At 66.1% G+C, this 461,373-nt stretch carries 374 protein-coding genes, 2 tRNA genes, 3 rRNA genes, 9 pseudogenes and 2 riboswitches (2 of these 390 cut by a window edge); of the genes and pseudogenes, 215 read left to right on the top strand and 173 right to left on the bottom strand.

The features are described 5' to 3' along the window. From doeB to ggt, 5 genes are all read left to right on the top strand, one after another. Positions 1-570, top strand: the 3' portion of a protein-coding gene (gene doeB / locus U0042_RS29125) for a N(2)-acetyl-L-2,4-diaminobutanoate deacetylase DoeB (RefSeq protein ID WP_114811321.1). It extends 483 nt beyond the left edge of the window; only the last 570 of its 1,053 coding nucleotides appear in the window; its start codon lies off the left edge, out of view; it ends in the stop codon at positions 568-570. Positions 571-601: 31 nt separating this feature from the next. After that, positions 602-1,090, top strand: a complete 489-nt coding sequence (locus U0042_RS29120) for an Lrp/AsnC family transcriptional regulator (protein WP_114811322.1) — start codon at positions 602-604, stop codon at positions 1,088-1,090. A gap of 215 nt (positions 1,091-1,305) precedes the next feature. Continuing rightward, a complete protein-coding gene (locus U0042_RS29115) occupies positions 1,306-2,820 on the top strand; it encodes an NAD-dependent succinate-semialdehyde dehydrogenase (RefSeq protein WP_114811418.1) in 1,515 nt (504 codons plus the stop codon). A 59-nt stretch (positions 2,821-2,879) separates the two neighbouring features. Next, entirely contained in the window at positions 2,880-4,283 is a 1,404-nt protein-coding gene (locus U0042_RS29110) for an aspartate aminotransferase family protein (protein WP_114811419.1), read from the top strand. Positions 4,284-4,453: 170 nt separating this feature from the next. After that, a complete protein-coding gene (gene ggt / locus U0042_RS29105) occupies positions 4,454-6,181 on the top strand; it encodes a gamma-glutamyltransferase (protein ID WP_114811323.1) in 1,728 nt (575 codons plus the stop codon). A gap of 108 nt (positions 6,182-6,289) precedes the next feature. Here ggt and U0042_RS29100 read toward each other — a convergent pair whose 3' ends face one another. After that, positions 6,290-7,336, bottom strand: a complete 1,047-nt coding sequence (locus tag U0042_RS29100; protein WP_114811324.1) for a S1C family serine protease — start codon at positions 7,334-7,336, stop codon at positions 6,290-6,292. 234 nt (positions 7,337-7,570) lie between these two features. On the opposite strand from U0042_RS29100, the gene ppk2 reads away from it, so the two are divergent. Beyond that, positions 7,571-8,491 (top strand): polyphosphate kinase 2, encoded by a 921-nt coding sequence (gene ppk2, locus U0042_RS29095; RefSeq protein ID WP_114811325.1) that lies wholly within the window; start codon positions 7,571-7,573, stop codon positions 8,489-8,491. Positions 8,492-8,733: 242 nt separating this feature from the next. On the opposite strand, the gene U0042_RS29090 is transcribed toward ppk2, so the two are convergent. The 3 genes from U0042_RS29090 to U0042_RS29080 all read right to left on the bottom strand — a co-directional run bounded on the left by U0042_RS29090 (position 8,734) and on the right by U0042_RS29080 (position 12,543). Beyond that, entirely contained in the window at positions 8,734-10,089 is a 1,356-nt protein-coding gene (locus U0042_RS29090; RefSeq protein WP_114811326.1) for a DUF3443 family protein, read from the bottom strand. Positions 10,090-10,105: 16 nt separating this feature from the next. Continuing rightward, positions 10,106-10,591 carry a DUF2844 domain-containing protein gene (locus U0042_RS29085; RefSeq protein ID WP_114811327.1) on the bottom strand — a complete coding sequence of 162 codons (486 nt, stop codon included), beginning with the start codon at positions 10,589-10,591 and terminating at the stop codon, positions 10,106-10,108. A gap of 362 nt (positions 10,592-10,953) precedes the next feature. Next, the gene (locus tag U0042_RS29080) at positions 10,954-12,543 is read right to left on the bottom strand and encodes an inorganic phosphate transporter (protein WP_114811328.1); all 1,590 of its coding nucleotides are present in this window, start codon (positions 12,541-12,543) and stop codon (positions 10,954-10,956) included. A 494-nt stretch (positions 12,544-13,037) separates the two neighbouring features. On the opposite strand from U0042_RS29080, the gene U0042_RS29075 reads away from it, so the two are divergent. Then, entirely contained in the window at positions 13,038-14,195 is a 1,158-nt protein-coding gene (locus U0042_RS29075; RefSeq protein ID WP_114811329.1) for a pyridoxal phosphate-dependent aminotransferase, read from the top strand. Between the two features lie 23 nt (positions 14,196-14,218). On the opposite strand, the gene U0042_RS29070 is transcribed toward U0042_RS29075, so the two are convergent. Both U0042_RS29070 and U0042_RS29065 read right to left on the bottom strand, forming a co-directional pair. Next, positions 14,219-15,136, bottom strand: coding sequence for a LysR family transcriptional regulator (locus tag U0042_RS29070; protein ID WP_114811330.1), 918 nt, complete (start codon positions 15,134-15,136; stop codon positions 14,219-14,221). 96 nt (positions 15,137-15,232) lie between these two features. Beyond that, positions 15,233-15,835, bottom strand: a complete 603-nt coding sequence (locus U0042_RS29065) for an IMPACT family protein (RefSeq protein WP_114811331.1) — start codon at positions 15,833-15,835, stop codon at positions 15,233-15,235. Between the two features lie 187 nt (positions 15,836-16,022). On the opposite strand from U0042_RS29065, the gene sapR reads away from it, so the two are divergent. The 7 genes from sapR to U0042_RS29030 all read left to right on the top strand — a co-directional run bounded on the left by sapR (position 16,023) and on the right by U0042_RS29030 (position 23,170). Next, entirely contained in the window at positions 16,023-17,015 is a 993-nt protein-coding gene (gene sapR / locus U0042_RS29060) for a sap1 transcriptional regulator SapR (RefSeq protein WP_114811332.1), read from the top strand. 20 nt (positions 17,016-17,035) lie between these two features. Continuing rightward, the gene (gene ddpX, locus U0042_RS29055) at positions 17,036-17,602 is read left to right on the top strand and encodes a D-alanyl-D-alanine dipeptidase (protein WP_114811333.1); all 567 of its coding nucleotides are present in this window, start codon (positions 17,036-17,038) and stop codon (positions 17,600-17,602) included. Between the two features lie 99 nt (positions 17,603-17,701). Further along, positions 17,702-19,303: an ABC transporter substrate-binding protein gene (locus tag U0042_RS29050; RefSeq protein WP_114811334.1), complete on the top strand. Its 1,602-nt coding sequence runs from the start codon at positions 17,702-17,704 to the stop codon at positions 19,301-19,303. A gap of 47 nt (positions 19,304-19,350) precedes the next feature. Next, the gene (locus U0042_RS29045) at positions 19,351-20,436 is read left to right on the top strand and encodes an ABC transporter permease (protein WP_419150481.1); all 1,086 of its coding nucleotides are present in this window, start codon (positions 19,351-19,353) and stop codon (positions 20,434-20,436) included. Positions 20,437-20,582: 146 nt separating this feature from the next. Next, positions 20,583-21,482 (top strand): nickel transporter permease, encoded by a 900-nt coding sequence (gene nikC / locus U0042_RS29040; RefSeq protein WP_114811421.1) that lies wholly within the window; start codon positions 20,583-20,585, stop codon positions 21,480-21,482. Beyond that, positions 21,483-22,391, top strand: coding sequence for an ABC transporter ATP-binding protein (locus U0042_RS29035; RefSeq protein ID WP_419150480.1), 909 nt, complete (start codon positions 21,483-21,485; stop codon positions 22,389-22,391). Next, positions 22,388-23,170 (top strand): ABC transporter ATP-binding protein, encoded by a 783-nt coding sequence (locus U0042_RS29030; RefSeq protein ID WP_114811335.1) that lies wholly within the window; start codon positions 22,388-22,390, stop codon positions 23,168-23,170. Before U0042_RS29035 ends, U0042_RS29030 begins: the two co-directional genes overlap by 4 nt. A 114-nt stretch (positions 23,171-23,284) precedes the next feature. On the opposite strand, the gene U0042_RS29025 is transcribed toward U0042_RS29030, so the two are convergent. Next, positions 23,285-23,908, bottom strand: a complete 624-nt coding sequence (locus U0042_RS29025) for a LysE family transporter (RefSeq protein WP_114811336.1) — start codon at positions 23,906-23,908, stop codon at positions 23,285-23,287. Positions 23,909-24,103: 195 nt separating this feature from the next. Between U0042_RS29025 and U0042_RS29020 the strand changes: the two genes are divergently transcribed. Together U0042_RS29020 and U0042_RS29015 are read left to right on the top strand one after the other, a co-directional pair. Continuing rightward, a complete protein-coding gene (locus tag U0042_RS29020; RefSeq protein WP_232833397.1) occupies positions 24,104-24,730 on the top strand; it encodes a cupin domain-containing protein in 627 nt (208 codons plus the stop codon). 314 nt (positions 24,731-25,044) lie between these two features. After that, positions 25,045-25,431, top strand: a complete 387-nt coding sequence (locus U0042_RS29015; protein WP_114811423.1) for a VOC family protein — start codon at positions 25,045-25,047, stop codon at positions 25,429-25,431. A 143-nt stretch (positions 25,432-25,574) separates the two neighbouring features. On the opposite strand, the gene U0042_RS29010 is transcribed toward U0042_RS29015, so the two are convergent. From U0042_RS29010 to U0042_RS28995, 4 genes are all read right to left on the bottom strand, one after another. Continuing rightward, positions 25,575-26,393, bottom strand: coding sequence for an SDR family NAD(P)-dependent oxidoreductase (locus U0042_RS29010; protein WP_114811337.1), 819 nt, complete (start codon positions 26,391-26,393; stop codon positions 25,575-25,577). Positions 26,394-26,525: 132 nt separating this feature from the next. Next, positions 26,526-27,095 (bottom strand): hypothetical protein, encoded by a 570-nt coding sequence (locus tag U0042_RS29005; protein WP_114811338.1) that lies wholly within the window; start codon positions 27,093-27,095, stop codon positions 26,526-26,528. Positions 27,096-27,133: 38 nt separating this feature from the next. Next, a complete protein-coding gene (locus U0042_RS29000) occupies positions 27,134-27,745 on the bottom strand; it encodes a hypothetical protein (protein ID WP_114811339.1) in 612 nt (203 codons plus the stop codon). A gap of 77 nt (positions 27,746-27,822) precedes the next feature. Further along, positions 27,823-28,359, bottom strand: a complete 537-nt coding sequence (locus tag U0042_RS28995) for a hypothetical protein (RefSeq protein WP_114811340.1) — start codon at positions 28,357-28,359, stop codon at positions 27,823-27,825. Between the two features lie 541 nt (positions 28,360-28,900). On the opposite strand from U0042_RS28995, the gene U0042_RS28990 reads away from it, so the two are divergent. Both U0042_RS28990 and U0042_RS28985 read left to right on the top strand, forming a co-directional pair. Next, complete coding sequence (locus tag U0042_RS28990; RefSeq protein WP_198665321.1) at positions 28,901-29,857, top strand: chemotaxis protein; 957 nt, start codon at positions 28,901-28,903, stop codon at positions 29,855-29,857. A 15-nt stretch (positions 29,858-29,872) separates the two neighbouring features. After that, entirely contained in the window at positions 29,873-30,184 is a 312-nt protein-coding gene (locus U0042_RS28985; RefSeq protein WP_114811341.1) for a hypothetical protein, read from the top strand. 51 nt (positions 30,185-30,235) lie between these two features. On the opposite strand, the gene U0042_RS28980 is transcribed toward U0042_RS28985, so the two are convergent. From U0042_RS28980 to U0042_RS28955, 6 genes are all read right to left on the bottom strand, one after another. Continuing rightward, positions 30,236-31,981, bottom strand: coding sequence for a peptidoglycan D,D-transpeptidase FtsI family protein (locus U0042_RS28980; RefSeq protein ID WP_114811342.1), 1,746 nt, complete (start codon positions 31,979-31,981; stop codon positions 30,236-30,238). 317 nt (positions 31,982-32,298) lie between these two features. Next, positions 32,299-33,849 carry a methyl-accepting chemotaxis protein gene (locus U0042_RS28975; protein WP_114811343.1) on the bottom strand — a complete coding sequence of 517 codons (1,551 nt, stop codon included), beginning with the start codon at positions 33,847-33,849 and terminating at the stop codon, positions 32,299-32,301. Positions 33,850-34,077: 228 nt separating this feature from the next. Then, the gene (locus tag U0042_RS28970) at positions 34,078-34,290 is read right to left on the bottom strand and encodes a hypothetical protein (protein WP_198665328.1); all 213 of its coding nucleotides are present in this window, start codon (positions 34,288-34,290) and stop codon (positions 34,078-34,080) included. A 149-nt stretch (positions 34,291-34,439) separates the two neighbouring features. Further along, positions 34,440-35,162 carry a PIG-L deacetylase family protein gene (locus U0042_RS28965; RefSeq protein ID WP_114811345.1) on the bottom strand — a complete coding sequence of 241 codons (723 nt, stop codon included), beginning with the start codon at positions 35,160-35,162 and terminating at the stop codon, positions 34,440-34,442. 210 nt (positions 35,163-35,372) lie between these two features. Then, positions 35,373-35,963: a nucleotidyltransferase family protein gene (locus U0042_RS28960; protein WP_114811346.1), complete on the bottom strand. Its 591-nt coding sequence runs from the start codon at positions 35,961-35,963 to the stop codon at positions 35,373-35,375. A 240-nt stretch (positions 35,964-36,203) separates the two neighbouring features. After that, a complete protein-coding gene (locus tag U0042_RS28955) occupies positions 36,204-36,497 on the bottom strand; it encodes a hypothetical protein (RefSeq protein ID WP_198665322.1) in 294 nt (97 codons plus the stop codon). A 153-nt stretch (positions 36,498-36,650) separates the two neighbouring features. Here U0042_RS28955 and U0042_RS28950 point away from each other — a divergent pair, with 153 nt between their 5' ends. Further along, positions 36,651-37,100, top strand: a complete 450-nt coding sequence (locus tag U0042_RS28950; RefSeq protein WP_114811347.1) for a hypothetical protein — start codon at positions 36,651-36,653, stop codon at positions 37,098-37,100. 161 nt (positions 37,101-37,261) lie between these two features. On the opposite strand, the gene fabV is transcribed toward U0042_RS28950, so the two are convergent. Then, positions 37,262-38,491: an enoyl-ACP reductase FabV gene (gene fabV, locus U0042_RS28945; protein ID WP_114811348.1), complete on the bottom strand. Its 1,230-nt coding sequence runs from the start codon at positions 38,489-38,491 to the stop codon at positions 37,262-37,264. A 301-nt stretch (positions 38,492-38,792) separates the two neighbouring features. On the opposite strand from fabV, the gene U0042_RS28940 reads away from it, so the two are divergent. The 3 genes from U0042_RS28940 to U0042_RS28930 all read left to right on the top strand — a co-directional run bounded on the left by U0042_RS28940 (position 38,793) and on the right by U0042_RS28930 (position 42,403). Continuing rightward, positions 38,793-39,719, top strand: coding sequence for a LysR family transcriptional regulator (locus tag U0042_RS28940; protein WP_114811349.1), 927 nt, complete (start codon positions 38,793-38,795; stop codon positions 39,717-39,719). Between the two features lie 159 nt (positions 39,720-39,878). Continuing rightward, the gene (locus tag U0042_RS28935; protein WP_114811350.1) at positions 39,879-41,096 is read left to right on the top strand and encodes a YbfB/YjiJ family MFS transporter; all 1,218 of its coding nucleotides are present in this window, start codon (positions 39,879-39,881) and stop codon (positions 41,094-41,096) included. Next, on the top strand, positions 41,093-42,403 hold the full coding sequence (locus U0042_RS28930) for an MFS transporter (RefSeq protein ID WP_114811351.1): 1,311 nt from the start codon (positions 41,093-41,095) through the stop codon (positions 42,401-42,403). The genes U0042_RS28935 and U0042_RS28930 overlap by 4 nt, the downstream gene beginning before the upstream one ends. A 45-nt stretch (positions 42,404-42,448) precedes the next feature. Here the strand turns inward: U0042_RS28930 and U0042_RS28925 are convergent, their stop codons facing one another. The 4 genes from U0042_RS28925 to U0042_RS28910 all read right to left on the bottom strand — a co-directional run bounded on the left by U0042_RS28925 (position 42,449) and on the right by U0042_RS28910 (position 47,912). Continuing rightward, a complete protein-coding gene (locus tag U0042_RS28925; RefSeq protein ID WP_114811352.1) occupies positions 42,449-44,674 on the bottom strand; it encodes a xanthine dehydrogenase family protein molybdopterin-binding subunit in 2,226 nt (741 codons plus the stop codon). Continuing rightward, positions 44,671-45,672, bottom strand: coding sequence for an FAD binding domain-containing protein (locus U0042_RS28920; protein ID WP_114811353.1), 1,002 nt, complete (start codon positions 45,670-45,672; stop codon positions 44,671-44,673). Before U0042_RS28920 ends, U0042_RS28925 begins: the two co-directional genes overlap by 4 nt. A 47-nt stretch (positions 45,673-45,719) precedes the next feature. After that, positions 45,720-46,493, bottom strand: coding sequence for a (2Fe-2S)-binding protein (locus U0042_RS28915; RefSeq protein ID WP_114811354.1), 774 nt, complete (start codon positions 46,491-46,493; stop codon positions 45,720-45,722). Between the two features lie 432 nt (positions 46,494-46,925). Then, complete coding sequence (locus tag U0042_RS28910) at positions 46,926-47,912, bottom strand: cupin domain-containing protein (protein ID WP_114811356.1); 987 nt, start codon at positions 47,910-47,912, stop codon at positions 46,926-46,928. 116 nt (positions 47,913-48,028) lie between these two features. Here U0042_RS28910 and U0042_RS28905 point away from each other — a divergent pair, with 116 nt between their 5' ends. The 3 genes from U0042_RS28905 to U0042_RS28895 all read left to right on the top strand — a co-directional run bounded on the left by U0042_RS28905 (position 48,029) and on the right by U0042_RS28895 (position 49,658). Beyond that, entirely contained in the window at positions 48,029-48,565 is a 537-nt protein-coding gene (locus U0042_RS28905; protein WP_114811357.1) for a carboxymuconolactone decarboxylase family protein, read from the top strand. A gap of 156 nt (positions 48,566-48,721) precedes the next feature. Next, a complete protein-coding gene (locus U0042_RS28900; protein WP_114811358.1) occupies positions 48,722-49,036 on the top strand; it encodes a DUF4148 domain-containing protein in 315 nt (104 codons plus the stop codon). Positions 49,037-49,343: 307 nt separating this feature from the next. Next, entirely contained in the window at positions 49,344-49,658 is a 315-nt protein-coding gene (locus U0042_RS28895; RefSeq protein ID WP_114811359.1) for a DUF4148 domain-containing protein, read from the top strand. A gap of 43 nt (positions 49,659-49,701) precedes the next feature. Here the strand turns inward: U0042_RS28895 and U0042_RS28890 are convergent, their stop codons facing one another. Further along, positions 49,702-50,994, bottom strand: coding sequence for an aspartate carbamoyltransferase (locus U0042_RS28890; RefSeq protein ID WP_114811360.1), 1,293 nt, complete (start codon positions 50,992-50,994; stop codon positions 49,702-49,704). 434 nt (positions 50,995-51,428) lie between these two features. Between U0042_RS28890 and dapA the strand changes: the two genes are divergently transcribed. Then, a complete protein-coding gene (dapA, locus tag U0042_RS28885; protein ID WP_114811361.1) occupies positions 51,429-52,286 on the top strand; it encodes a 4-hydroxy-tetrahydrodipicolinate synthase in 858 nt (285 codons plus the stop codon). On the opposite strand, the gene U0042_RS28880 is transcribed toward dapA, so the two are convergent. Further along, a complete protein-coding gene (locus tag U0042_RS28880) occupies positions 52,240-52,737 on the bottom strand; it encodes a rhodanese-like domain-containing protein (protein WP_114811362.1) in 498 nt (165 codons plus the stop codon). The genes dapA and U0042_RS28880 overlap by 47 nt on opposite strands. Before the next feature lie 98 nt (positions 52,738-52,835). Here U0042_RS28880 and ftrA point away from each other — a divergent pair, with 98 nt between their 5' ends. After that, the gene (gene ftrA / locus U0042_RS28875; RefSeq protein WP_114811363.1) at positions 52,836-53,816 is read left to right on the top strand and encodes a transcriptional regulator FtrA; all 981 of its coding nucleotides are present in this window, start codon (positions 52,836-52,838) and stop codon (positions 53,814-53,816) included. Positions 53,817-53,875: 59 nt separating this feature from the next. Here the strand turns inward: ftrA and U0042_RS28870 are convergent, their stop codons facing one another. Together U0042_RS28870 and U0042_RS28865 are read right to left on the bottom strand one after the other, a co-directional pair. Continuing rightward, a complete protein-coding gene (locus U0042_RS28870) occupies positions 53,876-54,151 on the bottom strand; it encodes a DUF2866 domain-containing protein (protein ID WP_419150479.1) in 276 nt (91 codons plus the stop codon). A gap of 392 nt (positions 54,152-54,543) precedes the next feature. Then, positions 54,544-54,744 carry a DUF3562 domain-containing protein gene (locus U0042_RS28865; protein ID WP_114811364.1) on the bottom strand — a complete coding sequence of 67 codons (201 nt, stop codon included), beginning with the start codon at positions 54,742-54,744 and terminating at the stop codon, positions 54,544-54,546. Positions 54,745-55,067: 323 nt separating this feature from the next. On the opposite strand from U0042_RS28865, the gene U0042_RS28860 reads away from it, so the two are divergent. Further along, positions 55,068-55,256: a hypothetical protein gene (locus tag U0042_RS28860; protein WP_114811365.1), complete on the top strand. Its 189-nt coding sequence runs from the start codon at positions 55,068-55,070 to the stop codon at positions 55,254-55,256. 66 nt (positions 55,257-55,322) lie between these two features. Here U0042_RS28860 and U0042_RS28855 read toward each other — a convergent pair whose 3' ends face one another. Further along, a complete protein-coding gene (locus U0042_RS28855) occupies positions 55,323-55,751 on the bottom strand; it encodes a hypothetical protein (RefSeq protein WP_157977833.1) in 429 nt (142 codons plus the stop codon). A 22-nt stretch (positions 55,752-55,773) separates the two neighbouring features. On the opposite strand from U0042_RS28855, the gene U0042_RS28850 reads away from it, so the two are divergent. After that, positions 55,774-56,601, top strand: a complete 828-nt coding sequence (locus tag U0042_RS28850; RefSeq protein WP_232833398.1) for a winged helix-turn-helix transcriptional regulator — start codon at positions 55,774-55,776, stop codon at positions 56,599-56,601. 76 nt (positions 56,602-56,677) lie between these two features. Here the strand turns inward: U0042_RS28850 and U0042_RS28845 are convergent, their stop codons facing one another. Then, positions 56,678-57,469: an SDR family NAD(P)-dependent oxidoreductase gene (locus tag U0042_RS28845; protein ID WP_114811366.1), complete on the bottom strand. Its 792-nt coding sequence runs from the start codon at positions 57,467-57,469 to the stop codon at positions 56,678-56,680. 263 nt (positions 57,470-57,732) lie between these two features. Here U0042_RS28845 and U0042_RS28840 point away from each other — a divergent pair, with 263 nt between their 5' ends. Then, positions 57,733-58,842, top strand: coding sequence for an alpha/beta fold hydrolase (locus U0042_RS28840; RefSeq protein WP_232833402.1), 1,110 nt, complete (start codon positions 57,733-57,735; stop codon positions 58,840-58,842). On the opposite strand, the gene U0042_RS28835 is transcribed toward U0042_RS28840, so the two are convergent. Further along, complete coding sequence (locus U0042_RS28835) at positions 58,834-59,619, bottom strand: carboxypeptidase-like regulatory domain-containing protein (RefSeq protein WP_157977834.1); 786 nt, start codon at positions 59,617-59,619, stop codon at positions 58,834-58,836. The genes U0042_RS28840 and U0042_RS28835 overlap by 9 nt on opposite strands. Positions 59,620-60,386: 767 nt before the next feature. Here U0042_RS28835 and U0042_RS28830 point away from each other — a divergent pair. Further along, positions 60,387-62,417 (top strand): EAL domain-containing protein, encoded by a 2,031-nt coding sequence (locus U0042_RS28830; protein WP_198665323.1) that lies wholly within the window; start codon positions 60,387-60,389, stop codon positions 62,415-62,417. A gap of 25 nt (positions 62,418-62,442) precedes the next feature. Here the strand turns inward: U0042_RS28830 and U0042_RS28825 are convergent, their stop codons facing one another. Then, entirely contained in the window at positions 62,443-62,703 is a 261-nt protein-coding gene (locus U0042_RS28825; RefSeq protein WP_114811370.1) for a hypothetical protein, read from the bottom strand. A gap of 71 nt (positions 62,704-62,774) precedes the next feature. Here U0042_RS28825 and U0042_RS28820 point away from each other — a divergent pair, with 71 nt between their 5' ends. After that, a complete protein-coding gene (locus U0042_RS28820) occupies positions 62,775-63,104 on the top strand; it encodes a hypothetical protein (RefSeq protein ID WP_157977835.1) in 330 nt (109 codons plus the stop codon). 52 nt (positions 63,105-63,156) lie between these two features. Here U0042_RS28820 and U0042_RS28815 read toward each other — a convergent pair whose 3' ends face one another. Beyond that, complete coding sequence (locus U0042_RS28815) at positions 63,157-64,176, bottom strand: glycosyltransferase family 2 protein (protein WP_114811372.1); 1,020 nt, start codon at positions 64,174-64,176, stop codon at positions 63,157-63,159. Positions 64,177-64,403: 227 nt separating this feature from the next. Between U0042_RS28815 and U0042_RS28810 the strand changes: the two genes are divergently transcribed. Further along, a complete protein-coding gene (locus U0042_RS28810; protein ID WP_114811373.1) occupies positions 64,404-66,125 on the top strand; it encodes a glycosyltransferase family 39 protein in 1,722 nt (573 codons plus the stop codon). Next, on the top strand, positions 66,122-66,586 hold the full coding sequence (locus tag U0042_RS28805) for a GtrA family protein (RefSeq protein ID WP_114811374.1): 465 nt from the start codon (positions 66,122-66,124) through the stop codon (positions 66,584-66,586). Before U0042_RS28810 ends, U0042_RS28805 begins: the two co-directional genes overlap by 4 nt. Here U0042_RS28805 and U0042_RS28800 read toward each other — a convergent pair. Continuing rightward, positions 66,490-68,559 (bottom strand): AI-2E family transporter, encoded by a 2,070-nt coding sequence (locus tag U0042_RS28800; protein ID WP_198665324.1) that lies wholly within the window; start codon positions 68,557-68,559, stop codon positions 66,490-66,492. The genes U0042_RS28805 and U0042_RS28800 overlap by 97 nt on opposite strands. A gap of 234 nt (positions 68,560-68,793) precedes the next feature. On the opposite strand from U0042_RS28800, the gene U0042_RS28795 reads away from it, so the two are divergent. After that, entirely contained in the window at positions 68,794-70,251 is a 1,458-nt protein-coding gene (locus tag U0042_RS28795; protein ID WP_114811429.1) for a sensor histidine kinase, read from the top strand. Between the two features lie 125 nt (positions 70,252-70,376). Here the strand turns inward: U0042_RS28795 and U0042_RS28790 are convergent, their stop codons facing one another. Continuing rightward, positions 70,377-70,874 carry an acyl-CoA thioesterase gene (locus U0042_RS28790; RefSeq protein WP_114811375.1) on the bottom strand — a complete coding sequence of 166 codons (498 nt, stop codon included), beginning with the start codon at positions 70,872-70,874 and terminating at the stop codon, positions 70,377-70,379. A gap of 355 nt (positions 70,875-71,229) precedes the next feature. Between U0042_RS28790 and U0042_RS28785 the strand changes: the two genes are divergently transcribed. Next, positions 71,230-72,201 carry a response regulator gene (locus U0042_RS28785; RefSeq protein WP_114811376.1) on the top strand — a complete coding sequence of 324 codons (972 nt, stop codon included), beginning with the start codon at positions 71,230-71,232 and terminating at the stop codon, positions 72,199-72,201. A gap of 128 nt (positions 72,202-72,329) precedes the next feature. On the opposite strand, the gene U0042_RS28780 is transcribed toward U0042_RS28785, so the two are convergent. Next, entirely contained in the window at positions 72,330-72,686 is a 357-nt protein-coding gene (locus U0042_RS28780) for a DUF4148 domain-containing protein (RefSeq protein ID WP_114811377.1), read from the bottom strand. 535 nt (positions 72,687-73,221) lie between these two features. Beyond that, a complete protein-coding gene (locus tag U0042_RS28775) occupies positions 73,222-75,138 on the bottom strand; it encodes a glycosyl hydrolase (protein ID WP_232833399.1) in 1,917 nt (638 codons plus the stop codon). A 461-nt stretch (positions 75,139-75,599) separates the two neighbouring features. Here U0042_RS28775 and U0042_RS28770 point away from each other — a divergent pair, with 461 nt between their 5' ends. From U0042_RS28770 to U0042_RS28760, 3 genes are all read left to right on the top strand, one after another. Beyond that, positions 75,600-76,526: a LysR substrate-binding domain-containing protein gene (locus U0042_RS28770; RefSeq protein WP_114811378.1), complete on the top strand. Its 927-nt coding sequence runs from the start codon at positions 75,600-75,602 to the stop codon at positions 76,524-76,526. 139 nt (positions 76,527-76,665) lie between these two features. Next, complete coding sequence (locus tag U0042_RS28765; protein WP_114811379.1) at positions 76,666-77,913, top strand: MFS transporter; 1,248 nt, start codon at positions 76,666-76,668, stop codon at positions 77,911-77,913. Next, complete coding sequence (locus U0042_RS28760; RefSeq protein WP_157977837.1) at positions 77,913-78,068, top strand: hypothetical protein; 156 nt, start codon at positions 77,913-77,915, stop codon at positions 78,066-78,068. Before U0042_RS28765 ends, U0042_RS28760 begins: the two co-directional genes overlap by 1 nt. A gap of 27 nt (positions 78,069-78,095) precedes the next feature. Here U0042_RS28760 and U0042_RS28755 read toward each other — a convergent pair whose 3' ends face one another. From U0042_RS28755 to U0042_RS28730, 6 genes are read right to left on the bottom strand one after another with little or no spacing between them, the layout of a single operon-like run. After that, positions 78,096-79,505, bottom strand: a complete 1,410-nt coding sequence (locus U0042_RS28755) for a M20 family metallopeptidase (RefSeq protein WP_114811380.1) — start codon at positions 79,503-79,505, stop codon at positions 78,096-78,098. Positions 79,506-79,509: 4 nt separating this feature from the next. Beyond that, positions 79,510-80,436 carry an ATP-binding cassette domain-containing protein gene (locus U0042_RS28750; RefSeq protein ID WP_114811381.1) on the bottom strand — a complete coding sequence of 309 codons (927 nt, stop codon included), beginning with the start codon at positions 80,434-80,436 and terminating at the stop codon, positions 79,510-79,512. Further along, positions 80,433-81,422 (bottom strand): ABC transporter ATP-binding protein, encoded by a 990-nt coding sequence (locus U0042_RS28745; RefSeq protein WP_114811382.1) that lies wholly within the window; start codon positions 81,420-81,422, stop codon positions 80,433-80,435. The genes U0042_RS28750 and U0042_RS28745 overlap by 4 nt, the downstream gene beginning before the upstream one ends. 25 nt (positions 81,423-81,447) lie before the next feature. After that, the gene (locus tag U0042_RS28740; protein ID WP_114811383.1) at positions 81,448-82,353 is read right to left on the bottom strand and encodes an ABC transporter permease; all 906 of its coding nucleotides are present in this window, start codon (positions 82,351-82,353) and stop codon (positions 81,448-81,450) included. Between the two features lie 9 nt (positions 82,354-82,362). Beyond that, on the bottom strand, positions 82,363-83,280 hold the full coding sequence (locus U0042_RS28735) for an ABC transporter permease (protein WP_114811384.1): 918 nt from the start codon (positions 83,278-83,280) through the stop codon (positions 82,363-82,365). Between the two features lie 57 nt (positions 83,281-83,337). Next, positions 83,338-84,879, bottom strand: a complete 1,542-nt coding sequence (locus U0042_RS28730; RefSeq protein ID WP_114811385.1) for an ABC transporter substrate-binding protein — start codon at positions 84,877-84,879, stop codon at positions 83,338-83,340. A 225-nt stretch (positions 84,880-85,104) separates the two neighbouring features. Between U0042_RS28730 and U0042_RS28725 the strand changes: the two genes are divergently transcribed. Then, on the top strand, positions 85,105-86,037 hold the full coding sequence (locus tag U0042_RS28725) for a LysR family transcriptional regulator (protein ID WP_114811386.1): 933 nt from the start codon (positions 85,105-85,107) through the stop codon (positions 86,035-86,037). A gap of 73 nt (positions 86,038-86,110) precedes the next feature. Here the strand turns inward: U0042_RS28725 and U0042_RS28720 are convergent, their stop codons facing one another. Both U0042_RS28720 and rpsU read right to left on the bottom strand, forming a co-directional pair. Further along, entirely contained in the window at positions 86,111-86,722 is a 612-nt protein-coding gene (locus tag U0042_RS28720; RefSeq protein ID WP_114811387.1) for a LysE family translocator, read from the bottom strand. Between the two features lie 218 nt (positions 86,723-86,940). Then, positions 86,941-87,153, bottom strand: coding sequence for a 30S ribosomal protein S21 (gene rpsU, locus U0042_RS28715; RefSeq protein ID WP_114811388.1), 213 nt, complete (start codon positions 87,151-87,153; stop codon positions 86,941-86,943). A gap of 504 nt (positions 87,154-87,657) precedes the next feature. Here rpsU and U0042_RS28710 point away from each other — a divergent pair. Together U0042_RS28710 and U0042_RS28705 are read left to right on the top strand one after the other, a co-directional pair. Then, on the top strand, positions 87,658-87,861 hold the full coding sequence (locus U0042_RS28710; RefSeq protein ID WP_017777519.1) for a cold-shock protein: 204 nt from the start codon (positions 87,658-87,660) through the stop codon (positions 87,859-87,861). A 179-nt stretch (positions 87,862-88,040) separates the two neighbouring features. Continuing rightward, a complete protein-coding gene (locus U0042_RS28705; protein WP_114811389.1) occupies positions 88,041-88,265 on the top strand; it encodes a hypothetical protein in 225 nt (74 codons plus the stop codon). Between the two features lie 61 nt (positions 88,266-88,326). On the opposite strand, the gene U0042_RS28700 is transcribed toward U0042_RS28705, so the two are convergent. The 5 genes from U0042_RS28700 to U0042_RS28680 all read right to left on the bottom strand — a co-directional run bounded on the left by U0042_RS28700 (position 88,327) and on the right by U0042_RS28680 (position 91,625). Further along, positions 88,327-88,542, bottom strand: a complete 216-nt coding sequence (locus U0042_RS28700) for a hypothetical protein (protein WP_114811390.1) — start codon at positions 88,540-88,542, stop codon at positions 88,327-88,329. Between the two features lie 133 nt (positions 88,543-88,675). Beyond that, the gene (locus U0042_RS28695; RefSeq protein ID WP_114811431.1) at positions 88,676-88,966 is read right to left on the bottom strand and encodes a hypothetical protein; all 291 of its coding nucleotides are present in this window, start codon (positions 88,964-88,966) and stop codon (positions 88,676-88,678) included. Between the two features lie 324 nt (positions 88,967-89,290). Beyond that, positions 89,291-89,557 carry a translation initiation factor IF-1 gene (gene infA, locus U0042_RS28690; RefSeq protein ID WP_114811391.1) on the bottom strand — a complete coding sequence of 89 codons (267 nt, stop codon included), beginning with the start codon at positions 89,555-89,557 and terminating at the stop codon, positions 89,291-89,293. A gap of 544 nt (positions 89,558-90,101) precedes the next feature. Continuing rightward, positions 90,102-91,166, bottom strand: a complete 1,065-nt coding sequence (locus U0042_RS28685) for an alkene reductase (RefSeq protein WP_114811392.1) — start codon at positions 91,164-91,166, stop codon at positions 90,102-90,104. 132 nt (positions 91,167-91,298) lie between these two features. Next, positions 91,299-91,625: an ArsR/SmtB family transcription factor gene (locus U0042_RS28680; protein WP_114811393.1), complete on the bottom strand. Its 327-nt coding sequence runs from the start codon at positions 91,623-91,625 to the stop codon at positions 91,299-91,301. Positions 91,626-92,001: 376 nt separating this feature from the next. Here U0042_RS28680 and U0042_RS30010 point away from each other — a divergent pair. The 15 genes and pseudogenes from U0042_RS30010 to U0042_RS28605 all read left to right on the top strand — a co-directional run. Further along, a pseudogene (locus U0042_RS30010) lies at positions 92,002-92,129 on the top strand (YciI family protein); the annotation flags it as partial. A 210-nt stretch (positions 92,130-92,339) separates the two neighbouring features. Continuing rightward, positions 92,340-92,594: an MbtH family protein gene (locus tag U0042_RS28670; protein WP_114811394.1), complete on the top strand. Its 255-nt coding sequence runs from the start codon at positions 92,340-92,342 to the stop codon at positions 92,592-92,594. A gap of 3 nt (positions 92,595-92,597) precedes the next feature. Beyond that, positions 92,598-93,419 (top strand): thioesterase II family protein, encoded by an 822-nt coding sequence (locus tag U0042_RS28665; protein WP_114811395.1) that lies wholly within the window; start codon positions 92,598-92,600, stop codon positions 93,417-93,419. Continuing rightward, positions 93,416-94,402: a TauD/TfdA family dioxygenase gene (locus U0042_RS28660; RefSeq protein ID WP_114811396.1), complete on the top strand. Its 987-nt coding sequence runs from the start codon at positions 93,416-93,418 to the stop codon at positions 94,400-94,402. The genes U0042_RS28665 and U0042_RS28660 overlap by 4 nt, the downstream gene beginning before the upstream one ends. Before the next feature lie 79 nt (positions 94,403-94,481). Further along, positions 94,482-95,918, top strand: a complete 1,437-nt coding sequence (locus U0042_RS28655) for a peptide synthetase (RefSeq protein ID WP_114811397.1) — start codon at positions 94,482-94,484, stop codon at positions 95,916-95,918. Between the two features lie 159 nt (positions 95,919-96,077). Then, entirely contained in the window at positions 96,078-96,935 is an 858-nt protein-coding gene (locus U0042_RS28650) for a YqcI/YcgG family protein (protein ID WP_114811398.1), read from the top strand. Between the two features lie 99 nt (positions 96,936-97,034). Then, on the top strand, positions 97,035-98,726 hold the full coding sequence (locus U0042_RS28645; protein WP_114811399.1) for a cyclic peptide export ABC transporter: 1,692 nt from the start codon (positions 97,035-97,037) through the stop codon (positions 98,724-98,726). Continuing rightward, positions 98,723-99,541: an ATP-binding cassette domain-containing protein gene (locus U0042_RS28640; RefSeq protein WP_114811400.1), complete on the top strand. Its 819-nt coding sequence runs from the start codon at positions 98,723-98,725 to the stop codon at positions 99,539-99,541. The genes U0042_RS28645 and U0042_RS28640 overlap by 4 nt, the downstream gene beginning before the upstream one ends. A gap of 209 nt (positions 99,542-99,750) precedes the next feature. Beyond that, entirely contained in the window at positions 99,751-103,317 is a 3,567-nt protein-coding gene (locus U0042_RS28635; protein ID WP_114811401.1) for a condensation domain-containing protein, read from the top strand. A gap of 11 nt (positions 103,318-103,328) precedes the next feature. Continuing rightward, entirely contained in the window at positions 103,329-119,585 is a 16,257-nt protein-coding gene (locus tag U0042_RS28630) for a non-ribosomal peptide synthetase (RefSeq protein WP_327205018.1), read from the top strand. After that, entirely contained in the window at positions 119,572-125,277 is a 5,706-nt protein-coding gene (locus U0042_RS28625) for a non-ribosomal peptide synthetase (RefSeq protein ID WP_327205017.1), read from the top strand. The genes U0042_RS28630 and U0042_RS28625 overlap by 14 nt, the downstream gene beginning before the upstream one ends. Positions 125,278-125,545: 268 nt before the next feature. Then, complete coding sequence (locus U0042_RS28620) at positions 125,546-127,663, top strand: TonB-dependent siderophore receptor (protein WP_232833590.1); 2,118 nt, start codon at positions 125,546-125,548, stop codon at positions 127,661-127,663. Positions 127,664-127,740: 77 nt separating this feature from the next. After that, positions 127,741-128,616: an ABC transporter substrate-binding protein gene (locus tag U0042_RS28615; protein WP_232833589.1), complete on the top strand. Its 876-nt coding sequence runs from the start codon at positions 127,741-127,743 to the stop codon at positions 128,614-128,616. After that, a complete protein-coding gene (fhuB, locus tag U0042_RS28610) occupies positions 128,613-130,622 on the top strand; it encodes a Fe(3+)-hydroxamate ABC transporter permease FhuB (protein ID WP_114814832.1) in 2,010 nt (669 codons plus the stop codon). The genes U0042_RS28615 and fhuB overlap by 4 nt, the downstream gene beginning before the upstream one ends. After that, complete coding sequence (locus U0042_RS28605; protein WP_114814831.1) at positions 130,619-131,368, top strand: 4'-phosphopantetheinyl transferase family protein; 750 nt, start codon at positions 130,619-130,621, stop codon at positions 131,366-131,368. Before fhuB ends, U0042_RS28605 begins: the two co-directional genes overlap by 4 nt. Positions 131,369-131,420: 52 nt before the next feature. Here the strand turns inward: U0042_RS28605 and U0042_RS28600 are convergent, their stop codons facing one another. Continuing rightward, the gene (locus tag U0042_RS28600) at positions 131,421-132,251 is read right to left on the bottom strand and encodes an SDR family oxidoreductase (protein WP_114814830.1); all 831 of its coding nucleotides are present in this window, start codon (positions 132,249-132,251) and stop codon (positions 131,421-131,423) included. 100 nt (positions 132,252-132,351) lie between these two features. Here U0042_RS28600 and U0042_RS28595 point away from each other — a divergent pair, with 100 nt between their 5' ends. The 4 genes from U0042_RS28595 to U0042_RS28580 all read left to right on the top strand — a co-directional run bounded on the left by U0042_RS28595 (position 132,352) and on the right by U0042_RS28580 (position 136,500). Beyond that, complete coding sequence (locus U0042_RS28595) at positions 132,352-133,251, top strand: LysR family transcriptional regulator (RefSeq protein WP_114814829.1); 900 nt, start codon at positions 132,352-132,354, stop codon at positions 133,249-133,251. Positions 133,252-133,448: 197 nt separating this feature from the next. Then, positions 133,449-134,486, top strand: coding sequence for a hypothetical protein (locus tag U0042_RS28590; protein ID WP_114814841.1), 1,038 nt, complete (start codon positions 133,449-133,451; stop codon positions 134,484-134,486). Positions 134,487-134,831: 345 nt separating this feature from the next. Next, positions 134,832-136,052 carry a YeeE/YedE family protein gene (locus tag U0042_RS28585; RefSeq protein ID WP_114814828.1) on the top strand — a complete coding sequence of 407 codons (1,221 nt, stop codon included), beginning with the start codon at positions 134,832-134,834 and terminating at the stop codon, positions 136,050-136,052. 148 nt (positions 136,053-136,200) lie between these two features. Continuing rightward, positions 136,201-136,500 (top strand): antibiotic biosynthesis monooxygenase family protein, encoded by a 300-nt coding sequence (locus U0042_RS28580; protein ID WP_114814827.1) that lies wholly within the window; start codon positions 136,201-136,203, stop codon positions 136,498-136,500. Between the two features lie 33 nt (positions 136,501-136,533). On the opposite strand, the gene U0042_RS28575 is transcribed toward U0042_RS28580, so the two are convergent. Further along, positions 136,534-137,340 carry an IclR family transcriptional regulator gene (locus U0042_RS28575; protein ID WP_114814840.1) on the bottom strand — a complete coding sequence of 269 codons (807 nt, stop codon included), beginning with the start codon at positions 137,338-137,340 and terminating at the stop codon, positions 136,534-136,536. Positions 137,341-137,515: 175 nt separating this feature from the next. Between U0042_RS28575 and U0042_RS28570 the strand changes: the two genes are divergently transcribed. The 5 genes from U0042_RS28570 (at position 137,516) to U0042_RS28550 (ending at position 142,243) form a co-directional block, all read left to right on the top strand. Next, entirely contained in the window at positions 137,516-138,283 is a 768-nt protein-coding gene (locus U0042_RS28570) for an ABC transporter substrate-binding protein (RefSeq protein ID WP_114814826.1), read from the top strand. Between the two features lie 82 nt (positions 138,284-138,365). Beyond that, a complete protein-coding gene (locus U0042_RS28565; RefSeq protein ID WP_114814825.1) occupies positions 138,366-139,022 on the top strand; it encodes an amino acid ABC transporter permease in 657 nt (218 codons plus the stop codon). Further along, on the top strand, positions 139,019-139,777 hold the full coding sequence (locus tag U0042_RS28560; RefSeq protein ID WP_114814824.1) for an amino acid ABC transporter ATP-binding protein: 759 nt from the start codon (positions 139,019-139,021) through the stop codon (positions 139,775-139,777). Before U0042_RS28565 ends, U0042_RS28560 begins: the two co-directional genes overlap by 4 nt. A gap of 2 nt (positions 139,778-139,779) precedes the next feature. Continuing rightward, a complete protein-coding gene (locus U0042_RS28555; protein WP_114814823.1) occupies positions 139,780-141,075 on the top strand; it encodes an NAD(P)/FAD-dependent oxidoreductase in 1,296 nt (431 codons plus the stop codon). Between the two features lie 145 nt (positions 141,076-141,220). Then, on the top strand, positions 141,221-142,243 hold the full coding sequence (locus tag U0042_RS28550) for an SGNH/GDSL hydrolase family protein (RefSeq protein ID WP_114814822.1): 1,023 nt from the start codon (positions 141,221-141,223) through the stop codon (positions 142,241-142,243). A 13-nt stretch (positions 142,244-142,256) separates the two neighbouring features. Here U0042_RS28550 and U0042_RS28545 read toward each other — a convergent pair whose 3' ends face one another. Further along, a complete protein-coding gene (locus tag U0042_RS28545) occupies positions 142,257-143,075 on the bottom strand; it encodes a MetQ/NlpA family lipoprotein (protein ID WP_114814821.1) in 819 nt (272 codons plus the stop codon). Between the two features lie 257 nt (positions 143,076-143,332). Between U0042_RS28545 and U0042_RS28540 the strand changes: the two genes are divergently transcribed. From U0042_RS28540 to U0042_RS28525, 4 genes are all read left to right on the top strand, one after another. Next, entirely contained in the window at positions 143,333-144,517 is a 1,185-nt protein-coding gene (locus tag U0042_RS28540) for an acyl-CoA dehydrogenase family protein (protein ID WP_114814820.1), read from the top strand. A 263-nt stretch (positions 144,518-144,780) separates the two neighbouring features. Further along, entirely contained in the window at positions 144,781-145,599 is an 819-nt protein-coding gene (locus tag U0042_RS28535; RefSeq protein ID WP_277599577.1) for a flagellin domain-containing protein, read from the top strand. A 350-nt stretch (positions 145,600-145,949) separates the two neighbouring features. Then, positions 145,950-147,647, top strand: coding sequence for a pyrrolo-quinoline quinone (locus U0042_RS28530; RefSeq protein WP_232833588.1), 1,698 nt, complete (start codon positions 145,950-145,952; stop codon positions 147,645-147,647). A 92-nt stretch (positions 147,648-147,739) separates the two neighbouring features. After that, positions 147,740-148,306 carry a DUF3005 domain-containing protein gene (locus U0042_RS28525; RefSeq protein ID WP_114814818.1) on the top strand — a complete coding sequence of 189 codons (567 nt, stop codon included), beginning with the start codon at positions 147,740-147,742 and terminating at the stop codon, positions 148,304-148,306. Positions 148,307-148,416: 110 nt separating this feature from the next. Here the strand turns inward: U0042_RS28525 and U0042_RS28520 are convergent, their stop codons facing one another. The 9 genes from U0042_RS28520 to U0042_RS28480 form a co-directional block, all read right to left on the bottom strand. Next, positions 148,417-148,713: a hypothetical protein gene (locus U0042_RS28520; protein WP_114814817.1), complete on the bottom strand. Its 297-nt coding sequence runs from the start codon at positions 148,711-148,713 to the stop codon at positions 148,417-148,419. Positions 148,714-148,779: 66 nt separating this feature from the next. Continuing rightward, positions 148,780-149,784 carry an alpha/beta fold hydrolase gene (locus tag U0042_RS28515; protein WP_114814816.1) on the bottom strand — a complete coding sequence of 335 codons (1,005 nt, stop codon included), beginning with the start codon at positions 149,782-149,784 and terminating at the stop codon, positions 148,780-148,782. A gap of 150 nt (positions 149,785-149,934) precedes the next feature. Continuing rightward, entirely contained in the window at positions 149,935-150,918 is a 984-nt protein-coding gene (gene denD, locus U0042_RS28510) for a D-erythronate dehydrogenase (protein ID WP_114814815.1), read from the bottom strand. A 72-nt stretch (positions 150,919-150,990) separates the two neighbouring features. After that, complete coding sequence (gene otnI / locus U0042_RS28505) at positions 150,991-151,767, bottom strand: 2-oxo-tetronate isomerase (RefSeq protein WP_114814814.1); 777 nt, start codon at positions 151,765-151,767, stop codon at positions 150,991-150,993. 207 nt (positions 151,768-151,974) lie between these two features. Continuing rightward, positions 151,975-152,613 (bottom strand): aldolase, encoded by a 639-nt coding sequence (locus U0042_RS28500; RefSeq protein WP_114814813.1) that lies wholly within the window; start codon positions 152,611-152,613, stop codon positions 151,975-151,977. Then, positions 152,613-153,968, bottom strand: a complete 1,356-nt coding sequence (otnK, locus tag U0042_RS28495; RefSeq protein WP_419150478.1) for a 3-oxo-tetronate kinase — start codon at positions 153,966-153,968, stop codon at positions 152,613-152,615. The genes U0042_RS28500 and otnK overlap by 1 nt, the downstream gene beginning before the upstream one ends. Before the next feature lie 65 nt (positions 153,969-154,033). After that, a complete protein-coding gene (gene ltnD / locus U0042_RS28490) occupies positions 154,034-154,924 on the bottom strand; it encodes an L-threonate dehydrogenase (RefSeq protein WP_114814811.1) in 891 nt (296 codons plus the stop codon). 72 nt (positions 154,925-154,996) lie between these two features. After that, positions 154,997-155,704 (bottom strand): FadR/GntR family transcriptional regulator, encoded by a 708-nt coding sequence (locus U0042_RS28485; protein WP_114814810.1) that lies wholly within the window; start codon positions 155,702-155,704, stop codon positions 154,997-154,999. A gap of 284 nt (positions 155,705-155,988) precedes the next feature. Continuing rightward, on the bottom strand, positions 155,989-157,965 hold the full coding sequence (locus tag U0042_RS28480; RefSeq protein ID WP_114814809.1) for an acid phosphatase: 1,977 nt from the start codon (positions 157,963-157,965) through the stop codon (positions 155,989-155,991). Between the two features lie 285 nt (positions 157,966-158,250). Here U0042_RS28480 and U0042_RS28475 point away from each other — a divergent pair, with 285 nt between their 5' ends. Together U0042_RS28475 and U0042_RS28470 are read left to right on the top strand one after the other, a co-directional pair. Continuing rightward, positions 158,251-158,544, top strand: a complete 294-nt coding sequence (locus tag U0042_RS28475) for a hypothetical protein (RefSeq protein WP_157977909.1) — start codon at positions 158,251-158,253, stop codon at positions 158,542-158,544. Positions 158,545-158,622: 78 nt separating this feature from the next. Then, positions 158,623-158,919, top strand: coding sequence for a hypothetical protein (locus U0042_RS28470; protein WP_114814808.1), 297 nt, complete (start codon positions 158,623-158,625; stop codon positions 158,917-158,919). Between the two features lie 45 nt (positions 158,920-158,964). Here the strand turns inward: U0042_RS28470 and U0042_RS28465 are convergent, their stop codons facing one another. From U0042_RS28465 to U0042_RS28455, 3 genes are read right to left on the bottom strand one after another with little or no spacing between them, the layout of a single operon-like run. Continuing rightward, on the bottom strand, positions 158,965-160,272 hold the full coding sequence (locus U0042_RS28465) for a cobyrinate a,c-diamide synthase (protein ID WP_114814839.1): 1,308 nt from the start codon (positions 160,270-160,272) through the stop codon (positions 158,965-158,967). 19 nt (positions 160,273-160,291) lie between these two features. Beyond that, positions 160,292-160,894 carry a cob(I)yrinic acid a,c-diamide adenosyltransferase gene (gene cobO, locus U0042_RS28460; RefSeq protein ID WP_114814807.1) on the bottom strand — a complete coding sequence of 201 codons (603 nt, stop codon included), beginning with the start codon at positions 160,892-160,894 and terminating at the stop codon, positions 160,292-160,294. Next, a complete protein-coding gene (locus tag U0042_RS28455; RefSeq protein WP_232833587.1) occupies positions 160,891-161,421 on the bottom strand; it encodes a cobalamin biosynthesis protein in 531 nt (176 codons plus the stop codon). The genes cobO and U0042_RS28455 overlap by 4 nt, the downstream gene beginning before the upstream one ends. 152 nt (positions 161,422-161,573) lie before the next feature. Beyond that, positions 161,574-161,856, top strand: a riboswitch (cobalamin riboswitch). A 210-nt stretch (positions 161,857-162,066) separates the two neighbouring features. Between U0042_RS28455 and cobW the strand changes: the two genes are divergently transcribed. From cobW to U0042_RS28435, 4 genes are read left to right on the top strand one after another with little or no spacing between them, the layout of a single operon-like run. Beyond that, complete coding sequence (gene cobW / locus U0042_RS28450; RefSeq protein WP_114814805.1) at positions 162,067-163,170, top strand: cobalamin biosynthesis protein CobW; 1,104 nt, start codon at positions 162,067-162,069, stop codon at positions 163,168-163,170. Between the two features lie 6 nt (positions 163,171-163,176). Next, a complete protein-coding gene (gene cobN, locus U0042_RS28445) occupies positions 163,177-167,100 on the top strand; it encodes a cobaltochelatase subunit CobN (RefSeq protein ID WP_114814804.1) in 3,924 nt (1,307 codons plus the stop codon). Beyond that, complete coding sequence (locus tag U0042_RS28440) at positions 167,097-168,260, top strand: ATP-binding protein (protein WP_114814803.1); 1,164 nt, start codon at positions 167,097-167,099, stop codon at positions 168,258-168,260. Before cobN ends, U0042_RS28440 begins: the two co-directional genes overlap by 4 nt. Before the next feature lie 56 nt (positions 168,261-168,316). Further along, on the top strand, positions 168,317-168,949 hold the full coding sequence (locus U0042_RS28435; protein WP_114814802.1) for a VWA domain-containing protein: 633 nt from the start codon (positions 168,317-168,319) through the stop codon (positions 168,947-168,949). A 57-nt stretch (positions 168,950-169,006) separates the two neighbouring features. Here the strand turns inward: U0042_RS28435 and cobJ are convergent, their stop codons facing one another. From cobJ to cobG, 4 genes are read right to left on the bottom strand one after another with little or no spacing between them, the layout of a single operon-like run. Next, the gene (gene cobJ, locus U0042_RS28430; RefSeq protein ID WP_114814801.1) at positions 169,007-170,923 is read right to left on the bottom strand and encodes a precorrin-3B C(17)-methyltransferase; all 1,917 of its coding nucleotides are present in this window, start codon (positions 170,921-170,923) and stop codon (positions 169,007-169,009) included. Then, the gene (locus U0042_RS28425) at positions 170,911-171,669 is read right to left on the bottom strand and encodes a precorrin-2 C(20)-methyltransferase (RefSeq protein ID WP_114814800.1); all 759 of its coding nucleotides are present in this window, start codon (positions 171,667-171,669) and stop codon (positions 170,911-170,913) included. The genes cobJ and U0042_RS28425 overlap by 13 nt, the downstream gene beginning before the upstream one ends. Further along, positions 171,666-172,292 carry a precorrin-8X methylmutase gene (locus tag U0042_RS28420; RefSeq protein ID WP_114814799.1) on the bottom strand — a complete coding sequence of 209 codons (627 nt, stop codon included), beginning with the start codon at positions 172,290-172,292 and terminating at the stop codon, positions 171,666-171,668. Before U0042_RS28420 ends, U0042_RS28425 begins: the two co-directional genes overlap by 4 nt. After that, entirely contained in the window at positions 172,285-173,757 is a 1,473-nt protein-coding gene (gene cobG, locus U0042_RS28415) for a precorrin-3B synthase (RefSeq protein WP_114814798.1), read from the bottom strand. The genes U0042_RS28420 and cobG overlap by 8 nt, the downstream gene beginning before the upstream one ends. A 137-nt stretch (positions 173,758-173,894) precedes the next feature. Then, positions 173,895-174,159, bottom strand: a riboswitch (cobalamin riboswitch). Positions 174,160-174,257: 98 nt separating this feature from the next. On the opposite strand from cobG, the gene cbiE reads away from it, so the two are divergent. The 9 genes from cbiE (at position 174,258) to U0042_RS28370 (ending at position 184,599) form a co-directional block, all read left to right on the top strand. Beyond that, entirely contained in the window at positions 174,258-175,511 is a 1,254-nt protein-coding gene (cbiE, locus tag U0042_RS28410) for a precorrin-6y C5,15-methyltransferase (decarboxylating) subunit CbiE (protein ID WP_114814838.1), read from the top strand. Continuing rightward, positions 175,511-176,614 (top strand): cobalt-precorrin-5B (C(1))-methyltransferase, encoded by a 1,104-nt coding sequence (locus U0042_RS28405; RefSeq protein ID WP_114814797.1) that lies wholly within the window; start codon positions 175,511-175,513, stop codon positions 176,612-176,614. The genes cbiE and U0042_RS28405 overlap by 1 nt, the downstream gene beginning before the upstream one ends. Beyond that, complete coding sequence (locus U0042_RS28400) at positions 176,611-177,378, top strand: cobalt-precorrin-6A reductase (protein WP_114814796.1); 768 nt, start codon at positions 176,611-176,613, stop codon at positions 177,376-177,378. Before U0042_RS28405 ends, U0042_RS28400 begins: the two co-directional genes overlap by 4 nt. Continuing rightward, a complete protein-coding gene (gene cobM, locus U0042_RS28395) occupies positions 177,375-178,115 on the top strand; it encodes a precorrin-4 C(11)-methyltransferase (protein WP_114814837.1) in 741 nt (246 codons plus the stop codon). Before U0042_RS28400 ends, cobM begins: the two co-directional genes overlap by 4 nt. Before the next feature lie 231 nt (positions 178,116-178,346). Continuing rightward, entirely contained in the window at positions 178,347-179,912 is a 1,566-nt protein-coding gene (locus U0042_RS28390) for a methyl-accepting chemotaxis protein (protein ID WP_114814795.1), read from the top strand. A gap of 105 nt (positions 179,913-180,017) precedes the next feature. Beyond that, positions 180,018-180,665 carry a DsbA family oxidoreductase gene (locus U0042_RS28385; protein ID WP_114814794.1) on the top strand — a complete coding sequence of 216 codons (648 nt, stop codon included), beginning with the start codon at positions 180,018-180,020 and terminating at the stop codon, positions 180,663-180,665. A gap of 365 nt (positions 180,666-181,030) precedes the next feature. Then, a complete protein-coding gene (locus U0042_RS28380) occupies positions 181,031-181,399 on the top strand; it encodes a hypothetical protein (protein WP_114814793.1) in 369 nt (122 codons plus the stop codon). 220 nt (positions 181,400-181,619) lie between these two features. Beyond that, entirely contained in the window at positions 181,620-183,827 is a 2,208-nt protein-coding gene (locus U0042_RS28375; protein ID WP_114814792.1) for a TonB-dependent receptor, read from the top strand. A gap of 88 nt (positions 183,828-183,915) precedes the next feature. Continuing rightward, positions 183,916-184,599, top strand: coding sequence for a Fe2+-dependent dioxygenase (locus tag U0042_RS28370; protein ID WP_114814791.1), 684 nt, complete (start codon positions 183,916-183,918; stop codon positions 184,597-184,599). Positions 184,600-184,626: 27 nt separating this feature from the next. Here the strand turns inward: U0042_RS28370 and U0042_RS28365 are convergent, their stop codons facing one another. From U0042_RS28365 to U0042_RS28350, 4 genes are all read right to left on the bottom strand, one after another. Further along, entirely contained in the window at positions 184,627-185,757 is a 1,131-nt protein-coding gene (locus U0042_RS28365) for a methyl-accepting chemotaxis protein (protein WP_114814836.1), read from the bottom strand. 207 nt (positions 185,758-185,964) lie between these two features. Then, positions 185,965-186,864: a DUF72 domain-containing protein gene (locus U0042_RS28360; RefSeq protein WP_232833585.1), complete on the bottom strand. Its 900-nt coding sequence runs from the start codon at positions 186,862-186,864 to the stop codon at positions 185,965-185,967. Positions 186,865-187,126: 262 nt separating this feature from the next. Continuing rightward, positions 187,127-187,360, bottom strand: a complete 234-nt coding sequence (locus tag U0042_RS28355; RefSeq protein WP_114814790.1) for a hypothetical protein — start codon at positions 187,358-187,360, stop codon at positions 187,127-187,129. 174 nt (positions 187,361-187,534) lie between these two features. Next, positions 187,535-188,005: an Lrp/AsnC family transcriptional regulator gene (locus U0042_RS28350; RefSeq protein ID WP_114814835.1), complete on the bottom strand. Its 471-nt coding sequence runs from the start codon at positions 188,003-188,005 to the stop codon at positions 187,535-187,537. A 148-nt stretch (positions 188,006-188,153) separates the two neighbouring features. Here U0042_RS28350 and U0042_RS28345 point away from each other — a divergent pair. Continuing rightward, positions 188,154-188,834, top strand: a pseudogene (locus U0042_RS28345) (LysE family translocator). Positions 188,835-188,888: 54 nt separating this feature from the next. Here U0042_RS28345 and U0042_RS28340 read toward each other — a convergent pair. Next, entirely contained in the window at positions 188,889-189,404 is a 516-nt protein-coding gene (locus U0042_RS28340) for a DUF1993 domain-containing protein (RefSeq protein WP_114814789.1), read from the bottom strand. A 292-nt stretch (positions 189,405-189,696) separates the two neighbouring features. On the opposite strand from U0042_RS28340, the gene U0042_RS28335 reads away from it, so the two are divergent. Together U0042_RS28335 and U0042_RS28330 are read left to right on the top strand one after the other, a co-directional pair. Further along, a complete protein-coding gene (locus U0042_RS28335) occupies positions 189,697-191,259 on the top strand; it encodes a S53 family peptidase (protein WP_114814788.1) in 1,563 nt (520 codons plus the stop codon). Positions 191,260-191,379: 120 nt separating this feature from the next. Then, positions 191,380-193,095: a S10 family peptidase gene (locus U0042_RS28330; RefSeq protein WP_114814787.1), complete on the top strand. Its 1,716-nt coding sequence runs from the start codon at positions 191,380-191,382 to the stop codon at positions 193,093-193,095. Positions 193,096-193,193: 98 nt separating this feature from the next. On the opposite strand, the gene U0042_RS28325 is transcribed toward U0042_RS28330, so the two are convergent. Together U0042_RS28325 and U0042_RS28320 are read right to left on the bottom strand one after the other, a co-directional pair. Beyond that, a complete protein-coding gene (locus tag U0042_RS28325) occupies positions 193,194-194,693 on the bottom strand; it encodes a S41 family peptidase (protein ID WP_327205016.1) in 1,500 nt (499 codons plus the stop codon). Positions 194,694-194,791: 98 nt separating this feature from the next. Then, entirely contained in the window at positions 194,792-196,255 is a 1,464-nt protein-coding gene (locus U0042_RS28320; protein ID WP_114815286.1) for a mechanosensitive ion channel, read from the bottom strand. 539 nt (positions 196,256-196,794) lie between these two features. Between U0042_RS28320 and U0042_RS28315 the strand changes: the two genes are divergently transcribed. Continuing rightward, positions 196,795-197,241: a hypothetical protein gene (locus U0042_RS28315; RefSeq protein WP_419150477.1), complete on the top strand. Its 447-nt coding sequence runs from the start codon at positions 196,795-196,797 to the stop codon at positions 197,239-197,241. A gap of 172 nt (positions 197,242-197,413) precedes the next feature. On the opposite strand, the gene nadE is transcribed toward U0042_RS28315, so the two are convergent. Beyond that, a complete protein-coding gene (gene nadE / locus U0042_RS28310; RefSeq protein ID WP_114815288.1) occupies positions 197,414-198,274 on the bottom strand; it encodes an ammonia-dependent NAD(+) synthetase in 861 nt (286 codons plus the stop codon). A 203-nt stretch (positions 198,275-198,477) separates the two neighbouring features. Between nadE and U0042_RS28305 the strand changes: the two genes are divergently transcribed. After that, positions 198,478-199,584 carry a L,D-transpeptidase gene (locus U0042_RS28305; RefSeq protein ID WP_419150476.1) on the top strand — a complete coding sequence of 369 codons (1,107 nt, stop codon included), beginning with the start codon at positions 198,478-198,480 and terminating at the stop codon, positions 199,582-199,584. 114 nt (positions 199,585-199,698) lie between these two features. On the opposite strand, the gene U0042_RS28300 is transcribed toward U0042_RS28305, so the two are convergent. From U0042_RS28300 to U0042_RS28270, 7 genes are all read right to left on the bottom strand, one after another. Continuing rightward, positions 199,699-200,574, bottom strand: coding sequence for a DMT family transporter (locus U0042_RS28300; protein ID WP_114815289.1), 876 nt, complete (start codon positions 200,572-200,574; stop codon positions 199,699-199,701). Positions 200,575-200,698: 124 nt separating this feature from the next. Continuing rightward, positions 200,699-200,884 carry a hypothetical protein gene (locus tag U0042_RS28295; protein WP_114815290.1) on the bottom strand — a complete coding sequence of 62 codons (186 nt, stop codon included), beginning with the start codon at positions 200,882-200,884 and terminating at the stop codon, positions 200,699-200,701. 150 nt (positions 200,885-201,034) lie between these two features. Next, the gene (hutC, locus tag U0042_RS28290; RefSeq protein ID WP_114815291.1) at positions 201,035-201,826 is read right to left on the bottom strand and encodes a histidine utilization repressor; all 792 of its coding nucleotides are present in this window, start codon (positions 201,824-201,826) and stop codon (positions 201,035-201,037) included. 102 nt (positions 201,827-201,928) lie between these two features. Next, complete coding sequence (locus tag U0042_RS28285; protein ID WP_114815292.1) at positions 201,929-202,804, bottom strand: amino acid ABC transporter ATP-binding protein; 876 nt, start codon at positions 202,802-202,804, stop codon at positions 201,929-201,931. A 99-nt stretch (positions 202,805-202,903) separates the two neighbouring features. Then, positions 202,904-203,566, bottom strand: coding sequence for an amino acid ABC transporter permease (locus U0042_RS28280; protein WP_114815293.1), 663 nt, complete (start codon positions 203,564-203,566; stop codon positions 202,904-202,906). Positions 203,567-203,586: 20 nt separating this feature from the next. After that, positions 203,587-204,237: an amino acid ABC transporter permease gene (locus U0042_RS28275; protein WP_114815294.1), complete on the bottom strand. Its 651-nt coding sequence runs from the start codon at positions 204,235-204,237 to the stop codon at positions 203,587-203,589. Between the two features lies 1 nt (position 204,238). Next, positions 204,239-205,066 carry a transporter substrate-binding domain-containing protein gene (locus tag U0042_RS28270; RefSeq protein WP_114815295.1) on the bottom strand — a complete coding sequence of 276 codons (828 nt, stop codon included), beginning with the start codon at positions 205,064-205,066 and terminating at the stop codon, positions 204,239-204,241. Positions 205,067-205,338: 272 nt separating this feature from the next. On the opposite strand from U0042_RS28270, the gene U0042_RS28265 reads away from it, so the two are divergent. Then, positions 205,339-206,346, top strand: a complete 1,008-nt coding sequence (locus tag U0042_RS28265; protein ID WP_114815296.1) for an isopenicillin N synthase family dioxygenase — start codon at positions 205,339-205,341, stop codon at positions 206,344-206,346. Continuing rightward, positions 206,343-207,749 (top strand): FAD-binding oxidoreductase, encoded by a 1,407-nt coding sequence (locus U0042_RS28260; protein ID WP_114815297.1) that lies wholly within the window; start codon positions 206,343-206,345, stop codon positions 207,747-207,749. Before U0042_RS28265 ends, U0042_RS28260 begins: the two co-directional genes overlap by 4 nt. A gap of 36 nt (positions 207,750-207,785) precedes the next feature. Here U0042_RS28260 and U0042_RS28255 read toward each other — a convergent pair whose 3' ends face one another. Next, the gene (locus U0042_RS28255) at positions 207,786-209,348 is read right to left on the bottom strand and encodes an ABC1 kinase family protein (RefSeq protein ID WP_114815305.1); all 1,563 of its coding nucleotides are present in this window, start codon (positions 209,346-209,348) and stop codon (positions 207,786-207,788) included. A gap of 371 nt (positions 209,349-209,719) precedes the next feature. Here U0042_RS28255 and U0042_RS28250 point away from each other — a divergent pair, with 371 nt between their 5' ends. Then, entirely contained in the window at positions 209,720-210,475 is a 756-nt protein-coding gene (locus tag U0042_RS28250; RefSeq protein WP_114815298.1) for a DeoR/GlpR family DNA-binding transcription regulator, read from the top strand. Here U0042_RS28250 and U0042_RS28245 read toward each other — a convergent pair whose 3' ends face one another. Then, entirely contained in the window at positions 210,476-211,591 is a 1,116-nt protein-coding gene (locus U0042_RS28245) for a 2-aminoethylphosphonate--pyruvate transaminase (protein ID WP_114815299.1), read from the bottom strand. A gap of 386 nt (positions 211,592-211,977) precedes the next feature. Here U0042_RS28245 and phnS point away from each other — a divergent pair, with 386 nt between their 5' ends. The 13 genes from phnS (at position 211,978) to rrf (ending at position 226,268) form a co-directional block, all read left to right on the top strand. Next, on the top strand, positions 211,978-213,066 hold the full coding sequence (phnS, locus tag U0042_RS28240) for a 2-aminoethylphosphonate ABC transporter substrate-binding protein (protein WP_114815300.1): 1,089 nt from the start codon (positions 211,978-211,980) through the stop codon (positions 213,064-213,066). A gap of 259 nt (positions 213,067-213,325) precedes the next feature. Continuing rightward, positions 213,326-214,414 (top strand): 2-aminoethylphosphonate ABC transport system ATP-binding subunit PhnT, encoded by a 1,089-nt coding sequence (gene phnT / locus U0042_RS28235; RefSeq protein WP_419150546.1) that lies wholly within the window; start codon positions 213,326-213,328, stop codon positions 214,412-214,414. Further along, entirely contained in the window at positions 214,392-215,339 is a 948-nt protein-coding gene (phnU, locus tag U0042_RS28230) for a 2-aminoethylphosphonate ABC transporter permease subunit (RefSeq protein ID WP_114815301.1), read from the top strand. The genes phnT and phnU overlap by 23 nt, the downstream gene beginning before the upstream one ends. Before the next feature lie 13 nt (positions 215,340-215,352). After that, entirely contained in the window at positions 215,353-216,246 is an 894-nt protein-coding gene (phnV, locus tag U0042_RS28225) for a 2-aminoethylphosphonate ABC transport system, membrane component PhnV (RefSeq protein WP_114815307.1), read from the top strand. Positions 216,247-216,330: 84 nt separating this feature from the next. After that, positions 216,331-217,068 carry a phosphonate utilization associated transcriptional regulator gene (locus U0042_RS28220; RefSeq protein ID WP_114815302.1) on the top strand — a complete coding sequence of 246 codons (738 nt, stop codon included), beginning with the start codon at positions 216,331-216,333 and terminating at the stop codon, positions 217,066-217,068. A gap of 72 nt (positions 217,069-217,140) precedes the next feature. Continuing rightward, the gene (gene phnA, locus U0042_RS28215; RefSeq protein ID WP_114815308.1) at positions 217,141-218,427 is read left to right on the top strand and encodes a phosphonoacetate hydrolase; all 1,287 of its coding nucleotides are present in this window, start codon (positions 217,141-217,143) and stop codon (positions 218,425-218,427) included. Continuing rightward, a complete protein-coding gene (gene phnY / locus U0042_RS28210; RefSeq protein ID WP_114815303.1) occupies positions 218,424-219,887 on the top strand; it encodes a phosphonoacetaldehyde dehydrogenase in 1,464 nt (487 codons plus the stop codon). The genes phnA and phnY overlap by 4 nt, the downstream gene beginning before the upstream one ends. A 6-nt stretch (positions 219,888-219,893) precedes the next feature. After that, a complete protein-coding gene (locus U0042_RS28205) occupies positions 219,894-220,460 on the top strand; it encodes a phosphonate degradation HD-domain oxygenase (RefSeq protein WP_114815304.1) in 567 nt (188 codons plus the stop codon). 547 nt (positions 220,461-221,007) lie between these two features. Continuing rightward, a 16S ribosomal RNA gene (locus tag U0042_RS28200) occupies positions 221,008-222,538 on the top strand. A gap of 63 nt (positions 222,539-222,601) precedes the next feature. Continuing rightward, positions 222,602-222,678, top strand: a tRNA-Ile gene (locus tag U0042_RS28195). Positions 222,679-222,767: 89 nt separating this feature from the next. After that, a tRNA-Ala gene (locus tag U0042_RS28190) sits at positions 222,768-222,843 on the top strand. A 292-nt stretch (positions 222,844-223,135) separates the two neighbouring features. Beyond that, positions 223,136-226,016, top strand: a 23S ribosomal RNA gene (locus U0042_RS28185). A gap of 138 nt (positions 226,017-226,154) precedes the next feature. Continuing rightward, positions 226,155-226,268, top strand: a 5S ribosomal RNA gene (gene rrf, locus U0042_RS28180). The 16S, 23S and 5S rRNA genes sit together here with 2 tRNA genes alongside, the layout of an rRNA operon. Before the next feature lie 522 nt (positions 226,269-226,790). On the opposite strand, the gene U0042_RS28175 is transcribed toward rrf, so the two are convergent. After that, a protein-coding gene (locus U0042_RS28175) for an IS3 family transposase (protein WP_114815504.1) occupies positions 226,791-227,920 on the bottom strand; the annotation gives its coding sequence in 2 pieces (ribosomal slippage) (positions 226,791-227,668 and positions 227,668-227,920; 1,131 coding nt in all). Positions 227,921-228,100: 180 nt separating this feature from the next. After that, positions 228,101-229,111: a LysR family transcriptional regulator gene (locus U0042_RS28170; protein ID WP_198665361.1), complete on the bottom strand. Its 1,011-nt coding sequence runs from the start codon at positions 229,109-229,111 to the stop codon at positions 228,101-228,103. Between the two features lie 202 nt (positions 229,112-229,313). Between U0042_RS28170 and U0042_RS28165 the strand changes: the two genes are divergently transcribed. The 3 genes from U0042_RS28165 to U0042_RS28155 all read left to right on the top strand — a co-directional run bounded on the left by U0042_RS28165 (position 229,314) and on the right by U0042_RS28155 (position 233,669). Next, a complete protein-coding gene (locus U0042_RS28165; RefSeq protein WP_114812752.1) occupies positions 229,314-231,533 on the top strand; it encodes an FUSC family protein in 2,220 nt (739 codons plus the stop codon). A gap of 126 nt (positions 231,534-231,659) precedes the next feature. Continuing rightward, positions 231,660-231,899, top strand: a complete 240-nt coding sequence (locus U0042_RS28160; protein WP_114812750.1) for a hypothetical protein — start codon at positions 231,660-231,662, stop codon at positions 231,897-231,899. Between the two features lie 231 nt (positions 231,900-232,130). Then, the gene (locus U0042_RS28155) at positions 232,131-233,669 is read left to right on the top strand and encodes an acetyl-CoA hydrolase/transferase family protein (RefSeq protein ID WP_114812747.1); all 1,539 of its coding nucleotides are present in this window, start codon (positions 232,131-232,133) and stop codon (positions 233,667-233,669) included. A gap of 59 nt (positions 233,670-233,728) precedes the next feature. On the opposite strand, the gene U0042_RS28150 is transcribed toward U0042_RS28155, so the two are convergent. The 4 genes from U0042_RS28150 to U0042_RS28135 all read right to left on the bottom strand — a co-directional run bounded on the left by U0042_RS28150 (position 233,729) and on the right by U0042_RS28135 (position 238,998). Then, positions 233,729-233,980, bottom strand: a complete 252-nt coding sequence (locus U0042_RS28150; RefSeq protein ID WP_017773616.1) for a GlsB/YeaQ/YmgE family stress response membrane protein — start codon at positions 233,978-233,980, stop codon at positions 233,729-233,731. A gap of 203 nt (positions 233,981-234,183) precedes the next feature. Then, positions 234,184-234,891, bottom strand: a complete 708-nt coding sequence (locus tag U0042_RS28145) for an MgtC/SapB family protein (protein ID WP_114812745.1) — start codon at positions 234,889-234,891, stop codon at positions 234,184-234,186. 383 nt (positions 234,892-235,274) lie between these two features. Next, complete coding sequence (locus U0042_RS28140; protein ID WP_114812741.1) at positions 235,275-237,698, bottom strand: TIM-barrel domain-containing protein; 2,424 nt, start codon at positions 237,696-237,698, stop codon at positions 235,275-235,277. Between the two features lie 31 nt (positions 237,699-237,729). After that, positions 237,730-238,998 (bottom strand): MFS transporter, encoded by a 1,269-nt coding sequence (locus U0042_RS28135; RefSeq protein ID WP_114812739.1) that lies wholly within the window; start codon positions 238,996-238,998, stop codon positions 237,730-237,732. A gap of 521 nt (positions 238,999-239,519) precedes the next feature. Between U0042_RS28135 and U0042_RS28130 the strand changes: the two genes are divergently transcribed. From U0042_RS28130 to U0042_RS28105, 6 genes are all read left to right on the top strand, one after another. Next, positions 239,520-240,545, top strand: a complete 1,026-nt coding sequence (locus U0042_RS28130) for a LysR family transcriptional regulator (RefSeq protein WP_114812737.1) — start codon at positions 239,520-239,522, stop codon at positions 240,543-240,545. Positions 240,546-240,775: 230 nt separating this feature from the next. Continuing rightward, on the top strand, positions 240,776-243,973 hold the full coding sequence (locus U0042_RS28125; RefSeq protein ID WP_114812735.1) for an efflux RND transporter permease subunit: 3,198 nt from the start codon (positions 240,776-240,778) through the stop codon (positions 243,971-243,973). A 42-nt stretch (positions 243,974-244,015) separates the two neighbouring features. Then, positions 244,016-245,275: an efflux RND transporter periplasmic adaptor subunit gene (locus U0042_RS28120; RefSeq protein ID WP_114812733.1), complete on the top strand. Its 1,260-nt coding sequence runs from the start codon at positions 244,016-244,018 to the stop codon at positions 245,273-245,275. A gap of 32 nt (positions 245,276-245,307) precedes the next feature. Continuing rightward, complete coding sequence (locus U0042_RS28115; protein ID WP_198665362.1) at positions 245,308-246,879, top strand: efflux transporter outer membrane subunit; 1,572 nt, start codon at positions 245,308-245,310, stop codon at positions 246,877-246,879. Between the two features lie 94 nt (positions 246,880-246,973). Next, positions 246,974-247,660 (top strand): heavy metal response regulator transcription factor, encoded by a 687-nt coding sequence (locus tag U0042_RS28110; RefSeq protein ID WP_114812729.1) that lies wholly within the window; start codon positions 246,974-246,976, stop codon positions 247,658-247,660. Then, on the top strand, positions 247,657-249,102 hold the full coding sequence (locus U0042_RS28105) for a heavy metal sensor histidine kinase (RefSeq protein ID WP_114812727.1): 1,446 nt from the start codon (positions 247,657-247,659) through the stop codon (positions 249,100-249,102). The genes U0042_RS28110 and U0042_RS28105 overlap by 4 nt, the downstream gene beginning before the upstream one ends. Positions 249,103-249,200: 98 nt before the next feature. On the opposite strand, the gene U0042_RS28100 is transcribed toward U0042_RS28105, so the two are convergent. Next, complete coding sequence (locus U0042_RS28100) at positions 249,201-250,265, bottom strand: AI-2E family transporter (protein ID WP_114812725.1); 1,065 nt, start codon at positions 250,263-250,265, stop codon at positions 249,201-249,203. 113 nt (positions 250,266-250,378) lie between these two features. Further along, on the bottom strand, positions 250,379-251,551 hold the full coding sequence (locus U0042_RS28095) for a metallophosphoesterase (protein ID WP_114812723.1): 1,173 nt from the start codon (positions 251,549-251,551) through the stop codon (positions 250,379-250,381). 500 nt (positions 251,552-252,051) lie between these two features. Between U0042_RS28095 and U0042_RS28090 the strand changes: the two genes are divergently transcribed. Then, positions 252,052-252,381 carry a hypothetical protein gene (locus tag U0042_RS28090; protein ID WP_114812796.1) on the top strand — a complete coding sequence of 110 codons (330 nt, stop codon included), beginning with the start codon at positions 252,052-252,054 and terminating at the stop codon, positions 252,379-252,381. A gap of 21 nt (positions 252,382-252,402) precedes the next feature. Here the strand turns inward: U0042_RS28090 and U0042_RS28085 are convergent, their stop codons facing one another. Beyond that, complete coding sequence (locus U0042_RS28085; protein WP_114812794.1) at positions 252,403-252,987, bottom strand: malonic semialdehyde reductase; 585 nt, start codon at positions 252,985-252,987, stop codon at positions 252,403-252,405. Positions 252,988-253,173: 186 nt separating this feature from the next. Between U0042_RS28085 and U0042_RS28080 the strand changes: the two genes are divergently transcribed. Next, positions 253,174-253,764: an alpha-ketoglutarate-dependent dioxygenase AlkB family protein gene (locus U0042_RS28080; protein WP_114812721.1), complete on the top strand. Its 591-nt coding sequence runs from the start codon at positions 253,174-253,176 to the stop codon at positions 253,762-253,764. Positions 253,765-253,776: 12 nt separating this feature from the next. Here the strand turns inward: U0042_RS28080 and U0042_RS28075 are convergent, their stop codons facing one another. After that, on the bottom strand, positions 253,777-254,211 hold the full coding sequence (locus tag U0042_RS28075; RefSeq protein ID WP_114812719.1) for a universal stress protein: 435 nt from the start codon (positions 254,209-254,211) through the stop codon (positions 253,777-253,779). A gap of 465 nt (positions 254,212-254,676) precedes the next feature. Between U0042_RS28075 and U0042_RS28070 the strand changes: the two genes are divergently transcribed. Continuing rightward, the gene (locus tag U0042_RS28070; RefSeq protein WP_157977865.1) at positions 254,677-257,904 is read left to right on the top strand and encodes a hypothetical protein; all 3,228 of its coding nucleotides are present in this window, start codon (positions 254,677-254,679) and stop codon (positions 257,902-257,904) included. A 41-nt stretch (positions 257,905-257,945) separates the two neighbouring features. Here the strand turns inward: U0042_RS28070 and mdcH are convergent, their stop codons facing one another. The 8 genes and pseudogenes from mdcH to U0042_RS28030 form a co-directional block, all read right to left on the bottom strand. Then, entirely contained in the window at positions 257,946-258,884 is a 939-nt protein-coding gene (mdcH, locus tag U0042_RS28065) for a malonate decarboxylase subunit epsilon (RefSeq protein WP_114812792.1), read from the bottom strand. Then, positions 258,884-259,666 (bottom strand): malonate decarboxylase holo-ACP synthase, encoded by a 783-nt coding sequence (locus tag U0042_RS28060; protein ID WP_114812715.1) that lies wholly within the window; start codon positions 259,664-259,666, stop codon positions 258,884-258,886. The genes mdcH and U0042_RS28060 overlap by 1 nt, the downstream gene beginning before the upstream one ends. Then, complete coding sequence (gene mdcE / locus U0042_RS28055) at positions 259,666-260,475, bottom strand: biotin-independent malonate decarboxylase subunit gamma (RefSeq protein ID WP_327205073.1); 810 nt, start codon at positions 260,473-260,475, stop codon at positions 259,666-259,668. Before mdcE ends, U0042_RS28060 begins: the two co-directional genes overlap by 1 nt. Before the next feature lie 72 nt (positions 260,476-260,547). Continuing rightward, positions 260,548-261,399: pseudogene (locus U0042_RS28050) on the bottom strand (biotin-independent malonate decarboxylase subunit beta); the annotation flags it as partial. After that, positions 261,396-261,728, bottom strand: a complete 333-nt coding sequence (locus tag U0042_RS28045) for a malonate decarboxylase subunit delta (RefSeq protein ID WP_114812711.1) — start codon at positions 261,726-261,728, stop codon at positions 261,396-261,398. The gene U0042_RS28045 and the pseudogene U0042_RS28050, both read right to left, overlap by 4 nt. Continuing rightward, on the bottom strand, positions 261,716-262,828 hold the full coding sequence (locus tag U0042_RS28040; RefSeq protein WP_114812709.1) for a triphosphoribosyl-dephospho-CoA synthase: 1,113 nt from the start codon (positions 262,826-262,828) through the stop codon (positions 261,716-261,718). Before U0042_RS28040 ends, U0042_RS28045 begins: the two co-directional genes overlap by 13 nt. 26 nt (positions 262,829-262,854) lie before the next feature. Next, complete coding sequence (gene mdcA, locus U0042_RS28035) at positions 262,855-264,546, bottom strand: malonate decarboxylase subunit alpha (RefSeq protein ID WP_114812706.1); 1,692 nt, start codon at positions 264,544-264,546, stop codon at positions 262,855-262,857. Positions 264,547-264,572: 26 nt separating this feature from the next. Next, positions 264,573-265,355, bottom strand: coding sequence for a GntR family transcriptional regulator (locus U0042_RS28030; protein WP_114812704.1), 783 nt, complete (start codon positions 265,353-265,355; stop codon positions 264,573-264,575). A 117-nt stretch (positions 265,356-265,472) separates the two neighbouring features. On the opposite strand from U0042_RS28030, the gene U0042_RS28025 reads away from it, so the two are divergent. From U0042_RS28025 to hutC (U0042_RS27990), 8 genes are all read left to right on the top strand, one after another. Then, the gene (locus U0042_RS28025) at positions 265,473-266,780 is read left to right on the top strand and encodes an MFS transporter (RefSeq protein ID WP_114812702.1); all 1,308 of its coding nucleotides are present in this window, start codon (positions 265,473-265,475) and stop codon (positions 266,778-266,780) included. Between the two features lie 217 nt (positions 266,781-266,997). Beyond that, positions 266,998-267,858 (top strand): arylamine N-acetyltransferase family protein, encoded by an 861-nt coding sequence (locus U0042_RS28020; RefSeq protein ID WP_114812700.1) that lies wholly within the window; start codon positions 266,998-267,000, stop codon positions 267,856-267,858. Between the two features lie 423 nt (positions 267,859-268,281). After that, the gene (locus tag U0042_RS28015) at positions 268,282-269,136 is read left to right on the top strand and encodes a transporter substrate-binding domain-containing protein (protein WP_419150545.1); all 855 of its coding nucleotides are present in this window, start codon (positions 268,282-268,284) and stop codon (positions 269,134-269,136) included. A gap of 66 nt (positions 269,137-269,202) precedes the next feature. Continuing rightward, complete coding sequence (locus U0042_RS28010; protein ID WP_114812697.1) at positions 269,203-269,925, top strand: ABC transporter permease; 723 nt, start codon at positions 269,203-269,205, stop codon at positions 269,923-269,925. A gap of 14 nt (positions 269,926-269,939) precedes the next feature. Next, positions 269,940-270,686, top strand: a complete 747-nt coding sequence (locus U0042_RS28005; protein WP_114812695.1) for an ABC transporter permease — start codon at positions 269,940-269,942, stop codon at positions 270,684-270,686. A gap of 70 nt (positions 270,687-270,756) precedes the next feature. After that, on the top strand, positions 270,757-271,548 hold the full coding sequence (locus tag U0042_RS28000) for an ABC transporter ATP-binding protein (protein WP_114812694.1): 792 nt from the start codon (positions 270,757-270,759) through the stop codon (positions 271,546-271,548). Between the two features lie 16 nt (positions 271,549-271,564). After that, the gene (locus tag U0042_RS27995; RefSeq protein ID WP_114812692.1) at positions 271,565-273,226 is read left to right on the top strand and encodes an HAL/PAL/TAL family ammonia-lyase; all 1,662 of its coding nucleotides are present in this window, start codon (positions 271,565-271,567) and stop codon (positions 273,224-273,226) included. Then, a complete protein-coding gene (gene hutC, locus U0042_RS27990) occupies positions 273,207-274,088 on the top strand; it encodes a histidine utilization repressor (RefSeq protein WP_114812690.1) in 882 nt (293 codons plus the stop codon). Before U0042_RS27995 ends, hutC (U0042_RS27990) begins: the two co-directional genes overlap by 20 nt. An 87-nt stretch (positions 274,089-274,175) precedes the next feature. Here the strand turns inward: hutC (U0042_RS27990) and U0042_RS27985 are convergent, their stop codons facing one another. The 3 genes from U0042_RS27985 to U0042_RS27975 all read right to left on the bottom strand — a co-directional run bounded on the left by U0042_RS27985 (position 274,176) and on the right by U0042_RS27975 (position 279,662). Beyond that, a complete protein-coding gene (locus tag U0042_RS27985) occupies positions 274,176-274,973 on the bottom strand; it encodes a hypothetical protein (RefSeq protein WP_114812688.1) in 798 nt (265 codons plus the stop codon). Between the two features lie 99 nt (positions 274,974-275,072). Further along, complete coding sequence (locus U0042_RS27980) at positions 275,073-278,507, bottom strand: alpha/beta fold hydrolase (protein ID WP_114812790.1); 3,435 nt, start codon at positions 278,505-278,507, stop codon at positions 275,073-275,075. Positions 278,508-278,771: 264 nt separating this feature from the next. Beyond that, on the bottom strand, positions 278,772-279,662 hold the full coding sequence (locus tag U0042_RS27975) for a hypothetical protein (RefSeq protein WP_114812686.1): 891 nt from the start codon (positions 279,660-279,662) through the stop codon (positions 278,772-278,774). 343 nt (positions 279,663-280,005) lie between these two features. On the opposite strand from U0042_RS27975, the gene U0042_RS27970 reads away from it, so the two are divergent. Continuing rightward, on the top strand, positions 280,006-281,910 hold the full coding sequence (locus tag U0042_RS27970; RefSeq protein WP_114812684.1) for a hybrid sensor histidine kinase/response regulator: 1,905 nt from the start codon (positions 280,006-280,008) through the stop codon (positions 281,908-281,910). Here the strand turns inward: U0042_RS27970 and U0042_RS27965 are convergent. The 4 genes from U0042_RS27965 to U0042_RS27950 form a co-directional block, all read right to left on the bottom strand. Further along, positions 281,876-282,619, bottom strand: coding sequence for a response regulator transcription factor (locus U0042_RS27965; RefSeq protein ID WP_114812682.1), 744 nt, complete (start codon positions 282,617-282,619; stop codon positions 281,876-281,878). The two genes, U0042_RS27970 and U0042_RS27965, sit on opposite strands and share 35 nt — an antisense overlap. Before the next feature lie 599 nt (positions 282,620-283,218). Next, entirely contained in the window at positions 283,219-283,434 is a 216-nt protein-coding gene (locus tag U0042_RS27960) for a hypothetical protein (RefSeq protein ID WP_114812680.1), read from the bottom strand. Next, a complete protein-coding gene (gene cydB / locus U0042_RS27955; RefSeq protein WP_114812679.1) occupies positions 283,409-284,413 on the bottom strand; it encodes a cytochrome d ubiquinol oxidase subunit II in 1,005 nt (334 codons plus the stop codon). The genes U0042_RS27960 and cydB overlap by 26 nt, the downstream gene beginning before the upstream one ends. 40 nt (positions 284,414-284,453) lie before the next feature. After that, positions 284,454-285,863 carry a cytochrome ubiquinol oxidase subunit I gene (locus U0042_RS27950; protein WP_114812677.1) on the bottom strand — a complete coding sequence of 470 codons (1,410 nt, stop codon included), beginning with the start codon at positions 285,861-285,863 and terminating at the stop codon, positions 284,454-284,456. 476 nt (positions 285,864-286,339) lie between these two features. Here U0042_RS27950 and U0042_RS27945 point away from each other — a divergent pair, with 476 nt between their 5' ends. Beyond that, positions 286,340-286,906, top strand: coding sequence for a putative glycolipid-binding domain-containing protein (locus tag U0042_RS27945; RefSeq protein ID WP_114812675.1), 567 nt, complete (start codon positions 286,340-286,342; stop codon positions 286,904-286,906). A gap of 66 nt (positions 286,907-286,972) precedes the next feature. Here the strand turns inward: U0042_RS27945 and U0042_RS27940 are convergent, their stop codons facing one another. The 8 genes from U0042_RS27940 to U0042_RS27905 all read right to left on the bottom strand — a co-directional run bounded on the left by U0042_RS27940 (position 286,973) and on the right by U0042_RS27905 (position 296,922). After that, positions 286,973-287,854 (bottom strand): metal-dependent hydrolase, encoded by an 882-nt coding sequence (locus U0042_RS27940; protein WP_114812788.1) that lies wholly within the window; start codon positions 287,852-287,854, stop codon positions 286,973-286,975. A 62-nt stretch (positions 287,855-287,916) separates the two neighbouring features. After that, positions 287,917-288,819 (bottom strand): SDR family NAD(P)-dependent oxidoreductase, encoded by a 903-nt coding sequence (locus U0042_RS27935; protein WP_114812673.1) that lies wholly within the window; start codon positions 288,817-288,819, stop codon positions 287,917-287,919. Between the two features lie 78 nt (positions 288,820-288,897). Next, positions 288,898-290,490: a flavin-containing monooxygenase gene (locus U0042_RS27930; protein ID WP_114812671.1), complete on the bottom strand. Its 1,593-nt coding sequence runs from the start codon at positions 290,488-290,490 to the stop codon at positions 288,898-288,900. 262 nt (positions 290,491-290,752) lie between these two features. After that, entirely contained in the window at positions 290,753-291,703 is a 951-nt protein-coding gene (locus U0042_RS27925; RefSeq protein WP_114812669.1) for a MerR family transcriptional regulator, read from the bottom strand. Between the two features lie 151 nt (positions 291,704-291,854). Next, positions 291,855-292,415 (bottom strand): GNAT family N-acetyltransferase, encoded by a 561-nt coding sequence (locus tag U0042_RS27920; RefSeq protein WP_114812668.1) that lies wholly within the window; start codon positions 292,413-292,415, stop codon positions 291,855-291,857. Positions 292,416-292,595: 180 nt separating this feature from the next. Then, positions 292,596-294,083 carry a tetratricopeptide repeat protein gene (locus U0042_RS27915; protein WP_157977864.1) on the bottom strand — a complete coding sequence of 496 codons (1,488 nt, stop codon included), beginning with the start codon at positions 294,081-294,083 and terminating at the stop codon, positions 292,596-292,598. Between the two features lie 8 nt (positions 294,084-294,091). Next, positions 294,092-295,186 (bottom strand): phosphoserine transaminase, encoded by a 1,095-nt coding sequence (locus tag U0042_RS27910; protein WP_114812664.1) that lies wholly within the window; start codon positions 295,184-295,186, stop codon positions 294,092-294,094. A 188-nt stretch (positions 295,187-295,374) separates the two neighbouring features. Next, positions 295,375-296,922 carry an MDR family MFS transporter gene (locus tag U0042_RS27905; protein WP_232833467.1) on the bottom strand — a complete coding sequence of 516 codons (1,548 nt, stop codon included), beginning with the start codon at positions 296,920-296,922 and terminating at the stop codon, positions 295,375-295,377. A 290-nt stretch (positions 296,923-297,212) separates the two neighbouring features. Here U0042_RS27905 and U0042_RS27900 point away from each other — a divergent pair, with 290 nt between their 5' ends. Then, positions 297,213-297,956, top strand: coding sequence for a TetR/AcrR family transcriptional regulator (locus U0042_RS27900; RefSeq protein ID WP_419150475.1), 744 nt, complete (start codon positions 297,213-297,215; stop codon positions 297,954-297,956). 27 nt (positions 297,957-297,983) lie between these two features. Here U0042_RS27900 and U0042_RS27895 read toward each other — a convergent pair whose 3' ends face one another. After that, positions 297,984-298,733: a ribonuclease activity regulator RraA gene (locus U0042_RS27895; RefSeq protein ID WP_232833466.1), complete on the bottom strand. Its 750-nt coding sequence runs from the start codon at positions 298,731-298,733 to the stop codon at positions 297,984-297,986. Between the two features lie 403 nt (positions 298,734-299,136). Here U0042_RS27895 and U0042_RS27890 point away from each other — a divergent pair, with 403 nt between their 5' ends. Together U0042_RS27890 and U0042_RS27885 are read left to right on the top strand one after the other, a co-directional pair. Continuing rightward, positions 299,137-299,541 carry a response regulator gene (locus U0042_RS27890; protein WP_114812659.1) on the top strand — a complete coding sequence of 135 codons (405 nt, stop codon included), beginning with the start codon at positions 299,137-299,139 and terminating at the stop codon, positions 299,539-299,541. Positions 299,542-299,584: 43 nt separating this feature from the next. Continuing rightward, on the top strand, positions 299,585-300,016 hold the full coding sequence (locus tag U0042_RS27885; RefSeq protein WP_114812657.1) for a DUF1801 domain-containing protein: 432 nt from the start codon (positions 299,585-299,587) through the stop codon (positions 300,014-300,016). A 60-nt stretch (positions 300,017-300,076) separates the two neighbouring features. On the opposite strand, the gene U0042_RS27880 is transcribed toward U0042_RS27885, so the two are convergent. From U0042_RS27880 to U0042_RS27870, 3 genes are all read right to left on the bottom strand, one after another. Further along, positions 300,077-300,712, bottom strand: a complete 636-nt coding sequence (locus U0042_RS27880; protein WP_114812655.1) for a Fur family transcriptional regulator — start codon at positions 300,710-300,712, stop codon at positions 300,077-300,079. Between the two features lie 65 nt (positions 300,713-300,777). Beyond that, the gene (locus tag U0042_RS27875; protein WP_114812653.1) at positions 300,778-302,370 is read right to left on the bottom strand and encodes a tetratricopeptide repeat protein; all 1,593 of its coding nucleotides are present in this window, start codon (positions 302,368-302,370) and stop codon (positions 300,778-300,780) included. Between the two features lie 31 nt (positions 302,371-302,401). After that, the gene (locus U0042_RS27870; RefSeq protein WP_114812651.1) at positions 302,402-303,028 is read right to left on the bottom strand and encodes a glutathione S-transferase family protein; all 627 of its coding nucleotides are present in this window, start codon (positions 303,026-303,028) and stop codon (positions 302,402-302,404) included. Between the two features lie 251 nt (positions 303,029-303,279). On the opposite strand from U0042_RS27870, the gene U0042_RS27865 reads away from it, so the two are divergent. After that, entirely contained in the window at positions 303,280-304,944 is a 1,665-nt protein-coding gene (locus U0042_RS27865) for an ATP-binding domain-containing protein (protein ID WP_114812649.1), read from the top strand. A 49-nt stretch (positions 304,945-304,993) separates the two neighbouring features. Here U0042_RS27865 and U0042_RS27860 read toward each other — a convergent pair whose 3' ends face one another. After that, positions 304,994-305,938: a phosphoribosyltransferase gene (locus U0042_RS27860; RefSeq protein ID WP_114812783.1), complete on the bottom strand. Its 945-nt coding sequence runs from the start codon at positions 305,936-305,938 to the stop codon at positions 304,994-304,996. 224 nt (positions 305,939-306,162) lie between these two features. Between U0042_RS27860 and U0042_RS27855 the strand changes: the two genes are divergently transcribed. Together U0042_RS27855 and U0042_RS27850 are read left to right on the top strand one after the other, a co-directional pair. Beyond that, positions 306,163-306,642, top strand: coding sequence for a molybdopterin-dependent oxidoreductase (locus tag U0042_RS27855; RefSeq protein ID WP_198665360.1), 480 nt, complete (start codon positions 306,163-306,165; stop codon positions 306,640-306,642). After that, positions 306,642-308,507 (top strand): ATP-binding protein, encoded by a 1,866-nt coding sequence (locus tag U0042_RS27850; RefSeq protein ID WP_114812781.1) that lies wholly within the window; start codon positions 306,642-306,644, stop codon positions 308,505-308,507. Before U0042_RS27855 ends, U0042_RS27850 begins: the two co-directional genes overlap by 1 nt. Before the next feature lie 9 nt (positions 308,508-308,516). On the opposite strand, the gene U0042_RS27845 is transcribed toward U0042_RS27850, so the two are convergent. Beyond that, positions 308,517-309,371: a helix-turn-helix domain-containing protein gene (locus U0042_RS27845; RefSeq protein WP_114812645.1), complete on the bottom strand. Its 855-nt coding sequence runs from the start codon at positions 309,369-309,371 to the stop codon at positions 308,517-308,519. Positions 309,372-309,837: 466 nt separating this feature from the next. On the opposite strand from U0042_RS27845, the gene U0042_RS27840 reads away from it, so the two are divergent. From U0042_RS27840 to lhpI, 8 genes and pseudogenes are all read left to right on the top strand, one after another. After that, positions 309,838-310,500: a response regulator gene (locus tag U0042_RS27840; RefSeq protein WP_114812643.1), complete on the top strand. Its 663-nt coding sequence runs from the start codon at positions 309,838-309,840 to the stop codon at positions 310,498-310,500. Then, positions 310,497-311,858 carry an ATP-binding protein gene (locus U0042_RS27835; RefSeq protein WP_114812641.1) on the top strand — a complete coding sequence of 454 codons (1,362 nt, stop codon included), beginning with the start codon at positions 310,497-310,499 and terminating at the stop codon, positions 311,856-311,858. Before U0042_RS27840 ends, U0042_RS27835 begins: the two co-directional genes overlap by 4 nt. Positions 311,859-312,225: 367 nt before the next feature. Then, positions 312,226-312,381 (top strand): annotated as a pseudogene (locus tag U0042_RS30005) (DUF4148 domain-containing protein); the annotation flags it as partial. A 421-nt stretch (positions 312,382-312,802) separates the two neighbouring features. Continuing rightward, entirely contained in the window at positions 312,803-314,143 is a 1,341-nt protein-coding gene (locus tag U0042_RS27825) for an NAD(P)/FAD-dependent oxidoreductase (RefSeq protein ID WP_114812778.1), read from the top strand. Between the two features lie 65 nt (positions 314,144-314,208). Continuing rightward, positions 314,209-314,820, top strand: coding sequence for a uracil-DNA glycosylase family protein (locus U0042_RS27820; protein ID WP_114812637.1), 612 nt, complete (start codon positions 314,209-314,211; stop codon positions 314,818-314,820). A 12-nt stretch (positions 314,821-314,832) separates the two neighbouring features. Further along, positions 314,833-315,504, top strand: a complete 672-nt coding sequence (locus tag U0042_RS27815; RefSeq protein WP_114812636.1) for a C39 family peptidase — start codon at positions 314,833-314,835, stop codon at positions 315,502-315,504. A 399-nt stretch (positions 315,505-315,903) separates the two neighbouring features. Then, a complete protein-coding gene (locus U0042_RS27810) occupies positions 315,904-316,311 on the top strand; it encodes a hypothetical protein (protein WP_114812634.1) in 408 nt (135 codons plus the stop codon). 410 nt (positions 316,312-316,721) lie between these two features. Beyond that, complete coding sequence (gene lhpI, locus U0042_RS27805) at positions 316,722-317,663, top strand: bifunctional Delta(1)-pyrroline-2-carboxylate/Delta(1)-piperideine-2-carboxylate reductase (RefSeq protein WP_114812632.1); 942 nt, start codon at positions 316,722-316,724, stop codon at positions 317,661-317,663. Between the two features lie 204 nt (positions 317,664-317,867). Here the strand turns inward: lhpI and U0042_RS27800 are convergent, their stop codons facing one another. Further along, complete coding sequence (locus U0042_RS27800) at positions 317,868-318,947, bottom strand: GlxA family transcriptional regulator (RefSeq protein ID WP_114812630.1); 1,080 nt, start codon at positions 318,945-318,947, stop codon at positions 317,868-317,870. Positions 318,948-319,333: 386 nt separating this feature from the next. Here U0042_RS27800 and U0042_RS27795 point away from each other — a divergent pair, with 386 nt between their 5' ends. From U0042_RS27795 to U0042_RS27765, 7 genes and pseudogenes are all read left to right on the top strand, one after another. Further along, positions 319,334-320,746: an L-serine ammonia-lyase gene (locus tag U0042_RS27795; RefSeq protein WP_114812627.1), complete on the top strand. Its 1,413-nt coding sequence runs from the start codon at positions 319,334-319,336 to the stop codon at positions 320,744-320,746. Between the two features lie 14 nt (positions 320,747-320,760). Further along, positions 320,761-322,005 (top strand): sarcosine oxidase subunit beta family protein, encoded by a 1,245-nt coding sequence (locus tag U0042_RS27790; RefSeq protein ID WP_114812625.1) that lies wholly within the window; start codon positions 320,761-320,763, stop codon positions 322,003-322,005. A 34-nt stretch (positions 322,006-322,039) separates the two neighbouring features. Then, a complete protein-coding gene (locus tag U0042_RS27785; protein WP_114812623.1) occupies positions 322,040-322,396 on the top strand; it encodes a sarcosine oxidase subunit delta in 357 nt (118 codons plus the stop codon). Beyond that, positions 322,393-325,392, top strand: a complete 3,000-nt coding sequence (locus U0042_RS27780) for a sarcosine oxidase subunit alpha family protein (protein WP_114812621.1) — start codon at positions 322,393-322,395, stop codon at positions 325,390-325,392. The genes U0042_RS27785 and U0042_RS27780 overlap by 4 nt, the downstream gene beginning before the upstream one ends. Next, a complete protein-coding gene (locus U0042_RS27775; RefSeq protein WP_114812619.1) occupies positions 325,382-326,035 on the top strand; it encodes a sarcosine oxidase subunit gamma in 654 nt (217 codons plus the stop codon). The genes U0042_RS27780 and U0042_RS27775 overlap by 11 nt, the downstream gene beginning before the upstream one ends. Before the next feature lie 20 nt (positions 326,036-326,055). After that, a pseudogene (locus U0042_RS27770) lies at positions 326,056-326,481 on the top strand (dihydroneopterin aldolase); the annotation flags it as partial. A gap of 159 nt (positions 326,482-326,640) precedes the next feature. Beyond that, positions 326,641-326,886: pseudogene (locus U0042_RS27765) on the top strand (hypothetical protein); the annotation flags it as partial. Between the two features lie 53 nt (positions 326,887-326,939). On the opposite strand, the gene U0042_RS27760 reads toward U0042_RS27765, so the two are convergent. Both U0042_RS27760 and U0042_RS27755 read right to left on the bottom strand, forming a co-directional pair. Then, complete coding sequence (locus U0042_RS27760) at positions 326,940-327,908, bottom strand: LysR family transcriptional regulator (protein ID WP_114812615.1); 969 nt, start codon at positions 327,906-327,908, stop codon at positions 326,940-326,942. A 337-nt stretch (positions 327,909-328,245) separates the two neighbouring features. Then, the gene (locus U0042_RS27755; protein WP_114812613.1) at positions 328,246-329,298 is read right to left on the bottom strand and encodes an NAD(P)-dependent alcohol dehydrogenase; all 1,053 of its coding nucleotides are present in this window, start codon (positions 329,296-329,298) and stop codon (positions 328,246-328,248) included. Between the two features lie 302 nt (positions 329,299-329,600). On the opposite strand from U0042_RS27755, the gene U0042_RS27750 reads away from it, so the two are divergent. Further along, a complete protein-coding gene (locus tag U0042_RS27750; protein ID WP_157977866.1) occupies positions 329,601-330,518 on the top strand; it encodes an AraC family transcriptional regulator in 918 nt (305 codons plus the stop codon). A 112-nt stretch (positions 330,519-330,630) separates the two neighbouring features. On the opposite strand, the gene U0042_RS30000 is transcribed toward U0042_RS27750, so the two are convergent. After that, a complete protein-coding gene (locus U0042_RS30000) occupies positions 330,631-330,813 on the bottom strand; it encodes a hypothetical protein (RefSeq protein ID WP_419150474.1) in 183 nt (60 codons plus the stop codon). Here U0042_RS30000 and U0042_RS27745 point away from each other — a divergent pair. Further along, positions 330,812-331,066 carry a hypothetical protein gene (locus tag U0042_RS27745; protein WP_419150473.1) on the top strand — a complete coding sequence of 85 codons (255 nt, stop codon included), beginning with the start codon at positions 330,812-330,814 and terminating at the stop codon, positions 331,064-331,066. The two genes, U0042_RS30000 and U0042_RS27745, sit on opposite strands and share 2 nt — an antisense overlap. A 54-nt stretch (positions 331,067-331,120) precedes the next feature. Here U0042_RS27745 and U0042_RS27740 read toward each other — a convergent pair whose 3' ends face one another. After that, positions 331,121-331,519: a VOC family protein gene (locus U0042_RS27740; RefSeq protein ID WP_114812607.1), complete on the bottom strand. Its 399-nt coding sequence runs from the start codon at positions 331,517-331,519 to the stop codon at positions 331,121-331,123. 318 nt (positions 331,520-331,837) lie between these two features. On the opposite strand from U0042_RS27740, the gene U0042_RS27735 reads away from it, so the two are divergent. The 3 genes from U0042_RS27735 (at position 331,838) to U0042_RS27725 (ending at position 335,637) form a co-directional block, all read left to right on the top strand. Continuing rightward, positions 331,838-333,853 carry an alkaline phosphatase family protein gene (locus U0042_RS27735; RefSeq protein WP_232833465.1) on the top strand — a complete coding sequence of 672 codons (2,016 nt, stop codon included), beginning with the start codon at positions 331,838-331,840 and terminating at the stop codon, positions 333,851-333,853. A 262-nt stretch (positions 333,854-334,115) separates the two neighbouring features. Beyond that, on the top strand, positions 334,116-335,072 hold the full coding sequence (locus U0042_RS27730) for a 2-hydroxyacid dehydrogenase (protein WP_114812605.1): 957 nt from the start codon (positions 334,116-334,118) through the stop codon (positions 335,070-335,072). A 79-nt stretch (positions 335,073-335,151) separates the two neighbouring features. Continuing rightward, the gene (locus U0042_RS27725; protein ID WP_114812603.1) at positions 335,152-335,637 is read left to right on the top strand and encodes an OsmC family protein; all 486 of its coding nucleotides are present in this window, start codon (positions 335,152-335,154) and stop codon (positions 335,635-335,637) included. 22 nt (positions 335,638-335,659) lie between these two features. Here the strand turns inward: U0042_RS27725 and U0042_RS27720 are convergent, their stop codons facing one another. Together U0042_RS27720 and U0042_RS27715 are read right to left on the bottom strand one after the other, a co-directional pair. Further along, positions 335,660-336,952, bottom strand: a complete 1,293-nt coding sequence (locus tag U0042_RS27720; protein WP_114812601.1) for an MFS transporter — start codon at positions 336,950-336,952, stop codon at positions 335,660-335,662. 59 nt (positions 336,953-337,011) lie between these two features. After that, positions 337,012-339,093: a glycoside hydrolase family 28 protein gene (locus tag U0042_RS27715; RefSeq protein WP_114812599.1), complete on the bottom strand. Its 2,082-nt coding sequence runs from the start codon at positions 339,091-339,093 to the stop codon at positions 337,012-337,014. A 365-nt stretch (positions 339,094-339,458) separates the two neighbouring features. Between U0042_RS27715 and garD the strand changes: the two genes are divergently transcribed. Next, positions 339,459-341,060 (top strand): galactarate dehydratase, encoded by a 1,602-nt coding sequence (garD, locus tag U0042_RS27710; protein WP_114812597.1) that lies wholly within the window; start codon positions 339,459-339,461, stop codon positions 341,058-341,060. A 27-nt stretch (positions 341,061-341,087) separates the two neighbouring features. Here the strand turns inward: garD and U0042_RS27705 are convergent, their stop codons facing one another. From U0042_RS27705 to U0042_RS27685, 5 genes are all read right to left on the bottom strand, one after another. Further along, on the bottom strand, positions 341,088-341,999 hold the full coding sequence (locus U0042_RS27705) for a LysR family transcriptional regulator (protein ID WP_114812595.1): 912 nt from the start codon (positions 341,997-341,999) through the stop codon (positions 341,088-341,090). Between the two features lie 92 nt (positions 342,000-342,091). After that, entirely contained in the window at positions 342,092-342,328 is a 237-nt protein-coding gene (locus U0042_RS27700; protein WP_114812593.1) for a tautomerase family protein, read from the bottom strand. A gap of 101 nt (positions 342,329-342,429) precedes the next feature. Continuing rightward, the gene (locus tag U0042_RS27695; RefSeq protein WP_114812591.1) at positions 342,430-343,140 is read right to left on the bottom strand and encodes an SDR family NAD(P)-dependent oxidoreductase; all 711 of its coding nucleotides are present in this window, start codon (positions 343,138-343,140) and stop codon (positions 342,430-342,432) included. Between the two features lie 161 nt (positions 343,141-343,301). Then, positions 343,302-343,814, bottom strand: a complete 513-nt coding sequence (locus U0042_RS27690; protein ID WP_114812589.1) for a thioredoxin family protein — start codon at positions 343,812-343,814, stop codon at positions 343,302-343,304. Position 343,815: 1 nt separating this feature from the next. Next, positions 343,816-344,523, bottom strand: coding sequence for a cytochrome c biogenesis CcdA family protein (locus tag U0042_RS27685; RefSeq protein WP_114812587.1), 708 nt, complete (start codon positions 344,521-344,523; stop codon positions 343,816-343,818). 208 nt (positions 344,524-344,731) lie between these two features. On the opposite strand from U0042_RS27685, the gene U0042_RS27680 reads away from it, so the two are divergent. Genes U0042_RS27680 through U0042_RS27665 form a run of 4 tightly spaced genes read left to right on the top strand, consistent with a single transcriptional unit; the run spans position 344,732 to position 347,352 of the window. Further along, complete coding sequence (locus U0042_RS27680; protein WP_114812585.1) at positions 344,732-345,103, top strand: GFA family protein; 372 nt, start codon at positions 344,732-344,734, stop codon at positions 345,101-345,103. Next, positions 345,100-345,264 carry a hypothetical protein gene (locus U0042_RS27675; RefSeq protein WP_198665358.1) on the top strand — a complete coding sequence of 55 codons (165 nt, stop codon included), beginning with the start codon at positions 345,100-345,102 and terminating at the stop codon, positions 345,262-345,264. The genes U0042_RS27680 and U0042_RS27675 overlap by 4 nt, the downstream gene beginning before the upstream one ends. Before the next feature lie 10 nt (positions 345,265-345,274). Further along, positions 345,275-346,018, top strand: coding sequence for a response regulator (locus U0042_RS27670; RefSeq protein WP_114812583.1), 744 nt, complete (start codon positions 345,275-345,277; stop codon positions 346,016-346,018). Between the two features lie 11 nt (positions 346,019-346,029). Further along, positions 346,030-347,352 carry an ATP-binding protein gene (locus U0042_RS27665; RefSeq protein ID WP_114812772.1) on the top strand — a complete coding sequence of 441 codons (1,323 nt, stop codon included), beginning with the start codon at positions 346,030-346,032 and terminating at the stop codon, positions 347,350-347,352. Positions 347,353-347,473: 121 nt separating this feature from the next. On the opposite strand, the gene U0042_RS27660 is transcribed toward U0042_RS27665, so the two are convergent. After that, on the bottom strand, positions 347,474-348,319 hold the full coding sequence (locus U0042_RS27660; RefSeq protein ID WP_114812581.1) for a DeoR/GlpR family DNA-binding transcription regulator: 846 nt from the start codon (positions 348,317-348,319) through the stop codon (positions 347,474-347,476). 56 nt (positions 348,320-348,375) lie between these two features. On the opposite strand from U0042_RS27660, the gene U0042_RS27655 reads away from it, so the two are divergent. The 5 genes from U0042_RS27655 to U0042_RS27635 all read left to right on the top strand — a co-directional run bounded on the left by U0042_RS27655 (position 348,376) and on the right by U0042_RS27635 (position 356,608). Further along, positions 348,376-348,981, top strand: a complete 606-nt coding sequence (locus tag U0042_RS27655; RefSeq protein ID WP_114812579.1) for an NUDIX domain-containing protein — start codon at positions 348,376-348,378, stop codon at positions 348,979-348,981. 559 nt (positions 348,982-349,540) lie between these two features. Then, entirely contained in the window at positions 349,541-352,897 is a 3,357-nt protein-coding gene (locus tag U0042_RS27650) for an EAL domain-containing protein (RefSeq protein ID WP_232833463.1), read from the top strand. A 43-nt stretch (positions 352,898-352,940) separates the two neighbouring features. Next, complete coding sequence (locus tag U0042_RS27645) at positions 352,941-353,570, top strand: glycine-rich domain-containing protein (RefSeq protein WP_232833462.1); 630 nt, start codon at positions 352,941-352,943, stop codon at positions 353,568-353,570. Between the two features lie 391 nt (positions 353,571-353,961). After that, positions 353,962-354,489: an ATP phosphoribosyltransferase regulatory subunit gene (locus U0042_RS27640; RefSeq protein WP_232833461.1), complete on the top strand. Its 528-nt coding sequence runs from the start codon at positions 353,962-353,964 to the stop codon at positions 354,487-354,489. A gap of 133 nt (positions 354,490-354,622) precedes the next feature. Next, positions 354,623-356,608, top strand: coding sequence for an enterotoxin (locus U0042_RS27635; RefSeq protein ID WP_114812571.1), 1,986 nt, complete (start codon positions 354,623-354,625; stop codon positions 356,606-356,608). A gap of 38 nt (positions 356,609-356,646) precedes the next feature. Here the strand turns inward: U0042_RS27635 and U0042_RS27630 are convergent, their stop codons facing one another. Beyond that, positions 356,647-358,593: a beta-galactosidase gene (locus tag U0042_RS27630; protein WP_232833460.1), complete on the bottom strand. Its 1,947-nt coding sequence runs from the start codon at positions 358,591-358,593 to the stop codon at positions 356,647-356,649. On the opposite strand from U0042_RS27630, the gene U0042_RS27625 reads away from it, so the two are divergent. Together U0042_RS27625 and U0042_RS27620 are read left to right on the top strand one after the other, a co-directional pair. Beyond that, positions 358,592-359,536 (top strand): ProQ/FINO family protein, encoded by a 945-nt coding sequence (locus U0042_RS27625; RefSeq protein WP_114812768.1) that lies wholly within the window; start codon positions 358,592-358,594, stop codon positions 359,534-359,536. The two genes, U0042_RS27630 and U0042_RS27625, sit on opposite strands and share 2 nt — an antisense overlap. 150 nt (positions 359,537-359,686) lie before the next feature. Next, complete coding sequence (locus tag U0042_RS27620; RefSeq protein ID WP_114812569.1) at positions 359,687-360,382, top strand: cytochrome b/b6 domain-containing protein; 696 nt, start codon at positions 359,687-359,689, stop codon at positions 360,380-360,382. 580 nt (positions 360,383-360,962) lie between these two features. On the opposite strand, the gene U0042_RS27610 is transcribed toward U0042_RS27620, so the two are convergent. Beyond that, complete coding sequence (locus U0042_RS27610; protein WP_114812567.1) at positions 360,963-361,418, bottom strand: CHRD domain-containing protein; 456 nt, start codon at positions 361,416-361,418, stop codon at positions 360,963-360,965. Positions 361,419-361,930: 512 nt separating this feature from the next. Between U0042_RS27610 and U0042_RS27605 the strand changes: the two genes are divergently transcribed. From U0042_RS27605 to U0042_RS27595, 3 genes are all read left to right on the top strand, one after another. Further along, positions 361,931-363,385, top strand: a complete 1,455-nt coding sequence (locus U0042_RS27605) for a TIGR00366 family protein (RefSeq protein WP_232833459.1) — start codon at positions 361,931-361,933, stop codon at positions 363,383-363,385. Positions 363,386-363,473: 88 nt separating this feature from the next. Further along, complete coding sequence (locus tag U0042_RS27600; protein ID WP_114812565.1) at positions 363,474-364,175, top strand: YceH family protein; 702 nt, start codon at positions 363,474-363,476, stop codon at positions 364,173-364,175. Between the two features lie 629 nt (positions 364,176-364,804). Then, entirely contained in the window at positions 364,805-365,665 is an 861-nt protein-coding gene (locus U0042_RS27595) for a hypothetical protein (RefSeq protein ID WP_232833458.1), read from the top strand. Positions 365,666-365,693: 28 nt separating this feature from the next. Here U0042_RS27595 and U0042_RS27590 read toward each other — a convergent pair whose 3' ends face one another. The 4 genes from U0042_RS27590 to betI all read right to left on the bottom strand — a co-directional run bounded on the left by U0042_RS27590 (position 365,694) and on the right by betI (position 371,306). After that, entirely contained in the window at positions 365,694-367,160 is a 1,467-nt protein-coding gene (locus U0042_RS27590; protein WP_114812561.1) for an MFS transporter, read from the bottom strand. A 203-nt stretch (positions 367,161-367,363) separates the two neighbouring features. After that, on the bottom strand, positions 367,364-369,121 hold the full coding sequence (gene betA, locus U0042_RS27585; RefSeq protein ID WP_114812559.1) for a choline dehydrogenase: 1,758 nt from the start codon (positions 369,119-369,121) through the stop codon (positions 367,364-367,366). Between the two features lie 90 nt (positions 369,122-369,211). Continuing rightward, positions 369,212-370,681 carry a betaine-aldehyde dehydrogenase gene (gene betB, locus U0042_RS27580; RefSeq protein WP_114812557.1) on the bottom strand — a complete coding sequence of 490 codons (1,470 nt, stop codon included), beginning with the start codon at positions 370,679-370,681 and terminating at the stop codon, positions 369,212-369,214. 37 nt (positions 370,682-370,718) lie between these two features. Next, a complete protein-coding gene (gene betI / locus U0042_RS27575) occupies positions 370,719-371,306 on the bottom strand; it encodes a transcriptional regulator BetI (RefSeq protein ID WP_114812555.1) in 588 nt (195 codons plus the stop codon). A gap of 281 nt (positions 371,307-371,587) precedes the next feature. Here betI and fdhA point away from each other — a divergent pair, with 281 nt between their 5' ends. From fdhA to U0042_RS27555, 4 genes and pseudogenes are all read left to right on the top strand, one after another. Continuing rightward, positions 371,588-372,787, top strand: a complete 1,200-nt coding sequence (fdhA, locus tag U0042_RS27570) for a formaldehyde dehydrogenase, glutathione-independent (RefSeq protein ID WP_114812553.1) — start codon at positions 371,588-371,590, stop codon at positions 372,785-372,787. A gap of 355 nt (positions 372,788-373,142) precedes the next feature. After that, positions 373,143-375,844, top strand: a pseudogene (locus tag U0042_RS27565) (type VI secretion system Vgr family protein). Further along, positions 375,816-376,535, top strand: coding sequence for a hypothetical protein (locus U0042_RS27560; RefSeq protein ID WP_157977862.1), 720 nt, complete (start codon positions 375,816-375,818; stop codon positions 376,533-376,535). The pseudogene U0042_RS27565 and the gene U0042_RS27560 overlap by 29 nt, the downstream one beginning before the upstream one ends. Positions 376,536-376,794: 259 nt before the next feature. Continuing rightward, the gene (locus U0042_RS27555; RefSeq protein WP_157977861.1) at positions 376,795-377,385 is read left to right on the top strand and encodes a hypothetical protein; all 591 of its coding nucleotides are present in this window, start codon (positions 376,795-376,797) and stop codon (positions 377,383-377,385) included. A gap of 185 nt (positions 377,386-377,570) precedes the next feature. On the opposite strand, the pseudogene U0042_RS27550 reads toward U0042_RS27555, so the two are convergent. Together U0042_RS27550 and U0042_RS27545 are read right to left on the bottom strand one after the other, a co-directional pair. After that, positions 377,571-378,056: pseudogene (locus tag U0042_RS27550) on the bottom strand (class I SAM-dependent methyltransferase); the annotation flags it as partial. 29 nt (positions 378,057-378,085) lie between these two features. After that, on the bottom strand, positions 378,086-380,623 hold the full coding sequence (locus tag U0042_RS27545) for an adenosylcobalamin-dependent ribonucleoside-diphosphate reductase (protein ID WP_114812547.1): 2,538 nt from the start codon (positions 380,621-380,623) through the stop codon (positions 378,086-378,088). A 310-nt stretch (positions 380,624-380,933) separates the two neighbouring features. Between U0042_RS27545 and ubiU the strand changes: the two genes are divergently transcribed. The 3 genes from ubiU to ubiT are packed head-to-tail and all read left to right on the top strand — an operon-like array spanning position 380,934 to position 383,514. Next, the gene (ubiU, locus tag U0042_RS27540; protein ID WP_232833457.1) at positions 380,934-382,052 is read left to right on the top strand and encodes a ubiquinone anaerobic biosynthesis protein UbiU; all 1,119 of its coding nucleotides are present in this window, start codon (positions 380,934-380,936) and stop codon (positions 382,050-382,052) included. A 5-nt stretch (positions 382,053-382,057) separates the two neighbouring features. Next, positions 382,058-383,047, top strand: a complete 990-nt coding sequence (locus U0042_RS27535; RefSeq protein WP_114812546.1) for a U32 family peptidase — start codon at positions 382,058-382,060, stop codon at positions 383,045-383,047. After that, on the top strand, positions 383,044-383,514 hold the full coding sequence (gene ubiT / locus U0042_RS27530) for a ubiquinone anaerobic biosynthesis accessory factor UbiT (protein WP_114812544.1): 471 nt from the start codon (positions 383,044-383,046) through the stop codon (positions 383,512-383,514). Before U0042_RS27535 ends, ubiT begins: the two co-directional genes overlap by 4 nt. Positions 383,515-383,535: 21 nt before the next feature. On the opposite strand, the gene U0042_RS27525 is transcribed toward ubiT, so the two are convergent. Next, positions 383,536-384,579, bottom strand: coding sequence for a GlxA family transcriptional regulator (locus U0042_RS27525; protein ID WP_114812542.1), 1,044 nt, complete (start codon positions 384,577-384,579; stop codon positions 383,536-383,538). Between the two features lie 535 nt (positions 384,580-385,114). Here U0042_RS27525 and U0042_RS27520 point away from each other — a divergent pair. The 10 genes from U0042_RS27520 to U0042_RS27475 all read left to right on the top strand — a co-directional run bounded on the left by U0042_RS27520 (position 385,115) and on the right by U0042_RS27475 (position 397,825). Next, on the top strand, positions 385,115-386,389 hold the full coding sequence (locus U0042_RS27520; protein WP_114812538.1) for a serine hydroxymethyltransferase: 1,275 nt from the start codon (positions 385,115-385,117) through the stop codon (positions 386,387-386,389). 22 nt (positions 386,390-386,411) lie between these two features. Then, the gene (locus U0042_RS27515) at positions 386,412-387,383 is read left to right on the top strand and encodes a dipeptidase (protein WP_114812536.1); all 972 of its coding nucleotides are present in this window, start codon (positions 386,412-386,414) and stop codon (positions 387,381-387,383) included. A gap of 113 nt (positions 387,384-387,496) precedes the next feature. Further along, positions 387,497-388,030: a DUF5943 domain-containing protein gene (locus U0042_RS27510; RefSeq protein WP_114812534.1), complete on the top strand. Its 534-nt coding sequence runs from the start codon at positions 387,497-387,499 to the stop codon at positions 388,028-388,030. A 75-nt stretch (positions 388,031-388,105) separates the two neighbouring features. Then, on the top strand, positions 388,106-390,169 hold the full coding sequence (locus U0042_RS27505) for an FAD-dependent oxidoreductase (RefSeq protein WP_114812532.1): 2,064 nt from the start codon (positions 388,106-388,108) through the stop codon (positions 390,167-390,169). A 2-nt stretch (positions 390,170-390,171) separates the two neighbouring features. Then, positions 390,172-392,112, top strand: a complete 1,941-nt coding sequence (locus U0042_RS27500; protein WP_114812530.1) for a (Fe-S)-binding protein — start codon at positions 390,172-390,174, stop codon at positions 392,110-392,112. 13 nt (positions 392,113-392,125) lie between these two features. Then, on the top strand, positions 392,126-393,301 hold the full coding sequence (locus tag U0042_RS27495; protein WP_114812528.1) for an electron transfer flavoprotein subunit alpha/FixB family protein: 1,176 nt from the start codon (positions 392,126-392,128) through the stop codon (positions 393,299-393,301). Between the two features lie 14 nt (positions 393,302-393,315). Then, complete coding sequence (locus U0042_RS27490; protein ID WP_114812760.1) at positions 393,316-394,203, top strand: electron transfer flavoprotein subunit beta/FixA family protein; 888 nt, start codon at positions 393,316-393,318, stop codon at positions 394,201-394,203. Between the two features lie 87 nt (positions 394,204-394,290). Next, entirely contained in the window at positions 394,291-395,532 is a 1,242-nt protein-coding gene (locus tag U0042_RS27485) for an aromatic ring-hydroxylating oxygenase subunit alpha (protein ID WP_114812526.1), read from the top strand. Between the two features lie 75 nt (positions 395,533-395,607). Continuing rightward, positions 395,608-396,765 carry an FAD-binding oxidoreductase gene (locus U0042_RS27480; RefSeq protein WP_114812524.1) on the top strand — a complete coding sequence of 386 codons (1,158 nt, stop codon included), beginning with the start codon at positions 395,608-395,610 and terminating at the stop codon, positions 396,763-396,765. A 178-nt stretch (positions 396,766-396,943) separates the two neighbouring features. Continuing rightward, complete coding sequence (locus U0042_RS27475) at positions 396,944-397,825, top strand: glycine betaine ABC transporter substrate-binding protein (protein WP_114812522.1); 882 nt, start codon at positions 396,944-396,946, stop codon at positions 397,823-397,825. Positions 397,826-397,917: 92 nt separating this feature from the next. Here the strand turns inward: U0042_RS27475 and U0042_RS27470 are convergent. Together U0042_RS27470 and U0042_RS27465 are read right to left on the bottom strand one after the other, a co-directional pair. After that, positions 397,918-398,809 (bottom strand): annotated as a pseudogene (locus U0042_RS27470) (formyltetrahydrofolate deformylase). Positions 398,810-399,004: 195 nt separating this feature from the next. After that, positions 399,005-399,907 (bottom strand): choline sulfate utilization transcriptional regulator, encoded by a 903-nt coding sequence (locus U0042_RS27465; protein ID WP_114812520.1) that lies wholly within the window; start codon positions 399,905-399,907, stop codon positions 399,005-399,007. Positions 399,908-400,068: 161 nt separating this feature from the next. Here U0042_RS27465 and betC point away from each other — a divergent pair, with 161 nt between their 5' ends. The 3 genes from betC (at position 400,069) to U0042_RS27450 (ending at position 404,088) form a co-directional block, all read left to right on the top strand. After that, positions 400,069-401,631 carry a choline-sulfatase gene (gene betC / locus U0042_RS27460; protein WP_114812518.1) on the top strand — a complete coding sequence of 521 codons (1,563 nt, stop codon included), beginning with the start codon at positions 400,069-400,071 and terminating at the stop codon, positions 401,629-401,631. Between the two features lie 53 nt (positions 401,632-401,684). Next, the gene (locus U0042_RS27455) at positions 401,685-402,647 is read left to right on the top strand and encodes a choline ABC transporter substrate-binding protein (RefSeq protein WP_114812516.1); all 963 of its coding nucleotides are present in this window, start codon (positions 401,685-401,687) and stop codon (positions 402,645-402,647) included. Positions 402,648-402,948: 301 nt separating this feature from the next. Next, on the top strand, positions 402,949-404,088 hold the full coding sequence (locus U0042_RS27450) for a porin (RefSeq protein ID WP_114812514.1): 1,140 nt from the start codon (positions 402,949-402,951) through the stop codon (positions 404,086-404,088). Positions 404,089-404,272: 184 nt separating this feature from the next. On the opposite strand, the gene U0042_RS27445 is transcribed toward U0042_RS27450, so the two are convergent. Next, positions 404,273-405,280 (bottom strand): GlxA family transcriptional regulator, encoded by a 1,008-nt coding sequence (locus U0042_RS27445; RefSeq protein WP_114812512.1) that lies wholly within the window; start codon positions 405,278-405,280, stop codon positions 404,273-404,275. A gap of 380 nt (positions 405,281-405,660) precedes the next feature. Here U0042_RS27445 and U0042_RS27440 point away from each other — a divergent pair, with 380 nt between their 5' ends. The 8 genes from U0042_RS27440 (at position 405,661) to flhC (ending at position 411,874) form a co-directional block, all read left to right on the top strand. After that, the gene (locus U0042_RS27440) at positions 405,661-406,629 is read left to right on the top strand and encodes a choline ABC transporter substrate-binding protein (protein WP_198665357.1); all 969 of its coding nucleotides are present in this window, start codon (positions 405,661-405,663) and stop codon (positions 406,627-406,629) included. Between the two features lie 92 nt (positions 406,630-406,721). Next, entirely contained in the window at positions 406,722-407,651 is a 930-nt protein-coding gene (locus U0042_RS27435) for a 3-keto-5-aminohexanoate cleavage protein (RefSeq protein ID WP_114812510.1), read from the top strand. A gap of 48 nt (positions 407,652-407,699) precedes the next feature. Continuing rightward, positions 407,700-408,665, top strand: coding sequence for an L-carnitine dehydrogenase (locus tag U0042_RS27430; protein ID WP_114812508.1), 966 nt, complete (start codon positions 407,700-407,702; stop codon positions 408,663-408,665). Between the two features lie 16 nt (positions 408,666-408,681). Beyond that, complete coding sequence (locus tag U0042_RS27425; RefSeq protein WP_419150472.1) at positions 408,682-409,191, top strand: thioesterase family protein; 510 nt, start codon at positions 408,682-408,684, stop codon at positions 409,189-409,191. A gap of 38 nt (positions 409,192-409,229) precedes the next feature. Then, a complete protein-coding gene (locus U0042_RS27420) occupies positions 409,230-410,222 on the top strand; it encodes an alpha/beta hydrolase (RefSeq protein WP_114812504.1) in 993 nt (330 codons plus the stop codon). Between the two features lie 306 nt (positions 410,223-410,528). Continuing rightward, the gene (locus U0042_RS27415) at positions 410,529-410,693 is read left to right on the top strand and encodes a hypothetical protein (RefSeq protein ID WP_114812502.1); all 165 of its coding nucleotides are present in this window, start codon (positions 410,529-410,531) and stop codon (positions 410,691-410,693) included. Positions 410,694-410,850: 157 nt separating this feature from the next. Continuing rightward, entirely contained in the window at positions 410,851-411,168 is a 318-nt protein-coding gene (flhD, locus tag U0042_RS27410) for a flagellar transcriptional regulator FlhD (RefSeq protein ID WP_114812500.1), read from the top strand. A 112-nt stretch (positions 411,169-411,280) separates the two neighbouring features. Beyond that, positions 411,281-411,874 carry a flagellar transcriptional regulator FlhC gene (gene flhC, locus U0042_RS27405; RefSeq protein ID WP_114812499.1) on the top strand — a complete coding sequence of 198 codons (594 nt, stop codon included), beginning with the start codon at positions 411,281-411,283 and terminating at the stop codon, positions 411,872-411,874. A 100-nt stretch (positions 411,875-411,974) separates the two neighbouring features. Here flhC and U0042_RS27400 read toward each other — a convergent pair whose 3' ends face one another. Then, positions 411,975-412,268, bottom strand: a complete 294-nt coding sequence (locus tag U0042_RS27400; protein ID WP_114812497.1) for a DUF3331 domain-containing protein — start codon at positions 412,266-412,268, stop codon at positions 411,975-411,977. A gap of 365 nt (positions 412,269-412,633) precedes the next feature. Between U0042_RS27400 and U0042_RS27395 the strand changes: the two genes are divergently transcribed. Next, on the top strand, positions 412,634-413,740 hold the full coding sequence (locus U0042_RS27395) for an AI-2E family transporter (RefSeq protein WP_114812495.1): 1,107 nt from the start codon (positions 412,634-412,636) through the stop codon (positions 413,738-413,740). A gap of 84 nt (positions 413,741-413,824) precedes the next feature. On the opposite strand, the gene U0042_RS27390 is transcribed toward U0042_RS27395, so the two are convergent. Continuing rightward, entirely contained in the window at positions 413,825-414,682 is an 858-nt protein-coding gene (locus U0042_RS27390; protein WP_198665356.1) for an alpha/beta hydrolase, read from the bottom strand. Between the two features lie 155 nt (positions 414,683-414,837). Then, positions 414,838-415,938, bottom strand: coding sequence for an OpgC domain-containing protein (locus tag U0042_RS27385; RefSeq protein ID WP_114812493.1), 1,101 nt, complete (start codon positions 415,936-415,938; stop codon positions 414,838-414,840). Between U0042_RS27385 and U0042_RS27380 the strand changes: the two genes are divergently transcribed. The 3 genes from U0042_RS27380 (at position 415,937) to U0042_RS27370 (ending at position 418,908) form a co-directional block, all read left to right on the top strand. Continuing rightward, positions 415,937-416,122, top strand: a complete 186-nt coding sequence (locus U0042_RS27380; protein WP_114812491.1) for a hypothetical protein — start codon at positions 415,937-415,939, stop codon at positions 416,120-416,122. The genes U0042_RS27385 and U0042_RS27380 overlap by 2 nt on opposite strands. A gap of 312 nt (positions 416,123-416,434) precedes the next feature. Continuing rightward, positions 416,435-417,595, top strand: coding sequence for a porin (locus tag U0042_RS27375; protein ID WP_114812489.1), 1,161 nt, complete (start codon positions 416,435-416,437; stop codon positions 417,593-417,595). A 488-nt stretch (positions 417,596-418,083) separates the two neighbouring features. After that, the gene (locus tag U0042_RS27370) at positions 418,084-418,908 is read left to right on the top strand and encodes a peptidoglycan DD-metalloendopeptidase family protein (RefSeq protein WP_114812487.1); all 825 of its coding nucleotides are present in this window, start codon (positions 418,084-418,086) and stop codon (positions 418,906-418,908) included. Positions 418,909-419,134: 226 nt separating this feature from the next. Here the strand turns inward: U0042_RS27370 and U0042_RS27365 are convergent, their stop codons facing one another. The 6 genes from U0042_RS27365 to prpB form a co-directional block, all read right to left on the bottom strand. Continuing rightward, positions 419,135-419,734, bottom strand: coding sequence for a hypothetical protein (locus tag U0042_RS27365; RefSeq protein ID WP_157977860.1), 600 nt, complete (start codon positions 419,732-419,734; stop codon positions 419,135-419,137). Between the two features lie 475 nt (positions 419,735-420,209). Next, positions 420,210-421,007, bottom strand: a complete 798-nt coding sequence (locus U0042_RS27360; RefSeq protein WP_232833456.1) for an FkbM family methyltransferase — start codon at positions 421,005-421,007, stop codon at positions 420,210-420,212. A gap of 453 nt (positions 421,008-421,460) precedes the next feature. Then, positions 421,461-422,651, bottom strand: coding sequence for a 2-methylaconitate cis-trans isomerase PrpF (gene prpF / locus U0042_RS27355; RefSeq protein WP_114812481.1), 1,191 nt, complete (start codon positions 422,649-422,651; stop codon positions 421,461-421,463). Between the two features lie 33 nt (positions 422,652-422,684). Continuing rightward, positions 422,685-425,282 carry a Fe/S-dependent 2-methylisocitrate dehydratase AcnD gene (gene acnD, locus U0042_RS27350; RefSeq protein ID WP_114812479.1) on the bottom strand — a complete coding sequence of 866 codons (2,598 nt, stop codon included), beginning with the start codon at positions 425,280-425,282 and terminating at the stop codon, positions 422,685-422,687. 161 nt (positions 425,283-425,443) lie between these two features. After that, a complete protein-coding gene (gene prpC / locus U0042_RS27345; RefSeq protein ID WP_327205015.1) occupies positions 425,444-426,610 on the bottom strand; it encodes a bifunctional 2-methylcitrate synthase/citrate synthase in 1,167 nt (388 codons plus the stop codon). Positions 426,611-426,638: 28 nt separating this feature from the next. Further along, positions 426,639-427,529 carry a methylisocitrate lyase gene (gene prpB, locus U0042_RS27340; RefSeq protein ID WP_114815005.1) on the bottom strand — a complete coding sequence of 297 codons (891 nt, stop codon included), beginning with the start codon at positions 427,527-427,529 and terminating at the stop codon, positions 426,639-426,641. Between the two features lie 324 nt (positions 427,530-427,853). On the opposite strand from prpB, the gene prpR reads away from it, so the two are divergent. Further along, positions 427,854-429,923 carry a propionate catabolism operon regulatory protein PrpR gene (gene prpR / locus U0042_RS27335; protein ID WP_114815006.1) on the top strand — a complete coding sequence of 690 codons (2,070 nt, stop codon included), beginning with the start codon at positions 427,854-427,856 and terminating at the stop codon, positions 429,921-429,923. A 63-nt stretch (positions 429,924-429,986) separates the two neighbouring features. Here the strand turns inward: prpR and U0042_RS27330 are convergent, their stop codons facing one another. Continuing rightward, entirely contained in the window at positions 429,987-430,808 is an 822-nt protein-coding gene (locus U0042_RS27330) for an alpha/beta fold hydrolase (RefSeq protein ID WP_114815007.1), read from the bottom strand. A 58-nt stretch (positions 430,809-430,866) separates the two neighbouring features. Continuing rightward, positions 430,867-431,265: a hypothetical protein gene (locus U0042_RS27325; protein WP_114815008.1), complete on the bottom strand. Its 399-nt coding sequence runs from the start codon at positions 431,263-431,265 to the stop codon at positions 430,867-430,869. Positions 431,266-431,601: 336 nt separating this feature from the next. Here U0042_RS27325 and U0042_RS27320 point away from each other — a divergent pair, with 336 nt between their 5' ends. Genes U0042_RS27320 through U0042_RS27310 form a run of 3 tightly spaced genes read left to right on the top strand, consistent with a single transcriptional unit; the run spans position 431,602 to position 435,767 of the window. Next, complete coding sequence (locus tag U0042_RS27320; protein ID WP_114815009.1) at positions 431,602-432,057, top strand: (2Fe-2S)-binding protein; 456 nt, start codon at positions 431,602-431,604, stop codon at positions 432,055-432,057. A gap of 1 nt (position 432,058) precedes the next feature. Continuing rightward, complete coding sequence (locus tag U0042_RS27315) at positions 432,059-434,389, top strand: xanthine dehydrogenase family protein molybdopterin-binding subunit (protein ID WP_114815010.1); 2,331 nt, start codon at positions 432,059-432,061, stop codon at positions 434,387-434,389. Between the two features lie 16 nt (positions 434,390-434,405). Continuing rightward, positions 434,406-435,767 carry a cytochrome c gene (locus U0042_RS27310; RefSeq protein ID WP_232833610.1) on the top strand — a complete coding sequence of 454 codons (1,362 nt, stop codon included), beginning with the start codon at positions 434,406-434,408 and terminating at the stop codon, positions 435,765-435,767. Between the two features lie 116 nt (positions 435,768-435,883). Here U0042_RS27310 and U0042_RS27305 read toward each other — a convergent pair whose 3' ends face one another. The 6 genes from U0042_RS27305 to U0042_RS27280 form a co-directional block, all read right to left on the bottom strand. Further along, complete coding sequence (locus U0042_RS27305) at positions 435,884-436,537, bottom strand: amino acid ABC transporter permease (RefSeq protein WP_114815011.1); 654 nt, start codon at positions 436,535-436,537, stop codon at positions 435,884-435,886. After that, on the bottom strand, positions 436,534-437,331 hold the full coding sequence (locus tag U0042_RS27300; RefSeq protein ID WP_114815012.1) for an amino acid ABC transporter permease: 798 nt from the start codon (positions 437,329-437,331) through the stop codon (positions 436,534-436,536). The genes U0042_RS27305 and U0042_RS27300 overlap by 4 nt, the downstream gene beginning before the upstream one ends. 67 nt (positions 437,332-437,398) lie before the next feature. Beyond that, positions 437,399-438,274, bottom strand: coding sequence for a transporter substrate-binding domain-containing protein (locus tag U0042_RS27295; RefSeq protein ID WP_114815013.1), 876 nt, complete (start codon positions 438,272-438,274; stop codon positions 437,399-437,401). A 171-nt stretch (positions 438,275-438,445) separates the two neighbouring features. Then, the gene (locus U0042_RS27290; RefSeq protein WP_157977913.1) at positions 438,446-441,385 is read right to left on the bottom strand and encodes a tetratricopeptide repeat protein; all 2,940 of its coding nucleotides are present in this window, start codon (positions 441,383-441,385) and stop codon (positions 438,446-438,448) included. Continuing rightward, on the bottom strand, positions 441,355-442,785 hold the full coding sequence (locus U0042_RS27285; RefSeq protein WP_157977914.1) for a hypothetical protein: 1,431 nt from the start codon (positions 442,783-442,785) through the stop codon (positions 441,355-441,357). Before U0042_RS27285 ends, U0042_RS27290 begins: the two co-directional genes overlap by 31 nt. Before the next feature lie 395 nt (positions 442,786-443,180). Further along, positions 443,181-444,287, bottom strand: a complete 1,107-nt coding sequence (locus U0042_RS27280; RefSeq protein WP_114815016.1) for a nuclease-related domain-containing protein — start codon at positions 444,285-444,287, stop codon at positions 443,181-443,183. Between the two features lie 285 nt (positions 444,288-444,572). On the opposite strand from U0042_RS27280, the gene U0042_RS27275 reads away from it, so the two are divergent. After that, a complete protein-coding gene (locus tag U0042_RS27275; RefSeq protein WP_114815017.1) occupies positions 444,573-445,457 on the top strand; it encodes a LysR substrate-binding domain-containing protein in 885 nt (294 codons plus the stop codon). A gap of 34 nt (positions 445,458-445,491) precedes the next feature. Here U0042_RS27275 and U0042_RS27270 read toward each other — a convergent pair whose 3' ends face one another. Continuing rightward, positions 445,492-446,574: a calcium:proton antiporter gene (locus tag U0042_RS27270; RefSeq protein ID WP_114815018.1), complete on the bottom strand. Its 1,083-nt coding sequence runs from the start codon at positions 446,572-446,574 to the stop codon at positions 445,492-445,494. A 206-nt stretch (positions 446,575-446,780) separates the two neighbouring features. Between U0042_RS27270 and U0042_RS27265 the strand changes: the two genes are divergently transcribed. Then, entirely contained in the window at positions 446,781-447,935 is a 1,155-nt protein-coding gene (locus tag U0042_RS27265) for an acyl-CoA dehydrogenase family protein (protein ID WP_114815019.1), read from the top strand. A gap of 142 nt (positions 447,936-448,077) precedes the next feature. Here the strand turns inward: U0042_RS27265 and U0042_RS27260 are convergent, their stop codons facing one another. Next, on the bottom strand, positions 448,078-448,446 hold the full coding sequence (locus U0042_RS27260) for a BON domain-containing protein (protein WP_114815020.1): 369 nt from the start codon (positions 448,444-448,446) through the stop codon (positions 448,078-448,080). Between the two features lie 321 nt (positions 448,447-448,767). On the opposite strand from U0042_RS27260, the gene U0042_RS27255 reads away from it, so the two are divergent. Next, complete coding sequence (locus tag U0042_RS27255) at positions 448,768-449,451, top strand: DNA-3-methyladenine glycosylase (protein WP_114815042.1); 684 nt, start codon at positions 448,768-448,770, stop codon at positions 449,449-449,451. Between the two features lie 257 nt (positions 449,452-449,708). After that, positions 449,709-450,047 carry a DUF4148 domain-containing protein gene (locus tag U0042_RS27250; protein ID WP_114815021.1) on the top strand — a complete coding sequence of 113 codons (339 nt, stop codon included), beginning with the start codon at positions 449,709-449,711 and terminating at the stop codon, positions 450,045-450,047. Positions 450,048-450,307: 260 nt separating this feature from the next. Here the strand turns inward: U0042_RS27250 and U0042_RS27245 are convergent, their stop codons facing one another. Next, positions 450,308-450,748 (bottom strand): CBS domain-containing protein, encoded by a 441-nt coding sequence (locus U0042_RS27245; RefSeq protein WP_114815022.1) that lies wholly within the window; start codon positions 450,746-450,748, stop codon positions 450,308-450,310. A gap of 258 nt (positions 450,749-451,006) precedes the next feature. Between U0042_RS27245 and ribA the strand changes: the two genes are divergently transcribed. The 4 genes from ribA (at position 451,007) to U0042_RS27225 (ending at position 453,047) form a co-directional block, all read left to right on the top strand. After that, positions 451,007-451,654: a GTP cyclohydrolase II gene (gene ribA / locus U0042_RS27240; protein WP_114815043.1), complete on the top strand. Its 648-nt coding sequence runs from the start codon at positions 451,007-451,009 to the stop codon at positions 451,652-451,654. 85 nt (positions 451,655-451,739) lie between these two features. After that, complete coding sequence (locus tag U0042_RS29995; protein ID WP_419150471.1) at positions 451,740-451,919, top strand: hypothetical protein; 180 nt, start codon at positions 451,740-451,742, stop codon at positions 451,917-451,919. 499 nt (positions 451,920-452,418) lie between these two features. Beyond that, entirely contained in the window at positions 452,419-452,655 is a 237-nt protein-coding gene (locus tag U0042_RS27230; RefSeq protein ID WP_114815023.1) for a type II toxin-antitoxin system Phd/YefM family antitoxin, read from the top strand. Beyond that, positions 452,652-453,047, top strand: a complete 396-nt coding sequence (locus tag U0042_RS27225) for a type II toxin-antitoxin system VapC family toxin (RefSeq protein ID WP_114815024.1) — start codon at positions 452,652-452,654, stop codon at positions 453,045-453,047. Before U0042_RS27230 ends, U0042_RS27225 begins: the two co-directional genes overlap by 4 nt. 508 nt (positions 453,048-453,555) lie before the next feature. Here the strand turns inward: U0042_RS27225 and U0042_RS27220 are convergent. From U0042_RS27220 to U0042_RS27210, 3 genes are all read right to left on the bottom strand, one after another. After that, complete coding sequence (locus U0042_RS27220) at positions 453,556-455,799, bottom strand: copper-transporting P-type ATPase (RefSeq protein WP_232833611.1); 2,244 nt, start codon at positions 455,797-455,799, stop codon at positions 453,556-453,558. Between the two features lie 42 nt (positions 455,800-455,841). Beyond that, complete coding sequence (locus U0042_RS27215) at positions 455,842-456,156, bottom strand: YHS domain-containing protein (protein ID WP_114815044.1); 315 nt, start codon at positions 456,154-456,156, stop codon at positions 455,842-455,844. Between the two features lie 1,002 nt (positions 456,157-457,158). Then, positions 457,159-457,752, bottom strand: a complete 594-nt coding sequence (locus U0042_RS27210; protein WP_114815026.1) for a TetR/AcrR family transcriptional regulator — start codon at positions 457,750-457,752, stop codon at positions 457,159-457,161. Between the two features lie 145 nt (positions 457,753-457,897). On the opposite strand from U0042_RS27210, the gene U0042_RS27205 reads away from it, so the two are divergent. Beyond that, positions 457,898-458,854, top strand: a complete 957-nt coding sequence (locus U0042_RS27205) for an NADP-dependent oxidoreductase (RefSeq protein WP_232833612.1) — start codon at positions 457,898-457,900, stop codon at positions 458,852-458,854. 363 nt (positions 458,855-459,217) lie between these two features. On the opposite strand, the gene U0042_RS27200 is transcribed toward U0042_RS27205, so the two are convergent. Next, positions 459,218-459,586 carry a MerR family transcriptional regulator gene (locus U0042_RS27200; protein ID WP_114815028.1) on the bottom strand — a complete coding sequence of 123 codons (369 nt, stop codon included), beginning with the start codon at positions 459,584-459,586 and terminating at the stop codon, positions 459,218-459,220. Between the two features lie 101 nt (positions 459,587-459,687). On the opposite strand from U0042_RS27200, the gene U0042_RS27195 reads away from it, so the two are divergent. Continuing rightward, positions 459,688-460,608, top strand: a complete 921-nt coding sequence (locus U0042_RS27195) for an alpha/beta fold hydrolase (protein ID WP_114815029.1) — start codon at positions 459,688-459,690, stop codon at positions 460,606-460,608. A 352-nt stretch (positions 460,609-460,960) separates the two neighbouring features. On the opposite strand, the gene U0042_RS27190 is transcribed toward U0042_RS27195, so the two are convergent. Beyond that, positions 460,961-461,373, bottom strand: partial view of a GGDEF domain-containing protein gene (locus U0042_RS27190; protein WP_114815030.1) — the final stretch only. Its footprint extends 781 nt past the window's final position; 413 of the gene's 1,194 nt are visible here — the last part of the coding sequence; its start codon lies off the right edge, out of view; it ends in the stop codon at positions 460,961-460,963.

Genomic DNA, 461,373 nt, shown 5'->3' with positions numbered 1-461,373 from the left:
CACGACGCGAAGCAGCAGGCGCGCTGCGAGGCCGCGATGCGTGCGTTCGGCGCGCCGTACTCCATGCGCATGCTCGAACTCGACAGCGTGGGGCTCTTCGACACGGCGGCGGAAGAGGCGGGCAAAGTGTTCGTTTCCACGGAACTGGGCGGCGGCGGCACGGCGACGGCGGCGAGCGTGGCCGTGGCGATGCGCGGCGTGCGCGGCTTTCTTCAGCATGCCGGCGTGCTCGCGCCGCCGGCGGGCGAACTCTTCGACGCGGCAAGCCGCGCGTGGGGCGCGGCATCGCGCACCACGACACTGCTCGATATGCCCGACGGCAGCTGCTATACGACGAGCGAGCACGACGGCCTGATCGAGCCGTGCAAGGACCTGGGCGAGATGGTGGAACACGGCGAGTTGCTGGCGCGCGTGTACGACACGAAGCGTTCCGGCGCGCGGCCGTTCGAATATCGCGCGGCGCGCAGCGGGCTCCTGGCGGCACGCCATTTTCCGGGGCTCGTGCGCGTGGGTGACACCCTCGCGGTCGTGGCCGACGTCGTGGAGCGCGGCATTCCGGTGTCGGCCTGAGCACCGCACACCGCACGCACGCGAAGCGCCCATGAAACTCGACCGCTACGACCTCGCGATTCTGCGCACGCTGGCACGCGATGGACGCATCACGAAATCGCGCCTTGCCGAAGAGGTCAATCTGTCGATCTCGCCGGCATGGGAACGCGTGCGGCGCCTCGAAGAAAGCGGGCTGATTCGCGGCTACCGCGCGGACATCGACTGGGTCGCCGCGTTCAAGGGCACGCGCATCGTCGTCGAAGTCACGCTCGCGCGCCACACCGCGTACGACATGCGCCGCTTCGAAGAACGCGTGGCCCGCGCGCCCGAAGTCGTGCAGTGCCACGCTACGGGCGGCGGCGTGGACTACGTGATGCACGTGGTTTCGCGCGACATCGACCAGTACCAGCGTTTCATCGATTCGCTGCTGACCGACGAACTCGGCATCGAACGCTACTTCACCTACATCGTGACGAAGGTGGTGAAGCAGGCGGCGGACACGGTGCCGGACTGGGTGGCCGATTCGGGCGATGCGGGCTGACGACTGCAAGCACGCAAAGGCAAGCACGCAAAGGCGACCACCAGAAAAACCCCTGAAATTCAGGCCCGAAACAGAAAAAACGCACAGCGGCGACCCGCAACACAGAAAGAGCAGAGGGCGTGCCGGCCCTACAGTGGAAGGCATCGAAACAACGCGACAGAGGCAGGTTCTGGCCAATGTCGTCGCCGCTCTGCCGGCCAATCATGGAGGAAGTCATGCTGCTGGGCCATCCTGTTCTATTCAAGTCGCTGTGCTATGTCGATGGACGCTGGGTGCACAGCGACACGGCCTCCACCGTCGCGGTGCAGAACCCTGCGGATCAAAGCGTGGTCGGTCATGTGCCGATGTTGAGCGCCGCGCAGATCGAGGAAGCCGTGTCGGCGGCGCAGCGCGCGTTCGAAGCGTGGCGCTGGGTGCCGGTCGCGCAACGCAGTGCGCTGCTGCTGCGCTGGCACGAACTCGTGCTGCGCCATCGCAACGATCTCGCCAGCATGCTTTCGCTGGAGCAGGGCAAGCCGCTCGCGGAAGCGCGCGGCGAGATCACCTATGGCGCGAGCTTCATCGAATGGTTCGCACACGAAGCGAAACGCCTGGGTGGCCGCACGATTCCATCGCACATCGACGGCGCGCAGCTCGGCACGATGATGGAGCCGGTGGGTGTGGCCGCGCTCATGACGCCGTGGAACTTCCCGTCCGCGATGATCACGCGCAAGGCCGCCGCCGCCATTGCCGCGGGCTGCACGGTCGTCGTGAAGCCCGCGCACGAAACACCGTTCTCGGCGCTCGCGCTCGCGCAACTGGCCGAAGAAGCGGGCTTTCCCGCAGGCGTCTTCAACGTGGTGCTGGGCGAGCCGCAAACGGCCATGGAAACGCTCGTGCGCGATGCCCGTGTGCGCTCGGTGAGCTTCACCGGGTCTACGCGCGTGGGCGCGCTCGTCATGCAGGCGGCAGCGAGTGCGGACATCAAGAAAACGGCACTGGAACTGGGCGGCAACGCGCCCTTCATCGTCGCTGAAGATGCGGATCTCGAACAGAGCGTGCGCGTGGCCGTGGGCGCGAAGTTCCAGACGTCGGGACAGGACTGCTGCGCGGCGAATCGCATCCTCGTGGCGAAGCCGCTCTACGAAGCGTTCGTTGCCCGCTATAGCGACGCAGTGCGCGCGTTGAAAGTGGGCGCGGCCTTCGAAGACTGCGTGGACGTGGGCCCGCTCATGCACCAGGCCGCCTTCGATACCACGCGCGAACGCGTGGCCGACGCGCGCGCGAAAGGCGCACGCATCACCGCCGGCGGCGAGCCGCACGCGTTGGGCGGCTGGTTCTTCGCGCCCACCGTGATTGCCGACGCGCGCCCCGGCATGCGCGTCTACGACGAGGAAAACTTCGCGCCCATTTCCGCGGTGTCGTCGTTCGACACGCTCGACGAAGCCATTGCGCTCGCCAACGACACCGAATACGGCCTCGCCGCCTATCTGATGTCGACGAACCTCAACACCGTCTGGCAGACCATTCGCCGCCTCGAATTCGCGATGGTCTCCGTGAACGGCGTGAAGTTCACGGGCGCGCCCATTCCGTTCGGCGGCATGAAGGCCTCGGGCCTTGGCCGCGAAGGCGGCATGGAAGGCTTCGAACCGTTCGTCGAGACCCGCTACTACTGCCTGGGCCAACTCGGCTTGCCTCACGCGAACGCCGCGTCGATGCGGCATGCGGGTTCAAGTGCGGCTGCGGCATGACGCAGCGAACGAGCCCGCCCCTCCATTCAACCGATCACGACATCATCACGGAGAAGCACATGACCTCATTCGATTCCCTGCTCACGGCCGACCGTGCCCACTTCATGCACCCCTCCACGCACGCTCACGACCATGCGAGAGGCGCGCTGCCGGGCCGCATCGTCACGGGCGCGAAGGGCATTCGCATCGAGGACCACACGGGCAAGTCGTTCATCGACGGCTTCGCGGGTCTTTATTGCGTGAACATCGGCTACGGCCGCACCGAAGTGGCCGAGGCCATCTACGAGCAGGCGAAGAAGCTCGCGTACTACCACACCTACGTCGGCCATTCGACGGACACCATCATCGAACTGTCGTCGCGCATCATCGACTGGGCGCCGGCCGGCATGAAGAAGGTGTACTACGGCATGTCGGGTTCGGACGCGAACGAAACGCAGATCAAGATCGTCTGGTACTACAACAACGTGAAGGGCCGCCCGCAAAAGAAGAAGATCATCTCGCGCCAGCGCGGCTATCACGGCTCGGGCATCGTGACCGGCAGCCTCACGGGTCTGCCGGGCTTTCATCAGTGCTTCGACCTGCCCGTCGAGCGCGTGAAGCACACGGTGTGTCCGCACTGGTATCGCCAGGCGCCGGCCGGCATGAACGAAGCGCAGTTCGTCGCGTACTGCGTGGATGAACTCGAAAAACTCATTGCGCGCGAAGGCGCGGACACCATTGCCGCGTTCATCGGCGAACCGGTGATGGGCACGGGCGGCATCCTGCCGCCGCCGAAGGGCTACTGGGCCGCTATCCAGCAGGTGCTCAGGAAGCACGACATCCTCTTGATCTGCGACGAAGTGGTGTGCGGCTTCGGGCGGCTCGGGTCGAAGATGGGCGCGCAGCACTACGGCATCGAGCCCGATCTCATCACGGTGGCCAAGGGCCTGACGAGTGCGTATGCGCCGCTCTCGGGCGTGATCGTGAGCGAACGCGTGTGGGACGTGATTGATCAGGCATCCCAGGAAATTGGCGCCATGGGGCATGGCTGGACCTATTCGGGTCACCCGATCTGCGCGGCTGCGGCGCTCGCGAATCTCGATATCTTGGAACGCGAGTCGATCACGCGCCATGCGGCCGAAACGGGGGCATACCTGCAACAGCAATTGCATGCCGCGTTCGACTCGCATCCGCTCGTGGGCGAGGTGCGCGGCGAGGGCATGCTGGCCGCGCTCGAATTCATGGCCGACAAGGACGCGCGCATTCCGTTCGATGCCGCGCTGAAGGTCGGGCCGCGCGTGTCGGCTGCTGCGCTGCAACGCGGGCTGATCGCGCGCGCCATGCCGAACGGCGACATTCTCGGCTTCGCGCCGCCGCTCATCGCATCGCGTGCGGACGTTGACGAGATCGTGCAACTTGCGAAAGCCGCAGTGGACGACGTGGCGGAGCAGGTGCTCGCGCAGAAGGCGCCGACGGCGGCATAGAAGTAAATCGAAGAACAGAAGCAGCAGAGCAAGCGCGGGCGCGGCGTTTGCGCCCGCTCGTGCTCGCAAACGAATCATTGGCGTGATATAAGCCCAAGGCAGAGTTTTCGCTGCGCACTCAACTCACTGCGCACTCACGTGCCATGCAGTGCTGCCATGGGGGACGTCCAATGAAGTTAATCGAAAGAAGCAAACTCGCTGCCAGTGCATTCGCGTTCGTCTCGCTCGCGTCGGTATCCGCGAGCTTTATCGAGAGTACGCCGGCCGTTGCGAAAGTACCGCAGCAGCCCGCCATCCTCACCGGCTCGGCCGTCGCCGTTGCCGACAAATATGCGGCCGACGCCGCCGAACAGGTCTTCAAGGAAGGCGGCAATGCAGTGGATGCCGCCGTCGCCATCGCGTTCACGCTCGCGGTCACGTATCCCGAAGCCGGCAACATCGGCGGTGGCGGATTCATGACGCTCTACGTGAACGGCAAGCCTTACTTCATCGACTATCGCGAGCGCGCGCCGCTGGCCGCCACGCGCAACATGTATCTGGACGACCAGGGCAACGTGATTGCCGGCAAGAGCCTCTATGGCTACGACGCCGTGGGCGTGCCCGGCACCGTAGCCGGCATGTGGGAAGCGCAGCGGCGCTTCGGCAAGCTGAAGTGGAAGCAGGTGCTCGCGCCGGCCATCCACTACGCGCGCGACGGCTTCGAAGTGAGCGACCAGCTCGCGCAGCGTCGCGACGCGGCGTCGAAGGAATTCGCGGGCAAGACGAATTTCGATCAGTACTTCGGCGGCATGAACGAGGGCGTGAACTTCAAGCAGCCGCAGCTTGCGTCCGTGTTGACGCGCATTGCCAACGACGGCGCAAAAGACTTCTACAACGGCAAGACTGCCGATCTGATCGCCGCGTCCATGCGCGGCCACGGTCTCATCACGAAGCAGGACCTGCAGCAATACAAGGCCGTGTGGCGTCAGCCGATCGAAGCGAACTGGAACGGCTATCGCATCATCACGGCGCCGCCGCCCAGCTCGGGCGGCATCGGCCTCGTGCAACTGCTGAAGATGAAGGCCGATCTCGCACCGTATTTCAAGGACGTTTCGCTCAACTCGGCGCAGTACGTGCATCTGATCGCGGAGATCGAAAAGCGCGTGTTCGCCGACCGCGCGCAGTACCTCGGCGACCCGGACTTCTACAAGGTGCCCATCGCACAGCTGACCGACGACGCCTACATCGCGAAGCGTGCGGCCGAGGTGAACGAGAACACGCCTTCCGATACGAAGAGCGTGCAGCCGGGACTCGGCACCTTGATGCCGGAGAAGGCGGAGACCACGCACTTCTCAGTGGTGGACAAGTGGGGCAATGCGGTGTCGAACACCTACACGATCAACGGCTATTTCGGCTCGGGCGTGGTGGCGGACGGCACGGGCATCGTGCTCAACGACGAGATGGACGACTTCTCGGCCAAACCCGGCGTGCCGAACATGTTCGGCGTGGTGGGCAGCGACGCGAACGCGATCGAGCCGAAAAAGCGGCCGCTTTCTTCGATGACGCCGACCATCCTCACGAAGGACGGCAAGGTGTCGCTCGTGATCGGCACGCCTGGCGGCTCGCGCATCTTCACGTCGATCTTCCAGGTGGTCAACAACATCTACGACTTCCACATGCCGCTGAAAGACGCGGTGGCCGCCATGCGCTTCCATCACCAGCTGCTGCCGCCGAACACCATCTTCTGGGAGCCGTATCAGCCTGTCGACGGCGAGCTTGCGAAGGCGATCGAGGCGAAGGGCTACGTGTTGAAGGGGCAGAACTTCAGCGGCGACATTCAGGCCATCAAGATCGACGGCGACACGCCGCTGCCCGCGGCGGACCCGCGCGGGCGCGGGGTGACGCGGGTGGTTCAGTAACGGATCGCCCGGCAGGGCATTGGCGTCATGAAGCATCGCGCGGGGAACTGCGCGATGCTTTTTTGTTTGCCGTGTCGCGGCGAACGTGCCGCTTGCGCAGGCCTTGATTTACCCCTTCTGCTCCACAGGCGTCACGTCCAGTTCCACCCGCTGCGTGCCGCGCAGTACGGCGATCTTCACCGCGCGGTCGATACGCGATGCGTCGAGCGAGCGTTGCAACGCGTCCACGCTGTCCACGGGCAGCGTGTCGATGGCGACGATCGTGTCGTCCACGCGCAGGCCGCCCTGGGCGGCCGGACTGCCTTTCACCACTTCCAGCACGCGCACGCCCGCCGTCTGATCGAGCCCGAAGTAGCGCTGTGCGCGCCGCGACACCGGCGACACGGTGCCCGCCACGCCGATATAAGCGCGCCGCACGCGGCCGTGCGCGAAGATCTGCATGATCACCCACTTCGCCGTGTCGATGGCGGTGGCGAAGCTGATGGCCTGCGCGCCCTGAATGATGGCCGTGTTCACGCCGATCACCTGGCCCGCCGAATTGATCAGCGGCCCGCCCGAGTTGCCGGGGTTGAGGGCGGCGTCGGTCTGGATCACGTCGTAGATCATGCGGCCCGTGGTGGAGCGCAGCGAGCGGCCCAGTGCCGAAACGACGCCGGTCGTGACGGTCTGCGCGAGGCCGAGCGGATTGCCCACCGCGATGGCGATCTGCCCCACGCGCAGCGACGAGGAATGGCCCAGTTCCACGTGCGGCAGCGGCTCCGCGCAGCCGATGCGCAGCACGGCGAGGTCGCTGTCGGGGTCGTCGCCCACCAGATCGGCGTCGTACTTCGAACCGTCGGCGAGCGTCACGCTGATGCGCGTGGCGCCGTGCACGACGTGGCTGTTGGTGAGCAGATAGCCGTCGGGCGTGAACAGGAATCCCGAACCGGTGCCGCCGCGCACGCGCGGCGCGCGGCCGGCCTCGCCGGGCAGGCTGCGCTCCACGGCAATGAAGGCCACGGCCTGCTGCACGCGCGCGAGCGCGCCGATCACGGTGCGCGAGTAGGCGTCGAGCAGGGCGTCGTCGCTTAATGGACCCGGCGTGGCCGGCTGAGATGCGCCCGGCTCAGGCGCACCGCGCGAAAGATCGTCGATGAAACGGGGACGGCTTCCCATGTTGGGGCTCCGGATGAAGAGGGCCGCAGATGCGGGGTCATTGCCCTGTTTTTCAAGGGCGAGGGCAAGCGGTGCCGCGTTTCGCGCGGCCGCCCTGCTGGACAGCGAGTCATGCGCGGGGTAATACGGTTGACACCGTGGCATCAGATAATGGGGCGCGCCATTTTGTGCCGCGCCACGTGTGCAATCCGCGCAAGCAGCATGCGACCCATTTTCGTAGCGAGGAGGAAGCCGATGAACGACGAAGACCGCAAGCCCGATATGTCGCTTGAGCGGCAACGGCGGCTCGAGGAAGAACTGATCGACGCGTACGACGAAGAGCTGGAGATGGAGGTGGACGACCGCATCCTCGACGGCGACGCTGCGTTCACCGACGAGGCCCGCAGCACGCGCCGGCTCTATTTCAAGGAGCTGTTCCGGCTGCAGGGCGAACTCGTGAAGCTGCAGGACTGGATCGTGCACACGGGCCACCGTCTCGTCGTGATCTTCGAGGGGCGGGACGCGGCGGGCAAAGGCGGCGCGATCAAGCGCATCACGCAGCGGCTCAATCCGCGCGTGTGCCGCGTCGCGGCGCTGCCGGCGCCGAACAGCCGCGAGCGCACGCAGTGGTATTTCCAGCGCTACGTGCCGCATCTGCCGGCGGGCGGCGAGATGGTGCTGTTCGACCGCAGCTGGTACAACCGCGCGGGCGTGGAGCGCGTGATGAACTTCTGCACCGACGACGAGTACGAGGAGTTCTTCCGCTCCGTGCCCGAGTTCGAGAAGATGCTGGTGCGCAGCGGCATCCAGATCGTCAAGTACTGGTTCTCGATCACCGACGACGAACAGGAAATCCGCTTCCAGAGCCGCATCGACGACCCGCTCAAGCAGTGGAAGCTGAGCCCGATGGACCTGGAAAGCCGGCGCCGCTGGGAAGCCTACACGCAGGCGAAGGAAGTGATGCTGCAGCGCTCGCACATTCCCGAAGCGCCGTGGTGGGTGGTGCACGCCGTGGACAAGAAGCGCGCGCGGCTCAACTGCATCCACCATCTGTTGAGCCAGGTGCCGTACCACGAGATCGAGCATCCGGCCGTGGCGCTGCCGGCGCGCGTGCATCATCCGGACTACATCCGCCAGCCCGTGCCCGCGGAGATGATGGTGCCGGAGGTGTATTGAGGAGGGCGCTGCGGGAACGCTAACTGTAACCGCGGCGGTTTCAGAGCCGGAAAACGAAACGCGCGGCGCGGACACGGGTTTCTACCCGTGCCTGCGCCGCGCGTTTTTTGTTGCCGGTTCCGCCGGGGCGGCGTGGCTGCCGACCGTCACGGTGTCTTTCTTCAGACCGCCGCCACGATCAGCAGCGTCGCTGCGGCGGTGTTACGGCCCGGCATCGCTGCCGGCGGGCATTACTGCCGGCCTTACTGCGATACGTACGCGACGTAAGGCCCCGTGCCGCCGCCCGCCGACGACTTGCCGGCGATGCCCACATACACGTGCCGTCCGTAGAAGAACGGCAGGCCGAAGTCCATCATGCCGGCTGCGGCGCCCGCGATGTCGTTGAACGCGTAGTTGTGGGTGGCGGCGAGGGTCGCTTCGTTGGCTACGTTGAAGTTCAGCGCCGTGGTGGTCGCCGAGGCATTCGCGCTCGAATTGGTGAGCGAGGCCGTGAGCGGCAGCGTCGTGCTGGGCGCGTACCACGAACCGTTGCGCGCAATCGACGAATCCGGAAAGAACAGGCCGTTGGAGCCTGAATCGAAGAACGCGTTGTCGGTGAAGGTCTGCGTCTTGTAGGTGGCCGTGAAGTTGCCCGCGTTGTTGGTCTTGAGCAGCGTGGCGCCGGTGCCGGACAGCGTGTTGTTGCTTGCGGTGTCGATGCCGAACACGAGCGTGCCTGAGGCGGTTGTCGCGCCCAGATCCGCCACCTGTGCCATTTCCACGATCACGCCGTTGTTGTCGGTCGGGAAGAGGGCGACCGGGTTCTGCACCTGCGAGGCGAGCGGCTGCGTGGTAGCCGTGCAGGTGGACGGGGAGCCCGAGCACGTGTAGTACGCGCCGCTCTGCGCGCCGCTCACACACCCGGTGCCGCAGTCGTATTGACTGTTGCCGACGCCGAGAATGCCGTTGGCAAAGGCCGCATTAGGCGTGGTCATGGCCGTGCCGATCTGGCATTCGCTCGGAGCCGATGCCGTGATCGCGGAGTCGCCGATGATCTGCACCGGCACGCTCGCGGCCACCTTGGTGCCGAGCTGGATGTCGGCGTTGTGCACGCCACCCCACGTGTAGCCGCTGACGAAGAGGCCACATTCGGCAACGCTCGGCGCTCCCAATGCAGTCAGAGTGTTCGACGGCACGACTGATGCGAACAGTCGCAATCCGTACGAGCCTGTATCGAGCAGGACGTTCGGAATCGTCGAGCAGGTGGAGCCTGTGGCGCCGCTGCCCGCCTGGCACACCGTCACGCTCACCATCGGCGCATTCACGAGCCCGAACGGCTGGTTCGACACGCTGATCGCCACCGCGTTGGTGCCGTTGACGGCGGTCGGCGTAGCCGTGGCGTCGGCCCACGGCGTGGTGTTCGTGGAACTGGTCGAATTGCTGGTGCTGGAACTGCTCGTGGAGCTGCTCGTGCTGCCCGAAGTCGTGGTGCTGCCCGACGTCGTGCCGGAACTGTTCGTAGCGGTCGTGCTGGAGCCACCGCCTCCTCCGCCGCCGCAAGCGGCGAGGACGAGACAGAAGCCGGCGATCGCGCCGAACCATGCGAATTTGCTGGACATGGGTTTCATCTCGCTCTTACTGGATATCGTCAGTGTTGAAGCCGGCCGGTACCGCAAGCGGCAGCCATGCGCGGCCCGTGAAGGCACCCATGTGTCCGCCCGTCTGAACCACGAGGTTCGACTGCTGGACGGTAGCGGGCCCGTATCCGTTGTGCTGTGCCGTATGCGCAGTAGCGAGCCCCTGCACGTAGGCAGGGAAGTAGGTGCCGAGCAGCGTGTTCAGCGGCGCCATCTGCGGACCTTGCCACGCAATGGCGAACACGGTGCCGTTCGTTCCGACGTATTCGCGAACCACCGTGCCGCTCGGCAGCGTGGTTTCGTTGACGCGGAACAGCACGGCGGCCGCGTTGATGCGCTGCGTCATCTGCGTGTTGCTGGTGCCGGCGGCCTGCCAGGTCGGTGCGGCGCCCAGCGCGGCGTAGGCCGGCGAGGTGCAAACGATTGCCGCCGCGGCGAGCGCGACGGCAATGGGCGACCAGGCCCTCGTATCGAAGCTTCTCATTTGCGAATATCCAACGTTTTATGGTTATGGGTGCTTGCTGCCACACCAGATGACCGATGGATCATCTAGTCCGCAATGACGGCAGCCGTTGGGATTTCTTAAGGGCGGTTACTTCGCGTAAACCGTGTCGGCCTTGCTGGGCCTCGCCTGGCGGGCGCAGGCAGCGGCGCCGTTTTTTGCAGATGTGGCGAAATGGAGCGGCGTGCGCAAGCCCGAGGTGGGCGGCACCTTCAAAGAATAGGGCGGAGCGCAGAAAACTGAAGTGGGGAAAATGGGGCGACACAGCGAACGCCGCGTTGCGATGCCCCCGGAAGGCGGGGCACCGCGACGCGGCGTTCGCTGTGTCGGCCAGGCGGACTACGTCAGAACACGTGGCGGAACACCCAGTAGAGGCCGCCCGCCAGCGCGATGGAAGCGGGCAGCGTCAGCACCCAGGCCAGCACGAGGCTGCGCACCGTGCCCCATTGCAGGCCCGAGCCGTTGGCGGCCATCGTGCCTGCCACGCCCGACGAAAGCACGTGCGTCGTGGAGACGGGCAGCCCGTACACGTCGGCCGCGCCGATCGTCGCCATGGCGACCAGTTCCGCGGAGGCGCCTTGCCCGTAGGTCAGATGCTGCTTGCCGATGCGCTCGCCCACCGTCACGACGATGCGTTTCCAGCCCACCATCGTGCCGAGTCCGAGCGCAATCGCCACCGCCACCTTCACCCATGTCGGGATGAACTTGGTGGCGTGGTCCACCTGCTTGCGGAAGTTGTCGATGGCGCCGGCATCCGCAGCCGCGAAGACCGGCTGCTTGGCCTTTTCCATGAGCCGGATGGCTTCGGACACCACGTACATGTCGTTGCGCACGTTGCCCACTTCGCTTTGCGGCACGGCGGCCATGGAAGGCGACGCGCCCACCTGGTCCGCGATGCGCAGCGAGAGCGCCTGAATGGCCGGCACCGTGGCCGGCGACAGTTCGCGGCTCGCGATGTAGCGTTCGGCTTCGGCGCGCGGATTCGCGGGTGCCGCTACGCCGTTTGCGTACTTGCCGAACGCGGCGGCGGCCTCGTGGGCCACGGCGATGAAGGTCTGCGTCTCGGCCGGCGTGACCGCGCGATTGAGCGCGTAGGCCGTGGGCACCGTGCCGATCAGGATCAGCATGATGAGCCCCATGCCCTTCTGGCCGTCGTTGGAGCCGTGCGCGAATGAGACGCCCGTGCACGTCAGCACGAGCAGCGCGCGAATCCAGAACGGCGGCGCTTCGTTGCCCTTGGGTTCGGCATAGAGCGCCGGCACGCGCACGAGCGCCTTGAGCACGAGCAGCAACAGCGCGGAGAGCAGGAAGCCCACCAGCGGCGAAAACAGCAGCGACTTGCCGACGCCCAGTGCCTGGGTCCAGTCCACGCCGCTCGTGCGCGAGGCGCCGTGCATCAGCTGGTTCATGAGCCCCACGCCGATGATGGAGCCGATCAGCGTATGCGAACTCGACGACGGCAGCCCGAAGTACCACGTGCCCAGGTTCCAGATGATGGCCGCGATCAGGAGCGCGAACACCATCGCGAAGCCCGCGCTGCTGCCCACCTGCAGGATCAGCTCCACAGGCAGCAGTTGCAGGATGCCGAACGCGACCGCGCCCGTGGACGTGAGCACGCCCAGAAAATTCCATGTGCCCGACCAGATCACGGCGACATTCGGCGTGAGCGAATGGGTATAGATGACGGTGGCCACGGCGTTCGCGGTATCGTGAAAGCCGTTCACGAACTCGAAGCCGAGCGCGATGGCGAGCGCCACGCCCAGCAGCAGCCAGGGCAGGATAGAGCCTTCGCGCACGGGCGCCAGATCGCCGATCAAATGCGTTGCGACGTAGACGGCGCCGATCAGCAGCACGGCGAGAAATGCGGCAAGGCTTGCGTTGCGGCCGCGCGCGGCGCCGGCGGAAGCCTGCTGGGGATACGAAAGGTCCGGCATTGCCTTGTCTCTCCTCATTGGTGTGTCGAGATCGAGGGCGGCCCTGGCGGGATGCGGCCGGGGCAGGGCCGTTCGGGATCGGGCCTGAAAGCGGGCCAAAGAAGCCAGGCGGGCTCGAAGACGCGCCCCAGGCGGGCTCGCCACGAGCGCAAGCAAGCTCGAAAACGGGGCTCGAAAGTGGACCAAAGAAGCGGCCCAAAGGAGCGACCCAAAGGAGCGACCCAAAGGAGCGGTCCCGAAAAACGCACTGAAAGCGAACCCGAAAGCAGACTGACAAGCGGGTCCCCGTTCATCGTGGCGAAGGCAAATGTCGGCTTGATGACGGTTTTGTGTGAATGGGCCGCTATTGGGGCGCCGGGGCGCGCGCAGTTTCGAGCGGTCTTCGGCTGCGCGGACATTGGCAGACGACCGCTCTTGGTGCCGCTCGCGCCGCTTCGTGTTACTTCGTGCTGCGCCGCGAGGCGCGGCGCGGGCATCAACCGAGGGAGGAAGGCATGACCGTTTCCCGTCTGAAGACGATTCCCGGCATTGGCGTGGACCGAATGGGCGATGCCGCGGACGCCCGGCACAACCGCAACATCCTGCGGCTCGAAAATCTCGACACGGACCTGCGCCCGCCCGCGGCAGCGCTCCGCGCGACGCACGCCGCCATCGACGACGACGACGCCAACAGCTACCTGCCGTTCACGGGTCAGACGGCGCTGCGCGAGGCCGTGGTCGCGCGCATGCAGCGCACGACCGGAGCCGTCTACGACCCCGCCGGCGAATGCATCGTCTCTGCCGGTGGGCTGGCGGGCATCTTCAACGTGCTGCTCTCCATCCTCGAACCCGGCGATGAAGTGGTGCTCACCGATCCGACCTACGCGGGCCTCATCAACCGCGTGCGGCTGGCGGCCGGCGTGCCCGTATTCGCGCGGCTCGTGCCCGGCGCGGAAGGCTGGCGGCTCGATCTCGATAGCCTTGCGGCAACGGTCGGGCCGCGCACGCGGGCTTTCCTCATGATGTCGCCTTCCATGCCGGGCGGGTTCGTGGCGAATGCCGGGGAGTGGAACGCAATTGCCGACCACTGCCGTCGCGCGAACGCATGGCTGCTCTACGACGCCGCGATGGAACGCATCCTGTTCGACGGTCGCGCCGTCATTCATCCCGCGGCGCTGCCCGGCATGCGCGAACGGACCATCACGGTGGGCTCGGTATCGAAGGAGTACCGCATGATCGGCTGGCGCGTGGGCTGGATCGTGGGCCCCGAATCCGTCATGGCCGACGTACGGCTCACGAGCCTCTCCAACGTGGTGTGTCAGGTGGGCATCGGCATGCCGGGGGCGACGGCCGCGCTCACCTGCGCCGACGACGGGGTTGCAGCGGCGGTCGCGCAGTGGCAGGCGCGCCGCGACTGTCTGCTCGAGGCGTTGCGTGGCCTGCCTGTGGTGTCGCCGCACGGCGGCTGGTCGCTGCTGATCGACACGGAGCAGTTGGGGCTCGCGCCGCACGAAGCGTCGCGGCTGCTGCTCGAGAAGGGCGAGGTTGCGGCTACCGCGATGTCGGGCTGGGGTCCGGACGCGGGCCGCTATCTGCGTTTCGTGTTTTCGAACGAGCCCGTGGCGCGGCTAGCGGACATTCGCGAGCGCGTGCGGCGCGCGTGGGGCGTGTAGCGTCGCACGCTTCGTCGCTTCATTCACCGTTCGCATTGCAGCAGCGGTTCGCGTGCGAACACGGCCGCCACCCAGTCGACGAACACGCGGATGCGGTGCGGCAACTGCCGGTTGGGCGAATAGAGAATCGAGATGGGGCGCGGAATGGAGGGATAGTCCTTCAGGATCTCGCGCAGCGCGCCGCTTGCAAGGTAGGGCTCCAGAATGAAGCGCGTGCCCTTCACGATGCCGAGCCCTTGCAGCCCGCAGGCCACGTAGGCGCCCACCTCGTTCACGGCGATCATGCTCTTCATGTCGAAGAGCTCGGTCTTGCCGTTCACCTGGAAGTCCCAGCTGCGCACGCGCCCCGTGTTGCTCGACACGTAGTTGACGCCGATGTGCTCGCTCAGGTCATCGGGCGAGGTCGGCTCGCCGTATTTGTCGAGGTAGGTGGGCGCCGCACACGTCACGCGCCCCATGTTGCCGATGCGCCGCGCCACGAGCCCCGAGTCGTCCAGCTCGCCCGTGCGGATCACGCAGTCCACGCCTTCCTCGACGATATCCACCTGCCGGTCCGACAGACCCATTTCGATTTCGATGTCGGGATACGTCGCAAAGAATTCCGGCAACGCCGGGATGATCGAAGTCTTGGCGATCAGCGCGGGCATGTTGACCTTGATCTTGCCCTTCGGGCTCAGGCGCGCATGCGTCAGTTCGGACTCCATCTCGTCCACTTCCGCGAGTACGCGCAGCGAGCGCTGGTAGTAGCGCTCGCCGTCTTCGGTCACGCTCACGCTGCGCGTGGTGCGGTTCAGGAGCCGGGCGCCCAGATGCGCTTCGAGCGCCTGGATGATGCGCGACGCCTGCGGCGCCGTGAGTTGCAGCGTTTCGGCTGCCTTGGTGAAGCTGCCGGATTCGACCACGCGCGCGAAAACCTTCATCGCCAGAAAGCGGTCCATCATGTCGTGATCCTCGTTCGTTGTTGTACCTGAGTGGGCATGGCGTCGGCGCGTCGCGCGCTCAATGCGCCTGATGCGCCCATGCGCCCGCTGCGTCGGCTAGTCCGCTGAATCTTCTGATTCCACGAATACCGCGCGGCCCTGCGTCATATCCCGCAGCGCGTCGCGCGCGCGCTCCACCCTCGTGGCCGGCATGCCGATGGTGAACTGCACGCCCATCGCGTAGCGGCTGTCCGCGAGCGTGAAGCCTTCCTGTTCCATCCAGCGCCGCACGCGTGTTTCGTCGGCATAGCCGATCTCCACGGTGAGCGACGCCTGAGCGATGCGCTCCACGCGCGGCGCGTCCTGCAGGGCCGTGGCGATGGCGTCGGTGTAGGCGCGCACGAGGCCGCCCGCGCCCAGCTTCACGCCGCCGTAGTAGCGCACCACGGCCGCGAGCACGCCGTCCAGGTCGTGATGGCGCAGCACTTCGAGAATGGGCCGCCCCGCGGTGCCGGAGGGCTCGCCGTCGTCCGACATGCCGGACTGCCCGCCCGCGAGCAGCGCCCAGCACACGTGCGTGGCCGTGGGATGTTCCTGGCGCAGGCCGCGCAACACCTCCGTCGCGGCGTCGCGGTCGGCAACGGGCACGGCACAGGCGAGGAAGCGGCTTTTGCGGATCTCGAGTTCCGCGGTGACGGTATGGGCGAGCGTGTAGGTCATGTAGCGGTTTGCCGGAAACCCGGCGATTTTACCGTGGCGGACTATCGGCCCATCTATGCCGATTGAATTTTTAAGCTGGCGCTGGGTTTATTGGCTTTGTTAGATACGTGTCATTCCGTTGTCGAATGACAGATAACTAACCAAGCCGCTCATCAACCCGCTACCAACCCGCTCACCCCACCGCGCGATGCGACCCACCTTCGTCCAGACCGTCGAGGCCAGTTTTGCCGGGCTCACGCCCACCGCCAAGCGCATTGCGAGTTATATGCTGGCGAACCTCGACCGCCTCGGGCTCGAAACCGCCGACGAAATCGCGCAGCGCACCGGCACGAGCGGCATCTCCGTGGGGCGCTTCCTGCGCAGCGTGGGCTACCGCAACCTGGACGACCTCAAGCGCGAACTGCGCGGTGCGCTCGAACGGCCGTGGATGATCACCGACCGGCTCGACGAGTACCGTCGCCGTGCCGCCGCCGCGGGCCAGAACGGCGCGGGCGAGGGCGATGCGGCCACGGCAGAGACCGCAGCGAACGGCACCGAAGTACCGTCTACCCAGGCCGCTTCGCGCCTCGCCTACCCCGGCGCGCCGAACGCGCTCGAACTCGAACTGGACGCCATCCGCCACGTCTACACGCTCGCGCAGAGCGAGGCGTTCGCCAACGTCTCGAAGCGCATTGCGCATGCCGAGGCGGTCTACATACTCGGCATCCAGTCCACGCGCGGCATCAGCAACGCGTTCCACAGCTACCTCGAATACATCCGGCCGCGCGTGTTCTACTCGGACGGCATGTCGGGCTCGTACGTGGACTCGCTCAACGCCGAGTACGCCGAGCCGTACCTCATCGTCACCGACACGCGCGCGTATTCGCGCATCGCGCGCCGCTACTGCGAAGCCGCCGCGCGCCGCGGCTTGCCGTTCGCGCTCGTCACCGACCTCTACTGCCCCTGGGCACGCGACTTCGCCTGCGACCTGCTACAGGTGAAGACCGACGTCGGACAGTTCTGGGACTCGCTCGCGCCGCTCACGTGTCTGTTCAATCTGCTCATCACGTCGGTGGTCGAACGGCTCGGCCCCGCCATCGACGCGCGCGTGGCCCGCAACCGCGAGTTGCAGCGCGAGCTCGAACAGTTCGACGTGCCGGCGTCCCGTCAATCGCATCGCACCACGTCCGCCTCTTCGTGACCCCATTCATGGCCCTATTGATGACGCACCCGTACCGCCTCGTTCCCATCACGCCCGAAAGCCACGGCGTGGATCTCGACATCGTCTATGCGACCGACCGCAACCTGACGGGCAAGCCCATCTACAAGGCGGCCCACTGCCTGCTGCTCGAACCCGCGGAGGCCGCACTGCGCCGCGCCGTGGAGATCGCGCGCGCGAGCGGCTACACGCTGCGCATCTTCGACGCCTACCGCCCGCCGCAGGCGCAGCAGGTGCTGTGGGACTTCCTGCCGGACCCTACCTATGTGGCGGACGTGAAGCGCGGCTCGCACCACAGCCGCGGCGCGGCGCTCGACCTCACGCTGCTCGACGCCGAAGGCAACGTGCTCGAAATGGGCACGGGCTTCGACGCGATGACCATCGAATCGGAGCATTTTCACCCCGGCTTGCCCGAGCACGTGCAGCGCAACCGGCTGCAACTGATCGGCGTGATGCACGCCGCCGGCTTCACGCACATCAAGAGCGAATGGTGGCACTACGAACTGCCCGGGGCGATGGCGCTGCCATTGATCGATAACGAAGAAAGCGGGCCTTTGCGGTTGATGTAGCAGCCTGCTCGAGCGCCCTGACGCGGCGCATGGCGGGTTGCGGGTTTTGCCGATACACCTCTTTTCACGACGACTGCACGATTTCTTAGGGGAACGAACATGAATCGCGTTTTGCGCAATGGGCTGGCCGCGGCCAGCATGGCGGCAGCTTTGGGCTTCGGGTTCGGCGCGCCGGCGCTGGCCGCCACGCCGAAAGACATGCTCGTGATGGCCACGATGCTCGACGAGTTCTCCACGCTCGATCCGGGCGAAGTCTACGAACTCGTGCCGGAGGAATACATTGCGAACACCTACGACCGGCTCGTGCGGGTGGATCTCAAAGACCCCTCGAAATTCAACGGCGACGTGGCGCAGTCGTGGACCGTGAGTCCCGACGGACTCACCTTCACGTTCAAGATCAAGAGCGGCCTCAAGTTCCATTCGGGCAACCCGCTCACGGCCGACGACGTGGCCTGGTCCATTCAGCGCACGGTGCTGCTCGACAAGGGCGCGGCTGCGGTGCTGCAGGGCATTGGCCTCACGAAGGACAACGTGCTGCAACGCGTGAAGAAGATCGACGACACGACCGTCAGCATCACCACCGACCAGAAGTACGCGCCGACCTTCGTGCTCAACGTGCTGGGCGCGTGGCCGGCATCGGTGGTGGACAAGCAACTACTGCTCACGCACCAGAAGAACAACGACTTCGGCAACGAATGGCTGCGCACGAACGAGGCGGGCTCCGGCGCGTATCGGCTCGTGAAGTGGACCGCGAATGAAAGCATTGTTCTGCAGCGCTTCGACGGCTATCGTCTGCCGCTCGCCATGAAGCGCATCGTCTTGCGTCACGTGCCCGAAGCGGCGAGCCAGCGGCTGCTGCTCGAAAACGGCGACGCCGACGTGGCCCGCAACCTGAGCCCCGACGACCTCGCCGCACTCGAAAAATCGGGCAAGGCGCACATCACGGCGGTGCCGCAGGCCACGCTGCTGTACCTCGGCCTGAACGTGAAGAATGCGAACCTCGCGAAGCCCGAAGTGCAGGAGGCGATGAAGTGGCTGATCGACTACAACGGCATTCAGACCAACATCGCGAAGACCACCTTCAAGGTGCACCAGACGTTCCTGCCCGAAGGCTTCCTCGGCGCGCTGAACACGAACCCCTACCATCAGGACGTGGCGAAGGCCAAGGCGCTGCTCGCGAAAGCCGGCCTGCCGAACGGCTTCAACGTGACGATGGACGTGCGCAACGGCTACCCCTATAGCGAAATCGCGCAGGCCATTCAGGCCAATCTCGCGCAGGGCGGCATCAAGGTGGAGATCATTCCGGGCGACAACAAGCAGACGCTCGCGAAGTACCGCGCGCGCCAGCACGACATCTACATCGGTGAGTGGTCGGCGGACTACATCGACCCGCACAGCAATGCGCAGGGCTTCGCGTGGAATCCGGACAACTCGGAGAAGTCGGCCTACAAGATGCTCGCGTGGCGCAATTCGTGGGACATCCCGGACCTCACGAAGGAGACCAACGAGGCGCTGGCCGAGTCGTCGTCCGCGAAGCGCGCGCAGTTGTATCAGACCATGCAGAAGCAACTGCTCGCGCGCTCGCCGTTCGTGATCATGTTCCAGCAGGTCTCGCAGGTCGCCACGCGACCCGGCGTGACGGGCCTCGAAGTGGGACCCATCAACGACCTCGTGTCGTACCTGCACGTCAAGAAGCAATAAGCACGGCATGAGAGGCGCGGCGGCGCCTCTCGCTGGAGGAAACGAACATGTCCCTGTCGATGCCGGCTACGCCGCTCGAAACCCTGCGCAGAAGCGCGGCGCGCCACGCGAGCGTGCGCTGGACGCTGCGTGTGCTGCGTGTGCTGCGCTGGGTCGTCACGCTCGCCGTCACGTTCGTGGGGCTGCTGGCCGTCACGTTCGTGATCGGCCGCAAGGTACCTATCGACCCGGTGCTGATGGTGGTGGGCGACCGCGCCTCCGCCACGGCGTATGCGGCGGCGCGTGCGCAGCTCGGGCTCGACCAGCCGCTTGCCGTGCAGTTCTGGCTCTATGCGCGCGACGTGCTGCACGGCAACCTCGGCGTTTCGCTGCTCACGGCGAACCCCGTGATCGACGACATCAGGCGCGTGTTCCCCGCCACGCTCGAACTGGCCACGCTCGCGACGCTGATCGGCGTGCTGGTGGGCGTGCCGCTCGGGGTGATCGCGGCGGCGCGGCACAACCGCTGGATCGATCACGTGGCGCGGTTCGTGGGGCTGATCGGCAGCTCCGTGCCGGTGTTCTGGCTCGGGCTCATGGGGCTGCTGCTGTTCTATGCGCGGCTGCATTGGGTGTCGGGCCCGGGGCGGCTCGACCCCGTGTTCGACGGCATGGCGGATACGCACACGGGCAGCCTGCTGATCGACGCGCTGATCGCGGGCGAATGGGACGTATTCTTCAATGCGCTCTCGCACATCGTGCTGCCGGCCGCGATATTGGGCTACTACTCGGTCGCGTATCTGAGCCGGATGACGCGCTCGTTCATGCTCGATCAGTTGAGCCAGGAATACGTCACCACCGCGCGAGCGAAGGGATTGCCCGAGCGCCGCGTGATCTGGGTGCACGCGTTCGGCAACATCATGGTGCCGCTGCTCACGGTCATCGCGCTGTCGTACAGCTTCTTGCTGGAAGGATCGGTGCTCACGGAGATCGTGTTCGCGTGGCCGGGCATCGGTTCCTATCTGACCGGTGCGCTGCTCAATGCCGACATGAACGCCGTGCTGGGCAGCACGCTCGTGATCGGCGTCACGTTCATCGCACTGAATTTGCTGACCGACGCGCTCTACCGCGTGTTCGATCCGCGTGCCCGTTGATGTCCTGGAGAACCCTTTCCGTGCACCCGCGTTCCGATTCGACCCACCTCGTCAAGCTTCCGGACGGGGCCGCGCAGGCGTCGCAGGACGATGCGCCTCATGAGCCCGTGCAGGCAGAGCCGGCCGTGAGGGAACAGACGCCCGCCATGCACTGGCGCGCATGGCTCCTGACCGATGCGCCGCGCTCGCGCGGCCAGGCGGCACTGGGCCGTGCGTATCGGCGCTGGCGGCGCTTCGCGAGCAATCCGCTCTCGCTGTTCGGCCTCGCGATTCTGGCCTTGCTCGTAGCGCTCGCGGTGTTCGGGCCGCTCGTCGCGCCGCACGATCCGCTGCGCCAGGTGCTCTCCGACCGTCTGCTGCCGCCGGGCTCCGCCTCGCACCTGCTCGGCACCGATCAACTGGGCCGCGACATTCTCTCGCGGCTCATCTACGGCGCTCGCATCACGCTTTCCATCGCAGTGCTCGTCGTGCTCGTGGTGGTGCCCATCGGTCTTCTGATCGGCACGACGGCAGGCTTCTTCGGCGGCTGGATCGACAACGTGCTGATGCGCGTCACCGACATCGCGCTCGCGTTTCCGAAGATCGTGCTCGCATTGGCGTTTGCCGCGGCGCTCGGCCCCGGCGTCATGAACGCGGTGATCGCGATCTCGATTACCGCGTGGCCCGCCTATGCACGCCTTGCGCGCGCGGAAACGCTGCGCCTCGTGCAGGCGGACTTCATTCATGTGGCACGGCTGCAAGGGGCTTCGCGCGCGCGGCTGCTGCTGCGCTACATCGTGCCGCTCTGCTCGTCGTCGGTGATCGTGCGGGCCACGCTCGACATGGCCGGCATCATCCTCACCGTCGCGGGCCTCGGGTTTTTGGGGCTGGGTGCGCAACCGCCCAGCCCCGAATGGGGCTTCATGGTGGCGTCAGGCCGCAACGTGCTGCTGGAAGCGTGGTGGGTGGCGACCCTTCCGGGCTGCGCGATTCTCGCCGTGAGCCTCGCGTTCAACCTGCTCGGCGACGGCTTGCGCGACGTGTTCGACCCGCGCCACGGAGACTGAATGATGGCAACTGAACTCTCCGGCGGCGCACCGCTTGCCGAAATCGAAGACCTGCACATCGCGTTTCGCGGCCACGACGGTGCGCTGACCGAAGCGGTGCGCGGACTGTCGCTCACCGTGAAGCGCGGCGAGCGGCTTGGCATCGTGGGCGAGTCGGGCTCGGGCAAGTCGCTCACGGGCCGCGCGCTGCTCGGTCTCTTGCCGCCCGCCGCGCAACTGAGCGCGAAGACGCTGCGCTTCGACGGCGCGGATCTGCTCGCCCTGTCCGCACGCGAACGGCGCAAACTCTGCGGCCGCGAGATGGGCATGATCCTGCAAGACCCGAAGTACTCGCTGAATCCTGTGATGACCGTAGGCGCGCAGATGCGCGAGGCGTTCGCGCTGCACGACCCGACGCTGGGTCGCCGCGCCATGCGCGAAAAGATTCTCGCGGCGCTCGCAGCCGTGCATATTCGCGATCCGCAACGCGTGGCCATGGCGTATCCGCACGAACTCTCGGGCGGCATGGGGCAGCGCGTGATGATCGCGATGATGGTGTCCGCGGGGCCGAAGCTGCTCGTCGCCGACGAACCCACCAGCGCGCTCGACGTGCTCGTCTCCATGCAGGTGCTCGCGATTCTCGACGAGATGATCGAGCGGCACGACACGGGGCTCGTGTTCATCAGCCACGACCTGCCGCTCGTGATGTCGTTCTGCGACCGCGTCGTCGTGATGTACGCGGGACGGGTGGTGGAAACGTGCGCGGCGCGCGATCTGGCGCACGCGCAGCATCCTTATACGCGCGGACTGCTGGCCGCCAATCCGCCGCTCACGAACCCGCCGGACACCTTGCCGGTGCTCGAACGCGACCCCGCGTGGCTGACCGACCGCGCCAACCATGCCGCCACCGGCGAAGGAGTGCGGCCATGATCGACATCGATGCGATGACGGTGCGCTTTCGCACCCAGACCGGCCCGTTCGACGCCGTGCGCGGCGCGAGCTTTCGCGTGGAAGAGGGCGAGGTGTTCGGGCTCGTCGGCGAATCGGGTTCGGGCAAATCCACCATCCTGCGGGCGTTGACGGGCCTCGCGCCCATCGTGGAGGGCCGCGCGCAGATTGCGGGCCAAGCCGTGGGTACCAGGCCCGACCGCGCCTTTCGCCGCAACGTGCAGATGGTGTTTCAGGACCCGTATGGGTCGCTGCATCCGCGCTTCACGGTGGATCAGACGCTGCGCGAACCGCTCGCCATCAACGGGCTCGACCGCGAGGACGAACGCATTGCCGACGCGTTGCGCGAAGTGGGGCTGGGGCCGTCGTTCCGTTTTCGCTACCCGCATCAGCTTTCGGGCGGACAGCGGCAGCGCGTGGCGATTGCGCGGGCGTTGATCGTCGAGCCGCGCGTGTTGCTGCTCGACGAGCCCACCTCGGCGCTCGACGTTTCCGTGCAGGCCGAGATTCTCAATCTGTTGCGGCGGCTGCATCGCGAGCGCGGGCTCACCATGATTCTCGTGAGTCACAACCTCGCGGTGGTGGGGTTTCTGTGCGCGCGTGTGGCCGTGATGCGCAACGGCGAGATCGTGGAGCAGCTTTCCGTGGATGCGGTGCGCGCGCAACAGGTGGAACACGATTACACCCGAAGCCTGCTGCTTGCTACCGGCGGGTATCGCCGCAAGGCGGTGGGCGGCATCGGGATCGATGCGACGCTTTGATATGACTCTGTAGAGGCCTTATTGCGGCCTTGTAGCGGCCTTGTAGCGGCCCGATGAGAGGCCGCTGGTTGCCCGGCGCGAACGCGCCGGGCCGACGAAACCTGTTAACCGCGGTCAGCGGTCGATCGCAAGCTTCGCGCCGAGCCCCAGCAGCACGGTGCCCATGACGGCATCGATCGGCTTGCGGATCTTCGCGTAGCCGCGCTGCACGCTGGCCGTGGAGAGCAGCACGGCCACCGTGCTGAACCACGCGATGGAGACCGCCGCGACCGTCGCCACCGTTGCGCCGTGCACCCACAGCGGCGCGTGTGCGGGCAGCAGCGTGACGAACAGACTGCCGAAGAACGCGGCGGCCTTCGGGTTCGTGAGACCGACCAGCACGCCGCGACGGTACGAGTACCAGCCGCTGCCCGTGTGCGCCGCGGCGGCAGCAGGTTGCGGCTCGGACGCCTGGCGCAGTCCCGCAAGCGTCTTCACGCCGAGGTAGAGCAGATAGACGGCGCCCGCCATGCGGATGCCTTCGTAAAGCCACGCGAGCTTCGCGAGAATCAGGCCGAGCCCGAACACCGCGAGCGTGGCCCACAGCGCGTGCGAGGTGGCGATGCCGGCCGCGGCGCACAGGCCCGCGCGTCGGCGCGAGAGCGCATGCGAGGTCACGGCGATCAGGTCGGGACCGGGGCTGATGCAGGCCAGCAGCATCACGCCGGCGACGGCGGCAAGTTGAGCAAGATAGTGCATCGGCAGACCTCGACGGAAGGAAGCGGGAAGCGTTGCGGAGAAGCCGCCGATGTTAGCGCATCGCGCCGGTAGGCGCTCGCCCGGTCCCGGGGCGGGTGCGAAAACTGCTGCGTGCCCTCGGTATGACCTGAATGCGGCCTGGCCCTGGGTCGGACCCGATCCGGCCCAGGCGCCGTCGCGAAGAGGAGGGAACCGATGATGAACCCCGCGCCACTGTCATTCGACTGCATCGGCGCGCGACGCATGCTCGCGCGCCTCGTGCCCGCGCTTTGTACGCTGCCGGCCGTGGAGGGTGCCGCTGCGGCCGTCGTGCAGCCCGAAACGTTGCGCCTTGCCCCGAACGGCTGGATTCCGAATCATCCGCGGCTGCCCGTGCTCGTCTATCGGCATGCCATCACGCCTTCGGGCAGCGACCCCGCTGCGCTTTTCGAAGCGCGCTTTGCGCAGAACGGCTGGCCGCCGCAATGGCGCAACGGCGTGTACGACTTTCACCACTTCCATCCGTCCACGCACGAGGTGCTCGGCATTGCGGCGGGCAGCGTGCGCGTGGTGCTGGGCGGTCCGTCTCCCGTGGGGCAAGAGGTCACGTTGCGGGCGGGCGACGTGGCCGTGCTGCCCGCCGGCACGGGACATTGCCGTATCGACGCGAGCCGCGACTTTCTCGTGGTGGGCGCCTATCCGCCGGATCAGGACACCGGCATCAGCCGCACGGCGCTGGACGCCGCGCGCCTCGCGGCTCTGGCGCGCGTGGCGTATCCGGATTCCGACCCGCTCTACGGCGCGCAAGGTCCGCTCGTGAAGCTGTGGCAAGGGGCGTCGTAGACGCGTGCCGGCCCGGCGCCAATCGCTGGCGAAGGCGCCGCTGAACGCGCAAATGCGAGCAACGCGCACGCGCCCGACGGCTGCGCGCGGTCGAAACAGGCGGCGCTACAGGGGTTTCCGGGCATGCCGGCGCGCGACGGGAATGCGAGTTGTGGCAGGGGTGGTCGCGCTTCTATTCTGGCGTTGTTGGGCGAGAGGGCATGGGGCCACCGCCACGCTTAGCGAGACTCACGATGACCGATACGATTCAAACCACCATCCAGGACGTGACCCAGGACGCGACGCAATCCGCGACACACGCCACCGCGCAGACCATGAAGCTCAATCACCTGAGCTTCCCTTCGGCCGACACCGCTGCCACCGCACGTTTCTTCGAGCAGTATCTCGGCTTCACGATTGCCGGCACGTGGGAGCAGTCGTACATCCTGAAGCGTCCCGGCTTCGACGTGGTGATCGACCACGCGCGCGACGACGTTCCCGCGTGGCCGAAGGCGTTCCACGCCGGCTTCGAATTGCCGAGCCTCGAGGCCGTTCGCGCGTTGTACGAACGCTTCAAGGCCGACGGCGTGCAGATGGAAACCGGCATCTTCAACAACGGCCGCGGCTCGCGCTTCTTCTGCCGCGCGCCCGGCGGCGTGATGTTCGAATTGAACACCCGCACCGACGCCGCTCCGCAATATCAAGGCACGTTCGACAACTGAGCCTGCCCTGCGGGCGGCACGGTCTTCGCGCGGGATGGACGAAGCACCGTGCCGCTCGCGCCGGCAATACGTTCGCAGCGTTTCGACGCGGCATGTCGAGCCGCGCGTCGAGTCACGCTTCGAGCCGTATTTCAGGCCATATTTCAACCCGCAGCCGCAGCCGCAGCCGCAGCCGCATACCGCGGCGCCGGCACGTTGCGCGACAGCTCGTTGAACATGGCGAGACGCGCCGCGTGGTAGGCGTCCCACTTTTCTGCCGCGTGCAACGACGGAATGGTCACCAGCTCGCCGCGGTCGAAGCCCACCAACGCTGCGTCCACCATGTCCGGCGCGGGCATCACGATGTTGCTGTCCAGATGTTCGAGCGGCAGGCCGCCGGTTTGCCAGAATTCCGTCGCGGTGGCCCCGGGCAGCACGGCCTGCACCTGCACGCCCCTGCTCGCCAGCTCGTGGTGCAGCGACTGGCTGAATGCCAGCACGAAGGCCTTCGTGCCGCCATACACGCCGTTGAGCATCTCGGGCGCAATGGCCACGATCGACGCGATGTTGATGATGGCGCCCTTGCCGCGCGCAACGAAGCCCGGCACGGCGGCGTAGGTAAGGCGCGTCAGGGCCGTCACGTTCAGCTCGATCATCTCCGTCATGCGCTCGACGTTGCTCTCCAGCAGCGGCGTGTGCGTGCCGATGCCCGCGTTGTTCACGAGCAGATCGATGCTCGCGTCTTCCTTGAGCTTCGCTTCCACGGCCGCCAGTGCGGCGCGATCAGCAAGATCGGCTTCGATCACTTCCACGTTGCGGCGCGTTTCGGTGGTGATGCGGTCGGCCAGCGCGACGAGCCGCTCGCGATTGCGCGCCACGAGCACGAGGTCGTAGCCGCGTCGCGCGAGGCGGTCCGCGTAAATGGCGCCCATGCCCGACGATGCGCCCGTCACCAGTGCCGTGCCTTGATGTGCCTGCGTCATGATTTGCTCCTTGCATTTAAGTGGTGTGGATTCGGCAAGGCAAATCGTAGGCGTCGCGGCGAGTGGCGTAAATGACGTTTATAGGCAGGTTTCAGGACATCGAGCCTGAAGGCGTGAAGGCTTCAACTCCGTTCAGTAGTGCACCGTCAACGGCTCGGGGTAGTTCTGCGTGAGCGGATACGTGCTCGCGGGCGTCCAGCCTTCTTCGGTAATCACGGGCGGCACCGACGGGCTGCTGCCCAGCGTGCTGCACGACCCTGGCTGTCCGTACGAATGCAGCGTGAGGGTGGACGACGGCGTGTCCGCCGCAATGTACGTGGTGGCAACGCTGCCTGACCGCAGGGTCACGGCAGGCCGTACCGGCGCGTCGCCGCTGATGAAGGGCGGCCCGCTGCAGTCGCTGGTGGGATAGTAGGTGCTCGGGAAGAACGACGAAGCCCATTCGTATTGCGTCGATGAAAACTGGTCGTCCGTGTAGAGCCGGCTGAGCGGCACGACGATGACGGCGCCGTTGACCTCGATCACCGTGGCGACCGGTTCGTTGTCGAAGGCGACGAGCGGTCCGACGTACCTTCCTTGCGCGTCGAACACTTTCAGCACGGCGGCGTTGTTCGCGGGGGCGCGGCTCGTCGGGTCGTCACCGTGTGCCACGAGCGGCGTCAGACAAAGCGCGAGCAGGACAGCGGCATGTGAGGTGCGCATTTCGAATCTCCTGTTCCGTCACATCGCGGATGCGGCGCTCAGTGGCGACGCTGGCGGTTGTCGAAGCGGACGGTAAGCGGCTCGGGGTAGTTCTGCGTGAGCGAATAGGTGCTCGCAGGCAGCCAGCCCGAGGTCGACGTACTCGTCGCGATGCAGCCGAAATGCGATTCGACCTGCGACTGTCCCGCGATCGTCGTGGACCAGGTGTCGGGTGCGATATAGGCCGTCGCGACGGAACCCGTGCGGATGGTGAGCGAAGGGCGCACCGGCGCGGCGTCGCCGCTGCCCACGAAGTTCGTGCTGGAGACGATGGGCGGACCGCTGCAGTCCGTGGAGGGATAGTTGGGGAAGGCCGTGCTGCTGCTCCACTCGAACTGCGAAGCCGAGAGGTGGCCACCCGCCGATGCGCGGCTGAGCGGCGCAACGATGATCGCGCCGTCGACGCTCACCACCGTCGCCACGGTTCTGTCGGTGAACGAGACGAGCGGGCCCACGTCGTGGCCCTGGGCATCGACTACTTCGAGGGCCGCGCCCGCGTTCCCGCCGGGATCGCGGCCCGGGTTCGCACTGTTTCCCTCACCCGCGTCACCCCCATAAGCGGAAGACGCAAGACACACGGCACAGAGCGCAGCCACTATCGAGTAGTGCATTTCATGTCTCCTGTTTTGTGCAGCGGACGACGTCACGGCGAAGCGTGGTGTCCGCGTCGTGTCGACACGCCCCGCGTTCAATAGTGAATCGCGAGCGGTTCGGGGTAGTTCTGCGTAAGCGGGTAGGTGCTTTGAGCCAGCCAGCTCGGCGCGGGCGAACCTTCGCCCGTGCATTGACCGTTGGGCGGCGTGGGCATGGAGTAGCCGACGGGCGCCACATAGGCCGTGGCCTCGGTCCCCGAGCGCAGCGTGAACGACGGCCGCAGTACGCCGGGCCCCGTGAGCGCACCGATGACAGGAAAGCCCCGGCAATCGAGCGTGGGCGGCGCGGCCGTAGCAGGCAGGGTGTTCGCCCATTCGTATTGCGAGGCCGACGTCTGGCCGTTCACCGAGACGCGGTGAATGGGTGCGACGATGAGAACGCCGTTGGCGTTCACGACCGTGCCCACCGTGAGCTGATCGATAGCGACGAGCGGGCCGATATATTTGCCCTGACTGTCGAACACCTTGAGCGTCTGCGCGTGACGCGTCTGACTTTCTCGGGCCGTGTCGTCGGCATGAGCGAGCGGGATTGAACAGAGGGCAAGCAGAACAGCGACGGTTGCGTTACGCATTTCACGTCTCCTGTTTCAGGCAGGCATGCATGCCGCGCGCGAAGCAGGGGCTTCGTGCGATATCGATGAAATGAAAAGCGTCCGCTGGAGGCCCAGGGAGAGAGAGAACGGCTGTCGCCGTTGCGGCGGGATTGGTGCGGGACTTGAGCGTTACGCGTCGCCTGCACCAGATGTTTAACCATAGTGCAGCGAATGCGCGCTTTCAACCGCGGCGAGGCGCTTTGCGTTGCGTTGACGTCGGTTCGCCGAAATGCCTGCGCACAAGTGCGAGAGCGTACAGACGGGCGCCGTCAGCAGAGCGAAGGGCGCGCTTCGTTTCGAGGTCACGGCGCGCGCGTTCAGCGGCGCCTTGTTCGTTGCGCGTGCCGTGTTCAGGACGCGATACGGGCTATCCCTTGCTTTTCGTTCGCGGCGGTTTTGCTCATATCAATACGGCCTGTTTTCGATCAACCGTCCCCAAAAGACGGGTCTCAAGTAATGCGTCCGTCTGCCGTTATGCCTTTTGTTCCCCCACGAGAAAAGAGACGGAGAGGAGTTCTGCATGATCGATAAAGCCCAGCAGGACATTGAGCAGCGCGTCAGGTTAGCCGGCAACAACATGTTCGAGCTGCTGCTGTTCAGGCTCGGCAGTGCGCCCGGCTCCGAGCAGCGCGAACTGTACGGCATCAACGTGTTCAAGGTACGGGAAATCGTGGAGATGCCGCCGATTACCGCACTCGCAGGCGCACGCCCCGAAGTGATGGGCGTGGTGGACATTCGCGGCCAGGTGATGCCCGTCATCGACCTTGCGCAGACCATCGGCTGCCGCACCGCGGGCGGCCCGCGCATTCTGCTCGTAACCGAATTCGCCCGTACCACGCAGGGCTTCGCCGTGGAAGAAGTGGACGACATCGTGCGGCTGGAATGGAATAACGTCATTCCCGCCGATGCCTCGCTCGGCAACGGTGCCGTGACCGGCTTCGCGCGACTGGACGGCGACACGCCCGACAGCCGCCTTGCCCAGGTCATCGACGTCGAGCAGATTCTGCGCGACGTGATGCCGGACCACGGTGCCCAGCCCGAACAGGAGACGGGCCGCATCACGCTGCGTCCCGGCGCGAAGGTGCTGGCCGCCGACGATTCGGGGCTCGCGCGCAAGCTGATCGAACAAAGCCTCGACGAAATGGGCGTGTCCTACGTCACGACCAAGAGCGGCCGCGAGGCCTGGGACTTCCTGCAGGGCGCCGTGCAGCGTGCGCGGGACCACGGCGGCCGCGTATCCGACGAAATCGCGCTCGTGCTGACGGACCTCGAAATGCCCGAGATGGACGGCTTCACGCTCACGCGCATGATCAAGTCCGACGACGAATTACGCGCCATTCCGGTGGTCATTCACTCGTCGTTGTCGGGCAGCGCGAACGAACAGCATGTGAAGAAAGTGGGTGCAAACGGCTACGTCGCCAAGTTTGCCGCCGCGGAACTGGCCGACGCCATGCGCCACGCGCTCGCCGAGGCATAAACACGAAATCCTGAAATGCAGACGTCTTCTCTTTCCATCCGCTTTCCCATCTCGGTCGGATCGACCACGGAAATCGTGGTCTCGCCGGGCAAGGTTGTTCGAGTGTTTCTGGTGGATTCGCTCGTGCCGCTCTACAACGTCGTGTATGCCGGCTCGCGTTTCATGGCGAACCGCGAGCAGGTCAAGCGGCAGATCGAGGCGCTCGCCGCGCACGGCAGCGAAATGCCGGCGCCCACGTGGGAATGGAAGCTCAACACGGGCTTCGACCGTTCCGTGGACGGCAATGCGAAGAAGGGCTGGATGCTGATCGAGCATCAGGCAAGCTGACGGCTGTTACGGCGTGCCGAAGCCGGCACGCCGCGTTGCATGCAGCCCGCTTCAGACGTCCGGCGGCACGCCCAGCAACTTGAGCGTGCCTTCGGTCACGCCCGCGAAGACGGGCCCCGCCACGGTGCCGCCGTAGAAACCCTGGCCTGCGGCGGGGTCGTCGATCATCACGGCGACGATCACGCGCGGGCGGCTCATCGGCGCCATGCCGACGAAGAGCGACCGGTAGCGGTTCTTCGCATAGCCCTGGCCCACGTGCTTCCTCGCCGTGCCGGTCTTGCCGCCCACGCGGTAGCCCGGCACGTTCGCGGCGCGGCCGGTGCCGCCGTCGCCCGTGGCCATTTCCAGCATCGAACGGATCGCAGCCGCCGTGGCCGGCGTGGTCACGCTGCGTGACTGCGCGGGGGTCGTGGCCCCTGCCGTGCCGTCTGCCTGAGACGCGGTGCCGTCTTGCGTGAGGCGCACGGGATGCAGCGTGCCGTCGCCCGCATACGCGGTGTAGACCTGCGCGATCTGCAGCAGCGACATCGACAGGCCGTAGCCGTAGGCCATCGTGGCCTGTTCGATGGGCCGCCAACGAACGTACGGCCGCAACTGCCCTGACGCGGCGCCCGGAAACGCGAGCGCCGGTGGGCGGCCGATGCCGTAGTCCTGATACTTGCGCCAGAGGGTCTCGGCGGGCAGGTTCAGCGCGAGCTTGGCGAGCGCGACGTTGCTCGACTTCTGCAGCGCCTCGGCCACGGTCACGCGGCCATGATTGGACGTGTCGTGAATCACGGCGGGACCGATGCGCCAGGTGCCCGGCGACGTATCCACGATGGTCTGCGCACGCACCTTGCGCTCGTCCAGCGAGAGCGCGACGACGAGCGGCTTGATCGTGGAGCCGGGCTCGAACGTGTCCACCACCGCGCGGTTGCGCAACTGGCTGCCCGTGAGCCGCGCGCGGTCGTTGGGATCGAACGACGGCCAGTTGGCGAGCGCGAGAATCTCGCCGTTGTGCGCGTCGAGCACGACCACGCTGCCCGCCTGCGCGTTGTGCTTCGCCACCGCGGTCTTCAATTGCGCGTAGGCCAGTTGCTGGATGCGCCGGTCGATGGTGAGACGAACGGTCTCGCCGTTGCGCGCGGGCACGGGCGGACGCGTTTCCGACACCACGCGCCCCAGCCGGTCGCGAATCACTTCGCGGTGCCCCGGCGTGCCCGAGAGCTGCGCGTTGGCCGCCAGCTCCACGCCTTCCTGTCCCTTGTCTTCGATGTCGGTGAAGCCCACCACGTGTGCCGCGGATTCGCCCTCGGGGTAGAAGCGCTTCGTATCGGCAATCTGCGTGATGCCCGCAATCGAAAGGCGGTCGATGTGCTGCGCCGTTTGCGCATCCACCTGACGCTTGAGCAGCACGAACGAGCGGTCGCTGCGCAAACGGCGGCGCAATTCGTCGAGCCGCATGTCGAGCAGTTCCGCAAGCGGTCCATAGGCGGCCTCGTCCACGAGCTTCGGCGTGGCCCAGATCTCGTAGGTGGCGAGGCTCACGGCGAGCAGGCCGCCGTTGCGGTCCACGATGCGCCCGCGTGTGGCATCCAGTTCGACCGTGCGTTGATAACGCTTTTCGCCTTGCTCCACGTAGAAGTCGCGATGGGCGACCTGCACCCACAGCGCGCGGCCCGCGAGGGCGGCGAAGGCCGCCGAGGCGAGCAGCACGACGAACTTCGAACGCCACGCGGGCAGGCGCGCCGCGAGTGCGGGATGAACACTGTTGCGGGCATAGCCGGCCGCGCGCTGCCGGTTCTTCGTGTAGGTCATGAACGAGAGCGGACAGCGGTCGCCGTCACGAAGGGAATGAACGGCCTGTAATCATAATGTAATGAGCGTGCGCCGTGACAGGGCGGCGTGGCGTCGCGACGCGGCCGATGCCCGCGACGGCGGTGTTTTGCTGGGAAGAGAGAAGGCGCACCGCGCGACGGCGCGGCCGTTTCAAATTCCGCGCGGCCCACTCGTCTAGTGAGTGCGCCATTCCGGCATGGCGTGGTTTCGAAGACGTCCGGCGCACGCGCCGGCGTCTTCCTTTTTTTGCAGAGACCGGCGGGCCCGGCCTCTGTACCTGGTCGATCCCTGCTCGATCAAGCCGGCAGCTGGAAGCTCGCAATGGCGTCGCGCAGCGCGCTCGCCTGGTCCTTGAGCGAATGGGCCGCGGCGGCAGCCTGTTCCACGAGCGCCGCATTCTGCTGCGTCACCTGGTCCATCTCGCCCACGGCGCGATTCACCTGCTCGATGCCCGCGCTCTGCTCGCGTGACGCATGGCTGATCTCTTCGAGAATCTCGTTCACGCGCTTCACGGACTGCACGATCTCGGTCATGGTGGAGCCTGCGTTGCTGACGAGTGCGGCGCCGCCTTCCACAGTGTCCGTCGACTTCTCGATGAGCGCCTTGATCTCTTTGGCCGCCGTGGCCGAGCGCTGCGCGAGGCTGCGCACTTCCGCTGCGACCACCGCGAAGCCGCGGCCCTGTTCGCCTGCGCGCGCCGCTTCCACTGCCGCGTTCAACGCAAGGATATTGGTCTGGAACGCGATGCCGTCGATCACGCCGATGATGTCGCCGATCTGCTGCGCGCTGTGCGTGATCTCGCCCATGGTGCGCACCACGTCGTCCACCACGCGGCTGCCGCGCGTGGCGATGTCCGCCGCTTCGCTGGCGAGCGTGGCCGCCTGCGTGGCGCTGTCCGCGTTCTGCTTCACGTTGCTGGTCATCTGGTCCATGCTCGACGCGGTCTGCACGAGCGCGGCGGCCTGTTCTTCGGTGCGTTGCGAGAGGTCGGTGTTGCCCGCCGCAATTTCGTTGGCGCCCACGTTGATGTTCTCGGCGCCGCTGCGCACGCGCCCCACGGTATTCACGAGCGAGTCCTGCATGGCGCGCAGCGCGAAGAGCAGGCTGCGCTCGTCGTTGCCTTGCACGGTGATGTGCGCCGTGAGGTCGCCCTGCGAAATGCGGTGCGCCGTTTCCAGCGCCGCTTCCAGTTCGCCGCCCAGGCTGCGGCGCACGCTGCGCAGCACCAGCACCATCACGACCGTGGCGATGGCGCCCAGCGTCACGGTGATGACGAGCCAGCGCGCGAGGCTCGCGAAAAACGCCGTGCGCACGTCGTCCATGTACATGCCCGTCACGGCGATCCAGTCCCACGGCGCGAAGCGCAGCGCGTAGCTCGTCTTGGGCACCGGCTCCTGGCTGCCGGGCTTCGACCACAGGTAGTCGACGAAGCCGCCGCCTTCCTTGCTCGCAGCGTTCACGATGTCCGTGAACATGTGATGGCCGGCCGGATCGGTGAAGTTCGCCATCTGCTTGCCGACCAGTTCAGGCTTGATGGGATGCATCAGCATGACCGACTGCGAATTGTTGATGGAGATGTAGCCGTCCGCGCCGTAGCGCATGGCCGCGACGTCGGCGAGCGCCTGTTTCTTCGCCTCGTCTTCGGTCATGACGTGCTGTTCGGAGAGCGCGTAATAGTGCTTGATGACGCTATTCGCCTGCTGGATGAGCGAGACGAGCTGGGTACGCCGTTCGGCGATCATCGACGTGCGGCTTTGCCAGGCGCCGAACGCACCGATCAGGATCAGACCGATCCAGAGGACGACGATCATCGACCCCAGTTTCTGGTTGAGAGTTCGCTTGTGCATGGTGGGCTCTTTGTTTTGTCAGGCCGCTCTCGGGTAACACGCGTCCCCGGCGGGGTTCACCTTTCTAACGGCATGGGAGATACCGCAGCGCAGCAGGGGAAACCCGTAATTTTCTGACTTGAGCCCAGCCCGGTTCGTCGCACGCTTGCCCGCGGTGCGAGTGTGTGCCGCGTGGTTTGCAGCGGCTGCGATTCGTCCGTATTGGCTGCGTTCGCCGCTATGAGGGCGCTATCGGCACAGTGCCGCGACGCATTCGTCTTCTTCGTGATGCGGCCGACGTGCGCGATGCGCGCCCGGACGCGAGACCGGATCTTTCTCGGGCGGTCCTTCGGGGCGCTGAGGTTCGTCGTTGTGATGGCCCGGCGTGGGCGGCGACGTGCGCTCGCTGTCGGGGTCGCGCGTGGGGTCCGCAAGCGGATCGGGAATGGGAGCGGTATGCATGCGGATCATCAACTCACCTCGCGGGAAGGAGCGGGGCCGGCGTGCTTCGAAAGCACGAGGGAAGCAGCCGGCGCTCGTCGGTCGTCGTCTTTCATAGCGTAGGCGATAGCGCGCGGCGATGCAGGCACTTCGATGCGCCCGCACGCGGCTCATGAAGCCGCTTTTTTTGCGCGCTTGCCGTGGTCGCGTACGGCGTCGAGCTGCCAGTAGCGTTCGGGCGCGAACACGTCGTCGTAACCGTTGGGCAGCGCGCGCAGTTGACTCTCGTAGGCGTGTACCGCTTCGCGTTTGGCGAACGCCTGGCGCGACGCGTCGAGCGTGTGGTCGTGTGCCGGATGCGCGGGCGTCGCGGTAATGCCGCGTTCGAGCAGATCGGCGAGACGTTCCTGCACGAGCCCCGGCAGGCGCCGGTAAATGGCTTCTTCATAGGCGAACCACGAGAGATGCGCGAGCCGCGGCAGCACTTCGCAACAGGCCTCGAACACGAGCGCGTGATCGCTGTGAAAGAGCCCGAGCGGCATCAGCAGCGTATTGGCCGTGGACCCGTAGATCACTTCTTCGAGCGCCGCGGCGAGCGTGCTCACGGTGGGCGAGTTCAGGTATTGCGCATCGAGAAACGGCATGCGGACCGGAATCGCATCGAGCACTTCGAGCGCGCGATCGTCCTCGCCCGCGCGCATGCGAATGGCCTCGTGCGCGCCGCTGAAACCGGACTGCTTGTCCCAGGGCGTGGACATGTCGTGCTCGGGCGCACCGGCAAACACGGTGCAGACAGCCGCGTCGGGATGCGTGGCGAGCAGGGCGCCGCATCCGAACACGGCATCGTCGAAGTGAGGGGAAACGATAAAGAGGCGCGGGCTGGTTTCGCTCATGGGCGTCGGAACGGGTGAGGGCAACATCGGGCCATGGCGGCGGCCGTTGTCGCAACGACGACACTGGCCGCCATACCGGCCATACGTGTGATACGTGCCATACGCGTGATAGCGGCGGTCACATCAGCTTAGACAACGGCACGCCGCTTTCGTAGGACATTTTCGCGGGCGAGGGGGCAGCGCAAGCGATGTGCCTGCACGCGCGTCGTCTCATTCGCCCTTGAGGTCGGCCGGCGTGTCGACGTCGCGCAGGATGCCGGGGTCGTCCACTTCGATGCGCGTCACCGCGTGCGACGAGAGCAGGGCGCGCGCGCCGGTGTCGCCGTCCAGCGCCACGAGCGCTTCGCGATGCACCGCACCGAAGCCCACCGGATGACCGCGCTGCCCGCGATAGTAGGGTGCCGCGAGCGGCGCGCCCTGATCGACGGCACGCGCGACGGCTTCGACGGTGGAGACGGCGATCCACGGCATGTCGGCGAGCGAGACGACCCAGCCTTGCGCGTCGCCGGTCGCCGCGATGGCAGCGGCGAGGCTCGCGCCCATGCCGCGTTCGGCGGCCGTGGAGAAGATCACGTCGCAGCCTGCTTCGTTGAGCGCACGCGCGAGCGCATCCGCGCCGGGGCGAACCACCGCGACCACCTGAGGCACGACGAGCAGCAGACGATGCGCCGCTGCGTGCGCGACCGTCGTGCCGTCGGGCAGGGGCGCGAGCAGCTTGTTGCGCAGACCGTCGGGATCGAAGCGTGAGCCCGTGCCGGCGGCGAGCAGCACGCCGGTCGCGGACGATTCGTAGGAAGGCATGGGAACGGCCAGGTGGGGAATGAGGCCGATTGTGCGGCGCAACCGGTCGTGAGGCAAGCGTGGCGAACGGCGAGCGGCGATGTGCGGTCGCGTTGGCGCTGCGATACGCATTGGGCGCCGCGATATGGCGTTGGACGCTGCAATGCCGGCTCGAACACGCGCTTCGGCGCCGTTCATGCCATGCGGCCTCGTGCGCGTTTCATCCCGCCACGCACGTCCCCATGCAAGGACCGATGTGCTTCAACTGGACTGCGCACCGGTACCGGTCGACGCGGGCTGCGACGGCGTCGACCGTTGCGACGGCTTCGAAAACATGGCCTGGCACGCGGGCTTCAACTCGTCGTAGTGCGACTGCAGGCAATGCGCGATCTTCTGCCTGTTCGGAATGTCTTCCGCGCAGAAGTGAAACGCGTCGCCCTTGCAGGCGCTTTCTTCCTGCTTGCGCGACTGCGCATGGGACGAGCCGCTGAGCGCGAGCCCTGCGACGAAGAGCGCGCAGGCCAGCACGGCGTTTGTCGAGACGCGAATATTCATTGTTCCTCCCGGGCGTCTTTGCGGTGGCTGAAGTTCGAGTTGCGGCGTTCCTGTCGCCGGTGGCGCGGATGCCATGCAACCCTTGGCCGCTTCGCACGTAGCGTGCCCGGCACGACGCTTGCAGCGCTGCATGCACGATAGGGAGGAACAGTCATGACACGCTCTCGTCTCAGGCCCGCCATCGTCGCCACGGCGGCAACCATGGCAGCGGGCCTCGCGCTTCCCCTCGCGGCGGCGCGAGCCGACGATACGCCGAGCCCTTGCGCGGCGCTCAAACGCATCGTGGCGGCGGCGCCCCAGGGCTTCCAGTCGCTCGGCCCCGACGACGGACGCGCCGTCGCACAACCCTATGGCGACGACGCGCGCTGCACGCCGTCACGCTCGGCGTATCGATGCGAATGGACGCCGCGCGACGCGGGATCGTCGGCGGCTGCGTTGCAGGGCGTGGGTGCCGACATCGCCGCGTGCCTGCCCGATGCCACGCACGACCAGAACTCGCCCGCGCGCCAGCATTTCTATCTGGGCGCACGCAGCGATCGTACGGAAATTACGGCAGCGGCAGCGGGGGCTTCGCGGGTCACGCTGACGGTCTCAAAGCCGTAGCGGTGGCGTGAGGCAAGGGGCAGCGGACGTCGACGCAAGGGCGCCCGCTTGTAATTTCTTCCGTGCGGCTGCGCTCGCGTTCGCGTTGCGTCGCTTCTTGCGAGCGGGCCACAACGCGAAGCAAGGGCGCTTGCAAAAACACAAAGCGACGCCGAAAGACCTCAGCCCTGCGCCGCGGTCATATCGACGAGACCCGGAATGGCCACGTCCGGATTCACGTCGGCGTTGTAGTTCACGGACTCGAGGCCGAAGCCGAAGAGCCGCAGGAACTCGTGCTTGTAGCCTGCGAAGTCCGTGAGTTCGTAGAGGTTCTCTTTCGTCACGTGATTCCACAGGTCGCCGATGCGCGCCTGCACCTCGGGCGCCAGTTCCCTGTAATCGGCGCGCAGACGGCCCTCGTCGTCCAGATGCGGCGCGGCGCCGTAGAGGCTCTCGCGATACAGCCCGTCGACCTGCTCGATGCAGCCTTCGTGCGTGCCGTTTTCCTTCATCACCTTGAGCAGCAGCGCGAGGTAGAGCGGCATGACGGGAATGGCCGAACTCGCCTGCGTGACCACGGCCTTGAGCACGGCCACGCGCGCATCGCCGCCTTGCGCGGCGAGCTTCGCGCGGATGTCGAGCACCTTGCGGTCCAGGTCCTTCTTCGCGGCGCCGATGGTGCCGTTCCAGTAGATGTCGTGCGTGAGCGTGTCGCCGAGATACGTGAACGCCGTGGTCTTCGCGCCGTCGGCGAGCACGCCGGCATCGCTTAGCGCATCGATCCACATCTGCCAGTCTTCGCCGCCCATCACGGCCACGGTGTTGTCGATCTCGGCCTGCGTGGCAGGCTGGATCACCGTTTCGCCGATGGTTTCCTTGTCGGTGTCGAGGCCGCGCAGCGTGACGGTCTTGCCGATGGGCTTGAGCGTGGAGACGAAGGTTTCGCCGGTCACGGGGTGCGTGCGCCGCGGCGCCGCGAGGCTGTAGACCACGAGATCGACCTGGCCCAGATCGCGGCGAATGGTGTCGATGGTCTGCTGGCGCACGGCGTTAGAGAACGCGTCGCCGTTGATACTTTTCGCGTAGCGGCCCGCTTGCCGCGCGAACGTTTCGAACGCGGCGCTGTTGTACCAGCCCGCCGTGGCCGGCTTGCTCGCGCTGCCGGGGCGTTCGAAGAAAACACCGAGCGTGTCGGCCTCGTACCCGAATGCGGCGACGATGCGCGCGGCGAGCCCGTAGCCCGTGGAGGCGCCGATCACGAGCACTTTCTTCGGCCGCGCCGCAACCTCGCCCGCGGCGCCACCGCGGCGGTGCGCCGTCACGTAGTCGATCTGTTCCTTGACGTTGGCTTCGCAGCCGGCGGGATGGGCCGTGACGCAGATGAAGCCGCGCACGCGCGGTTTGATGATCATGTAATCCCCTTGTCGAGATGCCGGCCGTGGCCGCGGACGCAAAAAATCACGGCATTTTAAAGGAGCCGGCGAAGAGCCTGCCGCGAGGTGGCCCCGGCCCGCTCCGCGATGTGTCTGTCCGGCGCGCCGCCCGCCCACTGCACACGCCCATCCATGCCCTGCTGGCCGATGCCTTCGCGCATGGCGCGGTAGACTGCGGCAACTTCGATAAGGGGCTTCGACGCGCCAGGTCGGCAGCTAAGGTAGCAACTACGGCAGCAGCTCAATCAGGCGCCGGATCGGCGGCTGGATCAGGGACTACATGGACAGAATCGACGCCATACGGGTGTTCGTTGCGGCGGTGGACGAAGGCAGTCTCGCGGGCGCGGGGCGCCGGCTCGGCCGCTCGCCCGCGGCCGTGAGCCGGGCCGTTGCGTTTCTCGAAGAGCACACGGGCACGGCGCTGCTGCATCGCACGACGCGCACGCTGCGCTTGAGCGAAGCCGGCGAACGCTATGCGGGCGCGTGCCGACGCATTCTCACGGACCTCGAAGAGGCCGACCTGCTCGTCGCGGGCGAGGCCGCGGCACCGCGCGGCCTGCTCACGGTCACGGCGCCGGTGGCCGCGGGCGAGGAACTGTTGCAGCCCGTGCTGGAAGCGTTCATGGCGCTTCATCCGGACGTCACCGTGCGTCTGCAGTTGCTCGACCGTCCCGTGAGCCTCATCGACGAAGGCGTGGACGTGGCGCTGCGCATCGCGCATCTGCCCGACTCGTCGCTGATCGCGATTCCCGTGGGCGAAGTGCGGCGCGTGGTGGCGGCGGCGCCGGGTTATCTGGCCGGGCATGCGCCCATCGCGCAGCCTGCCGATCTTGCGGGCCATCGCATCATCGCGATGACGCATTTCGGTCTCGACTCGTGGAGCTTCCCGCCTGCGGGGCGCTCCACGGTTCCCTTCGTCGTGCCGTTCACGCCCTGCTTCACGGTCAACACGGTGCGCGCGGCGGTGGCGTTCGCCGCAGCGGGGCATGGCGTGACACGCGTGTTCTCGTATCACGTCGCTCAGGCGGTGCACGACGGCGCGCTGAAAATCGTGCTCGAAGACAACGAGCACGCGCCGCTGCCCGTGCATCTCCTCACGCCGCAAGGGCGGCTTTCGGTGCCGAAGGTGCGTGCGTTCGTCGACTTCGCGGCGCCGCGTCTGCGCGAACAGTTCGCGCAGCGGCAGCGGATGACCGACCGCCGTTGACCTTAACGCGCCGCCCGGCGCGCTCACGTGCGGGGCACGGATTCGATCGGTACGCGGAAGAATGTCTTCCGTAGCGAGGTCATTCAGTTGCAAAACGATTCAATCTAGACTGCCTTCCAGCGAAAGCCGGAACCCATTTCCGGCGGGAAGGAGTCGACGATGGATTACGCAGCAACCCGGGGCCGGGCGCAAGGCGCGGCTTCCTTCAATCTCTGGCGCGGCACCGTGGCGGGGGCGAGCGCGAGTCTGGTCGGTATCGGCCTCGCGCGTTTCGCGTACACGCCGCTCCTGCCCGCCATCATCGGCGCGCACTGGTTCGATGCTTCGAGCGCCGCGTATCTGGGTGCGGCGAACCTGGGCGGCTATCTGGCGGGCGCCCTCGCGGCGCACGCATTGGCGACGCGGTTTCCGGCCGCCACGGTGCTGCGCGCGATGATGGCGCTCGTCACGCTGGCCTTCGTGGCGTGTGCGCTGCCGGTGTCGTTTCTCTGGTTCTTTCTGTGGCGGCTCGCGTCGGGCGTGTCGGGCGGCGTGCTGATGGTGATGGCCGCGCCCACCATCCTCGCTCACGTGCCGCCTTCGCGGCGGGGCTTTACGAGCGGGGCCATCTTCACGGGCATCGGGCTCGGCATCGCGGCCTCGGGCACCCTCGTGCCGCTGCTGCTGCATCAAGGTCTGGCGCAGACCTGGCTCGGGCTTGCCGCGGTCTCGCTGCTGCTCACCATCGTTGCGTGGAACGGCTGGCCGCATGAGGAGCCGGCGGCGCCTGCATCGACAGCCACGCACGCTCACCACACGACGCACAAGACCCAGCCGGTGCGCGGACTGCGCGCGCTGTACGCGGGCTACGGTCTGAACGCAGTGGGCCTCGTGCCGCACATGATCTTCCTCGTGGACTATGTGGCGCGCGGTCTCGGCAAGGGCGTGGACGGCGGCGCGCAGTACTGGGTGCTGTACGGTCTGGGCGCGATGGTGGGGCCGCTCGTGAGCGGCCATCTCGCGGACCGCGCCGGTTTCGCACGGGCGCTGCGCATTGCGTATGGCGTGCAGATCGTCGCGGTGGCGCTGCCGCTGCTCGGGCTCGGCCCCGTGCCGCTGATGGCATCGAGCGTGGTGATGGGGGCCTTCGCGCCCGGCATCGTGCCCATCGTGCTGGGCCGCGTGAACGAAATGCTCGCGCATCACCCGGCGGCGCAGAAGGGCGCATGGAGCAGGGCCACCACGAGCTTCGCTGTGATGCAGGCGGTGGCCGCGTATGGCCTCTCGTTCCTGTTTTCGAGGACGGGCGGCGGCTACGCGATGCTGTTCGCCATCGGCGCAGCGGCACTCGTGCTGGCGCTGGTACTCGACCTGATCGTGGCGGCAAGGGCGAAATGAGCGGGCTGACCGACATGGAGGGCACGGTGGAGGAGAGCGGCACGGCTGCCGACGTCACCGCGGCCGCGCGCGCAACAGCCCTTCGCAGCTATGCCGGGCGCAACGAGCGTTACTGGCGGCGCAATCTCGCCGTCTGCGTGTTCGGCTCGTTCACCACGCTCGTGAGCCTCAGCATGTTGCTGCCGTTCCTGCCGCTCTACGTGCGGCAACTCGGCGTGAGTTCGCAGGCCGCCGTGATCCAGTGGTCGGGCGTCGCGTTCGGCGCCACGTTTCTCGGCACGGCGATCACGTCGCCGCTGTGGGGCCGGCTGGCGGACCGCTACGGACGCAAGCCGATGCTCGTGCGCGCCGCCATCGGCATGGCCGTGGTGATGTCGTTGATCGGCGTGGCTCACACGGTGCATCAGTTGGTGGCGCTGCGGCTCGCCGCGGGGCTGGTGGGCGGTTATGCGTCCGCGTCCACGGTGATGGTGGGCACCCAGGCACCGCGCGAGCGCGCAGGCTGGGCGCTCGGCGTGCTCTCGACAGGCGCGCTCGCGGGCAATCTGATCGGGCCGCTCGTGGGCGGCCTGCTGCCGGGCTGGATCGGCATTCGCGGCACCTTCTTCGCGGGCGGCGCGATGATCGCCGTGGCCGCGCTCCTCACCCTCTTCGTCGTGAAGGAAGACTTTCATCGCGGCGACGCCGGGGCACGGGCCGGGTCTCGTTCCGCCGCCGCCGGGCACGACGGCGCGCGCTTGCCCCAGCGCGCCCACTACGCGGTCATCGCCGCGCTGCTCGTCACGGCAATGATGGTGCTGCTCGCGAACATGTCGATCGAGCCCATCATCACGGTCTATATCGGCGGGCTCGGCGTTGCTGCGGATCGGCTCGCGCGCGTGGCCGGCGTGGTCATGGCGTGCTCGGCGCTGGGCAGCATGTTGACGGCGGCGCGTCTCGGCGCGCTCGCGGATCGCATCGGCAGCTGGAACGTCATCATCGGCTGCCTCGTGGCGACGGCGCTCGTCATGATTCCGCAGGCCTTCGTCACCGAGTGGTGGCAGCTTGCGGGGCTGCGCGTGCTGATGGGCATGACGCTCGCTGGGCTGCTGCCCGCCATCGCGAAGCTTGCCCGGCACGCCGTGGACGAACGCAGCACCGGGCAGATGCTGGGCTACCTGCAGTCCGCGCAGTTCAGCGGCCAGGTGGCGGGCCCGCTGATGGGCGGGCAGATTGGCGTGCTGTTCGGCTTGCACGCGGTGTTCTTCGTCACCGGTTCGCTGCTGATGCTCTGCGCGGGGCTTGCGCACTGGGCACGCAGGGCGTGAAGCGCGCGGCGGCGTTCGACGCGCTGCTGCGCTCGAGCGCGTTGCTCACGCCTGGGTCGGACGCATCACCTTGTCGAGCGTGATGGGCAGATCGCGCACGCGTACCCCCGTGGCGTGATAGACGGCATTGGCAATGGCGGCGGGCACGCCCGTAATGCCGATCTCGCCGATGCCGCGAATGCCGAGCGGATTGAAGTGCGCGTCGTTTTCGTCCACGAACGTGACGTCGATGTCGTGGATGTCCGCGTTCACCGGCACGTGGTACTCCGCGAGGTTCGCGTTCGTGAAGCGCCCATAGCGCAGATCGAGTTGCGTGCCTTCTTCGAGCGCGGTGCCCACGCCCCACACGATGCCGCCTATCAACTGGCTGCGCGCGGTCTTCGCGTTGAGCAGCCGTCCTACGCTGTAGACCCCTACGATGCGCGCCACGCGAATGGTGCCGAGGTCCGCATCCACGTGCACTTCGGCGAACACGGCGCCGAACGAATGGAACGAGTAGCGTGCCTTCTCTTCGCCGGGCTTCGTGGTGCTCTGCGCTTCGATGGGCTGGCCGCCCGCCCGCGCGATGACGGCCGCGGCCGGGTCGCGTCGCGAAGCATCGCTGCGGCTCGTCACCCAGCCGTCTTCCACGGTCACGTCTTCGGGCGCGGCGCCGAAGAGCGGCGAGCCCTTGTCGGCAACGGCGGCGGCGATCAGCTTCGCGCGCGCCTGCAACGCCGCGTCACGCACCGCGGGCGCGACGCTGGCCGCCGACTGCGAGCCGCCCGACACCGGCGCGCGCGGCAAGGTCGAATCGCCCAGCGCGAAGCGGATGTTCCGCGGGGAAAAGCCGAGGGCATCCGCGGCCACCTGGGTCATCACCGTGTAGGTGCCCGTGCCGATGTCCTGCGTGCCCGAGGCGACCATGGCCGTGCCGTCGGGCAGGATGCGCGCGATGGCCGACGCCTCGCTGCGATTCGCGGGATACGTCGCCGTCGCCATGCCGAGCCCGACCAGCGCGTCGCCGTTGCGCATGGAGCGCGGCGTGTTCGTGCGGCGCGACCAGCCGAAGCGCTGCGCGCCTACGCGGTAGCACTCGCGCAGCGCCTTGCTCGACCACGGCTTGCCGTCCTGCGGATCGACCTCGGCGTAGTTGGCGAGCCGCAGCGCGATGGGGTCCATGCGCAGGCGCCACGCGAGTTCGTCCATGGCCGATTCGAGCGCGAACGAGCCCGGCGTTTCGCCCGGCGCGCGCATGAAGGTGGGCGTGCCGACGTTGAGCGGCACGAGCCGGTGCGTGGTGGCCTGATTCGGCACGGCGTAGAGGATGCGCGTGGCGAGGCCGCACATCTCGGTCCAGTCTTCGAAGGTCGAGGTGTTGGCGAGCGAGTCGTGACGCATGCCGGTGAGCGTGCCGTCGTGACGCGCGGCGAGCACAAGGCGCTGCTCGGTGTGCGGGCGGCCGCCCACGGGGCCGAACATCTGCGGGCGCGTGAGCGCGAGGCGCACGGGCCGGCCTGTCTGCTTCGCGGCCATCGCGCACAACGAGACGTGCGACCACGACGACCCCTTGCAGCCGAAGCCGCCGCCGAGGAACGGCGAGATCACGCGCACGTTGTCGGGCGCGATGCCGAACACGGCGGCCACCGCCGTACGCGCGCCCGAGACGCCTTGCGTGGAATCGTATAGCGTGAGCTGCGGGCCGTCCCAATGCGCCATCGTGGCGTGCGGCTCCATGGGGTTGTGGTGCTGCATCGGCGTGGTGTAGGTCACGTCGAGCACGGCCGCGCCTTCATGCAGGCCGGCCTCCACGTTGCCGCGCTGCGTGGCCATCGGCCGGCCCTGCTGGTCCGGCGGCGTGTGGGCGGCGGCCCTGGCGCGCTCGAAGTCGAGCGCGGCAGGGCTCGCGCGGTACCGGATGCGCAGGGCGTTGGCAGCGTCCGTTGCGTGTTCGAGCGTGTCGGCCACCACGACCGCGACGGGCTCGTTGCTGTAGCGCACCTGGTCGTCCTGCAACAGCGTGAGCCGGCGCCCCGCGGGCGGCGACAACGGCGAGCGCCCGCCGTTGGGCAGACGCATGGCGTTTTCGTGCGTCATCACGAGCAGCACGCCGGGCATGGCCTGCGCGCGGCTCGCATCGATGGACGCGATGCTGCCGCACGCAATCGTGCTCGTGACGAGCACCGCATGCGCAAGACGCGCCTCGGGAAACTCGGCGGCGTAGCGTGCCTCGCCCGTCACCTTGAGCACGCCGTCGATACGATCGAGCGGCTGGCCGGTCAGGTTGTTCATGCGAAGTCTCCGATCTGTCCTGCGGCGCGCTTCACGCAGCGCACGATGGCGCGTTGTGCGAGCGGCACCTTGAAGGCGTTGCCCTCGAGCGGCTGGGCGTCGCGCAGGGCGAGGGCAGCGGCGTCGCGCAACGTGGCATCGGTGAGGCGCTGGCCCGCGAGCCGCTGCTCTGCTGCCGTGGCGCGCAGCGGCTTGTGCGCCACACCGCCCAGCGCGATGCGCGCTTCCTTCACGGTGGGGCCGTCCATCTGCAACGCAGCCGCGACCGAAACGAGCGCGAACGCGTAGCTCGCGCGGTCGCGTACCTTGAGGTAGTACGCGTGATCGGCAAAGCGCGGCGGCGGCAGATCGACGGCGGTGATGAGTTCGCCGGGGTCGAGCGTGGTATCGAGATCGGGACGGTCGCCCGGCAGACGATGAAACGAGGCGAACGGTATCTGCCGCTCGCCGCTCGGACCGCTCACGAGCACGACGGCATCGAGCGCCGCGAGCGCCACGCTCATGTCCGACGGATTCACGGCCACGCATTGCGGGCTCGCACCGAGTATGGCGTGCATGCGGTTGTGGCCGCCCATCGCCGCGCAGCCGCTGCCGGGGTTGCGCTTGTTGCACTGGGCGAACGCGGGATCGTAGAAGTACGGGCAGCGCGTGCGCTGCATGAGATTGCCGCCCACCGTGGCCATGTTGCGCAACTGTGCCGATGCACCGGCGAGCAGCGCCTGCGAGAGCAGCGGATAACGCGTGCGAACGAGCGCATGGTTCGCGGCGTCGCTGTTGCGCACGAGCGCGCCGATGCGCAGGCCGCCGCCCGGCCGCGTATCGACTGAATCGAGCCCGCCGATGCGCGTGATGTCGATGAGCTTGACGGGATGCGCTACGCCGCCCTTCATGAGGTCCAGCAGATTCGTGCCGCCGCCGATGAACACCGCGCCCGGCTGCTGCGCGGCACGCACGGCGCTCGCGACGTCGGTTGCGCGTTCATAGGAGATCGCTTCCATGTGGGCTCGCTCCTGTCGGTTGTCTGTTGCGTGGATCGGTGCGTGAGTTACGTCCTGGCCGTATGCACAGCGCGCACGGCGGCCACGATGTTCGGATACGCGCCGCAGCGGCACAGGTTGCCGCTCATGCGTTCGCGGATCTCGTCGTCCGAAAGTTGCGTGGGACGCGCGCGTACGTCGTCGGTCACGGCGCTCGCGGTGCCTGCCGAGAATTCGCTTAGCAACGCCGTGGCCGAGCACAGTTGGCCCGGCGTGCAGTAGCCGCACTGAAACGCGTCGTGTTCGATGAACGCCTGTTGCATGGGGCTCAGCACGCCGTTGTTCGCGAGGCCTTCGACAGTGGTGATGCGTTCGCCATCGTGCATGACGGCGAGCGTGAGACACGCGTTGATGCGGCGTCCGTTGGCGAGCACCGTGCATGCGCCGCATTGACCGCGATCGCAGCCTTTCTTGGTGCCCATGAGTCCGGCGTATTCGCGCAGCGCATCGAGCAGCGTGACGCGCGGTTCGAGTTGCAGCGTGTACTCGCGGCCGTTGATGTCGAGCCGCACAGGTTGCGGCGGGACGGCTGCGCGCGGCGGCGTGGGCGACGTCGACGGCGGCACGGTGGAGGGCGCCGCCGCCTGAGGCGCCTGCGCACGGAGCGCCGGTGCGGCGCCTATCGTTGCGGCCGCCGCTGCCGATTGCAGAAAGCGGCGTCGGGCAGTGCTGGGTGGCGGGCTGGGCAGACCGGAGGCGTCGGGCCGATGAGTCGATGCCGTCGCCTCGTGCTCAGGCGTGTCGGTCTCGCCGGGTGTCGTGATGGATCGATCGCTTGACATGACGTTCTGCTCGCTCCATGAAAGATGGACGCAGAGGGCGCGCCGCGCACGCCGCTCGCATTGCGTTTCACCGCGAACGGGGTGACGCAGGCACGTGCATCGGATGATGCCAGCCGCCTTCATGGCCGCTTTCACCGCTGTTTCTGCGGCTACTTTTACAGCGTGATAGCCGCTTCGCAGCACGTTCCGATGCAGCAATTTCAGTGCCGCGCAGACGTTGCGTGCCCGCGCGTCAACGTCGGACGTTGCACGGATCGCGCGCGAAAGTAAAGCGGATGCAGCGGCTTTTTTTCGACATGACGGCGGTGTGGCGCGAGGCTGTCACGCAGATGGCGGCATGCTGGCGTGATGGACAGAAAACGTCGCGGAGCTGAGTGAGCGGCGAATGAGCGGTGAATGAGCGACGTTGCACGGGCAACGTGCGATTTGTCTCTACGCTCTCTCGTTCACTGCTTCGCGTTTCGCCTGCGTGCGCCATTGCGCGGGCGTCACGCCAACGTAGCGCTTGAATACGCGCTGGAACGCGGCGTCGGATTGATAGCCCACCGCTTCGCCGATCTCCGCCACCGGAAGCTGCGTTTGCGCGAGCTTGCGGCCTGCGAGCGTCATGCGGATTTCGGTCAGCACCTCGGCAGGCGAGCGACCCAGCGCTTCTTCGAAGTGGCGCACGAACGTTGCACGCGACATGTGGCAGCGCGCGGCGAGGGCGGGCAGGGTCCACGGTTGCGCGGGCTCGTCGAACATCGCGGCGATGGCCGGTTGCAGACGCGGACGCTGCGCGAGCGCGAGCAGGCCGCGCGGCGCGTCGGCAGATTCGCTCGCGCAGCGCAGCGTCAACGCGAATAGCGCGCCGGAAAGCTGATTCACGATCGTTGCGTAGCCTGGGCGCTGTTCGAATGCTTCTTCCCGCATGAGTTCGATGAGTCGCGCGAGACGGCTGGCCGCGAAGGCGGCATCGCGCTCGTCGGGCTTTTCTTGCTCGATCGTCTCAGTCACGCTGCTGACCACGAGGCGCTCCGGCAGATGGTCGCGTAGCAGCTGCTGCGGCACGACAGGCAACACGAAGCGTCCGCAGAGGAGGTCGGCGCCGTCGCGCGTGCTGGCGTTGGTCGCGATGGTGAGTCCATCGACGTGCTTTTCACGCGCGGCGCGCGGCCGCTTGCCGCTGCCGTCGTGCACGACATGCGCGCTGCCGGATGGGAACAGCACGATGTCGCCGGCCTTCATGCGCCATGCGGATCGGCCGCGCCCGGCGCCCGGTATTTCGACGATGGCTTCGCCGCGCACCAGCACGTGGTAGCGAATTTCCCACTCGCCGGCGCGCGGCTCGTCGAGCCGCCACGGCGAGCCGAAGTGGCAACGCACGTCGAGCCGTCCTGCGACGGGCATCAGCGAGAGGAGTCGGTCGAGTAGTTCCATGTGAGACGTTTGGGCATGAATGTGCGCCATTGTGGCATTAAACGGCTCGCCATGTGCACCTACACTGACGTCCATGCCATACGACATGGCACACCCCCTCAACTCAGGAGCACATCATGACCCGTCTCACCAGCATCCGTCCCGAAGCCGCCACCGGCGCCGCCGCCGAAGTCTTCGCGAAGATCAAGAAGGCTGTGGGCAAGGTACCGAATGCCTACGTCACCGTCGGTTCGCACAGCCCGGAAGCGCTTTCCGCAGCGCTCGCGTTCGATGCCGCGGTGGCCGCGAGCACGCTCGGCAAGTCCGATATCGAAGTCATCAAGCTCGTGGTGAGCGAATACGCGGGCTGTGATTACTGTGTGGCTGCACACACGCTGATGGGCAAGCTCGCGGGATTGTCGGCCGAACAGACGAAGCAGGCGCGTTCGGGTGCAGCGACCGGCGACGCGAAGCGCGACGCGCTCGTGACATATGTGCGCACGCTGGTGGGCACGCGCGGCACGGTACCCGCCGAAGCGGTGGAAGCGATTCGCGCCGCCGGCTACACGGAACGCCAGGTGATCGAGATCAATCTCGCGATTGCGTCGATCACGTTCACGAACCTCGTGAACCGCGTGAACGACACGGTCATCGATTTTCCGGCCGTTGCCTGACCGTAGCGCGAAGGCGCCGATTGTATCGATCGCAAAAACAGTGATTTCAGGCGCGGCCCGTTTAACGCGGACCGCGCAACTCCTACACTGGCATCCAACAGCTTCAGACAAACACGGTCTGCGGCTTACCTGATAAACAAACTTTGGAGGTTCATCATGAAATCGCTCATCAAGTCCGTGGTTATCGCCCTTGCTGTCGCCGCTCCCGTGGCTTCGTTCGCGCAATCGAATGCGCCCGTCACGCGCGCTCAACTTCGCGCGGAACTGGTGCAACTGGAGAAGGCCGGCTACAACCCGGTTTCGGACCGCGTCGACTATCCGGCACGGCTGCAGGCAGCGCGAGCGCGCGTGGCCGCGCAGAACGCCGATGCGCAGGGTTATGGCGGCACGGTGACGGGTTCGTCGCAATCGGGCCAGGCCACCGACATGCAAGTGTCGTCGTACTCGGCGCCGATCTTCGTGCGTCATTGATGCACGAAGCGCCGGCCGGATGAATCGGCCGGCGCTTGTGTTTGTGCGGTATTGGAAGGCGCAGGCTGAAGGATCAGGCCCGTCACTCCCGGTTATCGGGAGGGACGGGCTTTTCCGTTTGAGGGCTCGTTTGGGGGCTCGTTTGCAGGCTATTTTGCGCGACGCGATTATCTCGCCACGCAAAATAGTGATTTCAGCGAAGGCCCGTTTAACTGCGATGGCTCAACTCCTACACTGCTATCTAACAGCTTCAGACAAACAACGAACGGTCTGGAGCTTGCCGGACAACAAACTTAGGAGGTTCATCATGAAATCGCTCGTCAAGTCTGTAGTAATCGCCCTTGCTATCGCCGCGCCGGTGGCTTCGTTCGCGCAATCGAATGCGCCTGTGACGCGTGCGCAGGTTCGCGCCGAACTGGTGCAACTGGAAAAGGCCGGCTACAACCCTTCCGGCGACCGTACCGACTATCCGTCGCAACTGCAGGCCGCTCAGGCACGTGTAGCCGCGCAGAACGGTGACGCGCAGGCTTATGGCGGCACGGTGGCGGGCTCGTCGCAATCGGGTCAGCCTGCTGAGCGGCAAGTGTCGCCGTACTCGGCTCCGATCTTCCTGCATCACTAAGCAGCGAGCGGGGCGCATCGAAGCGCCCCGCCTAAGCCAGGTGTCAGTCGATGCCGTGGAAGATGGCGTCGTCGGGCCCGAGCCACGCGGGCCGCTTCCACGTCGCATCGCGCATCGAATGCTGGACCAGTTTCTCCACACCAAGCAGCACCGCGAAGATCGCCATGCGCACCGGAATGCCGTTGTCGGTCTGCCGGAAGATGGCGAGGCGCGAGTCGTGGTTGAGGTCCGTTGAAAGATCGTTGGCGCCGGGTCGGCTGTCGCGCGGCAGCGGGTGCATGATCAGCGTGTCCGGGCCGCACACGGAATCGACCAGCGCCTGGTTGATCTGGAATTCGGGCGTGTAGCCTTCGAACGATTCGTCCGCGAAGCGTTCTTTCTGGATGCGCGTGGCGTACACGACGTCGGCCCCGCGCAGGCCGTCCGCAAGCGCGTGAGTTTGTTCGACCATGTGGTCGTTGCGCGAGATCTGCTCGATGATGTAGCTCGGCATTTCCAGCGTGGGCGGCGAGATCAGCGTGAACTTGATGCCGCGATACAACGCGAGCAGCTTCACGAGCGAATGCACCGTGCGGCCGTATTTGAGGTCGCCCACCAGCGCGATGTGGGCGCCGTCCACGATCTTGCCGAGGCGCGAAAACTCGCGCTGGATGGTGTAGAGGTCGAGCAGGGCCTGGCTCGGATGCTCGCCGGGACCGTCGCCGCCGTTGATGACGGGAATGTTCGTGGCGCGCGCGAATTCAGCCACGGAGCCTTGTTCAGGATGCCGAATTACCATCGCGTCGACGTAGCCGCTCATCACGCGGCTCGTGTCGTAGATGGATTCGCCTTTCGCCATCGACGAGAACGTGAAGCCCGTCGTGTCGCATACCGATCCGCCCAGCCGGCAGAACGCCGCGCCGAAGCTCACGCGCGTGCGCGTGCTGGCCTCGAAGAACAGGTTGCCCAACACGGCGCCTTCCAGCACGCGCGAGATTTTCCGGCGCTGGGCGATGGGCTGCATGATGTCGGCTACGCGAAAGAGCGCTTCCACGGCGTCGCGCGAGAACTGATCGACGGAAAGCAGTTGCGGCTTGCCTTCGAACAACATCTGGCTGGCAAGCGACTGCGAATCTACGCTTTGCGTATGGCCATCGCCCGGCTCGGCGTTGACCACGATCTCCGAAACGAAGCGCTCCACGATTTCAGGCATGCCGCGCGACTCCTGCGAGTCGTCGGGCAGAAGCCACGTGTCCAGCGCCCTGCGGGACACACCGATGCGGCTCGCGAAGGAGTCGCGGGTCATGTTCAGACGCCGCATGGCGTCGCGAAGGAAGGCTTGTTGGGGGACGCTCATGGTGGCACCGTGCGGTTGGTCGGTAGGGGAAATCTATACGCGATGCGTATATTAATTCGCCGGCGGGGGAAGTCAAGCGGATTCGGCCTGAGTTTGCGCGTACACACGGCGTCGTCTGTTCGCCCCTGGCGCCACTGCCGTCGAAATCCGGTTAAACTGCCGCCCATGCATTCCGCCGCCCTTATCCAACATCGTGTGTTCGTGCCCGCCGGTTTCGCCGCGCGGGCCGCGGTGGCGTGCATGTTCGCCGGTTCGAAAGCCAAAAAACAGCTGCTCATCTGACCGGAGCCTGCTGTTCCGTCAGATGTGCGACGGAACAGTTGGCAGCCCCGGCCCCGCAATATCCCCGCAGTTTCTGTCGTCCCCGGGTCTTCACCACCTCCCCCGCGCACCGCTCTGCGGATCTTCCATACGGTCGCGTTCGAGGTCATGTCATGTCGATTTTTTCGGGTATCTGGATTCCTGTTGTCACGCCGTTTGCCCATGGGGCGGTGGATCACGAGGCGCTTGCCGCGCTGATTCGTGGTCAGGCGCAAGCCGGGGTAGCGGGCTTTGTCGCGCTGGGCACGACAGGCGAGCCGGCCGCGCTCGATGCAGCGGAACAGGCCGGCGTGCTCGCCACGATCCTGCGCACCGCGGGCCCGCTGCCCGTGGTGGCCGGCGTGAGCGGTAACCACGTGGCGAGCGTGCTCGAGCAGATTGCGATGCTCAACGAGCAGCCCATTGCGGGCTTGCTCGTCAGCGCGCCGTACTACGTGCGGCCGTCGCAAGCGGGGCTCGTCGATTACTTCTCCACGCTCGCCGATACCAGCGCAAAGCCGATCCTGCTCTACGACATTCCGCAGCGCACGGGCGTGCGTATCGAGCTGCCGACGCTGCTCACGCTCGCCGAACATCCGCGCATCGTCGGCGTGAAGGATTGCGCCGGCTCGCTCGAAACGACGCTGGCGCTGATTCTGGATGGCCGGCTTCAGGTGCTCTGCGGCGAGGATTTGAATCTGTTCGGCACGCTGTGCATGGGCGGTAGCGGCGGCATTGCGGCGTCCGCACACGTGCAGCCGGAGCGCTTCGTGGCGATGTATCACGCGCTTGCCGAGGGCCGGCTGGAGGAGGGGCGCGCCCTTTGGCACGCGCTCGTGCCGCTCGTGCGGGCACTGTTCGCCGAACCGAACCCCGCGCCCGTGAAGGCGGCACTCGCCGCGCTCGGCGTCATGCGCAACGAACTGCGCGCGCCGATGACGCCGGTCAGCCCGGCATTGCAGCGTCAGCTGGAGACGCTGCTCGCGGCGTAGTGGCGAGCGCGAAACCCTCGTCGAGCCAGCCGGTGATGCCGCCGATCATGATCTTCACCGGCCGGCCCAGGCGCGCGAGGCGGATGGCGCCACGCGCGGCGCCGTTGCAATGCGGGCCGGCGCAGTAGGTGACGAAGAGCGTGTCCAGCGGATAAGCGGCGAGCTTCGACGTCACGATCTTTCCATGCGGCAGATTGATGGCGCCCGGCACGTGGCCGCTGGCGTAGAGCGCGGGGCTGCGCACGTCGAGCAACACGAAGCCGGGCGCGCCGGAAGCGAGCGCATCGTGGACGTCCCAGCAATCGGTCTCGAAGCTCAACGATGATTCGAAGTGCGCAAGGGCCGCGGCACTTGCTGCGGCGGGCACGGCGGTGACGGCGTTGACCGCTGCTCCGGGCGTGGCATCGATGGCATCTGCGGTGTTTGCGCTGGGGGAAAGCTCGGGCGGCATGACGGTGCTCCTCGTCGGTTGCGATGGAGCGCACATGGTGCGATGCCGATGCCGTACCGGTAAGTGGCGCAATCGACAATCTCCGGTAACATCGCGCCATGCCCAACCATCTCGTCGTCGCGCTGGTCTACGACCGGCTCTGCACCTTCGAATTCGGCTGCGTGACCGAGGTGTTCGCGCTCGAGCGGCCGGAACTCGGCGTGGACTGGTACCGCTTCGCGGTGTGCGCCGTGGAGCGCGGACCGATACGCGCGGCAGGCGGCATCACGGTGGCCGCGCCTCACACGTTGAAGTTGCTCGACCACGCGCACACCGTCGTCGTGCCGGGCTGGCGCGACGCCGCCGAAGTGCCGCCGCCCGCCTTGCTGAAGAAGCTGCACGCCGCGTGGCGGCGTGGGGCGCGTCTGTGCTCGATCTGCTCGGGCGTGTTCGTGCTCGCGGCCGCCGGCGTGCTGGACGGCAAGACCGTCACGACGCACTGGCGCTACGCGCAGCAGTTGCAACAGCGTTACCCGCAACTGCGGGTGAAGCCCGACGCGCTGTATGTCGATGAAGGACAGGTGATGACGTCGGCGGGGTCGGCGGCTGGGCTCGACATGCTGCTGCATCTCGTGCGCCGCGACTACGGTCCGGCGGTGGCCAATCGCGTGGCGCAGCGTCTCGTCGTGCCGCCGCATCGCGACGGCGGGCAGGCGCAGTTCGTGCCGCGACCGATGCCGCCCGACAACGGCAGTCGTCTTGCGAAGCTGATGGACTGGATGCGCGCGAACGCGGCGCAGACGCATACGCTCGCCTCGCTTGCCGCACGCGCTGCGATGAGCCCGCGCACGCTGCAGCGGCAGTTTCGCGAGGCCACGGGTCTCGCGCCGGTGGAGTGGCTGATTCGCGAGCGCGTGGCGATTGCGCGCGAACTGCTGGAAGCGTCGAGCGAGATGCCGATTGCGCAGGTGGCGCAACGTGCAGGTTTCGGCTCGGAGGAGTCGATGCGCCGACACTTCAGGCTCATTGCGCTGACGAGTCCTGCCGAATATCGCAGAAGATTCGGCGTTGCAGCGTCGGTGCGGCGTACGGCGGCGTGACGGCTGCCGCAGCGCACATCGAGCCGCAAATCAGGCCAGCCGCAATCATCTTCGCGACATCAAGCTTCGCCGTTCTGAAGAACCCGCCGACCCGGAATGTGGGACGCCACCACGCGCGCGATATCGAGCGCGCTGCTTTCGGCCGGTACGACTTGACGCCGCGCGTCTTCGTCGTCGGGCAGTGTCCATTCGACAAGCCGGTACGAACGTCCGAACGGATGTCGCTGCGGCGCCGATATCCGGCAGCTTTGCACAGGTTTTACCGCGGTATCGCGCTGCATGCTGTGAAGCAGTTGAAGCACCGCGCTCTCGTCCAGCACCGTTTTTCTGGTCATTGTGGTTTCTCCCCACGTGTCAGTGACCCTGGCACGCCCTGTGAGGGCTGCAACAGCCCAAAAAAATGCCGCCGATGCTTTGGCGGCCGAACAGGGGATGGTCGTATGGTTGCAGCGAAGAATTAAACGGGCCTTAAAGCAGGCGGCGAGGTTGTATCAGTTCATTTCGCGCGAGGAAAACGCGGGCAGGCGGCGACCGTGCGTGACAGGTGCGTCAGGAAGTGGTGCCGTGTATCGGACGAAGACGGCGTGCAGGTGTGAAGCGCGTGCAAAAAAATGGGTGCAAAAAGTCGCACGCCGTCAGTCAGCGCGGTTGACGCAAGATGCACGCTCGCGCGGCGCTACTGCCGCAGCGTCGACATCGAAAGCGTGGGGAGGGGATGCGGCGCGACTTACTTCGCGCTGCGCGTGTGGCTGTGCCGCAGCGTTTCGCGAACTTTTTTCGCGACGAACAGCGGCACGTAGTCGAGGATGCGGGCGTCGGCCCGGTAGTCGTCCCACGTCTCTTCGTACATCTTTGCCACCGTTTCTTCCGGCGTATTGGTTTCAGCTGCAATGGCGTGGACGACTTCCGCTTTGTTGGGCTGAGCCATGTTGCTCTCCGGGGCGACGGGACATGGGGAGAAAGACGCGCAGGTCTGATTAGAGAACAGCCGGTGCCACGATGCAAATTGAATCGCGCTATCGGTCTGACGCCGGCTAAAAGAAGTGGATACGGTTCCCCTACGCGGCCGCTGTGTACGCAAGATGCGCGCCGCGCGGGGAGTATGGCGACGCGGCATGGTGGCACGGTGTTCCACTCATCGTTTTGCCATATTCCCTGCGCACGGCCGTGGTATATATGGCGGCATTCCCACATTCTGGCGGATACCAACGGTCCGCTATATCAGTCCCCCGCTTTTGACGGAGCGTGACGATGAAAATGCTGAAAATCGCCGGGTATTGCGTACTCGGTGTCGTGGTGGTCGCATTACTCGTGAGCCTGAGCGCTATTTTGCGCGACAGCGTCATTAACCGGCAGATCCACATGCAAGGTCCGCTCGACAGCAGTGTGGTGGCGCAGAGTACCGATACGCCCGCGTCCGCCGTTATCACGTCTCGCTAATCGACGCTGTTTTGTTTTTTCGCCATGCACGTGCGGCATTGTTGCCGCGCGGCTTGCATGGACGCGTCATTTCGAATCTGACGATCTTTGACATTTGCCGACGTGACGTTCCAATAGAATCGACTCGCAGGAGAAACCGGTCGCCATCGTAAGCGTTAATGCGCTGAGTTTTTTGGACGCGAAATCGATTGCGCCGTTTCGATTATCGACTTTATTCCCCAACGTCAGCGCCTCGCGCTCATGCATCTGTTCGGCGCGACCGGCTGAAAGAACGGCCAAAAGCACGGCAAAACCAGATGCAAACGAATGAGACGTGTCAACGTCCGTTTTGGTTTGCCGCGGCGTGTGCATCACAGTTGTGCACCGCTTGCCGTCTTCAGCCACGCCGTTGCAGCAGCGCGGATATTTCGCCCACGCGACACGGCCCGCCCGATCTGCATCGTTGTCAGGTTCACAGTTGCGGGGCGCCGAAGGCACCGGGAACAAAGCCGCCATGTTGCAGCATTGCGGGGGGAGCATGAAGATAGCGATTCTGGGCTCGGACGTGGCGCGCGCCGACTTTGCCGTTCAGGCATTGTTGCGCGGCGGCCATACCTGCCGGGCTTTTTTCGACGGCGTGACGCTTGCGAACGCACTCGAGCAGCAAGCCATCGATCTCGTGGTCATCGACTGGGACGTGTCGCGCATGCGAGGGGAGGCGCCGTTGCATTGGGCGCGGCAACGCGGTCTTCTCAGGGTGCCGGTGCTGTGCATCGTGCCAGAAGGAGCCACTGCACCGCTCGGCGCAATCGGCAACGCTCCGGTGGGCCGTTGCGTGTCCGGGCCACTGTCTGCAGCGGCGTTGCTGGGCGAGGTCGATGCCCTGCTGGCCCACGCATTTGCCGAGCGGCCCGTTGCGCTGGCTACGCACGAGGGGAACGGCTACGCGGGCGTGAACGGCCATACGCATGGCCACCGGCAGCGGCACACCGACGGACACACGATCAACCACAAGATCGACCTCGAACTCGAAAAGAGCGCGGGCAGGGCCGTGTTCGGCGACTTCGAATTCGATTTCCGGGCACGTGCGGTGTTTGTGAAGGGGCGAGCCGTCACGCTCACCCAGAAAGAGTTCAGCCTCGCCTTGCTGCTCTTTCAATGCATCGACGCATCGCTGTCGCGCGAGCAGATCTTCGAAGCGGTGTGGCCGTCTTCAGCCGGGGCGCCGTCGCGTACCATGGACACGCACATTTCCGTCGTGCGGACCAAGCTGGGGCTGCGGCCGGAAAATGGCTACCGGCTCTCGCCTATCTACGGCTACGGCTACCGTCTCGAACAGCTCACCAATCGCGACAACAAGGCATGATTGCTTGCGGCCGCGCGCGGCCTAAGCGCGCCGGCTGCGCACCTGATTCCTTTCCTTCCATTTGCTGCACGATGTCTCACACCGTGCGCAGCATCCCGCCATCCACGAAGTAGGTCGCCCCCACGCTGTAACTGGCGCGCGGCGAGCAGAGGAACACGATGAAGTCCGCGAGTTCCTCTGGCGTCGCGAAGCGCCTGATCGGCGCGTGCTCGTCGGCCACGCGTTGTAGATAGCCTTCCCAGTCTCCACCGTCCTCTGCGCTTAGCTGTTTCGCCGTCTTGATCCAGTCCGGCGTCAGCACGAGCCCAGGGTTGATGGTATTCACGCGAATGTTGTCGCCGACGAGTTCGTTCGCGAGATTCTTCGAGAACATCATGAGCGCCGCCTTCGTGACGTTATAGATGGGCTCGTAGCCGAGCGGCTGCACGGCGCAGATCGACGCGTTGTGCAGGATCACGCCGCCGCCGCGCGCTTTCATGCCCGGCGCGAGGCCGCGTGCGAGCCTGACCGCGGCCATCACGTGCAAGTCCCAGTACGCCTGCCATTTCTCGTCGGGCGCGGTCATGATGGTTTCGTTGCTGCCCGTACCCGCGTTGTTGAAGAGGATGTCCGCGCCGCCGAACGCTTCGAGCGCACCGCGCACGAGCGCATCCACGCCTGCCGATGTGGCCACGTCGCAAGCAATGGGCACCGTCTTGACGCCGTGTTTAGCGGCGATCTCGTGTGCTGCCCCCGCAAGGCGCGCTTCCTGCCGCGCGGCCAGTACGAGGTTCACGCCTTCGGTCGCGAGCCCTTCGGCCACCGCGAGCCCGATGCCCACGCTTGCGCCCGTCAGCACCGCCACCTTGCCGCGCAGTTTCAGGTCCATTGCTGTCTCCTTGTCATGAAAAGGTCATCGGATAAGGCTCGGGTCAGCAGGCCATCATTCTTCTGCAACGTCTGACGGCGATCAATTATTTCGGGAGCACGTCATACAGACTTTCTCGTGCCTCGCAACTCGCACTGACTTCCCGCTCCCGACCACCTTCTGACGACGACAGGAATCCCATGAACACGCCTACTCACGCGCCTGGATCCGCTCACCGCTCGCATCGCAAGGACCGCGCGCCGGCGCTGCCGTTCTTCTGGCCCATGGCCGCGGCGGCGGCCATGGTGCAAACCGGCATCGAACTGTCCGCGAAGAACCTGGCCTTTCTCGCCGAAGAGGAGAAGATCCACTTCGGCCTGCATCCCGCGCTCGCGACGCCGAGCCAACCGCTGCTCGATCTGCGCACCATGGTGCTGCGCGACTACTCCGTGGTGCCGCGCGCGAACCACGGCGCCGCTGCGTCGCATGCCGCTACCGTTCTGCCGACCATCGTCGACGCACCCTACGCGGGCCACAGCGCGATGATCGCGGACTTCCAGCCCGGCCAGAGTCTCATGGAAACGCTGCGCAAGCACGGCCTCACGCGGCTTTATCTAACCGACTGGAAAGCAGCGACGCCCGACATGAAGGATCTCGAGATCGACCAGTATCTCGCCGAACTCAACGTGTGCGTGGACGAGCTGGGCGGCCGCGTGAACCTGATCGGCCTGTGTCAGGGCGGCTGGATGGCCGCGATGTTCGCGGCGCGCTTTCCCCACAAGGTGGCGAGCCTCGTGCTGGCCGGCTCGCCCATTGATACCGACGCGGGCGATGGTCCCATCAAGCAGATGGCCCACACCTTGCCTCTGTCGTTCTACGAAGACCTGGTGCGCCTCGGCGACGGCCTGATGCGCGGCCGGTTCATGCTGCGGGGGTGGAAGAACATGCATCCGGACCAGCACTACATCACCGACCACGTGGACCTCTACGAGCACATCGACGACCCCGTCTATCTGAAGAAGGAAGAGGCATTCGAAAGCTGGTACGAGAACCCCGTCGATTTGCCGGGGCGCTGGTACCTCCAGGCCATCGTGCAGCTCTTCAAGGAGAACCGTCTCGCGAAGGGCGAGTTCGTGGCGCTGGGCAAGCGGCTCGATCTGCGCACCGTGACGTGTCCGGTCTATCTGCTCGCGGGCGAATCCGACGACATCACCACGCGCGAGCAGGTGTTCGATGCCGACAAGTACCTCGGCACGCCGACGGCCGACATCGTGAAGAAGCTCGTGCCGGGCGGCCACATCGGCCTGTTCATGGGCTCGCGCACGCTGCGCGACGCGTGGCCCGGCATTGCGGCCTGGGTCGCGAATGCCTCCGCGAAATCCGCTTCAGCCTGATTGTTTCGGCGTGGGAGCCGGCCACGTCAGCGTGACGCTGACGGCGCCGTGGCGAGGAATGTCGATGGTGCGGGCGCGTTCGATCCGGTCCGACGTGGCGATCAACCGATAGTGGCCCGCAGGCAGCTTCGCGTACAGAAACGGACCGTCCGAGCGCGTGGTGAAGAGCGTGGAGCCGTCCGCGTTTTCCACGCGCACCGCGACGTCGGAGAGATACGTGCCATTCGCCGTCGCGAACGTCGCGCGCATGCTGTAGTTCCCGCGGATGGCGCGCATGGCGTCGGCCTCGTCCTGGCCCACGCCGCCCGACACGTAGGCAACGCCGTTCGCGTAATGCACTTCCACGCGAGGTGCCTGAGCCGCCACGGCGCCGGGCTGGCTGCTGTCCACCATGAGTCCCACCTTGCCGCAGTCCATGCCGTAGCTGCGCATGGCCGCTTCGCCGTTCGGGTCGCGGCAGGCGTTGCCACCACCCATGCCGCCTCGCATCCCACCCCGCATGCCGCGGTGCATGGGCGACGGTAACGTCACGCCTTTTTCTTTTGCGCGGGCCACCAGCGTGTCCCGCATGCGGCGCGCGATGGCGAGGCGCTCGTCGAGCGTCGAGGCGTTGTGCATTTCGTTGCAGTAATCGAGCCGCTCTTCCGGCGAAACCAGGTCGCGCGGCTCGACGACGGGCGGCTTGCCCGGCCCCTGGGCGACGCTGGCGGACGAAACGGCAAGAAGTGCGCCGATCAGCAGCGCGGCCCTGAAGAAGGGACTTCGAACAGCGGACATGGACATTTCCCCAACGACGGATGCGAACGCGAGTGCGTTCCATCGTGCCGCCGGGGGGCGCTGCGGCGTTGATTTGGGTCAAGCGCGGGCCGTCGTGCAAGAGGCGTCCTCAAGATGGCCGGACACGCGTGCTTCGGTGCCCCGCGGGCGAAAAAGTCGACGATGCCGGCCGCCACTGAGCGATTCTCATCTCGCAGAAAGTTCGCATCACGTGAAGTGATTTATCATCGCCGACTTGCGGATCCCCAAAGCGAATACTTGCCGTGAACCGGGCGCCCGCAGGAATTTTTATTGCGTCATCCGCAAAAAGAGGCATATTCAGTTCGCATAGATGCCTCTGGTTTGCCGCTATCGATGTCGTCGCTCACAACCCTTGCTACGGCACCGGCGCCGGCCACGCCCCATCAGGGCGTCCCTGGGTCCGACCTCATTGCGGCGATGGCGGGTCGGCTCGATAGGGATTCCCTCAAGTAATCTAAAGAATTGCCGATAAACGGACACTGGCTGTCAGTCCAGGCTGGATCGGCCGGCTATGCGAGTGCATCGCCAGAATGCACCGCGCGCATGCACCCCGGGCGGCGTCCACGTTCTGAATGGATTGCGCATCGCTCTTTTTCGGTTTGCGGCTTTCCAGTCGTTACTCGGCGCCTACACAAGAGATGAACAAAGCAATGTCATTCAGTGGATTCAGGCTGTACAGCGGACGTCGGAGAACGCCGGATCACACAGCCTCGCGCGCCGCGGCGCGCAGATCGGTCCGGCAAGCCATGGGCTCGGTCGAGGAATATTCGATTTACGAACTCGACGCCCGCGGCCGCATCGTCACCTGGAACAGCGGCGCCGCCAGCCAGATGGGGTATCGCGCGAGCGAAGTCGTGGGGCGCCATTTCGGGCAGCTGTTTTCGGCGCAAGACGGACGCGCGGAGCTCGCCGAACGCAGCCTGTCGAGCGCCACGGCCGAAGGCCGCTTCAGCGGCGAGCTGTGGCTGCGCCGCAAAGACGGCACGCAGTTCTGGGCGCGCGTGGTCGTGACGCGACTCTCGCACAGCACGCGCCGCGCTGCCGGCTATCTCGTCATCACGCACGACCTCACCGATCTACGGCGCCGCGAGGAAACCGTGCAGTTCACGCTGGACAGCGACGAACAGGCCGTGATCCGCACCGACGTCCATCAATGCGTGACCTTCATGAACCCCGCCGCGGAGCGCACCACGGACTGGTCTTCCGAGCGCGCCATCGGCAAGCCGCTCAAGGAAGTGCTGCGCATCGTCGACCGGCACGGACGCCCCTGCAATTTCGACCCGCGCCAGTGGAGCTCGCGCGGTGCGGCGGCGGAGCGGCGCGAATTCAACAGCATGCTGGTGAGCCGTCACGGCAAGAGCTACGACGTCGACGTGTCCGTGTTCGCGATGCCCGACACGACGGGCCGTCATGGCGAAGCGCTCGTCGTCTACTCCGACCGCACGAAGCACAGGCGCTTTCATCGCGAACTCGTGCGAGCGGAGATGCACGATCGGCTGACCGGCTTGCCGAACCGCACGGCATTCGAGGCACGGCTCGACCAGGCGTTGCATCAGCATGTCGAGCATGGCCGCGTGCATACGCTCTGCATGATCGATCTGCACGGCTTCGGCATGATCAACCAGGCCGACGGGAGCCTCGCGGGCGATACGCTGTTGCGTCAGGTCTCGCGGCTCCTCGCGCATGAACTGCGCGATACCGATCTGCTCGCGCGCCTCGGGGCCGACGAGTTCGGCGTCTTGCTCTACGACTGCCGCATGCACCAGGCGCAGAAAATCTGCGGGCGGCTCCTGCAGGAAATTCGTGCGCTGGAATTCGCCTGGGGCGATCACGTCTACGACCTGGGCGCGAGCTTCGGGCTGACCGAGTTCGCGGACCGCACGCGTTCGGTGAGCGACCTGATGAGCGAGGCAGGCATCGCGCGTTCTTCAGCGAAGGCTGCGGGACGCAATCTCATCTTCACCTACACGCCCGGCGTGGGCGACGCCGCGCGCCAGCATTCGGCCCTGCTCATCGCGTCGAGCATCAAGTCGGCGGTGAAGGCGAACCGTTTTCGGCTCTACGGGCAGGAGATTCGCGCCCTGCCGGCATCGGGCGATGCGCGGCCGCACGTCGAAGTGCTCGTGCGCATGGTGGACGAGGCGGGGCAACTCGTGATGCCCGGCGCCTTCATTCCGGCTGCCGAACGCAACAACCTGATGATCGACATCGACCGCTGGGTGATCGGCGCCGTGATTCGCGACATCGGGCCCACGGTGGCGGATCTGCCCAACGTGATGCTCTCCATCAATCTGTCGGCCAACTCGCTGAGCGATCCGTCCACGGTCTCGTTCGTGCAGGATCTGCTGGACGGCTCCGCGTTGCGGCCCGAGCGGCTCTGTTTCGAAGTGACGGAGACCGCCTTCGTCACCAATCTCAAGCAGGCGATGGAGTTGATCGAGTTCCTGCGCTCGCGCGGCTGCTCGGTCATGCTGGACGACTTCGGCGCAGGCGTGAGTTCGTTCGGATACCTGAAGCAGTTTCCCGTGGACTACATCAAGATCGACGGCCACTTCGTGCGCGACATCGTGAACAGCAACGTGGACCGCGCGATCGTGGAGTCGATTCACGAGATCAGCGGCAAGCTGGGGGCGCGGACCATCGCGGAGTTCGTCGAGTCGCCGGCGATACTGGGTGTGCTCAACGAGATCGGTATCGACTATGCGCAGGGCTACGCGATTGGACGGCCCATGCCGTTCGCCGATCTGCTGCAGACGTTGCGCGGCGGCGTGGCCTGAATGGCCGGAGTGGGGCGCGTGCCGCTCACTCGTCGTCGCCGTCTTCGATGGCCTTGCGCTCGCGCCTTTCCTCGTTGCCGCGCCTTGCACGCAGCCGCTGACGCGAGAGCTGGACGATCACCTCACCGGTGCTCGCGCCCGGGGGAATCTCGTTGCGAATCACGTCGGGCACCATAGGCAGGCCCGAACGCTGCCGCCGCAGCGCCTTCGCAATGGCTCTGCGGCACTCGTATCCGTGGCAGTCCCATTCGTCACGGATTTTTCCGCAGTAACGGCACTTGTTCATGACGAACAGTCTAACCGCATTCGCCCATGTTGCCTCCCGCGCGCGGGTACGGCCGTTGCTGCGGTGGGTGCATGGATACAGTACAGCGCACGTCCCCTTTCCCTGTGGACCACGCGAACCACGCGAACCGTGCAGACCACGCGAACGCGGAGCGAGGCTTACCTTTCCGTCCCGATTCGCCGACGCAAGGTCCGTTAGCGCGCGTCGTCGTCGTGGCGCACACTCGCGTGCCGCCGCCTTCGGGGCCGGGCCGTCAGCCGCCGCCGGGCCCGTTGCCCGAAATCGATCCGGACCGTATGCCGCCTCCCGGCGACGACGACAACGTGGAAATCCCGCCGGACCCTGAGCGTCTGCCCGAAGTCGATCCGCCTTCGCGCGAGCCGCCCGTGGGCTTGAGCTGAGCTCGCGCGCGAAACCCGAGCGGACCGCCATCCCGCCGACGTTCTGATTCGCTCAGGTCGTCGCGGGTCGCGGCTTGCCGGTCCAGCGCGCGGCGGCGTCAGCCGTGTCCGGCGCTGCGGTGTAGCTCTGCTGCGCAAGCGCTTCGATCGGGTCGTAGCGCCGCCGCACGAGATAGATGGGGCGATGCTTGGTCTCGAAGTACACACGTCCCAGGTACTCGCCGATCACGCCGATGCCGATGAGTTGAATGCCGCCGAGAAACAGGATGATGCTCGCGAGCGACGCATAACCCGGCACCGCATTGCCCTTGAGGAGCGTGCGCACGACGATGAACGCGCCGTACAGCACCGCGAACGCGGCGACTGTGGATCCCACGTAGGTCCACACGCGCAGCGGCAGGGTGCTGAAACTCGTGAAGCCTTCCAGCGCGAAATTCCACAGCTTCCATCCCGAAAACTTGGTGCGGCCCGCTATGCGCGCATCGCGCACGTACTCGACCACGGTGGACCGAAAGCCCACCCACGCGAAAAGCCCCTTCATGAAGCGCTGACGCTCCGGCAGCAGCTTGAGCGCTTCCAGCACTTCGCGCGTGAAGAGCCGGAAGTCGCCCACGTTTTCCGGTATGTGCTGCGGTGCGAGCGCGTTGTGCACGCGATAGAACATGGCCGCGGTCTTGCGCTTCGCGAAGGTGTCCGTGTTGCGGTCGACGCGTTGTGCGAGCACCACGTCGTAGCCTTGCCGCCATTTTTCGACGAGCCGCGGAATGACTTCGGGCGGGTCCTGCAGGTCGGCATCGAAGGGAACGATGACGTCGCCGTTCGACTCGTCGAGGCCGGCCGTCAGTGCGGATTCCTTACCGAAATTGCGCGAGAGTTCGACCAGCTTGACCTTGCCGAAGCGCCGCCGCTCGATCTGCAATTTGCCGAGCGTGGCGTCGCGGCTGCCGTCGTCCACGCACACGATTTCGTAGTCCAGTCCGTCGAGCGATTCGAGCACGGGGACCACGCGCGAGAACAGATGGTCGACGGTATCTTCTTCGTTGTAAAAGGGCACCACCAACGAGAGGAGCATGGTTCCACCTGGAAGTTCGGGCTGCAAGTTCGGACGATCGGCGCGCAACAGCGTGCACCGCGTTTTGCGTATTACCGTGCGCCTCATGCGCCGGGCCTTCGGTGCGAAAGCACACATACGCTCGGGTGGCGGGTCTTTACGGTGACCTCTGCACAGGCTTGCGGCAATCCTCTTGCCACTCGCCGGCAGACAATGGATCGCGCCTCGCGCGCACAGGGACCCCATCGATGAACACGACGAACCCGGGCACGGCACCCGACCATGCAGCCCGCGAGGACGCTGCGCGCGCACTGCGTGCCCAGTTCACGCAGCGCTCCGTCGCCGATACGCTCTTCGCCCCCATCGCGCTCGCCATCTTCGCGATTGCGGTGTTGCTTCGCGTGTACCACCTCGACTACCTGCCGTTGTGGAACGACGAGCTTTTTTCGCGCTACTACTACGACCTGTTCGGCGCGAAATTTCTCGTCACCACGGGGCTCACGCTCGAGCCGACACCGCCGCTCTACTACTTCATGCTCGAGCCATGGATGGCACTGTTCGGGCACAGCGAAGCGGCGCTGCGCTCGCTTTCCGTGGTCGCGTCGCTCGTGGCCTTGCCGCTCGTTTATGCGGTGGCGCGCGAGCTGTTCGCACGCACGTCGATTGCGCTCACGTCGGCCGCGCTGTTCGCGGTCTCGCCGATGGCCGTGTATTTTTCGCAGGAAGCGCGCGTGTACATGTTCACGCTGATCCCGGCGGGGATGATGCTGCTCGGCATTGCGCGATATCTGCGGCAACAGCGCACCGGCGACCTGCTGCTCTACGCGGCGGGCGCCGTGGTCTCGCTCTACAGCCACGCCACGTTCACGCTCGTCGTGGCCGCATGCAACGTGGTGGTGCTCGCGTGGCTCGTGTTCGGCGCGGTGCCGGCTTCGGTTCCCGTCGTGTCTGCCGCCGCCGCAACCGCACGTGCGACGAGGCACGCCCGCGCGAGTGCTATCGTCCGCTGGCTCGCGGCGAACGGGGTCGTGGGCGTGCTGTGGCTGCCGCTTTTCATGGCGATGTTTTCCATCGGACGACACGGCACCGGGCTTTCGTGGATTCCGCCGCTTTCGTTTCGCGATCTGCTCGTCGTGGCGAGCGGACTCGTGGCTGGCCCCATCGCCCGCATGCGTTTTCCCGGTATCGAAGTGGCGGCACTGCTGCTCGCGGTTCTCGCTGTAACGCTGTGGATGGCGCGCATGCCGCGGCGTGCCGTGGCCGTGCTGGTCGCGATTCCCGTGCTGTTCGTCGTGCTCGCGACAGCCGCGAGCATCAAGCAGCCCATCCTGTTGCCGCGCATTCTGTGCTGGATCACGCTGCCGCTTTCCGTGGCGCTCGCCTGGGCCGTCGTGGTGCCGTCGAAGCTGCGCCTCGCTGCGCGCGCGGCCACGCTGATCGCATTCGGCGTGGGCCTCTACTGGCAGATCGCCCTGGCCGATGGCGCGAAGGCCCCGTTGTGCGCGGTATTCGGCGACACGCGCGCAGAGCTGACGCAGGCCGACGAAGTGGTGCTCGCGCCTTATACATCCGCGGTGCTGCTCGCGTATTACGGGCCGCCGCTACACCAGCTGGTCAAGTGGCATGACCCGGCAGTGACCGGCATCGAGAATCAGGAGATGATCGAAAAACTCGGCATTCCTAAGCGCGACGTGCAAGCGGTGGCCAACGACATTCGTGCCGGCAAGCCGGTCGTGCTGGTTTCGGCATCGCCGGACGCGCGCTTCATGCCGTCGCTGATGGACCAGGTGCCGGCGCCCGAGCGCCGCGTGGAGTCCACCTGCAACGTGGTGCCGCTGCATGGCGTGAAGCCGCCGCCGTGCATTGCGGTCTACGCCTGGAATACGCGCGCCACGCCGACGCGGGACAACTCAGGCAACGCAGGCAATTCAGGCAACGTAGGCGATTCACTCCACGGACCCGCTCAATGAGCACACAGGACAAGACCGTGCGCGACGGGTCTGCCCGCCAGTCCATCGACGATCGCGGGAAGAGCCGCTTCAAAGCCCGCGCGCTGCGCTTTGCGCGCTACACGCTGATGGGGCTCATGGGCACGACCGTGCAATACGCGCTGCTCGTCGCGCTCACCGCGACGCACGCGGCGAGTGCCGTCATCGCGTCGACAGTCGGCGCGGCGGCGGGGGCGGTGGTCAATTACGTTCTCAATTACCGCATCACGTTTCGCAGCAACGCGAAGCACACGCATGCGGCGCCGCGCTTTTTCGTGGTCGCGGCGGCCGGCATGGCGGTCAATGCGTGGGTGATGCACGCGCTTGTCGAGCGCCTGCATGTCTATTACCTGCTCGCGCAGTGCGTGGCGACCGGCGTGGTGTTGCTGTCCGGCTTCGTCGTCAATTCGGTGTGGTCGTTCCGGGCACGATATTCGGGCTGAAGACTGCCGGACTCGACGCGCGCGGCGTCCACGCACGCTTCGGTCAGCGCCGTGAAGGAAGCGGACGCGCGCGGTAGCTCGTCCTGATTCGAAGTATTGCCGTCGCGCGTCGGCGGTGCGAGATCGGGCACGTCGGGGATGCCTTCGGTGTCGTTCGGCAACGCGATGCCGAGGACCAGCTTCGTCGCGCGCGGCTGCACGCGCCGCACGAGATTGCGCAGCCAGGGCGGCGCTTCGCGAGCGTGCAGCGTAGCGATGCAGATCACGGTGTCGCGAGGCAGCTTCGCCTCGTCCACGCGTGTACGGGAGAAGCGGTCCGCGCCCGTCACCGTGGCTTCGATGCCGCGGCGATTCAACAACTGCGCCGTGGCGACCGCGACGATGCCGTCGTACTCGCCGCGTCCGCGAACGCAGAGCACCGGCATGCGCGTGACGTCATGGGCCGACGTCGATGGCGCGGCACTGGCTGAGCGGCCCTGTTGTCCCGGTTGCTCGGGGCGCCCCTGGCCGCGTTCCGACGAAGCAGCCGACGTCGAGGCGGAGGCCGCCACGCCGGCCGCGGCCTCGGCGCCGTCCGCATGCGATGCCAGCCCTTCCATCACCGTGAACGCCGTGCGGCGCACGCGCGTGATCTGCTCGGGCGGCACGACGCCGCGCTCGACGTCGTCGTACGCAAGCCGCAGGCAATCGAGCAGCACCTCGTCGTACCAGGCCTCCAGCGGCCGGCCCGCGAGCACGGTATCGCCCTGCACGAGCGCGTCGGCGGCGTCGCCCGCCAGCAAGCGGTGATAGAGATTTTCGCCGGGCGTGAGCACGGGATGGTCGCCGAACAGCACGTCGAGGAACTCCACGCGCTCCACGTGTCGACCCAGCGTGACGAGACACAGCGTGAGCGGCGTGGAGAGCACGAGTCCAACGGGCCCCCAGATCCAGCTCCAGAACAGCGCGGAGACGATTACCGCAAACGGCGAGAGTCCCGTGCTGTTGCCGTAGAGCACCGGCTCGACGAACTGTCCGGCTGCGAGTTCCACCGTCACGAAGAGAATCGCCGTCCACACGGCCATCCACCATCCCGCGCCGACGGCCGCGGCCAGCAGCACCGCGAGCAGCCCGGCGATCCAGGCGCCCACGTAGGGCAGGAAGCGCGCGAGCGCCGTCACCACGCCGAACAGCAGCGCGCCGGGCACGCCGATGATGGCGAGTCCGATGCACACCAGCGCGCCCACGCCCGTGTTGATGGCCACCTGCGCCAGAAAGTAGCGGCTGAGGCGCCGGGCGGCTTCGTCCATGGCGGTCGTCGTGCGATGCAGGTCACGCGCGCCGAACAGGCGGATCAGCCGGTCGCGCAGATCTTCCCGCTGCAACAGAATGAAGATCGCCACCACGGCCACGATGCCGGCCGTTTCCAGCGGACTCACCACCGGCGAGGCGAAGCGCTGCATCAACTGGAGCGGCGAAGGCGTGGGCTCGTGGACTTCCACGGGCATGGGCGGCCGGTCGGACGGACTGGCCGAGCGCTCGCGGTTCGCTTCCTCCTCGCGCGACGGCGCAACGTGGTTGAGCGCGCCGGAGGCGCGGCGCAGCAACGCGTCGGCGCGGCCGATGGTCTGCTCGTGCAGCACCTGCGCCTTGTGTTCGAACGCGGCCTGATAGCGAGGCAGGTCGCCGGCAAGCTGCGCCACCTGCGCGCCGATCAGCACGCCCGTCGCGGCGATCACCGAGAGCGCCACGAGCACCGCGGCGATCACCGAAGGAACGTGGCGAAAGCCCACCCGCTTGAGCGCGGTGGCGAAGGGCGCGAGCAGGAAGCTCAACAGCACGGCGAGCGTGATGGGCATGAGCACGGCGCGCCCGAAGTAGAGCGCGCAGATCGCGATGACGCCCGCCACCATCGAGGTCAGCGTGCGCAGGCCCGGCACCTCGGGCGGCCGCACGCGGGCGTTCTCGCGCCGCGGAGGAAATGACGGATTCATGATAGGGCTGGGCGAGCAAGCGGCATGCCGCCCCTGCACAAAAGGCCGCCGAACACCACAAAAAGGCGCGACGACGGGCGGGCGGCTCACTTACAATGGCCTGCGCCAGAGCTTGCCGGTCGTGTTTCGACTGCGTTTGCGGCGATGTCCCAGGCCATGTCGTCTGCCGCCGGCATGCGGGCGTACCGGCATCAAAACTGCGTCACCCACGAGAAGCACAACGCGACGGTACACATGTACTCCATCCTGCCTGCGTTCGTATCCGCTCTGTTTCTGGGGTTCGGGCTTTATGTGCTGCTCACCGAAGGCGTGACGCGCCTCTCGGTGCCGTTCGCCTTGATGTGCCTCACCACGTTCGCCTGGCAGGGCACGTGGGCGTTCCTGTTCCAGACGTCCAACCCCGAAGTGGCCGGCGTGCTGGTCAAATGCGGGTACTTCTTCATCCTGTTCCTGCCCACCACGTACTACCACTTCGTGACGGAAGTGGCGGCGCGGCGCGGGGAGCAGCCGGTGCTCATCGCGTCGTATGGCGTCTCGTTCGTGCTCGCCATCCTGCTGCTCGCCACCGACGAAGTGATCTCGGGCTACGGCACCTTCTTCTTCGGCGACTACCCGCGCGCGGGGCGCCTGCATCCGGTGCACGTCGTGCAGACGGTGCTGCTCGCGATGCGCAGCGCATGGCTGCTGATCTCGGCGCGCAGCCAGTCGCGCGCCCGCGCACGGCGCCGGCTGCTCGATCTGAGCCTCGTGAGTCTGGTTTTCTATTCGATTGCCGCCGTGGACTACGCCGTCAACTACGGCTGGCCGTTCTATCCGCCGGGCGTGCTGTTCATCGCGGCGAGCCTCGGCATTCTGGCCGTCACCATCGTGCGACATGGGCTGATGCGGCCGTATCTGATTGCGGCCACCGTTGCCCACGAGGTGGCCACGCCGCTCGCGGCCATCGGCATGCACGCCGAGGAACTGGGCACCGCGTTGCCCGAACTGCTGCGCGGCTACCAGCTTGCCGTGCAGCACCAGTTGCTCGTGAACGGACTGTACCCGGGGCAGTCTGAGCGGCTGCCCACGCTGGCCTCGGCGATTCAACGCCAGGTGGACAGCACGAGCACGGTGGTGGAGATGTCGCTTGCATCGTTCACGCTCGACCGGCTGGACCGCCGCAGCTTCGTGCCGCATGCCATTCGCGAGTGCGTCGAGGCGGCGCTCGACCGCTTTCCGTTTTCGGCCCCGGACCGCGAGCGCGTCGTGGTGACGCCTATCGATCCGTCGCTGCGCTTTTCCGGCTCGGATTCGCTGATCATTTTCGTGATCTTCAATCTGCTCAAGAACGCCTTGCACGCCATTCAGCAGGCGGGCAGGGGGACGATCGAGATCAGCGCCATGCGCGAGGGCGGCTATTGCGTGCTGCGCTTCAGCGACACGGGGCCGGGCATCGCGCCTGAAGTGCTGCCGCATATCTTCGACCCGTTCTTCTCCACCAAGGGCCACGGCAACGGAGCCGGCATGGGGCTCGCGTTTTGCCGGCGCGTCTGCGAGGTGTTCGGCGGCGAGATCGAATGCGAATCGGTGCCCGGCGAGCGCACCACCTTCACGCTGCGCCTGCCGGAGCCGGGCTCCCCGGCGGACCGCGCGCTGCACGATCCGCCGGGGCGGTCCCGGCGCTGGGGCACGGGGCAGGGGTATGCCGGCTAGGACGGCTTCATAGCTTCATGCCGTCATTGCCTCCACAGCTTCCCGCCTTCATGCCTTTGCGCCTTCCGGCTTCGGACCTTCGGGCTTTCAGGCCGCCATGCTTGACGCCGTAGCGGGCGGCGCCCTCAGTTCGCGAGCGGCGGCAGGATCAGCTCATATTCCTTGACGCGTTCGATGATCCCGGCGGGAAACCGCCGGATCCGCTTGTTCGTGTCCGAGAACAGAATCTGCTGATAGCCGAGCGAGACGGGACGCCCGTCCACGCAGAAGCGAAACAGCAGATACGCCGAGCACTGCCGTACCTGGAACGTGTTGAGGTAGCAGTCCACCCGCTGAAACGGGAACGTCTCCTCGACGTATTCCTGGTGCGCGCGCTTGGTGACGAAGGCGCCGCCCGCGGCGAGCAGGTTGTTGTGCACGCACTCGTGGAACCAGCGCTCGCGGCACACACCTTGCCACTCGAAATAGCGTGCGAAGTAGGTGTTCTGGAAGGCATTCGAGTCCTTGAGGTAAATGTCGATGACGTGATGGAAGGTCTTGCAGGGACCGGCTTCCATCATTTCCGGCGAAAGCGTCGCGATACCGCGCGTGAGGGCCGGGGGAATCGTGTCTCGAACCAGCATGGGGAAACTCCTGAAACGAAGGCTGCAGGCGGCAGCCGCGCGCTCCTTCCATATGGAGGAACGCCCCATTCTGGCTTCCGAAAGCTCTGTCAAAATTTCTGAACGCGGCGTGAATGGCGCGGCCACGGCGTCGCGCGCGGCATGGCGCACACCCCTGTCGAATGGGGAGTTGCGCCGGGCGACGGAGCCGCCGGATAATCGGAGCGGTTTATCCGTCATTGGGCGGCAACGGCGTACTAAAACGACCATCGCCGGCTTGCGCGCCCCGTGACGTCCGTCCGGCGGGGGCAATGCGTGCGGTCCTGCATGCGCTCACAGGCACGTCGAGCGGACATTTACGTCAATCGGGGCATGCATGAACTTCTTCACCAGACAACCGCTGTTCTATCCCACCTCTGTCGTCTTCGTGGACGACAGCGCCGACTTCCTGCACGCGTTGCAGGGCATCTTCGCCGACCGGCACCTGAACCGCTTTTTCACGCATCCCGCGGCGGCACTGGACTTTCTCTCCTCGCGTGTGCACGAAGCGCCGCAGGAGCGGTTCTCGGGAGCGGCCTATTCCGAGTTCGAAAAGAAAGGAGGCAACGCGTTCGGTCAGGACGCACTGCATAACAAGACGCGCTTCGAAGAGATCGCGGCAATCGTCGTGGATTACCAGATGCCGGGCATGGACGGCATCGAGTTGCTCTCCGCGCTTTCCGGCATGGCGTGCGCGAAGGTGCTGCTCACCGGCACGGCCGACGAGCCGCGCGCCGTGGACGCCTTCAACGACGGCTTGATCGACTTCTATCTGAAGAAGTCCGATGCCGGCATGTCGCGCAAGCTCACGTCGGCCATCGAGCAGGCGAAGCGCAAGCACTGCGCGCAGCGCGGATACATCAGCGTGCACGACGTCGGTGCCGCGTATTGCGACGCGCGCACGCAGACCGTGCTGGGCGAGATCGCCGCGCGCGAGGGCATTGTCGAGTATTACTGGCGGCCTGAGCAGAACGCGGTGCTGATGTTCGACGCGGCCGGCACGCCGAGCGTCTTTCTGGCCTGGGACGTGTCCGAATGGCAGTTCCAGTGCGAGGTCGTCACGGACGAGGGCGGTCCTCAAGCGTTGCGCGACGCCATGGAGACGCGCCGCCGCATGCCGGTGTTCTGGCCGTCGCAGGCGTATCGGCCTGGACTGATCGAGCCGCGCTTTGTCACGCCCGTTCCCATTCCGGGCTGGGAAGGCGCGTTTTACGGCTGGATACGGCTGGACGCCGCGGCACTGGAGCCCGGCGTCATGACGTTCGCGCGCTGGCGCGAGACGAGCGCGGCGACGCTGGCGTCGTCGTAACCGGTGCGTGCCACGCGAGGCTCAACGCCGCGCGTGGCGCTTTGCGTCATCGGTGCTGTGCGGCGCGCCGACCCGAAACGTGGCCGGCCGCCGTTCGCGTTGAGGTGCTGCGGCCCACATCGGCTCGCTCAGCTGCCGAAGTAAAGTTGGCAGAAGCTGACCGGACCCACACACGCCGACATCGGCATCTTCGTTTTCATCGCGGTATCCGGCACGCCTGCGGCGCTCGATCCCGATACCGTGCCGCCCATGCTGCCAGCGACCTTCGCGTCGCCGTGGCTGTTCATTTGCGCGACCTGCTGCTGGTAGATCGGTGCGACGTCGGGGTAGGAGGCGTCGGTGACGAAGCGCAGGCCGTTCTGCTCGGCCTGGATCAGTTCCGCGCGTACTTCTGCGCGCGTCTTTTCTGCGGCGGACGCTGTCGTGACAACGCCGGCAGTGGTGAAGAGGGCAAGTGCAAGGGCGATGAGAGAGTGCGTTTTCATTTCGGTATCCTTAATGAGTGGATGAAGTCACGACGGTGTTCGGTGCCATGCCCGGTAGAACTCGGGCGACTCGGGCTTTATTCCCGCGACGCGTTTTCAGGTTGGGCAGCGTGACGCCTGCGCGGGCAGCATGGCGTCGGACATGAGGCGCCGGGCAACAGGCGCTCATGCAACTGTGAACACGGCTTCGCGGCGGTTATTCCCGGCGTGTGCATCGGCGAGAAAAAACCTGGCGTTCTCGATGGCAGCGCGCATGAAGCGCCGTAGCAGAGGAGGGGAAGCGGAGGGAAATGAATGCGATGGGAGCGAGTTGCGGCCTCGCCCCGAAGCGGAGCACCAGGCGCGCAAGCCGGGTCGCAAGTAGGGGCGTGCTAACGGCGTTCTATTGGGCTGGCTAGCGGACCGGCAACGGTCCGCCCACCAGGCCCGAGCAACCCCAATGAAACGAAGCCGCGGCCGTTGCCGGAGCCCCCAGGCAGCCTGGGCGGCAACCGGCAAACCGGCAACCGGCCGCGTCAACTCTCGTCGCGCCGGCTCAAACCGCGTGAGCCGCCGTGAAGTTCTTGTACGCCGCGTACGACGACTTCTTCGTCACGCCGTCCGAAAGCAGCACGCCGAAGTCGTCGCCGCCGCCCATGTCGATGAGTTCGTACATCATCACGCACTGCAGGTTGTACGTGCTGCGCAGCGAGTAGTACTCCTGCAGCGTATTGCTCACGTAAGCGGCCTGGTTGGCCGACGTGTCGCCCGTGTAGTAGCCCCATTCGGTGATCCAGATCGGCACGCCGAACGAGGTCTGCAGGATCTGCAGCACGTTGGTGAGGCCCTGCGAGCCCGCGCGCACGATGTCGCCCGAGGTTTCGTACCAGTGGAACATCGTGATGTCCCAGCGTACGGGCGTGGCGCCCGAGGTCGGCGTGGCCGAGCCGTTGGGCGTCTGGCCGTTCCAGAGCATCTGCAGCGCGGTGTAGGCGAGCGGCACGCCCACGTTCACGCCGCACTTGATGTTCGGATCCACGGACTTCACGCCGTCGATCATGCCGCGAATGATGCCGCGGAACGCCGGCCAGTACGACGGGTTGTAGTTCGACGGCGAGTTGCCCGCGCCGTTGCTGATGAGCCCCGTGGCATCGAGTTCGTTGCCGCATTCGATATAGCTGACGAGCCCTTTCAGCACCTGCGCGATGGATTGCGCGAGCTGGTACCCGTAGCTGTACGCCGTGCTTTCGGACACCGTGAGGCTGTAGTTCATCGGGTTGATGCACGGCAGGATCGAGATGCCGCTGCCCTTGAACGCGCCGTTCAGCGCGTTGGCGACCGTCTTCGCCATGCCGGCATCTGCGACGTCCGCACGATAGTTCGTCACGCCCAGGTCCTTGAGGATGGAGACCTGCTGCGCGGCCGTCATCGATGCGTACACGCCCGAGGTCCACGCCATGTGGCCGTTCATGCCGAAGAAGATGGGGCCGGGGGCCACGGCGGCGGCCGCGACGGTTGAGGCGTTGCGCGGGTCGGTGGTGGCATTCCATGCGTTGTTCTGGTTGATGTACCAGTGGCCGCTCGCGTCGGCTGCGTAGATCGTATGGTTCCAGTACAGCAGCAGCGACGCCGCAACCGGGCAACCAGTGTTCGCGCCGTTGCGCAGCACCGCGCCGCTGGCAACGGTCCAGGGCACGCTGTTGCCGTCCGTGATGGCGCGTTGAGGAGGCACGGTCGTGCCCGAGGCGGATTCGCGCGGGTCGTAGGAGGCAACCCACGCGCTGTTGCGGTTCACGTACCAGAGGCCGGAGGCGTCCCAGGCGTAGATGGTGTGGTTCCAGTACAGGATCCACGAGGCGAGCACCGGGCAACCCGTGTTCACGCCGGCACGCAGCACCGCCCCGCCGTTCCAGGTCCAGCTCACGCCGTTGCCGTCGGTGATCGAGGCCGCGTTGGTCGGCACGACCGTGCCCGATGCCGATTCGCGCGGATCGTTCGACGCCTGCCATACGTTGTTGACGTTGATGTACCACGCGCCCGACGCGTTCGCCGCGTAGATCGTGCGGTTGTAATAGAGCACGACGGTGGCCGCGACGGGGCAGCCGGTGTTGGCGCCCGCGCGCAGCACGGCGCCGTTCGAGAGCGTCCAGGCCACACCGTTGCCGTCGATGATCGAGGCCGCGGGCGGCACCGTGGTGCCCGAGGACGACTCGCTGGGCGTGGCGGCTGCGATGCGCTGCGACATCGACGCGTTGGTGGCCGACGCACCGCTGCCTGCCGACGTGCCGCCACCACCACCGCAGGCCGCCAGCGCGAGGCTGCCGGCACCGGCGAAGAGCCCGGCGAGGAAACGGCGGCGCGTGGCCGGGCGGTTTCCGTCGATGGCGAAACCCGGAATTGCCGGGACGACCGGAAGCGCTGCGCTTCCCCCTACCTGTTCTACCGATTGACCTGCCTCTAATGTCTTGCCCACTTTCCGCGCCTGTCATGAAATTACCGAAGGCGCGCAGTATAGGGTCATCCTCTTTCTATTTATTACCGAGTTAATAAATCAAATAAAATGAGTAAAAGAAGTCTCGGATCGGCACGCTTCGCGAAATGTTATTTCTCCGGTAGAACTTGCTAGATGGTGTTTGAAAACTAAAATAAGCTATTGATGTGTAAAGAGAAAAATAGAGTGATTCGTTCGTTGTTACCTGTCACTTTTTTGCGTGCGGCAGAAATAACGTCCCTCGGCTGTTTTCCTGTTCAATTCGTACGAATAAAGTAAATTGATGTAACTTTATGTAAATGATGGGTTCAAGTCGCCGGCATGCATGGCAGGCGAATTTATGCACGTCCCTACGCTCGGCGGTGTGGGGCCGCGCTAAATGGGACTTGACTCGCGCGGCGTCGTCCACCAACCTCGTCGCATCGTTTGCATGAGTTCCGCGCATGGCACTTCCCCTCGTTCGGCTGGCTTCCCTCGATCCGGTGCGCGGCTTCGTTGCCGTGGGCCGGCGCATGAGCATCACGCTCGCGGCACAGGATCTCTGCCTCACGCAGTCGGCGGTCAGCCGGCAGGTGCAGGCGCTCGAACAGATGCTGGGCGTCGCGTTGCTCAAGCGCGGCCATCGCACCGTTTCGTTTACGCCGGAAGGCGAGCGGCTTTTTCGCGCGGCGGACAGCGCCGTGCAGCAACTCCAGGATGTGTTCGAACTGCTGAGCCAGTCGAAGCAGCGGCGCCCCGTCACCATCACGGCGAGCATCGGCGTGGCGTCGCTCTGGCTGCTGCCGCGGCTGGGGCGCCTGCAGCAGCGCCATCCCGGCATCGACGTGCGCTTCGCCGCCACGGACAAGCCGCTCGATCTCCAGGCCGAAGGCGTCGATCTCGGCATCCGTTACGCACCCGTGGCACGAGCCCCGGCCGGCGCGCAACGTCTTTTCGAAGAAGCGATCGTGCCGGTGGCGCATCCGTCGCTAGCCGTGACGCAGCTGGATGCGGGCACGCTTGCGCGGCACGTGCTGCTCGAATTCGACGGCGCGCGCCGGCCGTTCCTGCAGTGGCGCGACCACCTCGGCTCCGTCGGGCTTGCCGACGCGCCCGTTCGTAGCATCGTGCGGTTCAATCAGTACGATCAGGTCATTCAGGCCGCGCTTGCGGGCCAAGGCATTGCGCTGGGCCGCGTACCGCTCGTCGGACCGTTGCTCGCCGAAGGGCGCCTTGCGGCGATCGGACCCGACACGAACGGGCGCGCCACCGATTACGGCTACTGGCTCTACCAGGCCGACGAACATCCGCGCGACGACGTGCGGGCCGTCGCAGCGTGGATCGCGAGCGAGGCGAAGTCCGCAGAAGCGCCGGGCACGGCCGGGCTTTGAACCGTCGCCGCAGGGGTGCGCTTCACATGCATGCGGCGCATGCGGCACATGCCAAAGAATCGGTTGAGACGTGTGGCTCCCAGGGCTCTAATGCGCCGATGCGTATCTGAGCCCTGAACGAACCCTCAAGGAGACCACTGTGATCGAACCCGAAGACGCCTGGCGGCGGCGCTGGCTGCTCGTGCTGGCGGGCGGCATTGTGATGGGCGCCGCGCTCGGTGTGCGCAACGTGCAGGGCCTCTTCCTCATGCCCGTGACGCTCGACCACGGCTGGTCGCGCGAAGTCTTCGGCTTCGCGCTCGCGCTGCAGAACCTGCTTTGGGGCGTGTCGCAACCCTTCACCGGCATGGTGGCCGACCGCTTTGGCTCGGCGCGCGTAATTGCCGCCGGCGCCGTGCTCTATGCCGCGGGGCTCGCTGTGATGGCGTATTCCGCGACAGCCGGCTTCTACACGCTCGGCACGGGCCTGCTGGTGGGCGTGGCGCTTTCGGGCTGCGCGTTCGGCGCCGTATACGGTGCCTTGAGCCGGCTCTTTCCCGCGGATCGCCGTAGCTGGGCACTGGGCGTGGCGGGCACGATAGGCGGGCTCGGTCAGTTTTGCATGGTGCCGCTCGCGCAGGACATGCTGACGGGCCTCGGCTGGCGCAATGCGACGGTCGTATTTGCGCTTGTCATGCTGAGCACCGCGCCGCTCGCGGCGTTCCTGCGCGACCGCCCCGTTGCCGTTCCGAAAGCGAAGACCGACGGCGTCCCCGACCGCGCGGCCCAAACCATTGCGGCCGCCGTGCGCGAGGCGCTCACGCATCGCGGCTACTGGCTGCTCAACGCCGGGTTCTTCGCGTGCGGCTTCCAGCTGGCTTTCATCGCTTCCCACATGCCGGCGTATCTGCTCGATCACGGTCTCACGGCACGTCATGCGAGCACGGCGCTCGCCATCATCGCGCTCGCCAATACCGCGGGCACGTTCCTGTGCGGCTACGCGGGCGGCTTCCTGCGGCGCAAGTATCTGCTCAGCGCCATCTACTTCGTGCGCGCGGCGGCCATGCTGATGTTCGTCGTGTTGCCGCTCACGCCGGTGAGCCTTTACGTGTTCTCGTTCGTCATGGGGCTCATCTGGCTCGGCACGGTGCCGCTTACGAACGGCATCGTCTCGCAGGTGTTCGGCGTGAAGTACATCACCACACTGTTCGGCTTCGTGTTTCTGGGCCACCAGCTGGGCAGTTTCTTTGGCGTGTGGCTGGGCGGCGTGGTCTACGATGCGACGCACTCGTACGACATGCTCTGGTATGGCGCGGCGGCGCTGGGCGTGGTGGCCGGCGTGCTGCATCTGCCCATCGACGATGCGCGTGTGGCACAACGCGCACGGCCTCTCGTTCAGGCGGCGTGATGAGAGCGGCCGCACGCATCGTGCGGGACGGCCGCGCGCCGCTGGCGGCGATCGGCTTCGCGGTTTTCGTCGCCTTCATCGTGTGGTGCTTCGAGGGCTACCTCACGCCGGCCGCGCTCGTTTCGTTGCTGACAGGCCTGTCGTTTTGCGGATGAAGCCGCGCGTTCGCGCGGCCGCCCGATTCATGCCACGTGTTTCTGCTCGCGAATGGCCGGTCCTTGTTCGGCGAGGTCCCAGAACAGTCCGGCCATGATCTGCAACGACTGGCGTGCGATGCTGGCAAGCAGATGCTCGTTCGGCGCGTGCTGTGAGCAGGCCGCGTACGAGTGCGGCACCCACAGCGTGGGCAAGCCGAGAATGTGCGCGAAGACGTCGTTGGGCAGCGACCCGCCCAGGTTCGGCAGCAGTGCGGGCGCTTCGCCCGTGGTGTGCTGTATCGACGCGAGGCACCAGCGTACCCACGCATCGTCGGGGTCGAGCCGCGTCGCGGCCATGCGCGTGCCGCGTTCCGAGACGTCGATCTCGGTGAAGCCGTAGGCGTCCAGGTGCTCGCGAATGTGATGCACGAGATTGGCGGTGTCCGTGCCCACGACGTAGCGCAGCTGGCAATACGCGACGGCGTGGCCCGGTATCGCGTTCACGGGCGCGTCGGGATTGCCGGTGCGAAACGCCAGTATTTCCAGCGAATTCCACGCGAACACGCGCTCCGCGGGCGTGAGGTCCGGCTCGCCCCATGCGGGATCGATCTCGGGGTCGTTCGGGCCGCCGCCCACTTCGATCGTGCGCAACGCTTCGCGCACGCTTTCCGGCAGCGTTTCGGGCAGAAGCCCTTTCACCAGGATGCGGCCGTGCGCATCGACCATCGTGGCAAGCGCGTTGGCGAGGCGAATGCCGGGGCTGCGCAGCAGCCCGCCCCAGTTGCCCGAATGATGCGCGCCGTCGCGCAGCTTGATTTGCAGCGTGAAATTGAAATTGCCGCGCGAGCCGAGAAAGAGCGTGGGGCGCGTGGCTGCCACGCGCGGACCGTCCGATGCGATGAACACGTCCGCGGCGAGCGCTTCGCGGTGTTGCGCGCACACTTCGGCGAGACCGGGCGAGCCGGTTTCCTCGCCCATTTCGATGATGGCCTTCACGTTGTAGCCAAGGCGCCCGCCGCGTGCTTCGATCACCTGTTCCAGCGCGGCGAGGTTGATCGTGTGTTGCCCTTTGTTGTCGGCCGTGCCGCGTCCGTACCAGCGGTCGCCGTCCACGACGACGCGCCAGGGCGCGAGCCCTTCGCGCCACTGCGCGTCGTGTCCCGGCACGACGTCGCCGTGCCCGTAGGTCAGCACGGTGAGCGCGGCCGGATCTTCGATACGCTCGGCGAGCAGGAAGGGGCTCTTGCCGGGCACGGGGTTGTCGACGATGCGCGACGTGAAACCGAGCGCCGCGAGCGCGGGCACCATCTGCTCGCGCAGATACGCGTAGAGCGCGGGCTGCGAATCGGGCAACTGGCTTTCGGTGCGCATGGCGACGCGCTCGTCCAGCACGCGCATGAATCGACCGTCGTCGAAGTAGGAAGTGGCCATGTCGATGGCGCGGCTACGGCTCATCGTGTCAGTCTCCAGAGAGGGGCGCTGCGTGAAGCGCGCCGGGGCTGGGCAGGCCGAGCCCCGGCACGGGCGTCAAAACCGAGGAAAGCAGCGCACGGGTGTACGGATGCGTGGGGTTCGAGAAGATCTGCTCGCAGCTGTTCTGCTCCACGATGCTGCCGCGATACATCACGGCGACGCGGTCCGCCAGATGCTCCACCACGCCCAGGTCGTGGCTGATGAACAGATAGCTGAGCCCGAACTCGGCTTTCAGATCGAGCAGCAGATTGAGAATTTGCGCCTGCACGGAGACGTCGAGCGCCGACGTCGGTTCGTCGCAGATCAGGATGGCGGGCCGCAGGATCAGCGCGCGGGCAATCGCCACGCGTTGCCGCTGGCCGCCCGAAAGCTGATTCGGATACTGCCCGTGCGTGCGCTCGGGCATGCCGACGAGGTCCAGCATGCGTTTGACTTCCGCAGCCTGTTGGGCGGCCGTGCCGCGCTTGTGAAGCCACAGCGGCAACCCGACGATCTGCGCCACTGTCTTGCGCGGATTAAGCGATGAGTAGGGATCCTGAAAAACGGGCTGGATGCGCTGCGCCAGCTGTCGCACGCCGCGCGGATCGATCTGTCGGCCGTCCACGAGAATGCTGCCCGCGGTGGGCGTGACGAGACCCAGCAGCATCTTCGCGAGCGTGCTCTTGCCGCAACCCGATTCGCCGACGAGGCCCAGCGTTTCGCCGCGATAGAGCCTCAGCGAAACGTCGTCGACCGCCTTCAATACGCGCGGTGCGCGAAAGAAGCCACGGCCCAGTTCGAAGGTGCGCGTAAGTGCGCACAGTTCGAGCGCGATGTCGCGGTTCGCGATGGCCGCCGTATTGGCCTCGATTGCGTGAGGCAGCCGGTCGGCTCGGGCGGGGATGGAGGGAAACGAATGTGCGACGGCGTTCATGACGTCACCTCGGCAGGTGCGCGCGCGGACAGCACGCAACGCGAAAGATGCTGCGCGTCCACCGCGGCAAGCGCAGGCGTTTGCAGGCACGCCTCGTGTGCCTGCGGACAGCGATTGCGGAATGCGCAGCCCGAAAATTCGCCCACGAGCGACGGCACGACGCCGGGTATCGCTTCGAGCCGGCTGCCGGGCCGCGTCTTGCCGCGCACCGGAATGCAATTGAGCAGCCCGCGCGTATAAGGGTGGCTGGGCTGCGCGAAGAGATCGCTTGCCGAAGCTGTTTCGACGATCTGCCCCGCGTACATCACGGCGACGCGATCCGCGATGCGCGAGACCACGCCGAGGTCGTGCGTGATGAAGAGCACGGCCGCCCCCATTTCCTGCTGCAACTCGCGCAGCATGTGCAGGATTTGCGCCTGAATCGTGACGTCGAGCGCGGTGGTGGGCTCGTCGGCCACGATCAGGTCGGGCTCGCACATCAACGCCATGGCGATCATGACGCGCTGGCGCAAGCCGCCCGAGAGCTGGTGCGGATACTGGCCGAGCCGCTCTGCGGCGTTCGTGACGCCCGTCCGTTCGAGCAGGTAGACCGCGCGGTCGCGCGCTGCGCGATGCGTCACCTTGCGGTGCTGGCGCAACGCTTCGCACAACTGGTTGCCGAGCGTGTACGACGGATTCAGCGATGTCATGGGCTCCTGAAAGACCATCGCAATGCGGTTGCCGCGCAGGCGGCCCATGGCGCGGTCGTCGAGCGCGAGCAGATCGGTGCCGTCGAAGGCAAGGCGCGTCGCCTGCCGCGTCGCGCGGCGCGGCAGCAGACCCATCAGCGCGAGCGACGTCATCGACTTGCCGCAGCCCGATTCGCCCACGATGCAAAGCGTCTCGCCGCGCGCGATGTGAAAGTCGATGCCGCGCACCGCGTGCAGTGTGCCGTTGGGCGTGGGCAGATCGACCCGCAGGTTTTCGACGTCGAGCAACAGGCTCATGGCGCGTTCCTTTATGAGTGATCGCCTAGCGGCCGTCGGGCGTGGTGAGGTCGCGCATGCCGTCGCCCACCAGGTTGATGGCGAGCACGGTGAGCGCAAGCGCCGCGCCCGGAATGAGGATCACCCAGGGCTGAAAGAACATGTAGGCCTTGCCCTCGGAAATCATGAGGCCCCACGACGGCATGGGCGGCGGCACGCCGAGACCGAGGAACGAGAGCGTGGCTTCGAGCAGGATGGCGTGTGCCATTTCGAGCGTCGCCACGACGATCAACGCACCCGCGATGTTCGGCAGCAGTTCGCGCAACAAAATGTACGGCATGGACGCACCTACAGCACGCGCGGCCGCGATGAATTCGGCGTCGCGCAACTGTTGCGCAACGGAGCGGGACACCACCGCGAAGCGGTCCCACAGCAACAGCCCCAGCAGCAGGATCACCGTTTTGAGCGACCCACCGATCAGCGACGACATGGCGAGCGCCACGAGCACCACGGGCATGGCGAGCCGCGTGGTGATGACGTAACTGATTGCCGCATCGACGCGTCCGCCGAAGTAGCCTGCCAGCACGCCGAGCGTGGTGCCGATCAACGCGGAAAGCGACGCCGCGCACGCGCCGATCACGAGCGAAACGCGCGCGCCGTAGAGCAGTCGGCTCAGATAGTCGCGGCCCAGCTTGTCCGTGCCGAGCACGTGCAGCCAGCTGCCGCGCGGATTCCAGACGGGAGGCAGGAGGCGGCTCGCCAGGTCCTGCGCATACGGGTCGTACGGCGCGAGCACGGGCGCCAGCGCGGCCCCGGTGACGATAAGCGCGAGCAGCACCGCGCCGAACGCAAGGCTGCGATGACCGAGCAGCCGATGCAGGGTGTGCCGGCGCGGCGGCAGGGCGAGGGCAGCGTCGGCGGCGAGTGCGGGCAGTCGCGAAGGCGATGACATGGGCGGCTCCTAGCGCGTGCGAAGGCGAGGATCGAGCGCCGCGTTGGCGACGTCGGCGAAAAACGTGAGGCCGATGTAGAACATCGCGATGATCAGGACAACTGCCTGAACGACGGGAAAGTCGTTGCGCGCAATGGCGTCCCAGGCAAGCTGGCCGAGCCCCTGCAGCGAGAACACCGATTCGATCACGACGGACCCGCCCAGCATGAAGCCGAGTTCGACGGCCGCGAGCGCGACAACGGGAATCAGCGCATTGCGCAACGCATGGCGGATCACGACGCGTGCCGGCGTGAGACCTTTGGCGCGTGCGGTGCGGATGTAGTCGGCGCCGAGTACGTCGAGCATGCCCGTGCGCGTCAGCCGCATCATGGCGGGCGTAGCGTAATAGCCGAGCGCGATGGACGGGAGTACGAAATGTTGCCAGCTGCCGTTGCCCGCCACGGGCAGCCACTTGAGTCCGACCGCGAAGACAAGGATCAGCGTGAGGCCGAACCAGAAGCTCGGCATGGCCTGGCCGATCACGGCGACGAACAGTGCGAGCCGGTCTACCCAGGTGTCGCGATACAGGGCGGCCGCTACACCGAGCGGAATCGCAACCAGCACGGCGATAGCCAGTGCGATGCCGCCGAGCTTGAGCGTGACGGGCAGCCGCTCCGCAATCAGATCGACCACCGACGACTGGAAGAAAAACGAGCGCCCGAAGTCGAGATGAACCGCATGCCAGAGCCAGTCGAGATACTGCGAGGTGACGGGGCGATCCAGCCCGAACTGGTGGCGCAGCGTTTCCACCTGAGCGGCCGTGGCTTCCGGTCCCGCGATGGCCGTGGCGAGGTCACCGGAGAGATGCAACAGCGCGAAGCTGATGATCGACACGGTCAGCGCGACCGCGATGGCAAGGGCGAGGCGGCGAAGCGTGTAGGCGAACATGGCTGGACTTGGCGGGATGTCGAATGGTTGACCGCTGCGGCGATTGCTGTCGCGCGGCTATTTCCAGGAAGCCTCGTAGAAGCGCGGCAACTCATCCGGGTATGCCTTGAAATTCAGCGACGAGGTGAATGCGTAGTTCGTGGAGTACGAGAAGAGCGGAGCCCAGTAGGCCTGTTCGCTGATACGCGCGAGCGCCTTCGAGTAATTGACCTTGCGGAGGCCCGCGTCGTTCGACGAGTCCGCGGTGTCGAGCCACTTTTCGACCGTCGCGTCTTTGGCGCTGTCGTCGGGGCCGCCCTTGAAATAGACACTCGTGAACGCGGAGACGTCGTTCACCGAGAACGAGCCCCAGGCCTGGAACGTCATGGGCGTCTTGCCCGCGCGTTGCGCGGTGCGCAGCGCGGCGTATTGCAGGTAGTGAAGCCGCGCGTTGATGCCGACCTTGCGCAGGTCGCCGATCATCGCTTCGGCGTATTCGCGTTCGCGATACGCGTAGAGGTCCGTGTCGAAGCCGTTCGGATAGCCCGCGGCCTTGAGCAGTTCGCGCGCCTTGGCCGGGTTGTACTCGTATTTCACGACGCCTGTCGTGTCGCAGCCGAACTGCGTGCGAAAGCAGGCCGAGTAGACGGGCTGACTGCCGCCGCGAACCAGATTCTTCGTGAGCGAGGCACGATCGATCGCGTAGTTCACGGCCTGGCGCACACGCACGTCCTTGAACGGCGAATTGGCTGCCGAGGTGCCTTGCGCGTCCATGGAGAGATAGCCGACGCGCATCGTCTCGCCGCTCAGCACGGTGATGTTTGACATCGACTTCAGCGAATCGGCCTGGTCCGCGGGCACGCGCCAGATCCAGTCCACCGCGCCTGTCATCAGCTGCGCCGAGCGCGTTTCCGGATCGGGAATCACGAGGAACTTGATCGTGCCGATTTTCGGTGTGCCGAGCGGGCTGCCTTTGAAATAGTTCGGATTCTTGACCATCGTCACGCCCACGCCGGGCGTGACCGCGGTAATGCGATAGGGTCCCGTGCCGACAGGCGCCTTGCTGAATCCTTCGAGCCCGACCTTCTTGAAGTACGCGGCCGGATAGATGGGCGTGGGGCCCGAGAGATATTCGAGCGCGGCGGGGAAGGGCGCCTTCAGGTTGATGCGCACCTGGTAGTCGCTGATCTTCTCGGCGTTCTTGATCCAGTCCGTGTTTTGCCGCGTCACGACCTTCGAATCGGGCGACACGACATAGTTGAAGGTGAACACGACGTCGTCCGCGGTGAAGGGGTCCCCGTTCTGGAAGCTGACGTCGCGGCGCAGGTCGAGCACGAGCGCGGTGGGCGATTCCCACTTCCATACCGTAGCGAGTTCGGGCTTGTAGGCGCCTGTAGTGGGGTCGCGGTAGATCAGCGTGTCCCACACCATGTGCGCGACGATCACGCCTTCACGCAGGTTGTTGTGATAGGGCGAGATGTTCTCGGGTTCGCTGTCCGACGCGTAGACGAGCGTGTCGTTCGCCTTGCCGGCGTACGCGCCGGGAGGCAGGCAGAGCACGACGGAAAGAGAAAGGCATCGGGCGGCGGCGAGTGCGAATGCCCGGGTGCGACGGGTCATGGCGAGGCTCCTGTGAACGCGGTGAATGTCCAAAGCGTTGCAATGACGCACCGGCGTGCCGGCGGGTCATACGACCGTGCACCAAGACTAATCTGCGAATTTTGTTGCGACTATTATGGAAACAATAAATCTGCGTTGCCGAAACGGCATGGTCCAGGTATCCCGCGGCAGCGACTGCGTTCGAAGCACAGGCAGGTCGCCCGCGAACGACGAGCAAGGGACACGATGAAACATCACCACCTTCAGGAAACGGCGCTCCGTTACTTTCTCGAAGTCGTGCGGGCCGGTTCGATCAGCGAGGCCTCCACACGCCTGAATGTTGCGGGCTCCGCGATCAGCCGGCAGATCGCGCACCTCGAGGACGTGCTGGGCACGCCGCTGTTCGAGCGGCGTTCGCGCGGCATGGTGGCGAGCGCAGCGGGGGAGATGCTTGCGGTCTATGCGTTGCGCACCGCACTGGAGGCCGACCGGCTCGTTCAGGACATCGACGCATTGCAGGGATTGCGGCGCGGACAGGTGCGGGTCGTGACATCGGAAGGGTTTGCCATCGAATTCCTGCCGCACACCATCGCGGAATTTCGCAAGAAGTATCCGGGCATCGTGTTCCATACGGCTGTGTGCCCGCCCGCGACCGTCTCGCGGCGCGTGCGCGAAGGCGAGGCCGACATCGGCGTCACCTTCAGCCGCACGCCGCAAAGCGACATCAAGATCGAGCACCGCGAGCCTGCTCCAGTGATGGCCGTGATGCGGCGAGACCATCCGCTTGCGCGCTTCACGCAGGTGTCGCTCTCGCAGCTTTGTGCATGGCCGCTGGCGTTGCCCGATACGAGCACGACGATCCGCCAGCTTTTCGACGTGGTGTCGAGCCAGCAACGGCTCGTTATCGAACCCGTGATGGTCAGCAACTACATCGTGTCGCTGCACAACTTCGCGCTGGCGTCCGACGCGGTGTCGATTTCAGGCGAAGTCACGGTTCGCTCGCGTCAGGTGCGCGGCGAGATGGCGCTGGTGCGCATCAGCGATCGCGGCATGGACGCGCGCAGCATCGAACTGCAGACGCTCGTGGGGCGCACGCTGCCCAAGGTGGTGCAGTTGTTTCTCGAGTTCCTGCGCGCACAGCTTGCCAACATCGGCGCGAAGGCGGATAGCGTTGCGTAAGTGCGCGGCCCGCACAAGGGCATTGGCCATGCGGGCGTGGGCGATGCGTTGAAGTTGCTTCGCCGTACGGCGGCTATCGCGTGGCGATGGCTGCGGCCGCGCCCGCCATCATCGTGGCGCTGGCACGGTTCGCGATTTTCACGGCGCGGCGGTTCGTCAGCAGCTTGCGCGCGCGAGCCGCGACCATGGCCCACCCGAAGTCCACCGTCATGAGCACCATCAGCATGGTGCCCGTCAGCTCCAGCCACGCCACCGTGCCCACGCGCGAGAGGTCCACGATGGTGGGCAGCAGCGCGAGATAGAACACCATGATCTTCGGATTGCCGAGCGTTACCATGAGCCCCGCCACGAACATGCGCCACGGCGACTGACCGCTCGGCAGCGCACCTTCATGCACGTCGGCGGGCGCGCGCCACATCTTCCACGCGAGATAGAGCAGGTAGGCGACGCCCGCGAACTTCACGACCATGAAGGCGAGAGCGAACGTATGCGCGAGCACGGCGAGCCCCGTCACCGCGCAGGTGAGCCACAGCGCTTCGCCAATCCACATGGCGGCTAAAAAGGGCAGCACGTCGCGTACGCCATTGGTGAGTACGCGTGCGACGAGCGCAGCGATGCTGGGGCCCGGCGAGCCGGCGGCCACGATCAGCGCGAGTGCGAATACGGACAGACCTGAGAGTGTCATCGAGGTGTCTCCATGCCGAACGCGGCCTGACTGGGCATGCGGTTATGGATACCGCTTCGAGGCCGTGGCGAAATGGTAATACACGTTGCGCGCAGGCGTCTTGCCGGGCTGGTGTGATGGTGCGGCCGGCGAGGTGCGGCCGGCGAGGTGTGGCCGGCGAGGTGCGCATTCTCGCAGCGACGTGCTTGCCTGTCCGCGAGCAAGCAACCTCTGTCCGCTCAGTACAGCTTCTTCGGCGGCAACGACCGTTTGATCTGCTTTCGCAGGCGGGCCACCGCGGCGCCTTTTTTCCGTTTGCGCTTTGCCGTCGGCGTTTCGTAGGCCATTCTGGCGCGCAATTCCTTGAGGAGGCCGGTGTTGTCGATGGAACGACGGAAGCGGCGCAGCGCGACCTCAACGGGTTCGTTCAACTTGGGGGTGACGGTAGTCAATTCTTTCCTGAGAGTGAGTTCGCGTTATGAGCCGCGGGACGTTGGCAGCGCGAGGCGCCGTATTGTTCCGCCGGCATCGAGCGACGTGTGAAGGGAGGCGAGGGCCTGCAGGGCACGCTTTGCGCCGGTGCGTTTCAGCCTTTTTCAGGCACGCGAGATTTTTCGTCGTCGCCCGGAATGAAATTCGTATTCCATCGAACGGTGCGTAGCATGGCCGCCTGCTGGAAGGCACTATACGCGTGATGGCGGGACGTGTAACGCTATTTCCTGCTCAAATTACTGCCTCTTCCGCGCTTTTCGTGCTGTTACGTTTGAGCGTTCGAAATGAGTTGACCGGGGCGCACTATCCGCGTATCGTTCGCCGCTGAAGTATTCAGGAAGTTCAATTGGTGTCGTCTCTTGTCCGCCATTTGCGCGGAGTTCGTTGTCCTCTTTCTCCCTCTTGATGCTTCCCCGTCGCCATGTGGAACGGGAATGATCAATTTATTTTTTTGAGGGATTCATATGAATACCGGTACCGTCAAATGGTTTAACGAAGGAAAGGGTTTTGGCTTCATCACTCCGGATGAAGGTGGCCCCGACCTGTTCGCGCATTTTTCGGAAATCTCCGGCGACGGTTTCAAGACGTTGGCCGAAAACCAGAAAGTGAGCTTCGAAACGAAGCGTGGCCCGAAGGGCCTTCAGGCGTCGAACATCAAGCCGCTGTAAGTCTTTCAGGCGTTTGCCGCACTCGCGGCGGACGCTGCCCCATCGCACTGTCCCACCGGTTTTCGGTGGGCAGTGCACCTCAGGTTGCATCCCCCAGGCTGGTTCTCCGATCTGAATAGATCAGCGTTCCTTTACGGAAAGGCGCGGTCCTGCACTCATGTTCAATTTCAACACCCATCATGCAAATTTCTTCCACCAAACAATACCGCGGTTATGCGGTCTCGCCGTCTGCTCACTCTTTGCCTGACGGCTGCTTTTCCTCGAACGTATTGCTCTCGCGCCCCGACGCTCATTCCGGGTCTGCGCTTTACGAGTTTTATTCCATCGGATATTTCAGCTGCGAAGAAGACGCCATCGTCTATTCTGACCGATGGGCGCGCGACTGGATCGATACACGCGGCTAACGCGTCACCACCGGCGTGAATGGCTGCCCACACGCCTCACGTTCAACTACCTCCAGTTTCCTCAGCCAAAGCGGGCATCCAGCCACTCCTGGGCCCAGTTTTTTGCGTACGCAACGGCGTCTTCGCGTACGTCGAAGCCCGCCAGATCGCCACTCAGATGAATGTCGCACGCGCTGCCGTCCACACCGTGGGTGCTGATACGTGCGTGTGCGATGTATTCGCCGTCGGCTCGACGTGGCGTGGGATCGATGGTGAATCGCGTTGAATTGAAGTGCATCTTCTTTCCTTGTCTGGCTGCTGCGGCGCCAAGGTCCGCCTTGCAAATCCACCCGTCTATTTCAGCGCAGCGGCCGAAGGGGATACATGAAACTAGATAGGTATCCGTATCGATTGCGCAAAGAACACGGCACTCAGGCTTGCAGATCGAGGACGTGCGTGTCCCGCGGGCAGGTATCGATGAGTCGTTCCGCGTAAGCCGTGGAGGCGCGCCTCGCATCGCCAGCGTTGCGGAAGGGCTTGGCGCTCGCCAGCCTGAATACGCGGCTGCGCGATACACCGTCCGCACTGCCCGGCTCCTGGATGCGCACGGCGGCGTCGAACCCTTCGTCGTAGTTGTGCCCAAACCCGGGTTCGGTTGCGCGATGCGGGTAGACCAGCGGATAGATTTCCAGTCCGCGATAGAGACGCAAACCTGTTGTCATGGGATACCTTTGATGCCGCATCAGCATGCGGCGAAACGGAGGGAGGTGTGATCGACTGGATTCAGTGTTCACACGATCAGCCGGGTTGTTCGGCCCGCGATGAAGGCGTGTGGCCGGGCCCCATTGAACAGGAGACGGCGAGGCGCCGGGAACGGACGTGGGGCAATCGACGGCCTCATGCTACGCCTATTGCCCGATTTGTACAGCGGAAATTCTGGAGCGATCGCGATCGCCGCGAAGCGGGAGAGAAGCATCGATTGCCGGCGCGCGCGCGGCGTGATGCGCGCGAATGAGGTAGCCCGCCGGCGTTCTCGCGCCGTCGTGTCAGCGGCGGCGAAATGCGGCGCGTTGTGTCGTGCCGCCGGCGCGTTCGTCTTTGTGGCGGAAATTGATTCGGCCCTTCGTCAGGTCGTACACCGAGAGTTCCAGCGTGACGCGGTCGCCCGCCAGAATGCGGATGTGATTCTTGCGCATGCGGCCGGATGCGTAGGCACCCACCACGACGCCGTTGTCGAGCGTGACGCGGTAGCGGCTGTCCGGCAGTACTTCATCAACGATACCGTCGAGTTCAAGCAGTTCTTCTTTAGCCATTCAAGGTCTTGTTCAATGGGCGCGACACCGTTTCTGATGCCTCGCTGGGGAAGATGCCGCGAGCGTTGTACAACAGGCGCTCGCACGGGAATGGAAAGCCTGCGGTCCGCTGGTGCTCCCAGCGTCCTGAATGGACTTCACGGGCGTCGCCTGTTCAGGTGGCGAGGTACGTGCGCGAGAGAACGGGAAACCGCGGCGGCCCTTGATACCGGGCCAGTGGAAGTTGGGGCGCACAGCTTTGAGGGGCGGGTATCGCCGGCCTCACTGCACGATCGTTCAAGAGGAAATTCGCGACGAACTACGCACGTTTTGTGGTGGGCTGTTCGAAGCAACTTGAGCACGTATTGTAACCGAAGAGCGTCATTTTCACCGCGCTGTGGCCCAAAGGCCCGCGGGGAGCGCCTGTGGGCGAGGGCACACAAACGGAAGACCGGTCACGCGACGAGCAAAAAAAGCGCGGCCCAATACATCGAGCCGCGCCTTTCTTGCATGACAAACCGCTTCGTATCGAAGCGGACTTCGCGTTCTGTTGCGGCCGTGGTGCTTATGCCGCCTGTTCGTCCAGCGACGGGTAGTCGGTATAGCCCGTCTCGCCACGCGCGTAGTAGGTCGCCGGGTTCGGCGCATTGAGCGGCGCATCTTCCGCAAAGCGTCGCGGCAGATCCGGATTGGCGATGAAGAGCTGGCCCCATGCCACCGCGTCGGCCTCGCCTGCATCGAGCACCTGTTGTGCAGTTTCCTTCGTGAATTTCTCGTTGGCGATGTATGGACCGCCGAACGCTTCCTTCAATACGGGGCCGAGCCGATTGTCGCCCAGCGATTCGCGTGCGCAGATAAAGGCGATCTTGCGCTTGCCGAGTTCGCGCGCCACATAACCGAACGTTGCCGCGGGGTTCGAGTCGCCCATCGTGTGGATGTCGCCACGCGGCGCGAGGTGCATGCCCACACGCGAGGCGCCCCAGACGTCGATGCAGGCGTCCGTGATTTCCAGCAGCAGGCGTGCGCGGTTTTCGATCGAACCGCCGTAGGCGTCGGTACGGTGATTCGTGCTGTCTTGCAGGAACTGGTCCAGCAGATAGCCGTTGGCGCCGTGTATTTCAACGCCGTCGAAGCCGGCAGCCTTCGCGTTTTCCGCGCCCTTGCGAAAGGCGGCTACGATGCCCGGAATTTCGTCGAGCGAGAGCGCGCGCGGCGTCACGTATTCGCGAATGGGCCGCACGAGGCTGACGTGGCCTTGCGGTGCGAGCGCGCTCGGTGCAACGGGCAGCTCGCCGTTGAGGAAGATCGGGTCCGAAACGCGGCCCACGTGCCACAGTTGCAGGAAGATCTTGCCGCCGGCTGCATGCACGGCTTCGGTCACGAGCTTCCAGCCTTCCACCTGTTCCTGCGACCAGATGCCCGGCGTATCCGCATAACCGAGGCCTTGCGGCGTAACGGACGTAGCCTCGCTGATGATCAGCCCAGCCGTTGCGCGTTCCGCGTAGTAACGGGCCATGAGCGCGTTCGGCACGCGTTCTTCACCGGCGCGCTGACGCGTGAGCGGCGCCATGATGATGCGGTTGGGCAGGGTGAGATCGCCGATCTGGATCGGGTCGAAAAGAGTTGCCATGTTGTGTTCACCTTTAGGGCGGGCACGTGGCCCGCGGCTGAGGAAAAGTGATGAAAGCGATGAAACCGACGGAAGGCCCCGGCGATACAGCGTTACCAGACAGGCCATGCGCGGCGATGCGTGCACGTGTGCTCAGAGTTCCGTATTCATGCGTTTGATAAAGGCCTTGATGACCGCGTCATTGCGCTTGAAGAACACCCATTGGCCCACGCGTTTCGACGTTACGAGCCCCGCGCGCTGCAAGGCAGCGAGATGGGCCGATACGGTGGATTGCGACAGGCCGCAGCGCGCGTCGATCTTGCCCGCGCACACGCCGTGATCGAGCGGCAGTTCCTGATCCGCGAAATGCGCATACGGATCGCGCAGCCACCCCAGAATCTCGCGGCGCACGGGATTGGCGAGCGCCTTCAGAATGGCGTCGATATCGGGAACGGCTGCTGCGGGCTTTCTCGAACTCATGAAAGTACGTACCGGTGGCACACGAAATTAGCATCGCTACGGGACGAATTTTATATCGGAAAACGACGATATATAAAGTAGCACTACTGCCGGAAGGGGATGGTGGTGTGCGATGAAATAGGACCGTCATAGGGACAGACCTTGTCGGCGTGCGAGTACAGCCTGCATGCGTCGCCCGGACCAAAGACGGAAGCACCCATATTGCCGGCCGAAGCCCGCCCGCTGTACGGCATGTACATGCAGGACCAGGGAGCGTGTCCGCCCCGAACCTCTTCGACCGGCAACTTCGCATACGAGTGCGCAGGACGAACGCCGCGTCCGCAGTTTTCTCGACGCCGCGTGTCCATCTGCATCGGAAGAAAACCGCTGGAGCCAGATGACCGACGGCGAGCGGCAGCAAGGCGTTGCCGCGTATCAGGCGTACACCGAATCGTTGAAGAAGGCAGAGGGGCTGGCGGCTCCCACCGACCGCAGCCCACCGGCACGGCGACCGTGGTGCGGGTCGGTACTGTTTCAGGACATCGCTGTTTTTGACGCCGCATTACAGCCGTTTGCTCGTGATGGCGCAGGGGACGCTGACGAACCTCCTGCCTTCTGCCGGATACGCCTTCTACAAAAAGAACCTTGACAGCGTGCCTTGCTCTATCCATCATCATGTAAATGATAATGACTTGCATTCGTATTTCATAGAAACATGCGGAGGTCGGAAAGATCATGAGCTGGGGCGACGAAGACACGCGGTTTGTCGTGGTGATGAACGACGAAGAGCAGTACTCGATCTGGCCGGAGTACAAGGCGATTCCTGCGGGCTGGCGTGCCGCGGGCAAGTCGGGTTTGAAGGACGAATGCCTTCGGTGGGTGGACGAGGTGTGGACCGATATGCGTCCGCTGAGTCTGCGCAAGGCGATGGCGCAAGCCGAAGCGCAGGCGGAAGAGGCGACGCGCGGCGCCGGAACGGCCGCCGTCTGAGCGATGCGCTTCACGACGCAAAGGGCCGCGGCCACGCCGCGCATCACGCTCGTTTGCCTGGCACACGCGGGCGGCAACGCAGCGCTCTATCGGACGTGGTCGCGCCAGTTGCCTTCGTTCACCGATGTCATGGCGATCGACTTGCCGGGCCACGGCGTGAAGCGCAACCAACCACCCCTTGCCGACTGGCCGTCCCTCATGAATCGGGTGGCTGACGACGTGGCGGGCGCGCTCGATACGCAGACACCGTTTGCCATATTCGGCCACAGCATGGGCGCTCTCGTGGGCCTCGAACTGGCTCATGCACTGCGGCAGCGCGGCTTTCCCGATCCCGTCTGGTTGGGCGCTTCGGGGACCGTTGCGCCCGCGCGTCGAGCAATCGAAACGCACTGGCTCGCGTCGGGCAGCGAGGTGCTTGTCGAGCGTCTGCGTGTGCGCGGCGGAACGCCCGCAGCCTTGCTCGACGACCACGAGTTCATCGATTTCATGCTGCCCGCCCTGCGTGCCGATTTCCATTTGTGCGGCGTGCATCCCGCTTATCTCGCCGCGCGTGTGGCCTCGGGCAGTGAGCCGCTCGATTGTGCGATCGATGTCTTCATCGGACGTGACGATCCGGCGACATGTCATGCAGCGGACGTCGAAGCATGGTCCGACGAGACGCGCGCCGGTTGTACGGTTCATCGCTTCCACGGCGGGCATTTCTTCTTGACCGACGACGCAGACGCCGTGCTGACGCGCATTGCGGACGGGCTCGCGACCGCGCTGCCGCGCGACGTAAGTGCGGCCACGCAAGCTGCGCCATCTTTCGTGAGAGAGCCTTCATGACGTCATTGACCCATACGCTCCCGCTCAAGGAACAGGTGTTCGAACGCAATGGCACGCGTCTCGCCGTGATCGAGGCGCAAGACGGTCGCTCGCTCGAAGAGAGTCTTGCGGTTCTGCGCGCACGTATCGAATCGGCGTTGTCGAGTGACGGCGGCGTGTTGTTGCGCGGCTTTCAGCCCGCGGGCGTGAGCGGCTTCGATCGCTTCGTCTCGCATTTCGGCCGTGCGCTCGACTATGAATTCGGCTCCACGCCCAGAAGCCGCATTGAAAATCGCGTCTACTCCTCCACCGACTATCCCGCCGATCAATGGATCGATCAGCACAACGAGCAGTCCTATACGCGTCATTGGCCCGCGCGCATCTGGTTTTATTGCGACGTAGCCTCGACACGTGGCGGCGCCACGCCCGTGGCCGACAGCCGGCGCGTGTACGAGCGACTGTCGCCGTCGCTGCGCCGTCGCTTCGCCGAACGCGGCGTCATGTACGTGCGCAACTATGGCAATGGTCTTGACCTGCCGTGGCAGCAGGTGTTTGGCACCACTGATCGATCGAACGTCGATCGCTACTGCCGCGAGCGTGGTATCGAATACGAATGGCTCGACGACGGCGAGGCGCTACGCACGCGCGAAGTCTGTCAGTCGGAGCTGTCGCACCCTGTGACCGGCGAGCGCGTCTGGTTCAACCAGGCGCATCTCTTCCATTTCACGAACCTGCCGCAGGGACTACGCGAAGCGCTGCTCGATGTGGTCGACGAAGACCGCTTGCCGCGCAATACCTGTTTCGGCGACGGCACACCCATCGAAGCCACCATGCTCGACGAGATTCGTGCCGTCTATCGCGACACGATGCTCTCGTTCGACTGGCACGACGGCGACCTCATGGTGCTCGACAACGTGCTGATGTCGCATGGCCGCGCGCCATACGAAGGCAAGCGCCGCGTGCTCGTCGCCATGACCGGCGAGTCCGGCGCGGGCAAGGCATAGGCCCCTATGCGGCCAACACGACCTCACGCGCTGTAGTCGAGATTGACGATGGCAACCTGGAGAACTGGAGAAGGACCCAATGACCACGCATTCCGATTCGCTTCCGCTCTTCGATTTCTCGCCGTTCGAGGGCAAGAGCGAGCACTACGTCTCGCTCATTCAGGCCTTTGCAGCGGCTGCGCCGTATCGCAGCGCGACCGTGGATGAACTCGTGCTCGACGACGACTTTCATCGCCGGCCGCTGCGTCCCGAAGACTTCGCGTTCCTGAAGTTCATGAAACCCGTGCGTCCACATAACGTGAGCCGTCTGGCGGCGCTGGCCTCGGGCCGCACGTTGATGTCGATTTACGAGCTGGACATTGCGCGTGCGCCTTCAGGCACCGGGGCCGATTCATGGCGGCGTTTCACCGAATTCCATGACGAGCACACGCGTCTGCTCGGCGCCCAGATCGCCCCTTTCCTGGAGGCCTACGCGTTCGAGTATCTGGGCAAAGACGTCGATGCACATGAGCCCGCGGATGCTGCCGGTGCACGGCTTGCCGCTATCGTGGACGGCGAGCTGGCGTTCTGGAACGACACGTTCGCGCGCCTTGTCGCGAACGACTATCTCGAAGAAGGGCTGCGCTTCGTCATGGTTCAGCGCTGGGCGCTCGCGGAGTCGAAGCGCCGTGCGCTGGCCCGAGCGCAGGCGAGCGGCTTCTTCGATCTGCTCGCTCCAGCGGAGCGTCCCACGCTGCATGCCGAGACACCCGACGACGCCCTGCTGGAACGCGTTGCGGCGGCCATGGGTGTGACGGGACGTCAGCATGCCTACTGGCAGTTCTATTTACCGACGAGCACCGCGAAATGCAATCTGCTCTATGCGCTCGCACGTCGCCCCGATCGCGCGTTCGGGCTCATCGGCGCCGCATTCGGCGCCGAGGCCGAGTGGCTCGCGTTCGGTCTCGCGCTGGAACGCGCCTGCGCCCATCTGCAGCCTGCGGGCAGGGCGCCCGGTGACGCGCAGGCGCTCAAGAACGCGCTCGTCCAGCGCGCTGCGAAAGCGCTGCGGCGCCTTGCGGTAGAAGTCGGTACGCCCGCGCACGAGCAGTGCGTGCAGGGCATCGTCGCGGCGCAGCGGCTGGCCGAACGCGCGCGCTGGGACCTCGGCGAACAACTGCGCTGGCTGTCCTCCATTCGCCGTTACGTTGCGTTCGCGCATCGCATCAGCGCGCGCATCGATGCGGAATGTCCCGACATCGATCGCGAAACCTTCGTCGAACCGATGGAGATGTGTTCGACCACCCACGTGCACAACGATCATCGGCTCGTCACGATCGAGGAAGGCGACATGCTGTTCTGGGGCAATGTCGGCATGCAGCTGGAAATGCACATCGGCGACAAGGTGCTGATTCCCGATGGCCGGCTGCACGGCTCCACCGTGACTTCGCGCGAATGCACGTACCACCAGCCCATCATTCCGGACGAGTGGGTCGACGCACTCGTCGCCGAACTCGATCAACCGGCAACCGTTTAAGCCCCTCGACAGGGCATGTGTCTTATCCACGGCGCCACATGAAAGACATCGATACGAAAGGCGTCGCTTCCCCACGATTGCAGCATCGACGTTCCCGGCCTCATGGCCCGGGAATGCCCGCGCGTAGGTCGCGCTCAACCGTGGAGCAGGAAGCGAATGATGGAAAGAGGCAATGCAGGCGCGTTCGGCGAGGTGCGGGACAGCCGCCCGGATCCCCTCGCGTTCGAGGCGGGCGATTGGCGCAGCCGTGTCATCGCGGGGCGCAGAACGGGCGCTGCGGTGTCGATTCCGGCGTGGCTCGCCACATCGTATTCGACGCTGCGCGCACAGGTGCTGGACCCGGCGTACCCGTGCTTTTTCGGCACGATAGCCGAGCGGCGCGGCGAAATGTTCTACTCGTTCGTCAACGGCAAGGACACGTGCGAACTGCCCGCGACAATGCAAACGTTCGCGACGCTCGCATCGCAGCCGCAGTACCGCAGAAACAATCTGGCCGTGTTCTTCGAACCCGACGCACAGCCGTTGTCGCACAGCGCCTACCGCGAGTTGTTCTGGGCCATCCTGCAGCAGTTGCACGACGTGGATCCCGACGCGCGAGCCGACGAGCAGCCGGACCCCATGGAAGAAGCATGGGAATTTTCATACGCCGGCGTGCAGATGTTCGTGGTCTGCGCGTGCCCTTCGTTTCGTGCTCGCCGCAGCCGCAACCTGGGGCCGGGCATGGTCTTGCTGTTTCAGCCGCGTTCGGTCTTCGTCGACACGATCACCAACAAGGTCATCGGCCGCGAGGCGCGCAACGAAGTGCGCAAGCGGCTCGATGCGTGGGACGAGATTCCGGCGCATCCCGATCTCGGTTTTTTCGGCGATCCCGGCAATCTCGAATGGAAGCAATATTTTCTCGAGGATGCGAACGTGCCCGCGGGCGATCGTTGTCCGTTTCTCAAACGCATGCGGCAGACGCATGAGCGCGACCATGCCGCCGCTGCCGCGAACACACGTGAGGAAGAGGGTGCGTAAGGGCACGTCGTGCGGAACTGGGACGGCAGCGGGCGCTGGCGCTTCCACGAAACCGCAGGCGCCTCGGGTCCGCGCGCCTCTCGTTATCAAAGGAAATACATGTCCTTACTTTGGCATCTGGTAAGCAAATCGCGTTGGGCACTGGCCGTTGCGCTTGCGGCGAGTATCGCGGGCGGCCTCGGCAATGCGGCGCTACTCGCACTCGTCAATCAGGCGCTCGGCGCGGCGCCCGCGCAGTTGGCGCGCCTGGGCTGGCAGTTTCTGGCGGTGGGCGTCGTGGTCGTTGCCATGCGCACGCTCGCCCAGTCGCTCTTCATGTGGCTGGGGCAAAAGGCGAAGGCCACGTTGCGCATGCGTACCATCCGGCGCATTGGCGACGCATCGTATCCGCATCTGGAAAAGCAGGGCGCCGCGCGCTCGCTCGCTGTGCTCACACAAGATCTGGATACGATCGTCGTGTTCTTCGTGAGCCTGCCTGCGCTTGCGATGCAAAGCGCCGTCATCGTGGGCTGCCTCGTCTATCTCGGCTATCTGTCGTGGCCCATTCTGGCGGTGGCCGTGGTTTCCATCGTGCTCGGCATGGCCGGCTTTCGCTATGCCCATACGCGTGCAATGTTTCATCTGCGCACATCGCGCAAGCGCGAGGACGATCTCGTCAAGCACTTTCGCGCGCTCTTCGACGGCGCGAAGGAACTGAAGCTGCACCGCGAGCGCAAGCGCGCCTTCATCGACGACACGCTCGAAACCAACGTCGAAGCCGTGCGCGTACAGCGCACGCGCGGTTACATGCTGTACGCGGCGGCCTCGAGCTGGGGCAACTGCATTCTCTTTGCCTTCATCGGCCTCACGCTGTTCGTGTTCGCGCGGCACATTCAGGTGGATGCGCACGTCATGTCGGGCTATGCCATTGTGTTCGTCTACATGATCATGCCCATCGAGGCGGTGCTGTCCGCTATCCCGAATCTCAGTTCGGCACGCGTGGCGCTCGAACGCATCGAACAGGTGAGCGCGGAATTGCCGCCTGAAAAATCGCTCGCGCCGGTCGCCGTGAAGCCGTTCACCTCGATTGCGCTGCACGCCGCGACGCACCGCTATTTCCGCGAAAAAGAGAACGAGGTCTTCACGCTCGGTCCCATCGATCTGGCGTTCAAACCCGGCGAGGTGGTCTTTCTGATCGGCGGCAACGGCAGCGGCAAGACCACGCTCGCGAAGATGCTGGTCGGGCTGTATGTGCCGGAGAGCGGCCACGTGCTGCTCGACGGCCATCCCGTCGACGACGCGCAACGCGACCTTTACCGTCAGCAGTTCTCGGTGGTTTTCAGCGACTTCTTCCTGTTCGAGAACCTGCTGGGTTTGCCGCAGCACGGCCTCGATGCGCTCGCGCAGCAATTGCTGGAAGCGCTTCAACTGGCCCACAAGGTACGTGTGGAAGACGGCGTGTTCTCCACGCTCCAGCTGTCGCAAGGGCAGCGCAAGCGGCTCGCATTGCTGGTCGCGTACCTGGAGGACCGGCCCTTCTACGTGTTCGACGAATGGGCCGCCGACCAGGACCCGCTGTTCAAGGACGTGTTCTACCGCCGCCTGCTGCCTGGATTGAAGGCGAAGGGCAAGACCGTGCTCGTCATCACGCACGACGACCGCTATTTTTCGCTCGCCGATCGCTACATCAAGCTCGATTTCGGCCGCATCGTCGAAGAGGGGCCGGGCGCTGCACTCGCACGCGTGCCGCTGGAAACGGCGCATTCCGCTGATCTCGCGGCGGCCCCTCAACCTGGAATGTCCGCATCATGAATGCCAACGCTTCGATCCTTGCTCTCAGACAACCGCAGCGCGAACCGATGTACGCGCTGCACGACGTGTCGTTCGCAGTAGCTGCGCGCGTGCTGCTGCAGCCGCTCACGCTGACGCTGCCCGCAGGGCGCGTATGCGGGCTCATCGGTCACAACGGCTCGGGCAAATCGACGCTGCTCAAGCTGCTCGCGCGACAACAGGTGCCCACGTCCGGTTCGCTCTCGTTCGAAGGCCGCGCGCTGCCCGAATGGGACAACCGCGCGTTTGCGCGACGCGTGGCGTATCTGCCGCAACAGCAGCCCGGCGCCAACGGCATGACGGTGCGTGAGCTGGTCTCGCTGGGCCGCTATCCGTGGCACGGTGCACTCGGCCGCTTCACGGGCACGGACCGGGACAGGGTGGACGAGGCCATGGAATTGACGGACATCGCTCACTTCGCGGACCGTCTCGTGGACAACCTCTCGGGCGGCGAGCGGCAGCGCGCATGGATCGCCATGCTGGTTGCGCAGGACAGCCAATGTCTGCTGCTCGACGAACCGATCTCGGCGCTCGACATCGCGCATCAGATCGAAGTGCTCGATCTCGTGCGCACGCTGAGCCAGCGTCGCGGCCTCGGCGTCGTAGTGGTGCTGCACGACGTCAACATGGCCGCGCGTTTCTGCGACGACCTCATCGCGCTCAAACGCGGCACGCTGCTCGCCAGCGGTGCCGCGCAGACACTCATCGAAGAAACGACGCTCGCCGAAATCTATGGTGTGCCCATGGGCGTCATGCCGCATCCGCGCGGCGGCGCGCCCATCAGCTTCGCGTACTAGCAGAAGCCGGCCGGCGCGCGAGAGAGGGCACGCCGCCGAATCCGTAGTCAGGCAGTTCATGTGCAGGCGTTCCGCAGAAGCGCCGCGCCGTTCCCCCGCAATGACGATGTTGTGCCGCGGCCCGTGCCTCCCAGGCAAGGGCCGCGGCTCGAATTCGCATGTTCTTTGCCGTGTCCCGACGAACTCGCGGCAAAACCCAGGAGGAAAGGATGACTGTGATCGAAGCGCGGCGGTCTGAGGCAACGGTTGCGAGCCCTGACGGGAACGCGTACGCATCGGCGGCCCTCGCCGTTCCGGCACACGACCTGGTCTCGGCGCTGCACGCTCATGTGGCGCAGCGCCCCGACCAGGTGGCGGTGCACTTTCTCGCGGACGGCGAATCGGATGCGCACGAACTCACCTACGCAGCGCTGCACGCCCGCGCGCGCCGTCTCGCCGCCGTCTTGCGCCGGCACGGCACGGCAGGGGATCGCGTGCTGCTCATGCTGCCGAGCGGGCTCGACTACGTCGTCTCGTTTTTCGCGTGCCAGTACGCGGGCATGATCGCGGTGCCGGCCTATCCGCCCGAGGCGCAGCACAGCGCGCATGTGGAGCGGTTGCGGCGCATGACGTCGGATTGCGCGGCGCGTATCGCAGTGCTCGACGAATCGTCGCGTGCTGGGCTGGCCGCGACCGTGGCAGGCAACGGGCTGGGCGATGCCGTGCTCGTCGATGCTTCCGCGCGCGACGTGGACCCCGCCGCGGCGTTTTGCGTCGAGCATGTCGACCCGCAGGCGATTGCGTTTCTGCAGTACACGTCGGGCTCCACGTCGTCGCCGAAGGGCGTCATGGTGGGCCATGCGAATCTGTGCATCAACGTCGCGGTGATGGCACACGCCATGGACTGCCGGCCCGGCGACCGCATGTTCTCGTGGTTGCCGCTCTATCACGACATGGGTTTGATCGCGGGCGTGCTGATGCCGCTGCTGTGCGGCTTTCCGGTCACGCTCGTTTCGTCGCTGCATTTTCTCGAACGCCCGGCACGCTGGCTGACGGGCGCGGCCAAAGAGCGGGCCACCCACACAGGCGGCCCCGACTTCGCGTTTCGGCTGTGCACCGAGCGCGTGCGCGACGCGCAACTGGATGGTCTCGACCTGTCGTCGCTGCGCGTCGCGTTCTGCGGCTCCGAGCCGATTCGCCAGACTACGTTCGATCACTTCGCGGCACGCTTCGCGTCGCACGGGTTCGACGCGCGCGCCTTCTATGCCTGCTATGGCCTGGCAGAAGCGACGTTGTTCGTCTCCGGCGTGAAGGCCGGTGCAGGCGCCGCCGAACGGCGCTTCTCGGCGTCCGCTCTCGCGAGTCTCACGCCGCTTGCATTGCCGCCTGCGCGCGCCGCGGATGCGAAGGCCGTGGTCGGTTGCGGCGGACCGGCACTGGCCCACACGTTTGCGATCGTCGACCCGAACACGCGCGAACGGCTGCCCGATGGACGTATCGGCGAAATATGGTGCAGCGGGCCGAGCGTCGCGCAGGGCTACTGGCGCAACGCGCAGGCCACGGCGGACACGTTCCTCGACGAGACGCCGGGCTTTCCGGGCCGATGGCTGCGCACGGGTGATCTCGGCTTCATCGACTCGGGCGAACTCTTCCTCTGCGGCCGACGCAAGGACATGATCGTGCTGCGCGGCGAGAACGTGTATCCGCAGGACCTCGAAGCCGTGCTGGCCGACCGCGTTCAATCGCTGCGACGCGGACGCATTGCGGCGTTTCCCGTCGAAGGCGCAGAAGGCGCGGATGGCGCCGAAGCGATCGGCGTGGCTGCCGAAGTGCCACGCGGCCGGGGCAGACGCATCGCGTCGGAGCGCATTTTCGCGGCGATCTCGAACGCGCTGGGCGAGGCATTCGGCTACGAAGTCGCGCTGATTCTGTTGCTGGAACCGGGCGATCTGCCGCGCACGTCGAGCGGCAAATTGCAGCGCAGCGCCTGCCTGAACGCGTGGCGTAGCGCAGCCGTTGTGCCGTTCGCTGTGCACGACGCGCGCCATCGCCGTCGCGACGGCGTATCGGCAGGCACGCGACGCGACGAGCCGCTCACTGCCACCGCGCGCGTTATCGCAGAGGTCTGGCGCGACGTACTCGACGTACCGTTGCCCGCACCCTCCGATGACTTCTTTTTGCTCGGTGGCCGCTCGCTGCTCGCGTTGAAGGTGGCCGCCAAGCTGCGTGAGCGATTCGCGCGTGACGTGCCGGGCGGTCTGCTGTTCGCGCACACGACACCGGCCACGCTGGGCACCGCGCTCGATGCGCGATGGGCCGCAGGCGCAGGCGACGTGCCGCCGCCCGCAGCGCTCGTGCGCCGTAGCGCGAGCGAAGCGCCGCTCTCGCTGCCGCAGGCGCGCCTTTGGGTGCTGTGGCGCCTCGATCCCGGGAGCGCCGCGTACAACGTGCCCATCACGCTCTCATTCGACGGGCCGCCCGACGTCGAGGCCACGCGTATCGCCATCGACGCACTCGTGCGCCGGCACGAAGCACTGCGTACGCGCTTCGTGGAAATGGACGACGTGCCGCGTCAGCAGGTGGTGCCCGCGGGGCAGGCGGCTTCGGCATGGACGTGGGAGGTGATCGATCTGGACGAATCGGTTTTGCAGCACGGCGCGCTCGATAGCGTGTTACGCGAACGCACGCGTGCACCGTTCGACCTCGCCCGCGGTCCGCTCGTGCGTGCGGCGCTCGTGCGGTGTGCTTCGCGACACGTGCTGCATTTCGTCATGCATCACATCGTGGTAGACGGCTGGTCCATCGACATTCTGCTGCGCGAATTCGCCGCCGCGTATCGCGCGGCGCGACGTGGCGAGACCTACGCGCCTCGGGCATTGCCGGTGCAGTACGCCGACTACGCCGCATGGCAGCGCGAATACTTCGCGGGCGACGGCCGTGCCGTGCTCGATGCGCAGCTCGACTACTGGCGCACGCGCCTCGCCGGCTACGATCAGTTCGTCGATCTGCCCACCGATCATGAGCGCGGCACGCCATGCGATCCGCGCGCCGCCTGCACACGTCTGCGCATTTCGCCTGCGCTCAGTGCGCGTCTCGAAACACTCGCACGCTCGGAGCATTCGACGCTCTTCATGGTGCTGCTCGCGGCCTTCTATGCGCTGCTTTATCGCTACAGCCACGCGCGCGACATCGTGGTCGCGGTGCCGGTGGCGGGCCGCGACCGCATGGAAACCGAGGGCTTGATCGGCTTCTTCGTGAACACGCTCGCCATGCGTGCCTCGGTAAAGGGCTCCGATTCGTTCGCCACGCTGCTGCGCGCGGTGCGCGACGACAGCATCGAGGCACAGGCCAACGCGGACGTGCCGTTTGATCGCGTGGTGGCCGCGCACGGCGAGCGGCGCGAACACGCGGGCGCGCTGGCCGCGCATCCGCTCGCGCAGATCAAGTTCGTGCTGCACGAGGAATTTGCCGCGTCGCTCGATCTGGACGGCGTGCGCGGCGCGCTCATCGACACCGATGCCAATGCCATCGAAGCGCGTTTCGAACTCGCGCTCGACGTACTGCGCCGCGGCGACGAAGGGCTCGATTGCGTATTCGCCTACGCCGCCGCGCTCTACGACGATGCGTTCGTCGCACAGTTCGCGGCGCACTACGTGGCGCTGCTCGACGAGGCATCCGCGCAGCCTGCGCGCGCGATCGCGCAATTCAGCCTTGGCGAATGCGAACAGCGCCACACGGAACCCAACATCGGGCGGGACAGCGCGGCGCAGCCCGCTGCCGGCGCGTACCAGCACTAAGGATGGGGCTCATGCAAGCCAATCAACTCGATTTCGATATGCACTTTCTGCCCGCACGTGTGGCCCGGTTCGCCGTGGAAAGACCTCATGCAACTGCCGTCGTGGATCGCGATGGAGCGCTCAACTGGCGCGACCTGTGGACATGGTCGGGCCGTCTTGCGTCGCAGCTTGTCGCCACGCATGTTCAGCCGGGCGACCGCGTGGCTATTGCGTCCACGCGCAGCGCCGCATTCGTCGCGAGCGTGCTTGCCGTGTGGCGGCTGCGCGGTTGCTATGTGCCGCTCGATCCTGCGCTGCCCGCGGCGCGTCTGCGTTGGCAGGCGCAGGACTGCGGCGCGCGCGTGGTCGTCGGCAACGGCGTGGCTCACGGTGAATGGGTCCCCGCAGGCGTGACGTTGCTCGACGCGCAGGCGTCGCGCGTTTCACGCGACATGGACACCGCCGTCGCGGCGTCACCCGAGCGTGCGCCCATGCCCCACGCGAGCGCTGACGGCAGCGACTTCGTCTGGCCCGCCTACGTGATCTACACCTCCGGTTCGACGGGCCAGCCCAAGGGCGTGGTGTTGAGCCACGCGGCGCTCGCGGCGTATCTGCGCAGTCTCTCCGAACGCTTGCCCGATGGCATCGCCAGCGCGGCGTGGCTATCGACACCCGCCGCGGACCTCGGGCATACGTCGCTCTTCGGCGCGCTCTGGCACGGCTGGACGCTGCACGCCATCGACGCCGAAGTGGCCGGCGACCCCGACGCTTTCGCAACGTACATGGACACGCACGCGGTGGACCTGCTGAAGATCGTGCCCAGCCATCTCGATGCGTTGATGCAAGGCCAGGCCCCAGCATCGGTGTTGCCGCGCCGCTGCCTCGTGGTCGGCGGCGAAGCGGCGCCCGCCCGGCTCGCGGCGCGCGTGGCGTTGCTGCGTTCGGGCTGTGTGCTCATCAATCACTACGGGCCCACTGAAACGGCGGTCGGCGTGCTGACCCACACCGGCGAAGCCGGGCGAACGACGACGCTGCCGCTCGGCACGCCGCTTTCGCACGTCGAGGCGCACATCATCGATGCGGACGGCAATGCGGTGCCCAAGGGCGTGACGGGCGAACTCTGCATTGGCGGTGCGAGCGTGGCCTACGGCTACCTGGGGCGGCCTTCGCTGACTGCCGAGCGCTTCGTGCCCGATCCCGCAGGCCACGGCGCGCGGCTCTATCGCACCGGCGACAAGAGCCGACGCTTGCCGGGCGGCGAGTTCGCGTTCCTCGGCCGGCTCGACGATCAGGTGAAGATTCGCGGCTTTCGTGTGGAGCCCGAAGAAATCGCGGCCCGCTTGCGTGCGGAGGAAGGCGTGCGCGACGCGATCGTCGTGGCGCGTGCGGACGAAGAGGGCGCGCCGTTGAAGCTCGCGGCGTATGTGACGTCGTCGGCAGCGCTCGACATCGAGGCCATTCGCGCGCGGCTTGCCGCACAGTTGCCGGACTACATGGTGCCGTCGTCGTTGCAGGTGCTTGCCGCGCTGCCGCTGACGGCCAACGGCAAGGTGGATCGCGCGGCGCTGCCGGCGCCCGGCGACGACGCAACTGCGCAGCGCACCGCATGCATCGAGCCGCGCAACGAAGCGGAGCGTACGCTCGCGGCGATATGGAAGCAGGTGCTCAAACGCGAGGACATCGGCGTCTCGGACAACTTCTTCGAGATTGGCGGCGATTCGATACTGAGTCTTCAGATCATCGCGAAGGCGCGCCGCGCAGGCCTCAAGCTCACGCCGAAGCAGATGTTCGACTATCCGACCATCGAGGCGGCAGCCCGCGTCGCCGTTGCGTTGCCTGCGGATGCGCAGGCAACGCATGCCGCGCAGCGTCCCGCCGCGGCTCCGGATCAACGTGAACGTGCGCCCCATGCGCACGATGCAGCGGAGGAAGACGCATGGTTCACGCGAGCCGGCGTGGCGCGCGACACCGTGGAAGCCGTCTATCCCGCCACGCCGATGCAGCAAGGGCTGCTCTTTCACGGCATGTTCGAGGGCGACCCGGGCCTCTACGTTTCGCAATTGCGGCTGACCATCGCGGACCTGGGCGTGGAGGCGATGCGCCGTGCGTGGGCGAGCGTGGTGGCACGTCACCCGGTGCTGCGCACGCGTTTCGTTTGCCCGCCGGGTGTCGAGCCGTTGCAGGTGGTCGAACGACACGCGGCGTTGCCGTTCGAGCTTCATCCACACCTTGCCGACGCCGCCGATGCCTATGAAGCAGCGTTCCAGACCGCACGCGCCACGATGGCGGCACGCGGTTTCGATCTGCAGACGGCGCCGCTCATGCGTGTCGATGCGTTCGTGCGTCCCGACGGCGCGCATGACGTGCTGTGGACACACCATCATGCGTTGACCGACGGCTGGAGCACGGCGCAGGTCGCATCCGAGGTGGCGCGCGCCTACGCTGCATTGATTGGCGGAGGCGAGCCGGATAGGACGCCTGGACCACGTTACGCGGACTACGTGCGCTGGCTGCGTCGGCAGCCCGACACGAACGCATTCTGGCGCACGCGCCTCGCGTCATTCCAGACGTCCGCGCGTCTCGCAGACGCGATCGGGAGCCGCGCGTTCTTCGATGCGCGCGACGCTTCCGAAGCGGACGCAGGGAACCACGCGAACGAGGCCGGGCGCACCGTGCGCGAGATCGGCGCAGCGCAGTACGCACGCGCTCAACGTGCGGCCCGGCGCGCACAGGTCACGCTCAACACGCTCGTGCAGGCGGCCTGGGCGCTCGTGCTCGCGCATTTTTCGGGACGCAGCCAGGTGCGGTTCGGCACCACGATGTCGGGGCGGCCCGTCGAGTTGCCCGAGGCGCAGTCCACCATCGGGCTCTTCATCAACAGTCTGCCGCTCGCGGTCGATGTCGAACCCGCCGCGCCCATCGCCGCGTGGGTCGCTGCGCTTCAACGCACGCACGCCGAATTGCGCGAGGTCGAGCACACGTCGCTCGCCTCGTTGCAGCAGGGGGCGGGGGTGCGTGACGGGGCGCTGTTCGACAGCCTCGTCGTGTTCGAGAACTATCCGCTCGATGAAGCGCTCCACGCGAAGCGCGAAGCCATAGGTCTGCGCGCCATCGACGCATACAGCCGCACGCATTTGCCGCTCACGCTGGTGGCGGCGCCGCGCTGCATGGGGCCGCAAACGGCCGAGGGGCTCCGGCTCGAATGGCATTGGCACGCGGCACGCGTCTCCGCCGATTCAGTATCGCGGCTCGCCGTGCATTTCGAACGCGTGCTCGAGCGCATGACCCAACTGCTCGAAACATCGGACGACGCACGGCTACGCGATATCGCAACCGACGACACGTCCGTGCAACATGCGCCCGCGCCGTGCGCGTTCCCTTTCGAGCCGGTGACCGCGCGTATCGAAGCGCAGGCCCAGGCGCGGCCCGACGCCGTCGCGATCTGCCTGACCGGCGGCGATGACGTGCGCGTGTCGGTGACGTATCGCGAACTCGACGCATGGTCGGCGCGCATCGCGCAGCAATGCCTGCATGTGTGTGGGCGAAGTGGCGAGCGCCGCATCGGCGTGGCGATGACGCGCACGCCCGCGCTCGTCGCCACGCTGCTCGGCGTGCTGCGCGCAGGCGCTGCCTACGTGCCGCTCGACCCGGCTTATCCCGACGACCGCTTGCGCGAGATTGCGCGCGATGCGGAGCTCGACGCGGTGCTCACGGAACAGGCGCTGATACCGCGGCTCGCTGCGTTGTTGCCGGGCATCGCGTTGCTCGATGAAAGCGCGTTGCAGGTTCAGACCGAGGCATCGCCGGCAGATGCGGGTCTTGCGCCACCTCAGCCGCTACCTCAGCCACACCCGCAGCAGCTTGCGTACGTGATCTACACGTCGGGTTCGACAGGGCGGCCCAAAGGTGTCGGCATCACGCATGCTGACGTGGCCCGGCTCTTCGACGCCACACACTCGCACTTCGGCTTCAACGAGCAAGACGTGTGGACGCTGTTCCACTCGTACGCGTTCGACTTTTCCGTGTGGGAGATGTTCGGCGCGCTCGTGCATGGCGGGCGCCTCGTGATCGTGCCGCACTGGACGGCACGCGAGCCCTCGGCCTTTCACGCGCTGCTGAAGCAGGAGGGCGTGACGGTGCTGAACCAGACGCCGTCGGCCTTCGCGCAGCTGACGCAGGCGGACCGCGACAACACGCTGACGACGCTGCGCACGGTGGTCTTCGGCGGCGAACGTCTGGAGCCTGCAACGATTGCGCGCTGGGCGCAGGGCGCGAAAGAGAAGGGTGTGCTGCCTTCGCTGTTGAACATGTACGGCATCACCGAAACCACGGTGCACGTCACTTGCCGGCTGCTCGACGAAGCGGCACTGAACGCGGGGCGCAGCGTGATCGGCGCACCGCTGGATGACCTCACGCTGCACGTGCTGGATGCTGACATGAACCGCGTGCCGGTGGGGGCCGTGGGCGAACTCTATGTGGGCGGCGCGGGACTGGCCCGCGGTTATCTCGGCAGACCGGGCCTTACGGCGGAACGCTTCGTGCCGGATCCGTATGGTGCGCCGGGCGCACGTCTGTATCGCTCGGGCGACCTCGCGCGCCGCCTGCCCGACGGCGATCTGGAGTACCTGGGACGCAACGACGACCAGGTGAAGCTGCGGGGCTTTCGCATCGAACCGGGCGAGATCCGCGCGGCGCTGCTGTCGCATGAGGCGGTGCGTGACGCGGCGGTGATCATCGCGGGCAACGAAGGCGCAGAGAAGCGGCTGGTGGCATACGTGGTGCCCGAAAGCGGCACGGACAAGGGCAATGTCGAACGCTGGCAGGCGTGGCTCGCTACGCGTTTGCCGGCGCATATGGTGCCCACGTCGTATGTGGAACTCGACCGTCTGCCGCTCACGCCGAATGGCAAGCTCGATCGCCGCGCGTTGCCCGCACCGGAATCCACCGCGACGTCGTCGCTTTCGTTCGTCGCGCCACGCGACGAAACCGAAGCGAAGCTCGCGGCAATCTGGCAGGACGTGCTAGGCGTGGAGCGGGTCAGCGCGCGCGACGATTTCTTCCGGCTTGGCGGCCATTCGCTGCTGGCCGTGCGGGCGATCTCGGCCGTGCGCGAAGCATTCGGCGATGCCCCTACGCTGCGCTCGCTATTCGAGCACCCTGTGCTCGAAGACTTCGCCGCCATGTTGCGCGCGACATGGGCTACGCAGACAGGCTCGCCCACGCTCGCCGGTCGCGACGACGACTCGCACAAGGCGCGCCTTGCCGATGCCGCGCTGGGCGAACCGATACCGCTCTTCGCATCGCAGGAAAGCCTGTGGTTTATCTGGAAGCTCGAGCCGCGCAGTAGCGCCTATCACGTGAGCGGTGCGCTGCGTTTCGACGGCCGCCTCGACGTGGACGCGTTACGTGCCGCATTCGCCGCGCTGAGCGTTCGTCACCCGGCACTGCGCATGCGCTTCGGCGAAACGGGCGGCGTGCCGTATCAACGTGTCGATGCCGCGCACGCTGCCCAGATCCGTTTGCTCGATCTACAGCAGCCCGACGCAAGCACAGACGAATCCGCGTTGAGCACACTTCTGACCGCGCGTCTGACCACGCTCCTGAGCGAACTTGCGAGCGAACCGTTCGATCTCACGGCCGACCCGCCCGTGCGCGCCACGCTCGTTCGTCTCGCCGACAACCGGCATGTGCTGCATCTCGTGCTGCATCACATCGTTGGCGACGACTGGTCGGTGGGACTGCTGTTCGACGACTTCTCGCGGCTCTATCGCGCGTTCGCATCGGGCCGCAATGACGATGACCGCGACGCCACGGCCGTGGCCGCTGCTGCATGGGTCGCATATCGCGACGTGATGCTCTCACGTGCTGCTCAACTCACGCCCGAACGCGAGCAAGCGCAACTGAACGCGTGGCGCACTGAACTGGCCACCGACGATGACACGGCGCATCGGCTCGCGCTGCCGTTCGACCGTACGCGCAACGGTGTACGCCGCGCGCCGGGCGCGCGGCTTCACATGCAGGTGTCGGCTGCGACGACGAACGCATTGCGGACCCTGGCCGACAAGCGTCAGGCCACGCTCTTCATGACGCTGCTCGCAGCGTTCGACGCGTTGCTCTACCGCTATACCGGACAGCGCGACATTCGCATCGGCGTGCCGCTCGCGGGCCGCGATCTGCCAGGCGCCGCGAAGGTGGCGGGCTTCTTCGTCAACACGGTCGTGCTGCGCACGGCACCGCGCGGCACGACACGCGTCGCGCAATTGATCGACGCGGTACGCGAGCGTTTGCTGTGTGCCTACGCGAACCAGGACGTGCCGTTCGCGCGAGTCGTGAAGGCGTTGCAGCCGGAACGCGACCTCTCGCACACGCCGCTCTTTCAGGTGCTCGTCAATCAGCAGCAATACCACGATCTGAGCGAATCGTTCGGCGAGGCGTTGCGTGTGACGGTGCAACCGACAGGCAACGGCGAGGCGCAATTCGACTTGATGCTCAACATCGCGCAAATGCCGGATGCCGGGCTCGATCTCACCTTCACGTATGCCACCGATGTGTTCGACGCCGCCACCATCGAACGCATGGCCCGCAACTTCGCAGGGCTGCTCGAGGTGTGGACCGAGGACGAGGCGCGGCCGCTTGCATCGCTCGAATTGCCGGAACTGCGCGATGAGCCGGCACCGCGCACGAAGGCATGTTGGCCCGACCCGCTCGACGTTGCTTCGCGTGTTGCGCTGCAGGCGGCGCAGCGCGGCGACGCGATCGCGCTGGTGGACGGCGAGCAGCGCACGACCTACGCGCAGCTCGACGCATGGTCGCGCGCGATTGCGGTCGAACTGAAACGGCGCGGCGTGAAGGCCGAAACACGCGTGGGCGTTGCCATGCAGCGCTCCGCCGCGCTCGTCGCTGCGCTGCTCGGCGTGCTGCGGGCAGGCGGAACCTATGTGCCGCTCGATCCTTCGTATCCGCAAGAGCGTTTCGCGCACATCGTCGAAGACGCGCGGCTGGGGCCCATCGTGGCCGATGCCGAAAGCCTCGCGCAACATGCGGACCTGTTCGCGTGGCGGCCGGTGATCGACGTCGCGACGCTGCGCAACGTGGCGGTGGACATCGAAGCGGAACGTTTCGTGCGTCCGCACCCGCAGCAACTGGCATACGTGATCTACACGTCGGGTTCGACAGGGCGGCCCAAAGGTGTCGGCATCACGCACGCTGACGTGGCCCGGCTCTTCGACGCCACACACTCGCACTTCGGCTTCAACGAGCACGACGTGTGGACGCTGTTCCACTCGTACGCGTTCGACTTTTCCGTGTGGGAGATGTTCGGCGCGCTCGTGCATGGCGGGCGCCTCGTGATCGTGCCGCACTGGACGGCACGCGAGCCCACGGCCTTTCATGCGCTGCTGAAGCAGGAGGGCGTGACGGTGCTGAACCAGACGCCGTCGGCTTTCGCGCAACTCACACAAGCCGACCGCGACAACACGCTGACGACGCTGCGCACGGTGGTCTTCGGCGGCGAACGTCTGGAGCCTGCAACGATTGCGCGCTGGGCGCAGGGCGCGAAAGCGAAGGGTGTGCTGCCTTCGCTGGTGAACATGTACGGCATCACCGAGACCACGGTGCACGTCACTTGCCGCCTGCTCGACGAAGCGGCACTGAAGGCGGGGCGCAGCGTGATCGGCGCACCGCTGGATGACCTCACGCTGCACGTGCTGGATGCGGACATGAACCGCGTGCCGGTGGGGGCCGTGGGCGAACTCTATGTGGGCGGCGCGGGACTGGCCCGCGGTTATCTCGGCAGACCTGGGCTCACGGCGGAACGCTTCGTGCCGGATCCGTATGGTGCGCCGGGCGCACGTCTGTATCGCTCGGGCGACCTCGCGCGCCGCCTGCCCGACGGCGATCTGGAGTACCTGGGACGCAACGACGACCAGGTGAAGCTGCGGGGCTTTCGCATCGAACCGGGCGAGATCCGGGCGGCGCTGCTGGCACATGATGCGGTGCGTGACGCGGCGGTGATCATCGCGGGCAACGAGGGCGCAGAGAAGCGGCTGGTGGCATACGTGGTGCCCGAAAGCGTTTCGGACAAGGGCAATGTCGAACACTGGCAGGCGTGGCTCGCTACGCGTCTGCCGGCGCATATGGTGCCTGCGTCGTATGTCGAACTCGACCGTCTGCCGCTCACGCCGAACGGCAAGCTCGATCGCCGCGCGTTGCCCGCACCCGAAGCGACGAATACGGCGCGCGCAGCGGCGCCCTCGAACGCCGACGAACAAGCGCTGCTCGCGATCTGGCGCAACGTGCTGCGTCGGGACGATATCGGCGTGACGGACAACTTCTTCGTCGTGGGTGGCGATTCGATATTGAGCTTGCAGATCGTCGCGAAGGCGCGCGATGCAGGGTGGCATTTGACGCCGCGCATGGTGTTCGAAACGCCGACGGTCGAAGGGTTGGCGCGCGCCGCGCGTGCGGCAACGCCGGTGCCGGCACACCGTGACGCTGAGCCGCGCCGTGCAGTCACATCGGATTCGACCGACCTCTGGCGCGCGCTCGGTCTCACGCCAGAGCACATCGAAGACGTCTATGCGGCTACGCCGCTGCAAAGCGGGCTGCTCTATCACGCGCTTACTGCGGAGCCGACGCAGCACGCTTACCTCAACCAGATGCGCGTTACGCTCACGGGCAGCCTTCACAGCGATACGATGCGTGCCGCGTGGCAGGCTGTACTCGAGCGGCACGCCATCTTGCGCACGCGCTTTGCGTGGTCACACGGCGGTGCGGCGATGCAGGTGGTGCATCGGCGGCTCGCACTGCCGTTCGAGACGCACGATTGGTCCGCGGCCAGCGACTACGATGCGCGTCTTGCCGCCTGGCGCGAGCGCGATCTCGCTGCCGGCATGGCGCTCGACGCGGCGCCGTTGATGCGCGTCGCGCTGTTCGTGCGCGATGCGCGCACAGTCGATCTCGTCTGGACGCACCATCACGTGCTGCTCGACGGCTGGAGCGTAGCGAGTCTCGTCGGCGAAATTCTGCGCGACTATCGGGCGCATGTGGCGGGCAGAGCGATCGCTTTCGAGCCTGCGCCGCCGTATCGACAGTACGTGGAATGGATGCGTGCGGCCGCGAGCGATGCCGCGACGCAGACCTGGTGGCGCGAGCGCATCGCGCAGGCCTTCCGCGCCGACGACCCGGCGACGCTCATGGCGAGCCTTCCCGCACCACGCACGCGCGAACACGGCACGCATGCGCGCCGGCAACGGCTCGACGCCATGCTGGCTGAACGGCTGTACGCGGCGGCGCGCCGCTACGAAGTCACGCTCAACACGTTGATGCAAGCGGCGTGGGCCGTGGTGCTCGCACGCCACGGGCATCGACGCAGCGTCGCGTACGGTACGACGTTTTCGGGGCGTTCGGCGCCGGTGCCGGGCATCGACCGCATGCTCGGCCTCTTCATCAACACGCTGCCCGTGTGGGTCGATGTGAAGGCGGACGAGGGCGTGGGCGCGTGGTTGCGCGGCGTGCAGCACGCGTTCGCGACACTGCGGCAATACGAGCACACGCCGCTCGCGCAGGTGCAACAGTGGGCGGCACGCAGCGGCGATGCGCTGTTCGACAGCCTCGTGGTGTTCGAGAACTATCCGCTGGACGGTGCGCGCGAGGGCGACGGCGATCTCGAGATTGGCGCGGTCGAATCGGTGGACCCGACGCATTATCCGCTCGCACTCGCGATCATTCCGCGGGCGCAGACGTTGGCGCTCGAATGGTCATGGGATGGGGAGCGGATCGATCGCGTGACCGTCGAGCGCCTGGCAACACACTACGAGACGGTGTTGCAGCAACTGTCGGAGGAGGGTGAGCGTCGTGTTGGAGAGCTCGAACTGCTGCCGCGCGGCTTAGATGAAGCACCGTTGGCGCGGTATCCGTTCGACTCTTTAGGTGCCGCGCTGGTGGCCCAGGCACAGCGCACGCCGTTAGCCCTGGCGGTGCGCTGCGAGGAGGAATCGCTGCGTTACGGCGAACTCGATGCGTGGTCGGCCCGCGTGGCACGTGAACTCGTGGTGCGCGGCGCAGGCGCCGAGCATCGCGTGGGACTGTGCGTGCGACGTGGCCCGGCGCTGATCGCGGCACTGGTGGGCATCGTGCGCTCGGGTGCAGCGTTCGTGCCGCTGGACCCGGAGTATCCGGCGGCCCGTCTCGCGCAGATGATCGACGACGCCGGCATCACGCGCGTGGTGGCCGATGCGGCGAGTGCGGAGCGGATGGCCGGCGTGCTGGCGGGGTGCGAGGTGATCGGCATTGAGGTGAGTGATGTTGAGGCGAGCGATGTTGAGGCCGGCGCCTTCGCCGCGCCGCTGCATCCGCACCAGCTTGCCTACGTGCTCTACACGTCGGGCTCGACAGGCCGCCCCAAGGGCGTGGCCGTGAGCCACGGCTCACTGTGGACCCACCTCCAGGACTTCCTCTCTACCTACGGCATCAGTGAGGCCGACACGGTGCTGCACTCGTCGACGGTCAACTTCGACGTTGCACTGCACGAGATACTGCCGGCGCTGCTGACGGGCGCCACCGTGGAGATGCGCGGCGAGCAGCCGTGGGACCTGCAGGGCCTCAGCGAACGCCTGGTGAGCCGCGGCGTGACGTTCGCGCGTATTCCCACGGCGCTGTGGCAGCAGTGGCAGCGGCATGCGCCCGCGCGTGAGACGTTGCGCCTGCGCCAGGTGACGGTAGGCGGCGAGGCGCTGCCAGGCGATGCACTCGCGCTGTGGCGCAAGGGACCGCTGGGAGACATCCGGCTCGACAACCTGTACGGCCCCACAGAAACGACGATTGCAGCGCTGTACCGCGAGACCTGCGAGCAGGACAGCAGGGAAGTCACGGTGCCGATCGGCCGGCCCTATCCGGGCCGCACGGCACGCGTTCTGGATGCATTCGGCGATGAGGCGCCGGTGGGTGGACTGGGCGAACTGTGCATCGGCGGCCCGACCGTGGCACGCGGATACCTGGGGCGTGCGGCGCTCACGGCCGAACGCTTCGTGCCGGACCCGTACGGCGAACCCGGCGCGCGGCAGTACCGCAGCGGCGACCTGTGCCGCATGCGCGGGGACGGCACGGTGGAATTCCTGGGCCGCCTCGACCAGCAGGTGAAGCTGCGCGGCCAGCGCATCGAGCCGGGCGAGATCGAGGCCGTGCTGCGGCAGTGCGAAGGCGTGCGCGAGGCCGCCGTGGTGGTGACGGGCGAAGGGGACAAGCGCAGGCTGGCGGCCTACGTATCGGTATCGGGCAAAACGCAGCCCGATGCGGTGCTTGGCACGCTAGAACAGAAGCTGCCGGGCTACATGGTGCCGTCGTCGGTGACGGTGCTGGAGCGTCTGCCGTGGATGCCCAACGGCAAGCTGGACCGTGCCGCGCTGCCGGCGCCACGTGAGATGCAGCGTGAACGCGTGGCTGCGTCGAACGAAACCGAGGCGTTGCTGCTGTCGATCTGGTCGTCGGTGCTGGGTCGAGACGACCTGGGCGTGACGGAGAACTTCTTCGAGGCGGGGGGCGATTCGATCCAGAGCCTGCAGATCATCGCGAAGGCGAGACAGGCCGGGCTGAGGCTGACGCCGCGGCAGGTGTTCGAGCATCCGACGGTCGCCGCACTGGCGCAGCGGGTGGAGCGGGTGGAGCAGCTCGACGCGAAGCCAGGCGACGAACAACCCGAGGACGATGAACCGCTTGCGCTCACGCCGATCCAGCAGCTGTTCTTCGAGCGCTATCCCGAGGGGGAATCCCACTGGAACCAGGCGGTGCTGCTGAAGGTGCGCGGCCGGCTTGACGTGCCGGCGCTGGAGCGTGCGGTGCGGGCACTGGCGCAGCGTCACGATGCGCTGCGGCTGCGGTTCGTGAAGCACGACGATGGCTGGAAACAGATTGCGGTGCCGGCACAGGACGCCGGTCAAGACCTGGTGCGTTGCGACCGGCTCGCGTCGCTGTCGGCGCTGGAAGCGGCGTGCGAAGGCATCCAGTCGAGCCTGGACATCGAGCGCGGGCCGGTGTGGCGCGTGGGCTATTTCGAGGCGCCGGGTGAGGCACAGGACGAAGCACGGCTGCTGGTCGCGATCCACCATCTGGCGGTGGACGGCGTGTCGTGGCGCGTGCTGCTGGACGAACTGCAGACGGCCTACGAGCAGGCTGCGCGCGGCGAGACCATCGCGTTGCCGGCCGCCTCCACGCCGTGGCGCACGTGGGTGCGTGCACTGCTGCGCTATGCGCAAACAGAACCTGTGCTGGCCGAGGCAGCGTGGTGGCGGCAGGCGCTCTCCGCAGTGGATGCCGCCGCTGATCTACCGCTGCGCCCCGCCGCGGGCACGCGCATGGCGCACAGCGCGACCCTGGACTGGACCCTCGACGCTGCACGCACACGCGATCTCCTCCACAACGCGTCGCGCGCATACCGCACGCGAGTGGACGAATTGCTGCTCGCGGCGCTCGCGCGCGCGCTCGGCACATGGAGCGGTGCAACGGAGGTCGCTGTCGAACTGGAAGGACATGGCCGCGAAGACGTGATCGACGACGTGGACCTGAGCCGCACCGTCGGCTGGTTCACCACGCGTTTTCCTGTCGCGTTGCCGGCTATGCACGCCGCGCCGGGCGAGGCGCTCGTCGCCGTAAAAACGCGCGTGCGCGCCATGCCGCACAAGGGGCTGCATTGGGGCTTGCTCCCTGCGAGCCGCGAACGTCGGCGTCCGGCGGTGAGCTTCAACTATCTGGGCCGCTTCGACCAGTCGCTCGATGCCGATTCGCGCTTCGCGTTCAGCGCCGAACCGGCAGGCGCCACGCACGGCGATGGCGCGCGTCTCGATTACGCGCTGGACCTCAACGGCATCGTGACGGGCGACACGCTGCTGCTGCGCTGGCGCTTCGATCCGGCGAGGATCGATCGCGAAACGGTGGAGCGGATCGTGGCCGACTTCGGCCGCGAAGTCGACTCGCTCCTCGCGCATTGCATGGCCGCGCCGCCCGGCGCGAGCGCATCGGACTTTCCGCTCTCGGGTCTCGACGACGCGCAGTTGCGCGCGCTCGGCCTCAAGCTGGGCGGCGTGGCGGACATCTATCCCGCCACGCCGCTGCAACAGGGCCTGCTTTATCACAGCGAACTCGCGCACGGCCAGGGCGTTTACGTGAATCAGCTTCAACTGACGCTGGCGGGGCCTTTCGATGCCGATGCGTTGCGTGCCGCCTGGCAGGCCGCCATTGCGCGACACGATGCGTTGCGCACGCGATTCGTACGGCATCCTGACGGTACGGCGTTGCAGATTGTCGAGCGTGAAGCGGTGCTGCCGTTTGCGGTGCACGACTGGCGCGATATCGCGCCTGCCGACGTGGCGGACGACAGCGTGTCCGACTACGACGCTCGCCTTGCCGCGTGGCGCACCGCAGACATCGCCGCGGGCATCGATACCTCGCAGGCGCCGCTCTTGCGCGTCAACGTATTCCTGCGTCCGGACGGCCGCTTCGATCTCGTGCGTACGCATCATCACGTGCTCACCGATGGATGGAGCGGCGCGCGCCTCTTGAGCGAAGTCTTCGACGATTACGAACGCGCGCTGGGTGCAAGGCGAGAGCCGGTTCGTGTGGCGACAGTGCCGCCGCCTTACCGCCGCTACGTGGAGTGGCTCGCGAAGCAGCCCGACCCGCGCGACTGGTGGGTCGAAAGGCTCGCGGCGCTCGACGATCCAGGCACGCTCACCGCGAGCCTCGCGGCACCGCGAGCGCACGCGGCAAGCGAGAAGCAAAGCGCTGTGACGCACAAGACCGTGATGCGACTCGACACCACGCTCGACCAGCGCGTGCGCCGCGCGGCGCAGCGGCATCGCGTGACGCTCAACACGTTGATGCAGGGCGCGTGGGCGGTGCTGCTCGCGCGGTTGAGCGGCAAGCCGTCCGTCGCGTTCGGCGTGACGGTGTCGGGCCGTCCCGCCGCGCTCGAAGGTTCGGAGCAGATGTTCGGTCTCTTCATCAACAGCCTGCCCGTGTTCGTGCAGGTGCCGGGCGACGCAGCGGTGTCGGACTGGCTCGGCGGGCTGCAGCGCTGGAACGTGGAGATGCGCGAAGTCGAACACACGCCGCTCGCTTCGTTGCAGCAATGGGCGGGCCGAAGCGGCGATGCGTTGTTCGACAGCCTCATGGTCTTCGAAAACTATCCCATTGCCGCGCGTGCCGAAAGCCTGGCGGGCAGCGAGGCGAACCGCTTGCGCGTGGAGCGGGTGGATGCGGTCGAGCGCACGCACTATCCGCTGACGCTGACCATCCTGCCTGCAAGGCAGCTCGAGGTGCATTGGAGCTGGGACAGCCGGCGGCTCGACGAAACGCAGATCGAGGCATTGCAGCGGCACTATCTCGCGCTGCTCGATGCATTGGCCGACGAAGGGGAGCACGCGGCGCGCTTTGTCGGCGAACTGGCGGTGCGGCGTGGGGCGCCTCATGCCGAAGCGTTGCCCGAAGCGACGTGGCGCGCCTGCCATGAACGCTTCGCGGCGGAAGCCGCACGTGCGCCGACGCGCATCGCGCTGCGCCAGCACGGCGCGACCTTCGACTACGCAACGCTGGCGCGCTGGGCGGCCACCATCGACGCGCGGCTGCGCGCAAGCGGCGTGGCCTGCGAAGAACGCGTGGCCGTCTGCATGCGGCGCTCGCCCGCGCTGATCGCGAGCATGCTCGGCGTGTGGCGCAGCGGCGCGGCGTACGTGCCGCTCGATCCGTCGTTCCCGGCCGAACGTTTGCGCTTCATGCTCGACGACGCCGGTATCACGCGAATCGTTTCGGATGCCGAAGGAATAGAACGGCTTCAGGGCGGACTCGATGACCGCATCGTGATCGATGCGAGTTTGCCTGCGAGCGCGGAAGCGGTGCCGTCGCCGGCGCGGCCCGTCGCGGCGGATCAGCTTGCCTACGTCATCTACACGTCGGGTTCGACGGGACGACCCAAAGGCGTCGCTGTTTCGCACGGCGCACTGGCAAGGCTCATCGCAAGCGTGAGCGTGGCGCCGGGGCTATTGCCGGACGACGTGCTGCTCTCGGTCACGACGGCTTCGTTCGACATCTCGTTGCTCGAATTCTGTCTGCCGCTCACGAAGGGCGCGTGCATCGAGTTAGCCGACACGCAGACGGCCGGCCATGGCGAAGCGCTCGCGGCGTTGATCGAAACGAGCGGCGCCACGGCGATGCAGGCCACGCCGAGCGGCTGGCGCCTGTTGCTGGAAGCGGGTTGGCGCGGTCCGTCCGATGGTCGTGCTTTCGCGGCCCTCGCAGGAGGTGAGGCGTTGCCCGACGATCTTGCCGCGCAACTGATTGCGCGTGGCGTTTCGCTCTGGAACCTGTACGGGCCGACCGAAACGACGATCTGGTCCACGTGTGCGCGCGTTTTGCGAGGCGACGCCGTCACGATCGGTCGCGCGCTGCATGCGAACGCGCTGCGCATCGTCGATGCGAGCGGCGCGCTGACGCCGCAGGGCGGCATCGGCGAGCTTTGCATCGGCGGTGACAACCTGGCGCGCGGTTATCTCGGTCGCGCCGCGCTCACGGCCGAGCGCTTCGTGCCGGACCCGTGGGGGCCGCCCGGCGCGCGGATGTATCGCACCGGCGACCTTGCGCGCGAACGTGGCGATGGCGACATCGCGTGCCTCGGCCGCATCGACCAGCAGGTGAAGCTGCGCGGATACCGCATCGAGCCTGGCGAGATCGAAGCAGCGCTGCGTGCGCTCGCCGGCATCGACGATGCGGCGGTGGCGCTCGTATCCGGCGTGGGCGGTGCGGAGCCGCGGTTGATCGGCTATGTCGTGGTGAGTGACGGTCAGGCGTTGCCCTCGGGATGGCGCGCAACGTTGCGCGCGCGCCTGCCGGCCTACATGGTGCCCGCCGCGCTGCACGCCGTCGACGCGTTGCCGCGTACCGCGAACGGCAAGCTCGATCGTCACGCGCTTGCGCGCCTCGGCGATCCGGCTGCCGACGACGTGTCGTGGATAGAACCTTCGGGCGAAGCCGAGACGCTGGTTGCGCAGGTATTCGGCGAGGTGCTGGGCGTGGCACGCGTGGGCGCGGACGACGACTTCTTCGCGATAGGCGGTCATTCGCTCGCGGCGGTGCGCGTGATCGCGCGGCTCTCCGAGCGGCTTGGCAGAAAGGTGGCGCTCGCGATGCTTTTCGACGCGCCCACGCCCGCGCGATTGGCCGCGGCACTGGCTGCCGGCTCGCCACACGAGCACGCCGCCGCATTGCAGGCACTCGACGGACTGTTCGATGAACTCGATTGAGGCGCTCCACGATATGTCGATCAGGATGACCAATGAACCCGGTGCGAGCGGAGTGGCGGGCCTTGCAGCAGGGCACGATGCTGATCTTGCGGCGAAGCGAACCGAGGCCGCCTTGCTGCGGGACGAGCCCGGCAAGAGCGGGGACACGGCGAGCCAGGCGCTCGCCATCTCGCGCAAATACGCGGCGTTGCCGGCGCCACAGCGGCGCCGCTTTCGCGAGAAGGTGAGAGCGCAGAGCATCGATACGGCGCGTTTGCCGGTCGTGCCGCTTTCGCGCGATGCGTCCGAAAGCGGTGAAGAAGGGCATGACTATCCGTTGTCCGCTTCGCAGCAGCGGCTGTGGTTTCTGTGGAACGTCGATCCATCGAGCCCTGCCTACAACCTCTCACGCGCCATGCGGCTGACGGGTGCGCTCGACGTGCGCGCGCTGCGTCGCGCCTTCGATGCGCTCGTCGCGCGGCACGGCGCGTTGCGCGCGACGTTCGTGGAGCGAGACGGCGTGGCGCGTCAGCGGATCGCCCACGCCGGGTGCTGTGCATGGCGCGAACGTGTGCTCGATGACCCGGCTGCGTTGAGCGAGACGTTGCGCGAAGCGGCACGCGAGCCGTTTGATCTGAGGGCGGGCCCCCTGCTGCGTGTCGATCTGATTGCACTCGATACGGACTGCTACGTTTTGATTATCGTCACACATCACATCGTTTCGGATGGCTGGTCGCAGTCGTTGCTCGTGCGCGAACTGGCCGCGCTGTACGCGGCCGCGATCGAATGTGAAGACGGCGATATCGCGCGGTCGTTGCCGCCGGTCGGGATCCACTTTGGCGATGTCGCGGCGTGGCAGGGCGAGTGGCGCGACGGCGCGCCCGACGACGATCTCGCCTACTGGACCGCGCGGCTCGGCGTGGAACGGCCTGCGCTGGAATTGCCGCTCGATCGTCCGCGGCCTGCGGTGCGCGGCGTGGACGGAGGGCGCTGTACCGTCGACCTGAGTGCCGGACGCGCGCGACCGTTGCGCGAGCTGGCGCGTCGGCGCGGCACGACGCTCTTCACGGTGCTGCTCGGCGCCTATGCGGCGCTGCTGTATCGATATGGCGGGCAGACGTGCATACGCATCGGCGTGCCGTCGGCGGGCAGGCAACGGCGCGAAACGGAAGCGCTGATCGGCTATTTCGTGAATACGCTGGTGATCGAGGCCGACGTTGCGGGCGCCATGCCGTTCGATGCGCTGCTTGCCGGCCTGCACACGCGTGTGCTGGAGGCGCAGGCGCATCAGGACATATCGTTCGGCCGCGTGCTCGATGCGCTTCATCTCGAGCGCGACCTGGGCCGCGCGCCGCTTTTTCAGGTGATGTTCAACCTCGAGCAGGCGACGAGCGAGGCGTCGGTGGCGATGCCCGGTCTCGTCGTGCAGGCGGAGGGAAGCGGGACGGGCACGGCGCGCTTCGATCTGGTGCTGAACGTGGTGGACGACGGGCAGGGACTGCGGCTGATGTTCAACTACGCGGCCGATGTGTTCGATGCATCGACGGTGGAGCGCCTGGCAACGCACTACGAGACGGTGTTGCAGCAACTGTCGGAGGAGGATGAGCGTCGTGTTGGAGCGCTGCAACTGCTGCCGCGCGGCTTCGATGAAGCACCGTTGGCGCGGTATCCCTTCGAGTCTTTAGGTGCCGCGCTGGTGGCCCAGGCACAGCGCACGCCGTTAGCCCTGGCGGTGCGCTGCGAGGAGGAATCGCTGCGTTACGGCGAACTGGATGTGTGGTCAGCCCGCGTGGCACGTCAACTCGTGGTGCGTGGCGCAGGCGCCGAGCATCGCGTGGGACTGTGCGTGCGACGTGGCCCGGCGCTGATCGCGGCACTGGTGGGCATCGTCCGCTCGGGCGCGGCGTTCGTGCCGCTGGACCCGGAGTATCCGGCGGCCCGTCTCGCGCAGATGATCGACGACGCCGGCATCACGCGCGTGGTGGCCGATGCGGCGAGTGCGAAGCGGATGGCCGGCGTGCTGGCGGGATGCGAGGTGATCGGCATTGAGGTGAGTGATGTTGAGGCGAGCGATGTTGAGGCCGGCGCCTTCGCCGCGCCGCTGCATCCGCACCAGCTTGCCTATGTGCTCTACACCTCGGGCTCGACAGGCCGCCCCAAGGGCGTGGCCGTGAGCCACGGCGCACTGTGGACCCACCTGCAGGACTTCCTCTCGACCTACGGCATCAGTGAGGCCGACACGGTGCTGCACTCGTCGACGGTCAACTTCGACGTGGCGCTGCACGAGATACTGCCGGCGCTGCTGACGGGCGCCACCGTGGAGATGCGCGGCGAACAGCCGTGGGACCTGCAGGGCCTCAGCGAACGCCTGGTGAGCCGCGGCGTGACGTTCGCGCGTATTCCCACGGCGCTGTGGCAGCAGTGGCAGCGGCACGCGCCCGCGCGCGAGACGTTGCGCCTGCGCCAGGTGACGGTAGGCGGCGAGGCGCTGCCAGGCGATGCACTCGCGCTGTGGCGCAAGGGACCGCTCGCGGACATCCGGCTCGACAACCTGTACGGGCCTACGGAGACCACCATCGCGGCGCTGTTCAGACAGACCTGCGAGCAGGACAGCAGGGAAGTCACGGTGCCGATCGGCCGGCCCTACCCGGGCCGCACGGCACGCATCCTGGATGCATTCGGCGACGAGGCGCCGGTGGGTGGACTGGGCGAACTGTGCATCGGCGGGCCGACTGTCGCTCGCGGGTACCTGGGGCGTGCGGCGCTCACGGCCGAACGCTTCGTGCCGGACCCGTACGGCGAACCCGGCGCGCGGCAGTACCGCAGCGGCGACCTGTGCCGCATGCGTGATGACGGCACGGTGGCGTTCCTCGGCCGCCTCGACCAGCAGGTGAAGCTGCGCGGCCAGCGCATCGAGCCGGGCGAGATCGAGGCGGTGCTGCGGCAGTGCGAAGGCGTGCGCGAGGCCGCCGTGGTGGTGACGGGCGAAGGAGAGAGGCGCAGGCTGGCGGCCTACGTATCGGTATCGGGCAAAACGCAGTCCGATGCGGTGCTTCGCACGCTTGAACAGAAGCTGCCGGGCTACATGGTGCCGTCGTCGGTGACGGTGCTGGAGCGTCTGCCGTGGATGCCCAACGGCAAGCTGGACCGTGCAGCGCTGCCGGCACCACGTGAGATGCGGCGCGAACGCGTGGAGCCATCGAACGAAACCGAGGCCCTGATGCTGTCGATCTGGTCGTCGGTGCTGGGTCGAGACGACCTGGGCGTGACGGAGAACTTCTTCGAGGCGGGGGGCGATTCGATCCAGAGCCTGCAGATCATCGCGAAGGCGAGACAGGCCGGGCTGAGGCTGACGCCGCGGCAGGTGTTCGAGCATCCGACGGTCGCCGCACTGGCGCAGCGGGTGGAGCGGGTGGAGCAGCTCGACGCGAAGCCAGGCGACGAACAACCCGAGGACGATGAACCGCTTGCGCTCACGCCGATCCAGCAGCTGTTCTTCGAGCGCTATCCCGAGGGGGAATCCCACTGGAACCAGGCGGTGCTGCTGAAGGTGCGCGGCCGGCTTGACGTGCCGGCGCTGGAGCGTGCGGTGCGGGCACTGGCGCAGCGTCACGATGCGCTGCGGCTGCGGTTCGTGAAGCACGACGATGGCTGGAAACAGATTGCGGTGCCGGCACAGGACGCCGGTCAAGACCTGGTGCGTTGCGACCGGCTCGCGTCGCTGTCGGCGCTGGAAGCGGCGTGCGAAGGCATCCAGTCGAGCCTGGACATCGAGCGCGGGCCGGTGTGGCGCGTGGGCTATTTCGAGGCATCGGGCGAGGCGCAGGACGAAGCACGGCTGCTGGTCGCGATCCACCATCTGGCGGTGGACGGCGTGTCGTGGCGCGTGCTGCTGGACGAACTGCAGACGGCCTACGAGCAGGCTGCGCGCGGCGAGACCATCGCGTTGCCGGCTGCATCCACGCCGTGGCGCATGTGGGTGCGTGCACTGCTGCGCTATGCGCGATCGACCGAACTCATGCACGAACTGGCGTGGTGGCAAATCGCGCTCGATACGCCTGCCTCATGCGCGGGTCGCGTCTTTCCCACACGCACACCGGACATTCAAGCGCAAAAGACGCTACGCACGACCCTCTCCGCCGACCTCACGGCGCAGCTGCTGCGTGAGGCGCCGCGCGCGTACCGGCTGCGTGTGGACGAGGTGTTGCTTGCCGCGCTATCTCGTTCGGTATGCGAAATAACGTCGCGAGACGAGGTGCTGGTCGAACTGGAAGGCCATGGTCGCGAGGACTTCGTTGACGGCGTGGATCTGAGTCGCACAGTCGGCTGGTTCACGACGCAATATCCGCTGGCGTTGCCGGGCGCATCGGCGTCGCCGGAAGAGGCGCTGCTGCGCGTGCACGAACGCCTCGCCGCAGTTCCCCGGCGCGGCTTCGGCTGGGGACTGCTTGCACGATGTGCGGACGAAAGCGCCAAGGCCGCATTGAGCGCACTGCCGGTTCCTGAGATCGCGTTCAACTATCTGGGGCGCTTCGAGCGGACCTTCGGTGCAGACGGTCGGTTCGGCTTTGCGAGCGAATCGTCGGGGGCGGCGATTGCGGCTCGCGCACGCACGCCGGATCGCGCGCTCGACGTCAACGCCTGGATCGCCGGCGACTCGCTTTCGCTGAGCTGGGGCTACGCACCGCAATTCATCAGCGATGCGCTGGCTGGGCAGATCGTGGCGTCGTTCGAATCTGCGCTCGTCGGACTGCTCGAGCATCTGTGCGCGGCGGTTTCGCCGGCGGGCGAAACCGCGTTGCAGCGGTTGCCGCCAGCGTCGGCCGCGCTTCTGGACCAGGCACGAAACGACGACGTGGCCGCGAACTGGGTGGCGCGCGCGGTCTACGAATCGGCTTTGCCGATACCGTCCGCGTACGCGTTAGCGGACTGGCTCGCCCGTCGCCGTAAAAGTGGGCAGACCATCGGGCGGACCCGCACGCTCGCCGCATCGTCGGTTGAACCATGGCCGAACGATGCGCTGCTTCCCGCCGTGCCGCTCAATGCGCTCGGCGCGCCCGTGGCGCTGTTCGTGTTGCATCCGGGCTACGGCATGGTGGGCGAATACCGCACGCTGGCGCAGGCGCTGAACGGCCGCGTGTCCGTCATCGCACTGCAGGCGCCCAGGTTGCGCGGGGCGCCGTGGCGCGGCGACACGTTCGAGGCGTTGGCTGCCCACTACGCGGCCTGTATCGAAGCCCTTCAGCCAGACAGCCCGTGTGCCCTGCTCGGATGGTCGTTCGGAGGGCGGCTGGCCGTGGCAATCGCCGACGTGCTGGAGAGGCAGGGCAGGCACGTGCCGTTCGTCGGCATCGTCGATACGGCGACCCATCGCGAAGACGGACCCGAGCCGTCGAACCCGGACGGCAAGCCTGTGGCGTCGTTCGACGAAACCGCCGCGACGCGCGGCGAGCGCACGCTGCTAGGCGAGGCGTTCGCCGCCGATGCCCTGCACGCCGCGCTCATGGCCCGTCACACGTTGCCGCACATCGAGGCCGACCTGCACGTCTGGCGTGCCTTGCGCACCCGCGACCCGCGGCGCCGCATGGACTGGGCGCAACGGACGTCGGGGCAGGTGCACTGGCGGGACCTGGACGCCACGCACACGAGCATCGTCCATCACCCGGCGTTGGCCGCGCAGCTTCTGGAGGCGCTTCGGGCTGCGATGACCTGACGGAATACGGCTGGGACGACGAGGCACGAAGCGCGACGGAGCAGCCCTACAAATCGCCGACAAGACCAGCCTTTTACGTAATGAGATTGATTTGCGTTTACATTTGTGGCGAATTTTGAGAATATTTCGCGACATCAAGATCGGCATCGAACGGGGAAAGCGAGTGATGGGAACGGGAAGAAACAAGAAAAATTCGCGGATAGCCGCGGCACGTGGTCAACATCGCGGATTGCGCCTGCGGCCTCTTTGCGCCGCGTTGACGTCGGCCATGCTGGCCATCACGGCGCACGCGGCGGGCGAAGAAAGCACGCCTGCTGCCACCGGCGCGGCTTCGGACGCGCAGGTGCTGCCCGCGGTCAACGTCCGCGCGCAGTCGGCGCAGACGCCGGACGGCCCGGGCGTCGGCTATGTCGCCAAGCGCTCGAAGACGGGCACCAAGACCGACTCGGCGCTGCTCACGAACCCGCAGAGCATCTCCGTCATCACGCGCCAGCAGATGGACGATCAGGGCGCGCAGACCGTCGATCAGGCATTGCGCTACACCGCCGGCGTCTACACGCAGGACGGCACCGACGTTCGCTTCGACCAGCTCTACGGGCGCGGCTTCACGCTGGACTCGTATCTCGACGGACTTCACCTCTATCAATCGCCGCGCTTTGCCACGCCGCGCATCGACCCGTATTTCATCGAGCGGATGGAAGTGCTGCACGGCCCGGCCTCGGTGCTTTACGGCCAGGGCAGCCCGGGCGGACTCGTGAGCTACGTGAGCAAGCTGCCCACCGAAACGCCTTATCACGAAGTGATGATGCAGATCGGCAACCACAACAACTACCAGCTCGGCTTCGACTTCAGCGGTCCGGTCGACAAGAACGGCACGGTGCTGTACCGGATCACGGGCCTCGGCCGCACCGCCGAAACGCAGGTGAGCGACATCAAGGACCAGCGCATTGCGATCCAGCCTTCGGTGACGATCCGGCCCGACCGCAGCACGACCCTCACGCTGCAGGGCAGTTTCCAGCGCGACCCGAACGGCGGCCTGTTCAATCCCGTGCCGGCCGGTGCCACACTGTTCAGTAATCCGAATGGTCGTCTCGGACCCGATCAATATTTCGGCGACCCGAACCGCGACGGCATGCACCGCACGCAGTACTGGTTCGGCTACCAGTTCGAGCACGCGTTCAACGACACGTTCAGCGTGTCGCAAAACGTCCGCTATCTGCATATCGACGACCACTACTATCAGACCTCGGTCACGAGCGCGCTGGCGGCGAACAAGCGCACGGTCTCGATGTGGGCGAACGTCGACAACGAGCACTACTCGCAGTTCGAAGCCGACACCCACGCTCAGGCGAAGTTCGCGACGGGCAGCGTCGCGCATACGGTGCTCTTCGGCGTCGACTACCAGCGCTCGATGCTCGGCGACACGGAAGGCAACGGCGTGGTGGGCACCGTGGACCTCTACAACCCGAACTTCTCGTCGCTGCCCACGCAGCAGGCCAACACGCGGCTCGATTATTCGCTGAGCCAGGTGGGCCTCTACGCGCAGGACGAGGCGCGCTGGCGCAAATGGGTTCTCACCTTCGGCGTGCGTGAAGACTGGGCGGGCGGCAATCAGCAAACCACATCGCTGACGACCGGCAGTTCCACCACGTACCACGTGAACAACCATGCCTTCACGTGGCGCGCGGGCCTCGCGTATGAGTTCGACAGCGGGATTGCGCCGTACGTCAGCTACGCGAAGTCGTTCCAGCCGGTACTGGGCGCGACGTATGCAGGCGCGCCGTTTGCGCCGACCACGGGCAAGCAGCTGGAAGCGGGCGTGCGCTATCAGCCGCGCGGGTTCGACGGCTACTTCTCCGTGGCTGCGTTCAACCTCACGCAGAACAATGTCTCCGTCGTCGATCCTTCCCACGCCGGCTTCACCATCCAGACCGGCCAGATTCGCTCCCGCGGCATCGAAGTCGAAGCACATGCGAACGTGACCGAAGAGCTCAAGCTCATTGCGTCGTATGCGTTCGTCAATCAGATCGTGACCGAAAGCACGCGGTCGACAGGCAATTACGGCAAGCGTCCGACCATCGCGCCGCGTAACACGGCCTCGCTCTGGGCCGACTACACGTTCCACCACGGGCCGCTGCGCAACTTCGGCGTGGGTTCCGGCGTGCGCTACATGAGCAGTTCGGCGGGCGATGCCGCCAACACCTTCACCGTGCCGGGCCGCGTGCTGGTCGATGTCGGCGCGCATTACGACATCCAGAACTGGCGTCTGGCGCTCAACGTGTCGAACGTCTTCAATCGCGAGTACATCTCGTACTGCACGTCGTCGTCGGTGTGCTACTGGGGCGCCACGCGTACGGTGCTGGGCACGGCGCGGTATCAGTGGTGAACAGGGTGCCGGACACGAAGCGCGCTGCCGGCACGAGGGCCCATGCCGCGCCCCGTCATTCAAGGCGACGTGCGCTCTTGCGCCTGACCGCGGCGGCCGCAACGCTGGCTTTGCCGGCGGGCGTCGTGCGGGCGCAGGCGTCTGCTCGTGCCTCCGCGCCCAAGATCGTCGTGCTCGACTGGCCGCTCACCGAGATCGTGCTGTCGATCGGCGTGGTGCCCGTCGGCGTTTCGCGGCCGCCGTGGTATCGGATGCTCGACGGCAATCCGCCGCTGCCTGATTCGGTCGCGGATACGGGGCTGCTCTATCAGCCGAACTTCGAAGTGATCGATGCGTTGAAGCCGGACCTGATCGTCGTGACGCCGTGGCACGCGCCGCTCATGAGCCTGCTGCAACGCATCGCGCCCACGCACGTGGTTCCGCTTTTCGGCCCCGGCATCGAGGTCTACCCGGCCGTGCGTGCGGCCACACGCGAGTTGGCGCAACGGCTCGATCGCGCAGCCGCGGCGGATGCGCTGTTCGCACGCGCCGATGCCGCGCTGGAACACGCATCGCAACGGCTGGCACGCTTTCGCGCGACGCGCCGGCCCGTGTATCTGCTGCATCCCATCGATGATCGCCATATCTCCGTGTTCGGAAAAAACAGCCTGTTCGGCGGCGTGCTCGCGCAACTCGGCATCGACAACGCGTGGCGCGGCCATGCCGATCCGCAAGGCGCGACGCAAGCGGATCTCGCTGCGCTCGTGCAGGAGGGGGAGGCCGAGGCCGTGGTCATCGGTGTGCCGCCCGGCGTGGCGATGCAGCTCGAGCAGAGTCCCGTCTGGCACGCGCTGCCCTTTGTTCAACGTGATCGTGTGCAGTCGATTGCACCGTTGCCGGCGCTCGGCGGCCTGACGACATCCATGCGCTTTGCGAATGCGCTTGCAGATGCGCTCGAGGGAGTGCGCTCTTGAACCACCGCTATACGACCGTCCCACATACCGACCGTGCACCGCGTGCGTGGTACCTCGCCGCGTTCCTCGTCCTCGCGACGGTTGCGTTGGTTGCGTTAAGCGCTCGCACGCTCTCGATGCAACTGCCCTTCGCGCAGTGGCCGGGCATCGTGTCGATGGGGGACGATGCGTCGCTCGCGCAGATCGTGGCGCACTACGCGTGGTTGCCGCGCGTGGTCGTTTCGCTGATGGCGGGTGCTGCGTTGTCGCTTGCGGGCGTCGTCTTCCAGCAAGTCTTGCGCAATCCGCTCGCGGAGCCGTTGACGCTCGGCGTCTCCGCAGGCGCGTATTTCGCGCTGACGGTGGCCTCCATCGTTGTCCCGTCGCTTGCGCTGGACGGGCGCTTTTCCATTGCGTTCGCGGGCTGCGCGCTGGCCATGCTCGCGACGATGGCGCTCACGTGGCGCAAGGGCTTCGCCGCGGTTTCCGTCGTGCTTGCCGGCATGATCGTGAATCTCTATTGCGGCGCGCTCTCGGTGTTGCTCACCATCGTGTTCGAGCGTTCGTTGACCTCGGTGTTCATCTGGGGCGGCGGGTCGCTCGTGCAGGGCGGTTGGGCAACGGCCGCGTGGCTCGCGCCGCGTGTGCTCGTCTGCGCGATCGGCGCTGCGTTGCTCGTGCGGCCTCTCACGCTGTTTTCGCTCGACGATCGCGGCGCGCGGCAACTGGGTCTTTCCGTTGCGTGGGCACGTTTCGCGGCGCTCGCCATCGCCGTGCTGTTGAGCGCGTTCGTCACGAGCGCAGTGGGCGTGATCGGTTTCATTGGACTGGGCGGCCCGGCATTGGCGCGCGCAATGGGCGCGCGCCGGCCTCAGGAACAGATGTTGTGGGCGCCCCTCGCCGGCGCCATGCTGCTTACGCTCGCCGATCAGGCCGTGCAATCTTTGCCGGGCATGGCGGGCGAAATGCTTCCGACAGGCGCCGTGACGGGATTGCTTGGCGGGCCGCTTCTGCTTGGGATGCTGTACCGCATGCGCGTACCAGGCCCACAGCCCGTGCTGTCCGAAAGCGAGCCTGCGCGCGGTTCGACGCCACGCGCTGCATTAATGCTTGGCGTTTTGCTCGTCGTCGCCATCGTGGTGTCCTTGCGCTTTTCGATGTCGATGCACGGCTGGCAGTGGACCCGCGCGCAGCAATGGGCGGACGTCGACTTCTGGCGCGTGCCGCGGCTCGTCGCTTCGCTGGGTGCCGGCGTGATGGTCGCGCTCGCGGGTACGCTGCTGCAACGTGTCACCGGCAATCCGATGGCAAGCCCCGACCTGCTGGGCGTAAGCGGTGGTGCGATGCTCGGCATGCTCGCTGCCGCGATCCTGGTTGGACCGTCCACGCCGGCATTACTCACGGGCGCATCGGCGGGTGCGCTGGGTTGCCTCGTTGCACTCGTCGCCATTGGCCGGCGCAGCGGCTTCGCGCCCGAGCATCTGTTGCTCGCGGGCATTGCGATCAGTGCGTTGTCCCAGTCGGTCGTCGTGCTCGCGACCGCAAGCGGCGGCGCCTACGCGAGCGTGCTGCGCGCCATGCTGTACGGCTCCACCTACGCGATTCTTCCTGCGACGGCCATCGCCGTGACGATCGCCGCAGTGGCAGGCGCCGCCGTCGCATCGCTCGGCGTGCGATGGCTCGACATCCTGCCGCTCGGCGGCGCGGTGTCGGATGCGCTCGGCGTTCGCACACGCCGCGTGCGACTGTGGCTGCTCGCTGTTGCCGCGGCGCTGACGGCGGGCGCGACGGTCGTGATCGGACCCATGTCGTTCGTCGGGCTGATGGCGCCGCATCTCGCGCGGCTGTTGGGCTTCTCGCGAGCGCGCTCGCAGATGCTCGTGGCAGGGCTGGTCAGCGCGTTGCTGATGGTGCTTTCCGACTGGCTGAGCCGCAACGTCGTGTTCCCGCAGCAGATGCCGGCCGGCATTGTCGCGACGCTCATTGGCGGTCCGTATCTGATGTGGCTCTTGCGGCGAGCCCCATGACGACGCTGCGCGCCGCGACGCAGGCGTTGTGGCAGGAAGCTCGCCACGCCTGCGACGATGCGCTCGCACGCGGCTTCACTTTCGTGCTCGTTCTCCACGCGGCCGAGGCTTTCGCCGACGACCGCCTGCTGACGGACGAGGACCGCGAGCGTTCAGCGCGCTTTCATCAGCCTTCCGATCGCCACAACTTCGTGCTGGGGCGCACGATGGTCCATCAACTGGTCCGCGCCCGCGGCGCCTCCACGCCCTATGCGTTCTGCCGTGGCCCGTACGGAAAGCCGTTCCTGCCCGACGCACCGGCCTTCAGCCTCTCGCACTCTGACCGATGGATCGCCTGCGCCGTCAGCGTGCGAGATCCAATTGGTATGGATATCGAAACATTTTCGCGCGTGGGCGATTACCGAACTCTGCAGGACGATGTCACCCATCTCGCCGAACGACGTTGCATCGAAGAGGCGATGCCTCATGAACGGCTGCCCTTGTTCAAGCGCTGCTGGACGCGCAAGGAAGCGGTGCTGAAAGCCGTCGGCAAGGGGATTGCCGACGACCTGAAAGGCATCGACGTGCGCCTGAACCACGACGAACCGCTGCTCAGCCACCCGGCGCCGTTGCGCGTGATCGATATGCGCTTGCAGGACGACCAGGTGACGGCCGCGCTGGCACAAGCACCGTGGGTCACGGGAACAGTGGTGATGGTGGTGCGCGACGGCGTGCACGCGCGAAAAACGGTCCTGCAATGGCGCTGATCGACAGGGGCTAGAAGACCACGTACGCGAGTCGGCGCCTCGCCCGCCAACGTCAGCCCGAAGGCTCCATTACCGAAAGCGCAATCTCCTTTTGCGCGTCGAGCATGTGCAACTGGTTCACCAGCGTCGCGCGAATCGACTCGTACGCAGATCGGCCGAGCGCGAGGCGAAAGGGCGGCGAGGCACTGTCTATCGCAGCGATCATCGCGTCGACGGCTTTCGCGGCATCGGCGAACTCGAAGTAGCCGGCGTCGAGCGCACGCCGGATCTCGCCTGCCGGCGTGGCGTCGTAGACGCTCATCGGCGCGGCGCGATCCAGTCCTGCGCCGAAATTCGTGCGCGTCGCGCCCGGCTCGACCAGCATGAAGTCGATACCGAACGGACCGACTTCCTTCGCGACCGCTTCGACGAACCCTTCGATTCCCCACTTGGTCGCGTGGTAAGCGCTGAAGCAGGGATAGCCTATGCGCGCGCCCTCTGACGACACTTGCACGATGCGTCCGCCCCCTTGCTCGCGCAAACGCGCAATGACCGCGCGGATCAACTGGATCGAGCCGGTCAAGTTAGTCGCGATTTGCCGGTCGATCTGCGCATCGCTCAATTCCTCGGCGGCGCCGAACAGCCCGTAGCCCGCATTGCTGACCACGATGTCCACGCGCTCGAATGCGGCAAACGCTTGCGCGACCGCTGCGCGGATCGCATCGACATGGCAGACGTCGCACTCCACCACATGCAGTCGCGCACCATGCCGGGCCTTCAGATCGTCCAGTGCGTCGGGTCTGCGCACCGCCGCCGCGACGCCGTCGCCGCGAGCAAGCAGTCTTTCAGCGAGTCCGCGCCCAAGGCCGCTCGACGCGCCCGTGATCAGCCAGTTCTTTGCCATCGTCGCTCTCCGTTCAAACGATTCACGGTTCATGCTAGAGGGCTATCATTCGTTCGGGAAGCACCGTCAATCGGCACGATATGGTGAAGAACACTCAACAATGAGCAAACCCACACTGTCCGACCTGCAAGCGTTCATGATGGTGGCCGCGCGGCGCAGCTTTGCGCAGGCCGCAGGCGAGCTGGGCGTATCGCGCTCGGCGCTCAGTCACGCCATGCGCGGTCTCGAAAGTGCGCTCGGCGTGCGCCTCTTGCACCGGACAACGCGCAGCGTGTCGCTGACGGAAGCAGGGGAGCGCTTGCTGACGCGGCTACGGCCCGTGCTGACCGACCTCGATCGCGCACTCGACGACGTCGCGGCCGACGACAAAGGCCTGCGCGGCACGCTTCGCATCAACGGCAGCGAAGGAGCCATCCGGCATCTGCTGCAAAGCGTTGTGCCGCGCTATCTCGCCATGTACCCGGACATGGAGCTGGATCTGGTCGCCGACGGTCGGCTGGTGGACGTCGTCGGGGAGGGCTTCGACGCCGGTGTGCGGCTCGGCGAAGCGGTGCACAAGGACATGATCGCCGTGCGCGTGAGCGAAGATCTGCGCTTTCTCGCAGTGGCGTCGCCGCGCTATCTGCGCCGTCACGGGGTGCCTGCCGTTCCCGACGATCTGCGTGCGCATCGCTGTATCCGGCAACGCCTGCCGAGCGGAAAGCGCTATCGCTGGGAGTTCGCGCGCTACGGGCAAACCTTCGCGATCGACCCGCCGGGCGCGCTCACACTCGATAGCAACACGCTGATGGTCGAAGCCGCGCTCGACGGACTCGGCATCGCCTATGTACCGGAGCCTTATGCGCGCGAAGCGCTGGCCCGCAAACGGCTCGTCGCCGTGTTGAGCGACTGGTGCCCCTTCATTCCGGGGCTATTTCTCTACTTTCCCGGCAACCGGCACATTCCGGCCGGCTTGCAGGCGTTCATTCAATTGCTGCGGGCGTCAGGCTCATGCGGTTGACATCCTTCAGCGGGCTACGACTGACAAGGATCAAATTGCCCGTTGCCTGTGTGGCTAAGGTTATGTCGACGTACGAAGCCAGGGCAATGCCGCCGCTCGCTTTCATTCTGGTCGATGGCGGCAGACATCATGGACGTTCGTGCGTTGCGGACGAAGCGCGAGACGCGAGACCTGCGCGCAAGCAAGGAACCACCGACATGGGTCTGTTCAACTGGATGTGGCATCGAAACGAAGAAGCGGCTGCGCCGCCCGCAAGCGACGAGGTGCGCGAAGCGGTGGCGCGTATCGTCAAGCTGCACCCGCAATTGCGGCTTGTCGAAGAGTACGAGGCGCACCTGACGCGCGCGGCGAGCGTCTCGTTCGAGTACGTCGACCGTCTGGTCGAGGCATTGCCGCCCGCGCGCGAGGCGAGCGCCGCCGCGTGGTCCTCCGATGCCTGTATCCATGCGTTCTTTACCGCGCCCGACGACGTGGCGCAGGCGCTCAGTCGTTCGACGGATGTGCGGCACTTCTTCGACGAATGCCCGGATGCCGGCGAGGTCTTCGCCGTGCTCGGCATGGCGATGACCGAACGTCGCGTGCTGGGCGCGAAACAGGAAGGTGTCGACGTTCGCTCGGACGTCATGCGTACCACCGTGAGCTTCGGCGATTATCAGGTCCGCGTATGCGGACTCACCGAAGCACTGCTGCGGCGCGAAATCGTTCGACGCGTGCTCGATCAGCTCGCGCTGGAAGGGCTCTCGCACGTCGAGGCCGATGCGGCACGGCGCGACGCACTCCAGCAGGAGCGTGCGCTGCTCAAGGCGCGTATGCAGCTGCTCGAGCGCGGCGGTGTGGGCATGAGCCACATGGTGGGCAGCGGCGCGGTGCCCGACCTTGCGGAGCGCGCGAAGATTCAGCTGGAGATGGACGAGAACGAGCGCAGCCTCGCGAGCCTGGGACTGAAAACCGACGCCTTGCAGCGCGAACTCGACGTGATCTGCGAGGTACTGTCCGACCCGGCTTCGCATCTCGACGTGATGACAAAGCGTGTGCGGCTCAACGCGATGAACATCGTGCTCGAAGACAACGACCCGGCACAGGGCCAGCAGATCGAATTTCGCCTCGCGCGTTTTCCGGCGGGTCTTCCTGCGGCGCCCGGCGATTGGCGTGCATTTGCACTGGTGCGCTTCGCTCGCGCCGATCTGTTGCCGCCCGCGAGCCTGCGCGACGAGACGCGGCATCTGGTGATCTGACCCGCTCGCAGCAGTCCCTGTTTTCTTCGCAACGCTCGGCCGGTGGTCCTTCGTCAAGCCAGATTCGAAATATCGATATACGAGCGGGTTATGTGACATGCGGCCCTGAACGGTGCCGCTTCCCGCAAAGCCCCGCCCGGCGGGCCTCTCAGGCTCGCGGTACGACGCTCGAGCGGCCTCGTCGGCAGGCCGCGCGACGCAGGGTGCGTCCCAGCCGCATCGTGATATTTCGATATACTCGCGAACTTTCTCCCAACGACTTCGCGGCCTTTCGCCCGCGCGACGCCCGCCCGTTTTGACCGGCAGGCCGCTCCTGTGCGCAGCGCACGACCGCTTTCGCTCACCATGTCCGATCTATCCACGCCGTTCGGCGGCACGTCCCGCCGGCTCGTCAACATCAATCCGAAGCCGCTCGCCGTGGCGCTCGCGCTCGTCGTACTGGGCGCGATCTATCTCGCGCAGGCCGTCAGCGCGAAGCAGGCCGCGCTGTACGTGCTGGGCGCGCTGCTCGGCATCACGCTGTATCACGCCGCGTTCGGCTTCACGTCCGCGTGGCGCGTGTTCATCGCGGACGGCCGCGGCGCCGGTCTGCGCGCACAGATGCTGATGCTCGCGGTGGGCGTGCTGCTGTTCTTCCCCGCGCTTTCGGCCGGCACGCTGTTCGGCCATCCGGTGACGGGCGAAGTGGCGCCTGTCGGCATGTCGGTGCTGATCGGCGCGTTCATGTTCGGCATCGGCATGCAGCTGGGCGGCGGCTGTGCCTCGGGCACGCTCTACACCGTGGGCGGCGGCAGCACGCGCATGGTGGTCACGCTGATCGCGTTCGTGGTCGGCTCCGTGGTGGGCACCGCGCACCTGCCGTTCTGGAGTGCGTTGCCGCATCTGCAACCCATCTCGCTCGTGAAGACGCTGGGCGCCGGCCCGGCCATCGCGCTGAACCTCGTGGTGTTCGCGTTGATCGCCGCGCTCACCGTGTTGATCGAAAAGCGCCGTCATGGTCGCCTGGTGAGCGACGCCGCGAGCAACACGTCGTCGTGGCTGCGCGGCCCGTGGCCGGTGCTCGTGGGCGGCGTGGTGCTCGCCGTTCTGAACTTCGTGACGCTTGCGATCTCGGGCCGTCCGTGGGGCGTCACGTCGGCGTTCGCGCTGTGGGGCGCGAAGGCGTTCTCGGCGATGGGCATCGACGTCGCGAGCTGGCATGTGTGGAGCACCGGCCCGAACGCGGCCGCGCTCGCCGCGCCGGTGAGCCACGACGTGAAGTCGGTGATGGATATCGGCATCGTGATCGGCGCGATGGTGGCCGCTTCGCTTGCCGGCCGCTATGCGCCCGTGTGGCGCCTGCCGCTGCGCTCGCTGATCGCGGCGGTGGTCGGCGGACTGCTGCTCGGCTACGGCGCGCGTCTCGCGTACGGCTGCAATATCGGCGCGTACTTCAGCGGCATCGTGTCGGGCAGCCTGCATGGCTGGCTGTGGCTCGTTTCGGCGTTCTTCGGCAACGTGGTGGGCACGAAGCTGCGTCCGGCGTTCGGCCTCGCCGTGGAGCGCGTGAAGCAGACGGGTTGCTGATCGCACCTTATGCACCTTGTTCGGCTGCGGATCGAAGCGGCCGATGCAGCAACGAAGGCAACGCATGGCGCGTTGCCTTTTTTATTCAGCGGGAAGGCGGCAGGCGAGACCTTCCGTCTACCTTCATCGATGATGCTAAGGAACCCGAATGTACTCTTCCACCTTCGTTTTCAAGGCAGGCCAGTTCGACGACGCATTCCATCGCCTCGATAAAGAGATCGCGGAAGCGGCCCGCGCGATTCCCGGCTATCTCGGCGAGGAGACCTGGGAGAACGCGAGCGCGGGGCTCATTCAGAACATCTACTACTGGGAATCGGAAGCGGCGCTGCTGCAATTGATCGAGCATCCCGCGCATCTCGCAGCGAAATCGCAGCAGGCGCGCTGGCTCGACGGCTATCGCGTGGTCATCGCGAAGGTGCTCAGGCAGTACGGCGATGGCGGGGTGTGAGGCGAGGCCGCGCTCGCGTGAAGCATCGCGCCGCTACTCGAGCGTTCGTATCGAATTGCTGATGCCTCTCGCGCAATCGATCACGGCCGGCGCGAGCTTTAGCCGCGCCTCGTCGAAAGTCCATCGGCTGGTGGGCGCCACCACGTGTACCGCGGCGACGGGGCGCCCCTGACTTCCCACCACGGGCGCCGCGATCGACATATCGCCGATGAACAACTCTTCGCGGTTCGTGGCATAGCCGTTCTGGCGTACTTCGGCGAGCAACTCGCCGAGCCTCGCCACGTCGGTGACGGTGTTGGCGGTGAACGCGACGCGGTTCATCTGCTCGAGGCGCACGCGTGCCTCGTCGGGCGGCAACGCGCTCAGGAATGCGCGCCCGCTGCCCGTGCAGTACATGGGAATGCGGCTGCCGATGGGCATGTGAATCGGCACGAACTTCGTCGATACGAAGCGCGAGACGTACACCATTTCGTCCTCGTCGGGCTCCGTCAGGTTCGTCGTCTCGCCCGTGATGTTCGTGAGTTCCGAGAGGAACGGATTCGCGACGTCGATCAACGTGTCGGCGGCCAGATAGTTGAAGCCGATCTGCATGACGCGCGGCGTCAACTGGTAGCGGCGCGTGAGCGGATGTTTGCGGATGTAGCCCAGCTTCTCCAGCGTGTAGACCATGCGCTGCGCCGAGCTTTTGGACATCGACGCCGCTTCGGCCACCTCGGCCAACGTCATGGTGCGGCGCTTCGCGCTGAACGCGCGCAATACGCCCAGCCCCTTTTCCAGCGACTGATTGAAGAGCAGATCGGCGCCGTTTCCGGCGCCATTGTCGGCGGGCGAATTGTCCATCGGGGTCTGTCCGTTGAGCGCGCGTTGAATGCGATATCGCATCATATCGTATCGAATATCGATACTCAAAAATCTATTTGCGATTTTTTTGATTCGACTATCATGGCTTCGCAGTCACAAAACAACATCGCCGACGGCTCACGCCAATCCGCCGGCGCTTCGCCAGGAGAAACGCATGGTCTCGTTCGTCAAACGCCTCATCTTGCTTGCAGCCGGTTTTGCCGCCTGTTTCGCGATCTCCTCGGGCGCCGCGCGTGCCGAGCCCACCTGGAAGGTGGGTGCAACCGCCACGGGCGTGCCGTTCACGTTCCTCGACGTCAAGACCAATTCCATTCAGGGAATGATGGTGGATGCTATCGAAGCGGCCGGCCGCGCGGGCGGCTTCAAGGTCGAGGTGCAGCAGAGCGTGTTCTCCGCGCTGATTCCGTCGCTGACCACCGAGAAGATCGACATCATTTCCGCGGCCATGCTGAAGACGCCCGCGCGCCAGCAGATCGTCGATTTTTCCGACACCGTTTATTCCTACGGCGAAGGGCTCGTCGTGCGTGCCGACGACAAGGGCCACTACACCTCGATGGACGATCTCAAGGGCGAAGTGGTGGGTGCACAGGTGGGCACGGCGTTCGTCGATGCGTTGAACAAGAAGGGCATCTTCAAGGAAGTCCGCACCTACGATTCCGTCGCGGACATCATGCGCGACGTGGCGCTGGGCCGGATCAAGGCAGGTTTCGCCGATCAGCCCATCGTGGCCTACCAGTTGCAGCAGGGCGCCAATCCGCAGGTGCGGCTCGTGCCCGAGTATCAGTCGGCGGTGAAGGGGCAGGTGTGCTTCGTCGTGCGTAAGGGCGACACGGCGAAGCTCGAACAACTGAACTCGGCCATCAGAAAGATGAAGACCGACGGCACGCTGCAGCAGATCCTGCAGAAGTGGCACATGAGCTGACCGGCGGTGCATTGCGCTGTATTCGAAGCTGTCCGCGCCCAATAGCGGCCAGGACCCTCTGCGAAGTGTGTCGGGAGGCGCGATGTTTGTGCAGAACGCAATCGACTTTTTGCCGATCCTGCTGAAAGGCGCGGTCATCACGATCGAGATCACGGCCTGTGCATTCGTGCTCAGTTCCATCCTCGGTCTGGTGCTCGCGCTGCTCAAGGTGTCGCGCAACCGCGCCGCATCGGCGTTCGGCAGCACCGTGATCAATCTGATCCGCGGGCTGCCGATCATCGTGCAGCTCTTCTACATCTATTTCGTGCTGCCCGACCTCGGCGTGCAACTGTCGGCGTTTCAGGCCGGCGTGATCGGGCTGGGCATCGCTTACTCGGCGTATCAGGCGGAAAACTTCCGCGCGGGCATCGAGGCCATCGACCATGGGCAGATCGAAGCCGCGCACGCCATCGGCATGCGCGGCCCGCTGATCATGCGCCGCGTGGTGCTGCCGCAGGCCTTCAGAATCGCGCTGCCGCCCTACGGCAACACGCTCGTCATGCTGCTGAAGGATTCGTCGGTGGCCTCCACCATTACCGTGGCTGAAATCACGCGCGCGGGGCAGTTGATCGCGTCGTCGACGTTCCAGAACATGACGGTCTACACGCTCGTCGCGCTGCTGTACCTCGTGCTGAGCCTGCCGCTGATGTTCGGCGTCAACCAGCTTGGCAAGCGCCTCGCCGTGAGGAAAAGCCGATGATCGAGATCAACGCGATACACAAGCGCTTTCACCACCAGGAAGTGCTCAAGGGCGTGAGTTTGAGCGTCGGGGCAGGCGAAGTGGTGTGCCTGATCGGACCGTCCGGGTCGGGCAAGTCGACCGTACTGCGCTGTATCAACGGCTTCGAGACCTACGACGCCGGTTCCATCACCATCGACGGCGTGCGGGTGGACGCGCACGCGAAGAACATTCACGAACTGCGCATGCGCGTGGGCATGGTGTTTCAGCGCTTCAACCTGTTTGCGCACCGAACGGCGCTCGAAAACGTGATGGAAGGCCCTGTCTATGTGCGCCGCACGCCGGTGGCGCAGGCGCGCGAGCAGGCGAGGCAACTGCTCGAGAAGGTCGGCCTCTCGCATCGGATGAATGCGTACCCTGCGGAGCTTTCGGGCGGCCAGCAGCAGCGCGTGGCGATTGCGCGGGCGCTTGCCATGGAACCCGCCGCGCTGCTCTTCGACGAGCCCACGTCCGCGCTCGACCCCGAACTCGTGGGCGAAGTGCTGGCCGTGATGCGCGCGTTGGCGCGCGACGGCATGACCATGGTGGTGGTCACGCACGAAATGGCCTTTGCCCGCGAGGTGGCCGACCGCGTGTGCTTTCTGCACGGCGGCACGATCTGCGAGACGGGCCCCGCGCGCGAGGTCCTGAGCCATCCCCAGCATCCGCGCACGCAGGACTTCCTGCGGCGCCTGCTGTCTCCTGACGGCACGCCCGCCGGCGTTAACCCGAACTGAACATGATCGAAGTGAAAGAAGGTGCAGTGCTGCCCGATTCGTTGTGGGCCGCAACGGCGCAGCCTGCGCCCGATACGCCGGCCTTGCGCGAGTCGGCATCGTGCGACGTGGCGATCGTCGGCGCGGGGCTCACGGGCCTTTCGACCGCGTTGCATCTGGCCGAACGCGGCGTGAAGGTGTGTGTGCTCGATGCAGCGGAGCCGGGCTGGGGCGCGTCGGGCCGCAATGGCGGCCAGGTGATTCCGGGCCTCAAGTACGACCCCGACGAACTCGTGCAGCGGTTCGGCGAGACAGCGGGCAACCGTCTGGTGGAGGTCGTGGGCACCGCCGCCGACACCGTGTTCGAGCTGATCGAGCGGTACGGCATCGAGTGCGAAGCCGTGCGCGGCGGCTGGATCCAGCCGGCGCCGTCGCGTGCCATGCTCGAAACCGTGACGCGGCGTGCGCAGCAGTGGGCCGCGCGCGGGGCCCGGGTCAGTCTGCTCGATGCGGCCGGCGTTTCGCAGCGGCTCGGCACGCGCGCCTACGTGGGCGGATGGATCGATCATCGCGCCGGCAGCATCCAGCCGCTCAGCTATGTGCGAGGTCTCGCGCGCGCGGCCCAGAATCTCGGCGTGGCCGTGCATGGACACACGTCGGTCACGCGCCTCTCGCGCGACGAACGCGGCTGGCACGTTCAGACGCACGGCGGCGCGAACATCGTCGCGCAGCGTGTCGTGATTGCGACCAACGGCTATACCGGCGCGCTTTGGCCCGGTCTGCGGCAGTCCGTGATCGCGGCGAACAGCTTCATCGTCGCCACGCGGCCGTTGGCGCCCAGCGTGGGCGACGCGATTCTGCGCGGCGGCGAAGTCGCTTCCGACTCGCGCCGTCTTCTGCTGTATTTCCGGCGCGACGCGGCGGGGCGCCTCCTGATGGGCGGCCGCGGACCGTTCTCCGAGCCGCGCGCGACGAGCGACTGGGCGCATCTGGAGCGCGCCGTCGAGCTGATGTATCCGCAACTGAAGGGCATCGAGTATGAGTATCGATGGGCGGGGCGCGTGGCCATCACCGCCGATTTTCTGCCGCATGTTCACGAACCCGCGCCGGGGCTCAGCATCGCGCTCGGCTACAACGGCCGCGGTATCGCGATGGCCACGACGCTCGGCAAGCATCTTGCCGCGCGCATGGCGGGCGACGGCCGGACGCCGTTTCCGTTTGCCGTCACGGCTGTCAAACCGATTCCGCTCCATGCGCTGCAACGCTTTTACATCGCTGCGGGCGTTGCGTGGTACCGGCTGATGGATGCCATCGGCTGAACGCCGGAAGACCTTCCTCCAGACCCAACAACACCGGCGCACCTTTCTTGCTACACGGGAGAGCCCGCGGATTGTGCTGTATGCGCCGCGGGTGCGTGGGCACGCCGCCCGTCGCCTGAAAGCCGCCGTCTACTGGAGGAAAGCCATGCAACGCATGAATGGAAGGGTAGGTGCCGCAATGCTTGTCGCGATGACCCTGTTGCTCGCCGCATGCGGCGGCGGAGGCAATGGCCCGGGCAGTAGCGGCGGCGCGGCGGCCCCGGCCGGCGGCGTGCATCTCCAGGTGGTGTCGTTCGGCGACAGCCTCTCCGACGTCGGCACCTATGCGCCGCTCGCGAGTGCGCTGGGCGGCGGGCGCTTCACGACGAACCCCGGGCAGGTGTGGACGCAGGACGTCGCGCAGTACTACGGCGACACGCTCACGCCGGCTTTTTCGATCGACGCCACCCGCAAGCTCAGCGCGCAAAGCGGCGTCGGGTACGCGGAGGGCGGCGCCACGGTGGCCACGCCCGCGAACCTGAACGACTATCTGACCGATGTGCTGGGCGACGTCGAAATGCCCATGAACCAGCAGGTGTCGAGCTATCTGGCCGCGCACGGAAGCTTCAACGCGAACCAGCTGGTGCTGGTGTGGGCCGGCGCGAACGACGTGCTGCGGGCCGGGTCGCTGCCCGCCGCCGCGCCCACGGTGCAGACGGCCGCGAACACGCTGGTTCAGCTCGTCGCGCAGATCGTGCAGAGCGGGGCGACGCACGTCGTCGTGGTCAATCTGCCGAACATCGGGCTGTCGCCCAAAGGCGTGACGTCGTCGGACGGCGGCGCGAATCTGACGCAGCTTTCGCAACTCTTCAACGACACCTTGAACGCCGGCTTGCAGAGCAGCGGCCTTCAAGGCAAGGTCATCGAGATCGACGCCTTTACCTGGCTCAACCAGGTGATCGCGAACTTCCAGGCCAATGGTTTCGCCGTCTCGAACACCGGCACGGCCTGCGACCCCGCGAAGACGCCGCACGACACCGCGTTGCTCTGCTCGCCGCCCACCTACACGACGCCCAACGCCGACCAGACCTACATGTTCGCCGACGATCTGCATCCCACCACGCGCCTGCATACGCTCTTCGCGCAGTTCGTGGAACAGCAGATCGCGAAGAGCGGACTCGGGCGCTGAACCGTCCGCGGGACTACTGCGGCGCGCCGTCCCAGGCGGGCAGGGTCGCGCCGTGATAGACCTTCAGGATCGCGGCCGATACGTTGGGTTGCTGATAGCTCTGCACGAGGTCGTGGACCCACGGCGCGTTCGCATCCTGCTCGTTCACGGCGATGAAGTTGCGATACGGATTGTTCGGCACCTTCTCCTGCGCGATGCGTTCCTGCGGAATCTTGATGCCGGCCTTGATGGCCCAGTCGGTATTCACGACGGCCGCGTCGAGGTCGCCGATCGCTCGCCCCACGATGCCCGCATCGAGTTCCTTGATGTGCAGATTCTTAGGATTCCGTTCGATATCGCGCGCCGTCGGCAGGAGACCCACCGCGGGCTTCAACGTAATGAGGCCGAGCGATTGCAGCAGAAGCAGCGAGCGTCCTTCATTGCTCGGGTCGTTCGGCACGCCCACCGTCGCGCCTTGCGGAAGGTCGGCAACCGACTTCACCTTGCGTGAATAGAGCCCGATAGGCTGCACGTAGGTGTAGCCCACCGGCACGATCTTGTAGCCGCGCGCCTTGATCTGTGCTTCCAGATAAGGCTTGTGCTGGAACGAGTTGGCGTCGAGATCGTGCTGCGCCAGCGCCTCGTTGGGCTGCGTGTAATCGGCGAACGTGGTGATCTTGATGGCGAGGCCATGCTTCGCTGCGTTGGCCGCGACCACTTTCCAGACGTCTTCGTCCTCGCCCGACATGATGCCGACGCGCAGCGTCTTTTCCGCGGCCGATGCCGCATTCGCGAAGCCCCAGCCGAGAGCGAGCGCAGCGAGTGCCGCGCCAAGCAGTTTTCGTTTTTGCATGTGTGGTTCGTTCATGTTGTTCGACAGGACTCGATGCTAGAGAACGGCACGACACGCTGACAAATATTTTTGTCTGCGTTGGTCATGCCGCGCGAAGTCATATCGATGGGGCGAATCGTGAATTGGTGCGGCAATTGTCCCCCGCCCATATGCCCACCCCTTCTAAGCATTCGACATCCTGACCACGACACGCGCGCGGCGTGCTCTTATGATGGCGGGTTGAATCCGTTCCCCATTCCGTGCTGGAGGCAAGCGCCATGTCCACATCATCCGAGTCCGGCTTTTCTTCGATTCAGCGGACCCTCGACCGTCTCGTGCAAGACTTCGCCGCGACGGCTGCCGAGCGCGACGCGCGCGGCGGCACGCCCAAAGCGGAGCGCGATGCGATTCGCAGCAGCGGTCTGCTTGCGCTTTCCATTCCGAAGCCGTACGGCGGGCTGGGCGCGAACTGGATCGAAACGCTCGATACGGTGAGGCAGTTCGCGCGCGTGGACAGTTCCATCGCGCACGTCTACGGTTTTCATCACCTGCTGCTTGCCACGGTGCGACTCTTCGCGCGGCCCGATCAGTGGGAACCCTGGTTCGAACAGACGGCGCGCCACAACCGCTTCTGGGGCAACGCGCTCAATCCGCTCGACAAGCGGACCGTCGTGCGCAAGGTCGATGGCGGCTATGAATTTTCGGGGCGAAAGAGCTTTTGCTCGGGCGCTTTCGATTCGGACATGCTGATCGCCTCCGGTGTAGACGAAACCAGCGGCAAGCTGCTGATCGCCGCGGTGCCGACTGCGCGCGAGGGCATCACCATTCCGTCGGACTGGGACAGCTTCGGTCAGCGGCAGACCGACAGCGGCAGCGCCGCGTTCGATCAGGTACGCGTCCAGGAAAGCGAAATGCTGCTCGACCCGGGCCCGCTCAGTACGCCGTTTGCGTGCCTGCGGCCGCTGCTCGCGCAACTGATCTTCGCGCACCTGTTTCTCGGCGTCAGCGAAGGCGCGTTCGCGCAGATGAAGCACTACACGCTGCACGAGTCGCGGCCGTGGTTCAAGTCGCCCGCGAAGAGCGCGAACGAGGACCCTTACACGCTCTTACGCTACGGCGAGTTCTGGGTGGGGCTGGAGAGCGTTCGGCTGCTCGTGCAGCAGGCCGCGTCGCGATTCGACGCGGCCTGGAACGAAGGCACGGCGCTGGACGAAGCGGGGCGAGGGCAGGTGGCGGTCGCGGTGGCCACGGCCAAGGTGGCGGCGACGCGCGTGGGGCTCGACCTCACGAGCCGGCTTTTCGAAGTGGCGGGTGCTCGCGCCACGCAGGGCGCGCTGCGGCTCGACCGCTTCTGGCGCAATCTGCGCACACAGACGCTGCACGATCCCGTCGATTACAAGCTGCAGGAACTGGGCGAGTGGGCGTTGAACGATACGCTGCCGGCGCCTTCGTTCTATTCGTAGACGCGTCCCTCGCGAAATCGCTGCATCGTTGCGGCCCCCTATACGGGCACGCCGGCCGTTGCCCGTCATGTTCGCGCCCCGCTTTTCGCATGCGCCCGCCGGCCCTTGCGCCAGCGGGCGATTGCCCATCGCGATGACGGCTTCCCCTCAAGTTTGTGTCGCGCCCGACGATAACCCGGACATACAGGTTGCTGGAACGGACCGCAGCAAGCGAGCACCCCCACCATCGTCCTGTCGTCCCAAACGAATCCATAGAGGAAGCCATGCTGAACATCAACACCAACATTCTGTCGCTGACGACGCAGACCAACCTGTCCGGCTCGCAAAGCGCTCTTTCGCAAGCCATTACGCGTCTGTCTTCGGGCAAGCGCGTGAACACCGCCGCCGACGACGCCGCCGGCCTCGCCATCGCCACCACGCAAACCGCCGCCATCAACGCGCTGAACCAGGGCGTGATGAACGCGAACAACGGCATCTCGATGGTGCAAACGGCTTCGGGCGCGATCTCGTCGACCGTGGCCAACCTGCAGCGTATCCGCCAGCTGGCCGTGGAATCGGGCGACGGCTCGCTCGGCTCGGCAGCGCAAGCGAACCTGCAGACCGAAGTCACGACGCGTCTGACGGAAATCAACCGCGTCGAAACGCAAACCACGTTCAACGGCCAGAGCGTGCTGGGCGGCCTCGGCAGCGTGAACTTCCAGATCGGCGCATCGGCCAACCAGACCATCACGGCGAACTTCGGTTCGACCACGTGGAACGCGTCGGGCCTGGGCGTATCGGGTATCGACATCTCGACGACGTCGGGTGCACAGAACGCGATCACCGCAATCGACGCCGCGCTGTCGCAAGTCAACAACTTCCAGGCAACGCTCGGTGCAACGCAGAACACGTTCCAGTCGGCCATCAGCAACACGCAGACGGAATCGACCAACCTGAACGCCGCACAATCGCAGATCGTCGACGCCGACTTCGCTTCGGAAACGGCGAACCTCTCGAAGGCGCAAGTGCTGCAACAAGCCGGTATCTCGGTGCTCGCGCAAGCGAACTCGCTGCCGCAGCAAGTGCTGAAGCTCCTGCAATAAACGTCCACGCAGTACCTTCCGTGACGCGCCTCTTGCGGGGTGCGTCACTTTTTTTGTGTTGGGCGAAAGTGGGCCATACATCGTCGTCACGGCGGGTATGGCCTGCTTTGTTTGGGCGCCCGGCACGACCGCTGTGCGGCCTCTCCTGCTCATGGGCAAGCAGCAAAAGAGGCCCTGAAAAAGGGGACTTTAAGAAAAAAGGGCTTTAAGCAAAAAGGCTTTAAGCAAAAAGGCTTTAAGACAGCGCCCGGTACGCCAATTGCTCATTCCCCGTGCCGAAGTGTGGCGGCGGACGCTGCATCGGCAAGACACGCAGTCTTCGCGGCTTGCCGGCCGCGCGGGAGACGCCCATGCCATGCCCGATCCATCGCCCATCTGCACCGGCCCGTGCTACCGCGCGCCGCAGCACGTTCTTCGCGACCGTGGCATGCCTCGTCGCCGCCTTCTGCGCGTCATGCGGCGGGGGTGGTGGCAACGGCGGCGGATCGGGCAGCGCAGCCACGCCCGCGCCGTCCGCGCCGGCCAACACCACGGTGTCGTCGCCCACGGACGTGCTCATGTATCACAACGACGCCGCGCGCACGGGCCAGTACCTGGCCGAAACCACGCTCACGCCGGCCAACGTCAATCCCACGCATTTCGGCAAGGTCGCGTTTCTCTCCGTGGACGGCAAGGTGGACGCGCAGCCGCTCTACGTGAGCAGCCTCTCGATTGGTGGCAAGCCGCACAACGTGGTCTATGTGGCGACGGAGCACGCAAGCGTCTACGCCTTCGACGCGGACACCAACACGCCGCTCTGGCAGCGCTCGCTGCTGGGCTCCGGCGAGACCACGAGCGACAACCGCAATTGCCAGCAGATCACGCCTGAAATAGGCATTACCGCGACGCCCGTGATCGATCGCACGCGCGGCGCGAACGGCGTGCTCTATGCCGTGGCGATGAGCAAGGACGCGAGCGGCGCCGTTCATCAGCGCCTGCATGCGCTCGATCTCACGACGGGCGCAGAAGCGCTGGGCGGCCCGACGACGATCGCCGCGACCTATCCCGGCACGGGTGCGAACAGCAACAACGGCGTGACGGTGTTCGATCCGCAGCAATACGCGGAACGCCAGGCGCTCGCGCTCGTCGGCGGCAACGTGTATCTGGGGTGGACCTCGCATTGCGATCAGGGCGTCTACGGCGGCTGGGTGATGGCATACAGCGCCGACACGCTCGCGCAGACCAGCGTGCTCAACCTCACGCCGAACGGCAGCGAAGGGTCGGTGTGGATGAGCGGCGCGGGCATGGCTTCGGACGGCACCTCGCTCTATCTGCTCGACGCGAACGGCACGTTCGATTCCACGCTGAATGCGCAGGGTTTTCCGTCGAGCGGCGACTATGGCAACACGTTCCTGAAACTCGCGACCGCGCCGGGTCTCGCGGTCGCGGACTACTTTGCGACCTTCGACACAGTGGCGCTTTCGTCGCAAGACCAGGACCTGGGCTCGGGCGGCGCGCTGGTGCTGCCCGATCTCGCGGACGCAAGCGGCGCCGTGCGCCATCTTGCAGTGGGCATAGGCAAGGACGCGAAGATCTACGTCGTGAATCGCGACGCGATGGGCAAGTTCAACAGCTCCGCCAACCTGATCTGGCAGGAGATAGACGGGCAACTCGCGGCCGGCGTGTTCGGCATGCCGGCGTTTTACGGCAACACGGTCTATATCGGCGCGCTGGGCGACCACCTGAAGGCGTTTCCGATTACCGCCGCGCGTCTTTCCGGCACGCCGGCCTCGCAAAGCGCGGGCACGTTCCAGTATCCGGGCGCGACACCCAGCATCTCCGCGAACGGATCGGGCAACGCCATCGTCTGGGCTGCCGAGAACGGCAGCGTGGCCGCGCTGCACGCGTTCGACGCCGGCAATCTGGGCGTCGAGCTGTACAACAGCAACCAGGCCGGCTCGCGCGACACGTTCGGCGCCGGCAACAAGTTCATCACGCCGATGATCGCGCACGGGCACGTGTATGTCGGCACGACCAACGGCGTGGCGGTATTCGGCCTGCTGCCGTAATGCTTTGCAGCCCGTCACGCCGGGCCGGGCACGCGGCATGCGCGCCACTCACGACAACGTACCGACGACGATTCAAGTACCGTGAGGTGAATATGCAGAACGCCGAAGCCAATCCTACCCAGAAGCAGCAAAAAGAGATGGCCGCGAAGAGTCCGGCCAAAACGCCCGCGGCCGGGAATTCCCCCGATGCCGCCACGCAGGCGAAGGAGTTCGGGCAGACGAAGCACGCCGGCTCCGCCGAGGCGACGTCGAGCAACGACAAGTCGACCTTGCCGCCCATCGACGTGGACAACGTGACGCGCGATACCGAAGACCCCGTGCAGCGTGCGAACAGCCGCATCGTTTCCGTGGACAGCGCGGGCATGGACGCCACCGACAACACCGTGGACACCGACGGCAAGTCGCTCGAAGCGAAGCGCGACGCGTCGGTCTGGCACGACAACGTCATCACGTCGAACGCGACGCTCGACAACAACGTTCCCACGCCCGCAGCGGGGCTGGGCGGCGTGGACAGCCGGCCCGGGGGCAACCTGCCGGAAGTGCGCGCGCGCGACGGTTATCGCGTGGTGTATTGCGGCACGGTGTACCGCGAAGCATTGAACGGCACGAGAGGGGAACAGATGATCCGGTTCGAGCGCATCGGCGGCGACCCGGAATAGGGGTTCGCGTGAAGCGAACGCGGCGCGCAGTGGGGACGGCGAGCGCAAGGCATGTCGCCCCCGCCGCTGCGTTTTTCTCGCGTTTTCGCCGCGTTTTTCCGCTTTTTCCTTTACTCCGACTGAGCCTGATCGCCCGTCGCAAGCCCGCGCCGCAGCAGTTCGTCGACGAGGCCGTTCATGCCTTCGGGGTGCGCAGCTGCGCGTGCCTTGAGCGCCTCCACGAGTTCGCTGTCCAGCTTGCACGCGAAGGGCACGAGCCCCTTCGCCTGGTCGAGCTTGCGCTGCTCCTTGCGGCTTACGGGCGCTTCGGCGGCACCTTTGCCGAAGCGCTCGGAGTGCGCCTGTTTCATCGAATGAGTCAGCTTGAGCGCCTTGTTCTTTTCAAGGTCGGTTTTCTTCATTGCCATACGAGGGCTCTTTTCGGGAATCGGAGAGCTCGTATTGTACGCACCGGCCGCGCGCGGCAGCCTTCTTCAGCTTTTCGGCAGACGTTGCATGAAGCGGCCGATCAGCGCGGCCACTTCGTCCGCGCGTTCGTCCAGCGCGAAATGACCGGCGTCGATCACGTGAATGTCCGCGTGGGGCAGATCGCGCCGGTACGCCTCGGCCTCGGCCGCCTGGAACGACGGATCGTAGCGTCCCCACACCACGAGCGTGGGCGGCTGCGTCTTCCTGAGCCACGCCTGCCACGCGGGATACGACGCCACGTTGGTCCGGTAATCGTAGAAAAGGTCGGTCTGGATTGCCTTCTGGCCGGGGCGCGTGAGAAACGCGTATTCGTCGGTCCACAGGTCCGGGTCGTAGCGTTCGGGGTGCGGGCTCGTGCCCACGTGGCGCTGCTTCGTCGTTTCGAACGAGAAGAACGTGTTCTGCAAGGCGGCCTCGTTGGCCGCGCGGTCTGCCCAGAAGGCGCGGCGTTTTTCCCACAGCGGCCCGAGGCCGTCTTCGTGCGCCACGGCGTTCTGCACGATGAGCGCGGTCAGGCGCTCGGGATGTGCAAGCGCAAGGCGAAAGCCTACCGGGCCACCGTAGTCCTGCACGTACATCGCGTAACGCCGCACACCCAGCGTGTCGAGGAAGTCGTTCGTGACGGCCGCCAGATGGTCGAACGTGTAGGCGAAGTCCTGCGGCGCGGGCGCGTCGCTATGGCCGAAGCCGGGGTAGTCCGGCGCGATCAGATGGTAGCGGTCGGCAAGGCGCGCAAAGAGCGGCTCGAACATGCGCGACGACGACGGAAAGCCGTGCAGCAGCAGGATAGTGGGCGCGTTGCTCGGGCCGGCCTCGCGATAGAAGATGTCGAGGCCGTCCACCTTCACGGTGTGGTACGTGGTGGGGTAGCGCGGCGCGCCGGCATTGGCGGCGCGTGCAGGGTTGGCTGAACCCGAGGCCGAGGTCGAGGTTGAGGCCGAGGCCGATGGCGACGCAAATGCGGCAGAGGCGCCCAGCGTGGCGAGAACGGCAAGCAGAATCTTCTTCATGATGGGTCCCGGTCGTTGATGCAGGTGAAGCAGGTGAAGTCGAGTCTAGGACCGGGACCCGTGCGGCGGAAGTCGGCGCAGGTTTTAAAGTCAGTTCACTGTGAGTGGACAATGCGAGTGGCCAACGCGAGTGGACAACGCGCGGCGCCCTCACTTGCGCTCATCCTCCACGTACGCGCGAATCACGTCGACGAAGGACGCATCGCCGCGCAGTCCCAGCCGTTCGGCCCGCGACGTGTCCCAGCGCCCCGGCCAGCTGCCCACGATCTTCACGATGCGGTCGTCCGGTTCATGGCGGATGTGCTTCACCGCTTCGTCGCCGGCCACTTCGCGCAGCGCCGCGATCATCTCGTCCACGCTGACGGAGATGCCGGGCAGATTGATGACGCGCCGGTTGCCCGGCAATGCGTCGAGCACGGCGGCATCGAGTTCGCAGCCGGCCACGAGCGCTTCGATGGCGCGGCGCGGCGAAAGCAGCCACAGGCGCGTGCTGCGCGGCACAGGGCACACGCTCGTCTCGCCGTTCAGCGGTTCGCGGATGATGCCGCTCGCAAACGACGACGCCGCCGCGTTCGGCCGTCCCGGCCGCACGCTGATGGTGGGCAGGCGCAGCACGCGGCCGTCCACGAAACCGCGGCGCGTGTAGTCGTTGAGCAGCAGTTCCGCAATCGCCTTCTGCGTGCCGTACGACGACTGCGGGTTCAGGGCCGTATCGTCCTCCACCACGTCCGGTAACGTGCCGCCGTAGACCGCAACCGAACTCGTGAACACCACGCGCGGACGGTGCCCGCGCGCGCGGCACACTTCGAGCAGCGTGCGCGACGCGTCCAGGTTGATGCGCATGCCGAGATCGAAGTCCGCTTCCGCCTGGCCGCTCACGATGGCGGCGAGGTGGAACACGGCGGTCGTGTCGGTGTCGATAGCCTGTTCCAGCACCGCGCGATCGGCGATGTCGCCCACCATCGCCTTCACGCGCGCGTCGCCGAAATCGGGCGCCGCGGCCACGTCGAGCAGCACGAGCGTCGAGATCTTTTCGGCGCGGCCGTTCGGACCCGCGAGTTCGCCGCGTTCGAGCAGCCTGCGTGCGAGGCGCTGGCCGAGAAAGCCCGCGCCGCCGGTGATCAGTACCTTCATGTCATGTGCCTCGTTGGAATGGCTGAAACGGCAAGCGTGATGAATTCCGTATGCGAAGACCGGACCCTCGCGTCACAGATAAGGCTTGAGCCAACCGAGTCCGTCGGACGTGCCCGCCTTCGGCCGGTACTCGCAGCCAATCCAGCCGTCGTAGCCGAGCGCGTCGATCAGATCGAACAGGTACGGGTAGTGGAGTTCGCCGATGTCGGGCTCGTGGCGCTCCGGCACGCCCGCAATCTGGATGTGGCCGATGCCCGCGAAGTCGCGCTTGAGCTTCATCGCGAGGTCGCCTTCCACGATCTGGCAGTGGTAGCAGTCGAACTGCACCTTGAGATTGGGCGCGCCCACTTCGGCGCGAATGGCGTGCGCGTCGTCCTGGCGGTTGAGGAAGTAGCCCGGCATGTCGCGCGTGTTGATGGGCTCCATCAGCACCGTGATGCCGTGCGCGGCGGCCGCCTGCGCGGCATAGGCGAGGTTCGCGACGTAGGCGGCGCGATAGCGCGCGCGGTCCTCGCCGGCGGCCACGAGCCCGGCCATGACGTGCAGCTTCGTGTTGCCGAGCACGCCTGCGTAGCGCAACGCCGTATCGATGCTGCGTTTGAACTCGTCTTCGCGGCCCGGCAACGCGGCGATGCCGCGTTCGCCCGCGGCCCAGTCGCCGGGCGGCGCGTTGAAGAGCGCCTGCGCGAGACCGTGTTCGTCGAGCTGCGCGCGCAGCGTCCCGACTTCGAAGTCGTACGGGAACAGATACTCGACGGCCTTGAAGCCGTCGCGCGCGGCAGCGGCGAAGCGGTCGAGGAACGCGTGCTCGTTGTACATCATCGAAAGGTTGGCAGCGAAGCGAGGCATGGCGGCGAGTCCTGAAGGATGAAAGTGGAAGAGTGGCGAAGTGACAAAGGGCACGCTCACGACGTGCCCGCATGGATTAACGGTTGACCCGCTGCGCCGGCGTGAGCCATACGGCGACGGCGCCGGTCGGATCGGGGTTCGCGAAGGCGGCGTTCATACCGTCCCGCGACGCCGCACGTCGCAGAGCGCACATGGGGAAAAAAACGGCTACCAGCGCGCGCCGAAGGTGGCGCGCAGTTCGTCGATGGCCGCTTCGGGAAGCGGCTCGGGCTTCGGTTGCGTCATGAGCCAGAGCCGCGCCGTTTCTTCCAGTTCTTCGAGCGCATACGAGGCCTGCGAAACGGACTCGCCCCACATCACGGGGCCAAGGCGTTCGAGCAGCACGCCGCGCACGCGGTCCGCGAGTGCCGCCACCTCGGCGGCGACGGCGGGGTCGCCGGGGCGGCGATAGCGAATGAGCGGCACGTGTCCCACTTTCATGACGTAGTACGGCGTGATGGGCGGCACCACGTCGGTCTCGCGCCACACGCCCGCCAGCGTGAGCGCGACCAGATGCGTGGAATGCGTGTGCACGACGCCGTTCGCCCCCGCGTTGCGCGCATAGATGCCGCGATGCAGGGTCAAGGTCTTCGACGGCTTGCCGCCCGACACGGCCACGCCGTTCGCGTCCACCTTCGCGATCTGCGCGGGGTCGAGGCGGCCGAGGCACGCGTCCGTCGGCGTGATGAGCCAGCCGTCCGCGAGGCGCGCGCTGATGTTGCCGGCGCTGCCCACCGCGTGGCCGCGTGCATAGAGGCTTGCGCCCGCCGTGCAGATTTCTTCGCGCAGTTTCGCTTCGGCGCTCATCAGCGGGCTCCTTGCAGTTCGCGCAGCGCCTTCTCGAAGAAGTCCACGGCGCCGAAGTTGCCCGACTTCAGCGCAAGGCCCAGCGGCCGTGCGCCGATGGTCGCGGTGGCCGGCACGCCGGGGTCGATCTGCGCGCCGATCTGCAACGACTTCACGCCGAGTGCCTGCACGACCGCGCCCGACGTCTCGCCGCCCGCCACGACGAACTTCGTCACGCCGGCTGCGCGCAGGCCCTGCGCGATGGCGGCGAGCGTGCTTTCCACGAGATGGCCCGCGGCCTCCACGCCGAGCGCCTGCTGCACGGCCTTCACTTCGTCGGGCGTGGCGGTGGCGTAGATCAGCACGGGCTCGGGCAGATGACGGCGCGCGAACTCAAGCGCCTCGTCGACGACAGGCTCGCCGCGCGAAGCCGCGAGCGGGTCGATGCGAAACGCGGGACGATGCGCGCGCCACGCGGCCACCTGGGCATTGGTCGCCTTCGACGCGCTGCCGGCCAGCACCGCGGCGTGGCCTTCGACGCGCGGCAATGCGTCTGCGTCGTCGCGTTCGGGCAAGAGCCCGGCGCGGCGGAAGTTGGCGGGCAGGCCGAGCGCCACGCCCGAACCGCCGGTCACGAGCGGCAGGTCCGCGCACGCTTCGCCGAGCACGTAGAGATCGCGGTCCGTGAGCGCATCCGCAATCGCGAGGCGCACGCCTTCGGCGCGCAGCTGGTCGATCGACGCGCGCACGGCCGCGGCACCCAGCGCAATGGCGTCGTAGCGAACGAGCCCCACCTTCGATGCCGTCTGCCGTTGCAGCACGCGCACGAGGTTGGCGTCTTTCATCGGCGTGAGCGGATGGTGCTCCATGCCCGACTCGTTGAGCAGCGCGTCGCCCACGAAGAGATGGCCGCGATACACCGTGCGTCCGTTTTCGGGGAACGCGGGGCAGGCAATCGTGAAGCCGCCGCTTGATTCGTCGCTCGAGGCATCGCTCAGTGCATCGAGCAGCGCATCCGCCACGGGGCCGATGTTGCCGGCGTCCGTGGAATCGAACGTGGAGCAGTATTTGAAGAAGAACTGGCGGCAGCCCTGGGCACGCAGCCACGCGAGCGCGGCGAGCGACTGCGCGACGGCGTCCGCGGCGGCAACGGTGCGCGACTTCAGCGCGACCACGATGGCGTCGGCGGCGACCATCTGCGCGCCGTTTGCCTTTTCGTTTGCGCCGGACTCCGGCACGCCGATGGTCTGCACCGTGCGCATGCCGCTCTTCACGAGCATGTTGGCGAGGTCGGTGGCGCCCGTGAAATCGTCGGCGATGCAGCCGAGCAGGGGACGGGAAGTAGTCTGGTTATCGGTGTTCATGAGGGTGTTCATGAAATACGCTCTTTGCCGGCCTTCACGACACTTGGGGCGCTGCGATCAGGCCCTGCGGTTGCAGATCAACGGGCACCCGGCAGCGTGATGCCGGGGAAGGTCTTGATGACCGCGGCGTCGTCTTCGCCGCCGTGGCCCGCGCTCGATGTGCTCATGAACATCTGGTGCGCGGTGGCCGAGAGCGGCAGCGGGAATTTCGTGCGGCGTGCCGTATCGAGCACGAGGCCCAGGTCCTTCACGAAGATGTCCACGGCGGAAAGCGGCGTGTAGTCGCCGTTCAGGATGTGCGGCACGCGGTTCTCGAACATCCACGAATTGCCGGCGCTGTGCGTGATGACGTCGTAGAGCGCGTCGGGGTCCACGCCTTCGCGCAGGCCGAGCGCCATGGCCTCGGCCGCGGCCGCGATGTGCACGCCCGCGAGCAGCTGGTTGATGATCTTCACCTTCGAGCCGGCGCCGTGCGCGTCGCCCAGCCGGTAGACCTTGCCCGCGATGGCGGCGAGCACGTCTTCGCAGGCCGCGTAGGCGGCGGCCGGGCCCGAGGTCATCATCGTCATCTCGCCCGATGCCGCGCGCGCGGCGCCGCCGGAGACGGGCGCGTCGAGCATCAGCAGACCGGCGGCTTCGATGCGTGCGCCCAGCGCCACGGCGAAGTCCGGCGCGACCGTGGCGCTCGCAATCACGACGCTGCCCGGTTTCATGGCGGGCACGGCGCCGTGCCCGCCGAACAGCACCGTTTCGGTCTGCGCCGCGTTCACCACGAGCGTGACCACCGCGTCGCATTGCGCGCCCAGCTCGGCCGGCGTGGCGCAGGCCACACCGCCTTCAGCGGCGAACGCTTCGAGCACGTGGGTGCGCACGTCGCAGGCGTGCACGCGAAAACCGGCGCGCAAAAGCGAGCGGGCAACGCCCAGGCCCATCGCACCCAGACCGATGACTCCAACATTTCGTGACATGGCAGATCCCGATCGATTCGCAAGAGTGAGGGCGGCGCGTCGTCGCCGCCGGATTGGGCGGGTTTCGTGCGCTCAGCTGATGCCGGCTTCCGCGAGGCGGCGCGCTGCGTTGTACAGATGGGTGCGTGCGGCGTTGCGCGCGGCCATGGGGTCGCGCGAGCGAATCGCGTCCACGATGGCCGCGTGCTCTTCGCGGACCTGCCGCGAAAAGTCCTCGCGCGTGGCTTCGTTGCCGCGCGTCACCTTCATGCCCGCTTCGAGGTATTGGTTCAGAAACGAGAGCGTCTTGAGGAAATACGGGTTGCCCGTCACGACCGCGATGGCGCGATGAAACGCCATATCTTCGGCCACGCCGTCGCGGCCTTCGGCCACGGCTTCTTCGATGCGATGCAGGGCGGCGTCGATCTCGTCCATGCCCGCGGCGGTGCAGTGGAGGGCCGCCTCGGCGGCCACCTCGGCTTCGATGGCGCGGCGCACGGCGAGCAGATGCGCGAGCGACCCCGACGACTCCACGGCTTCCGCGTAATCGATGCGCAGCGGCCGGATGGCTGCGTGCCGCGCGATATAGACGCCGCTGCCCTGGCGCGGCTCGACCACGCCTTCGCTTTTGAGCCGCGAAACGGCCTCGCGGATTACCGTGCGGCTCACGCCGAATTCGCGCGCGAGCACGGCTTCCGTGGGCAGCTTGCCGGTGCTGTTGAAGCTGCCGGCGTCGATCTGCGCGAGCAGTTGCTGGGCGACGCGCTCGCTCATGGCGGGCGACGAAATGGTTTCGAACATGGTGCTCAGGTGATCGGGTGATGTGGTCATCATACAAATTTGTACCCACGACGACATTCGGGATAACCCTTTACGGCGGGGCTTGACGGAGGAAAGGGGGAAGGGAGAGGAAGAGGAAGGCGAGGCGGCCCCGGCTATCGGGCCGCCTCGAAGAGGCTACGGCGTGAAGGGTGATTCGCGCGGCGGCGGGCGCGAGGCCGGTCGCCGCCAGCGGCTAACGGTTATCGCCTATCGGCAGCGTGACGACACATCGACGCTGCCGACGACGTCATCCGTGCCGCGCCTCAACCGTCGATGCGCACCGACACGCCGCCCGAGTTGTAGAGCGGCGTCACCTTGAAGCCGTCCACCACGACCGAATCGAAGCGCCCCTGCAACTGCGCGCTGTCGATCAGCGGAACGATGTCGCCCACCTTCGGCGCGGCACCCGCCGCGAACTTCACGTGCAACGTGCCGCCCACGAAGGTGGTGAGCCCCGCCACGGCGAGCCGGCCCGTGTCGCCCGCGCCGCGATCCAGTTCGAGCGTGGCGTTCTTCAACTGCGTGTACTGCCCGTTGATGCTCATGCGCGTGCCCGTCCGGATGACCACGGTGCCGCCGCTCGCGTAGACGTCGCCGGCGCCGAAGGCCTGCGGCGACGCGGCCGCGAGCGTGCCGCCCTGGACTTCGGTGCCGCCGCTATAGCTGTTCGTGCCCGCCAGCGTCAGCGTGCCCGTGCCCGCGAAAGTGAGCTTGCCGCTGCCGCCGATGTCGTTGCGCCAGGTGTCGGCTGCGTTGAAGCCGCCCTGGCTTGCGTCCATCGTCACGCTGACGTTGCCGGAGAACTGGCCGTATCCGTCGGCCGCGGCGAAGAGGTTGAGGCGGCCCCAGCCTTCGGCGTCGTCGAGGAGCGGGTAGCCCGAAGCGAGTTCGGTCGTTTTCAGCACCACGCGGCGCTGGTCGGCGCTGAGGTAGGGCAGGCGCGTTTCCAGCAGCACTTCGGCGCCCTTCGGCACGACGGGCGCCGAAGTGGTCGCGGCGATGGGCGTGAAGCCGTAGGTCAGGCGGCGCAGATAGTTGGCCTTGTTGGTGGCGTAGTCGGCGAAGCGGTCCGTGGCCGTCGTGCCCGACTCCGCGAACGCGGGGAAGGTGGCCGCGGTCGTGCCGGTGGCCGCGTAGAGCGTGGCATGCGCGAGCGAGACGGCCGTCTGCTTGAGCGTGGCGTTGGTCGGATCGGAGAGATTCGCCGCCACCACGGCTTCGGCGAGTATGCGTCCGCCCATCACGTCGAGCGGCGAATGCATGCCCGCGAAGATGCGGTTCTCGCCCAGCTCGAGCCCGCGGCTCAGCATTTCCTGGTAGCGCTCGGGCACCACGTAGGCCATGGCGAGCGCGTCGCGCATGGCTTCCGCAGCGTGGCCGCTCGGGAAGCCGCCATCTGTTGCGGGCGTGGTGCTTTCCGCCGGCACGAGCGCGGGCACGACGACGACACTCGAACTCCAGCGGTACGGCCGCTCGTACTTGTAGAAGCGCTTCGCGGGTTCCGTGGAACCGTTCGTGCCCATTGCGTTGACGAGGTCCACCACGGCGCCGAACTGCGCGTTCGCGCTGCCGCCCACGCCCGTGTTGTTGCCGCTGTCGTTGTAGAGCGTCGTGGTGGCGTCGGCGGGAATCGTGGTGATGCTCGTGGTCTGTTGCGCTGCCGTGCGCCACGCGGTGGTGAGCGGACCCATGCCGTCCGTGACGCTGTAGCCCTTGCCGCGGCGGTCGTCGAAGTAGGCGGCCGAGGCTTGGGCCGCGGTGCGCTGCGTGGTGGCGCCCACCACGTACTGGATGTTCGCGTTGAGCACCGTGGGATTGAGTGCGGTGCCGTTCGGCGTGCCGTCGTTCGGCAGGCCCGTCCACGTGGAGGCCGTGATGGCGGGGAAGCTGCCGACGGCGGGCGCCGTCACGCCGGCATCCACCAGATCCGTGAGCGGTTGCCAGAGCGAGCGGAAGCCGTTCAGCACGCGCACGCCGGCGTTCGTGCTCATCGTGGCGTAGCGCGCGTCGCCGCGCTGGTTGGTGGCGGCGTTGTCGACGAAGGCGAGCACGTTGGCCTGCACCGGCGCGCTGTCCACGAAGCCCGGGTCGGCCGGCGGCGACGGCACCTTCGCGACGGTGGCGGGCGGCGCGTTGTCGCTTACGCCGCTCCCGCCGCAGGCAGCGACGAGAAACGAGACGGCGACAGCGAGTGCGAAAGCGTGAGGCGAAAAGAAGCGTGGCGTGCGGTGCACGGGCATGGTGTGATTCCCGGGTCGTTGTCAAGAAAGCGAGCAAGATACGGTCGCTTTATGAAAGATTCGAGAAAGACATGGGAAACATTGAATAAGCCGCAGGGCGAAAGCTGTAAAAGTACGATGGCAGGCGGCGGGAATGGCGTCGAATTTGCTCAGAATCTGGGATGAGGTCCCTATATGACAATTCGGTTAAACGCTTTAAGGGAGAGGTTAAATGCGACAAGGCGCCGGCGAGAAAAGACGCCATTTGTCTGCCTCTATTGTCAGGGGCCGATGTGAGCGGGAGCAGTGGTGGTGGATGGCGCGGCAGTGCATCGGCAAGCCGTTCTGCGATTCCGCTTGCCGCGACCTGAAAACGTGGCGGCTGCCATTTTCATCGGCGCGGAAATGGCGCTTGGGAATTCGATATGGCATGGGCGACTGCCATTTACGCGGATCATGGCTTGCGCGCGATATACCGGACGCGATTTCCCCACCGCGCTTTTCTTTGAAATCGATGAATCCATGCCGGGTATTCGCGTGATGCCGGTAAAGCGATTCGCCGCGAATTACCGGCCGCCGATTCACCCGCGCATGCATTGAAGCTCGAGTCGCGAGCGCCGCAATTCTTTTCGCCATGCGCTTTCTGGCGACCTACACTGTGCTGCATGGGAGGAAGAAATGCAGCGCGTCTATCAATATCGGGGCTATGAAATTACCGTCGAGGCGGACAGCTTGCCGGACGCCATCGTCGGCGGCACGGTGCTGGTCCGAACGGGCTATCTCGCTATCGTGTGCGTGCGCCACGAAATGTCGTCCCGCGCGTTTCCTGCATGGAACTTGTCCGACGATAACGACCGCCCCTTCGACAGCGCCAGCACGGCGTTGATGGCCGGCTTCACCGCGGGGCAGCGCTTCGTGGACGACCTCTTCGCGGGCCGCCAGGGGCACGACGAGGTGGATGGGCTCGACGCGTGAGCGTGCAGTGAAAGCGTGCAGCGGCTGCCGCCACCGCTGCCGCCGTCAGAACGCCTCGCCTCGAAAGAGCGCAGCAATCAGCGCCGGATTCGACGGCCAGTAGCCATGCATGTAGGTCGCGAAGACGGACCCATGCCGCCATACCGGTTCGCCCTGGGCATCGCTTTGCGCATGGCGCGTGTAGCGCTGCGGCGCAAGCGGCGTCGTCATGCGCGAGTAGTGGAACGTGTGCCCTGTGAGCGTGCCGTGCTTCGTGTCGAGCGCCTGCATGCCGAGTGCCGCGAGCCGCGCCTGCATCGCGGCGTGGCCGGGCAGCAGACCGAGCATGGGCGTCGATTCGCCTTCCACGTCGGTGAGCGTTTCCAGGAGATACAACATGCCGCCGCATTCCGCGACGATCGGCTTGTGTTTTGCCGCGTGCGCGCGAATGGACGCCCCGGTGTACATATTGCCCGCCAGCGTCGCCGCGTGCAGTTCGGGGTAGCCGCCCGGCAGGTACAGCGCATCGGCGGTGTCGGGCACGGGTTCGTCCGCGAGCGGCGATACGAAGCTCACGCGCGCGCCCAGCGCGTCGAGCAGCGCGAGGTTCGCGGGATAGATGAACGAGAACGCGGCGTCGCGCGCCACGGCGATATGCCGGCCCGCGAGCAGCGGCGGCAACGCCTCGCAAGGCTCGGCCGCGAATTCCACGGCGGGCGGCAACTGAGCCAGCGCGGTATCGGCCAGCGCATCCGCCGCACGTTCGATGCGCGCTTCGAGGTCGTCTATTTCATCGGCCTGATGCAGGCCCAGGTGCCGGTCGGGTAGGGCCATCTGCGCGGCCGGCGCCACGTGGCCGAGCCAACGGATGGGGTCGGGCAGGGCGCTTTCCAGCATCTGCGCATGACGCGCCGAGCCCACGTGGTTCGCGAGCACGCCGTAGAACGGCACGTCGGCCCGAAAGCGCGCAAGGCCGAAGGCGACGGCGCCGAAGGTCTGCGCCATCGCTTTCGCTGAAATCACGGCGGCCACGGGCACGTTGAAGGTGGCGGCGAGGTCTGCGCTGGAGGGCGTGCCGTCGAACAGGCCCATCACGCCTTCGATCAGGATCAGGTCGGCTTCGCGCGCCGCCTCGGCCAGCAGTCGACGGCACGCCGCTTCGCCCACCATCCAGAGGTCCAGCGTTTGCACGGGCGCGCCGCTCGCGCACGCGAGAATCATCGGGTCGAGAAAGTCCGGGCCGGTCTTGAAGACGCGCACGCGGCGGCCGGCGCGTCGATGCAGGCGGGCCAGGCCGGCGGTGATCGTGGTCTTGCCCTGGCCCGAGGCGGGCGCGCTCACGAAGAGGGCGGGGCAGCGCGGCCGAAGCTGCATGTCCTGCACAGGCGTCACCTCAGAACTCCACGCCGCGCTGTGCCTTCACGCCCTGCTCGCGATACGGGTGCTTGACGAGCCGCATTTCGGTGACGAGGTCGGCGGCATCGACAAGCGCGTCCGGCGCGTGGCGGCCCGTCACGACCACATGCAGCGCCGCATCGCGCGCCTGCAGCACCGCGAGCACTTCGTCGAGCGGCAGGTATTCGTACTTCAGCACCGTGTTCAGCTCGTCGAGAATCACCATGCAGTACTCGCCGCTTTCGATCATGCGTACGGCCTCGTTCCACCCCTTGCGCGCGGTGGCGATGTCGGCGTCGCGGTTCTGCGTGTTCCAGGTGTAGCCGTCGCCCATCGTGACGAAATCGCACTGCGGATGCGCGCCGAGGAAGTCGCGCTCCGACGTGTGCAGCGCGCCCTTGATGAACTGCACGACGCCCAGGCGCTGGCCGTGGCCCAGCATGCGCACGCCCATGCCGAAGGCGGCGGTGCTCTTGCCCTTGCCGTTGCCGGTGTGCACGATCAGCAAACCCTTTTCGACGGTGGCCGCCGCCTGCTTCTTCTCGTGCCCTTCGCGGCGCCGTTGCGTCATGCGCTGATGCGAGTCGGGATCGGTCTTCATGGTGTCCTCATGGGTGGCTGGATGAACTGCTGTGCCGCGATGCCTGCTTGTCGGCGAGTGTCGGCAATGGCGACGGTCACGCCGTCGTAAGCGCGCTTGGCTGCAACGAGGCGCCCGCCCGGCGCGGCGAGCAGCGCGCACGGCTCGCACACGCCGGCCACGCTGGCATGGGCGAGCACGACCGGCGACTGCACGAGACCTGGATGCTTGCGCAGACACGCGGCGATCTCGTCGGCGCAAAAGACCTTCAGCGGCAACGCGTGGCGCGCGCAGAACGCGAGCAAGGCAGGCTCGTGTGCTTTCGTGTCGATGGTGGCGATGCAGGCGACGTGTTCGGCGATGTATGTCGAAGCGCGATGTGCAGCCTCGTCGTGCCGCGCTACGTCGGCCAGCACTGCCCACACCGCCACCTCGATCTGCTCCAGCGACACCCCTCGCCGGCAGCCGATGCCGAGCACGAGCGAGCGGCCGCGTGTGGCGCCGTCGCTGGCGTCGGTCGACGAATCCGGCATTGCAGGGCGGCTCATGCTGGGTTGAATCGGCTGGGTTGATGGCTGGATTTCGATGGGCCGGCGTGGACGCCCGATCGACCACGCGCCCCTTCGCAGGCGGGCGCATACGATAGCACAGGCCCTTCGCCGTCCCCTCCGGCTTCCTTGACGCGGCCCGTCGCGGCACCTACACTCCGTGGCGATCTGGTGCTCGCGCGCGCGTTCCTTGCGCGCGCAGTTAAACGGGAAACAGCGGTTCGCCGTCTATTGACGCACGGTCCGAACCAAACTGTGCTGCCCCCGCAACGGTAAGCGAAAGCATCGCGACATGCGATGCGGAGCCGGCTTCGATGCATGCGCGCAAGGCCACGCATGCAGGCAACCACTGCGCGAGAAACAACATCACTCGCGTGGGAAGGTGAAGCGGCGCTTTCGCCAGCCCGGATACCGGCCAGAGCGAAGAGTGGGCGCTGCGGGTGAGCGGCGTTCCGCTGGGTCGGCAGCGTTATGCGCATGCCGGCCGTTGCTCAATCGGCTCGACCCGCCAGGGCGCCTGACTGCTTTCCAGCGTGGCTTCGTCGGCTATCGGCAGTCTGGTTGCTTCATGCACCTTCCATGCGACGCCTGAGGCGCGCATCGTGCGGCGTGGCACGGCCACTACCCGAACCCTCGAGGCCCCGCATGTCAGAACCCATGCGCAAGATTCCCGTCACCATCGTTACGGGCTTTCTCGGCAGCGGCAAGACTACGCTGCTGCGTCACATTCTTCGCGAGGCCAACGGCCTGCGCATTGCCGTCATCGTGAACGAGTTCGGCGAACTCGGCATCGACGGCGAAATACTGAAGGGCTGCGGCATCGGCTGCGACGAAAGCGGCAACGAAAGCGCAGGCCAGCTCTACGAACTCGCGAACGGGTGCCTCTGCTGCACGGTGCAGGAAGAATTCTTCCCCGTGATGGAAGCGCTCGTGGAGCGGCGCGCGCAGATCGACCACGTGCTGATCGAAACGTCCGGGCTCGCGCTGCCCAAGCCGCTCGTGCAGGCCTTCAACTGGCCAGCCATTCGCAACAGCTTCACCGTCGACGCCGTCGTGACGATGGTGGACGGACCCGCCGCCGCGAGCGGTCAGTTCGCCGCGGACCCCAACGCCGTGGACGCGCAGCGCCGCGCCGATCCGAATCTCGATCACGAGTCGCCGCTGCACGAACTGTTCGAAGATCAACTGAGCGCCGCGGATCTCGTCGTGCTCAACAAGATCGACCTCATCGGCGAGGCGCAGCAGGCCGCCGTGGAGGCGCTGATTCGCGAAGAACTGCCGCCGCACGTGAAGATTCTGCGCGCGCAGGGCGGCCAGCTGGCGCTGCCGGCGTTGCTCGGGCTCGCGGCCGCCTCCGAAGCGACCATCGATCAACGCCCCGACCATCACGGCTCGTCGAACGACCCCGATCATCACCATCACGACGACTTCGATTCCGTCGTCGTGACGGGCGCGCCGGCCACGCGCGACGCGGCCATCGCGGCGCTGGGCGCGCTCGTGGAGCGCCACACCATCTATCGCGCGAAAGGCTTCGCGGCGCTGCCCGGCGCGCCGATGCGGCTCGTCATTCAGGGCGTGGGCCGCCGCTTCGACAGCTACTTCGACCGCCGCTGGCGTGAGGACGAAATGGATCACCAAACGCGTACGAGCCGCTTCGTCTTGATTGGCGAAGACCTCGATCAGGCCGTGCTGCAAGCAGCGTTCGATGCAGCGCTCGCGTCGGCCGCCGCCGAAGCCACGGGACGCTAGACCGCCATGCATCTGCTGCGCACCGTACCCGGCGGTTTCGTCGACGACACGGCGGGCGTGATCCGCATCGATCAGCGCCCGGCCGACATCGTCGTGCTCAGTTCGGCCGACACCACGCTCTCGCTGCTCGCAAGCGTGATCGAACGCATGGGCGCGGGCTTCCCGAGCCTGCGGCTCGCGAACGTCGCGTTCCTGCGCCAGCCGGCGTCGGTGGACTTCTATATCGACGACGTGTTGCAGCATGCACGCGTGGTCGTGGTGGACCATCTGGGCGGCGAGGCGTATTGGCCTTACGGCATCGAGCGTGTCGTGGAACTCGCGCAGCGCAAGGGCCAGACGCTCGCGATGTTTTCGGGCGATTTGCAGGAAGACCCGAACCTCATTGCACGAAGCACCGCCGACGCCGCGCTGTGCCGGCAACTGTGGCGCTACCTGCGCGAAGGCGGCCTCGCGAATGCCGAAGGGTTCTTGCGCGCGATTGCCTGGCACGCGCTCGGCTGGGGCCGCGAGCCGGCGCCGCCCGTGCCGCTGCCGGCCGCGATGCTCTACTACCCGGCGAATCTTGCAGACGCATCCCGCAGCGCAGCCACCGTGCCGACGGTCGCGGACTGGCAGGCGCGCTGGCGTGAAGGCGCGCCGGTCGTCGCGTTGCTGTTCTATCGTGCGCACGTGCAGGCCGCCAACACGGCGGTGTTCGACGCGCTGATCGAAGCACTCGAAGCACGCGGCATGAACCCGTTGCCCATCGCCGTGACGTCGCTGAAAGACGCGATGAGTCGCGACGTCGTGGCGCAGTTGTGCGCCGACCATAACGTCGCGCTTGTGCTCAATACGACGGCGTTCGCAGCTTCGTCTCTGGACGATCCCGGCGGCCCGGCATCGCCCGCGCTCACCGGCGACGCGCCCGTGTTCCAGGTGATTCTGAGTTCCGGCAATCGCGACGACTGGCTCAAGGACAACCAGGGCCTGCATTCGCGCGACATCGCCATGCACGTCGCGCTGCCCGAGGTGGACGGGCGCATCGTCACGCGCGCCGTGAGCTTCAAGGGCTTTGCTTGGCGTTGCCCGCATACCGAAGTGGACGTGGTGCGCTATCAGCCCGACGCGGAACGCGTGGCGTTCGTGGCCGAACTGAGCCGGCGCTGGTGCCGCCTGCGCAGCCTGCCGAACGGCGACAAGCGCGTGGCGCTTGTGCTCGCCAACTATCCGATGAGCGAAGGGCGCATCGGCAACGGCGTGGGGCTCGATACGCCTGCATCGGTGGTGAGCATTCTCGGCACGCTGCGTGCCGAAGGCTATCGCGTGCCCGAGGTGCCGGCGGATGGCGCCGCGTTGATGGACCGCCTGACTGAAGGCGTCACGAACGACCCCACGGTGCGCGACCTGCGCCCCGCGTTGCAGAGCCTCGCCCTCGACGACTACCTCGCGCACTTCGATGCACTGCCTGCCGACGTGCGGACCGCGCTGAACGCACGCTGGGGCCCGCCCGAGCAGGACCCGACCGTGCGCCGCGGCCGCTTCATGATCGCGGGATGGCGCTGCGGCCACGTGTTCGTGGGCATTCAGCCGTCGCGCTCGCGCGAGGCGGCGGACTACGCGAGCTATCACGACGCCGACCTCGTGCCGCCGCATGCGTATCTCGCGTTCTACTTCTGGCTGCGCCACACGTTCGGCGTGGACGCGATCGTCCACGTGGGCAAGCACGGCAGTCTCGAATGGCTGCCCGGCAAGAGCGTGGCACTGAGCGCGCAGTGCTGGCCCGACCTCACGCTCGGCCCCACGCCGCATCTCTATCCGTTCATCGTCAACGATCCCGGCGAGGGCAGCCAGGCGAAACGGCGCGCGCATGCGGTGATCGTCGACCATCTGATGCCGCCGCTCACGCGCGCCGAAAACTATGGGCCCATGCAGGATCTCGAACGCCAGGTCGACGAGTACTACGAGGCGCTGATGGTCGACGCGCGGCGCGCGAAGCTGCTGCGCGCGAGCATCCTCGACACCATCGCGAAGCATCGGTTGCACGAGGAACTGAGCGTCGCCAAGCCGAGCGGACCCGACGAGGAAGAGGCGCTGCTCGTGCGCGTGGACGCATGGCTCTGCGAACTGAAGGAAGCGCAGATTCGCGACGGCCTGCACGTGTTCGGCCATTCGCCGCAAGGACGCGAGCGACGCGACACGCTGCTCGCGCTCGGCCGCTTTCCATGCGGCGACGGGCAGGGCGCGAACGCGGGCTTGATCGATGCGCTCGCGAAAGACCTGGGCATGGCCGATTGTTTCGATCCGCTCACGGCGGAATGGTCCACGCCGTGGACGGGGCCGCGGCCCGCGTGGCTCGAAGCCGTGAGCGATGCGCCGTGGCGCCATAACGGCGACACGCGCGAACGGCTGGAGCAGCTGGCGGCGGTGTTGCTCGAAGGGGTGTGCGAAGCGACGGCGGGCGATGCGGCTGAAGGGATTGATGCGGCAGAAGCGGCAGAAGCGGCTCGCGCGGATGCGGGGCCATCCCGCGTTGCCGGTTTGCTCGATGCCACGCAGACAGCGCGCGCCTTGCCGCTCGCGAGCCAGGTGCTGCACCGTCTGCGCGACGACGTGCTGCCGCGCCTCGATGCCTGCGGCGGCGAAGAACTGCGCCAGCTCACGCGTGGCCTGGAAGGCCGCTTCGTGCCGCCGGGCCCCAGCGGCTCGCCGTCGCGCGGACGCCCCGACGTGCTGCCCACAGGCCGCAACTTCTATTCCGTCGATACGCGCGCCATCCCCACCCAGGCCGCGTGGGCGCTGGGCGTGAAGTCGGCGCGTCAACTGGTGGAGCGGCATCTGCAGGAGCACGGCGACTATCCGCGAGCCGTTGGTCTCTCGGTCTGGGGCACGGCGACCATGCGCACGGGCGGCGACGACATCGCCCAGGCGCTCGCGCTCATCGGCGTGCGGCCGAAGTGGGCGGCGGGCAGCCATCGCGTGACGGACTTCGAGATTCTGCCGGCGGGCGCGCTGGAGCGTCCGCGCATCGACGTCACGTTGCGCGTGTCCGGCTTCTTTCGCGACGCGTTTCCGAACGTGATGCATCTGTTCGACGCGGCGGTGCAGGCCGTGGCCGAACTGGACGACGAGCCCGAGGACATGAACCCCATCCGCGCCCGTGTGCTGCGCGAGCGCGATGCGTGGATGGCGCGCGGGCTCGACGCGCAGGAGGCCCGCAAGCGTGCCGGCTGGCGCGTGTTCAGCGCGCGTCCGGGTGCCTACGGCGCGGGCCTGCAGCAGATGATCGACACGCGCCAGTGGCAGACCGACGAAGACCTGGCCGAGGCGTATCGCGCGTGGGGCGGCTACGCGTACACGCAGGCGGGCGCGGGCGAAGCCGCGCAGGGCGCGTTCGCCACGCGGCTCGCCGCCATCGACGTCGTGCTCCAGAACCAGGACAACCGCGAGCACGACGTGCTCGATTCGAACGACTACCACCAGTTCCACGGCGGCATGACCGCGGCCGTGCGCCACTTCGCGGGACAGCAGCCGGCGGTCTATCACGGCGACCACAGCAACCCGGCCGCACCGCGCGTGCGTCCGCTCGCCGAAGAGATGGCGCGCGTGATCCGCTCGCGTGTGGTCAACCCGAAGTGGCTGGACGGTGTGAAGCGGCACGGCTACAAGGGCGCCGCGGAGATTGCCGCGACCGTGGACTACCTGTTCGGCTACGACGCGACCGCGCGCGTGGTCGCGGACCATCAATACGCGCTCGTTGCCGACGCCTACGTCAACGACGCCGACACGCGCGCTTTCATGCAGCAGCACAATCCGCACGCGCTGCGTTCGGTGTGCGAGCGGCTGATCGAGGCGATGGATCGCGGCCTGTGGCAGGCGCCCGGCGAACGGCGCGCGCAGATCGAAAGCCAGTTGCTCGCCATCGACGAGCGCATTGAAGAGAGGTCATCGTGAGTTCAAGCGGCGCATGCGTGCCCGGCGTATTGCCGCGGCTCTTTCCCTTCAGCGCGCTGGTCGGGCAGACCGCGTTGCGCGAAGCGCTGTTGCTTGCCGCCGTGGACCCCGGCGTGGGCGGCGTGCTCGTGAGCGGGCCGCGCGGCACGGCGAAATCGACGGCGGCGCGCTCGCTGGCCGAACTGCTGCCCGAGGGCCGCTTCGTCACGCTGCCGCTCGGCGCTACCGAGGAACGGCTTGTCGGCTCGCTCGATCTGAACGAAGCGCTGCGCGGCGGCAGCGTGACGTTTGCGCCGGGCCTGCTCGCGCAGGCCCACAACGGCGTGCTTTACGTGGACGAGGTCAACCTGCTCGACGACGCGCTCGTGGATGCCGTGCTCGACGCGGCCGCGAGCGGCGTGAACGTAGTGGAGCGCGACGGCGTTTCCCACAGCCACGCGGCGCGCTTCGTGCTGATTGGCACCATGAACCCGGAAGAGGGTGAACTGCGTCCGCAACTGCTGGACCGCTTTGGGCTGATGGTCGAACTCGACAATTGCTTCGATGTGGCCACGCGGCAGCAGATCGTGAAAGCGCGGCTCGCATTCGATACGGATCCCGAAGCATTTTGCCGTATCTATGCCGACGAGCAGCGAGCCCTCGCGCAACGTATCCGCGAGGCGCGTGAGGCACTGCCGTCGCTTGCCTTCGACGATGCCGTTCACGCTGACGTGAGCGCGCGTTGCATCGAAGCCGGCGTGGACGGTCTGCGCGCGGACCTCGTCATGCTGCGTGCAGCGCGGGCACTGGCCGCGCTGGAGCGGGCCACGGCGATCACGACGGGGCATGTGGAGCGCGTCGCGCCCGCGGTGCTGCGGCATCGGCGGCGTGAGCAGGCGCGAGCGCAGCATGGCGATGGGGCGTCGTTGCCTGGGGCGTCGTCCGCGCCGCAGGACGACATGGCCGGCGCGGCGCATGAAGGGAAGGGCCGTACCGCGGAAGGCGGCGCCGTTCGTCATGATTCGCCAGCAGCCGGCTCATCGGCTCAGTCCGATGCCGGAGCGCCGGCCGCCGGCACGCCGAACGCAAGCGGCGAGCGCGACTGGGGCTACCTCGCGCCCGAGCACACGGGCATGGCGAACGTGAAGGGTGTGATCCCGCTGTCCGCAAAAAAACGCTGAGCCATCGGGAAGGCGCCGCCGCTGACTCGCGCAGCGGATTCCGATGGCCGGGTGAAGTGGGCGTGAGCGCACGGCGCGATGGCGGACCTCGCACGAGCATCGGCACAGGCGGCAGCACGCGCATCGCGTGGCCCGCCACCTTCGCGCGCAAGCGCAATGTGCCGCTGCGCGCGGACCATCTGCGTTACGTGCACGAAACCGCGCCGCGAGGCGAGCTGCATTGCTTCGTGCTGGACTGCTCGGCGTCGATGCTGGGTGGCGAACGGCTTGCGCTCGCCAAAGGTTTGCTGGTGCGCTGCTTCGATTCTGCCGCACGCGCGCGCGTCGAAGTGGCGCTGGTCTCTTTCGGCGGTATGCGCGCCGACGTGCGCTTCGGTCCCGCCGTGCCGCGATGGTGGAACGAACGGTGGCTCGCGCCGGTGGGCGGCGGAGGCGGAACGCCGTTCGCGCTCGGCCTGCGTGCGGCGGGTCAGGTGCTTAAGCGCGCCGCGCGCAGACAGCCGGCCCAGCACCGCACGCTGTGGATTCTCACCGACGGCCGCAGCAGCGAGCGTCCCGCGAAGCCGGCCTGGGCCGACCGCATCGTGTTCGTGGACTTCGAGCGCCACGTGCCGGCGCTTCAGGTCTGCGGCCGGCTCGCGCAGGCGTGGGGCGCGGAGTGGGTGCGGGCGGAAACGTTGATCGCGTGAGGGCAAGCGGAGCGTGCTCAAGCGCGCACGGCTGAAACGCGGCGCGCGGGCTCGCCATCACGCCTCGTACCACCGCGGCGTATAGATCCACTCGCCGTGCGGGCCGCCCGCCACGCCGCGCGTGGTCGACGACCCGACGATCACCATCGTGCGCATGTCCACCTGATCGGCGCGCAGCGCGCCCAGCGTCGTCGTGACGAGCGTGGCGCCGGGCCGGCCGATGTCGCGGCCCAGCACCACGCGCGTTTGCGGCGCGCGGTAGCCGCGCACGATGTCGAGCGCGCGGTCGAGCTGCCAGGGCCGCGCGCGCGAGATCGGGTTGTAGAACGCCATCACCAGATCGGCCTCGGCGGCGTGGCGCAGCCGTTGCTCGATGATGCGCCACGGCTTGAGGTTGTCCGAGAGCGAGAGCATGCAGAAGTCGTGGCCCAGCGGCGCGCCCGCCTGCGCCGCCGTGGCCATGGCCGCCGAGATGCCCGGCACGATGGCGAGCGCCACCTTGCGCCAGCGCGGGTCGTCCGCGGTATCCAGCGCTTCGAGCACGGCGGCTGCCATGGCGAACACGCCGGGGTCGCCGGACGAGACGATCGCCACGCGCCGCCCCTCGCTCGCGAGCGCGAATGCGTGGCGCGCGCGCTGAAGCTCTTCGCGGTTGTCCGTGGGATGCACGCGCTGATCGTCGCGGAAGGGGCCGGCCATGTTCACGTAGGTCGCGTAGCCGAGGACGTCGGTGGCATCGGCGAGCGCCGCGCGCGCGGCCGGCACCATCAGGTCGGCGCTGCCGGGGCCGAGGCCCACCACGGTCACGCGTCCGCGCGCTTTGCCCGGCAGCGCCGAGGTAACAGACTGTGATGCAACGGCGAGGGCGATACCGTTGCGGTGCGTATGGATGTCGTGAGGCACGCGCAACGCTGCGCGGAGCAGTTGTCCGGCGCGCTCGTGCGGTGCGCTGCCTTGCAGTGTTGCGTCAGCAGAGGCGCTGAACCGAAGCGGCACGCCCAATGAACGCGCCGCTTCTTCGAGGGCCTCGTCGTCCATGCGCTCTTCGGGCGTGAGCAAGGCGGCGAGCGCGAGCGGAGCCAAACCTTGCGCGCGCAGCGCCTCGCGCACGCGGTGCACGATGGAGGCGGCGGCGTTCGTGATGGACGTGCCGGTCGAGTCGCGTTCGCCATCGGAGTTGGAACGGCTGTTGAGTCGTCGTGCTGCGATCGCGCCGTCGGTGGCGTCCAGGTCGTTCTCTTCGCCGCTCGCGTTGTCGTTCGTTCGCAGGTCGTGCGCTGCGCCATCGTTGCAAGCCGCATGCGCGCTGTCCGGCGCGCTCGAAGCCCACACCGCCGCCACCACGCTCTTCGGATGCACCACGAGTTCATCGCGGCGTTCGTCCGATGCCTGCGCCGTCACGCGGATCGTGAGCCGCGCCGATTCGTCAACGGGCAGCGGCACGCGGTCGAGCCAGGGTGCTTCGCCTTCGATGCGCGTATGTTCGCCCGCGAGCAGATCGGAGACGAAACGCTTGCCTTGCTCGAGGCTCGCAAGCGCGTAGCCTTCCGGCGGATTGAGCAGGCACGTGCCGAAGCGCAGCTCGCCGCTCGTCGTGATGGCGGGTGCTACGCCGAGCGCCGCGGCAATCTCGCGCGCCATCACGTTGACGCCCGCAAGGCCGCCCAGCAGCGGCACGACGGCGCTGCCGTCTTCGGCCACGGCGAGCACGGGCGGCTCGCTGCCCTTGTTCGCCAGCGCGGGCGCGAGGCTGCGAATCACGATGCCCGCCGCGCACAGCACCACGATGGGCGTGCCCTGCGCGTAGAGCGTGCGCAGATGGACGCCGAGTTCGGTGAAGGTCACGTCGGCGTCCACGCGCGCATGCAGCCCGTGCAATTGCGCGCCCGCATAGCAGGCCTGAATGCGCCGCGCCGTGCCGAGCGCCCCGGGTCCCAGCACGACGATCGCGGGCGGCGTGCTTACCCTTGCCATCTTTCCCCCGGCACGACGAGCAGCGAAAAATACGGCGACGCCATCGGGTCCACTTCGGCGAGCGGCACGATGCGCTGGTTCGCCATCGTGGCGCGCTCCACGTAGAGCGCGCGGCTCGCGAGGCCCAGTTCGTCCAGCACGCGCCGCACCTTCTCGAAGTTGCGGCCCAGCTTCATGACGACGGCCGCATCCGCATCCATGAGGCGGCGGCGCAGTTCGTCTTCGGGCAGCACGCCGGAGAGCACCGACAGGCTCTGGTTGCGATAGACGAGCGGCGCACCCAGCACCGCCGCGCCGCCCAGCATCGAGCAGACACCGGGCACCACGTCCACGTCGAAGTGGGGCGCGAGGCGATCGTGCAGGTACATGTACGAGCCGTAGAAAAACGGGTCGCCCTCGCATATCACGGCCACGTCGCGGCCCGCCTCCAGATGCGCGCTCACCACGGCGGCCGCCGTGTCGTAGAAGTCGGCGATGATCGCCTCGTACGAAAGCGGCGGGGCGAGCGCTTCGGTCGTCACGGGGTAGACGAGCGGCAACTGGATCTGCTCGCCGGCCAGGTGCGCTTCGACAATGCTGAACGCGTTGCCCTTCTTGCCCTTCGCGACGAAGTACGCCACCACGGGCGCGGCCTTGAGCAACCGCAGTGCCTTGAGCGTGAGCAGTTCGGGGTCGCCGGGGCCCACGCCGATGCCGTAGAGCCGTCCGCGCGGTGTCGTGCGCTCTGTCGTTCGCGCTGTTGTCATTCAGCCTCCGAGGCCAGCGCGTTGACGGCGGCCGCGGCCATCGCGCTGCCGCCGCGCCGGCCTTCCACGATCACGAACGGCACGCCGCGGCTGTCGGCGGCGAGCATCGCTTTCGATTCGGCGGCGCCGACGAATCCCACGGGAAAGCCCAGAATCAGCGCGGGCCGCGGTGCGCCCGCGTCGAGCATGTCGAGCAGATAGAAAAGCGCGGTGGGCGCATTGCCGATGGCGACCACGCTGCCGGCCAGATGAGGACGCCAGAGTTCGAGCGCCGCCGCCGACCGCGTGTTGCCAAGCTCGCTTGCAAGCGCGGGCACGGCCGGGTCGCCGAGCGTGCAGAGCACCGGGTTCGCCGCGGGCAACCGCGCGCGCGTGACGCCTTCGGCCACCATGCGGGCATCGCAGAGAATCGGCGCGCCGCGTTTGAGCGCATCGCGCCCTGCCGTGCCCGCGCCCGGCGAAAACTTGAGCGCATCGACGATATCGACCATGCCGCACGCGTGGATCACGCGCACCGCGAGCTTTTCGAGGTCGGGCGGGATGCGGGAGAGGTCGGCCTCGGCGCGGATCGTCGCGAAAGACGCGCGATAGATGGCCTGGCCGTCGCGGACGTAATCAAGCATGGGAAGAAACTCCGTACGCGAGGCGCGCCGCGTGAAGCACGCGCGTGGCCTGGTCGAGGGTGAGATGGGTGTCGAGGCGTTCGCCGAAGCGCGGGGTGGCGGGGCCTGCGCCGAGGGCGCCGCTTTCGTCGGACGGCGATTGTGCGGCCGCCTGTTCGACGCGCCGATAGACGTCGTAGCGGCCCGGCTCCACGGCGAGCAGCGTGTAGGGCGCGCAGTGCGCGGCGGCGCACGAGCGCACACAGCCGCTCACGTGAACTTGCACGTCGTCTGGCAGATGCGGCGCGAGTGCGAGGGCATCGGCTTTGGTGTCGGCGTGCGCCTTCATGCAACCGGGCGAGCCCGCGCACGCAACGAGTCTTGCGAGCGGATGGCGCGCGTCCTGAATCAGTCCGAGTGCATCCAGAGCGCGTTGGACCTGCGGTACCGCGGACGCTTCGACGTCGACCAGCAGCACGCCTTGCCACGGCGTGGCGCGCAGCGTGGCGGCGGTCTGTTGTGCGAGCCGCGCGAGTTCGCGCAGCGTGGGCGCATCGAGGCGGCCGAGCGGCGGCTGCGCGCCTACGTACCACCGTTCGCCATCGCGTTGCCGGTGAGCGCCGAATCGCAGCGATGCGTCGGCGGGCGCGCGGCGCCATGCGTCGACGGCGGCGTCACGGCGCAGCGGAAAATCGATACGGTATGCCAGGTGTTCGAGCAGCGCGATCTCGCCGTGCGCGGCGACGAGGTGGCGCATGCGCGTCTCTTCGGGGCGGGCGAGGTCGAGGAACAGCGTGAGCAGCGCACGAACCAGCGCGGGCACGTCGACCGCCTGCACGGCGGCGAGCGCGCAACGCTGCGTGCACGACGGTTCGCCCGCCAGGCCGAACGCGAACCAGGTTTGGCCGGCGTGCTGTTCCGGCGCGATGGCCGAGAGCCAGATGTCGTGCGGATGATCGAGCGCCGCGAGCCGTTCGCCGCCGTCGAGCAGCAACGCGAACTTCGGCGAGAGCGCGGCGAAACGCGGCTCGCCTTCCAGCAGCGCGAGCAGTTGTGCGGCGAGATGCCGCGTGTCGACGAGTGCGCCGATGTCGCGGCCCGCGGAGGGACTCGCCATCACGTTGCGCACGTCGTCGGCGGCGGCAAGGCGTGGCGTCGACAACGGCGCGTCGCACGACGCCTTGGACGCAAGAGGCGACGCATCCGGAAACTGCCGCGGCCCGAGCCCTGCCGCGAGCAGCCGCGCAATCAACGCGGGCTCGTGGCCGGCGCGCACGCCGCGCAGTTGCACGTTGGACCGGTTCGTCAGTTCGATCACACCGCCGGCATGTTCGCTTGCCGCCTCGGCAATCGCGATGGCCTGTTCGGCGTGCAGCTCGCCGCCGGGCAGCTTGATGCGGCACAACCCGCCGTCGCGTGCGCTGACGATGCGCGTCAGCGCGGGACAGGCGGAAGGCCGAAGCGAAGGAGTCGGATCGTGGCTCAATGCGCAGCGCTCGCGTTCAGTGAGATCGGTGAAAAAGCTCAGTGAGGAATCAGGCGTCGCGCTGCGGCCAGGTGTTCTCCTTGCGTGGCGAGGAGAGCGCGCGGCACCGGTGCACCCCGCCCGGTGTTGGCTTGCACGAACGGAACGTCCTGGCCGGCAGGTCTCCTGGCTCGCAGCTTGCCGGGTTGCCGCATGGAAGACGCGCGAAAAACGTACGAAAGCGCGTTGAAGACCATGTGCGACCCGGCGTCCGTGCCGGCCTTCCCGGTGGATCGGCTGGCTTGCCCGATCGTCCAGTGGCGCGTGGCGGCGCGGACTTTCTGCTCACAGTTGCGGGGGCAGCCACAGCTTGGCTGTGTTCCCTTTTCAGCCCCGTAGGGCACCGGCGAGGCGGTATTATCCTCTTTTTTGCGACGGGCACGACCGCGCAGGAAGGCCGCAGTAAAGCCTGCAAAGACCGGCGCGAAGCGGCACTGATCAAGCTCAAAGGAAACGATGCAATGCCCGCCTGGCTGACGGTGGTAGGTGTAGGGGAAGACGGATTTGCCGGGCTCGGCCGGGCGGCGCGACGCGCGTTGCTCGAAGCGGATGTGGTGGTGGGCGGCCAGCGCCACCTCGCCATGTTGCCCGCGCGCATTGCGGCGCGGCGCGAGGCCTGGCCGTCGCCGTTCGACATCGCACCGGTGCTCGCGCGGCGCGGCAAGCCGGTGTGCGTGCTGGCGAGCGGCGACCCCATGTTTTACGGCGTCGGCGCCACGCTCGCGCGGGCGCTGTCCGCCGACGAATGGCGCGTGCTGCCCGCGCCGTCGTCGCTTTCGCTCGCGGCGGCGCGGCTCGGATGGGCGTTGCAGGAAGTCGCGGTGGCGTCGCTCGTAGGGCGCCCGCTTGCCGCGCTGAACGCGCATCTTCACGACGGCGCCCGCATCTTCGTGCTGAGCCGCGACGGCGAGTCGCCCGGCGCCATCGCCGCGCTGCTGCGCGAGCGCGGTTTCGGCGCCACGCGCATGCACGTGTTCGAGCATCTGGGCGGTGACCGCGAACGCCGCATCGACGTGCGTGCCGCGGCCTGGCCGTCCGATCAAGCGCGGGACGTGGCCGCGCTCAACGTCGTGGCGCTCGCCTGCGAGGCAACGGAGGCGCGTTCGTTGCCGCTCACGTGCGGCCTTCCCGACGACGCCTTTCTCAACGACGGCCAGCTCACCAAGCGCGACGTGCGCGCCATCACGCTCGCGCGTCTCGCGCCGCGTCCCGGCGAACTGCTCTGGGATGTGGGCGCGGGCAGCGGCTCCATCGGCATCGAATGGATGCGCGCGCACGCCTCGTGTCGCGCCATTGCCATCGAAGCCGATGCGGGCCGCCAGCGTTTCATCGAACACAATCGCGACGCCCTCGGTGTGCCCGGGCTCGTGCTCGTGGCGGGCCGCGCGCCTGAGGCGCTCGCCGGCTTGCCCGCGCCCGACGCCGTCTTCATCGGCGGCGGCGTGACCGTGCCCGGCGTGCTGGAGGCCTGCTGGTCGAGCCTGCGCGAAGGCGGCCGGCTCGTGGCCAACGCGGTGACGTTGCAGGGCGACGCCGCACTCATGGCGTGGCGCGACCGCTGCGGCGGCACGCTCACGCGCATCGCGCTCAACGAGGCACAGCCGCTGGGCGGCTTCGACACGTGGCGGCCGGCGCTGCCGGTCACGCTCTACGAAGTCACGAAACCTCTACGCGACGATGCCGGCGCGGCTACTCGCGAGGGCACGCACCGATGATGCGCGACGAAACGCACGAAGCGCCGCGCCCGCTGCGCAGCGGCTACACCACGGGAAGCTGTGCGACGGCCACGTCGCTGGCGGCGGCGCGTCTGCTGCTGGCAGGCGAGGCAAGCGAGGTGTCCGAAATTGTCTTACCGAAGGGACAGCATGTTCAGATGAAGCTAACGTATTGCCGTTTCGTGAATGGTCGCGATGGCGCCGACGGCGCCGAAGCCGCCACTGTCAAAGACGCGGGCGACGACCCGGACGTGACGCACGGCGCCGTGGTCTTCGCGCGCGTGCGGTCGAGCGAGGCGCCCGGCGTGCGCTTTCACGCCGCGCCCGGCGTGGGCACCGTGACGCGCGCGGGGCTCGTCGTGCCCGTGGGCGAACCCGCCATCAATCCCGTGCCGCGCCAGATGATGCGCGACCACCTCGCGCAACTCGCGGCGCAGTATCGCTACACGGGCGGCTTCGAGGTGGCGATCGGCGTGGAGGGCGGCGAGGCCCTCGCCCTCAAGACCATGAACCCGCGGCTCGGCATCGTGGGCGGCCTCTCGATTCTCGGCACCACCGGCATCGTGCGGCCGTTCTCGTGCTCGGCTTATATCGCGTCGATCCATCAGGGTATCGACGTGGCGCGCGCCAACGGCATCGCGCACCTTGCTGCTTGCACGGGCAACGCAAGCGAAGACGCCATGCGCCGGCGCTACGGCTTGCCCGACATGGCGCTGATCGAAATGGGCGACTTCGCGGGCGCCGTGCTGAAGCACCTGCGCCGCGCGCCCGTGGCGCGGCTCAGCGTGTGCGGCGGATTCGGCAAGTTGAGCAAGCTCGCGGCCGGGCACCTCGATCTGCACAGCCGGCAATCGAGCATCGATTTGCCGCTGCTCGCGCAATGGGCCGCGGCACACGGCGCGAGCGACGAGTTGCAGGCCGCCATGCGCGCGGCCAACACGAGCCAGCAGGCGCTCGCGCTCGCGCAGGCGCAGGGCATCGCGCTGGGCGACATCGTGTGCCGCGAGGCGCTCCGGGTGGCACGCGGCATCGTGCCGCCCGACGTCGCCGTGGAGATGTTCGCCGTCGACCGCGAGGGCCGCTTCGTCGGCGAGGCACGATGACGCGCGTACTCCTGCTCGGTGGCACCGGCGAGGCGCTAAAGATCGCGCGCAGCCTCAAACACGATGACGTCTATAGCCTCGCGGGGCTCGGCAAGGTACCCGTCGATCTGGCGTGCCAGGTGCGCGTGGGCGGCTTCGGCGGCGGCGACGGGCTCGCGCGCTATCTGCGCGAACAGCGCGTGGACCTCGTCATCGACGCTACCCATCCGTATGCCGCGAACATGAGCGGCAGCGCGGTCGCGGCGTGCCGCACGGTTCGCGTACCGTGCTGGGCGTTGCGGCGTCCGGCGTGGCAGCCGGGACCGGGCGACGACTGGCGCTTCGTGCGCGGCTGGCCCCAGCTCATGGCGGCGCTCGCGCCGTTCGAGCGGCCGCTCTTCACCACGGGTCGCGAGCCGCTCGCGCATCTCGAGCGCATTCCCGCGCATCAATACTGGACCGTGCGCTGCCTCGACGCGCATCCCGGCAACGAGCGTTGCCGTGTGATCGGCGCGCGTGGCCCGTTCACGCTGGAAGGCGAGCGCGCGCTGTTCGACGCATGCAGTACCGACGTCGTGGTCAGCAAGAACAGCGGCGGCGGCGCCACCGAAGCGAAGCTCGACGTGGCGCGCGAACGCGGCTTGCCGGTGATCCTGTTGCAGCGTCCCACGCTGCCCAACGCGGACCGCACGTTCGACGAACCGGTCGCGCTGCTCGAGGCCCTTCGCGCGTGGCGCACGGCGGCGGACCGCAAACCGACGACGCATCGCGGAGCGAACGCATGACGGTGTACTTCATCGGCGCCGGGCCGGGCGACCCCGAACTCATCACGGTCAAGGGGCAGCGCCTCGTGCGCAGTTGTCCGGTGATCCTGTATGCGGGGTCGCTCGTGCCGCCTGCGGTGCTTGCGGGCAACACGGCCGAACGTGTGGTCAACACGGCGGATCTCGATCTCGATGCCATCGTGGCGTTGCTCGCCGAAGCGCATCGAAACGGGCAGGACGTGGCGCGCGTGCATTCGGGCGACCCGTCGCTCTATGGCGCGATCGGCGAGCAGATTCGCCGCATTCGCGCGCTCGGCATTCCGTACGAAATCGTGCCGGGCGTGACGGCGACGGCCGCCTGCGCGGCGGCGCTCGGCTGCGAGCTGACGTTGCCCGGCATCTCGCAGACGCTGATCCTCACGCGCTATGCGACGAAAACCGCGATGCCCGAAGGCGAGCAACTGGGCGACCTCGCGCGCCACGGTTCCACCCTGGCGATTCACCTGGGCGTGCGCCACATCGCGCGCATCGTGGACGAACTGCTGCCCCACTATGGCGCGGACTGCCCGGTCGCGGTGATCTACCGCGCGAGCTGGCCCGACGAGGAACGCGTGACGGGCACGCTTGCGGATATTGCCGCGAAGGTGCAGCAGACCGACATCGAACGCACGGCGCTGATTCTCGTGGGCCGCGTGCTGGCCGCCGAAGGTTTCGCCGATTCGTCGCTGTATGCGAGCGCGCAGGCCGCCGGTCGATGAAGCCTGCGCGGCGGCTCCAGGCCGCCTGCCTGCGAAGCTGGCGCAATTCGTCATATCCATGTCGGATGCGCGCAAAATTTCCTGACCTGTCCTGACGTCATCCCGATGGGTGGTCCCGGTTAATCGTCCGATGCGTGGCGCGATGGCCGGGCACCGCACGCAGCTCGTCCATCCGAACCGGGGTATCCCGCGCCCAGCCGGCATGCGCCGGCCGGCGCTTCAGGGCACGTCATGCGAAAACAACTGACCATCCGCGGCGGGCTGGCCGCGACCATCGGCGGCTATACCGTCCTGCTCATGCTCGTCGTGGGGGCCTGCATCGCTGGGCTCTATGCGGGCAATGCCTCGCTCGAAGCCATGTATCGCGACGATACGGCGTCGCTGCTGCATCTGAAGACCAGCTCTGAACGCATGCTCGTGCTGCGCGGCGCGCTGGGGGACGTGGGGCAGATGCTGAGCGCAGGGCAGCCGGCGAAAGAGGCCATCGCGCGGCTGCACGAACTGCTCGCGCAAAGCAACGCGGAACTCGACGCCTACACGCGCCTGCATGCCGCCGACGCCACGGAACAGGGGCTCGTTGCCACGTTGCAGCAACACCGCCAGGCGCTGCTCGATCAAGTGGTGACGAAGGCGCTTACGCAGCTCGATCAGGACGACACGTTCAACTTTCTCCAGACTCAGCGCGAGATGCCGCCCGCGCTTTTCGCGGCCTATCAGCAGGCGATCGGCGCGCTCGAAGACTTCCAGGTAGCGCGCGAAAAGGCCCGCTACGAAGCGGCGGATGCGCGCCTGCGTAAGCTCGTGGGCGGCATGGTGGCCGTGGCGCTTGTTGCGCTCGTGATCGGCGTGGTGGCCCAGCGTGCGCTCACGAAGGCGGTGGTGGGGCCCATTCATCTCGCCGTGGATCACTTCCAGAAGATCGCGCAGGGCGATCTCACGGCGCACGTGGTGGCGACGCGCAGAAACGAAATGGCGTATCTGCTCGATGCGCTCAGGCAGATGCAGGCGGGGCTCGCGACGACCGTGCTGCAGGTACGCACGAGCGCGCACACCATCGTGGGCGACGTGCGGGCGATTGCGAGCGGCAACGTCGATCTCTCCGCGCGCACGGAGCAGCAGGCCGTTTCGCTCCAGCAGGCGGCCGCGAGCGTCGAGCAACTGACGGCGGCCGTGCGCCAGAACGCCGACAACGCGCGCGACGCGCGCAGTCATGCCGCGGGCGCCGCGGATCTTGCCTCGCGCGGCGGCGACGCCATGCAGCGCGCGGTCTCGACGATGGGCTCGATTTCGGAGAGCGCGTCGAAGATCGCGGGCATCGTGAGCGTGATCGAAAGCATCGCGTTCCAGACCAATATCCTCGCGCTCAACGCCGCGGTGGAGGCGGCGCGCGCGGGCGAGCAGGGCAGGGGTTTCGCCGTGGTCGCGGCCGAAGTGCGGGGGCTCGCGCAGCGCTGCGCGTCGGCGGCGAGGGAGATCAAGGAATTGATCGGCGACTCCACGCAGCGCGTGGAAGACGGCAGCAAGCTCGTCGCACAGGCGGGCTCGACGATGAGCGCACTCGTGGATGCGGTGGCGCGCGTGAACACCATCATGAACGAGATCAGCCTCGCTTCAGACGAGCAGTCGGCCGGCATCGAGCAGGTGAACGCCACGGTGACGCAGATGGAGCAGACCATGCAGCGCAACGCGGCGCTCGTGGAAGAGGCGTCGGCGGCGGCGCTTTCGCTGGAGGCACAGAGCGCACGGCTCTACGAGGCCGTCGCGCAGTTCAACGTGCGGGACGAGGCGACGGCATGAGCGCTTAAGTGAGCGCAGGGGCTTCAGCGGCCCGCGGCGATTCCGGTTAACCTGTGCGCCTCACGCTGCGCACCGGGCGCGGCCGCAACCGTTTTCAGGAACGCAATGACCCAACCGCTCAGAATCGATTTCGTCTCCGATATCGCGTGCCCCTGGTGCGCCATCGGCCTTTCTTCGCTTGAACGCGCGCTCGAGCGCCTGGGTAACGAGGTGGACGCCCAGATCGTGGTGCATCCCTTCGAACTGAATCCGCAGATGGGCCCGGGCGGTGAGGCCATTGTGGACTACCTCGGCAAGAAATATGGCCGGACGCCCGAGCAGATCGCCGAGACGCAGGCGATGATCGGCGAGCGCGGCGAGAGCGTGGGCTTCACCTTCGGTCCGCGCACGCACGTCTACAACACGTTCGACGGGCACCGGCTGCTGCATTGGGCCGGCATCGAAGGCCGGCAATTGCCGCTCAAGCTCGCGCTGCTGCGCGCGTATCACGGCGAAGGCAAAGACCCGAGCGATCACGAGGTGCTGGTGGAGGCGGCGCGCTCGGTGGGACTCGATGCCGACGCGGCACGCCAGGTCCTGCAAAGCGGCGCCTACGCCGACGAGGTGCGCGCGGAAGAAGCCCAGTACCAGTCGATGGGCATTCAGTCGGTGCCGTCCATCATCTTCAACGGCCGCTACCTCGTGACGGGCGGCCAGCCTGTGGACGCGTTCGAGCAGGTCGTGCGGCAGGTGCTGGCCGAGGCGCAGACGTAATCGCGCGACCTCGGGTACGGCAAATGCGCCTCTCCTGCCGATGCGGCGAGCGCCGTGCGTGGTTTCCAGGGTTCCCGAAGATCCTCAAGCGTCCTCAAGCGTCCCCAAGCGTTCGCAGCCGATTTATCGGGCCCGTGCAAAGTGCGTTAGCGCACAAAGCGCCGGCGGCGACGTTGAATTGTCGACACGGTTTCTTAGAATGCATTGAGCATGACCCGCTTCGGCGGCGACCCTTCGCCGGAGCGCGGTGCCTGTAGTGGGCAGCGGCTCGGCCTCGCGGCGGGCCGCGAGGGTCTGCGCCGCCGGCCTCTGCGGCGCGTGCGCCGGCCCGTCGGGCCGGGCATCACGGACGGGAGCGGCGAATCATGCATGACTTTCCCGACGGGTCGCGCGTGCCTGCCTGGTGCGCGGCCGTTTTCCTCGTTGCCATGCCGGTGACGGACTCCTTCGCCAAATCGGCATGTCCCGCTTACGTCGAACTGCCTTCCGGCAGCGCATTCGACATTGCCCACCTCGTGACGGACGCCGGTTCGCCCGAGGCTGCGCTCGGCAAGGTGCGCGACGCGCTGGCTCGCATCGATGCGAACGGCGGCTGCCCGCGCTCGGTGCGCCCGCTCGTGTGCCAGGAAACGCTGGCCGTCGCCCGAAAAGCGATGGCGGCGCTGCAGGCCTGTGCATCGCCCGTTTCCTCGCTGCCGCCCGCGCAGCAGAGCACGCGCGACGCGGCACGGTAAGCGGGCCGCTTGAAATATTCGGAAAGGCGTGTGATGATAACGATTCTCATCTAGCTGCCGTGCATATTTGCATGGCCGCCCGATGATTCCAACGCAAAACCAACCGTAGCCAGCCTCGCCGCCTTCGCTTCGCGCGCAAGGAAGCCCCGCCAGCCAGCATCACGCCGCCCGCCGGTCTCGTTCGACCGGCCGGAGCGTGTCCATCTTCGACGGGGATTCCATGTTCGACAAGAAGCCGCTGGCCACAGCGATGGCACTGCTGTGCGTCACATCGGCCGCCACGCACGCGTCCGCTCAAACCGCATCCGCACCGGCGGCCGCGCCTGCGGGCGCCGGCAGTAATACCGGCAGCGCCCAGCTTGCCAGCGAAGGCACCTTGCCCGCTGTCGTGGTGTCCGGCACCAGCGACCAGCAGGACTTCCAGGACTTCCAGGCCGACCGCGCGACCGTGGGCGCAAAGACGCCCACGCCGCTGCGCGACATTCCACAGACCGTTACCGTCATCAACAAGGCGCTGCTCAACTCGCAGGCCGCCACGTCGTTTCAGGATGCGCTGCGCAACGCGCCGGGCGTGACGATCGGCGGCGCGGAGGGCGGCCAGATCGGCAACAACGTCAACCTGCGCGGCTTCACGGCGCAGAACGACATCTACCTCGACGGCTTTCGCGACCGCAACCAGTACTACCGCGACACCTTCGACCTGGAAGCCGTGGAAGTGCTGTACGGACCTTCGTCGATGCTGTTCGGCCGCGGCTCCACGGGCGGCGTCATCAACCAGGTCTCGAAGAAGGCGAACCTCACGCCCTCGGCGGAAATTTCCACGATGATCGGCACCGACGACCGCTACCGCACCGCGGTGGACGTGAACCGGCCGCTCACGGATACCTCGGCGATCCGGCTCAACGCGTTCGGCCAGTCGCTCGGCTCGAGCCGCGACGAGATGCACAACAAGGACTACGGCTTTGCGCCCGAAGCGCGCTTCGGCATCGGCACGCCCACCGAGATCACGTTGTCGGCGCTCATCCAGCACAACTACGATCAGCCGGATTACGGCGTGCCGCCGCTCAACGGCCATCCCGCGCCGGTTTCGCGCAACACGTATTACGGCCTCACGTCGGACCGCACGATCCAGGACGTGCAGACGTTCAACGCGAGCATCAAGCACCGCTTCAACGACAGTTTCACGATCACCAACCGCACGCAGATTTCGCACTCCATGACGGACGCGCGCGAAACCGCGCCGCAGGCGGTGCTCACGGGGCCGCTCGCCACGAGCCCCGCGCTCTCGAACGGCAACTACACGCAGATTCCGCTGAGCCAGCTCTATGTGAAGCTGCAAAGCCACGACCGCGTGATCCAGAACCACGCCATCTACAACGACACGATGGCGCAGTACAAATTCACGACCGGCCCCATCGCGCACGACCTGATCGCGGGCGTCGAACTGGGCCACGAGACTTACTCGAACCAGGCCTACACGCGCGGCAATCTGCCGGTGGTGTCGCTCGTCGACCCGGTCTATCTGTCCGATCCTGTCGGCGTGACCACGACGAAGGGCAACTACGCGTCGTCGTCGGCGAATTCGATTGCGACGTACGTCAACGACACCGTGTCGCTCGGCCAGCACTGGAAGGTGGTGGGCGGACTGCGCTGGGACCGCTACCAGGCGCACATCTCGAACACCATCAACGCGCCGGCCTATGCCGCGCAGACCAACAACTACACGAGCGTGCGCGGCGGCGTGATCTGGCAGCCGAGCGACTGGCAGTCGTATTACGCGTCGTATGGCACGTCGTTCGATCCGTCGCTGGAAGCGCTCACGGTTACGAACCTCACGCAGAATCTGCCGCCCGAAACGACGCGTTCGTTCGAAGTGGGCAGCAAGTGGGAGCTGCTGAACGGCAACCTCTCGCTGACTTCGGCGCTGTTCCAGCAGGAGAAGCGCAACGCGCGAACCCAGGTGTCCTCCACGGAATACACGCTCGACGGCGACGTGCGCGTGAACGGCTTCCAGGCCAGCGCGACGGGCCGCATCACCGAGCGCTGGCAGATCTTCGCGGGCTACACGTACATGGACGCGCGCATCGTCTCCGCACGCGACGGCACCCAGGGCCACGTGCCGGCCAATACGCCGCGCAACACGCTGACGCTGTGGAGCACGTATGCGATCACGCCGCACTGGCAGATCGGCGGCGGTCCGACCTACATGTCGGCGCGCTATGCAGCCAACACGAACCTCGTCGAGGTGGGCGGCTATACGCGCTGGGACGCGATGGCGGGCTACCACACGAAGCGCTACGACGTGCAGCTCAACGTGTTGAATCTGACGAACAAGCGCTACTACGACGCGCTGATTCAGTCGGACGGCGGGCGGTCGGTGCCGGGCATCGGGCGCACGCTGCTGGCCACGGCGAATTACCGGTTCTAGAGCCGGTCCTGAAGTCGGTTTTGACTGCGCTTTCAAGCTCGCCGCGGAATGTGGCGAGCGTCATTCCACCCGTATCGAAGGTCCGCCCATGCTGCTGCCCATTCCCGATGTTTTGACCGCCGACCAGGTGCGCTACGTGCGCGAACGTCTGGAAGGCGCCGGCGACGCGTGGGTGGATGGCCGCGCGACGGCCGGCTATCAGGGCGCGCCCGTGAAGCGCAACCAGCAGATCGCCGAGCATTCGCCGCTGGCGCGCGAACTGGGCGACGTGATCGTGGGCGCCATCGAGTGCAATCCGCTCTTCATCAGCGCGGCGCTGCCGAATCAGGTCTATCCGCCGCTGTTCAATCGCTACGGGAGCGGGATGACGTTCGGCAGTCACGTGGACGGCGCGGTGCGCGTGCTGCCGAACGGTGTGAAGCTGCGCACCGACGTGTCGGCCACGCTCTTCCTTTGCGATCCCGACGAGTACGACGGCGGCGAACTCGTGATCGAAGACACCTACGGCGTGCAGCAGGTCAAGCTGCCCGCCGGACACATGGTGGTGTATCCGGCCACGAGCCTGCATCAGGTGACGCCGGTCACGCGCGGCACGCGGCTCGCGAGTTTCTTCTGGGTGCAAAGCCTCGTGCGCAGCGACACGCAGCGTGCGTTGCTGTTCGACATGGACACCGCGATCCAGCGTCTCAACGCGACGGGCGCGGACGACGCGGCGCGCCGCAGCCTCGTCGGCTGCTATCACAACCTGCTGCGGCTCTGGAGCGAGACTTAGGCGCGGGTACTTTTCATTCGCGCTGCGTCAGCCGGCCTTCTTCACCTGGAAGATCTTCACGGCTTCGGCAAGCGTCTGCGACTGTTCCTGGAGTGAACCGGCCGCCGCCGACGCCTGTTCGACGAGCGCCGCGTTCTGCTGCGTGGCGTTGTCGATCTGCGCGATCTCGGTGTGGATCTGCTCGATGCCGGTGCGCTGGGCCGTGGTCGCGGTGCTGATCTCGCCCATGATCTGCTCGGCCTGCTTCACGCTCTTCACGATTTCTTCCATCGTGCGGCCCGCCACGTCGACGAGCCGCACGCCCGTTTCGATGCGCTCCACCGAGCGGCTGATGAGTTCGTTGATCTCCTTGGCCGCCGTGGCGCTGCGCTGCGCGAGCGCGCGCACCTCGGTTGCGACCACGGCGAAGCCGCGGCCCTGCTCGCCGGCGCGCGCGGCTTCCACCGCGGCGTTGAGCGCGAGGATGTTGGTCTGGAAGGCGATGCTGTCGATCACGCTGATGATGTCGCCGATCTTCGTCGCGCTCGTATTGATCTCGCCCATCGTCGCGACGACCTCGCTCATCGTGCGTCCGCCTTCGGTGGCCACTTCGCTTGCGGAAGCGACCAGTTCGTTGGCCTGCGCGGCGTGCTCGGCGTTGTTCTTCACGGCGTCCGTGAGCGCCGCGATGGAGTGCGCGGTGCGCTGCAGGCTGAGCGCCTGCTGCTCGGTGCGCGCGCTCAGGTCGTTGTTGCCGGCGGCGATCTCGCACGAGGCCTGCGCTACCGTTTCCGCGGACTGCCGCACTTCGGCGATCGTCGACTGGAGCTTCTTGCGCATCATGTTGAGTTCGTAGTTGAGCCATGCGATCTCGTCGCGGCCGGCCGACTCGATCTTCGTCGCCAGATCGCCGCCCGCAATGCGGCCCACGGTTGCCACCACGCCCTCGACCGGCGCCTTGATGGCGCGCCGGATACCCCAGCCCAGCAGCACGCCGACCACGACCGCCAGCCCCGACGACACGAGCACCACGGGCACGAGCGCGCCCGCGGCGCGGCCCGAGCTGGCGAGCTGCACCGCCCATAGCGCGGCGCCGCTCGCGCAGAGCACGAGCAGGATCATTGCGGCGAAGCCCGCGGAAATACGCGTCGTGAGACGGAAATTGGAAAGTCGGATCATCGTCACCTCGGTCATGCATTTACGAAGGCGGCCGGGCACGCGGTTCGAGTGGCGCGCGCGGGGCATCGGCACGCAGGCTCATCCCGCGGCCGGCCAGCATCTATGCGTTATTACGGCAAGGCGGGGGACGGCGATTCACGGGGGTTTACGCGAAGCGTGCAACAGACTTGCAGCGTTTTTTCGGGGGATGCATAAGCGATCGTTTAGTCAATTCGCGCGGCGGCTTGGCGGGCTGCTTTTCCGTTGGCTTTTCGGTTGGCTGTCAGGGTTGCTGTCGGGGTCGCTTTCCGACGGTTCCGGGCGGTTGAGGGGGCGCGGTGCTTTGCCCTTGTATTCGGGCAGGGGCGGGAGGTGTGCGTCGAGCCCGAGTCGGGCCATCAGGCGGCGCGCATCGAACGGCGCGCGGACCTTCACGTCGTTGTCGAAATAGCAGAAGACGTCGCGCTTGCCGCGCGGCTTCGGTGCCGGGCCGCCGATGTGATGGGCGTCCGCGGGCTCGTCGCCGCCGTGCCAGGCCGCGATGCGCCCGGCCCAGTGGGCGAGTACGTCGTCGGGATAGGAGCCGTGGTACATCTGCTCGCTGCCATGCAGGCGCAGGTAGACGAAGTCGGTCGTCACGTCTTCGGCGTACGGCCACTTGCCGGCGGAATGCGCGAACACGAGCGAGATTCGATGGCGGCGCAGCAGATCGATGAAGGCCTCGCAGAGAAAGCTCTCGTGCCGGACTTCGATGGCGTGGCGCAGCGGCCGCTTGCGGTCGATGGTGAGCGTGGAGCGGCCGGCGACGCGCTCGTCGTGATGTTCGCGGGCGAAGTCGAGCGCCGCTTGCGTGTCGCGCGGCAGCAGGGCGAAGAAGTGCTCGAAGCGTTCGGCATCGAAGCGAAACGAGCCGGGAAACTGCCAGAGCAGGACGCCCAGCTTTTCCTTCAGCTCGAAGACGCCGGACGCGAGGAAGTTGCCGAACGCGGTGGGCTGTTGCCGGCTCCGGCCTGGCTTGCCGGTGGGGGCAGCGTATTGGCGGAGGTATTGGTGGACGTATTGGCGGATGGTCCGCGGGTTGACGTGCGCCTCGCGGACAGGTGGACGCAGGCAGGGGCGTGCAGACACGGGCGCGCAGACAGGCGCACGCGCGCGGGGCGGAGCGCGCGTGCCGGAAGGGCGCGCGTGTGAAGCGGCGCTCGTCGATGGGCGGCCGGCGCGGCGCGCGTCTTCGCGCTAAACGTGCTTCGATGTCGTCCAGGACGCTGCGTCTGGCCGCAACTAACGGTCTGCCTCGTGCTGCGCCTCCGGATCAGTAGGACCGTCCGCCAACTACGTGACCGTCTCGTACTTCACCAACTGGCAGCCGGCCGGCGGGCCGATATGCCGGTCAGCGGTTCCCGTCAAGCAGGTCGTTCAGCAATTCGTCGAACGCGGCCTGAGCGTCTTCGAGTTCCTCCAGGGCGGCATCGAACGTCTGCAAGGCGAGTTGCGATGGGCGTCCGTCGCCCTTGGGCGGAAACTGGGATTGCAAGGCGGCAAAGGTGGTGTGGACGCGCTGGGTCGCAGCGAGTACGCGGTCCATTGCGCGGGTTTCTTCGGCTCGTGCTTCTTCGGGTGTCATGGGTGCTCCGTCGGTTTCAAATCAGGTTCGGAAAAACGGCTCGTGTTTGGGGGCGAATCGGCCGGTTCGGGCCAGGTGGGGACGATCGAGGGCGCGGCGGGGCGGCGAGAGGCGACAACGCGGCGGGCCGCATGATGGCTACGCTTACACGGCGCCCCGGCCGGCGCTTGCTGCTCACGGCACGGGCAGACCACCGTTGGCCTTCACTTCACGCAGCGACAGCGACGACTCCACGGACGTCACGCCCGGCAGGCAACGAAGCTCGTCGCGCATGAACGTGCCGTAATCGTCGAGATCGCGGGCGACCACCTGCAAGATGTAATCGGCGCTACCCGACACGTTATGACACGACAGGATGCGGGCGATGGCCAGCACCTCGCGTTCGAAGCGGTCGGCGAGCGCACGGTCGTGGACGGCAAAGCGCACATACACGAACGCCACCACCCCGAGGCCGAGCGCCTCGCGCGAAAGCATGGCCCGATACCGTTCGATATAGCCCTCCTGTTCAAGGCGCTTCAGACGCCGTGCGCAGGGCGTTTCGCTCAGCCCTACCGTTTCGGCGAGGCGCGCGTTCGGAATGCGGCCATCAGCCTGTACGGCGGAGAGGATGGCCCGGTCGATCCTGTCGAGTTCGAGGTCGTTCACGGCGAAAAGGGAGTTCTCCAAATTGAGCGAAAATGTTAGCGCAATCCGCCAAATTCTGGCATGTGTGGACAGAAAATCGCCAGAAATCGCTCGTAGGCCGATTGCAATATAGAGCCCATCACAACGGGTTCTTGCCAAGGTTTTTGCGATGGTTTCCACTCACCTTCTGGTTGTCTTCATTGCCGCACTGATCGTCGTCTATGCCTTGCCGGGCCCCGACATGGCCTTGATCCTGCAAACCAGCATCGGACGAGGCGCGCGCAGCGGCTTCGCTGCCGCGGCCGGTCTGGGCGTGGCCCGCGCGACGCATGTGACGCTGTCGGCTTGTGGCGTAGCGGCACTGCTCCACAACGCACCGTGGCTTTACGAGGGGGTGCGGTATGCGGGCGCCGTCTATCTGGCATGGGTGGCCGTGCAGATATTCCGCTCGCCGGTGTTTGCTTTGCCGGGAGCGGACGCCGGCAGCAGTCGAGCGACTTACGGTCGGCCCGCGTCCAGGCCAGGCGAGACGTCATCGGCACTGCCGCGCCCGCTGCGCGTCGATTTCGCCAAGGGGCTGCTGACGAACCTGCTCAACCCCAAGGCGCTGCTGTTCTGCTCGGTGCTCCTGCCGCAGTTCGTGCGCACCGATGCCGGGCCCGTCGCGTTGCAGGTGACGGAGCTGGGCGCGGTGCTCGTTGCCCTGGGGGCGTGCTTCGATGCCCTCTACGCGCTGGGCGCCGCACGCATCGCGAACTGGGTGCGCGCGCATCCGCTCGCGTAGACCGCGCAGCGGTGGACGTTTTCCGCTGCGCTGGTCGGGTTCGCGGTGCGGCTCTCGCTCGATTGAGACGATTGCCGCCGTCAAGACCGCCGGAGCGACGCGCCGACGCCCGGCGTTTCCTCAAGCAGCCCGCTTTGCCCCGAGGTAATCCAGCTTGCCCAGTTCCACGCCGTTGTGGCGCAGGATGTCGTAGGCCGTCGTTACGTGGAAGAAGAAATTGGGCAGCACGAAGTGCAGCAGATAGCTCATGCCCGTGAATTCGATAGGGCCGCTGCGCATCTTGAGCGTGATCGTGCGCGCTTCCGAGCCGTCGATCTGCGCGGGCTTGAATTCCTTCAGGTAATCGATCGTCTTCTGGATGCGGGCCTGCAATTCGTCGAACGTGAATTCGACGTCTTCGTAGCGCGGCGCTTCCACGTCGGCCAGCCGCGCGGCGCAGCCTTTAGCGGTGTCGGTTGCAATGTGGATCTGGCGCGCGAGCGGCAGCATGTCCGGGAACAGGCGCGCGCCGGTGAACACCGAAGGATCGATCTGCTTTTCGGCGGCGTGAGCTTCGCCTTTGCCGAGAATGGCTTGCAGGTTGGTCAAGCCGTGCAGCAGCACGGGCACCGATGCTTGATACATGGAAATGGACATGGGAATTCCTCGTTCTTCGATGGTGTGCGCCGCGCTTCGCCCGGTTGCGCACTGCGACGCACCGGAAGCTGCGGGCGGCCCATTATGCGTCATCTTCCGAAGGCGTCGCCATCGGCCGAACGGACAGGTGCCCGCGACCACGAACTGTGCTTGAATGGTTTTGTCGGACGGTTCTGCGCTATCCCACTGAAACGAAGTTGCGCCGGGTTCGAGTCGCGGCGGCGTTTGCTGCGGTCGTGCCCGTCACGCGCAACGCGTGGCTACCGTCGTGCAATCCGGAGGTGTCGAAACCATGGCGAAACATCCGCTGGCAGGAAGTGAGCGTGCCGTTGCTGAAGGGTCGAAGGTGGTCGGGCATTGCGATCCGGCCGAGGTGATCGAGGTGGTGCTTATGCTGCACCGTCAGAACGAACCGGCGTTTCGCGCCCTCATGCAGAAACTGGAGACCGGCGCGCCGGACGCGAAGCCGCTTTCCCGCGAGGAGTTCGCGAAGCGTTTCGGCACGCCCGTCGATGACCTCGCCAAAGTGCAGGCTTTCGCGGCGCAACATGGTTTGTCCATCGTCCGTTCCGACCCTGCCGCCTGCACCGTCGTATTGAAGGGCACGATTGCCGGGTTCCAGAAGGCATTCGACGTCGAACTGCAGCATTACGAACATCACACCATCGGGAGTTATCGCGGCCGCACCGGGCCGGTCAATCTGCCCGACGATCTCCACGGGGTCGTCACCGCCGTGCTCGGGCTCGACAACCGTCCGCAGGCGCGGCCGCACTTCCGTATCCGGCCGCCGTTCCGGCCCGCCCAGGCCCGCGAGACCGCGTCGTTCACGCCGACGCAACTCGCGGCGCTCTACGACTTTCCGGAAGGCGACGGCGCGGGACAATGCATTGGGGTCATCGAACTGGGCGGCGGATATCGCAGCGCCGATCTGCAGCAGTATTTCTCGAGCCTCGGCGTGCCGATGCCGAAGGTGGTTGCCGTGGGCGTGGACCAGGGGACCAATCGGCCAACGGGCGATGCGGGCGGTCCGGACGGCGAAGTGGCGCTCGACATCGAGATCGCCGGCGCGGTTGCGCCGGGCGCGACCATCGCGGTCTATTTCACGCAGAACAGCGATGCCGGCTTCGTCGACGCCGTGAGCCGGGCCGTGCACGACACCACGCACAAGCCATCCGTCATTGCGATCAGTTGGGGCGCGCCGGAAACGTCGTGGACGGCGCAATCGCTCCAGGCCTTCAACAACGTGCTGCAGGCGGCCGCGGCCGTGGGCGTGACGGTGTGCGTGGCATCGGGCGACAGCGGATCGAGCGACGGCGTAGGCGACGGCGCGGATCATGTCGACTTCCCGGCATCCAGCCCTTACGTGCTCGCCTGCGGCGGCACGAGCGTGCACGCGTCGGGCCAGTCGGTGACGAGCGAAACCGTCTGGAACGACGGTCCGTCCGGCGGCGCGGGCGGCGGGGGAGTGAGCGGGGCGTTCCCTGTCCCCGTCTGGCAGGAAGGCTTGAGCGTGACGCGCACCGGCGGTTCGAAAGTTGCGCTTTCGGGGCGCGGCGTGCCCGATGTCGCGGGAGACGCATCGCCAGCAACGGGTTACGAAGTCCTGGTGGACGGCACGCAAACGGTTGTGGGCGGCACGAGCGCCGTAGCGCCGCTGTGGGCGGGACTGATCGCGCGCATCAACGCGGCGAAAGGCCAGCCCGCCGGCTTCATCAATCCCAGGTTGTATAAGGCTCAGGGCGTGTGCAACGACATTACGCAGGGCAACAACGGCAGTTTCGAGGCTGCGCCGGGGTGGGATGCCTGCACCGGGCTTGGTAGCCCCAATGGTCAGAAAATCGCTGCGGCTCTATAGTCGTCGGCGAACGTGGTGTGGTGAAAGGGCCGCCGGTTTGCCGGCGGTTTCCGTCTGGCGCGGCTTGCCTTCGGGCGGTCGCGTGGCGTGAAAACGCATAACGAATCCGATGGAGCGATCATGACGAACCCCGATTCAGCTTCCGGCAGTGTGCAGTCGTCCCACAATTCCCACGCGTCGCCCGCATCGCGCGCGTCGGCAGCCTCCGCGGCTTCGTCCGCGCTGGCGGCGTCTTCTCCGTCACCTGCGCCGTCGGCCCCGGCGGTGCACCGCGGCGGCGACCAGCCGTTCTTCGATCCCGTCGCCTACGGCAACGGCCCCGACGATTCGGTTACGGACACGAGCGAGAGCGCGGCTATCACGAAGCATTCCATCGTGATTGGCGGCAAGAAGATCAACTACACGGCAACGGCCGGGCACCTCGTCACGGTGGACCCCAGCAGTTCGCTGCCGAATGCCAGGATCTTCTACGTGGCGTTCACCGAAGACGGGCAGAAGGAGGAAACGCGGCCCGTTACGTTCTTCTATAACGGCGGGCCGGGTTCGTCGTCGGTGTTCGTCCTGCTTGGCTCGTTTGCGCCGAAGCGCATCAAGACCTCGATGCCGGGTTTCACACCGCCCGCGCCGTATCAGATCGAAGACAACCCGGACAGTCTGCTCGACAAGAGCGACCTCGTTTTCATCAATCCGGTGGGCACGGGCTACTCGGCGGCCATCGCGCCGCACAAGAACCGCGACTTCTGGGGCGTGGACAAGGACGCCGACTCCATCAAGCAGTTCATCAAGCGATTCCTCACGAAGAACAATCGCTGGAATTCGCCGAAGTACCTGTTCGGCGAGTCGTATGGCACGGCGCGTAGCTGCGTGCTGGCGTACCGCTTGCACGAAGACGGCGTGGACCTGAACGGCGTCACGCTACAATCGTCGATTCTCGACTACACCCAGGCTGGCAATCCGGTTGGTGCGTTGCCTACGGCAGCGGCGGACGCCTGGTATCACCGCAAGCTTGGCGTGGCGCCCACGCCAACGGACCTGGGCGCGTTCGTGGAAGAGGTCGCGCAGTTCGCACGCACCGACTATCTCGCGGCGCTGCGCAAGTTTCCGTCCACCGACGACGCCACGGTGGAAAAGCTCTCCGAGTACACCGGCATCGACAAGACGACGCTGCTCGCGTGGAGCCTCGACGTCGCAGCCTACGATAGCCGCGGCAATTCGCTCTTCCTGACGACGCTGCTCAAGTCGAAGGGCGTGGCGCTCGGCGCTTATGACGGTCGTGTCACGGCTATCGACACCGGTATTGCAGGCAAGATCGATCCGAACTCGGGCGGCAACGATCCGACCATGACGGCGGTGAGCGGCGTCTACACCGCGATGTGGAACCAGTACCTGAACGAGCAGCTCAAGTACACGTCGAATTCGTCGTTCACCGACCTGAACGACCAGGCGTTCCTGAACTGGGACTTCAGCCACATCGATCCGACCGGCGAACAGAAGGGCGTGGACTCGAAGGGCAACATCGTGCTTTACACCGCGGGCGACCTCGCGGCGGTGATGGCGCTCAATGTCGATCTCAAGGTGCTCTCCGCGAACGGGTTCTACGACTTCGTGACGCCGTTCTACCAGACCGTGCTCGATCTCCAGCAGATGCCGCTCGTGAGCCAATCGGTGCGGCAAAACCTGTCGGCGCGGTTCTACCCATCGGGACACATGGTCTATCTGGACGGCGGATCGCGTACCGCGCTCAAGGCCGACCTTGCGAAGATGTACGACGCGACCGTGTCCGACACGGCGGCGTTGGGGCGCATTCGCGCACTCCAGGCACGCAAGGCGGGTTAGCGGAGTATCGGCCGGATGCGTGGCGGGGCGCTTGCCGTCGTTCTCGATGACGGCGAGCGCGATGAGTCCGCGACGTGTCGACGTGGCGTTGTGGCCGGCTACTCCTGCTTCGCTTTCGACAAAGTGAGCGGCTTGTGCTGCAGCCAGTTCAATGCCTGGCTCAGCATGAAGTCGCCTGGTTTGCCGTACTCCGCTGGCTGATTCGACCGTCGTGCAGTCGGGCCAAGGCGGGACGACTGCGCGCGTTGAGCCTCGATGGACTGCAGGCGGTTTATGACCGCCGCCGCGTGGGTCTGCTCGAGTGCGGTGTCCGGGCGGCCTGCCTGGCTCGAGAGATGGTGGTCGAGGTCAATCTCGCGCACCGCGGGCAGATCGTCGGATTGATCGGGCGGATGGTCGTCTACGGGCAGATCGGGTTGAACGCCGACGTTCTGGAGGGAACGGCCGCTCGGCGTGTAGTAGCGGGCGACGGTGAGCATGAGGCCGGCGCCGCCGGGCAGCGGACCGGTCGCCTGGATCGTCCCCTTGCCGAACGTGGCGCTGCCCATCACAACGGCGCGATGCGTATCCTGCAACGCTGCGGCGAGTACCTCGGTGACGGAGACCGACTGCGCGTTCGTGAGCACCACCATCGGCACCGTCTTGAAGATGGCCGGCAGATCGGCAAGCGGATCTGCGGTGTACGCAGGGCGGCGATAGTCGGCGTAGGCCACACGATAGACGTGCGAATTTTTCGGCTGCCGGTCTTGGACTGAAACGATCTCGGTGTTCTGCGGCAGAAAGGCGCTCGCCACGCCGACCGCGTCCTGAAGTACGCCGCCTCCATTGGCGCGCAGGTCCAGCACGAGGCCCTTCAGTTCGGGATCGGTCTGGGCCAGTGCCTTCAAACGATTCGCGAGATCGGGCACGGTCTCTTCGTTGAACCCGCCGATGCGCACGTAGCCGAAGCCCGGCACCGGGCGCTCCATCGTGACGTTGTTTTGGTGAATGAATGCGCGCGTCAGAACGAAAGTCATCGACCGGTCTTCTGCCGGTCGGTAGACGATCAACCTGACCTGTGTGCCGGGCTCGCCGCGCATGCGCTTGACGGCGTCCGCGAGCGTGAGACCTTGGGCCGGCGTTTCGTCGATTCGGGTGACGAGATCGCCCGCGCGGATGCCGGCCTTCGCCGCCGGCGAGTTGGGCACCGGCGCGAAGACGCGTAGCGCGCCGTCCTGTTGGCCCACCTGTAGACCCACACCGGCAAACCCGCCGTTCAACTGCTCGCGCAGCCGTGCGTAAGCGGCCGGTTCCAGAAACGCCGAGTGCGGATCGAGGCTCGACACCATGCCTTTGATCGCGCCGTACATCAACGCGTTGTCGTCGACGCGGCCCGCGTAGTCGTGCTTGATCAGTTGAAATGCCTGCGTGAGCGTGTCGATCTGTTCGGCAGTGAGCGGGTCGAACCCGGTGGCGGGGGAGGGCGCGGGCGGGTCCGCCGCCAGGCAGCAAAGTGAAACGGCCACGCCTGCGGCGACGGCGAGCAGGCCCACCGTGAGCGCTCGTATTTTCGAGAGGCCACCGGTCATCGAATAGTTAGCGCCAAAGTCATCGCTCATGTGGTGTCGCACGGCTTTCGGGCGACTCGATTGACGCATTGTGCTGCCGATCCCACCCAACTACAGGCGGCAACGCGTCGTGGCCCGCGCCCTCAAGGTTACTCGCCCGCCCGCCCGCGGCCTATCCATCGGTCGAGCAGCTTGCCCGCTGCCTCGCGGCCACCCAGGCCGAACGAGAGTGCCACAGCGACGGCGATTGCGCCGAGTACGAGACCGAACGCGAGTTGCACGATCTCGTTGGCAATGCCCATCGCGCGCAGCCCCATGGCGAACACCAGACCGAGAATGGCGAATTGCGCGATGCGGGCGAACAGTTCGCTATGTTCGTTGTCCGCCTGCTGGATGACGCGACGCGCGAGATTCGACAGCCAGAAGCCGATCACGAGAATCACGCCGCCCATCAGCACGTGGCCGCCGAATTCGATGAAGAGCGTCACGACGTCGCGCACCTGTGTGAAACCGAGCCGGTTGGCGGCTTCGACGGACGCAAACAGCATTGCGAAGAACACGACCAGCCGCGCGACCAACACCGAAGGTTGCAGCATGCCCGAGAACACACGTTCCAGACCCAGTGCGGCGGGCAGTCCGTCGACGCCGGCGGCGACCAGCAGCTTCTGCGCGAGCGCAGCCACGAAGCGCGCCACGTAAAACGTGATGGTCACGATCACGATGGCCGCGAAGATGTTCGGCACGGCGCTGAAGAACTGGTTGAGCATGTTGGTGGCCGGACCGGAGAGCGCCTCGATTTTCAGGGCATCGAGCGCGGAGATCAGCGTGGGCACGAACACGAACACATAGACGATGGTGCCCACGAGGCTCGACACGCGCACGGGCGCCGGGCTGTCCAGGTTCTGCGCGAGTTTGTCCGCGCCCGCCGCGGCGAGCAGGTTCGTGACGAGGCCACGCAGCACGCGCGCCACGATCCAGCCCACGAAACCGATCACCGCCGCAGCAAAGAGGTTCGGCACGATGGCGAGCAATTTGTCGATCATGCCTTGCACGGGCGCAAGCAGCCCGGACAGCGCAAACGCGAACAGCACGGCCGGCAGGAACATCAGGATGACGAGCCAGAACAGCACGTCGCCCAGATAGCCGCTCATTGGCGCGACACCCGCGGTGCCCGAGAGCTTGTCGTCGAACTTGCCCGACTTCAGCGCGCGGGTCGCCAGACTGCGCAGCAGCGAAGCGACGAGCCATGCGATCAACGCGAGCGCGGCGCCGCCGATCAGGTTCGGCAGGTAATCCACGATTCTCGCAATGAGCGCGGAAAACGGATTCGAGACAGCCGAGAGATTCAGCGTGTTGAATACGCCGACGAGGGTGACGAGCATCGCAAACCAGAACACGCCGCTTGCGATACCCCGCTCGACATGGATCACCCGGCCCGTACCGTTTGCGATCTGCTGATCCACCCTCAACGCGAACAGAAGCTTGCGCGCGATCACGCGAAGCATCACGGCGACGATCCACCCGACGATCAGAAGACCGATGGCCCCGGCAATCTTCGGTAGAGAGCCGCCTAACGCGGCCAGCAATGGCGAAACGAAACTGGATACGTCCATTCTGATTTCCTCCCTGTTGTTGAACATACAATTTGGACTGCATATGATCTGTCGCGATCAGCGTTGCCGCTTCGAGCATACAACGCGATAAGCCGTACAGGCTTGGGATTTGACTATTCCTGACGTTGCGGTCTGGAATATTTTCGGGGATGCCGCAAGCCTCGGACGATTCGGTTCGGAGAAGTTCGATTTCACCTTTAAGGACAGCGGCACATGCGCGCTTACGTCGCCGCGCTTCGGCAACCGTCTTGCGGCGGCACAAACGCGGTGGGTTTTCACGGCGCGGCCATGGTCGATATGTTTTAATTGCCCTGCCACTCATCCATTCCGCATCCATGGTGTGCCGACCAATGAACGCAGGGAACACAGTAGACCCGGACACAAAGGAGAATCCTCACGCGGCGTGCTCGTCGCCTGCACGCAGCGTGACGTCAGTACGCGAGCGGCGAATACGCTTGCAGGTCCGCGTCGTATTCGCAATCGCGAGCGGGCTGGTCGGCATGCAGACCATGCACGCCGCCTGGGCGCAAGATGCGGCGTTGCTCGACGACCGCGTGACACAACACTCGGTTGCCGACACGATCTGCCGGCCCGGTTATGCCGAGACGGTGTCCCCGCCGCTCGACAGCATCATGGCCCGCAAGGATCGCATGCTGGCGAAGCACGGTATCGATGCCGACGACGGCACTTCATATGCTCTCGACCGCCGCGTGCCCATCGTGCTGGGCGGTTCGCCCGACGCTGCTGCAAATTTCGAACTGCGCCCTTGGGCAGGTTACGCCGGTGAGCGCCGCAAGGCACTCCTCACCGCGAGGCTGAAGCGGTGCGTGTGCGCGGGCCGCATGACGCTGGCCGAGGCGCAGGCGGCCATTGTCGGCAACTGGCCTGCCCAGTACGGCCGCCTCGCACACCGCTGCGATGGCGATGGAGAGTTCGACGACGGCGCCAGCGCGAGCGCCGAAAGGTCGGGCAATGACGGCTCGTGAGATGGCTCCTGAGGGGCCGGCAATTCGTGAGCGGGAGTGTTGGCGTTGATCGCGACAACACGTGCGAACGCGTGAGCGGCACGAGCGGCGCGAAGGGTTCGAGGGGGGGGCGAGGGCCACGAACGTCACGGACGCCCGGCATGAGCCACTCGCAAGCGCAACCGTCTGTCCTTCACGCTTGCGCGTCGCTGTCCCAGTCGTCATACGGCGTGTAAGGCAACGCGCGCTTGTGCCGCGTGACGTCATGGAAGCGCAGGATGGTCTCGCGCGCCTGTTCGCTCACGGGCTTGCCTTCCAGAAAATCGTCGATGACCTCGTAGGTCACGCCGTATGCGTCTTCGTCTGCGCGTTGCGGGCGCAATGTCTCGAGATCCGCGGTGGGAATCTTCTGCGTGAGGGCCTCGGATGCGCCCAGCGCCTTCGCCACCGCTCGCACCTGCCGCTTGTCGAGACCGGCGAGCGGCAACACGTCGGCGCCGCCGTCGCCGTACTTCGTGAAGAAGCCCATCACGGACTCCGCGGCGTGGTCCGTGCCGATCACGATGCCCGTGCGTGCGCTCGCCACCGCGTATTGCGCGATCATCCGCTGTCGCGCCTTGATGTTGCCGTGTACGAAGTCCTGCTGTTCGTGGTTCGCGAACGAAAGGCCGCTTGCGATGAGCGAAGCCATCATGGCGTCGGCGGCGGGGCGGATGTCGACGGTCAGCGTTTCGTCGGCGCGCACGAAGGCAAGCGCCTGCTGCGCATCGGCTTCGTCGTGCTGGGTGCCGTAGGGCAGCCGCATCGCGATGAAGCGTGCCTCATAGCTGTCGGCACGCAGCCGCTCCACGGCGAGTTGCGCGAGTCGCCCGGCCGCGGCCGAGTCGATCCCGCCGCTGATGCCCAGCACGTAGGCTTTCAATCCGTTAGTCCGCAGATAACGCGCGAGAAACGCGACACGCCGTTCGATCTCGACGGCGGGGTCGATGCTGGGTGTCACGTGCATTTCCGCGCGAATGCGTGCCTCGCGCGCGGCGTGATTCGATGGCTGCATGGCGATCTCCTTCGTGGCGTCTATGGCGGTAGGCGTCGTGGACCGGTCCTGTCTGATTCAAGATGGGCGGCGCGCGCCCTTTCGGGCATGCATCATGCGCCGCGGTACACGCGAGCCGCGAAGCGCGGCCTGACGACGCGCGCGTTGATGCACGTGTACGGATTAGCCTTCATGATACGCAGAAGCCTGCTTTCGAATACGTGATGAAACAGAACGGACTCACCCGGGGCGGCCCAGCGCGTACCGGCACTTACGGGGCATTCGCGGACGACCGCCGCAATGGCGATCGCACGTCGGCGCACCACGCGCGGCAGACGAAAACGCAAGCGAAAGCGCAAACGTGGTCACGATTTGCCGCTCGCGCCGTCGCGGCATGCCTCGTGTACGTCGCGCCTCATGCGATGGCAGCGGAAGCACTCGCGCAACCGTCGGCGCCATCCCCGCTATCGGCGCCGTCACCGCAGCCGAAACCGCCCGCACAGGCCGCATCGACGCCCGCTGCATCCAGCCTGTTCGTCCCTGAAGGCGCAAAGGCCGGCGACCCCAACGCGGCCCTGAAGATGCGCGACGCCTTCGCGCACGAAGTCACGCGCCGTCTCGACGTGCCCGACGCGGACCAGCGCTTCTACGCCGGCCAGTTGCAGGCCGCGCTCGCCGGGCACGAACTGGGCAGCCTCGCGGGCGAGTACGTGGTGCTCGTGGATCGCAACGAGCACGTGCAGGCACTCTTCATCTACTATCGCGCGCTGCCTGTGGACGGCTGGCAGTTGATCGGCGCGTCGCCGGTCGCAACCGGTCTGCCGGGCCAGTATGATCACTTCGTCACGCCGCTCGGCGTATTCGAGCACACGCCGGCGAACATGGACTTTCGCGCCGAAGGGACCATGAACGACAACGGCATTCGCGGCTATGGCCAGCGCGACATGCGCATCTTCGATTTCGGTTGGGCCGAGGCCGAGCGCGGATGGGGCAAGGGCGGCACATCGCAGATGCGCTTCCAGATGCACGCGACGGACCCCGACCGTCTCGAACCGCTGCTCGGCATCCGGCATTCGAAGGGCTGTGTGCGCATCCCCGCATCGCTCAACGTGTTTCTCGACCACTACGGCATTCTCGATGCCGAATACGAAGCAACCGTGGAAGGCGGCAAGCCGTTGTGGGTGCTGCATGGCGATCGTGTCGTCACGCCGTGGGCCGGACGTTATCTCGTGGTGGTCGACTCGGGCCGCAAGACGCGGCCGGCGTGGTCGCCCTTGCCGGGGCCGAAGGCCGGAACCAACCTGCCGCCGGGCGGCGACACGGCGGACTGAGCGCGAACGGCCGAAGAAGCTTTACGCGGGAATCGGGACGGAGCCATCGACCCGTAGCCACGAGCCAGGCGGCCGACGCGTGCACTCGCGCGCGAGCAGCGACGACCCACGCCGTCACGACCGGGCCAGTGTCACGCCCGCCAGCGCCAGCACGAAGCCGGCAATCTGCACCGGCAGCAGTGTCTCGCCGAAGCCGAGATAACCCTCGATGGCCGCGAGCGGCGGCGCAAGAAAGAGCAGCACAGTGGCGCGCGCTGCATCGCCGCGTCGAACCATCCAGACGAGCAGCGTGATGCTCACGCCCGAGAGCATGACGATGCCCCACGCGAGCGAGGCCCACAGTGCCGGCGACGCGATCCAGCGGTGCTCGCGCAGTGCGAGCGCGAGCAGGCCGGCCACGATCGCCGCGCCGAAGTTCTGCACGGCACTGGCGCTGCGGATGTCGGCCTTCGCCAGCGACGTCTTCTGAAACAGCGTGCCGGCGGTAATGGCGCCCACCGCGAGAATCGACACGGCCACGACGAGCCATGGCGGCGCGGCGCCGTGCGCTGCATGCGCGGCCGGCGCGGTGATCTTCGGCGCGAGGACCAGCGCGACGCCGGCGAGGCCGAGCGCCATGCCGGCCCAGCCGCGCCGATGCAGCCGCTCGCCGAAGAGCGGCGCCGCGGCGGCCGCGGTGAAAAGCGGCTGCAATGCGCCGAGCAGTGCCATGACGCCCGCGCTCAATCCTTGCGCGACGGCCCAGTATCCGGCGCCCAGGTACACGCCCTGCAGCAACGCGCCCGCGAACAGGTGCTTGCCGAGATCGCGTCCCGAAGGCCACGGTGCCCGCGCTGCGAGTGCCGCGAGCGCGAACAGCAGGGCGGTGCCGCCAAAGCGCGCGAGCAGGAAGAGGTTGGGGTCGGCGAACGGGGTGATGGCACGGGCCACGACAAAGCCCGTGGACCAGAGCACGACGAACACGGCGGCGGCCAGCGTGGCAACGAGCATGGATAGGGAGCGGGGCGGTGAAAAGTCCGCAGTATCACGCGATGGCCGGCACCGTGTCTTGTTCAGTCGTGCAACGTCGGCGTGCCGAGCGCACGCCGCATCTTCGATTCGGAACCAGCAGTCGTTATTCGATGGAAAAGGTGTCCACCGGCTGATTCGCGCTGGTGCCGCCGGCAAAGCGCGTACGCAGCTGCTCGTAGAGCCGGCGCGCCTCGTCCAGCGTGAGATCGATCCAGTAGGGATCGCCGGCTGCGTCGTTGAGCCGTTCAGGTGGAAACTGGATTTCGACCGCAATTCCCTTTCGGTACACGTCGCGCGCTCCTTTGAACTGACGAGCGCGCAGTGTAGCAATGCCGCGCGCGCAGATTCGTGCCCGTTGCGAAATGCACTCCTGCCGGGCGCGGCTTGACGAAGCCGAATTTCTTTCGCGCGATTCAGACGGACGCAAGCCGGGCGCCGCTCAGCTTTGCCGCTGCGCGAACTCCGGCGTGAAGCGGCAGCCGAGGCGATACCGTGAGCCGGGATGCACAAAGCGCGCGTAGGTCACGGCCACGCCGTTCGACCACGTGCGGCGCACGAGCGTCAGACAAGGCTCGCTGGGCGAGATCTGCAGCAACGCGGCTTCTTCGGGCGTGGGCAGGCCCGCATCGACCACGTGCTCGATGTCGTGCACCGGCACGACCGCATAGAGATATTCGGACGGCCGCACCGTCGAAAAGTCCTGTTCGATGAAGGCCGGCGCCACGGCGGGATTCACGTAGCGATCTTCCAGTTGCACGGGCAAGCCGTTCTCGCGATGCACGCACGTCACGTGAAAGACCGATGCGCCCGCGGGCAGTTCGAGCGCGTTGGAGACGACGAGCGGCGCTGTCTCGCGCTGCGTGAGCAGCGTTTCGCAGGCGTATTCGTGGCCGCGCGAGCGGATCTCGTCGCCGATGTGGGCGATCATCAGCAGCGTGGATTGCGGCTTGGCTTCCGCGACGAACGTGCCCACGCCCGAAAGCCGCGTGAGCCAGCCTTCGCCGGTGAGTTCGCGCAGCGCGCGGTTCACGGTCATGCGCGAGACGCCGAGCGACGCGACCAGATCGTTCTCCGAAGGAATGCGGTCGCCGGGCTGCCAGGTGCCGGCTTCGATCGAGGCGCGGATGTAGTGCTTGACCTGCTCGTAGCGGGCCACGGGCGCGTCGCCGTCTTGCGCCGGCTTCACCGTGCCGGTTTTTTCGCGTGCCCCGTGGTGCGTGGTGACGGACATCGCGCAGCCTCCTCGTTCAGTGATGCGTGTAACGCGTCGATGCAACGCGTGCGAGCGAAGCGCGCGAACGCCGATCGTGCGTGCAACGCGCGCGGTTCGCCCTCATGCCGTGCTCGGGCTCGTGTCTTCGCCGCGCGTCCAGAACGCGTTGCGGTCGAAGTAGTTCTGCAGGAACTGCCGCAGCCGCGGATGCGAAGCGTCGTGAAACACCTCGCGCGGATTGCCCTGCACGGCGATGCGGCCCTGGTCGATGAACACGACCTTGTCGGCCACCTGCGCCGCAAAACCCATTTCATGCGTGACCACGGCCATCGTCATGCCGTCGCGTGCGAGCTGCTTCATGACCTGCAGCACTTCGCCGACGAGTTCGGGGTCGAGCGCGGACGTCGGCTCGTCGAACAGCATGATGTGCGGCTCCATGGCGAGCGCGCGGGCAATCGCCACGCGCTGCTGCTGGCCGCCCGACAGCTTCGCGGGGTAGGCGTCGCCCTTGTGCGACAGACCCACCGTTTCCAGCATCGCGCCCGCGCGGCGCCGCGCTTCGTCGTGCGGGAGGCCGCGCACGCGCACGAGCGCTTCCATGACGTTGCCGAGCGCCGTCATGTGCGGCCACAGGTTGAACTGCTGGAACACCATGCCCACGTTGCGTCGCACGCGGTTGATTTCCGCCGCGGTGGCGCGCATGCGGCGGCCGTTGCGTTCGCTATAGCCGAGCAGTTGCCCTTCGATGAGCACCTCGCCCTCGTCGTAGGTCTCGAGCGCGGCGAGGCACCGCAGCAACGTGCTCTTGCCCGAACCGGACGGCCCGATGATGCAGACCACTTCCGAGCGCGCGATCTCGAGGTTCACGCCGCGCAGCACTTCGACGTCGCCGAAGCGCTTGCCGAGCCCGCGCACTTCGATCAGCGGCGTCGCGCTGCCGGCCGCGTGCGTCGGCGCGCCGGAAGAGGAGGGAAGCAGATCGGTCATGACGTTCATCGGTTGTTCCGGGTCTTCGGTTTGGCTCGCAATCCATCTTGTTCGCTGACCGCGCAGGCAGCCGTCACGTTAGCCGGCGGGCAAATGTGCCGCGCGTGCTCACGCCATGAACCGCGCAAGCCGCGCCTCGGCCCACTGGCCCGTGCGCGACGCCAGCTCCACGAGCACGAGATAGCAGACGCATAGCGCGAGCAGCGTTTCGACGAAGGCGAAGGTGGCGGAGCCGATGCCGGTCAGCACGAACGTCAGCTCGGGCACGGTGACGATGGAAAGCACAGCCGTTTCCTTGCTGAGCACGATGATGAGGTTCACGAGCGCCGGCACGATGAGCACGGCCATCTGCGGCAGCTGGATGCGCCACACTGCCTGCCAGCGCGTGAAGCCGAGGCACGACGCGGCTTCCAGATGCCCGCGCGGCACCGAACGGAAGCCCGCGCGAAACACCTCGGCGAAATAGGCGCTGCCGTACACGCCGAGCCCGAGCACGCCTGCGGTCAGCGGCTCGAGCGTGATGCCGAACGACGGCCCGCCGTAGTAGAGCAGGAACAGTTGCACGAGAAACGGCGTGCCGCGCAGCAGTTCGATGTAGACGCGCAACGCGCCGCGCACCCATCGTCCGCAGAAGAGTTGCAGCAGCGCGATCGCGAAGCCGAGCACGATGCCGATGGCGACGCCGGCAAGCCAGGTGCCGAGCGTCATCGCAAAGCCCGCGCCGATGGCGGGCAGGTTGTGCGTGATGACGGTGGGATCGAACTGCTGCATGACGGTGTGGGCGGTGGACGTTAGCCGTGTTGCAGGCGTTCGTCGGCGGCGTGCGCGACGAGCGCGAGCGTGCCGCAGATCACGAAGTAGATAAGCCCGGCGGCGACGTAGGCTTCGAGCGGACGATACGTGCTCGCCGCAATGTTCTGCGCGGTGCGCGTGAGTTCGGCCACGCCCACTACAGAAATCAGCGACGACGCCTTGATGAGCAGCACCATCTCGTTGACGAGCGAAGGCAGCGTGAGGCGAAACGCCTGCGGCACGAGGATGCGGCGCAGCGTATCGAAGGAATTGAGTCCGAGCAGCCGCGCGGCCTCGATCTGCCCGGGCGGAATGCTGAGGAACCCGCCGCGCAGAATCTCGGAAATGTACGCGGCCGAGCACAGCGACACGGCGCTGATGGCGGCCACGAGCGGCGGCACGTTGATGCCCGCGAACGGCAGCAGGTAGTAGACGAGCAGCAGTTGCACGAGCATCGGCACGCCGCGAAAGAAGAACACGTAGGCGCCGGCAAAGAGGCGCGCCGCGCGATGCGACGAAAGCCGCGCCGCGCACACGCCCACGGCGACGAAGAAGCCGATGACGAGCCCTACGAGCGAAATCGAGACGGTGGCCACCGCCGCGTGCAACAGCAGCGGCAGCCCCTGCACGAACGCGCTCAGGCTGAACATGTCAGTAGTTCGGCGTGGGCAGGGTGGACGGTACGTCCATCGCGACGCCGAACCACTTCTTCTGCAATGCCGCGAGGCGGCCGTCCTTGTTCATCTTGACGAGCGCCGCGTTGAAGGCGTCGGCGAGCGGCTTGCTGTCGGCGTCCTTGCGCATGCAGTAGGCGAAGTAGACCTTCGCGCCGAACGGCGGCTGCACTACCGCGAAGGTTTCGGGCCGCTGCTTGGCGACGTACGCGATGTTGGTCATCGAGTTCGCCACGGCCACGATGCGCCCGGCAGCGAGGTCAGCATAGGCCTGATTGTTGTCGACGTATTCGCGAATCTCGGGTGCCTTCGGCAACGTGGCGACATAGCTCTTCAACTGATCGAGCTGCGCCGACCCCTTGCCCGCGCCCACGGTCTTGCCCGCGATGTCGGACGACTGCTTGATGCTGGTGTCGTTGGCGCGCTTGAGCAGCGCGTCGGTGGCGTCGGCGATGGGCAGCGTGTACGTGTAGCGCTCCATGCGCGCCTTCGTGACCGTGAGCGGACCGCCCACCATGTCGAACTTGCCCGCTTCGAGGCCCGGCAGCACGCTCGGCCACGGCAGGTCGATGAAACGCACCTTCACGCCGAGTTCCTTGCCCACTTCCGCGAACAGGTCCTTGTTGAAGCCCGCCTGCTGGCCGTTTTCGAGGAAGTCGAACGGCGCGAACTGCATCTCGGTGCCGACAACGAGTTCGCCGGCCTTCTTCACCTTCGTGAGCTGATCTTCGGCGTAGGCCGCGAGGCTCGCGGAACACAACGCGAGCATCAGCAAACCACGCTTCCAGCCTGCAGCGATCTTCATGGGTCTCTCTCCGGGTGGCAAAGCGAAAGTCGCGCGGGGATGCGAAACGGCGCGAGTGTGCGGGGCAGTATATACCGCGGGTTTGCCGCAAAAAAATAAAAAATCCGCGTGGATAAACGGCCACGCGCGGCTTTGCGTGCGCTGTACGACGAACGCGCTAGGCTCCGTGAAAACACGCATTGCGATGCGGCTTGCGGCCGGCGTTTTGGCGGTATATACCGCTTCGATACCCGCACCTCCGTACCCGAGACGCTCATTCGAGGAGCCCGCCGATGCCGTCCGTTGCCACCATCCCCGTAATCGACTTTGCCGGCGTGCGCGCGGGCGACGCTGCCGCTCTCGCGCGCGCCGGCCGCGAGATTTACGACGCGTGCACGACGATCGGCTTCTTCTACATCGTGAATCACGGCGTGCCGCAGCACGTGATCGACGCGGCCGAGGAAGCGGCCCACACGTTCTTCGCGTTTCCGGTGGAGACGAAGCGGCGCGCGGCGGTCAACAAGCGGCACCGCGGCTTCAATTCGCTCGGCGACGCCACGATGTACCAGGCCACGCGCCCCGACTACAAGGAGTTCTTCAGCATCGGCCTGGAGTTGCCCGAAGACGATCCCGACGTGCTCGCGGGTCAGGCCTTGCGCGGGCCGAACAACTGGCCGGACTTCATGCCGTCGCTGCAACCGGTGCTGTACGGCTACTACGAAGCCGTCGCGCAGTGCGGCGCAGATCTGTTGCGCGCGGTGGCCGTGGGGCTCGGCATCGACGAGCACTTCTTCGCCTCGCGCTATACGAAGCGGATGCAGCGCACGCAGATGGTTTATTACCCGCCGCAGCCGCCGCAGTCCGACGAAGACCAGTTCGGCGTCGCGCCGCACACGGACTACGGCTGCATCACGCTCTTGTGGCAAGACCAGGTGGGCGGGCTTCAGGTGCGCGAGATCGCGAACGAAACCTGGGTCGATGCGCCGCCCATGCCGGGCAGCTTCGTCGTGAACGTGGGCGATCTGCTCGCGCGCTGGACCAACGACCGCTTCCGCTCCACGCTGCACCGCGTGATCAATGCATCGGGCCGCGAGCGCTATTCGATCGCCACGTTCTACGACCCCACGTACAGTGCGACGGTGGACCCGCGCGATCTGGGCACCGCGGCTGCGGACGTGCGCTATCCGCCCGTCGCGGCGGGTGACTACATCCTTGGGCGCATCAACGATTCGATGGGCTATCGCAAGAAGCTCGCGGCCCAGCAGCAGGAACAACCAGGACAGCAGGAGAAAACAGCATGACGGATTCGAGCGCGGCCGCTTCGCTTCTATCGACCATCGCCGCGCTGCGCGAGGCGCTGGGCAGCGACGCGGTGCGCACCGGCGACGCGATCGGCGAGCGGTCCATGACGGACTGGACGCATCACGCGCCGGCGCGGCCCGCGGCGCTGCTGCTGCCGCGCACGACCGAAGACGTGTCCCGGGCGCTCGCCATCTGCAACGAGGCGCATCAGCCCGTGGTGCCGCAAGGCGGCATGACAGGACTCGCGGCAGGCGCCGTGGCGCGCGCAACCGACATCGCGATGGCGCTCGACCGTCTCGCGGGCGTGGAAGAGATCGACCGCGCCGCGGCCACGCTCACCGTGCGCGCGGGCACCACGCTGCAGGCGGCCCAGGAAGCGGCCGAAGCAGCGGGCTTCGAGCTTGCGCTCGATCTCGGCGCACGCGGCTCGTGCCAGATCGGCGGCAATCTCGCGACGAATGCGGGCGGCAATCGCGTGATCCAGTCGGGCACGGCCCGCGAGCAGGTGCTCGGGCTCGAGGTAGTGCTCGCGAGCGGCGCCGTGCTGAGTTCGATGAACAAGATGGTGAAGAACAACACCGGCTACGACCTGAAGCAGCTTTTCATCGGCTCCGAAGGCACGCTCGGCATCATCACGCGCGCCGTGCTGCGCCTGCAACCGCGACGTGCCGCTCGGCATACGGCCCTTGTCGCGCTCGAAAGCTACGACGCCGTGGTGAGTCTGCTGCGGCGGCTGTCGGCGCGGGTGGGCAACGACATCGGCGCGTTCGAAATCATGTGGCCGGACTTCTTCGACTTCGGCGTCGCGCTCACGGCGGGCGGACGTTCGCCGTTCGCCACGGCGCACCCGCTCTATGCGCTCGTGGAGCACACGAGCTTCGATGCCGCCGACGACGGCGAACGGTTCGCGACGCTGCTGGGCGAGGCGCTGGAAGACGGCGCCGTCCGCGATGCCGTGATCGCACAGACGGTGGCCGATGCGCGTGCGCTCTGGGCCATCCGCGAATGCACGGCGGAGTTTCCCGCGCGGCTCGATCCCATCAATTTCGACGTGAGCCTGCCCATCGGCGACATCGGGCACTTCGTCGATCATTGCCGCGCGGAGCTGGACCGTCGCTGGCCGGGCAATCGCTCGTACTTCTTCGGGCACATCGGCGACTCGAATCTGCACGTGACCGTCGACGGTCACTCGGTGCCCGGCGTCTCGCATCACGACGTCTATGCGTTTGTCTACGCGATGCTGGCGCCGTACGGCGGCTCGGTGTCCGCCGAGCACGGCATCGGGCTGCTCAAGCGCGAGTTCCTGGCGGTGTCGCGCTCGTCCGAAGAGCTGGCCGCGATGGTCGCGATCAAGCGCGCGCTCGACCCGAACGGCATTCTGAATCCGGGGAAGGTGATCTAGCGCTGCGTCTTCCTCGTGGCATCGCGCCGCTTCCGTTCAGCGAACCACCGTCAGCACGATCGCGCTGGCGCCCAGCACACCGCCGCAGAGCGCGCACGCCCACAGCAGCGCACGCGTGCGCCGATGCTCGCGGCGGATTTCCGCGGCCAGCCGCAGCCGTGCGTCATGGCGATCCGCGCGATGCTCGTGCTCCAGATAGCGCACGAGCAGTTGCGGCATGCGCGGCACCATGTGCGCGAGGTGCGGCAGTTCGCGCGAGAGCCGCGTGATCCAGCCGCGATGCCCCAGGTCGCGCCGCGCGATATCGGCCAGCACGCCGCGCGCAACGTTCCATGAGTCGATCTCGGGATGAAGGGTGCGCGCAAGCGTTTCGGCCTGGCTGAAGGCCCGCTGCGCCGTGACGAGCCGCGCGGGCACGGCGCCGTCGAACGGCTGGACCGCGTGCAGCAGATGGTGGAACGCCGCGCCCGCTGAACGGTCTTCGGGAGCCGCTGCGAAATGGGCCTCGCTGCGCGTGCGCAATTCGGCTTCGAGCTGCTCCGTGCGCGTGGCCGCGGGCACGTGGCCGGCGGCCTGGTGGATCTGCGCAAGCCGTCCGTAATCCTGTTCGAAGAGCGCGGTGGCGCCGTGAACGAAGAAGTCGCGCTCCGGCGACGAAAGGCTCGACATCACCGCGAACTCGGCCAGCACGAGTCGCCCGCGGCTCTCGGGCTCGACGCTTACGCGCACGCGTCGGGCGTCGAGCGCCGCGTGGAAGAAGCCGTGTTCGAACGCCTGCTGCGTCACGACCTCGATCAGATGCACGGCCACTTCGGCCACGTTCACGTGGTGTGCGTGCAGCGTCGCGATGTCGAGAGCCGGCACCGCTTCGACGTGCTGCACGACGAGCGTGCGCGCCGTGCACAGTTCCCAGATCACGTCGGGCACCACGAGGCGCGTGTCGCCTTCGAACTGCCGGCCGGTCTGGCTGAGGCTTGCGGCCTGCTCGCGCAGATCGAAGCGGCGCTGGATGTCCTGCGTGAACGCGTCCGCGAGTGCCTGCGCGTCGAGCCTGCGCGCGGCGGGGAAGAAGCGTTCCATCCAGTGCGCGGCGCCGCGCAGCAGCGCGGCTTCGTCGCCCACCTGCTCGACTTCGTGCGCGCGCAACAGCTTGATCGCCACAGTGCGATGACCGTTGACCGGCACCGCGAGCTGCGCGATGTGAGTCTGCTCGCAGAAGCCCGTGTGCACGGGCGTGAGATCGATCGAGGTGAAGAGGTCGGCGAGCGGGCGGCCGAAGGCGGTGTGCAGCGCGGCCTCGGCGGCGGCCGGGGGAAGGGGCTCTTCGAGATGCGCGACGGCGTCGAGCGCGTCGTGCAGCGTGCTTTGCGCCAGTTCGGGATGCGCGGCGAGGGCCTGCGCGAAGGCACCGGCGACCGGCGCGAGACGCGGCAGCGCGGCGGCGAGTCCCGGCGGCGCGCTGCCGGCCTCGTGCATGCCCGAGAGCAGCGTGACGAACCAGTGGAGCTTGTGATGCTCGGGCGCCGCGCGCCAGAGCAGGCGGGCGCCATAACGCAAGGCACAGAGGACGAGCAGGAAGCGACGGAACAGTGAACGCATGGAACGCACGGAATGCATGAAGGCAGCCGAAGGTCGACGGTGCCGCCTGCAAGGCGGCGCGGGTCCGGGTCTTCGACACGCAATCGGAGCGTTGAGGGTAACAGGGAACGCCGGGGCGCGGGGCATAGGGGTTTGCGCTCAGGGCCGCATACAAGGGCGTAACCCGGGCGTAACCCGAGCGTCACCCCGGCCGCCACCACGGGCCTGACCACGAGCGTCGCGAGGGCTGCGTTCCAGCAGGCTGGACGCCTTGGCGCAGGCCGCTCGCATGGGGTGGTTCATGCCGGCGCACGCATTCTGTCGCCCGGTTTCACGTAATACAATACGGCGGCTCAACCTTACCGCTGCTGCCCCGGGGCCCGGACAACGCGATGCTTGCAGAACAACGTCATCAATACATCCTTACGCAGGTCGCGAAGCACGGCGCACTCTCGGTGGCCGAACTGGTACGCGAACTGAACGTCTCGCGCGAGACCATCCGGCGCGATCTCAATACCTTGGCGGGCCGCGGCCTGATCGTGACGACGCATGGCGGCGCACTCTCCAACGAGCGTCGCGAGCCCGACCTCGACGTGCGCGAAGCCGCGAATGCCAGCGCGAAGCGCGCCATCGGTGAACGCGCGGCGCAACTGGTGCCCGACGGCGTGTCCGTCATCATCGATTCGGGCAGCACCACGCATGCGGTGGCGCGCGCGCTCACGGCGCACCACCGGCTCACCGTCTATACGAACGACTGGCGCATCGCGCTGCTGCTGGGCCGCCGCAACGACAATCACGTGACGCTCCTCGGCGGCGAACTTTCGGACAGCGAAGACGCCACCTTCGGGCTCGACACCGTGCAGCAGCTCGCGCAGTACCACGCCGATTTCGCGTTCGTGGGCGCGGGCGGCATCACGGCCGAAGGCTACCTGACCGACTATTCGCGGATGGTGGCCGAGGTGCGCAGCCGCATGCTGGGCGCGGCCGGCACGGCCATCGTGGTGGCCGACCATTCGAAGTTCGGACGCATCACGCCCGTGCGCATCAACGGCTTCGAAACCGTGCGTTACGTCGTGACCGAACTCGCGCCGGAGCGCGCCATCGCGAAGGCGATCACGGCGCGCGGCCCGGAAATCGTGGTGGCGTGATTACCTGACGTGCAGCCCGAGCGCCGCCACCGTACGGCCGATCGCGGCGACGGCGTTGTGCATCTCGTTGGCGTCGATGGCGCCGATGCAGCCCACGCGAAACGTCTCCACCTGGGTGAGCTTGCCGGGGTAGAGGATGTAGCCCGCTTCGCGCACGGCGGCGTAGAAATCCGCGAAACGCCATGCCGGGTCGCGCGGCGCGTGGAACGTCACGATCACGGGCGCCTGCACGTCGGGCCGTAGAAACGGCTCGAAGCCCAGGTCCCTCATGCCTTCTATCAGCACCGCGCAGTTGCGCGTGTAGCGCGCGCCGCGAGCGGGCTGGCCGCCTTCGGCCGCGAAGCGGTCGAGCGCATGGCGCAACGCCGCGACCACGTGCGTGGGCGGCGTGAAGCGCCACTGCGCGGTCTTCCGCAGGTAGACGTACTGGTCGTGCAGATCCAGCGCGAGCGACGGCGAGCGTCCCGCGCATTCCTCCAGCAGCGTGCGCCGCACGATCACGAAGCCCATGCCGGGCACGCCCTCCAGACATTTGCCGCTCGCCGAGATCACGGCGTCGATGCCGCCGTCGCGCAGATCGATGGGCAGCGCGCCGAACGAACTCATCGCGTCCACGATCAGCCGCTTGCCGTGCCGCTTGCACACGGCGGCGATGGCATCGAGCGGATTGAGCAGGCCCGCGCTCGTTTCCAGATGCACGAGCGCGACGTGCGTGATGCGCGAGTCGCGATTCAGCGCGTCTTCCACGGCGGCGGCCGTCGCGGGTTCGTCTTCGCCGAGCGGCAGCGCCACGTGAGCAATGCCCATGCGCTCCAGAATGCGCACGATGCGCGCGCAGTAGGCGCCGTTGTCGGGCACCAGCACGCAGCCGTTGCGCGGCACGAGCGTGCCGATGGCGGCTTCCACGGAGAAGGTGCCGCTGCCCTGCAGCGGCACGCAGACGTAGTCATTTTCGCCATGTACGATCTGCACGAGATCGGCGCAGACGCTTTGCGTGATGCGGTTGAAGGCCGCGTCCCAGGAGCCCCAGTCGCGCAGCATCGCCTCGCGCGTCGCGGGCGACGTGGTGAGCGGACCGGGCGTGAGCAGGACGGGATCGTTTCCGAGAATCAACATGGCCTCCGGCGAATGGATGAGGGCAGCGAGGAACGCAGGCCGCAGGGGACACGAACGGGCAGCCGCAGTGTCTCGATGATATGCACTTTATTGGCGAATTGTGTCATTTTCTGGAAATTGATCCAATCGTCATGGCGCTGTCACGAAACGCTGTGATTCTTGCCGTGCCCTGCAAGACGGGGCTTTAAAGGGCTCCAAAGGGCTTTGGCGGCACCCGCCGCGAGCCGCGCAAGCGACCGCGCCGGGGCGCGTGACGCATGGATTGTCTGCAATCTGCAATTCATGCCACAACCGGAAGGCCGGCGCCGTCGTCCCAATCACACCTGCTACCGGGTTAGTCCGCATGCCGGGCGTCCCGTCTCATCTTTATGCCTTCGGAGAGCGACATGACAATGAAGCATTCCCTTCTCGCAAGCGCCGTCCGCAAGCTGGTGCCGCTGCTCGCGGCTGCGGCCTTGATGGAAGGCGCCGTGATGCCGGCCCACGCAGCCGACGCAGTCGTGCTGTACACGGCCGACGGGCTCGAAAATCTCTACCGCGACGTACTGCCGGCCTTCGAGAAGAAGGAAGGCGTGAAGGTGAACATCGTGACGGCCGGTAGCGGCGAAGTGGTGAACCGCGCGACCATCGAAAAGGATGCGCCGAAGGCCGACGTGATCGTCACGCTGCCGCCGTTCATCCAGCAGGCGGCGCAGGGCGGCCTGCTGCAGAACTATCAGAGCGTGAACTACAAGAACGTGCCGGCCATCGCGAAGGCGTCGGACGGCGCGTGGGCCACGTTCGTCAACAACTACTTCTCGTTCGCGATCAATCCGGAAGTCGTGAAGACCCAGCCGAAGACGTTCGCCGATCTGCTGCACCCGGACTACAGCGGCAAGGTCGCGTACTCGAACCCGGCCACGGCGGGCGACGGCATGGCGGTGATCATTCTCACCACGTCGCTGATGGGCGAGGACAAGGCATTCGACTACCTGAAGAAGCTCGAACAAAGCGCGAAGTTCCACACCAAGGGCACGGGCTACCTCGACGTGCTGCTCTCGCGTAACGAGATCGCGGTGGCCAACGGCGACCTGCAGATGGATCTGGACGACGCCGCGAACGGCGGCCTCTCGCTGAAGCCGGTGTTCCTTGCCGCGGAGTCGAACGGCCAGCCCACCACGTTCCAGCTGCCGTACGCGATCGGCCTCATCAAGAATGGTCCGAACCAGGCGGGCGGCAAGAAGCTGATCGACTATCTGATGTCGAAGGACGTGCAGGAGAAGGTGCCCGACGTGTTCGGCATTCCGGCGCGCACCGACGTGCCGCTCTCGGGCAAGAACGGCGAAACCGTGAAGCAGGCGATTGCGGGCGTGAAGCTGATTCCCGTGGACTGGAACCAGGTGATGACGAAGAAGGCCGACTGGACCACGCGCTGGAAGAACGACGTGATCGGCAGCTCGGGCAAGCAGACGGAAGTCGTGAAACCGAAGCAGTAAGGGCGGTGCGGCGCACGGGCAGGTGGCGTTTCAGGCGAGTTTCATGTGCGGTTTCGCACGGGGTTTCGTGTGAGCCTTGTGCGAAGTTCGGGTGAGCTTCGCGTGAACTTCAAGCCCACTTGCGCCGCAGCGCTGCTGCCATGTTCTGAATCCCGGGCCTGTCGCGTTCGCCGCGTACAGGCTCGACGTCTGGAGGAGGTAGCCGGTGACAACTGAGAGTACGGCGCAGGGCGCAGCGACGCGCGCCGCTACGGCGGCTGTGGCCGCGTCGTCGTTGGCGGGCGCGGCGGGCCTCGATATACCCGCGGCCTGGGCTGCCGGGGGCGCGGCGGGTGTGGAGATCGAGCACCTCACGGTGCGCTTCGGCTCGCGCACGGTGCTGGACGATCTCTCGCTCACCATCGCGCGCGGCGAACTGCTCACGGTGCTGGGCCGCAGCGGCTGCGGCAAGACGACGTTGCTGCGCTTCATCGCGGGTTTCATCGAAGCGGACGGCCTGACGGGCACGCTCACGGTTGCGGGTCGCGACCTGACTCACGTGCCGCCGCATCGCCGCAATCTGGGACTGCTGTTCCAGAGCTACGCGCTGTTTCCGCATCTCTCGGTGTTCGAAAATGTCGCGTTCGGCTTGCGGGCGCGGCGCATTGCATCGAAGGAAATCGCGCGGCGCGTGGCCGATGCGCTCAAGCTCGTGCAACTCGGCGATGCGGGCCACGTGATGCCCGCGCAGCTTTCGGGCGGCATGCAGCAGCGCGTGGCGCTTGCGCGCGCGCTCGTGATCGAGCCCGACGTGCTGCTGCTCGACGAGCCGCTGTCAGCGCTCGACGCGAACCTGCGCGCCTCCGTGCGCTCCGAACTCAAGGCGCTGCACGAGCGGCTGCCGAATCTCACGATCGTCTGCGTGACGCACGACCAGGACGATGCGCTCGTGCTGTCCGACCGCACGCTGCTGATGCGCGATGGCCGCATCGCACAGCTCGGCACGCCGCAGGCGCTGTACGACACGCCCAACGACGCCTACGTGGCGCGCTACCTGGGGCCGGCTAATCTGCTGCCGCCGCACGTGGCTTTTCCGCTGGGCGACCCGCGTCACGTCGAACGCGACCGTCTTGCGTGCCTGCGTCCCGAAAGCCTGCGCATCGTGCCGCTCGGCGAAGGGCCGTTGCACGGCACGATTGCGTCCGTCGAATGGTATGGGCCGGTGCTTTCGGTTTCGGTCACGCTCGACGCGTGGCCGGCCGAACCGGTGCTCGTCACGGCCCAGCGCGGCGTAGGGATGGCGCCGGAGCGCGGCGCACGCGTGTCACTGCGTTACGAGGCAGACGATGTCGTCCTTGTTCAACCCTGAGATCCGTCCTGAAGCGCCGGCAGCCGACGCGGCCGGCGCCCGCCGGGCCGCGATGGCGGCTTCGCATGCCGCGGCGGTGCGGCGTCGCGAGCGGCTTGCGCAAGGGCATCTGCTGTTGCTCGCCGTGATCGTGCTGGGACCGCTCGTGATCTATCCGCTCGTGCGGCTCGTGCTGCTGAGCCTCACGGGGCCGCACGGTCTGAGCCTGCACGCCTATGCCGCGTTCTTCCAGAACCCGGAATCGCGCGGCGTGATCGGCACGACGCTGTGGGTGCTGTTCGCGAGCGCGAGCATCGCGTCGGTGCTGGGCGTGGCGCTCGCGGCCATCCTGTTCTTCAAGCCGTTCCCGGGCGCGCGGCTCGTCACGCGCTTCCTCGAACTGTTCGTCGCGTTCCCATCGTTTCTCGTCGCCTTCACGCTGATCTTCCTGTACGGCTCGCAGGGCTCCGTGAGCATCGCGCTGCAAAAGCTGCTGCATCTGGATTCCGCGTCGTTCGATTTCCTCTTCGGCATCGGCGGCGTGATTCTGGCCGAGGTCGTGTTCTATTCGCCGTTCGTGGTGCGTCCGACGCTGGCGTCGTTCGCGCTGCTCGACATGCGGCTCGTCGAGGCGGCGCGCAGCCTCGGCGCGAGCGGCTGGATGGTGGCCGCGCGCGTGGTGCTGCCGCTCGCGTGGCCCGGCATCGCGGCGGGCACCATTCTTTGCTTCCTGCTCACGCTCAACGAGTTCGGCATTCTGCTCGTGCTGGGCAGCGCGCATCTCGTGACGCTGCCGGTCGCCATCTACAGCTCCGCGACCGTGGACCTCGACCTGCCGATGGCCGCGGCGGGCGCGGTCGTGATGCTCGCGATGTCGCTCTCGCTCTATGCGCTGTACCGGCGCGTGAATCGACGCAGGGCGGAAGGAGCGGGCGATGGAAAGTGAACGCATGAGCCGCATGGATTCCGCTTTGCCGGCGCCGGCGCCGGCGCCGGCCGCCGCGGAGCCGGCCGTGCTGCCGCCGCTGCATCGTCGCGCATGCGCCGTGCAGCGCAGCCTGCCGGCGCGCATCGCGGGCGGCGCGCTGCTCGCGCTTGCCGCACTGCTGTGCTTCTGGCTCTTCGTGCTGCCCGTGATCGTGGTGGCGCTCTCGAGCGTCGCCTCGCACTGGTCCGGCACGATCTTCCCCGACGGCTTCAGCACGCGCTGGTTCGAGCGCCTCTCGTCGAGCGACTTCGACGCGTTGACGACGAGCCTCGAGATCGGCTTCGGCGTCTCGGTGCTGGGCACGGCGCTCGGGCTGTGGCTTGCGCTGGCGCTCGAAGGCCGCGACCGGCGCGGCCTCGGCGCCGTGCTCGACACCGTGGCGATGATGCCCAACGGCGTGCCGAGCGTCGTGCTCGGTCTCGCGGTGCTGATTGCGTATCACAAGGCGCCGGTCGATCTGTCGAGTTCCGCGGCGATCGTCGTGCTTGTGCAGCTCGCGCTGGTGCTGCCGTTCTGTTATCGCTGCGCGGCTGCCGCGCTGCGGCCGGAACTCACGGTGCTGAGGGAAGCGGCGGCCAGCCTGGGTGCGCCGCCTTCGATGGTGCTGCGCCGCGTGGTGCTGCCGCAGCTGGTGCCGGCTATCCGCGCGAGTCTCGCGCTCGGCTTCGCGCTTTCGCTCGGCGAACTCGGTGCGACGCTCACGGTTTATCCGCCGGGCTTCGCGACGGTGCCGATCGTCGTGGTGGGCCAGGTGGAGCGTGGCTACTACCTGCCGGCGTCCGCGCTGTCGCTGATTCTTCTGCTGGCCTCGCTGGCGGCGTTGCTGCTGATCGCCGCGAGCGCACCGCGTCGCCGCACGGATTGATGCTCGCGGTTCTTTTTTCTCCACCGCCGCGGAGGCGGCTGCCGCACCTCGGTCGCACGCGCGAAGGTGGCAAAATGTGTCGAAATGACTGAAAATATGCAACCCGAGTCTGTCGACGTTATCGAGGTGGTGCGCAGGCATTCGCTCACGGCGCTCGTGCGCGACGAAATCGAGCGGCACATCGTGGAGAGGGCGCTCGCGCCCGGCGAGAAGCTCAACGAAGCGGATTGGGCGGCGCGACTCGGCGTATCGCGCGGGCCGGTGCGCGAGGCTTTCCGGGCGCTGGAACAGGCGGGGCTTGTGCGCACCGAGAAGAATCGCGGCGTGTTCGTGCGCACCGTATCGCTCGCCGAGGCCGACGAGATTTACGCCGTGCGCGCGGTGCTCGAAGAGGCGGCGTGCCGGAGGCTGGCGGGCTGTATCGATGCCATGCATGTCGCGTGCTTGCGCCGTTGCGTCGAAACGATGCGCGAGGCGCTCGATGCGCACGATCACGATGCCTATGCGCGCGCCAACGTGACGTTTCACGACGCCATCGTGGCGGGCGCGGGCAACGCGAAGCTGTATGAAACGTATCGGCGGCTCGTGGGGGAACTGAGCCTTTTTCGCCGCGCGGCGCTCGCGGCGCGGGCCGACGCGATGGAACGGTCGCTCGCGGAACATCGGGATATCTTGACGGCGCTCGCCTCGCGCGACGCCGACCGTGCGGCGGCGCTGATGCGCGCGCACGTGGAGGGCGGGCGGCGCCGGGCGCATGAAGCATGCGAAGGGACGGTGCACAACGCGTGCGTCGCGGGCCGGGGTGGCATCGAGCGAATGTAATGGCCGGCGATGGCGCGTGGCGGGTAACGTGAATCGCGGGCAGGCGAAACCAGCGTGCAAGGACATACGAACGTGCAGGACACATCGAAGCGCAGCATCGGGAGCGACGTCGCCGTGAACGGCCGTGTCTACCGCGTGGGGCAACTGGCGTCGAAGCCGGTCGCGGTGATCTGCGTGGACGGCTGCGAGTACGACTATCTTGAAGCCGCGGTCGCGGCCGGCGTGGCGCCGTTCATCGGCCGCATGCTGCGGGAGGGGACGGCAGCGAAGGGCGACTGCGTGATTCCGTCGTTCACGAACCCCAACAACCTGTCGATCGTGTGCGGCGTGCCGCCGTCGGTGCACGGCATCTGCGGCAATTACTTCTGGGATCCGCACGCGAACGGCGGCAAGGGTGCCGAGGTGATGATGAACGACCCGGCCTATCTGCGCGCCGGAACGATTCTCGCGACGGCGGCCCGTGCGGGTGCGCGCGTGGCTGTCGTGACCGCGAAGGACAAATTGCGGCGTCTCCTCGGCTGGCAGCTCGAAGGCATCTGCTTCTCGGCAGAAAAGGCCGACGCGGCCACGCTGGAAGAAAACGGCATCGCGAACGTACTGGAATTCGTGGGCCGGCCTGTGCCCGACGTGTACAGCGCCGAACTCTCCGAGTTCGTGTTCGCGGCCGGCGTGCGGCTCGCGCAGAGCAGGCAGGCCGATCTCATGTATCTCTCGACCACCGACTACGTGCAGCACAAATGCGCGCCGGGCAGCGAGGGCGCGAACGCGTTCTACGCGATGATGGACGGCTATCTCGCGACGCTCGATGCGCTGGGATGGACCATCGGCCTGACCGCGGATCACGGCATGAACGCGAAGCATGATGCGAAAAGCGGTGAGCCGAATGTGATCTATCTGCAGGACGTGCTCGATGCGTGGCTCGGGGCGCGCGCAGCGCGTGTGATCTTGCCGATCACCGATCCGTATGTGGTGCATCACGGAGCGTTGGGGTCGTTTGCGACGGTGTATTTGCCGGCGCAGGCCAATGTGGCCGAGGTGATGGCGCGCATGCGTTCGCTGGAGGGCGTCGAACTTGTGCTGGACAACGCTGCGGCATGCGAGCGTTTCGAGTTGCCGGGCGATCGCGTCGGCGACATTGTTGTTATCAGCCGGCGGGACGTCGTGCTGGGCACGCGGCGCGAAGCGCACGACCTCTCGGGCCTCACCGTGCCGCTGCGCTCGCACGGCGGCCTTTCCGAGCAGAGCGTGCCGCTCGTGTTCAACCGGCGCATCGAGGGCGTCGAACGGCTCTACGGCGGACGGCGGCTGCGCAACTTCGACATCTTCGACCTTGCGCTGAACCACGTGGAGGCGTCGTGAACAAGGTAGCGAACGAGGCACGACGCGATCATCCGGCGTTCCGTGCCGAAACGCTGCGGCTCGCGGGCCAGCGCGTCGCGCACGAACGCACGCTGGACGTGTTCGATCCGTACAGCGGAATGCGGGTCGGCACGGTGCCGCTGGCAAGCGTCGACGATGTGCGTGCCGCGTTCGACTACGCGGGCGCGTATCAGGCGAAGCTCACGCGTTATGAGCGCTCGCAGATTCTCGAGCGTGCCGGCGCGCTGCTGCGCGAGCGCGCCGAGCAAGCATCGGATCTGATATCGCTCGAATCGGGCCTCTCGAAACAGGACTCGCGTTACGAGACGGGGCGCGTGGCCGACGTGTTGAAGTTCGCGTCCATCGAAGCATTGCGCGACGACGGCCAGAGCTTTTCCTGCGACCTCACTCCGCACGGCAGGCAGCGTCGCGTGTTCACGCAGCGCGAGCCGCTCGCGGGCGTCATCGTTGCGATCACGCCGTTCAACCATCCGATGAACCAGGTCGCGCACAAGGTGGCGCCCGCGGTCGCGACCAACAATCGCGTGCTGTTGAAGCCTTCGGAGAAGGTGCCGCTCTCGGCGCTGTGGTTCGCGGATCTACTCTACGAAGCGGGGTTGCCTCACCCGATGCTCCAGGTGCTGACCGGCGATCCGCGCGAGATTGCTGACGAACTGATCACGCATCCGCTCGCGGAACTCGTGACGTTCACGGGCGGTGTGGCGATCGGCAAATACATCGCGTCGAAGGCGGGCTATCGGCGCACGGTGCTGGAACTGGGCGGCAACGACCCGTTGATCGTGCTCGCCGACGCCGACCTCGAACGGGCAGCGACGCTCGCCGTGCAGGGTTCGTACAAGAATTCTGGGCAGCGCTGCACGGCGGTGAAGCGAATGCTCGTGCAGCGCGATGTGGCCGAACGATTCACCGAGCTTGTCGTCGAGAAGACACGTGCATGGACGTATGGCGATCCGTTCGATTCATCCAGCCAGATGGGCACGGTGATCGACGAGGCGGCGGCGAAGTGCTTCGAGGCGCGCGTCGATGAAGCCGTGGCGCAAGGCGCGCGGCTGCTCGTGGGCAACCGACGCGATGGCGCGCTTTATTCGCCGACGGTGCTCGATGGCGTCGAGGCGTCGATGACGCTCGTGCGCGAAGAGACGTTCGGCCCCGTGTCGCCCGTCATTGCATTCGACACCCTCGACGACGCCATCCGGCTCAGCAATGGCACGGCGTTTGGCTTGTCTGCGGGTGTGTGTACGAACCGGCAGGACGCGATCGTGCGTTTCGTCAACGAGCTGCGCGTGGGGACCGTGAACGTGTGGGAGGTGCCGGGGTATCGCATCGAACTCACGCCGTTCGGCGGCATCAAGGACTCGGGGCTCGGATACAAGGAAGGCGTGCAGGAAGCGATGAAGAGCTTTACGAATCTGAAGACGTTTTCGTTACCTTGGGAGTAGGAACACGTGGCATTGAACGTTGACGACGTCCGTACGCTGTTCGAGCAGTACGGGAGCATGGCCTATAGCGGCGAGCCGGTGAGCCAGCTCGAGCATGCGCTGCAGAGCGGTGCGCTGGCGGAACAGGAAGGCGCGAGCGAGGAACTCGTCGCCGCGGCGTTCCTGCACGACCTCGGGCATCTGTTGAACCAGCAGGGCGAAACGCCGACGGCGCGCGGCATCGACGACGTGCATCAGTACTTCGTGCTGCCGTTCCTGCGGCCGGTGCTGCCCGACAGCGTGCTGGAACCGATTCGGCTGCACGTGGATGCGAAGCGGTACCTGTGCGCGAGCGATCGTACGTACTTCGATCGGCTGTCGGCCGATTCCAAAAGGAGTCTGCAGCTACAGGGCGGCGTGTTCGACGAAGAGGGTGTGGAAGCGTTTCTGCTCAAGCCGTTCGCCCAGGACGCAGTGCGACTGCGCCGTTGGGATGATCTGGCGAAGGAGAAGGATCGGGTCACGCCGGATGTCGAGCACTTCCTTGAGATCGTGCAACGCGTGATGGACCGGCACGGGGATGCGGTGGCGTAGCGGGCGTGAGAGCGCTTTCTGCGCAACGGGCTTTGGATGATCCCGGTTGCTTCTTTGCGGTACGAGCGCTGTTTTGTCGGAGCTTTTTTGGTGCGTTGGCCAGAGTCCAAAAAAACTGCTTGCCAGGCGTGTGCGGGGTGACTAGAATCTCGCTCTTTCGCGCTCCGGGAGCCGGGGCGGGGAGAGACGGGAAGGCCCGCGTGGCGGGGCGTTCCGGGGCGGTGGTGGTGAGGCTGGCAGGGTGGAAGCGGTAAAAAACCTGTTGACGGCTGACCCGGAAGTCTTCATAATCTCGTTTCTCTGCTGCTGATGCAGCGACGCAGGCGGTACCGGGGTGAGGTGTCCTGGTGGCGCGGCGGACGATCTTTAAAAACTTACAGCCGATAAGTGTGGGCGCTTGATGGCGGCGCGCCCGGTGACGTGAAGTTGCCGGGAAGCAAAGGTATCAAGAGTCTCACACGGTAAGGAAGGTAGTGAAGAGATTCACGACCTGTCAGTACCGAGTTGAGCGACCTGTCCGGAGACGGACAGAGACAGTAACAGGTTTGAACTGAAGAGTTTGATCCTGGCTCAGATTGAACGCTGGCGGCATGCCTTACACATGCAAGTCGGACGGCAGCGCGGGCTTCGGCCTGGCGGCGAGTGGCGAACGGGTGAGTAATACATCGGAACGTATCCTGGAGTGGGGGATAGCCCGGCGAAAGCCGGATTAATACCGCATACGCTCTGAGGAGGAAAGCGGGGGACCTTCGGGCCTCGCGCTCAAGGGGCGGCCGATGGCGGATTAGGTAGTTGGTGGGGTAAAGGCCTACCAAGCCGACGATCCGTAGCTGGTCTGAGAGGACGACCAGCCACACTGGGACTGAGACACGGCCCAGACTCCTACGGGAGGCAGCAGTGGGGAATTTTGGACAATGGGGGCAACCCTGATCCAGCAATGCCGCGTGTGTGAAGAAGGCCTTCGGGTTGTAAAGCACTTTTGTCCGGAAAGAAATCATCGGGGCTAATACCTCTGGTGGATGACGGTACCGGAAGAATAAGCACCGGCTAACTACGTGCCAGCAGCCGCGGTAATACGTAGGGTGCGAGCGTTAATCGGAATTACTGGGCGTAAAGCGTGCGCAGGCGGTGCTGTAAGACCGATGTGAAATCCCCGGGCTTAACCTGGGAACTGCATTGGTGACTGCAGCGCTGGAGTATGGCAGAGGGGGGTGGAATTCCACGTGTAGCAGTGAAATGCGTAGAGATGTGGAGGAACACCGATGGCGAAGGCAGCCCCCTGGGCCAATACTGACGCTCATGCACGAAAGCGTGGGGAGCAAACAGGATTAGATACCCTGGTAGTCCACGCCCTAAACGATGTCAACTGGTTGTTGGGGATTCATTTCCTTAGTAACGTAGCTAACGCGTGAAGTTGACCGCCTGGGGAGTACGGTCGCAAGATTAAAACTCAAAGGAATTGACGGGGACCCGCACAAGCGGTGGATGATGTGGATTAATTCGATGCAACGCGAAAAACCTTACCTACCCTTGACATGTACGGAACCCTGGTGAGAGCCGGGGGTGCCCGAAAGGGAGCCGTAACACAGGTGCTGCATGGCTGTCGTCAGCTCGTGTCGTGAGATGTTGGGTTAAGTCCCGCAACGAGCGCAACCCTTGTCCCCAGTTGCTACGCAAGAGCACTCCGGGGAGACTGCCGGTGACAAACCGGAGGAAGGTGGGGATGACGTCAAGTCCTCATGGCCCTTATGGGTAGGGCTTCACACGTCATACAATGGTCGGAACAGAGGGTTGCGAAGCCGCGAGGTGGAGCCAATCCCAGAAAACCGATCGTAGTCCGGATTGCAGTCTGCAACTCGACTGCATGAAGCTGGAATCGCTAGTAATCGCGGATCAGCATGCCGCGGTGAATACGTTCCCGGGTCTTGTACACACCGCCCGTCACACCATGGGAGTGGGTTTTGCCAGAAGTGGCTAGTCTAACCGCAAGGAGGACGGTCACCACGGCAGGATTCATGACTGGGGTGAAGTCGTAACAAGGTAGCCGTATCGGAAGGTGCGGCTGGATCACCTCCTTTCCAGAGCAGCGCGTCCAAAGTCAGAGCGCTCACACTTGTCGGCTGTATGAATGACAGACTCAGGGGTCTGTAGCTCAGTCGGTTAGAGCACCGTCTTGATAAGGCGGGGGTCGTTGGTTCGAATCCAACCAGACCCACCATGTCGATGCGCGTTGGTGCTTCAGCACCTACGGGCATCCCACCCCCGAAGGGGGAGGGCGGATCACCTGGGTATGAATTGGTTATGCTTGGGGGCATAGCTCAGCTGGGAGAGCACCTGCTTTGCAAGCAGGGGGTCGTCGGTTCGATCCCGTCTGCCTCCACCAGTCCCCAGCGCGCAGCATCCGCATGAAGGCGGGTACTGCGCCCTGGCGACTGCCAGCCAGACGGCATGAAGTTGATGCCGCTGTCGTTCTTTAACAATCAGGAAGCAGCAGTAATTTGACTGATGCGAAAGCGCCTTGTGAGATGGGCGTGAGTAGGTCAGTCAGGGTTGTGATTGTATCGAAGTATCTCAGGGCCATTGCAAGATGGCATTGGAATACGGCACAACGCGAGAACTCAACCTGTAGCGGTTGTGGTCATGTCTCCATTGGGGACGAGACTCACCCGTTATAGGGTCAAGCGAACAAGTGCATGTGGTGGATGCCTTGGCGATCACAGGCGATGAAGGACGCGGTAGCCTGCGAAAAGCTCCGGGGAGCTGGCAAACAAGCTTTGATCCGGAGATGTCCGAATGGGGAAACCCACTCCTTCTGGAGTATCCGTGGCTGAATACATAGGCCATGTGAGGCGAACGCGGCGAACTGAAACATCTAAGTAGCCGCAGGAAAAGAAATCAACCGAGATTCCCAGAGTAGTGGCGAGCGAAATGGGAGCAGCCTGTACTCTTTATCTGCAGTGTTAGCTGAACGCTCTGGAAAGTGCGGCCATAGCGGGTGATAGCCCCGTAGGCGAAAGCATTGTGGAAGAACTGGGTGTACGACAAGTAGGGCGGGACACGTGAAATCCTGTCTGAAGATGGGGGGACCATCCTCCAAGGCTAAATACTCGTGATCGACCGATAGTGAACCAGTACCGTGAGGGAAAGGCGAAAAGAACCCCGGGAGGGGAGTGAAACAGATCCTGAAACCGCATGCATACAAACAGTCGGAGCCCTGAAAGGGGTGACGGCGTACCTTTTGTATAATGGGTCAGCGACTTACATTCAGTGGCGAGCTTAACCGTATAGGGCAGGCGTAGCGAAAGCGAGTCCGAACAGGGCGTCCAGTCGCTGGGTGTAGACCCGAAACCAGGTGATCTATCCATGGCCAGGCTGAAGGTGCGGTAACACGTACTGGAGGGCCGAACCCACTGACGTTGAAAAGTCAGGGGATGAGCTGTGGATAGGGGTGAAAGGCTAAACAAACCTGGAAATAGCTGGTTCTCTCCGAAAACTATTTAGGTAGTGCCTCGTGTATCACCTTCGGGGGTAGAGCACTGTCATGGTTGAGGGGTCCATTGCGGATTACCTCGCCATAGCAAACTCCGAATACCGAAGAGTGCAATCACGGGAGACAGACATCGGGTGCTAACGTCCGGTGTCAAGAGGGAAACAACCCAGACCGCCAGCTAAGGTCCCCAAACATGGCTAAGTGGGAAACGAAGTGGGAAGGCTAAAACAGTCAGGAGGTTGGCTTAGAAGCAGCCACCCTTTAAAGAAAGCGTAATAGCTCACTGATCGAGTCGTCCTGCGCGGAAGATGTAACGGGGCTAAGCCATGTACCGAAGCTGCGGATGCAGATTTATCTGCATGGTAGGAGAGCGTTCCGTAAGCCTGCGAAGGTGCACCGGAAGGTGTGCTGGAGGTATCGGAAGTGCGAATGCTGACATGAGTAGCGATAAAGGGGGTGAAAGGCCCCCTCGCCGTAAGCCCAAGGTTTCCTACGCAACGTTCATCGGCGTAGGGTGAGTCGGCCCCTAAGGCGAGGCAGAAATGCGTAGCTGATGGGAAGCAGGTCAAGATTCCTGCACCGGCGTGAAATGCGATGGGGGGACGGATCGCGGAAGGTTGTCCGGGTGTTGGAAGTCCCGGTCGCTGCATTGGAGAAGGTGCCCTGGCAAATCCGGGCACGCAATTCAAGGGTGTGGCGCGAGCGGCCTCGGCTGCGAAGCAACTGGAAGGGGTTCCAGGAAAAGCCTCTAAGCTTCAGTTTCACGTTGACCGTACCGCAAACCGACACAGGTGGGCGAGATGAGTATTCTAAGGCGCTTGAGAGAACTCGGGAGAAGGAACTCGGCAAACTGGTACCGTAACTTCGGGATAAGGTACGCCCTGGTAGCTTGACCGGCCTGCGCCGGAAGGGTGAAGGGGTTGCAATAAACTGGTGGCTGCGACTGTTTAATAAAAACACAGCACTCTGCAAACACGAAAGTGGACGTATAGGGTGTGACGCCTGCCCGGTGCCGGAAGATTAAATGATGGGGTGCAAGCTCTTGATTGAAGTCCCGGTAAACGGCGGCCGTAACTATAACGGTCCTAAGGTAGCGAAATTCCTTGTCGGGTAAGTTCCGACCTGCACGAATGGCGTAACGATGGCCACACTGTCTCCTCCCGAGACTCAGCGAAGTTGAAGTGTTTGTGATGATGCAATCTACCCGCGGCTAGACGGAAAGACCCCATGAACCTTTACTGCAGCTTTGCATTGGACTTTGAACCGGTCTGTGTAGGATAGGTGGGAGGCTGTGAAGCGTGGACGCCAGTCTGCGTGGAGCCGACCTTGAAATACCACCCTGGCTTGTTTGAGGTTCTAACCCAGGTCCGTGAATCCGGATCGGGGACAGTGCATGGCAGGCAGTTTGACTGGGGCGGTCTCCTCCCAAAGCGTAACGGAGGAGTACGAAGGTACGCTAGGTACGGTCGGAAATCGTGCTGATAGTGCAATGGCATAAGCGTGCTTGACTGCGAGACCGACAAGTCGAGCAGGTGCGAAAGCAGGTCATAGTGATCCGGTGGTTCTGTATGGAAGGGCCATCGCTCAACGGATAAAAGGTACTCTGGGGATAACAGGCTGATACCGCCCAAGAGTTCATATCGACGGCGGTGTTTGGCACCTCGATGTCGGCTCATCTCATCCTGGGGCTGTAGCCGGTCCCAAGGGTATGGCTGTTCGCCATTTAAAGAGGTACGTGAGCTGGGTTTAAAACGTCGTGAGACAGTTTGGTCCCTATCTGCCGTGGGCGCTGGAAGTTTGAGGGGGCCTGCTCCTAGTACGAGAGGACCGGAGTGGACGAACCTCTGGTGTACCGGTTGTCACGCCAGTGGCATCGCCGGGTAGCTATGTTCGGAAGAGATAACCGCTGAAAGCATCTAAGCGGGAAACTCGCCTCAAGATGAGACTTCCCCGGGGCTTCGAGCCCCTTGAAGGGTCGTTCAAGACCAGGACGTTGATAGGCCGGGTGTGGAAGCGCAGTAATGCGTTAAGCTAACCGGTACTAATTGCCCGTAAGGCTTGATCCTATAACCGGTGTGTTTCAGACACACACCGCCACAGTTGCGCGTTGTGCCCAGTCACAACCCCCATTACCACGCTGCTTCCCGATTGGCTGCGCCGCAGCCGGGCTACCTACGCCCCCAGCGACGCAGCAACCCGTCATGCCTGATGACCATAGCGAGTCGGTCCCACCCCTTCCCATCCCGAACAGGACCGTGAAACGACTCCACGCCGATGATAGTGCGGATTGCCCGTGTGAAAGTAGGTAATCGTCAGGCTCCCCTTGCCGATACAGACCCCGCCCCTCAAAAGGCGGGGTCTTGGCTTTGCGCCGACGGTTATTCGTCTTCGCGCCCACCATTTGTCCGTCTCGCCCCCCGAATCTCTCCCTCGATCCAACGCAAAGCACCGCCGCCGAGCGGTGGCCCGGCATTCCCCATCAGCCCTTGGCAAAGTGCGCTCAAACCCGCTGCTGAAATGCTCAGGAGTATTCGTCGTTATCCTGTGTTCCGGCTCGAACTCTGCTCGGGAAAGAGCAGGCGCAGCGCGCACGGATTGACCTTCCTTGAGTCGGCGGCACTGCTTGCGCTTGATTCGTGAAGCTCAGGGCTTTCCGTTGATGTACTCCTGGCTTCGCTCACCGTCCCACTAAAAGCATGCGGGTAAAGCGCATCCTCATGTTTGCCTCTCTTCCGAGGGCGAACCTCACTGACTCCAGTCGCCCGTGTTTTCGCAGACAATCAGGGCAGATATTCCACCGCCCTGCCACCCTTGAGGCTGGCCCAATTTCCGTCCCGGTCTTAGTTGGAAAATTCCGGCTCTTCAGAACGGGCCGAACCGGCCCGATCGGTACACTGGCGGGCGAATTCCGCCGGTGTCATCCACTGCAGCGCAGAGTGAGGGCGCGCCTCGTTATAGTACTCGCGCCAGACCTCGATTTTGCGTCTGGCGTCCTCCAGCGACAAGAACCAATGCGCGTTGAGGCATTCCTCCCGAAAGCGTCCGTTGAAGGATTCATTCTTTGCGTTGTCGGTCGGCTTGCCAGGACGCGAGAAGTCAATCTCCACGCCATTCTCGTACGCCCATTTGTCGAGCGCCTTCGAAATGAACTCGCTGCCATTATCTGCCTTGATATAGCGGGGAAGCGGACGATGATGCGCAAGCCGAGCCAGCGCGGCGACAACGTGTTCGCCACGCAATGAACCATCGACTTCGATCGCCAGGCATTCCCGCGTGTAGTTGTCCACGATCGTGAGCGTGCGCAAGCGTCGACCATCAAAAAGTGCATCGGCGACGAAGTCCATGCTCCAGATCTCGTTGATTGCGCTCACTGACTGCTTTGGCTGGCGGCGCCGGGCCGATTTGTTTCGCCGGGGTCGCTTGTGGCGCAACGAAAGGCCCAGTTCGCGATACACGCGTTCTACTCTCTTATGGTTGTCTCTCCAGCCTTCCCGGCGAAGCATCACGTACACGCGCGGCGCACCGTAATGCACCCGCACTTCCGTGATCTCCTTGATGCGCATTTCCAGTGCGCTTTGATCCCGCGCGACTGACTCGTATCGGTAGACCGTGCGGGATAGCTGCAACAACGCGCAGGTCTGCCGCTGACTTGCGCCGAAACGTTGCATCAAGTCCGTGACAAGCTCACGGCGCCGGGAAGGCTTCAGAGCTTTTTTGACAGCACGTCCTGCAGCATGGCCTTGTCCAGCGACAGATCGGCCACGAGCCGCTTGAGCTTCGCGTTCTCTTCCTCAAGTTGCTTCAGCCGGCGCAGCTCCGACGGCGACAGCCCACCGTACTTCGTCCGCCAGTTGTAAAACGTCGCGTCGCTGATTCCCATCTTGCGGCAGACCTCCGCGACCGGCGTGCCCAGCTCGGCCTGCTTCAACGCATAGGCGATCTGTTCTTCGGTGAACTTGCTCTTCTTCACGGCATGACCTCCTGGTCTCGATGACAGCGTCATGCCGGAATTTTCCACTTCCAACTGGGACAGTTTTGTGGGCTAGGGTCACCCTCAATGCGAAACAGGGAAATTCCGTTGGCCGCGCGATGAAATGCCGTGCATCGAACTCATGCATCGCATTGCATGATTGCTTCGGTGCACGACACTTCATTCCTTTATTGCCAAGGCCTGCTCAGGTGCTTGCGCTACCGAAGCGGATATCGGGGCGGTTGTTTCGTCCAGTTGTTGCTGTGAGAGTTCGTCGAGCAGTGCTTTGTCCCGCGCCAGAACCTTGGGCAGATGTGTTCGGAGAAATTCCACCCATGTCTTCGTTTTCGCATCGACAAACTTGCGCGACGGATACAGCGCGTAGATGTTCATCTTCTGCAACGTGTGCTCCGGCAGCACACGCATCAGAGTGCCGTCGCGCAGCCCGTTGATCGCAGCATAAACAGGGAGTATGCCGATACCCATACCTTCGCGGATGGCCACCACGAGCGACTCGGCGATGTTCACCTGAACAGGCCCGTCGACTTCCATTCGCTCACTGCCTTCCGGCCCATCAAGGACCCATTCGTGTGCAGGGAATGCAGGCGTTTTGAGAATCAAACACTCATGGCGAGCAAGATCGGCCGGCGAATGCGGCACGCCTCTTGAGCGGATATAGGCCGGCGATGCACAAAGCACGCTACACGTAGAACCCAGTTCATGCGAGACGAGGTCCGAGTTCGGCAACGATGCAGCAGTGACGATCGCGACGTCTGCGCTGCCCTCGAACAGATCGGGCATGCGTTGCGAGAGCGTGAGTTCGACCGTCACTTCGGGATGCAGCGCGCGGTAGCGTGAAATTGCAGGCAGCACGTAGTGCTGACCTATGCTGGCATAGCTGTGCATGCGCAATGCGCCAGTTGGACGTTCGTGTGCGCAGCTGGCTTCCTCTTCGGCCTTACCGACGTCTGCAAGAATGTGCTGGCAGCGTTCCAGATAGCGCTCGCCTGCTGTCGTCAGTGCGAGTCTTCTTGTCGAACGATTGAGCAATCGGGCGCGCAGGTGGGCCTCAAGTTCGGAAACTGCACGCGACATTGCGCCGGTGGTCGAGTTCAGGGATTGCGCGGCGGCGGTAAAGCTGCCGGCTTCAACGACGCGGACGAACACCCGCATATTCTGTAACGTATCCATCAACCCTTCTTGATCAATAAAGAAGCGATATTGTCCGCCCGGCGCACGACGGCATTGTTGTGCATTCCATAACGGACGTTCTCTACATGTCCCGTTAATTCGTGCGCGGGGCACTCCTACAATCGGCGCCGTCCAGCCGGTGTGTATCTGCCGTTGCCGGCTTCATTTCCTGGAACAGCCGGAGCGGGATGTCGTGCATTTCATGAACCGGCAGCAGGCGATGTCGCGCACGTCGTCTCTGCATCGGCATAGCGCAGCGACGCTGCACGCCATCAAGCGCGCGGGCCGCGAGTGGGGAGCGGGCGCAGGCCTTGTCTGGCTGCACCTCTTCAAGACTGTCGTGGCGGTACTTGCGGCAATGGGCATTGCGATGCTGCTCGATCTGCCGCAGCCTCGCATCGCGATGACTACCGTGTTCGTGCTGATGCAGCCGCTTTCCGGCATGGTGCTCGCGAAGAGCTTCTATCGGATCGTAGGCACTGCGGTTGGCACGATCGCGGCGCTCGTGCTCGGGGCTGTATTCGTACAGCAGCCGGAATGGTATGTATTGGGTTTGACTGTCTGGGTTGCGGCCTGTACGGCAGCAGCAGTCAGGAATCGGCATTTTCGTTGGTACGGCTTCGTACTTGCGGGTTACACCGCCGCGCTGATCGGCACTCCGCTGGTGATGCAGCCAAATGCGCTTTATCTCGCGGCGCTCGGACGTGCAGCGGAAGTGGCAGTCGGCATCGTGTGCTCGAGTGCAGTTAGTGCATTGATCGTACCAATGCAGACGAGCACGGTGCTGCTGCGTACGCTACATGTGCGATACGCGAATTTTACTGCGCTTGCCTCAAGCGTGCTTTCAACCCGGCTACCCCGCGGTACCTTCGAACGTCGTTTCGCCGATCTCGTCGATGCAATCGTCGGTTTCGAAGCCACCCGCGTATTCGCCGCCTTCGAAGATCCGTCGATCCGCATGCGCAGTCAGCACCTTGCGCGGCTGAATAGCGAATTCATGGATCTGTGCGCTCGATTGCATGCGTTACGTCAGTTGCTGAAGCGGCTGCACTGGCGCGGAGAAGTGATCGAAAGCGTCGAGCCGTATTTTCGCGAGCTTGCTAGCCTGCTTTCAACGCCGCCGCGCGACGGGGAGGGCGACAGCGCGCATGCCAGTCGCGTGGCGACGGCACTCGCAACGTTCCAGACGTCTTTGCCGAAACGCATGCGGTCGACACGCGTCGCCATCGAAGCACACGCGCCTTCGTTGTTGCCCGACTTCGACACGTCCGGCGAATTGCTCTATCGATTCGTCAGCGAGTTCATTCTCTATGCGAACACCTATGCATCGCTTGCCGTCGAAGACAACGTAATAAGCCGAGAGCCGGGCATCGCGCCTTACATGAACAAAACGAACGGCTATGTCGTCGCGTTCATGTTCCTGCGCACGGCCGTCGTCATCGCCACGGTGGGATGGTTCTGGATCGAAACCGATTGGCCGAGCGGCAGTCTCGCTCTCACGGGCGCGGCGCTCACGTGCGCGCTGACGTCGTCGGCGCCGAATGCGACGCGGCTCGCATTTCAGATGGCCGTGGGAGCGCTATTCGCCACGGTAGCGGGATACGTCTTCACCAGTTTCGTGTATCCGGTCATCGACGGCTTTCCGCTCCTATGCGTGGCTCTTACGCCGGTGTTCGCAGCAGGTGCTTTCCTGATGACCCGCCGGAACATTGCAGGCTACGGCGTGGGTTTTTCCGTCTTTTTCTGTCTGCTCGCTGGGCCCGACAACGTCATCGCCTACGCGCCTATGTCGCTCATCAACAACGGCATGGCCATCGTGGCGTCCATGCTTGTTGCCTCGGTCGGATTTGCCGTCGTGTTTCCGCCCGATATGGGCTGGCTCATCGAGCGCATGTGCGGCGATCTGAGGAGGCAGGGCGTATTCGCATGTCATGGCGTGCTGCCCGGCCTCAACCGGCGCTTCCAGTCGGGCACGCATGACTTGATGTTTCAGTTGCGCATGCTGCTCACGCCGCGCTCGCGAAGACATCGCGATGCACTGCGATGGATGCTCGTCACGCTCGAAGTCGGCCATGCCATCATCGATTTGCGCAAGGAGTGCGCGGCCGCGGCTTACGTGAACCAGATGGACTCGCGCTGGAACGCGAGCATCGACGACCTGCGAGGCGATATCGCACGTCTCTTTGCGCGACCCGACAAACGCCGCATCGCGCGCGCATTGCTCGCCGTTCGCGCGGCCACGTGGGTGGCGCAGGACGTGCTGGATCGTCTGCGACACGATCGGGACCGGCGTCACGATCTGCAGCGCATGTTGAGCTGCCTCCACTTCATTCGCACGGCCCTGCTCGATCGCGATGCGCCGCTCGGCACGCTTCGCACGCGCGTGTCGCGGTCGGCCCGGTCCAGAGCCGCCGCGCGATGACCACGTCCGCCAAATCTTGCCGCCATCTGGAAATATGCCTTCCAGGCCCGCTTCTTAATCTCCTGAGTACCCGGTCCTATAGTGTTCGCACTGCCACGCAGTAACCGTACGAACTGGAGAAACACAATGAAATTGCTGAATATCGCCGCTGTAACTTGCACCATCGTCTGTTCTACGCTCGCCGGCGCCGCATACGCGCAATCGTCGGGCAACAACGCTCCCGAAAAGACCCCCCAAGTTGCCGAGGCTGCCGGCTCGCATCAGCAAGGCGCCGCATCGGCCGGACGCGAGTCCACGAAGCAACGTTCGAAAGCCGACGAGTGCGTGGGTCCCGTCAGCTTCTGCAACATCTACTTCGGTAGCTAAACAAGCAACACGACGCCCATGATGCGACCGCTGCGTTGCATCGCATGGCGCAAGACGGGCCGCGGCGCGCGCACACGCATGACGCCAGATGACGCCACGCCACGGCCTGGCCGATCCTTCAAGAACAGGGTCCGGTCTGCGTTCCCGGCCGCATCGAACGAGCCAGGGCACTGCATCAAGAACCGCGGGAAGCGGTAGCCGCAAGACCGGGCGACACTGGAGACAAGATTCATGTACGACGATCGCATCCGCTGCGCCGCGCTGCGCGAAAAAATCACTTCGGCCGAAGAGGCTGCCCGCCTCGTGAACGACGGCATGCGCGTGGGCGCAAGCGGCTTCACGCGCGCCGGCGATGCGAAGGCCGTTCCCATTGCGCTCGCGAAGCGCGCACGTGAAGCGAACGAACCGCTGCGCATCACGCTGATGACCGGCGCGTCACTGGGCCACGACGTCGACCGCGTGCTGACCGAGGCCGGTGTGCTCGCGCGCCGCTTGCCGTTTCAGGTGGATGCGACGTTGCGCCAGGCCATCAATCGCGGCGAAGTCATGTTCATCGACCAGCATCTCTCCGAAACGGTGGAGATGCTGCGCGCCAATCAGCTCGGCAAGCTCGATCTCGCGATCATCGAAGCGGCCGCGATCACGGAAACCGGCGGCATCGTGCCCACCACCTCGGTGGGCAATTCGGCGAGCTTCGCCATTCTCGCCGAGCGCGTCATTGTCGAAATCAATCTCGCGCAGCCGCTCGCGTTGGAAGGGTTGCACGACATCTGGATTCCGGGGCACCGGCCTCATCGCGATCCGCTGCCTATCGTGCGTCCGCAGGATCGCGTGGGGCAGACCGCGATCGAGATTCCGCCCAGCAAGATTGCGGCCATCGTCCTGACCAATACGCCCGACAGCTCATCCACGGTATTGCCCGCCGACGAGGAAACCGCGCAAATCGCGGGCCATCTCATCGAGTTCCTGCAACACGAGGTTGCACGCGGTCGCATGCCTGCCGCGTTGCCGCCGTTGCAGGCGGGCATCGGCACGATTGCCAATGCGGTGCTGTCCGGCTTTGTGTCGTCGCCGTTCGAGGCGCTGACGATCTATTCAGAAGTCCTTCAGGACTCCACCTTCGATCTGCTCGACGAAGGCAAGGTCACGTTCGCGTCCGGCGCGTCCATCACGCTTTCGGCCGCGCGGCAAAAGCAGGTGTTCGGCGAACTCGAACGATATCGCGACCGGCTCGTGCTGCGTCCGCAGGAAGTCAGCAACCATCCCGAAGTGATTCGCCGGCTCGGACTCATCGCGCTCAACACCGCGCTCGAATGCGACATCTACGGCAACGTGAATTCCACGCACGTGGGCGGCACGCACATGATGAACGGCATTGGCGGTTCCGGCGATTTCGCGCGCAACGCGTCGTGCGCGATCTTCGCGACGAAGTCGGTGGCGAAGGGCGGCCGTATTTCGAGCATCGTGCCGATGGTGCCGCACTGCGATCACAACGAACACGACGTCGACATCATCGTGACGGAGCAGGGCCTCGCGGATCTGCGTGGACTCGCGCCGCGCGAGCGCGCGCAGCTGATCATCCGCAACTGTGCGCATCCGCTCTATCGTGATCTGTTGCTCGACTACTATCGGGAGGCGTTACGGGGAGGAGGGCAAACGCCGCACCAGTTGAATCAGGCGTTCGCGTGGCATCTGCGGCTGGCGGGAAGTGGTTCGATGCTGCCCGATGGCTTCGGTGCTGTGCCGGCTGCCGAAGCGCGGCGCGCCTGAATAGAGTGTCCAAAAAAAAAGCCGGGTGCCTTGCAGCGCCCGGCCTTGCTCATCGGCTTCTAGCCTCGTCGGAAGAGCCGGATGACGAACAGCAGGATGACGGCGCCGATAAGCGCCGTAATAATCGAGCTGATCCATCCGCCGCCGATCGAAATGCCGAGAACGCGCGCGAGCCATCCGCCAATGAACGCGCCGACAATGCCGACGATGATATCGACGATCAGTCCGAAGCCGCCGCCTTTGACCAGAAGGCCGGCCAGCCAGCCTGCGATTGCGCCGATGATGAGCCAGGCAATGATGCCGTGTTCCATGTTATTGCTCCATGTTGACGTGACGAATTCACGGTGAAAGGGAGCTTAGACGAACGCACAGAACGCGTCCACACGGTGCGACCCGATTTAACATTATCTGAAACTCTTTTCCGGCCGGCACGTCGCACTGTGAGGAAATTGAAAGGCATGGTATCGAGCGCAGTCATTCGGACACCGTAGATTAACGCTGGCGAAGCATCGCCCTATTCAGGGGTCGGCTCCGCCTCCGCCGCCGTCCAGCTGACGCTGGACACGCTCTTTTCCATGCTGAGGCGGCTCGCCATGAGTTCCAGCTTCGACTGGTCTTTCGGGTGCAGCTTCAACGTCGCTGTCACGCGAATGCGTCCGGCCTGGTCCGTCACGTCCTCGCTCGTCAGGCTCTGAAACGATAGCGGCGCCGCGTACATCGAGTTCGAAATCGCGGTGCGAATATGGATCTCGTCCTCTTCGCGGCACACGATGGTGAGCGCGTAGAGCCGCACGAGATCCGCGCCTGAGACCGGCGTCGCATTGATCATGCGGCTGACGTCTCGCAGCACGGTGTTGGTGAGCAGCACGACGCCCGTGCCGGCAAATGCGGGCAGGTAATGCCCCGATCCGCACAAGACGCCGACGGCCGCGGAGCACCACAGCGTCGCCGCCGTATTGATGCCCTGGATGGATCCTTTGTCTCGCATGATGACGCCGCCGCCCAGGAAGCCGACGCCCGAGACGACGTAAGCCGCGATCTGCGTGACGCCCGCCACACCGTTTCCGGTGAGCACGCCTAGCGTAACGAACAGGCATGCCCCGCTTGCCACGAGCGTGATGGTTCGCAGGCCCGCGGTGCGCTGGCGCATCTGGCGTTCGAGGCCGATGGCGACACCACAGGCGAAGGCGGCGGCGAGCCGCAGGACAAATTCGAGAGTCATCGTTTTCTTGTGGTCGTTATCGCATATTGAAGGGCATGCATGACACGCATGCGAAGGCCGACCGGAAGCCGGGCGCGCACGCGCGAGCGCCCGACACGCGCGACAAGCGCATGCACGAACGTCGCACGGCGCGCGTGCAACAGCGACTGGAAAGAAATAACGGCGACGCACGCCGTCCGCCCTGGGGCAAGACGGCGGCAGAAGAGAATCTGACGCGAAGCTTGCGGATTAACGGGCGGAACGGGCTGTGGGTCGACTACAGCTACTGTCCAAGATGAGGCTTCCTGTTCGGCGATGGGCCGGATTGTAGGGGCCGCCGCAAAGCGGCGTCAACCTTTGAGTCAGGCGGTGAGGGCCGGCGCAAGCGGCCCCCCGGGGCCATGTCATGCGCCTGTTTCGATCAACACGCGCATCCAGCCTCCTTCGGCGTGCTGCGAAACGAGCGTTCCGTTCTTCGCGACAATGCGCCTCGATTCCGACGCCGGCAGCCAGACTTCGACCGGCCCCAGCAGATGACCCGGCCGCTCCATGCGTCCGGTCCACGCTACCGAAAGCGCGAGCGTTTCGGCGTCGCCTTCGGCGCGCACTTGCCAGAAGCCGACCATGCCGTCTCGCCAGGCTTCGCTCTCGCCGTCGTCCTCGATGCATTCAGCTGTGGTGGCGCCCACGCCTTCGAAGGGGACCACGATGAACGCGCGTCGTTCATTCGGTTTTGCGAAATGCTGTTCCGCCACGTTGAGCGGCACCACGCTGCCTTCGCGCACGAGCACTACGGGTTGGTCCCACGGCGCGGGCAGCGTGACGTGCCGGCCGCCCTCGAACGTTTCGCCGCTCCAGTAGGACACCCAGCGTGCGCCCTCGGGCAGCCACACCGTGCGCTCTGTCTGGCCCGCTTCCACCACGGGCGCGAACAGCAGCGCGGGGCCGACCATCATGTCGTCGCCATCGGTCGCACAGCGCGCGTCGTTCGGGAATTCGGCGAATACGGGCCGCAGCACCGGTTCGTAATGCTGCGTCGAGTCCCACAGCAGTTGGTACAGGTAAGGAATGAAGCGATAGCGCAGCTTGATCAGCGCGGCGACGTGCGCGGTGGTCTCGGGGTACATCCACGGCTCGTTGACGGTGCCGTCGTCGTTCCACGAGTGAATCGAGAAGCGCGGCATGAGCGCGCCGAACTGTACCCAGCGCACGAACAGTTCCGGTTCGGGCGCGGGGCCCGAGAAGCCGCCGATGTCGTGGCCGATGTTCGACACGCCCGACATCGCGAGGCCCAGCCCCATCTTCAGGTTGTAGCGCAGCGTTTCCCACGACGTGTAGTTGTCGCCGGACCAGGTCTGCACGTAGCGATGCATGCCGACGCCGCCCGAGCGCGAGACGAGGAACGGCCGCTGTTGCGGCGCCCATGCGCGCTGCGCGTCGCGCGAGGCGCGCATCATCAGCATGGTTTGCAGCACCTTCGCTTCGCGTGCCGGGAACGGCGAACCGAAGCCGTGCGCGACGGCATCGGGCGACCAGATCTCGAACTCGTTGTTGTCGTTCCACGTAGCGGCGATGCCGTAGCGCAGCAGGGCGTTCGTGACGTGTTCGCGCCACCACGCGAGGGTGGCCGGATTCGTGAAGTCGAGATAGGCGCCCACTTCGTCCCAGAATTGGACCCATGCCGGCTTGCCGTCGGTGGAGCGGATCAGCAACCCCTCGGCATGAGCCAGCCCGAACTCGGGATGATCCTGCAGCAGGCACGGCTTGATGTTCGCGCACAGCTTCACGCCATGTTCCAGGTAGCCGTGCACGAAGCCTTCCACGTCGGGAAATTTCTCGTGGTTCCAGTTGAACACGTAGCGCTTCGCGCCAATCGATGTGTAGCCCGAAGAAAGATGAAACGAATCGCAGAGGATGTCGTGCTCGCGGCAGCGTTCGATGAACTCGCCCATGCGCCGTTGTGCGTCGGGCGCGTCGGTGTAGGTCATCGTGGAGCCCGAGTAGCCGAGACCCCATTTCGGCATCAACGCCGGGCGGCCCGTGAGCCACGTGAAGCGGCGCACGGCGGCAAGCGGCGTAGCCGGCGAGGCAATGAAGTAATAGTCGAGGTCGCCATGCTCGGCCACGAAGTAGCGGTAGTGGCCGTGATAGTTGTCGAGCTCGCGGCCCATGTCGAAGGTGCAATCCGCGAGCATGTCGTAGAAGAGGCCGAAGCCCAGCGACGCTTCGCGGCGCCACGTGAGGTAGAACGGAATGTGCTTGTAGAGCGGGTCCGTCGTGCGCGCGCTGTAGCCCATCGCGTCCACGTTCACCATGGTGTAGCGCTGCCCGGCGCGGTCCAGGTCGCCCGCGCGTTCGCCGAGGCCCAGATACATCTCGCCCTTTTCGCGGCGCAGGTAGTGATACGCGCGATCGTCCCACCAGCCGAAGTTGTAGGCTTGGGTTGCGCGATCCCGCATCACCGAATGCCAGGCGTTTTCGCGACGCAGCGACCACGCGCAATAGCCGCCATGCAGCGCGACCTCGAGACGCACCTGCGAGGTTTCCACGACGATCTGCTCTGCCTCTTCGCGCAGCGAAAAGCGCGGCAATGCGAAACCCGAGAGGTCGAGACGCTCGCGACCTTCGAGCGGCACGTCGTCCGTACCCGGCGCGATCGACCACGTGCGCGGACTGCGCACGGTGCCGTCGGGCAACACCCGTACGCGGACGATGTCCTCTTCCAGCACGAAAATCTCGATCACCGCGCCCATCTCGCTCACGAGACGCAGCGTGTTGCCTTCTCGTTGCGCAAGTTCGAAGACAGGCGGATGCAGTAACGACGTCATCAAATTTCCTCGGTTGGGATGCGAATACGGCTCACGCCGCGGACAGCGCGCGTTCCTGCCGTGTCTGGCCGCGAATCAGCAGGATCAGCAGCGTGGCGCCGATCAGGTCGAATGCGCCGAGGCAGGCGAACAGCGGACCGAACCCGACGCGGTCGGCCAGCGCACCCACCACCAGCGAAAAGCCGAGGCCGCCCGTCCACGCCGCCATGCCGCCGAAGCCGCTGGCGGTGGCCACTTCGTCGGGGTCGAACACGTCCGCGGAGAGCGTGTTCACGAGCGCCGAAATCATCTGGTGCGCGAAGCCGCCCACGCAGAACAGCGCGATGGCCGTGTACGGCGAGGCGACGAGTCCGATGCAGGCCGGCCCGATCATCATGAAGGCACCCAGCACCACGCCGGCTACGCGCGACCACACGAGCGGAATGCGGAAGTGCTTCATCAGGAACGGCGACAGATATCCGCCCAGTATGCCGCCAAGGTCGGCGGCGAGGAACGGCAGCCACGCGAAGATGGCGATCTGCTTGAGGTCCATGTGCCGTTCGGTGGCGAGATAGAGCGGGATCCAGAAGCTGAACGTCTGCCAGGCCGGTTCCGCGAAGAAGCGCGGCAGCGCGATGGCCCAGAAGCGGCGCGAAGTCAGGATGTCGCGCACGGGGCGCTTGCTGGCGGGCGGCGCCTGGGTCTGGCCGTCCTTGATGAGGGCGAGTTCGTCGCCCGAAATGCGGCTGTGTTTCGCGGGCGAGCGGTAGAGCGCGTACCACAGCGCGGCCCACACGAAGCCGAGCGCGCCCGTCACCATGAACGCCGACTGCCAGCCGAGGCGCAGCGAGAGGAAGATCACGAACGGCGGCGCGATGAGCGCGCCAAGCGAGGTGCCGGCGTTGAAGTAGCCCACCGCCACGGATTTTTCCTTGTCCGGAAACCATTCGGCCACGGCCTTCATGCCCGACGGAATCGCCGCCGCTTCGAAGAGGCCGAGCAGACCGCGCATGGCGCCGAGCGACATCCAGCCCGTCGCGAACCCGTGCATCACGCCGCTTGCCGACCACAGCGCCGCGAACAGCGCAAAGCCGAGCCGCAGCCCGATCAGGTCCACGATGATCCCGCACACGGGCTGCATGAGCGTGTAGCCGATCTGGAACGCGCCGACCACGTACGAGTACTGCTGGGTCGACATGTTGAGGACGTGCTTGAGTTCGGGCGCGAGCACGCCGAGCGAGTTGCGCGCCACGTAGTTCATGATCGTGCCGAGGCAGACGAGCACGATGATCCACCAGCGCAGACCTTTAATCGTTTTCAAAGTTGTCTCCATCCTGTTTGTCCCGTTGCTCGCCTTTGCCGCCGCGCCGGATGACGGACGCGACGGAGCAAGCGGCTCTCTCTTCGGTCTTGGCCTCTGACCAGCCGGTTTTCTGGTAGGTTGTCGCACAACTAAATCGATCCGACGAAGGAGCAACGATCGCTTCGTCAACGCCTCCGCAGAGGGTCGACCAGACGAGGCTGCTGGCCGTCCGTCGTGCATCGGGCGACTGCGTTCGGCGAACGGCTCATGTTCTGCGTCGAACGCGTTTAGTTGTCTGATGACTGATGTTGTGCCTACCTGATCGGCATCGTATGTTCGTAAACGAGCGTCGTCAAGCCTTTTGATGTTCGATCGAACATCGAACGAAAAGAGGGGCGGTTCGGGTGCCCCCTCGCTCCGCCCGCCAGTCCAGCGGGCCGCCCAAACTGACATCATTGTCATGAACGGGTCAGCATCCAGTCACCCCCGCTCGTCCATTCTCCAGACTGGCACGAAACCCGGATGGACAGGAGTAGGCAATGGATACGCTGCGCAACATGCGGATGTTTGTAAGAGTCGTGGAGTCGGGCAGTTTCACGAAGGCGGCCTCGAACGAGGCCATGACGACGGCTCAGGTCTCGCGCGCCATCACCGACCTCGAATCGCGGCTGCGCACGCGCCTTCTGAACCGCACCACGCGCCGCATGTCGCTCACCGAGGCCGGCGAGCGCTACCTGCAGCGCTGCGAACGGATTCTCGCCGAGATCGACCAGGCCGAAGCCGAAGCCGCCGACGCCCAGGCCAACCCCGCAGGGCGCCTGAAGGTATACGGAGGATCGAGTTTCGGCCACTACGTGGTCCCGCTCATCGCGCGCTATCGCCAGCACGCGCCGGAAGTCTCCGTCGACCTCACGCTGTCGCAGCGCATGCCCGCGGTCGTGGAGGAGGGCTTCGACGTCTCTATCGTGGTGGCCGCCGAACTCGAAGACTCCGCGCTGATTTCGCAGCATCTGGGCACCACCTCGGCCATTCTGTGCGCCTCGCCCGACTATCTCGTGAAGCACGGCGCGCCGCGTTCGTTCGCGGACCTCGAGCGGCACACCTGCGTGCATCTCACCGAATCAGGGCTGCCCGCGAGCCAGTGGGTTTCCATTGGCGCAGGCAGCGAACGCTTTCGCCATGCGGGCCTCACCTCGCTCCAGGTGAACAGCCCCGAGGCGCTCGCCATTGCGATTCGCGAAGGCATGGGTATCGGTCCGCTGCCGGTGCCCGTCGCGCTGCCCGGCCTTGCCGACGGTTCGCTCGTGCATGTGTTGCCCGCGCATCGCCTGCAGCAGTTCAACGTCTACGCGCTCTACGCGTCGCGCCGCTACGTGGATGCCAAGATCCGCACGTTCGTCGAATTCCTGCGCAAGAGCGTGCCCCAGATGCTCGCGGAGCAGGAAGCCGCGCTGCGCGCGCACGACGGCAGGCTCGCCGAATTCGGCATGCGTCACCGTGCATCGCGCGACGTACGCGACGTGCGGGACATGCGCGAAGCCGAGCGGCTGCGACTCGTGAACTGATTCATACACTCGCTGAACCGCCGCCCGCGGATCGAGACCTCTACGCCGGTCCTGCCGCTTTCGACAGGCGGGACCGGCGCTCGCAGAACGGCAAGCCGCCGTTGCGGTTCGAGCCTTTCCTGACAGCCGCGCCATTTTGGCGTCATCAGTACGCCCTGCGCGCTTTCCTATCATGCGGAACCGCCCGCGCCTGGGCATGACCGCCTTTTGCTCCTGCCCGACGCTGTCACATGTGGATCGTCAATCTCGCGTTGAAGCGGCCGTACACGTTCATCGTGATGGCCATCATGATTCTGCTGGCCACGCCGTTCGCGTTGATGACCATGGCCACCGACGTGCTGCCGTCCATCAACATTCCCGTCATCAGCATCATCTGGAACTACACGGGGCTTTCCGCGAAAGACATGGCCGAGCGCATCACGTCGGTCAACGAGCGCGGGTTGACCACGACGGTCAGCAACATCGAGCACATCGAATCGCAGTCGCTGCCGGGCATCGCCATCATCAAGCTGTTCCTGCAACCGGGCGCGAGTCTGCAGACCGCCATCGCGCAAACCGTCGCGTCGGAGCAGGCGCAGTTGCGCCAGATGCCGCCGGGCGCCACGCCGCCGCTCGTCATCAGTTATTCGGCGTCGAGCATTCCGGTGATCCAGCTCGGACTGTCGAGCAACACGATGAGCGAGCAGGGGCTCAACGACATCGCGATGAACTTCCTGCGCCCGCAACTCATCACGATTCCCGGCGCTCAGGTGCCGTATCCCTACGGCGGCAAGACGCGGCTCATTTCCGTGGATATCGATTCGCAGGCGCTGATGTCGAAAGGCCTCACGCCCGCGGACGTCGTGAACGCGGTCAACGCACAGAACCTGATCCTGCCTACGGGCACCGCGAAGCTCGGGCAGACCGAGTATCGCGTGGACATGAACGCGTCGCCGGACACCATCGCCGGCCTCAATCGCATTCCCGTGCAGACCGTGAACGGCGCGACCACGTATCTGGGCGAGGTGGCGCACGTGCGCGACGGCTTTTCGCCGCAAACCAACGTCGTGCGCCAGGACGGACGGCGCGGCGTGCTGATCTCCATTCTCAAGAGCGGCGACGCATCCACGCTGCAGGTCGTGAACACGCTGAAATCGCTGCTGCCGCACGTGCGCGATACGCTGCCGCAAGACCTGAAGATCACGCCGCTCTTCGATCAGTCCGTGTTCGTGAGCGCGGCCGTGCAGGGCGTGTTGCGCGAGGCGTTGATCGCGGCCGCGCTCACCGCCGCGATGATCCTGCTCTTTCTCGGCAACTGGCGCAGCACGGTCATCATCGCGGTGTCCATTCCGCTATCCATTCTCTCGTCGTTGCTCGCGCTCGACGCGCTGGGCGAGACCATCAACATCATGACGCTGGGTGGTCTCGCGCTCGCGGTGGGCATACTCGTGGACGACGCGACCGTCACCATCGAGAACATCGAACGCCATCTGCATCTCGGCGCGCCGCTGCACGACGCCATTCTCGAAGGCGCGGGCGAAATCGCCGTGCCGGCGCTCGTCTCCACGCTGTGCATCTGCATCGTATTCGTGCCGATGTTCTTTCTCACCGGCGTGGCGCGCTATCTGTTCGTGCCGCTCGCGCAAGCCGTGGTGTTCGCGATGATCGCGTCGTACGTGCTCTCGCGTACGCTGGTGCCGACGCTCGCCATGCTGCTGCTCTCGCATCGCAAGGCGCACGCGAATGCGGCGCCTTCGCGGTTCGAGCGCATCCATCACGGCTTCGATCGCGCGTTCGAGCGCATCCGCTCCGCTTACATCGTGCTGCTGAGCCTGCTGCTCGCGCGCCGGCGAGTCTACGCGAGCGCGTTTCTCGGCTTCTGCGTGCTTTCGCTCGGGCTCGTGTTCGTGCTGGGCCGCGACTTCTTTCCGAGCGTGGATGCCGGCGACATCCGCCTGCACATGCGTGCGCCCACGGGCTATCGCATCGAAGAAACGGCGCGGCTGGCCGACGAAGTGGAGCGCACCATTCGCGAAGTGATTCCGCCCGCGCAACTGGCAACCATCGTCGACAACCTTGGTCTGCCGTATAGCGGCATCAATCTTTCGTACAGCAACGCGGGCACCATCGGCACGCTCGACGGCGAAATCCAGGTTGCGCTCAAGGACGGACATCCGCCGTCGCGCACCTATATCGACCGTCTGCGCATGCTGTTGCCGCAGCGTTTTCCGGGCGTCGAATTTTTCTTCCAGCCCGCGGACATCATCACGCAGATCCTCAACTTCGGGCAGCCCGCGGCCATCGACGTGCAGGTGATCGGTGCGAACCAGGACGCGAACATGGCGCTCGCGAGCCGCCTCTTGAAGGAGGTCCGGCAATTGCCGGGCGCCGTGGATGCGCACATCGCCCAACGCAACGACGAGCCCGCCCTCGGCCTCGTGATGGACCGCACGCGCATGCAGCAGTTGAACCTCAACGCGCAGAACGTCGCGCAGAACGTGCTGATTTCGCTGTCCGGCAGTTCGCAGACCGCGCCCGCGTTCTGGGTGAATCCCGCCAACGGCGTGGAATATCCGCTCGCCGTGCAGACGCCGCAGTACAACGTCGCGTCCGTGGGCCAGTTGCTCAACACGCCGGTTTCGGCGCGCGCCGATGCGCCGCTGCAACTGCTCGGCAACCTCGTGCAGCTGGACGCGCACACGAATCCTGCGGTCGTCACGCACTACAACATCCGGCCAGTCACCGATCTGCTGGTGAGCGTGGAAGGCCGCGATCTCGGTTCGGTGGCGGGGCAGATCGAAGAGCGCATTGCGGGCGTGCAGGCCGCGGCGCCGCGCGGCACGACGATCACGATGCGCGGCCAGGTCAGCACGATGCGTTCGTCGTATCTCGGTCTGGGCTTGGGCATTGCGATGGCCGTCGTGCTGGTCTATCTGCTCATCGTCGTGAACTTCCAGTCGTGGGCCGACCCGCTCATCATCATCAGCGCGTTGCCGGCCGCGCTTGCGGGCATCGCGTGGATGCTGTTCGTGACGGGCACGCACCTGAGCGTGCCGGCGCTCACGGGCGCGATCATGACCGTGGGCGTGGCCACCGCCAACAGCATTCTCGTGGTTGCGTTCGCGCGGCAGCGGCTCGCCGCGGGCGCGCCGCCGCTCACCGCCGCGCTCGAAGCGGGCGCCACGCGCATTCGTCCGGTGATGATGACCGCGCTCGCCATGATGATCGGCATGGTGCCCATGGCGCTGGGCCTCGGCGAAGGCGCCGAGCAGAACGCGCCGCTCGGGCGTGCCGTGATCGGCGGACTGCTGTTCGCGACGGTCTCCACGCTGCTGTTCGTGCCGCTCGTCTTCGCCGGCGTGCACAGCCGGCTCGCGCGTCGCGCGGCGGCCCGTGCCGCGCGAGGCGAGGGCGATGGTAAAGACAGCGATCCGCACGGCGGACAGTGAATGCGGCCCGACCCTGACCGCCCACATCGATCGACTGACGACATGAACGACCACCAACATCACTCCTCTCTGGATATCCAGGCGAGCACGCGCGAAGGCGGCCTCGACTTGCCGTCGCGCAGTCTCGTGTGGCGGCGCAGCCGCATTGCGGTGCTGCTGGTCGCGCTGCTGCTCGCGGCGGGCGCGACGCGCACGATCCTCGCCAATCTGCGCGACGCGCATCGGCTCGAAGGCATGACGGAGCAGAACGCGCGCCAGTACGTGACCGTGGTGCATCCCGCACCGGCGGGCGACGACGGACGCCTCGTGCTGCCCGGCACGCTGCGCGGCTATGTGGAGTCCCCCATCTACTCGCGCGCGAGCGGCTACGTGGTGCACTGGTACGCGGATATCGGGGCGCACGTGCAGCAGGGCCAGTTGCTCGCGGAACTCGATACGCCCGAGATCGACCAGGAACTCGCCCAGGCTATCGCGCAACGCGAGCAGGCGGCCTCCACGCTCGCGCTCGCGAAGACCTCGTTCGATCGCGCGCGGCAGTTGCGCGAGCGCGATGCAGTGGCGCAGCAGGAACTCGACGATCGCCAGGGCGCCTACAACCAGGACGTCGCGAACGTCGCCGCAGCGGAGGCGAACGTGCGCCGTCTCACGCAGCTGAAGTCGTTCCAGCGCATCGTGGCGCCCATCACGGGCGTCATCACGCAACGCAATATCGACGTGGGCGACCTCATCAACGCCGGCAATGGCGGCGCGGGGCGCGCGCTCTTCGCCATTGCCGAGGCCGATCCGCTGAGGCTCTACGTGCAGGTGCCGCAGGCTTACGCGCAACAGGTCGCGCGCGGGCAGCACGTGAGCGTGACCCAGGCCGAACTGCCGGGCGTGACGTTCGACGGCACCGTCACGCGTACCGCGGACGCCATCGACGTCGCCACGCGTTCGTTGCAGGTGGAGATCACGCTGCCCAATCACGACGGCAAGCTGATGCCCGGCGCCTACGTGCAGGCGGCATTGCATACCGAGGCCCCGGGCACGCTCACGGTGCCGGGCAACACGCTGCTGTTTCGCGCGGAAGGGCCGCGCGTAGCCGTGGTGGACGCGAACGGACGCGTGCATTTGCAGCCCGTCACGATCACGCGGGACCTGGGGCAGTCGCTCGTGATCGGCACGGGTGTATCGGCGCAGGACCGCATCGTCGTGAACCCGAGCGATTCGCTCGCGGACGGCGATAGCGTGATCGTCGCGCAGACGCCCGCGCGCGGTGAAGCGGGCCGTAGCGCGCCTGCGCGACGAGGGGATGCGTCGTGAAGCGCAAGGTCGTGAACGCCCACGTGAACGCCATGCGTGCGACCGCCGCGATGCTTGCGGTGGCGACGCTCGCCGCGTGCACCGTGGGCCCCGACTACCAGCGGCCGGAAACCGCTACGCCGCCGGCGTGGCGCGTCGCCCAGGGCGACACGTGGTGGCAGCCCGCGCAGCCGTCTCACGCGCCGCTCGATCCGCAATGGTGGCGCGCATTCGGCGTGGACGAACTGAACACGCTGGAAATCGAGGCGCTCGCGAACAACCAGACGCTGCAAATGGCCGTCGCGCATTACGCGCAGGCGCGCGCCACGCTGGCTTCCGTGTCGTCGTCGCTGTTTCCGCAGATCGATCTTTCCGCTTCCGCGGAGCGCGCGCGCATTTCGCAGAACCGGCCGAAGCTCAACTATGCGACGCAGAACATGTCGACGGTGCAGAACGATCTCACCATCGGTCCCAGCGTGAGCTACGAGGCTGATCTGTTCGGCCGCATTCGCCGCACGGTCGAATCCGCGAAGGCCTCCGCGCAGCAGGCCGGCGACGACCTTGCCAACGCGCGGCTCGTCCTCACCGCCGAACTCGCGACCGACTACTTCTCCCTGCGCGAGCTCGACAACGAAGTGGACGTGGTGAACCGTTCGGTCGTGCTGCAGCAGAAGGCGCTCGATTTCGTGACCGCGCAGCACGACCTGGGCGCGGTATCGGGGCTCAATCTGTTGCAGCAGCAGGCGCAGCTCGATGCCACGCGCACCCAGGCGCAGTTGCTGATCAACCAGCGCGCGCAGTTCGAGCATGCCATCGCGGTGCTCGTCGGGCAGCCCGCGCCCACGTTCGTGCTGGCGCCTGTGGTGAAGGCGCTGCCGGTGCCGAAGCTGCCCACAGGCGTGCCGAGCGACCTGCTGCAACGCCGGCCCGACGTTGCTTCCGCCGAACGCGCCATGGCCGCGGCCAACGCGCAGATCGGCGTGGCGCGGGCCGCGTATTTTCCGGACCTCACGCTCACGCCCGGCATCGGTTGGGAGAGCACGCGCTTCGCGAGCCTCTTCAGCTTGCCGAGCCTCGTGTGGTCCGTGGGCGCGTCCGCGAGCCAGGTGCTGTTCGACGGCGGCCAGCGCAGGGCGGGCGTCGCATTCGCGCAGGCGGGCTACGCCTCGGCCGAAGCGAACTATCGGCAGACTGTGCTCACGGCGTTCCAGGAGGTGCAGAATGCGGTCACGGGGCTTTCGGTGCTGGACGAAGCCGCACGCGAGGCGCATGCGGCAGTGGTGGATGCGCGCCAGCTCGTGGACCTCGCCGAAGCGCGCTATCAGGGCGGCCTCGCGGCGTTCATCGACGTGATCAGCGCCGAGCAGCAACTGCTCACGAGCGAGCGCCAGGAGGTACAGATCGAAGGGCAACGCGCGGCGCTCGTGGTGTTTCTTGCGAAGGCACTGGGCGGCGGCTGGAGTGCCGACGACGCGACGGCGCACGTCGCCGGCGATGTGGGGCGGGATGGAGCCGGTGGCGAGACGGGCGGGGCGGCGAGTCAGATGACGCACCACGCGGTGACTCAGGCAGCAAATCAAGCGGTGAATCCAGCCGCAGACAATCAAGGCAAGCGCGGCGGCTGAAGCGGTCACCTCGTGCCATGGCGCTCGCCTTCGTGAACGCGCCATGCTGCGGTCCGCACGGCACACTGCGGAGCACAAGCAGAAGGAAGGGGATATGAAAGTATTGGTGATCGAAGACGAACGCAAGGTCGTCGACTATCTGCACAGCGGCCTGACCGAACAGGGCTGGATCGTCGACGTGGCGATGGACGGCGAGGAAGGCGCGTGGATGGCGATCGAATACGACTTCGACGTGATCGTTCTGGACGTGATGCTGCCGAAGCTCGACGGCTTCGGCGTGCTGCGCACGCTGCGCGCCCACAAGCAGACGCCCGTCATCATGCTCACCGCGCGCGACCGCGTGGACGATCGCGTGCACGGTCTGCGCGACGGTGCCGACGACTATCTCACCAAGCCGTTCTCGTTCCTCGAACTCGTGGAGCGGCTGCGCGCGCTCACGCGTCGTGCGCGCGCGCAGGAATCCACGGTCATTTCGGTGGGTGACCTGCAGGTGGATCTGATCAGCCGGCGTGCCATGCGCGACGGCGTGCGGCTCGATCTCACCGCGAAGGAATTCCAGCTGCTCTCCGTGCTCGCGCGGCGCCGCGGCGAGATTCTCTCGAAGACGCTCATCACCGAACTCGTGTGGGACGTCAACTTCGAAAGCAACGCGAACGTGGTGGAGACCGCCATCAAGCGGCTGCGCGCGAAGCTGGACGGCCCGCATTCCGCCAAGCTGCTGCACACCATACGCGGCATGGGCTACGTGCTCGAAGTCCGCGAAGAAGGAGGGCCAACATGAAGCGCTCCATTTCCATGCGGCTATCCGTGATGTTCGCGGTCGTCTCGCTGATCGTCTTCACGCTCGTGGGCGTCGGGCTCTTCGTGATGATGCAGCGGCAACTCTTCAACGAGTTGCGCGCCACGCTCGACACGCGGTCCCGCGTGGCGACGCTGATCGTTTCGCATTCGCCGCTCGCCGCGAAATGGCATTTCGTGCAGGAAAAACTCGCGGACCTCTCCACGCCCGACAGTCACACGAAGTACTACATCGAAAGCCCCGACCCGCGCTTCACGTTCGGCACGCCGATCAACGGCACGCCCACGGCGGCGCCCCAAGGCCGCTACGCGAAGATCCGTCTGCCGGGGCGTCCCTACGACGTCATCACGGCCACCTACGACATACCGGGCGCCGGCGAGCGTCCCGATCTCAAGCTCGTGGTGGCGAGCGACTGCGAGCGCACCGAACGCATGCTGCACCGTATCGGCGTGGCGCTCGGCGTGCTCATCGCGCTGGCCACGCTGGTCGTGCTGCTGTTGAGCCGGGCCGTGACGCGCTTCGGTCTCGCGCCGCTCACGCGGCTGTCGCGGGAGGCCACGCAACTGAGCCCCGTGAATCGCCGGCAGCGTTTGCATTCCGACGCGTTGCCCGAAGAACTGCACGAACTGACCACGTCGTTCAACGGCGCACTGGAGCGCCTGGACCGCGCTTACGAGCGCCTCGAATCGTTCAATGCCGACGTCGCGCACGAACTGCGCACGCCCGTGAGCATCCTGATCGGGCAGACTCAGGTGGCCCTCACGCGCGACCGCTCCGTCATGCAGTTGCGGCAGACGCTGCAATCGAACCTCGAAGAGTTCGAGCGGCTGAAGGTGATCGTCAACGACATGCTGTTCCTCTCGCGTTGCGACCGCGGCGAGCGCGCCAGCGGGCTGATCGAGGTCTCGCTCGCGGGCGAGGTGGCGCGCATGCTGGAGTTCCTGGAGATTCCGCTGGAAGAAGCGCAGTTGCACGTCACCATGCACGGCGACGCACGCGCGCCCGTCAACACCTCGCTCTTCGGGCGTGCCATGAGCAACCTGCTCGTCAACGCCATCCAGCATTCGCAGGCGGGCACCATGCTGCACGTCGCGATCGTGCAGCACCGCGAGCAGGTGGAGATTGCCGTGTCGAACCCGGGCGAACCTATCGACGCAGACGCGCGCGAGCACATCTTCGACCGCTTCTATCGCTTGCAGGAAGCGCGCTCGAACAGCCGCGAAAACCACGGCCTGGGCCTTTCCATCGTGAAGGCCGTGGCGGAGATGCACAACGGCAGCGTGTTCGTGCGCAGCGAAGGCGGCATCAACACGTTCGGGTTTTCGGTGGCGGCCGGTGGCGGCTCGCAGCCGGCCCCTTCGAGCGAGCCCTCGCAACCGCGGCGCGCGGGGCGCACCACGTTGCCGGCGCAGGTGTCGACGTGAGCGAGGAGGGCGTTGCAGCGCCGTGCGCACGACGCCTTTAAACCGACACCTTTAAGCGGGGCAGCTTGACCCGAGACGCGAGTAAGCAGCGAGCCCGTTCATTCGCTGCCCGCTTCGCGTTTGTCGCGCGCGAAGAGGTCCCAGCAGGCGATGAAGAGGGCGGCGATCAGCGGCCCGATCACGAACCCGTTGATGCCGATGAGCGACATGCCGCCCAACGTCGAGATCAGGATCACCCAGTCGGGCATGCGCGTGTCCTTGCCGACCAGTATGGGGCGCAACAGGTTGTCGACGGTGCCGATCACGAGGGCGCAGAACAGAAAGAGCCCAATGCCTTTCGCGAGCGCGCCCGTCAGCACGAAATAGATCGCGACCGGCGCCCAGACCAGCGCTGCGCCGATCGCGGGCAGCAGCGAGAGCAGCGCCATCAGCGCGCCCCACAGCAGCGCGCCCTGAATGCCGATCACCCAGAACGCAAGACCGCCCAGCACGCCTTGCACGAGCGCCACGACCACGTTGCCCTTCACCGTCGCGCGAATGACGGTGGTGAACTTGCGCAGCAGATATTGCTTGCGGTCGGGGTCGAGCGGAATCGCGTCGCGCACGATGCGCGAAATGGTCTGACCGTCTCGCACGAGAAAGAAGAACAGGTACAGCATCACGCCGAAGCTCACGAGAAATTGCAGCGTGTTCTGCCCGATGGAGAGCGCCTGCGTGGCGAGAAACTGGCTGATCTGCGCGGCGCCCGCGGTCAACTTCTGCTGCAGGCCGTGCAGGTCGAATACGCCCAGGCGGTCGAGCAGCCGTTGCAGCCACGCGGGCGCCATGTGGACCATCTGGTTGAAGTACTCGCCGAAGTTCAGCCCGCCCGACTTGATGGCCGTGTAGGCCGCGATCACTTCCTGCACGAGGGTGCCCGCCACCAGCATCAACGGCAGGATCACCAGCACCACGCAGATCAGCAGCGACACGAGCGCCGCGAGGTTGCGACGCCGCCCGAGCCGTGCAAGCAGCCGGCGTTGCACGGGCTGAAAGATCATGGCGAGGATCGCGGCCCACAGGATCGTGCTGAAAAAAGGCAGCAGGATCAGGCACAGCGCAATGGAAACCGCGAGCAGCAACAGGTGAAACGACGTCTGGTTCAGGTTTTTCTTGTTGTCCATGGGAGGGCTGTGTTCGCCGTCGGGGCCTTAGGACTGTAAGGGGCCGGCGCGGTGAACGGGTCGAAACGGGTTCAAACGGGTCGAAAAAGGGATGCAGGAAGTATACGGTCGGCTTACAAAGCCGCTTCCAGCCCTTTGACCAGCCGCAGCCGGGTAATTTCCGAAGGTGCGCCCAATCTTTTCGGCGGCCCCCAGTAGCCGGTGCCGCGGCTCGTGTAGACCCACAGGCCGTCGAGACGCGCGAGGCCCGCTGTGAAGGGCTGTTGCAGGCGCACGAAGAAATTCCAGGGGAAGAACTGTCCGCCGTGGGTGTGGCCGGAAAGCTGCAGCGTGTAGCCTGCCTGCGCCGCGGCGAGCGCCGTGCGCGGCTGGTGCGCGAGCAGGATCTTCACGCGGGCATCGGACGGTGCGCCGTGCAGGGCGGCGGCCGGGTCGCTGTGATGCTCGGGGTCGAACTGCCCGGCCGAGTAATCGGTCACGCCGGCCACCACCACGCGCGCGCTTTCGTGCTCCACCACCGCGTGCTCGTTGAGCAGCACGCGCAGGCCGAGCCGCTGAAACTCGTCGATCCAGGCATGGGCGCCCGAGTAGTACTCGTGGTTGCCCGTTACGAAGTAGGCACCGTGCCGCGCGGCGAGCCGGCCGAGCGGCCGCGTGTGGTCGGCGAGCTGGTCGACGCTGCCGTCCACCACGTCGCCCGTCACGGCAATCAGGTCGGGCTCGAGGCGGTTCACTTCGTCCACGATCGCGTTCACGTAGTCGTTCTTGATGGTGGGGCCCACGTGGATGTCGCTGATCTGCACGATGGTGAAGCCTTCCAGCGCCTCGGGCAGTTGCTCGATGGGCACGTCGACGGTCACCACGCGCGCGCGGCGCCGCGCATTGACGAGGCCGATGACCGAGAACGCGACCGCGAGCGCGATGGCGAACGCCGCCGTGTCGGTGCGCCAGCGAGCGAGCGCGAGGGCGTGCGGCCAGATGGCATCGATCGTCAGCAGCGAGGCGAGCAGCACGTCGCGCAGGAACGTGGCCACGAGCAACGACGAGAAGAAGCCCATCGCGGAAAGGCCGATCCAGGCGAGGCGGTCTGCGAGCGGTTGACGGTCGATCATGCGCGCCAGCATGCCGGGCGGAATCAGCAGGCACGACAGCACGAGGTACAGCCCGGCGAGCCACTTGCCGGTGGGCGGGACGGCCAGGTCCGGAATCAGCCGGAAGCCGACATACACGTGCAGCAGCACGCCGATGACGATGAAACGGATGAAAAACGAAGAGAAGCGTCGCATACGGGCAGTGGGCGGAAGGGAAGGGGTGCCTTGCAGGGCGGTGGAACGGCATGCGGGGCAGGTCGGGCCGCGCAGGTCGGGCCGCGCCGGTGCGCAGCCTGAGTGCCGGGGACGAAGCACGCGGCAGGGTCCGCGAAAGCGTTGGCTGCGATGATTCTACCTGGAGTCGCTACAGGCTGCCGGCCGCGCAAAAAGACGGCATGGGACGCGCGGTACCGTCGTCAGCGGGGTGTGCGGCGCGGCATCGCAGGCGGCCTGATGCCATGAAGACCCACCGACGCGACCGTGCTTCGGCGTCGCCGCAATCTATGTTGGGGTCCGAATTAAGCGGGCTTTGAAAGCAGGCTTTGAAGCAGTCGGTCTATCGACTATTCTCGAATGGAACCCTGCCGCGACGGGCCTTGCGCGACTCAAGCTTGGACCCGCGCACGGACCCGCGCACGTACGTCGGTCGGCAGCGTTCGATCGCCGTCGGCATGTCGGCGGCGGGGGAGACGACCATGAGAATGACAAGGCTGGTTCACCACGGTCATGACGCTCACGCGACGCACCATCTCGGGCACGAAGGCAGCCATGTGATGCTGCCGCTCGTCGTGCTTTCGCTGATGGCGCTGGGCGTCTGGTACGGCGTGCGGCACATCGCTTTTTCGGAGCTGGGGCGCACGGCGCTCTTCGACATCGTGATGGTGTTCGTGGCGCTCGGCATCGCGGGGCTCTTCGGTGTCGCGGCGGCCTGGCTGCGCACGAGCACCGACGAGCCGCCCGAGGGCTTCTGCTTTCTCGGCGCGCTGGTGGGCGCGGTGGTGTTCTACGTTGCGCTATTCGCGTGAGCCGGCGCGAGACGACGGCCGCTAAACGATCTTCGCGGCTTCGTCGAACGGGAGCCGGGGATTGCGCGGGTGCAGCGCCGATGCATCGCCGTAGCCCAGGTTGACGAGGAAGTTCGACTTCACCGCGGTGCCGGCGAAGAACGCCGCGTCCACCTTTTGCTTGTCGAAGCCGGACATCGGACCCGCGTCGAGCCCGCATGCCCGCGCCGCGATGATCAGGTACGCGCCCTGCAATGAAGCGTTGCGAAACGCGGTGTCGGCAATCGCCGCATCGTTGCCGGCGAACCAGCTGCGCGCGTCGGTTTGCGGGAACAGCTTCGGCAGGTGCTCGTAAAAGGCCATGTCCATGCCCACGATCGCCGTGACGGGCGCCGCCATCGTCTTGTCCACGTTGCCCGGCGCGAGCGCGGGCCGCAGTTTCTCTTTCGCTTCGGGCGACTTCACGAACACGAAGCGGCCGGGACTCGAATTGGCCGAAGTGGGCCCAAGCAGGGCGAGTTCGACGATGCGATGCAGCAGCGCGTCGTCCACGGGCTCGTCGCGCCAGACGCTGTGAGTGCGAGCCTGGCGGAAAAGCTGATCGAGCGAGTCGTCGGGAAGAATCATGATCGGCACCTGATGGCGTGAAGGGAGAAGGACCGCGACGGAATGCGCAGCACGCGAACGACACAGCAAGACCCGGGACGACGCGTGCTTTTCCAGCGCCATAATAACGACCGACGCGGGCGTTCTTGTCCGCGCGTCCGCGGTTTTCCCCACTTTTTTTTGTTACGTCCGGCTACGCCGTTTGCCATGTTCGATCTCTTCGACGACGCCCCGCAACCCGATGTCGCCTGGTATCCCGACTGGCTCGCGCCGGCCGAGGCATCGCGCGCGCTCGACGACGTGATCGCGCAGACGGCATGGCAGCAGGACACCATGGGCACGCCCGCGGGGCGCGTGCCGCTGCCGCGTCTGACGGCCTGGCAAGGCGAGCCCGAGGCGGTCTACGTGTATTCCGGCATTCGCAACGTGCCGCAAGCGTGGGTGCCCGCGGTCGCCGCGCTGAAGGAGGCGGCCGAAGCGGTGTGCGGCGTGCGCTTCAACAGCGTGCTGCTCAATCGCTACCGCAGCGGCTCGGACAGCATGGGGTGGCACGCCGACCGCGAGCCCGAGCTCGGGCCCGAACCGGTGATCGCGTCGGTCAGCCTGGGTGCGACGCGGCGCTTCGATCTGCGGCACAACGCGACGGGCGTGGTGCGCTCGTTTCAGTTGAAGGGCGGCAGCCTGCTCCTGATGCGCGGCACGACGCAGGCCGAATGGCGGCACCGCGTGCCGAAAGAGCCCGACGTGCGCGGCGAGCGGGTGAATCTCACGTTTCGCTGGGTGACGCCGCGGCGTTGACACTGCACGAGGTCAACGCACGGCGGTGACCGGCACGCGCGCAATGCGCACGAGCCGGTCGAGCATGCTTTGCCGCGCGATGTGCCGGATCGCATGCAACACGCTCCTGGGCGGTGCGACCACGACGATCTCGTCGCAGCGTTGCTCGTCCGCGCAATCGGCAATGGTGGGAGCGATGGGCCCGACCTGCATCGCCACCGAGTAACGCACGTGGGCGTCGTCGAGAATGCGGGCGGCGCGCTCCAGGGCCGCGTTCGCCGCCGCGGCTTCCATGGCGCGCAGTTCCGCGAGCGGGTAGAACGCTTCGAGGCGCGTCGATTCGAGCGGCGGCTGCACGTTCAGCAGCACGACTTCGGACACGCATCGCTCGCGGTAGAGAAACGCCGCGTGCCGTACGGCCTGCAACGACCGTTTCGAACGACCCACGGGAACCAGCAGTTTCAGCATGACGAGCTTCCTTGCGAAGGGGAGGCGGGGTGCACGGGGAGAGGCGCGTGGCACGGTGGCGTTTCGCCATCGACCCTCGACCGGTCCGATTGAGGAAAGCGTAGGTGGCGGCGCGTAAAAAGGGTGTCAAAAGAGTGTTGCCGCTGAAATGTGGCTGTATATCTTCTAACGTGCCGTCAACTCCTTTTATCTCTCGCAAATTCAAGAGGCAAGGACGGTTGCGGACGTTGCTTTTGCCTTACCCTCCACTCGTCCCGCGTACGCGCTGAAAAACTTTATGCGCATAAAAATCGAATACGCGCATATTGCTCGATAGCCTTTCGTCACACGCATGACATAGTCGTGCGATCGAGCTTCGCCCGTTCGTTCCCCGGTTCGCAGGGCGGCCGTAAGGATCGCGATGAGAACCTATAGTCGCCGCTGTGCCTGTTGTCGGGCGGACAGGCCCATCCTTGGAGAGGCGACGTGACGACGATTGGAAACTGGCTCAGGAACCATTTGCTGCCCTCCGCGCCGCAGCAGCCCACGCCGCCGGCGCAGAACGAGCCCGCGACGGTCCAGTCGGTCCCGCAGACCCGCACGGCCGGTACGCAGCTCGAGTCGTTGCGCGCACTCAACCACGCCGTGCGTGGCCAGCCCACGCAGCCCGACGAACAGGCCGTGATGCGAACGGACCTGAAGGGCGACGTGGGCCGCAAGTTCCGCCCCGGCACGCGTTCCTTTCCGGTGTTGCCCGGTTACGCGCAGAACGCGGTCGAAGCCATGCCGGCACAGCCCGACGTCCAGCTTCACAAGCGCCAGGTGCGCACGCCTGACCCGAAGGCGACTGCGCCCGCTCCGGTCGAACGCCTGCGCAACAAGGACGTGAAGAAAGTGACGGGCAAGACCGACCGCACGCGTTCGCAGGCAAGCTTCGAACTCAATCATGCGGGCCCTGCGGCGCAGCGCATTGCGTCGGGCTTCACGCTCGGCGCGCATCCCACGGCGCGAGACGAGCGCGCGGCGCTGGGCGAAAAGATTCGCGATGCCATTCCCGCGGACCAACGCGGCGAGCCGCCTCACACGCTGGCGTTGATGCTGGGGCGCGCGCTCGCGGAGGTGTCGGGCGGCGACGTGAACCGCGCGAACACGCTGCTCGATCAGTTGCGCAACCCCGCCATACCGCGCTCCGACGACGAACGTCGCGATCTCTTCGCGCTGACCTGCGCGCTGTCCCGCGCGCCGCTCAGCTTCGACGCGCTTTCCATCGTCGCGCCGCACGAGATCAAGCCGGTGCCGTCCGCTTCGCCCAGCAAGACCGAGCAGAAGATTCACGACGACGCGAATCGCGAAACCCGTCGCGCCGCGGACCGGCTGCTCAAGCACTGGCCGCCGAACGAGCCGCGCCCGCGCAACATCGACGAGATGCTCGTGGCGGCCAACACCGTTCTGCCGCGCGCCGAGCGCCACGCCGGTCTCGCGAGCGACGCGCCGGACGCGGTGGCGCAAGCGCTCGCAGGCGAGCCGCTCGCGGCCAAGGCGCTGATCTGCGGCGCGACGCTCATCGACGACCCGCAGGCCAACCCCGAAACGCGCTTTCGCTCGGCGTATCTCGCGTTTCGCAATCACATCGGCGAAGCGAAGCTCGGGCAGGTGCAGTCGCGTATGTATCAGATGGTCAGGCAGGCGCAGCGCACCGCGCAGAACGCGCAGACCGGCTCGTGGCTGCGCCGCGCCGCCAACTTCATGAAGAGTCCGCGGCGCATGGGCCAGGCGGCGCAGCACACCGTCGGCGCGAACAGTTCGGCGCACGACGCGTTGAATCTCGGCACGGCGGGCGGCCTGCTGCAGCATCCCGAAGACGACTTCAGCACGGTGCTTTCCATCGACGTCGTCATGAAGCAGCTCAACAGCCGTATCGTGGCTGCGCCCGTCACGCAGTACGGACAGCAGCCCGACGCTCAGCTCGTGCAGGACGCGGTGCGCGTGGTGGCACTCGGCCAGTGGCAGCAGGCCATTGGCGCCAAGGGCAAATTGCGCCGCGGCATTGGCTTTGGGCGCACGCAGCGCGGCATCATCGAACGCGAAGTCGCGAAGATGCTGCACGTGGACCGCAAGACGGTGCGCGAAAGCCAGGCCTTCAAGGACCTGCCGAAGCAGATGACGGCCCACGAACTCGCCACCTGGGCCGAGGAATCCGGCGCGGCTATGGACGACGTGGTGCCCGATACGAGAGACCGTACGTTGCGCCAGAACATCGAACGCATGAAGGTGGTGCTCTACGAACCGGACCCGCAGGCGAGCAGCAGCGTGGAAGGCATTGCCGATTCGCTCTGTTACGTGATCGGCAACATGCCGCGCACGTGGCAGATGCAGCTTTCGAGCGGCGGCGTCTATGGCGTCAACGCCAATATTTCGGAGAACCTGGCAACGGCGCTCGGCATCGTCGGGCTGCCCGCCGCGTCCATCGCGCCCGATGTCGCGCTTCTGCGTGGCCGCCATTCGGTGGTCGAGGTCGGTTCGTCGGCGCACAACGGCCAGCTTTTCATCGGTACCGACAAGCGCGTGTCGATGCACGCGGGCGTGGGCGGCTTTGTCGGCTGGTCGTTGCTGGGCGGGCGGCTCATGGCGAGCGGCTACGGCAGTGCCGTGGCGGGGCGCGACACGAGCAAGCCGCGCGGCGTGATGTTCCGCGCGCGCGTGAGAAGCACGGAAGACCCGGCGGGCAGTCCCGAAGCGTGGCGCGACAAACTGCAGTCGGTGGTGCGCAACATCTATCGATCCGGGCCCGGCGCGCAGGCGCCGCGCTCGCAGACGGAAATGTGGGACGGCCTTGCCGATGAGTTCTACAAGGACCCGGACCTCTCCATCAACTGGCTCGAGAACGAGTCGGCCACCAACTACGCGTCTGTTTCGGGCACGGCGGGCGCGCGCTACGTGAACCCGGACGGCTACAAGTTCGGTCCCTATGCGACGGTGGAAGGGCGTGTGAGCGGCAACACGATGCATCGCGAAGACGCCACCGGCATGCAGACCGTCGAGACCGCGGTGAAGGGGCGCGCGGGCGGCGTGAACGGCACGGCGTCGCTGGTCGCGGCGCCGGCGCCCAGTCCAGTCTCGATCGGCAGCCCGTTCGGGTCGTCGTCGTTGCCGAGCACGCCTGCGTTCGGCGTCGGCGTATCGGTGTTGCAGTCCGCCACGGGCGCGGCGCTGCGCATTGCCGAGGAGGACGGCAACGTGGTGCCGGAGCGCACGTTCCGCGACACCGAATTCACGAACGTCGATCACTATCTGCAATTCGTCGACAGCCGCAACGCCGACTGGAGCGCATCGGCCGAACACGGCCAGCAGGAACTCAACGAGTACCTCACGAAGGTGAAGCTCAACAGCGGCCACGGCAACCAGATTCACGGCGAGCGGCAGCGCATGACGCCGGAAGCCGGCGCGGAGATCAACGCGTACCGCAACGTGCTGCGTCTCTACGAGGAAAGCGGCAAGCCGCACAGCGACGAAGACAAGAAGGAGATTGCGCGTATCCAGGGCGAGATTGCGCGCGTGCTGGAGTCGCCGGCAAGCTGGACGAACCAGGTGCTGTACACCTACGAGATCAACGTGAAGCAGCAGGTGAAGGGACCGATGTACGTGATCGGCGCGCAGTCTGTGAAGCAGGTGTCGGCGGAGCGGGAGGTGAGTACGTTGATGGCGCGCAATTAGCGCCACTCGGTACACGCCGGGTGCCCCGGCGTGTACCGCTTCTACTCGCCCTCCACGCCCAGCCGTCGCCGCAAGGTCGCCGCGAAGCGATCGAACGGCAACGTGGACGCCGCGAGCGCCGTGACGTCGGGATAGGCCTCGCGCGCGATGTCGGTCAGCACCTGGCCGGGCGGCGTTTCGGCGAGCACCGTTGCGCCCATTTCCACCATGACCGTGAGCGCGTCGAACCAGCGCACGGTGTAGCGCATGTTGCTCGCGAGGTCGGCGCGAATCGCCTCGCCGGTGTAGAGCGGTCTGCCGCCGCGATTGCCGATGTAGGTGTGCTGCGGCGCGCGGAACCGAAGGTCGCGCGACCACGCGTCGAGTTCGTCGGTGGCGTGGGCCAGCAGCGCGCAATGCGACGGCACGCTCACGTCGAGGCGCGTCGCCTTGCGCGCGCCCGCTGCGAGTGCGCGTTCGACGAACACGTCGAGCGCGGCGTTCGCGCCGGCCATCACGATCTGGCGTGGCGCATTGACGTTGCCCACATAGACGCGCGGATGGCCCGCGCGCGCATGCTCTTCGGCCAGGCGCTCGCATTGCGCTTCGTTGAGGCCGGAAATGGCGGCGAGTCCGTAACCCGAGGGGTACGCGCTTTCCATTAACTCTGCGCGACGGCGCACCATCTTCAATGCGTCAGCGAAGGCGACGGCGCCGCAGCTTACCGCCGCGGGATACGCGCCCACGGAGAGCCCCGCGCTGATTTCCGCATGCAGCCCCTCGCGTTCCAGTGCCCGCGACACGGCCACGCCGGCCACCATGAGTGCAATCTGCACGGCGACAGTGGAGCGCAGCGCGTCGGCGCTGCCGAGGGCGAGCACGTCCTCGCCCAGCACGTCGGATGCTTCGGCGAGCGTTTCGCGCACTGCCGCATGCTCCGGCAAACGATGCAGAAACCCTGCGCTTTGCGCGCCCTGGCCGGGAAAGAGCAGCGCGAGCATCATGCGCTCTCCGCCGACGACGCCCACGGGTCCGCCACGAGCCGCGCGCCGGCGGGATCGCGCACGAGCACGCGTGGCTTGTCCATGGCGAGTTCGGCCAGCGCGACGCCGCCCATAGGCGTTTCGAGCTGCACGTCGATGCGAAGGCCCGCGTAGGCCGCCTGGTCCGCGAGCGCCGTTTGCAACTCGCGTGCTTTGGCGCACGCAAGCCGCTGCGGCGCGCGGACCAGCAGATCGAGGTCGCTCGCTTCGGTCACGCAGGGCACGCCCGTCGCGAGTTCGAAGCCGCTGCTTCCGGCAGGACCCCAAACGAATGCCGCGAGCGGCGAAGATGCGCTGCGCAGGGCCACGAGCGCCCGCATGGCAGGCAAGCTGCGGCGAGCGGGCGCGGGCGCTGTATCCAGAAGATCTTCGGGGGCAACGGACGCTTCGATGTCCGCCACTTCGGCCCACGTGCCGTAGCGCTGCGCACGCGCGTTGCCGCGCACGCCGACGGCAACGAAGCCCGTCGCCGCGAGCGCGCGACGCACCACGACGAACGGGGCACGCGCCCACGCGTCGCGCACCCACGGCGGCTCGTCTTCATAGGCGGGCAGGCGGGCGAGACGCAGCAGGTCGTGGGCGCGCCAGCGCGCGTCGGCTGCGAGCTCAGCGGCGGCCTTCGTGTGAGCAGTGTCGCCGTTTGCATGGCCGACTCCATCAGCGAATTCGTCAGCGCGCCTGACGCCGGCCTTCGCGCCAGGCTCCGCACCGGCAAACGGCGGCGGCGCACACGCGCGCATCACGCCTCGTTCCACTGTTCGGCCAGCCGCCGGCGCACTTCGATGGACGCAGCCCGCGTCTTCTTCGCCGTCTCGGACTGCAAGCGATGCGAGAGGTCGCGCGAACCGGCGCGCGCCTCGCGCACCATCTCCACGAGCACGCCGCGCACGCGCTCGATCTGCGCATCGTTGGGCGCATCGGCATCCACACCGTCGATCAGGCGGTCCAGCAGCCCGAGCTTGGCGAACGATGCCATGGAGTACGACATGGGCACGATGGTCTCGCCCAGTGCATCGAGCGCTTCCACGGTGCGGCGCGTGACGCGTGCGGCGGCCTCCTTGCCCATGGCGTGGACCATGGTGCCGGGTGCGTCGAGCGCGACGATGCGGTTGCCCTGGTAGCCGTGCGCGAGGAACGCGCCCGACATGGCGGGCCCGACGATCAGCGCGATCACCGGATGCCCGGCCTGGCGTGCCGACGCGTAGGCATCCACGGCGGCGGCGCACGCCAGATGAATACCGAGCATTTCCTCGCGATAGCCGTACGCCTGGCTCTTCACGTCCACTACGGCGACGATGGGCCGGCGCACGTTGCGTGCGGCGTCTTCGGCCATCGCTTCGCGAACGGCCTGCGCAAGCCGCCAGCCCTGGTCGAGGCCGACCACGTTGGTTCTCGCGCGCGGGAAGCGGTTGTCGGCATCGGGCACGACAGCGATGAAGCGCGCGCGTTCGTCGCCGAGCGGCGCGTCGGCGCTCCAGACCGGCGCGGACATCGCGCTCTCGCCCGCGAGCGCACGAAACCAGCGCGCGCCGCGCGTGTCGTCTTCGATTGACCGGGTTGTCCGATCTGCCTCGCTCGCTTGAGTCGGGGCGTTGCCAGCGTGTGCCGGTGCTCCACCGTGAAAGACCGCACGCATGGATTCGGGCGTCACGGTGGCCGGGTCGATCTGCGCGAGGCGAGCCAGATACGCCTCCACCTGCGCGCTGCGAGGCGTGTCTTCCAGGCCGCGCGCGAAGGCTGCGCGCACGGCGTCGCGCATGGCATGGGCGTCGTCGTCCACCAGCGCATCCGCGAGCCCCGTGGCCGCGCGTTGCGCACCGCCGATCAGTTGCCAGACGTGGCGGCGGTCGCTCGAATCGAGTTCTTCGATGCCGGCTTCCTGCTCGATCACTTCGGGGCCGTTCATGCCGAGTCGCCCCTGTTTCGTGATGACGAGCGACGAGCACAGCGCCGCCGCAAGCGACATGCCGCCGAAGCACCCCACCATGCCCGCGATCACGCCCACCACCGGCACGTGGCGACGCAGCGCGACGATGGCCGACTGGATCTCCGAAATCACGGCGAGCCCGAGGTTCGCTTCCTGCAGCCGCACGCCGCCCGTCTCGAACAGCACCACGGGACGCACGATACGGCCGCGTTCGCAGTCCGCCAGCGCGAGTTCGAGCGCCGCGGCAATCTTGCTGCCCGAGACCTCGCCGATGCTGCCGCCCTGAAACGCCGACTCGATGGCGGCCACCACGGCCGGCTCGCCGTCGATGGTGCCGCGTGCGATCACCACGCCGTCGTCCGCCTGACAGACGATGCCTTGCAGCGGCAGCCATGGCGATTCGATGCGGTCGAACGGACCCAGCAGTTCGCGGAACGAGCCCGCGTCGAGCAGGGCGCGCGCGCGTTCGCGCGCCGAGAGTTCGATGAAGCTGTCGCGCAGGAGCGGTGCCGACGCGGCTGCGGTTTGTACGTAGGCTTCGCTCATGGGCGGCCTCCCTCGTCGTGGCCTTCCGGGGACCCGCTGGCTTCGGCGGCTTCGACCGCCTCCGCGAGACGCAGCGCGACGACGCCGGGCGTGGCGCCGAAGTCGTTGATCTCGATGCTCGCCGCGCCGTCGTAGCGCGAGAAGAAGCGGTCCAGCACGCTCTTCCAGATGTGGCCGTAGCCGTCCACGCTCGTGCGCACCACGACGTGCGCGCTCATCGCGCCCGCGGGCGAGAGCAGCACTTCGAGGTCGCCCGAGCCCACCACGCCGACGTGCGCACGGGCGGTCAAGGCGCGGCGCGCGGGGTAGTCGAAAGTCAGTTGTTCCATGAGCTTGTCCTTCCGCGAGCGCGGTGTCGAACCAGTCTGTCGATGAAAAGGGTGGCGGCGAGCAGATCTGCGGCGCCGCCCGGCGAGGCGTTCAGGTCGAGCAGGCGGCGCTCCAGCACCGCGAGCGCCGCGCGGCCCGCGAGCGTGGCGCTGCCGCCCAGATCGAGCACGCGCTGCGCGCCGCCGCGGCCCGCTTCGAGGCCCGCGAGACCCGCGCGATGCAGCAGGCAGGTGTCGTCGAGCGACGCCATGATGGCGAGCAGCGTGTCGAGCCGCGCCGCGCTTTCGCCGATGCCGCGCGCCCGCGCCGCGCCGAGCGCAGGCAGGCCGATGTCGATCACGTGCGGAAAGCCGTCTTGTGCTTCGCGTCGCGCGCCGCCCACCTGGAAGCGCGCGCGCACGCGTTCGCCGTTGCTGTTTGTGGGCACGGCGTGAAGATCGGGGAAGGCGGCAATCTGCGCGGCCAGGGCGCAGATGCGGGCGGCGTGGGCGTGGTGGTGGTCGTGTGGGCCATTGCTTGGGCCGCGTGCGACGTCGCTGACATCACGGCGGGCGCCGCTCGCAGCAAACGCGCAGCTTGCCGGCGCCGCGTTCGGCCACGCGTGTGTGGCAGCAGGGGCGGCATGAGCGGCGACACCAGGCGAGTCGATCGCCGCGCCCGCCACGAGCAGCCCCACAATCCAGATCGCGCCGCGATGCGCGTTGCTGCCGCCCGTGGCGCGCAGCATCTCGGCTTCGCCGTGGCGCCCGATGCGCGCGAGCTCCGTGCGCATCGCCGCCGACGGCACGCCGCACGTGAGCGCCGCGCGCGCGAGCGCGGCGAACGTCGGCGCGAGCGTGTGCGCGGAACGCAGCATCGTCGCGAGATTCAGATCGCGATGTGCGCCACTGCCGCGCGTGTCGACGAGCGCCGGTTTGGGCGTGAGCAGCGCTTCGTCGACGAGCGCTTCGACGGCAAGCCGCGCGAGCAGGGCGTCGGTTTCGCGCGGCAGGGACGCGGTGAGGAGCGTTTGCGTGCGGGCGAGTTCGTTGCCCGCCGTGGCATCGATTGCTATCTCAGAACTTTCCGTGCAGCCGCAGCCAACGGCCGCTGAATCCATCGTCGCGCACTGAGGAGGCATCGCGCTCACCAGCTGCGAAAGCGGGCTGGCGGCGCGTAGAGTCCGCCCGACCAGGTCACGAGGTCGTCGATGCTGCGCGCCGCGAGCAGCGAGCGTTTCGCATCCCCGCGGCGAATGCCGAGGTCTTCGGGGAAGGCGACGATGCCGCGCCGGCGCAGCTCGTCGGTCTTCTCACGCTTTGCCGTGAGGCCGATGGGCGTGACGCCCGCCACCGCGGCAAGCGCGGCGCGCCGTTCCTCCACGCCTTCGGCCTTGTGCAGATGCGCGATGCCTTCCTCCGTGACCACGTGGCTCACGTCGTCGCCGTAGATCATCACGGGCGCGACGGGCATGCCGCTTTTCTCGCCCACGGCGACGGCGTCGAGTTCTTCGACGAAGGTGGGCTCGCCGCCTTTCTTCCAGGTCTCGGCCAGTTGCACGACGAGCTTGTGTCCGCGCGAAACCGGCCCCTGGTCCTTCAGCAGCTTGAGCCAGGCTTCGCTCGCGTGGCGCCGGCCGCGCGGGTCGTGGCCCATGTTGGGCGCGCCGCCGAAACCCGCCAGGCGCCCGCGCGTCACGGTGGACGAATTGGCGTCGGCATCGATCTGCAACGTGGAGCCGATGAAAAGATCCACGCCGTACTGGCCCGCCAACTGGCAGAGCACGCGGTTCGACCGCAGGCTGCCGTCGCTGCCCGTGAAGAAGACGTCGGGGCGCGCGGCGATGTAGGCCTCCATGCCCACTTCGCTGCCGAAGCAATGCACGCTCTCCACCCAGCCCGACTCGATGGCGGGAATCAGCGTGGGGTGCGGGTTGAGCGTCCAGTTGCGGCAGATCTTGCCCTTGAGGCCGAGGCTCTCGCCGTAGGTGGGCAGCAAGAGCTCGATGGCGGCCGTGTCGAAGCCGATGCCGTGATTGAGCGAACTGATGCCGTAGGGCGCGTAGATGCCCTTGATGACCATCATCGCCGTGAGCACCTGCAGGTCGCCGATGTGGCGCGGGTCGCGTGTGAAGAGCGGCTCCACGGCGAACGGGCGGTCCGCTTCCACGACCACGTCGACCCACGAACCGGGAATGTCCACGCGCGGCAGCGTATCGACGATCTCGTTGACCTGCACGATCACGATGCCGTGGCGGAACGCGGCGGCTTCGGCGATGGTGGGCGTGTCTTCGGTGTTCGGGCCGGTGTAGAGATTGCCGTGGCGGTCGGCCTTCTCCGCGCACAGCAGCGCCACCTGGGGCGTGAGGTCCACGAACATGCGGGCGTACAACTCCACGTAGGTGTGGATGGCGCCCACTTCGAGCTGGCCGTCTTCGAGCAATTGCGCCACGCGCAGGCTTTGCGGGCCCGCGAACGAGAAGTCCACGCGATGCGCAATGCCGCGTTCGAACAACGCGAGATGCTCGGGACGGCTGATGCTCGAAATGAGCAGATGCACGTCGTGCACGCGCTGCGGGTCCACCTTCGCGAGCGAGCGCGAGAGGAAGTCGGCCTGCTTCTGGTTGTCGCCTTCGAGCGCCACGCGGTCGCCGGGGCGCACAAGCTGTTCGAGCGCATCGACGATACGTTCGCGCGGCAGCACGCCGTCCTTCAACCACGGCGCGACAGCGGCAAGGCGCCGGTTTTTTTCGTCGCGCAGCGTGGTCCACGAGCGCGCGGCGCCCGCTGTCGTGTGAGAGGCGGAGCCGGCGGCGTGGCTCGGCAGCGGGGAGGACATCTCGGCTGAGGGCTTCATCGGCTGCTTCAACTCCCGTTTTGGGCGCGCGGGCGACGGCCACGCGCGCGAGGGGTTCGTGTCGCGCCCGCTGCGGCGGCTTCGGCGCGCGCGCGGTCGGTGAGAAAACGATGGATCAGTTCACCCGTGCCGAGCAGATGCGCGGCCACGAGCGACTGCGCCGCGGCCGTGTCGCTGCGCGCGACGGCATCGAGTATCGCGCGGTGTTCGGCGTCCGATTCGCCCTTGTACTCGGGCAGGCCGAACTTGAGCCGCAGATAGCGTTCGCCGCGGCGATGCAGCGCCACGATCATCTCGATGAGACGCGCGCGGCCCGACGGTTCGTAGAGGCTCATATGAAACGCCTCGTTGCGCGTGACGTAGAGCGACGGGTCCGGCTCGCCTTCGGCGGCATCGCACAGCACGCGTGAGCGGGCCAGCGTTTCGGGCGTGTGATGCGGAATGGCGAGCCCGAGCGCGAGGCTTTCGAGCGCCGAGCGGATCTCGTAGATCTCGCGCGCCTCGTCGGCCGAGAGCGGCGCGACCGTGGCGCCCTTGTTCATCTCGACGTTGACCCAGCCTTCGCTCTCCAACTGCCGCAGCGCTTCGCGCACGGGAATCGCGCTCACGGAAAAGTGGCGCGCGATGGTGTCCTGACGCAGCGGGGCGCCGGGCGCGAGGGTGCCGTCCACGATCGCCGTGCGTAGCGAGTCGGCGATCACGCGCGACGTGCTGGCACGAGGCGCGACCGCGACCCCGAGGCGAGGCGTGGACGTGCGATCCAGGGGAAAACCATTCGTTGCGTCATTCATGGGATTGCATATTATATATAAAAACAACCAAATTCCAGTCAGGATCGGCCCCAGGGTTGGACTGCCCCGAGGCCTTTTTTCTACTGCATTCCAACCGTATCCCCCGGAGACAGGAGCATGTCGAATTCAATCACGGACCGCGCGCACGGCGCGCCACGCGCGGCGCGTACGCCGCTCAACCGCTCGCAGATTGCGGGATTCTGGGGCGCCTGGGCGGGCTGGACGCTCGACGGGATGGACTCGTTCATCTACGCACTCGTGCTCACGCCCGCGCTCACCGAGCTGCTGCCGCGCTCGGGCTACGCCGCCACGCCGGGCAACGTCGGCCTTGCGGGCTCGATCCTCTTCGCGCTGTTCCTCGTGGGTTGGGGCCTCTCGTTCATCTGGGGGCCGCTCGCCGACCGCTTCGGCCGCACCAAGGTGCTGGCCGGCACCATTTTCATGTTCGCCATTTTCACCGGGCTTGCCGCGACCTCCCATAGCGTCTGGGAACTGGGCGTGTACCGGTTTCTCGCGGGCGTGGGCATCGGCGGCGAATGGGCGCTGGCCGGCACCTACGTGGCCGAGGCGTGGCCCGAGGACCGCCGCAAGATGGGCGCGGGCTATCTGCAGACCGGCTACTACGCGGGCTTCTTCCTTGCCGCCGCGCTGAACTACACGGTGGGCGTGCACTTCGGCTGGCGCGCGATGTTCCTGACGGGCGCCGTGCCCGTCGTGGTCGCCATCCTGATCCTCACGCGCGTGAAGGAGTCGGAGAAGTGGCAGAAGGCCGAGGCCAAGGTGGTGCGCACGCGTCCGCTGCACGAGATTCTCGGACCGGCTTACCGACGCCGCACGTGGGTGGCCTGCGCGCTGTTGACCATCGCCATCATCGGGCTGTGGGCGGGCGCGGTGTACGAGCCGTCCGCCGTGATCCAGCTTGCGCTGAAGTCGGGCATGGCGAAGGCCGATGCCATCAAGACGGCGTCGCTCGCCACGGGCCTGCTCTCGATCGGCACGATTCTCGGTTGCCTTGCGCTGCCGCCCATGGCCGAGCGCATCGGCCGCAAACGCACGCTCGCGGTGTACTTCGCGGGTATGGCCGTGGCGATCGTGGGCAGCTTCGGCTGGGCGTTCTATCTGCCCAACGGGCTCGCGCCGTTCATCGCGTGGCTCTTCGTGCTCGGCTTTTTCGGCGGCAATTTTGCGCTCTTCAGCCTGTGGCTGCCCGAACAGTTCGAGACGCGTGTGCGCGCCACGGCGTTTGCGTTCTGCACGTCGTTCGGGCGCTTCGTGGGGGCTGGCGTGAACTTCCTGCTGGGCGCGGCGGTGCTCAACATGCACACGCTCGGCGTGCCCGTCGCGCTGACGGCGATCGTGTTCGTGCTCGGTCTCTTCATCATTCCGCTCGCACCGGAAACGAAGGGCGAAGTGCTGCCGCAATGAGCGGCGAGGGCAGTGCGTAGTCGGGGCGCGGGTTTCGGGTTTCGGGTTTCGTGGGAAGGGCGAAGGGCGCCGCGGTGGCCGACGCAGGCGTGGCGGCCTACGCGGCGCGGCCTACGCGGCCGGGCCTACGCGGCCCGGCCTATCATGACGCGTGCGGTGTTTTCGCGGGACACCGACCCGCGGAGCGCCGCCCGTCACCACTCGCCCCGGAGCGATCATGCCCATGTCCTTCGATCCCGACCGATATTTCGCCCGCATCGGCTACCGCGGCGCCCGCGTGCCGACGCTCGACGTGCTGACGGAACTGCATCGGCTGCATCCGCATGCCATTCCGTTCGAGAACCTCGACCCGCTCGCGGGTCGCTGCGTGGCGCTGGCATTGCCCGCCATCGCGGAGAAACTCGTGGAGCGCCGCCGCGGCGGCTATTGCTTCGAGCACAACACGCTCTTTGCGCACGTGCTCATGCAACTGGGCTTTCGCGTGACGCCGCTGATCGCGCGCGTGCTGTGGGGCCGCGGACCGGACGCCGTGACGGCGCGCTCCCACATGCTGCTGCGCGTCGATCTGGACGACGGCCCGTGGATCGCGGACGTCGGCTTCGGCGGCGTCACGCTCACTGCGCCGCTGCGTCTCGTCACCGGCGGCGTGCAGCGGACGCCGCTGGAGGCGTGCCGCCTGACCGAAGCCGCGGACGGCGCCTTCGACTTCGAGGTGGAGGCGCCTTCCGCGGGCACGTCGCCGGCGCAGGGCGAGCGCGAATGGATCAAGGTCTACCGCTTCGATCTGCGCCCCGCCGAGTGGATCGACTACGAAGTGGCGAACTGGTACACGTCCACGTGGCCCGAATCCATCTTCATCAACAACCTGATGGTCTGCCGCGTGATGCCGCACGGCCGCGCCACGCTCTTCAACGACCGGCTCACCGAGCGCGCCAGCGACGGACGCGGCAGCGACCACGCCATCGGCAGCGCCGCCGAACTGGGCGAATGCCTGCGCGAGCGCTTCGGGCTCGACACCACCGGCATGGACCTCGACGCCCTCTATGCACGCGTGCAAGGGCGCGGAATGAACGTCTGAGGCGGCCGCGCGCCGCACCTCGTCCCTTCTTCGGCTGCGCTTTTGCGCCGCGTTGCCGGCATCGACGCACGCACGGGCTGCGTGCCCGCCGAGTCGTGGTGCGTCGTCTCCTGCCTCAACCTGTCTAGACAAAATGCACCGCGCTGGCGTGTTCCTGCACCTCAGGCGGGAGGCGCCGGGCCGTTTCCGATGCCGGTCCGCACCAGCGTCTATCCGCTGGAAGCCTTGCGGGAGGCCGAAACGGCGGCGGACATAAGGGCATACCCGAGTTCGACCACATTTCTGCACGGATGCACTTGCGTAACTATTTTTGGCTGTGCAAGCTTGTCTATACAAATTTTGTGAAACCTCGGCACTCAACCTGATCAACTGGGCGCCCAACCCCTGAATACTGTTTCCTCAGAGAAAAGGAGATTCGACGTGATGGTCAAGCGCATGACGTGGGTGGCAAGGATGGGGGCCGTGCTCGGCGCGGCGGCGGTGCTCGCCGCGCCCGTGCAGGCGAAGGAATGGAAGTCGGTCACGGTGGCGCTGGAAGGCGGTTACGCGCCGTGGAACCTGACGCTGCCGGGCGGCAAGCTGGGCGGCTTCGAGCCCGAGCTGCTCGCGAACCTCTGCACGCGCATCAAGATCCAGTGCAACATGGTCGCGCAGGACTGGGACGGCATGATTCCGGGCCTGCAGGCGGGCAAGTTCGACGTGTTGATGGACGCGATCTCCATCACGCCTGAGCGCGAGAAGATCATCGCGTTCTCGCGTCCGTATGCGGCCACGCCCGCCACGTTCGCCGTGACGGACACGAAGGTGCTGCCGAAGGCCGCGCCCGGCGCGCCGGTCGTCAAGCTCACCGGCGAAGCGAAGACCGACCAGCCCACCGTCGATTCGCTGCGCAAGCAGCTGAAGGGCAAGACCATCGGCATCCAGTCGGGCACGGTCTACACGAAGTTCATCAACGACAGCTTCAAGGACGTGGCCACCATCCGCGTCTACAAGACGTCGCCCGAGCGCGATCTCGACCTCGTGGCGGGCCGCATCGACGCCTCGTTCGACGACGTCACGTACTACGCGGCGCTGATGGACAAGAAGGAGAACGCGTCCATCGTGCTGGCGGGACCGAAGATCGGCGGCTCCATCTGGGGACCGGGCGAGGGCCTCGCGTTCCGCAAGCAGGACGCGGATCTGCGCGCGAAGTTCGACACGGCCATCGCGGCGGCGCTCGCGGACGGCACCGTGAAGAAGCTCGCCGACAAGTGGTTCAAGACGGACGTCACGCCTTAAGCGGTACGCGCGTGTCTCTGACGGCACGCGCATTTTCATGACTCGCATCGAGCGGGGAGCAGGCGAATGGAATGGATCGAGATGCTGGGCTTCGGCCCGCAAGGGTGGGGCGGCGTGCTGCTGCTGGCGGCGCTGATGACGGTGGCGCTGACGCTCGCGGCGCTGGCCGTGGGTGCCGTGACGGGCGCGGTCATCGCGGCCGCGAAGCTCTCGCGCTTTCGCGTGGCGCGCGTGCTGGGCGACGTGTACACCACCGTGTTTCGCGGCGTACCCGAACTGCTCGTCATCTATCTGTTCTACTTCGGCGGCTCCACGCTCGTCACGACGGTGGGGCAATGGTTCGGCGCGGAAGGCTTCATCGGCGTGCCGCCGTTCGTGATCGGCGCGCTCGCGGTGGGCATGATCTCGGGCGCCTATCAGGCCGAGGTCTATCGCGCTGCCGTGCTCGCGGTCTCGCGCGGTGAACTCGAGGCGGCGCGTGCCATGGGCATGGCGCCGCTCGTCGTGTTTCGCCGCATCCTGATTCCGCAGGTGCTGCGCTTCGCGCTGCCGGGCATCGGCAACGTGTGGCAACTGAGCCTCAAGGACTCGGCGCTGATTTCCGTGACGGGCCTCGCCGAATTGTTGCGCACGAGCCAGGTCGCGGCCGGCTCCACGCACCAGTACTTCACGTTCTTCGTGGCGGGCGGCGCGCTCTATCTCGTCATGACCGGCATTTCGAACCGCATCTTCAACAAGGCCGAAGCACAGGTGGGCAAGAGTTTTCGCCGCAACTTCGCACGCAACTGACGGGAACCGCCGCCATGCCCATCGACTTCGACTTTCTCTTCGACACCACGCGCCAGCTGCTCGCGGCCGTGCCCACCACGCTGAGCCTCTTCGCATGCTCGCTCGTGCTGGGCGGCCTGCTTTCGTTCGTGATCGTAGCGATGCGCGTGTCGCCGCACTGGCTGCCGAACCGCTTCGCGCGCGCCTATATTCTCGTGTTTCGCGGCTCGCCGCTGCTGATCCAGATGTTTCTCGTCTACTACGGGCTCGGTCAGTTCGGCGTGATTCGCGAGAGCTTCATGTGGCCCGTGCTGCGCGACCCGTACACCTGCGCGGTGCTGTCGCTCGCACTCTGCACGGCGGGCTATACGGCCGAGATCATTCGCGGCGGCCTGATGGCCGTGCCCGTGGGGCAGATCGAAGCGGGCTACGCCTGCGGCATGTCGGGCTTCACGCTGCTCTTTCGCGTGATCGGGCCGATCGCGCTGCGCCAGTGCCTGCCCGCCTACTCGACGGAAGCCGTGCTGCTCGTGAAATCGACCGCGTTGGCGAGCCTCGTCACCGTATGGGAAGTGACGGGCGTCGCGCAGCAGATCATCCAGCAGACGTATCGCACCACGGAGGTGTTCATCTGCGCGGCGCTCATTTATCTGCTGCTCAATTTCATCGTGGTGAGGCTGCTCGGGTGGCTCGAATGGCGGCTGTCGCGCCATTTGCGCGCGGCGCCCACGCAGGCCGCGACGCTGCCGCCCACGGCGAGCGCGCAAAGCAGCGCGCAGTGAGTCTGCGCGCCGGCACACCGTTGAATACCGTCATTCCTCTTTATCCAGCTTCACCGCTGCGGAGACAGTCATGAACGCACCCGCGCCCGTCGCGTTGTCGGCGAAAAACATCCACAAGTCGTTCGGCGAGCACCACGTGCTGAAGGGCATTTCGCTCGATGCCCACCAGGGCGACGTGATCTCGATTCTCGGCGCGAGCGGCTCGGGCAAGAGCACGTTCCTGCGCTGCCTCAATCTGCTCGAAACGCCCGACGACGGCTCCGTCACCGTGGCCGGCGAAGAACTCGTGCTCAAGCGCCGCGGCGACGGCAAGCTGCAACCGGGCGACCGTCGCCAGGTGGATCGCATCCGCTCGCAGCTCGGCATGGTGTTCCAGAACTTCAACCTCTGGTCGCACATGACGGTGCTCGAGAACTGCATCGAAGGGCCGATGCGCGTGCTGAAGCGTCCGCGTGCCGAAGCCGTCGAGGAAGCCGAAGCGCTGCTCGCGAAGGTGGGCCTCGCGGAAAAACGCGGCCACTATCCGGCGCATCTGTCGGGCGGACAGCAGCAGCGCGTGGCGATTGCCCGTGCGCTCGCCATGCATCCGAAGGTCATGCTGTTCGACGAACCGACGTCGGCGCTCGACCCCGAACTCGTGGGCGAAGTGCTGCGCGTGATGCGCGCGCTCGCGGAGGAAGGCCGCACGATGCTCGTCGTCACGCACGAAATGGGCTTTGCGCGGCACGTCTCGAACCGCGTGATGTTCCTCCACCAGGGCTGCGTGGAAGACGACGGCACGCCCGACCAGGTATTCGGCGAACTGCGCTCGGAGCGTTTCCGCCAGTTCGTGTCGAGCCACCAGCACCGTACCGCTCATTGAGTTCGCGAGGCTTGCCATGACCGTGATCCGTTCCGATCGTCCGCTCGACTGGCGTGAGATTGCCGCCGTCGCCGCGGGCGAAGCGCTGCAACTCTCGGCGAGCACGCGCGAGCGCATCGCGGCGGCGCGCCTGCTCGTGGAGCGCATCGTCGAGCGCAACATTCGCGCGTACGGCGTGAACACCGGCGTGGGCGCACTGTGCGACGTCGTGGTGTCGCCCGGCGAACAACGCGCGCTGTCGCACAACATCCTCATGAGCCACGCCGTGGGCGTGGGCGCGCCGCTCGGCGCCGTGCAGACGCGCGCCATCATGGCCGCGGCCGTCAACAACTTCGCGCATGGTCATTCGGGTGTGCGGCTCGACGTGGTGGAACGGCTCGTCGCGCTGCTCGATGCGAACTGCCTGCCCGAAGTGCCCGCGTTCGGGTCCGTGGGCTATTTGAGCCACATGGCGCACATCGCGTTGGCGTGCATCGGCGAAGGTTATGTGCGCATGCACGGCGAAGGCCGCCCGCCGGAAGGCGAACGTGTCAGCGCGAAAGAAGCGCTGCGGCGCCTTGGGCTCGAACCGCTCGTGCTGCAGGCGAAGGAAGGCCTGAGCCTCGTAAACGGCACGCCCTGCGTGACGGGTCTCGCGGCCATTGCCGTGGCGCGCGCCGAACGGCTGCTCGACTGGGTGGACGCCGTGGCCGCGATGAGCTTCGAGAACCTGCGCGGCCAGCTCGCGGCGTTCGATGCCGAATCGCTCGCGCTGCGCCTGTCGCCCGGACTCAACACGGTGGGCGAGCGGCTGCGCACGGCACTCGCGGACAGCGGCGTGCTGGCGTCCGCCGTGGGCAAACGCACGCAGGACCCGCTCAGCATGCGCACCATTCCGCACGTGCACGGCGCGGCGCGCGACGTGCTGGCGGAAACGGCGCACGTGGTGGACCGCGAACTGGCGTCGATCACGGATAACCCCATCGTGGCCGGCACGCCCGACGCGCCGAAGGTCTACTCGCAGGCGCATGCGGTGGGCGCCTCGATTGCGCTTGCGATGGACAGCCTCGCGCCCGCCATCGCTCAGGTGGCCGCGATGGCCGAGCGGCGCCTCGACCGGCTCGTGAATCCGCTCGTGAGCGGCTTGCCCGCGTTTCTCGCGCAGCCGGGCGGTACCTGTTCGGGCTTCATGATCGCGCAGTACACGGCGGCCTCGCTCGTGGCGCAGAACCGGAGGCTCGCGGCACCCGCGAGCCTCGACGGCGGCATCACGTCAGGCCTTCAGGAAGATCACCTGTGCCATGCGACGCCGGCTGCGCTCAAGGCGCTCGAAGTCGTGGAGAACGCCGGGCGCATCGTAGCCATCGAACTGCTGGCAACGGCGCAGGCCTGCGACCTTCAGCCCACCGACGCGCCGCGTGCCGCGCTCACCGAAGCGCTGTGGCAGCGCGTGCGGGCCAAGGTGCCGGCGTATTGCGACGACCGCCCCCTCGCCGACGACATCGCCGTGGCGTTTCGCCTGATCGCCGACGAAGCGCCGCCCACCTGGCCGCAGCCGGGCAAGGTCGAAGGCGCGCCGCCGACGATTGCGCGGGAACCCGCGGCAACCGGAACCGCTGCCGTGCACGGTGTGGCTTCGCCGGGCATGGCGGCGTCCGTCACGCCCGCCAACGACCCGCATGCCGCCCATGCCGGCTGAACGCGGCACGGTGCGCGCATCGGCGCAGGGCGGCGGGGTTCCGCGGTCCCCTGTGTCCGGTTGCGAAGACGGTTTGCGCGGCGGCGCTTCGCCCGCCATCCACGAGGCTCATGTGAACACGAACGAAGAAAGCCACGTCGGCACGCCGGATGCGCGCGCCGCGTTGCCGCGGCAGCCTGTGCCGGCTTACGAGCAGATCAAGCGCTATGTCGTGAAGAACATCGCGGAAGGCGTGTGGAAGCCGGGCGGCGTGATTCCCTCCGAAGCCGAGCTCGTCAAGGAGTTCGGCGTGGCGCGCATGACCGTGTCGCGCGCGCTGCGCGAACTCACGGCCGAGCGCGTGCTCACGCGCGTGCAGGGCTCGGGCACGTTCGTGGCGCCGCGTCACTACGAATCCACGGTGCTCGAAATCCGCAACATCGCCGACGAGATCGCCGCGCGCGGGCACCGGCACACGGCCCGCGTGCTGACGCTCGAAACGAGCGACGACGCACTCGCGCGCGACGCGCTGGGACTCGCTTCGGGACCGGTGTTCCACTCGCGCATCGTCCATAGCGAGGAGGGCGAGCCGATCCAGTACGAGGACCGCTACGTCAATCCGCGCGTCTTTCCGCAGTACCTCGAGCAGGACTTCACGGTGGAAACGCCGAATCACTACATGGTGCGGCTTGCGCCCATCCAGCGCGCCGAATTCCGCATCTACGCGCAGAAGCCCGACGCGCACGTGCGCGGGCATCTGCAGATGGAGATCGGCGAGCCGTGCCTCTTGCTGTGGCGCCGCACGTGGGTGGGCGAGGACATCGCGACGTCGGTGCAGCTGTGGCACCCCGCGTCGCGGTTTCATCTGGCGGGGCACGTTTAGGCGCGCGTTTAGGGGCCGGCTTGAGCGTCGGCTTGGGCGTCGATTTACGCGCGCGCCCAGACACGCCCCGTCTGCGTCGTTCGCGTGTTACTGGCTCTCGCCGCTGTCGTGCAGGCGAGGCGCGGGCAGTTCGTCCGCATAACGACGGTAGACCCACGACAGGGACGACGCGGTGAGCACGACGAAGAGCGCGTTGCTCACACCCTGCACGATGGCCGAGACGGGGCGCAGCCACGTCGCTTCCGGCACGGCCCCGGTGGCGGAGACCAGCACGGCGAGCACGATGCCGAGTGCGACGAGCGGCAGCGCGGCGACGCCCGTTATGCCGGTGATGCTCCAGAAATGTCCGCGGCCGTCGTGCCACGCCGCGCGCAGCGCAATGGGACCACCCAGCGCGATGGCCGGAAAAACGAGGCACAGGCGCACCACCACGAAAATCCAGGCCACGTAGAGCACGATCAGGATGAAGAGGGCTCCGCCCACCCGTTGCGGGCGCAGCACCAGCGTAAGCAGCAGCGCCGCGAGCACGATGGCGACGCCCATGCCGACGGCCACGGCGAGGTAGCGCAGGAGCGGCTTGCCGTTGAGCGGCAGCACGGGTTGCGCGCCTTCCTCGAGCAGCACGAAGCGGTGCACCTTGATGGACAGCACGCCGTAGAGCACGAGTTGCACGAGCAGCGTTCCGATCGACGCGAACGCATGGCTCGCCATGTGCATGGCACGGCCGCTGTCCTGGCCGTCCATCGGTATTTGCGGCGAAAAGAAGAACGCGCCAGCGGCGAGCACCGCCGCGCACACGGCAAAGAGCGTGGACATCTGCGAAATGGCGCCGCGTGCACTCGTCCAGCTGCGCGTCACGCAGTCCCGAAAAGTCATCTGTTCCATGGTTGTTGTTCGTCGTTGTTGCAGGTGGCCGCAGTGTAGCGCGCTGCCGCCTGCACGACGATGACAACATGGCTCGTACCGCGCTTCGTCAATGCACGCTCAGTGCGCGTCGAGATGCCCGCGGATCAGCGGGTACACGTCCGTGGCCGCGTGCTTGCCGAAGATGCAGTCGATATGCCCGTAGCCAGGAATGACATGCCGCTCGTACTGCGCGGGCCCGAAGCGGTCCACGAGCATGCCGAAGGTGGTTTCGGTGCTAGCCGGCACGTAGCAGCGATTCTCCGCGCCGTGCAGGAACGTGAGCGGCAGTTGCAGACGTTCGAGATGGGGCAGGTAGACGTCCTCGCCGTCCGCATCCACGAGATGGCCCGCGCGCACCATCGCGGCGAGCTGGTTGAAGAGCGTGACGTCGTGAATGCCGAACAGCTCGTCGAGGTGCGTGTGCAGCGGCTCGTCGAGCTGCATGTGTTCGTAGAGCAGGCCGTAGAGAAACGTCGCGCGATGACAGACGGCGTTGTTGCAGCCTTCCTCGTGGCCCACGGGGAAAAGGCGCAGCGCTTCGTCGAGCAGGTTGCCCGGCCACGACCCTTCGCGCGTGTAGGCGCTCAGGTCTTCCACGCCGAGGTGCTGGAGGATCTGCGGCGTGTGCAGGCCCGCCTTGATCTTTTGCAGCAGCCCCGGCACGGGATGCGCCGACACCTGCGAGAGCACGGCCGAGCGCACGCCTTCGAGCCCCGCGAGCATCGACATGGTGAACGCCAGCGCGCCGAGGCAATGCGCCACCACCTGGATGGACGCCGCGCCCGTCAGTTCGCGCACCTTCGCGACGGCGGCGGGAATGTCTTCGCGGGCGATGGCGTCGGCGGTGGTGGGGTCGCCCGCGCCGGGCAGCTCGATGCTCACGCGCAGATCGACGAGCCACACGTCGTAGCCGGCCGCGCACAGATACTCGACGAGGTTGGTGGCGATGAGATCCGTCGAGAAAATGCGGCTTGATACGCCCGAGCCGTGGATGAGCAGCACCGGTCCCTTCGGTTCCTTCGCGCTTCCTTGATAGCGCGTGAGGCGCAGCGTCTTGCCGTCCGCGGTGGGGAAGAACGTGACCTGCGGCGCGGGCGCGCGCAGCGCGCGACGCATGCGCGGCGTTTGCGGGGCGCCGCCGCCCGCGAGGCTGCTTGCGTACTGCAACGGCGCCGCCACGCCACCGTATTCGGTGAACAGCACGCCCGCGAAAAAGCGGCCGAAGCGCAGCGTCCAGGCGAGCCGCGTCTCGAGATCGGGCGCGTTCGTCACTTCGATGGTGCGCATCTGCTTGAGGAAGTTTTCGGGCGTGATGACGAGCGTGGCCTTTCCGATGACCTCGGCCGCCGGTTCCGCGGACGCGGCCGGCCAGTCGCGCACTTCCACGTAGAGCGTGTTGGTCTGTGGCCACAGTTCCAGCAGCGACGAATGCGTGACGATCTTTTGCCCGAAGAACGCGTAGCGCTTGCCTTCCGCGGACTCCAGCGTCATGTGGTAGTTCATGTTGCGCCGGTCCACGTTGTCTTCGTCGGTGACGAAGAGATTGAAGCGGCCGTCCGCGATGGTGAGCGGCGCCGCGGAAAGCGCAGGGCACGTGAGCGTGCCGGCCATGCGCGCTTCGTGCTGCGGGCTCGCGAGCATCGCCTCCAGATCGTCGGACATCACCGTGAGCGTGAAGCTCATGGGCGACGGGGCGCTGCCGTCGGCGGGCGTGTAGGTGCCCACCATGGTTTCCGTGAAGCGCAGGCCGATGCGCGGCGCGGGCGGCGGCGCGGCGTCGCCCGCCGCGGCGTAGTCGATGCTCCAGCCGTGCGCAGCCGCGAGCTTCGCGCAGTTGCGCTCGGCGAGCGCGGAAATGGTGAGAAGCGGATTCACGCCGAGCGACATCGGCAGGGTCGCGCCGTCCATCACGTAGAGGCCCGCATGCACCGCATCGCCGCTCGCGTCGCTGAACACGCGGCCCGCGTCGTCCACCACGCCGTGCGCGGCGTCGTCGGCCATGGCGCAGCCGCCGAGCGGATGCACGGTGACCGTGCGGTCGTTGAAGATGCCCGTCGAGATGGGGTTGCGCACGTAGTCGCCGCCCAGTGCCGCCGTGGCCGCTTCGAGCGTTTTTTCGATGGCTGCGTAGACGGGCTGCTTGCCCGCGTTGGGCCAGGCCACGCGCGCGCGGCCGTCTTCCACGCGGATTTCGCCGCTCTCGTCGTCGTGGGCCATCACGAGGTAGGTCTGCGTGTTGCGCATGGCGCCGTGGTACGGCCCGCGCAGCACGCTTTGCGCGATACGGGCGGCGGCGCGTAGTTCGGGATCGGCTGCGTTGGCCGCATCAGCGGCATCGGCCGTATCGGTCACCGGCACGCCTTCCGCGGCGGACGCGATGCCGAGCACGCCCATCATCGCCTCGCCGATGGGCGCTGCGAGCGACCCTTCCTCGATCACGTAGCCGTCGCGCACGTCAGGCGTGTTGCGCTGATCGATGATGCCCGCGATGGTCGGCCCCACGGGCGGCACCACGCCGGGCGCCTGCGCGCCCCAGCCCACGCCGTTGATTTCGTGGTCCGTATTGAAGGCGAAGGCGAGCACGTCGCCATTGCCCGTGAAGTGTTGGCCGACCCGCGGCGAGAGCGGCAGGCCGGCGGCCTGCGAACGCAGCAGGATCGCGGTCGACCCCAGCGTGCCGGCGGCGAGGATCACGACGTCGGCGGTCAGGAACAGATCGGGCGCACCGTAGCTTTCGCGGCCCAGGTCCACGAGCTGATAGCGCACTTGCCACGGTTGGCTCTCGTCGTCGCGTGTCACCGAATGCACGCAGACACCCGTGAAGATCTGCGCGCCGTGCGCGACGGCGTCGGGCAGGTAGTTCATGTGCGTCGAGTTCTTCGCGCCGTGGTTGCAGCCCGCGTTGCAGTCGCCGCAGCCGATGCAGCGCGTCTGCTCCACGCCGGCCGCGTTCTTGCCCGTGGTGAAGGTGACGGTAACGGGCGGCCTGTAGAACGACTGTTCCATGCCGAGCACGGCGGCCGACTGCTGCAGCGCGTCGAGCTTGGGCAGGCGGGCAAAGTCGGCGGGCACGGGCGAAGGTTGCAGCATGGCCGTGGCGCGCTCGTAGCCTGCGGCCACGCCGAGGCGGTCTTCGCGCAGCGCGGCGGGCCAGCGCGGGTCGTCCCAGAGCCGCGGTTCGGGATGCAGCGCGACATTCGCGTTGATGAGCGAGGTGCCGCCCAGCCCGCATCCCACCACCACGTTGACCTCGGGATTCACGTGCACCTCGATGAGCGCGAGCGGCGAGCCGATCTGCCCAGCCGCCGTGTTGTACTGCACCTGCGTGAGCCCTTCGAGCGGCGTAGCCGGGAACTCGCCCGGCATGAATTCGCGGCCTCGCTCCAGCACACAGACGCTGCGCCTCGCGCGCGCCATGCGGCTCGCGGCGATAGCGCCGCCGTAGCCCGATCCGATCACGACGACTTCATAGTGCGGCTCGAGCGCGTCGATTGCGCTCGACAGGCGATTCATGGCCATGCGGTCACCTCGTGTTGTCGAGCGGGCGGCCACGGACTCGTGCCCTGGCGCGCCCGAACGTGTTGTGCGTTGCGGGACTGGCGGAAATGCGGCAATCAAGGCGGACGGCGGGACGGGCGGGGTGCGTATTGCACGTATTGCGCGTATCCATCGTAGACGCTGTGCGCGGAAAGAAAAGCCGGGCGGTGGTGCGGGCAGGTCTTTCGCCGCACTGTCTTTCGTGCGCGCTTCGCTCGCCATCGGTACGGCGACAGCGGGTCACGCAGCCGCTTCGTGGAATTCGGGCTCGGCGCTTTCTTCGCGGCTCGCGGGTTCATCGTGTTCATCACACGAATGCCGCGATTCGTGCGAACCCCGCGGCTCCCGCGATTCCGCGGCGAGCAGGTTGAGTACGACGAGAATGGCCGCGCGGTTTTCCGGCTCGATCTCGATGTGAAGCTCGCGCGTGAGCCACTGGCCGATTTTCGTCGTGGAAAAATCGGCGGCGTTGCCCGTCTTCTTCGTGGTGACGCCGAGTTTCACGGCGCGGTAGTGATACGAGGGCACGCCGTGCGTGGCCGCGACGGCGGCCAGGCCGCCCTTGTATTCCGAGCACCACCCGAGACTGCCGGCCAGCACGACGCGCTCCGGTTCGTCGAGGCTCGCGATGAACGTGCGGGCCGCGGCGCGCACGCTGCATTCGTCGAGCCCGTAATCGAGCAGCACGCTGTGCACGGGATCGTCGACGCTGTGGGCGCGGCGTTCCACGTCGAGCAGGATGCCGTCTTCCTCCATCGAGACGTTGCGCTGGTGGCTCGCGCTGCGCAGGCAGTCGATCAGGTAGCGGCGAAAGTAGGCGCACAGCGCGTAGCCGTTGGAAGGAGCGCTGCCGGCGCAGGCTTCGGTGTCTTCGCGGCCGGGCGCCAGACGCAGCACGCGGGCGTAGATGAACTGGGAAACCAGTTCTTCCTTGTCTTCGCCCAGTGCGTAGAGTTCGTGCGGATGGTAGCTGCGCAGCGTGCGGCGCACGAGGTCGTACATCGAGACCATTTCCGCGTCGGAAAGCGCGGTGCGGCGGCGCCAGAGGTCGGGCAGGACGGTGTCGTCGGGAAGGCGCGGCGCGGGGGTGGGCGTCTGCCGGCTGCTTGCCGCGGGGGTCGAGGCGTTCATGGCGGTCTCCATCGGGAAATGGCGGGCGCGCCTGGAACGTGTGGGGAAGCCGGCGCGAAGGCCCGTGTCGAGGGCGTCCGCGGGGCAAAGCAGGGCGCGCGGAAAGTTGCACGCAGTATGGTTTTTGGACCCCCGTTCGCCTATATGGATTAAGTGATAGCTGGTGGGTAAACTGCCCGGGTAAACCAGGCGGCGCCGGTCGATGCCGACGGCGCGCTGGAACGCAGATCGAGTGCGAAGAACCTCTGGACGCAGGCGCAAGGGAGCGCACTCGAGCGCCCTGGGCCCGCAGCCCCGCAAAGCCAAAGCCGCCGGACGCTCTCTCCGGCAAGGAGACCACGCGATGCGGGCCAACCCCGTGCAGCAGGCCGTCGACGAAGATCAGGTCCGTGTGCTCTATGCGCAGGACCCCATCGCTTTTTTCACCCACTGGTTTTCGCTCGGCACGCTCGTCGCGATCTACTGGTCGGAGCGGCCGCACGGGTCGGTGCCGTCCTCGCGTCTCTTCATGGCATGGATGGTGTTCTACAGCGCCGCGAACGTGGCTGGGCTCGCGCTGTGGCTATGGCACCGGTACGCGGCCGGCGCGTTGAGCGCGCGCGGCTGGATCGTGCTGCACGCCCTGCGCGGCGTGTTGCTTTACAGCGCGCCGGGGCTTTCCATCTGGTTCGCGTTTCATAGTACTCAGGCTGATCTGCCGGTGCTGCACACCGTCATGCTGGTTACGCTGGCCGCTGGCGTGTTCATGTCGAACGGTTTCGACTTCCTCAACTTCTCCACGTCGATTCCGTTCCTGCTGCTGCCTTCCATCGCGCTCCACTTCAGCGCGCACACGTTCGACCGCACCATTCTCGCCATCGTGCTGGCGTTCTTCTTCTGCGCGATCAATGTCTACGCGACGAGCTATCGACGGCTGTTTCGCCGCGTGGTGGAAGCGCGCGTCGATCAGCAGCGGCTCGCCGAATCGCTCGCGCAGCAAAAGCTGCTGGTGGAAGAGGCGAGCCTTGCCAAGACGCGTTTCTTCGCGGCCGCAAGCCACGATTTGCGGCAGCCGCTGCATGCCATCGGCCTGCTCGCGGCATCGCTCAACGATTCAGGCGACGCCACGGGAACGGGCACCGGCACGGCCGATAGGGTCAGCGACGCTCCCCACGCGCACGCCAATCCCGACGCCGCGGCGCAGCGCGAGCGCACCGCGCGCCACATCGTCCATAACGTCGAGGCGCTGAACCAGCTGTTCAACCAGGTGCTCGACCTCGCGCGCCTCGAAAGCGGCGTGACGCAGGTGATCCGGCTGCACTTCCGGCTCGCGGAACTGTTCGAGCGCGTGGGCAATCAGTACTGGCCGCAGGCGGCGGCGAAGGGGCTCGCCCTGCGCATCGCGCCGACGCAAGCCGTGCTCTACGACGACCCCGTGCTGCTGGAACGCGTGCTCGGCAATCTGCTGTCGAACGCGATCCGCTACACGGAGGAGGGCGCCATCTGGATGGGCTTTCGCCGCGCGGGACGGCCGGACGGCGGCTATATCGAGGTGCGCGATTCGGGCATCGGCATCGCGGCCGAAGAGCAGCAGCGCATCTTCGACGAGTTCTACCAGGTGGCGAACCCGGCGCGCGACGCGCGCCAGGGGCATGGACTCGGGCTGCCCACGGTGAAGCGGTTGATCGACCTGCTGGGAAGCGAACTGCAACTGCGTTCGGCGCCGCAGCGGGGTTCGGTATTCCGCTTCGCGGTGCGCGAAGGCGACGCGAGCCGCATCGTGACGAGCCTCGACGACACGGTGACGGCGGGCGCCGCGCCCGAGGGCCGGCGCGTGCTGTGCATCGACGACGAGCCCGCCATTCTGGCCGGGCTGGAAAGTCTGCTCAAGCGTTGGGGCTGCGAGGTGCGCGGCGTGCGCAACGAACATGAGGCAGCGCGGCAGATCGAAGCCGGCTTCGCGCCCGACGCCGTGCTCTGCGACTACCAGTTGGCCGACCACCGCACCGGCGCGCAGGCGCTCGCGGCGGTGCGCGAGGCGCTGCATCGCGCGGGCGTGGTGGACCCGGTCACGCTGCTGATTACGGGCGACATGGCGTCGTCGGAACTGCATGCGCTCGCGGCGCAAGGCATTCCCGTACTGCACAAGCCGGTCACGCCGGCGCGGCTGCGCCGCACGTTGCAGACGCTATGGCAGGAGCGACAAGAGCGGCAGGCGCGCGAGACGCCGACGCTCACAGCGTCTTGCCTGCCTCCAGCCATCCATTGATCACGGCGATGGCCGTGGCGCGGTTGTGCACGCCGAGCGCGCGAAAGATCACGGAGAGGTGGACCTTCACGGTGCCTTCGGCCACGCCCAGCTCGCGCGCGATCATCTTGTTGGTCCAGCCGCGATGGACGAGCCGCATGATGTCCTGCTGCCGGGGCGACAGGTTTTCCAGCAGATGACGCTGATGAGGTTGCAGGGGCGAGGTCTGGGCGGGCGCGTCCGCGGTGGGCGCGGCGGTGCCGGCGAGACGCGTTGTGCCGGCCTCTTCCGGGAACGGTGCTGCTTCGCGTTGAGCGCCGTCGCGCGCACCGAGCAGGCTGAGCGCTTCCATCGGCACATAGGCGCCGCCCGAGAGCACGAGTTCGATCGCCTTCAGCATCACGCTGGCTGGCTGCCGCTTCGGCACGAAGCCGAGCGCGCCCGCGGCGAGCACGGCGCGCATTTCGTCGGGCGACTCTTCCGCCGAGAGCACCACCACCGGCAGCGCCGGGTTGCCCGCGAGCAGCGACGCCAGCGACGCCGCGCCGCTCATGCCCGGCATGTGCAGGTCCACGATGGCCAGATCGTGGTCGGCATCGGGCCGCGCGGCGGCCACGAGCGTCTCCCAGCTGTCGGCCTCGTCGAATTGCGCGTCGGCGTCGAGCCCGCGCAGCAGGCCCTTCACGCCCTGGCGGATGAGTTCATGGTCGTCGGCCACAAGAAACTTCATGGTGTCTCCGCGTGCCGGCCCTGCCGGTTGATTGCGCCGCCGCCGGTGCCGGTACGTTGTGCCCGCCGCGCCGCTTCGTTTGCATCGCGCTTGTCCATCGTTCTCGACATCCGCTCCCCGTACTCGCTGCGTTCGTTGCTGCGGGCCGGCCCATCGTCGGCCGGCAGGCGCGCCGCTCCCCGTGCGGCGGCGTCTGCCGGCTCCCCGTCGATGGCGGCGGCCGATGCTGCAATGCGCTCTCGCGCCGTGCGTGGCCCGCGTTGCCTTGACGGGCTTCGTCTCGCGCGCCTTCTGCGCGATGCGTGATTGTTCGCACGGCTCGCGAACGATTGCAACGGTTTCGACGAACGAAAGATCGGTCCCCCCGCGCGCCGTGGTCCCTGCACCGGCGCTGCATGGTCTCGCTGCGATGCAATGCGACGCGATGCGATGCGATGCGGTTCGTGGCGTGACCACGCGCCTTCGCGCACCGTAGCGAGGCCCCGGCGGCGCTTACGCCGGGGCCTGTTTCGAAGACGGAAAGCGGCAGGATTTTTTGAAGCGGCAGGCAGGAGACCAGGCAGGCGACTTCGAGAGAACGGCCTGCGGGCGCGGTGCGCTCACTTCACGGCGAAGAGCGTGAGGTTCATCAGCACCTTGAAGGCGAACCCGAGCCCCATGGCGGCGCCCACGCCGCCGCACCACAGCGCGACGAACCAGAGCCAGCCGGGCAGGCCGCGGGGCGAGGCGGCGCGGGCTGCCGCATCGGCGTCGCCCGCCTGACGATGCGCCGCCGCCTGCGCTGCGCGCTCAGTGATAGTGATGTGGGTCGCCATGGCGCACCTTGCCGCGAAACACCCAGTAGCCCATCGTCGTGTAGGCGATGATGATCGGCAGAATGATCACCGTGCCCGCCAGCGTGAAGGTCTGGCTCGAGCGCGGCGCCGCCGCCTGCCACACCGTGAGGCTCTGCGGAATGGCGTACGGCCAGAGGCTCACGAGCAGCCCTACGTAGCCGAGCAGGACGAGACCGAGCGCGAGCACGAACGGCGTGACGTGCTCGCGGCGCTTCACGGCGCGGCGCATGAAGAACGCGCACGCGGCCACGAGGAACGGCACGGGCAGCAGCCGCCAGAAGAGGCCCGAGTCGAACCAGCGGGCGGCGATGTTCGGATCCTGGAGCGGCGTGCAGAGGCTCACGAGCGCAATGAACGCGAGCAGCGCCACCGTGAGCGGCCACACCACGCGATGCAGGCGCCGTTGCAGGTCGCCTTCGGTCTTCGCGACGAGCCAGCAGCAGCCGAGCAGCGCGTAAGTCACGACGAGGCCGAGCCCCGTGAGCAGGCTGAACGGCGAGAGCCAGCCGAACGGGTCGCCCGCAAAGCGGCCGTCGTCCATCGGAATGCCCTGCAGGAACGCGCCCAGCGCGATGCCCTGGAAGAACGCCGCGCCCGCCGACCCGCCGATGAACGCGAGGTCCCAGAGATGCTTCGTGCGGTTGGCCTTCGCGCGAATCTCGAACGACACGCCGCGGAAGATCAGGCACGCCAGCATGAAGACGAGCGGCAGATAGAGCGCGGAGAGCACGGTCGAATAGACCACCGGGAACACTGCGAAGAGTCCCGCGCCGCCCAGCACGAGCCAGGTCTCGTTGCCGTCCCAGACGGGCGCGACCGTGTTCATCATGAGGTCGCGTTCGCCTTCGTCGGGGAAGAACGGAAAGATGATGCCGATGCCGAGATCGAAGCCGTCCAGCACCACGTACATGAAAAGGCCGAGCGCGATGATGGCGGCCCAGATAGTCGTGACGTCCATTGTGTCCTCGTGGGGTGATTCGAGCGTTGTCGTTGTGGGCTCAGGCGTCGATGAGTCCGTCTGCGGCCGAAAGCGGGCGGCGTGCCGTGTGGGACGGCTCGTGGTCCGGTACGCCGTCGGGCGTGGTGCCGGGCAACGCGGGGCCCGAGCGCATCAGCTTGAGCAGGTAATAGATGCCCGTGCCGAACACGAGGAAGTAGACGACCACGAACGCCATCAGCGAAACGCTCACCTGCTGCGCCGTGAGCGGCGACACCGCCTGCGACGTGCGCATCACGCCGTACACCACCCATGGCTGGCGGCCGGCTTCGGTCGTGACCCAGCCGGCCAGCAGCGTGACGAAGCCGCTCGGTCCCATCGCGACGCAGAGCTTGTGGAACCAGCGCGCCTCATGCAGCCGGCCGCGCCGTTGCAGCACCCACGCCGCCACGGCGAGCGCGATCATCGCGAGGCCGAGGCCCACCATCACGCGGAAGCTCCAGAACACCACGGTCGAATCGGGGCGGTCTTGCGGCGGAAAACTCTTGAGGCCGCGAATTTCGCCGTCCCAGCTGTGCGTGAGGATCAGGCTGCCCAGATGCGGAATCGACACGGCGTAGCGCGTGGTTTCGGCCTTCATGTCGGGAAGGCCGAACAGGTTGAGCGCGGTGCCGCCTTGTTCGGTGTCCCAAAGACCTTCGATGGCTGCGATCTTGGCCGGCTGGTATTCGCGCGTGTTGAGGCCGTGCTGGTCGCCCACCACGGCTTGCAGCGGGGCGAGCACGAGCAGCAGGCCGAGCGCCATCGAGAACATCTTCGTCACCGCCTTGTCGCGGCGACCCTTGAGCAGATGCCATGCGCCCGTTGCGGCCACCACGAGCGCCGCGACGATGAACGCGGCAATCGCCATGTGCGCGAGCCGGTACGGGAACGACGGATTGAAGATGATCTTGAACCAGTCGGTGGGCACGACGTGGCCGTCGACGATCTCGAAGCCCTGCGGTGTCTGCATCCAGCTGTTGGAGGCGAGAATCCAGAACGTGGAGATCAGCGTGCCGATGGCGACCATCAGCGTCGCGCCGTAGTGGGCGCGCGGGCTCACGCGGTTCCAGCCGAACAGCATGATGCCGAGGAAGCCCGCTTCCAGAAAGAACGCGGTCATGACCTCGTACATGAGGAGCGGCCCCGTGACGGGACCGGCGAACGACGAAAAGCCGGACCAGTTTGTGCCGAACTGATAGCTCATGACGACGCCGGAGACCACGCCCATGCCGAAGGCGACTGCAAAGATCTTCGACCAGAAGAGGCAAAGGTCCTTGTAGTACGCCTTGCCGGTTTTGAGCCACATGCCTTCGAGCACGGCGATGAAGCTCGCGAGCCCGATGCTGAGCGCGGGAAAGACGATGTGAAACGAGACCGTAAAGGCGAACTGGATGCGGGCCAGATCGAAAGCCGAGAGTGCGGTGTTCATATGCCGATACCGGATTGACTTGGTGCGCCGGCTCATGCCGGTGCGCTGGTTACAGCTCTGTGGGTGCGTCGTGTCTGCACATCGTGGTCGGAGACCCCTTGGCAGACGGCGTAAGCGTAGGCGAATGCGTGCGGCTTTGCTGCGACGCGGGGTGTGCCAACACGTCGCAGGCGTCAATGACACGGGTTCTGAAAATACGGCTAAATCGTTGAGGTGCATCAACTTTTTATTTCGCGCCGCAGAAGGGTGTGACCGCCTGCATGCGGCGAAAGTGCGTCAATACACCGCGCCGCACCATACGGCGGCGACTGGAGCGGGTACGTGAAGTGCGAGGGCGGCCGCGTCGAACGGCGCCTGCGGAACACGGGCGCACCGGATGCGGCAACGGCGTTACGATGGAGCGCGGCGGCTCACGGGCGACGAGGTTGTGCGCGCGGCATCAAGAACGGCAGAGACAGCAAAAACAGGAGAGGAACATGCGCGAAGTGCGATGGACATCGGAAGAAGGCGAGGGCATCGAGCATCTGACGTTCGACGCGCGAGACGACGGCTTCTACGTAGAGAGCGTGGTGGTGGGGCAGCGCTACAGCAAACCGTACGGGCTCTTCTACCAGGTGCGCTGTGACCTGCAGTGGCGCACCCTGCGCGCGTACCTCAAGATCGCGGGCGGCGGCGAACTGGAACTGCTCGGCGACGGCGCCGGCAACTGGCACGACGGACACGGCCAGTGGCTGGGCGGTATCGAAGGCTGCATCGATATCGACATCGCCGCCACGCCGTTCACGAACACGCTGCCCATTCGCCGCCTGCAACTCGCGCAGGGCGAGCGCCAGCCCATTTCGGTGGCCTACATTGCCACGCCCGATCTGCAGGTGACGCGCGCCGAGCAGGCTTACTCGTGTGTCGAACTGAACCGCGAGTATCGCTACGAAGGCATCTTTCGCGACTTCACCGCGAACCTCGGCGTGGACGAGGACGGACTCGTGATCGACTACCCCACGCTTTTCCGGCGGCTTGCGCCGTTGCCTTTGCCGCCGCGTTGACGCGGGCGGCACGGCGAGCGTTGCAGTTGCATTGAGAACGGCAGCCGCGCAAGACCGCCGTCACGCTCAGGCCGCCTGCACGCGCCGGCGCGTCGCCTTGCGCACCGCGTCGGGGTGGGTTGCATTGGCGGCGTCTACCGCCGCGACGAGCGAATCGATGCGGGCCAGATGCTCGCGATTGTCGTGGTCCCACGGGTGAAAGCCCGGCCGGAAGAAGCTGAGCCATTCGCCCGCGATGCCCGGAAACACGCCGTGGCGCGGGCCGTACAGGAACTTCACGATCTGCCACAGGCCGCGCAGATGCCCGCCGCGTTTGCGGTCCGCGATCAGCAGGCGCACGTGGTAGTCGAACACGATCAGCCAGAACAGCACCGTGGTCGCGAGCATGGTGCCCGTGCGCAGCAGGTAGCGGCCCACGCCGGGCTTCATCACCGTATTCCACACGTCGAACGAAACGGCTTTGTGTTCCGTTTCTTCGAGCGCGTGCCACGTCCACATGCGCGTGTAGCCGGGCTCGGAGCCCTCGATGCGCGTGGCGTCGGACAACAGCAGGTTCGCGAGCATCGCTGTGTAGTGCTCGAGCGCCACCGTGATGGCAAGCTGGAACGACTGCGGCAGCGTCTTGCGGAACAGGTTCAGCATCCACCACAGCCGGCGGTCGAGCTTGTGCGCAGGCAGGCCGGCGGCGTCGAGCAGATCGTTGTATTCGACGTGCTCGCGCGTGTGCATGGCTTCCTGACCGATGAAGCCGAGTACCTGCTGCTTGAGCACGGGGTCGTCGATACGGTCGCGATAGTTGCGCACCGAGTCCATGAAAAAGCGCTCGCCTGCAGGGAACAGCAGCGAGAGCGCATTGAAAAAGTGCGTCACGTACGGCCCCTTCGCGTGCCAGGTGCAGGCGCGCTCGGGCGGCAGGGCGAAACGCAGGTCGCGACGGACGGGCATCATGGCCATCTCTCCCTGGGGTTGCGTCGGTTTCGCGGAGGGGGCCGCGGTGTGTCGCGCGGTGTTCATGCTTCGTTCTCCAAAGCGTGGCCGCGCGCATGGCGCTGCGCGATGCGCCGCATGCGGCGCGTTTGCCAGACCACGAGCGCCTGGTACGCGGCGGGCAGACTGCGCGCGAGCCAGTCGGCGGCGCGCGCGTCGCGGCCGATCAGCACACGCCGCCGGTTGCGGCGCACGCCGTCGAGAATCGTGCGGGCTGCGTCGTCGGCGCTCGTGATGAAGAACTTCTCGAAGTCGTCCTTGCCTTGCTGTTCGTCTTCGATCATGAAGCCGACCATGTTCTTCGCGATGCGGCTTGCCTGCGCGATGTTGGTACGGATGCCGCCCGGGTGCACGCAGGTGGCCGACACGCCGCAACGCATCAGATCGAGTTCCTCGCGCAACGCTTCGGTGAAGCCGCGCACCGCGTACTTCGTCGCGTTGTAGCCGCTCATGCCGGGCTGCGCAAAGAGGCCGAACACGCTTGACGTATTGACGATATGGCCTTCCCCCGCCGCTTTCAGATGCGGGAGAAACGCCTTCGTGCCGTGCACTACGCCCCAGAAGTTGATGCCGACGATCCATTCGAGGTCGGCGTATTCCATGCCTTCGATGGTGCTGGAGAGCGCCACGCCCGCGTTGTTGAACACGAGATTGACGCGACCGTGAGCGGCGACGGTCGCGTCGGCCCAGGCATACATCGCTTCGCGGTCCGCGACGTCGAGCACGCAGGTCGTGACGGTGAGCGGCGCGCCGATCCGGTCCGGCGCCGCGGCGCGCGCGAGTTTCGCCGTCTCGGTGAGCGTGGCGGCATTGCGGTCGGCGAGGGCGAGGTGGCAGCCCTCGCGGGCAAGCGCCAACGCGAGCGAGCGGCCCATGCCCGAGCCCGCGCCGGTGATGGCGGCAACCCGGTCGGTGAAATGCTTCATCGTGGTTCTCCTGTTCTCCCTGTTGTTGCCTTGTGTTGCCTTGTCGTTATGAGGTGTGCTTCGCGAGATTCGAGTCGCTCATCGCGCGGTTGCCACGTCGGGCGTGCTGTTGTCTGCGTGCGTGGTGGTGGCGGCGATGACTTCTGCGGCTGTGGCGGGACGCGCCGCTGGCGGCTGGGTCCACGCGAAGTAGTCGGCCATGTTGAAGGTGGCGGTGGCCTGGCGGAACCGGTAGGCGAAGCCGGGCCACAGCGTGGTGTTCTTGCCCGTGCGCGGATCGAGGTACCAGCTCTTGCAGCCGCCCGTCGACCAGATGGTGCGGCCCAGCTTCTGCTGGATCCGCTCGTTGTAGGCGCGCTCCACGTGCGGGCGCACCTCGATGGCGTCGGCGAACTCGCGCTTCATCGTGCGCAGCGCCTGCACGATGTACTCGACCTGCGACTCGATCATGAACACCATCGAGTTATGGCCGAGCCCCGTGTTCGGCCCGACGATCATGAAGAAGTTCGGATAACCAGGCAGCGTCGTACCGAGATACGCGTGGGCACCGTCGCGCCACGTATCCACGATGTCGACGCCGTTGCGTCCGACGATCGCGCCGCGCGGAAACGGGTCCGCCACCTGGAAGCCCGTGCCGAAGATGAGGCAGTCGGCGGGATGCCGCACGCCGTCGAGCGTGACCACCGCGTCGCGCTCGATGCGCCGGATGCCGCTCGTCACCACTGCCACGTTCTCGCGCGAAAGCGCCGGGTAGTAGTCGTTGGAAATCAGCACGCGCTTGCAGCCGATCGTGTAGTTGGGCGTCAACACCGCACGCAGTTGCGGGTCCGGCACCTGGCGGCGCAGATGGCGCAGCGCGATTTTCTGCACGCTTTTCATGAGCTTCGGATGAATCGCGAAACCGAGCGCACGCGATTCGAGCATGCAGTAGAGCCCCGCGCGCATCAGCTTCTGCGTGAAGGGCAGACGACGGAACAGCCATTGCTCGAACGGACGCACCGCGCGATCGGGCTTCGGCATGATCCACGGCGGCGTGCGTTGGTAGAGGTCGAGATGCGCCACGCGCGGCGCGATCTGCGGCACGAACTGGATGGCGCTGGCACCCGTGCCGATCACGGCCACGCGCTTGCCCGCGAGGTCGTACGCGTGGTCCCACTGCTGCGAGTGAAACGTCTTGCCGGCGAAGTTCTCGAGGCCGGGCAAGTCGGGCAGCGCCGCGCGCGAGAGACCGCCCATGCCCGAGATCAGCACGCGCGCGGACCATTGCTGGCCGTTGACGAAGCGCAGGTGCCAGCGGTGGCTCGCTTCGTCGTAAGTGGCGTTCGCCAGCTCGTGGCCGAAGCGGATATGGCGTGTCACGTCGAAACGCTGTGCGCAGTCTTCGAGGTACGCGCGGATTTCAGGCTGGGGCGCGAACATGCGCGTCCAGCGCGGATTGGGCGCGAACGAGAACGAATAGACGTGCGATTGCACGTCGCAGGCGCAACCCGGATAGTGGTTGTCGCGCCAGGTGCCGCCCACGGAGGCGGCCTTTTCGGCGATGGCGAAGTCGGTGAATCCTGCTTGCCGCAGGCGGATGGCCATGCCGAGCCCGGCAAAGCCCGAGCCGATGATCGCGATGTCGATCTCCGCGGGCGCGGCGCTTTCGGCGGGCAGGGTGCGCGCGTTCATCCGATCCGTCTCCTTTTTATTCAGTGTCAACTGTTACATCAGTGGATGTAAAGATAGGGGCTGAATACGGATGGCGCAAGGAGCGGGTTAGAAAGGGGACTCTATGGAGGCGCCTGGGCTGAGGGAGGTGTGCAGCCGCGCGAGGCGCTAGATGGCGAGACGCCCTGGCCGCGTGTGGAGCGCCCGTGGATGGTGGTAAGCGAGGGGCCGGGCCGCTTGCGAACGAAACGCCCGGCCTTAGGCGACCCGACCGTTCGAATCGTTAGGTGCGGCCACGTCCGACCTTGGTCGTGTTGCTCCTGGCAGGCTTGTCGGGGGAGGCGCGGCCCGCGGTTCCGGAGGCCGCTGCATGAGATGCGGCTTTCCTTGCCGTTGCCCGCTTCGTCGCAGCGGTCTTGTCGCCTGTTGTGCCCGCCGCCTCCCCATGCCCCAGCTTCTCCATGATCGCGGCAACACGTGCGCCGAGGTAATCGCCGGACGCCTCTTCGAGCGCGCGGTTCATTTCGGTTTCCACGAGCACCATGCCGAGCGGGCGGATGCGCCAGATCGCGTCCACGAGCGCAGGGACGTCCGCGGGCGGCGGCAGGTCGCCGCTTTCGTAGCGGTCCAGCTGTCGCACGACGAGGTCGACCATTGCCTTCGCGACCGCGCCGAAATGCGGCCGGGCCGCGCGCACGGCGTCGAGCAGGTCCGCTGCCGGAATGCCTTCGCGCGCCATGGCCGCGCCGGCGTTGAGCGCCGCGGGGCTCTTTGCCACGAAGGAGAGTCCGTCGCGTTCCAGCAGTCCGAGTTCGAGCGCCTTCGCGAGCACGGTGGGCGACGCCTTGCCGCCGAACATCCTGCCGAGCTCGACGAGCGAATACTTCCGCGGCCGTTCGTGCGACCAGCGGCTGCCAATGGCGCTTTCGAGGCCCAGGATGGAGCGCAGGTCGTGGCCTTCGTCGATGGCCTTGATGAGGTCCTGAATGTTGGCGAGCGTGTAGCCGCGCGCGAGCAGATGATTGATGAGCTTGAGCCGCGAGACGTGCGTATCGTCGTAGACGCCCACACGCCCGCGTTTTTCCGGCGGCGCGAGCAAGCCCCTGTCCTGATAGGCGCGCACGTTGCGCACGGTGGTGTCGGCCACGCGCGCGAGTTCGTCGACGGTGTATTCGTTGCGTGGCGGATCGGACGGCGCGCTGGCCGGCGCGGCGGGGAAGGGCGTTTTCGGCATGCCGGAATTCTAACGCGGCGTCGGTGGGTGCGATGTCCGGGCGGCGCGGGGTATGGCTTCTCAACTGCGCCGCTTGAAGGGCGGCCGCGTGCCGGTCCGAAACCGCCTCAGTGCCATCCCGCTCATTCGCCCAACCACGCTTAACCCCGCATCACGCATCAGGCGGCACCGCGTCGCCTGGACCGAGCACGCGCTGCATCAACGTCGTATCGAGCCATCGGCCTTGTTTGAAACCCACCGCTTTCAGCGTGCCGATCCACTCGAAGCCGAGGCTGCGATGCAGCGAGAGCGATCCGCCGCGTCCGCCGTCCGCGATCACCGCGACCATCTGGCGCCACGGCCCCTGTTCGCAGCGCTCGATCAGGGCCGCGAGCAGTACGCGGCCAAGGCCGCGTCCGCGAAAGGCGTCGTCGATGTAGATGGAGTCTTCCACGGTGTGCCGGTACGCGGGGCGCGGGCGGTACGGCGTCGCGTAGCAGTAGCCGGCCACCTTGCCGTCTATCCCGGCCACGATCCACGGCAGACCGAGGCCGCGCACGGTGGCGAAGCGCGTGCGCATGTCGTCGACGGTGGGCGGCGTTTCCTCGAACGACGCCACGCTGTGCAGCACGTGATGGGCATAGATGGCCGCGATGGCGGGCACGTCGTGCTCGGTGGCGTCGCGCAACGTGACGGCGCCGTTGGGAAAAACGGAGGGTGAGAGTTCGCTCATGGCTGCTTCGCTGGGTGGCCGGCATGCGTGTGAGGCGCGCGTCGTGTTGCGCGGCACGGGGCGGTGCCGCGCGTTCTGCCGTCACCTTACCTGCAATCGGCGGCCCGTTGAAGCCGACAAAATTGGGCCGTGCGCCGGATTGCGGGCTCGCCCGGCAGCGAGCCAGGCGCGGGCTTAGCGCTAAGCCGGCGGCTGCGGAACCGGCGCGGCACCCGAGAGCCGCGCCACCTGCATCCGCTCGAACGCATCGACAATGCGCTGCACGAAGGCGTTCTTGTGCGCGAGCGGTCCGTCCATCGGCTCGCGATGCACGAGCATCGTGGCGTTCGCTTCGAACACGAAGACGCGGCCGTCGGGCAGCAGCGTGAAGTCGATGCCGCCGTAATCGAGATCGAGTCGTCGCGCGATGGCGGCGATCGCACGCATGGCGCGCTCGCCGAGCGTCGCGAGCGGGTCTTCGAGGAAGCGCCGCTCTTCGGCGATTTTCCACGCCGCGTCCATACCGGCCGTGTAGTAGTGGACCATCCAGTGCGGTGCGATGGCCAGGTGGTAGGGGAACGGCTCGCCGTCGACGAACACCATGCGGTACTTGCGGAAGTAGCCGTCCGCGCTGCGCACGTCGTGAAACGCCGTGAGATAGCAGGGCGCGGCGAGTGCTTCCAGCGCGGGCCAGAGCGTTTCCATCGACGCGTGCAAGGTCAGGCCGTCGCCGCCGTGCGTGGCGAGCGGGCGCATCAGCAGCGGGAACGCGAGCGCGCCGATCGCAAGGCAGCGTTCGAGCACGTCGGGCGAGGGCGGCACGCTGTCGAGCCGGATACACGCGGCCGTCGCGACGTCGTCGAGCGTTTCGAACAGCGCCGGCATGCGATGGCGCTGCGTATTGGCAACCGCGCCCGGACGGTTCAGGAGCGGCTTGCCGCAGCGCGCCGCGAAGCGTTCGATGCGCGGCGTGAGCGGCGTCGCGATGTCGGCCTCGCCGATCGCGTTGAAGACGAGATCGAAAGGCGGCAACTGCGCATCTTCGGCGTCGTCGGCGTAGTCGATGGCGTACTTGATGCGCGAGGCGGCCTGCGTGTCGAGCAGCGTCTCGAAGGGCACGTTCCCGCACGCGTGGCCCGAGCAGAGAATCAGCAACTGGCGTTGCGGGCGCTCCACGGGCTCCACGAACACGCGCTGCAAACTGTAGGCGCGCGAGCGATGCCGTTGCGCGTCGGCGGCGTGGCCTTCTTCGTCGTAGATGGCCGCGAGATTCTGATGCGCGATCGCGAGGTTCGGGTTCACATCGAGCGCGTGCGCGTACCAGTGCTTCGCGCGGGCGGGCTCGCCGCGCAGGTAGAACGTGGTCGCGAGGTTGTAGAGCGGAATCGCGGCGAGTTCAGGCGCGCCGGCCGCGATGGTTTCGGCCGTCACCACGGCGATGCGGTGCGCGAGAAAGCCGCTTTCGTCCCCGGCTTCGCGCATGGCGGCAAGGATCGCGCGATGCAGGTCCATGTCGAGCGGCGCGGCGTCGAGCGCGCGGGAGAGGCTCGTCAGCGCGTCGTCGGCGCTCGTTGCCGGCGTGGTCGTGGGCGTGCTGTCCGCGCATGGAGCGGCGAGAACAGCGGCGGGCGTGGCGTCGGCTTGCGGAATGGCGCTCCGGTCGTCGTTCGGCGTGGTGGGCGTGCTCATGCTCACGCTCATGCGCGTTGCAGCGCGAACTCGGTCAGCGCCTCGCAAAGCGTATCGACGGCCGGCTCGGTCACCGCGTTGTAGAGCGAGGCACGCAGGCCGCCCAGCGAGCGATGTCCTTCGAGTCCCACGATGCCCTGTTCGCGCGCTGCCTCCACGAACGCCTCGTCGAGTCGCCGGTCGCCGAACGTGAAGGCGACGTTCATCTGCGAGCGCCAGGGCGTGTGCGCGTGAATGCTCACGGCTTCGCCGAGCGCGTCGAGCGTGCTGTACAGACGCGCCGCCTTGCGTGCGTTGATGCGCTGCATGGCCGCGAGTCCGCCGATCTCGTCGCGCAGCCAGCGCGTGACGAGCGTGAGCACGTAAATGGCGAACACGGGCGGCGTGTTGTAGTTGGAGCCGTGCGCGACGTGCGTGCGAAAGTCGAGAATGGCGGGCAGGCCATCGGGAATGCGTTCGAGCAGCGACCGGTGGATCACGGCGACCGTCACGCCCGCGGGCCCCAGGTTTTTCTGCGCGTGCGCGTAGATCATTGCGTAGCGGTTGCATGCAATGGGCTGCGCAAGAAAGTCCGACGACATGTCCGCGATCAGCGGGGCCGGCGGCGCGCTGTCGAAGACGGGGAACTGGAGGCCCTCCACGGTCTCGTTGGACACGTAGTGCAGGTACGCGGCGTCGGGCGCGACGTCGAGCGCATCGAGCGAAGGCAATTGACGGTAGCCCATTGCGCGACCGTCCCAGGCCACGCGACGCGCCGTCACCTTCGCGGCTTCCTGCGTCGCGCGGCCGCTCCAGTATCCCGAGGTCACGTACTCCGGCGGCGCGCCTGCGTCGCGCGCGAAGTTCATCGGGATCATCGCGAACTGCAGGCTGCTGCCGCCTTGCTGGAACGTCACGGCGTAGTCGCGGTCGAGTCCCAGCAGCGCGCGCAGGTTCTGTTCGGCTTCGTCCACGAGTGCCTTGAACCAGGCTGAACGATGGCTCATGCCGAGCACTGAGAGGCCCGTCTCCGGCAGCGCCACGATGGCCTCGCGGGTTTGCTCGAGAACGGTTTCGGGCAGGGCGCCGGGACCGCCGGAAAAGTTGAGTGCGTTGGACGTCATGGTGGCCGAAAGCTGTCCGTCAGTTCGCGCCCGGCGCGTTGTGCGCCGGCCGCGGCGATCGAGAGTCGGGGTAGGCAACCAGACTAGCAGCGGACGCGGCGCATCAAAGAAGAGAGCAGAGGGCCGAAGTGCCGCTTATTCCGGGCGATGCGCGACGGGCCGGACGGGCGCCCGGCCCGTCGCGCATGTCAGTGATGCTCGCGCAGCGGCACGTCCTGCAACAGCCACGAGAGCGCAAACGCCAGCACCACCACCACGGCGGCCGAGACATAGACCGTATGCAGCGCGCCCGCGAACGCCTGCAGGTAGTCGTCGTGGAGCGCCGCGGGCAGATGCTGGATGGCGGTGGGCGTGAGCCCTTGCGGCAGGCCGGTGTCGGGCGGCAGGACTTTTTCGAGCCGCGCTTCGAGGCCGTGCGAAAACACGGCGCCGAATGCCGCTACACCCACGGAGCCGCCAATCGACCGGAACAGCGTCGCGCCCGACGTGGCCACGCCGAGGTGCCGGAACGCCACTGTGTTCTGCACGGCGAGAATCAGCACCTGCATGATCATGCCGAGGCCGCAGCCGAGCAGGCCCATGTAGAGGTACATCACGCGAATCGGCGTTTCGATCTTCAGCGTGGAGAGCAACACCATCGCGACGCCCACGAGCAGCGACCCCACGATCGGGAAGATCCGGTAGCGCCCGATGCGGCTGATGAGCCGGCCCACCACGATCGACATCACGAGCAGGCCGCCCATCATGGGCAGCATCTGCACGCCGGCCTGCGACGGCGTGGAGCCTTTCACGACCTGCAGGTAGAGCGGCAGGAACGTGACGCAGCCGAACATCGATACGCCGACCACGAAGCCGATCAGGCTCGCCAGCAGGAACGTGCGTTCGCGAAAGAGTTCGAGCGGCATGATGGGCTCGGCCGCGTGCATTTGTTCGTGGATGAAGCCCGCGATGCAGACGATGCCGAGCACGAGCGTGAGCCACAGTTGCGCCGACGTCCACGGCAGCACCGAACCGCCTTCGCTCGTGAAGAGGATGATGCACGTGAGCGCGCCGGCCAGGAACGCGGCACCCATGTAGTCGATCTGGTGTTTCACGTGCGCGGTGCGTGGCTTGAACACAGCGCCGATCACGACGAGCGCGATGGCGCCGAGGGGCACGTTGATGTAGAAGATCCACCGCCACGACAGATGCTCGACGAGAAAGCCGCCCAGCAGCGGACCGACCACCGTCGCGAGGCCGAACACGCCGCCGAAGAGCCCCTGGTAGCGGCCGCGCTCGGCGGGCGGCACCACGTCGCCGACCGCGGCCATGGTGATGACGAGCAGGCCGCCGCCGCCCAGTCCTTGCAGCGCGCGCAGCACGATCAACTGCGGCATGTTCTGCGCGACCCCGCAGAGCACCGAGCCCGCGAGGAAGAGCGCGATGGCCGCCTGCAGCACGATCTTGCGGCCGAACAGGTCGCCCAGCTTGCCGTAGAGCGGCACGACGATGGTGGACGTGAGCAGGTAGGCGGTGACGACCCACGAAAGCTGGTCGAGCCCGCCCAGTTCGCCCACGATGGTGGGCAGCGCCGTGGAAACGATGGTCTGGTCGAGCGCGGCGAGCAGCATGACGAGCAGCAGCGCGGGAAACAGCAGGCGGATGGGCGGATGCCCCTGGGCGGGGACTTGCGCGCCGGTGCCGCCCACCGCGCCTTCACGATGCCCTTCGCTTTGTGCGGAGGTTTGCAGTTCCATGGACAGTGTCTGGCTTTGAATTAATTAACGCAGAGATTAATATATTGCGGATGAGCGCCAGCGTCAAACGGGATCAAGCGGAATCAAGCGGAATCAAGCGGAATCAAGCGGGATCGAGCGGTATCAAGACGGGAGTCTGTTACGCTGCGTAAATTCGCCGGGTGCACCGTATCGCCGTGCTGGGCGCGACGAACCAAGCCGGTAACCGCTGCCCAATGCGCCGCCATTCCAGATTCAGCATGTCAGAACCGAAACAGGATCCAGCAGGAAGCGCGCAAACCGCGCCGCACGTGAGAAACCGCGCACCGGGCGCGGCCGTCAGGAGCGATGCCCACGACGGGGGCGATGGCGGCAAGGCCTCTGCGCCGCGCGGCCGCAAGAGCGTGGGCGGCGACCTGCCGCGTCGGCCCGGCCGGCCGTCGGGCAGCGCACGGGGGCCGCAGCAGCGCGAGAAGCTGCTCGAAGTGGCGCTCGGGCTGTTCGCGCGGCAGGGCATCCTCGAAACCACGCTGGGTGCCATTGCCCGCGAGGCCGGCGTGACGCCCGCGATGGTCCATTACTACTTCAACACGCGCGACCAGTTGATCGACGTGCTGATCGACGAACGGTTCGTGCCGCTTCGCGCGCAGTTCGGCGAGCCGTTTCGCAACCATCCGGACGATCCCGTGGCCGCGCTCACCGACCTCACGCTGCTCTTCGTCAAAGTCGCCGACGAGAACCCGTGGTTTCCGCCGCTCTGGGTGCGTGAGGTGATCAGCGAAGGCGGCGTGCTGCGCCAGCGTATGCACGAGCGCTTCGGCGACGCGAACCGCAAGGCGGCGCTCGTCGCGATCCGGCGCTGGCAGCGCGAAGGGCGGCTCAATCGCGCGCTGGAACCGTCGCTTGTATTCCTGACGCTGCTCGGGCTGACCGTGCTGCCGTTTGCCACGTCGAAGCAATGGCGGGACTTGCCGCCGCGTCGCAAGGTCGACGCACAGGACATCGCCCGGCACGCCGTTGCCGTGCTCCTGCACGGCGTGGGGCCGCAGGGCTGAAGCGCCAGGCCGAAGGTTCTTGCCCTTTCAGTGCGTCTTTTTCCACGCCTCGTAGGCGGCCTTCGTGACGTCGTTGGGCGGATACGTGCCGGGCAGCGTCGCGCCCTCGCGAATGCGTTCGGTGAGGAACGTTTCGAGCCTTTCCTGCTCCGCCGCGGCCGCGGCCACCTCGCTTGCGATCGCGCGCGGAATCACGACGACGCCGTCCGCGTCGCCCACGATCACGTCGCCCGGAAACACCGCGACGCCGCCGCAGCCGATCGGCACATTGAAGTCCACCGCGTGGTGCCGGATCAGATTCGGCGGCGCGCTGGCGCCCGCGCAGAACACGGGTAGACCCAGTTCCGCGATCGTGGCGCTGTCGCGCACGGGTCCGTCCGACACCATGCCCGCCACGCCGCGCACTTTGAGCCGCAGCGTGAGGATCGATCCGAACGACGCGCTGGCGCGCTCGCCGCGGCAATCCTGCACCAGCACGTGGCCGGCGGGAATCGTCTCCACACATTTGCGCTGGGCGTATTCCGGGTCGGCGAACAGCTCGAGCACGTCGATGTCTTCGCGCGACGGAATGTTGCGCAGCGTGAAGGCCGGCCCGACGAGATTCGGTCCTGCGTGCGCGGCGAGCGGGCTCACGCCCTGCATGAACGTGTTGCGCAGTCCGCGCTTGAACAGCTGCGTGGTGAGCGTCGCCGTGCTGACGTGGCGCAGCGCTTCGAGGGTGGCGGCGTCGGGTTCCTGCATCGTCGTGTCCGGAAAAAGGAGGGGAGGGTTCGTCATGATAGCGCTGCCCGGCGCGCGCCAGACATCGGCCGAAAGGCCGATGCGGTCAGCCGGGCGCCGAGTCCGCGTGAAGCCCGAACACAAACTTGGCCGCGACTTCCGTCAAAGCCGAAAACCACTGCTGACGGGGCCGCATCACCTTTCACAAGCCTGTCTTTTTGCGGCGCTATCGTCCGCACCGCTACGTCGCCGAAGACCTTGCGCGGGCCGGTGCGAAAACTGGAACGTATTTTGCATCCGTCCCCTGGAACATCGCTGCAAAGCGGGTATCCAAAGCCGTCGTGTGCGCATGCGTTCGCCGCAGCTGCGAAGGAAGAACGCGACGCGACGCGACGGCGCGCCGCGCAGAGGAATCGTCCTCGTGCGCGGCCCCTGAATCTGTCTTTTTGCAACAAGGTACATGAAGGAAATACAAGGACTCGATCAGGCAACGATCGTACTTGTCGAAGACGACCCGCAAAGCCGGGAGTCGCTGACAACGTTGCTGGAGTCGGAGGGCGCGCGCGTCGTCGCTGTAGCCGACGCGGAAGAAGGCGTGGAGGCGGCGCTCCGGCTGCTGCCCGACGCCGTGGTATGCGACCTCGACCTGCCCGCCATGGACGGGTTTTACCTCATTCAACGCCTGCGCGACCATGAAATACGCTGCGACCACACGCCTTCCGTCGCGATCGCGCTGACCGGCCACACTGGCGAAAGTTGGCGACTGCGCAGCATCGGCGAAGGATTCCAGCACTTCATGACCAAACCGGCCCAACCGGAGAAGCTCATCGCGCTGCTGCGCGAGTCGATCGACGCGCGGGTTTAGCCGAAGGGTCGGGCCGGGTCGGGACCCTCCAGGTACGAAGAACATGAAAAAGAGCGACCCGCAGGAAGGCGCATCGCCCTCCGACCTCATCGACGCGAGAATCGAGGCACTGGGCGACTGGCGCGGCGAAACGCTGGCGCGGCTGAGAGCGCTGATCAAGGAAGCCGACCCCGATGTGATCGAGGAGTGGAAGTGGCGCGGCGTGCCGGTGTGGTCGCACGGCGGGCTGATCTGTACGGGTGAAACCTACAAGCGCGCCGTGAAGATGACCTTCGCAAAAGGCGCATCGCTCGAGGACCCGACCGGACTGTTCAACGCGAGCCTCGATGGGAACACGCGGCGTGCCATCGATTTCCACGAGGGCGATGCGATCGACGCCGAAGCGCTGAAGGCGCTGATCCGTGCCGCGGTGGTGCTGAATACGTCGAAGGGGACCAAGGCGCGGGCGACTGCCCTCCGTCGACCCGCCGACTGATCGCGCCCCGCGCCGCATCCGGGGTCGGGCGAGCGAAGCGGAGAATCGCTGGGCGCCGGCCTACGCTTCCGCTTTCGCCGTCTTCACCGTTTTTGCCGGAGGCGAATCTTCGGCCGCGCGTTCGGCCGCCTGGCAACTGGCGCAAACACCCTTGAGTTCGATGTCGTCGCTGGCGAGCCGGTAGCCCGCCTGCTCGATCTGCGCCACGAGCGCGGCGCGCAGCGCCGGCTGATGCAACTCCGTCACGTTGCCGCATTGCTGACACACCACGAGCACGCCATGCCGGCACTGCGTGAGATCGTGGCACACCGTGAACGCGTTGATCGATTCGATCCGGTGCACGAGGCCTGCCGAGAGCAGAAAGTCCAGAGCGCGATACACGGTGGGCGGCGCGGAGCCCGGATGGATCGCGCGCATTTCGTCGAGCAGCGAATACGCCTTGGTGGCGCGGCCCGATGCGAGCAGCAGTTCGAGCACCTTGCGGCGAATCGGCGTGAGCTTTTCGCCGCGCTCGCGGCAGTAGGCGTCGGCGAGGGCGAGCGCTTCTTCCTGCGAGGCCGGCGTCGCGGCGTGCGAGGCGCCTCGCGAAGCGCCAGCCGCGTGCGAGTCGTGGTGGCCGCCGTCAGGGTCATGCGCGTGACCGGCTGCGCGGGCAGCCGGTTTCCGGTCGGCGGGCGAGGATTTGGCGATCTTCATGCGGCGATTATACGGGCGGGCGTTGCCGGGCGCCGGTCGGCAAGCCTTGTCGGCACTGCGCCTGGTCACGCTTCGCGTGGCGTGCTCACTGGCGCGAAACCGTCGAGCGCGTTCCGCAGGTTCGCCACCACCGAAGCCCAGTCGCCCCGCACGGGCTGCCGGAACAATCTGGCTTGGCCATACCAGGGGCTGTCGGTACGCCCGAGTTGCCAGCGCCAGTCGGGCGTGAACGGCAGCGCGATCCACACAGGTTTGCCGAGCGCGCCGGCGAGATGGGCGACCGACGTATCCACGCTGATGACGAGATCGAGCTGTGCCACGAGTGCCGCCGTATCGGCGTACGTGTCGAGCCGGTGCGAAACGTCGAGCAGCGCCGGCGTTTCGGCAAGGTGGGCCCGGTCTTCATCGCGCACGTCTTTTTGCAGCGAGACGAAGCACATGGGCGCATCGAAGAGCGGCGCGAGCTGGGCGACGCGCATCGAACGGTTCACGTCGTTCACGTGCGTGCGGCTGCCCGACCATGCAATGCCCACGCGCGGCCGCTTGCCTGCCGCGGCCATGACGTCGTGCCATTGCGCGAGCCGGGCGGCATCTGCGGTCAGGTACGGCACCTTCGCCGGAATGCCGGCGGCGCGCGTGCCGAACGCGAAGGGCAGGCTGAGCAACGGACAGTGCCAGTCGAATGCCGGTACCGGGTCGTGTTCGCCGATTACTCCCACGGTGCCCGGATAGTCGCGCAGGAGCGGCAGCAGGGCGTCCTGGACCCGCATGACGACGCGCGCGCCGGCTTCGGCCAGCAGGTCGACGTAGCGGACGAATTGCAGCGTGTCGCCAAGGCCCTGCTCGTGATGCACGAACAGCGTCCGGCCCGCCGGTGGCTGCGCTTTCGGGCCTTTCCACAAAGTGGCGTCGGGAAAGCCGTGCGTGGCGGTGCCGTCGCGCCAGCGCCATTCGTATTCGCGCCAGCCGTGCTCGAACTCGCCGAGCAGCAGGTTGGTCTGGGCGCGATTCGTACGCGCTCCGACGTCGTTGGGGTCGATGGCGAGCGCCTGGCGAAACTGGGCGAGCGCTTCGTCGAAGCGGTGCAGATCGCGCAGGGCGACGCCCAGGTTCACGTAGGCCGGCGTGAAGTTCGGCTTGATGGCGATGGCGCGCCGGTAGGCCGCCATTTCGTCGTCGTAGCGGCCCAGCGTGCCGAGGAGCTTGCCCCGGTTGTAATGCGCTTCGTGGAGCTGCGGATGGCGCGCGCTCAGACGGTCGAGGGTTGCCAGCGCACGTTCGTGCTCGCCGTTCTGTACGAGCGACATCGCGAGTCCATGCAGCACAGCCGGATGATCAGGGGCCCGCGCAAGACAGCGCTCGAAGAGGTCGATCGCCTCGCCGTGCCGCTGCGCGAGCTGGCAGAGCTGCGCGGCCCAAAAATACTGCTCGTGCGAAACCGCTCCTTCGGCGCGGCTTTGCAGCAAGCGCGTGGCGCAGTCCGCGGCGCGCGCGTAGTCGCCTTGCCGGGCGGCGACGTGAGCAAGACCTTCCAGTGCCTCGCCGTGGTCGGGCGCCTGAGCGACGGCTTCTTCCAGCAGACGGCGCGCCTCGTCGAGGCGGCCGGCGACGAAGTGCTGGTGAGCCGCGTCGAGCGTTGCGGCGATGTTCAACGTCATGTCGTGGGAAAAGGTGTGAGCCCGGGCGCGCTCAAGTGAGCGGCAGATCGATGTACTTCTTGAAGCCCTGCCGCGTGGCGAGCCGCGAATACCAGCGTTCGAGATTCGGCAGCGACGGCCGCTCGATGCCTTCCAGACCGAACCAGCGCTTCGCGAAGGTGCCGATCACGATGTCGGCCAGCGTGAACCTGTCGTTTTCCAGGAAGAAGCGCCCTTGCAGATGGCGATCGACGATCGTCCACAGCGCCGCGGCGGCTTGCCGGTCGGCCTCGATGGCGGCGGCATCGCGCTTGTCCTGCGGCGTGCGCACCAGCGCCATGAAAAGCGGGCGCTCGGTGGGCGCGAGCGTGGAAAGCGACCAGTCGAGCCAGCGGTCGATGCTCGCGCGCACCTTCGGGTCGGCCGGATAGAGCTGGCTGGACGCGCCGTATTGCATGACGAGGTAGCGCAGGATCGAGTTCGATTCCCACAGCACGAAGTCGCCGTCGACGAGCGTCGGCACGCGGGCGTTCGGATTCAGCGCGAGATAGTCGGCGTCGTGAGTGCGGCCGAACTGCATGCCCGCATCGATGCGCTCGTATGGCAGCACGAGTTCGTCGCAGCACCACAAAAGCTTCTGCACGTTCGCCGAGTTGGCGCGTCCCCAGATCGTGATCATCCGGCCGGTTCTCCTTCAATAGGCTTGCAGGCAGACGGCGCACGCATGGCGCGCGCGATGAACCAGTAACGATACACGATCCGCAAGACGGCCTGCGGCATGCCGGCCGCCGTGGACCACCGTGTACCGGCGCACAGCGGGAGGCTAGAGGCTAGCGGCCGACGCGAGGCGGCGTGCGTAAAATACCGGCAGCCGCAATTTCGCTAGCCACAGTCATCCCCTGTCCACAACCGACCACGACGAGGCGCCGCATGGCCCGCATTGTCCCCGACGACTGGAAGCATCTGGCCGCCACCGGCGCGGCCGCGCGCGAGCGCGAAACGCTCGCGCTTTTCGAAGAAGCGCTGCCGGCCGACTACACCGTCTATCACGGCGTGCACTGGACGCGGCTCAACCAGAACTTCTCGGTGTTCGGCGAGGCGGACTTCGTGATCGTGAGTCCGGCAGGGCGCGTGATGATCGTCGAGCAGAAGACGGGCTTTCTGCGCGAAACGCCGAAGGGGCTCGTGAAGGTCCACCTGCAGACCGAGCGCAACGTGGCCATTGCGCTTGCGCGCACCATCGAAGGGCTGCATCGGCGCTTTACCGCGGCGTTCGGCGCCGGCACGTATTTCATCGAAGAACTGCTGTATTGCCCCGATCACGTCGTGAGGAACGCCGCGATTGCGGGCGTGAATCCCGCGCGCATCGTCGATGCCACGCGCAAGGACCGGCTCGCCGCCATCGTGCGCGAAGCGCTGCCCGCCGACGAGCCGCGCCTGCCGTGCGCCGCGAAGATCCACCATTTCCTCGCCGACGAGCTTGCGCTTACGCCCGACGCGAGCGCGCTCGTGGGCGCGGCCGGCACGCTCGTCACGCGCCTCGCGGGCGGGCTCGCCACCTGGGCGCGGCGGCTCGAATTCTCGCCGTTCCGGCTGCGCGTGATCGGCACGGCCGGCTCCGGCAAGACGCAACTGGCGGTGCAGGTGATGAACGACGCCGTAGCGCGCGGTCAACGCGTGCTCTACGTGTGCTTCAACCGGCCGCTCGCGGACCACATCGCGCGCGTGGCGCCGCCCGGCGTGAAGGTGGCCAACTATCACCAGTTGTGCGACTGGATTGCGCGCGACGCGGGCCGCGCGCCCGATTTCGGCCGCCCCGACGTCTTCGATCAGCTCGAGCAGATCTTTGCGCAGACGGCCATCGACGCCCGCTGGCAGTTCGACGTGTTGATCGTCGACGAAGGCCAGGACTTCATGCAGCCCTGGGTGGCGGCGCTCGAACGGCTGTTGCGGCCGGGCGCCGCGTGGTGGTGGCTCGAAGACCCGCTGCAGAACCTCTATATGCGCGAGAGCGTGACGCTCGACGGCTGGACCGTGCTGCGCGAATCGACGAATTACCGCAGCCCGCGCGACATTCTCGACTACGTGCGCGACGTGGCGGGGCCGGTGTCGCAGGACGCGGCGCGCCTCGTGGCCGGCAGCCCGTTCGACGGGTCCGACGTTGCGGTCTCCATCTACGAACATCACGACGGTCCGCAGGCGGCCGAAGGCATCGTGGACGCCACCAAGCGCGCCATCACGCAGGCGCTCGGGCTCGGCTTTCGCCGGCAGGACATCGTGGTGCTGTCGTTTCGCGGCCGCGAGGGTTCGGCGCTCACGGCGCTCGACCATCTCGGTCCGCACCGGCTGCGCAGCTTCACGGGCAAATACGATCTGTTCGGCAACCCCGAATACCGCGAGGGCGACGTGCTGCTGGAGTCGATCTACCGCTTCAAGGGGCAGGCTGCGCCTTGCGTGATCTTCACGGAAATCGATTTCGACACGCTCGACGAGCGCGTCGCGCGCAAGCTCTTCGTGGGCGCGACGCGGGCCACCATGAAGCTGATTCTCGTGGCTTCGCAGCGTGCCGCGCGGCATCTGCGCGCGCCGGAATGAAGCAGCGTGTCCGGCGTGGGCCGCCTGACGCCAGGCCGGCGTTCAGCGCCTAGCGCCAGGCCGACGCCCCGATCAGCGTGCCGCTCTGCGTGTGCGCGTTCCACCAGACCACCTGAAGCAGCGGCGCCTGCTGGGCGATGAGGATGGCTTCAAGCGGATCGCCTTCCACGAAGTAGGTCACGCCGCAGCGCTGCGCGGCCTCGGCCTTGTGCGCGGCCTGCGCTGAAGGAGAAGCGTCGTGCGGGCCGGCCTCGCGCATGATCAGCTCCACGCCGTTGAAGCCCTCGCGTTCCAGCCACTTCTGCACGCGCGCCCGCTCGGCTTCGGCACGTTCGGTCACGACCGCCCGCACGCGGCGGATGTCCACGCCCGAAAACTTGCGGAACGGCTGCAGCGCCTCGCGCTCCTCCAGTGTGGCGTCGAAATCGTCTTCGGCGGCGAGCGGCACGTCGGGCGGCACGATGCCGTCGAGGTCGATGGCGTAGGTGGCGTATTCGCGGTCGGTCGCGATGAGCGCGTCCGCTCCCGCGCCTTCGCGCGACCAGCTGGACCGGTAGCGCTGCGTGTAGCTCTCGCGTTCCTGCGGAAAGAGCGTGAAGAAGCTGTCGGCGTCGATCGAATAGTCGGGGCGCAGACGGCTCAGGTCGTCGTAGGCGCCTGTGAGCGTGCGTACCGTGAGGCCGTGCTCGCGCAGAAACGCGATGCAGTCGGTCAGCGTGAAGCCGAGGCCGGCAATGTCCTCGCACAGCAGCACACGCGAGCCGGGTTCGGGTAGCGGCAACGTCGAGTCCCACGTGACTGCGCGCGTCGCGCGGTCGTAGCGCAGGAACGCCACCGGCGCGCCGGTGACATGCGAGGCCATCAGCGCGAGGGGAGCGCCGCCCCGCAGAATGCCCACCACCACCGCGAAGTTTTCTGCGCGCAGCGCCGGTTGCAGCGACTCGATCCATTGACCGAGCTGTTCGTACGTGAGCGGAAGAATCGGCTTGTTCATGTCGTGACGGAGCGCCGGACCCGGCGGCTGCGGGCGCGGCGTCGTGCCAGGGTGGAATTTGACGATATTATGCATGGGCCTGCGTGAAGACGCTCCCCGGCGCAGCCGGCGGCACGGCAAGCGCAGCGCAGATCAAAGCGGACGAATAACAGGGCATTAAAGCAATGCACGAAGACCAGGCTTCGGCCTCGCGTACGGCCGGGCGGCCGCGGGGGCTATGGGGAATGCGGGCCGCGCTCATGTGCGCGGCCTCGCTGATCGCGACGCATGCGCTCGCGGTCACGCTCTCGCTCGACGTGAAAGGCAAGATCGCCAACACGAACGACGCCACGCACACCGTCTATCACTTCAGCGAAGCGCAACTGCTCGCGCTGCCGGCGCATTCCATCACCACGTCCACCACCTGGACGCCGCGCTCCACGTTCACCGGCCCCTTGCTCTCGGACGTCCTGAAGACGGTGGGCGCGCAGGGCACCCAGCTCGAAATCCATACCTTCGACGACTACACCTGCATCGTTCCCGTAGCCGACGCCGGGCGCTACAGCGTCGTGCTCGCGTACAGCATGAACGGCCAGCGTCTGAAGATGAGCGACTTCGGGCCGCTCTTTCTGATCTATCCGCGCGATACGTTCCCGTCCGAGCTGGGCGGCCCGGGCGGCGACTCGAAGTTCGCGTGGCAGATCAAGTCGATCGTCGTCAAGTGATGCGCCGTCCACTGCGCCGCTTCGTCCTCGTGCTCGTGTGGCTCGTGGCGATCGTGCCGCCCATCGCGGCGGTGGGCTACCTGCTGTACGCCAATCTGCTCGATTCGCGCGCCACGCAGCGCATCACGGGCGCCTACGACGGCTATTACTGGGACGCCGCGCAATTGCAGATCGCCTACGCCCGGCTGGAGAACCAACTGCTGCAATACCGCTTCGGCGCCAATCGCGATTACGCGAAGCTGCAACTGCGCTATGCCGTGCTGCAGTCGAAGCTGCGCGTGCTGGCCGGGTCCACGCGCAACCTTGCGTCGCAGCCGGACTTGCAGCGTCGCCAGCAGGCGGAGCTGGCGACGCTCGACGCGCTCGTGGCCCAGATCGATCCACAGATCGCGGCCCTCGAGACCGAACCCGACGTGGCGGGTCAGGTGTTCGCGGCGCTGCACAGCCATTGGAACGACGTCAATGAGCTGGCGCTCAGCCGGCGTTTCGCCGACGTGGAAGACCGCGAGGCCATGAGCCGCGACTTCCTCGCGAAGCGGCGCATGCTGTTTGCCGCCGGCGTCGGCCTGCTGCTGCTTTCGGCGGCGGCCACCGTGCTGCTCGTATTCAACGGGTTCCGGCGCACGCGGCTCATCAATCAGCAAAAGGCGTTGCTCGCCGCGGAGCACGACGCGAGCCGTGCCGCGCGCGAGGCGAGCCTCGCCAAAGACGCGTTTCTCGGCATGATCAGCCACGAACTGCGCACGCCGCTGCACGCCATCGTGTCGTCGATCGAACTGCTTGGCCTCACGCCGCATTCGGAGGCGGACGGCAAGGTGATCCGCAGGCTCGAGATCGCGGCGCGTCAGCTCGAAACGCAGATGAAGGACCTGACCGACTACGCGCGGCTCGGCGCCGGCAAGCTGGAGTTGCGCGACGAGGAGTTCGACCCGCGCGAACTGCTTGCTTCGATTGCCGATCAGCATGAGGCGGCGGCCAGCGCGAAGGGGCTCGTGTTCGACTGTGCCGTGCGCGCCGAACGCGGCGGCGAAGGGCGCGTGGTGTCGGACCCGCACCGCATCCGGCAGATCGCGAACAACCTCGTCACGAACGCCATCCGCTACACGGAGCGCGGCTCGGTTCGTCTCGAGTTCGTGATGCTGCCCGACGTGCTCTCCATCGTGGTGCGCGATACGGGCCCCGGCGTGCCGCAGGCCCAGATTCCGCAGATCTTCAAGGAATTCACGCAGCTCGACGCCTCGCGCTCGCGGCGCTTCGAAGGCGCGGGCATGGGGCTCGCCATCGTGAAGGGGCTGGTGGATCTGTTCGGCGGCACGATCGAAACCGACAGCCGCCTCGGCCAGGGCACGACGTTCACGGTGACGGTGCCGGTGCGGTCCGTGCCCGGCACGCCTGCCGCACATGCCGCGACGGATGCGCGCAACGCCGCGCCGCCGCAGGTGCTGGTGGTGGACGACAACCCGCTCGTGCGCGAGTCGCTCTGCGAGATGGTGGCGCACATGGGCTACAGCGCGCACGCGGCGGCCGACGTCGACGAGGCCCTGGCGTGGCTCGACAGCCAGCGCTGCGACGTGGTGCTGCTCGATCTGCACATGCCCGGCCGCGACGGCTATTCGCTGATGGCCGACCTCGACGTGCGCGCCGGCACGGGCGCCTACCCCGGCGGCCTGCCGCGCGTGATCGCCGTGAGTGCCTACATGTCCGACCTCGAGTCACCCGACGTCGGCACTGGCGGCGAGCCGTTCTCGGCGCGGTTCTTCGACAGCCTCACCAAGCCCGTCCACTACGACGTGCTGCGCGCTGCGCTCCAGCGGGCACTGGCGGCCGGCCGCTCGCGGCCGGGTCTCGCCCGGGCCCAGCGCTAGGCGGAAGCCTCAGCCGCGATTGAGCCGCTTCGAGAGGTCTGCCGCGATGATCGCCATGCGCGCTGGCTTCTCGTGGCAGGCCACGTCGTAGGCGCGAATGATTTCGCCGATCTCCGATTCGCTCGCCTTGCCCGTCAGCAGCTCGCCTGTCAGCACGAGGATCGGCGCGTCGGGATTTTCGGAGGCACGCACGGCGCGGATCGCCTCGGCCGAGGTCTGCGTGCCGAACAGCCAGTCGATCACCACGCCGTCGAAGACCTGGGTTTGCAGCGCTTCGGAAAACGCGGTGAGGCCGTACAGCGCGAGCGCCGCAAAGCCGTTGTGTTCGAGGTAGTCGCGCAGGTTGTCGGCGGAGGTGCGGTCGTCGTCCACCACGGCGATGAGCGGCCGGTCGTTCTCGGGCCGCCGCGGGTAGATCTCGATCTTGTGGACTTCGTGCGCGTTCTGATAGAGCGCGCCGTCGTGGCGCACCACGCGCCACTGCCCCTGCCTCGAGTACGCGATGAATTCGGGCCGGCTGCCGGGCTCGATGGGCGCGCCCACCCACGCCGTGCAGGGCATTTCGATGGCGGCCACGGCGAACACGGCTTCGTGTGCGACGGCCCCCACCATGCCGGGGTCGAGCGACTGTGCGCCGAACAACTGCGCCGCGGGCTCGCCGAATGCCTCGGCCACTTTCTTGATTTGCGAAAGCGTCCAGGGGCTATTGCCGCGCAGCTTGCGGTGCCCCTGCGAAAAACTCAGATCGAGAATGCGGCACAACTCGGTGGTTTGATGGCGCTTGCCGATGCCGTGGCGACTCATCAGTTCGCGCACACGTTCCGCGACTGCGAGCGAGTCGGGTGATTGTGAAACGTTGGCCATACTGCGTGGATGTCCGTCGATTGAGGTTATATCGGGGTGATGGACGTCATGCGGCTCAAGGGCGCCTGTCTCGGCGGCGCCTGCCCGCGAGCCGACCGGCTACGCAGTACGAAGCAGCGATTACACAAGAGGCGACGCGCCTTCCAGGTGGTGCGCCGCCTCTGCGTGCCGGCGCGCGTACCCCCGTGTTAAACGGCGCCGGATCGGGCGTTATTCTAAACGCATAATTTGCGGAGAACGTGTAATCAAGTGTTTCGAGGCATCGAATTTTTCTCCGAAGGAATGGCGTGCTGCACGAAGCGTGCATTTTTACGAAGTAACCGATTAACCTAACCGTTACTTAATCCTCTGATGAAAGAGCTCGCCGAGAGTTCGGTACTTAAGGAATTCTTAAGCACGCGTTAAGCTGCCGCTCGCCACAATGGCCGGGTTCAATGCTGGGTAGCGCAAAGGAGAGGGAAGGGGAATGCGGCTTTTGCTGGTGGAAGACGACGACATGATTGCCGAACCGGTGCTGGAGGCCATGCGCCGCGCAGGCTATGCCATCGACTGGGCGCAGGACGGCCGTGCGGCCGAGCTGTCGCTTGGCAACGGCGTCTACGACCTGGTGCTGCTCGATCTGGGTCTGCCGAAGAAGGACGGCATCGAGGTGCTGCGCGGCTACCGCAATCGCGGCGGCGCGGCGCCCGTCATCATCCTCACCGCGCGCGACGCCGTGGAGGACCGCATTCGCGGTCTCGACGCCGGTGCGGACGACTATCTCATCAAGCCGTTCGATCTCGACGAACTGGCCGCCCGCGTGCGCGCGCTGCTGAGGCGCCGCACGGGGCAAAAGCAGCCCGTGTACGCGCATGGCGACCTGACGCTCGATCCCGCCGCGCACGAGGCGACGAAGAACGGCGAGCCGGTAGCGCTCGTGCCGCGCGAATTCGCGCTGCTGCAGGTGCTGATCGAAGAACCGTCGCGCGTGTTCACGCGCGCGGAACTCGAAGAGAAGCTTTACGGATGGGGCGAGGAAGTGGGCAGCAATACGATCGAAGTGCACGTGCACAGCTTGCGCCGCAAGATCGGCGCCGAGCAGATCGTGACCGTGCGCGGCGTGGGCTACCGGCTGAAGCGCTGCGAATGAGATCCATCCGTCGCTGGCTGCTGGGCTGGCTCATCTTCGGTCTTGCCGCCGCGGCGCTCGCCGCGGGCGCCGGCATCTTCCACAGCGCGAAGCATGAGGCGAGCGAACTCTTCGACTACGAGCTGCGTGTGGTGGCGATCTCGCTGCCCTCGAATCTCGCCACTGCCGGCGCAGGCCACAGCGGCGGGCAGGCCTTCGGCAATATCGGCGACGAGCGCATTGTCATCGGCATCTGGGATGACGCAGGCCAGCTCGTCTACCGTTCGTCGTCCGCGCCGGCGCTCTCGCGATATCCCGAAGGACTGCGAACCGTCGAGCACGCCGAGCACCATTGGCGCGTGTTCGGTGTGCAGCAGCCGGGGCGCTTCGTGCAGGTCGCCCAGCCCATCGACGTGCGCGAAGACCTCGCCCTGAGGCTCGCGCTGCGTACGCTGTGGCCGCTCGGCGTGCTGATCCCGCCCACCATCGCGCTCGTGCTGTTCGCCGTGGCACGCGGACTCGCGCCCATCGGCCGGCTCTCTCGCGCGCTCGCCACACGCTCCATCGATTCGCTGCAACCGCTGCAACTCGACGGCCGCGACGTGCCGGTCGAAATCCGGCCGCTCGTCGAAGCGGTCAACGACCTGCTGCATCGGCTCAACGTGGCCCTGCAGGCGCAGCGCACGTTCGTCGCGGACGCCGCGCACGAACTGCGTTCGCCGCTCACGGCGCTCAAGCTGCAGCTTCAGGGCGCCGTGCGCGACGGCACGCTGAAGGGCGATGCGGCCACCATCGAACGCGTGGAAGGGCGGCTCAATCGCATCATCCATCTCGTGCATCAACTGCTCACGCTCGCGCGCGAGGATGCGCAGCAATCCGCGCCCATGAAGCCCGTGAGCGTGCGGCGGCTCTGCGAGCAGACGGTAGGTGATTTCTCGTTGCTCGCCGAGGTGAAGTCGATCGATCTGGGCCTCGTCGTGTCGCGTGACGGCGCGGCCGCGGACGACGATGCCTGCATGGCGCTTGCCGAGCCCCATTCGCTGGGCGTGCTGCTGTCCAACCTCGTGGACAACGCGATTCGCTACACGCCGCCGGGCGGTCGAGTGGACGTGATCTTGAGTCACGACAGGGACCAGCTGACGCTGGAAGTGGCCGACACAGGCCCCGGCATTCCCGAGAGCGAACGTGGCCGCGTGCTGGACCGCTTCTATCGCGGCGAGCATGCCGGAGGGCAGGGCAGCGGACTGGGCCTTGCCATCGTGGCGCGCATTGCGGGCCGCCATCACGCTACGCTTTCGCTCGGCAACGTTTCGCCGCAAGGTGGACTGTCGGTCAAACTGAGCGGCCTGCGCGCGGTCGAACCGGTTACGACGACTTGACCCCATGACAGTGGGGCACCGCGTGTCCCCGTTCGGCAACGTATTGCCTTTGGCGCGCTCTTTCCCGCCTTCTTCTCCGCGTGCAACGGCTAAGCGTCCGCTAAGGTGTACTCGCTATTCTGGCCCTGTGCATCGTGAGACACCCATCGAGCCACGCACGGCGATTGCGCACATTCAGTGGGTATGGGTCATATCGGACATCGGTCATTTCGGACCATCGTGCCGTGCCATGACCTGCGCTGGATCGCGTCGCGTTGCGTTCGGTGCCGTGCCACCGCGCCTGTCGCGATTTCCGTGAGACGGCGCTGCACGATGCCGCCCGGATTGGCCGGGCGGAAACACGCGAAGCAGGTACAAGGAGAGCACCATGAAGACCCTTATTTCAACGCTTGCCGTTGCCGCCGCGCTCATCGCGCCGGTGGCGTCCTTCGCTCAGGCGGGCAATAGCGGCTCGCTCACGCGCGGCGAGGTGAAGTCGCAGATTGCCCAGTCGGAACAGAACGGAACGCTGCATCAGGACAAGACGAAGTACCCCGAGTACAACGCGGCGAACGGCCCCGCGGCCAACATGGCGTCGGCTCAGACGTCGAATGAAGCGACGGGCTACGGCTCGGGCATGTCGGGCGCGTCCCAGGCCGGGCAGCCGGGCGTGCTGCCGCATTACGTCGTGCCGCATTCGCTGTTCGAGCATCACTGATCGGCACGCGGTTCGAGGCGCGACCCACGAGGTGGCGAAGGTGACGCAAAAGGCAGCGTAGTGAACGCGAAGTAACGCGGCGACCGGGGCGCTAACGTGGCGCCCCGGCGGACGATGAAAGGACGCCTGCGCATTTGCCATGCGGCGGCGGCCCTGCGAAGATGCACGGTCCGTCCGCAAGGCAGCAGGCCGCCTTCGTTCCGCTTTTTTCGTGCTTTTTCGTCGCGCTCCTTCGTTTCGTTCGCCCATGACGACCACCTATCCGCTGCACGCCAACCTCTCGCCCTCCCACGAACCCTTTCCCACCCACGCCGACGTGGTCATCGCCGGCGCGGGCATCATGGGCTGCGCGGCCGCGTACTATCTCGCGCGGCGCGGGCTCAAGGTGGTGGTGCTCGACAAGTCGCGCATCGCGGGCCAGCAGTCCACGCGCGCGTGGGGCTTCGTGCGGCAGCAGGGTCGCGAGGCAGCCGAGGTGCCGCTCATGATGGCCGGCATCCGCATCTGGGAACAGCTGGAAGCGGAACTCGGCTTCGACCTCGAATGGCGCCAGGGCGGTTGCCTCTACGTGGCCGACAACGAAGAGGACTGGACCTCGTTCCAGCAGTGGACGGATGTGGCGCGCCAGTACGGGCTCGACACGCGCGTGCTTTCGCGCCAAGAGATCGACCGCTATGTGAGCGGGATGCACGGCCCCGCACACGGCGGCCTCTATACGCCCACCGACGGCCAGGCGGAGCCGCGTCGCGCGGCGCCCGCGTTCGCCGCACGCGCGGTGCAAGCGGGCGCGCGCTTCATCGAAGGCTGCGGCGTGGTGGCCGTGGAGCGCGAGGCGGGAGCCGTGGCCGGCGTCGTGACGGAGCGCGGCACGATCCGCACGCGTCACTTCGTTTGCGCGGCCGGCGCAACGAGCTGGCGCCTGCTTGCCACGCTCGGCCTGGAACTGCCGCAGCAAGCCGTGCGCGGCACCTGCATGCGCACCAACGCGCTGCCCGCAGTGACGGCGTCCACGTTCTGGGGCCATGGCCTCGGCATCCGCCAGCGCGCCAACGGCACCATCAATCTGGCCGACGACATGCAGGTGGATGTCGACATGACGCTCGGTCATCTGCGTGCGCTCAAGTGGTTTTTGCCGGAACTCTGGGCGCGCCACGAAGCGTTTCGTTTTCATCTGAACGGCGCGTTCGCGCGCGATCTCTACGAGCGGTTGCCCGGCGTGGTGAAGGCGAGCGAGCGCGTGATTCATCCGCGCGATCCGCAGCCGCAGCCGAACCCACGGCACGCGCCGCGCGCACTCGCGAAGCTGCGGGAGCTGTTCCCGGCGCTCGGCAACGCCCAGGTGGTGGAGGCCTGGGCCGGCCTGATCGACGTGCTGCCCGACGGCATTCCCGTCATCGATGCGCCGTCGCAGACGTCCGGCCTCGTCATCGCCACGGGTTTCTGCGGCCATGGTTTCGCGATGGGGCCGATCGTGGGTCGGCTCGTGGCCGAGTGGATCGGCGACGGTCGGCCTTCGCTCGATCTCTCGGCGTTCCGGCTGCAACGCTTCTTCGACGGCACGATGCAGCGGCCGCGCAGCATGCTGTAATGCCAAGGCCGTCGGCACACTCAACCGGCCTTGCTGCGTCCACCGTTGCGTTTGCGCATGACTCCATGATTGCGAAGAAAAAGTCCCAGCCGTCCCGCTCGCTCGACACGTTGCTGCGCGAGATCCGCGCGTGCACGATCTGCGCGCCCGCGCTGCCGCACGCGCCGCGTCCGGTGCTGGCGGCCGCGGCCGAAGCGCGCATCCTGTTGATCGGCCAGGCGCCCGGCGCGCGCGTGCATGCGTCCGGCGTGCCCTGGAGCGACGCGAGCGGCACGCGCCTGCGCGCGTGGCTGGGCGTCGACGACGCCACCTTCTACGACGCCACGAAGTTCGCCATCGTGCCCATGGGTTTCTGCTTTCCGGGGCGCGGCGCGAGCGGCGACCTGCCGCCGCGTCCCGAGTGCGCCGCGCGCTGGCACGACGCGCTGCTCGCCCAACTGCGCGACGTGAAGCTGACCTTGCTCGTCGGCCAGTACGCACAGCGCTTCGGGCTGGGCGAGGCTTTCGGCCCCACGCTCACGGACACGCTGCTGCGCTGGCGCGAGTTCGGCCCGCACGTGATGCCGCTGCCGCATCCGTCGCCGCGCAACGTCGCGTGGTTCAAGCGCAATCCGTGGTTCGAAGCCGAGGTGCTGCCCACGTTGCGCGAACGCGTGGCCGCCGCGCTGGAGCGCTGAGGAAATGGACACATGAATCAGACCATCTATCGCCATGTGGGCGTGCCGTATTACGCGCAATGGGGCAGCCCCGAGTGGGTGCGGCCCATCGTCGAGGAGGGCGCCGACCCGTGCGCCGATCCCGCCTGGACGCGCAGCGGCTTTACCGACCCTGAGCGCTACCGCTTCTGGGCCAAACGGCTGTGCGGGCTCACCTGCCTCGAATCGCTGCTCGACCATTGGGCCATCGCACATGGCTCGCGCGCGCATCTGCTGGACGAGGCGCTGCGCCATGGCGTCTACCGGCTGCGCGACGACGGCGGCGTGGACGGATTGATCTATCGCCCCTTCGGTACGTGGGTGGAACGCGCATTCGGCCTGCGCGTGGAGGTGTTGAGCACGGTGACGCTGGCGGATCTCGCCGCGCGCATCGACGAGAACACGCTCGCCATTGCCTCGGTGAGTCCCGAAATCCGCTACCCGGAGCGGCCCAACGCGAGGCAGGGCGGTCATCTCGTGCTGCTGCACGGACGCGACGCGCACGGCGTGTGGTTCCACAACCCGTCGGGCGTGACGCCGCATCAGGCCGACGCCTGGTTGCCGTTCGACCAGATGACGCGCTTCTTTGCCGGGCGTGGGATGGTCGTCGCGCGGCCGATGGGCGGTGTGTCGCTCCCTGGCGGCGCGACACACACGCAGGCGTAAAAGTACCTGAAGCCGATGGGCAAAGCGGTGAAGCACGGCATTTTCTATTTTGAGTAATAAAAATTCCTTAAATCGGTCAGGCTGGAATCAGTCGGCATTAATGCTGCCTCGCATCAATATTTTTCTGTCGTGGTAAAAACCGGCATCGATTCCGATTTCTATGCTATTTAACCTCCCTACCTCTTCTGGCAGGTTGTCCTATCAATCCTGCCTGCTATATTGCGCTTCGCACGGTTAATTCAATGGCCGTGCCATTCTTCCGGCTCATTGTCGAGAGACGTCTCTCGGTTTAACGGAAATTGCATGAATTAATATGTTATTTCAAAGGTGACGGGGACATCTTCCACCAGAATGGGCAGGAGGCCGCGAAACAGTACCTTTTTAAAAGCAGGAGTCGTCATGGCAACGATTTACGTCAACGTACTGGTCAATGTCGCCAAAGCCATTGCCGAAAACAATCTGCCGAAATACGTATTCATGGTGGATTCGACGGGCTACAGCGGAGATGGCTCGGAAGGCACCAACGAATTGCGGACGAAATGCGAAAACGGCGACACGATCGTCTGGTCGGCGGTTTCCATTAATCCGGGCGAAGCCATTGCCATTCTCGGTTTCACCGGGCAAGCCATTCCCAATATGGTGAATCCGCAGCGATATCCCCAATACGACGGCACGGTATGGGGCGGCCGTGTAAACAGCGCCGGGAACAACGTGCAATATTCCATCTCGATGCTGCTCGAGAACAACATCCACATGACGTTCGATCCGTTCATCACGGCCACCAATCCCACGATGAACGTTCGGTGAGCGGTGCGGCCCGCTGAGGCACCTCCGCCTGAATCAAGCCGTGTAATTTAAAACGCCGGTTTCGATCGCCCGATATCCCGGGGATCGGCGATACGAATCCGGCGCGCATTCCAGCGTTTCGCGTGCCATTTGAATCAACGGCGGCCGGCGCCGGCCCAACGTCCCCGCTAACGCTCTCAATCTCTCCTCCCACCCGCCGAGTGCGCTGCGCGCGCCACATAAAGGCAGCTGTACCGCCATTCACGTTGGCTTTCCTCGTCACCGAACGCGACGGTCGAAACCGCCGGCCATTGCCGTAACCGGTTGATACCCAACCCAAGCTGGTCTACATTCCTGGCCAGTACAAAACAAGGGCAGGCGGTGCTGCATGGCGTCGCTGCCCGGCTGACCCCATAAACCAGGACACCACCATGACCGCCCGTCACACGCCACCGGCTTTCGATGCCGCCGAGACCGCACGACGTCTGCCTTACGCAGCGCTCGTCGAGGCGATCCGGATTGCCGCCGTCGACTACGCGCACGGCCGCATCGCGAGCCCCGAGCGCCTCGTCGTGCCGCTCAACCACGGCGGCGTGATGCTCTCCATGCCGGCCACCGCGCCGGACATCGCCATCCACAAGCTCGTCAACGTGTGTCCCGGCAACCGTGCGCGCGGCTGGCCGACCATTCACGGCCAGGTGACGGCGTGCGACGCGGACAGCGGCGTGCCGCTCTTCATGCTGGACGGTCCCACGGTGACGGGGCGCCGCACGGCGGCGGTCTCGATGCTGGGCATCCGGCTCCTCGCGCCCTCCGAGCCGCGCGACGTGCTCGTGATCGGCACGGGCACGCAGGCGCTCAATCACGTCGAGGCGATCGGCGAACTGTTTCCGGCGGCGAAGGTGCGTGTGCGGGGCAGCTCGTCGGCTCGCGCGGCAGCGTTCTGCGAGGCGCATGCGGCGCGCGTGCCGGGCGGCCTCGTGCCGCTCGTGGAGGCGGCCGTGCCCGAGTCCGTGGACCTCGTGATTGCGGCGACCACGAGCAAGACGGCCGTTTACGACGAAGCGCCGCGCGCTTCGCGGCTCGTGATCGGCGTGGGCGCCTTCACGGCGGACGCCGTCGAGATCGGCGCGCGCACCGTGCTGGGCAGCGTGCGTTACGTGGACGACCTCGCCGGCGCCGCGCACGAGGCGGGCGACTATATCCAGGCGGGCGTGGACTGGACGAGCGTGTCGAGCCTCGCCGATGCGATCCAGTCGGCCGGCGCGCAGGGCACATCGGTCGTGCAAGGCGGGCAGCCGGTCATGCTCAAGAGCGTGGGCTGCGCTGCGTGGGACCTGGCGGCCTGCCGCGTGGCGCGGTCCATGATCTGAGGCGGCAAGTAGGCGGCCAGTCATGCGCGCGTCTTGAAGCCAGCCGGCCTGGTCACTGCGCGTCGGCGTCTGAATCGGCGCACGCACCTTCGCGCTCGCTGGCATGTGCATCAATCATGTGTGCCCCCGTGCACGAAGAGGTCGGCGAGACTCGCATGAACGCGCGCGTAGCCGCGAGCTCACCGCCCGCTCGGTCACCAACGATCAATAAACGTCGACCCGGCCCGGAAACGTCTCGTCCAGCGCCGCGGCGCCCGCATCGGGCGTGCCGGCGCGCTGCTCGCGAAACGCGACGGGCGGCACGCCGAACTGCTTGCGAAACTCGCGCCCCAGGTGCGACGCATCGGAAAAGCCGCAGCTCGATGCAATGTCGGCCACGGTACGGTCCGAACTCGTGAGCAGCCATGCCGCGGTGCGCAGGCGCACCTGCTTCGCGAACGCCTGCGGGCTGCGCCCCGTTTCCGCCTTGAAGAGCCGCTCCAGCTGACGCGGCGAGAGATCGAGCTTGCACGCCAGCTCTTCGAGCGGCAGCGTGCGCCCCACGTGCTGTTCCATGACGAGAATCGCGCGCTTCACCTTGGGATGCGTGGCGGGCGCGAGCCCCGGCGGATGCGGCTGCGGCGCGTTGCCCTTCTGCATTTCGCCCACCAGCAGGATGCGCAGCGCTTTTTGCACGGTGGCGTGCTCGAAGTGCCGCAGCAGAATGGCGGCGGCCACGTCGATGGAGGCGCGCCCGCCCGAACACGTAATGCGTCGCCGGTCGATCACGAAGAGGCGGTCCGCCACGAGCGCATCCGCGTTCACGGCGGGAAAGCGTTCCACGAAGTCCCAGTAGTGAAACCAGCTCACGCAGATGCGGTGGTCCTCCAGCACGCCCGCGCGCATCAGCGCGAACACGCCCGTGCAGATGCCCACCAGCGTCGCGTTCGTGCGCGCCGCGCCGCGGATGAACTGCAGCGTTTCCTCGTTGGCCTGGGGCCCCGAATGGAGCAGGCCGCCCACCACCACGAGATAGTCGAACGGCTCGGCCTCGGCGAAGGTCTGCCACGGCGTGATCTGGATGCCGCAACTCGCGCGCACAGGCGCGAGCGTGTCGCCCACCACGCTCCACGAACAGCGCACGGGTTTGCTGTAGTCGCCTTCGTCGGCGGAGAGCCGCAGCATGTCCACGAAACCGGAGAACGCCGTGAGCGTAAAGTTCGGCAGCAGCACGATGGCAAAGCGGATGCGTTCCTTCGGTGCGCTGTCGATGGAGTAGAGCGGGAGCGGTTCAGCGGTGTTCATGGTCGGCTGCGCAGGTGGGGGCAGGCGGTTCGGCACACGGTGCGTCGCACTTCGGCGGACCGCGGCATGAACGCATGCGGGCGTTGTCTCGGCAGACGGCATGGTGCGGCGCGCGAGCGATGCGTGGTTCGCGACTGAACCGTCCCTAGCGTCGCCCATCGCCGCGCACCCGGCTTGCGTTTTTCCGTCGCCAATCTTCGTAGAAACGAACGGAGGGCCCGTCTGGCGGGGCGGCTGGCGTTGGTGTCCCACTTCCATGCCGTTTTTGTTCTATCGCCGGATTTTACGCTTTGGTGTACTGGCGGCACGCTGGTGCACCAAAGCGAAGTCGCGACGAAACGCGGCGGCACCGGCAGCCCACCCACCCGAACGGAAGCCCGCCCACCATGAACGTCAGCGTCTTCGATCTGTTCAAGATCGGCATCGGCCCGTCCAGCTCGCATACGGTCGGCCCGATGATCGCCGCGTGCCGCTTCGCCTCGCATATCGAGGACGCGAACCTGCTCGCCTTCGTGCGCCGCGTGAAGGTCGAGCTGTACGGTTCGCTCGGCGCCACGGGCAAGGGGCACGGCACCGACAAGGCCGTGCTGCTCGGCCTCGAAGGGCATCTGCCCGAATCGATCGACCCCGACATGATCGAGCCGCGCCTCGCGCAGATCCGCGGTGAGAAGACGCTCGCGCTGCTCGGCCGGCAGACCGTGCGCTTCGACGAGAAGGAACACATCGCGTTCTACCGGCGCCTGATGGCCGGCACGGGCGTGGTGCACCCGAACGGCATGCGCTTTCAGGCCTTCGACGAGAACGGCCAGTTGCTCGTGGAGAAAGAGTATTACTCGGTGGGCGGCGGCTTCGTGGTGAACCGCGACGGCGACCGCGTGAACGGCGTGCGGTCGGGCGGCGAGGTGCCGTACCCGTTTCGCACCGGCGAAGACCTGATGAGCGTGTGCCGCGAAAGCGGCCTCTCGGTCGCGCAGGTTGCGTTTCGCAACGAATGCGCGCTGCGCGCCGCGCCCGGCAAGGACGAAGCCGAGGTCGCGCGCGAGGTGCGCGAAGGGCTCGTCGCCATCTGGCGCACGATGGCGGCCTGCGTGGAACGCGGCTGCAAGGTGAACGGCGAGTTGCCCGGTCCCATGAAGGTGAAGCGCCGCGCCGCCGAACTCTCGGCGCAGTTGCGCGCGCGCTCCGAAGAGTCGCTGCGCGATCCGCTTTCCATGCTCGACTGGGTCAACCTCTACGCGATGGCCGTCAACGAGGAAAACGCCGCAGGCGGGCGCGTCGTCACGGCGCCCACCAACGGCGCCGCGGGCGTGATTCCCGCGGTGCTCCATTACTACGTGAAGTTCGTGCCGGGCTCGAACGCCGACGGCATCGTCGACTTTCTGCTCACGGCCGCGGCCATCGGCATCATCTACAAGGAAACCGCCTCCATTTCCGGCGCCGAAGTGGGCTGCCAGGGCGAGGTGGGCGTGGCGTGCTCGATGGCCGCCGCGGCGCTCGCCGCCGTGATGGGCGGCACGGCGACCCAGGTGGAGAACGCCGCCGAGATCGGCATGGAGCACAACCTCGGCATGACCTGCGACCCCGTGGGCGGCCTCGTGCAGATTCCGTGCATCGAACGCAACGCGATGGGCGCGATCAAGGCGCTCAACGCCTCGCGCATGGCGCTCAAGGGCGACGGCCAGCATTACGTGTCGCTCGACAGCGTGATCAAGACCATGCGCGAAACCGGCGCCGACATGAAGACGAAATACAAGGAGACGTCGCGCGGCGGTCTGGCCGTGAACGTCATCGAGTGCTAACCCGAGAGGCAGAGATGAGCCGCTATTCGATATTCAGCCTGTTCCGCAACGGCCTGTCGTATCACGAGAACTGGGAGCGCCAGTGGCGCAGCCCGGAGCCTAAGCGTGAATACGACGTCGTGATCGTGGGCGGCGGAGGCCACGGCCTCGCCACCGCGTACTACCTCGCGAAAGAGCACGGCGTGCGCAACGTGGCCGTGCTCGAAAAGGGCTGGATAGGCGGCGGCAACACGGCGCGCAACACCACGATCGTGCGTTCGAACTATCTGTGGGACGAGTCCGCGGCGCTCTACGAGAAAGCGATGCAGCTCTGGGAAGGGCTCGCGCAGGACCTCAACTACAACGTGATGTTCAGCCAGCGCGGCGTGATGAACCTCGCGCATACGCTGCAGGACGTGCGCGACACGCAGCGCCGCGTGAACGCGAACCGGCTGAACGGCGTGGACGCCGAATTCCTCACGCCCGCGCAGATCAAGGAGATCGAGCCCACCATCAACCTCAACGCGCGCTATCCGGTGCTGGGCGCCTCCATTCAGCGGCGCGGCGGCGTGGCGCGGCACGACGCGGTGGCCTGGGGCTTCGCGCGCGGCGCGGACCAGGCCGGCGTGGACATCATCCAGAACTGCCAGGTGACGGGCATTCGCCGCGAAGGCGGCGCCGTCACCGGCGTGGATACGGTGAAGGGCTTCATCAAGGCGAAGAAGGTGGCGGTGGTGGCGGCGGGCAATACCACGACGCTCGCGGACATGGCGGGCGTGCGGCTGCCGCTGGAAAGCCATCCGTTGCAGGCGCTTGTCTCCGAGCCCATCAAGCCCGTGGTCAACACGGTGGTGATGTCGAACGCGGTGCACGCGTACATCAGCCAGTCCGACAAGGGCGACCTCGTGATCGGCGCCGGTATTGATCAGTACACGGGCTTCGGCCAGCGCGGCAGCTATCAGGTGATCGAAGGCACGCTGGAGGCCATCGTGGAGATGTTCCCGGTGTTCTCGCGCGTGCGCATGAACCGGCAGTGGGGCGGCATCGTGGACGTGTCGCCGGACGCCTGCCCCATCATCAGCAAGACCGACGTGAAGGGTCTCTACTTCAACTGCGGCTGGGGCACGGGCGGCTTCAAGGCGACGCCGGGCTCGGGCTGGGTGTTCGCCCACACCATCGCGCGCGACGAGCCGCATCCGCTCAACGCGCCGTTCGCACTGGACCGCTTCTACACGGGCCATCTGATCGACGAGCACGGCGCCGCCGCCGTCGCTCACTAAATCACCCAGCCACCGCTTCTGACGGGAGAAACCCATGCTGCTGATCGAATGCCCGTGGTGCGGACCGCGCGCCGAGACCGAATTCAACTGCGGCGGCGAAGCCGATATCGCGCGCCCCGCCGAACCCGAAAAACTGTCCGACCGCGAATGGGGCGACTACGTGTTCATGCGCAAGAACCCGCGCGGCGTGCACCGCGAGCAGTGGCTGCATACGCAGGGCTGCCGGCGCTGGTTTATCGCCACGCGCGACACCGTGACTTACCAGTTCCTCGGCTTCGAGAAGTTCGGCAAGCCGGCGGCCTCTGCGTCCAACGCGAGCGCCGCACAGGGCACGGCCAACACGACGGCCGAAACGAAGGCCAACACCGCAAACGGGGGCAACAGCCAATGAGCCAGAAAGATCGCCTCGGCACGGGCGGGCGCATCAATCGCGCCATTCCGCTCACCTTCACCTTCAACGGCCGCACGTATCAGGGCTATCAGGGCGACACGCTCGCTTCGGCGTTGCTGGCCAACGGCGTGCATTTCGTCGCGCGCAGCTTCAAGTACCACCGGCCGCGCGGCATCGTCACGGCGGGCGTCGAGGAACCGAATGCCGTCGTGCAACTGGAGCGCGGCGCCTACACCGTGCCCAATGCGCGCGCCACGGAAGTGGAGTTGTACCAGGGGCTGGTCGCCACGAGCGTGAACGCGGAGCCGAGCCTCGAGCACGACCGCCTCGCCGTGAACCAGAAGTTCTCGCGCTTTCTGCCCGCGGGCTTCTACTACAAGACCTTCATGTGGCCGCGCAAATGGTGGCCGAAGTACGAGGAGAAGATTCGCGAGGCCGCGGGTCTGGGCAGGGCGCCCGACACGCGCGACGCCGACCGCTACGACAAGTGCTTCGCGCACTGCGACGTGCTCGTGGTGGGCGGCGGCCCCACGGGTCTTGCAGCAGCCTACGCGGCCGCGAAGGCCGGCGCGCGCGTGATCCTCGTGGACGACCAGCGCGAACTGGGCGGCAGCCTGCTGGCGGGCCGCGTGGAAATCGACGGACGGCCCGCCATGCAGTGGGTCGAGAAAGTGGAAGCCGAACTCGCGCAGATGCCCGACGTGAAAATCCTCACGCGCAGCACCGCGTTCGGCTATCAGGACCACAACCTCGTGACGGTGGCGCAGCGCCTGACCGACCATCTGCCCGTGTCGATGCGCAAGGGCACGCGCGAGCTGCTCTGGAAGATCCGCGCGAAGCGCGTGATTCTCGCCACGGGCGCGCATGAGCGGCCCATCGTGTTCGGCAACAACGATCTGCCGGGCGTGATGATGGCGTCGGCGGTGTCGAGCTACATCCATCGTTATGGCGTGCTGCCGGGCCGCGAGGCCGTGGTGTTCACGAACAACGACGACGGCTACCAGTGCGCGCTCGACCTCAAGGCGTGCGGCGCGAAGGTGACGGTGGTGGATTCGCGCGCGCAAGGCAACGGCGCGTTGCCGGCGGCGGCGCGCCGTCAGGGCGTGAAGGTGCTGAACCAGGCGGTGGTCACGGCGGCGCATGGCAAGTTCAAGGTGAGTTCGGTGCAGGTGGTGTCGTACGTCAATGGTCACGTGAGCGGCCAGCCGACCGACATGCCGTGCGACCTCGTGGCGATGTCGGGCGGCTTCAGCCCCGTGCTGCACCTCTTCGCGCAGTCGGGCGGCAAGGCGCACTGGAGCGACGAGAAGGCGTGCTTCGTGCCGGGCAAGGCCGTGCAGCCGGAATGCAGCGTGGGCGCCGCAGCGGGCGAGTTTCGTCTTGCGAGCGCGCTGCGTCTTGCCGTGGATGCCGGCGTAGAAGCCGCGAAGGCCGCAGGCTTCGAGGCTCAGCGTCCGCAGGCGCCCGTTGCCACCGACGTGGCAAGCCAGCCGCTCGAACCGCTCTGGCTCGTGGGTAGCCGCGAGCAGGCCTCGCGCGGTCCCAAGCAGTTCGTCGATTTCCAGAACGACGTCACGGCGGCCGACATCCTGCTCGCCGCGCGCGAAGGCTTCGAGTCCGTGGAGCACGTGAAGCGCTACACGTCGATGGGCTTCGGCACGGACCAGGGCAAGCTCGGCAACATCAACGGCATGGCGATCCTGGCCGGCGCGCTCGGCAAGTCGATTCCCGAAACGGGCACCACCACGTTCCGGCCCAACTACACGCCGGTCACGTTCGGTCTCGTGGCGGGCCGCGAGCTGGGCGATCTGCTGGACCCCATCCGCAAGACCTGCATCCACGAGTGGCACGTGGAGCACGGCGCCGCCTTCGAGGACGTGGGCAACTGGAAGCGCCCGTGGTACTACCCGAAGCCCGGCGAAGACCTGCATGCGGCCGTGGCGCGCGAGAGCCTTGCGGTGCGCCAGAGCGTGGGCATTCTGGATGCCTCGACGCTCGGCAAGATCGACATTCAGGGGCCCGATGCCGCGAAGCTGCTCAACTGGGTCTACACGAACCCGTGGAGCAAGCTCGAAGTGGGCAAGTGCCGCTATGGCCTGATGCTCGACGAGAACGGCATGGTGTTCGACGACGGCGTGACCGTGCGGCTTGCCGACCAGCACTACGTCATGACCACCACGACAGGCGGCGCGGCGCGCGTGCTCACGTGGCTCGAACGCTGGCTGCAGACCGAGTGGCCCGACATGAAGGTGCGGCTCGCTTCCGTCACGGACCATTGGGCGACCTTCGCCGTGGTGGGGCCGAAGAGCCGCCAGGTCTTGCAGAAGGTATGCAGCGACATCGACTTCGCGAACGCGGCGTTCCCGTTCATGACGTATCGCGAAGGCACGGTGGCGGGCGTGGCGGCGCGCGTCATGCGCATCAGCTTCTCGGGCGAACTGGCGTACGAGGTCAACGTGCCCGCGAACCTGGGCCGCTCGGTGTGGGAAGCGCTGATGGCCGCGGGCGCCGAGTTCGACATCACGCCGTACGGCACGGAAACCATGCACGTGCTGCGCGCGGAGAAGGGCTACATCATCGTGGGCCAGGACACGGACGGCTCCGTCACGCCGTACGACCTGGGCATGGGCGGGCTCGTCGCCAAGTCGAAGGACTTCCTCGGCAAGCGTTCGCTCACGCGTTCGGACACGGCGAAGGAAGGCCGCAAGCAGTTCGTCGGCCTGCTTGCCGACGACGCGCAGTTCGTGATTCCCGAAGGCAGCCAGATCACGGCGGGGCCGGTGCAGGGCGATACGGCGCCCATGCTGGGCCACGTCACGTCGAGCTACTACAGCCCGATCCTGACGCGCTCCATTGCGCTGGCAGTGGTGAAGGGCGGCCTGTCGCGCATGGGCGAGAAGGTCAACATTGCGCTGGCGGACGGCCGGCAGATCGGGGCAAAGATTGCGAGCCCGGTTTTCTACGACACCGAAGGAGCTCGTCAAAATGTGGAATGAGGCACGAAGCAACACGACGGCGAAAGATACCAGCGGTGCGAGCGGCGGTACTGCACGCGGGCCGTGGCAGGAGTCGCCGCTCGTGGGCGCCGCCGATGTGCTGCGTGCGCAGCACGGCAACGCGCAGAAAAAATTCCGCTTCACGGAGCGGCCGTTTCTCGATCTCGTGAATCTGCGCGGCGACGCCGACGATGCCGCGTTTGCGAGCGCCGTGCAAAGCGTGACGGGCTGCCGTTTGCCCACGAAGCCGAACACGGTGGCACAAGGCGAGGGCGCCGAAGTGCTGTGGCTCGGTCCCGACGAATGGCTCGTGCGATCGCGCGAGCCGCAGGCCGCGGTGCTGGAAAAGCGGCTGGCCGCGGCGCTTCAGGGCCAGTTCGCGTCGGCCGTGGACGTGGGCAGCGGCTACACCGTGATCGAAGTGGCGGGCGACAAAGTGCGCGACGTGATCGCGCGCGGCTGTCCGCTCGATCTGCATCCGCGCCTCTTCGCGCCGGGGCAGTGCGCGCAGAGCCACTACTTCAAAGCGTCCATCGTGCTCGTGCCCACCGCGGCCGATACGTTCGAGGTGATCGTGCGGCGCAGCTTCGCCGATTACTTCTGCCGCATCATGCTCGACGCCGCGGCGCCGCTGCTGCTGTGAGGCGCGAATCGGTGCGCGCGGTGCAGGCTACGCGCGGGACGGCGGACGCCGCGTTCGGCGAAACCGGCCGCGGCTGGCGCGTGTTCATCGACGAACTCGTGGTTTCCGCCCACGTCGGCATTCACGCGCACGAGCATGGCAAGCCGCAGCCTGTGGTGCTCGACGCGAGCCTCGTCTACGCAGGCGAACCCGGCGAGGATGCGAACGAGGGCGACGCCGGCGCGATGATCGACTACGAGCGTTACTGCGCGCGCGTCGTGCAGTTCCTCGACACGCGGCCGCATACGCGTTTGCTCGAAACGCTCGCGCTGGACCTCGCGGAGTTGTCGTTTCGCGAGTGGCCTGCGCTCGCTGCGCTCACGCTCGCGCTGCATAAGCCGAAAATTCGCGAGGGCACGCGGCGCATCGGCGTGGAACTGGACTGGACGCGCGCCGATTATGAGGCGCGATGTGCGCGTACTGCGGTGCAAACGGGACAGGTGCCGGGACAGGTGCCGCCGCGCGAGATGGCGGACATGAGCGGCCATGTCTGCCATCCCGAGCACGCCTCGCGCGTCGAACCCGTGACGGCCCTCATCTGATCCCCACGCGAGCGGACCCCCGTCATGCCTCGCACGGAAACATCGCGTCTCGTGAGGCTCGCCTGCGAAGCCGGCGACCCTCACGCCGCGCTCGCGCTGCTCGATCAGAGCATCGCGCTCGGCCATCGGCGCATTGCGTTGATCCGCTATCTGCTGGCCGAGCGCCTTCAGGCGCCGCTCGAAGCGCGTCACCACGATTACGTGCGCCACGTCGCAGCGCGCATGAGCGCAAAGGCGCTCGCGCGCGTGGCGGGCGAGGCGCGGGCCCGCGCCGAGCGCACGCGCCGCGCTATCGTCGATGCGAATGCCCCGGCGCCCGATAATCAAGCCGGCTGCAATCCCCGCAGCAGTTGATGAACGTGCGAGAGGTCGCTGTCCATCGGGCTGTGCATCAGGCTATGACCCTCGAACAGATCGGCGAGCCAGTCCACGAAGGCGCGCACGCGCGGCGACACGCGCCGGCTCTTCACGAACACCGCTGAAACCGGCATGGGCAGCGGCTTCCATTGCGGCAGCACTTCCACTAGCTGTCCCGTATCGAGATAAGGCTGCGCCGTGAGCCGCGCGGGCTGGATCAGCCCGTAGCCTTGCAGCCCGCACGTGAGGTACGCCTGCTCGTCGCCCACGCGCACGAAGCCGTTCATCTTCACGGTGGCGGCGGCGCCGTCCACTTCGAAGTCGAGCGCATCCGGGCGCGAGGCAACAGGTGCGAGGCAGTTCACGGCCACGTGCTGCGCGAGGTCGTCGAGGCTTGCCGGCATGCCGTACCGCTCGAGGTAGGTCGGACTCGCGCACGTCACGTGTTCCAGCGCGCCGAGGCGGCGCGCGGCGAGCCCCGAGTCCGGCAACTCGCCGAACTGGATGCTGCAGTCCACGGCCTCGCCCACGAGATCCACGTTGCGCAACGTCACGCCCACGGCCACGTCGAGATTCGGATACCGCGCGTGGAAGTCCGCGAGCGCGGGCAGCACGATCGCATTGGCCACCACGCCCGGCATCTCGACGCGCAGGCGGCCGCTCAGCGCGTCGGTACTGTTGCGCAGGCTCGCCTCCATTTCGTCGATGTCGGCGAGAATCTGCGCGCAGCGCTCGTAGTAGGCCGCGCCTTCGGCGGTGAGGCTCAGGCGCCGCGTGGTGCGCACGAGCAGTTGCGTGCCGAGCAGCGCTTCGAGGTTCTGCACGATCGTGGTCGCGCTCGCGCGGGGAATCTCGAGCGATTCGGCGGCCTTGGTGAAGCTGTTGGTATCGACGATGCGAATGAAGGTGCGCATCGCCTGAATTCGGTCGAACACGGGCAATCTCCTGTGCGAAAGAGAGTCATCCGGACGAGGCCGGGAGCAAGCAAGAACAGCAAAGACAGCGCGAACCGCCGCGAATGAACGGGCTTCGGTGTGCCGCGCATGTGTTCGGGCACATGCGCGGCACGCGTGGGGCGGGCGAGGGAGACTCGCAGCCGGACGCCCGTTCGGTCCGCCCGAGGGCGGCACGCGGTGAGCGGCACCGGCTGCGCTGCGAGGCAGGGGACGCGCTTCGGAGGGCGCGGCCCGGCAGGTCAGGAAGGTAGCGTGATGCCCTTCGGCGCAGCGAAGGGCCCGATGGTCCTAAAAAGTCCCGAAGGTCCTGACCGCGTTACTGCCGCAGCGAGTCGATGTCGACCACGAAGCGGTACTTCACGTCGCTCTTCAACATCCGCTCATAGGCGTCGTTGATTTTCTGCATCGGAATCAGTTCGATATCCGACGTGATGCCGTGCTGGCCGCAGAAATCGAGCATTTCCTGCGTTTCGGCGATGCCGCCGATCAGCGAACCCGCCAGACGGCGGCGTTTCATGATGAGCCCGAAGACTTGCGGCGACGGGTGATCGTGCTCGGGCGCGCCCACCAGCGTCATCGTGCCGTCGCGCTTGAGCAGCGCGATGAACGGATTGAGGTCGTGCTGCGCGGCCACGGTGTTGACGATGAGGTCGAAGCTGTTCGCGTGAGCCTGCATTTCTTCAGGGCTCTTCGAGATCACCACTTCATGTGCGCCGAGGCGCTTCGCGTCTTCCACCTTCGAGGCCGACGTGGTGAACAGCACGACGTGCGCGCCCATCGCACGCGCGAGCTTCACGCCCATATGGCCCAGCCCCCCCAGCCCCACGATGCCCACCTTCTTGCCGGGCCCCGCACCCCACTGGCGCAGCGGCGAATAGGTGGTGATGCCTGCGCACAGCAGCGGCGCCGTGGCAGCGGGGTCGAGGTTCTCGGGCACGCGCAGCACGAAGGCTTCGTCCACCACGAGGTTCGTCGAGTAGCCGCCGTATGTGATGTCGCCGCTCACGCGGTCCACGCCGTTATAGGTGCCCACGAAGCCGTTCTCGCAATACTGTTCGAGCCCTTCCGCGCAGCTCGGACAGGTGCGGCACGAATCGACGAGACAGCCCACGCCCACGAGGTCGCCGGCCTTGAAACGCGTGACGCCGGACCCAACGTGGGTGACGCGGCCCACGATTTCGTGGCCCGGCACCACCGGGTAGATCGAGTTCTTCCATTCGTTGCGCGCCTGGTGCAGGTCCGAATGGCACACGCCGCAGTACATCACTTCGATCTGCACGTCGAGTTCGCGCAGCGCGCGGCGCTGGAATTCGAACGGTGCGAGAGGCGTGTCGGCGCTGCGTGCTGCGTATGCGTAGGTGGTTGGCATGTTCGCTCCTGCAAAAAAGGTATGACGTCAGGGTTCACATGCTAGGCATCGGGCCCCACCCAGGGAATACCTGAAGCTACGGAACACTTGCCTGATTCTCCTGGCGGCAAGCGTGACGCCTGGTTTGGTGCTAGATTTCGAGCCTGATTCTCTCGAACCGTCATACATCCGTCATGACTACCGTTCCCTCATATCCGCTTGACGCACAGCTCGACACGCCGCTTGGCACCACGCTCGACACCCTCACGCCGGGCACCGCCGTGGCGGCGGTTGCCGCGGGCGCGAGCCCGGCACAGCGACGCATGGTCGAACTGCTTGCCACGCTCGCGCCCGCCGAAGGCATGACGCAGTCCCCGCTCGAAGGCGTGAAGTTCATGCGCGCGAATCGCCCGCATCCGCGTCAGCCCGTGATGTACGAGCCGTGCATCGTGATCGTGTGCCAGGGCCGCAAGCGCGGCTTTCTCGCCGAACAGTCGTTCGTGTACGACGCGCAGCAGTACCTCGTGCTTTCCGTGCCGCTGCCCTTCGAATGCGAGACCGAGGCGAGCGCTGCCGAGCCCTTGCTCGCCATTTCGATTCGCGTGGACCTGACGCTCGTGGCCGAACTGCTGATGGCGCTCAACGACACGCGCGGCGCCGTGCACAGCGAGCCGCGCGGCGTCTACGCCACGCCGCTCGACCGGCCGCTCAGCGACGCCGTGCTGCGGCTGCTGGAGTCGCTCGTGTCGCCGTTCGACGGGCGCATTCTCGGGCCGTCCATCGTGCGCGAGATCTGCTACCGCGTACTCACGGGCGAGCAGGGCGACGCGATTCGCGCGGCGCTCACGCATCAGCATCACTTCGGGCGCATCGCGAAGGCGCTGCGGCGCATTCACACGGACTATCGCGGCGACCTCGACGTGGAGACGCTCGCGCGCGAAGCCGGCATGAGCCTTGCGGTGTTTCACGCGCAGTTCAAGCAGGTCACGTCGACTTCGCCGATGCAGTACGTGAAGACCACGCGGCTGCATCACGCGCGTTTGCTGATGGCCCAGGACGGGCTCAACGTGAGCGCTGCCGCGGCGCGCGTGGGCTATGAGAGCGCGTCGCAGTTCAGCCGCGAATTCAAGCGCCTTTTCGGCCTGAGCCCGATCGACGAAGTGCGCCGCATGCGCGACGCGTTCGGGGCGCCGCCGCAGCGTGTGGCGCCGCCGGCGCCGCAGTACGTGACGGTGGTTTGACGGCGCGGGCAAAGTCGCGATGCAGTGCTTGCCGCGTGCGTTGCCGGGCTCGCGTTCCCGGGCGCGACGATGCCATTACAATCCAGCACTTCGATCCCGGCCACCGCCATCGCTATCGCACCATGAACGCTTTTGCTGCATCTTCTTCCAGGGCCGTCGTCTGCGCGGCGGTCATCGCGATGGCCTTTGCCGCCGGCGCGCCCGCGCAAGCCCAGACCTCCGCCAGCAGCGCCGCATCGCAGCCGCCTTGCGCCATCGGCGTGGTGAGCGGTATCGGCGGGGCGGCGGCCAGCATGCGCGAGTACCTCGCCACGCCGGACCGCGACAAATACCGCTACCTCGCGGACAACCCGCTGCAATGCCGCGTTTCCGACGAAGGCCGCACGTCGGGCTGCACCGGCGTCACGAACCTGCGGCGCGAACGCGTGAGCGTCTACGACGACATCGACAGCACGACGATGTCCGTCGTGGCGCGCGTGGAACTGGAGCACGGCACGTATCCCGCGATCATCGTGGTGCGCAAGCAGGACGTGCAGTGCGAGCAGTGATCGGGTGAGCGCGCCGGGCGGCGCTCGGGGTCGCTTCGCTTCGGGGCGTTCCGCTCAAGGCCGCCCGTCTTCGTGACAGCACACGCAGAGCTTGTTGCCGTCCGGGTCGCGAAAATAGGTGCCGTAGTAATGCGCGTGATACTGCGGCCTGAGGCCGGGCGGCCCTTCGCAGGTGCCGCCGTGCGCAAGCGCCGCGGCATGTGCGCGGTCCACCGTCGCACGCGTGGCCGCGAGAAACGCCGTCATCTGCCCGTTGCCGGGGCTCGCGGCCAGTCCATTCCACGGTTTGCCGATCAGTAGCAGCGGGCGCGGCGCATCCGTTGCCATCCATCCCGCCCACGGCACGTCGTCTTCCCTGAACTTGAGCACGTGGCCCAGCTCGTCCATGAGCGCGGTGTAGAACGCGAACGCGCGTCCGAAGTCCGTGATGCCGATGAACACGTGTGAAAGCATCGCTTCGCCTCTCCATCGAACGATTCGCAGGGATTCTCAGACAAGCCCGCGGCGCGGGCGGCCCTGTGCATGCTCGTGCATCTGCCCACCTGAAGCAACAGCGCGCAACGGCCATAACGTAAGCGCACAGAAAGTATTCCGTCAGCCGCGGTACACGCAGCCGACACATCGCCGTCCCGAGATCTTCACTGCGCATCTTTATCTTTCTTACCGCCGTAAGACTTCATAACAAGGTCGCGCCTCCACGCGAAGACGCGGCCGTCCCCCTTCCACACGCCACATCACCCGTGCTTTGTGCATCACGTCATGGAGGCGTTAATGAGTCGATTTGCCCAGGTAGTCGGCAGCCCGTTGTTACGAGGTTCGCTGTTGTGCGCCGCGGTTTCGCTCGCGGTGGCATCCGCCGTATGGCCCGCCGTTGCGGAAAGCCAGCAGAACGCGGCGGCCCAGGATCCGTCGCTGAAGACGGCTTCGCCCATCAAGCACGTCATCGTGATCGTCGGTGAAAACCGCACGTTCGATCACGTGTTCGGCGCGTACCAGCCGCGCGCCGGCCAGACCATTTCGAACCTGCTCACGAAGGGCATCATCACGGCCGACGGTCAGCCGGGTCCGAATTTCAGCGCCGCCGCGCAATACACGGCGAGCGCCACGAACCCGAACCTCTTCGAGATGGCGCCCGGCGGCAAGCAACCGTATTCCGTGCTGCCCGCGCCCAACACGGGCGGCACCGCCAGCACCCCGAGCGACACCAACCCGCCGCCGTTCGCGACGCTCGCGGCCGCGCAGGCCGTGGAAGGCAGCGTGCTCGAACCGCAGGACGTGGTGAAGCTCACCACGGGCGCAAGCGGCCTGCCCCAGGACGTGCCCGACACGCGCTTCGGTGCCAACACCTTCAACCTGCCGAACGGTCCGTACCAGATCTCGCGCGTGGGCCCGGACTACGACCAGTACATCAACAGCCCGGTGCACCGCTTCTACCAGAACTGGCAGCAGGCGGACTGCAGCACGGCGTACGCCACGCCCGACAACCCCAGCGGCTGCAGGATGGACCTGTTCGCCTGGGTGGAGACGTCGGTGGGCGCGGGCGCGAACGGCAAGGCACAGCCCACGCCGTTCACGGACCAGACCACGCATGAAGGGTCCACGGCGCTCGGCTACTACAACACCAACACGGGCGACATGCCGTACTTCACGCATCTCGCACGCGAGTTCACGATCAGCGACAACTATCACCAGCCGGTGATGGGCGGCACGGGCGCGAACAGCATCATGATCGGCACGGCCGACGCGATCTACTACACGGACAGCAACGGCAACCCGGCCAAACCGCCCGTCAACCAGATCGAGAACCCGTTGCCGATGGCCGGCACCAACAACTGGTACACCCAGGACGGCTACTCGGGCGGCAGCTACAGCAACTGCTCGGACCTGCATCAACCGGGCGTGGGCACGCTGCGTCACTACCTGAACAGCCTCTCCTACAAGCCGGATGCGAAGTGCGCGCCGAACACGTATTACCTGCTGAACAACTACAACCCGGGCTACAACGGGGACGGTACGGTCAATACGAGCACCTTCACGATTCCGCCGTCGCCCGTGCGCACCATCGGCGACACGCTGCTCGAGAAGAACATCTCGTGGAAGTACTACGGCGAAGGCTGGAATACGTTCGTGAGCTCGCCCTCGAAGAGCGTGTACTGCAACATCTGCAATCCGTTCCTGTACGAGAAGGCGATCATGACGAACCCCGCGGTCGTCAAGGCGCACCTGCAGGACACGAGCGACCTCTACTCGGACATCACCAACGGCACGCTGCCGGCGGTCTCGTTCGTGAAGCCGGGCGGTCTGCTCGACGGGCACCCGGAGTCGTCGAAGTTCGGCCTGTATGAAGCGTTCGTGCACAAGCTCGTGGACGCCGTGCAGCGCAACCCGGCGCTGTGGGCCTCCACGGCGATCTTCATCACGACGGACGAAGGCGGCGGCTACTACGATTCGGGCTACATCCAGCCGGTCGACTACTTCGGCGACGGTCCGCGCATTCCGCTCATCGTCGTGTCGCCGTACTCGCGCGGCGGCCGCGTGGTGCACCAGTACTCGGATCACGTGTCCATCGTGAAGTTTATCGAGCGCAACTGGCACCTGAAGCCGATCACGGAGCGTAGCCGCGACAACCTGCCGAACCCGGTCCAGATGGCCGCCCATCCGTACGTGCCGGTCAACGCGCCGGCGCTGGGCGATCTGTTCGATTCGTTCCAGTTCCCGCGCCAGCATGGCGACGGCGACGACGGCCACGAAGGCTCGGGCGGCGGCAACGGGTGGTGGCCGTTCTGAGTGTTTGCGTGACGTGGACCGGTTGCGTCGTTCGCGGCTTCAGCCGGTCTGATTGAAGCGTGGTATCCGCAGGCTTTCGCGTCGTGAGGCGCGAAAGCCTGTTGCGTTTGGTGCGTGAATGACTTGCTACACTGGCGCCTGTTTGACGTCGCACTGGCGTTCTACTGCCGTTCTACCACCGTCGTGCCGCCGTTCAATTCCGTGCTGCCGCGTTCATCGTGCGCAGAGACACACGCCCAACCCGAGCCCACCCGAACAGGTCATGAAGCCTTTCCTGCTGGTTCTGATTCCCCTCACCGAAGCCAGTCTCGCGGACGTCACCGCCGCGTTCGAGACGCGCTCGTCCGTTCCGCTCGACGTGCTCTACGCGCCCGACAACGCCGCGCGCAGCGCGGCCATCGAATCGCACGGCGCTCACGTGCGCGCCGTGCTGACCAACGGCACCACGGGACTCACGGCGGACGAGATCGACCGCATGCCGGCACTCGAATTCGTGAGCGCGCTGGGCGCCGGTTACGAGAACATCGCACTGGACCATGCCCGCGCGCGCGGCATCACGCTCGTCAACGGCGCGGGCACCAACGACGACTGCGTGGCCGACCACGCTTTCGCGCTGCTGCTGGCCGCGGTGCGCGACGTCGTTCAACTCGACGCCGCGTGCCGTGCCGGCATCTGGCGCGATGCGCTGCCGCTCACGCCTTCGGTGTCAGGCAAACGGCTTGGCATCGTGGGGCTCGGCAACATCGGCCGCAAGGTGGCACGCCGCGCGGAGGGCTTCGGTATCGAAGTCGGCTATCACAACCGCCAGCCGCGCGAGGGCATGCCGTACCGCTACTTCGACAGCGTGCCCGCGCTCGCGCAATGGAGCGACTTTCTCGTGGTGGCCACGCCGGGCGGCGCCGCGACGCGGCACATGATCGATGCCGCCGTGATGCAGGCGCTCGGGCCGCAGGGCTATCTCGTCAACGTGTCGCGCGGCAGCGTGGTGGATACGGCGGCACTGGCCGCGGCGCTGGAGCAGGGCACGTTGGCGGGCGCGGCGCTCGATGTCTACGAAGGCGAGCCGCAGCCGCCCGCCGCGCTGCTGCACTTGAAGAACGTGGTGCTGACGCCCCACGTGGGCGGCCGCTCGCCCGAAGCCATCGCGGCATCCGTGCGCAACTTCATCGCGAACGCCGTGCGGCACTTCGCAGGCGAAGCGCTGCTCACGCCGATTTGAAGCGCATTTGAAACGCGGCCCGCTGCTCACGGCTGCGGATGTACCGACTTTTTCGTCGGCCACAAGAAAAGGAGCACGTATGGCAACCCACACGCACACGGCCACGATCGAATGGAGCGGCAACGGCAGCGTGTTCACCGACAACCGCTACAGCCGCGCACATCACTGGACGTTCGACGGCGGCGCCGTGGTGCCTGCATCCAGTTCGCCCCACGTGGTGCGTGTGCCCTTCTCGGACCCGGCGGCCGTCGATCCGGAAGAAGCCTACGTGGCCGCGCTGTCGAGCTGCCACATGCTGTGGTTCCTCTCGATTGCCGCGGGCGAGGGCTACGCGGTCACGTCGTACCGCGACGAAGCCGAAGGCACGATGGCGAAGAACGAGGCGGGCAAGGAGGTGGTGACGCGCGTGGTGCTCAGGCCGCACGTCGTTTTTCACGGTGCGAAAGCGCCCTCCGACGAAGCGCTCGCGCATCTGCATCACCGGGCTCACGAGGAATGCTTCCTCGCGAACTCGGTGAAGACGGTGATCGACGTGGAGGGAAGCTGGGCTTATCCGGCCGCTTAGGCTGCTTAAACCCTTTTGGATGTCAGGCCGAGGTCTGAAGCTGGCCGACCGGCAGCGCCGTTTCGCGGCGTTCCTTCGCCACGAAGCACAGCACCACCGCGCCCACGATGTCGAACAGCGCCAGCAGCACGAAGAGCGGGTTATAGCCGATGCGCGTCACGAGGAAGCCGAACAGCAGCGTGAAGAGCGTCGCGCCCAGATAGCCGCTCATGCCACCCAGTCCCGTCGCCGTGGCCACTTCATTGCGGTCGAACATGTCGGACGTGATCGAATACAGCGCGCCGGACAGCGTCTGGTGCGCAAACCCGCCTACGCAGAAGAGCGCAATGGCCGTGTACGGGCTCACCGCGAGCCCGATGCAGGCCGGCCCGATCATGCAGAGCGAGCCGAACGCCATCACCATCTTGCGCGACGTGAAGAGCGACACGTTGCAGTACTTGTGGAAGAACGGGCTCAGGTAGCCGCCCAGCACGCAGCCCAGGTCGGCGGCGAGGAACGGCAGCCACGCGAAGAGCGCGATCTCCTTGAGGTTCATGTGCCGCTCGGTGGCCATGTAGAGCGGAATCCAGGCGTTGAACGTCTGCCAGGCCGGCTCGGAGAGAAAGCGCGGAATCGCAATCGACCAGAAATTGCGCGAGACCACGATCTCTTTCCAGTTGGCTTTTTTCGCGATGCCGTTCGAGCCGCCCTGGTCCTCCTGGCCCGAGACGATGTAGTCGCGCTCGGCGGCGGACAGGCGCTTCTGCTGCTTCGGATGCTTGTAGAACGCAAGCCACAGCACGGTCCACACGAGGCCCAGCACGCCCACGATCACGAACGCCCATTCCCAGCTGCCGCGCAGAATGGCCCACACGACGAGCGGCGGCGCCAGCAGCGCGCCCACCGACGAGCCGATGTTGAACCAGCCGATCGCAACCGAGCGTTCCTTCGCCGGAAACCATTCCGACGACGCCTTCACACCGCCCGGAATGCCGGCCGCTTCAGCCACGCCGAGAATGCCGCGAAAGAGCGCGAGGCTCTGCCAGCCCGTGGCGAGCGCCGTGGCGGCACAGGCGAGCGACCAGGCCGCCGCGAAGATCGCGAAGCCGATCTTCGTGCCGAGCGCGTCGAGCACGTAGCCCGCTACCGGCTGCACGAGCGCGTAGCACACCTGCCAGGCCACCACGACATACGAGTACTGCTGGGTGGTGACGTGCAGCTGTTCCATGATGGTGGCTGCGGACACCGACAACGTATTGCGCGCGAGATAGTTGACGATGAGCCCCACGGTAACGAGGCTGATCATCCACCAGCGCATGCCCTTGACTGCTTTCATGAGATGACTCTTTCCTGAGTTGATGCGGCTTGATTGATGCGGCTTGAAAAAGGTTGGCGTCAGCGTGTGTCGACGATGGATGTGTTCCACGTCGTGCCCGCGATCAGCACGTTGGCGAGCGTGATGGCATTGACGTTGAACGCGTAGATGGGGCCCGGCGTGCTTGCCGTGGCGGGGCCCGCCGCGACCGGCGTGCCGAAATCGCAGTTACTGATCGTGACGCCCGAAATGGGCGGGATCGTGGGCGTGGGAGCAGGGCCGTTGTAGTCGAACGCCACCGGTCCCTGCGCCACGATGGCCTGAAAGCACGAGCCGGTCTTGCCGTTCACCGTCACGTTCGACGCGCTCACGTTCGAGATGTGCACGTTCTGCACGAGCGCGGGCCGCGTGCGGATGGCGTCCTTCGAGGGCTGGTAGTCGCAGTCGAACGTGATGAGCCCGCCTTGCGAGGCGGACGGGTTGGCGGCCGTCGCCGTGACCACACCCACCGGCACGCTGCTGTTGATGGGGCTACCCGGCAGCATGCTGCTGCCGTAGCCGCCGCCCGTGAGGCTCACGCCGTTGGGCAGCGACACGCCGTCCACGTAGAAGTCTTTCACGTAGCCGCCGCGATTCATGTTCGTCTTGATGCGGATGGCGATGTTGAGCGGGTTCGTCTCCCAGTTCTGGTTCAGCATGGAGAGATTGCGCGCGTAGATGCGCTGCACGCCGGCGCCCATTTCGCTGCCGAGCGTGATGCCGCCGTGGCCGCTGTTCATCGTGCAGTTCTGGATGACGTGGTCCTGCGCCGGGCCGTATTCGGTGTCCAGATCCTTGCCCGACTTGATGGCGATGCAGTCGTCGCCCGTGTTGAACGTCACGTTTTCACACAGCACGTTGGTGCAGGCGTCCGGGTCGAAGCCGTCGTTGTTGGGGCCGATGCTGTCGGCCGTCACGCCGCGAATCACGACGTTGCGGCACGCGGTGGGATGGTGCTGCCAGAACGGCGTGGCGTTGGTGCGGTAGTTCTCCATGAGCACGTCGGTGCAGCCGATGAACTCCACCATGCAGGGGCGCAGATAGTGACCCAGGCCGAAGATGCGTTTTTCCACCGGCACGCCCGCTTCGGAAAGCGCGGGCAAATAATTCTGATCCTGCTGCCAGGGCGTGACGGGGCTCGTCAGAAGCGCATAGAGCGAATCGCTGATGCCGGGCGCCACGGTGCGCAGGTCTACATTGTTCGGGTTACTAAACGACTGCGAGGGTGTGGATGCATTCATGCATCCATACGCGCCGTTCGATCCTTTCCAGGTCCACCAGCAGGTGCTCGTGTTACCTGTGCCGGCGAACGGCGTCATGGCCTGGCCGTTGAGCACCGAGGTGTCGCCTTCGCCCGTCAGCGCGATATTGCGGCAGTGGTGGGCGTAGACGGGCGCGCCGAAGTTGAGGCAATCGTTCGATTGCCAGCGGCTGTAGTAGAGCTTGCCGTTCGCGCCGCAGTCCACGGGGCCATCTTTCGCGTAGTCGGCCGGGTTGGGGCTGAAGTAGATCGTGCAGTTGCGGCTCAGATGAAAGTTGACGCCGCTTTGCAGGACGATGGGGCCTGCGCAGTACCAGGCGCCCGAGGGCACGACGACGCGACCGCCGCCCGCCGCGTGGCACGCGGCGATGGCGGCGAGAAAGGCGGGGCGCGAGTCGAACGAACCAGGGGCGGGCGTTTTGTCGGCGCCATCGGTGAGCGGCGACTTCGTGGGATCGGTGTAGGGACTCGTGGCGGCCACCACCGTGCAAGGCTGCGCGCCGAACGCGGTGACGTGGAACTCGCGACCGGCGAATGCCGAGCGGCGGATGCCGCGCAGCGACGCGACGATGCGCGTGGCCGCGCCGTCGCGGCCCCAGATCGGATCGCTGCCGTGCGCGGCTGCGTCGGCGACGGCTTGCAGGATGCCGCCGCCCGCGACTGCGCCCGTGGTCGCCGCCTGGGCATTGGCGATGACTTTCGCGCTCGGATCGCTCGAACCGCCGCACGCACCCAGAAGCGCGCTGCCGAGCGCCGCGCCGGTCAAGCCGATGAAGGTGCGACGGGCCGGGTCGGGCGTGTCGGCCTGTCGGCACGCGCTGTCGTGCCGGCCGCCTGCTGTATGACGGGCTGGGTGGGTCACGTCTGTCTCCGGAAAGGCGGTGGGGCCGCGTCGTGGTTCGTCGCTGTCGTCCGCCCTGCGTCAGGGGTTGAAGCGGGTAGTGAAATGGTTATCGGACGACTTTGAAGGCAATGCAATGTTGTAAAACAACGTTGGCAAGTCTAGCCGTGCGGCATGAGGGCGGGACACCTGGTGCTTACCCTGATCTGTTGCCTAGGGTCGTTGCGCGCCTTTTCAGGGTGTGGCGCGACCCGTGTCCCCGTTTTTCGACGATATGCCGAGGCGGCGCGCTGCGCCGGAACGCAGCCACAAAACCGTCACGAACATCCCAAATCCTGTCAGTGATGTTGTAAGATGCCAAACAACTTGAGCCGGGAGCTTGCAGCATGAATCAGCGGTTGAACCTCGCGGGGCGCTACATCCGTGTGCACCCGAACGACAACGTCGGCGTCGTGGTGGACGACGGCGGCCTGCCGCAAGGCGCGGTCTTCCCCGACGGCCTCATGCTGCGCGAAGCCGTGCCGCAAGGGCACAAGGTGGCGCTCGCGGATCTGGCGGCGGGCGACCCGGTACTGCGCTACAACACGGTGATCGGCTACGCGCTCACCGATCTCGCGGCCGGCAGCTGGGTCAACGAACGTACCCTGCGCATGCCCGAGCCGCCCGGCCTCACGGACCTTCCCATCGCCACCCGCGTCGAGACGCTGCCGCCGCTCGAGGGCTACACCTTCGAGGGCTATCGCAACGCCGACGGCTCCGTGGGCACGCGCAACGTGCTGGCCATCACGACCACGGTGCAATGCGTCTCGGGCGTGGTCGAACACGCGGTGCAGCGGATCAAGACCGAACTGTTGCCGCGCTACCCGAACGTGGACGACGTCGTGGGGCTCGAGCACACGTATGGCTGCGGCGTGGCTATCGATGCGCCGGACGCAGTCGTGCCCATCCGTACGCTGCGCAACATCAGCCTGAATCCGAACTTCGGCGGCGAGGTGATGATGGTGAGCCTCGGCTGCGAGAAGCTTCAGCCGGAGCGGCTGATGCCGCCGGGCACGATTCCGATTGCCGCTTCATCGGCCGCTTCATCGGCAAAGGGCGACCACGACGGTGCAGCGCAGAACGCGAACGGCTCGGTGGTGTGTCTGCAGGAGCCCGCGCACGTGGGCTTCCAGTCGATGATCGACTCCATCATGGAAACGGCCGTTGCGCATCTGGAACGGCTCAATGCGCGGCGGCGCGAAACGGTGCCGGCATCGGAACTCGTGGTGGGCATGCAGTGCGGCGGCAGCGACGCGTTCTCGGGGCTCACGGCGAACCCGGCGCTGGGCTTCGCCGCCGACCTGCTCGTGCGCGCCGGCGCCACGGTGATGTTCTCCGAAGTGACCGAAGTGCGCGACGGCATCGCGCAACTCACGGCGCGCGCCGCGAACGCCGACGTGGCGCAGGCCATCGTGCGCGAAATGGCCTGGTACGACAGCTACCTGCAACGCGGGCAGGTGGACCGCAGCGCCAACACCACGCCGGGCAACAAGAAGGGCGGCCTGTCGAACATCGTCGAAAAGGCGATGGGGTCCATTGCGAAGTCGGGCAGCGCGCCTATTACCGGCGTCTTGTCGCCCGGCGAAAAGGCCCGCCAGAAGGGTTTGATCTATGCGGCCACGCCCGCGAGCGACTTCGTGTGCGGCACGCTGCAACTGGCCGCGGGCATGAACCTGCACGTGTTCACGACGGGCCGCGGCACGCCGTACGGGCTCGCCGCTGTGCCGGTGGTCAAGGTGGCCACGCGCAGCGACCTGGCGCGACGCTGGCACGATCTGATGGACATCGACGCAGGCCGCATCGCCACGGGCGCGGCGACCATCGAAGACCTCGGCTGGGAACTGTTCCACTTCATGCTCGACGTGGCGAGCGGCCGGAAGAAAACCTGGGCGGAGCAGTGGAAGCTCGCCAACGCGCTGGTGCTGTTCAACCCGGCGCCGGTGACCTGATCCATCGGCTGCGGCTGCCATGCTTTGCTACGCGCGCAGCTTTTCCATCAGAAAGTCCACGAAGCACCGCACGCGCGAGGACAGATGCCGCGCGTGCGGGTAGAGCAGCACGAACGGCCGCGAGCAGCCGCCGTAATCCTTGAGCACCTCGCGCAGCGTGCCGTCCGCCAGGCCTTCCGCCGCCACGAATCGATAGGTCTGGAAAAGCCCGGCGCCGTGGCGGGCGAGCGTGACGCCCGTGAGCACGTCGCCGGCCGTGCTGTAGCCGCCGCGCGTCGCCATTTCCTGCATGTCGTTCTTATGCCTGAAGAGCCACGGAAGGTTACGGCCCGTGCTGGGCAGCGCGTACTGGATGCACTCGTGATGCACGAGGTCGTCCGGCGTCGCGGGTTTGCCCGCGCGTTTCAGGTAGGCCGGCGAGGCCACCACGACGAGTTCGGCGTCTTCGAGCTTGCGCGCGATCAGGCCCGAGTCGTCGGGCGCACGGCCGCGAATGGCGAGATCGAATCCTTCGTCGGCGAAATCGATGTTGCGGTTGCTCAGATGCGTTTCCACCGTCACGCCCGGAAAGCGCGCGCGGAATTCGGCGAGCAGCGGCAACACGCGGTAGTGGCCGTAAGGCGTCGGCATGCTGATGCGCAGCACGCCGGCAGGCGAACTTTGCTCGCCGGTGACTTCGCGCTCGGCCTCCGCCAGGCGCGCCAGCGCTTCGCGGCATTGTTCGAAGTAGCGGCGGCCCGCGTCCGTGAGGCGAATCTGGCGTGTGGTGCGCACGAAGAGCCGCACGCCGAGCCGCGACTCCAGCCGCGCCACAGACCGGCTCACGGCGGCAGGCGTGACGCTCGCCGCCGTCGCCGCCAACGTAAAGCTTTCCAGTTCCGCCGCGAGACAAAACAGTTCGATGCTGCCGAGCAGCAGGTCTTCGAATTGACGTTGCATCGACTCTCCCACACGGTGCGTGCGGGCAAGAATATCAGGCCGAACGTGAGAGAGCGACGATGCGCACGCGCACACGATCGAGGCGGCCCGCGTTACGGCGCTTTCGCCGCGCGCTGCCTGCGATACGCCTCCACGGGCAAGCCGCCCCAGCCCCAGTTTTCGGTGTTCACTTCCTCGATCACGACGAAGGTCGATTCGAGCGGCTTGTTGAGCACGTCGAGCAGCAGATGACTCACGCCGTGGATCAGCCGGGCCTTTTCCTCTGCCGTGACGGATTCGTTGCCGGGCCTGGTGCCTTCACGAGTCACCTGGATGGTCACGATGGGCATGTCGGACTCCTGAAATGTGGGAACGCCTGTGCGAACAAACGGGGTAACGACGGACGCCGCGGAGGCGCCCGGTGATGCAGGTAAAGCCTGTCGAAAGGGGCTCAGTGGCCGGCGCTCTGGCCGCCGTCCACGTGCAGGATCTCGCCCGTTACGAACGGCGCGGCGTCGAGAAACAGCACCGCGTCGACGATGTCGCGCATCTCGCCCATGTGGCCCATCGGATGAAGCGCGTCCAGCGCCTCGTGCGTTTCGGGCGCGTGCATCGGCGACTTGATGATGCCAGGCGACACCGCGTTCGCACGAATGCCTTTCTTCGCGTACTCGATGGCAAGCGACTTCGTAGCGGCGTTGATGCCGCCCTTCGTGAGCGAGGCCAGCACCGAAGGCACGCCTTGAATCGCGTGGTCGACGAGGCTCGTCGTAATGCTCACCACGTGGCCGCTGCCCTGCTTTTCCATTTCCGCCACGGCGAGTTGCGTGATGTGAAAGAAGCCGGCCACGTTCACGCCCATCACTGACGCGTAGTCCTCGGCCGTGTATTGCGTGAAGGGCTTTGCGACGAACACGCCGGCGTTGTTCACGAGCGTATCGATGCGGCCGAAGCGGTTGAGCGCTTCGGCCACGACGCGGTGGGCCGTTTGCGGGTCGGCAATGTCGCCTTGCACGGCGGCGATGTTGGGGTCGTCCGTGGGCTGGATGGAACGGGCGGTCGCGACCACGCGGTAGTCGAGCTTGCGGAACGCCTTGACGATTTCCGAGCCGATGCCTTGCGATGCGCCGGTAACGACGACGACTTTTTGCTGCGTTGCCATGATGAGTTCTCCAAAGATGAGAGTCTGGGAAAGCTGATCGGAGCACGGCTCCGATGGGTGCTCAATCTAGGCGCATTGCCGCGAAGTTCGAACACCCGTCATGGACAAACAGTCTTGCGTCGCCGTCATAAGTGAGTCGGGCATCGTGCGCGCCGGCCACCTCAGTCCTTTTCCGCCAGCGCGTGCTGAATGGCGGCTTCGGTCTGCGCGTAGTCGCCTTCACCGAAATGCGAATAGACGATGCGCCCCTTGCGATCCACCAGATAGAACGCCGGCCAGTACTGGTTGCCCCAGGCGTTCCACGTGGCGTACTCGTTGTCCTGCGCGACCGGATACGAAATGCCGAAGCGACTGATCGCGGTCTTCACGTTGCCCGTATCACGCTCGAACGGGTACTCGGGCGTATGCACGCCGATCACGGCGAGCCCCTGATTCCGGTACTTTTCGTTCCATTGCTTCACGTAGGGCAGCGTGTGAATGCAGTTGATGCAGGTGTAGGTCCAGAAGTCCACCAGCACCACCTTGCCGCGTAGCTGCTGCATGGTGAGCGGCGGGCCGTTGAGCCAGTTGTCGATGCCCCTGAATTCGGGCGCGGTGGCCGCGGCCGCATGGCCGAGGACCGGAAGCGTGGCGAGCACGGCCGCGGCCGTGAGGGTTTTGATCCGGTTGAGCATGTCAGAGTCCTTTCAATGAAGGGAAGAAGCTGGAGAGATAAGCCACGACGAGCGTGTCGTACTGGAAATAGATCGCGGCGGCGGTGAGGATCACGAGCACGCCGAACACCTGTTGCAGACGCTGCGCGTGACGCGCGATGGCTCGCGACTGGCGCAGCGCGTACTGCCCGCCATAGAGAATGCCGAGCATCGGAATGGCCGCGCCTGCGGCGTAGAGCGTGAGCAGCAGCGCCGACCACTGAAGGTCCTGCGCCTTCACGACCAGCACCAGAATGGAGGCGAGCACGGGGCCGGCACAGGGCGTCCATACCGCGCCGAGCGACATGCCCAGCACGAAGCCGCTTGCATTGCCCGCTCCGCTCGCAGCGTGACTGTTGCTGCCCACGCTTTGCAGCCACGTCATGCGGGCCATCAGCCATTCGAACGGGCGAGGCCACAAACGCAGGAATCCGAACAATGCGAGCAGGGCCGTCGCGGTATCGCGCAGGGCCTGCTGCGCGATGTGGACTGTGCTCGACACGGCCCCCAGCAGCAGCGCGAACGACGCGAAGCTGAGCACGAAGCCCGCGATCACGAAGAGCGGCCGTGCGCGCGCCGGCCGCTCGACAGCGGTGCCGAGCAGAACGGGCATCACGGGCAGCACGCACGGCGAAGCGATGGTGAAGAGGCCCGCAAGCAGGGCGAGCAGCGGTTCGAGTGGGGCATGCATGGTGGGCGTCCGGTGGATGACATGGCCCCATTGGACCGCTTGGGCGTATCGCGCTTGTGTCGTGAGGCGGCCCCGAATGCAATGTGTTGTGTCTGTGTACGACGCAGATACAGTGCGATACAAAGCACCCCGGACAGTGTGCGGCGGTTGCGTTATAAAGCTCGCGTTGCCTGATTCAATTGCCCACTCACTCGACGCGGAGCGCGACATGAACGAGAGTCTGTACAAGGGCGCCTGCCACTGCGGCGCCGTGAAATTCGAAGTGCGGGCCGCCATCACGCCCGCGATGCGCTGCAATTGCAGCCTGTGCCGCCGCCGCGGCGCGCTGATGAGCCCGGCGTTCGATGCGGATCTGCTGACGATCGTGCAGGGCGAAGACGCCGTCACGCGCTACGAATTCAACACGCACATCGCGAAGCATTACTTCTGTCGTCACTGCGGCATCTATCCGTTTCATCAGACGCGGCTCGATCCGCTGCGCTGGCGCGTCAATATCGGGTGTCTGGAAGGCGTGGACCCGTATGCGCTGGAATGCTCGGTCTCCAATGGCGCAAGCCTTTCGGTGGTGGAGGACGCATGAAACGGCTGGTGGCGATGATCCTCTTTGCGGCCGGGGGCTTTACGACGGAAGTCGCGCATCCGGTGTACTGTTCGCTGCTGGTTCAAAGCCGGCCGCGCATGGAGCGCGAACGAAAGCGCCAGCCGGACCTGGACAGCGCCAACACAGACAGCAGGACATGAGGACCACGCCATGACCGAAAAGCCGGACCACATTCTGATCGTGGACGACGATCGCGGCATTCGCGAGCTTGTGGGTACCTATCTCGAAAAGAACGCCATGCGCGTGTCGCTCGCGGCGAACGGACGCGAGATGCGGGCGGCGCTCGAATACGGCGCGCCGGACCTCATCGTGCTCGATCTCATGATGCCGGGCGAGGACGGGCTCGTGCTGTGCCGCGAACTGCGCGCGGGCAAGTTCCGCACGGTGCCGGTGCTGATGCTCACGGCGCGCAACGAGGAAACGGACCGCATCGTCGGCCTCGAAATGGGCGCCGACGACTATCTGCCCAAGCCGTTTGCGGTGCGCGAACTGCTTGCGCGCATCCGCTCCGTGCTGCGCCGCACGCGCATGCTGCCGCCCGGCATGCAGGTGACCGAGGCCGCGGACATACTCGCGTTCGGCGACTGGCGGCTTGACACCACGGCGCGCCACCTGCTCGATGCGGAAGGCACGATGGTGGCGCTGAGCGGCGGCGAGTACCGTCTGCTGCGCGTATTTCTCGACCATCCGCAACGGGTGCTCACGCGCGACCAGTTGCTGAATCTCACGCAGGGCCGCGAGGCCAACGCGTTCGACCGTTCCATCGACCTGCTCGTGAGCCGGCTGCGGCAACGCTTGCGCGACGAGGCGCGCGAGCCGCGCTACATCAAGACCTTGCGCAGCGAGGGCTACGTGTTCTCCGCCACGGTGACGGTCGTGGAAGCGCGGTCATGAGCGCGGGCGCCATGAAGTTCGACCGCCTGCTGCACTGGCCTCGCACGCTGTTCGCGCGCGTCGCGCTGATTCTTTGCGTCGGTCTCGCGCTGGCGCAAGGGCTCTCGTTCTGGCTCACCATGACCGAGCGCGACGAGTCCACCACGAACATGATGATGGGCTACATCGAGCGCGAGGTCGCCAGCTCCGTCGCGCTACTCGACCATCTTCCGGCCGACGAGCGCGAGCAATGGCTGCCGCGTCTCGCGCGACGCAGCTACCAGTTCGTGCTGGGCCAGGGCGTGAGCGGCGAGCCGGTGAACGCGCGTCTTTCGGCGCGCGTCGAGCAGTCCATTACAGCGGGCATCGGCAAGTCGTATCACGTCACGGCGAACGCGCTGCCGGGCGAACGCGAACATCTGCAGGTCCACTTGCAGCTGAGCGACGGCAGCCCGTTGACCATCGACATTCATCCCATGTACGGCACGCCGCTGTCGCAATGGCTGCCCGCGGTGCTCGTGCTGGAGTTCACGGTGCTCGGCGCGGGCTGCTGGTTTGCGGTGCGGCACGCGGCGCGACCGCTGGCGCAACTGGCCGAGGCGGCCGACGCGCTCGGCCCCGACCTCAAGGCCGTGCCCGTGCCCGAGGACGGCCCCTCCGAAGTGGCGCGCGCGGCCAAAGCGTTCAACGCGATGCAAAAGCGCATCGCCACGTACACCGCGGAGCGCATGCAGATTCTCGCTGCCATCTCGCACGATTTGCAGACGCCGATCACGCGTCTGCGTTTGCGCGTGGACGTGATGGACGAGAGCGACGAGGCCGCGAAGATGCGTCAGGATCTGCTTGAAATGGAGAGCCTCGTGAAAGAAGGCGTGGTCTACGCGCGCACGCTGCATGGCGCGACGGAGACGGCGCGGCGCATCGATCTGGATGCGCTGCTCGACAGCCTGGTCTGCGATTACGTGGATGCGGGCCAGGCGGTCGTGCTCGAACGCCGCCTGCCCGTGGCGGTGGTGGCGCGTCCGGAGGCACTGCGGCGCATTATCGGCAACCTCGTCGACAACGCATTGAAGTTCGGCGGTTCGGCGACGCTCGATGTGGCGCGAAACGCCGAGGGCAGCGTCAGCATCACCGTGTCCGATCGTGGTCCCGGCATTCCGGAGGAACTGCTGGAGCAGGTGTTCGAGCCGTTCTATCGCGTGGAAAACTCGCGCAATCGCCACACGGGCGGCACGGGACTCGGGCTGGCCATCGCGCGGCAGCTCACCCTGGCGCTGGATGCGACGCTCACGCTGCGCAATCGTGCCGATGGTGGCGGACTGGCCGCCACCCTGACGCTGAAGGCGTCGGGTTGAATGCTTGCTGGGCGCGAGTGCATACGTGCCGGTTTGCCCGGCCGGCGTTGCTTTTGACCGCTTCTTTCAATCCGCTTCCCGCAGTTTCGACATGAGGCACGAAGCGTGCTCGCCGGGAACGTCAGGCACGTAGCACGGTCACGCCGGCCCGTTCGATCGGTTCGGTCAACTTCGCGTCGGTGCGGGCCTCGACGATGACCGATTGCGCGAGTCCGATCTCGCCGATCCGGTAGGGGGATGCCGCGTTGAGTTTCGCCGCGGACGCGAGCACCACGGTTTCCGCCGCCCGCGCTGCCAGTGCGCGCTTGATCGCGGCCTCTTCGAAGTCGCCGGTCGTGAGCCCCGCGGTGGGATGAACGCCCGTCACGCCCATGAAGTAGATGTCCGCGTGTATCTGCGATATCGCTTCGGCCGCCGCGGCGCCCACGCTCACGATGGAATGCTTGTAGAGCCGCCCGCCGATCAGGATCACCTCCACCGACGGGTGCTCCACCAACGCCACGGCCACGCTCGGGCTATGCGTGACGACCGTTGCCTCGAGGTCGGCGGGAAGGCCGCGAACCAGCAGCGCCGAGGTGGTGCCGCCGTCCACGATCACGACCTGGCGCGGCACGATCATCTGCGCGGCACGCTTCGCAATACGGCGCTTGGCGGCGGACTCCATGTCCTCGCGTTGGGCGAACGGTGCCGTGGCGGGCGAGGCCGGCAGCGCGCCGCCGTGCACGCGCTGGAGCAGCCCTTCGGCGGCCAGCTCGCGCAGGTCGCGGCGCACGGTGTCTTCGGATACGCAAAAGGTTGCGCTCAGTTCGCCTGCCAGCACCTGGCCGTCGCGCTCGAGCGCGTCGAGAATGGCTTTCTTGCGTTGACTCGTCAGCATGAGATGAACCGGAAGGACGTGCAGCAAAGTGCCGGCACGATAATCAATGCACGAAATTTCTTGATATTGCACGAAACTGCACGTTACCATGGGATTCAAGCGCTGTCGAATGAAGGGCACTCATGAGGAGGCAACCCGTGAAGTCGATGAACGATAGAGCAGGCAACGATCGGGTTCGGATCGTCGATACCACCGTGCTGTCGGACGACTGGTATGTGCTGAAAAAAATCACGTTCGACTTCCTTCGCCGCGACGGCACGTGGCAGCGGCAAAGCCGCGAAACATACGATCGCGGCAACGGCGCGACGATCCTGCTGCACAACCCTGCCACCGGCAATATCGTGCTGACGCGCCAGTTCAGGATGCCGGCGTTCGTGAACGGCCACGACGGCATGCTGATCGAGGCGGCGGCCGGTCTGCTCGATAGCGCCACGCCGGAAGAGCGCATTCGCGCGGAAGCGGAGGAAGAAACCGGCTACCGCGTCCGCCACATCCGCAAAGTGTTCGAAGCGTTCATGAGTCCCGGTTCAGTGACGGAAAAACTGCACTTCTATGTAGGCGAGTACGACGCCTCGATGCGCGTGGGCGACGGCGGTGGCCTCGAACATGAAGGCGAGGACGTGGAAGTGATGGAAATGCCGTTGCGCGCTGCGCTGGACCTCGTGCAGCAGGGCGGCATCGTGGACGGCAAGACGATCATGCTGCTGCAACATCTTGCATTGGAGGAACTGAAGCAGCGCCACGAGATATGAACGATAAACGACACGTGGGCGGCGGCGAATAAGCGGGGCTGGAATAAATGCGGGAGGTAATCGGAAAATACTGCCGATCGAATTTAAAATGAACTACGTAAATCAACCATACACGGCGTAGGGAATAACGGATAACCGATAATTACCCAGCATAGACGCGGCATTTTCTGACATGTATCAAACGGTGCCCCGTGCGCCATCCGTTATAAACGCGCCAGTGATCCAGTGACGTACGGTTCACGGCCGCTTTCGAACTTTCTTTATAGGGGTTCGCGATAGGTGGTGAAGCGGAGATTTTCCGCTACGCTTCATACTCGCGGTTCTCATGAATTCCGTGAAAATAGCTGCCCTGTTTCTCCGCCGCACTGAATAGAAAAACGGATCGCAGTCCGGTCCTTTCCGGTCCTGTCCGGTCCTGTTACGCACGCCCCTCCACTCAGGCATTTCCGCCGGTATTTCAACGGTTGTTTCAGCGCTATGTGTGCATGGCCGCGCGTGCCGTGCGCACAGCGGCTTCGCGCTGCGAATGACCGTTCGTGCAGAAAGTGCGGGAGCCGATGTGCGCGAATTCTGGGGTCGTTATTTTCGTCCGCTTCACCGAGCCGGAGCCGCAGGCCTTTCTCTTGGCGTGCTGCTCGCCGGCATTGCCATTACGGCCGCCGTTTATCTGATCAGCGTCGATCTGATTCAGCGGGAGGCGCGTCTGCGTTTCAGTGCCGATACCGCGGACATCCAGCAGAAAATCGGCACGCGCGTGCGCTTGTATTCCGACGTGCTCGTCACGATGCAGGCGCTCTTTAGCGCGAGCGACGACATTTCGCGCACCGAGTTTCGCGATTTCGTCAACGGGTTAAATCTGCCTGACCGGTATCCCGGTTTTCAGACACTCAATTACGCCGCGTACGTTCGCGACGAAGATGTCGCGGAGTTCATCGCCCTGCAACGGGTCGACCCCATACTGCGCGCCGCCCGCACGGATTTCGCGATTCGGCCGCCTGGCCGGCGTCCCGCGTATTTCGTGCTGACCTATGTGGAGCCGCTGCAGGACAATCTGCCTTCGGTGGGGCTCGATCTCGGCGTGGAGCCGGGGCGGCTCGCGGCGCTGGCGCGGGGTCGCGATACCGGCGAGCCCGTCAGTAGCGGCCGTCTGATCTTCGCGCAGAGCACGCATCCGCATATCGGCATTGCGTTGCGGCTGCCTGTGTACCGCCGCGGCATGCCGCACGACACCGTGGCGGAACGGCGGCTTGCCTACATCGGGTCCGTGGGCGCCGGCATCCGGCTCAACGATCTGATGGCGGGGCTGCTCGCGGCCAACACGTCGAAGGCGATACGCCTGCGCATCTACGAAGCGGGCCGGCTCGACGAACCGGCCGTGCTGCCGTCCACTGCCACGTTGCTGTTCGACAGCGCCAGTCCAAACGCGAGCGGCGAGACGAACATGGCCGCTTCCGCCGCGGCCGTTTCTGCCACGAACGCAAACCCGGCCGCTCTCAACCACGAATGGACGACAAGCGTCGTGCAACCGTTCGGCGGCCGCCGCTGGCTGCTCGTCGTCACGGTTGATCCCGTCGCGCTTGCCGGCACGCAACGGATGCTGCCGCGGTCTGCCGCGCTGGCAGGTGTCGTCATCAGTCTGCTGCTCGCGGGCCTCGCGTATTCGCTCGCCACGTCGCGCGTGCGCGCCGTGCGGCTCGCGGAACGCATCACCGGCACGCTGCGCGAGAGCGAGAGGGCGCGTGCCGAAGCGCAGCGCACGGCGCATCTCGGCGACTGGCAGGTCGATGCCGAGGGCGGGGCCGTTCATCTGTCCACGGAAATGGCGCGCCTGCTCGGCTGGCGTGGCGACAGCGCGAGCGTCGACCACCTGCTCGCCGCAATCGATCCGCACGATCGCGCGGCGCTTGTCGTGCACGCGAGAAAGACGCTGCGTACGGGCGAGCCGTTCGAACTCGAATGCCGCTATCGGTCCATGCGCGGCCGGCGCGGCTGGCTGCAACTGATCGGCCGCCCCTATGGGGCGCAGGAGCGGCGCGCGCTGCGCGGCACCGCGCTCGAAATCACGTCGCGCAAGCTCGCCGAACGCACGCGGCAGCTCGAGCACGCCATTTCGCTGAAGCTCGCGACCGCGACGAGCGAAGCCGCGGTCATCCAGCAGATCGTCGATACGCTGGCCGAGGGCATGGAATGGGACGCCGGCGCCTTCTGGCCCGATACGTCGGGGCAGACGCCCGCGCTTTCGGTGGCTTTGCATGCGCGCGAGGATGAACTCGGGCAGTGGTTGTTGTCGCGTCCCGCGGGCTTGCGGCGGCAAAGCGCCTGGGACGCCGGGCAACCCTGCTGGCGCTCCGGCCGCAAGGCGTTGTCGCGATTGCCGCACGCGGCCTGGCTCGCCGCGGGCGGCGTGACGACGGTGTTCGCCTTCGGCATTCGCGCGGGCGCCACGACGCTTGGCGTGGCGGAATTCTATGCGCGCGAACGTCGGCCCTCGGAGTCGAATGCGCTGGCGATGGCGGGCTCCGTTGCGATCCAGACGTGTCATTTTCTGCAGCGCCGCCAGGCGGAAGACACGCTGCGTTTTCTCGCGACGCACGACGTCCTCACCGGATTGCCGAATCGGCTCATGTTTCGCGAGCGTCTGGAAGAAGTGCTCGCACGCGCACGTTGCGACGAGACCGCTTTTCACGTGCTGTTCATCGACCTCGACGAATTCAAGGACGTGAACGATCTGCTCGGTCACAACGCCGGCGATCTGCTGTTGCGCGCCGTCGCCGAGCGTCTGCGCGGACAGGTCGCCGCGCCTCGCGACATCGCGCGCCTGGGCGGCGACGAATTCGTCATGCTGGTGGAAGAGCCGCGTGGCACAGCGTTCGACATCCGTTGCACGGTCGACGCGATTCACGCCACGCTCGAACAGCCTTTCGCCGTGAGCGGACGGCAGCTCGCGGTGACGGCGAGCATCGGCATCGCCTCGTATCCGGGCGACGGCGACGACGTGCAAACGCTGCTCAAGCACGCGGACATCGCCATGTACGGTGCGAAGGAGCAGGGCCGCAACACCTGGCAGCTGTACGCGCGGCAGATGAGCACGTCTTTGCAGCAGCGCATCGAAATGGAATCGCACCTGCGCCGCGCCGTGGACAACGGCGAACTCGTGCTCTATTACCAGCCGCGCATTTCGTTGCGCACGAACCGCTGCACGGGCGTCGAGGCGCTCGTGCGCTGGCGTCATCCCACGCTCGGGCTCGTCGCGCCCATGGCCTTCATTCCGCTGGCGGAACAGACCGGGGCGATCGTGCAGATCGGCGCATGGGTGCTGCGCGAAGCGTGCCGTCAGAACGCCGCGTGGCTCGCGAGCGGCCTTGCGCCCGTGCGCGTCGCGGTCAATCTTTCGGCGCGCCAGTTCTCGAACAAGGACCTGCATCGCGAGATCATGGCCGCGCTCGCCGATGCGCAATTGCCGGGCGAACTGCTCGAACTCGAACTCACCGAGAGCATGGTGATGCGCCACGCGGAGCAGGCCGCGGCGTGGCTCTCCAACCTCAAGCGCACGGGCGTGCGCCTGTCCATCGACGACTTCGGCACCGGTTATTCGTCGCTCGCCTACCTGAACCGCTTTCCGATCGATACGGTCAAGATCGACCGCTCGTTCATTCACGACATACCCGCAAGCAGAAGCGACGCACAGATCACGAGCGCGGTGATCGCGCTGGGTCACGGTCTTGGCCTCGAAGTGGTGGCCGAAGGCGTGGAGACCGAGGCGCACGTCGAATTCCTGCGCAAGGAAGGCTGCGATGAAGTGCAGGGCTACTTCTACAGCCGCCCGATTCCCGCGAGCGAGATGACGCTGTTCCTGAAACGCTGGCAGGACCGCGGCCGCGCCGACGTGCGACCGCTGCAATCCCGGCGCGCTTGAAGCGAAAGCCAAGGCGCGTCTTACTGACGAAAGGAGTGGGACCATGCATGAGCAAGAGGCAGACGTAGCACGGATGTGGCTGGCGATCGATGCACTCGACTTTGCGCGGATGAAGGCCAAGCTGCTGCACCGGCGCGACGGGCAGTGGACGCCTGAAACAGTGGCGCGCGCCGAGGCGGGCTACCGCCAGTTCCTGAAGCTCGCGGCGCAGTATCCGGACACGGCCATCGTACCGAGCGAAGAAGTGGACCAGTTCTGGCACGCGCACATTCTGGACACGAAGCGCTATGCGAACGACTGCGAGCGCATCTTCGGTTTCGTGCTGCATCACAACCCGTATGTGGGCATCGACGGCGCGGACGACGAGGCGCGCCTGTTCGAACTGGCGTCCGCCACTGGTGCACTGATGGAACGGACGTTCGGTACAGCGGCACAGGAACAGGCGCAGGCTGCGGCGTATTGCGCGGTGACGCCGGGTGCGCAGGCCCAACCTGCGTATTGCGCGATCACGCCGGGAGTCGAGGCCCAGGCCGCGTATTGCGCCGTTACGCCGAACGCGGAAGCGAAACCGGCTTACTGCGCGATCGCGCCCGGCGTGCAGGCCGCGCCGCCGGCTTACTGCGCGATTACACCGTCGCAGGGGCAAGGCGACGGGGTGCAGACGCGGCATTGACCGCATTGAACGGGCCGGGCGCGCGGCGTCGCATACCTGCGCGCCCGTTTGCAAAACGAGACGGGTGTGCGAATATCTGCGCCATGGAACTACGTAACGTCCCCTTCGGTAGGCATCATCGCGGCAGCCCCACCGGCGCGCCGCCACTCGTTACGTCCATAGCGCGGAAAGGAAAGCGTTCCTGAATTTCCCTTCCCGCACGAGCGAAAGGCGCCTTCCCGGCGCCTTTTTTATTTTTGCCCTTGTTTTTCAGCTTATTTTCGTGAGGAACCGAACATGACCATGATCCGTGGAACCCGTTTCGTCGTAGGCGAGGAAGCCGCCCGCATGCGTGCACTGGAAAACCGCTTCCGGAGCTATCTTCATTGAGGCCGGCGCGGAGGAGGCCATCGTGCCCGCCCTGTGGTCGCAGGACACCTTCGTCCAGAAAGCCGGCGGCAGCGAGATCATCGGCCAGATGTGGGCCTTCGACGACAAGAAGGGGCGTCCGTGCTGCCTGATTCCCGAGGCGACTGCGCTTTTTCAGGAGCAGTGCGCGACGCTGCTCGCGCGGCGGCAAGAGCGGCTGCTGTTCTATGTGGCGCGATGCTACCGCTACGAGCGGCCTCAGGCGGGCCGCTATCGTGAGTTCTGGCAGCTCGGATTCGAATGCCTGAGCCGCGACACCCAACGCGCGCTGGAGCGTAGTCAGGTTATTGCGAGCGGCTTTCTCGACTCGCTGGGACTGCGCTACGAACTGGACGACGCAGCACGCCGGGGACTCAGCTACTACCTGGACGGACGCGGCTTCGAGATGCGTTGTCGCGAACTCGGCGCGCAGCAGCAGGTGGCAGGAGGCGGCGCGTATCGAGAGGGCGCGGGCTTCGGCATAGGAGCGGAGCGCGTGCTGCTCGCGCTATCGGCGCAAGGGCTCGCGTAGCTTCGGCCAGGCCCGGACCGCATGCACAACGCGCCTGCGGTCCGCCGCGCGCCTCGCTTCAGGTCACGTGACGGCGATATCATCGGCAAGCGGTCTCACGTCACACCTCAATGCTCTCCAGGACGCTTGCGCCATGCCACCGAACGCCACCTCGTCTTCGTTGTTCGCGATGTCCTCGTGGTCGGGCACGCCGGCGTTTCAGGCCGGTAGCGAGCGGCAGAGCTTCGGCAACGCCGCGATTGCGATGAGCTGGCGCGTGGTCGACACGCGCCTTTGCGACTTCGCGCTCGTGGACCGTTTGCATGCCCGCACGCTTACGCTCAGCACGCCGTTCGCGCTCACGCTCGCCGATGGTCGTGTGCTCGACATGCGCGATCTCACGTTGCTCGCGTCGCCGAGCGAAGAAACGCTCGAGGCGAATCCATCGGCCTCGTGCCTCGCCGGGCAGATCGCCGGCAAACGCATTGTCGCGACCTTGACCGACGACGAAGCGCGCTTTCTCGTTCGCTGGAGCGTCGAACAACGCGACGGTTCGTCGTATCTGCGCGAGCGTGTGTCGATCACAGCGTTGAAGCGGGACGAACCCGTCGTGAACGTCGCCATGCTCGGCATCGACGGCGTCTGTGCCAGGCATGCGACCGAGGCCGGGGAGGGGCTCGACGGCGTGCCCGTCATCGTGGGCGACGTCTATCTGGGGATCGAACTGCCGCGCGCGCAGAATCGCGCGCGCAACGGCGCGGTGACGCTCACGGTTTCGCGCGCACTGCCGCTCAGCAAGGACAAGACCGTCGAGTACAGCGCGGTCGCGGGCGTGGCGCGCAGCGGGCAGATGCGCCGCGACTTCGCTGCCTACGTCGAACGCGAGCGGGCGCATCCGTACCGTCCGTTTCTGCACTACAACAGCTGGTACGACATCGGCTATCTGACGCCGTACACCGCGAAGCAGGCGGTTGAACGCATCGAAACGGTGGGGCGCGAACTGCATGCGAGGCGCGACGTGCATATCGACTCGTTCATGTTCGACGACGGTTGGGACGACCTGAGCGGTAGCTGGCATTTCAGCCGTGATTTTCCGCAAGGCTTCGTGCCGCTACGCGAGGCCGCCGCGCGCTTCGGCGCCGCGCCCGGCGTGTGGCTCTCGCCGTGGGGCGGCTATTGCGAACCGCGCGAGGCGCGCGTTGCGCGAGGTGCCGCGAGCGGTTACGAGGTGGTCGATCGAGGCTTTGCGCTTTCGGGGCCGAACTATTACGCGCGTTTTCACGAGGTGGTGATGACGCTGCTCGGCACGCATGGGGTCAATCACTTCAAGTTCGACGGCACAGGCAATGCGGACCACGTCGTGCCAGGCAGCCGCTTCGACAGCGACTGGGACGCGGCGATTCATTTGATCGAAGACATTCGCGCGGCAAAGCCGGAGACCTTCATCAATCTGAGCACCGGCACGCATCCGTCGCCGTTCTGGCTGCGCTTTGCGGACACGATCTGGCGCGACGGCGCGGATCACGGCTTCGCGGGCACGGGCTGCGACCGCGAGCGCTGGATCACGTATCGCGATGCGCAGACGTATCGCAACGTCGTTGTTCGAAGTCGACTGTTTCCGCTCAATTCGCTGATGCTGCACGGGATCATCTGCGCGCAGCATTGCAAAGGGCTGGAGGCGCCGCAAGGCGAAGCCTTCGCGCACGAGGTGCGCTCGTTCTTCGCGGGCGGCACGCAATTGCAGGAGCTTTATGTCACGCCGTCGCTTCTCGCGGAGCGCGACTGGGACGTGCTCGCGCAAGCAGCCCGATGGGCGCGCGGCAATGCGGACGTGTTGCGCGATACGCACTGGATCGGCGGCGCGCCCGACGCGCTGGAGGTCTATGGTTGGGCCGCGTGGTCTCCGCGGCGTGCCATCGTGACGCTACGCAATCCTGATCAGCACATGCAGCGCTTCGTGCTGGATCTGCGCGAAGCGCTGGCGTTGCCCGATGGCGCCGCGACGCATTTCGAAGTACACGAGCCGCCATGGGGTGGTGCGCACATACGGTCGATGCCGGGCAAGGTGGAGGCGGACCAGCCGCTCGCGTTCAAGCTTGAGCCCTTCGAGGTGCTCACAGTCGAGTTCGCCGTGCCGTAGGTGTGCGGTAGGTGTGTCGTAGGGCGCAGCACGTCGCGCTACGAAAGCGTGCGTACAAGCTCGATGGGTTTTGCCTCTGTCTCGTGAAGATCGAAGATCAGCACGTCGTTGGCGCCGCGCACGAGCCAGGGGGCAGGGCAGTAGAGCCGCGTTTGCGGCCCGATGTGCCAGTAGCGGCCCAGGTTGCGTCCGTTGACCCATACCATGCCTTTCGTCCAGCGTCGCATGTCGAGATACGTGTCGCCGATTTCATCGAGCGTCAGCGTCGCCTTGAAGAACATGCCGGGCCGCTGCGGCTGCGTGCAGACGGGGCGCAAGGCGGCCATGAACGCATCGTCCATGGGCAGCGGAAATACCTGCCAGCCCCTCAGCGTTTCGATGCGACCGTTGGCATACCGAAGCATGACGGGCCCGAGCAGTCCCTTGCGATCCACCATCGCGTGACTGTAGTTCACGCGACCCATGCCCTCGACGAAGATGTCCAGTGACCTTGAAGCGTTGTGCGTCCGCCCGGCAACGCTTCGCGTACCCACGCCCGCCGGCAGCGTAAGCGGCGCCTCTCCTTCGTTCACCACGCCGTGCCGCTTCGCGTGTTGCGCGGGCATGCGCGCGCGAGAGATGCCGCCCACGTACTGGCCGTCCACGAACACGGTGGCGTAATCGTGGACGCCGCCTGCTTCCAGCCCGCTATCGGCCTGCATCGCTTCGGCGGGCAACGTCGTGCGATAGAGCGCGCAGCCGAACGCCTGGCCGTACCGCTCGAACGGTTGCGGATCGACGGTCTCGTCCACGGGTAATGCGTCGGGCAGGTTGTCCCAGATCGACGCATAGGCCACGGGCATCAGCGCTGCGCTGCCCCGGCGTTCGATGGTGGGAAGCGGCGCCGGCACCTCGGGCAGCGGCGAAGACAGACAGCGCGCCACGATCTCGCGATACTTCGCGTACTTCGGCGTGGCCGTGCCTTGCTCGTTGATGGGTGCCGCGTAGTCGTAGCTGGTGATGTCGGGCTGGTAGGCGCCGGTGCGGTCGTCCGTGTTGGCGCCCGCATGGAAGCCGAAGCTGGTGCCGCCGTGGATCACGTAGAGATTGAACGAGAGCCGCTCGCGCATGAATGCGTCGAGCTTTTCGCCGATGTCGACTGCGGTGCCCTGGAACGCGGCGTCGCCCCAGTGCGTGAGCCAGCCGGGGTACACCTCGCCGGCCATGACGGGCACGTCGGGGAACGCCTGGCGTGCGGCCGCGATTTGCGCCGCGTCGCCGTTGCTGAGCGCGATGGCGCCGCCCGCCACGCGGCTGCGATTCTGCTGGAGCTGCATGAGGCCGTCTTCGGTATAGAACGGGCCTGTCACTCCGTGTTGCAGCCAGAGCGCGCGGATTTCTTCGAGGTAGGGCGGGTTGTGCGCGTACGAGCCGAACTCGTTCTCGATCTGGATCATGAGGATCGGCCCGCCCGCCGCGATCATGAGCGGCTTCACGCGCACCGCCAGTTCGGCGATGTAGCGCGCGACGGCCGCCATGTAACGCGGGTCGCCGGCCCAGCCGGTTCTCAGCACGATGTCGGGATAACGCAGCAGCCACCACGGCAGGCCGCCCAGGTCCCATTCGGCGCAGACATACGGGCCGGGCCGCAACAGCACCCACATGCGCTCGCGCTGACAGAGGCGGACGAATGCTTCGATGTCGCGATTGTCCGTTTCGAAATCGAATACGCCGGGCTGTGCTTCGTGATAATTCCACATCACGTAAAGCGCGATACAGTTCATGCCCATCGCGCGAACCATGCGAATGCGGTGCTGCCAGTACTCGACGGGAATGCGCGCGGGATGCAGTTCGCCGCTGCGAATCTGGAACGGCTCGCCGTCCAGCAGAAAATGCGCGCCGTCGGCGCTGAAGGCAAAGGTGCGGTGAAGCGTGCCGTCGGGTTCGTCCGAACGCGGGACGGGCTGCACGCGGTGCTCGTCGGGGGGCGGCGGATCGTTCGTCATGCCGGTTGCCATGGTTCCGTTCGCCTTCATGTGGCGAGGCATGCGCGAGCAGGGTCGCGGCTTGCCGAAAGGCGCAATACGCGCGTCAGCGAGCAACGCACGCGATTGGTTATCATATCGGCGATTATTGGATCAGAGAGATTTCGTGAAAACCGCACCCCAACCGCGCCGCGCACTGAGCTTCCGCGAAGGCCTGCAGGAAATCAAGAAGGCGCTCGCGTCGAACCCCGAACGGCAGGACGAGGGGCAAGCCAACGCCGAGGCACCTGGCCAGACAAGGCCGGCCGATACGAACAAGCCCGGCACGCAGAACGCGCGATCGAACGGCCGGCAGGGGAAGACCGGCCAGCCCGGCAGGCCGTCGCACCCACGCCGGCCCGGCCCGAAGCCGGAGAGCGCCGCCCAGGGGCCGCGCGGCCCGAATCCGGACCAGCGACCGCGGGGACAGAAACCGAAGGACCGTAGTGCGCCCCGGCGTCCCGCCGACCCGGTACTGGCCGCACGCATCGAACGGGACCAGCAATTGCGGGCCGTGCGCAAGCGCTTCGGGGAGCAGCATGCAGCGTTTCGCGACTGGCTGCCGCTCAAGATCGGCGTGCTCGACGATCTCTGTGCGCAGCATCCCGAACTCGACAAGGCCCTCATTTCACTGGTGCTGAAGCTGCACGTGAACCATCCGCGCTATCACGAGCACGTGGCCGCGGGCGGTCCGCGCTACGAGCTGGACGGCACGGCCTCGCCGGGGCCGGGCGTGGAAGCCTCGCACGTCACGCGCGCCACGCGGGCCCTCGAGCGGCAGAAGCAGCGCCAGGCCCAGAATCAGGGGCCGGCTCAGAAGGCGGCTGCCCATGCGGAAACGGCAACGGCCGCGCAACCTGCGGCGGACCAGCCGGCCGCCGAAGCTGAACAGCCGGCTGCGGATCCGAGCACCGCGGCCCAATGACCTGCGGCGCGCGACGAGGCGCGTGGGGGCGGGCGTCGGGGCAACATGCCCCATGCCGATGCCACACGCCGTCGCGCGCGCCGAACCGCGAGGCGCCACGCGGTTTCGCCACGTACCGTGGTCCTCGCGGTGTCCGGCACGGAGCCTCGCATGGCGCCTGACCATCGCGATGCGCCGCCTCCCGCGGCGCTCCCATCTCGCACCGTATTGATCTGGGACTGGCCTGTCCGTCTCTTTCACTGGCTTACGGTGGCGCTCGTGGCGGCGGCCTACGTGACCGCGCGCTTCAACTGGATCGACTGGCACGTGCGCATCGGCGAGACGCTGCTCGTGCTCGTGGTGTTTCGCCTGCTGTGGGGATGCTTCGGAAGCCAGACCGCGCGGTTTGCCAGCTTCGTGGCAGCGCCCGCCGCGGCGCTCCGGCATCTGCGTGCGTTGGCGCGCCGCGAACCCGACGTGCAGGCGGGCCACAACCCCGCGGGCGGCTGGATGGTGTTGCTGCTGCTCGCGCTGCTCGCCGCGGAGACGCTGACGGGGCTCTACGTCTACAACGACGTCGCGGACGAAGGCCCGCTCTCCGAAGTCGTGCCCGCCGCCGTCTCGAATGCGATCACGGCCCTGCATTCGATATTGTGGGACGCGCTCGCCGTGGCGGTCGCGCTGCACGTCTGCGCCGTCGCGCTTTATGCCTTCGTGTGGGGACAGAATCTCGTGCGCCCCATGCTCGATGGACGCAAGCAGTTGCCCGCGCATGTTCGCGAGCCGCGGCGCGCGCCGCTCTGGCTCGCCATCCTTCTTTTCGCGCTCGCCGCAGGGGCGGTGACGCTACTTGCGAACGCTATTTAGCGCGTCGCCTGGCGGCTTACTGCGTCACGCGCCGGCTGCCGTCGGGGTTAGACGGCAACGACGGAGTCGACCGTGAATCCGCGCTAATTCACGACGGCGCCATTGCGCTCGTGTGACCACGACGGCGTGAAGAAAATAGTTTGCATCACTATCTAATCGTCGAGGTCGGATAGAGTGTGGCCAGCCTTCCACGCAAGTGTGATGCGCAGATTGTACCTGGGCGCGACTTCGCGGAACGCGCCAACTTCGTCCACACCGATGCCTCCGGTGATGGACGTCACACCGTTACGATGGACGGGCGTGGATGCGGTTTGCGCCGTTTCAGCGAGAACGGGGGCTCGCACGGGCTACGGCACGGTTGTGACGTGTATCGAGCGTGAGAAGGCAGGGCGAAGTGGGACTGTGCAGCGGAAGGAATGCCTGGATGCGCAACGCCTCGCGGTGCTGTATCCGCGCTACACGGAACGCGGACCACTAGGTACGCCCGGCACGCTCCGCAAAAGAAGAGGGCATGCCGACATGCCCGGCCGAAGCCGGGCCGCCGTCTTTGCGTGCTATTGCGCGGCGCCTGCCGCGAGGTTCACTTCGGCGGCTGCACCTGGCCGCGAATTTCCCCCGACGGGTGATCCTTCGTGTGGACGTTGATGTACATGTCGCCCGCGAGGAACTGCTTCGCCTGCTCAGGCGTCAGCGTGGCTTCGCCGCTGATGGGACTCGATATCGCCGTCGAGCCTTTTTTCGTGAGCCAGATGACGGGCGGCGCGTTCTTGCCGGCTGCAGCGGGCGCGTGGAAGTGCGCCATGGTGGCATCGCTCGAAAGGCCGCTGTACGTCACCTTCCATGTCACGACGTGGGTATCGGCGTCGTAGGTGAGCGCCGCGCTGCCGTTCCCCGAGGTCTGGACGGGCGGCACCTGCTGGTCGCCCGTGAGCGGCACCGTGAACGACACGGGTGCCGCGTGAGCCGCCGTCATGGCGGCGGCGCATGCGAGGCCCGCCACGGTTGCGGCCGCGCGCTGCCACACTGATTGACTCATCGATCGTCTCATCTGCCATCTCCTTTCCGGTGAGTGCCGGCCGAACCACGGCGTGCGCCGTTGTGAGCCGGTGTGGGGGAACTGAAAACCGCCGTGCCGGGCAAGCAGCGAATGCGGGCTTCGCCGCGATATCGGCGGCGGATGCGCCCGGCCACGCGAGCGCGAAACAAGAGGGGGGACGAAGCCTGAGGCGATTCTAGCCCAGCGTCTACGGGCGCGCAGGCAAGCGCGCGCCGCGGTGGACGGCATTGCGCGTCAGGCCGCGCGGGCCCGTGTCGCGCTTCGTTCGAGCGCCTCGCAACGCGGCGGTGAGCCGACTGTGGGTCGATTGAAAGCCATGCCGGTTGCATGGCTGCGCGCATATTTCCGGTGATACGAGTATGCTTCGCGGGTTCGTTCAGTGGACGTTGCGTTCGTTATTCGAACTTATCGATGCGTCGTTGCTTCGCTTCACTGAACGGGCTTTTCAGCAAGTACCCGTCCAGCACCACACAACCATACGGATCGAAGTCATGGAGAAGACAGACACCGGATCGCACGCCGGCATGGCGGGCGTCGTTCGTCCCGCAGGCGTAGCGGGAAGCCCAGGCGTAATAGAAAACCAGCAGGGCAGCCCACGCGGCCGCGGCGTCGTCGCGGGCCTCGTTTATGTGTTCGAGCAGGTCATGCCCGACCCGTTCGTGCTTTCGCTCGGCCTTACCTTCGTCGTGATCGTGCTTGCCGCGTGGCTCGCGCCGCACGGCACGCTGCCCGTCATCCTCACCTCGTGGTACGAGGGCACGTTCCACATTCTCGGCTTCGCGCTGCAGATGATCCTGATTCTCGCGACGGGCTATGCCATCGCGGATGCCCCCATCGTGCAGCGCGGCTTGCGCGCGCTCGCGTCGCGCGTCACGTCGCCGGCTCGGGCAGCGTTACTGGTGTTCCCTGTGGTGGGCGTGGCGGCGTGGCTCAACTGGGGGCTGGGGCTCATCGTGGGCGCATTGCTGTCGCGCGAAATCGCGCGGCGCGTGAAGGTGGACTTCGCGTGGCTCGTGGCCGGCAGCTACTCGGCGTGGTCCGTGTGCAATAGCGGGTTATCGAGTTCCATTGCGTTGTCCCAGGCATCGCACGGCAACGCGCTCAATCTCGTGGAAAAGGCGACGGGGCACGTCGTGCCGCTCGCGGATACTGTCTTTGCGCCGTTCGTGTTCATTCCGACGGTGCTGGTGGTCGTCGTGATGACGGCGATCTTCATCCGCATGCATCCGAAGGCCGAGCACGTGATCGCGTTCAGCGAGCCGCACGAAGCGGGCGCGCATGCCGACGAGGGCGACCCGCACGCACGTGCCGCGGGCACGTCGTCGGTGGCGGCACGCATGGAGCGCTCGATGCTCGGCACGCTGCTGCTGCTCGCACTCGGCATCGGCTATCTCGCCATGACGTGGCGCGAGAAGGGCTTCGAACTCGACATCAACACGACGATCCTGATCTTCCTGCTTGCCGGTCTCGCGTTGCAACGCACGCCTATCGCCTACGCGGACGCCATTCGCCGCGCCGCGCGTCAGACCGGGTCGATGCTGCTTCAGTACCCAGTCTACGGCGGCATCATGGGCATCATGACGGGCACGGGGCTCGCGCCCGCCATCGCGAAGACTTTCGTGGCGGTCGCGACACCTGCGACGCTCGCGCTCTGGAGCTACCTCAGCTCGCTTATCATTACGCTGCTCATCCCGAGTGCGGGCGGACATTGGGCCGTGCAAGGCCCGTTCGTGCTGCCCGCCGCGCTGGCGCTGCACGCGAGCGTGGCGCACACGGCGATGGGCGTGGCGATGGCGGAGAACGTTTCGAACATGCTGCAGCCGTTCTGGGCAGTGCCCGTGGTCGCGATTGCGGGCATTCGCATCCAGCGCGTGATGGGCTACACGGCGGTCACGTTTGCGGTTTCGCTCGTGATCTATGCGGCGGCGTTGTGGCTGATTCCGTGAAGGCTGCGGCGCGCGGACGAACTCCGTCATCGGTCTTCCCTGCGCGCTGCGGGCCTCGGCATCAAGCCTCACCGTTTCACCGTCATCCATGAACACGAGCAACGAATCCATCGAACGTCCGTCCAGCCGTCAACTCACGCCGCTCGAAGCGCGCGTGCTCGGCGTGCTGGTGGAAAAGCAGCACACGGTGCCCGACACCTATCCGCTTTCGCTCAACGCGCTCACGTCCGGCTGCAACCAGAAGACCGCGCGCTCGCCCGTGATGAACGCGACGGAGGCCGAGGTGCTCGAAGCGATCGAAAGCCTCAAGCATGCAAGCCTCGTGTTCGAAAGCAGCGGCAACCGCGTGCCGCGCTTCGAGCACAACATGAATCGCGCGCTCGGCGTGGCGAGCCAGAGCGTCGCGCTGCTCGCCACCTTGATCTTGCGTGGCCCGCAGACGGCCGCCGAGTTGCGCTTGAACTCGGCGCGGCTGCATGGTTTCGCGGATACGTCGTCGGTGGAAGCGTTTCTCGACGAACTCGCAGCAGGCGAGGCGCCGCGCGTGGTCAAGCTCGCGCGCACGCCAGGCGAACGCGAGAACCGTTGGGCACATTTGCTGTGCGGAGAAGTGAGCCAGGACATGCCGCAAGCAACGGCCGGCAGCGACGATAGCGTGTCGCGCACGGAGTTCGAAACGCTGAAGGCCGAGCACAAACAGATGGCAAGCGAGTTGGCGCGACTGCAGGCAGCGGTCGCGCAGATGGCGGCCGAACTCGGCATTCAGATCGACGGCGCGCGCGAATCGTAGGGCGAGTCCAGGCGGCGCACGCAGGTCTCGCGTGTGCCGCACATCGCGTCTGTGCGGCTTCGCACACAAGACTGTCCGTCACGTTTTGTTCCAGGTTCGCGGTTGATCTTCGCCGCAAACTGGCTCATATTGCATGTGATCATTGCGCTCGGCCAGGCGCCTTTATATTCGTTCTCTCTTCCTTTTCGCCACGGCCGTTCTGGTGCAATTCCGCTTCACCTGATGACGGGTCGGATCAGTTTTTCGACGTCCCTCTGGAACCAGCAAGACTGCCCATGCCTCGCGAAATCGGCTCGGATCAATACGTTCCGCTGCGGTGCGCACATTGCAATGCCAAGTTGGCGTCACCGTTTGCGTTCTGTCCTCATTGCGGCGCGAATCAACTCGATTCGCGCGCGCCTCACGACGCACATGCTGCCGCCAGCGCACGCGACCCGGCTTCGCCTGCCTCATCTGCCGCTCGCGGGAACGCCCGCGGCGCGGAGCCCACATGGCGCCCTCCGCTGGACGAGAGCGGCGGACGGTTCGCGCTCTATGGCGGCGGGTCCGGTCCGGTTGGAATCGAGCATCCCGGTTATGCCGGCGACACCGAACCGCGGCGCTGGGTCGATACGCGCTGGCGCGCGAAGGTGAGCCACTACACCATACCCGTGCTCGTCGCCGCGGCACTGCTTTTTACCGCACACGCGTTCTTCACGCGCAAGAGCGAATCGCCCGACCTGCCGCCTCAAGTGGCGAGCGGTGCCGTAGCCGATTCGGGGCAGGGCGCGGGCAACGGAGGCGCGCAGGTCGATCAGGCGAATCAGGCCTATCAAGGAAACGCGGGGTATCAGGGCGATCTCGCGAATCAAGGCAGCGCGCCCGTGCAGCCGCTGCAGCCCAACGTGAACGCGCAGGCGGCACCGATGCAGCCCGACATGACGCAAACGCCGGCACCCGCCACGGCGAATGCGCCCTCGTCGACGCTAGCGTATGCAAGCGCACCCGCCGCCAATACGCCCGCGCAGCCTTCGCAGAAATCGCGCACGACCAGCCGCGTCGACGCCGACACGGCGCGACGCATACGCGAAGCCACATTGGCTCAGCGCCACAGCGACGAAGTGCGTTCGCGTGTTGCCGCGAGCCTGCAAAGCGCGCGCATCAATCTCGACAAGAACAATCTGGGTTCGGCGCGTGCGGCGCTCATGAACGTGCTGGCCGAAGACCCGAATAACCCGGAAGCGCTGCGTATGCGCGGCGACCTGATGGACCGCGAACAGCAGCGCGATTCGATGCTCGCGAGTGCACGCGGTTGCGAGGCCCAGGGGCGCTGGACCTGCGTGTGGCATAACGCGGGCAACGCATTGACCATCGATTCGAGCAACGGCGAAGCGCACTGGCTGCTTTCGCAGGCCCTGATGCGCGAATCCGAGCGCCGTCAGGCGAACAACGGCATCTTTACGCCGGACGTGGGCCCGCGCGAGGGCGAGAACCCTGCCATCGGGCCTTAACGGGAAGCGGGCGGCGCGCTCACACTGCTCAGCGCATCTCGTCCGCCGCGCCTTGCCAGGCCACGGACCCGGCCCCAGCGGTTTTCGATGCCAGCGTTTCGAGCGCGAGCCCCTTCGTTTCGATGCCCATCAACCACACGGCGAGCGCCGCCACGGCGAACGACAGTGCCCCCAGCGTGAACACGCCGCCCTGGCCGAACACGGGCAACACGACGCCCACCACATACGGACCGATCAGCGACCCGATGCGTCCAATGGCCGACGCGAAACCCGACCCCGTTGCCCGCGCCCCCGTGCCGTATAGCTCGGGCGTGTAGGTATAGAGCGCGGCCCACATACCGAACAGGAAGAACTGCATGGCGAGCCCCGTGCAGATCAGCAGTGTTGCGCTATCGGCATGCAGGGCCGTTTGTCCGTAGACGTAAGCCATGACCGCGCCGCCCGTGAGCGAGGCGATGGTGGTGGGCTTGCGTCCCCAACGTTCGACGAGCCACGCCGCGCACAGAAAGCCGGGAATGCCGCCCAGCGAAATCAGCACCGTATAGAGCACCGACTTCGTTACTGCGAACCCCGCCTGCTGCATCAGCGCGCCGAGCCACGACGTGAGGCCGTAAAAGCCGAGCAAGGCGAAGAACCACAGCAGCCACACCATGACGGTGCGCTGCCGGTACGCCGCGCTCCAGATTTCGCGGAAGGCGCCGCGGCGGTCGGTCGTGGCCTCCGTATCGACATTCGATGCAACCAGCGACGGCGCCGGCAGCGACGCCAGTCCCTTCGAGCGCATGACCTTCGTTTCTACTTGAGCGAGCACCGCATCGGCTTCGCCCAGACGGCCGCGATGTTCGAGCCAGCGCGGCGATTCGGGCACCACGCGGCGCACGATCAGCACGAAGATGGCCGGAATGGCGAGCAGCGCGAACACCGTGCGCCAGCCGAAATGCGGCAGCACCGCGTACGAAACGCATCCCGCCGTGATGAAACCGAGCGGCCAGAAGCCGTCCATCAGCGCGATCAGCCGACCGCGCGACGAGGCGGGCACGAACTCCGAGAGCAGCGTCTGCGCGATGGGAAACTCCATGCCCATACCGATGCCGAGCAGCACGCGGTAGACGATCAGCGCCTCCACGGATTGCGCCGTGGAGCACAGATACGACGCCGCGCCCCACAACACCATGCTCCACTGAAACACGGGGCGACGCCCGAAGCGGTCCGCGAGCAGTCCCGCCAGCGCGGCACCCAGCACCATGCCGAAGAAGCTCGCGCTCGCCACGAGCCCGGCTGTCGCCGTCGACAGATGGAACTCCGTCTTGATGGAGCCGAGCACGAACGTCATCGTGCCGAGGTCGACCGAGTCGAAGAAGAACGCAATCGCGATGATGACGAAGAGCGTGCGGTGGTAGCCCGAAAACGGCAGACGCTCGAGACGGGCCGCCGCAGTGGCGCGACGGCCGGGTTGGGAAGCGGAAGAGGCTGAAGCAGCAGCGGCGGTCGGCATGGCGTCCCCTGGGCGAATGAACGAAGGGCACGCCGCATGCGGACCGCTGTTACTGCCGGCCATTCAGATGCATGCGCTGCGGCCCACCTGACGTTCAGTAGACGCGGCCATTATTCGCGCACATAGAACGGATGCGGCATGGCAATGGAACGGGCTCGCCATGTACCGCGGGTTCGCGTGGTGCGTTCCGTTCGCTCCCGCGCTCAGTGCGTGTGCAACGCCGCATCGCGCGCGCCCGCGATGCCCGCCGTGCCCGATGCTGGGGCATCGCCCGCGCCACTGCTGCGCAGCGCCTTGCCGCGCGCCGGCGCGCCGTTGGCGACGTAGTAGGGCGTCTCTACGCGCGCGAGCGGTGTGCGCCCGCGAATGCGGTCGGCAATCTTCTCCGCGAGCATGATGGTGGGCGCGTTGAGGTTGCCGGTGGTGATGCGCGGCATGATGGAAGCATCCACCACGCGCAGCCCTTCGATGCCATGCACGCGTCCTTCGCTGTCCACCACGGCCATGTCGTCGTAGCCCATCGCGCACGAACATGACGGGTGGTACGCGGTTTCGGCGCGGGCGCGCACGAACGCATCGAGTTCGGCGTCGGTCGTCAGTTGCGCGCCGGGATTCAGTTCCTCGCCGCGATAGCGGTCCAGCGCGGGCTGCCGCATGATTTCGCGCGTGATGCGGATGGCGTCGCGGAACTCGCGCCAGTCGAGTGCTTCGGCCATGTAGTTGAAGAGGATCGACGGATGCTCGCGCGGGTCGCGCGAACGCAGCTTCACGCGGCCGCGGCTGGGCGAACGCATGGAGCCCACGTGCGCCTGGAAGCCGTGCATGCGGATCGCGTTGGTGCCGTTGTAGTTGATGGCGACAGGCAGGAAGTGGTACTGAATATTCGGCCACGGGTCGTCGTCGCGCGTACGGATGAAACCGCCCGCCTCGAAATGATTGCTCGCGCCGATGCCCGTGCCGCGCAGCAGCCATTCGATGCCGATAGCAGGCTGGTTGTGCAGCAGCAGGGCCGGGTACAGCGAGACGGGTTCCTTGCAGGCGTACTGCATGTACATCTCGAGATGGTCCTGCAGGTTCTGCCCTACGCCGGGCAAATCGAGCACGACGGGTACGCCCGCTTCGCGTAGCCACGCGCCGGGGCCCACGCCCGAGCGTTGCAGGATCTGCGGCGAGGCGATGGCGCCGCTCGAGAGCAGCACTTCACGACGCGCGTGCGCCGTGACCGTCGTGTTGCCTTGCAGATAATCCACACCCACGGCGCGCTTGCCCGAGAACAGGATGCGGTCCGTGAGCGCGTGCGTGACGATGGTGAGGTTGGGGCGCGCGCCGGCACGGTCCAGATAGCCGCGCGCCGTGCTGGCGCGGCGGCCCTTCGGCGTGACCGTGCGATCCATCGGGCCAAAGCCTTCCTGGCGATAACCGTTGAGGTCTTCCGTGCGCGGGTAGCCTGCCTGCACACCGGCTTCGACCATTGCCTCGAAGAGCGGATTCGCGCCGGGCTTGCTCGTGGTCACGTGCACGGGACCGTCGCCGCCGTGATAGTCGTTCGCGCCGACGTCGCGCGTTTCAGCTTTGCGGAAATACGGCAGGCAGTCGAGATAAGCCCAGTTTTCAAGGCCTTTTCGTTCGGCCCAGCCGTCGTAGTCGAGTGCGTTGCCGCGGATGTAGCACATGCCGTTGATGAGCGACGAACCGCCCAGGCCCTTGCCGCGCCCGCACTCCATGCGGCGGTTGTTCATGTGCGGCTCCGGGTCGGTCTCGTAGGCCCAGTTGTAGCGGCGACCTTGCAGCGGATACGCGAGCGCGGCCGGCATCTGCGTGCGGAAGTCGAAGCGGTAGTCCGGGCCGCCGGCTTCGAGCAGCAGTACCGTGACGTCCGCGTCTTCGGTGAGACGCGTGGCGAGCACGTTGCCCGCGGAGCCCGCGCCGATCACGATGTAGTCGTATTCCTTCGCTGCCATGCTGTGCTCCCTGTGTTGAGCCGTGTGTCTCTTCGTGCCGTTGTTCGCGTTGCGTCCTGTGCGTCCTGTGTGCCCTGTGCCTGCCGTGCGTCAGAACACGGCCTGATAGCGGCCCAGTTCCACCTGGACCGACTTGATGCGCGTGTAATGCCCAAGCGTGGCGATGCCGTTTTCGCGGCCCACGCCCGACTGCTTGTAGCCGCCCACCGGCATTTCGGCGGGCGACTCGCCCCACGTGTTGATCCAGCAGATGCCCGCTTCCAGCCGGTGAATCACGCGATGCGCGCGGGCCAGGCTCTCCGTCACGACACCGGCCGCAAGGCCGTAATGCGTGGCGTTGGCGCGGGCGATCACTTCTTCCTCGTCCCTGAACGTGAGCAGGCTCATCACCGGTCCGAAAATCTCTTCGCGCACGATGCGCATGTCGTCGCGGCAGTCGGCGAACACCGTAGGGGCGACGTACTGGCCCGACGCGAAGTGGCCGTCAACGAGGCGCGTGCCGCCCGCCACGAGCCGCGCGCCTTCGCGCTTGCCGCTTTCGATATAGCCGAGCACCTTGTCGAGTTGCGCCGCACTCGCGAGCGGACCGAAGTTGGTCTGCGGATCCGACGGCTTGCCGATGCGGATGCGTTTCACACGTTCGAGTACGCGTGCTTCGAACGCGGCCTGCACCGCGGCGTGCACGAACACGCGCGTGCCGTTGGTGCAGACCTGGCCCGCGCTGAAGAAGTTGGCCGTGACGGCGATGTCCGCGGCGCGGTCCAGATCGGCGTCGTCGAAGACGATGAGCGGAGATTTGCCGCCCAGCTCCATCGTCACTTCCTTGAGCGACGAGGCACCGGCCATCGACATCACCTTCTTGCCCGTTTCCACGCCGCCCGTGAACGAGACCTTCTCGATGCCTTCGTGCGCCGTGAGCAACGCCCCGACGCGTCCGTCGCCCTGCACGACGTTGAACACGCCAGGCGGCACGCCCGCTTCGATATAGATCTCCGCGAGTTTCGAAGCCGACAGCGGCGTCACTTCGCTTGGCTTGAAGATCATCGCGTTGCCCGCAGCGAGCGCGGGCGCGGACTTCCAGCAGGCAATCTGGATCGGATAGTTCCACGCGCCGATGCCCGCCGTCACGCCGAGCGGCTCGCGCCGCGTGTAGAAGAACGACTCGGCGCGCAGCGGAATCTGCTCGCCTTCGATAGCGGGCGCGAGGCCGGCGTAGTACTCGATCACGTCGGCGCCGGTCACGATGTCCACTGCGCGCGTTTCGGCAATGGGCTTACCCGTGTCGTGCATTTCGAGTTCCGCGAGCGCGTCGTTGCGCTCGCGCAGCAATTCGACGGCGCGGCGCAGAATGCGCGAGCGCTGCATCGCGGTGAGCGCGGCCCACGCGCGCTGGCCTTCGCGCGCGGACTGAACGGCGCGGTCGATGTCGGCCGCGCTGGCCTGCTGCACGGTGGCGAGCTTGTCGCCCGTGGCGGGATCGAACGTGTCGAAGGTTTCGCCGCTGGTGGCATCGACATATTCGCCGCCGATGTAGAGACGTTGCAGGCCGTAGGAAGGCATCGTGTTTCTCCTTGAAAGAGGCGGGCGCGTTGCAGGGCTACGCGCGCGCTTCGAGCAGCATGTCGATGTAGTCGTGGGCGAGGCGCAGCGCCGCGCGCGTGTCGAACGGGTCGCCCGACAGCGCGCCGCGCAGCCAGAGCCCGTCGATCATGGCGGCGAGGCCGCTTGCCGCGCGCCGTGCCGCGCCGCGCGGCAGCGCCTTGGCGAATTCCGCGCAGAGATTCGAATAGAGCCTGCGCGTGTTGACGTGCTGCAAACGGCGCAGCGCGGGCTCGTGCATGCTTTGCGACCAGAAGGCGAGCCACGTCTTCATGACGGGGCCGCTCACCTGGCTCACATCGAAATTGGCGGCCACGACCGCACGCAGACGCGCGCGCGGCTGCGGCTTCGCAGCGATGCGGCGGCGCCGCGTGGCGGCCCACAGATCACGCAGGATGTGGCGCATCGTGGCTTCGAGCAGCCCGTCCTTGTCGCCGAAATAGTGGCTCACGATGCCCGTCGAAATGTTGGCGCGCTGCGCCACGGACGCGAGCGTGGTGCCGGCGAGACCGGCTTCGTCGATGGTGAGCAGGGTGGCGTCGATCAGCTGCGCGCGACGCACTTCGCGCATTCCGACTTTGGGCATGGTGAACGGGACTCGCGACACGGGCTCGTGCGAACGACGCACGGGCTTGCAGGGACGTCTGAAGGCTGCTCTAAAGGATGTCGCATCGTAGCTATTTTTTATTGAACGTTCAATCAATAAAAACGCACCGAAACGCGTGTGTCGGCGGCGGCCAAACCGGTGTCGGTTTTTGCACAATCGGGCAGGGTCGATCGCGACTACGCTGGTGACAGCAGTGAGAGCGGCAGCCGCGCGTGCCGCGGCGAACGACGACGTCATCAGACGAACATGGAGACAGAACGATGAGCAGCAATCGCGGTGTCGTGTATACCGGGCCGGGCAAGGTCGAAGTGCAGTCGATCGACTATCCGAAGATGGTCGATCCCCGCGGCCGGGACATTGGCCATGGCGTGATCCTGAAAGTGGTGTCCACCAACATCTGCGGCTCGGACCAGCACATGGTGCGCGGACGTACCACCGCGCCCACGGGCCTCGTGCTCGGGCACGAAATTACCGGCGAAGTGATCGAGGTGGGCCGCGACGTGGAAACGCTGCGCGTGGGCGACCTGGTTTCCGTGCCGTTCAACGTGGCGTGCGGACGCTGCCCAACCTGCAAGGAACAGCACACGGGTGTGTGCCTGAACGTGAATCCGTCGCGCGCGGGCGGCGCGTATGGCTACGTCGACATGGGCGGCTGGATTGGCGGCCAGGCCGAATACGTGCTCGTGCCGTATGCCGACTTCAACCTGCTCAAGTTCCCGGACCGCGATCAGGCGATGGCGAAGATTCGCGATCTCACGTGCCTCTCCGACATTCTGCCCACCGGTTACCACGGCGCCGTGATGGCCGGCGTGAAACCGGGCGCGACGGCCTACATCGCGGGCGCGGGCCCAGTAGGCATGGCGGCCGCGGCGTCGGCGCGCCTTCTGGGCGCGGCGTGCACGATTGTCGGCGACATGAATGCCGCGCGTCTCGAACACGCGCGCAAGATGGGCTTCGAAACCGTGGACCTGTCGCGCGACGCGTCGCTCGGCGAGCAGATCGCGCAGATACTCGGCACCCCCGAAGTGGATTGCGCCGTGGACTGCGTGGGCTTCGAGGCACGCGGCCACGGCTCGCACGGCCACCAGGAAGAGGCGCCGGCCACGGTACTCAATTCGCTCATGGACATCACGCGGGTGGCCGGGTCCATCGGCATTCCAGGCCTTTACGTGACCGACGATCCGGGCGCCGTGGATCCGGCGGCCCAACGCGGCAGCCTGAGCATCCGCTTTGGCCTGGGCTGGGCGAAGTCGCATTCGTTCCATACCGGCCAGACGCCCGTGATGAAGTACAACCGCAATCTCATGCAGGCGATTCTGTGGGACCGTCTGCCGATCGCGGACATTGTCAATGTGACAGTGGTGTCACTCGATGAGGCGCCCGAAGGCTACCGGCAATTCGATGGCGGGGCGCCGCGCAAGTTCGTGATCGATCCGCATGGGTTGCTGAAGGCGGCTTGAGCCGAGGCGGCCGTACGGCCGCTTGCGGTCGCCGCGATGCTTGCGGGGCTGAGGCGTCGCGGTGGAGATATCGGTGCGCGTGCCGTTCTTGGGGCGGTACGCGCTTTTTGTTGTTGGTGGGGCATTGCCGTTGGGCGTTTTTTGTGGGGCGCGAATCGGCACGAATCTTAGCCAGCGGAATTTCCGTCTCACATTCGCATATCAGAAAAAATTACCAGATATGCTCCGATAAATACTCTACTCAGAATTAATTACCGAAAACGTTTTTTTACCTCGGTTGACTGGCTCATTCGTCGGAGGTTTCGTAAAATCGCTCCCACGCGCGAGAGCGTAACGGCCAATTAAAAGAGGCGGTATGGGTGCTCAAGATTTGCTAAGAGCAATGCGCTCGGGATTTTTGCAGAACGACCGCCTGCTTAAACTGGATAATCCGCTGGGCAATAACCTGTTGCTGCCTCAACGCGCTGTGGGTCATTCGCGGCTTGGTCGCCAGTTCGAATGGACGGTGGACGTCGTCTCGACGTCTGAAATCATCGAGCTGAAAACATTGATTGCGAAGCCCGTCACACTTTGGATTCAGCAGGGGGACAAGTCTTATTTGCCTCATCACGGTTATGTCACACCGCTCGGCGCCTGGGGTCCGACAGTGGACTGACAAGCTTTCAGATGGGCTTCGCCTCGTGGATGCACTTTCTGCGTTTCCGGAAGGACGCCCGCATCTGGCAGGACAAGTCCGTGGACGCCATTTTGAGCGATGTCTTCAATATGCATCCGCAAGCGCGAGGCGCTTTCCGGTTCGATGTGCGCAGACCGTTGCCTCCGCGTTCTTTCTGTATGCAATATGAGGACGATTGGAATTTCGTGCATCGGCTCATGGAAAGCGAAGGGCTGTTTTCCTGTTTCGAGCAGGCCGACGATGGGAAGTCTCATACGCTTGTCGTCGTCGATGACGTTTATCGGCTTATGCCGCTCTCGCAGCAGACTGTCGATTTCTATCGCGCGGGTACGGACGCCGAAGCGGATGCACTGGTGCAGTGGTCCGGCACACGCACGCTGCAGAGCACATCGCTTTCGACGCGAACCTTCGATTACAAGACGCCGGGTTCGTTGACCTATCCGAAGGGCACAAACGTTTCCACGGTTCCCAACCAGGGCGATCTACCCGCGCAAGCCGAGGTGTACGAATACACGGGAGCCTATACCTACGGTCCGCAGGACCGCGGTGAAGCCCTTTCGAGAATCCGCATGGAAGAATGGGAGTCTCGTGCGAAAAGGTTTTATGGCACTGGCGGCCTGCGAGCGGCGGACGCCGGTCGGTGGTTCGAATTGCGCAACCATCCAGACCACGCGCGAGATAACGAGCAGCAGCGGCAATTCGCCATAGTGGAGGCCGCGTGGTTCATCGAGAACAATCTGCCGGTATCGAACCACGCGGCAGACTTCCCTCATAGCCTCGCAGGCGTGCTGGCCGCAGCCAGGGCCCGTCAGCAGGGGCGCACGGTCAGCCATGCTGACGGCAGCGAGGGATTCTTTCTCGTCGACATCGAAGCGCAACGCAGAGCCGTGCCCTATCGCAGTCCATTTGAGCACCACAAGCCGGACATGCACATGCAGACGGCAATTGTCGCCGGCCCTGCCAACGAGGAGGTCTATACCGACTCCTTGAATCGCATCAAGGTGCGGTTCCACTGGGATCGGCTCAACGAAGGGGACGAAAACGCGTCATGCTGGGTGCGTGTCGCAATGTCCGATACGGGCGGCGGATACGGTGATGTGCATGTTCCGAGAGTGGGCGAGGAGGTCTTGATCGACTGGGTCGACGGCGATTGCGACAGACCTCTCGCAACCGGACGGGTTTATAACGGTGCGACGCGACCGCATTGGCATTCCAACGGTCTGTTGTCGGGCTACAAGTCGAAGGAATATCAGGGCACCGGCTATAACCAGATGGTCATGGACGACTCGACAGGACAGAATCGGGTTCAACTCTATTCGTCGAACACCAACGCGCTGCTGCATCTGGGTTATCTCGTCGACCAAAGTGGCAACAACCGGGGCGCTTATCTCGGTAGCGGTTTTGACTTGAAGTCTGACGCCTACGGCGCAGTACGTGCCGGCCAGGGGCTGTATGTCACCACGCATCCGGTCGCCGCTCAACAACTGGGTGCAGGCGACTCCGTCTCGCAATTGCTGAACTCGGAAAGCGTGCTGGAATCGATGTCGGATGCCAGTACCACGCATCAAGCCGAAAGCCTCAAGAGTGGATACGAGGCGCTCAAATCGTTCACGGACGCGGCGCAGCGCAGCGTCTCCGGGGCGGTGTCCGGCGGAAAGACCGCGGGCGGCGGGACGGGTAACGCGAACGCGTTCAAGGAGCCCATCATGCTGCTGGGCAGTCCCGCCGGCATTGCGCTCTCCACGCAGCGGTCGGTTCACATTGCGGCCAATGCGCAAGCCAATCTTGTCAGTGGGCAAAACACGCATATCGCAACAGGCAAGTCGCTGGTTGCGAGCGTCGCGGAAAAACTCAGTTTGTTTGTGCAGAATGCGGGCATGAAGCTCTTCGCGGCGAAGGGCAAGATAGAAATTCGGGCACATTCCGACAACATCGAAGTAACCGCGCAGAAGACCGTAAAGGTACTGTCTGCCGCTGAAAATATCGAGGCGGCGGCGAAGCAGGAAATACTATTGACGTCCGGCGGTGCGTATATTCGCGTCGCGGACGGAAACATCGAAATTCATGCGCCGGGCAAAGTCGATGTCAAGGGCGGTCAACACTCGTTTGCGGGGCCTGCCGCGCGCGGTTATGTGCTGCCCGCGCTGCCACATTCCGGCGATGGCGCCCGCTACCACGAACAATTCCATCTGGTCGACGATGATGGCGAGACCGTGCTCGCGCATACTCGCTACGAAATTGAAAGCGAATCGGGGGCGAAATGGACTGGCTACAGCGACGCGAACGGTTTCACCCAGCACGTCTTTACAGATAATCCGGAGGCACTCTCATTGACCGTATTTCGCGAGGTGGATGATGACGACGAAACAGAAGAAGCGTAAAGTCCGTGTCCGGCATGTCAAGCACGCTTCCGAAACAAACGCTAACCAGAAATCACTGGTGAAAGTCGTCATTCAGAACGACATAGGGGAATGGGTTCGTCCTGCGACGGGCGACAAATTCTATATCGATGAGACGCCAAAATTTCCGTCTATTGTTTTTGAAATAAAAACAGACGCGCCTCCGCCTTATCAGTGGAAATGGACGATTGTGTGGGACGCTCAGGTGAGTAGCCTTAGAGAGAGTAAAAAACGCGGCAAGAAGCTTCGCACGTTTTCTCAGTCCAGTTCCTTTACAAGTAACGAGAAATCATGGGAAGCCAATCTGAACAATATGATTGTCGGGGGGAAACTCTCCGTCGAGGTGGCCGCAGGTGGGACAGAATTCCGTCGAACCGTCTTCGTTCTCGGCAAGAATCCAGCGAAAGAGGACGTTGTTGCGTTCATATCTGCCATGCCTAACACGTTGGGTTTCGACAAGGTTATCGATCAGGAAAGCCACTTCAAGAATTTCATCAACGCGGACAACGAACCGGTCGTTGCCGGAGACCGGGGGTACGGCCTGACACAGATGACTAACCCTGCCCCCAGTTATGAGCAGGTCTGGAACTGGAAGGAAAACGTAAAAGCTGGAGTGAAGCTTTTCCAGCAAAAGCAATCTGAGGCGAAAGATTCATTTGGACATCACCCGTAGACCGATGACCAGCTTATCCATGAGACGTTTTCGCGCTGGAACGGCGGAAGTTATTATCAATGGAATGCCGAAACGAAAGAGCTGGAACGGAAAAATATATTGTGCGATCCTACGCAGGGCAACATAGGGTGGAATATGGATAATCCATCCAACGCAAACCAGACGGGCGACCAGTTGCACGAGCGGGACAAAGATCAATACTCGCAAATGAAAGCCGGGCAATCAAAAGAACATCCGTGGATGTACACAGGGGTATGCTATGCCGATCACATCGTTGGTAATTAAAATCAGCCTGCTTGCTACGGTACTGGCATGTGGTAATTCATTGGCGCTTGCGGAAACACCGTCGCCCGACGCCGTCGTTCTCGAGGGAGGACGTGCCGTGCTGCAGAAAGGCAGAAAATTGGTCGAAGTGAACGAGGTCACGAAAAAGGAACTCGTGCTGCGCTTTCCCGCCGGGGTCAAGCGTGCGGTTTCAACGGCTTCTAGCGTGGGATTTCCCGCAAATCGATCCCGCGTCATGGACGGCAAGGAATACATGCTCGTTGTGATCAATCAATCGTCAAGCAGTAACCCGATGGGCTTTTGTGGAGCAGGCGAGGAAGGCACGTTGTATGTGCTTCAGATTGAAGGCGACAAGGCGGATGTGCGTTTTTCCTTGCCGGTGCAAAGTTGCCTGAAGAGCATTGCGCTCGATACTGAAACCGGCACCCGGTCGCCATATCTTGCTATTACATGGAACGACACACCAACCGGTATAAAAATAGCGTGGGAGCACCATGCGGAGAAAGGTCCGACGACCCAGCTCTATCGCTTTCAGGACGGATCATTCGTTGCTGAAGATCAATAGCCGGCCGCTTTGTCTGCGGGGGGCGGCAGTGACTCCGCGAACACGCATCGTCGGGAGCTCTTCGCCCCTGTGCCATGCTGTTTTTTCGTGTGGTCGTGGACATGGCCGTTTCGCTTTGGTGTCCCGCAAGCACGTCGGAGTCATCCGTTTGATCGCAGATAGCCTGAACATCTCCCGGGCGCCCTTAGCGTGAGCACGCGCATGCCGCGCTTCAGGCCAAGCGTGTCGACGATGCGCTGGTACTTCGCGTGCTGTGCCGCCTCGAGCGTGCGCGCGTCATTGCCGTCGAACCAGGCGCTCGAGTAGGTCCACGTCGGGTCGAGCCATTGCGCGTAAAACGCGTTGCCAATGTCGTAGTGCGCGTGAATGTTGCGGCGGCTGTTCATGCGCAGCCGGTGACGCAGGTTGCACCAGACTTGCGCGAGCCGTCCGCTATGCACGGTGCGGCCGACGGCGGTCTCGTTGCGCAGCGCGAGCCGGAATAGCGCGGTGAGGTCGGGGCACGCGATCCATTGCGCGCGGTATGCTTCGGCGAGCCCGATATCGCCCGCGCGCAGAATGGCACGGCACGCGCGCCAGTCCGCTATGCGCAGCATCGCACCGGGCTGCTCGTGCGGATCGCCGAACACGTATTGCGTGCCTTCGGGCGTGGCCAGCGTGAGATGGCCCACACAGCCCGCGGCGCCCCGTCATACCAGCCTCACCCGCACGACCCGATCTCCCCGCACGCCGTGCAGAAATCGCAACCGTCTTTGCGGATTACGGCATTCGCGCCACACGAGCCGCACTTGCGGCCGAACATCGTGCGCGGCTCGGGCGTGCCGGCGCTCGCCGTGGCAGTTCCTTCCGCGGTGCCGGTGTCGCTGGAAGCTGCGGTCTCGAAGTCCGCGGCGTGCATCGTGGTGCCATGACCTGCCATCGTGCCGCGCGGCAGCCGTGCGAGCAGACGCGACGGTACCTGGTTGCCTTCGGCATCGAGAAAACCGCGTCGATGCAGGATCTGCTGGATCGCGTAAGCGAGCGCCGCCACTTCGGAGTCGTGCCAGAGCGGAATGCGGCGGCCGTCCAGTCGCTGCGTTTCGCCCAGCCGCACCTGGCCGCGGTCCCATGAAACCTTGCGCATGTCCTGCAGATTGCGCGCGACGAACCCGCCGCGCGCCGCGAGCGAGAGCGAACGCATGGTCGCGGTGATCCACTGTTGCGACTCGTCGCGCTGGCCCACGGGAATGAAGAACTCGATGGGCCGCTCGATGGTTACTTCCTCGCCGCCCACGCGGCCCGTCACTTCCATGAAGGACACCGCCACGTAGAGCGACTTCTTGCCGAGCTGCGTCAGGTATTCGACCTTCTCAATGATGGCCGGCAATTCGCCCTTGGGCCGATGGTCGATGGCGATACGCAGCGGGTCGAAGTCGGCTTCGGCGAGCGTGTCTTCGGGCGCGGTGGCATGCAGCACAGCGCCCAGCGTTTCGTTGGGACGATAGGTGGCGAGCCCCTTGAGTCCGCTTTGCCACGCGTCGAAGTAGAGGCTTTCGAAGTCGTTGAACGGATAGTCGGCGGGCACGTTGACCGTCTTCGAAATGGACGTGTCTACGTAGGGCTGCACGGCGGCCATCATTTGCAGATGGTCGTGCGCCGACATTTCGAGCGCGCTCACGAAGTAGTCGGGCAGGGCGTCCACGTCGCCGCCCAGTTCGCGGTACACGCGGTACGCGTAGTCTTCCACCGCGAAGCTTTGCTTGCTGCCGTCGGCCATGACCTTGGTGCGCTGGTAGGTCCACGAGAACGCGGGCTCGATGCCGTTCGACGCGTTGTCCGCGAACGCCAGGCTCACCGTGCCCGTGGGCGCGATGGAAAGCAGGTGGCTGTTGCGGATGCCGTCGCGGCGAATGGCGTCTTTGATGTCGTCGGGCAGGCGCGAGGCGAAGGTGCCTTCGGCCAGGTATTGCTCGGCGTTGAAGAGGGGGAACGCGCCGCGTTCGCGGGCCAGTTCCACCGAGGCGCGATACGCGGCGTCGCGCATCACGCGTGCCACGCGCGTGGCGAACTCGCGGCCTTCGGGCGAGTTGTAGCGCAGGCCCAGCATCACGAGCGTGTCGCCCAGCCCCGTGAAGCCGATGCCGATGCGGCGTTTCGCATCCGCTTCGGCGCGCTGCTCGGGCAGCGGCCAGAGCGTGATGTCGAGCACGTCGTCGAGAAAGCGCACCTGCGTGCGCGTGCGTGCAACGAGCCCGTCCCAGTCGAACGTGCTTTCGCCGCCTTGCAGCTTCGCGAACGGGTCCAGCACGAAGCGCGTGAGATTGAGCGGCCCGAGGTTGCAGCAGCCGTACGCGGGCAACGGTTGTTCGCCGCACGGGTTGGTGGCGCGGATCGTTTCGATCGCGCGCAGGTTGTTGTCCTCGTTCATGCGCGAGATGAACACCACGCCGGGCTCGGCCACGTCGTAAGTGGAGCGCATGATCATGTCCCAGATCGCACGCGCGCTCTTTTCCGCGTAGACCCACAGGCCGTCTTCGCGCTGATGCAGGTCGCCTGCCGCGCGCAGTGCCGGGGACGGTTCGGCGCGGTGCACGAGCTGCCAGGGCAGATCGGCTTCCACGGCCTGCATGAACGCATCCGTCACGGCTACGGAGATGTTGAAGTTGTTCCAGCGGCCCTTCGAATGTTTCGCTTCGATGAATTCGAGCAGGTCGGGGTGGTCGCAATCGAGCACGGCCATCTGTGCGCCGCGGCGCGAGCCCGCGCTTTCCACGGTGCGGCACGAGGCGTCGAACACGTCGATGTAGCTGCACGGTCCCGATGCGCTGGAACCGGTGGAATGCACGTAAGCACCGCGCGGGCGAATGGCCGAAAAGTTGTAGCCGACGCCGCCGCCGCGCCGCATCGTTTCAGCGGCCTGGAGCAGCGCAACATAGATGCCCGGCAGCCCGCGGTCGTCCAGACCCTGAATGCAGTCGCCCACCGGCTGCACGAAGCAGTTGATGAGCGTGGCCGCAATGCCGCTGCCCGCGGCGCTCATGATGCGGCCCGCGCCCAGCGCGCCGTGGCGCAGGTTGTCGACGAAGCGCGCTTCTATTTCCGCGCGCAATGCCTGCGGTTCCGCCATGGCGACGCCGCGCGCGACGCGGCGGTAGATGTCGTCGGCGGTGCGCTCGTCGCCTTTGGCGTACTTTTCGAGCAGCACGTCGGTCGAGAACTTTTGCGGCGCAATCTGAAACTCGGATTCGATGGTTGCCATAGAGGGACCTGAACGGTGCGCAGTGAGATGGTTGGAAAGCCGGACACTATAGCGACGGCGTTGCGACAACCAGGAGCGGTGCGTTGCCACATCAGCGGGCACATCGGTTGCCGCGCGAAGTGCCACATGATGCGGTCGCACGGGATGGCTGCATGGGGTTGTCGCAATCAATTGCCACGTTGTTTGCCGCAATCGGGAACAATCGGGAAAACAACATCCCAACCTTAGCTCACGCGTCAGTTCGCCGCAATGCGCGGTATAGGGTGCGTGGCATGATTGCCCCTCCATTTTTCGAGGATCGCCGTTGCCCATGCGCACGATCGTCCCGCCTGCTGCTGCGGCGCAGGCATCGTTATCCGCTTCTCCTTCCGTCACTGCTGCCACTGCTGCCACTGGCACGTTTCACGCGCCCATCAAGATTCCCGAACTGGTCTGCCCCGCAGGCAATCTGCCCGCACTGCGTACCGCGGTGGACGGCGGCGCCGACTGCGTCTACGTCGGCCTGCGCAACGACACCAACGCACGCGCGTTTCCCGGCCTCAACTTCGACGAAGCCACGCTCGTGGAGGGCATTGACTACGCGCATCGCGCGAACCGCAAAGTCTTGCTCGCCATCAACACCTACGCACATGGCCGCGACCTCTCACGCTGGACCGCGGCCATCGATCTGGCCGCGCGCGTGGGCGTGGATGCCGCCATCGTGGCCGACCCGGTCATGATGGCCTATGCGGCGCGGCAGCATCCCGAACTGCGTCTGCATCTTTCGGTACAAGGGTCGGTCACGAATCACGAAGGCATCAACTTTTTACAGCGCGAGTTCGGCATTCAGCGCGCGGTGTTGCCGCGTGTGCTTTCGCTCGAACAGGTCGAGCAGACGGTGCGGCAGACATCGGTGGAAATCGAGGTGTTCGCGTTCGGCAGCCTGTGCGTGATGGTGGAGGGGCGCTGCATGCTGTCGGGTCACGCCACCGGTGAATCGCCGAACCTCAACGGCGTGTGCTCGCCCGCGCGCCACGTGCAGTGGGTCGAGCGCCAGGAAGGCTCGCAAAAGCGGCTCGATGCGCGCCTCGGCGGCGTGCTCGTGGACAGCTATCGCGAAGACGACAAGGCGAGCTATCCGACCATCTGCAAGGGTCGCTTCGAAGTGGCCGGCAAGCGCTATTACACGATGGAAGAGCCGGCGAGTCTCAATGCGCTCGAACTGTTGCCCGAGCTTGCACGCATGGGCGTGGCCGCTGTGAAGATCGAAGGCCGTCAGCGCGGCCCGGCTTATACGGCAGCCGTCACCCGCGTGTGGCGTGAAGCGCTCGATGCGCTCTCGCGCGAAGGTGTCGCGGCGCAGCGCGCAGCCACTTGGCATGCCGCGCTGGGGTCGCTTGCCGAGGGCCAGCAGGACACGCTCGGCGCCTATTCACGTCCATGGAAGTAAGCCTCATGAAGCTCGCGCTCGGTCCCATTCTCTATTACTGGCCCCGCAACCACGTCATGGCGTTTTACGCCGACGTGGCGGCTTCCGCGGCAGACATCGTCTATGTGGGCGAGGTGGTGTGTTCGCGCCGCCACGAACTGCGCTTTTCCGATTGGGTGGCGATTGCGCGCGAACTGGCGTCGGCCGGCAAGGAGGTCGTGCTTTCCGCACTCGCGCTCGCCGAAACGGAAGCGGACTTGCGTCAGGCCCGCAAGTTGGCCGAGAACGGCGAGTTCATGCCCGAAGTGAACGACATGTCGGCGCTCGCGCTCGTCGCGCGACGCATGCCTTTCGTCGCGGGGCCGCACCTGAACTGCTACAGCGCCCAGATGCTCGAATGGCTCGTGAGCCTCGGCGCACGGCGCTGGGTTGCGCCCGTGGATTGTTCGCGCGCCACGCTGGCGGAAATTCGCGGCGGCCTCGCGGACGGGAACGGCGCGGCGAGCGAGCAGCCCTGCGAGATCGAGTATTTTGCTTACGGCCGGGCGCCGCTCGCCTTTTCGGCACGCTGCTTCACCGCGCGGCATCACCATTTGCAGAAGGATCATTGCGAGCGCCGCTGCATCGACGACCCCGAAGGCATGACGGCCTTTGCTCAGGACGGCAAACCGTTCGTGACGATCAACGGCATTCAGACGCAGACGGCGCAGATCGTGAACCTGGCCGGCCACACACACGCTCTGGCGAGCGAAGGCGTATCGGTACTGCGCATCAGCCCGCAGTCGAATCGCGCGGTGGCGGTGCTCGACATCTTCAAGGCGGTGTGCGACGGCGAACTCGCGCCGCGCGATGCATATCGCGAGGCGTGTGCGCAGCACGATGCACCGCCTTGCAATGGATTCTGGTTCGGGCAGCCCGGTATCGCGGCGAATGCTGCGGGCAGCGCAGATTTCGCAAACGCCGCATCGAACGGCAATCCATCCGCCGCAGCAGGCACGACCGGAGTCCGCGCATGAAACTACCGAGCCCTGTGCCCCTGCTGCGTTACTGCGCGGCCCGTCTGCCCGCTACGCCGCTCGCATACGCCCTCTGTGTGGCGCTCAATCGCCACGTGCTGCCCGTGCTCGACGCCGATACGCGCGCGCTGCTGGCGGGGCATCTCTACGAATTGAAGGTGACGGACATCGGCCTCACGGTGCGACTCACGGTGGGTGTGGACCGCTTCGAACTCTGGCGCGGCGACAACCGCAACCCGGATCTGATCGTCGCGGCGAGCGGCCCCGACTTCATCCGGCTCGCGGCGCGCGACGTGGACGCCGACACGCTCTTCTTCAGCCGGCGTCTCATCATGCAGGGCAGTACGGAGCTTGGTCTGATCGTGCGCAACGCGGTGGAAGCCATCGACTTCGAGAAGATGCCGGGCGGCGCGCTGATGCAAACCGCGCTGCGTCGCGCGGTGCAGATCACCGCGCAGTTCGCGTGAACGCGCGGATAGGGAACAGCGTCAGGCTGGCAGAAACGCCCCGTGCGCAGCGGCGGCGGAGGTCGGTACAGCGCCCGGCGTACCCACCACTTCGGCAAGCGGCGCCACCTGCTTGCGCCGTTCGCGTGTGGGCGCCGTGCCGAATGCATCGCGATAGCTCTTGCTGAAATGGCACGCGGACTGGAAGCCGCAAGCCATGGTGATGTGCATGATCGACATGTCGGTCTGCAACAGCAACTCGCGTGCGCGGCGCAGGCGCAGCGTGAGGTAGTAGTGCGTGGGCGTCATGCCCAGATGTTCGCGGAAGAGCCGTTGCAACTGCCGTTGCGACATGTTCGCGAGCCGCGCGAGTTCCTCGCGCGAGAGCGGCTCTTCGATGTTGTTCTCCATCAGCGAAATCACTTCGAACAGCGACTTGTTCGCTGAGCCCAGACGGGCCACGAGCGGCATGCGCTGCTGTGCGCTCGTATCGCGCACGTGTTCGACGATGAACTGTTCGGCGATCTGCGTCACGCGTGCCGTGCCGATACGCGAGGCGATGAGGTTCAGCATCATGTCGAGCGGCGCCACGCCGCCCGTGCACGTCACGCGGTCGCGGTCGATCACGAACAGCTCTTTCAGGAAGCGCGTGTCCGGAAACTCTTCCTTGAGCGCCGACATGTTTTCCCAGTGAATCGCACACGCATAGCCCGCCAGCAAGCCGGCTTTCGCGAGCGCGTAGGTGCCGGTGCACAGGCTGCCGAGCGCCACGCCTTCGCGCGCGAAGCGGCGCAGCGTGGCCAGATGCGTGGCCGTGGTTTCGCGCTGCACGTTGATGCCGCCGCAGACGAACACGATGTCGGGCTTGCCGACGCAGTCGGCTGGACCGGTATCCACGGAGAGGCCGTTGCTCGCGGTAATCAGGCCGCCGTCGGGGCTGATGACCGACCAACGGTAGAGCGGTTGCCCACTCAGGTAATTCGCCATGCGCAGCACTTCGATGGCGTTCGTGAACGCGATCATCGTGAAGTTGGGCAGCGGCATGAAAGCGAAGTGGGACAACGACGCGGTACGGTCGGGCGACATGGTGCGATGTTCCTTCGACTCTCTAACTTCGGCTCTACGGCGTGACGGCCGGTGGGGCACGGCCGCATTTATTCTCGTGTTGATGGCAACAAGCGTGCCATACGTTGTAACCCTGGCCAAACGCTGGCGAAAGCCCGGCCAAACCCTTATTCATTCCACTTATCGGGCATTCGCACGGTCGTGCTGTGCACCTGCACTGTGCGGTCCCGGCACCGCCGGCGGGCGCACGCCGCACGCAAGCGGTGCTCGCAGAGGGTGTTTGCGCTGCGAAGCAGCATTCGCCCTCCGCCCCGATTTTTCCGGCGCCCGAAAGCCGACTTGTCCAAAACGGACTCGCATGGCGGAAATGGAAAAGAACGCGTCTGAATTCATCAATTGGCGCAAAAGGCGAAAGACAAGAATAGAGCCGTCGATCGCCCTGAGCTGCAAGTCCTGTACTGGCGGGCCACGGCAACCAGCAACACGATGCGGCAACGTCAGCGCGCTGCGCTTCGCATGCCTGAATACGCTGCTTTTCCTGACCAACGGACGCCCCATGTCGAACGCCAACCCTTTCTTTACGCAGACCCTCGCCGAACGCGACGCGCCCGTGCGCAGCGCGGTGCTGAAGGAACTCGAGCGGCAGCAGTCGCAGGTCGAACTGATCGCTTCGGAAAACATCGTTTCGCGCGCCGTGCTGGAAGCGCAGGGTTCCGTGCTGACCAACAAGTACGCGGAAGGCTATCCGGGCAAGCGTTACTACGGCGGTTGCGAATATGTGGATGAGGTCGAAGCGCTCGCCATCGATCGCATCAAGACGCTCTTCAACGCGGGCTATGCGAACGTGCAGCCGCACTCGGGTGCGCAGGCCAACGGCGCCGTGATGCTCGCGCTCGCGAAGCCGGGCGACACGGTGCTGGGCATGTCGCTGGATGCAGGCGGCCACCTCACGCATGGCGCGAAGCCCGCGCTCTCGGGCAAGTGGTTCAACGCCGTGCAGTACGGCGTGGATCGCGAGACGCTGCGCATCGACTACGACCAGGTGGAAAAGCTCGCGCACGAACACAAGCCGACGCTCATCATCGCGGGCTTCTCCGCGTATCCGCGCGTGCTCGACTTCGCGCGCTTTCGCGCGATTGCCGACAGCGTGGGCGCGAAGCTGATGGTGGACATGGCACACATCGCGGGCATCATTGCCGCGGGGCGTCACCTGAGTCCCGTCGGCCACGCGCACGTGGTGACTTCCACCACGCACAAGACGCTGCGCGGTCCGCGCGGCGGCTTCGTGCTGACGAACGACGAAGACATCGCGAAGAAGATCAACTCCGCGGTGTTCCCGGGCCTGCAAGGCGGCCCGCTCATGCACGTGATCGCAGGCAAGGCCGCGGCCTTCGGCGAAGCGCTGCATGCGGACTTCAAGACCTACATCGACAGCGTGCTCGCCAATGCGCAGGCGCTGGGCGAGGTGCTGAAAGAAGGCGGCGTGGACCTCGTCACGGGCGGCACGGACAACCATCTGCTGCTCGTCGATCTGCGTCCGAAGGGCCTCAAGGGCACGCAGGTAGAGCAGGCACTGGAACGCGCGGGCATCACCTGCAACAAGAACGGCATTCCGTTCGACACCGAGAAGCCCACGGTCACCTCGGGCATTCGCCTCGGCACGCCGGCCGGCACCACACGCGGCTTCGGCGTGGCGGAGTTCCGCGAGATCGGGCGCCTCATTCTCGACGTGTTCGACGCGCTGCGCGAGCACCCCGAAGGCCATGCGCCTACCGAGCAACGCGTACGCCGCGAAATCTTCGCGCTGTGCGAGCGCTTTCCGATCTACTGAACCCGAACCACGGAGTGACGGCATGAGCACCCTGCACGAGAACAGCATCATCATCGACGGCCTGAACATCTCGAAGTTCGACCGTTCGGTGTTCGAAGACATGAGAAAAGGCGGCATCACGGCGGCGAACTGCACGGTGTCGGTGTGGGAAAGCTTCGCGAAGACCGTGGACAACATCGCGCTCATGAAGCAGCAGATTCGCGCGAACAGCGAACTGCTCACGCTCGTGCGCACGACCGAAGACATTGCGCGCGCGAAGAAGGAGAACCGCACGGGCGTGATTCTCGGCTTCCAGAACGCGCATGCGTTCGAAGACAACCTCGGCTACATCGAAGCGTTCGCCGACATGGGCGTGCGCGTGGTGCAGCTTTGCTATAACACGCAGAACCTCGTGGGCACCGGCTGCTACGAGCGCGACGGCGGGCTCTCCGACTTCGGCCGCGAGGTCATTACGGAGATGAACCGTGTGGGCATCATGGTCGATCTCTCGCACGTGGGCAGCAACACGTCGTCGGAAGCCATCGCGTTTTCGAAGAAGCCGGTCTGCTATTCGCACTGTCTGCCTTCGGGGCTGAAAGAGCATCCGCGCAACAAGTCCGACGAACAGTTGAAGGAAATCGCGGACGCAGGCGGCTTCGTGGGCGTGACGATGTTCGCGCCGTTCCTCAAGCGCGGCATCGACGCCACCATCGACGACTACATCGAAGCGATCGATTACGTCGTGAACCTGATCGGCGAAGACGCGGTGGGCATCGGCACGGACTTCACGCAGGGCTACAGCGTGGACTTCTTCGACTGGCTTACACACGACAAGGGCCGCTACCGCCGCCTCACGAACTTCGGCAAGGTGGTGAACCCCGAAGGCATTCGCACCATCGGCGAGTTCCCCAACCTCACGCAGGCGATGGAGCGCGCGGGCTGGAGCGAGACGCGCATCCGCAAGATCATGGGCGAGAACTGGGTGCGCGTGTTCCGCGACGTGTGGGGCGCATGAGGCTTCGAGCATGTCGAGTCTCGAAGCGTGACCACGCCGACGCGAATACATAGTCATCCGTAACGATTCATCACAAGCCAACGAACCTCACGCTCACCCACGGAGCTTTCGCGATGCAACCGCAACTGCCCATCGACGTCGATGCCGAAACCGGCGTCTGGACCACCGACGCGCTGCCCATGCTGTACGTGCCGCGTCATTTCTTCACGAACAACCACACTGCTGTGGAAGAGGCGCTGGGCCGCGAGGCCTACGCCGGCATCCTGTACCAGGCCGGCTACAAGTCGGCGTACCACTGGTGCGACAAGGAAGCGAAGCAGCACGGCATCAGCGGCATGGCGGTGTTCGAGCATTACCTGAAGCGTCTGTCGCAGCGCGGCTGGGGCCTGTTCCGCATCGTCGAGGCGGACCCTGCCAGTGCACGCGCACACATTGAGCTGCGCCACTCGTCGTTCGTGCTCGCGCAGCCCGGCAAAGAGGGCAAGCTCTGCTACATGTTCGCCGGCTGGTTCGCGGGCGCGATGGACTGGGTCAATGACACGAGCGGCGCCAGCGGCCACGCGCCGCGTGCCCAGTCGAAGGAAGTGCAGTGCGCGGCCGAAGGGCACGACCACTGCGTGTTCGAAGTGTCGCCGCTCGCCAGCTGAACGATCCGCACCGGCTTTGCACCGGGCGCAGCCCACATCGACTAAACCCCACACCCACGCCCGAGGTTGTCTGCGATGCGTTACCCCAACCTGTTCAAACCGCTCACGCTGAACCAGCTCACGCTGCGCAACCGCATCGTCAGCACGGCGCACGCGGAAGTTTATGCCGAGCCCGGCGGGCTGCCCGGCGACCGCTATATCCGTTACTACGAGGAGAAGGCGAGGGGCGGTGTGGGGCTTGCCGTGTGCGGCGGGTCGAGCCCGGTTTCCATCGACAGCCCGCAAGGATGGTGGAAGTCCGTCAACCTCGCGACAGACCGCGTGATCGATCCGCTCGGCCGGCTCGCCGAAGCCATGCATCGGCACGGCGCGAAGATCATGATCCAGGCCACGCACATGGGCCGCCGCTCGGCGTTTCACGGCGAGCACTGGCCGCATCTGATGTCGCCTTCGGGCGTGCGCGAGCCCGTGCACCGCGGCAACGCGAAGATCATCGAGGTGGAGGAAATCCGCCGCATCATCGGCGACTTCGCCACCGCCGCGAAGCGCGTGCAGCAGGCCGGCATGGACGGCATCGAAATCTCCGCGGCTCACCAGCATCTCATCGATCAGTTCTGGAGCCCGCGCACGAACTTCCGTACGGACGAGTGGGGCGGCAGCCTGCAGAACCGGCTGCGCTTCGGCATCGAAGTGCTGAAGGCCGTGCGCGAGGCCGTGGGTCGCGACTTCTGCGTGGGCCTGCGCATGTGCGGCGACGAGTTCCACGAAGACGGTCTCGACCACGAGCAGTTGAAAGAGATCGCCCAGGCGATGGCCGAAACGGGGCTGATCGACTACGTCGGCGTGATCGGTTCGGGCGCGGACACGCACAACACGCTCGCCAACTGCATGCCGCCCATGGCGCTGCCGCCGGAGCCGTTCGTGCATCTTGCGGCGGGCATCAAGTCGGCGGTGAAGCTGCCCGTCATGCACGCGCAGAGCATTCGCGACGCGGGTCAGGCCGAACGCCTGCTCGCCACGGGCATGATTGACCTCGTCGGCATGACGCGCGCCCAGATTGCCGACCCGCACATGGTCATCAAGATTCGCGACGGACGCGAAGACGAGATCAAGCAGTGCGTGGGCGCGAATTACTGCATCGACCGCCAGTACAACGGCCTCGACGTGCTCTGCGTGCAGAACGCGGCGACCTCGCGCGAGGCCACCATGCCGCACGTCATCGAAAAAACGCGCGGACCGCGCCGCAAGGTAGTGGTGGTGGGCGCGGGGCCGGCCGGACTCGAAGCGGCGCGCGTGGCGCGTTCGCGCGGCCACGACGTGGTGCTGTTCGAAAAGGGCGACGCCGTGGGCGGCCAGATTCTGCTCGCCGCGAAGGCGCCGCAGCGCGAACAGATGGCCGGCATCGTGCGCTGGTTCGACATGGAAACGAAGCGCCTCGGCGTGGACCGGCGCCTGGGCGTGGCGGCCGACGAGAAAACCATCATGGCCGAGAAGCCCGACATCGTCGTGCTGGCCACGGGCGGCGCGAGCTTCACGCAGCAGGTGCCCGCATGGGGCGTGGCCGAAGGGCTCGCCGTGAGCGCGTGGGACATTCTCTCGGGCAAGGTGCAGCCCATGCAGAACGTGCTGGTCTACGACGGCGTGAGCACGCATGCGGGCGCCGGCGTGGCCGACTTCATCGCGAGCCGCGGCGCGAAGGTGGAGATCGTGACGCCCGACGTGAAGGTAGCCGACGACGTAGGCGGCACCACGTTCCCCATCTTCTATCGCCGGCTCTACGCGCAGGGCGTGATCCACACGCCGAATTACTGGCTCGATCGCGTCTATGAGGAGAACGGCAAGAAGATCGCCGTGATCCGCAACGAGTACACCGAGGAACAGGAAGAGCGCGCGGTCGACCAGGTCGTGATCGAAAACGGCGTCACGCCCAACGATGCGCTCTACTGGAAGCTCAAGCCCGAGTCCGTGAATCGCGGCCAGGTGGACGTGCACAAGCTCTTTGCCGCGGAGCCGCAGCCGTCGCTTGCCGAAGAACTCGGCAACGGCCGTTTCCTGCTGTTCCGCGTGGGCGACTGCATCTCCATGCACAACATTCACGGCGCCATCTACGACGCGCTGCGTCTTTGCAAGGACTTCTAGCCATGAGCCCGGCGTTTCTCATCACCGCGCTGTTGTGGGTTTCGGTGGCAGGCCTCGCGTTCGCCGTGGCGAAGCGCGCGTCGTACTGGAAGCTCGGGCGCGCCACGACGGCGGGCGCGTTCGGCTTCGCGCACCTGCTGACCATTCCGAAGCGCTACTTCGTCGACCTGCATCACGTCGTGGCGCGCGACCCGTACATCGCGAAGACCCACATCGCCACCGCGGGCGGCGCGATTGCGGCGTTCGCGCTGGTGTTCGCCAATTACGGGCTTGCCATTTACTCGCCGTGGCTCGACCGCCTGATCCTGCTCTGCGCGCTCGTCATGCTGGTGGGCGCCGTGTTCGTGTGGCGCCGCCGTCACGACACGAAGGGCGTGCCCGCGCGGCTTTCGCGCGGGCCCTGGAACACGCTGCCGTGGCTGCTCGGGTCGTTCGCGCTGGGGCTCGCGCTCTATGTGGCGGTGCCGGCCGGGGCGATGTCGGGCGGGCTCGCCGTACTCTTTGCGCTGCTCATTGCAGCGGGCGCGTTCGCGATGACGTTCGGCGCCGCGCGCGGCGGTCCCATGAAGCACGCCATCGCGGGGCTGCTGCATCTCGCGTTTCATCCGCGCCAGGAGCGGTTCGCTTCGGAACAAACAGCACAAACAGCACAAACAGCGACGCCACGCGAGGCCGTGCCGCCCACCGCGCTCAAGGCGCCGGCACTCGATCACAACGAGTACGGCGTGGGCAAGCCCGTCGAATTCCGCTGGAACCAGCTGCTGAGCTTCGACGCCTGCGTGCAGTGCGGCAAGTGCGAAGCGGCGTGTCCGGCGTTCGCCGCCGGCCAGCCGCTCAATCCGAAGAAACTGATTCAGGACCTCGTGACCGGCATGGTGGGCGGCACGGATTCGGCCTATGCCGGCAGCCCGACGCCGGGCATTCCGGTGGGCCGTCACGGCGGCGAGCCGCAGCGTCCCATCGTGTCGAGCCTGATCGAAGCGGACACGATCTGGTCGTGCACCACGTGCCGCGCCTGCGTCCACGAGTGCCCCATGCTGATCGAGCACGTGGACGCGATCGTCGACATGCGCCGCAACCAGACGCTCGTGCACGGCGAGGTGCCCGGCAAGGGGCCGGAGGTGCTCGCGAATCTGCGCGAGACGGGCACGGCGGGCGGCTATGACCGCGCGGCGCGCTACGACTGGTCGGTGGATCTGAACGCGCCGCTCGCGCAACCGGGCAAGCCCGTGGACGTGCTGCTCGTGGCCGGCGAAGGCGCATTCGACATGCGCTACCAGCGCACGCTGCGTGCGCTCGTGAAGGTGCTGAACAAGGCGGGCGTGAACTACGCGGTGCTGGGCGCCGGCGAGACCGATACGGGCGATGTCGCGCGGCGCCTCGGCGACGAAGCGACGTTCCAGCAACTCGCGGCCACGATGATCCAGACGCTTTCCACGCTCACGTTCCGGCGCATCGTCACGGCGGACCCGCACGTCATGCACAGCCTGCGCAACGAGTACCGCGCGTTCGGCGCGCGCTACGAAGTGCTGCATCACACCACGCTGCTCGCGCAACTGGTGGAGGCGGGCAAGCTCGCGCCGAAGGCTGCCGAGGCGCTGGCGAGCCGTCGCATCACGTATCACGACCCCTGTTATCTGGGCCGCTACAACGGCGAGACGGACGCACCGCGCAAGCTCCTGAAGACCATCGGCATTCAGGTGGTGGAGATGGAGCGTCACGGCAAGCAGGGCCGCTGCTGCGGCGGCGGAGGCGGTGCGCCGCTCACCGACATTCCGGGCAAACAGCGCATTCCCGACATCCGCATCGCCGACGCGCGCGCCGTGGGCGCCGAGGTGGTCGCGGTGGGCTGCCCGAACTGCACGGCGATGCTCGAAGGCGTGGTGGGCCCGAGGCCCGAAGTGCTCGACGTGGCCGAACTCGTCGCCGCGTCGCTGGATTGAACGGAGCCGCGCCATGAACACGATCAAACGTATCGATCCGCGCCGGCCGTTCGTCGTCACGGCCGCCGGTCTCAAACGCATCACGCTGGGCGAAGAGGGCAGCGCGCAGGGTTCGTTCGACGCGAACGCCGTCACGTCCCTGCACGGCCGCGCAGCCGCAAAGCCGCGTCGCACGGCGCAGCCCGCGCAACGCACGATTCTCGTGGTCGCGCATAGCGACCGCGGCGCGCTCGACGAGCACGCACGCGAAGCGGTGGCGGCCGCCGCCCTGATTGCCGACGCGCACACGCAGGTCGCGCTGCTGGTCTTCGGCAAGCTGAAGGAAGACGCGGCGGCGTTGGGCGCCGACAAGGTGATCGAACTCGCGGCCTTCGACCGCCGCACGTTCGCCCCCGAAAGCGAGGTGCAGGCGCTCGCGGCCTGCGCGGCGCAGTTCGCGCCCGTGCATATCCTGCTGCCCGACAACGCCGCGGGCGACGGCGACCTGGGCCGCCGCTACGCAGCGCAAGCGGGAGCGAGCGTGGCCACGCATGTCGTGGAGATCGACGCGGCGCACGTGAGCGTCTACGTGCACGCGAAGCAGGCCGTGGCCAAGCGCACGGTGCCCGAGGTCGTGTTGCTCGCGCCGGGGGCCGTCGATTCGCGCTTGCCGTTCGTGGGAGCGGGCGAAGCCATGCAGTTGGGCAGCTTCGACGCGGCGGCTTCAGCAGCCGCGCGCTATCGCGATCTCGGCATCGAAGAAACCGATGCGTCGCAGGTCGCGCTCGAAGAAGCCGACTTCATCGTTTCCGCCGGCAACGGCGTGACGGACATCGCCGCGTTCGAAGCGCTCGCGGGTGTGCTGGGCGCAGCGATAGGCGCGAGCCGCGTGGCCGTGGACAACGGCCATTTCACGCGCGACAAGCAGGTGGGCGCCACGGGCAAGACGGTGCAGGCGAGCGTCTACATCGCGTTCGGCATTTCGGGCGCGGTTCAGCACTTGCAGGGCATCAAGGACTGTCGCCACGTGATCGCCGTGAATCTGGACGCGAGCGCGCCCATTGCCAAACGCGCGGACCTGACCGTCGTGGGCGATGCGCGCGAAACCATCGCGTCGCTGACCGAGGCCGTCGCAAGGGCCCGCGCCGCGCATGGCGAAGCGGATCGCGCCGCGGGGGCGCCAACGGTCGTGGAAGGAGTGGCGGCATGAACGCACGAGACAACATGGAAGCGCGCGACGGCACGCGCGTGAAGCGCATCGCGGTGCTCGTTTCGGTGGGGCGGCATCCCGTGAGCGGGGTGGCGCGCTACAGCCGCAACGATGCGGCGGCGCTCGAAATCGGCCGCACGCTCGCGGGACGCTGGGGCGCACAGCTCGACGTGCTGCACGCGGGCGACGCCCGGAACCCCGCGCTGGAAGGGTATCTGGCGCTCGGCGCCGAGCGCGTGGAAGTGCTTGCGTGCGGCAATGCCGACGAAGACAACGAGGGCGCCGCGGTGGCCGCGCTGGCCGCCCGCGTGCAGGGCTACGACCTCGTGCTGACGGGCACGTGCGCTGAAGGCGCCTTCGACAGCGGCCTGCTGCCGTACCAGCTTGCGGACCGCCTGGGTTATCCGCTCGTGAACGCGGCCGTGGACGTCGCGCCCGAGCCTGGCATGTCGGGCGCGGCGGGCACGGCGGCGGTGCGCGTGCGCCAGTTTTTGCCGAAGGGCCTGCGCCGCGCGGTGGCGGTGACGCTGCCTGCCGTGGTGGCCGTGCATCCGCTCGCGGCCGTCGCGCCGCGCTACGCCTATGCGCGGCTGCGTGCCGGAGCCATCATGGCTGGGCGGCCCGAGGCGGCTGCCCAGCCTGGCTCGCAGCGCGGCTCGCAACAAGCGCTTTCGGGGCGCGAACAGCGCACCATGACCGACGAGCAACCCTGGACCATCGGCCCCATCGAGCGCAAGCCCGTGCGGCTTGCCGCCGCCGAAAAACGCTCGGGCCATGCCCGCATGCTCTCGGCCACCACGACCGAAAGCCGCGGCGGCAGCGTCGTAATTGAAGGGAGTTCGGTCGAAAAAGCACAAGTGATCCTCCGCTATTTGCGGGAGCATCAACTCATCGATTACTAGCTCGCGGGCAAACGGTTCACGACCCCGCCCCCGGCCAGGATCCCCGAAACAGGCTCAAGCCGCCCATTACGCTTTCCGGAGCACAAGATGAAAGTATCGGCAGACGTGCGCGCGCTGATCGAACGGCGCAAAAAGGGTTACAGCCTCGAAGCACCGTTTTATCTGAGCGACGAGATTTTCGCACTCGACATGGAAGCCATCTTCCGCCGGCACTGGATCCAGGTCGGCGTGGAGCCGGACGTTCCCGAACCGGGCGACTACGTCACGGTGGAACTGGGCCACGACTCGATCCTGATCGTGCGCGACGACGACATGCAGGTGCGCGCGTTCCACAACGTGTGCCGCCATCGCGGCGCACGGCTGTGCAACGAGGACAAGGGGTCGGTGGGCAACATCGTCTGCCCGTATCACAGCTGGACCTACAACCTCACGGGCGACCTGATGTTCGCCGAACACATGGGCGAGCAGTTCGACCGCTGCAAGCACAGCCTGAAGCCCGTGCACGTGCAGAGCCTGGCCGGCCTGATCTTCGTGTGCCTTGCGGACGAACCGCCCGTCGACTTCGAGCTGATGCGCGCCGCCATGGAGCCGTACATGCTCCCGCACGATCTGCCGAACTGCAAGATCGCGGCGCAGATCGACATCATCGAAAAGGGCAACTGGAAGCTCACGATGGAGAACAACCGCGAGTGCTATCACTGCGTGGCGAACCATCCCGAGCTCACCATCTCGCTCTATGAATACGGCTTCGGCTACCAGCCGTCGCCCGCCAACGCCGAAGGCATGGCCGCGTTCGAGCGCACCTGCGTGGAGCGCGCGGCGCAGTGGGAGTCGATGAACCTGCCTTCGGTGGAGATCGACCGCCTCACGGACGTCACGGGCTTTCGCACGCAGCGCCTGCCGCTCGACCGCAGCGGCGAGTCGCAGACGCTCGACGCCAAGGTGGCCTCGAAGAAGCTGCTGGGCGAGTTCCGGCAAGCGGACCTGGGCGGCCTCTCGTTCTGGACGCAGCCGAATTCGTGGCACCACTTCATGAGCGACCACATCGTGACGTTCTCGGTCATTCCGCTGTCGGCCGGCGAAACGCTGGTACGCACGAAGTGGCTCGTGCACAAGGACGCGAAAGAGGGCGTGGATTACGACGTGAAGAACCTCACGGCCGTCTGGAATGCGACCAACGACCAGGACCGCGCGCTCGTGGAATATTCGCAGCGCGGCGCGTCGAGCAGCGCGTACGAGCCCGGTCCGTATTCGCCGTTCACGGAAGGCCTCGTCGAGAAGTTTTGCGAGTGGTACATCGGCCGCCTCGAAGCGCAGATCGAAAAGTGAGCGTGGGTGAGCGGGGCGCGTGACGTGGACTCATGAAGCACGCAACCCCGCGCCTCATGGCAACAGGAGCAGACAATGATGCGGGATGCGGCCACCTTTGAGCCCGTGGAAAGCCGTGTGACGAAGCCGGAATTCTGGCGCGCGTTGCCCGCGCGCTGGACCAGCGAAGACGAGGAAGCGCTGGTGTGCTGCCACGTCCGGCAGGAAACGCACGACGTGAAGAGCTTTTTCTTCCGCTCGCCGCAGGGCCGCGCGTTCGTGTTCGAGCCGGGGCAGTTCATCACGCTCGAACTCGAGATAGACGGCGAGACCATCAACCGCTGCTACACGATCTCGTCGGCGCCTACGCGGCCTCATACCATTTCGATCACCGTGAAGCGCGTGCCGGGCGGCAAGGTATCGAACTGGCTGCACGACAACCTGCAGGCCGGCATGAGCGTGCGCGTGCTGGGCCCGGCCGGCGAATTCACGTGTGCGCGTCACCCGGCGCGCAAGTTTCTCTTCCTCTCCGCGGGGTCGGGCATCACGCCGCTCATGTCGATGAGCCGCGCGCATCACGAGCTGGGCGACGACCAGGACATCGTCTTCGTGCACAGCGCCCGCACGCCCGACGACATCATCTTCGCGCGCGAACTCGATCTCATTGCGTCGAACCAGGCGAACTTCCGCACGTCGTTCGTTTGCGAGCGGCTGGGCGCGCGCACGAACTGGCCCGGCGTCACGGGCTTTCTCACGTTGCCGCTGTTGAAGCTGATTGCGCCGGACTTCATGGAGCGCGAGGTGTTTACCTGCGGCCCCGCGCCCTACATGAAGGCCGTGCGCGATCTGCTGGACGAAGCCGGCTTCGATCGCCGCCACTACCACGAAGAGAGCTTCTCGTTTGAGACACTGGTGAGCGAGAGCGCGGCAAGCGACGCGGCGAGCGCCGAGACGGCGACAGAAGAGCAGTCGCAAGCCGGCAACGGTGTCGCGCGCTTTACCGTGAGCTTCGCGCGCAGTCATCGCGAGATCACGTGCGGTGCCGATCAACCGGTGCTCACGGCCGCACGCGAAGCCGGCGTGAGACTGCCCGCTTCGTGCACGCAAGGCATGTGCGGCACCTGCAAGGTGAAGCTCGTCTCGGGCCAGGTGGAGATGAAGCACAACGGCGGCATACGCCAGCGCGAAATCGATCAGGGCATGGTGCTGTTGTGTTGCAGCAAGCCGCTTTCGGATCTCGTCGTCGACAAGTAGCGAAAAGCGTGCGCAAACACGCGTGGCGACGAGCGTCGCTACACACGTCACTCCGTACGTCGCGACGCGCGTCGCAATTCGACAACCGCGTGTCGCAATGTCTTTAGCGGGTCGATTTCTGGCTGGTGATTCTGAAGACTCGGGGCCGCGCGGACGTGCGGCGAACAGGAGATCGACGATGAAACCCTTGAAGAGAAAGATGCTGTGCGGCGCGCTGGGCGCCGCGCTCGTGGTGGCGATGAGTGCGTCGTTCAGCACGGGTGCCGTGGCCGACACGAAGCCGACCATCAAGATCGGCTATGTGGAAGGCTGGGACGACAGCGTGGCCACCTCGAACGTGGCCAAACGCGTGATCGAGAAACGCCTCGGCTACCAGGTCGAACTGGTGCCCGTCGCGGCGGGCATGATGTGGCAGGGCGTGGCGCGCGGCGACCTGGACGCCACGCTGTCGGCGTGGCTGCCCGTCACGCAGGGCGCGTACTGGGACAAGTTCAAGACCCAGGTGAAAGACCTCGGCGTGAATTTCCCTGACGCGAAGATCGGGCTGATCGTGCCGGCCAGCGCGCCCGCGAACAGCCTCGCCGACCTCGAAGCACAGAAGGCGGCCTTCGGCGGCCGCATCGTCGGTATCGACGCCGGCGCCGGCGTGATGAAGAAGACCGCTGACGCCATCAAGGCCTACAACCTCGACTATCAACTGATGCCGAGTTCCGGCGCGGCCATGACGGCCGAACTCGCGCGCGAGATCCAGGCCAACAAGCCCGTGATCGTGACGGGCTGGGCACCGCACTGGATGTTCGCGAAGTGGAAGCTCAAGTTCCTCGACGATCCGAAGAAGGTATTCGGCGAGGCCGAGCACGTGGACAACGTGATCAACCCGGCGCTTGAAACGAAGGCGCCGCCGGTGGTCTCGTTCCTCAAGAAATTCCAGTGGAAGCCGGGCGAAATCGACAGCGTGATGCTCGCGACGCAGAACGGCACCAAGCCGGATGCTGCCGCCGATGCCTGGATCGCCGCGCACACCGATCGCGTGGACAGCTGGGTGTCGGGCGCGAAGTAATGCGCCTGTCGTACCGAAAGCAGTAATGCCTTACGCGCGGACCTTCACGGTCCGCGCGCCCTTTGTGCCCTGGCGGTTACGCCGCTACGCCGTCAAAGCACCACCGTCCTTTCCCCATTGATGAACACGCGCCGCTCCACGAACGCCTTCACGGCGCGTGCGAGCGTGATGCACTCCACGTCGCGTCCCACCGCGAGCAGTTGCTCGGGCCGGTAGGCGTGATCGACGCGCTCCACGACCTGTTCGATGATCGGGCCTTCGTCCAGATCGTCGGTCACGAAGTGCGCCGTGGCGCCGATCAGCTTCACGCCGCGCGCGTGCGCCTGGTGATAGGGCCGTGCGCCCTTGAAGCCCGGCAGGAACGAGTGATGGATGTTGATGGCGCGGCCCGCGAGGCTGCGGCTCGTGGCGTCCGAAAGTATCTGCATGTAGCGCGCGAGGATCATCAGCTCGGCGCCGGTGCGTTCGAACAGATCGAGCAGCTGCGCTTCCTGCGTGGCGCGCGTGTCCGCCGTGACAGGCAGATGCCAGAACGGCAGGCCGTGCTGTGCTGCAAGCGGTTCGAGATCGGGATGGTTCGAGCCGATGCCCACGATGTCCACCGCCAGCTCGCCCATGCGCCAGCGGAACAGCAGGTCCGCGAGGCAATGCTCGAGCTTCGATACCATGATGAGCACCTTGGGCCGCACCGTCATGTCGTGGATGGCCCAGCGCATCTGGAAAGCCGCGGCCACGGGGGGCGAATTCGCGCCGGAGTGTGTCGATCTGCAAGGGCGCATCGGGCGCGCCGTTCATGTCGCTGCCCGTGCCATGAAAGACACAGCGCACGAAAAAGCGTGCGCTGATGTCGTCGTCGAACACTGTGAGTTCGTCGATGTAGCAGCGGTGCCGGTCGAGGCACCCCACCACGGCGGCCACCTGGCCGGCGGCGCTGGGGCAGTCGAGCGTCAGGGCGTATTGATGCGAGCGGGCGGTGGCGGTCATGCGGGTTTCTCCGGTTGGCGTGAAGTACCCGCGCGGCGGCCTCGCATGCCTCAGCACGCGCGGCAAACCATCACACAGGTAGCCGAAGTAAACCAGCGCGACGTGTTCCGCGAATAGAACCGATGCGCCGTGCTGCTGGTATCCACACGCCAGCGTGTCGCGATGCGGGCGACGGGCGCTCTTTCATGGGCCGCGCTATGCGCACTCGGACAGCAACCAGCGCCGGAACAACGGCGTGGCCGCTGCTTCGGGCCGCGCGGGCGGGCACACGAGGAAGTAGCCGCTCGCGGTCGTCACGGGCTCGTCCGCAAGCCGCACGAGTTGTCCCGTCGCCACGAGTTCATCCACCAGCGGTCGCCAGCCGAGCGCAATGCCCTGATTCATCAACGCCGCGTGAATGACGAGCGCGTAGCTGTTGAACATCATGCCGTGCCGCTCGTCGGGCGCCACGATCTGCTGCGCCGCAAACCAGCCGCGCCACGAGAGCCAGCGCTCGGGCTGCGTCGGTTGCACGTGCAGCAGCGGCAGATGCGTGAGGCCCGCGGGCGTGGCCGCCTCGGGATGCGCCGCGAGAAACGTCGGGGAGCACACGGGCGTCACTTCTTCCTGGAAGAGCCGCGTCGACGTGCACGGCGCCCAGTCGCCATTGCCGAACGCAATGGCGACGTCGGCGTGATCGCGGTGCGGATCGTAGCCGTGCTGCGAGGTGACGATCTTCACGCTCAAGCCCGGCAGGCTTTCCTTGAGACGCATGAGGCGCGGCATGAGCCAGTAGGTGGCGAAGCCGAAGTCGGTGAGCAGCGTGAGCGCTTCGTCGGAGCGGCGCGCGCGGATATCGGCGGCTGCTACGCGAATGGATTCGAGGCTCACGCGCACCGCCTCGTAGAGCCGTTCGCCGTCGGGCGTGAGCGTGACGCCGCGCGGCGTGCGCTCGAAGAGCGGTGCGCCCAGATCGTTTTCGAGCTGCACGATGCGCTGGCTCACCGCGGGCTGCGTGGCGCCCAGTTCGCGCGCCGCGGCCGAAAAGCTCGCGAGGCGCGCGGCCGACTCGAATACGGCGAGCGCCTGCATGGGCGGCAAGCGGTCCTGCTCCGTCATAACGACCCCTTATGTCCTTATAAGCGTGCGCCGCCTACCCACGGCGATATTGAGCGGCAATAGTGCAGAGGTGCCCGCATTGCGCTGCGCCCTCCGCTGGATTGGCGTAATGGATGCGATGGCGCAGCACTCCAACCCTCAACGACCCGGTTCCATTGAACATGAGCTCTGGCAGGAAGCCTAACATTCTCGTTCTGATGGCGGACCAGATGACGCCGTTCGCGCTGCGTGCCTACGGTCATCGTTTGTCCATCACGCCGCGCATCGACGCGCTCGCGCGCGAAGGCGTGGTGTTCGACGCCGCCTATTGCGCGAGCCCGCTCTGTGCGCCCGCGCGTTTTTCGATGCTCGCGGGCAAGCTGCCCTCGCAGATCGGCGCCTACGATAACGCCGCAGAATTCCCCGCGCAAACGCTGACCTTCGCGCACTATCTGCGCGCGGAAGGCTACCGCACGATACTCGCGGGCAAGATGCATTTCTGCGGCGCGGATCAGTTGCACGGCTTCGAGGAACGCCTCACCACCGACATCTATCCCGCCGACTTCGGCTGGGTGCCGGACTGGACGCAGCCCGAGGTGCGGCCCAGCTGGTATCACAACATGAGCTCCGTGCTGGACGCGGGGCCGTGCGTACGCACCAACCAGCTCGACTTCGACGACGAAGTCACGTTCACGTCGCGCCAGAAGCTCTTCGACATCGTGCGCGAGCGGGCCGCGGGTCGAGACGATCGCCCGTTCTGCCTCGTGGCGTCGCTCACGCATCCGCACGATCCGTACGCGATTTCGCAGCCGTATTGGGACCTTTATCGCGACGAGGACATCGATCTGCCGCGCACGTCGCTGACCTTCGACGAGAGCGACCCGCATTCGCAGCGCCTGCGCCACGTGAGCGAAACCGACCGCACGCCGCCCACGCAGGAGCAGGTGCGCCGCGCACGTCACGCCTACTACGGTGCGCTCTCGTATGTGGATGCGCAGTTCGGCGCGATACTCGACGCGCTTCAGCAAACGGGCCTCGCCGACGACACCATCGTCGTGCTCACGTCCGACCACGGCGACATGCTGGGCGAGCGCGGCCTCTGGTACAAGATGACATTTTTCGAAGGCGGCGTGCGCGTGCCGCTGATCGTGCATGCGCCGCAGCGTTTTGCGCCGCATCGTGTGGCGGCACCGGTTTCGCACCTCGATCTGTTGCCCACGCTCGTCGAACTCGCCACAGGCGAGCCGCGCAAGGAATGGCCCGATGCCATCGACGGTACGAGCCTCGTGCCTCAACTGCATGGTCAGCTTGGAGAACGCAGTGAGGGACTTGCGATTGGCGAGTACCTGGCCGAAGGCGCCATCGCGCCGATGGTGATGGTGCGACGCGGCGACTACAAGTTCATCCATTCGCCCGTGGATCCGGACCAGCTCTACGACCTTGCGCGCGATCCGCAGGAGTTGCACAACCTTGCACAGGAGGCGTCTTTCGCTCCGCTCATGGCGTCGTTGCGTGCGGAGCTGGCCGAGCGCTGGAACCTGACGGCGCTGCACGAAGACGTGCTCGCGAGCCAGCGGCGGCGGCGCTTTCACTTCGAGGCCACCACGCGGGGGCGCATCCAGTCGTGGGACTGGCAGCCGTTCACGGACGCGAGCCAGCGCTACATGCGCAACCACATCGAACTCGATACGCTCGAAGCGCTGGCGCGTTTTCCGCGCGTGCCGGCAGGCTCATCGACACGTTAGTGCAATCGTTCGTAGCTTCTCGTTCCATACCAACATCCAAGATGGAGGCCTCAATGAAACACCGCTGGATTGCAGTGCTGCTGTGCGCGCTTGCCACCGCCATGCCGTTCGCCGTCGCCACGTCGTCTGCACGCGCGGCCGAACCGGCCGCCTGCACGACGGTGCGCATGGCCGACCCGGGCTGGACCGACATCGACGCCACCAACGCCGTGACGGGCGTGCTTCTGAAGGCGCTCGGCTACCAGCAGAACGTGGCCAACATTTCGGTGCCCATCACGTACCAGGGCCTGAAAAAAGGGCAGATCGACGTGTTCCTCGGCAACTGGATGCCGGCTCAAGGGCCGCTCGTGAAGCCGTTCGTGGACGAACACGCCATCGACGTGCTGCATGCCAACCTCACGAACGCGAAGTTCACGCTCGCGGTGCCCGACTATGTGGCGGATGCGGGCGTCCACACGTTCGCGGACCTCGCCAAGCACGCGGACCAGTTCGACAAGCACATCTACGGCATCGAGCCCGGCGCGCCCGCCAACCAGAACATCAAGAAGATGATTGCCGACAAGGCCTTCGGGCTCGGCAACTGGTCGCTCGTGGAGTCGAGCGAGACGGGCATGCTCACGCAGGTGGAGCGTGCCGTGCGCGACCACAAATGGATCGTGTTCCTCGCGTGGGAGCCGCATTTGATGAACACGAAGTTCCACCTCACGTACCTCGCCGGCGGCGACGCGTATTTCGGACCCAACTACGGCGGCGCCACGGTCAATACGGTGACGCGTGCAGGCTTTGCCGGCGAGTGCTCGAACCTCGCGCGTCTCTTCACGCAGCTCACGTTCAACGTGGATCTCGAAAACCACATCATCGCCAACGTCCTGCAGGACAAGGTGGACGTGAACACGGCGGCGCGGCGCGCGCTGCAGAGCAATCCGGGGTTGCTGCAAGCGTGGCTCAAGGGTGTCACCACGGTCAACGGCGCGGACGGCCTGCAAGCCGTGAATGCCTCGCTCGGACTGCATTAGGTATCCGACGTATCGCACGCCTTATTGCATCGCTTGGCGCGATGGGCCCGGCACCGTCGCGGGCTCATTCTCGTTTTCCCCTGGTGTCGCAATCAGACCAATCGATGTCGCCTTCGGTCGCGTTGCGCGAAATATGGGCTTGTACTGTGCCTTCATCGTCGCCCGCGTCATGCAATGGGGATACGCGGCGGCGACAGCGCTTTGACGCGGCATGAACCGGCGGGGCAGAGAAGAGGCCCGCGTATCGGCGGCCGCGTAGCCGAAGCCTTCCATCCGTCCAGACCGACAAGAGAAGCCAACGATGAAAAGACTGAACGCCACACTTTCAGGGGTCGCGCTTGCGCTCGCAGGCATGCCGGCCGTGAGCCACGCGCAGAGCAGCGTGACGCTGTACGGCATCCTCGACGCAGGCATTACGTGGGTGAACAACACGGGCGGCTCGCACGTCGTGAAGTTCGACGACGGCATTTCCTACGGCAACCGCTGGGGCCTGAAGGGCACCGAGGACCTGGGCGGCGGTCTCTCCGCGGTCTTCGTGCTCGAAAACGGCTTTCACCTCGGCAACGGGCAGCTCGGTTTCGGCGGCACGGAATTCGGACGCCAGGCGTATGTGGGCCTCAAGAACAGCTGGGGCACGCTCTCGTTCGGTAATCAGCTCGACATGACGGAGGAGATGGTCTACCTCTACAACGTGTCGGCGTGGGGCTCGGGCTACGCGATTCACCAGGGCGACTTCGACCGCTTCAACGGCGACCGTCTGCCGAATTCGGTGAAGTTCCTCTCGAACGAATTCGCGGGCTTCATGTTCGGCGGCATGTACTCGTTCGGCAACGTGGCGGGCAATTTCCATCAGGACAGCGCATGGAGCGTCGGCGCGCATTATGCGAACGGTCCGTTCACGCTGGGCGCCGCCTACACGCAGCTCAACAATCCGCACGGCATCTACGCGTTCGACCCGTACGCGATGATCGGCACGAGCACCTTCCTCGGCCGGCCCACTATCAGTGTGGACGCGGCGACGGGCGCGATCACGGACCTCTATTCGAGCAACTCGTTCCCCGTGGATCGCCAGGGCACGTTCGGCATCGGCTCGAGCTATGCCATCGGCGACGTCACGCTGATGGGCAACTTCACGTACACGCAGATCAAGGCGTTCGGCAACACCTCGCACATGCAGGTCGCCGAAGGCGGCGCGAGCTGGCAGGTCACGCCCGCGTTCAGCGCGATCGGCGGCTATCAGTACACGCACTTCGATGGGCACCACTGGAACCAGCTGTCGGCGGGGCTTCACTATCTGCTTTCGAAGCGCACCGACGTGTACATCTCCGGCGACTGGCTCAAGGCATCGAGCGGCGTGAACGCCGTGATCGGCTACAGCTTCACGCCTTCCACCACCACGACGCAGGCGGACGTGCGCATCGGCATGCGGCATTCGTTCTGAGCGTGCCTCGCGTCTCGAGCGCGGTTCGCGTTTGAGCGAACCGGGGAGGTCCGCGACGTCGTGCAGCGTCATGCATGGCGCGCGGACCGCACCGTGATTGACGACTCGCGTTGCAACGCGCACACGCGATCCGGATGGTCTTCCACGACGGGGGCTCACCCCGTCGGCGCGTGCTTCGCGTCCATCACGCCGCGCCTACCGCTTCCTCTTCTTCTTTCGCGCTGCGTCGTGCGCCGCCATGCGGACGGCGGTCGCGCCGCGGGCTCGTGCCGAATCGCGCGCGGTAGGTGCGCGAAAAGTGCGACGGCGATTCGAAGCCGCAGGCGACGCACACGGACGTGATCGACATGTCGGTCTGTTGCAGCAGCTCGCGCGCGCGGTCGAGCCGCAACTGAAGGTAGAAGTGCGTGGGCGTGTCCTGCAGCGCCGAACAGAAGAGCCGCTCCAGTTGCCGGCGCGTCACGCCCACTTCGCTTGCGAGGTCGTCGGGCGTGAGCGGGTCTTCCATGTGCTGTTCCATCGCGCCGATCACCTGAATCAGCTTGCGGTTGTGCACGCCGTAGCGCGCCGCGATTTCGAGCCGCTGATGGTCCGAGCGCTGGCGAATGCGCGAAAGCACGAACTGCTCCGACACCTGCGCCGCGAGGTCCGCGCCATGACGGCGGCCGATCAGGTCCAGCATCATGTCGATGGACGCCGTGCCGCCCGCGCAGGTAATGCGCCGCTCGCCGATCTCGAAGAGTTCCTGGCTCGCGTCGAGCGCCGGGTAGCGCTCGCGGAACGCCGACAGCGCTTCCCAATGCACCGTGAGGCGGTCGGTCTTGCGAAAGAGGCCGGCTTCGGCTAGCACGAAGCCGCCGGTATCGATGCCGCCTAGCGTCGCGCCCGCGCGGTCGAGGCGCGCGAGCCAGTCGCCGAGCGCGCGCGTGTAGCAGGCGAGCGGCTCGAAGCCGGCCACGACGAAGAGCGTGCCCACGGCGCCGATGTTGCGTATCTCGGCGTCGGCGCACGCGGCTTCCGCATTCAGCGTGATGCCGTTGCTCGCCGCCACGGGCGCACCGTCCACGCTCAGAATGTGCCAGCGGTACAGCTCGCCGCGAAAGCGGTTGGCGACGCGCAGCGGCTCCACGGCGGACATGAAGCCGATGGCGGAGAAGCCGGGCAGCAGCAGGAACGAGATGTCTTCAGGCATCGCTTGATCGGACGAAACGGACGGCGGCGCCGCCGGCTTGCGGCGAGCGTAGCAAGCCGCATGGGCACCGACAAGACGCCAATATTCCGGCGGCCGGGTGCGGGCGCGGGCGCTGCGCACGATGCCCGGCGTTCGCGTCGGCGTGCACCGTGGCGACGCTGCCGCTGCCGGTGCCGGGGTCTCGCGGCGCCAGCATCCGCCGAGCCCGCCTCTGCTGGTTTTCCCTCATGGTCGCAGCGGGGCAAGAACGGGTCGCAGCCGGTCGCTTTGGGGTCAATATGGACTTGTACTTTTACGTCACGCGATCTGCGTCACGCAATCAGGACGTACCCACCGTTTCATCGTCGACTCATAAACCGGATACACCAAAGGGGACCGCCATGAAGTCAAGCCTCCACGCCCTCGCAGCGACCGCGGCCCGCGCAGCCGCCGTCGTGGCTCTCGCCGCCACGGTCGCACAGCCCGCGCTGGCGCAGGATCCGCCCAGTTGCCGCGCCGTGCGTTTCGCGGACATCGGCTGGACCGACATCACCTCCACCACGGCGCTCGCTTCGGCCGTGTTCGAGGGGCTCGGGTATCAGCCCACCACGACCGTGGCCTCAGTGCCCATTTCGTTCGCGGGCCTGAAGAGCAAGCAGCTCGACGTCTCGCTCGGCTACTGGTGGCCCGTGCAGGAAAAGGCGCTCGCGCCGTTCGTGGCGGCGAAGTCGATCCAGGTGCTGGAACCGCCCAACCTCTCGGGCGCGAAGGCGACGCTCGCGGTGCCGAGCTACGAGTACGAGGCGGGCCTCAAGACCTTCGCGGACATCGCGAAGCATCGCGAGGAGCTGGACGGCAAGATCTACGGCATCGAGCCCGGCAGCAGCGCGAACGCGAAGATCCAGAAGATGATCGACACCAACCAGTTCGGGCTGGCGGGCTTCAAGCTCGTGGAGTCGAGCGAGGCCGGCATGCTCGTCACCGTGCAGCGCGCCATTCGCGACCACAAGTGGGTGGTGTTCCTCGGCTGGGAACCGCATCCCATGAACATCGAAATGAGCATGAACTATCTGGCGGGCGGCGACGACGTGTTCGGCCCGAACTACGGCGAGGCGCGCGTCTACACGCTCACGTCGCCGGACTACGTCACGCGCTGCCCGAACGCGGGCAAGCTCGTCTCGAACCTGCGCTTCACGACGCAGCTGGAAAACCAGGTGATGCAGGCCGTGATGGCGAAAGAAAAGCCGGCTGATGCCGCGAAGGCGTATTTGCGCAAGAACCCGCAGGTGCTCGACGCCTGGCTTGCCGGCGTGAAGACCTACGACGGCAAGGACGGCCTGCCCGCGGTGAAGGCCTGGCTCGGGCTCTGAGCGGCGGCGCGCGGGGGAGGGTGACGCAACCCCAACGCAACCCCCGCGCAACGCACACGCACCATTCGATTCGTTACGACAGGACAGCACGCATGAACTACGAAGTGATCGTGACCTGCGCGGTCACGGGTGCCGGCGATACGGTCGGCAAGCACCCCGCCATTCCGGTTACGCCGAAGCAGATCGCCGAGGCCGCCATCGAGGCCGCGAAGGCCGGCGCCACGGTCGCGCATTGCCACGTGCGCGACCCGCACACCGGGCGCGGCAGCCGCGATCCGGCGCTCTACCGCGAGGTGGTGGACCGCATCCGCTCGGCGGACACCGACGTCATCATCAACCTCACGGCGGGCATGGGCGGCGACCTCGAGATTGGGCCCGGCGAAGAGCCCATGCGCTTCGGTCCCGGCACGGACCTCGTGGGCGGTCTCACGCGGCTCGCGCACGTGGAGGAACTGCTGCCCGAAATCTGCACGCTCGACTGCGGCACGCTCAATTTCGGCGATGGCGACGCCATTTACGTGTCGACGCCCGCGCAATTGCGCGCGGGGGCAAAGCGCATTCAGGCGCTGGGCGTGAAGCCGGAACTCGAAATCTTCGACACGGGCCACCTATGGTTCGCCAAACAAATGCTGAAGGAAGGGCTGCTCGATGCGCCGCCGCTCTTTCAGCTGTGCCTCGGCATTCCGTGGGGCGCGCCGGCTGACACCACCACGATGAAGGCGATGGTCGACAACCTGCCGCTGGGCGCCCAGTGGGCGGGGTTTGGTATCGGCCGCATGCAGATGCCGATGGTCGCGCAGGCCATGCTGCTGGGCGGCCACGTGCGCGTGGGTCTGGAAGACAACCTCTGGCTCGATCGCGGCGTGCACGCGAGCAACGGCTCGCTCGTGCAACGGGCGCGCGAGATCGTCGAGCGGCTGGGCGGCCGCGTGCTCACGCCGGCAGAAGGCCGCGTGAAGCTCGGCCTGCCCGCGCGCGGCGAACGCCTGCTCGAACGGCGCCCGGTGGCGGCGTTCGCCTGAACACGCAGCAAAGCAACGGTCGAAAGGACCATCAAAGGAATATCGGCAATGGCAGTGATCGAGGACATCAAGACTTTCGCGGCAATTGGCGCGGGGGTGATCGGCAGCGGCTGGGTGGCGCGCGCGCTCGCGAACGGGCTCGACGTGGTGGCGTGGGACCCCGGCGCGGGCGCTGAAAAACAGCTGCGCGACAACGTCGCGAACGCGTGGCCGGCGCTTGAACGCGTGGGGCTGAAGCCGGGCGCCTCGCCCGAGCGGCTGCGCTTCGTGAGCACCGTGGAAGCCTGCGTGGCCGAAGCCGACTTCATCCAGGAAAGCGCGCCCGAACGCGAGGACCTCAAGCTCTCGCTGCACGCGCAGGTGAGTCACGCGGCGAAGCCCGACGCGATCATCGCGTCGTCGACGTCGGGTCTGCTGCCCACGGACTTTTATGCAAGCGCGCTGCGTCCCGAGCGCTGCGTGGTGGGGCATCCGTTCAATCCGGTCTACCTGCTGCCGCTCGTCGAGGTGCTGGGCGGCGAGCGCACCGCGCCCGAGACGGTGGAGAGCGCGATGGCGATCTATCGAGGTCTCGGCATGCGGCCGCTGCGCGTGCGCAAGGAGGTGCCGGGCTTCATCGCGGACCGGCTGCTCGAGGCGCTCTGGCGCGAGGCGCTGCATCTCGTCAACGAAGGCGTGGCGACCACGGGCGAGATCGACGACGCCATCCGCTTCGGTGCGGGCATCCGCTGGTCGTTCATGGGCACGTTCCTGACCTACACGCTCGCGGGCGGCGAAGCCGGCATGCGACACTTCATGCAGCAGTTCGGCCCCGCGCTCGAACTGCCGTGGACGAAGCTGGTGGCGCCGAAGCTCACCGACGAGCTGATCGACCGCGTGGTGGCGGGCACCGCGGAGCAGGTGGGGCCGCGCTCCATCAAGGCACTCGAACGCTATCGCGACGAGTGCATCACGAACGTGCTGGCCGCGGTGAGCGAGGCGAAGACGAAACACGGGCTGCGCTTCGACGAGTGAAGTGCCGTGACGCGCAATGACGAGTGGAGGAGCGATGGAAAAGGTTGTGCAACGCGTGGCGTACCGCGATACCGTGCGTGCGGAGTGGGTGGACTACAACGGCCATCTGCGCGACGCGTTCTACATGCTGATTTTCAGCTTCGCCACCGACGCGTTGCTCGACGCGATCGGGCTCGACGATGCGGCGCGCACGGCACGGCACCGCTCGGTGTACACGCTCGAAGCGCACATCCATTACCTGCACGAGATCAAGGAGGGCACGCCGGTGCGCGTCGAGATGCGCGTGCTCGCGCACGACGCGAAACGGCTGCACCTCTACCTCGAACTGTTCGCCCACGGCCATGACGAGCCCGTGGCGGCGGGCGAACAGATGCTGCTGCACGTCGATACCACCGGGCCGCGTTCGGCGCCGTTCGATCCCGACGTGCTGGACCGCGTACGCGAACTCGCGGCGATGGAGGCCGGCTTGCCGCGGCCCGCGTACGCGGGCCGCGTGATCGGGCTGCCCGAGAAGCGCGGCGCCTGAGCGTCTCGCGCACCGCATGAAACGCAGCGAGTGAGCCGATGCTGGAGCCCGAGATCGCGGCCTTCGTCGAACGCACGCTGGCGCTTTATCCCGATGGCGCCGCCCGGCTTCCCGTGCAGCAACAGCGGGCCATCTACGACCGCTATGCCGCGGCGTGCGCGCCTGCGTTGCCGTCCAACGTGGCGGCCGACAACGCCGTTCTGCAAAGCGGGGCGGGGCACGCGATCGCGCTGCGTCGCTATCGGTCGCTCAATGCGAGGCGCTCGCGTGGCCTCGTGCTGTTCTTTCACGGCGGCGGTTTCGTGCTGGGCTCGCTCGACAGCCACGCGTCGATCACGGCACGTCTTGCCGCCGACACGGGACTCGACATTGTCGCCGTGGACTACCGGCTCGCGCCCGAACACGGCGCGCCCGCCGCACATGACGATTGTCTCGAAGTGACACGCGCGGCGCTCGCCGCACGTTTGCCGTTTCCCGATGTGACGGGACCCGTGCTGCTGGCGGGCGACAGCGCGGGCGGTACGCTGGCCGCGGGCGTCGCGCTGAAGCTGCGCGACGAGGGCGTGGGTGGCGCCGTGGCGCCAAATGAAGGGCTGCACGAGAGGCTGCATGGCGTGGCGCTCGTCTATCCGATGCTGGGCCGCGAGCCGCAGCCGCCCGCCCGCAATACCGAAGCGCACGCGCCGCTGCTGAACCTTGCCGACGTCCGGACATACGCGGGTCACTACTGGCCCGATGCATCCGCACCCGCATGGACGGTGCCGCTCGATGCCGCGCGTTTCGACGGTTTGCCCGCCACGCTCGCGATTGCCGCGCAGCACGATCCGTTGCGCGACGATGCACGCGTATTCGCACAGCGCATCGAGGCGGCGGGCGGATGCAGCCGGCTCGTCGTGCTGGATGGTCTCGTTCACGGGTGCTGGCGCGCGCTCGCCACGAGCCCGGGCGTTCAGCGTCTGCACCGCGAGGTGTGTGCTTTCCTCGTTGAAACCGTCGATGCGGCGTGCGATTCAGCACGCCGCAGCCGATGAGTTTTCGAACAGCGTCGCGCCCCACGTTCACGCGCGTCGCGCCTGCCTGCGAGCCCCGCCGGGGCGGGCTGTCCGGCAATCCTTGCCATACCTGCGTTTGAAACAAACCGCCTGTAGCCCACTCGTCGCGCACGCGTAGGAAAACGCTGACAGCGCGGTGGGCGCGACTACGCCATCTTCAGGCGCCGCTGATTTCGCCGGCTTCAGCTCTGAACAATACTTCCGTCACAACAAAGTCACGTTTTGCCGGGGACACGAGCCGGCCCCCTCCATGTGTTGCGAGGGGCCGCGCTGCAAGGAGAGCCCATGAGCCGCACCGCCCAGGACCTGATCGAACTGCTTCGCCTTGCCGAAGGCGGCGCAGGCGCGCTGACACAGCACCTGCTGCGTGAGCTGGCGCGAAGCCTCATTGCACCGGGGGCGGCAAGCCTGCCGGTGGAGCGTGGAGCTGCCGTCCCGGCCAACGTTTGAAGCCATGCGGTTGAAGCAATACGGCGGTCGAGGTCGAGCCGCGCAACAGCAGGACAAATCGAAGTCAGGACCGAAGTCTCGATCAACGTTTCAAGCCACGTTTCACCCGACGTTTCAAGCCACATTTCAACCCAGACACCCACCACCAGGAATAGCCATGAAGAGCTGCGACGCGCTGGACTCGATCCGCGAAATCAATCTGTCTTATCTGATGCTTGCCCAGCGTCTGCTGCGCGAAGACCGGCCGGCCGGCATGTTCCGGCTGGGCCTTTCCGAGCCGCTCGCCGATCTGCTCTCCGGTCTCTCGCTCGCGCAGACGGTGAAGCTTGCCGCGTGCGACCAGCTGTTGTGCTTCTTCCGTTTCAACGACCACGCCATGCTGGGCGCGCTGACGTCGCCGGAGAAGGCCGCCGGCTTTGCGCAAACCCATACGGCGGTTCTGCTGTCGGGCCAGCCGGCCGAACAGTTCGCCTGACCGGGCTTCTTTCGTACTGCCCGCTGTTGTTTCACCCGCTGTCGTACCGCCCGTTTTGCGCCGTCGATTTCACCTCGCGCGATTCACGCCACTCATCGAACCAGGACGCACCATGCCCACCCGAAGCCTGACCGAAGACGCCCAGGAAGTGCTGCGCGCCATTGCATTGATCGAGCTGGGCGCGCGCATGCAGGTGCTCGAAAGCGAGCTTGCGCTGCCGCGCGACCGTCTCATCAGGCTGTATCGGGAGGTGAAGGGCGAGTCGCCGCCCAAGGGCATGCTGCCGTCGTCGGCGGACTGGTACATGACGTGGATGGCGAACATCCACGCCTCGCTCTTCTATAACACCTATGTGTTTCTCAAGAACGAGGCGAAGTGCTCGCATCTGGATGCGCTCACGAAGGGGTACCGGCTCTATCGCGAGCATTGCACGCACGCGGGGCTCGAGCCGCTGCTCGACCTCACGCGCGCATGGACGCTGGTGCGTTTCTTCAACGGCGGCCTTCTCGAGATGACGCAGTGTTCGCGTTGCAGCGGCCGGTTCATCGGCCACAAGTACGACCTGCGGCGCAACAAAGCCTGTGCGATCTGCCAGCCGCCGTCGCGCGCGGGCAAGCCCGGCAAGCCGGCTCGTGACGAGGGCCGGGCGAGGCCGCTACCGCCCGCCGTGGCCGCGCGTGAAATGGCGACGCCGCTGGCGGCTTAGGTGGGGAGGGCGAGGCGCCAAGCCACTGCGAGGCCTGGCTCAGGAGCCGGCGCCTCGCGTGCCGGACGCTGCCAGGCTGCTCGCCTGCTGATCCGCCCGGCTACTCCGCCGTGGCGAGGCTGCCGAATACCTCGGCGGCGATCATCACCGATGCGTTCAGGGGAGCCGGCCGCTCGGCCGGCTTGAAAACGGCGTCGCCGCGGCGGATCTTGCGGCGCGTGACTGCGCATGTCCCCGAAGTGTGCGCCGAGCGGCGGCGCCAGCGCTGTTCGCCGTAGTGGCATCGGCCGGGCTCCACCCAGCGGATCACCAGCGTCGTGTCGGACTGTTCGAGAATTTCGATCCGTTCGCCGTTCGCGCCGTCAAGAGCAAGCAGGGACAATCTGGTCTTCATTGTCGGCTCCAGGAAGAGGTGTGCCGAATGTAGACCTGCGGCGCAGCAAGTGCCATTGTGCCGCGGTTGAAACACCATTCCGCGGGACGCAACAATGGACGCGGGTATCCGTCGAAGGCTGAACGAATGGGCTTCCGCGGGTGTCGCGGCCGATATCTAACAATTTTGCAACGCAGTGTTGTCCCACGCGCGACGACCCTGGCACCCTCTCTGCGCCTTTCTGCGGTCCCCTTACCGCTATCCGACCGCATCGAACACCTCATGCAGGGGAGGCGGGGCGCCTTGTCTTAAGATTGAGGCTTTTGGCGGTCAGGCGGTGCCGCGTGCGTGCTGGCGCTGCTCTGCCGCCCGGTGCCCGAGGTTACATGAACCCGCATTCGCCTGCTCCCAAACCCGCCTCCATCCCCCAACAACAAAGCCAGCGTGTCGCCGCGGCCGCCCTCTATACCGCGCTCGTGGTCCTCGCGCTGTGGATGGTGCGCGAGTTCATTCCCGCCGTGGCCTGGGCGGGCGTCATCGCCATCGCCTTGTGGCCGGCTTTTCGCGCCATCGAAAGCCGCCGCTGGTTCAAGGGCCGCACGACGCTGATCGGGGCGCTGCTGACGCTGGCGGTCGGGCTGCTCGTGCTATTGCCCGTGGCCGTGGGCATCGCGCAGGCGGCCGGCGAAGCGCACAGCCTGCTCGGCTGGATTCGCGGCGCGCAGGAAACCGGCGTGCCGGTGCCGGACTTCGTGGCGCATCTTCCGTTCGGCGCCCGCCCATTGACCGAGTGGTGGCAGGCCAATCTCGCCCGGCCGCTCGGCGCGTCGCCGGCCATGAAGGACCTGCACGGCAACGCCGTGGTGGCGTTCGGCCAGCGCTTCGGCCTGCGCGCGGCCCACGCGCTGCTGCATTTCGTCTTCACGCTGCTGACCGTGTTCGTGATCTTCCAGGCGGGGCCGCGCCTCTCGGGCACGATCCTGCGCGGCGCCGAACGCGCCTTCGGCCAGCGCGGCGTCGAACTCGCGCAGCGCATGGGCGCGGCGGTGCGCGGGACGGTGACGGGGCTGGTGGTGGTGGGGCTGGGTGAGGGCGTGCTGCTCGGCACGGGCTACGCGCTGGCCGGCGTGCCGCACGTGGCGCTGCTCGCGGCCGTGACTGCGGTGGCCGCGATGCTGCCGTTCTGTGCGCCCATCGTGTTTTGCGGCGTGGCGTTGTGGCTCGCGCTCGTGCCGGGCGCGACCGTGGCGGCGATCGCGATTGCCGCGGCCGGTTTCGTCATCACGTTCGTGGCCGACCATTTCGTGCGGCCCGTTCTGATCGGCAGTTCCACGCGCCTGCCGTTCCTGCTCGTGCTGTTCGGCATTCTGGGCGGAGCCGGGACGTTCGGGCTGCTGGGCATCTTCATCGGTCCCGCGCTCATGACCATACTCATGGTGCTCTGGGACGAGTGGCTGCAGCCGGGCAGCGGCGAGGCGGCGGTCCGGCGGTGAGTCGACGTTGAGGAGGCGGGGCGTGGGCGTTGCTGCGCAAGGGGTCCGGCCTCATCGCTGCCGGGTCCGAGACGGCCGAGGCCTTCAGCGCACGCAGTCGAGCGTATAGGTGAGCGCCGCCGGCAGCAGATCGCGCCAGACGTTCCAGGTATGCCCCCCATCGACGATCCGCAGTGCCGCCGGATTGTTGGCGAGCCGCAGCCGCGTGTAGAGCTGCGACGCCTCCGCCTGGATCACGAGGTCGCCGTCGCCCGAAGCGATGAACATGGGCACGCGCCACGGCTTGGCCATATAGGCCTGCCACAGCGCGGGGTAGTTGAGCGCATGCCAGACGTGCGGATCGAACTGCCGGTCGCCGAACACGCCCACATAGCGCGCGGCCGACGAGAGCGGCGGCTCGTTCGAATAGACGGCGGGCGAGAGCAGCAGCGCGCCGCAGAAGCGCTCGGGCTGCTCGAGCGTATAGCGCAGCGCGCCGAAGCCGCCCATCGATACGCCGCCGATGGCCCGTCCATTGCGCTGGTTCGAGACCGCGTAGCGCCGCTCGATTTCGGGCAGCAGGTCGTCGAAGAACGCGCTCTCCATCTTTTCCTTGCGGTCGACGTACCAGTCCGTGCCGCCCTGCGGCATCACGATCACCACCGGCACGATGGCGCGGCGCTCGATCAGCGTGTCCGCCGCGGCTTGCAGGCGGCCCTGCGTGATCCAGTCCATCGCGTTGCCGTTGTTTCCGTGCAGCAGGTAGAGCACCGGGTAGTGGCCGGCGTCGTTGCGGTAGCCTGTCGGCAGATAGACGACGTACGACCAGTCGCGCGCCAGCGCGGGCGAGTAGAAGGTCGCGGTCGACACCGTGCTGGCGTGCGCGGGGGGCGCCTTGATGGCCGCGGCGGCACCCAATGAGAGCAGAACGGCACGGAAGACAGGGCGGAAAAGTCGGCGCATCGCGGAGAAGGGCAGAAAAAGCCGCGCAGTGATCGGCGCTGCGCGGGCCTCCATGCTAGCAGGCCGCAGCGGGCCGCCCGTCGTACGGTAGGCCTGCGGCCCTGGCTGTTCCGGCTATGCCCGCTACAGGGCGGGAGGGTTGGCCGCAGCCGTCGCTATGCCGTCGTTTTCACGCGCACCGCGAGTACGCGCGTGATCGGCTCCGAGCCCTTCGCGACGAGGAGCAGCGCGCCGATGGCGATGGCGTCGGCGGCAAGACCGAGCGGGTAGTTGAGATAGCCCTCGGTGAACTTGAAGAGCAGCGAGTCGACGACGAGCGAAATCGCCGTACCGCACACGAAGCACAGCAGGCCTTTGCGTCCGACGAGGCCGATCCATGGCAACGCGCGCGCCACCTTCTTCACCCATCCGGATTCGACAAGCCCCGCCGCGAGCCACGCGATCGCGACGAAGTTGCCGAGCCGGAACCACGCCAGGTTCTGCTTGAGGCTGCCGTCGGGCGGCGCGGCCTCTATGCCGAGCCGGTACCAGGCGGCGATCACGAACGCCACGCCCGCGGCCACGGTGACGAGCCAGCCCAGACGATGCGCGCTCACGCGCTGATAGATGGGCTGGCACTTCGCGAGCACGCCCAGCACGAAGAGCAGTTGCCACGCGAGCGGATTGAAGTCCCATTGGACGTCTTCGGCGTGCGGCAGCCAGTCCGCCGCGAACGGCGCCGCGGCCCACAGCACGATGCTGCCCACGAGCAGCACCACAGGCCGACGCCGTGCGAGCGGCAGCATCGCGGGGACGGCGAGCGCGAACAGCGCATACATGGGCAGCACGCCCGCGAGATACGGCTGGCGGCGCATCAGGAGGATGTCGGCCAGCGCCCGGAGCGGCGTGGCGGCGAGTTCCTCGATGTCGGCGGTGGTCACGTTGGGCGCGTCGATGCCGAGCATCAGCATCACGGCCGAGACCACCAGCATGAGCGCGGCGGTGACGAGGAACGCGCGGTAGATCTCGAAGGCACGGCGCAGAAAGCGCCGGCGCGCCGCGGACTCGGTGTGGCGGGCCACGAGCGAGCCGTAGGCCACCGCCGTGGCGTAGCCGCCGAGAAACACGAAGACTTCGGCTGCGTCGCAGAGCGCGTAGGCGTGCAGCGTGAACCGCGAGAGGATGCTGCCGCCGATATGGTCGACGACGATCACGAGCAGCACGAGCCCGCGGAAAAAATCGAGTTCGACAAGACGCGAAGACGCGGAAGCTTGCATGGGCATTCAGGGCAACGACGACGTGCGCGATGCGGACAACGGGCGCCGCGCGAAGGAAAGCGGGAGCGATGCCGACGAAGAGGAACGGCAGAGGCGGTTCGACGGCACAGCGACGGACGGCGTCGCCCGCATGGAACGACACCGAAGGTTAGGGATGACCCTGGTGCGCTCGCAGAGTTCCTGAAAAGGTGAGGAGTGGCCGGTGGGGATGTTACGAACGGTTGCCGCGATTAGCCAAGTAGCCCGGTGTCTCTTGGGAGGAGGACCGATTGCCCGATCCATGCACCGCACGTGGGCATTTCGCAACGGTTTCGTTGCGGGCAACGGCCCCCAATGGACGTGCCCAATTCGGCGTGCAACGATCATCTCCGCTATCTCGCACGGCTTCGAGGACGCTTCAAGACGGCCCGGCCGGCGACATCAAAGACCACTCGTTTCTGAAAGCCGCACGTCAGAAGAGTGAAAACAAATAGCGAAAAAGGGAACGGAGATATCCATGAAAAAACAGGTCATCGCGCTTGCCGTATCCACCGCCTTCGCCGCTTTCGCGGCACCCGCGTTCGCCCAGAGCAGCGTGACGCTGTACGGGGTGATCGACGAAGGTTTCAACTACACGAGCAACTCGGGCGGTCACTCGGCGTATCAGCTGGCGAGCGGCTATGCCCAGGGCAGCCGCTGGGGCCTGAAGGGCTCGGAAGATCTGGGCGGCGGCCTCAAGGCCATCTTCACGCTGGAAAACGGCTTTGACGTCAACTCGGGCCGGCTCGGCCAGGGCGGCCGGATGTTCGGGCGTCAGGCGTTCGTCGGCCTGACCTCGAGCCAGTACGGAGCGGTTACGTTGGGTCGCCAGTACGACTCGCTGGTGGACTACCTGGCGCAGACCACGGCCAACGGCAACTGGGGCGGCTACCTGCTCTCGCACCCGTACGACAACGACAACACGGACAACTCCTTCCGCGTCAACAACACGGTGAAGTACGCGAGCCCGGACCTCTCGGGCTTCCAGTTCGGCGGCACATACAGCTTCAGCAACTCGACGAACTTCGCGAACAATCGACAGTACAGCGTGGGCGCCCAGTACGCGACCGGCGGTCTGCTCGTGGCCGCGGCCTACCTGCAGGCCAACAACCCAGGCACGACCTCGGGCGGCGCGATTGCCGGTCCCGGCGACGACGAGAACTTCGACTCGAAGCGTCTGCGCATTTTCGGCGGCGGCGTCAATTACACGTTCGGGCCGGCGACCCTCGGCTTCGTGTACACGAACACCAACGTGACGCAGCCGGTGAGTTCGGCCTACGTGGGTTCGATCGCGCTGCCGTCGGGCGAGAATCCGTCGTCGCTCAAGTATCAGAACTTCGAAGTGAACGGCAAGTACCAGTTGACGCCGTCGTTCTTCGTGGGCGCGCAGTACATCTACACGCTGTCGAAGTTCGACGCCTCGACGGGCAATCCCGAGCCGAAGTACCACACGTTCGGCCTGATGGCGGACTACAACCTGTCGAAGCGCACCGACTTCTATCTGCAGGGCGCCTATCAGAAGGTGGCCGGCGACCGGACCGGCACGGCGCTCGACGACGCCTACATTCCGGGTTCGGCCGGCGTGTCGTCGTCGCAACACCAGTTCGCGTTCCGCGCGGCGATTCGCCACAAGTTCTAAGACGGAAGGATGTTTTTCCGGCGCGCGGTATGGCGCGCCCCTTTTCATACTGGCCCGTTGCTCGCCGGCTTGCCTTGCAGGCCGCGCGGCAGCGGGCTTTTTCGTTCCTGCGCACGAAGTCCCGATTCGCTCTCGCGTCTGCCCTGTTTGAAACGGCTATTCCCGAGCGCAACTGCCCGGGCTCAAGTTGCGTCTGTCCTTGCCGTTATGTGGCGTTATAAGGCGGACCTTTGCCGGATACCGGGCGGTGCGCAATATGCGTTCGGCTTGATTGGGGTCGATAAACATTTGTATCAGAGTGTTTGAAACGGCCCGTCGACTGTCATGTGCACTTTACAATGTTGCGTGAACTTGGGGCCATATCAGGCCATTTTGTGCAATTTTGACAGCAGAAACGCCACGTTCCTTTCATAGGGCGACGGATGGCGCCGGCGCCGCGTCCAGAGGCGCGGCAACTGCGGACATTTCGAGCAGGAGTCAAGCGAGAGATGGCGAGAAGTCGTTTCACCAGTTTCCACAGGTCGAGAGCGGGCGTCGCCGGCGCTCTCTGCCTCGCGGTCGTGCTGGCCGGCTGCGCGGCGAATCCGGAGCAACCTTCGGTGGTGCCCGATCCGGTGGCCTCGGGCACGAATGCAACACCGGGCGCGACGACGTCGGATGCCGGGCCGGACGGAGGTCGGGGAGCGGCTGGCGCAAGCACGACGATGGTCGTGACGAAGACCGCTTTCTACAGGGTGCGGCGCGGTGACACCCTGCCGCGCGTTGCCCAGAGCCACGGATGCTCCGTGAAAGACCTCGCGGCGTGGAACCGGTTGAAGCCGTCCAGCCGCATCAAGCCGGGCCAGACGCTGCGTATCGTGTCGCGCCAGACCGTACCGGTGCAGGCGAGCGGCGGCGCGGACGCTCGCGGCGTGGCTTCAGCGGTTTCGCGTCACGCTTTTGCCGTGTCGCTTGCGTGGCCCGCGCAGGGCCAGGTGGTGGAGCCGTTCCAGCCCGGCGAGAACCGGGGCATCGAGATCGGCGGCAAGGAAGGCGACCCCGTGCGCGCCGCCGCCGACGGCAAGGTCATGTTCGCGGGCACGGGTCTCAATGAATACGGCAGCCTCATCATCGTCCAGCACAACAAGGACTTTCTGACGGCTTACTCCCATAGCCGCCGGCTGCTCGTGAAGACGGGCGACATCGTGCGTCAGGGCCAGCAGATCGCCGAGATGGGCGCCGACAATCGCGCCCGCGCCGCCGTGCTGTTCGAGGTGCGGCGGGACGGCAAGCCGGTGGATCCGATGGCGTATTTGCGGAGTCAGAATGGGTGAATGTTGATCGGACACCGTTGCTCTTTGGCGCTTATCCACATTGGCTTGCCGTCCGGAACCGTGCAGCGAAGCAACTCGCGCCACGGAACGGTTCCGGCGCAAAGCTCACGCAAAAATAGCGCCCGGACGCTCATCAGAGCCCCGGTCGTATTGGATGCAATCTACAGGGCTTCGGCGAAAGCGCTTCGCGCCATCCCTGTGTGTCATACACTCGGGTTGACTCGCATTACGGCATGAACTGGATAACTGAGATGAACCCGTGCAATGCCGCGCTGCCATCCGAGCCCTTGTCATAACCGAACGAGCAAACGTCGGTATAGATGTTGCAGTTGCAGAGTCGTGACATCGACAAGGAAATGGCACCTCCTGAACCATTCAGGTTGGCATAATTGATTATCGAGTCCTGATAAATGCCAGGGTATCCATATTGCCGACTGGTCATGAAAGAGGATTTGTACTGCCCGGTAGATGCGGTGGTGTTGAGCACACCATCGAACGTTATGAGATAAAACCCGGGCTGCAACTGCAAATACCCATCCGAGGTGATCGAGGCGCCAGGAATCGACCCGTTGGGCTGCACCGAAAGATCCAGTCGCCACCACGTTCCTTCGTCAATTCCCTTTCCTCCGTTGGGCTGCAATGTTGTTCCGATTTCCCATGTGAGGAACGGCGGAGGGCTCGCGAACAAGCCGCCGTCGCTAGCTGCATTCAACAGGTTGCCGGCATTTCTGGAAATGCCTATTGCCGTTGCTGGCAATGTATCGCTCGAAGATAGCGCGGAAAAATTGCCACTTCCGTCAACAATTACTGGTGTACGAACCGTCATAACAGATCCTTAAGAGGAAAGGTGCGAGACATAATTAAGTGTTTCGCTTGGTTGTCGTTACACGGCGGCAATGATTGATGATTTATCGAACTTATAACCTATTCGTGTCGAATTAATTGCCCTGTTGTCGTGCGAGAATAATAATATGAGCAAGCGGCAGTGTTGTTGTGAATAATTGTCAACGGCAGTGGACAATAATCAGAATATGCTTTTCGGATAGATTCACTTTGCGTTGGCGTGGCAATTCCGTCCAGCACGGGTTTATGCCTTGGGCATCAATGAAACTTCTTGGTCGGATTGATCGTTCGTTCTGATTTGCCCAATTACCGCGACGTGAAGAGCGTTACGGAATTCCTGAGCGGTATGGTCCGGTCGTAGTCTTCCGTCTGCCGCGGCAGTTTTCGTGTGCCACGTAGTGCAGCTGTGGACGGCGGCCGGAACGGCCGCCACAAATTTGTGCTGGTCGCCGCCTTGGCTACGCAGACTCGAACCGAACGCTTCGCCATGCGTCCGGATCATGGCAGAAACCTTCGTTGTCCGGGAGCACTTCCACGAGGCCGCTCATCTCGCCGCGTTCGCGAGGAATGCAGATCAAGTCGAACGACCAGATGCCGTCGAACACGTTTTCTGTGTTGCCAAAAAAATTCAGCCGATTGAACACCGGAGTGATGAAATACCAAACGCGGTAGTTCAGTGAAGAGAATAGTTTGAGAAATGTCTTCGAACTGTCGCCGGTGTAGTGGTTCAGGTACTCCAGATAGACGATCGGTCGGTGTTCGCCGAGGGTCTTTTGTGCGCCACGAATAACATTCGCTTCGAATCCTTCGACATCCGCCTTCAGGAAATCGAGCCTCGGTAGGTGAAGCGAATCGATGGAGCGCAATGCAACCTGCTCACTAGGCAAGCCCTGCAGCAGCAGCGACGAAGCGCCGAAATTATTCCGTTGACGCGGATCGATGACGGGAAATTCGACGGTGCCTTCTTCGTCGCCCACTGCACATTGCATCGCTCGCACATTCAGCCGCTCATTGAGAGCGAGATTTGCACACAACAACTGGAATGTGTGACGCTGTGGTTCGAACGCGAATACGAGCCCGGTGTCCCCAACCGTCCTTGATAGCATGACCGTATGCGAGCCGATATTGGCTCCTGCTTCGACCACCGTGTTGCCTTCCCGGACCATTTGCGCAAACAGGAACGGCTCAGGCTCCGACCATTCTCCGTATAGGGAAAGGCTCCGCCCAACAAATTCATCGTTTGAATTGAACAGCATCGTACCGTGTCGGCATTTTTTGCTAACGTAAAGCGACATCGCATCCCCCGTTTGTTTGTTCGCGGTCGGGAATTATAGGGGAGTCACGTAATTATCGGTTTTTTCTTTGCTGGATTGCCTGGCCGCTGGTGGATCCGTCTGATCAGATAACAGAGGCGAACATCGCAGCGCTACGCAGACAATGATGTTTTCACGTTGGCTTCGTGTTGATTTTAACAATTGTAATTTTTAAATCTGTTGTGACAATTGCTGCCCGTCGTTCGGCAAGCGGCGCTGAAATATCAGCGCCGCACAAACTTTAGATTGCATACTGCGACTATTTTTCGTCGCGTGCGGGCTTCTCACCGTACGTCAAATGCCTGATCGCGCCCTTTTGGGGGGCGGAGGGCACGAGACAACCCGGAGCGGGGTGGCGAGCGTCGGAAGTTCACCGCCGGCGCGAAGGTTACGCCTCTATACCGTATCCCCCGGCACCCGCACCCAACCCTCCATCAGCACGCGCGCGCTGCGGCTCATCACCGCCTTGGTGACCTTCCACTCGCCGTCGATCTGCCTTGCCTCGGCGCCCACGCGCAACGTGCCCGACGGATGGCCGAAGCGCACCGCCTCGCGCGGACCGCCGCCCGCCGCGAGATTCACCAGCGTGCCCGGAATGGCGGCGGCTGTACCGATGGCCACGGCCGCCGTGCCCATCATCGCGTGGTGGAGCTTGCCCATGGAGAGCGCGCGCACCAGCAGGTCGACGTCGCCCGCGGCGACGCGTTTGCCGCTCGACGCCACGTAGTCCGCCGGCTTCGCCACGAACGCCACCTTCGGCGTGTGCTGACGCGTGGCGATCTCGTCCAGCTGCTCGATGAGCCCCATGCGCAGCGCGCCGTGCGCGCGGATGGTCTCGAACATGGCGAGCGCCTTCGGGTCGCCGTTGATGGCGTCCTGCAACTCGGTGCCCGTGTAGCCGATGGCGTCGGCATTGACGAAGATGGTCGGAATGCCGGCATTGATCATGGTCGCCTTGAGCGTGCCGACGCCCGGCACCTCCAGGTCGTCCACGAGATGGCCCGTGGGGAACATCGCGCCGCCTGCGCCTTCTTCCTCGGCGGCCGGGTCCATGAATTCGAGCTGGACCTCGGCGGCGGGGAACGTCACGCCGTCCAGTTCGAAGTCGCCGGTCTCCTGCACGGCGCCCGCCGTCATGGGCACGTGTGCCACGATGGTCTTGCCGATATTGGCTTGCCAGATGCGCACGACGGCCACGCCATCGTGCGGAAGGCGGCTCGAGTCGATGAGGCCGTTGGCAATCGCGAAAGGCCCCACGGCGGCCGAGAGGTTGCCGCAGTTGCCGCTCCAGTCGACGAACGCGCGATCGATGGCGACCTGGCCGAACAGGTAGTCCACGTCGTGATCGGGCCGGCTGCTCTTCGCCACGATCACGGTCTTGCTCGTGCTCGACGTCGCGCCGCCCATGCCGTCGATCTGCTTGCCGTACGGGTCGGGGCTGCCGATCACGCGCAACAGCAGCGCGTCGCGCGCCGCGCCCGGCACGCGCGCGGCCTCGGGCAGATCGTCGAGGCGAAAGAACACGCCCTTGCTGGTGCCGCCGCGCATGTACGTGGCGGGAATGCGGATCTGGGGTAGGTGAGCCATGGTGGTGTCGTTTCCCTTCGTTTTCCGTCTCGTTCAGACCGCCGCTTTCGACTGCGCGAGGAAGTCTTGCGCGAAGCGTTGCAGCACGCCACCCGCATCGTAGATCGACACTTCCTCGGCCGTATCGAGCCGGCAGGTGACGGGCACCTCGACGCGCTCGCCGTTGCGGCGATGGATCACCAGCGTGAGATCCGCACGCGGCTTGCGCTCGCCGATTACGTCGAACGTTTCGGTGCCGTCGATGCCGAGCGTGAGCCGGTTCACGCCGGCCTTGAACTCGAGCGGCAGCACGCCCATGCCGATCAGGTTGGTGCGGTGGATGCGCTCGAAGCCCTCGGCCACGATGGCTTCCACGCCTGCGAGCCGCACGCCTTTCGCGGCCCAGTCACGCGACGAGCCCTGGCCGTAGTCGGCGCCCGCCACGATGATGAGCGGCTGCCGGCGCTCCATGTAGGTCTCGATGGCTTCCCACATCCGCACGACCTTGCCTTCCGGTTCGATGCGCGCGAGCGACCCCTTCTTCACGCTGCCGTCCACCACGGCCATTTCGTTGACGAGCGTGGGGTTCGCAAACGTCGCGCGCTGCGCCGTGAGGTGGTCGCCGCGGTGCGTCGCGTACGAGTTGAAGTCCTCTTCGGGCAGGCCCATTTTCGCGAGGTATTCGCCCGCGGCGCTGTCCGGCAGGATCGCGTTCGAAGGCGAGAGGTGGTCCGTCGTGATGTTGTCGCCCAGCACGGCGAGCGGCCGCAGGCCTTGCAACGTGCGTACGCCGGCGAGCGCACCTTCCCAGTACGGCGGCCGGCGAATGTACGTGCTCTGGGGGCGCCAGTCGTAGAGCGGGCTGATCGGCTCGGCGCTCGTTGCGGTAGCGGCGAACATCGGTTCGTAGACGCGGCGGAACTGCTCGGGCTTCACGCTCTGCGCGACGATCGCATCGATCTCCTCGTCGGACGGCCAGATATCCTTAAGATAGACCGGCTCGCCCTGCGGACCGGTGCCCAGCACGTCGCGCTCGATATCGAAACGGATCGTGCCCGCAATCGCGTAGGCCACCACGAGCGGCGGCGAGGCGAGAAACGCCTGCTTCGCGTACGGATGAATGCGGCCGTCGAAGTTGCGGTTGCCGGAGAGCACTGCCGTGGCATACAGGTCGCGCTCGACGATCTCTTTCTGGATGGCCGGATCGAGCGCGCCCGACATGCCGTTGCACGTCGTGCAGGCGAACGCCACGATGCCGAAGCCGAGTTTTTCCAGTTCGGGCAGGAGCCCCGCGTCTTCGAGATAGAGTTCGACCGCCTTCGACCCCGGCGCGAGCGAACTCTTGACCCACGGCTTGCGCGTGAGCCCGCGCGCGTTCGCATTACGCGCGAGCAGCGCGGCGGCGATCACGTTGCGCGGATTGCTGGTGTTCGTGCAGCTCGTGATGGCGGCGATGATCACCGCGCCATCGGGCATCTGGCCCGGCACGTCCTCCCATTTGCCAGCGATACCGCGTTCGGCAAGCGCCGAAGTGGGTAGCCGTCGGTGCGGATTGGACGGTCCCGCCATGTTGCGGACCACGCTCGATAGATCGAACCTGAGCACGCGTTCGTACTGGGCATGGGCGAGCGAATCCGCCCAGAGGCCCGCGGTTTTGGCATACGTTTCGACCAGCTGAACCTGTGCGTCGTCGCGGCCCGTCAGGCGCAGGTAGTCGATGGTCTGGCTGTCGATGAAGAACATCGCTGCCGTGGCGCCGTATTCGGGCGCCATGTTGGAGATCGTCGCGCGGTCGCCCAGCGTGAGCGTCGCGGCGCCTTCGCCGCGGAATTCCAGATACGCGCCCACCACCTTTTCCTTGCGCAGGAATTCGGTGAGCGCGAGCACGATGTCGGTGGCCGTGATGCCGGGTTGCCGCCGGCCCGTCAGCTCGACGCCGACGATATCGGGCAGGCGCATCCACGACGCGCGGCCCAGCATCACGTTCTCGGCCTCCAGGCCGCCCACGCCGATGGCGATGACGCCCAGCGCATCGACGTGCGGCGTGTGGCTGTCGGTGCCGACGCAGGTGTCAGGGTAGGCCACGCCGTCGCTCACCTGGATCACTGGCGACATCTTCTCGAGGTTGATCTGATGCATGATCCCGTTGCCCGGCGGAATCACGTCGACGTTGCGAAAGGCCCGCTTCGTCCAGTTGATGAAGTCGAAGCGGTCTTCGTTGCGGCGATCTTCGATGGCGCGGTTTTTCGCGAACGCGTCCGGATCGAAACCCGCGCATTCCACGGCAAGCGAGTGGTCCACGATCAACTGCACCGGCACGACCGGATTCACCTGGGCCGGCTCGCCGCCTTGCGACGCGATGGCATCGCGCAGCCCCGCCAGATCGACGAGCGCGGTCTGCCCAAGAATGTCGTGACAGACCACGCGTGCGGGAAACCACGGAAAGTCGCGATCGCGCCGACGCTCGATCAGCTGCTTCAACGACTCGGTGAGCGTAGCGGGATCGCAGCGGCGCACGAGGTTTTCGGCGAGCACGCGTGACGTGTAGGGCAGCGTGTCCCAGGCGCCGGGCTGAATGGCGTCGACGGCGGCGCGTGCATCGAAGTAGTCGAGCCGGGTGCCGGGCAGGGGTTTGCGATAGGCGGTATTCATGGCATTGCGGGGGCGGAAATGATCGTCATGATCGGGGGCAGGGGCGCGGCGGGTCAATCGGCCGATCGGACGAGGTGCGGCACAACACTCCTCGTCGCACAATCAGGCACAGGCGAGCGGCGTGGTACGGGAGTACGTTACACCGCCGCTCGCGTGGCGTGTCAGCGTTTCTCGATGGGCACGAACTTGAGGTTCTCCGGCCCCGTGTAATTCGCGCTGGGGCGGATGATCTTGTTGTCGATGCGCTGCTCGATGATGTGCGCGCTCCAGCCGGAGGTGCGCGAGATCACGAAGAGCGGCGTGAACATGGCCGTGGGCACGCCCATCATGTGATACGAGACCGCGCTGAACCAGTCGAGGTTGGGGAACATCTTCTTGGCGTCCCACATCACGCTTTCGAGCCGCTCGGCGACGTTGAACAGCTTCATGTCGCCGGCTTCCTTCGAGAGTTTTTTAGCGACGTCCTTGATGACCTTGTTGCGCGGGTCCGAGATCGTGTAGACCGGGTGGCCGAAGCCGATCACCACTTCGCGGTTCGCCACGCGCTGGCGGATGTCGGCTTCGGCCTCGTCGGGCGTCTGGTAGCGCGACTGGATCTCGTAGGCGACCTCGTTGGCGCCGCCGTGCTTCGGCCCGCGCAGCGCGCCGATGGCGCCCGTGATGGCCGAATACAGGTCCGAGCCCGTGCCGGCGATCACGCGGCCCGTGAAGGTCGAGGCGTTGAACTCGTGCTCGGCGTAGAGGTTGAGCGACACGTGCATGGCATCGACCCACGACTGGCGCGGCTCGGTGCCGTGCAGCAGGTGCAGGAAGTGGCCGCCGATGGAGTCGTCGTCGGTTTCCACCTCGATGCGCCGGCCGTTGTGCGAATAGTGGTACCAGTACAGCAGCATGGAGCCGAGCGAGGCCATCAGGCGGTCGGCGATGTCGCGTGCGCCGGGCACGTTGTGGTCGTCCTTCTCGGGCAGCACGGTGCCCAGCACGGAGACGCCGGTGCGCATCACGTCCATCGGATGCGCCGAGGCCGGGATCCACTCGAGCGCCGCCTTCAGGTTCGCGGGCAGGCCGCGCAGGGCCTTGAGCTTCGTCTTGTAGGCGGCGAGTTCGGCGGCGTTGGGCAGCTTGCCGTGCACGAGCAGGTAAGCGACTTCCTCGAATTCGCAGGCGCCGGCGATGTCGAGGATGTCGTAGCCGCGGTAGTGCAGGTCGTTGCCGGTGCGGCCCACGGTGCACAGCGCGGTGTTGCCCGCGGTCACGCCGGAAAGCGCGACGGATTTCTTGGGTTTGAAGCCGCCTGCGGTTGCGGTGGTGTTGTCTGCTTCGCTCATGGTGTCGTCCTCAGTCTTGGTATGGGGGTTACTTTTTGCCGGCGAACAGCGCGTCGAGCTTCTGCTCGTACGCGTGATAGCCGAGATAGCGGTAGAGATCCTCGCGCGTCTGCATGGTCGGCACCGCGGCCTTTTGCGTGCCGTCGCGTTTCACGGTTTCGTAGAAGTTCAGCGCTGCCGCGTTCATGGCGCGATACGCGCCGCAGCAGTAGAGCGCGATATCGACGTTCGCGTCGCGCAACTCGTCCACGGTGAAGAAGGGTGTGCTGCCGAATTCCGTGAGGTTCGCGAGAATCGGCACCTTCACGGCGGCCTTGAAGCGGCGGTAGTCGTCCAGCGTCTTCATGGCTTCCGGGAAGATCATATCCGCGCCGGCTTCCACGTATGCGACGGCGCGCTCAATGGCCGCATCGAGCCCTTCAGCGGCGGCTGCGTCAGTGCGGGCCATGATCACGAACTGGTCGTCGGTGCGGGCGTCCACGGCGGCTTTCACGCGGTCCACCATTTCTTCCTTGGGCACGCATTCCTTGCCCGGACGATGGCCGCAGCGCTTCTGGCCGACCTGGTCTTCCAGGTGGACCGCGGCCACGCCGGCCTTGATGAACGAGCGCACGGTGCGCGCGATGTTGAAGGCGCCGCCCCAGCCCGTGTCGATATCGACGAGCAGCGGCAGCGGCGTGGCGTCCGTGATGCGGCGGGCGTCGATGAGCACGTCGTCCATCGTGCTGATGCCGAGGTCGGGCACGCCGAGCGAGTTCGCCGCGACACCGCCGCCTGACAGATAGAGCGCCTTGAAGCCGACGGCTTCGGCCATTTTCGCGGCATAGGCGGTGATCGCGCCGACCACCTGCAGCGGCTGCTCGGTGGCGACGACCGCGCGGAAGCGGGCGCCTGCGCTGGCGAGGGATGGGTTGTTCATGGTTCGTCTCCTTGGGGCGGCGCGTCGGCGCGCAATGAGAATGAGCGGAGAAAACCGGTCTGGGCCAATGAGAGCAATCGACGAGAGCCGGTTCTGGCGGCGCAGTTACTGCAAGGACTGGGCCAGTGCCAAGCCGGGTGTGCCGCGAAACATTAAACCGTTGATTTCGCGGCGAATGCGACTCGCTTGCCAGCTCTACCGCGATGGGCCTGCGTTTCATCTATGAAATATCGAATTTCAAAATAGCAACTCATCATCCATAATGGCAGCCGGACCGCCTGCCATCCCGGCAGCACCGAGCCGTCGACGTTGCCTCACCTCTCCATGAACCGTCTTCCCGAACCCGGCCCGCGACCCCGCGTGTGGGCCATCGGCATCAGCCGCCTGCGCGATCTGTTTCGCGACATCGCCTCCGAATACATCGAGCGCGCCGACCTGCGCATCGTCTCCCGAGGCTACGAGGACGCCGCGAACGAAATTGCCGCGGCCGGCGCGAACCGGCCCGACGTGGTGGTGGCCGCGGGCTCGAACGGAACCTATCTGAAGGCGCGCATCGACGTGCCGGTAGTGCTCGTCATGCCCACCGGCTTCGACGTGATGCATGCGCTGGCGCGGGCGCGGCGCGATGCGTCGTCGTCCGTCGCGCTGGTGACGTACGGCGAAACGCCGCCCGAGGTGCGCCGTTTCGTGGCTGCGTACGGCATCGACGTCGTGTTCGCCTCGTACCAATCGGCTCAGGACGCGGAGACCTGCGTGCTGGATCTGCGCGACCGCGGCGTAGGCACCATCGTGGGCCCCGGCCTCGTGACGGATCTGGCGGCGCGTGCCGGGCTGGCCGCCGTGTTTCTCTACTCGCGCGCGTCCGTGCAGGCCGCATTCGACAACGCGCTCGACGTGGCCCAGGCCACCTGGCGCGAGGGCGTGCGGCGGCAGCGGCTCGACAACGTGCTCCAGCATCTGCGCGACGGCGTCGTGGCGCTCGACGCGGCTGGCCGCGTCGAGGCCATCAACCAGCGGCTCGCCAATGTGCTCGGCATCGACCCGACCGTCTGTACGGGGCGCCGGTTCGCGGACCTCGCGCCCGACGTGGCCGCCACCGTGCGCGACATGGCCGTGTTCGGGCCCGACGGGCAGGGCGAGTCGCTGGAAACGGTGCGCGGTTCGAGCTACGTTCTGCATCGCGGGCCGATTGTCGACAAGGGCGTGATGACCGGCACCGTGCTGACCTTCCAGGAGTCGCGCGCCGTGGAGCGGCTCGACCGCACGCTGCGCTCGCGTCAGCGCGCGCCGCAGTTCGTGGCGCGCTACCGGCTGGACGATCTGGTGGGCGAATCGCCCGCCATGCAACGGGCGAGGCAGCTTGCGCTGCGCTACGCGGTGTCGGACGCCACCGTCCTGATTCGCGGCGAGAGCGGCACCGGCAAGGAAATGGTGGCGCAGGGCCTGCACCGCGCGAGCGGCCGCCGCGAGTTTCCGTTCGTGGCGATCAACTGCGGAGCGTTTCCCGAGGCGCTGCTCGAAAGCGAACTGTTCGGCTACGAGGAGGGCGCGTTCACCGGTGCGCGGCGCGGCGGCAAAGCCGGTCTCATCGAAGCGGCCCATCGCGGCACGCTGTTTCTCGACGAGATCGGCGAGATGCCGTTGTCCTTGCAGAGCCGGCTGCTGCGCGTGCTGCAGGAGCGCGAGGTGATTCGCCTCGGCGCCACCGAGCCCACCCGCGTGGACGTGCGCATCGTGGCCGCGACGCACCGCGCGCTCACGGATGCCATCGAGACCGGCGAGTTTCGCGCAGACCTCTACTACCGTCTCAACATCCTGAACATCGCACTGCCGCCGCTGCGCGAACGCACGGCGGACATCATGCCGCTCGCCGCGGAACTGCTGCTGGCCGCGGCGCGCCGTGAAGCGCGGCTCGCACCGCGCGTGAGTCGCCTCGCAGACGCCGCGGCGATACTCGCGCCGGCACGCGAACCGCTTTGCCGCCACAGTTGGCCCGGCAACGTACGCGAATTGCAGAACGTGATCGAGCGCGCGGCAGTGGAACTGGCGGATTCCGCCGATGCAGCGGACTCAGCGAACGCGACGCTGACGCGCGAGGTGCTGCACGCCATTGCGCCCGAACTTTTCGATAACGAGCCGGCAGAACCCGAAGCCGCGGATGCCGGGAGCAGCGCGCCGACGTCGGCTGCACTTTCGTTGCGCGAACGCAGCCGGCGCGTCGAAGCCGACGAGATTCGCGCTGCACTGGATGCCTGCCATGGCGACCGCGATCAGGTCTGCGCCATGCTCGGCATCAGCAAGACGACGTTGTGGAGAAAGCTCAATGCGGGTGCGAAGCCTTCGTCACCTGAGACCGCGCCGGTGGCGCGCAGAAGCGGGCGCAAAGTGCAGTAAGTTGCACGGCACGATCGTGCATGAGTCGAGACCACCCGCGTCTCGACCTGCATGCACCTAAGTTCACTGGTGCAGGAACGCCAGTGCCGCTGCGACGATGGCCTCGGGTGCATCCTCCTGCATCAAATGTCCCGCGTTCGGCACGGGCTGAAACCGCGCCGACGGAATCACGCTCGCGAGGTGCCTGCCGCGTTCAAGCGGAATCCATTGATCGTCTTCGCCCCAAAGAATCTGTACCGGGCAGCGAATGGCGCCGTAGTGCGGTTCCACTTCGTCCGTGTAGCGCTGGTCCATCTGCGCAATCTGGCGATAGAACGCGGCCTGGCCCGTTTCGCCCAGCCACGGCGTCACATAGGGCTGTAGCTCGTCTTCCGGAAGGGCGCGCGCCACGGCGCCGCGCACGTACGCTTTGACCGCCGCTTCATGGATATACGGCGGCATACCCGCAAACGCATCGACGTGCTGGCGCACGTGCCGCACGAACGGCGAGCCCCACGGCGCCACGGCGACCGGGTCGATCAACGTCAGGCTGCGGTACTCGCATCCGTTGATGAGATGCGCGCGTAGCGCCGTGGCGCCGCCGAAGTCGTGCGCGATCACGTCGGGGTGGTCCAGTTGCCAGTGCGCGATGAGTTGGGCGAACAACTCGTTCTGCACGCCGAGCGAGACGTCCTGTCCCGAGCGCTGCTCCGACTGACCGTAACCCAGCAGGTCATACACGTAGACCGTGCGGATCGATTCGAGCCACGGCGCAATGCGGTGCCACACCCACGACGAAAACGGCGTGCCGTGAATCAGCACGAGCGGCCGGCCGCTGCCGCTTACGCGAAAGCGGACCGATTGCCCCTGGAAGAGATAACGCTGATCGAGCAGCCACGGGTGCATGAAGAGGCCTCGCGAAGGATGAAAGCAATGAACAGGTCGAGCGCCGGTGGTCTGTGCGCTAGGCGGCTTCCACGGTTCGCAGTACCTGCGCCACGCGTCCGTGCTCGTGAAGCACGGCGGGGCTCTGTTGCAGCAGCGCCCGATACCGTTCCAGAAACGCCTGCTGCATGCCTTCGTTGCCGAACAGCGCCGTGACGGCCTGTGCGGCGCCGATGCGGTCGTCGGCAGTGGCTTCTTTGTCGTCCAGCGTTTCGTCGATGTTGGCGATGACCGTGGACAACGGCGTGATCCAGCGAAACGCCTCGCCGTTGATGAGAACCTGCAGGAAGCTTGCCGCAGTCGTGGGGCCGTACTCCGCTTCGTAGGACGCGCGTTCGTGGTCGAGTATCGCCTTGTGGAGCGCGAGCAGCGGCTTGCGCACTTCAGTGAGGAACTGGATGGCGCGCTGTTCGTTCATGACGGAACTCCTGTCGGTGATCGGTGAAGGACGCAATGCAATGCACCGTAATGCAGGTGCTGCGTCTCGAAGGTGGAATGGCATGCAATGCATGTGCCTCATGCGGCATTGTGCAGTCTGGCGACGCGTCTTGCCCGCAGCGGCTACAATTTTTTGCCGCTTCCGATTTGCTCTCCATGCAGTCCCGATTCACTGCATTTTTTTGCAGTGCAATCGCGTTACACCGGTCTTCAATCGGTATCCACGCGCCTATCCGTGCGGGATGCAGAACAGTTCATCCGCATGGTCCGTCATTGGTCCGTGTCCACAAACAATAACCCACAATCGGAGTTGTTCATGACAACGCTAAACATTAACGGCGAGACGCACACGGTGGACGCTCCGCCCGATATGCCCCTGCTCTGGGTGCTGCGCGATCTCGTCGGGCTGACGGGGACCAAGTTCGGCTGTGGCATTGCACAGTGCGGCGCCTGCACAGTGCATCTCGACGGCGCGGCTGTGCGTTCCTGTGTCTTGCCCGTGGCCGCGGTAGGCGACAAGAAGATCACGACGATCGAAGCCGTGGGGGCGACGCCCGCCGGCCAGAAGATCCAGCAGGCATGGCGTGAAGTCGATGTGGTGCAGTGCGGCTATTGCCAGTCGGGTCAGGTCATGGCGGCCGCTGCGCTGCTCGCGCAAAACCCCGCACCCACGGATGCCGACATCGACGCCGCCATGGCCGGCAACATCTGCCGCTGCGGCACCTACAACCGAATTCGCGCGGCGATCAAGCATGCCGCGAAGGAGGCGTGACATGTCGCGCGGACTCCTTGAAGCAGGCAAGCACGCACAAGACGAAGCACCCGAAGCACTACAGGCCACCCACACGACGCTCGCTCCGCACGAAAGCGGCTTCTCGCGCCGCACGTTCCTGAAGGCCGGCATGACGCTGGGCGCGCTCGCCGGCGGCGGTCTGCTGCTCGGCTTCAGCGTACGGGCTGCAAGCGGCGACGAAGCCGCGGCAAACAACGCTGCAGCCGCCGATACAGGCGGCGCGGCGCGCAAATCCGTGGTGGGCGGCGACGCGAGCGAGCCCGCGCCCGCGGGCGTTTTCGCACCCAACGCGTTCGTCCAGATCGACCGCAACGGCCAGGTCACGCTCGTCATGCCGAAGGTCGAAATGGGGCAGGGCGTCTATACGTCGATTCCGATGCTGATGGCCGAGGAACTCGAAGTGCCGCTCGAAAGCGTGACGCTCGATCACGCGCCGCCCAACGAGAAGCTGTTCATGGACCCGTTGCTGGGCGGTCAGCTCACGGGCGGCTCCACCTCGATCCGCTATGCGTGGGAGCCGGCGCGGCGCGCGGGCGCGACCGCGCGCATGCTGCTCGTGACGGCCGCCGCGCAACAGTGGCAAGTGGACCCTGCCTCGTGTCACGCTGAAAAGGGCGAGGTCGTGCACGCGGAAACGAACCGGCGCATCGCCTACGGCCAGCTCGTCGATGCCGCGGCGAAGCTGCCCGTGCCGCAGGACGTGCCGCTCAAGAAGCCCGAGCAGTTCACGCTGATCGGCAAGCCGACGAAGCGCCTCGATTCGCCGGAGAAAGTGGACGGCACGGCGCGCTTCGGTTTCGACGTGCGGCTGCCGGACATGGTTTATGCCGCGATCGTGAACAGCCCCGTGTTCGGCGGCACCGTCGCTTCCGTCGACGACACGAACGCGAAGAAGATTCCGGGCGTGCGCCAGGTCGTGAAGATCGACAATGCCGTGGCCGTGATCGGCGACCACACGTGGGCCGCGAAACGCGGCGCCTCCGCGCTGGTCGTTACATGGAACGAGGGGCCGGCCGCAACGCTTTCGATGCAGCAGATCGTGGCCGATCTCGCCGATGCCTCGAAACACGACGGCGCGGTGGCCCGCAAAGACGGCGACGTGGGCAAGGCATTCGGCGAGGCGAAGACGCGCATTGATGCGGTCTACCAGCAGCCGTTCCTCGCGCACGCCACGATGGAGCCGATCAACTGCACGGTGCACGTGCGCCCGGACGGCTGCGACATCTGGGTGGGCACGCAGGTGCCCACGCGCGCCGTGGACGCGGGCGTGAAGGTCACGGGGCTGCCCGCCGACAAGATCGTCGTGCACAACTTTCTGCTGGGCGGCGGCTTCGGGCGGCGCCTCGAAGTAGACGCCATCACGCAGGCGCTCAAGATCGGCAAGCAGGTGACCGCGCCCGTGAAAGTGGTGTGGACGCGCGAGGAAGACATCCAGCACGACATGTACCGCCCGTATTACTACGACACGCTCTCGGCCGGGCTCGACGCGAACGGCAAGCCGGTGGCCTGGCAGCATCGCATCGCGGGGTCGTCGATTCTGGCGCGCTTCGCGCCGCCTGCCGTGAAGAACGGCGTGGACCCCGACGCCGTGGAGGTCGCAGCCGATCTGCCCTACGACCTGCCGAACCAGCTGATCGATTACGTGCGGGTCGAGCCGCACACGGTGCCCACCGCGTTCTGGCGCGGCGTGGGTCCCACGCGCGGCACGTTCGTGGTGGAGAGCTTCATCGACGAACTCGCTGCGCAGGCGAAGGCTGACCCCGTGACGTATCGGCGCGATCTGCTCGGCAAGTCGCCGCGCGCGGCGCACGTGCTCGACGTCGCCACGCAGGCGGCCGGTTGGGGCAGTGCGCTGCCGAAGGGGCAGGGCCGCGGCGTGTCGGTCATGCACGCGTTCGGCAGCTATCTGTGCATGGTGGCCGACGTCACCGTGGATCAGCAGGGCGACGTGGCCGTGAACCGCGTGGTGTGCGCCGTGGACTGCGGCATGGCCGTGAACCCGTCGACCATCGAAGCGCAGATCCAGGGAGGCGTGATCTTCGGCATCACGGCTGCGTTGTATGGCGAGATCACGATTCGCAACGGTCGCGTCGAGCAAACCAACTTCACGGACTACCGGATCATGCGCATCGACCAGACGCCGCCCATCGAGGTCCACATCGTGAAGAGCGCAGAAGCGCCGGGCGGAATCGGCGAACCGGGCACCGCGGCGCTCGCGCCTGCCATCACCAACGCGATCTACGCGGCCACCGGCAAGCGGCTGCGGCAATTGCCGGTGGGCCGCCAGCTCCAGAATGCTCAAACCGCCTGACAGGAGGCACCGTACGATGAAGCGATTCAATGCAACGACGGTGACCACCGCGGTGGCCGCCGGGGTGGCTACATCAGTGAGCACGGCAGTCGCCACCGCGGTGGCCACACTCGCCGCCGCCCTCCTGTTCGCACCGCAAGCCCACGCCGCAGACAACCCCGCGACGAACGCAGCCGACGACGCGCTGGTGGCACGCGGCGCGTACCTCGCGAAAGCGGGCGACTGCGTGGCGTGCCACACCGCGAAGGGCGGCAAGCCGTTCGCGGGCGGCCTGCCGATGTCCCTGCCGATGGGCACGCTCTACACCACCAACATCACGCCCGACCCGCAGACGGGCATCGGCGGCTACACGGAAGAAGACTTCGCGCACGCGCTGCGCGAAGGCGTGGCGAAGGACGGCCACAACCTGTACCCCGCGATGCCGTACCCGTCCTACGCGAAGATCAGCGACGACGACACGAAGGCGCTCTACGCGTACTTCATGCACGGTGTAGCGCCGGTGAAGCAGGCCAACCGCGCGCCCGATATTCCGTGGCCGCTCGGCATGCGCTGGCCGCTCAAGCTGTGGAACGCGGTGTTCCTCGAGAAGGGCGTTTATCAGGCGAAGAGCGGTGAGGACGTGGCGTGGAACCGCGGCGCGTATCTGGTCCAGAGCCTCGGCCACTGCGGCTCGTGCCACACGCCGCGCGGCGCGCTGTTCCAGGAGAAGGCGCTCGACGAACGCGGCGGTCTCTTTCTCTCCGGCGCGCTGCTCGACAACTGGTATGCGTCGAATCTGACGGGCGAGCACAACGTCGGGCTCGGTCGCTGGAGCGAGGCCGAACTCGCGCAGTTCCTGAAGACCGGCGCGAATGCGCATGCGTCTGCGTTCGGATCGATGACCGACGTCATCAACAACAGCACGCAGGCCATGACGGATGGCGACGTCGGGGCGATCGCGCATTACCTGAAGTCGCTCGCGCCCGCGGGCGGCAACGGGCAACCGCAATACGCCTACGACGCGCAGGCCACGAAGGTGTCGCTCACGCGGCCGGCCGGCGACGCGGGCGCGAAGGTCTACGCCACCTACTGCATGCACTGCCACGGCACCGACGGCCGCGCCTTCGCGCCGATGCTGGCGCCGCTCGCGGGCAACCCCAATGTGCTGGAGAAGGACGCGTCGTCGCTCATCAACGTCACGCTGAACGGCACGCCGGACCTCGTGATTCAGGGCATTCCGGCGCCGTATCCGATGCCGCAGTTCGCGTCGGTGCTGACGGACCGCCAGATCGCGGACGCGCTCACGTTCATCCGCGCGGGCTGGAACAATCACGCGCCGGCCGTGAGCGCGGACGACGTGGCGAAGATACGCCACGGCACGCAGACCGCGATGCATTGAGCGAAGGGTTGAAGAGCACGGCGGGCAGGCGGTGCGCGTTCGGCATCGCCTGCCCGTCTTCGGCTGTGGCGCGATAAGGGACTGGGGGACTGGGGGACCAGGCGGCCGGATGAGCGCTACCGTTGCGCGACCCGCTGACGCCGTTCGAGCGAACGGGCCAACCACGTCAGCGGAAAGCACATCGCGAAATAGATGAGCGCCACCATGCCGTAAATGGGAAACGGGCGGAACGCGGCGTTGGTGATCATCGTGCCCGTCTTCGTGAGTTCGACGAAACCGATGATCGAGGTGAGCGCCGTGCTCTTCACCACCTGCACGAGAAAGCCGACGGTCGGCGCCACGGCGATCTTCAAGGCCTGCGGCCAGACGATGTAGCGCAGCTGCTGCCCGTGGGTCATGCCGAGGCTCGCGCCCGCGGCCCACTGGCCGCGCGGCACCGCTTCCACGCAGCCGCGCCAGATGTCGACGAGATAGGCGCTCGTGTAGAGCGTGAGCGTGACCGTCGCCGCAAACCAGGGCGAGACGTCGATGCCGACGAGCGGCAGGCCGAAGAACGTGAGGAAGAGCTGCATCAGGAGCGGCGTGCCCTGAAACAGCTCGACGTAGAGCACCACCACGCGGCGCAACCATGCCACGGGCGACACGCGCATGGCGAGCAGCACGAGGCCCGCCACGCCGCCGCCCACGAACGCGATGAGCGAGAGCAGAACCGTCCAGCGCGCGGCAAAGACCAGATTGCGCGCGATGTCCCAGAGCGTGAATTCGATCATGACGAGCGCTCCGTGGAGACGTGCGAGGCAGGAGTCGGTGAAGCCGCGGTGGCATCGGCCATGGCTGCGCGCGCGAACAGCTTGCCGCGACGCGTGACGGGCACGCCGCCCGCTGTCGATGCGGCGCGCGCCGCACGCCCCGCAAAGAGCCGCTTGCCGAGCCGGTTGAGCACCTGGCGCAGCACGATGGAGAGCACGAGGTACGCCGCCGTGATGATCACGTAGCTTTCGAACGAGCGGAAGTTACGTGACTGAATGAAGTTGGCCGCGTAGGTGAGGTCGGGTACCGAAATCTGCGAGACGACGGCGGAGCCCAGCATCACGATCAGCACCTGGCCCAGCAAGGCCGGAAACACGTTGGCGAGCGCCTGCGGCAGCACGACGTGGCGAAACACCTGGCGCGGATGCAGCCCGAGCGCCATCGCGGCCTGCACCTGGCCGCGAGGAATGGAGTCGATACCGGCGCGCACGATTTCCGTGGCGTACGCGCCCAGGTTGACCGTCATGGCGAGCACGGCGGCCTGCACCTCGTCGATGTGGATGCCGAGGCTCGGCAGTCCGAAGAACACGAAGAAGAGCTGCACGAGAAACGGTGTGTTGCGGATCAGCTCGACGTAGGCGGCCACCACCGCACGGGCCGCACGCGGCCCCGACACGGCGACGCTCGCGCCCGCCACGCCCACCAGTCCGCCCAGCACGGTGGAAACCGCGGTGAGCCCCACGGTCACGGCCGCCCCTCGCGCGAGCATGCCCGCATAGAGGCCGAAGCCGCTGAAATCAAACGCGTAAGTCATCGAGGCGAATCACCGTGTCCAAAAGCGCGCAGCGCACGGCGGCGCGCGCCGTGCCGCGCCGACCATCTCAAAGATCGGCGGGCAGCGGCGCGTGCAGCCACTTCTGCGAAATTGCGTTCATCGTGCCGTCCCTGCGTGCGCGGGCAATCGTGCTGTTGACCTGCTGCATGAGGCGCGGCTCGTTCTTGTTCAGGCCCACGTGGTCGGGCGAGCTGAAGAGCGAAAACTTCTGTTCCGGGTCGTTGGCGGGATGGCGCGCGAGAATCGTGGCGCCCACGTCGTTGCCGACCACGAGCAACTGTACCTGACCAGAAATAAATGCAGAAATGGCGCCGTTGGGGTCGTCGAAGCGTTTGATGGACGCGCTCGCCGGCGCGATCTTGCTGACCGACAGGTCTTCCAGCGTGCCGCGCGCCACGGCGATGGTCTTGCCGGCCAGGTCGGCCGCGTTCTTCACGGCAAGCGCCTTCGGCCCGAAGACCGCGAGGTAGTACGGCGCATACGGTTGAGAGAAGTCGATGACCTTGGCGCGCTCGGGCGTCTCGCCCACCGAGAGCAGCATGTCGGCCTTGTGGTCGGCGAGGTAGGCCATGCGGTTGTCGCCCGTCACCGCCACGAGTTCGACCTTGGCGTGGAGCGCCTTGCCGATCAGGTTGGCGACATCGATGTCGTAGCCTTGCGGCTGCATGTCGGGGCCGATGGAGCCGAACGGCGGATAGTCTTCGAACACGCCGATCTTCACGACGCCGGATTTCGCGATGGTGTCGATGGCGTCGGCGTGCGCGGCGGGGACGAGGGTGATGAGCGCGGCCGCGCCGACACCGGCTGCGCGGGCCACGCGCGTCGTCTGACCGGAAAGGCGGAAAAGCGTCGAGAGGCGCGCCACGGCTGAAGCCAGGCGGCGTTCGATGTGCAGGCGGAGCGTGGACGGGGAGCGGTTCATCGTTTTCCTCTGTCGAAAGGGACTGCGCGGCGGCATGAGCGCGACCGGCAGCAGTCCCGAAACGGCCCCGAAGGATGGGGTTCGAACGCACTCTAGGTTTGCCAAAATCCCCCAACAATCGAAATCTCTGCATGGGCGGCATGAGCGAGGCTCATGGCTGGGGGGGCCGCGCTAGTACGCGAGGTCGTTCACCGTAACGAGCAGATGTTCGGCAAGCAGGTCGGCGCGATCCTTCTCCTCCGCGGTGAGACTCTCACGCACCCGGGCCTCGACAGCACGCGTCGCTTCGGCGTAAGTCTGCCAACCGGGCTGTGCGGCGAAGGCGGCTTGCGCGCGCCGAAGCCAGGCATCCCCGAGCGCCCGGTCCTGCGTGAGCCCGTCGCCGCGCCAGAACAGGATGCCGGTCTGGAACTGTGCAAAGGGCTCGCCTCTCAACGCTTCGTGGAGCGCGCACAACGCTTCCCACGCGGCGCGGCCGTCGTCACGCCCGGTTGGCGCAAACGCGGCCTCGGCGCTGTCGGCGGCTTTTGTCACCGGCGTCGGCGGGAGCGCCAGCCAGTACCCGGCCTGCGCGTTCCGGGCTAGATGTTCCGGGCGGGCCGCAGCCGCCAGCGCGAGAGCGATCGCTGCCCTGTCCGACCCCAGCGCGGCCGCCTTCCGATACCACCTGGCCGCCATGGCTTCGTCGCGCGCCACGACGTTTCCCGTCTGATAGAGATTGGCCAGTTCACTGGCCGCATTCGCCGACCCCGCTGCCGCGGCCTTCTGGAGCCAGACGAGCGCGGCCGCGCCATTCCTCGCAACGCCGCGTCCGTCGAGAGAGGCCTCGCCGATCATGGCCATCGCGTCTGCATTCGCGGCGGCGGCACGGTTCGCCCACTCGAATGCCTCGCGGGCGTCGCGCCGACCTCCCACGCCGGTGTAGAGGTGCCAGGCAAGCGAGCCCTGCGCCTGCGCATTGCCTGCGTCGGCGGCACGTCGCAGCCAGTACACGGCCGCTGCAAAATCGATGGGCACGCCACGTCCCTCGTCGTAGGAATCGGCGAGCATCGACTGGTAGACGGCCTCGCCGGCCGTCGCGAGACGCCATTGCCAGTAGACGCGTGTGGCCGCGGGCAACGCCTGCTCCGGCGGAATGCCGGACGCCAGTTCGCGCATGGACATGGTGTCGCCGGCATTGGCGGCGGCCGAGCACCATCGCTGCGCCTGGTTTGGGTCCGCGGCGACATCGGAGCCTCTCGCGTATGCGAGACACAGCACGCGCTGGGAGAGGGTGTCGTTCGCCAGCGCGCCGCGCGTGAACCACGCCAATGCCTGCGCCGGATCGGGGCGGCCGGTGCCGCGGGACGCGTAGAAGCTGCCCATTGCGGCGTAGGCGGGCGGGAAATTCTGTGCGACGGCCTTCACGAGCCATTCCTTCGCGCCCGACCGGTCCTCGGCCGACGTTCGCTTGAGCAGGCGCAGGCCGAGCATCACCTGGGACCGGGCATCGCCATGGCTGGCTGCCCGCAGCAAATACGCCTCGCCGACTGTGTCGTCGCGTTGCACGCCTTCCCCGGAGAAATAATGCATGGCCATGAGCCGCTGTGCTTCAGCGTCTCCCGCGTCGGCTGCCTTGCGGTACCACGCGATGGCCTGCGCCTTGTCCGCTGCGCCGCCTTCGCCCTTGAAGAGCAGCGAGCCGAGCATCAGTTGCGCCTTTGCGTAACCACGCTCGGCGCCGAGGCGCGCGAACTGCCGCGCGAGCGTCGGGTCGCGCGGCATGCCGAGGCCGGCATAGGCCATCGACGCGACGTTGTACGAGGCCACGCCGGAACCCTGTGCGGATGCGCGCTCGTACCATTGCTTCGCCTCGGCGAGATTGACCGCTGTGCCTTCACCCCTTTGAAGCATCGTGCCGAGATCGTTCTGTGCTTCGGCGAGGCCGGCTTCGGCCGCGCCGCGCATCCATCCGATCGCGGCCTCGAGGTCTACCGGGCCGCCTATGCCGTTTCTGTATTCGAAGGCGAGATCGAATTGCGCCACGACGTCGCCGGCAAGCGCCGCCTTGCGATACCACGCGCGTGCCAGCGTGGCGTTGCGCCCGACGCCGAGGCCCTCGCCATACAGGTCGCCCATGCGGCGCTGCGCGTAGACCGAACCGTGGCGCGCGGCGTCGGCCATCAGCGCGAAGCCGCGCTTCGCGTCAGGCGGCACGCCTGTCCCGGTCACGTAGAGATTCGCGAGCGCGGCCCTGGCATCAACCTGACCTTGAGCCGCGGCGGCCGCGAGCCACCCCGCTGCGTTGCGCGGGTCGGGTGCGAGCGCTGTTCCGCGCAGCAGGGCGACGCCGAGCAGCAACTGCGCCTCGGCGTCGCCGTGCGTGGCCCCTTCGATGAACCAGGCAACGCCCCCTGTCACATCGCGTGGAACGCCGTTGCGCCCGCCCATCAACATCCGCCCGGCATTGACCGCGCCATGAGGATCGCCGTGTCGAGCCGCGTAGGCGAAGAGCTGATAGGCAGAGGCGAAGTCGACGGATCGACCTTCGCCGGCGTAGTCCATTTGCCCGAGGATGTCGGCCGCTATGCCGTTTCCGCCCTCGGTCGCGCGGCGTAACCACATGCGCGCCGCGACGGCGTCACGTGGCACGCCGATGCCTTCGCGATACATCGATCCGAGGATGAGCTGCGCGAGCGGCAACCCATCCGCGGCCACCTGGGTGAGCGTTGCGAGACCGCTTTTGAGCGGCGGCCCACCGTAGCCGAACATCGCCATCTGGCCGTAGATCGCACGCGCATTTACGTTGCCCGCGTTGGCTTCCTCGGCGCACGCGTCGCGCAGTTTTGCCGGCGTGACGTAAGGCGAAGTGAAGGGGGCGTCGGCGGCGTTCGATTGCAGCAGGCACGGCGACGTGGTGTCCCGGTATGGCATGGCGAGAGGCTGCGCGATCCCGCTGTTGCGCGCGTCGGGCTGGGAGGGCGCATGGAGTGCGGCATGGGCCGCGAGCGGGCCGCCTGCGGCAAACAGCAGCGCCAGCGACAGAAGTGCCGTGACGGCGATGGCCGCTGGCGGCGGTGCGGATGGGACGACCTGGCCCATCACACCGCGCCCTGCTCGACCATCGTCCACTCGTTGGTTCCGTAGGGTTGGAGGTCGTTCAGACGGGTGACGTATCCACGCGCGGCGGCCTCGTCATGCTTGACGAAATGCGCGTACGCGGCCGCCATGAACCAGGTCTCCGCCAGTGCGTTCTGAATCGCGACGGAGTCCGGGAGCAGCACCGCTTGCAGATACACCTCGTCGACGGTGGCGCGTCCTTGCATCAAGAGGAGGATCGAACGGCGATAGTTGCCGGGCAGCGGCACGGTATTGCGACCGATGTAATCGTCGAAGAACGCATTGCGCGGCGCCGCACCGCCGCTGCGCGCCCGCACGTAGAGGTACAGCGACGCCATGTAGTCCTGGTCGTAGAACGGCGAGGCGCGCGCGACATCTTCGAGCGCGGCGATGGCCGGCGCCCATTCGCCGCGGATCATGTGCGCATAGGCAGACGACCCGCTTGCCTCGATGTAGGTCCGATACACGGCAGAGGGGTCGACAGCGGCTGCCGCATCGGCACGCATTTTGGCCAACAGCGGATCGGCGAGTGCGATGGCGTCTGCCGTGCGTTTCAGCGCGACGAGCGTCGTGGTCTTCGACTGGCGAAGGCTGATATCGTCAGGCGCGAGCGCGATTGCCTTGTCGATTGCCGCGAGCGCCTGCTCGCTGCGGTTCATGCCGTCCAGGTGGGCCGAGATCTCGCCGTACGCCCTGGCTTTGTCTTGTGGCGTCGTGGCGGCCTGCAGTGCCTGCTGCGCGGCTTTCAGCGACTGCGCTGCCGATTCGCGCAACGGATTGGCGCTGCCGAAGGGATGCCTGCGTTCCACCGCGGGATCGATTTTCAGCTGGGACAGGCGGGCGCGCGTCGGCGCGTCGATTGACCCGTCCCGTGCCCAGCGGGCAAAGCTCGCGTAGTCCGCGCGTGCGCCTGCGACGTCGCCGAGCGCTTCGCGTTCACGGGCGCGCAGGCGATACGGCTCCGCAAGCGCGGGCTGAAGCGCGATGCCCTTCGTCAACGAAGCGACGGCCTCTTCGTGACGCCCGGTCGCCGCGAGAAGGGCGCCACGTTCGTTGTAGTAAGCCATGCCGAGGGGACCGTTCAGGTCGTCCGTGCCCGCATGATTGGCGCGGAGCCGTTCGAGCGTTGCGAGCCCCTCGTCGTATCGTTGATTGGCGTCGTACAGCTTGGCCAGCACGGCAAGTTGCATGTCCGTGGGCTTGGGCTCCAGTTCGATGGCGGCGAGCTGGGCCTCCAGCGCGGCACTATTGTGATGAAGTGCCATTTCGAGCAGCGTGAGTTGCTGGAGTACCAGCGCACGGATCTGCACGGGCAGGCTGTGTGACGCAATGCATTGGCGCGCGAGTTCTGCCGCGTCTGCCAGTTTGCCGGCACTGGATGCAACCGAGATGTCGCGACAGGTGGCCAGCACGTCCGGCGGAACGCTAGACCAGGGATTCGCCGCAGCGGGCGGGTTCGATGCGGCGGTTTGCGGCGACGCGGGCGGGGCCTCTGCACCCACCGGGCGGGGACCGTGAGCACAGGCAGCGAGAAACAAGGTCGCCAATGCGGCAGCGGCGCGGCCGCCTATCGTGTTGTTCTTCATCTTGGATAAGCCGGATCTTTTGAAATTCGACGGCTCAGGCGCTTGCCTTGAAGGCCGTAAACCCTCTGTATATCGGCGCGCGGTTCATGTTCTTGAATGCTCGTGGAGGGGAGGGCTGTCCTGGCGGACGAATGCGTGCGCGATTGGCGTGACGGATCAGCCGATGAGTCTCCACCGGATGCGTGCCGGGGCACCGTTGACGCTGAGGCCCCAGATCGCGCTTATTGCCGGTTCAACCGTGAAAGTGTTGCGCTCGAAGGCGTGCAACCAAGTCGATCGATGCCTTCCGGACATGGCGGGGGCGGCGAAGCAACCGGTTGCACAGCCACGACTGCAACCGAGGGCGCGCCGAGCTTTGCCGAAGCGACGGACGACGCTGGCGCGGCGCGTTGCGTGCCGGCATATGTTTCGCGCTTGCGACGATGTTTCGGCTCTGTGGTCCGTTGCGAAGGGGCGTAAGCCGATGTGCTGACAGCCGGTTTTTCGGCGCGAGTCGGAGCAGAGCGATGGTAGAGCCAGAGGAAGCCTGCGCCAATTGCAATCGACGTGAGCACGTACCGCCCTATATGCCGACGCTTTGCCGTACGCGCTGTCACGTAGGTGCGAGACGGCGTCGGCCCGGGCAGCGCGGCAGGGCGGGGCGTCGCAACAGGCCCTTCAGCCCGGACGGGAGCGCGGGCCGGGTCTGCCGCTCTGTCAGGAAAGACCGGCGGCGCGACCGGCCGCAGCGGACGGGCGGCATCGCCGCGCATTGCCGGCTTCTGTCCTGTCGTATGGGAAAGCCTCGCCATGCCTTGCGCCACGGCATACGAACGAAGCGCATCCCGGTTCCAGGGTTTTCGCCCGCTGTGCTCGGAAGTGTGCGTGAGCAGCAGCGCCTCGAGTTCCTCGATGCCACATATCTGAACGCGAAAATCGCTTCGTGGTAGCGACGAGCCGACAGGTATCCCGGGTTCGAACAACACGACGGCACGCGCGAAGCCGGGGTCTTCCCCGGTCTCCTTGCGCAGCATGTCTTTGAGCGCCAGCATCTGGTCGGTCGTCTGCGTGTATGCATTCGGCAGGGACTCGCCTGTGGCCGGGTTTGTCCAATGCGCGCTGTTTGTGCCGCCTTCGACGGCGTGGCGATAACTCTTTACCTGCAGCACGAGCGTCGTTATTTCCGTGGCAATCAGTAAATCGATCTGCTGGCTGCCGCAGAGGAAGTCGCAGAGCACGACAGCCGAATGCGTGTTTTGCTGAAGAATCTCAATTGCCCTGACGAGTACGCGGCGCTCCGCTGCGTTCGTTGCCCCGTTCGTGTAGCGGCAAAAGACATCGATTGCCATGGTCTTGTCGTTATGTCGGTTTATCGGAAACTGCGTCGCGCATTAAAGCATGTCCATGCAGGCCAATACAAACGGCCGGGTCGCGCCATACAGGTGGAACGGTTGATCGTTCGGCATGAGCTTTTTGCATGCTCACCAGGGCAACCGCGCGCTCCGCATCCGCTTTTGTTCGCTTATCCTGTACGCCGCCCGTGCATCACGCGGGCTACGGCGCACCGCGCCGGCTCTCAATGAATTTTGCTGATACCTCGCCGCCGAACCGCCTAGCTCCTCCAGAACGCCGCCATGCGACGACTCCCGCCTCTGAACGCCCTCCAGATCTTCGAGACCGTGGCGCGTCACCGCAGCTTCACGCGTGCGGCCGAGCATCTCTGCCTCACGCAGGGCGCGGTGAGCCGGCAGATTCTCGCGCTCGAGGACTATTACGGCTTCCCGCTCTTCAAGCGTCATGCGAAGGGACTCACGCTCACCGCCGAAGGGGAATTGCTGCTGCCGGCCGTGAAAGAGAGCTTCGCCCGCATCGAGGAAATTTCGTTGCGTCTTACGCGCCAGCGCACCGATCTCGCGCTCAAGGTGCCCACCTGCGTGATGCGCTGGATGCTGCCGAAGATCATGCGTTTCCAGGCCGAGTACCCGGACCTGCACGTGCAGATCACCACCACGTGGCAGCACGACGTGGATTTCGAGGTGGAGCCGTTCGATGCCGCCATCGTCTACGGCACGTCGCCCGGCGCGGACGTGCAGGCGGTGCCCTTGATCGAGGAACGTCTGACGCCGGTGTGCGCGCCCGAACTGCTCGTCGATAAACCGCTCGCGCGGCCCGAGGATCTTGCGCGGCACACGCTGCTGCATCCCACGCGCGATCACCGCGACTGGAAGATGTGGCTCGCGCATGCGGGCGTGAACGACGCGAGCGGCGTCGATGCGAGTCACGGGCCCAGCTTCGAAACGCTCGACCTGGCGACCAACGCGGCGCTGCAGGGCTTCGGCGTGGCGATCAGCGACCTTGCGCTGATCGAGGAAGACGTGGCGGCGAAGCGGCTCGTGCGGCCGTTCGATACGGTGCTCGCCACGGGCGCGCGCTACTTTTTCGTTTATCCGCAGAGCGTCGCGCATCTGCAAAAGGTGCAGTGCTTCCGCGAGTGGCTGGCGGCGCATTGGGCCGATTGAGCGGCGACCGCGGCAGCACCCGGCCTCGCGACACCTACGGTGCCACCGAAAGAAACAGATACGCTGCGAACAGCGACAGATGCACAGCGCCTTGCAGAATGGTCGTACGGCCCGTGCCGAGCGTGAGCGTCCCCACGATCAGCGTGAGCACGAGTAGCACCGTATCGCGTCCGCCGATGCCGAGTGCGAGCGGCATGTGGAACCACAACGTGACGACGGCCACGGTGGGAATGGTGAGTCCGATGCTGGCGAGTGCGGAGCCCAGCGCCAGGTTGAGACTCGTCTGCAGCCGGTCGGCGCGTGCCGCGCGCAACGCGGCCAGCCCTTCGGGCAGCAGCACGAGCGCGGCGATGACGATGCCCACCACCGCTTCGGGCAGGCCAGCCCTGTGCACGGCCGCTTCCACTGCGGGCGACAGCAGCTTGGCGAGCAGCACGACAGCGACGAGGCTCACCAGCAACAGCAGCGCCGACACCATCGCCACGCGCGCACTCGGCGGCGCCGCATGATGATGTTCGCCGTCGCCCGCGGCCAGAAAGTAATCGCGGTGCCGCACCGTCTGCACGAATACGAACACGCAGTAGAGCACGAGCGACGACACGCCCGCGAACGCAAGCTGCGAAGGCGAGAGCATGGGACCGAGATTCTGGCTCGTGTAGTTCGGCATCACGAGCGAGAGCACGGAAAGCGACGCGAGTACGGCGAGTGCGGCGCTCGCGCCGCGAATCTGGAAGTCCTGTTCGCGATGGCGCAAGCCGCCCATCAGCAGGCACAGACCGACGATGCCGTTGCACACGATCATCACCGCCGCGAACACGGTGTCGCGTGCGAGGCCCGCTTTTTCAGGGCCGCCGCCGATCATCACCGAGACGATCAGTGCCACTTCGATCACGGTCACCGCAACGGCGAGCACCAGCGTGCCGAACGGTTCGCCCACGCGATGCGCGACCACCTCCGCGTGATGCACGCCCGCAAACACGGATCCCGCGAGCGCAATGCCCACCAGCACCAGCAAGATCGCGTGGCCCGGCCACAGCAGCGCCGCGCACAGCACGATCCACGCGGCAATGGGCGTGAAGAGGGTCCAGCGGGGCAGCACGGTCGATGTCGTCGTCATGCGGTCGTTCCTCTTGTTGTTCGTCGATGTCATGGCGCGGCAACCGTTATGCTTTGTCTGCCGGATGAACAGGTCCGATCCAATATAGCAAATGAAAGCGGGCGTTCTTCGTTGCGTCGTGAACCCCAACGGGCGACTGAAGCAGGCGAAGGCGGCGAAGCGACAGCCCGCACAGACAACCCGCAAGTGCCACCGAAGGAGACGTTGTGATCCGTAGCCAGGAAACGCTGAACCTGCTGCTCGACAGCATCGCCCGCTTCGTGCGCGAGCGCCTCGTGCCTGCCGAAGCGATCGTCGCCGAGACCGACCAGATTCCCGATGACCTGCTCGCCGAGATGAAAACGCTCGGCCTGTTCGGCCTGTGCCTGCCGGAGGAATACGGCGGGCTGGGCCTCACCATGGAAGAGGAAGTGCTGGCCGCGATGGAGCTCGGCAAGACGTCGCCCGCATTCCGCTCCGCGGTGGGCAGCAACAACGGCATCGGGTCGATGGGCATCGTGATCGACGGGACGCCCGGGCAAAAGCAGAAGTATTTGCCGCGGCTCGCCTCGGGCGAACTCATCGGCTCGTTCTGCCTGACCGAGCCGGAGGCAGGTTCCGACGCCGCGTCGCTGCGCACCACGGCGGCGCGCGACGGCGACCACTACGTGCTGAACGGCACGAAGCGCTTCATCACGAACGCGCCGGAAGCCGGCATCTACACGGTGATGGCGCGCACCGATCCGGCAAGCAAGGACGCCAGCGGCATTTCGGCATTCGTGGTGGAGCGCGACACGCGGGGGCTCTCGCTCGGCAAGATCGACCGCAAGATGGGACAGAAGGGCGCCCACACGTGCGACGTGATCTTCGAGAATTGCCGCGTGCCGGCGGACAGCTTGATCGGCGGGCGCGAAGGCGTGGGGTTCAAGACCGCGATGAAGGTGCTCGACAAGGGCCGTCTGCATATCGCCGCGGTGGCGACCGGCGCGGCGGAACGCATGCTGGCCGACGCGCTGCGTTATGCGATGGAGCGCAAGCAGTTCGGCAAGCCGATTGTGGAATTCGAGCTGATCCAGGCGATGCTCGCGGACAGCCAGGCCGAAATCTACGCGTCGCGCTGCATGATCGTGGACGCCGCACGTCGTCGCGACGACGGCGAACGCGTGACCGCGGAGGCGTCGTGCGCCAAGATGTTCGCCACGGAAATGTGCTCGCGCGTGGCCGACCGCGCCGTGCAGATTTTCGGCGGAGCAGGCTACATGAGCGAATACGGCATCGAGCGGTTTTATCGCGACGTGCGGCTCTTTCGCATCTACGAGGGCACCACGCAGATCCAGCAGATCGTGATTGCCCGCGAAATGCAGCGGCGCGCACAGGGCTGATGGCGGCGGCAACGCTGCGGCTGCGCCTGTCTTCCCTTTCCTGTCCTGCCGATGCGATGCGCCGCATGTCGGCAAGACGGGAACGCGGAAGACAGGCGCGAGGCTGCCGCAAGCGCGCGCGGCAGCGCGACTGACTGCGGATTTACTGACCGCCCTCGGAGCGCACGGTCAACGCGTTCTTGACCGACGTCACGCCGGCCACGCCCTGCGCAGCCTGGGTGGCCAGATCGATCTGCGAAGCATCCGGCACGGTGCCCGCGAGCGTCACCGCGCCGTTGTTCGCGCGGACCGTGATGTTGGCCACCGAAACGCCCTTCGCACGGGCGAGCGCGGCGCGCACTTTCTTCTGCAAGGCACGATTGGCCGAGCGCGCGGCCTTCTTGCTGGCCTTCGCCGAAGCGGCGGTGTTGGCGGTGTCCGTTCCGGGATCGCTGGCCTGTGCCCATGCACCGACCGAGGTCGCGACGACGAGTGCGCCGACTGCCATCCTGATTGCGTGAATTGCCTTCATGCGTTTTCTCCGGTTGTCGTGATGTCGAGAGCGTTCATGGCAACCGCCTGGTGCTGCGGGCGTTGCCGGGTCGAGCCTGAATGAACGTTATTGCGGGAAATGCGGCGCTGCGCGTACAGCAACTGCTGATACTGCAGAAATTGTGGCGATAATGCGCGAGAACGTGCTCCGCGCGCGCCGTTGTGCAAGCCTTGGGACGCGCGGCAAGCTAACGATACTCCAGTTGGGAAAAACGTGACTCGGAACGCGCCCAGGGGCGAAGCATTGCAACAACAGACGAAGCGCGATGGCCGCCGCAACACGGCCGCGGCGTGCGAATCGATGCTGCTGCCCATCGTGCCGCTTACGCGCGACGAACTGCCGGTGGATACCGTCGAGCTGGCTCGCTTCATGGTGGGCAAGTATCTGGTCTACGACCTGGCCGAGCCGTTTCCCGTGCCGGCCGTGCCAGGCGTTCCTGGCGAGGAGGGCGGCCCTGTCCTCTACGAACGCCGTATGAGCGGACGCATTGTGGAGATGGAGGCGTACCCCGTCGGTGACTCGACCAGCCATGCGTTCATCGGACGCCGTGCCTGGAACGGCTCGATGTTCCTCGAGCGCGGCCATGCCTACGTGCGGCTCACCTACGGCACGGAATACATGCTCAACATGTCGAGCGAAGCGGCGGGCGTGGGGGCCGGCGTGCTGATTCGGGCTATCGAGCCGCTCGAAGGCATCGCGGCGATGACCGCGCGCCGCAACGGGGCAGCGCTGCGTGACCTCGCACGCGGCCCGGGACGGCTCACGCGCGCATTCGGTATCGGCCAGGCATTCGACGGTCACGATCTCTGTACGGGCCGCGGGCTTTGGCTCGGGCAGATGCCGGTGCAGGGCGACGCGGCGGTGCACGCGGTGGCTGCGACGAAGCGCGTCGGGCTGTCGCGCGAAATGCACCGGATGCTGCGCTTCTACGAGGCGGGCAGCCCGTTCGTCAGCGGACCGCGCAAGCTGCTGGCGGCGGAATAAGGGTAACGGCACGACCCCAGGCGTTCTGCAATTCCTGCCGGACCTGCCGCGGTCGCGTGCCGATCTTCGGGAAGGCTTACACCTTGCTGTCGGCGCGCGCCGTAAGGCGGGAGACCTTCATCTATTGTTCTTCCAGCCGAAAAAATGTTTATCTCGAATAGGGGTTTTCCCTTGGTGATCGGCTTCCTACACTGGAGTCACTTGCTCGACACATGGTGTGCCGGGCCAGCGACAAAACAACTTTGGAGGTAATCATCATGAACTCGAAGTCCCTGATCAAGGCTGCTGTTGTTGCCGTTGCGCTTGCTGCTCCGCTCGCTTCGTTCGCCCAGTCGAACGGTCCCGTGACCCGTGCGCAAGTGCGCCAGGAACTGATCGACCTCGAACGCGCCGGCTACAACCCGGCTGTCTCGAACGACGCGACCTATCCGGCCGACATCCAGGCCGCCGAAGCGCGCGTCGCCGCGCAAAACGGCACGGCGATGGCGCAGCAACGCACCGCCGACACGGGCTATGGTCCTTCGACGACGGGCTCGTCGCAGGCAGGCCAACCGGCGCGCGTGACGCCGCAGCAATCCACTTATTTCGGTAACTGATCCCGGTAACTGAAGCGAGACGTCGTGTGCGGTACGCCATCGCGCACAACGTATCCGGCGGGCGATCAGATAGTTGGGCGCCCGCCGTTTCGCTCGAAGGCGGTCGCGCAAGCGCGTGTCGTTCGCGCGCCATGCGCGGCCCGACCATAAGACAGGTTTTGTGGAACCTCCGCCGCCGGAAGGCGGCTTGGCCCAACCGGTATCGATTGGGCTTTTTTTGCGTCACCCGCCTTTGCGTTACCCGCCGCGCGGCCCGGCGTTCAAACCTTGCCGCCCGTGATGTAGTGCTCCAGCTGCTCGATCGTGAATTGCTGCTCGGCAATGATGTTCTTCACCAGGTCGCCGATCGAGACCATTCCCACCAGCTTTTCCTGATCGATGACGGGCAGGTGCCGCATGCGACGCTCGGTCATGAGCGCCATGCACTCGTCGGTGGTCTGGTCGAGGCGCACGAAGCGCACGTGCGGGCTCATGATTTCGCGCACGGGTGTGACCTTCGACGAGCGGTCCATCAACACGACCTTGCGTGCGTAGTCGCGCTCCGTAATGATGCCGGCGATCGCGTCGCCTTCCTTCACGACGAGCGCGCCGATCTGCTTTTCCGCCATCAGCTTGATCGCGTTGTAGACCGAGTCTTCCGCCAGGATGGTGTAGACGGTTTGCTCCGGCTTCGATTTGAGTACCTGTGCAACGGTTGTCATGAGGCGGCTCCGTTTCGTCAGAGAAGGTCTGCCGGCGTGGCGCGACGCAACATCCCCGACATCCCTGGGCGACGCGTTGCCGGCAGGCTCGATTCCAGTATAGGCGCCGGAAATCGGCCGGGGGATTGGGGCTGACGCGCGGTCGACGACACCCCGCGGCGCCCGCATTGCGGTGCGCCGCGGCGATTGGCGGTAAACTGCCCGTCCATACCACATCCCGGCGGCACGCCGGATCAAGCCTTGGCATCTTCGAACATCATGTCTACGCCTCACGAGCCGCCGTGCGCACCTGGCGCAATCACCGACGAATGCGTCGTGCTCGATGCAGCCGCCACGCTTCCCACCCGCTACGGCACGTTCATGTCCTACGTTTTTCGCGTTGCCGATGGCGGCGCGGAGCACGTAGCGCTTGTGATGGGCGACGTCGGCAATGGAGAACCCGTGCTGACGCGGCTGCATTCCGAATGTCTCACGGGCGACGTGCTGGGCTCGTATCGCTGCGACTGCGGCGAGCAGCTCGATCTGGCCTTGCGCTACATCGCGGCTGAAGGGCGCGGCGCGCTGCTGTACCTGCGCGGCCACGAGGGGCGCGGCATCGGGCTCTCGAACAAGATTCGCGCGTACGCGCTTCAGGAGCAGGGGCTCGATACCGTCGAGGCCAATCTGGAACTGGGCCTGCCCGACGACGCGCGCGAGTACGACTCGGCGGCCGCCATTCTGCGCATCCTCAAGGTCTCGTCAGTGCGGCTGATGAGCAACAATCCCAAGAAATTCGACACGCTCGCAAAGCACGGCATTCCCGTTTGCGAGCGCGTCGCGCTGGCGATTCCCGTGCGCGAGGAAAACGAGCGGTATATCCGGACCAAGCAGGTCAAGTTCGGGCATTACTTCGAAGAGAACGAGTAGCCAGAAATACAGCCGTGTCAGGACAGGTCCAGAGTAATCCGGACGGCTGTGCTTCGTGCCAACCTTGACCGGTGGAGCCGGTGAGATGGCCTGTCCGAAGATCTACATCGATGCCATGCTCGTGAACTGGGCGACCGGCTGTTTCAGGAACCGTCTAGACATGCGCGAGCGCCTCAGCTATCTCGCGCAGGGTTGCGCAGCGAAGCCGCACGCATGCGCAAACAGCTCGCACGAACGCTTCCACGTACTGCCGAAGTCGTGGTGAAGATCACGAACAAGACGTCGGGTGTCCAGGGCGTGGCGACGGGCGGGTGTATGTCTTCGCCGCGCATGATGATGGGGTCCATCCGCACGTCCATCTGAGCGTACAGGTGCAGAGATCCGACGGGCGCCGGCTCAAGCTACGTGGCCAGCCTGTACCGCGCCGCAGTCCTCGGGCCGGATAGCAGCCATACGCGCAGACGGACATTTGCGAGCTGCCTCATGGCACACGGACATTCGCTCGAAACGGTTCAGATTTTGTTGGGCACGCTCACCTCGATCACGCCTGCCCCTGTCTGGATGTACCGGCGCGGGAACAATGCGAGGCGGTCCAGTCGATTGAGGCAGGTTAGGGAGTGTCGCAAAGGGCCGGACAGCGCTCAGCGGAACGGCCAGCGAGGCTGATAAACGTAGGGCGGTCAACGCGGTCACGGCGAAAATGACTTGCACATATAGTCACATTTGCTATCATTATGACCAGTGAAAATGACTATGGGTGCATCATGGACGGCAATCAGGTTTCCAAGTCCGAATTCAAAGCAAAGGCGCTGGAATTTTTCCGGCAAGTCGAAGCCTCCGGCGAAAGTGTAATCGTGACCGATCACGGAAAACCCGCGTTGGAAGTCCGGCCCTACCGGAGCATCGAACGTAATCCGCTTGATGTGCTGCGGGGTTCGGTGGTGCGGTACGAAGACCCGACCGACCCGGTCGCTGAAGGCGATTGGGAGGCAGCGCAGTGATCGTTCTCGATACGCACGCGCTTGTGTGGTGGGTTACGGGCGATCCGGCCCTGAGTAGGAAGGCCAGATCGGCCATCGAACGCGAGCTGGCCGGTGGAGAAATTCTTGTCTCTTCCATTTCGGCATGGGAGATAGCGATGCTGGTCGAGCGCGAAAAGCTCGTGCTTTCGATGGACGTCGGAAGTTGGCTCGCAACCGTGGCGGACATTGAAGCGGTTCGCTTCGTTCCGGTAGATCCCGAAATTGCGGTCAAGTCGGTAGAGCTTCCGGGCGAGTTTCACAAAGACCCTGCGGACCGGATGATCGTCGCCACGGCCCGTAAATTTTCAGTTTCGCTTGTGACAAAGGACGAGAAGATTCGAGCCTATTCGCACGTCAAAACCATCTGGTAGCGCAGAAAAACGGGATGGACGAAACGAGCAAGTGGACGTTCAGACGTTGTGGCGGTCCAAATCGATGGCGGGGTCTACGAGGGCGGCTTCCACGCGGAATCGAAGGTAGTGACTGCCGACGCGCCCTTCGGTAGCGGCTCAACACACGTTGGCAGCCAAGCTCCCGTGTCGGTCGCCTGGATGTGCTTGCCCAACTTCAGATAAAGCTGAGCTGCTCGAATGCCGGCTTCGTACGAGTACACGGACTCCCTCCTGGTAGTCCAGGATTTTGTCCGCACCTCTGCCCGTTGCCGGGCAGGTCAGCGTTCTACGTGGGTCAATATTCGCTGCAAATTACTGCCCTGGCCCGGCCGGATTCCCGCGCAAATCGGCACGTGTCAGGCTCAGTACGGGCTGCGCAGTCGCGGCAGCGGCAATGCATTCGCCGCCACGAGTACGGTCTCACCGGTATTCGCGAGAATCGCCCGCATCGCCATGACCTGGATCCGGCCGGCATCGCGCCGGGCGCTCAAATGCGTGCCCGCCGCAGCCGCAGAGCGTTGCTCACGACCGAAAACGAACTGAACGACATGGCCGCTGCGGCGATCATTGGCGAAAGCAGGATGCCAAAGGCCGGGTAGAGCACGCCGGCGGCAAGCGGGACGCCCAGCACGTTGTAGACAAAGGCGAAGAACAGGTTCTCGCGGATATTGCGCAGCGTGCTTCGGCTCAGGCGCCGGGCACGCACGATGCCGCGCAGGTCTCCCTTGACCAGCGTGACCCCGGCGCTCTCCATGGCCACGTCGGTGCCCGTGCCCATGGCAATGCCCACTTGAGCCTGGGCCAGTGCGGGTGCGTCGTTCACGCCGTCGCCGGCCATGGCCACGAACCGTCCTTCGGACTGCAAGCGCTTGATGGTCAGGGCCTTCTGATCGGGCAGCACGCCGGCAATCACCTCATCGATGCCAAGGGTCCGTGCGACGGCTTTTGCAGTTGTCTCGCTGTCTCCGGTCAGCATCACGATGTGCAAGCCCTCGTCGTGCAGATCGCGAATCGCCTGGGGTGTCGTGGCCTTGACCGGATCGGCCACCGAAACGAGACCGGCCGGCTTTCCGTCGATCGCGACGAACATCGCGGTGCGCCCCTGCGCGCGCTCTGCTTCGGCCAGCCCGGCAAGGGCCGACGTGTCGATGCCCCCGGCCGTCAGCAAGGCCAGGTTGCCCAGCAGGCAAGGACGGCCCGCGACCCGGCCCTTCACGCCTTTTCCCGGCACCGATTCGAACGCCTCCACCTGCTCGAGCGCCAATCCCTTGCTCAGCGCGCCCTGCACGATGGCGGCCGCAAGCGGATGCTCGCTGCCGCGCTCCAGGCTGGCCGATAAACGCAGCACGTCGTCGGCGAGAAATGCGGCCGCCGGCAGCACTTCCTGGAGGCACGGGTGCCCTTCCGTGAGCGTGCCCGTCTTGTCGACCACCAGCGTATCGACGCGGCGCAGCGTTTCGATCGCCTCCGCGTTCCTGAACAGCACGCCCACCGTGGCACCTTTCCCGCTTGCCACCATGATCGACATCGGCGTGGCGAGCCCCAGCGCACAGGGGCAGGCGATGATCAGCACGGCCACGGCATTGATGGTTGCATAGGCCATCGCGGGGGCGGGTCCGACCATGGCCCAGACGGCGAAGGTCACGATGGCGGTCAGCACCACGGCCGGCACAAAGTACGCTGCTACGACGTCGGCCAGGCGCTGGATCGGCGCGCGGCTGCGCGAGGCTTCGGAGACCATCTGGACGATCTGCGCCAGCAGCGTGTCGGCCCCCACGCGCTGTGCCTCGATGATCAGCGTACCGCTGCCGTTCACGGTTGCGCCCACCACCTTGTCGCCCGAAATCTTCTCGGTCGGGATAGGTTCGCCGGTGATCATCGATTCGTCGACCGACGAACGTCCTTCGAGCACCATGCCGTCGACGGGCACCTTCTCGCCCGGCCGTACCCGCAGCCGGTCGCCCACCTGAATCTGCTCCAGTGGAACATCCGTTTCGCTGCCATCGGCGCCCACCCGCCGAGCCAGCCTGGGCGCCATGCCGAGCAGCGCGCGGATTGCCGCGTTGGTGCTGCTGCGCGCGCGCAACTCGAGCACCTGGCCGAGCAGTACGAGCGTCACGATCGCCGCAGCGGCCTCGAAATACACCGCGACGTGGCCGGTGACGGAATGCCGGAACGCGGGCGGGAAAAGTCCCGGCGCAATCTGCGCTACCACGCTGTAGACATAGGCCACGCCTACACCCAGCCCGATCAGCGTGAACATGTTGAGATTCCACGTCGCGACCGATCGCCAGCCTTTGGCAAAGAACGGGGCGCCGCCCCACAGCACCACTGGAGTGGCGAGTGCGAACTCGATCCAGGAAAGATACGATGCGCCGGGCAGCGAGCCGAGGTGCATGGCGGGAATCTCGCCCGCCATGGCCAACGCAAGCAGCGGTACGGTCAGAACGACACTCACCCAGAAACGCCGGGTCATCGATTCCAGTTCGGAGTTGCGCTCTTCGTTGGCGTGAGCGGTGCGTGGTTCGAGCGCCATACCACACTTCGGGCAGGCGCCGGGTTCCGAACGAACGATCTCCGGGTGCATCGGGCATGTCCATTCGGTGTGGCTCGATACCGGCGTCTTCAACTCGAGCGCCATACCGCATTTCGGGCACGCACCGGGCGCAGGGCACTCGATTTCAGGGTGCATCGGGCACGTGTAAATCACCGCATGAGTTGCTGTATCCATCGCGATTTCCCCTCGATGAACAATGTGGATTCTGGATTCGATTCAACAGCCGTGATGACGGCTGCGCATGCTGCCGGCAAACCGCTGCGGATCCTGATTGAATGTCTCGCGCGACGCTTCCGATTCGAAGTAGTACGTGCGACCGTTGAAAACAGTCGTCAACGCGTGGGCCCGATCTATCGGGTGGCCGCTGACCGGATCACGCAACGCGGCACCGTCGCTGTCGTGATGCGAGTTGTCCTCGCGCGGGGCACGGTGACCTCCGCCCATGCCGCATCCCATTCCACCTCGCCGCATCATCAGGAGCATGACGAGGGCAAGGGCAATCCAGTACCCATTCTGCGATAACCAGTTCATTTTGATTTCCTCAATTTCTGAGTGGACGCACATCACCCGGACACGCGTTGCCGGAAGGCATGCGCCATAGTCGGAACGGATCAGGTCGACGATCGATGAGGATCGTTTCGGGCCGGACCCGGTGCATAGGTGTTCACGCAATGCGTGAGACGGCGGCTTGAGTCGCCGGGACAGCCTTGAGCGAAGCTGCAAGGACGACCTGGCGGCGCTACGCGAGAGGAATGCGGGGAGGGCGGTCGATACCTTCCGTCAGAAAGCTCGACTCGGGATCGGACATGGGACGGGGTGTGTAAAACATGAATGCTTTAACGCCTGGAGGTGCGAAGCGGGGACCTGCTTCAAACGCACTGGTAGAGCAGGAGACACACGTTCCGCATTGGCCGTCGGCATGCCTCGTGCGCATCGCGCTATGCACGCGGATCGCGCGGGACAGGGCCGACGTGCCTTGTCGTAGTTCGACGCGATGACCACCGTTCATCGGCCCAGGTCCAGATTCCGTATCGCAGGAGAGCGCCGTCGCTCCCGCCAGCCGAATCGGCAGAATCAGGACCAGCAGAACGGCAATCAGGAAAGCGGACAAGCGAAGCATCGCAGAGACTGTCCCGGAAAAGACGAAGGCATGCTAGTCCTTCCCATCGCAGGAAGGTCAAGGTGCGCCTTAAGTTTGCGTCGGCCTTTACTTGTGAATCTATTGAGGAGGGGGGCCTGGCGTCTGCGTAGAAGCCAGGTTTCCATTGTGCGAGCTCGTGCCCGTTTGACAAAGATCAAGCAGGGCAGGTGCAGGAAGGGTTGCGCTTGCACGTCATCGGAAAGGAGCGCCGGACGGCCGACATCGGTTTGTCTGATGCCTTTGCGTGCCAAGAAGTACTGGGCTGTACGAACGGCCGAGCGTGGTAGACCTCTGCCCGATGCGGTCGGCTCACATCGACCCGACGCTGACCTTTTGTCATCCGGCACCGAACGACAACTTTGAGGCCGATAACGATAGTCCGGGCGTGAGGGCTACCGCACCCCTCTCTCGTCTCCTGGCCGCTGGGCAAACTTCACGAGATCGCTCAATTCCTTGAACGCGTGTTCGACGTGGACGCCAAGATCCGTCGACCCGTTTTCGAACCAGGCGGCAACCGCCTGACCTAGCGTCGCCATTCCGACTTGTGCCGCCAGGTTGGCGGCCTGGTCGGACACACCACGCTGCCGGAATGCCTCCACGAGCGCCGACGTGACGGCGCGGGACTTGGTCTGTGCCCGCTCCTGCAAGGCCGGGTGGGCCGCGATGATGTGCCGGCGCGGCTCGGTAAATGGGCGATTCTGGATGAAGAGTGGCTCGACCGACGCGAACGCGCGAACCAGGGCTTCCAGCGGTCCCAGGTCCGGCGGGGCGCTCGCCACCGCGCTCGTCAGTGTCGAGATGAACTCGTCTTCCCCCCCGAACAGCACTTCCCGCTTATCAGGGAAATGACGAAAGAACGTGCGCTGCGTGACACCGGCCTCAGCCGCGATGTCGGCCGCCGTCGTGCCGTCGTAACCGCGGGTTTGATAGAGCTTGAGCGCCGCCTCCTGAAGGCGGCGCCGCACTTTTTCGGGATCTCTGGGCATGATTCACCAATCGTATTGTCACAAGCTGACTTTACGCGTATCGTCAGCATATGACGATACGCTATCGTTGTTCTCCATCCGCCGCAAGCTGGGAAGAGGCAACCGCGCGTCTCGCATCCATTGCCAACCGTCACGGAGAATTGCAATGTCGAGTGCCGATCCATCAACGATGAAAGCCCTTTGGGTTCAGCGCTATGGTGCGCCGGCGGATGTCCTGCATCTGGCCGATGTTCCCGTCCCCTCACCCCGCGCGGGGCAGGTGCGTGTCCGCGTTCATGCGTGCGCTTTCAATCCGGCCGACTGGGCGGTGTGCCAGGGCTTCTTTCCGCTGCCGCCGCCGCGCGGCATCGGCTTCGACGTGGCGGGGACGGTCGATGCAATCGGGGAAGGCGTCGCTGACGTCAACCTCGGCGATCCCGTTTTTGGCGTTCCCGACTATCTCGGCTATCCCACCGCCGGAGCGGCGGAATACGCCGTCCTGAAAGTCTGGTTTGCCGTACCGCACGGGTTGAGCCTCGAGCATGCGGCGTGTCTTCCCATGGCCGTCGAAACGGCCACCCGCAGCATCGACCTGCTTGGTCTATCGAAGGGGCAAACCATCATGATCAACGGCGGCGGGACGATGACCGGGTTCGCCGCTGTTCAGATCGCGCTGCTGCGGGGCGCCCATGTGATTGCCAGTGCCGGCGAAACGTTCGCGGATCGCCTGCGTGCACTAGGCGCGAAAGTGACGCCCTACGGCGAAGGGATGGTCGAGCGTGTTCGCGAGATCGCGCAAGGTGCGACCGATTTCGCCTTGCATACCGCGCGTGTCGAAGGCGTGCTGCCCGACCTCATCCGGATTGTGGGCGGCGACCCTCGCCGGGTGATGAGCTTCAGCGATTTTGACGAGGGCGGCCTCGGCGTTCGCACGACAGGGCGCGAGAAGGAGGGGGTGCATCGCTACGACGTACTCGGAGACTACGCCCGGTTGGCCGCCATCGGGCAGTTCGCCATTCCGGTCACGCGCACGTTCACGTGGGAAGACTGGCGGGAAGCGGTCGAACCTAGCATGGCCGGGCGCGCGCACGGCAAGCTGCTCCTCATCCCCGGGCCGCGTTAAACGCGCAGCGGTTCCGCGATCCGTCACCTGATTTGCGTCTTCCAGGGCTTGCGGCCGTCAGGCACGCAGGTCGTCGAAATCTGGCCGGTCATTCAAGGAAGTTGCCAAAGGGCGGTTACTGGCCGACGACCGCCGGACGCCACCGCTACATCGCACCTGGATCAGCGTACTGCGCCCATCGACCCATATCGGCCCTCGGGCGTTTATTTTTGAGCGCCTCTACCACTCTCGATTGCGGTTGTTCGTGGAAAGACTTCTTTAAAGGATGGTCCGAAGCATTTGCTCCCGGACCCGATATCGCCACATGCCAACTTGATGGGCATCGCCAAGGGGCAGTGCGTCAAACTCAAGCCGACGCAACGGCTAGAGCGGCAATGTCGCGTTGGTGTCGACCGCATTGAGCAGTCTCGCAACCACTTTTCGCGTTTCACTGAGTTCGCGCAGCCGAGTGTCGAGCTTTTCGACCTCGTCGCGCAGCAACGCGCGAGCTTGAACGCATGGATGAAACACAGGTTTTTCGCCGAGTACGCAAGGCAGCAACAGCCGGATGCTGCTCATCTTCAGTCCTGCCGCGCTGAGCATGCGAATGCGCTGTGCTGCGTCTACTTCTTCGGAGCCGTAATCGCGGTAGCCCGAATCGGTCCTCTTCGGACTCAGCAGACCTTCGTGTTCGTAATACCGCAGCATCCGCTCACTGACGCCGGTGCGGCGAGCCAGCTCTCCGATACGCATGACATCTCCCGAAAGATACGCTTGACCTTGACAGCGATGTCAAAGTTTAACCTCTTACGACCGGCCGGATTGCCCGCCGCTCCATTCGTGAGGGAACCCTGATGACACCATCGAATGACACGTTTGACGGAACATTTCCGTTTGCGCCGCGCTTCAGCGAAGTCGGCGGCTTTCGCATGCATTACGTTGATGAGGGACCCACTGATGGCGAGGTTGTCCTGTGCATTCACGGGGAACCGACGTGGGGCTATCTGTTTCGTGATCTGATCGCTGCACTCGCGGGCAGCTACCGTGTGATTGCGCCCGACCACATGGGATTCGGCAAGAGCGAAACGCCGGAACGGCGGACGTACTGGCTGCAGGATCATATCGACAACATTGAAAAGTTCGTGCTTGCCCTGGACCTAAGCGACATCACTCTCGTCATGCACGACTTCGGCGGCCCCGTCGGCATGGGACTCGCCGCACGACATCCCGGCCGCATTCGCCGAATCGTCAGCACGAACGGCCCGACGCCTTTCGGCCAAAGCACGTTATTCGACCGGCTGAACGCAAATGCCGCAGTCTCGCCTTGGTTCCAGTGGATCCTCCGCGCTCATTCGCAAGGCCGTCTCGAATCCGTGCTGGACGAACTCGGCTTCAATATCCTGAGTGCCTTGAAGCTCAACGGCTTCGAAAACCACGCACGTATCAACGATACGTGGCTGCGTGCCTACGGCTCGCGTTTCGTCGTGCCAACGGACAGTGCTGGCGCGATAGGGTGGGCGAAGGGCTTCGCGATCGGGGCACATCGTTTCGAAATGCCAGACGCGACGGCTCTCGACACGATCCGTTCAAAACCAGCGCTCGCAATTTGGGGCGAGGCCGATCGCACGCTTGCAGCTGAACACTTTCTGCCGCTGTTCAGCGAAATCTTTCCCATGGCACCGATTCACCGGCTCGCGGGAGTCGGCCATTACAGCTTCGAGGATGCACCGCGAGAGATCGCCGAGTTGATCGCCGCATTCTTGAAGGCCCACTAGCTCGCGGTCAGCCGGTTCTCAAAACCGGCTTGCTGCGTCAGGGATCGTGCTCTTCTATTTTTCTCGGCAATCTGGCTGCGGATTGAGTGTCGCCACGTCCATGGAGAACGGCCAATCGGTCGTGCTTCGTCAAAGTCCGTTTCTGGCCGGCTTGCGCCCGACGAACGAGCGCGACGACCAGCCGAGGCGCTCGTGTCATGCAAGGGCATGAAGTGACCCACAAGGGACGATCGCGGTTAGCAGAAGCTGACACTGGCGAGCAGCGTCGACGACGCCCGATGCTCCTATCGGAATTCCTACCCCAAGCCCGTCTGCGACGGTACGGTTTGAGTGCTTGCCGGCTTTCGGGCGATCACACAATATCAAGCTCGGGAGCATCCCACGTCTGACCTGATGGCTCAGTGACCACCCGGTTCCTCCCCGCGCGCTTTGCCGCGTAGAGCAGGTGATCGGCGCGCGCCAGCAACGCTCCGACCGCCTCGCCAGGCCGATGCCGGGCAATGCCGGCACTCGTCGTAACGCGCAGCGTAGCCCCGATTTCATTGAAGCGTGAAGACTCCAGCACGATGCGCAGACGCTCCGCGATCTGATACGCGAATTTGTCGTCAGCGCCCGGCAGCAGAAGCACGAACTCCTCGCCGCCGATGCGCGCCACCACGTCTTTCTCGCGCACCGCGGCGCGCAGGATTGCGGCGAACTGGCGCAGCACCGCGTCGCCGGCCGCATGCCCATAACGGTCGTTGATGGATTTGAAGTTGTCGATGT

Origin of the sequence: Paraburkholderia kururiensis, from assembly GCF_034424375.1 — a bacterium.
GTDB lineage: Bacteria > Pseudomonadota > Gammaproteobacteria > Burkholderiales > Burkholderiaceae > Paraburkholderia > Paraburkholderia kururiensis_A.
The sequence above is the reverse complement of the archived record's forward strand: the minus strand, read 5'-3'. Positions and strand labels throughout refer to the sequence as shown.

Bases quoted from the DNA above. Each gene is read 5' to 3' on its own strand.
- U0042_RS27960 (WP_114812680.1), bottom strand. From the start codon at position 283,434: ATGGCGACCCACATCACTATCACTGAGCGCGCAGCGCAGGCGGCGGCG.
- U0042_RS27545 (WP_114812547.1), bottom strand. From the start codon at position 380,623: ATGGCAACCATCGAATCCGAGTTTCAGATTGCGCCGCAAAAGTTCTCG.
- U0042_RS28515 (WP_114814816.1), bottom strand. From the start codon at position 149,784: ATGAAGAAGATTCTGCTTGCCGTTCTCGCCACGCTGGGCGCCTCTGCC.
- U0042_RS27390 (WP_198665356.1), bottom strand. From the start codon at position 414,682: ATGCGCCGACTTTTCCGCCCTGTCTTCCGTGCCGTTCTGCTCTCATTG.
- U0042_RS27560 (WP_157977862.1), top strand. From the start codon at position 375,816: ATGATGACGACGAAACAGAAGAAGCGTAAAGTCCGTGTCCGGCATGTC.
- U0042_RS28640 (WP_114811400.1), top strand. From the start codon at position 98,723: ATGAATGCCAACGCTTCGATCCTTGCTCTCAGACAACCGCAGCGCGAA.
- U0042_RS29085 (WP_114811327.1), bottom strand. From the start codon at position 10,591: ATGAGAAGCTTCGATACGAGGGCCTGGTCGCCCATTGCCGTCGCGCTC.
- U0042_RS27195 (WP_114815029.1), top strand. From the start codon at position 459,688: ATGACACCATCGAATGACACGTTTGACGGAACATTTCCGTTTGCGCCG.
- U0042_RS28850 (WP_232833398.1), top strand. From the start codon at position 55,774: ATGAAGATAGCGATTCTGGGCTCGGACGTGGCGCGCGCCGACTTTGCC.
- U0042_RS27635 (WP_114812571.1), top strand. From the start codon at position 354,623: ATGCCACCGAACGCCACCTCGTCTTCGTTGTTCGCGATGTCCTCGTGG.
- U0042_RS28680 (WP_114811393.1), bottom strand. From the start codon at position 91,625: ATGAGTTCGAGAAAGCCCGCAGCAGCCGTTCCCGATATCGACGCCATT.
- U0042_RS27740 (WP_114812607.1), bottom strand. From the start codon at position 331,519: ATGCTTTCACACGTGTTCATCGGCATCACGGACTTCGGACGCGCGTTC.
- U0042_RS28140 (WP_114812741.1), bottom strand. From the start codon at position 237,698: ATGACGTCGTTACTGCATCCGCCTGTCTTCGAACTTGCGCAACGAGAA.
- U0042_RS28500 (WP_114814813.1), bottom strand. From the start codon at position 152,613: ATGAGCGCCGAAGCGAAACTGCGCGAAGAAATCTGCACGGCGGGCGCA.
- cobW (WP_114814805.1), top strand. From the start codon at position 162,067: ATGTCAGAACCCATGCGCAAGATTCCCGTCACCATCGTTACGGGCTTT.
- U0042_RS28525 (WP_114814818.1), top strand. From the start codon at position 147,740: ATGCAGAACGCCGAAGCCAATCCTACCCAGAAGCAGCAAAAAGAGATG.
- U0042_RS28095 (WP_114812723.1), bottom strand. From the start codon at position 251,551: ATGCGACGCTTCTCTTCGTTTTTCATCCGTTTCATCGTCATCGGCGTG.
- U0042_RS27745 (WP_419150473.1), top strand. From the start codon at position 330,812: ATGCGCGAGTACCTCGCCACGCCGGACCGCGACAAATACCGCTACCTC.
- U0042_RS28480 (WP_114814809.1), bottom strand. From the start codon at position 157,965: ATGCCCGTGCACCGCACGCCACGCTTCTTTTCGCCTCACGCTTTCGCA.
- U0042_RS28045 (WP_114812711.1), bottom strand. From the start codon at position 261,728: ATGGAACAACTGACTTTCGACTACCCCGCGCGCCGCGCCTTGACCGCC.
- U0042_RS27430 (WP_114812508.1), top strand. From the start codon at position 407,700: ATGGCAGTGATCGAGGACATCAAGACTTTCGCGGCAATTGGCGCGGGG.
- U0042_RS28600 (WP_114814830.1), bottom strand. From the start codon at position 132,251: ATGGCAAAGAACTGGCTGATCACGGGCGCGTCGAGCGGCCTTGGGCGC.
- U0042_RS28720 (WP_114811387.1), bottom strand. From the start codon at position 86,722: ATGACACTCTCAGGTCTGTCCGTATTCGCACTCGCGCTGATCGTGGCC.
- U0042_RS27660 (WP_114812581.1), bottom strand. From the start codon at position 348,319: ATGGTAACGTGCAGTTTCGTGCAATATCAAGAAATTTCGTGCATTGAT.
- U0042_RS28250 (WP_114815298.1), top strand. From the start codon at position 209,720: ATGCTTGCAGAACAACGTCATCAATACATCCTTACGCAGGTCGCGAAG.
- U0042_RS28645 (WP_114811399.1), top strand. From the start codon at position 97,035: ATGTCCTTACTTTGGCATCTGGTAAGCAAATCGCGTTGGGCACTGGCC.
- U0042_RS27775 (WP_114812619.1), top strand. From the start codon at position 325,382: ATGTGGAATGAGGCACGAAGCAACACGACGGCGAAAGATACCAGCGGT.
- U0042_RS27730 (WP_114812605.1), top strand. From the start codon at position 334,116: ATGAAGCCTTTCCTGCTGGTTCTGATTCCCCTCACCGAAGCCAGTCTC.
- U0042_RS27215 (WP_114815044.1), bottom strand. From the start codon at position 456,156: ATGAACTGGTTATCGCAGAATGGGTACTGGATTGCCCTTGCCCTCGTC.
- U0042_RS28870 (WP_419150479.1), bottom strand. From the start codon at position 54,151: ATGACCAGAAAAACGGTGCTGGACGAGAGCGCGGTGCTTCAACTGCTT.
- U0042_RS27935 (WP_114812673.1), bottom strand. From the start codon at position 288,819: ATGAAGCATTTCACCGACCGGGTTGCCGCCATCACCGGCGCGGGCTCG.
- U0042_RS28950 (WP_114811347.1), top strand. From the start codon at position 36,651: ATGACACGCTCTCGTCTCAGGCCCGCCATCGTCGCCACGGCGGCAACC.
- U0042_RS28750 (WP_114811381.1), bottom strand. From the start codon at position 80,436: ATGAACGCCGTCGCACATTCGTTTCCCTCCATCCCCGCCCGAGCCGAC.
- U0042_RS29020 (WP_232833397.1), top strand. From the start codon at position 24,104: ATGATGAACCCCGCGCCACTGTCATTCGACTGCATCGGCGCGCGACGC.
- U0042_RS27905 (WP_232833467.1), bottom strand. From the start codon at position 296,922: ATGGAACTGCAAACCTCCGCACAAAGCGAAGGGCATCGTGAAGGCGCG.
- U0042_RS27630 (WP_232833460.1), bottom strand. From the start codon at position 358,593: ATGACGAACGATCCGCCGCCCCCCGACGAGCACCGCGTGCAGCCCGTC.
- U0042_RS28030 (WP_114812704.1), bottom strand. From the start codon at position 265,355: ATGAATGACGCAACGAATGGTTTTCCCCTGGATCGCACGTCCACGCCT.
- U0042_RS28005 (WP_114812695.1), top strand. From the start codon at position 269,940: ATGCCCATCGACTTCGACTTTCTCTTCGACACCACGCGCCAGCTGCTC.
- U0042_RS29995 (WP_419150471.1), top strand. From the start codon at position 451,740: ATGGCCTGTCCGAAGATCTACATCGATGCCATGCTCGTGAACTGGGCG.
- U0042_RS30000 (WP_419150474.1), bottom strand. From the start codon at position 330,813: ATGCTGGCCGCCGCCCCGCCGATACCGCTCACCACGCCGATGGCGCAA.
- U0042_RS27255 (WP_114815042.1), top strand. From the start codon at position 448,768: ATGCTGCTGCCCATCGTGCCGCTTACGCGCGACGAACTGCCGGTGGAT.
- U0042_RS28920 (WP_114811353.1), bottom strand. From the start codon at position 45,672: ATGGAAGCGATCTCCTATGAACGCGCAACCGACGTCGCGAGCGCCGTG.
- U0042_RS28145 (WP_114812745.1), bottom strand. From the start codon at position 234,891: ATGACTCTCGAATTTGTCCTGCGGCTCGCCGCCGCCTTCGCCTGTGGT.
- U0042_RS27210 (WP_114815026.1), bottom strand. From the start codon at position 457,752: ATGCCCAGAGATCCCGAAAAAGTGCGGCGCCGCCTTCAGGAGGCGGCG.
- U0042_RS28840 (WP_232833402.1), top strand. From the start codon at position 57,733: ATGGCCGCGGCGGCGGCCATGGTGCAAACCGGCATCGAACTGTCCGCG.
- U0042_RS28120 (WP_114812733.1), top strand. From the start codon at position 244,016: ATGAACGACCACCAACATCACTCCTCTCTGGATATCCAGGCGAGCACG.
- U0042_RS27670 (WP_114812583.1), top strand. From the start codon at position 345,275: ATGACCGAAAAGCCGGACCACATTCTGATCGTGGACGACGATCGCGGC.
- U0042_RS28900 (WP_114811358.1), top strand. From the start codon at position 48,722: ATGAAATCGCTCATCAAGTCCGTGGTTATCGCCCTTGCTGTCGCCGCT.
- U0042_RS27360 (WP_232833456.1), bottom strand. From the start codon at position 421,007: ATGCTGTTCAATTCAAACGATGAATTTGTTGGGCGGAGCCTTTCCCTA.
- U0042_RS28405 (WP_114814797.1), top strand. From the start codon at position 175,511: ATGCGCGACGAAACGCACGAAGCGCCGCGCCCGCTGCGCAGCGGCTAC.
- dapA (WP_114811361.1), top strand. From the start codon at position 51,429: ATGTCGATTTTTTCGGGTATCTGGATTCCTGTTGTCACGCCGTTTGCC.
- U0042_RS27260 (WP_114815020.1), bottom strand. From the start codon at position 448,446: ATGAAGGCAATTCACGCAATCAGGATGGCAGTCGGCGCACTCGTCGTC.
- U0042_RS27365 (WP_157977860.1), bottom strand. From the start codon at position 419,734: ATGACGGTTCGTACACCAGTAATTGTTGACGGAAGTGGCAATTTTTCC.
- U0042_RS27985 (WP_114812688.1), bottom strand. From the start codon at position 274,973: ATGGAACAGATGACTTTTCGGGACTGCGTGACGCGCAGCTGGACGAGT.
- U0042_RS27435 (WP_114812510.1), top strand. From the start codon at position 406,722: ATGAACTACGAAGTGATCGTGACCTGCGCGGTCACGGGTGCCGGCGAT.
- U0042_RS28160 (WP_114812750.1), top strand. From the start codon at position 231,660: ATGAAATTGCTGAATATCGCCGCTGTAACTTGCACCATCGTCTGTTCT.
- U0042_RS27895 (WP_232833466.1), bottom strand. From the start codon at position 298,733: ATGACGAACCCTCCCCTCCTTTTTCCGGACACGACGATGCAGGAACCC.
- U0042_RS28700 (WP_114811390.1), bottom strand. From the start codon at position 88,542: ATGCACTTCAATTCAACGCGATTCACCATCGATCCCACGCCACGTCGA.
- U0042_RS27880 (WP_114812655.1), bottom strand. From the start codon at position 300,712: ATGAAGATCGCCAAATCCTCGCCCGCCGACCGGAAACCGGCTGCCCGC.
- U0042_RS28025 (WP_114812702.1), top strand. From the start codon at position 265,473: ATGTCGAATTCAATCACGGACCGCGCGCACGGCGCGCCACGCGCGGCG.
- U0042_RS27910 (WP_114812664.1), bottom strand. From the start codon at position 295,186: ATGACGTCCAACGCACTCAACTTTTCCGGCGGTCCCGGCGCCCTGCCC.
- U0042_RS27625 (WP_114812768.1), top strand. From the start codon at position 358,592: ATGCCGGTTGCCATGGTTCCGTTCGCCTTCATGTGGCGAGGCATGCGC.
- U0042_RS27815 (WP_114812636.1), top strand. From the start codon at position 314,833: ATGAATCAGACCATCTATCGCCATGTGGGCGTGCCGTATTACGCGCAA.
- U0042_RS28930 (WP_114811351.1), top strand. From the start codon at position 41,093: ATGAGCGGGCTGACCGACATGGAGGGCACGGTGGAGGAGAGCGGCACG.
- U0042_RS27725 (WP_114812603.1), top strand. From the start codon at position 335,152: ATGGCAACCCACACGCACACGGCCACGATCGAATGGAGCGGCAACGGC.
- U0042_RS27665 (WP_114812772.1), top strand. From the start codon at position 346,030: ATGAAGTTCGACCGCCTGCTGCACTGGCCTCGCACGCTGTTCGCGCGC.
- otnI (WP_114814814.1), bottom strand. From the start codon at position 151,767: ATGCCTCGCTTCGCTGCCAACCTTTCGATGATGTACAACGAGCACGCG.
- U0042_RS27940 (WP_114812788.1), bottom strand. From the start codon at position 287,854: ATGATGCCCGTCCGTCGCGACCTGCGTTTCGCCCTGCCGCCCGAGCGC.
- U0042_RS27800 (WP_114812630.1), bottom strand. From the start codon at position 318,947: ATGAACACCGCTGAACCGCTCCCGCTCTACTCCATCGACAGCGCACCG.
- U0042_RS27250 (WP_114815021.1), top strand. From the start codon at position 449,709: ATGAACTCGAAGTCCCTGATCAAGGCTGCTGTTGTTGCCGTTGCGCTT.
- U0042_RS28745 (WP_114811382.1), bottom strand. From the start codon at position 81,422: ATGAGCCTGTTGCTCGACGTCGAAAACCTGCGGGTCGATCTGCCCACG.
- U0042_RS28540 (WP_114814820.1), top strand. From the start codon at position 143,333: ATGTCCACATCATCCGAGTCCGGCTTTTCTTCGATTCAGCGGACCCTC.
- U0042_RS27995 (WP_114812692.1), top strand. From the start codon at position 271,565: ATGACCGTGATCCGTTCCGATCGTCCGCTCGACTGGCGTGAGATTGCC.
- U0042_RS28355 (WP_114814790.1), bottom strand. From the start codon at position 187,360: ATGACACCCGAAGAAGCACGAGCCGAAGAAACCCGCGCAATGGACCGC.
- U0042_RS28855 (WP_157977833.1), bottom strand. From the start codon at position 55,751: ATGGCGGCTTTGTTCCCGGTGCCTTCGGCGCCCCGCAACTGTGAACCT.
- U0042_RS28080 (WP_114812721.1), top strand. From the start codon at position 253,174: ATGTTCGATCTCTTCGACGACGCCCCGCAACCCGATGTCGCCTGGTAT.
- U0042_RS27865 (WP_114812649.1), top strand. From the start codon at position 303,280: ATGGCCCGCATTGTCCCCGACGACTGGAAGCATCTGGCCGCCACCGGC.
- U0042_RS28105 (WP_114812727.1), top strand. From the start codon at position 247,657: ATGAAGCGCTCCATTTCCATGCGGCTATCCGTGATGTTCGCGGTCGTC.
- U0042_RS27930 (WP_114812671.1), bottom strand. From the start codon at position 290,490: ATGAACGCGCGCACCCTGCCCGCCGAAAGCGCCGCGCCCGCGGAGATC.
- U0042_RS29025 (WP_114811336.1), bottom strand. From the start codon at position 23,908: ATGCACTATCTTGCTCAACTTGCCGCCGTCGCCGGCGTGATGCTGCTG.
- phnU (WP_114815301.1), top strand. From the start codon at position 214,392: ATGTCGTCCTTGTTCAACCCTGAGATCCGTCCTGAAGCGCCGGCAGCC.
- U0042_RS28535 (WP_277599577.1), top strand. From the start codon at position 144,781: ATGCTGAACATCAACACCAACATTCTGTCGCTGACGACGCAGACCAAC.
- U0042_RS28400 (WP_114814796.1), top strand. From the start codon at position 176,611: ATGACGCGCGTACTCCTGCTCGGTGGCACCGGCGAGGCGCTAAAGATC.
- cobM (WP_114814837.1), top strand. From the start codon at position 177,375: ATGACGGTGTACTTCATCGGCGCCGGGCCGGGCGACCCCGAACTCATC.
- U0042_RS27445 (WP_114812512.1), bottom strand. From the start codon at position 405,280: ATGCCTGAAGACATCTCGTTCCTGCTGCTGCCCGGCTTCTCCGCCATC.
- ddpX (WP_114811333.1), top strand. From the start codon at position 17,036: ATGACGCACCCGTACCGCCTCGTTCCCATCACGCCCGAAAGCCACGGC.
- U0042_RS27825 (WP_114812778.1), top strand. From the start codon at position 312,803: ATGACGACCACCTATCCGCTGCACGCCAACCTCTCGCCCTCCCACGAA.
- ppk2 (WP_114811325.1), top strand. From the start codon at position 7,571: ATGAACGACGAAGACCGCAAGCCCGATATGTCGCTTGAGCGGCAACGG.
- U0042_RS28265 (WP_114815296.1), top strand. From the start codon at position 205,339: ATGCCGTCCGTTGCCACCATCCCCGTAATCGACTTTGCCGGCGTGCGC.
- U0042_RS28545 (WP_114814821.1), bottom strand. From the start codon at position 143,075: ATGCAAAAACGAAAACTGCTTGGCGCGGCACTCGCTGCGCTCGCTCTC.
- U0042_RS28665 (WP_114811395.1), top strand. From the start codon at position 92,598: ATGCGCTTCACGACGCAAAGGGCCGCGGCCACGCCGCGCATCACGCTC.
- U0042_RS28890 (WP_114811360.1), bottom strand. From the start codon at position 50,994: ATGAGCGTCCCCCAACAAGCCTTCCTTCGCGACGCCATGCGGCGTCTG.
- U0042_RS28130 (WP_114812737.1), top strand. From the start codon at position 239,520: ATGGATACGCTGCGCAACATGCGGATGTTTGTAAGAGTCGTGGAGTCG.
- U0042_RS27675 (WP_198665358.1), top strand. From the start codon at position 345,100: ATGAAACGGCTGGTGGCGATGATCCTCTTTGCGGCCGGGGGCTTTACG.
- U0042_RS27810 (WP_114812634.1), top strand. From the start codon at position 315,904: ATGGCAACGATTTACGTCAACGTACTGGTCAATGTCGCCAAAGCCATT.
- U0042_RS27270 (WP_114815018.1), bottom strand. From the start codon at position 446,574: ATGACGACGACATCGACCGTGCTGCCCCGCTGGACCCTCTTCACGCCC.
- U0042_RS28860 (WP_114811365.1), top strand. From the start codon at position 55,068: ATGAAAATGCTGAAAATCGCCGGGTATTGCGTACTCGGTGTCGTGGTG.
- U0042_RS28795 (WP_114811429.1), top strand. From the start codon at position 68,794: ATGTACTCCATCCTGCCTGCGTTCGTATCCGCTCTGTTTCTGGGGTTC.
- U0042_RS27370 (WP_114812487.1), top strand. From the start codon at position 418,084: ATGGCGAGAAGTCGTTTCACCAGTTTCCACAGGTCGAGAGCGGGCGTC.
- U0042_RS28465 (WP_114814839.1), bottom strand. From the start codon at position 160,272: ATGCAGCTTCGGCCGCGCTGCCCCGCCCTCTTCGTGAGCGCGCCCGCC.
- U0042_RS28815 (WP_114811372.1), bottom strand. From the start codon at position 64,176: ATGCTCCTCTCGTTGGTGGTGCCCTTTTACAACGAAGAAGATACCGTC.
- U0042_RS28115 (WP_198665362.1), top strand. From the start codon at position 245,308: ATGCGTGCGACCGCCGCGATGCTTGCGGTGGCGACGCTCGCCGCGTGC.
- U0042_RS27535 (WP_114812546.1), top strand. From the start codon at position 382,058: ATGAAGCTCGCGCTCGGTCCCATTCTCTATTACTGGCCCCGCAACCAC.
- U0042_RS28650 (WP_114811398.1), top strand. From the start codon at position 96,078: ATGGAAAGAGGCAATGCAGGCGCGTTCGGCGAGGTGCGGGACAGCCGC.
- U0042_RS27515 (WP_114812536.1), top strand. From the start codon at position 386,412: ATGAGCACCCTGCACGAGAACAGCATCATCATCGACGGCCTGAACATC.
- U0042_RS27600 (WP_114812565.1), top strand. From the start codon at position 363,474: ATGAACACGAGCAACGAATCCATCGAACGTCCGTCCAGCCGTCAACTC.
- U0042_RS28905 (WP_114811357.1), top strand. From the start codon at position 48,029: ATGACCCGTCTCACCAGCATCCGTCCCGAAGCCGCCACCGGCGCCGCC.
- U0042_RS27590 (WP_114812561.1), bottom strand. From the start codon at position 367,160: ATGCCGACCGCCGCTGCTGCTTCAGCCTCTTCCGCTTCCCAACCCGGC.
- U0042_RS27300 (WP_114815012.1), bottom strand. From the start codon at position 437,331: ATGACTTACGCGTTTGATTTCAGCGGCTTCGGCCTCTATGCGGGCATG.
- U0042_RS28820 (WP_157977835.1), top strand. From the start codon at position 62,775: ATGGATACAGTACAGCGCACGTCCCCTTTCCCTGTGGACCACGCGAAC.
- flhC (WP_114812499.1), top strand. From the start codon at position 411,281: ATGCCCACCCGAAGCCTGACCGAAGACGCCCAGGAAGTGCTGCGCGCC.
- U0042_RS28320 (WP_114815286.1), bottom strand. From the start codon at position 196,255: ATGGACGTATCCAGTTTCGTTTCGCCATTGCTGGCCGCGTTAGGCGGC.
- U0042_RS28155 (WP_114812747.1), top strand. From the start codon at position 232,131: ATGTACGACGATCGCATCCGCTGCGCCGCGCTGCGCGAAAAAATCACT.
- U0042_RS29120 (WP_114811322.1), top strand. From the start codon at position 602: ATGAAACTCGACCGCTACGACCTCGCGATTCTGCGCACGCTGGCACGC.
- hutC (WP_114812690.1), top strand. From the start codon at position 273,207: ATGCCGCCCATGCCGGCTGAACGCGGCACGGTGCGCGCATCGGCGCAG.
- U0042_RS27425 (WP_419150472.1), top strand. From the start codon at position 408,682: ATGACGAGTGGAGGAGCGATGGAAAAGGTTGTGCAACGCGTGGCGTAC.
- U0042_RS28060 (WP_114812715.1), bottom strand. From the start codon at position 259,666: ATGCGCGCGTGTGCGCCGCCGCCGTTTGCCGGTGCGGAGCCTGGCGCG.
- U0042_RS27310 (WP_232833610.1), top strand. From the start codon at position 434,406: ATGAAGCGATTCAATGCAACGACGGTGACCACCGCGGTGGCCGCCGGG.
- U0042_RS27220 (WP_232833611.1), bottom strand. From the start codon at position 455,799: ATGGATACAGCAACTCATGCGGTGATTTACACGTGCCCGATGCACCCT.
- U0042_RS28260 (WP_114815297.1), top strand. From the start codon at position 206,343: ATGACGGATTCGAGCGCGGCCGCTTCGCTTCTATCGACCATCGCCGCG.
- U0042_RS28015 (WP_419150545.1), top strand. From the start codon at position 268,282: ATGGTCAAGCGCATGACGTGGGTGGCAAGGATGGGGGCCGTGCTCGGC.
- mdcA (WP_114812706.1), bottom strand. From the start codon at position 264,546: ATGTCCTCCCCGCTGCCGAGCCACGCCGCCGGCTCCGCCTCTCACACG.
- U0042_RS27690 (WP_114812589.1), bottom strand. From the start codon at position 343,814: ATGCTCAACCGGATCAAAACCCTCACGGCCGCGGCCGTGCTCGCCACG.
- U0042_RS28385 (WP_114814794.1), top strand. From the start codon at position 180,018: ATGACCCAACCGCTCAGAATCGATTTCGTCTCCGATATCGCGTGCCCC.
- U0042_RS28520 (WP_114814817.1), bottom strand. From the start codon at position 148,713: ATGGCAATGAAGAAAACCGACCTTGAAAAGAACAAGGCGCTCAAGCTG.
- U0042_RS28125 (WP_114812735.1), top strand. From the start codon at position 240,776: ATGTGGATCGTCAATCTCGCGTTGAAGCGGCCGTACACGTTCATCGTG.
- U0042_RS27505 (WP_114812532.1), top strand. From the start codon at position 388,106: ATGCGTTACCCCAACCTGTTCAAACCGCTCACGCTGAACCAGCTCACG.
- U0042_RS29075 (WP_114811329.1), top strand. From the start codon at position 13,038: ATGACCGTTTCCCGTCTGAAGACGATTCCCGGCATTGGCGTGGACCGA.
- U0042_RS28660 (WP_114811396.1), top strand. From the start codon at position 93,416: ATGACGTCATTGACCCATACGCTCCCGCTCAAGGAACAGGTGTTCGAA.
- U0042_RS27885 (WP_114812657.1), top strand. From the start codon at position 299,585: ATGAAAAAGAGCGACCCGCAGGAAGGCGCATCGCCCTCCGACCTCATC.
- U0042_RS27375 (WP_114812489.1), top strand. From the start codon at position 416,435: ATGAAAAAACAGGTCATCGCGCTTGCCGTATCCACCGCCTTCGCCGCT.
- U0042_RS27490 (WP_114812760.1), top strand. From the start codon at position 393,316: ATGGAAGCGCGCGACGGCACGCGCGTGAAGCGCATCGCGGTGCTCGTT.
- U0042_RS28325 (WP_327205016.1), bottom strand. From the start codon at position 194,693: ATGAGCGATGACTTTGGCGCTAACTATTCGATGACCGGTGGCCTCTCG.
- phnV (WP_114815307.1), top strand. From the start codon at position 215,353: ATGGATTCCGCTTTGCCGGCGCCGGCGCCGGCGCCGGCCGCCGCGGAG.
- betB (WP_114812557.1), bottom strand. From the start codon at position 370,681: ATGCCTTCCTACGGCCTGCAACGTCTCTACATCGGCGGCGAATATGTC.
- U0042_RS29080 (WP_114811328.1), bottom strand. From the start codon at position 12,543: ATGCCGGACCTTTCGTATCCCCAGCAGGCTTCCGCCGGCGCCGCGCGC.
- U0042_RS27855 (WP_198665360.1), top strand. From the start codon at position 306,163: ATGCGGGCCGCGCTCATGTGCGCGGCCTCGCTGATCGCGACGCATGCG.
- flhD (WP_114812500.1), top strand. From the start codon at position 410,851: ATGAAGAGCTGCGACGCGCTGGACTCGATCCGCGAAATCAATCTGTCT.
- U0042_RS28955 (WP_198665322.1), bottom strand. From the start codon at position 36,497: ATGAATATTCGCGTCTCGACAAACGCCGTGCTGGCCTGCGCGCTCTTC.
- U0042_RS27205 (WP_232833612.1), top strand. From the start codon at position 457,898: ATGTCGAGTGCCGATCCATCAACGATGAAAGCCCTTTGGGTTCAGCGC.
- U0042_RS28825 (WP_114811370.1), bottom strand. From the start codon at position 62,703: ATGAACAAGTGCCGTTACTGCGGAAAAATCCGTGACGAATGGGACTGC.
- U0042_RS27920 (WP_114812668.1), bottom strand. From the start codon at position 292,415: ATGAGCGAACTCTCACCCTCCGTTTTTCCCAACGGCGCCGTCACGTTG.
- ubiU (WP_232833457.1), top strand. From the start codon at position 380,934: ATGCGCACGATCGTCCCGCCTGCTGCTGCGGCGCAGGCATCGTTATCC.
- hutC (WP_114815291.1), bottom strand. From the start codon at position 201,826: ATGTCCGTCACCACGCACCACGGGGCACGCGAAAAAACCGGCACGGTG.
- U0042_RS28940 (WP_114811349.1), top strand. From the start codon at position 38,793: ATGGACAGAATCGACGCCATACGGGTGTTCGTTGCGGCGGTGGACGAA.
- U0042_RS27245 (WP_114815022.1), bottom strand. From the start codon at position 450,748: ATGACAACCGTTGCACAGGTACTCAAATCGAAGCCGGAGCAAACCGTC.
- U0042_RS27495 (WP_114812528.1), top strand. From the start codon at position 392,126: ATGAACACGATCAAACGTATCGATCCGCGCCGGCCGTTCGTCGTCACG.
- U0042_RS27400 (WP_114812497.1), bottom strand. From the start codon at position 412,268: ATGAAGACCAGATTGTCCCTGCTTGCTCTTGACGGCGCGAACGGCGAA.
- betC (WP_114812518.1), top strand. From the start codon at position 400,069: ATGAGCTCTGGCAGGAAGCCTAACATTCTCGTTCTGATGGCGGACCAG.
- U0042_RS29005 (WP_114811338.1), bottom strand. From the start codon at position 27,095: ATGCGCACCTCACATGCCGCTGTCCTGCTCGCGCTTTGTCTGACGCCG.
- U0042_RS28245 (WP_114815299.1), bottom strand. From the start codon at position 211,591: ATGTTGATTCTCGGAAACGATCCCGTCCTGCTCACGCCCGGTCCGCTC.
- U0042_RS28550 (WP_114814822.1), top strand. From the start codon at position 141,221: ATGCAACGCATGAATGGAAGGGTAGGTGCCGCAATGCTTGTCGCGATG.
- U0042_RS27605 (WP_232833459.1), top strand. From the start codon at position 361,931: ATGGAGAAGACAGACACCGGATCGCACGCCGGCATGGCGGGCGTCGTT.
- U0042_RS27485 (WP_114812526.1), top strand. From the start codon at position 394,291: ATGAAAGTATCGGCAGACGTGCGCGCGCTGATCGAACGGCGCAAAAAG.
- U0042_RS28000 (WP_114812694.1), top strand. From the start codon at position 270,757: ATGAACGCACCCGCGCCCGTCGCGTTGTCGGCGAAAAACATCCACAAG.
- U0042_RS28805 (WP_114811374.1), top strand. From the start codon at position 66,122: ATGAGCACACAGGACAAGACCGTGCGCGACGGGTCTGCCCGCCAGTCC.
- U0042_RS29010 (WP_114811337.1), bottom strand. From the start codon at position 26,393: ATGACGCAGGCACATCAAGGCACGGCACTGGTGACGGGCGCATCGTCG.
- U0042_RS28785 (WP_114811376.1), top strand. From the start codon at position 71,230: ATGAACTTCTTCACCAGACAACCGCTGTTCTATCCCACCTCTGTCGTC.
- U0042_RS28925 (WP_114811352.1), bottom strand. From the start codon at position 44,674: ATGAACAACCTGACCGGCCAGCCGCTCGATCGTATCGACGGCGTGCTC.
- U0042_RS27330 (WP_114815007.1), bottom strand. From the start codon at position 430,808: ATGCACCCGTGGCTGCTCGATCAGCGTTATCTCTTCCAGGGGCAATCG.
- U0042_RS27970 (WP_114812684.1), top strand. From the start codon at position 280,006: ATGCGGGCCAACCCCGTGCAGCAGGCCGTCGACGAAGATCAGGTCCGT.
- U0042_RS27890 (WP_114812659.1), top strand. From the start codon at position 299,137: ATGAAGGAAATACAAGGACTCGATCAGGCAACGATCGTACTTGTCGAA.
- U0042_RS27720 (WP_114812601.1), bottom strand. From the start codon at position 336,952: ATGAAAGCAGTCAAGGGCATGCGCTGGTGGATGATCAGCCTCGTTACC.
- acnD (WP_114812479.1), bottom strand. From the start codon at position 425,282: ATGAATACCGCCTATCGCAAACCCCTGCCCGGCACCCGGCTCGACTAC.
- U0042_RS28625 (WP_327205017.1), top strand. From the start codon at position 119,572: ATGAACTCGATTGAGGCGCTCCACGATATGTCGATCAGGATGACCAAT.
- U0042_RS27395 (WP_114812495.1), top strand. From the start codon at position 412,634: ATGAACCCGCATTCGCCTGCTCCCAAACCCGCCTCCATCCCCCAACAA.
- U0042_RS28685 (WP_114811392.1), bottom strand. From the start codon at position 91,166: ATGGCAACTCTTTTCGACCCGATCCAGATCGGCGATCTCACCCTGCCC.
- U0042_RS27555 (WP_157977861.1), top strand. From the start codon at position 376,795: ATGCCGATCACATCGTTGGTAATTAAAATCAGCCTGCTTGCTACGGTA.
- betI (WP_114812555.1), bottom strand. From the start codon at position 371,306: ATGCCCAAAGTCGGAATGCGCGAAGTGCGTCGCGCGCAGCTGATCGAC.
- U0042_RS28270 (WP_114815295.1), bottom strand. From the start codon at position 205,066: ATGAAGATCGCTGCAGGCTGGAAGCGTGGTTTGCTGATGCTCGCGTTG.
- lhpI (WP_114812632.1), top strand. From the start codon at position 316,722: ATGACCGCCCGTCACACGCCACCGGCTTTCGATGCCGCCGAGACCGCA.
- nikC (WP_114811421.1), top strand. From the start codon at position 20,583: ATGCACTGGCGCGCATGGCTCCTGACCGATGCGCCGCGCTCGCGCGGC.
- prpR (WP_114815006.1), top strand. From the start codon at position 427,854: ATGAACCGTCTTCCCGAACCCGGCCCGCGACCCCGCGTGTGGGCCATC.
- U0042_RS28575 (WP_114814840.1), bottom strand. From the start codon at position 137,340: ATGGACAATTCGCCCGCCGACAATGGCGCCGGAAACGGCGCCGATCTG.
- U0042_RS27305 (WP_114815011.1), bottom strand. From the start codon at position 436,537: ATGATCGAATTCACGCTCTGGGACATCGCGCGCAATCTGGTCTTTGCC.
- U0042_RS29015 (WP_114811423.1), top strand. From the start codon at position 25,045: ATGAAGCTCAATCACCTGAGCTTCCCTTCGGCCGACACCGCTGCCACC.
- U0042_RS27845 (WP_114812645.1), bottom strand. From the start codon at position 309,371: ATGGCCAACGTTTCACAATCACCCGACTCGCTCGCAGTCGCGGAACGT.
- U0042_RS28390 (WP_114814795.1), top strand. From the start codon at position 178,347: ATGCGAAAACAACTGACCATCCGCGGCGGGCTGGCCGCGACCATCGGC.
- U0042_RS27685 (WP_114812587.1), bottom strand. From the start codon at position 344,523: ATGCATGCCCCACTCGAACCGCTGCTCGCCCTGCTTGCGGGCCTCTTC.
- U0042_RS27820 (WP_114812637.1), top strand. From the start codon at position 314,209: ATGATTGCGAAGAAAAAGTCCCAGCCGTCCCGCTCGCTCGACACGTTG.
- U0042_RS28555 (WP_114814823.1), top strand. From the start codon at position 139,780: ATGATCGAAGTGAAAGAAGGTGCAGTGCTGCCCGATTCGTTGTGGGCC.
- U0042_RS29100 (WP_114811324.1), bottom strand. From the start codon at position 7,336: ATGGGAAGCCGTCCCCGTTTCATCGACGATCTTTCGCGCGGTGCGCCT.
- U0042_RS27275 (WP_114815017.1), top strand. From the start codon at position 444,573: ATGCGACGACTCCCGCCTCTGAACGCCCTCCAGATCTTCGAGACCGTG.
- U0042_RS27295 (WP_114815013.1), bottom strand. From the start codon at position 438,274: ATGAACCGCTCCCCGTCCACGCTCCGCCTGCACATCGAACGCCGCCTG.
- U0042_RS29050 (WP_114811334.1), top strand. From the start codon at position 17,702: ATGAATCGCGTTTTGCGCAATGGGCTGGCCGCGGCCAGCATGGCGGCA.
- U0042_RS27380 (WP_114812491.1), top strand. From the start codon at position 415,937: ATGGGCATTCAGGGCAACGACGACGTGCGCGATGCGGACAACGGGCGC.
- U0042_RS27320 (WP_114815009.1), top strand. From the start codon at position 431,602: ATGACAACGCTAAACATTAACGGCGAGACGCACACGGTGGACGCTCCG.
- U0042_RS28620 (WP_232833590.1), top strand. From the start codon at position 125,546: ATGCTGGCCATCACGGCGCACGCGGCGGGCGAAGAAAGCACGCCTGCT.
- sapR (WP_114811332.1), top strand. From the start codon at position 16,023: ATGCGACCCACCTTCGTCCAGACCGTCGAGGCCAGTTTTGCCGGGCTC.
- U0042_RS28425 (WP_114814800.1), bottom strand. From the start codon at position 171,669: ATGACAACAGCGCGAACGACAGAGCGCACGACACCGCGCGGACGGCTC.
- U0042_RS28590 (WP_114814841.1), top strand. From the start codon at position 133,449: ATGGGTCTGTTCAACTGGATGTGGCATCGAAACGAAGAAGCGGCTGCG.
- U0042_RS27875 (WP_114812653.1), bottom strand. From the start codon at position 302,370: ATGACGTTGAACATCGCCGCAACGCTCGACGCGGCTCACCAGCACTTC.
- U0042_RS28980 (WP_114811342.1), bottom strand. From the start codon at position 31,981: ATGACCTACACGAAGAACCGGCAGCGCGCGGCCGGCTATGCCCGCAAC.
- U0042_RS27695 (WP_114812591.1), bottom strand. From the start codon at position 343,140: ATGGCAACGCAGCAAAAAGTCGTCGTCGTTACCGGCGCATCGCAAGGC.
- U0042_RS28635 (WP_114811401.1), top strand. From the start codon at position 99,751: ATGACTGTGATCGAAGCGCGGCGGTCTGAGGCAACGGTTGCGAGCCCT.
- garD (WP_114812597.1), top strand. From the start codon at position 339,459: ATGAATCAGCGGTTGAACCTCGCGGGGCGCTACATCCGTGTGCACCCG.
- U0042_RS28730 (WP_114811385.1), bottom strand. From the start codon at position 84,879: ATGACCCGTCGCACCCGGGCATTCGCACTCGCCGCCGCCCGATGCCTT.
- U0042_RS29110 (WP_114811419.1), top strand. From the start codon at position 2,880: ATGACCTCATTCGATTCCCTGCTCACGGCCGACCGTGCCCACTTCATG.
- U0042_RS28965 (WP_114811345.1), bottom strand. From the start codon at position 35,162: ATGAGCGAAACCAGCCCGCGCCTCTTTATCGTTTCCCCTCACTTCGAC.
- U0042_RS28165 (WP_114812752.1), top strand. From the start codon at position 229,314: ATGAACCGGCAGCAGGCGATGTCGCGCACGTCGTCTCTGCATCGGCAT.
- U0042_RS28895 (WP_114811359.1), top strand. From the start codon at position 49,344: ATGAAATCGCTCGTCAAGTCTGTAGTAATCGCCCTTGCTATCGCCGCG.
- U0042_RS27915 (WP_157977864.1), bottom strand. From the start codon at position 294,083: ATGAGCACGCCCACCACGCCGAACGACGACCGGAGCGCCATTCCGCAA.
- U0042_RS28810 (WP_114811373.1), top strand. From the start codon at position 64,404: ATGAACACGACGAACCCGGGCACGGCACCCGACCATGCAGCCCGCGAG.
- U0042_RS28020 (WP_114812700.1), top strand. From the start codon at position 266,998: ATGCCCATGTCCTTCGATCCCGACCGATATTTCGCCCGCATCGGCTAC.
- U0042_RS28530 (WP_232833588.1), top strand. From the start codon at position 145,950: ATGCCATGCCCGATCCATCGCCCATCTGCACCGGCCCGTGCTACCGCG.
- U0042_RS28085 (WP_114812794.1), bottom strand. From the start codon at position 252,987: ATGATTCTTCCCGACGACTCGCTCGATCAGCTTTTCCGCCAGGCTCGC.
- U0042_RS28605 (WP_114814831.1), top strand. From the start codon at position 130,619: ATGACGACGCTGCGCGCCGCGACGCAGGCGTTGTGGCAGGAAGCTCGC.
- U0042_RS27975 (WP_114812686.1), bottom strand. From the start codon at position 279,662: ATGAACGCCTCGACCCCCGCGGCAAGCAGCCGGCAGACGCCCACCCCC.
- U0042_RS27700 (WP_114812593.1), bottom strand. From the start codon at position 342,328: ATGCCCATCGTGACCATCCAGGTGACTCGTGAAGGCACCAGGCCCGGC.
- U0042_RS28090 (WP_114812796.1), top strand. From the start codon at position 252,052: ATGAGAATGACAAGGCTGGTTCACCACGGTCATGACGCTCACGCGACG.
- U0042_RS28595 (WP_114814829.1), top strand. From the start codon at position 132,352: ATGAGCAAACCCACACTGTCCGACCTGCAAGCGTTCATGATGGTGGCC.
- U0042_RS28735 (WP_114811384.1), bottom strand. From the start codon at position 83,280: ATGTTCGCCTACACGCTTCGCCGCCTCGCCCTTGCCATCGCGGTCGCG.
- U0042_RS28800 (WP_198665324.1), bottom strand. From the start codon at position 68,559: ATGAATCCGTCATTTCCTCCGCGGCGCGAGAACGCCCGCGTGCGGCCG.
- U0042_RS27755 (WP_114812613.1), bottom strand. From the start codon at position 329,298: ATGCCAACCACCTACGCATACGCAGCACGCAGCGCCGACACGCCTCTC.
- U0042_RS27785 (WP_114812623.1), top strand. From the start codon at position 322,040: ATGCTGCTGATCGAATGCCCGTGGTGCGGACCGCGCGCCGAGACCGAA.
- U0042_RS28375 (WP_114814792.1), top strand. From the start codon at position 181,620: ATGTTCGACAAGAAGCCGCTGGCCACAGCGATGGCACTGCTGTGCGTC.
- U0042_RS28960 (WP_114811346.1), bottom strand. From the start codon at position 35,963: ATGCCTTCCTACGAATCGTCCGCGACCGGCGTGCTGCTCGCCGCCGGC.
- cobO (WP_114814807.1), bottom strand. From the start codon at position 160,894: ATGAAGACCGATCCCGACTCGCATCAGCGCATGACGCAACGGCGCCGC.
- U0042_RS27860 (WP_114812783.1), bottom strand. From the start codon at position 305,938: ATGAACAAGCCGATTCTTCCGCTCACGTACGAACAGCTCGGTCAATGG.
- phnS (WP_114815300.1), top strand. From the start codon at position 211,978: ATGACAATGAAGCATTCCCTTCTCGCAAGCGCCGTCCGCAAGCTGGTG.
- U0042_RS27440 (WP_198665357.1), top strand. From the start codon at position 405,661: ATGAAGTCAAGCCTCCACGCCCTCGCAGCGACCGCGGCCCGCGCAGCC.
- U0042_RS28985 (WP_114811341.1), top strand. From the start codon at position 29,873: ATGCAGACGTCTTCTCTTTCCATCCGCTTTCCCATCTCGGTCGGATCG.
- U0042_RS28670 (WP_114811394.1), top strand. From the start codon at position 92,340: ATGAGCTGGGGCGACGAAGACACGCGGTTTGTCGTGGTGATGAACGAC.
- U0042_RS28755 (WP_114811380.1), bottom strand. From the start codon at position 79,505: ATGAGCCGTAGCCGCGCCATCGACATGGCCACTTCCTACTTCGACGAC.
- U0042_RS29000 (WP_114811339.1), bottom strand. From the start codon at position 27,745: ATGCACTACTCGATAGTGGCTGCGCTCTGTGCCGTGTGTCTTGCGTCT.
- U0042_RS27520 (WP_114812538.1), top strand. From the start codon at position 385,115: ATGTCGAACGCCAACCCTTTCTTTACGCAGACCCTCGCCGAACGCGAC.
- U0042_RS28075 (WP_114812719.1), bottom strand. From the start codon at position 254,211: ATGCTGAAACTGCTGGTTCCCGTGGGTCGTTCGAAACGGTCGTTGCAG.
- U0042_RS27780 (WP_114812621.1), top strand. From the start codon at position 322,393: ATGAGCCAGAAAGATCGCCTCGGCACGGGCGGGCGCATCAATCGCGCC.
- U0042_RS27420 (WP_114812504.1), top strand. From the start codon at position 409,230: ATGCTGGAGCCCGAGATCGCGGCCTTCGTCGAACGCACGCTGGCGCTT.
- U0042_RS29090 (WP_114811326.1), bottom strand. From the start codon at position 10,089: ATGTCCAGCAAATTCGCATGGTTCGGCGCGATCGCCGGCTTCTGTCTC.
- U0042_RS27950 (WP_114812677.1), bottom strand. From the start codon at position 285,863: ATGAACACCGCACTCTCGGCTTTCGATCTGGCCCGCATCCAGTTCGCC.
- U0042_RS28975 (WP_114811343.1), bottom strand. From the start codon at position 33,849: ATGCACAAGCGAACTCTCAACCAGAAACTGGGGTCGATGATCGTCGTC.
- U0042_RS29115 (WP_114811418.1), top strand. From the start codon at position 1,306: ATGCTGCTGGGCCATCCTGTTCTATTCAAGTCGCTGTGCTATGTCGAT.
- U0042_RS28770 (WP_114811378.1), top strand. From the start codon at position 75,600: ATGGCACTTCCCCTCGTTCGGCTGGCTTCCCTCGATCCGGTGCGCGGC.
- U0042_RS28275 (WP_114815294.1), bottom strand. From the start codon at position 204,237: ATGTTCAGCCTGAGCGCGTTCGTGCAGGGGCTGCCGCTGCTGTTGCAC.
- U0042_RS28760 (WP_157977837.1), top strand. From the start codon at position 77,913: ATGAGAGCGGCCGCACGCATCGTGCGGGACGGCCGCGCGCCGCTGGCG.
- cbiE (WP_114814838.1), top strand. From the start codon at position 174,258: ATGCCCGCCTGGCTGACGGTGGTAGGTGTAGGGGAAGACGGATTTGCC.
- U0042_RS28255 (WP_114815305.1), bottom strand. From the start codon at position 209,348: ATGCGTTCACTGTTCCGTCGCTTCCTGCTCGTCCTCTGTGCCTTGCGT.
- U0042_RS28830 (WP_198665323.1), top strand. From the start codon at position 60,387: ATGGGCTCGGTCGAGGAATATTCGATTTACGAACTCGACGCCCGCGGC.
- U0042_RS28910 (WP_114811356.1), bottom strand. From the start codon at position 47,912: ATGGAACTACTCGACCGACTCCTCTCGCTGATGCCCGTCGCAGGACGG.
- U0042_RS27795 (WP_114812627.1), top strand. From the start codon at position 319,334: ATGAACGTCAGCGTCTTCGATCTGTTCAAGATCGGCATCGGCCCGTCC.
- U0042_RS28040 (WP_114812709.1), bottom strand. From the start codon at position 262,828: ATGGATTCAGCGGCCGTTGGCTGCGGCTGCACGGAAAGTTCTGAGATA.
- ribA (WP_114815043.1), top strand. From the start codon at position 451,007: ATGTCTACGCCTCACGAGCCGCCGTGCGCACCTGGCGCAATCACCGAC.
- U0042_RS28695 (WP_114811431.1), bottom strand. From the start codon at position 88,966: ATGACAACAGGTTTGCGTCTCTATCGCGGACTGGAAATCTATCCGCTG.
- U0042_RS28300 (WP_114815289.1), bottom strand. From the start codon at position 200,574: ATGCTCGTTGCCACGCTGGCCGCCGCCGTGTTCGTCGTGCTCTGGTCC.
- U0042_RS27200 (WP_114815028.1), bottom strand. From the start codon at position 459,586: ATGCGTATCGGAGAGCTGGCTCGCCGCACCGGCGTCAGTGAGCGGATG.
- U0042_RS27315 (WP_114815010.1), top strand. From the start codon at position 432,059: ATGTCGCGCGGACTCCTTGAAGCAGGCAAGCACGCACAAGACGAAGCA.
- U0042_RS28725 (WP_114811386.1), top strand. From the start codon at position 85,105: ATGAAACATCACCACCTTCAGGAAACGGCGCTCCGTTACTTTCTCGAA.
- betA (WP_114812559.1), bottom strand. From the start codon at position 369,121: ATGGCAGCGAAGGAATACGACTACATCGTGATCGGCGCGGGCTCCGCG.
- U0042_RS28455 (WP_232833587.1), bottom strand. From the start codon at position 161,421: ATGAGCCGCCCTGCAATGCCGGATTCGTCGACCGACGCCAGCGACGGC.
- U0042_RS29030 (WP_114811335.1), top strand. From the start codon at position 22,388: ATGATCGACATCGATGCGATGACGGTGCGCTTTCGCACCCAGACCGGC.
- U0042_RS28380 (WP_114814793.1), top strand. From the start codon at position 181,031: ATGCATGACTTTCCCGACGGGTCGCGCGTGCCTGCCTGGTGCGCGGCC.
- U0042_RS28565 (WP_114814825.1), top strand. From the start codon at position 138,366: ATGTTTGTGCAGAACGCAATCGACTTTTTGCCGATCCTGCTGAAAGGC.
- U0042_RS27655 (WP_114812579.1), top strand. From the start codon at position 348,376: ATGAACGATAGAGCAGGCAACGATCGGGTTCGGATCGTCGATACCACC.
- U0042_RS28705 (WP_114811389.1), top strand. From the start codon at position 88,041: ATGCAAATTTCTTCCACCAAACAATACCGCGGTTATGCGGTCTCGCCG.
- U0042_RS29065 (WP_114811331.1), bottom strand. From the start codon at position 15,835: ATGACCTACACGCTCGCCCATACCGTCACCGCGGAACTCGAGATCCGC.
- U0042_RS28340 (WP_114814789.1), bottom strand. From the start codon at position 189,404: ATGTCCATTTCCATGTATCAAGCATCGGTGCCCGTGCTGCTGCACGGC.
- U0042_RS27965 (WP_114812682.1), bottom strand. From the start codon at position 282,619: ATGAAGTTTCTTGTGGCCGACGACCATGAACTCATCCGCCAGGGCGTG.
- U0042_RS28630 (WP_327205018.1), top strand. From the start codon at position 103,329: ATGCAAGCCAATCAACTCGATTTCGATATGCACTTTCTGCCCGCACGT.
- U0042_RS27980 (WP_114812790.1), bottom strand. From the start codon at position 278,507: ATGAATCGCCTGTCGAGCGCAATCGACGCGCTCGAGCCGCACTATGAA.
- U0042_RS27620 (WP_114812569.1), top strand. From the start codon at position 359,687: ATGGCGCCTGACCATCGCGATGCGCCGCCTCCCGCGGCGCTCCCATCT.
- U0042_RS27230 (WP_114815023.1), top strand. From the start codon at position 452,419: ATGGACGGCAATCAGGTTTCCAAGTCCGAATTCAAAGCAAAGGCGCTG.
- U0042_RS28220 (WP_114815302.1), top strand. From the start codon at position 216,331: ATGACTGAAAATATGCAACCCGAGTCTGTCGACGTTATCGAGGTGGTG.
- U0042_RS28995 (WP_114811340.1), bottom strand. From the start codon at position 28,359: ATGCGTAACGCAACCGTCGCTGTTCTGCTTGCCCTCTGTTCAATCCCG.
- U0042_RS28010 (WP_114812697.1), top strand. From the start codon at position 269,203: ATGGAATGGATCGAGATGCTGGGCTTCGGCCCGCAAGGGTGGGGCGGC.
- U0042_RS27870 (WP_114812651.1), bottom strand. From the start codon at position 303,028: ATGATCACGATCTGGGGACGCGCCAACTCGGCGAACGTGCAGAAGCTT.
- fabV (WP_114811348.1), bottom strand. From the start codon at position 38,491: ATGATCATCAAACCGCGCGTGCGCGGCTTCATCTGCGTCACGGCCCAT.
- U0042_RS28470 (WP_114814808.1), top strand. From the start codon at position 158,623: ATGCAGCGCGTCTATCAATATCGGGGCTATGAAATTACCGTCGAGGCG.
- U0042_RS28110 (WP_114812729.1), top strand. From the start codon at position 246,974: ATGAAAGTATTGGTGATCGAAGACGAACGCAAGGTCGTCGACTATCTG.
- U0042_RS28580 (WP_114814827.1), top strand. From the start codon at position 136,201: ATGTACTCTTCCACCTTCGTTTTCAAGGCAGGCCAGTTCGACGACGCA.
- U0042_RS27850 (WP_114812781.1), top strand. From the start codon at position 306,642: ATGCGCCGTCCACTGCGCCGCTTCGTCCTCGTGCTCGTGTGGCTCGTG.
- otnK (WP_419150478.1), bottom strand. From the start codon at position 153,968: ATGAACACCCTCATGAACACCGATAACCAGACTACTTCCCGTCCCCTG.
- U0042_RS28570 (WP_114814826.1), top strand. From the start codon at position 137,516: ATGGTCTCGTTCGTCAAACGCCTCATCTTGCTTGCAGCCGGTTTTGCC.
- denD (WP_114814815.1), bottom strand. From the start codon at position 150,918: ATGAAGGTACTGATCACCGGCGGCGCGGGCTTTCTCGGCCAGCGCCTC.
- U0042_RS28330 (WP_114814787.1), top strand. From the start codon at position 191,380: ATGACGAACCCCGATTCAGCTTCCGGCAGTGTGCAGTCGTCCCACAAT.
- U0042_RS27280 (WP_114815016.1), bottom strand. From the start codon at position 444,287: ATGGCAATCGATGTCTTTTGCCGCTACACGAACGGGGCAACGAACGCA.
- U0042_RS28170 (WP_198665361.1), bottom strand. From the start codon at position 229,111: ATGGATACGTTACAGAATATGCGGGTGTTCGTCCGCGTCGTTGAAGCC.
- U0042_RS28780 (WP_114811377.1), bottom strand. From the start codon at position 72,686: ATGAAAACGCACTCTCTCATCGCCCTTGCACTTGCCCTCTTCACCACT.
- nadE (WP_114815288.1), bottom strand. From the start codon at position 198,274: ATGCAGCCATCGAATCACGCCGCGCGCGAGGCACGCATTCGCGCGGAA.
- U0042_RS27510 (WP_114812534.1), top strand. From the start codon at position 387,497: ATGCAACCGCAACTGCCCATCGACGTCGATGCCGAAACCGGCGTCTGG.
- ggt (WP_114811323.1), top strand. From the start codon at position 4,454: ATGAAGTTAATCGAAAGAAGCAAACTCGCTGCCAGTGCATTCGCGTTC.
- U0042_RS27790 (WP_114812625.1), top strand. From the start codon at position 320,761: ATGAGCCGCTATTCGATATTCAGCCTGTTCCGCAACGGCCTGTCGTAT.
- U0042_RS27945 (WP_114812675.1), top strand. From the start codon at position 286,340: ATGCGCGAAGTGCGATGGACATCGGAAGAAGGCGAGGGCATCGAGCAT.
- U0042_RS28835 (WP_157977834.1), bottom strand. From the start codon at position 59,619: ATGTCCGCTGTTCGAAGTCCCTTCTTCAGGGCCGCGCTGCTGATCGGC.
- U0042_RS29070 (WP_114811330.1), bottom strand. From the start codon at position 15,136: ATGATGGACCGCTTTCTGGCGATGAAGGTTTTCGCGCGCGTGGTCGAA.
- U0042_RS28845 (WP_114811366.1), bottom strand. From the start codon at position 57,469: ATGGACCTGAAACTGCGCGGCAAGGTGGCGGTGCTGACGGGCGCAAGC.
- U0042_RS27500 (WP_114812530.1), top strand. From the start codon at position 390,172: ATGAGCCCGGCGTTTCTCATCACCGCGCTGTTGTGGGTTTCGGTGGCA.
- cobN (WP_114814804.1), top strand. From the start codon at position 163,177: ATGCATCTGCTGCGCACCGTACCCGGCGGTTTCGTCGACGACACGGCG.
- U0042_RS28710 (WP_017777519.1), top strand. From the start codon at position 87,658: ATGAATACCGGTACCGTCAAATGGTTTAACGAAGGAAAGGGTTTTGGC.
- U0042_RS27750 (WP_157977866.1), top strand. From the start codon at position 329,601: ATGGTCGAACTGCTTGCCACGCTCGCGCCCGCCGAAGGCATGACGCAG.
- U0042_RS27480 (WP_114812524.1), top strand. From the start codon at position 395,608: ATGATGCGGGATGCGGCCACCTTTGAGCCCGTGGAAAGCCGTGTGACG.
- U0042_RS28915 (WP_114811354.1), bottom strand. From the start codon at position 46,493: ATGTCAAGCGATCGATCCATCACGACACCCGGCGAGACCGACACGCCT.
- U0042_RS27385 (WP_114812493.1), bottom strand. From the start codon at position 415,938: ATGCAAGCTTCCGCGTCTTCGCGTCTTGTCGAACTCGATTTTTTCCGC.
- prpF (WP_114812481.1), bottom strand. From the start codon at position 422,651: ATGGCTCACCTACCCCAGATCCGCATTCCCGCCACGTACATGCGCGGC.
- U0042_RS29035 (WP_419150480.1), top strand. From the start codon at position 21,483: ATGATGGCAACTGAACTCTCCGGCGGCGCACCGCTTGCCGAAATCGAA.
- U0042_RS28655 (WP_114811397.1), top strand. From the start codon at position 94,482: ATGACCACGCATTCCGATTCGCTTCCGCTCTTCGATTTCTCGCCGTTC.
- U0042_RS28865 (WP_114811364.1), bottom strand. From the start codon at position 54,744: ATGGCTCAGCCCAACAAAGCGGAAGTCGTCCACGCCATTGCAGCTGAA.
- U0042_RS28585 (WP_114814828.1), top strand. From the start codon at position 134,832: ATGTCCGATCTATCCACGCCGTTCGGCGGCACGTCCCGCCGGCTCGTC.
- U0042_RS27610 (WP_114812567.1), bottom strand. From the start codon at position 361,418: ATGAGTCAATCAGTGTGGCAGCGCGCGGCCGCAACCGTGGCGGGCCTC.
- U0042_RS28485 (WP_114814810.1), bottom strand. From the start codon at position 155,704: ATGTTCGAAACCATTTCGTCGCCCGCCATGAGCGAGCGCGTCGCCCAG.
- U0042_RS28790 (WP_114811375.1), bottom strand. From the start codon at position 70,874: ATGCTGGTTCGAGACACGATTCCCCCGGCCCTCACGCGCGGTATCGCG.
- U0042_RS28880 (WP_114811362.1), bottom strand. From the start codon at position 52,737: ATGCCGCCCGAGCTTTCCCCCAGCGCAAACACCGCAGATGCCATCGAT.
- U0042_RS27450 (WP_114812514.1), top strand. From the start codon at position 402,949: ATGAAAAGACTGAACGCCACACTTTCAGGGGTCGCGCTTGCGCTCGCA.
- U0042_RS27455 (WP_114812516.1), top strand. From the start codon at position 401,685: ATGAAACACCGCTGGATTGCAGTGCTGCTGTGCGCGCTTGCCACCGCC.
- U0042_RS28420 (WP_114814799.1), bottom strand. From the start codon at position 172,292: ATGCTTGATTACGTCCGCGACGGCCAGGCCATCTATCGCGCGTCTTTC.
- U0042_RS27835 (WP_114812641.1), top strand. From the start codon at position 310,497: ATGAGATCCATCCGTCGCTGGCTGCTGGGCTGGCTCATCTTCGGTCTT.
- U0042_RS27735 (WP_232833465.1), top strand. From the start codon at position 331,838: ATGAGTCGATTTGCCCAGGTAGTCGGCAGCCCGTTGTTACGAGGTTCG.
- ftrA (WP_114811363.1), top strand. From the start codon at position 52,836: ATGCCCAACCATCTCGTCGTCGCGCTGGTCTACGACCGGCTCTGCACC.
- U0042_RS28970 (WP_198665328.1), bottom strand. From the start codon at position 34,290: ATGCATACCGCTCCCATTCCCGATCCGCTTGCGGACCCCACGCGCGAC.
- U0042_RS27645 (WP_232833462.1), top strand. From the start codon at position 352,941: ATGCATGAGCAAGAGGCAGACGTAGCACGGATGTGGCTGGCGATCGAT.
- mdcH (WP_114812792.1), bottom strand. From the start codon at position 258,884: ATGCTCGCGCTGCTCTTTCCCGGCCAGGGCGCGCAAAGCGCAGGGTTT.
- fdhA (WP_114812553.1), top strand. From the start codon at position 371,588: ATGAGCAGCAATCGCGGTGTCGTGTATACCGGGCCGGGCAAGGTCGAA.
- U0042_RS28990 (WP_198665321.1), top strand. From the start codon at position 28,901: ATGATCGATAAAGCCCAGCAGGACATTGAGCAGCGCGTCAGGTTAGCC.
- U0042_RS28335 (WP_114814788.1), top strand. From the start codon at position 189,697: ATGGCGAAACATCCGCTGGCAGGAAGTGAGCGTGCCGTTGCTGAAGGG.
- U0042_RS29045 (WP_419150481.1), top strand. From the start codon at position 19,351: ATGTCCCTGTCGATGCCGGCTACGCCGCTCGAAACCCTGCGCAGAAGC.
- U0042_RS27840 (WP_114812643.1), top strand. From the start codon at position 309,838: ATGCGGCTTTTGCTGGTGGAAGACGACGACATGATTGCCGAACCGGTG.
- U0042_RS28305 (WP_419150476.1), top strand. From the start codon at position 198,478: ATGAAACAGAACGGACTCACCCGGGGCGGCCCAGCGCGTACCGGCACT.
- U0042_RS27705 (WP_114812595.1), bottom strand. From the start codon at position 341,999: ATGCAACGTCAATTCGAAGACCTGCTGCTCGGCAGCATCGAACTGTTT.
- U0042_RS27925 (WP_114812669.1), bottom strand. From the start codon at position 291,703: ATGCCGAAAACGCCCTTCCCCGCCGCGCCGGCCAGCGCGCCGTCCGAT.
- infA (WP_114811391.1), bottom strand. From the start codon at position 89,557: ATGGCTAAAGAAGAACTGCTTGAACTCGACGGTATCGTTGATGAAGTA.
- ltnD (WP_114814811.1), bottom strand. From the start codon at position 154,924: ATGTCACGAAATGTTGGAGTCATCGGTCTGGGTGCGATGGGCCTGGGC.
- U0042_RS28100 (WP_114812725.1), bottom strand. From the start codon at position 250,265: ATGGACAACAAGAAAAACCTGAACCAGACGTCGTTTCACCTGTTGCTG.
- U0042_RS27680 (WP_114812585.1), top strand. From the start codon at position 344,732: ATGAACGAGAGTCTGTACAAGGGCGCCTGCCACTGCGGCGCCGTGAAA.
- U0042_RS28365 (WP_114814836.1), bottom strand. From the start codon at position 185,757: ATGATCCGACTTTCCAATTTCCGTCTCACGACGCGTATTTCCGCGGGC.
- U0042_RS27465 (WP_114812520.1), bottom strand. From the start codon at position 399,907: ATGACGGAGCAGGACCGCTTGCCGCCCATGCAGGCGCTCGCCGTATTC.
- U0042_RS28370 (WP_114814791.1), top strand. From the start codon at position 183,916: ATGCTGCTGCCCATTCCCGATGTTTTGACCGCCGACCAGGTGCGCTAC.
- U0042_RS27525 (WP_114812542.1), bottom strand. From the start codon at position 384,579: ATGTCGCCCGACCGTACCGCGTCGTTGTCCCACTTCGCTTTCATGCCG.
- cydB (WP_114812679.1), bottom strand. From the start codon at position 284,413: ATGGACGTCACGACTATCTGGGCCGCCATCATCGCGCTCGGCCTTTTC.
- U0042_RS28285 (WP_114815292.1), bottom strand. From the start codon at position 202,804: ATGAACGTCATGACCGATCTGCTTCCCTCCTCTTCCGGCGCGCCGACG.
- U0042_RS28935 (WP_114811350.1), top strand. From the start codon at position 39,879: ATGGATTACGCAGCAACCCGGGGCCGGGCGCAAGGCGCGGCTTCCTTC.
- cobJ (WP_114814801.1), bottom strand. From the start codon at position 170,923: ATGGCAAGGGTAAGCACGCCGCCCGCGATCGTCGTGCTGGGACCCGGG.
- U0042_RS27415 (WP_114812502.1), top strand. From the start codon at position 410,529: ATGAGCCGCACCGCCCAGGACCTGATCGAACTGCTTCGCCTTGCCGAA.
- U0042_RS28280 (WP_114815293.1), bottom strand. From the start codon at position 203,566: ATGCAGCAGTTCGATCCCACCGTCATCACGCACAACCTGCCCGCCATC.
- U0042_RS27325 (WP_114815008.1), bottom strand. From the start codon at position 431,265: ATGAACGAACAGCGCGCCATCCAGTTCCTCACTGAAGTGCGCAAGCCG.
- U0042_RS27475 (WP_114812522.1), top strand. From the start codon at position 396,944: ATGAAACCCTTGAAGAGAAAGATGCTGTGCGGCGCGCTGGGCGCCGCG.
- prpB (WP_114815005.1), bottom strand. From the start codon at position 427,529: ATGAACAACCCATCCCTCGCCAGCGCAGGCGCCCGCTTCCGCGCGGTC.
- U0042_RS28560 (WP_114814824.1), top strand. From the start codon at position 139,019: ATGATCGAGATCAACGCGATACACAAGCGCTTTCACCACCAGGAAGTG.
- U0042_RS28150 (WP_017773616.1), bottom strand. From the start codon at position 233,980: ATGGAACACGGCATCATTGCCTGGCTCATCATCGGCGCAATCGCAGGC.
- ubiT (WP_114812544.1), top strand. From the start codon at position 383,044: ATGAAACTACCGAGCCCTGTGCCCCTGCTGCGTTACTGCGCGGCCCGT.
- U0042_RS28740 (WP_114811383.1), bottom strand. From the start codon at position 82,353: ATGTCATCGCCTTCGCGACTGCCCGCACTCGCCGCCGACGCTGCCCTC.
- prpC (WP_327205015.1), bottom strand. From the start codon at position 426,610: ATGAGCGAAGCAGACAACACCACCGCAACCGCAGGCGGCTTCAAACCC.